Source organism: Halostagnicola kamekurae (genome assembly GCF_900116205.1).
Taxonomy (GTDB): Archaea; Halobacteriota; Halobacteria; order Halobacteriales; family Natrialbaceae; genus Halostagnicola; species Halostagnicola kamekurae.
Genome location: NZ_FOZS01000001.1, coordinates 1 through 450,112, shown reverse-complemented (window position 1 = coordinate 450,112; position 450,112 = coordinate 1). Strand labels below are relative to the sequence as shown.

At 63.6% G+C, this 450,112-nt stretch carries 447 protein-coding genes, 7 tRNA genes, 2 rRNA genes and 5 pseudogenes (1 of these 461 cut by a window edge); 223 read left to right on the top strand and 238 right to left on the bottom strand.

Going from position 1 to position 450,112, the window contains the following annotated elements; genetic code table 11:
* On the top strand, positions 1-1,410 hold the 3' portion of the coding sequence (locus BM348_RS02270; protein WP_092901397.1) for a heme-binding protein. 117 nt of this gene lie to the left of the window's left edge; the window shows 1,410 of its 1,527 coding nt (coding positions 118-1,527); its start codon lies off the left edge, out of view; the stop codon is at positions 1,408-1,410.
* A gap of 51 nt (positions 1,411-1,461) precedes the next feature.
* Here the strand turns inward: BM348_RS02270 and BM348_RS02265 are convergent, their stop codons facing one another.
* The 3 genes from BM348_RS02265 to BM348_RS02255 form a co-directional block, all read right to left on the bottom strand.
* A complete protein-coding gene (locus tag BM348_RS02265) occupies positions 1,462-1,650 on the bottom strand; it encodes a hypothetical protein (RefSeq protein ID WP_092901394.1) in 189 nt (62 codons plus the stop codon).
* 114 nt (positions 1,651-1,764) lie between these two features.
* On the bottom strand, positions 1,765-2,148 hold the full coding sequence (locus BM348_RS02260) for a DUF5611 family protein (protein WP_092901391.1): 384 nt from the start codon (positions 2,146-2,148) through the stop codon (positions 1,765-1,767).
* A 461-nt stretch (positions 2,149-2,609) separates the two neighbouring features.
* Positions 2,610-3,686, bottom strand: a complete 1,077-nt coding sequence (locus BM348_RS02255; protein WP_092901388.1) for a DUF7093 family protein — start codon at positions 3,684-3,686, stop codon at positions 2,610-2,612.
* 217 nt (positions 3,687-3,903) lie between these two features.
* On the opposite strand from BM348_RS02255, the gene BM348_RS02250 reads away from it, so the two are divergent.
* Together BM348_RS02250 and ygfZ are read left to right on the top strand one after the other, a co-directional pair.
* Positions 3,904-4,206 carry a DUF6432 family protein gene (locus tag BM348_RS02250; protein ID WP_092901385.1) on the top strand — a complete coding sequence of 101 codons (303 nt, stop codon included), beginning with the start codon at positions 3,904-3,906 and terminating at the stop codon, positions 4,204-4,206.
* Positions 4,207-4,323: 117 nt separating this feature from the next.
* Entirely contained in the window at positions 4,324-5,460 is a 1,137-nt protein-coding gene (gene ygfZ, locus BM348_RS02245) for a CAF17-like 4Fe-4S cluster assembly/insertion protein YgfZ (RefSeq protein WP_092901382.1), read from the top strand.
* Between the two features lie 64 nt (positions 5,461-5,524).
* Here ygfZ and BM348_RS02240 read toward each other — a convergent pair whose 3' ends face one another.
* The 9 genes from BM348_RS02240 to BM348_RS02200 all read right to left on the bottom strand — a co-directional run bounded on the left by BM348_RS02240 (position 5,525) and on the right by BM348_RS02200 (position 10,926).
* Positions 5,525-5,971 (bottom strand): hypothetical protein, encoded by a 447-nt coding sequence (locus BM348_RS02240; protein ID WP_217641990.1) that lies wholly within the window; start codon positions 5,969-5,971, stop codon positions 5,525-5,527.
* Between the two features lie 112 nt (positions 5,972-6,083).
* Positions 6,084-6,335, bottom strand: coding sequence for a type II toxin-antitoxin system HicA family toxin (locus BM348_RS02235; RefSeq protein WP_092901377.1), 252 nt, complete (start codon positions 6,333-6,335; stop codon positions 6,084-6,086).
* A gap of 2 nt (positions 6,336-6,337) precedes the next feature.
* On the bottom strand, positions 6,338-6,607 hold the full coding sequence (locus BM348_RS02230) for a type II toxin-antitoxin system HicB family antitoxin (RefSeq protein WP_092901374.1): 270 nt from the start codon (positions 6,605-6,607) through the stop codon (positions 6,338-6,340).
* 86 nt (positions 6,608-6,693) lie between these two features.
* Complete coding sequence (locus tag BM348_RS02225) at positions 6,694-7,785, bottom strand: geranylgeranyl reductase family protein (RefSeq protein WP_092901371.1); 1,092 nt, start codon at positions 7,783-7,785, stop codon at positions 6,694-6,696.
* A gap of 82 nt (positions 7,786-7,867) precedes the next feature.
* Complete coding sequence (locus BM348_RS02220) at positions 7,868-8,515, bottom strand: GTP-dependent dephospho-CoA kinase family protein (protein ID WP_092901368.1); 648 nt, start codon at positions 8,513-8,515, stop codon at positions 7,868-7,870.
* A 12-nt stretch (positions 8,516-8,527) separates the two neighbouring features.
* Positions 8,528-8,725, bottom strand: a complete 198-nt coding sequence (gene spt4 / locus BM348_RS02215) for a transcription elongation factor subunit Spt4 (RefSeq protein ID WP_049953638.1) — start codon at positions 8,723-8,725, stop codon at positions 8,528-8,530.
* A 2-nt stretch (positions 8,726-8,727) separates the two neighbouring features.
* Positions 8,728-9,300, bottom strand: coding sequence for a DNA-directed RNA polymerase (locus BM348_RS02210; RefSeq protein WP_092901365.1), 573 nt, complete (start codon positions 9,298-9,300; stop codon positions 8,728-8,730).
* Positions 9,301-9,687, bottom strand: a complete 387-nt coding sequence (locus BM348_RS02205) for a PIN domain-containing protein (protein ID WP_092901362.1) — start codon at positions 9,685-9,687, stop codon at positions 9,301-9,303.
* A 6-nt stretch (positions 9,688-9,693) separates the two neighbouring features.
* Positions 9,694-10,926, bottom strand: coding sequence for a translation initiation factor IF-2 subunit gamma (locus BM348_RS02200; protein ID WP_092901359.1), 1,233 nt, complete (start codon positions 10,924-10,926; stop codon positions 9,694-9,696).
* 165 nt (positions 10,927-11,091) lie between these two features.
* Here BM348_RS02200 and BM348_RS02195 point away from each other — a divergent pair, with 165 nt between their 5' ends.
* Together BM348_RS02195 and BM348_RS02190 are read left to right on the top strand one after the other, a co-directional pair.
* Positions 11,092-12,156: a DUF5787 family protein gene (locus tag BM348_RS02195; RefSeq protein WP_175507082.1), complete on the top strand. Its 1,065-nt coding sequence runs from the start codon at positions 11,092-11,094 to the stop codon at positions 12,154-12,156.
* A gap of 127 nt (positions 12,157-12,283) precedes the next feature.
* Positions 12,284-13,177, top strand: a complete 894-nt coding sequence (locus BM348_RS02190; RefSeq protein ID WP_092901357.1) for a hypothetical protein — start codon at positions 12,284-12,286, stop codon at positions 13,175-13,177.
* An 8-nt stretch (positions 13,178-13,185) separates the two neighbouring features.
* On the opposite strand, the gene BM348_RS02185 is transcribed toward BM348_RS02190, so the two are convergent.
* The 3 genes from BM348_RS02185 to BM348_RS02175 form a co-directional block, all read right to left on the bottom strand.
* Positions 13,186-14,010: an MBL fold metallo-hydrolase gene (locus tag BM348_RS02185; protein WP_092901354.1), complete on the bottom strand. Its 825-nt coding sequence runs from the start codon at positions 14,008-14,010 to the stop codon at positions 13,186-13,188.
* A 2-nt stretch (positions 14,011-14,012) separates the two neighbouring features.
* Entirely contained in the window at positions 14,013-14,462 is a 450-nt protein-coding gene (locus tag BM348_RS02180; RefSeq protein ID WP_092901351.1) for a DUF2237 family protein, read from the bottom strand.
* 136 nt (positions 14,463-14,598) lie between these two features.
* Positions 14,599-16,008 (bottom strand): ATP-binding protein, encoded by a 1,410-nt coding sequence (locus BM348_RS02175; RefSeq protein WP_092901348.1) that lies wholly within the window; start codon positions 16,006-16,008, stop codon positions 14,599-14,601.
* A 163-nt stretch (positions 16,009-16,171) separates the two neighbouring features.
* Here BM348_RS02175 and BM348_RS02170 point away from each other — a divergent pair, with 163 nt between their 5' ends.
* Positions 16,172-16,540, top strand: a complete 369-nt coding sequence (locus BM348_RS02170) for a universal stress protein (protein ID WP_092901345.1) — start codon at positions 16,172-16,174, stop codon at positions 16,538-16,540.
* 2 nt (positions 16,541-16,542) lie between these two features.
* Positions 16,543-17,109 (top strand): GNAT family N-acetyltransferase, encoded by a 567-nt coding sequence (locus BM348_RS02165; RefSeq protein WP_092901342.1) that lies wholly within the window; start codon positions 16,543-16,545, stop codon positions 17,107-17,109.
* A gap of 68 nt (positions 17,110-17,177) precedes the next feature.
* Here BM348_RS02165 and BM348_RS02160 read toward each other — a convergent pair whose 3' ends face one another.
* Positions 17,178-17,636 carry a universal stress protein gene (locus BM348_RS02160; protein WP_092901339.1) on the bottom strand — a complete coding sequence of 153 codons (459 nt, stop codon included), beginning with the start codon at positions 17,634-17,636 and terminating at the stop codon, positions 17,178-17,180.
* Positions 17,637-17,801: 165 nt separating this feature from the next.
* Here BM348_RS02160 and BM348_RS02155 point away from each other — a divergent pair, with 165 nt between their 5' ends.
* Positions 17,802-18,281, top strand: a complete 480-nt coding sequence (locus BM348_RS02155; protein WP_092901336.1) for a universal stress protein — start codon at positions 17,802-17,804, stop codon at positions 18,279-18,281.
* A 17-nt stretch (positions 18,282-18,298) separates the two neighbouring features.
* Here BM348_RS02155 and BM348_RS02150 read toward each other — a convergent pair whose 3' ends face one another.
* The 4 genes from BM348_RS02150 to BM348_RS02135 form a co-directional block, all read right to left on the bottom strand.
* Complete coding sequence (locus tag BM348_RS02150; RefSeq protein ID WP_092901333.1) at positions 18,299-19,057, bottom strand: LysR family transcriptional regulator; 759 nt, start codon at positions 19,055-19,057, stop codon at positions 18,299-18,301.
* A 109-nt stretch (positions 19,058-19,166) separates the two neighbouring features.
* Entirely contained in the window at positions 19,167-19,934 is a 768-nt protein-coding gene (locus BM348_RS02145; protein WP_092901330.1) for an amino acid ABC transporter ATP-binding protein, read from the bottom strand.
* Complete coding sequence (locus tag BM348_RS02140) at positions 19,931-20,641, bottom strand: ABC transporter permease (protein WP_245779378.1); 711 nt, start codon at positions 20,639-20,641, stop codon at positions 19,931-19,933. Before BM348_RS02140 ends, BM348_RS02145 begins: the two co-directional genes overlap by 4 nt.
* On the bottom strand, positions 20,638-21,654 hold the full coding sequence (locus tag BM348_RS02135; protein WP_092901324.1) for a substrate-binding domain-containing protein: 1,017 nt from the start codon (positions 21,652-21,654) through the stop codon (positions 20,638-20,640). Before BM348_RS02135 ends, BM348_RS02140 begins: the two co-directional genes overlap by 4 nt.
* 232 nt (positions 21,655-21,886) lie before the next feature.
* On the opposite strand from BM348_RS02135, the gene BM348_RS02130 reads away from it, so the two are divergent.
* Together BM348_RS02130 and BM348_RS02125 are read left to right on the top strand one after the other, a co-directional pair.
* Complete coding sequence (locus tag BM348_RS02130; protein ID WP_092901321.1) at positions 21,887-23,101, top strand: DHH family phosphoesterase; 1,215 nt, start codon at positions 21,887-21,889, stop codon at positions 23,099-23,101.
* Between the two features lie 93 nt (positions 23,102-23,194).
* Positions 23,195-24,502 (top strand): PQQ-binding-like beta-propeller repeat protein, encoded by a 1,308-nt coding sequence (locus BM348_RS02125; RefSeq protein ID WP_092901317.1) that lies wholly within the window; start codon positions 23,195-23,197, stop codon positions 24,500-24,502.
* Positions 24,503-24,522: 20 nt separating this feature from the next.
* On the opposite strand, the gene BM348_RS02120 is transcribed toward BM348_RS02125, so the two are convergent.
* Both BM348_RS02120 and BM348_RS02115 read right to left on the bottom strand, forming a co-directional pair.
* Entirely contained in the window at positions 24,523-25,215 is a 693-nt protein-coding gene (locus BM348_RS02120; protein ID WP_092901314.1) for a hypothetical protein, read from the bottom strand.
* A 95-nt stretch (positions 25,216-25,310) separates the two neighbouring features.
* Complete coding sequence (locus BM348_RS02115) at positions 25,311-25,760, bottom strand: DUF5807 family protein (protein WP_092901311.1); 450 nt, start codon at positions 25,758-25,760, stop codon at positions 25,311-25,313.
* A gap of 115 nt (positions 25,761-25,875) precedes the next feature.
* Here BM348_RS02115 and BM348_RS02110 point away from each other — a divergent pair, with 115 nt between their 5' ends.
* Positions 25,876-26,757: a CheF family chemotaxis protein gene (locus BM348_RS02110; protein ID WP_092901308.1), complete on the top strand. Its 882-nt coding sequence runs from the start codon at positions 25,876-25,878 to the stop codon at positions 26,755-26,757.
* A gap of 30 nt (positions 26,758-26,787) precedes the next feature.
* Here the strand turns inward: BM348_RS02110 and BM348_RS02105 are convergent, their stop codons facing one another.
* The 4 genes from BM348_RS02105 to BM348_RS02090 all read right to left on the bottom strand — a co-directional run bounded on the left by BM348_RS02105 (position 26,788) and on the right by BM348_RS02090 (position 31,222).
* On the bottom strand, positions 26,788-28,842 hold the full coding sequence (locus tag BM348_RS02105) for a DEAD/DEAH box helicase (RefSeq protein ID WP_092901305.1): 2,055 nt from the start codon (positions 28,840-28,842) through the stop codon (positions 26,788-26,790).
* Between the two features lie 95 nt (positions 28,843-28,937).
* Positions 28,938-30,479 (bottom strand): NAD(P)H-dependent oxidoreductase, encoded by a 1,542-nt coding sequence (locus BM348_RS02100; protein WP_092901302.1) that lies wholly within the window; start codon positions 30,477-30,479, stop codon positions 28,938-28,940.
* Positions 30,480-30,702: 223 nt separating this feature from the next.
* Positions 30,703-30,897, bottom strand: a complete 195-nt coding sequence (locus tag BM348_RS02095; RefSeq protein ID WP_049951623.1) for a cold-shock protein — start codon at positions 30,895-30,897, stop codon at positions 30,703-30,705.
* 106 nt (positions 30,898-31,003) lie between these two features.
* Positions 31,004-31,222, bottom strand: coding sequence for a hypothetical protein (locus BM348_RS02090; RefSeq protein ID WP_092901299.1), 219 nt, complete (start codon positions 31,220-31,222; stop codon positions 31,004-31,006).
* Positions 31,223-31,305: 83 nt separating this feature from the next.
* Between BM348_RS02090 and BM348_RS02085 the strand changes: the two genes are divergently transcribed.
* The 3 genes from BM348_RS02085 (at position 31,306) to BM348_RS02075 (ending at position 35,992) form a co-directional block, all read left to right on the top strand.
* On the top strand, positions 31,306-31,770 hold the full coding sequence (locus BM348_RS02085; RefSeq protein WP_092901296.1) for an Lrp/AsnC family transcriptional regulator: 465 nt from the start codon (positions 31,306-31,308) through the stop codon (positions 31,768-31,770).
* A gap of 273 nt (positions 31,771-32,043) precedes the next feature.
* Positions 32,044-33,540: a proton-conducting transporter transmembrane domain-containing protein gene (locus BM348_RS02080; protein WP_092901293.1), complete on the top strand. Its 1,497-nt coding sequence runs from the start codon at positions 32,044-32,046 to the stop codon at positions 33,538-33,540.
* On the top strand, positions 33,530-35,992 hold the full coding sequence (locus BM348_RS02075) for a DUF2309 domain-containing protein (RefSeq protein ID WP_092901289.1): 2,463 nt from the start codon (positions 33,530-33,532) through the stop codon (positions 35,990-35,992). The genes BM348_RS02080 and BM348_RS02075 overlap by 11 nt, the downstream gene beginning before the upstream one ends.
* Positions 35,993-36,196: 204 nt before the next feature.
* Here BM348_RS02075 and BM348_RS02070 read toward each other — a convergent pair whose 3' ends face one another.
* The gene (locus BM348_RS02070) at positions 36,197-36,835 is read right to left on the bottom strand and encodes an NAD(P)-dependent oxidoreductase (protein WP_092901286.1); all 639 of its coding nucleotides are present in this window, start codon (positions 36,833-36,835) and stop codon (positions 36,197-36,199) included.
* Positions 36,836-36,971: 136 nt separating this feature from the next.
* Here BM348_RS02070 and BM348_RS02065 point away from each other — a divergent pair, with 136 nt between their 5' ends.
* Entirely contained in the window at positions 36,972-37,307 is a 336-nt protein-coding gene (locus tag BM348_RS02065; RefSeq protein WP_092901283.1) for a winged helix-turn-helix transcriptional regulator, read from the top strand.
* Positions 37,308-37,395: 88 nt separating this feature from the next.
* On the opposite strand, the gene BM348_RS02060 is transcribed toward BM348_RS02065, so the two are convergent.
* The gene (locus tag BM348_RS02060) at positions 37,396-38,100 is read right to left on the bottom strand and encodes a carbonic anhydrase (protein WP_092901280.1); all 705 of its coding nucleotides are present in this window, start codon (positions 38,098-38,100) and stop codon (positions 37,396-37,398) included.
* A 67-nt stretch (positions 38,101-38,167) separates the two neighbouring features.
* On the bottom strand, positions 38,168-40,033 hold the full coding sequence (locus BM348_RS02055; RefSeq protein ID WP_092901277.1) for a polysaccharide deacetylase family protein: 1,866 nt from the start codon (positions 40,031-40,033) through the stop codon (positions 38,168-38,170).
* Between the two features lie 276 nt (positions 40,034-40,309).
* Here BM348_RS02055 and BM348_RS02050 point away from each other — a divergent pair, with 276 nt between their 5' ends.
* Positions 40,310-41,317: an NADP-dependent oxidoreductase gene (locus BM348_RS02050; RefSeq protein ID WP_092901274.1), complete on the top strand. Its 1,008-nt coding sequence runs from the start codon at positions 40,310-40,312 to the stop codon at positions 41,315-41,317.
* A 365-nt stretch (positions 41,318-41,682) separates the two neighbouring features.
* Here the strand turns inward: BM348_RS02050 and BM348_RS02045 are convergent, their stop codons facing one another.
* The 3 genes from BM348_RS02045 to BM348_RS02035 form a co-directional block, all read right to left on the bottom strand.
* The gene (locus BM348_RS02045) at positions 41,683-42,450 is read right to left on the bottom strand and encodes an ABC transporter permease (RefSeq protein ID WP_092901271.1); all 768 of its coding nucleotides are present in this window, start codon (positions 42,448-42,450) and stop codon (positions 41,683-41,685) included.
* A gap of 79 nt (positions 42,451-42,529) precedes the next feature.
* Positions 42,530-43,543, bottom strand: coding sequence for an ABC transporter ATP-binding protein (locus BM348_RS02040; protein WP_092901268.1), 1,014 nt, complete (start codon positions 43,541-43,543; stop codon positions 42,530-42,532).
* A gap of 71 nt (positions 43,544-43,614) precedes the next feature.
* Positions 43,615-43,953, bottom strand: a complete 339-nt coding sequence (locus BM348_RS02035) for a cupin domain-containing protein (protein WP_092901265.1) — start codon at positions 43,951-43,953, stop codon at positions 43,615-43,617.
* Between the two features lie 318 nt (positions 43,954-44,271).
* Between BM348_RS02035 and mptA the strand changes: the two genes are divergently transcribed.
* Entirely contained in the window at positions 44,272-45,210 is a 939-nt protein-coding gene (gene mptA, locus BM348_RS02030) for a GTP cyclohydrolase MptA (RefSeq protein WP_092901262.1), read from the top strand.
* Between the two features lie 305 nt (positions 45,211-45,515).
* Here the strand turns inward: mptA and BM348_RS02025 are convergent, their stop codons facing one another.
* Complete coding sequence (locus tag BM348_RS02025; RefSeq protein ID WP_092901259.1) at positions 45,516-46,319, bottom strand: TrmB family transcriptional regulator; 804 nt, start codon at positions 46,317-46,319, stop codon at positions 45,516-45,518.
* Positions 46,320-46,396: 77 nt separating this feature from the next.
* On the bottom strand, positions 46,397-48,046 hold the full coding sequence (locus BM348_RS02020; protein ID WP_092901256.1) for a DUF255 domain-containing protein: 1,650 nt from the start codon (positions 48,044-48,046) through the stop codon (positions 46,397-46,399).
* 143 nt (positions 48,047-48,189) lie between these two features.
* Here BM348_RS02020 and BM348_RS02015 point away from each other — a divergent pair, with 143 nt between their 5' ends.
* Both BM348_RS02015 and BM348_RS02010 read left to right on the top strand, forming a co-directional pair.
* Positions 48,190-48,816, top strand: coding sequence for an FxsA family protein (locus BM348_RS02015; RefSeq protein WP_092901253.1), 627 nt, complete (start codon positions 48,190-48,192; stop codon positions 48,814-48,816).
* 67 nt (positions 48,817-48,883) lie between these two features.
* Positions 48,884-48,957 (top strand) — tRNA-Ile (locus tag BM348_RS02010).
* 360 nt (positions 48,958-49,317) lie between these two features.
* On the opposite strand, the gene BM348_RS02005 is transcribed toward BM348_RS02010, so the two are convergent.
* A complete protein-coding gene (locus BM348_RS02005) occupies positions 49,318-50,577 on the bottom strand; it encodes a thiol-disulfide oxidoreductase DCC family protein (protein ID WP_092901251.1) in 1,260 nt (419 codons plus the stop codon).
* Entirely contained in the window at positions 50,574-51,242 is a 669-nt protein-coding gene (locus tag BM348_RS02000; protein ID WP_092901248.1) for a hypothetical protein, read from the bottom strand. The genes BM348_RS02005 and BM348_RS02000 overlap by 4 nt, the downstream gene beginning before the upstream one ends.
* A 302-nt stretch (positions 51,243-51,544) precedes the next feature.
* Here BM348_RS02000 and BM348_RS01995 point away from each other — a divergent pair, with 302 nt between their 5' ends.
* The 3 genes from BM348_RS01995 (at position 51,545) to BM348_RS01985 (ending at position 54,748) form a co-directional block, all read left to right on the top strand.
* Positions 51,545-53,647: a minichromosome maintenance protein MCM gene (locus BM348_RS01995; protein WP_092901245.1), complete on the top strand. Its 2,103-nt coding sequence runs from the start codon at positions 51,545-51,547 to the stop codon at positions 53,645-53,647.
* Between the two features lie 76 nt (positions 53,648-53,723).
* The gene (locus tag BM348_RS01990) at positions 53,724-54,083 is read left to right on the top strand and encodes a DUF7857 domain-containing protein (protein ID WP_092901242.1); all 360 of its coding nucleotides are present in this window, start codon (positions 53,724-53,726) and stop codon (positions 54,081-54,083) included.
* Entirely contained in the window at positions 54,080-54,748 is a 669-nt protein-coding gene (locus tag BM348_RS01985) for a MinD/ParA family ATP-binding protein (protein WP_092903544.1), read from the top strand. The genes BM348_RS01990 and BM348_RS01985 overlap by 4 nt, the downstream gene beginning before the upstream one ends.
* Before the next feature lie 48 nt (positions 54,749-54,796).
* On the opposite strand, the gene BM348_RS01980 is transcribed toward BM348_RS01985, so the two are convergent.
* The 13 genes from BM348_RS01980 to BM348_RS01920 form a co-directional block, all read right to left on the bottom strand.
* Positions 54,797-55,684, bottom strand: coding sequence for a transcription initiation factor IIB (locus tag BM348_RS01980; protein WP_092901239.1), 888 nt, complete (start codon positions 55,682-55,684; stop codon positions 54,797-54,799).
* Positions 55,685-55,846: 162 nt separating this feature from the next.
* A complete protein-coding gene (locus tag BM348_RS01975) occupies positions 55,847-56,047 on the bottom strand; it encodes a hypothetical protein (RefSeq protein ID WP_092901236.1) in 201 nt (66 codons plus the stop codon).
* A gap of 234 nt (positions 56,048-56,281) precedes the next feature.
* Complete coding sequence (thrC, locus tag BM348_RS01970; protein ID WP_092901233.1) at positions 56,282-57,541, bottom strand: threonine synthase; 1,260 nt, start codon at positions 57,539-57,541, stop codon at positions 56,282-56,284.
* A 69-nt stretch (positions 57,542-57,610) separates the two neighbouring features.
* Positions 57,611-58,519: an ornithine carbamoyltransferase gene (gene argF, locus BM348_RS01965; RefSeq protein WP_092901230.1), complete on the bottom strand. Its 909-nt coding sequence runs from the start codon at positions 58,517-58,519 to the stop codon at positions 57,611-57,613.
* Positions 58,516-59,625 carry a [LysW]-lysine hydrolase gene (locus BM348_RS01960; RefSeq protein WP_092901227.1) on the bottom strand — a complete coding sequence of 370 codons (1,110 nt, stop codon included), beginning with the start codon at positions 59,623-59,625 and terminating at the stop codon, positions 58,516-58,518. The genes argF and BM348_RS01960 overlap by 4 nt, the downstream gene beginning before the upstream one ends.
* Positions 59,626-59,631: 6 nt before the next feature.
* Entirely contained in the window at positions 59,632-60,774 is a 1,143-nt protein-coding gene (locus BM348_RS01955; RefSeq protein ID WP_092901224.1) for an aspartate aminotransferase family protein, read from the bottom strand.
* On the bottom strand, positions 60,771-61,637 hold the full coding sequence (locus BM348_RS01950) for an acetylglutamate/acetylaminoadipate kinase (RefSeq protein ID WP_092901221.1): 867 nt from the start codon (positions 61,635-61,637) through the stop codon (positions 60,771-60,773). Before BM348_RS01950 ends, BM348_RS01955 begins: the two co-directional genes overlap by 4 nt.
* Positions 61,638-62,714 (bottom strand): N-acetyl-gamma-glutamyl-phosphate reductase, encoded by a 1,077-nt coding sequence (gene argC, locus BM348_RS01945; RefSeq protein ID WP_092901218.1) that lies wholly within the window; start codon positions 62,712-62,714, stop codon positions 61,638-61,640. It lies immediately after the preceding gene.
* The gene (gene lysX, locus BM348_RS01940; protein WP_092901215.1) at positions 62,714-63,592 is read right to left on the bottom strand and encodes a lysine biosynthesis protein LysX; all 879 of its coding nucleotides are present in this window, start codon (positions 63,590-63,592) and stop codon (positions 62,714-62,716) included. The genes argC and lysX overlap by 1 nt, the downstream gene beginning before the upstream one ends.
* Before the next feature lie 2 nt (positions 63,593-63,594).
* Positions 63,595-63,759, bottom strand: a complete 165-nt coding sequence (gene lysW / locus BM348_RS01935; RefSeq protein WP_049951598.1) for a lysine biosynthesis protein LysW — start codon at positions 63,757-63,759, stop codon at positions 63,595-63,597.
* 221 nt (positions 63,760-63,980) lie between these two features.
* On the bottom strand, positions 63,981-65,465 hold the full coding sequence (argH, locus tag BM348_RS01930; RefSeq protein WP_092901212.1) for an argininosuccinate lyase: 1,485 nt from the start codon (positions 65,463-65,465) through the stop codon (positions 63,981-63,983).
* 2 nt (positions 65,466-65,467) lie between these two features.
* Positions 65,468-66,703 carry an argininosuccinate synthase gene (locus BM348_RS01925; RefSeq protein WP_092901209.1) on the bottom strand — a complete coding sequence of 412 codons (1,236 nt, stop codon included), beginning with the start codon at positions 66,701-66,703 and terminating at the stop codon, positions 65,468-65,470.
* A gap of 331 nt (positions 66,704-67,034) precedes the next feature.
* Positions 67,035-68,138: a helix-turn-helix transcriptional regulator gene (locus BM348_RS01920; RefSeq protein ID WP_092901206.1), complete on the bottom strand. Its 1,104-nt coding sequence runs from the start codon at positions 68,136-68,138 to the stop codon at positions 67,035-67,037.
* 84 nt (positions 68,139-68,222) lie between these two features.
* On the opposite strand from BM348_RS01920, the gene BM348_RS01915 reads away from it, so the two are divergent.
* From BM348_RS01915 to BM348_RS01905, 3 genes are all read left to right on the top strand, one after another.
* Positions 68,223-68,405: a DUF7554 family protein gene (locus BM348_RS01915; RefSeq protein WP_092901203.1), complete on the top strand. Its 183-nt coding sequence runs from the start codon at positions 68,223-68,225 to the stop codon at positions 68,403-68,405.
* A gap of 69 nt (positions 68,406-68,474) precedes the next feature.
* Positions 68,475-68,987 (top strand): 2'-5' RNA ligase family protein, encoded by a 513-nt coding sequence (locus BM348_RS01910; RefSeq protein WP_092901200.1) that lies wholly within the window; start codon positions 68,475-68,477, stop codon positions 68,985-68,987.
* A gap of 75 nt (positions 68,988-69,062) precedes the next feature.
* Entirely contained in the window at positions 69,063-69,431 is a 369-nt protein-coding gene (locus BM348_RS01905) for a hypothetical protein (protein WP_092901197.1), read from the top strand.
* Positions 69,432-69,479: 48 nt separating this feature from the next.
* Here BM348_RS01905 and BM348_RS01900 read toward each other — a convergent pair whose 3' ends face one another.
* Complete coding sequence (locus tag BM348_RS01900; RefSeq protein ID WP_092901194.1) at positions 69,480-71,654, bottom strand: ATP-dependent DNA helicase; 2,175 nt, start codon at positions 71,652-71,654, stop codon at positions 69,480-69,482.
* Positions 71,655-71,749: 95 nt separating this feature from the next.
* Here BM348_RS01900 and BM348_RS01895 point away from each other — a divergent pair, with 95 nt between their 5' ends.
* The 5 genes from BM348_RS01895 to BM348_RS01880 all read left to right on the top strand — a co-directional run bounded on the left by BM348_RS01895 (position 71,750) and on the right by BM348_RS01880 (position 75,843).
* Positions 71,750-72,262 (top strand): hypothetical protein, encoded by a 513-nt coding sequence (locus BM348_RS01895; RefSeq protein ID WP_092901191.1) that lies wholly within the window; start codon positions 71,750-71,752, stop codon positions 72,260-72,262.
* A gap of 83 nt (positions 72,263-72,345) precedes the next feature.
* Positions 72,346-72,855: a metallophosphoesterase gene (locus BM348_RS01890; protein WP_092901188.1), complete on the top strand. Its 510-nt coding sequence runs from the start codon at positions 72,346-72,348 to the stop codon at positions 72,853-72,855.
* A gap of 441 nt (positions 72,856-73,296) precedes the next feature.
* Positions 73,297-73,431 (top strand): DUF7859 family protein, encoded by a 135-nt coding sequence (locus tag BM348_RS22145; protein ID WP_281244654.1) that lies wholly within the window; start codon positions 73,297-73,299, stop codon positions 73,429-73,431.
* 205 nt (positions 73,432-73,636) lie between these two features.
* Complete coding sequence (locus BM348_RS01885) at positions 73,637-74,623, top strand: hypothetical protein (protein ID WP_092901185.1); 987 nt, start codon at positions 73,637-73,639, stop codon at positions 74,621-74,623.
* Positions 74,624-74,745: 122 nt separating this feature from the next.
* Positions 74,746-75,843 carry an aminopeptidase gene (locus BM348_RS01880; protein WP_092903542.1) on the top strand — a complete coding sequence of 366 codons (1,098 nt, stop codon included), beginning with the start codon at positions 74,746-74,748 and terminating at the stop codon, positions 75,841-75,843.
* A gap of 396 nt (positions 75,844-76,239) precedes the next feature.
* On the opposite strand, the gene BM348_RS01875 is transcribed toward BM348_RS01880, so the two are convergent.
* From BM348_RS01875 to BM348_RS01865, 3 genes are all read right to left on the bottom strand, one after another.
* Entirely contained in the window at positions 76,240-77,013 is a 774-nt protein-coding gene (locus tag BM348_RS01875) for an SDR family oxidoreductase (protein WP_175507081.1), read from the bottom strand.
* Positions 77,014-77,121: 108 nt separating this feature from the next.
* A complete protein-coding gene (locus tag BM348_RS01870; RefSeq protein WP_092901180.1) occupies positions 77,122-77,598 on the bottom strand; it encodes a type IV pilin in 477 nt (158 codons plus the stop codon).
* A 486-nt stretch (positions 77,599-78,084) separates the two neighbouring features.
* Positions 78,085-78,159 (bottom strand) — tRNA-Arg (locus tag BM348_RS01865).
* Between the two features lie 231 nt (positions 78,160-78,390).
* Here BM348_RS01865 and BM348_RS01860 point away from each other — a divergent pair.
* Positions 78,391-78,957 carry an AAA family ATPase gene (locus tag BM348_RS01860; protein ID WP_092901177.1) on the top strand — a complete coding sequence of 189 codons (567 nt, stop codon included), beginning with the start codon at positions 78,391-78,393 and terminating at the stop codon, positions 78,955-78,957.
* A complete protein-coding gene (locus tag BM348_RS01855) occupies positions 78,954-79,379 on the top strand; it encodes an RNA-binding domain-containing protein (RefSeq protein ID WP_092901175.1) in 426 nt (141 codons plus the stop codon). Before BM348_RS01860 ends, BM348_RS01855 begins: the two co-directional genes overlap by 4 nt.
* 30 nt (positions 79,380-79,409) lie before the next feature.
* On the opposite strand, the gene BM348_RS01850 is transcribed toward BM348_RS01855, so the two are convergent.
* Complete coding sequence (locus BM348_RS01850; RefSeq protein WP_092901172.1) at positions 79,410-80,360, bottom strand: hypothetical protein; 951 nt, start codon at positions 80,358-80,360, stop codon at positions 79,410-79,412.
* 108 nt (positions 80,361-80,468) lie between these two features.
* Positions 80,469-81,863, bottom strand: coding sequence for a signal recognition particle protein Srp54 (locus BM348_RS01845; protein ID WP_092901169.1), 1,395 nt, complete (start codon positions 81,861-81,863; stop codon positions 80,469-80,471).
* 962 nt (positions 81,864-82,825) lie between these two features.
* Between BM348_RS01845 and BM348_RS01835 the strand changes: the two genes are divergently transcribed.
* Entirely contained in the window at positions 82,826-83,035 is a 210-nt protein-coding gene (locus BM348_RS01835; protein WP_050051880.1) for a type II toxin-antitoxin system HicB family antitoxin, read from the top strand.
* A gap of 71 nt (positions 83,036-83,106) precedes the next feature.
* Positions 83,107-84,567 carry a dihydrolipoyl dehydrogenase gene (locus BM348_RS01830; protein WP_092901163.1) on the top strand — a complete coding sequence of 487 codons (1,461 nt, stop codon included), beginning with the start codon at positions 83,107-83,109 and terminating at the stop codon, positions 84,565-84,567.
* Positions 84,568-84,670: 103 nt separating this feature from the next.
* Here the strand turns inward: BM348_RS01830 and BM348_RS01825 are convergent, their stop codons facing one another.
* Together BM348_RS01825 and BM348_RS01820 are read right to left on the bottom strand one after the other, a co-directional pair.
* On the bottom strand, positions 84,671-84,871 hold the full coding sequence (locus BM348_RS01825; protein ID WP_092901159.1) for a hypothetical protein: 201 nt from the start codon (positions 84,869-84,871) through the stop codon (positions 84,671-84,673).
* Between the two features lie 112 nt (positions 84,872-84,983).
* A complete protein-coding gene (locus tag BM348_RS01820) occupies positions 84,984-85,778 on the bottom strand; it encodes a sulfurtransferase (RefSeq protein WP_092901156.1) in 795 nt (264 codons plus the stop codon).
* Between the two features lie 281 nt (positions 85,779-86,059).
* Here BM348_RS01820 and BM348_RS01815 point away from each other — a divergent pair, with 281 nt between their 5' ends.
* The gene (locus BM348_RS01815; RefSeq protein WP_092901153.1) at positions 86,060-86,923 is read left to right on the top strand and encodes a sulfurtransferase; all 864 of its coding nucleotides are present in this window, start codon (positions 86,060-86,062) and stop codon (positions 86,921-86,923) included.
* Positions 86,924-87,019: 96 nt separating this feature from the next.
* Here BM348_RS01815 and BM348_RS01810 read toward each other — a convergent pair whose 3' ends face one another.
* Positions 87,020-88,234, bottom strand: a complete 1,215-nt coding sequence (locus BM348_RS01810; RefSeq protein ID WP_092901150.1) for a polysaccharide deacetylase family protein — start codon at positions 88,232-88,234, stop codon at positions 87,020-87,022.
* Between the two features lie 176 nt (positions 88,235-88,410).
* Between BM348_RS01810 and BM348_RS01805 the strand changes: the two genes are divergently transcribed.
* Positions 88,411-89,040: a rubrerythrin family protein gene (locus BM348_RS01805; protein ID WP_092901147.1), complete on the top strand. Its 630-nt coding sequence runs from the start codon at positions 88,411-88,413 to the stop codon at positions 89,038-89,040.
* 31 nt (positions 89,041-89,071) lie between these two features.
* Here the strand turns inward: BM348_RS01805 and BM348_RS01800 are convergent, their stop codons facing one another.
* The 7 genes from BM348_RS01800 to BM348_RS01770 form a co-directional block, all read right to left on the bottom strand.
* Positions 89,072-89,344 carry a DUF7553 family protein gene (locus BM348_RS01800; RefSeq protein WP_092901144.1) on the bottom strand — a complete coding sequence of 91 codons (273 nt, stop codon included), beginning with the start codon at positions 89,342-89,344 and terminating at the stop codon, positions 89,072-89,074.
* Between the two features lie 156 nt (positions 89,345-89,500).
* The gene (gene thiM / locus BM348_RS01795) at positions 89,501-90,334 is read right to left on the bottom strand and encodes a hydroxyethylthiazole kinase (RefSeq protein ID WP_092901141.1); all 834 of its coding nucleotides are present in this window, start codon (positions 90,332-90,334) and stop codon (positions 89,501-89,503) included.
* Positions 90,331-91,026, bottom strand: a complete 696-nt coding sequence (thiE, locus tag BM348_RS01790; RefSeq protein WP_092901138.1) for a thiamine phosphate synthase — start codon at positions 91,024-91,026, stop codon at positions 90,331-90,333. Before thiE ends, thiM begins: the two co-directional genes overlap by 4 nt.
* Before the next feature lie 76 nt (positions 91,027-91,102).
* On the bottom strand, positions 91,103-91,702 hold the full coding sequence (locus BM348_RS01785) for a GNAT family N-acetyltransferase (protein ID WP_092901135.1): 600 nt from the start codon (positions 91,700-91,702) through the stop codon (positions 91,103-91,105).
* A gap of 109 nt (positions 91,703-91,811) precedes the next feature.
* Positions 91,812-93,407: a Coenzyme F420 hydrogenase/dehydrogenase, beta subunit C-terminal domain gene (locus BM348_RS01780; RefSeq protein ID WP_092901133.1), complete on the bottom strand. Its 1,596-nt coding sequence runs from the start codon at positions 93,405-93,407 to the stop codon at positions 91,812-91,814.
* The gene (locus BM348_RS01775) at positions 93,397-95,097 is read right to left on the bottom strand and encodes a nitrite/sulfite reductase (RefSeq protein WP_092901130.1); all 1,701 of its coding nucleotides are present in this window, start codon (positions 95,095-95,097) and stop codon (positions 93,397-93,399) included. The genes BM348_RS01780 and BM348_RS01775 overlap by 11 nt, the downstream gene beginning before the upstream one ends.
* A 335-nt stretch (positions 95,098-95,432) precedes the next feature.
* Complete coding sequence (locus BM348_RS01770; protein ID WP_092901127.1) at positions 95,433-96,284, bottom strand: NmrA/HSCARG family protein; 852 nt, start codon at positions 96,282-96,284, stop codon at positions 95,433-95,435.
* A 649-nt stretch (positions 96,285-96,933) separates the two neighbouring features.
* Between BM348_RS01770 and BM348_RS21050 the strand changes: the two genes are divergently transcribed.
* Positions 96,934-97,272, top strand: coding sequence for a hypothetical protein (locus BM348_RS21050; RefSeq protein ID WP_175507066.1), 339 nt, complete (start codon positions 96,934-96,936; stop codon positions 97,270-97,272).
* 64 nt (positions 97,273-97,336) lie between these two features.
* Here BM348_RS21050 and BM348_RS21630 read toward each other — a convergent pair whose 3' ends face one another.
* From BM348_RS21630 to rpl18a, 4 genes are all read right to left on the bottom strand, one after another.
* A complete protein-coding gene (locus BM348_RS21630) occupies positions 97,337-97,729 on the bottom strand; it encodes a hypothetical protein (RefSeq protein WP_092901124.1) in 393 nt (130 codons plus the stop codon).
* A 100-nt stretch (positions 97,730-97,829) separates the two neighbouring features.
* On the bottom strand, positions 97,830-99,227 hold the full coding sequence (gene ftsY, locus BM348_RS01755) for a signal recognition particle-docking protein FtsY (RefSeq protein ID WP_092901121.1): 1,398 nt from the start codon (positions 99,225-99,227) through the stop codon (positions 97,830-97,832).
* 14 nt (positions 99,228-99,241) lie between these two features.
* On the bottom strand, positions 99,242-99,700 hold the full coding sequence (gene pfdA / locus BM348_RS01750) for a prefoldin subunit alpha (protein WP_092901118.1): 459 nt from the start codon (positions 99,698-99,700) through the stop codon (positions 99,242-99,244).
* Positions 99,697-99,873, bottom strand: a complete 177-nt coding sequence (gene rpl18a, locus BM348_RS01745; RefSeq protein ID WP_050051970.1) for a 50S ribosomal protein L18Ae — start codon at positions 99,871-99,873, stop codon at positions 99,697-99,699. The genes pfdA and rpl18a overlap by 4 nt, the downstream gene beginning before the upstream one ends.
* A gap of 167 nt (positions 99,874-100,040) precedes the next feature.
* On the opposite strand from rpl18a, the gene BM348_RS01740 reads away from it, so the two are divergent.
* Positions 100,041-100,949, top strand: coding sequence for an AEC family transporter (locus tag BM348_RS01740; RefSeq protein ID WP_092901115.1), 909 nt, complete (start codon positions 100,041-100,043; stop codon positions 100,947-100,949).
* A gap of 70 nt (positions 100,950-101,019) precedes the next feature.
* On the top strand, positions 101,020-101,331 hold the full coding sequence (locus BM348_RS01735) for a hypothetical protein (protein WP_092901112.1): 312 nt from the start codon (positions 101,020-101,022) through the stop codon (positions 101,329-101,331).
* Between the two features lie 89 nt (positions 101,332-101,420).
* Here BM348_RS01735 and BM348_RS01730 read toward each other — a convergent pair whose 3' ends face one another.
* From BM348_RS01730 to BM348_RS01720, 3 genes are read right to left on the bottom strand one after another with little or no spacing between them, the layout of a single operon-like run.
* Entirely contained in the window at positions 101,421-102,086 is a 666-nt protein-coding gene (locus BM348_RS01730) for a translation initiation factor IF-6 (protein ID WP_092901109.1), read from the bottom strand.
* Position 102,087: 1 nt separating this feature from the next.
* Complete coding sequence (locus BM348_RS01725; RefSeq protein WP_050051966.1) at positions 102,088-102,366, bottom strand: 50S ribosomal protein L31e; 279 nt, start codon at positions 102,364-102,366, stop codon at positions 102,088-102,090.
* Between the two features lie 8 nt (positions 102,367-102,374).
* Positions 102,375-102,527 (bottom strand): 50S ribosomal protein L39e, encoded by a 153-nt coding sequence (locus BM348_RS01720; RefSeq protein ID WP_049951558.1) that lies wholly within the window; start codon positions 102,525-102,527, stop codon positions 102,375-102,377.
* Positions 102,528-102,689: 162 nt separating this feature from the next.
* Here BM348_RS01720 and BM348_RS01715 point away from each other — a divergent pair, with 162 nt between their 5' ends.
* Together BM348_RS01715 and BM348_RS01710 are read left to right on the top strand one after the other, a co-directional pair.
* A complete protein-coding gene (locus BM348_RS01715; RefSeq protein WP_092901106.1) occupies positions 102,690-103,259 on the top strand; it encodes a magnesium transporter in 570 nt (189 codons plus the stop codon).
* Complete coding sequence (locus BM348_RS01710; RefSeq protein ID WP_092901103.1) at positions 103,259-103,837, top strand: magnesium transporter; 579 nt, start codon at positions 103,259-103,261, stop codon at positions 103,835-103,837. The genes BM348_RS01715 and BM348_RS01710 overlap by 1 nt, the downstream gene beginning before the upstream one ends.
* A 46-nt stretch (positions 103,838-103,883) precedes the next feature.
* On the opposite strand, the gene BM348_RS01705 is transcribed toward BM348_RS01710, so the two are convergent.
* The gene (locus BM348_RS01705; RefSeq protein WP_092901100.1) at positions 103,884-105,092 is read right to left on the bottom strand and encodes a potassium channel family protein; all 1,209 of its coding nucleotides are present in this window, start codon (positions 105,090-105,092) and stop codon (positions 103,884-103,886) included.
* A 249-nt stretch (positions 105,093-105,341) separates the two neighbouring features.
* On the opposite strand from BM348_RS01705, the gene serS reads away from it, so the two are divergent.
* Positions 105,342-106,721 carry a serine--tRNA ligase gene (serS, locus tag BM348_RS01700; protein ID WP_092901097.1) on the top strand — a complete coding sequence of 460 codons (1,380 nt, stop codon included), beginning with the start codon at positions 105,342-105,344 and terminating at the stop codon, positions 106,719-106,721.
* Positions 106,722-106,980: 259 nt separating this feature from the next.
* Here serS and BM348_RS01695 read toward each other — a convergent pair whose 3' ends face one another.
* Entirely contained in the window at positions 106,981-109,167 is a 2,187-nt protein-coding gene (locus BM348_RS01695; RefSeq protein ID WP_092901094.1) for an elongation factor EF-2, read from the bottom strand.
* Between the two features lie 232 nt (positions 109,168-109,399).
* On the opposite strand from BM348_RS01695, the gene BM348_RS01690 reads away from it, so the two are divergent.
* A complete protein-coding gene (locus BM348_RS01690; RefSeq protein WP_092901091.1) occupies positions 109,400-110,155 on the top strand; it encodes a DUF5781 family protein in 756 nt (251 codons plus the stop codon).
* Between the two features lie 112 nt (positions 110,156-110,267).
* Here BM348_RS01690 and BM348_RS01685 read toward each other — a convergent pair whose 3' ends face one another.
* From BM348_RS01685 to BM348_RS01650, 8 genes are all read right to left on the bottom strand, one after another.
* Entirely contained in the window at positions 110,268-110,876 is a 609-nt protein-coding gene (locus tag BM348_RS01685) for a 30S ribosomal protein S7 (protein ID WP_092901089.1), read from the bottom strand.
* 2 nt (positions 110,877-110,878) lie between these two features.
* Positions 110,879-111,307: a 30S ribosomal protein S12 gene (locus BM348_RS01680; protein ID WP_050050102.1), complete on the bottom strand. Its 429-nt coding sequence runs from the start codon at positions 111,305-111,307 to the stop codon at positions 110,879-110,881.
* A 228-nt stretch (positions 111,308-111,535) separates the two neighbouring features.
* Positions 111,536-111,955, bottom strand: coding sequence for a NusA-like transcription termination signal-binding factor (locus BM348_RS01675; RefSeq protein ID WP_092901087.1), 420 nt, complete (start codon positions 111,953-111,955; stop codon positions 111,536-111,538).
* Positions 111,955-113,148: a DNA-directed RNA polymerase subunit A'' gene (gene rpoA2 / locus BM348_RS01670; protein WP_092901084.1), complete on the bottom strand. Its 1,194-nt coding sequence runs from the start codon at positions 113,146-113,148 to the stop codon at positions 111,955-111,957. Before rpoA2 ends, BM348_RS01675 begins: the two co-directional genes overlap by 1 nt.
* Positions 113,141-116,104, bottom strand: coding sequence for a DNA-directed RNA polymerase subunit A' (locus BM348_RS01665; protein WP_092901081.1), 2,964 nt, complete (start codon positions 116,102-116,104; stop codon positions 113,141-113,143). The genes rpoA2 and BM348_RS01665 overlap by 8 nt, the downstream gene beginning before the upstream one ends.
* 1 nt (position 116,105) lies before the next feature.
* On the bottom strand, positions 116,106-117,935 hold the full coding sequence (gene rpoB, locus BM348_RS01660; RefSeq protein WP_092901078.1) for a DNA-directed RNA polymerase subunit B: 1,830 nt from the start codon (positions 117,933-117,935) through the stop codon (positions 116,106-116,108).
* 6 nt (positions 117,936-117,941) lie between these two features.
* Positions 117,942-119,522 (bottom strand): DNA-directed RNA polymerase subunit B'', encoded by a 1,581-nt coding sequence (locus tag BM348_RS01655; protein ID WP_092901075.1) that lies wholly within the window; start codon positions 119,520-119,522, stop codon positions 117,942-117,944.
* The gene (locus tag BM348_RS01650) at positions 119,523-119,750 is read right to left on the bottom strand and encodes a DNA-directed RNA polymerase subunit H (protein WP_092901072.1); all 228 of its coding nucleotides are present in this window, start codon (positions 119,748-119,750) and stop codon (positions 119,523-119,525) included.
* Positions 119,751-120,045: 295 nt separating this feature from the next.
* On the opposite strand from BM348_RS01650, the gene BM348_RS01645 reads away from it, so the two are divergent.
* Positions 120,046-120,118 (top strand) — tRNA-Asp (locus tag BM348_RS01645).
* A gap of 276 nt (positions 120,119-120,394) precedes the next feature.
* Here BM348_RS01645 and BM348_RS21045 read toward each other — a convergent pair.
* Positions 120,395-120,541 carry a hypothetical protein gene (locus BM348_RS21045; RefSeq protein ID WP_175507080.1) on the bottom strand — a complete coding sequence of 49 codons (147 nt, stop codon included), beginning with the start codon at positions 120,539-120,541 and terminating at the stop codon, positions 120,395-120,397.
* 57 nt (positions 120,542-120,598) lie between these two features.
* Between BM348_RS21045 and BM348_RS01640 the strand changes: the two genes are divergently transcribed.
* Together BM348_RS01640 and BM348_RS01635 are read left to right on the top strand one after the other, a co-directional pair.
* Positions 120,599-120,671, top strand: a tRNA-Asp gene (locus BM348_RS01640).
* A 467-nt stretch (positions 120,672-121,138) separates the two neighbouring features.
* Positions 121,139-121,591 carry a DUF7382 domain-containing protein gene (locus BM348_RS01635; protein ID WP_092901067.1) on the top strand — a complete coding sequence of 151 codons (453 nt, stop codon included), beginning with the start codon at positions 121,139-121,141 and terminating at the stop codon, positions 121,589-121,591.
* On the opposite strand, the gene BM348_RS01630 is transcribed toward BM348_RS01635, so the two are convergent.
* Positions 121,572-122,333, bottom strand: a complete 762-nt coding sequence (locus tag BM348_RS01630) for a protein-L-isoaspartate O-methyltransferase family protein (protein ID WP_092901064.1) — start codon at positions 122,331-122,333, stop codon at positions 121,572-121,574. The two genes, BM348_RS01635 and BM348_RS01630, sit on opposite strands and share 20 nt — an antisense overlap.
* A 108-nt stretch (positions 122,334-122,441) precedes the next feature.
* Complete coding sequence (gene thpR / locus BM348_RS01625; protein WP_092901061.1) at positions 122,442-122,999, bottom strand: RNA 2',3'-cyclic phosphodiesterase; 558 nt, start codon at positions 122,997-122,999, stop codon at positions 122,442-122,444.
* Between the two features lie 149 nt (positions 123,000-123,148).
* On the opposite strand from thpR, the gene BM348_RS01620 reads away from it, so the two are divergent.
* Both BM348_RS01620 and BM348_RS01615 read left to right on the top strand, forming a co-directional pair.
* Positions 123,149-123,910, top strand: a complete 762-nt coding sequence (locus BM348_RS01620; RefSeq protein WP_092901058.1) for a tetratricopeptide repeat protein — start codon at positions 123,149-123,151, stop codon at positions 123,908-123,910.
* Positions 123,911-123,939: 29 nt separating this feature from the next.
* Complete coding sequence (locus tag BM348_RS01615; RefSeq protein ID WP_092901055.1) at positions 123,940-124,230, top strand: DUF424 domain-containing protein; 291 nt, start codon at positions 123,940-123,942, stop codon at positions 124,228-124,230.
* A gap of 37 nt (positions 124,231-124,267) precedes the next feature.
* Here the strand turns inward: BM348_RS01615 and BM348_RS01610 are convergent, their stop codons facing one another.
* A complete protein-coding gene (locus BM348_RS01610; RefSeq protein ID WP_092901052.1) occupies positions 124,268-125,149 on the bottom strand; it encodes an ABC transporter permease in 882 nt (293 codons plus the stop codon).
* On the bottom strand, positions 125,146-126,141 hold the full coding sequence (locus BM348_RS01605; protein ID WP_092901049.1) for an ABC transporter ATP-binding protein: 996 nt from the start codon (positions 126,139-126,141) through the stop codon (positions 125,146-125,148). The genes BM348_RS01610 and BM348_RS01605 overlap by 4 nt, the downstream gene beginning before the upstream one ends.
* Positions 126,142-126,363: 222 nt before the next feature.
* Between BM348_RS01605 and BM348_RS01600 the strand changes: the two genes are divergently transcribed.
* From BM348_RS01600 to BM348_RS01585, 4 genes are all read left to right on the top strand, one after another.
* Complete coding sequence (locus BM348_RS01600) at positions 126,364-127,608, top strand: aminotransferase class V-fold PLP-dependent enzyme (protein ID WP_092901046.1); 1,245 nt, start codon at positions 126,364-126,366, stop codon at positions 127,606-127,608.
* A 167-nt stretch (positions 127,609-127,775) separates the two neighbouring features.
* Positions 127,776-128,036, top strand: coding sequence for a hypothetical protein (locus BM348_RS01595; protein ID WP_092901043.1), 261 nt, complete (start codon positions 127,776-127,778; stop codon positions 128,034-128,036).
* 158 nt (positions 128,037-128,194) lie between these two features.
* The gene (gene sufU / locus BM348_RS01590; RefSeq protein ID WP_050050643.1) at positions 128,195-128,611 is read left to right on the top strand and encodes a Fe-S cluster assembly sulfur transfer protein SufU; all 417 of its coding nucleotides are present in this window, start codon (positions 128,195-128,197) and stop codon (positions 128,609-128,611) included.
* Between the two features lie 109 nt (positions 128,612-128,720).
* Positions 128,721-129,119 (top strand): hypothetical protein, encoded by a 399-nt coding sequence (locus BM348_RS01585; RefSeq protein ID WP_092901040.1) that lies wholly within the window; start codon positions 128,721-128,723, stop codon positions 129,117-129,119.
* A 3-nt stretch (positions 129,120-129,122) separates the two neighbouring features.
* Here the strand turns inward: BM348_RS01585 and radA are convergent, their stop codons facing one another.
* From radA to htpX, 4 genes are all read right to left on the bottom strand, one after another.
* On the bottom strand, positions 129,123-130,154 hold the full coding sequence (radA, locus tag BM348_RS01580; RefSeq protein ID WP_092901037.1) for a DNA repair and recombination protein RadA: 1,032 nt from the start codon (positions 130,152-130,154) through the stop codon (positions 129,123-129,125).
* Positions 130,155-130,308: 154 nt separating this feature from the next.
* Positions 130,309-131,631 carry an outer membrane protein assembly factor BamB family protein gene (locus BM348_RS01575; protein ID WP_175507079.1) on the bottom strand — a complete coding sequence of 441 codons (1,323 nt, stop codon included), beginning with the start codon at positions 131,629-131,631 and terminating at the stop codon, positions 130,309-130,311.
* Positions 131,632-131,720: 89 nt separating this feature from the next.
* Positions 131,721-132,341: a PspA-associated protein PspAB gene (pspAB, locus tag BM348_RS01570; RefSeq protein WP_092901031.1), complete on the bottom strand. Its 621-nt coding sequence runs from the start codon at positions 132,339-132,341 to the stop codon at positions 131,721-131,723.
* Between the two features lie 90 nt (positions 132,342-132,431).
* A complete protein-coding gene (gene htpX, locus BM348_RS01565; RefSeq protein WP_092901028.1) occupies positions 132,432-133,343 on the bottom strand; it encodes a zinc metalloprotease HtpX in 912 nt (303 codons plus the stop codon).
* 492 nt (positions 133,344-133,835) lie between these two features.
* Here htpX and BM348_RS01560 point away from each other — a divergent pair, with 492 nt between their 5' ends.
* Both BM348_RS01560 and BM348_RS01555 read left to right on the top strand, forming a co-directional pair.
* Positions 133,836-135,005 carry a 60S ribosomal export protein NMD3 gene (locus tag BM348_RS01560; protein WP_092901025.1) on the top strand — a complete coding sequence of 390 codons (1,170 nt, stop codon included), beginning with the start codon at positions 133,836-133,838 and terminating at the stop codon, positions 135,003-135,005.
* Positions 134,998-136,152, top strand: coding sequence for a class I SAM-dependent methyltransferase (locus BM348_RS01555; RefSeq protein ID WP_092901022.1), 1,155 nt, complete (start codon positions 134,998-135,000; stop codon positions 136,150-136,152). Before BM348_RS01560 ends, BM348_RS01555 begins: the two co-directional genes overlap by 8 nt.
* A gap of 317 nt (positions 136,153-136,469) precedes the next feature.
* Here the strand turns inward: BM348_RS01555 and BM348_RS01550 are convergent, their stop codons facing one another.
* Positions 136,470-138,362: a helicase C-terminal domain-containing protein gene (locus BM348_RS01550; protein ID WP_092903540.1), complete on the bottom strand. Its 1,893-nt coding sequence runs from the start codon at positions 138,360-138,362 to the stop codon at positions 136,470-136,472.
* A 170-nt stretch (positions 138,363-138,532) separates the two neighbouring features.
* Between BM348_RS01550 and BM348_RS01545 the strand changes: the two genes are divergently transcribed.
* Positions 138,533-138,619, top strand: a tRNA-OTHER gene (locus tag BM348_RS01545).
* 80 nt (positions 138,620-138,699) lie between these two features.
* Here the strand turns inward: BM348_RS01545 and BM348_RS01540 are convergent.
* Entirely contained in the window at positions 138,700-138,954 is a 255-nt protein-coding gene (locus BM348_RS01540) for a DUF7561 family protein (RefSeq protein WP_092901019.1), read from the bottom strand.
* A 118-nt stretch (positions 138,955-139,072) separates the two neighbouring features.
* Positions 139,073-139,246, bottom strand: coding sequence for a DUF5786 family protein (locus BM348_RS21040; protein WP_231587893.1), 174 nt, complete (start codon positions 139,244-139,246; stop codon positions 139,073-139,075).
* Between the two features lie 145 nt (positions 139,247-139,391).
* On the opposite strand from BM348_RS21040, the gene BM348_RS01535 reads away from it, so the two are divergent.
* From BM348_RS01535 to BM348_RS01525, 3 genes are all read left to right on the top strand, one after another.
* Positions 139,392-140,399, top strand: a complete 1,008-nt coding sequence (locus tag BM348_RS01535; RefSeq protein WP_092903538.1) for a DUF5784 family protein — start codon at positions 139,392-139,394, stop codon at positions 140,397-140,399.
* A 388-nt stretch (positions 140,400-140,787) separates the two neighbouring features.
* Complete coding sequence (locus BM348_RS01530; RefSeq protein ID WP_092901016.1) at positions 140,788-141,102, top strand: hypothetical protein; 315 nt, start codon at positions 140,788-140,790, stop codon at positions 141,100-141,102.
* A gap of 126 nt (positions 141,103-141,228) precedes the next feature.
* Positions 141,229-141,621 (top strand): hypothetical protein, encoded by a 393-nt coding sequence (locus BM348_RS01525; RefSeq protein ID WP_092901013.1) that lies wholly within the window; start codon positions 141,229-141,231, stop codon positions 141,619-141,621.
* A gap of 142 nt (positions 141,622-141,763) precedes the next feature.
* Here the strand turns inward: BM348_RS01525 and BM348_RS01520 are convergent, their stop codons facing one another.
* Entirely contained in the window at positions 141,764-142,051 is a 288-nt protein-coding gene (locus tag BM348_RS01520) for a DUF5789 family protein (RefSeq protein WP_092901010.1), read from the bottom strand.
* Positions 142,052-142,223: 172 nt separating this feature from the next.
* Here BM348_RS01520 and BM348_RS01515 point away from each other — a divergent pair, with 172 nt between their 5' ends.
* Both BM348_RS01515 and BM348_RS21035 read left to right on the top strand, forming a co-directional pair.
* The gene (locus BM348_RS01515; RefSeq protein ID WP_092901007.1) at positions 142,224-143,000 is read left to right on the top strand and encodes a PHP domain-containing protein; all 777 of its coding nucleotides are present in this window, start codon (positions 142,224-142,226) and stop codon (positions 142,998-143,000) included.
* Between the two features lie 58 nt (positions 143,001-143,058).
* Positions 143,059-143,223, top strand: a complete 165-nt coding sequence (locus BM348_RS21035; protein ID WP_175507078.1) for a DUF6757 family protein — start codon at positions 143,059-143,061, stop codon at positions 143,221-143,223.
* 25 nt (positions 143,224-143,248) lie between these two features.
* Here BM348_RS21035 and BM348_RS01510 read toward each other — a convergent pair whose 3' ends face one another.
* Positions 143,249-143,572: a 4Fe-4S dicluster domain-containing protein gene (locus BM348_RS01510; protein WP_049951521.1), complete on the bottom strand. Its 324-nt coding sequence runs from the start codon at positions 143,570-143,572 to the stop codon at positions 143,249-143,251.
* A gap of 223 nt (positions 143,573-143,795) precedes the next feature.
* Between BM348_RS01510 and BM348_RS01505 the strand changes: the two genes are divergently transcribed.
* The 4 genes from BM348_RS01505 (at position 143,796) to hemL (ending at position 149,272) form a co-directional block, all read left to right on the top strand.
* Positions 143,796-144,179, top strand: coding sequence for a thiol-disulfide oxidoreductase DCC family protein (locus tag BM348_RS01505; RefSeq protein ID WP_092901004.1), 384 nt, complete (start codon positions 143,796-143,798; stop codon positions 144,177-144,179).
* A gap of 167 nt (positions 144,180-144,346) precedes the next feature.
* Positions 144,347-145,369 carry a porphobilinogen synthase gene (gene hemB / locus BM348_RS01500; RefSeq protein WP_092901001.1) on the top strand — a complete coding sequence of 341 codons (1,023 nt, stop codon included), beginning with the start codon at positions 144,347-144,349 and terminating at the stop codon, positions 145,367-145,369.
* Between the two features lie 544 nt (positions 145,370-145,913).
* Positions 145,914-147,674 (top strand): ammonium transporter, encoded by a 1,761-nt coding sequence (locus BM348_RS01495; protein WP_092903536.1) that lies wholly within the window; start codon positions 145,914-145,916, stop codon positions 147,672-147,674.
* 251 nt (positions 147,675-147,925) lie between these two features.
* Complete coding sequence (hemL, locus tag BM348_RS01490) at positions 147,926-149,272, top strand: glutamate-1-semialdehyde 2,1-aminomutase (protein WP_092900998.1); 1,347 nt, start codon at positions 147,926-147,928, stop codon at positions 149,270-149,272.
* 277 nt (positions 149,273-149,549) lie between these two features.
* Here hemL and BM348_RS01485 read toward each other — a convergent pair whose 3' ends face one another.
* The gene (locus BM348_RS01485) at positions 149,550-149,918 is read right to left on the bottom strand and encodes a group I truncated hemoglobin (protein ID WP_092900994.1); all 369 of its coding nucleotides are present in this window, start codon (positions 149,916-149,918) and stop codon (positions 149,550-149,552) included.
* 136 nt (positions 149,919-150,054) lie between these two features.
* Between BM348_RS01485 and hemC the strand changes: the two genes are divergently transcribed.
* The 4 genes from hemC to BM348_RS01465 are packed head-to-tail and all read left to right on the top strand — an operon-like array spanning position 150,055 to position 154,492.
* The gene (gene hemC / locus BM348_RS01480; RefSeq protein ID WP_092900991.1) at positions 150,055-151,224 is read left to right on the top strand and encodes a hydroxymethylbilane synthase; all 1,170 of its coding nucleotides are present in this window, start codon (positions 150,055-150,057) and stop codon (positions 151,222-151,224) included.
* The gene (gene cobA, locus BM348_RS01475; RefSeq protein WP_092900988.1) at positions 151,224-152,135 is read left to right on the top strand and encodes a uroporphyrinogen-III C-methyltransferase; all 912 of its coding nucleotides are present in this window, start codon (positions 151,224-151,226) and stop codon (positions 152,133-152,135) included. Before hemC ends, cobA begins: the two co-directional genes overlap by 1 nt.
* 3 nt (positions 152,136-152,138) lie before the next feature.
* On the top strand, positions 152,139-152,888 hold the full coding sequence (locus BM348_RS01470; RefSeq protein WP_092900985.1) for a uroporphyrinogen-III synthase: 750 nt from the start codon (positions 152,139-152,141) through the stop codon (positions 152,886-152,888).
* A 50-nt stretch (positions 152,889-152,938) separates the two neighbouring features.
* On the top strand, positions 152,939-154,492 hold the full coding sequence (locus BM348_RS01465; protein ID WP_092900981.1) for a DHHA1 domain-containing protein: 1,554 nt from the start codon (positions 152,939-152,941) through the stop codon (positions 154,490-154,492).
* Between the two features lies 1 nt (position 154,493).
* Here the strand turns inward: BM348_RS01465 and BM348_RS01460 are convergent, their stop codons facing one another.
* Positions 154,494-155,246, bottom strand: a complete 753-nt coding sequence (locus BM348_RS01460) for a PHP-associated domain-containing protein (protein WP_092900978.1) — start codon at positions 155,244-155,246, stop codon at positions 154,494-154,496.
* A gap of 327 nt (positions 155,247-155,573) precedes the next feature.
* On the opposite strand from BM348_RS01460, the gene BM348_RS01455 reads away from it, so the two are divergent.
* On the top strand, positions 155,574-157,271 hold the full coding sequence (locus BM348_RS01455; protein WP_092900975.1) for a thiamine pyrophosphate-binding protein: 1,698 nt from the start codon (positions 155,574-155,576) through the stop codon (positions 157,269-157,271).
* A 157-nt stretch (positions 157,272-157,428) separates the two neighbouring features.
* On the opposite strand, the gene BM348_RS01450 is transcribed toward BM348_RS01455, so the two are convergent.
* Positions 157,429-157,818 carry a hypothetical protein gene (locus BM348_RS01450; protein ID WP_092900972.1) on the bottom strand — a complete coding sequence of 130 codons (390 nt, stop codon included), beginning with the start codon at positions 157,816-157,818 and terminating at the stop codon, positions 157,429-157,431.
* 188 nt (positions 157,819-158,006) lie between these two features.
* Here BM348_RS01450 and BM348_RS01445 point away from each other — a divergent pair, with 188 nt between their 5' ends.
* Together BM348_RS01445 and BM348_RS01440 are read left to right on the top strand one after the other, a co-directional pair.
* The gene (locus BM348_RS01445) at positions 158,007-158,321 is read left to right on the top strand and encodes a DUF5783 family protein (protein ID WP_092900969.1); all 315 of its coding nucleotides are present in this window, start codon (positions 158,007-158,009) and stop codon (positions 158,319-158,321) included.
* 101 nt (positions 158,322-158,422) lie between these two features.
* Complete coding sequence (locus BM348_RS01440; protein WP_092900966.1) at positions 158,423-158,782, top strand: NifU family protein; 360 nt, start codon at positions 158,423-158,425, stop codon at positions 158,780-158,782.
* Between the two features lie 233 nt (positions 158,783-159,015).
* Here the strand turns inward: BM348_RS01440 and BM348_RS01435 are convergent, their stop codons facing one another.
* The 5 genes from BM348_RS01435 to BM348_RS01415 all read right to left on the bottom strand — a co-directional run bounded on the left by BM348_RS01435 (position 159,016) and on the right by BM348_RS01415 (position 164,830).
* On the bottom strand, positions 159,016-159,936 hold the full coding sequence (locus tag BM348_RS01435; protein ID WP_092900963.1) for a ketopantoate reductase family protein: 921 nt from the start codon (positions 159,934-159,936) through the stop codon (positions 159,016-159,018).
* A 102-nt stretch (positions 159,937-160,038) separates the two neighbouring features.
* Complete coding sequence (locus BM348_RS01430; protein WP_092900960.1) at positions 160,039-160,332, bottom strand: DUF7130 family rubredoxin-like protein; 294 nt, start codon at positions 160,330-160,332, stop codon at positions 160,039-160,041.
* Between the two features lie 78 nt (positions 160,333-160,410).
* On the bottom strand, positions 160,411-164,025 hold the full coding sequence (locus tag BM348_RS01425; RefSeq protein ID WP_092900957.1) for a DNA polymerase II large subunit: 3,615 nt from the start codon (positions 164,023-164,025) through the stop codon (positions 160,411-160,413).
* A gap of 1 nt (position 164,026) precedes the next feature.
* Positions 164,027-164,446, bottom strand: coding sequence for a PPC domain-containing DNA-binding protein (locus BM348_RS01420; protein ID WP_092900954.1), 420 nt, complete (start codon positions 164,444-164,446; stop codon positions 164,027-164,029).
* A gap of 120 nt (positions 164,447-164,566) precedes the next feature.
* Positions 164,567-164,830 carry a hypothetical protein gene (locus BM348_RS01415; RefSeq protein WP_092900951.1) on the bottom strand — a complete coding sequence of 88 codons (264 nt, stop codon included), beginning with the start codon at positions 164,828-164,830 and terminating at the stop codon, positions 164,567-164,569.
* A gap of 162 nt (positions 164,831-164,992) precedes the next feature.
* Between BM348_RS01415 and serA the strand changes: the two genes are divergently transcribed.
* Positions 164,993-166,579 carry a phosphoglycerate dehydrogenase gene (gene serA / locus BM348_RS01410; RefSeq protein ID WP_092900948.1) on the top strand — a complete coding sequence of 529 codons (1,587 nt, stop codon included), beginning with the start codon at positions 164,993-164,995 and terminating at the stop codon, positions 166,577-166,579.
* A gap of 67 nt (positions 166,580-166,646) precedes the next feature.
* On the top strand, positions 166,647-167,453 hold the full coding sequence (locus BM348_RS01405; protein ID WP_092900945.1) for a CPBP family intramembrane glutamic endopeptidase: 807 nt from the start codon (positions 166,647-166,649) through the stop codon (positions 167,451-167,453).
* 7 nt (positions 167,454-167,460) lie between these two features.
* Here BM348_RS01405 and BM348_RS01400 read toward each other — a convergent pair whose 3' ends face one another.
* From BM348_RS01400 to BM348_RS01390, 3 genes are all read right to left on the bottom strand, one after another.
* Positions 167,461-168,477, bottom strand: coding sequence for a matrixin family metalloprotease (locus tag BM348_RS01400; RefSeq protein ID WP_092900942.1), 1,017 nt, complete (start codon positions 168,475-168,477; stop codon positions 167,461-167,463).
* 156 nt (positions 168,478-168,633) lie between these two features.
* Positions 168,634-169,038, bottom strand: coding sequence for a PIN domain-containing protein (locus BM348_RS01395; RefSeq protein ID WP_092900939.1), 405 nt, complete (start codon positions 169,036-169,038; stop codon positions 168,634-168,636).
* The gene (locus tag BM348_RS01390; protein ID WP_092900936.1) at positions 169,019-169,246 is read right to left on the bottom strand and encodes an antitoxin VapB family protein; all 228 of its coding nucleotides are present in this window, start codon (positions 169,244-169,246) and stop codon (positions 169,019-169,021) included. The genes BM348_RS01395 and BM348_RS01390 overlap by 20 nt, the downstream gene beginning before the upstream one ends.
* Before the next feature lie 178 nt (positions 169,247-169,424).
* On the opposite strand from BM348_RS01390, the gene hisI reads away from it, so the two are divergent.
* Positions 169,425-169,793 (top strand): phosphoribosyl-AMP cyclohydrolase, encoded by a 369-nt coding sequence (hisI, locus tag BM348_RS01385; protein WP_092903534.1) that lies wholly within the window; start codon positions 169,425-169,427, stop codon positions 169,791-169,793.
* A 78-nt stretch (positions 169,794-169,871) separates the two neighbouring features.
* Entirely contained in the window at positions 169,872-171,023 is a 1,152-nt protein-coding gene (locus BM348_RS01380; RefSeq protein ID WP_092900933.1) for a DUF7118 family protein, read from the top strand.
* A 244-nt stretch (positions 171,024-171,267) separates the two neighbouring features.
* Here BM348_RS01380 and glmM read toward each other — a convergent pair whose 3' ends face one another.
* Positions 171,268-172,632, bottom strand: a complete 1,365-nt coding sequence (gene glmM, locus BM348_RS01375) for a phosphoglucosamine mutase (protein ID WP_092900930.1) — start codon at positions 172,630-172,632, stop codon at positions 171,268-171,270.
* Between the two features lie 160 nt (positions 172,633-172,792).
* Between glmM and BM348_RS01370 the strand changes: the two genes are divergently transcribed.
* The 4 genes from BM348_RS01370 to BM348_RS01355 all read left to right on the top strand — a co-directional run bounded on the left by BM348_RS01370 (position 172,793) and on the right by BM348_RS01355 (position 176,406).
* Positions 172,793-173,707: an HVO_0234 family beta-propeller protein gene (locus tag BM348_RS01370; RefSeq protein ID WP_092903532.1), complete on the top strand. Its 915-nt coding sequence runs from the start codon at positions 172,793-172,795 to the stop codon at positions 173,705-173,707.
* A 48-nt stretch (positions 173,708-173,755) separates the two neighbouring features.
* Positions 173,756-174,307: a hypothetical protein gene (locus tag BM348_RS01365; RefSeq protein WP_092900927.1), complete on the top strand. Its 552-nt coding sequence runs from the start codon at positions 173,756-173,758 to the stop codon at positions 174,305-174,307.
* Positions 174,308-174,406: 99 nt separating this feature from the next.
* On the top strand, positions 174,407-175,255 hold the full coding sequence (locus BM348_RS01360) for a ribose-phosphate diphosphokinase (protein WP_092900924.1): 849 nt from the start codon (positions 174,407-174,409) through the stop codon (positions 175,253-175,255).
* A gap of 86 nt (positions 175,256-175,341) precedes the next feature.
* Positions 175,342-176,406, top strand: a complete 1,065-nt coding sequence (locus tag BM348_RS01355; RefSeq protein ID WP_092900921.1) for a hypothetical protein — start codon at positions 175,342-175,344, stop codon at positions 176,404-176,406.
* Positions 176,407-176,653: 247 nt separating this feature from the next.
* Here the strand turns inward: BM348_RS01355 and ileS are convergent, their stop codons facing one another.
* Together ileS and BM348_RS01345 are read right to left on the bottom strand one after the other, a co-directional pair.
* Positions 176,654-179,860: an isoleucine--tRNA ligase gene (ileS, locus tag BM348_RS01350; protein WP_092900918.1), complete on the bottom strand. Its 3,207-nt coding sequence runs from the start codon at positions 179,858-179,860 to the stop codon at positions 176,654-176,656.
* Positions 179,861-179,954: 94 nt separating this feature from the next.
* A complete protein-coding gene (locus tag BM348_RS01345; protein WP_092900915.1) occupies positions 179,955-180,182 on the bottom strand; it encodes a hypothetical protein in 228 nt (75 codons plus the stop codon).
* 55 nt (positions 180,183-180,237) lie between these two features.
* On the opposite strand from BM348_RS01345, the gene BM348_RS01340 reads away from it, so the two are divergent.
* From BM348_RS01340 to BM348_RS21030, 5 genes and pseudogenes are all read left to right on the top strand, one after another.
* A complete protein-coding gene (locus BM348_RS01340) occupies positions 180,238-180,945 on the top strand; it encodes a uracil-DNA glycosylase (protein WP_092903530.1) in 708 nt (235 codons plus the stop codon).
* A gap of 23 nt (positions 180,946-180,968) precedes the next feature.
* Positions 180,969-181,094, top strand: a pseudogene (locus tag BM348_RS20495) (IS1595 family transposase); the annotation flags it as partial.
* Positions 181,095-181,282: 188 nt separating this feature from the next.
* Positions 181,283-181,537 (top strand): hypothetical protein, encoded by a 255-nt coding sequence (locus BM348_RS01335; protein ID WP_245779377.1) that lies wholly within the window; start codon positions 181,283-181,285, stop codon positions 181,535-181,537.
* Positions 181,538-181,644: 107 nt separating this feature from the next.
* Positions 181,645-182,064, top strand: coding sequence for a hypothetical protein (locus BM348_RS01330; RefSeq protein WP_092900909.1), 420 nt, complete (start codon positions 181,645-181,647; stop codon positions 182,062-182,064).
* Between the two features lie 317 nt (positions 182,065-182,381).
* On the top strand, positions 182,382-182,537 hold the full coding sequence (locus BM348_RS21030) for a hypothetical protein (protein WP_175507077.1): 156 nt from the start codon (positions 182,382-182,384) through the stop codon (positions 182,535-182,537).
* Positions 182,538-182,760: 223 nt separating this feature from the next.
* Here the strand turns inward: BM348_RS21030 and BM348_RS01325 are convergent, their stop codons facing one another.
* Entirely contained in the window at positions 182,761-183,048 is a 288-nt protein-coding gene (locus tag BM348_RS01325) for an amphi-Trp domain-containing protein (RefSeq protein WP_092900906.1), read from the bottom strand.
* Between the two features lie 216 nt (positions 183,049-183,264).
* On the opposite strand from BM348_RS01325, the gene BM348_RS01320 reads away from it, so the two are divergent.
* The 4 genes from BM348_RS01320 to BM348_RS01305 all read left to right on the top strand — a co-directional run bounded on the left by BM348_RS01320 (position 183,265) and on the right by BM348_RS01305 (position 186,037).
* Positions 183,265-183,684: an HIT family protein gene (locus BM348_RS01320; RefSeq protein ID WP_092900903.1), complete on the top strand. Its 420-nt coding sequence runs from the start codon at positions 183,265-183,267 to the stop codon at positions 183,682-183,684.
* Positions 183,685-183,828: 144 nt separating this feature from the next.
* A complete protein-coding gene (locus BM348_RS01315) occupies positions 183,829-184,932 on the top strand; it encodes an ABC transporter ATP-binding protein (RefSeq protein WP_092900900.1) in 1,104 nt (367 codons plus the stop codon).
* The gene (locus BM348_RS01310; RefSeq protein ID WP_092900897.1) at positions 184,925-185,716 is read left to right on the top strand and encodes an ABC transporter permease subunit; all 792 of its coding nucleotides are present in this window, start codon (positions 184,925-184,927) and stop codon (positions 185,714-185,716) included. Before BM348_RS01315 ends, BM348_RS01310 begins: the two co-directional genes overlap by 8 nt.
* A gap of 81 nt (positions 185,717-185,797) precedes the next feature.
* Complete coding sequence (locus BM348_RS01305) at positions 185,798-186,037, top strand: hypothetical protein (protein ID WP_092900894.1); 240 nt, start codon at positions 185,798-185,800, stop codon at positions 186,035-186,037.
* 75 nt (positions 186,038-186,112) lie between these two features.
* Here the strand turns inward: BM348_RS01305 and BM348_RS01300 are convergent, their stop codons facing one another.
* The gene (locus tag BM348_RS01300; RefSeq protein WP_092900890.1) at positions 186,113-187,216 is read right to left on the bottom strand and encodes an A24 family peptidase; all 1,104 of its coding nucleotides are present in this window, start codon (positions 187,214-187,216) and stop codon (positions 186,113-186,115) included.
* A gap of 501 nt (positions 187,217-187,717) precedes the next feature.
* Positions 187,718-188,479 carry an IclR family transcriptional regulator gene (locus tag BM348_RS01295; protein WP_092900887.1) on the bottom strand — a complete coding sequence of 254 codons (762 nt, stop codon included), beginning with the start codon at positions 188,477-188,479 and terminating at the stop codon, positions 187,718-187,720.
* A gap of 435 nt (positions 188,480-188,914) precedes the next feature.
* On the opposite strand from BM348_RS01295, the gene BM348_RS01290 reads away from it, so the two are divergent.
* Genes BM348_RS01290 through BM348_RS01275 form a run of 4 tightly spaced genes read left to right on the top strand, consistent with a single transcriptional unit; the run spans position 188,915 to position 194,241 of the window.
* On the top strand, positions 188,915-190,885 hold the full coding sequence (locus BM348_RS01290) for a 3-hydroxyacyl-CoA dehydrogenase/enoyl-CoA hydratase family protein (protein WP_092900884.1): 1,971 nt from the start codon (positions 188,915-188,917) through the stop codon (positions 190,883-190,885).
* Between the two features lies 1 nt (position 190,886).
* The gene (locus tag BM348_RS01285) at positions 190,887-192,077 is read left to right on the top strand and encodes a thiolase C-terminal domain-containing protein (protein ID WP_092900881.1); all 1,191 of its coding nucleotides are present in this window, start codon (positions 190,887-190,889) and stop codon (positions 192,075-192,077) included.
* On the top strand, positions 192,074-192,616 hold the full coding sequence (locus BM348_RS01280; RefSeq protein WP_092900878.1) for a Zn-ribbon domain-containing OB-fold protein: 543 nt from the start codon (positions 192,074-192,076) through the stop codon (positions 192,614-192,616). Before BM348_RS01285 ends, BM348_RS01280 begins: the two co-directional genes overlap by 4 nt.
* Positions 192,613-194,241, top strand: a complete 1,629-nt coding sequence (locus BM348_RS01275; protein WP_092900875.1) for a long-chain fatty acid--CoA ligase — start codon at positions 192,613-192,615, stop codon at positions 194,239-194,241. The genes BM348_RS01280 and BM348_RS01275 overlap by 4 nt, the downstream gene beginning before the upstream one ends.
* 141 nt (positions 194,242-194,382) lie before the next feature.
* Here BM348_RS01275 and BM348_RS01270 read toward each other — a convergent pair whose 3' ends face one another.
* The 4 genes from BM348_RS01270 to BM348_RS01255 form a co-directional block, all read right to left on the bottom strand.
* Complete coding sequence (locus BM348_RS01270; RefSeq protein WP_092900872.1) at positions 194,383-196,221, bottom strand: CocE/NonD family hydrolase; 1,839 nt, start codon at positions 196,219-196,221, stop codon at positions 194,383-194,385.
* 181 nt (positions 196,222-196,402) lie between these two features.
* Positions 196,403-197,734 (bottom strand): methyl-accepting chemotaxis protein, encoded by a 1,332-nt coding sequence (locus BM348_RS01265; RefSeq protein WP_092900868.1) that lies wholly within the window; start codon positions 197,732-197,734, stop codon positions 196,403-196,405.
* Between the two features lie 186 nt (positions 197,735-197,920).
* Positions 197,921-198,778, bottom strand: a complete 858-nt coding sequence (locus tag BM348_RS01260) for a branched-chain amino acid ABC transporter permease (protein WP_092900865.1) — start codon at positions 198,776-198,778, stop codon at positions 197,921-197,923.
* A 3-nt stretch (positions 198,779-198,781) separates the two neighbouring features.
* Complete coding sequence (locus BM348_RS01255; protein ID WP_175507076.1) at positions 198,782-200,059, bottom strand: ABC transporter substrate-binding protein; 1,278 nt, start codon at positions 200,057-200,059, stop codon at positions 198,782-198,784.
* Between the two features lie 217 nt (positions 200,060-200,276).
* Between BM348_RS01255 and BM348_RS01250 the strand changes: the two genes are divergently transcribed.
* The 3 genes from BM348_RS01250 to BM348_RS01240 are packed head-to-tail and all read left to right on the top strand — an operon-like array spanning position 200,277 to position 202,717.
* Positions 200,277-201,209, top strand: a complete 933-nt coding sequence (locus BM348_RS01250) for a branched-chain amino acid ABC transporter permease (protein WP_175507075.1) — start codon at positions 200,277-200,279, stop codon at positions 201,207-201,209.
* A gap of 12 nt (positions 201,210-201,221) precedes the next feature.
* Positions 201,222-201,998, top strand: coding sequence for an ABC transporter ATP-binding protein (locus BM348_RS01245; protein ID WP_092900856.1), 777 nt, complete (start codon positions 201,222-201,224; stop codon positions 201,996-201,998).
* Positions 201,995-202,717: an ABC transporter ATP-binding protein gene (locus BM348_RS01240; protein ID WP_092900853.1), complete on the top strand. Its 723-nt coding sequence runs from the start codon at positions 201,995-201,997 to the stop codon at positions 202,715-202,717. Before BM348_RS01245 ends, BM348_RS01240 begins: the two co-directional genes overlap by 4 nt.
* Positions 202,718-203,024: 307 nt before the next feature.
* Here BM348_RS01240 and BM348_RS01235 read toward each other — a convergent pair whose 3' ends face one another.
* The 3 genes from BM348_RS01235 to BM348_RS01225 all read right to left on the bottom strand — a co-directional run bounded on the left by BM348_RS01235 (position 203,025) and on the right by BM348_RS01225 (position 206,972).
* The gene (locus BM348_RS01235) at positions 203,025-204,971 is read right to left on the bottom strand and encodes an ATP-binding protein (protein ID WP_092900850.1); all 1,947 of its coding nucleotides are present in this window, start codon (positions 204,969-204,971) and stop codon (positions 203,025-203,027) included.
* 267 nt (positions 204,972-205,238) lie between these two features.
* Positions 205,239-205,628, bottom strand: a complete 390-nt coding sequence (gene fer / locus BM348_RS01230) for a ferredoxin Fer (protein WP_092903528.1) — start codon at positions 205,626-205,628, stop codon at positions 205,239-205,241.
* Between the two features lie 162 nt (positions 205,629-205,790).
* Positions 205,791-206,972, bottom strand: a complete 1,182-nt coding sequence (locus tag BM348_RS01225) for an inorganic phosphate transporter (protein ID WP_092900847.1) — start codon at positions 206,970-206,972, stop codon at positions 205,791-205,793.
* Between the two features lie 160 nt (positions 206,973-207,132).
* Here BM348_RS01225 and hisA point away from each other — a divergent pair, with 160 nt between their 5' ends.
* Positions 207,133-207,864 carry a 1-(5-phosphoribosyl)-5-[(5-phosphoribosylamino)methylideneamino]imidazole-4-carboxamide isomerase gene (hisA, locus tag BM348_RS01220; RefSeq protein ID WP_092900844.1) on the top strand — a complete coding sequence of 244 codons (732 nt, stop codon included), beginning with the start codon at positions 207,133-207,135 and terminating at the stop codon, positions 207,862-207,864.
* A gap of 241 nt (positions 207,865-208,105) precedes the next feature.
* Here the strand turns inward: hisA and BM348_RS01215 are convergent, their stop codons facing one another.
* Complete coding sequence (locus BM348_RS01215; RefSeq protein WP_092900840.1) at positions 208,106-208,372, bottom strand: hypothetical protein; 267 nt, start codon at positions 208,370-208,372, stop codon at positions 208,106-208,108.
* Positions 208,373-208,636: 264 nt separating this feature from the next.
* Between BM348_RS01215 and hisB the strand changes: the two genes are divergently transcribed.
* Positions 208,637-209,233 (top strand): imidazoleglycerol-phosphate dehydratase HisB, encoded by a 597-nt coding sequence (gene hisB / locus BM348_RS01210; protein WP_092903526.1) that lies wholly within the window; start codon positions 208,637-208,639, stop codon positions 209,231-209,233.
* An 87-nt stretch (positions 209,234-209,320) separates the two neighbouring features.
* On the opposite strand, the gene BM348_RS01205 is transcribed toward hisB, so the two are convergent.
* Complete coding sequence (locus tag BM348_RS01205; protein ID WP_092900837.1) at positions 209,321-210,124, bottom strand: hypothetical protein; 804 nt, start codon at positions 210,122-210,124, stop codon at positions 209,321-209,323.
* Between the two features lie 136 nt (positions 210,125-210,260).
* On the opposite strand from BM348_RS01205, the gene BM348_RS01200 reads away from it, so the two are divergent.
* The 4 genes from BM348_RS01200 to BM348_RS01185 all read left to right on the top strand — a co-directional run bounded on the left by BM348_RS01200 (position 210,261) and on the right by BM348_RS01185 (position 213,966).
* Complete coding sequence (locus BM348_RS01200) at positions 210,261-210,764, top strand: amino acid-binding protein (RefSeq protein ID WP_050051500.1); 504 nt, start codon at positions 210,261-210,263, stop codon at positions 210,762-210,764.
* A 75-nt stretch (positions 210,765-210,839) separates the two neighbouring features.
* Entirely contained in the window at positions 210,840-211,448 is a 609-nt protein-coding gene (locus BM348_RS01195) for an IMPACT family protein (protein WP_092900834.1), read from the top strand.
* Between the two features lie 86 nt (positions 211,449-211,534).
* Positions 211,535-213,628: a S9 family peptidase gene (locus BM348_RS01190; RefSeq protein WP_092900831.1), complete on the top strand. Its 2,094-nt coding sequence runs from the start codon at positions 211,535-211,537 to the stop codon at positions 213,626-213,628.
* A 137-nt stretch (positions 213,629-213,765) separates the two neighbouring features.
* On the top strand, positions 213,766-213,966 hold the full coding sequence (locus tag BM348_RS01185) for a YgaP family membrane protein (protein WP_092900828.1): 201 nt from the start codon (positions 213,766-213,768) through the stop codon (positions 213,964-213,966).
* Between the two features lie 79 nt (positions 213,967-214,045).
* On the opposite strand, the gene upp is transcribed toward BM348_RS01185, so the two are convergent.
* Positions 214,046-214,723: a uracil phosphoribosyltransferase gene (gene upp, locus BM348_RS01180; protein ID WP_050051496.1), complete on the bottom strand. Its 678-nt coding sequence runs from the start codon at positions 214,721-214,723 to the stop codon at positions 214,046-214,048.
* Between the two features lie 108 nt (positions 214,724-214,831).
* Here upp and BM348_RS01175 point away from each other — a divergent pair, with 108 nt between their 5' ends.
* From BM348_RS01175 to BM348_RS01165, 3 genes are all read left to right on the top strand, one after another.
* Positions 214,832-215,554, top strand: coding sequence for a DUF5828 family protein (locus tag BM348_RS01175; protein ID WP_092900824.1), 723 nt, complete (start codon positions 214,832-214,834; stop codon positions 215,552-215,554).
* Between the two features lie 128 nt (positions 215,555-215,682).
* Positions 215,683-216,873 (top strand): inorganic phosphate transporter, encoded by a 1,191-nt coding sequence (locus BM348_RS01170; RefSeq protein WP_092900821.1) that lies wholly within the window; start codon positions 215,683-215,685, stop codon positions 216,871-216,873.
* 54 nt (positions 216,874-216,927) lie between these two features.
* Complete coding sequence (locus BM348_RS01165; protein ID WP_092900818.1) at positions 216,928-217,638, top strand: hypothetical protein; 711 nt, start codon at positions 216,928-216,930, stop codon at positions 217,636-217,638.
* A 12-nt stretch (positions 217,639-217,650) separates the two neighbouring features.
* On the opposite strand, the gene BM348_RS01160 is transcribed toward BM348_RS01165, so the two are convergent.
* Positions 217,651-219,042 carry a hemolysin family protein gene (locus tag BM348_RS01160; RefSeq protein WP_092900815.1) on the bottom strand — a complete coding sequence of 464 codons (1,392 nt, stop codon included), beginning with the start codon at positions 219,040-219,042 and terminating at the stop codon, positions 217,651-217,653.
* Positions 219,043-219,143: 101 nt separating this feature from the next.
* Here BM348_RS01160 and BM348_RS01155 point away from each other — a divergent pair, with 101 nt between their 5' ends.
* The 3 genes from BM348_RS01155 (at position 219,144) to BM348_RS01145 (ending at position 220,632) form a co-directional block, all read left to right on the top strand.
* Positions 219,144-219,431 carry a glutathione S-transferase N-terminal domain-containing protein gene (locus BM348_RS01155; RefSeq protein ID WP_092900812.1) on the top strand — a complete coding sequence of 96 codons (288 nt, stop codon included), beginning with the start codon at positions 219,144-219,146 and terminating at the stop codon, positions 219,429-219,431.
* On the top strand, positions 219,432-219,941 hold the full coding sequence (locus BM348_RS01150) for a redoxin domain-containing protein (RefSeq protein ID WP_092900809.1): 510 nt from the start codon (positions 219,432-219,434) through the stop codon (positions 219,939-219,941).
* Positions 219,942-220,041: 100 nt separating this feature from the next.
* Positions 220,042-220,632, top strand: a complete 591-nt coding sequence (locus BM348_RS01145; RefSeq protein WP_092900806.1) for an L-threonylcarbamoyladenylate synthase — start codon at positions 220,042-220,044, stop codon at positions 220,630-220,632.
* Positions 220,633-220,654: 22 nt separating this feature from the next.
* Here BM348_RS01145 and BM348_RS01140 read toward each other — a convergent pair whose 3' ends face one another.
* Both BM348_RS01140 and BM348_RS01135 read right to left on the bottom strand, forming a co-directional pair.
* On the bottom strand, positions 220,655-221,326 hold the full coding sequence (locus BM348_RS01140; protein ID WP_092903524.1) for a CRISPR-associated protein Cas4: 672 nt from the start codon (positions 221,324-221,326) through the stop codon (positions 220,655-220,657).
* Positions 221,327-221,380: 54 nt separating this feature from the next.
* Positions 221,381-221,974, bottom strand: a complete 594-nt coding sequence (locus tag BM348_RS01135; RefSeq protein ID WP_092900803.1) for a conditioned medium-induced protein 4 — start codon at positions 221,972-221,974, stop codon at positions 221,381-221,383.
* 179 nt (positions 221,975-222,153) lie between these two features.
* Here BM348_RS01135 and BM348_RS01130 point away from each other — a divergent pair, with 179 nt between their 5' ends.
* Positions 222,154-224,352, top strand: a complete 2,199-nt coding sequence (locus BM348_RS01130) for a heterodisulfide reductase-related iron-sulfur binding cluster (RefSeq protein ID WP_092900801.1) — start codon at positions 222,154-222,156, stop codon at positions 224,350-224,352.
* A gap of 551 nt (positions 224,353-224,903) precedes the next feature.
* On the opposite strand, the gene BM348_RS01120 is transcribed toward BM348_RS01130, so the two are convergent.
* Positions 224,904-225,623: a type 1 glutamine amidotransferase gene (locus BM348_RS01120; protein ID WP_092900798.1), complete on the bottom strand. Its 720-nt coding sequence runs from the start codon at positions 225,621-225,623 to the stop codon at positions 224,904-224,906.
* Between the two features lie 213 nt (positions 225,624-225,836).
* Here BM348_RS01120 and BM348_RS01115 point away from each other — a divergent pair, with 213 nt between their 5' ends.
* The 3 genes from BM348_RS01115 to BM348_RS01105 all read left to right on the top strand — a co-directional run bounded on the left by BM348_RS01115 (position 225,837) and on the right by BM348_RS01105 (position 228,059).
* Entirely contained in the window at positions 225,837-226,646 is an 810-nt protein-coding gene (locus BM348_RS01115; protein WP_092900795.1) for a DUF7847 domain-containing protein, read from the top strand.
* An 88-nt stretch (positions 226,647-226,734) separates the two neighbouring features.
* A complete protein-coding gene (locus tag BM348_RS01110) occupies positions 226,735-227,187 on the top strand; it encodes an ArsR/SmtB family transcription factor (protein WP_092900792.1) in 453 nt (150 codons plus the stop codon).
* The gene (locus BM348_RS01105; RefSeq protein WP_245779376.1) at positions 227,184-228,059 is read left to right on the top strand and encodes a hypothetical protein; all 876 of its coding nucleotides are present in this window, start codon (positions 227,184-227,186) and stop codon (positions 228,057-228,059) included. Before BM348_RS01110 ends, BM348_RS01105 begins: the two co-directional genes overlap by 4 nt.
* Positions 228,060-228,190: 131 nt before the next feature.
* On the opposite strand, the gene BM348_RS01100 is transcribed toward BM348_RS01105, so the two are convergent.
* Both BM348_RS01100 and BM348_RS21025 read right to left on the bottom strand, forming a co-directional pair.
* Positions 228,191-229,003: an alpha/beta fold hydrolase gene (locus BM348_RS01100; protein WP_092903520.1), complete on the bottom strand. Its 813-nt coding sequence runs from the start codon at positions 229,001-229,003 to the stop codon at positions 228,191-228,193.
* A 72-nt stretch (positions 229,004-229,075) separates the two neighbouring features.
* On the bottom strand, positions 229,076-229,240 hold the full coding sequence (locus BM348_RS21025) for a DUF7556 family protein (RefSeq protein WP_175507074.1): 165 nt from the start codon (positions 229,238-229,240) through the stop codon (positions 229,076-229,078).
* 183 nt (positions 229,241-229,423) lie between these two features.
* Here BM348_RS21025 and BM348_RS01095 point away from each other — a divergent pair, with 183 nt between their 5' ends.
* From BM348_RS01095 to BM348_RS01085, 3 genes are all read left to right on the top strand, one after another.
* A complete protein-coding gene (locus BM348_RS01095) occupies positions 229,424-230,275 on the top strand; it encodes a CBS domain-containing protein (protein ID WP_092900789.1) in 852 nt (283 codons plus the stop codon).
* The gene (gene glyS / locus BM348_RS01090; protein ID WP_092900786.1) at positions 230,268-232,052 is read left to right on the top strand and encodes a glycine--tRNA ligase; all 1,785 of its coding nucleotides are present in this window, start codon (positions 230,268-230,270) and stop codon (positions 232,050-232,052) included. Before BM348_RS01095 ends, glyS begins: the two co-directional genes overlap by 8 nt.
* A 70-nt stretch (positions 232,053-232,122) precedes the next feature.
* Complete coding sequence (locus BM348_RS01085; protein ID WP_092900783.1) at positions 232,123-232,707, top strand: dolichol kinase; 585 nt, start codon at positions 232,123-232,125, stop codon at positions 232,705-232,707.
* Between the two features lie 278 nt (positions 232,708-232,985).
* On the opposite strand, the gene BM348_RS01080 is transcribed toward BM348_RS01085, so the two are convergent.
* Entirely contained in the window at positions 232,986-233,372 is a 387-nt protein-coding gene (locus tag BM348_RS01080) for a hypothetical protein (RefSeq protein WP_092900781.1), read from the bottom strand.
* A 95-nt stretch (positions 233,373-233,467) separates the two neighbouring features.
* Positions 233,468-233,884 carry a hypothetical protein gene (locus BM348_RS01075; protein WP_092900778.1) on the bottom strand — a complete coding sequence of 139 codons (417 nt, stop codon included), beginning with the start codon at positions 233,882-233,884 and terminating at the stop codon, positions 233,468-233,470.
* A 136-nt stretch (positions 233,885-234,020) separates the two neighbouring features.
* Here BM348_RS01075 and fni point away from each other — a divergent pair, with 136 nt between their 5' ends.
* Positions 234,021-235,085, top strand: a complete 1,065-nt coding sequence (gene fni, locus BM348_RS01070; protein ID WP_092900775.1) for a type 2 isopentenyl-diphosphate Delta-isomerase — start codon at positions 234,021-234,023, stop codon at positions 235,083-235,085.
* Positions 235,086-235,247: 162 nt separating this feature from the next.
* Here the strand turns inward: fni and BM348_RS01065 are convergent, their stop codons facing one another.
* Positions 235,248-235,415, bottom strand: coding sequence for a DUF1931 family protein (locus BM348_RS01065; protein WP_005578700.1), 168 nt, complete (start codon positions 235,413-235,415; stop codon positions 235,248-235,250).
* Positions 235,416-235,655: 240 nt separating this feature from the next.
* Between BM348_RS01065 and larB the strand changes: the two genes are divergently transcribed.
* The 3 genes from larB to BM348_RS01055 all read left to right on the top strand — a co-directional run bounded on the left by larB (position 235,656) and on the right by BM348_RS01055 (position 237,069).
* On the top strand, positions 235,656-236,429 hold the full coding sequence (larB, locus tag BM348_RS01060) for a nickel pincer cofactor biosynthesis protein LarB (protein ID WP_092900772.1): 774 nt from the start codon (positions 235,656-235,658) through the stop codon (positions 236,427-236,429).
* A gap of 133 nt (positions 236,430-236,562) precedes the next feature.
* Positions 236,563-236,712: a DUF7563 family protein gene (locus BM348_RS22560; RefSeq protein ID WP_197075829.1), complete on the top strand. Its 150-nt coding sequence runs from the start codon at positions 236,563-236,565 to the stop codon at positions 236,710-236,712.
* Positions 236,713-236,820: 108 nt separating this feature from the next.
* Positions 236,821-237,069: a GIY-YIG nuclease family protein gene (locus BM348_RS01055; protein WP_092900769.1), complete on the top strand. Its 249-nt coding sequence runs from the start codon at positions 236,821-236,823 to the stop codon at positions 237,067-237,069.
* Positions 237,070-237,099: 30 nt separating this feature from the next.
* Here BM348_RS01055 and BM348_RS01050 read toward each other — a convergent pair whose 3' ends face one another.
* Together BM348_RS01050 and BM348_RS01045 are read right to left on the bottom strand one after the other, a co-directional pair.
* Complete coding sequence (locus BM348_RS01050) at positions 237,100-237,501, bottom strand: hypothetical protein (protein ID WP_092900766.1); 402 nt, start codon at positions 237,499-237,501, stop codon at positions 237,100-237,102.
* Positions 237,502-237,536: 35 nt separating this feature from the next.
* On the bottom strand, positions 237,537-238,130 hold the full coding sequence (locus BM348_RS01045) for an NADPH-dependent FMN reductase (protein WP_092903518.1): 594 nt from the start codon (positions 238,128-238,130) through the stop codon (positions 237,537-237,539).
* Between the two features lie 133 nt (positions 238,131-238,263).
* Between BM348_RS01045 and BM348_RS01040 the strand changes: the two genes are divergently transcribed.
* Both BM348_RS01040 and BM348_RS01035 read left to right on the top strand, forming a co-directional pair.
* Complete coding sequence (locus BM348_RS01040; protein WP_092900763.1) at positions 238,264-239,673, top strand: phosphoglucomutase; 1,410 nt, start codon at positions 238,264-238,266, stop codon at positions 239,671-239,673.
* A 100-nt stretch (positions 239,674-239,773) separates the two neighbouring features.
* Positions 239,774-240,166, top strand: coding sequence for a hypothetical protein (locus BM348_RS01035; protein ID WP_092900760.1), 393 nt, complete (start codon positions 239,774-239,776; stop codon positions 240,164-240,166).
* Between the two features lie 26 nt (positions 240,167-240,192).
* On the opposite strand, the gene cysE is transcribed toward BM348_RS01035, so the two are convergent.
* The 3 genes from cysE to BM348_RS01020 form a co-directional block, all read right to left on the bottom strand.
* Entirely contained in the window at positions 240,193-240,702 is a 510-nt protein-coding gene (cysE, locus tag BM348_RS01030; RefSeq protein WP_092900757.1) for a serine O-acetyltransferase, read from the bottom strand.
* 260 nt (positions 240,703-240,962) lie between these two features.
* Positions 240,963-241,670 (bottom strand): metallophosphoesterase family protein, encoded by a 708-nt coding sequence (locus BM348_RS01025; protein ID WP_092900753.1) that lies wholly within the window; start codon positions 241,668-241,670, stop codon positions 240,963-240,965.
* An 82-nt stretch (positions 241,671-241,752) separates the two neighbouring features.
* A complete protein-coding gene (locus BM348_RS01020; protein WP_092900750.1) occupies positions 241,753-242,343 on the bottom strand; it encodes an IMP cyclohydrolase in 591 nt (196 codons plus the stop codon).
* Between the two features lie 118 nt (positions 242,344-242,461).
* On the opposite strand from BM348_RS01020, the gene BM348_RS01015 reads away from it, so the two are divergent.
* From BM348_RS01015 to BM348_RS01005, 3 genes are all read left to right on the top strand, one after another.
* Complete coding sequence (locus BM348_RS01015; RefSeq protein ID WP_175507073.1) at positions 242,462-242,599, top strand: hypothetical protein; 138 nt, start codon at positions 242,462-242,464, stop codon at positions 242,597-242,599.
* Positions 242,600-242,797: 198 nt separating this feature from the next.
* Positions 242,798-242,870 (top strand) — tRNA-Gln (locus BM348_RS01010).
* Between the two features lie 123 nt (positions 242,871-242,993).
* Positions 242,994-243,731: a rhodanese-like domain-containing protein gene (locus BM348_RS01005; protein ID WP_092900745.1), complete on the top strand. Its 738-nt coding sequence runs from the start codon at positions 242,994-242,996 to the stop codon at positions 243,729-243,731.
* A gap of 10 nt (positions 243,732-243,741) precedes the next feature.
* Here BM348_RS01005 and BM348_RS01000 read toward each other — a convergent pair whose 3' ends face one another.
* Both BM348_RS01000 and BM348_RS00995 read right to left on the bottom strand, forming a co-directional pair.
* Positions 243,742-245,154 (bottom strand): oxidoreductase, encoded by a 1,413-nt coding sequence (locus tag BM348_RS01000; RefSeq protein ID WP_092900742.1) that lies wholly within the window; start codon positions 245,152-245,154, stop codon positions 243,742-243,744.
* Between the two features lie 151 nt (positions 245,155-245,305).
* A complete protein-coding gene (locus BM348_RS00995; protein ID WP_092900739.1) occupies positions 245,306-246,349 on the bottom strand; it encodes an NAD(P)-dependent alcohol dehydrogenase in 1,044 nt (347 codons plus the stop codon).
* Positions 246,350-246,500: 151 nt separating this feature from the next.
* On the opposite strand from BM348_RS00995, the gene BM348_RS00990 reads away from it, so the two are divergent.
* Together BM348_RS00990 and BM348_RS00985 are read left to right on the top strand one after the other, a co-directional pair.
* Positions 246,501-247,562 carry an amidohydrolase family protein gene (locus tag BM348_RS00990; protein WP_092900736.1) on the top strand — a complete coding sequence of 354 codons (1,062 nt, stop codon included), beginning with the start codon at positions 246,501-246,503 and terminating at the stop codon, positions 247,560-247,562.
* A complete protein-coding gene (locus BM348_RS00985) occupies positions 247,562-248,344 on the top strand; it encodes an iron-sulfur cluster assembly protein (RefSeq protein ID WP_092900733.1) in 783 nt (260 codons plus the stop codon). Before BM348_RS00990 ends, BM348_RS00985 begins: the two co-directional genes overlap by 1 nt.
* Positions 248,345-248,396: 52 nt before the next feature.
* Here BM348_RS00985 and cgi121 read toward each other — a convergent pair whose 3' ends face one another.
* The 3 genes from cgi121 to BM348_RS00970 form a co-directional block, all read right to left on the bottom strand.
* Positions 248,397-248,954, bottom strand: a complete 558-nt coding sequence (cgi121, locus tag BM348_RS00980; RefSeq protein WP_092900730.1) for a KEOPS complex subunit Cgi121 — start codon at positions 248,952-248,954, stop codon at positions 248,397-248,399.
* Positions 248,954-251,371, bottom strand: a complete 2,418-nt coding sequence (locus BM348_RS00975; RefSeq protein WP_092900727.1) for an ATP-dependent DNA helicase — start codon at positions 251,369-251,371, stop codon at positions 248,954-248,956. The genes cgi121 and BM348_RS00975 overlap by 1 nt, the downstream gene beginning before the upstream one ends.
* A gap of 84 nt (positions 251,372-251,455) precedes the next feature.
* The gene (locus BM348_RS00970) at positions 251,456-252,511 is read right to left on the bottom strand and encodes a poly-gamma-glutamate hydrolase family protein (protein WP_245779375.1); all 1,056 of its coding nucleotides are present in this window, start codon (positions 252,509-252,511) and stop codon (positions 251,456-251,458) included.
* A gap of 146 nt (positions 252,512-252,657) precedes the next feature.
* On the opposite strand from BM348_RS00970, the gene BM348_RS00965 reads away from it, so the two are divergent.
* Both BM348_RS00965 and BM348_RS00960 read left to right on the top strand, forming a co-directional pair.
* On the top strand, positions 252,658-252,903 hold the full coding sequence (locus tag BM348_RS00965; protein WP_092900721.1) for a ferredoxin: 246 nt from the start codon (positions 252,658-252,660) through the stop codon (positions 252,901-252,903).
* Between the two features lie 96 nt (positions 252,904-252,999).
* Entirely contained in the window at positions 253,000-253,473 is a 474-nt protein-coding gene (locus BM348_RS00960) for a YciE/YciF ferroxidase family protein (RefSeq protein WP_092900718.1), read from the top strand.
* A 46-nt stretch (positions 253,474-253,519) separates the two neighbouring features.
* On the opposite strand, the gene mdh is transcribed toward BM348_RS00960, so the two are convergent.
* Positions 253,520-254,434: a malate dehydrogenase gene (gene mdh, locus BM348_RS00955; RefSeq protein ID WP_092900715.1), complete on the bottom strand. Its 915-nt coding sequence runs from the start codon at positions 254,432-254,434 to the stop codon at positions 253,520-253,522.
* A 169-nt stretch (positions 254,435-254,603) separates the two neighbouring features.
* Between mdh and BM348_RS00950 the strand changes: the two genes are divergently transcribed.
* Positions 254,604-255,047 (top strand): TIGR00725 family protein, encoded by a 444-nt coding sequence (locus BM348_RS00950; protein ID WP_092900712.1) that lies wholly within the window; start codon positions 254,604-254,606, stop codon positions 255,045-255,047.
* A gap of 82 nt (positions 255,048-255,129) precedes the next feature.
* On the top strand, positions 255,130-255,909 hold the full coding sequence (locus BM348_RS00945; RefSeq protein WP_092900709.1) for an Sjogren's syndrome/scleroderma autoantigen 1 family protein: 780 nt from the start codon (positions 255,130-255,132) through the stop codon (positions 255,907-255,909).
* 25 nt (positions 255,910-255,934) lie between these two features.
* On the opposite strand, the gene BM348_RS00940 is transcribed toward BM348_RS00945, so the two are convergent.
* A complete protein-coding gene (locus tag BM348_RS00940; protein WP_092900706.1) occupies positions 255,935-258,457 on the bottom strand; it encodes a DEAD/DEAH box helicase in 2,523 nt (840 codons plus the stop codon).
* 199 nt (positions 258,458-258,656) lie between these two features.
* On the opposite strand from BM348_RS00940, the gene BM348_RS00935 reads away from it, so the two are divergent.
* Together BM348_RS00935 and BM348_RS00930 are read left to right on the top strand one after the other, a co-directional pair.
* Positions 258,657-259,589 carry an ABC transporter ATP-binding protein gene (locus tag BM348_RS00935; protein WP_092900703.1) on the top strand — a complete coding sequence of 311 codons (933 nt, stop codon included), beginning with the start codon at positions 258,657-258,659 and terminating at the stop codon, positions 259,587-259,589.
* Positions 259,589-260,434: an ABC transporter permease subunit gene (locus BM348_RS00930; RefSeq protein ID WP_092900700.1), complete on the top strand. Its 846-nt coding sequence runs from the start codon at positions 259,589-259,591 to the stop codon at positions 260,432-260,434. The genes BM348_RS00935 and BM348_RS00930 overlap by 1 nt, the downstream gene beginning before the upstream one ends.
* A gap of 174 nt (positions 260,435-260,608) precedes the next feature.
* Here BM348_RS00930 and rpiA read toward each other — a convergent pair whose 3' ends face one another.
* A complete protein-coding gene (rpiA, locus tag BM348_RS00925) occupies positions 260,609-261,343 on the bottom strand; it encodes a ribose-5-phosphate isomerase RpiA (RefSeq protein WP_092900697.1) in 735 nt (244 codons plus the stop codon).
* A 123-nt stretch (positions 261,344-261,466) separates the two neighbouring features.
* On the opposite strand from rpiA, the gene BM348_RS00920 reads away from it, so the two are divergent.
* Both BM348_RS00920 and BM348_RS00915 read left to right on the top strand, forming a co-directional pair.
* Positions 261,467-262,192 carry an ABC transporter ATP-binding protein gene (locus BM348_RS00920; RefSeq protein WP_092903516.1) on the top strand — a complete coding sequence of 242 codons (726 nt, stop codon included), beginning with the start codon at positions 261,467-261,469 and terminating at the stop codon, positions 262,190-262,192.
* On the top strand, positions 262,189-263,676 hold the full coding sequence (locus BM348_RS00915; RefSeq protein WP_092900694.1) for an ABC transporter permease: 1,488 nt from the start codon (positions 262,189-262,191) through the stop codon (positions 263,674-263,676). Before BM348_RS00920 ends, BM348_RS00915 begins: the two co-directional genes overlap by 4 nt.
* Before the next feature lie 56 nt (positions 263,677-263,732).
* On the opposite strand, the gene BM348_RS00910 is transcribed toward BM348_RS00915, so the two are convergent.
* Positions 263,733-264,383, bottom strand: coding sequence for a DUF5518 domain-containing protein (locus tag BM348_RS00910; protein ID WP_175507072.1), 651 nt, complete (start codon positions 264,381-264,383; stop codon positions 263,733-263,735).
* Between the two features lie 163 nt (positions 264,384-264,546).
* On the opposite strand from BM348_RS00910, the gene BM348_RS00905 reads away from it, so the two are divergent.
* From BM348_RS00905 to BM348_RS00885, 5 genes are all read left to right on the top strand, one after another.
* Positions 264,547-265,644 carry a thiamine ABC transporter substrate-binding protein gene (locus BM348_RS00905; protein WP_092903514.1) on the top strand — a complete coding sequence of 366 codons (1,098 nt, stop codon included), beginning with the start codon at positions 264,547-264,549 and terminating at the stop codon, positions 265,642-265,644.
* A gap of 58 nt (positions 265,645-265,702) precedes the next feature.
* On the top strand, positions 265,703-267,595 hold the full coding sequence (locus tag BM348_RS00900; RefSeq protein WP_245779411.1) for an ABC transporter permease: 1,893 nt from the start codon (positions 265,703-265,705) through the stop codon (positions 267,593-267,595).
* On the top strand, positions 267,592-268,731 hold the full coding sequence (locus BM348_RS00895) for an ABC transporter ATP-binding protein (protein ID WP_092900691.1): 1,140 nt from the start codon (positions 267,592-267,594) through the stop codon (positions 268,729-268,731). The genes BM348_RS00900 and BM348_RS00895 overlap by 4 nt, the downstream gene beginning before the upstream one ends.
* A gap of 278 nt (positions 268,732-269,009) precedes the next feature.
* Complete coding sequence (locus BM348_RS00890) at positions 269,010-269,321, top strand: DUF7521 family protein (RefSeq protein ID WP_092900688.1); 312 nt, start codon at positions 269,010-269,012, stop codon at positions 269,319-269,321.
* A gap of 86 nt (positions 269,322-269,407) precedes the next feature.
* Positions 269,408-270,766 (top strand): hypothetical protein, encoded by a 1,359-nt coding sequence (locus BM348_RS00885; RefSeq protein WP_139231122.1) that lies wholly within the window; start codon positions 269,408-269,410, stop codon positions 270,764-270,766.
* Between the two features lie 57 nt (positions 270,767-270,823).
* On the opposite strand, the gene BM348_RS00880 is transcribed toward BM348_RS00885, so the two are convergent.
* Positions 270,824-273,199, bottom strand: a complete 2,376-nt coding sequence (locus tag BM348_RS00880; RefSeq protein WP_092903510.1) for an ATP-dependent DNA helicase — start codon at positions 273,197-273,199, stop codon at positions 270,824-270,826.
* 183 nt (positions 273,200-273,382) lie between these two features.
* On the opposite strand from BM348_RS00880, the gene BM348_RS00875 reads away from it, so the two are divergent.
* Together BM348_RS00875 and BM348_RS00870 are read left to right on the top strand one after the other, a co-directional pair.
* Complete coding sequence (locus tag BM348_RS00875) at positions 273,383-273,622, top strand: DUF7127 family protein (RefSeq protein ID WP_092900681.1); 240 nt, start codon at positions 273,383-273,385, stop codon at positions 273,620-273,622.
* Between the two features lie 81 nt (positions 273,623-273,703).
* Positions 273,704-274,282: a DUF1684 domain-containing protein gene (locus tag BM348_RS00870; protein ID WP_092900678.1), complete on the top strand. Its 579-nt coding sequence runs from the start codon at positions 273,704-273,706 to the stop codon at positions 274,280-274,282.
* 156 nt (positions 274,283-274,438) lie between these two features.
* Here BM348_RS00870 and BM348_RS00865 read toward each other — a convergent pair whose 3' ends face one another.
* Positions 274,439-275,119 (bottom strand): class I SAM-dependent methyltransferase, encoded by a 681-nt coding sequence (locus BM348_RS00865; protein ID WP_092900675.1) that lies wholly within the window; start codon positions 275,117-275,119, stop codon positions 274,439-274,441.
* Between the two features lie 515 nt (positions 275,120-275,634).
* On the opposite strand from BM348_RS00865, the gene BM348_RS00860 reads away from it, so the two are divergent.
* Positions 275,635-276,213 carry a DUF7090 family protein gene (locus tag BM348_RS00860; protein ID WP_092900672.1) on the top strand — a complete coding sequence of 193 codons (579 nt, stop codon included), beginning with the start codon at positions 275,635-275,637 and terminating at the stop codon, positions 276,211-276,213.
* 84 nt (positions 276,214-276,297) lie between these two features.
* Here BM348_RS00860 and BM348_RS00855 read toward each other — a convergent pair whose 3' ends face one another.
* From BM348_RS00855 to BM348_RS00835, 4 genes are all read right to left on the bottom strand, one after another.
* Complete coding sequence (locus BM348_RS00855; RefSeq protein ID WP_092900669.1) at positions 276,298-277,086, bottom strand: DUF7089 family protein; 789 nt, start codon at positions 277,084-277,086, stop codon at positions 276,298-276,300.
* Between the two features lie 390 nt (positions 277,087-277,476).
* Positions 277,477-278,760, bottom strand: coding sequence for an OapC/ArvC family zinc-ribbon domain-containing protein (locus tag BM348_RS00845; RefSeq protein WP_092900663.1), 1,284 nt, complete (start codon positions 278,758-278,760; stop codon positions 277,477-277,479).
* Positions 278,760-279,170 carry a DUF2073 domain-containing protein gene (locus BM348_RS00840; protein WP_092900660.1) on the bottom strand — a complete coding sequence of 137 codons (411 nt, stop codon included), beginning with the start codon at positions 279,168-279,170 and terminating at the stop codon, positions 278,760-278,762. The genes BM348_RS00845 and BM348_RS00840 overlap by 1 nt, the downstream gene beginning before the upstream one ends.
* Before the next feature lie 6 nt (positions 279,171-279,176).
* Positions 279,177-279,815, bottom strand: coding sequence for an Era-like GTP-binding protein (locus tag BM348_RS00835; RefSeq protein ID WP_092900657.1), 639 nt, complete (start codon positions 279,813-279,815; stop codon positions 279,177-279,179).
* A 1,232-nt stretch (positions 279,816-281,047) separates the two neighbouring features.
* Between BM348_RS00835 and BM348_RS21755 the strand changes: the two genes are divergently transcribed.
* Entirely contained in the window at positions 281,048-283,168 is a 2,121-nt protein-coding gene (locus BM348_RS21755) for an AAA family ATPase (protein WP_245779374.1), read from the top strand.
* 96 nt (positions 283,169-283,264) lie between these two features.
* On the opposite strand, the gene BM348_RS00820 is transcribed toward BM348_RS21755, so the two are convergent.
* Positions 283,265-284,143 carry a S26 family signal peptidase gene (locus tag BM348_RS00820; protein ID WP_449272237.1) on the bottom strand — a complete coding sequence of 293 codons (879 nt, stop codon included), beginning with the start codon at positions 284,141-284,143 and terminating at the stop codon, positions 283,265-283,267.
* A 489-nt stretch (positions 284,144-284,632) separates the two neighbouring features.
* On the opposite strand from BM348_RS00820, the gene BM348_RS00815 reads away from it, so the two are divergent.
* Positions 284,633-286,282: a DNA-directed DNA polymerase II small subunit gene (locus tag BM348_RS00815; protein WP_092900651.1), complete on the top strand. Its 1,650-nt coding sequence runs from the start codon at positions 284,633-284,635 to the stop codon at positions 286,280-286,282.
* Between the two features lie 197 nt (positions 286,283-286,479).
* Here the strand turns inward: BM348_RS00815 and BM348_RS00810 are convergent, their stop codons facing one another.
* Positions 286,480-286,923 carry a hypothetical protein gene (locus BM348_RS00810; protein ID WP_092900648.1) on the bottom strand — a complete coding sequence of 148 codons (444 nt, stop codon included), beginning with the start codon at positions 286,921-286,923 and terminating at the stop codon, positions 286,480-286,482.
* Positions 286,924-287,160: 237 nt separating this feature from the next.
* Here BM348_RS00810 and BM348_RS00805 point away from each other — a divergent pair, with 237 nt between their 5' ends.
* On the top strand, positions 287,161-288,339 hold the full coding sequence (locus tag BM348_RS00805; RefSeq protein WP_092900645.1) for an aspartate kinase: 1,179 nt from the start codon (positions 287,161-287,163) through the stop codon (positions 288,337-288,339).
* 101 nt (positions 288,340-288,440) lie between these two features.
* Positions 288,441-288,587, top strand: coding sequence for a DUF1328 domain-containing protein (locus BM348_RS00800; protein WP_082146712.1), 147 nt, complete (start codon positions 288,441-288,443; stop codon positions 288,585-288,587).
* 30 nt (positions 288,588-288,617) lie between these two features.
* Here BM348_RS00800 and BM348_RS00795 read toward each other — a convergent pair whose 3' ends face one another.
* The 7 genes and pseudogenes from BM348_RS00795 to BM348_RS00765 all read right to left on the bottom strand — a co-directional run bounded on the left by BM348_RS00795 (position 288,618) and on the right by BM348_RS00765 (position 293,736).
* On the bottom strand, positions 288,618-288,950 hold the full coding sequence (locus tag BM348_RS00795; RefSeq protein WP_092900642.1) for a hypothetical protein: 333 nt from the start codon (positions 288,948-288,950) through the stop codon (positions 288,618-288,620).
* A gap of 2 nt (positions 288,951-288,952) precedes the next feature.
* Entirely contained in the window at positions 288,953-289,330 is a 378-nt protein-coding gene (locus BM348_RS00790) for a winged helix-turn-helix domain-containing protein (protein WP_092900639.1), read from the bottom strand.
* Between the two features lie 208 nt (positions 289,331-289,538).
* Entirely contained in the window at positions 289,539-289,922 is a 384-nt protein-coding gene (locus BM348_RS00785; RefSeq protein WP_092900636.1) for a hypothetical protein, read from the bottom strand.
* Positions 289,923-290,017: 95 nt separating this feature from the next.
* The gene (locus BM348_RS00780) at positions 290,018-291,646 is read right to left on the bottom strand and encodes a long-chain fatty acid--CoA ligase (RefSeq protein ID WP_092900633.1); all 1,629 of its coding nucleotides are present in this window, start codon (positions 291,644-291,646) and stop codon (positions 290,018-290,020) included.
* 87 nt (positions 291,647-291,733) lie between these two features.
* A pseudogene (locus BM348_RS00775) lies at positions 291,734-292,404 on the bottom strand (IS6 family transposase).
* Between the two features lie 161 nt (positions 292,405-292,565).
* Positions 292,566-293,021 carry an RDD family protein gene (locus tag BM348_RS00770; protein WP_092900630.1) on the bottom strand — a complete coding sequence of 152 codons (456 nt, stop codon included), beginning with the start codon at positions 293,019-293,021 and terminating at the stop codon, positions 292,566-292,568.
* An 87-nt stretch (positions 293,022-293,108) separates the two neighbouring features.
* Positions 293,109-293,736 (bottom strand): annotated as a pseudogene (locus tag BM348_RS00765) (IS6 family transposase).
* Positions 293,737-294,120: 384 nt separating this feature from the next.
* Between BM348_RS00765 and BM348_RS00760 the strand changes: the two are divergent.
* The gene (locus BM348_RS00760; RefSeq protein WP_217641989.1) at positions 294,121-295,188 is read left to right on the top strand and encodes a S8 family peptidase; all 1,068 of its coding nucleotides are present in this window, start codon (positions 294,121-294,123) and stop codon (positions 295,186-295,188) included.
* 205 nt (positions 295,189-295,393) lie between these two features.
* On the opposite strand, the pseudogene BM348_RS00755 reads toward BM348_RS00760, so the two are convergent.
* From BM348_RS00755 to BM348_RS20485, 3 genes and pseudogenes are all read right to left on the bottom strand, one after another.
* Positions 295,394-296,207, bottom strand: a pseudogene (locus BM348_RS00755) (IS5 family transposase).
* An 82-nt stretch (positions 296,208-296,289) separates the two neighbouring features.
* Entirely contained in the window at positions 296,290-296,622 is a 333-nt protein-coding gene (locus BM348_RS20490; RefSeq protein WP_139231121.1) for a hypothetical protein, read from the bottom strand.
* Between the two features lie 175 nt (positions 296,623-296,797).
* Positions 296,798-297,571: a hypothetical protein gene (locus BM348_RS20485; protein WP_139231120.1), complete on the bottom strand. Its 774-nt coding sequence runs from the start codon at positions 297,569-297,571 to the stop codon at positions 296,798-296,800.
* Between the two features lie 398 nt (positions 297,572-297,969).
* Here BM348_RS20485 and BM348_RS00750 point away from each other — a divergent pair, with 398 nt between their 5' ends.
* Complete coding sequence (locus tag BM348_RS00750) at positions 297,970-299,316, top strand: tryptophanase (protein ID WP_092900627.1); 1,347 nt, start codon at positions 297,970-297,972, stop codon at positions 299,314-299,316.
* Positions 299,317-299,401: 85 nt separating this feature from the next.
* Here BM348_RS00750 and BM348_RS00745 read toward each other — a convergent pair whose 3' ends face one another.
* The 3 genes from BM348_RS00745 to BM348_RS00735 form a co-directional block, all read right to left on the bottom strand.
* On the bottom strand, positions 299,402-299,770 hold the full coding sequence (locus tag BM348_RS00745; protein WP_092900624.1) for a hypothetical protein: 369 nt from the start codon (positions 299,768-299,770) through the stop codon (positions 299,402-299,404).
* Positions 299,771-299,915: 145 nt separating this feature from the next.
* The gene (locus BM348_RS00740; protein WP_092900621.1) at positions 299,916-300,440 is read right to left on the bottom strand and encodes a GNAT family N-acetyltransferase; all 525 of its coding nucleotides are present in this window, start codon (positions 300,438-300,440) and stop codon (positions 299,916-299,918) included.
* 50 nt (positions 300,441-300,490) lie between these two features.
* Positions 300,491-300,943: a DUF1467 domain-containing protein gene (locus BM348_RS00735; protein ID WP_092900618.1), complete on the bottom strand. Its 453-nt coding sequence runs from the start codon at positions 300,941-300,943 to the stop codon at positions 300,491-300,493.
* Between the two features lie 321 nt (positions 300,944-301,264).
* Between BM348_RS00735 and BM348_RS00730 the strand changes: the two genes are divergently transcribed.
* Positions 301,265-301,690: a hypothetical protein gene (locus BM348_RS00730; protein WP_092903506.1), complete on the top strand. Its 426-nt coding sequence runs from the start codon at positions 301,265-301,267 to the stop codon at positions 301,688-301,690.
* Between the two features lie 58 nt (positions 301,691-301,748).
* Here the strand turns inward: BM348_RS00730 and BM348_RS00725 are convergent, their stop codons facing one another.
* The 3 genes from BM348_RS00725 to BM348_RS00715 all read right to left on the bottom strand — a co-directional run bounded on the left by BM348_RS00725 (position 301,749) and on the right by BM348_RS00715 (position 304,635).
* Entirely contained in the window at positions 301,749-302,537 is a 789-nt protein-coding gene (locus tag BM348_RS00725; RefSeq protein WP_092900615.1) for a mechanosensitive ion channel family protein, read from the bottom strand.
* A 623-nt stretch (positions 302,538-303,160) separates the two neighbouring features.
* Complete coding sequence (gene samp2 / locus BM348_RS00720) at positions 303,161-303,394, bottom strand: ubiquitin-like small modifier protein SAMP2 (RefSeq protein ID WP_092900613.1); 234 nt, start codon at positions 303,392-303,394, stop codon at positions 303,161-303,163.
* Between the two features lie 110 nt (positions 303,395-303,504).
* Complete coding sequence (locus BM348_RS00715; protein ID WP_092900610.1) at positions 303,505-304,635, bottom strand: bactofilin family protein; 1,131 nt, start codon at positions 304,633-304,635, stop codon at positions 303,505-303,507.
* A gap of 162 nt (positions 304,636-304,797) precedes the next feature.
* Between BM348_RS00715 and BM348_RS00710 the strand changes: the two genes are divergently transcribed.
* Both BM348_RS00710 and BM348_RS00705 read left to right on the top strand, forming a co-directional pair.
* Positions 304,798-305,790 carry a replication factor C small subunit gene (locus BM348_RS00710; RefSeq protein ID WP_092900607.1) on the top strand — a complete coding sequence of 331 codons (993 nt, stop codon included), beginning with the start codon at positions 304,798-304,800 and terminating at the stop codon, positions 305,788-305,790.
* A gap of 114 nt (positions 305,791-305,904) precedes the next feature.
* Positions 305,905-306,885 carry a DUF6159 family protein gene (locus BM348_RS00705; RefSeq protein WP_139231119.1) on the top strand — a complete coding sequence of 327 codons (981 nt, stop codon included), beginning with the start codon at positions 305,905-305,907 and terminating at the stop codon, positions 306,883-306,885.
* A gap of 34 nt (positions 306,886-306,919) precedes the next feature.
* Here the strand turns inward: BM348_RS00705 and BM348_RS00700 are convergent, their stop codons facing one another.
* Positions 306,920-307,381, bottom strand: coding sequence for an ArsR/SmtB family transcription factor (locus BM348_RS00700; RefSeq protein WP_092900601.1), 462 nt, complete (start codon positions 307,379-307,381; stop codon positions 306,920-306,922).
* Positions 307,382-307,755: 374 nt separating this feature from the next.
* On the opposite strand from BM348_RS00700, the gene alaS reads away from it, so the two are divergent.
* Together alaS and rio1 are read left to right on the top strand one after the other, a co-directional pair.
* Positions 307,756-310,536: an alanine--tRNA ligase gene (gene alaS, locus BM348_RS00695; protein ID WP_092900598.1), complete on the top strand. Its 2,781-nt coding sequence runs from the start codon at positions 307,756-307,758 to the stop codon at positions 310,534-310,536.
* 94 nt (positions 310,537-310,630) lie between these two features.
* Positions 310,631-311,497, top strand: coding sequence for a serine/threonine-protein kinase Rio1 (rio1, locus tag BM348_RS00690; RefSeq protein ID WP_092900596.1), 867 nt, complete (start codon positions 310,631-310,633; stop codon positions 311,495-311,497).
* Positions 311,498-311,539: 42 nt separating this feature from the next.
* Here rio1 and BM348_RS00685 read toward each other — a convergent pair whose 3' ends face one another.
* Both BM348_RS00685 and BM348_RS00680 read right to left on the bottom strand, forming a co-directional pair.
* Entirely contained in the window at positions 311,540-311,833 is a 294-nt protein-coding gene (locus BM348_RS00685; RefSeq protein WP_092900594.1) for a hypothetical protein, read from the bottom strand.
* Positions 311,830-312,639 carry a succinylglutamate desuccinylase/aspartoacylase family protein gene (locus BM348_RS00680; protein WP_092900592.1) on the bottom strand — a complete coding sequence of 270 codons (810 nt, stop codon included), beginning with the start codon at positions 312,637-312,639 and terminating at the stop codon, positions 311,830-311,832. Before BM348_RS00680 ends, BM348_RS00685 begins: the two co-directional genes overlap by 4 nt.
* Positions 312,640-312,928: 289 nt before the next feature.
* Here BM348_RS00680 and BM348_RS00675 point away from each other — a divergent pair, with 289 nt between their 5' ends.
* The gene (locus BM348_RS00675) at positions 312,929-314,140 is read left to right on the top strand and encodes a tryptophan--tRNA ligase (RefSeq protein WP_092900590.1); all 1,212 of its coding nucleotides are present in this window, start codon (positions 312,929-312,931) and stop codon (positions 314,138-314,140) included.
* Positions 314,141-314,245: 105 nt separating this feature from the next.
* The gene (locus BM348_RS00670; RefSeq protein ID WP_092900587.1) at positions 314,246-314,749 is read left to right on the top strand and encodes a metallophosphoesterase family protein; all 504 of its coding nucleotides are present in this window, start codon (positions 314,246-314,248) and stop codon (positions 314,747-314,749) included.
* A 38-nt stretch (positions 314,750-314,787) separates the two neighbouring features.
* On the opposite strand, the gene BM348_RS00665 is transcribed toward BM348_RS00670, so the two are convergent.
* Together BM348_RS00665 and BM348_RS21020 are read right to left on the bottom strand one after the other, a co-directional pair.
* Positions 314,788-315,438: an HAD family hydrolase gene (locus tag BM348_RS00665; RefSeq protein WP_092900585.1), complete on the bottom strand. Its 651-nt coding sequence runs from the start codon at positions 315,436-315,438 to the stop codon at positions 314,788-314,790.
* Positions 315,435-315,572: a hypothetical protein gene (locus BM348_RS21020; RefSeq protein ID WP_175507071.1), complete on the bottom strand. Its 138-nt coding sequence runs from the start codon at positions 315,570-315,572 to the stop codon at positions 315,435-315,437. Before BM348_RS21020 ends, BM348_RS00665 begins: the two co-directional genes overlap by 4 nt.
* A gap of 43 nt (positions 315,573-315,615) precedes the next feature.
* On the opposite strand from BM348_RS21020, the gene BM348_RS00660 reads away from it, so the two are divergent.
* The 9 genes from BM348_RS00660 to pheT all read left to right on the top strand — a co-directional run bounded on the left by BM348_RS00660 (position 315,616) and on the right by pheT (position 326,260).
* Positions 315,616-316,671, top strand: a complete 1,056-nt coding sequence (locus BM348_RS00660) for a thiamine pyrophosphate-dependent dehydrogenase E1 component subunit alpha (protein ID WP_394328080.1) — start codon at positions 315,616-315,618, stop codon at positions 316,669-316,671.
* On the top strand, positions 316,671-317,699 hold the full coding sequence (locus BM348_RS00655) for an alpha-ketoacid dehydrogenase subunit beta (protein WP_092900581.1): 1,029 nt from the start codon (positions 316,671-316,673) through the stop codon (positions 317,697-317,699). The genes BM348_RS00660 and BM348_RS00655 overlap by 1 nt, the downstream gene beginning before the upstream one ends.
* Positions 317,700-317,701: 2 nt before the next feature.
* Positions 317,702-317,962 (top strand): lipoyl domain-containing protein, encoded by a 261-nt coding sequence (locus BM348_RS00650; protein ID WP_092900579.1) that lies wholly within the window; start codon positions 317,702-317,704, stop codon positions 317,960-317,962.
* Between the two features lie 23 nt (positions 317,963-317,985).
* Positions 317,986-318,753, top strand: a complete 768-nt coding sequence (locus BM348_RS00645; protein ID WP_092900577.1) for a 2-oxo acid dehydrogenase subunit E2 — start codon at positions 317,986-317,988, stop codon at positions 318,751-318,753.
* A gap of 46 nt (positions 318,754-318,799) precedes the next feature.
* The gene (locus BM348_RS00640) at positions 318,800-319,564 is read left to right on the top strand and encodes an endonuclease NucS domain-containing protein (RefSeq protein WP_092900574.1); all 765 of its coding nucleotides are present in this window, start codon (positions 318,800-318,802) and stop codon (positions 319,562-319,564) included.
* 102 nt (positions 319,565-319,666) lie between these two features.
* Positions 319,667-320,713, top strand: coding sequence for a tRNA-intron lyase (endA, locus tag BM348_RS00635; RefSeq protein ID WP_092900571.1), 1,047 nt, complete (start codon positions 319,667-319,669; stop codon positions 320,711-320,713).
* A gap of 314 nt (positions 320,714-321,027) precedes the next feature.
* Complete coding sequence (locus BM348_RS00630) at positions 321,028-322,653, top strand: tryptophan--tRNA ligase (protein ID WP_092903505.1); 1,626 nt, start codon at positions 321,028-321,030, stop codon at positions 322,651-322,653.
* Positions 322,654-322,973: 320 nt separating this feature from the next.
* Positions 322,974-324,515, top strand: coding sequence for a phenylalanine--tRNA ligase subunit alpha (gene pheS, locus BM348_RS00625; RefSeq protein ID WP_092900570.1), 1,542 nt, complete (start codon positions 322,974-322,976; stop codon positions 324,513-324,515).
* The gene (pheT, locus tag BM348_RS00620) at positions 324,515-326,260 is read left to right on the top strand and encodes a phenylalanine--tRNA ligase subunit beta (protein WP_092900569.1); all 1,746 of its coding nucleotides are present in this window, start codon (positions 324,515-324,517) and stop codon (positions 326,258-326,260) included. The genes pheS and pheT overlap by 1 nt, the downstream gene beginning before the upstream one ends.
* Positions 326,261-326,487: 227 nt before the next feature.
* On the opposite strand, the gene BM348_RS00615 is transcribed toward pheT, so the two are convergent.
* Positions 326,488-326,685, bottom strand: a complete 198-nt coding sequence (locus BM348_RS00615; RefSeq protein ID WP_049953837.1) for a hypothetical protein — start codon at positions 326,683-326,685, stop codon at positions 326,488-326,490.
* A 241-nt stretch (positions 326,686-326,926) separates the two neighbouring features.
* On the opposite strand from BM348_RS00615, the gene BM348_RS00610 reads away from it, so the two are divergent.
* The 4 genes from BM348_RS00610 (at position 326,927) to BM348_RS00590 (ending at position 330,413) form a co-directional block, all read left to right on the top strand.
* Positions 326,927-327,235, top strand: a complete 309-nt coding sequence (locus BM348_RS00610; RefSeq protein WP_050050446.1) for a non-histone chromosomal MC1 family protein — start codon at positions 326,927-326,929, stop codon at positions 327,233-327,235.
* A gap of 471 nt (positions 327,236-327,706) precedes the next feature.
* On the top strand, positions 327,707-329,032 hold the full coding sequence (locus BM348_RS00600) for an MFS transporter (protein ID WP_092900567.1): 1,326 nt from the start codon (positions 327,707-327,709) through the stop codon (positions 329,030-329,032).
* Positions 329,033-329,082: 50 nt separating this feature from the next.
* On the top strand, positions 329,083-329,889 hold the full coding sequence (gene pheA / locus BM348_RS00595; protein ID WP_092900566.1) for a prephenate dehydratase: 807 nt from the start codon (positions 329,083-329,085) through the stop codon (positions 329,887-329,889).
* A 68-nt stretch (positions 329,890-329,957) separates the two neighbouring features.
* Positions 329,958-330,413: a peroxiredoxin gene (locus tag BM348_RS00590; RefSeq protein ID WP_092900565.1), complete on the top strand. Its 456-nt coding sequence runs from the start codon at positions 329,958-329,960 to the stop codon at positions 330,411-330,413.
* 51 nt (positions 330,414-330,464) lie between these two features.
* Here the strand turns inward: BM348_RS00590 and BM348_RS00585 are convergent, their stop codons facing one another.
* The gene (locus BM348_RS00585) at positions 330,465-331,307 is read right to left on the bottom strand and encodes a DUF4097 family beta strand repeat-containing protein (protein ID WP_092900564.1); all 843 of its coding nucleotides are present in this window, start codon (positions 331,305-331,307) and stop codon (positions 330,465-330,467) included.
* 223 nt (positions 331,308-331,530) lie between these two features.
* Here BM348_RS00585 and BM348_RS00580 point away from each other — a divergent pair, with 223 nt between their 5' ends.
* From BM348_RS00580 to BM348_RS00565, 4 genes are all read left to right on the top strand, one after another.
* Positions 331,531-331,950, top strand: coding sequence for an Hsp20/alpha crystallin family protein (locus BM348_RS00580; RefSeq protein ID WP_050050440.1), 420 nt, complete (start codon positions 331,531-331,533; stop codon positions 331,948-331,950).
* A gap of 156 nt (positions 331,951-332,106) precedes the next feature.
* Entirely contained in the window at positions 332,107-334,764 is a 2,658-nt protein-coding gene (leuS, locus tag BM348_RS00575; RefSeq protein ID WP_092900561.1) for a leucine--tRNA ligase, read from the top strand.
* A gap of 150 nt (positions 334,765-334,914) precedes the next feature.
* Positions 334,915-335,316, top strand: a complete 402-nt coding sequence (locus BM348_RS00570; protein WP_092900558.1) for a DUF5518 domain-containing protein — start codon at positions 334,915-334,917, stop codon at positions 335,314-335,316.
* Between the two features lie 245 nt (positions 335,317-335,561).
* A complete protein-coding gene (locus BM348_RS00565; RefSeq protein ID WP_092900555.1) occupies positions 335,562-337,004 on the top strand; it encodes a sugar porter family MFS transporter in 1,443 nt (480 codons plus the stop codon).
* A 33-nt stretch (positions 337,005-337,037) separates the two neighbouring features.
* Here the strand turns inward: BM348_RS00565 and BM348_RS00560 are convergent, their stop codons facing one another.
* A complete protein-coding gene (locus BM348_RS00560; RefSeq protein ID WP_092900554.1) occupies positions 337,038-338,024 on the bottom strand; it encodes an ornithine cyclodeaminase family protein in 987 nt (328 codons plus the stop codon).
* A gap of 171 nt (positions 338,025-338,195) precedes the next feature.
* On the opposite strand from BM348_RS00560, the gene BM348_RS00555 reads away from it, so the two are divergent.
* Complete coding sequence (locus BM348_RS00555) at positions 338,196-338,678, top strand: DoxX family protein (protein WP_092900553.1); 483 nt, start codon at positions 338,196-338,198, stop codon at positions 338,676-338,678.
* A gap of 264 nt (positions 338,679-338,942) precedes the next feature.
* On the opposite strand, the gene thsA is transcribed toward BM348_RS00555, so the two are convergent.
* The 3 genes from thsA to BM348_RS00545 form a co-directional block, all read right to left on the bottom strand.
* Positions 338,943-340,622 carry a thermosome subunit alpha gene (thsA, locus tag BM348_RS00550; protein WP_092900551.1) on the bottom strand — a complete coding sequence of 560 codons (1,680 nt, stop codon included), beginning with the start codon at positions 340,620-340,622 and terminating at the stop codon, positions 338,943-338,945.
* Between the two features lie 211 nt (positions 340,623-340,833).
* Positions 340,834-341,148, bottom strand: coding sequence for a hypothetical protein (locus BM348_RS20480; RefSeq protein WP_139231118.1), 315 nt, complete (start codon positions 341,146-341,148; stop codon positions 340,834-340,836).
* A gap of 148 nt (positions 341,149-341,296) precedes the next feature.
* Positions 341,297-341,827, bottom strand: a complete 531-nt coding sequence (locus tag BM348_RS00545; RefSeq protein ID WP_245779373.1) for a hypothetical protein — start codon at positions 341,825-341,827, stop codon at positions 341,297-341,299.
* Positions 341,828-342,049: 222 nt separating this feature from the next.
* On the opposite strand from BM348_RS00545, the pseudogene BM348_RS22280 reads away from it, so the two are divergent.
* Positions 342,050-342,148 (top strand): annotated as a pseudogene (locus BM348_RS22280) (IS5/IS1182 family transposase); the annotation flags it as partial.
* A gap of 56 nt (positions 342,149-342,204) precedes the next feature.
* Here BM348_RS22280 and BM348_RS00540 read toward each other — a convergent pair.
* From BM348_RS00540 to BM348_RS00530, 3 genes are all read right to left on the bottom strand, one after another.
* On the bottom strand, positions 342,205-342,762 hold the full coding sequence (locus BM348_RS00540) for a KH domain-containing protein (RefSeq protein ID WP_092900549.1): 558 nt from the start codon (positions 342,760-342,762) through the stop codon (positions 342,205-342,207).
* Positions 342,763-342,882: 120 nt separating this feature from the next.
* Positions 342,883-345,225 carry a DEAD/DEAH box helicase gene (locus BM348_RS00535; RefSeq protein ID WP_092900547.1) on the bottom strand — a complete coding sequence of 781 codons (2,343 nt, stop codon included), beginning with the start codon at positions 345,223-345,225 and terminating at the stop codon, positions 342,883-342,885.
* Positions 345,226-345,365: 140 nt separating this feature from the next.
* Complete coding sequence (locus BM348_RS00530) at positions 345,366-345,890, bottom strand: PH domain-containing protein (RefSeq protein WP_092900544.1); 525 nt, start codon at positions 345,888-345,890, stop codon at positions 345,366-345,368.
* Positions 345,891-346,023: 133 nt separating this feature from the next.
* Here BM348_RS00530 and larE point away from each other — a divergent pair, with 133 nt between their 5' ends.
* Together larE and BM348_RS00520 are read left to right on the top strand one after the other, a co-directional pair.
* Positions 346,024-346,917 carry an ATP-dependent sacrificial sulfur transferase LarE gene (larE, locus tag BM348_RS00525; RefSeq protein ID WP_092900541.1) on the top strand — a complete coding sequence of 298 codons (894 nt, stop codon included), beginning with the start codon at positions 346,024-346,026 and terminating at the stop codon, positions 346,915-346,917.
* Positions 346,918-347,106: 189 nt separating this feature from the next.
* Positions 347,107-347,463, top strand: a complete 357-nt coding sequence (locus tag BM348_RS00520) for a hypothetical protein (RefSeq protein WP_092900537.1) — start codon at positions 347,107-347,109, stop codon at positions 347,461-347,463.
* Between the two features lie 311 nt (positions 347,464-347,774).
* Here the strand turns inward: BM348_RS00520 and BM348_RS00515 are convergent, their stop codons facing one another.
* From BM348_RS00515 to BM348_RS00505, 3 genes are all read right to left on the bottom strand, one after another.
* Positions 347,775-349,535: a nitrite/sulfite reductase gene (locus BM348_RS00515; RefSeq protein WP_092900525.1), complete on the bottom strand. Its 1,761-nt coding sequence runs from the start codon at positions 349,533-349,535 to the stop codon at positions 347,775-347,777.
* A gap of 384 nt (positions 349,536-349,919) precedes the next feature.
* Positions 349,920-350,618 (bottom strand): hypothetical protein, encoded by a 699-nt coding sequence (locus tag BM348_RS00510; protein ID WP_245779372.1) that lies wholly within the window; start codon positions 350,616-350,618, stop codon positions 349,920-349,922.
* A 180-nt stretch (positions 350,619-350,798) separates the two neighbouring features.
* Positions 350,799-351,707: a winged helix-turn-helix domain-containing protein gene (locus BM348_RS00505; protein WP_175507070.1), complete on the bottom strand. Its 909-nt coding sequence runs from the start codon at positions 351,705-351,707 to the stop codon at positions 350,799-350,801.
* A gap of 305 nt (positions 351,708-352,012) precedes the next feature.
* Here BM348_RS00505 and BM348_RS00500 point away from each other — a divergent pair, with 305 nt between their 5' ends.
* From BM348_RS00500 to hjc, 5 genes are all read left to right on the top strand, one after another.
* Positions 352,013-353,296 (top strand): adenosylhomocysteinase, encoded by a 1,284-nt coding sequence (locus BM348_RS00500; protein ID WP_092900510.1) that lies wholly within the window; start codon positions 352,013-352,015, stop codon positions 353,294-353,296.
* Positions 353,297-353,557: 261 nt separating this feature from the next.
* Positions 353,558-354,091: a DoxX family membrane protein gene (locus BM348_RS00495; RefSeq protein WP_092900509.1), complete on the top strand. Its 534-nt coding sequence runs from the start codon at positions 353,558-353,560 to the stop codon at positions 354,089-354,091.
* 225 nt (positions 354,092-354,316) lie between these two features.
* A complete protein-coding gene (locus BM348_RS00490) occupies positions 354,317-354,550 on the top strand; it encodes a DUF7511 domain-containing protein (protein ID WP_139231117.1) in 234 nt (77 codons plus the stop codon).
* Positions 354,551-354,632: 82 nt separating this feature from the next.
* Entirely contained in the window at positions 354,633-355,433 is an 801-nt protein-coding gene (locus tag BM348_RS00485) for a CPBP family intramembrane glutamic endopeptidase (protein WP_092900506.1), read from the top strand.
* Between the two features lie 162 nt (positions 355,434-355,595).
* The gene (gene hjc / locus BM348_RS00480; protein ID WP_092900504.1) at positions 355,596-356,120 is read left to right on the top strand and encodes a Holliday junction resolvase Hjc; all 525 of its coding nucleotides are present in this window, start codon (positions 355,596-355,598) and stop codon (positions 356,118-356,120) included.
* A 13-nt stretch (positions 356,121-356,133) separates the two neighbouring features.
* Here hjc and BM348_RS00475 read toward each other — a convergent pair whose 3' ends face one another.
* From BM348_RS00475 to BM348_RS00465, 3 genes are all read right to left on the bottom strand, one after another.
* Entirely contained in the window at positions 356,134-358,080 is a 1,947-nt protein-coding gene (locus tag BM348_RS00475; protein ID WP_092900500.1) for an acyl-CoA dehydrogenase family protein, read from the bottom strand.
* A gap of 108 nt (positions 358,081-358,188) precedes the next feature.
* Entirely contained in the window at positions 358,189-358,827 is a 639-nt protein-coding gene (locus BM348_RS00470) for an SWIM zinc finger family protein (RefSeq protein ID WP_092900498.1), read from the bottom strand.
* The gene (locus BM348_RS00465; protein WP_092900490.1) at positions 358,824-359,063 is read right to left on the bottom strand and encodes a hypothetical protein; all 240 of its coding nucleotides are present in this window, start codon (positions 359,061-359,063) and stop codon (positions 358,824-358,826) included. Before BM348_RS00465 ends, BM348_RS00470 begins: the two co-directional genes overlap by 4 nt.
* A 69-nt stretch (positions 359,064-359,132) precedes the next feature.
* On the opposite strand from BM348_RS00465, the gene BM348_RS00460 reads away from it, so the two are divergent.
* Complete coding sequence (locus BM348_RS00460; protein WP_092900488.1) at positions 359,133-359,387, top strand: DUF7472 family protein; 255 nt, start codon at positions 359,133-359,135, stop codon at positions 359,385-359,387.
* A gap of 40 nt (positions 359,388-359,427) precedes the next feature.
* Here the strand turns inward: BM348_RS00460 and priL are convergent, their stop codons facing one another.
* Positions 359,428-360,501, bottom strand: coding sequence for a DNA primase regulatory subunit PriL (gene priL / locus BM348_RS00455; RefSeq protein ID WP_092900486.1), 1,074 nt, complete (start codon positions 360,499-360,501; stop codon positions 359,428-359,430).
* Positions 360,502-360,637: 136 nt separating this feature from the next.
* On the opposite strand from priL, the gene BM348_RS00450 reads away from it, so the two are divergent.
* Positions 360,638-361,528: an alpha/beta fold hydrolase gene (locus tag BM348_RS00450; RefSeq protein WP_092900483.1), complete on the top strand. Its 891-nt coding sequence runs from the start codon at positions 360,638-360,640 to the stop codon at positions 361,526-361,528.
* 6 nt (positions 361,529-361,534) lie between these two features.
* On the opposite strand, the gene BM348_RS00445 is transcribed toward BM348_RS00450, so the two are convergent.
* From BM348_RS00445 to BM348_RS22335, 4 genes are all read right to left on the bottom strand, one after another.
* Positions 361,535-361,825: a HalOD1 output domain-containing protein gene (locus tag BM348_RS00445; RefSeq protein WP_092900481.1), complete on the bottom strand. Its 291-nt coding sequence runs from the start codon at positions 361,823-361,825 to the stop codon at positions 361,535-361,537.
* 74 nt (positions 361,826-361,899) lie between these two features.
* Positions 361,900-362,643 (bottom strand): DNA polymerase sliding clamp, encoded by a 744-nt coding sequence (locus BM348_RS00440; protein WP_092903501.1) that lies wholly within the window; start codon positions 362,641-362,643, stop codon positions 361,900-361,902.
* A 103-nt stretch (positions 362,644-362,746) separates the two neighbouring features.
* Positions 362,747-362,995 (bottom strand): hypothetical protein, encoded by a 249-nt coding sequence (locus BM348_RS21015; protein WP_175507065.1) that lies wholly within the window; start codon positions 362,993-362,995, stop codon positions 362,747-362,749.
* Positions 362,878-363,180 carry an NUDIX domain-containing protein gene (locus BM348_RS22335; RefSeq protein WP_092900470.1) on the bottom strand — a complete coding sequence of 101 codons (303 nt, stop codon included), beginning with the start codon at positions 363,178-363,180 and terminating at the stop codon, positions 362,878-362,880. The genes BM348_RS21015 and BM348_RS22335 overlap by 118 nt, the downstream gene beginning before the upstream one ends.
* A gap of 170 nt (positions 363,181-363,350) precedes the next feature.
* On the opposite strand from BM348_RS22335, the gene BM348_RS00430 reads away from it, so the two are divergent.
* Entirely contained in the window at positions 363,351-364,346 is a 996-nt protein-coding gene (locus BM348_RS00430; protein ID WP_092900468.1) for a glycosyltransferase family 4 protein, read from the top strand.
* Positions 364,347-364,436: 90 nt separating this feature from the next.
* Here BM348_RS00430 and BM348_RS00425 read toward each other — a convergent pair whose 3' ends face one another.
* Entirely contained in the window at positions 364,437-364,661 is a 225-nt protein-coding gene (locus BM348_RS00425; protein ID WP_139231116.1) for a hypothetical protein, read from the bottom strand.
* Between the two features lie 330 nt (positions 364,662-364,991).
* Here BM348_RS00425 and BM348_RS00420 point away from each other — a divergent pair, with 330 nt between their 5' ends.
* Positions 364,992-365,768 (top strand): 23S rRNA (uridine(2552)-2'-O)-methyltransferase, encoded by a 777-nt coding sequence (locus tag BM348_RS00420; RefSeq protein ID WP_092900464.1) that lies wholly within the window; start codon positions 364,992-364,994, stop codon positions 365,766-365,768.
* A gap of 48 nt (positions 365,769-365,816) precedes the next feature.
* Here BM348_RS00420 and BM348_RS00415 read toward each other — a convergent pair whose 3' ends face one another.
* Both BM348_RS00415 and BM348_RS00410 read right to left on the bottom strand, forming a co-directional pair.
* Positions 365,817-365,993, bottom strand: a complete 177-nt coding sequence (locus BM348_RS00415; protein ID WP_050051312.1) for a ribbon-helix-helix domain-containing protein — start codon at positions 365,991-365,993, stop codon at positions 365,817-365,819.
* 133 nt (positions 365,994-366,126) lie between these two features.
* Complete coding sequence (locus tag BM348_RS00410) at positions 366,127-368,463, bottom strand: twin-arginine translocase subunit TatC (protein ID WP_092900460.1); 2,337 nt, start codon at positions 368,461-368,463, stop codon at positions 366,127-366,129.
* Positions 368,464-368,640: 177 nt separating this feature from the next.
* Between BM348_RS00410 and tatC the strand changes: the two genes are divergently transcribed.
* Together tatC and nasA are read left to right on the top strand one after the other, a co-directional pair.
* The gene (gene tatC, locus BM348_RS00405; RefSeq protein ID WP_092900458.1) at positions 368,641-369,543 is read left to right on the top strand and encodes a twin-arginine translocase subunit TatC; all 903 of its coding nucleotides are present in this window, start codon (positions 368,641-368,643) and stop codon (positions 369,541-369,543) included.
* Between the two features lie 385 nt (positions 369,544-369,928).
* Complete coding sequence (nasA, locus tag BM348_RS00400) at positions 369,929-372,067, top strand: assimilatory nitrate reductase NasA (protein ID WP_092903499.1); 2,139 nt, start codon at positions 369,929-369,931, stop codon at positions 372,065-372,067.
* A gap of 524 nt (positions 372,068-372,591) precedes the next feature.
* On the opposite strand, the gene BM348_RS00395 is transcribed toward nasA, so the two are convergent.
* Positions 372,592-373,890, bottom strand: coding sequence for an amidohydrolase (locus BM348_RS00395; RefSeq protein WP_092900456.1), 1,299 nt, complete (start codon positions 373,888-373,890; stop codon positions 372,592-372,594).
* A gap of 136 nt (positions 373,891-374,026) precedes the next feature.
* Here BM348_RS00395 and BM348_RS00390 point away from each other — a divergent pair, with 136 nt between their 5' ends.
* The gene (locus BM348_RS00390; protein ID WP_092903497.1) at positions 374,027-374,899 is read left to right on the top strand and encodes a stage II sporulation protein M; all 873 of its coding nucleotides are present in this window, start codon (positions 374,027-374,029) and stop codon (positions 374,897-374,899) included.
* Between the two features lie 80 nt (positions 374,900-374,979).
* Here the strand turns inward: BM348_RS00390 and BM348_RS00385 are convergent, their stop codons facing one another.
* The gene (locus tag BM348_RS00385) at positions 374,980-376,326 is read right to left on the bottom strand and encodes an NAD(P)/FAD-dependent oxidoreductase (RefSeq protein ID WP_092900454.1); all 1,347 of its coding nucleotides are present in this window, start codon (positions 376,324-376,326) and stop codon (positions 374,980-374,982) included.
* A gap of 179 nt (positions 376,327-376,505) precedes the next feature.
* Here BM348_RS00385 and hisG point away from each other — a divergent pair, with 179 nt between their 5' ends.
* Positions 376,506-377,360: an ATP phosphoribosyltransferase gene (gene hisG, locus BM348_RS00380; protein WP_092900451.1), complete on the top strand. Its 855-nt coding sequence runs from the start codon at positions 376,506-376,508 to the stop codon at positions 377,358-377,360.
* Positions 377,361-377,387: 27 nt separating this feature from the next.
* Here hisG and BM348_RS00375 read toward each other — a convergent pair whose 3' ends face one another.
* From BM348_RS00375 to BM348_RS00350, 5 genes are all read right to left on the bottom strand, one after another.
* A complete protein-coding gene (locus BM348_RS00375; RefSeq protein ID WP_092900450.1) occupies positions 377,388-377,585 on the bottom strand; it encodes a hypothetical protein in 198 nt (65 codons plus the stop codon).
* 68 nt (positions 377,586-377,653) lie between these two features.
* A complete protein-coding gene (locus BM348_RS00370) occupies positions 377,654-378,319 on the bottom strand; it encodes a hypothetical protein (protein ID WP_092900448.1) in 666 nt (221 codons plus the stop codon).
* A 3-nt stretch (positions 378,320-378,322) separates the two neighbouring features.
* Positions 378,323-379,195, bottom strand: a complete 873-nt coding sequence (locus BM348_RS00365; protein ID WP_092900446.1) for a hypothetical protein — start codon at positions 379,193-379,195, stop codon at positions 378,323-378,325.
* Positions 379,196-379,362: 167 nt separating this feature from the next.
* Complete coding sequence (locus tag BM348_RS00360; protein ID WP_139231115.1) at positions 379,363-379,749, bottom strand: DUF7344 domain-containing protein; 387 nt, start codon at positions 379,747-379,749, stop codon at positions 379,363-379,365.
* A 420-nt stretch (positions 379,750-380,169) separates the two neighbouring features.
* Positions 380,170-380,730, bottom strand: coding sequence for a TATA-box-binding protein (locus BM348_RS00350; RefSeq protein WP_092900438.1), 561 nt, complete (start codon positions 380,728-380,730; stop codon positions 380,170-380,172).
* A gap of 202 nt (positions 380,731-380,932) precedes the next feature.
* Between BM348_RS00350 and BM348_RS00345 the strand changes: the two genes are divergently transcribed.
* The 3 genes from BM348_RS00345 to BM348_RS00335 all read left to right on the top strand — a co-directional run bounded on the left by BM348_RS00345 (position 380,933) and on the right by BM348_RS00335 (position 382,837).
* Entirely contained in the window at positions 380,933-382,021 is a 1,089-nt protein-coding gene (locus tag BM348_RS00345) for a methyltransferase domain-containing protein (protein ID WP_092900436.1), read from the top strand.
* Between the two features lie 89 nt (positions 382,022-382,110).
* Positions 382,111-382,377 carry an AbrB/MazE/SpoVT family DNA-binding domain-containing protein gene (locus BM348_RS00340; protein WP_092903495.1) on the top strand — a complete coding sequence of 89 codons (267 nt, stop codon included), beginning with the start codon at positions 382,111-382,113 and terminating at the stop codon, positions 382,375-382,377.
* Position 382,378: 1 nt separating this feature from the next.
* Positions 382,379-382,837, top strand: a complete 459-nt coding sequence (locus BM348_RS00335; protein ID WP_092900434.1) for a PIN domain-containing protein — start codon at positions 382,379-382,381, stop codon at positions 382,835-382,837.
* A 15-nt stretch (positions 382,838-382,852) separates the two neighbouring features.
* Here the strand turns inward: BM348_RS00335 and BM348_RS00330 are convergent, their stop codons facing one another.
* The 5 genes from BM348_RS00330 to BM348_RS00310 all read right to left on the bottom strand — a co-directional run bounded on the left by BM348_RS00330 (position 382,853) and on the right by BM348_RS00310 (position 386,217).
* On the bottom strand, positions 382,853-383,131 hold the full coding sequence (locus tag BM348_RS00330) for an AbrB/MazE/SpoVT family DNA-binding domain-containing protein (RefSeq protein ID WP_092900432.1): 279 nt from the start codon (positions 383,129-383,131) through the stop codon (positions 382,853-382,855).
* A 93-nt stretch (positions 383,132-383,224) separates the two neighbouring features.
* The gene (locus BM348_RS00325; protein WP_092900430.1) at positions 383,225-383,662 is read right to left on the bottom strand and encodes an acyl-CoA thioesterase; all 438 of its coding nucleotides are present in this window, start codon (positions 383,660-383,662) and stop codon (positions 383,225-383,227) included.
* Between the two features lie 59 nt (positions 383,663-383,721).
* Complete coding sequence (locus BM348_RS00320) at positions 383,722-384,072, bottom strand: hypothetical protein (RefSeq protein ID WP_092900428.1); 351 nt, start codon at positions 384,070-384,072, stop codon at positions 383,722-383,724.
* A 6-nt stretch (positions 384,073-384,078) separates the two neighbouring features.
* Positions 384,079-385,089 (bottom strand): AAA family ATPase, encoded by a 1,011-nt coding sequence (locus BM348_RS00315; RefSeq protein WP_092900426.1) that lies wholly within the window; start codon positions 385,087-385,089, stop codon positions 384,079-384,081.
* A gap of 39 nt (positions 385,090-385,128) precedes the next feature.
* Positions 385,129-386,217: a DUF7282 domain-containing protein gene (locus tag BM348_RS00310; RefSeq protein ID WP_092900424.1), complete on the bottom strand. Its 1,089-nt coding sequence runs from the start codon at positions 386,215-386,217 to the stop codon at positions 385,129-385,131.
* Between the two features lie 469 nt (positions 386,218-386,686).
* On the opposite strand from BM348_RS00310, the gene BM348_RS00305 reads away from it, so the two are divergent.
* From BM348_RS00305 to BM348_RS00280, 5 genes are all read left to right on the top strand, one after another.
* Positions 386,687-387,862: a poly-gamma-glutamate biosynthesis protein PgsC/CapC gene (locus tag BM348_RS00305; protein WP_092903493.1), complete on the top strand. Its 1,176-nt coding sequence runs from the start codon at positions 386,687-386,689 to the stop codon at positions 387,860-387,862.
* Positions 387,863-387,895: 33 nt separating this feature from the next.
* Positions 387,896-389,173, top strand: a complete 1,278-nt coding sequence (locus BM348_RS00300; protein WP_092900422.1) for a Mur ligase family protein — start codon at positions 387,896-387,898, stop codon at positions 389,171-389,173.
* Between the two features lie 121 nt (positions 389,174-389,294).
* Positions 389,295-390,392, top strand: a complete 1,098-nt coding sequence (locus BM348_RS00295; RefSeq protein ID WP_092900419.1) for a hypothetical protein — start codon at positions 389,295-389,297, stop codon at positions 390,390-390,392.
* A gap of 182 nt (positions 390,393-390,574) precedes the next feature.
* The gene (gene rnz, locus BM348_RS00290) at positions 390,575-391,501 is read left to right on the top strand and encodes a ribonuclease Z (RefSeq protein ID WP_092900417.1); all 927 of its coding nucleotides are present in this window, start codon (positions 390,575-390,577) and stop codon (positions 391,499-391,501) included.
* 360 nt (positions 391,502-391,861) lie between these two features.
* A complete protein-coding gene (locus BM348_RS00280; RefSeq protein ID WP_092900413.1) occupies positions 391,862-393,835 on the top strand; it encodes a DUF460 domain-containing protein in 1,974 nt (657 codons plus the stop codon).
* A 14-nt stretch (positions 393,836-393,849) separates the two neighbouring features.
* On the opposite strand, the gene BM348_RS00275 is transcribed toward BM348_RS00280, so the two are convergent.
* Together BM348_RS00275 and BM348_RS00270 are read right to left on the bottom strand one after the other, a co-directional pair.
* Positions 393,850-394,104, bottom strand: coding sequence for a hypothetical protein (locus tag BM348_RS00275; RefSeq protein WP_092900410.1), 255 nt, complete (start codon positions 394,102-394,104; stop codon positions 393,850-393,852).
* 82 nt (positions 394,105-394,186) lie between these two features.
* Positions 394,187-394,366: a DUF7470 family protein gene (locus BM348_RS00270; protein WP_092900402.1), complete on the bottom strand. Its 180-nt coding sequence runs from the start codon at positions 394,364-394,366 to the stop codon at positions 394,187-394,189.
* 156 nt (positions 394,367-394,522) lie between these two features.
* Here BM348_RS00270 and eif1A point away from each other — a divergent pair, with 156 nt between their 5' ends.
* Entirely contained in the window at positions 394,523-394,810 is a 288-nt protein-coding gene (eif1A, locus tag BM348_RS00265) for a translation initiation factor eIF-1A (RefSeq protein WP_050049761.1), read from the top strand.
* Positions 394,811-395,886: 1,076 nt separating this feature from the next.
* Entirely contained in the window at positions 395,887-396,138 is a 252-nt protein-coding gene (locus BM348_RS00255) for a hypothetical protein (RefSeq protein ID WP_139231114.1), read from the top strand.
* 138 nt (positions 396,139-396,276) lie between these two features.
* Here BM348_RS00255 and BM348_RS00250 read toward each other — a convergent pair whose 3' ends face one another.
* On the bottom strand, positions 396,277-396,891 hold the full coding sequence (locus BM348_RS00250) for a helix-turn-helix domain-containing protein (RefSeq protein WP_245779370.1): 615 nt from the start codon (positions 396,889-396,891) through the stop codon (positions 396,277-396,279).
* Positions 396,892-397,038: 147 nt separating this feature from the next.
* Here BM348_RS00250 and BM348_RS00245 point away from each other — a divergent pair, with 147 nt between their 5' ends.
* Positions 397,039-398,163, top strand: coding sequence for an SLBB domain-containing protein (locus tag BM348_RS00245; protein ID WP_092900395.1), 1,125 nt, complete (start codon positions 397,039-397,041; stop codon positions 398,161-398,163).
* Positions 398,164-398,398: 235 nt separating this feature from the next.
* On the opposite strand, the gene BM348_RS00240 is transcribed toward BM348_RS00245, so the two are convergent.
* The 7 genes from BM348_RS00240 to BM348_RS00215 form a co-directional block, all read right to left on the bottom strand.
* Positions 398,399-399,751, bottom strand: a complete 1,353-nt coding sequence (locus BM348_RS00240) for a DUF6498-containing protein (RefSeq protein ID WP_092900394.1) — start codon at positions 399,749-399,751, stop codon at positions 398,399-398,401.
* A gap of 122 nt (positions 399,752-399,873) precedes the next feature.
* Positions 399,874-399,996 (bottom strand): hypothetical protein, encoded by a 123-nt coding sequence (locus BM348_RS22140; protein WP_281244653.1) that lies wholly within the window; start codon positions 399,994-399,996, stop codon positions 399,874-399,876.
* Positions 399,993-400,118 carry a hypothetical protein gene (locus tag BM348_RS22135; RefSeq protein WP_281244652.1) on the bottom strand — a complete coding sequence of 42 codons (126 nt, stop codon included), beginning with the start codon at positions 400,116-400,118 and terminating at the stop codon, positions 399,993-399,995. Before BM348_RS22135 ends, BM348_RS22140 begins: the two co-directional genes overlap by 4 nt.
* A 69-nt stretch (positions 400,119-400,187) precedes the next feature.
* Positions 400,188-401,300 (bottom strand): pyridoxal-phosphate-dependent aminotransferase family protein, encoded by a 1,113-nt coding sequence (locus BM348_RS00230; protein ID WP_092903491.1) that lies wholly within the window; start codon positions 401,298-401,300, stop codon positions 400,188-400,190.
* A 126-nt stretch (positions 401,301-401,426) separates the two neighbouring features.
* The gene (locus BM348_RS00225) at positions 401,427-402,458 is read right to left on the bottom strand and encodes a DMT family transporter (RefSeq protein ID WP_092900393.1); all 1,032 of its coding nucleotides are present in this window, start codon (positions 402,456-402,458) and stop codon (positions 401,427-401,429) included.
* 343 nt (positions 402,459-402,801) lie between these two features.
* Positions 402,802-403,281, bottom strand: coding sequence for a twin-arginine translocation signal domain-containing protein (locus BM348_RS00220; protein ID WP_092900392.1), 480 nt, complete (start codon positions 403,279-403,281; stop codon positions 402,802-402,804).
* A gap of 132 nt (positions 403,282-403,413) precedes the next feature.
* Positions 403,414-404,643 carry an MFS transporter gene (locus BM348_RS00215; protein ID WP_092900391.1) on the bottom strand — a complete coding sequence of 410 codons (1,230 nt, stop codon included), beginning with the start codon at positions 404,641-404,643 and terminating at the stop codon, positions 403,414-403,416.
* A 138-nt stretch (positions 404,644-404,781) separates the two neighbouring features.
* Here BM348_RS00215 and BM348_RS00210 point away from each other — a divergent pair, with 138 nt between their 5' ends.
* Positions 404,782-406,146 carry an O-acetylhomoserine aminocarboxypropyltransferase/cysteine synthase family protein gene (locus BM348_RS00210; RefSeq protein WP_092900390.1) on the top strand — a complete coding sequence of 455 codons (1,365 nt, stop codon included), beginning with the start codon at positions 404,782-404,784 and terminating at the stop codon, positions 406,144-406,146.
* Positions 406,143-407,348 carry a homoserine O-acetyltransferase MetX gene (metX, locus tag BM348_RS00205; protein WP_092900387.1) on the top strand — a complete coding sequence of 402 codons (1,206 nt, stop codon included), beginning with the start codon at positions 406,143-406,145 and terminating at the stop codon, positions 407,346-407,348. The genes BM348_RS00210 and metX overlap by 4 nt, the downstream gene beginning before the upstream one ends.
* A 107-nt stretch (positions 407,349-407,455) precedes the next feature.
* On the opposite strand, the gene serB is transcribed toward metX, so the two are convergent.
* Complete coding sequence (serB, locus tag BM348_RS00200) at positions 407,456-408,100, bottom strand: phosphoserine phosphatase SerB (protein ID WP_092900383.1); 645 nt, start codon at positions 408,098-408,100, stop codon at positions 407,456-407,458.
* A 183-nt stretch (positions 408,101-408,283) separates the two neighbouring features.
* On the opposite strand from serB, the gene BM348_RS00195 reads away from it, so the two are divergent.
* The 3 genes from BM348_RS00195 to BM348_RS00185 all read left to right on the top strand — a co-directional run bounded on the left by BM348_RS00195 (position 408,284) and on the right by BM348_RS00185 (position 411,520).
* Positions 408,284-408,553, top strand: a complete 270-nt coding sequence (locus tag BM348_RS00195; protein WP_092900379.1) for a DUF7571 family protein — start codon at positions 408,284-408,286, stop codon at positions 408,551-408,553.
* A 238-nt stretch (positions 408,554-408,791) separates the two neighbouring features.
* The gene (gene ligA / locus BM348_RS00190) at positions 408,792-410,951 is read left to right on the top strand and encodes an NAD-dependent DNA ligase LigA (RefSeq protein WP_092900376.1); all 2,160 of its coding nucleotides are present in this window, start codon (positions 408,792-408,794) and stop codon (positions 410,949-410,951) included.
* A gap of 176 nt (positions 410,952-411,127) precedes the next feature.
* Positions 411,128-411,520 carry a DUF7522 family protein gene (locus BM348_RS00185; RefSeq protein ID WP_092900371.1) on the top strand — a complete coding sequence of 131 codons (393 nt, stop codon included), beginning with the start codon at positions 411,128-411,130 and terminating at the stop codon, positions 411,518-411,520.
* A gap of 19 nt (positions 411,521-411,539) precedes the next feature.
* On the opposite strand, the gene BM348_RS00180 is transcribed toward BM348_RS00185, so the two are convergent.
* The 3 genes from BM348_RS00180 to BM348_RS00170 all read right to left on the bottom strand — a co-directional run bounded on the left by BM348_RS00180 (position 411,540) and on the right by BM348_RS00170 (position 413,823).
* Positions 411,540-412,505, bottom strand: coding sequence for an ABC transporter permease (locus tag BM348_RS00180; protein WP_092900369.1), 966 nt, complete (start codon positions 412,503-412,505; stop codon positions 411,540-411,542).
* On the bottom strand, positions 412,502-413,425 hold the full coding sequence (locus BM348_RS00175; RefSeq protein WP_092900360.1) for an ABC transporter ATP-binding protein: 924 nt from the start codon (positions 413,423-413,425) through the stop codon (positions 412,502-412,504). Before BM348_RS00175 ends, BM348_RS00180 begins: the two co-directional genes overlap by 4 nt.
* Before the next feature lie 104 nt (positions 413,426-413,529).
* Positions 413,530-413,823, bottom strand: a complete 294-nt coding sequence (locus BM348_RS00170; protein WP_092900354.1) for a hypothetical protein — start codon at positions 413,821-413,823, stop codon at positions 413,530-413,532.
* A 122-nt stretch (positions 413,824-413,945) separates the two neighbouring features.
* On the opposite strand from BM348_RS00170, the gene BM348_RS00165 reads away from it, so the two are divergent.
* From BM348_RS00165 to BM348_RS00150, 4 genes are all read left to right on the top strand, one after another.
* Complete coding sequence (locus BM348_RS00165; RefSeq protein WP_092900351.1) at positions 413,946-415,688, top strand: excinuclease ABC subunit C; 1,743 nt, start codon at positions 413,946-413,948, stop codon at positions 415,686-415,688.
* An 84-nt stretch (positions 415,689-415,772) separates the two neighbouring features.
* Positions 415,773-416,069, top strand: a complete 297-nt coding sequence (locus BM348_RS00160) for a translation initiation factor (RefSeq protein ID WP_092900350.1) — start codon at positions 415,773-415,775, stop codon at positions 416,067-416,069.
* Between the two features lie 153 nt (positions 416,070-416,222).
* A complete protein-coding gene (locus tag BM348_RS00155; protein WP_092900349.1) occupies positions 416,223-416,828 on the top strand; it encodes a GNAT family N-acetyltransferase in 606 nt (201 codons plus the stop codon).
* Positions 416,829-417,107: 279 nt separating this feature from the next.
* Positions 417,108-418,331, top strand: coding sequence for a putative manganese transporter (locus BM348_RS00150; RefSeq protein ID WP_092900348.1), 1,224 nt, complete (start codon positions 417,108-417,110; stop codon positions 418,329-418,331).
* A 905-nt stretch (positions 418,332-419,236) separates the two neighbouring features.
* Here the strand turns inward: BM348_RS00150 and uvrB are convergent.
* Positions 419,237-421,291 carry an excinuclease ABC subunit UvrB gene (uvrB, locus tag BM348_RS00145; protein ID WP_092900347.1) on the bottom strand — a complete coding sequence of 685 codons (2,055 nt, stop codon included), beginning with the start codon at positions 421,289-421,291 and terminating at the stop codon, positions 419,237-419,239.
* Positions 421,292-421,466: 175 nt separating this feature from the next.
* Between uvrB and BM348_RS22130 the strand changes: the two genes are divergently transcribed.
* The gene (locus BM348_RS22130; protein ID WP_281244651.1) at positions 421,467-421,595 is read left to right on the top strand and encodes a hypothetical protein; all 129 of its coding nucleotides are present in this window, start codon (positions 421,467-421,469) and stop codon (positions 421,593-421,595) included.
* Between the two features lie 54 nt (positions 421,596-421,649).
* Here BM348_RS22130 and BM348_RS00140 read toward each other — a convergent pair whose 3' ends face one another.
* The 4 genes from BM348_RS00140 to BM348_RS00120 all read right to left on the bottom strand — a co-directional run bounded on the left by BM348_RS00140 (position 421,650) and on the right by BM348_RS00120 (position 425,159).
* Positions 421,650-422,483, bottom strand: a complete 834-nt coding sequence (locus tag BM348_RS00140) for a DUF6498-containing protein (RefSeq protein ID WP_092900344.1) — start codon at positions 422,481-422,483, stop codon at positions 421,650-421,652.
* Positions 422,484-422,974: 491 nt separating this feature from the next.
* Entirely contained in the window at positions 422,975-423,313 is a 339-nt protein-coding gene (locus tag BM348_RS21010) for a hypothetical protein (RefSeq protein WP_175507064.1), read from the bottom strand.
* A 461-nt stretch (positions 423,314-423,774) separates the two neighbouring features.
* Positions 423,775-424,167, bottom strand: coding sequence for a SpoIIAA family protein (locus tag BM348_RS00125; protein WP_092903489.1), 393 nt, complete (start codon positions 424,165-424,167; stop codon positions 423,775-423,777).
* A 56-nt stretch (positions 424,168-424,223) separates the two neighbouring features.
* Positions 424,224-425,159 carry a cation diffusion facilitator family transporter gene (locus tag BM348_RS00120; RefSeq protein WP_092900341.1) on the bottom strand — a complete coding sequence of 312 codons (936 nt, stop codon included), beginning with the start codon at positions 425,157-425,159 and terminating at the stop codon, positions 424,224-424,226.
* A 627-nt stretch (positions 425,160-425,786) separates the two neighbouring features.
* Here BM348_RS00120 and BM348_RS00115 point away from each other — a divergent pair.
* On the top strand, positions 425,787-426,194 hold the full coding sequence (locus tag BM348_RS00115) for a hypothetical protein (RefSeq protein ID WP_139231113.1): 408 nt from the start codon (positions 425,787-425,789) through the stop codon (positions 426,192-426,194).
* A 125-nt stretch (positions 426,195-426,319) separates the two neighbouring features.
* Positions 426,320-426,682, top strand: a complete 363-nt coding sequence (locus BM348_RS00110) for a hypothetical protein (protein ID WP_092900336.1) — start codon at positions 426,320-426,322, stop codon at positions 426,680-426,682.
* Between the two features lie 157 nt (positions 426,683-426,839).
* Here BM348_RS00110 and BM348_RS00105 read toward each other — a convergent pair whose 3' ends face one another.
* From BM348_RS00105 to BM348_RS00095, 3 genes are all read right to left on the bottom strand, one after another.
* Entirely contained in the window at positions 426,840-427,469 is a 630-nt protein-coding gene (locus tag BM348_RS00105) for a cohesin domain-containing protein (RefSeq protein WP_092900333.1), read from the bottom strand.
* Positions 427,466-428,674: a DUF7350 domain-containing protein gene (locus tag BM348_RS00100; protein ID WP_092900332.1), complete on the bottom strand. Its 1,209-nt coding sequence runs from the start codon at positions 428,672-428,674 to the stop codon at positions 427,466-427,468. Before BM348_RS00100 ends, BM348_RS00105 begins: the two co-directional genes overlap by 4 nt.
* A gap of 187 nt (positions 428,675-428,861) precedes the next feature.
* Positions 428,862-430,148, bottom strand: a complete 1,287-nt coding sequence (locus tag BM348_RS00095; protein WP_092900331.1) for a DUF7405 family protein — start codon at positions 430,146-430,148, stop codon at positions 428,862-428,864.
* A gap of 97 nt (positions 430,149-430,245) precedes the next feature.
* Here BM348_RS00095 and BM348_RS00090 point away from each other — a divergent pair, with 97 nt between their 5' ends.
* Positions 430,246-430,515 carry a DUF7553 family protein gene (locus tag BM348_RS00090; RefSeq protein ID WP_092900330.1) on the top strand — a complete coding sequence of 90 codons (270 nt, stop codon included), beginning with the start codon at positions 430,246-430,248 and terminating at the stop codon, positions 430,513-430,515.
* 29 nt (positions 430,516-430,544) lie between these two features.
* Here the strand turns inward: BM348_RS00090 and BM348_RS00085 are convergent, their stop codons facing one another.
* The 3 genes from BM348_RS00085 to BM348_RS00070 form a co-directional block, all read right to left on the bottom strand.
* Positions 430,545-431,675 carry an ORC1-type DNA replication protein gene (locus BM348_RS00085; protein WP_092900327.1) on the bottom strand — a complete coding sequence of 377 codons (1,131 nt, stop codon included), beginning with the start codon at positions 431,673-431,675 and terminating at the stop codon, positions 430,545-430,547.
* A gap of 328 nt (positions 431,676-432,003) precedes the next feature.
* Positions 432,004-433,374: an MFS transporter gene (locus tag BM348_RS00075; RefSeq protein ID WP_092900323.1), complete on the bottom strand. Its 1,371-nt coding sequence runs from the start codon at positions 433,372-433,374 to the stop codon at positions 432,004-432,006.
* A gap of 159 nt (positions 433,375-433,533) precedes the next feature.
* Complete coding sequence (locus tag BM348_RS00070; RefSeq protein WP_092900321.1) at positions 433,534-435,585, bottom strand: helix-hairpin-helix domain-containing protein; 2,052 nt, start codon at positions 435,583-435,585, stop codon at positions 433,534-433,536.
* Between the two features lie 135 nt (positions 435,586-435,720).
* Between BM348_RS00070 and BM348_RS00065 the strand changes: the two genes are divergently transcribed.
* Entirely contained in the window at positions 435,721-436,761 is a 1,041-nt protein-coding gene (locus BM348_RS00065; protein ID WP_092900319.1) for an LLM class flavin-dependent oxidoreductase, read from the top strand.
* A 141-nt stretch (positions 436,762-436,902) separates the two neighbouring features.
* Positions 436,903-437,124 (top strand): hypothetical protein, encoded by a 222-nt coding sequence (locus BM348_RS00060; RefSeq protein ID WP_092900317.1) that lies wholly within the window; start codon positions 436,903-436,905, stop codon positions 437,122-437,124.
* Between the two features lie 11 nt (positions 437,125-437,135).
* Here the strand turns inward: BM348_RS00060 and BM348_RS00055 are convergent, their stop codons facing one another.
* A complete protein-coding gene (locus BM348_RS00055) occupies positions 437,136-437,693 on the bottom strand; it encodes a DUF6789 family protein (protein ID WP_092900316.1) in 558 nt (185 codons plus the stop codon).
* A gap of 329 nt (positions 437,694-438,022) precedes the next feature.
* Here BM348_RS00055 and BM348_RS00050 point away from each other — a divergent pair, with 329 nt between their 5' ends.
* From BM348_RS00050 to lpdA, 6 genes are all read left to right on the top strand, one after another.
* Positions 438,023-438,217, top strand: coding sequence for a cold-shock protein (locus BM348_RS00050; protein ID WP_092900315.1), 195 nt, complete (start codon positions 438,023-438,025; stop codon positions 438,215-438,217).
* A gap of 181 nt (positions 438,218-438,398) precedes the next feature.
* Complete coding sequence (lipA, locus tag BM348_RS00045) at positions 438,399-439,361, top strand: lipoyl synthase (RefSeq protein WP_092900314.1); 963 nt, start codon at positions 438,399-438,401, stop codon at positions 439,359-439,361.
* Between the two features lie 373 nt (positions 439,362-439,734).
* On the top strand, positions 439,735-440,844 hold the full coding sequence (gene pdhA / locus BM348_RS00040) for a pyruvate dehydrogenase (acetyl-transferring) E1 component subunit alpha (RefSeq protein ID WP_092903487.1): 1,110 nt from the start codon (positions 439,735-439,737) through the stop codon (positions 440,842-440,844).
* A gap of 2 nt (positions 440,845-440,846) precedes the next feature.
* Positions 440,847-441,845 carry an alpha-ketoacid dehydrogenase subunit beta gene (locus BM348_RS00035; protein ID WP_092900313.1) on the top strand — a complete coding sequence of 333 codons (999 nt, stop codon included), beginning with the start codon at positions 440,847-440,849 and terminating at the stop codon, positions 441,843-441,845.
* 1 nt (position 441,846) lies between these two features.
* On the top strand, positions 441,847-443,496 hold the full coding sequence (locus tag BM348_RS00030; RefSeq protein WP_092900312.1) for a dihydrolipoamide acetyltransferase family protein: 1,650 nt from the start codon (positions 441,847-441,849) through the stop codon (positions 443,494-443,496).
* A gap of 81 nt (positions 443,497-443,577) precedes the next feature.
* Entirely contained in the window at positions 443,578-445,047 is a 1,470-nt protein-coding gene (gene lpdA / locus BM348_RS00025) for a dihydrolipoyl dehydrogenase (protein WP_092900307.1), read from the top strand.
* A 167-nt stretch (positions 445,048-445,214) separates the two neighbouring features.
* On the opposite strand, the gene BM348_RS00020 is transcribed toward lpdA, so the two are convergent.
* Together BM348_RS00020 and BM348_RS00015 are read right to left on the bottom strand one after the other, a co-directional pair.
* On the bottom strand, positions 445,215-445,511 hold the full coding sequence (locus BM348_RS00020) for a DUF7521 family protein (RefSeq protein ID WP_092900304.1): 297 nt from the start codon (positions 445,509-445,511) through the stop codon (positions 445,215-445,217).
* Entirely contained in the window at positions 445,508-445,885 is a 378-nt protein-coding gene (locus BM348_RS00015) for a winged helix-turn-helix domain-containing protein (RefSeq protein ID WP_092900301.1), read from the bottom strand. The genes BM348_RS00020 and BM348_RS00015 overlap by 4 nt, the downstream gene beginning before the upstream one ends.
* A 925-nt stretch (positions 445,886-446,810) precedes the next feature.
* Between BM348_RS00015 and BM348_RS00010 the strand changes: the two genes are divergently transcribed.
* From BM348_RS00010 to BM348_RS21625, 3 genes are all read left to right on the top strand, one after another.
* Positions 446,811-448,283, top strand: a 16S ribosomal RNA gene (locus BM348_RS00010).
* A 140-nt stretch (positions 448,284-448,423) separates the two neighbouring features.
* Positions 448,424-448,495 (top strand) — tRNA-Ala (locus BM348_RS00005).
* Between the two features lie 210 nt (positions 448,496-448,705).
* Positions 448,706-450,112: ribosomal RNA gene (locus BM348_RS21625) — 23S ribosomal RNA — on the top strand; the annotation flags it as partial.

Below are 450,112 nucleotides of genomic sequence, written 5' to 3'. Positions count from 1 at the left end.
GAGGAAGGCATCGAGTATCTCTCGGCGTGCGAGCGACTCGAGGACGCCGCGGAAGGCGACTCGGCGACGTACGGAATCCTCGGCCACAAGGCCGATCTCATGTTCTTGCACCTGCGGCCGTCGCCGGCCGATCTCGACGTGCTCGAGCGGCGGTTCGAACACACCGCGCTCGCGGAGTTCACCGAACAGGTCGACTCCTACGTCTCGGTGACCGAAGTCTCGGGGTACATGTCCGAGGAGTACTTCGAGGAAGACAGCGAGGTCGAGGACACCGGGATGGCCCAGTACATCGAGTCGCGGCTTAAACCCGAGATTCCGGACTACGAGTACGCGAACTTCTACCCGATGGACAAGCGCCGCGACGAGGAGTGGAACTGGTACGATCTCTCCTTCGAGGAGCGCGCCGAGTACATGTCCGGCCACGGCGAGATCGGCAAGCAGTACGCCGGCCGGGTCACCCAGATCATCTCCGGCAGCATCGGCCTCGACGACTTCGAGTGGGGCGTCACGCTCTTCGGTGACGATCCGACCGACATCAAGGAACTACTGTACGAGATGCGCTTTGATCCCTCGAGTTCGCGCTTCGGGGAATTCGGCCGCTTCCTCTTCGGCCGCCGGTTCGCACCCGAGAATCTCGGCGCGTACCTCGCCGGCGAGTTCGTCCCCCAGGAGGCCGCGAGTTCGGGGCACGGACACGGCCACGGCGAGACAGGAGACGGCCACCACCACGGCGGATCTGAAGGCCACGGCGACTCGAACGAAGGCAGTCATCACGGCGCCGGTCATGGCGGCGGGGACGACCACGGCGACGAAGACGACGCGAGCATCCGCGAGGAACTCGAGGACGTCGGGGTCTACGCGGGCCAGCCACACGGCGAGGACGTCCACGCGGTCGTCCTCTACTCAGAAGCCGATCCCGAGGACCTCTTCGAGGAAGTCGAGGGCCTGCGGAGTAACTTCGATCACTACGATACGCACGTGAAGACGGCGGTCTACGAGGGCTCGAGCGACGACGCCGAGACGGCGGTCGTGAGCCTCTGGGAGACCGAACGCGCGGCGAGCACCGCGGCCGGGTTCCTCTCGGATCTGCCCGAAATCGTCCGACAGGCCGGCGACGACGAGTCAGATTCCTGGGGAACGATGGGGATGTTCTACACCGTCAAGGACGAGTACCACGGGGATTTCGTCGACACCTTCGGCGACGTGGCCGGCGTGCTCGCGGACATGGACGGCCACCGCAAGACGGATCTGCTGGTCAATCGCGAGAACGAACTCGACATGTTCATCGCCAGTCGGTGGGATTCGCGCGAGGACGCGATGGAGTTCTTCCGAAGCGACGCGTTCTCCGAGACCGTCGAGTTCGGCCGCGACGTGCTGGCGGACCGACCGCGACACGTCTTCCTCGCCTGAGAGAGTGCTGTAACCGGTCGCCGACGCGTCGCGGATTCGTTTCGCCGCCGTTCAGATGTTCGCGCTTCCCTCGAGTTCGTCGTAGAAGAAATAGCCGGCCAGCCCCGCGAGTCCGAACGCGAGGGTGAGATACGGCCAGTACTCGGCGTCCTCGTCGGTCCAGTACGCGTGTCCGACGACGAACGCCGCGAATCCGACGTGTGTGATCGCCGTCGCGAAGACGAACGCCTGTAGCTCCATTATCGGGGGTTACGGCGGGACTCTGTTAGCTATTTCGAAGGCGAGCCGATCGCCAGTGGGAGCGCTCGAGAGTGTGTTTGGCTGTGACGAGAAACGCGAACGAAACGTCGCGAGCTACAGGTCGTGGTCCGGGTCGTCCTCGACGGATCGCTTCAGCGAGTCGCGTCGAGATTTGGCGTCCCGAGCGGTCGCCTCGAGGAGGAACTCGTTTTTCGCCGAGACGGCGTCGCCTGCGGCCTCGAGTTCGTCGGGGCCGAGTTCGGCGGGGTCGCGCTCGACGAAGTCGACACCGAGTTTGTCCTTCTTGCCGGAGTACTCGACCGCGCCGACGACGATACGCTCGAAAACCGGGTTGTCCGGTTCCTCGACGACGTAGAGGTCGCTTCCCTTGTACTCCTCGGTGCCGGTGATTGGTCCGAAGTACTCCTCGACCGTGGCTTCCATGTCGGGAATCCGATCCTCGAGGTGCTCACCACGTCGCATCTTGTACTCCTTCATGAATTGGAGATATACGGCGGAGTGTTTACCTCTTTTCATAGCCGCTGACCGGACGAATCCCGAAATCGCAACTCGAGGACGGTCGTCGGGCGGGACTGGCTCCAGTGACTCTGTCGTGAGATTGGGGCGAGCGGACAGGCGCTTTTCGAGGCCAAAACGGATACCGCGTTCCTACCACCAGCGCATAGAGACGCCGGCCAGAAAGAGGTCGTGGCCAGAAGCGAGGAGAGCGCCATTCCACAGGCGAACGAACCATACGCTGCGGGCCGTTCTTCTTCCTGCTCCGAATACAGCCGAAACACCCCCACGAACAGAAGACAGAGAGCCGTCACTGCGTTCCCGACCACGGCAAGACTGAGGTCTGGGCGATAGATCAACGGCCGGGTCACGGGCAGTAACACACCGCTATAGATGAAACAGAGCGTCCCGAATCGGGACGGGTGCATACGGAACCCGCCTTGCTACGCGTTTCGCTCGCCGAGATAGCCCTTCTTGCACTCCGGACAGATGTCGCCGGTTCGGAGCGAACCACTGTCACCCGGCGCGACGAAGGAACACTGCGGACAGTAAAACTCCGTTCTCGCACCGTCCGTCGGCGAACTTTCGCCGGGAACGGGTGCGCTTTGGGCGCTGGCGATGCCGGTTTCGGGCCCCGTCGACTCCGCAGCCGTCGCCTCGCGTTCGGGAGCGGACGCCGTGGCGTCGACGCCAGCGGCGGCCTTGGAATCAGTCTCCGACGCCTCCGACTCGCCGGTCGCACTGACGCTGTAATCGAACTGTTTGTCGGTTTCGGTCGTCGAGGCCGACGCAGAACCCGAATCGTTCTCGAGAATCACCGCGTCGTCTTCGGGCTGGGTTTCGGGTTCGGCTGCTCGGTCGTCGGTATCGACGTCGCCGTCGGCCTGCTCGTCCTCGGGCCAGGCGGGCGGCTCGTCGGACGTGTCGACCGGCGGTCCGACGTCTTCGGAATCGGGCCACTCGCCGTGGCGTCGGTCGCCGACGCTCGAGTCGGTCGGCTCGTCCTCGAGAATTTCGCCGTCATCGACGATCGGGTCACCGTTTTCGTCCGTCGGAACCTCGAGTTCCTCGTCGCCTTCGGCCGCGGTCGCTCCGGTCTCTCCGCCCGCAGCGTGCGCACCGGCAGCGGAATCCGGTCCCGAAGCCGCGGCCTGATCGTCGGTAGAACCGACGGCGTCCGATGTGGCGGTCGGCTCGCGCTCGCGGGTCGGAGCCGCGTCGCCGGCCGGTGGCCCTTGACCGGGCGACTCGCCGACCGCCGGCTGCTGCCCGTCGGATTCGCTGGTCGATGGGCGCTGCTCGTCGGGTTCAACGGGTTCGTCACGGGATCGAGCCGCTCTGTCACCGGGAACGATACTCGTCACCTCCGTGTTTTCGCTGATGACGTTTCGCTCACCGCAGCGTTGACACGCTTGAAACTCGGTAACAGTGAGGACGACTTCGCTGCCCCGTTCTTCGCGCTCGCGGTCGACTTCGGGCTCGCCGTAGTTGTGACCGAGCAGCGAACATCGCAGTACCATTATCAAGTCGTATCTAGTCACGGCATAAAAAACGTACTGCAAGTGGTATACTCGTTGACGGCTAGACGAGCCACGGCGTCGGAACGGGAGTTTCCAGGTGGATAGACTCTCCGGACAGAGAGGTGTTTTCGATCGAGTCAGAGAAGACGGACGAAGACCGGCGCGGAGACGACGGAACGGCAAACGTCAAATCCCGGGTCAACAAATACGAGACTGGATGAAAGCGAAGTCTGAGTACCGGGATCGAGAGCGAACGCAGGTGGCGGTACTCGACGAACTCGTCAACAACCTCGAGGACGGCATGACCGTCTTCGAACTTCGCGCTGCCGTCTCCGTCGAGATCGACGAGCTCGAGGACGCGCTGGCGACGCTCAAAGACGACGGGCTGATCGACGTCGATCGAACCGGCGGGCGGGCGGTCATCAAACCCGACGATCGAGTCGTTCCCGACGTTTCGGAGGACGAGGAAGCGGGGGAAGAGTCACTCGGGGAGTGGATTCGCGAGCGGCTCCCGTTTTAGGACCCGACGCCCCCGCGAGCAGCCGTGTCCTCGAGCGGCCGAGTACCGCCCTCGAGAACTCGCCGGCAGACTCGAGAGATCGAAACGCCTGATAGCGTCTGGCCCGTCTCCTTTCCTATGAGCGTTATCGAGTCGCGACACGAGGACCACGGAGCGACGTTCGGCGACCGAGGCGATCGGACCGTCGTCGAACATTACGGACGGCCGGAACGGGCACACATGGCCGTTCGAAACGCGGTCGGACTGATCGAATCCGCCTATGGCGTCGTCGTGGTGGAGGGAGCGGACCGCCTCGAGTACGTCGACAACGTCGTGACGAATCGAGTGCCGAGCGCGGACGGCGAGGGCTGTTACGCGCTCGTCCTCGATCCCCAGGGCGGCATCGAGATCGAACTCTACGTCTACAACGCGGGCGAGCGACTGCTGTTGTTCACCCCGCCAGACCGCGCCGACGACCTGGCCTCGGAGTGGTCGGAAAAGGTGTTCATCCAGGACGTCGAGATTCGGGTCGCGACCGACGAGTTCGGGACCTTCGGCGTCCACGGCCCGAAGGCGACCGAGAAGGTCGCAAGCGTGTTGAACCAGACCTCGACGCCCGACGAGCGCTACTCGTTCGTCCGCGGGTCGATGGGCGATGAGGGCGTGACCGTGATCCGAACCGACGCGCTCACCGGCGAGGAGAGCTACGAGGTGATCTGTGGGGCCGACGACGCGGCGGCCGTCTACGACACCCTCCTGAACCAGGGACTGAACGCCGCACCCTTCGGCTACCGAACCTGGGACACGCTCTCGCTCGAGGCCGGTTCGCCCCTCTTCGAGACCGAACTCGAGGGACGGATTCCGAACGTCCTCGGGCTCGACCACGCCGTCGACTACGAGAAGGGCTGTTTCGTCGGCCAGGAGGTCGTCTCGAGGGTCGAGAACCGCGGGCGGCCGAGCAAGCGCCTCGTGGGGCTGTCGCTCGAAGACCGAGCGGCGGACGGAGACGGCGAGGGGGAAGACGACGACGGCGACCGCGCGATTCCCGCGAGCGGCGCGGCCGTGTTCGACGGCGACGACGCCGTCGGCGAGATCACCCGCGCCGACGTGAGCCCGATGCTTGAGTACCCGATCGCGCTCGCGACGGTCGATTACGACCTCGAGACCACGGAGCTAACGGTTCGCGTCGACGGCGAAGAGGTGCCCGCGACGCGAGAGCCGCTGCCGTTCGTCGAGGGGTCGGATCAATCGGCGCGACTACCCGTCTACGAGTAGGGCAGAGGCGCTCGTCGGAGACTCCGAGAATCGTAGCTGGGCGGGTGATCGACTCGAGCACCGCTCACTCCGCCGCGCCGTCCCGAAACCGCCGGGTTCCAGCGCGAAACGCACTGAGAGAGCGAACACCGACCCACGAGAGCGCCAGTAGCCCCGCAACACCGAGACCGATGATTTCTGGATCGCCGTTCGCGAAGCCGACGGATATCGCATCGAGCAGGATACGACCGAGAGCGATGGCTGCTGCGACCGAGACAACACCTAACACGCCGTGTCGAGCAAGTCGCCGGGGGCGCGTCCCGCGGTGAAGCTGGTCGAACCCGTGCAACCGGACGCGACAGATCTCCATCGCAGTCACGTATCCGAAACCCAACGCGAGGAGGCAGACGGCCGCGTAGGCGAGTTCATTCTGGAGCAGAGCGCTCGTCCCGACGATCCACAACGTATCGGCCGCGACGAGGATCGTCACGACGGTCAGCGGAACGAACAAAACCAGCGAACCGAACAGCACAGCCGCAGCCGTCAACAAATCCTTCATATGAGTATAGTTACACAACGTGACACTCGTAGATGAAGCTTTTGTCGTCGACAACACCGCTCGAGACCGAATTTTGGGAGATAGATCACGAATTGTGGTCGATCCACGTACAGAAGGCGTCAAAGTTTCGTGCGCCCGCATCGTCGGCAATGGCGCGTAGCGTCCCCGTTCGGAGCTCGTCGTGTAGCGGGACCGTGACGCGTCTTCGGTCGTCCTCATTCGTTGGATGTTCGTAATACAGTTGGGCGTGGTCACCGGTCGTTCGTCGCCATTCGAACCCGCCGCCGTTAACCAGCACTTTTATGACTTCCATACCGGAAAACGTCCGTCTCCCCATCCTCACTTCAGGATATCCGGCAGTTCTTGGTCACCAGTCGTATTCTCTGCAGGATCGATTCCCAGCTCTCGAAGCTCCTCATCGGTTGGCTGGCTGCCAGTTTCGCCATTGTGGAGTGCGACTGCTTCATCGAGATTATCGAGTGCACGACTACGGGACGGACCTTGCGTAGTTACGCCCGAATCAACGTCTTTTGCGATCCACCAGTCGTCCTCTCGCCAGAGGCGGATCTCGTGGTCGTGGCCACTCCCTTCGCTCGTCGAACTGGCCATGGTAGATGCAAATTGGCGAACGATTCGTATAAGTGTTCGGCACCTGATGAAGTGTATCCGACGCAGGGCTCAGAACCACTCCTGTACTACCGCCGCAGGCTCGAGACCATCGCCTGGACGTGCTCGAGCGAGAACGCGGAGGTCGGCCGGTCCATGTGGACGCCGATCTCGCCGGAGAGCGCACCGAGTCCGATTCGCTGGACGGGTTCGGGCAGCGAGTAAGCTCGACGAATGAGGTGGCCGAGTCGCTGTTCGCGCTCGAGTTCCGCGCGCCAGGCGTGTTCGTAGGCCGCGAGCGTCGTCGGACGGTCGGGATCGATCTCGCGGGCGGCGTGGTCGGCGCAGGTCATGCTGTAGAGGATGCCGCCCCCGGTGAACGGTTTCGTCTGGGCGGCCGCGTCCCCGAGTAGGAAGCCCCGACGCGTCGTCACTCGATCCGGCGGGCCGATCGGGATCGCCCCCGAACAGCGGTGTGAAACGTCGACCTCGTAGCCGTCGACGAGTTCTTCGAAGTGTTTGTTCACCTGCACGCCCGGCGGCGCGGCGAGGCCGTACTCCACGCCGGCGTCGCCGCGGGGGATCCGCCACGCGAAAAACCGCGGCGCGGTGAGATGTACGTCGACGAAGTCCTCGTGGTCTGCCTCGTCCGAAAAGGCGAGCACCCCGTGGAGCAGTTCGTCCGGTTCCGGCAGCGACAAAGCGTCTCGAACCCTCGAGCGCGGGCCGTCGCAGCCGGCGACCATCTTCGCCTCGAACGTCTCGGTTCCGTCGGGGCCCGAGACGTCGACCTCGACGGAATCGGTCGACTCGCGAACGGCGGTCACGGTGTGTTCGTCCCGAACGTCCGCGCCCGCGTCCCGGGCGAGGTCCGCGAGGTGGCGATCCAACCCCACCCGGTCGATCACGTTCGAAACGACCTCGTCCTTGTAGAACGGGTAGGCGTCGCTGCCCGGTCCACCCACGTGAAATCGAGCGCCGCGAACCTCGTTCTGTAGGAGGTCCTCGCGAGCATCCGCGCCGGTGAACTCCCAGAGGTCGGTGCTGACGTGTCCCGAGCAGGCCAGCGGCTCGCCGATCGATCCCTTCTCGAGTGCGAGCACGTCGTGGCCGTTCTCGGCCGCCCGACGGGCGAACCTCGCCCCCGGCGGGCCGACGCCGACGACGACGAAATCGTACATACACGTCACGTTCGCGCGGTCGAGTAAATAGTTTCTCGAGTCTCTCGGCTCGTCCGATCCAGTTCGGTATCTGAAAAGGGCCTCAGGCGTCCGAGAGCAACTCCCAGATGGCGTCGCCGTCGCCCTCGAAGCGCTCGAGGAGAGCGCGGACCTGCTTTCGAATCTCGTCGTCGACCCGAACGTGAACCATCCCCTCGTCGGGTTGGCCGTAGACGATGCTCGCGCCGTCCGGCGCTGCGACGATCGCCGGGAGCGCGGCGAGGTCCTCCTCGCCGTCTACGAGTATCGTGGTCGGTTCGTCGGCGGCCATCGCGGTCAGGAGCGTCTCGACGAGGTCCTCGGTGATCTGCCCCGGCGGGTTCTCGACCTCGAGGCTCACGCCCTCGGTGACGGCCTGTTCTATCTCCTCGTCGACCGCGCTGCGTTTGGTTCGGCCGTCGACCAGCGAGACGTCCGGCTGGCGGCCGGCCTGCAGCAGGTGATAGGTAACGACGTCGCCGATGGCGATCAACGGGCCGGAAACCGACGACAGCAAGATGTCGGCGTCGGTCTCGATCGGTCCGAAGGGGTCTTTGAGGTCGCCTCGAGCCTCGACGGGAAGCGAAAGTGAAGCCTGGGCATCGCTGCTCGAGTCGGTAGTGCTCGGAGGAACGGATTCGGTTTCGTCGGCGCTCTCCGCGTCAGTTCGGTCTCGCTCTGCATCGTCGGGGTCGGGATCGCCAGGAGTCACGGGACGAACGGATCACCGGACTTTGAGCGCGTACGCGCCGGGTTCGGTGACCTGCATCTCCGTTGCGATCTGACTTTCCTGAGGGTGGGCGATGACGACGTAACCGGCCCAGTCCTCGGTCAGCGACGACGAGGCGCAGCTTTCGCAGGTCTCGGCGTCGGCGTCGTTGACCCGGTGGCACTCGCGACAGACGAGACGGTTCGACGCCATCGTCACTCACCCGCCGCGGCTTCTTCGCGTTGCTCTCGGTCTTCCTGCAGCCAGCCGTGTTTCCCGAGGCCGGGCTGTTTGGCGGTCAGGCCAATCTTCGAGTCCCGCGGATTGCGCTCGTCGATGCTCTTGGTGACGATGCGCGCGCGGACGGCGTCGTCGACGCCGAGCGTGCGATTCGATTCGTTCGACGCGAGTTGCTGATTCTCGGCGTCGAACGCGAGGTACTCGTCGCTGATCTGCGAGACGTGGAGCAGTCCGTCGACGGGGCCGATGCCGATGAAGGCACCGAACTCGACGACCTCGACGACGGTGCCGTCGACGACTTCCTGCATCTGCGGGTCGAACGTGATCGCGTCGAACTCGGCTTCGTAGTAGACGCCGGGTTCGTTCGGCAAAACGGTCCCCTCGCCGATATCGTGAACCTCGGTGACGGAGACGACGCTGCCGACTTCCTCGTCCATTCGTCCCTCCAGTTTGTCCTGGAGCAGTCGCTTGACGAGCTGGGGCGAAACGTCGCCCAGCTCTGCTGGCGGTACTTCGACGGTGTCAGTTAATCTAGCCCGTTTGTACATCTATGGTTGAGTTACTGCCAACTTGTTTCTCCCGCGTAATGCAATTACCGGTCTCCGCGCTTCGAGGACCCGGTCGCGTAGCGGGCGGTCGTTCGTGACGACGTAGTCGACTGCACCCTCGCGGGCGAGTTCGACCAGCGCGTCGTCTGCGTACGATTCCTCGGTGTCGACCACGAGACAGCGGTCGGTCGCTAAGTCGTGGCCGACGGACGCCGCGGTGCCCTCCGTGCCGCCTTTCTCGCCGAGACGGCGAAGTTCCTCGACAACCGACTGGGGCGTCGTTGGCTCGAACTCCCCCAGGAGTCTGTCGAGTTCGTCGAACAGTCGCACGTCGAGTTCGACCGGCATCATCAGCGCACTCGTATCGAGAGCGACCCGCGAGGCCATCGGAGATTACTCCGTCAACGTTCCGAGGCCGATCAGCCGCCAGCGCGCACCGATCCGGCGGTTGATCGCGATTTTCGCGCCCGGATCGGCACAGACCGGCCGCTTGAGTTTGACCTCGCACTCGCCCTCGCGCGCGCTCGTGACCGCGCCGACGGTCGTCGACGTGCCGACGGTCATCATGAGCGGCTCGCCCGTGCTGATCTCCTCGACGGTCTCGCCGCCGTCGACGCCGACGACGCGCTCGAGCAGGTCGACGTCCATCGTGAACTGCTCCCACGTCGGCGGTAGCGAGCCGGGCGGACCGGCCATCTGGCCCGCCAGCGCGTCGCCTTTCGTCAGCGACGGATCGAGTCCCGTTCCGACGCCGAGCAGGCCGCCGGGCGTGACGGTGTCGACGTCTTCGCCGCCGGCCTGCAGCGACCGGATCGTCGTCTCGATCGGGACGTACTCGCTCTGGCCGCCCTCTTCGACCTCGCGGCCGGGTTTGACCTCAAGTTCGTCCTCGACCTCGAGTTCGCCGGCGACGAGACTGCCGCCGAGGACGCCCCCGGTGAGGTCTTCGAACGTCGTTCCCGGCTTGTTGATGTCGAAACTGCGTGCGACGTGGAGTCGCGCGTCGGTGTCGGGGTCGCGCTCGGGGGTCGGAATCTCCTCCTCGATTGCGCTGATGAGCAGATCCATGTTCACGTCCTGTCCCGCGCTGACGGGGACGACGGGGGCGTCTTCGGCGACGGTCCCCTCGACGAACTCCTGAATCTGTTCGTAGTTCGAGCGTGCGGTCTCGCCGTCGACGAGGTCGACCTTGTTCTGGGCGATGACGATGTTGTCGATGCCGATGAGATCCAGCGCCATCAGGTGCTCTTCGGTCTGGGGCTGGGGAACGGGTTCGTTGGCGCTGACGACGAGCACGGCGCCGTCCATCAGCGACGCGCCCGAGAGCATCGTCGCCATCAGGGTCTCGTGACCCGGCGCGTCGACGAACGAGACGGTCCGGAGCGGTTCGCTCTCGGAGCCGTCTGGACACTCTTCCTCGACGGTGTAGCATTCGGGTTCGTCGACGCCTGGGCACGTGCGGAACGTCGCGTCCGCGTAGCCGAGCCTGATGGAGATTCCGCGTTTCATCTCCTCTGAGTGCTGGTCCGTCCACGACCCACTGAGCGCCTGTACAAGCGTCGTCTTGCCGTGGTCGACGTGACCGACGAGCCCAATGTTCACCTCCGGTTGTTGGATTCCTGTCATAAGACGATGAGTAATCTTGAATATTCCTTCCCGTGTGCGCTTGATAAACCTACTGTTCTCGGGGCGAATCCCCCCGCCGGAACGTACTCGAGTCGCTGTCGGTCGGCCAGATTGGACGGTTTCGAGCGCCGGTAGATCAGACCCCTTTTCGCCACTGGGGCCCTCATGGCAATCGTGTCCGAGTTTGCGTTCGAACTCGAGTTGTGCGCCCACCTCGAGTCGGCCGGCAGGCCCGGAGCCGCCGGCACGGACGTCGTCGCCCGCCAACTGGGCGGGGCCGTCGCGAAACCGGGCGGTCGCATCCTCGATATCGTCTGCGTCGAGCCGGGACCGGCGTTCGCGGATCGACTGGCGCTGACGAGCGAGACGATCCCCGATGCGGCGATCGAATCCGACGTCGGCCCGGGAACCGCCCGCTACTGGAAGGCGGCGTTCCCCGACGATTGTCACCCCGAACGCGCCAGGAGCGCCGTCGAGCGCGCGCTCGAGATCGACTTCTTCGAGGGGGAACGCCGAAACGGTCGCCGGTACGTCCGGCAGGTCGCGCGCTACCCCGACTGGTTCGGGCGACTCGTCGGCATCGAGAACAAGCCCGATCTGGGAACGCCCGGCGACCTCGAGGCTCAGCTTCGAACCGACGCGAGCCTCGGGCTGGTCGACGAGGCTATCCTCGCGACCGAGAGCTACGTCACGCGGGCCCACCTCAATCGAATCCCCGAGGAGATCGGCGTCTGGCGCGTCTCGAGGGGAGACGCCGACGACGTGGCGGACGGGAGACCACTCGAGATCGACGTGATCCGAGAGCCGATCCCGCTCGCCGTGGACGAACCCGGCGTCGAACCGCTCGAGTACCACCCGGGCCACACCGAGGTCGCGATCGTCCCGCCGGAGCGAAAGGCCCGAACGCGCAGGCGGATCGCCGAGCGGGCCTTCGGCAAGGGATGGCGGACGTTCCGGTTCCCCGACTGTGAGGCCTGCGAAGCGGGGAGCCCCGCCGACGAAGAGCGCTCCGACGGCCCCGAGCCGGGGACGGCGACGCCGCTCCCGTTCTGTCGGTGGAAGGGCCGAATCGTCGACGCGGAATCGGAGTGTGGGCCCGCGTGTCCGGGCTACGAGCCCGCTGCGGAGCCCGAGGTCGATCTCGAGGAAGAACGCGATCGGCGAACGCCGTGGCGGCGCGACCCGAGCGGGCGGCGGCGACGCCAGTCCGGGCTGGATCGGTTCGGATAGCTCGAGAAGCCGTTCCTGTCGGCGGTCATCGCCGGTGTCGTCGGGCTGCTCTTCCAATTGATCTGAAATGACGACAGACCCAGCGAGTATACTAGATTATTAGTTAGTTCACGTTCACGTGGCGGGTATGCCCTCCGACACCGACGATTCCCCGCGTCTCCGACGACGAACCGTGCTGGCTACCGCCGGTCTGGTCGGTCTCGGTGGCGTCGGCACCGTCACCGGGTACCGAGCCCTCTCCGAAGAGCGCGAAGACGTCGAACTCGAGCGGACGCTGACCGTCGACGAGGCGTTCGACATCGACGAGGACCCGCCGGATCCCGCCCCCGAAGAGTACGAACCGGACCGATCCGACGGAGCTTTCCAACAGTGTGAGCCGAATCCGGATCGACTGAGTTCGGGAAGCCACACCGCCAATCTGACGATGATCGACGCGTGGAACGAGCGATACCGAATCTGGGGCGACGGGGGTGACTCGAATACCGAAACGAACGAGAGTGACGGGAACGGCTCGAATGTCGAAACTGGCGATATCGACGACAGCGACTCGAGCGGCATCGACGTCCAGAACACGATCAGTCTGGAGAAAGCGTCGGATCGCGTCGACGGCTCGTATCTCTACGGCGTTCGACTCTACTCGCTGTGTGGTGTCGAAAGCGATCGTCTCGAGCGATTGCGCCTCCGACGGCTCGAGCACGAACTCGCCGTCGACCCGGCCGTCGAGGTTCGATCGGTGCTTCCGGAACGGCCGATCACCCCCGACAGCGGCCAGTGCCAGATGGGGTTCTCGACGGAGCTCGAGAGCGGCTGGGCGGCCGGCTACGAACAACACTGGCCAGCGGGCGAGGGGACGATCACCGCCGAGCACGACGACGCCGTCACGCTCTCGCTCGAGGGCTCCATCTCGGACTCGGCGGCGATGGAAGGGCTGCTCGAGCTTCGAAGCGAGCGGCCGTTGGTCGAAATCGGCGACGTCTTCACCTGGACGGTTCGCGGCGAGGCGACCCGCCGCGGGCTGTAACCACCGAATCAGAGATCATACTGCTCGCCGTCGATCGCCAGCGGCTCCTCGAACGCTTCCCCGGCCGGGTAGTAGTGAGCGAGGTGGACCAGCCGCGTCCGATCGGCGTCTAGCTCCGCGGCGAGTTCGAGCGCGCCCTCTCGAGTCATGTGTTTCGTGCCGAACGTGCGGGGGACCCCCTCGTCGTTCTCGTGGCGGCCGCCGATCGGGTGGAACTCACAGAGGTGGGCCGGCACGATCGCGTCGGCCAGCAGGAGGTCCGGATCGGCGAGGGCCTCCCGAGACGCCTCGGGTACGTCGTAGCTCGTGTCGCCCGAGAGCGAGAGCTTCGCGCCCGTTTCCGGGTCCTCGATTGCCAGCCCGTAACAGAGAAGCGGCGGGTGGGTCACCGGGACGAAGGTGACGTCGAGCCCGCAGATGCGAACCGGCTCGAGCGGCGTCGTCGAGTGGACCGTCACCGGATCGAGGTAGTGGTAGTCGCTTTCGACCGTCTCGGCGACGCTCTTTCCCGTCTTCGGATCGGTTTCGTCCGCGGCGTACACGTCGAGTTCGTCGATGACCCGGAAGACGTTGCCCAGGCCGTCGAGGTGATCGAAGTGGATGTGCGTGACGACGGCGGCGTCGGGAAGCGCCACGTCCTCGCGCAGAAACTGGTAGCGAAAGTCGGGGCTGAAGTCGATCAACAGCGACTCATCCGTGCGCTCGTTCTCGACGTGGACCGAAAACCGGGTGCGTTCGACGCCGCGGTCTCGAGCGGCCTCGCAGGTGTCACAGTCACAGCCCACCGTCGGGGTCCCCGTCGTGTCGCCGGTCCCGAGTAGCGTGACCCGCATCGTCACTGCCCGCCGTCGGCGGAGTCACGATTGTCGCCGGGGTCCGTTCGCCCCTCGTCGGTCTGCCACGCGTCGCTGACCCGCGGGCGTTCGTACTCGTGCTCGCGCAACAGATCCGGATCGACGTCGCGAAGCACCGCCTCGTTGGTCGCCTCGAGAACGACCGGCGGGGCGCAATCGGCGTCCTCGGCCTCAAGCCAGCGGCCGAGACAGAGACACCAGCGATCGCCCGGCTCGAGGCCGGGGAACTCGAACTGGGGTTTTGGCGTCGTGAGGTCGTTGCCCCGTGCCGCGCTGAAGGAGAGGAACTCCTCGGTCATCACGGCACAGAGTTCGTGTCGGCCGCGGTCGCCCTCGACGCGCCGACAGCAGCCGTCGCGGAGAAAGCCCGTCTCCGGATCGGCGCTACAGGGCTCGAGTTCGGTTCCGTAGACGTTCCGATCGGTGGCCATACGTGCAGAATCGAACGGGGGGACGAAAAGCGTGGCGTCAGCGCTCGCGGGGCAGACCGGTCGAGGTCTCGGCTAGTCCGCCGAGTCGGCGGACGGCAACTGGCTCGAGTGGACAATCGCGAGTCAGTCGTCGTGCTCAGTGATCGTGCGCGTGGGCGTGATCGTGGTCGTGTGAGTGCTCGCCGTCACCACCGCTCTCGCTGCCGCCGATGTCGCCGCCGGCGACCAGCGCGTCGTGGTCGCCGTCGATCATGTCCATGTTCTTCAGGTTGTCGCGCTCTTCGAACTCCTCGACGGCGTTGAGGAGGTCCTCCTGGGTGAGTTCCCGCCTGTTCTCGGTCAGGGCCTCGAGGACGGCTTCCCGAAGCACCATCCGGAGGTCGCTTCCGGTGAGCCCCTCGGTCGCCTCGGCGATGACGCTGGGGTCGAACTCCTCGATGTCCATCGTGCTCGTGATGACCTGGAGGATGTCAGATCGCATCCGAGAGTCCGGTTTCGGGAAGTTGACGATCTCGTCGAAGCGCCGCCACGCCGCCGCGTCGAGTTGGTCGGGGTGGTTCGTCGCCCCAATGAGCAACACGTCGTCTTGGATCAGCGAGATGTTGTCGATGCTCTTCAAGAGCGTGTTGACCGCGCGCTTGAGCGCCGCGTGCTCGTCGCTCCGGCGGGTCTTCGCGACGGAGTCGAACTCGTCGATAAAGAGGATACACGGCGAGAGCCGCTTTGCGACCTCGAAGGTCTTGTCGACGTTCTTTGCCGTCTCTCCCAGGTACTGGCTCGTGATCATCGAGAGTTTGACCTCGACGAACGGCAGGTCCATGTCTCGAGCCAGCGCCTGTGCGGTCGAGGTTTTCCCGGTTCCCGGCGGTCCGACGAACAGGAGTTTGCCGATCTCCCGGAGGCCGATGTTCGCGAGGTAGTCGCGGTGTTCGATCGCCTTCGCGATCTTGTCGATCTCGTCCTCCTGGCTCTCGGTCAACACCAGATCGTCGAGCGTGATGTCGACCTCCTCGGGCGCGCGGATCTCGACGAGGTCGAGCATGTCTTCGTCTTCTTCCTCGTCGAAGTACTCCTCGAGCAGGCCGTCGATCCAGACGCGATCGGCCTGAATCGGCCGGTTTCGCTCTCTGGCTTCCTCGTGGTCGACATCGAGATCCTCGTGGTCCTCGAAGTGCTTGGCGAGGGTCGGGTTCTCGAGCACCCGCTCGTCGCTCGCCCGGTCCGCGAACCAGTCTTCGGCCATGTCCCGCTGGGTGAGCGAGACGGTCCCGGAGAACTCGTCGCGGTCGGTGAACATGAGGTCGCCGACGGCGTTCCACGGGGCCTCGACGCCGGTGGCCTCTCGAATCGTCTGGTTGGTCGCCGACAGCGGCCGGGTGATCCCGCCCCGGCTAGTGCCGCCCTGTTCGTCGGCGTCCCCCGCGTTGCTCGTCCAGAACACCTGCCGAACGCTGGGTTGCAGGTCGTTCTCGTCTAGCGATCGATCGTCCGAATATACGCTCGTCGTGAGCAAGAACTCGACGACATCGAGCGCCGCATCACTCATTCCGTGAGCCTATTGGCCACACGGCCTTAACGGCGTCGTCACGCACAGATCGTGCGCTTCGAGCCTGCGAGTCCCACGCAAAGTTTGAGGTTCTCACACGAATCGGGCCGCAGAACCCGGAAGTGGGCACAATAATTTTCGTTCGTCGGAACACAGACGAAGTATGAAGGTACTACTGGGACTCGCCGGAAGCGACGAGTCGATCAAAACGCTCCGGCAAACGATCGAGCGAACGGCCGCGGTCGGCGACGACCTCACCGTCGTCGTCGTCGACAAGCCCGAAACCAAGCGCTCCCAAGAGGAGATGCGCGAACAGGCCGAATCGCTGCTCTCGGAGGCCGGCATCGAGACCGACGTCGAGACGCTCGAGGGCGATCCGGGAAGCGCGCTCGTGAACTTCACGGAGCAAGGCGAGTTCGATCAACTGGTCATCGGCGGCGGCACCGTCAGCCCGATGGGGAAGATCAGACTTGGTCCGATAGCCGAGTTCGTGCTGTTGAACGCGCCGACGACCGTCAAACTGGTTCGATAACGATGGTAGCGACACGAGAGTACGCCGACGAACCGTCCGGCCCGTTTCCGCGGCCGCCCGATTCATTCGAGGACGGGGACGGGCGGACGATCGAACTGGTGGCACCGACCGAGGTCGACGAGGAGGTGCTCGAGGACCTCGTCGCGATGTACGACGCGTTCGACCCGGTCGACCGCGCGCAGGGGATCCCGCCGACCGGCGAGCAGCGGATTCGCAACTGGCTCGAGTCGATCGTCGACATCGGCACCAACGTCATCGCCTCCCACGAGGGCGACGTCGTCGGCCACGCCACGCTCGTCCCCGATTCGGACGACGCGGCGGCGATCGAAGCGGCGAGCGACATCGAGTGGGAACTCGCGATTTTCGTCCTCCAGGACTACCAGCGGGCGGGGATCGGAACCCAGTTGCTCGAGCACCTGCTCGGACACGCCGCCGAGGTCGGGATCGAGCGCGTCTGGCTCACCGTCGAGCGGTGGAACGGCGCGGCGATCGCGCTCTACGAGCGGGTCGGATTCGAGCAAACCGGCGGCGAGAGTTTCGAACAGGAGATGACGATCCGACTCGAGTGAGCGGATTCACTCGAGGGCGATACTGTTCTCGCGGGAAGACGACTCAAACGACAGGCCAAGAAACTGGCTCACACGGATAGCACGGGCTGGCTCGCGTACGCGAGGACGTACTCCGCGGCCTTCTCGAGGACGTCCGCGTCCGAATCGGTAACCGATTCGCGCGGGAGGACGATGAAGTCCGCACCGATCGCGTCGGCAGCGTCGAGGACGGCGCTTCCGGGGTGGCGAGTCTTCTGGGTCTGTGAAAAGCCGTGGGTTATAGACTGCGAGTGTTCGATATCGGCGTCGGCAGCGAGCTGGTCGATGTCCGCGAGGAACTCCTGCGTGCTCTCGGCGATATCTGACTCGTCGACGGTTCCGGCGTCCATCCCGCGGATCACGCCGCGTCCCAGAACGTACAGCGTGTGAACGGACGCGTCGTAGCGCTCGGCGACGGCGACGGCGTACTCGGAGGCGGTTGCCGACTCGACACTGCCGTCGACCGGTGCCAGAACGGTATCGACGGTGACGGGATCGCTGGCGTCCATACTCGAGAGTTGTACCCGGCGTTCAAAAAGGCACCTCCTGTTCACGGTCGATCGACTCCGAGCCACTTTCTATTCGCACCCGGTTAGCTCTATCCCGCTGGCGCGACGGTTCGTCCGTCGGTGCGCTGGTGTACGTTTATATCGGTTCGACCGTAACGTCTCCGTATGTTCGAAACGGTCGTCGTCGCAACTGACGGCTCCGAGAGCGTGAAACGCGCCGTCGACGTCGGGCTCGACCTCGCGAACCGCTTCGACGCGACGGTCTACGCCCTGTCGGTCATCGACGCGGGCGAAGTCGACGCCTCGCCCGAACAGCTCCGCGAGGAACTCGAGACGGCCCTCGAGACCCACGCCGACGCCGCGCTCGCGACCGTCGAAGAGCGGGCGAGCCTCAATCTCACGACCGAGGTTCGAGAGGGCCGACCCGCTCACGAAATCTGTTCGTACGCGCGCGACATCGACGCCGACCTGGTCGTGACTGGAACGCGGGGCCGCCACGGCGAGAACCGCCTGCTGCTCGGCAGCGTCGCCGAACGAGTGGTTCGAACCTCGCCCGTTCCCGTCCTGACGGTCAGACAGCTCCAGCCGGTCGCGGAGGGAGACTCGAGCGCCGAGTCGGCCGAGAGCGACTCGATCAGCGCCTGAAACGCGATCGGGTCAAACTACGACGAATCGTGATCGTCCGCAGACGGAGCGTCGGCCGTCGGAATAGCGCGGGCGGCCGTCGCTTTGAACGACGCGCGGAGCGTCTTCCCGGTCTCGATCCCCAGCGAATCGGCGCTCTCCCGAGTGACGAGCGTCTCGAGTTCGAGATCGTCGGTTGACTCGGGGCCGGCCGGCGGTTCGCCGACTCGCTCGAGTTCGAGGGTCACCCGCGCGACGCCGTCGCTCGAGTCGACCGACGAAACCGTCCCGATGAACTGATTGCGGAAACTCGTGACGTCGCGTTCCGGCGACGCGTCCGGGTCCGCGAGGACGACCGCATCCGAACGAACGCCGATCTGGACGGTGGTCGCGCCCGCCGGAACGAGCGCCACCATGGGCCCTGCTTCGGTCTCGACGGTGCCGAGCGTTCCCGTCCGCTCGCAAACTGTCCCCGCGAACACCGATTCGGTCGCGCGGGCGACGCCGTCGAGTTCCGTCTGGTGGCGCTCGAAGCGCCGGCGCAGCTCCAGGGCCGTCTCCGTGAGTTCGGTGCCGCCGCCGCCTTTGCCCCCGCGCCGGCGTTCCGTGAGGTCGCCGACGGCCGCCTCGAGTTCGACGATTCGCTGCTGAAGTCGGGCGTACGATCGCCCGAGGGCGTCCGCGGCGGCGTGCATCGAGCCGTGTCGGTCGATCGCCTCGAGCATCTCGATATCCCGTCGGTCGATCGTGATCCCATCGACCGACAGTTCCGTCCGATAGCCCTTCTCGAGTGTCATTCAGTGTTCACCTCGTGTCGTCCCATTGCTAGGTCTGTACGTCGCATCGGTAGCTCGGTAGGCCTCGTCAGTAGCACGGTGCGTCGCATCGGTCGCTCGGTGCGCCCCATCAGTAGATCAACTCCCCATCGATGAATTTCCGTGTCCGTTCGTCCTCGGGGCGCTCGAAGATCCGTTCGGTCTCACCGGCTTCGGTGATGCCGTCGTCGAGGATCACCGCGACCCGATCGGCGATTCGCCGGGCTTGATTCATGTCGTGGGTGGCGACGGCGACTCCGATGTCGCGGTCGCCGGCCTCGCGAACGGCGTCCTCGATCACCGCGGTGTTTCGGGGGTCGAGATCCGAGGTCGGTTCGTCGAGCAGGAGAAAGTCGGGGTCGTACGCCAGCGCTCGAGCGAACGCCACCCGCTGGGCTTCGCCGCCCGAGAGCGAGCCCGCGTGTTGCTCGAGTTTGTCCGCAAGCCCGACGGTCTCGAGGGCCTCCATCGCGACGCTGTTCCCGTTTCGCAGTCCGACGAGGTCCGCGAACTCGCGGCGGAGCCGCTCGCCCCACGACCGCCGAACGTGGACACCGTACTCGGCGTTTCGCCGGACGCTCGCGTCGAAGAGGCCGGCCTCCTGAAACACCATGCCGATACGGCGACGACACGCGAGTCGCCGCTGGCTCGAGACCCCCCAGACGTCGGTGCCGTCGTACTCGAGCGAGCCCGCACGCGGCGGTTCGAACAGGGCAAGCAACCGCAAGAGCGTGGTCTTGCCGACGCCGGAGGGACCGATGATGGCGACGACCTCTCCCGGCGAAACGGTGAGCGACACGTCCTCGAGGGTCGTCTCGTCTCCGTAGCCGTGCTCGAGTCCGGCGGCTCGAAGCGTCATCGGTATCCCCCGTCGTCGCTACCGAGTCGAACGACGAGCGCATTCACGACCAAGACGAGCGCGACGAGGAGCGCGCCGAGGACCATCGCCGTCTCGAAGCGGCCCTGTCTGGCCTCGAGTTGAATCGCCGTCGTCAGCGTTCTGGTCACCGATTCGCCGTCAGCGCCCGCGATATTCCCGCCGACCATGAGAACGCCGCCGACCTCGCTGATCGCGCGGCCAAAGCCCGCGAGGACGGCGGTCGCGAGCCCGTATCGGGCTTCCTTGATCGTCACGAGGGCGACGTCGACCCGCGTCGCGCCCATCGCGAACGCGGCGTCTCTAACCTGCTGTTCGACGCTCGAGACCGCGGCCAGGCTCACGCCCGTGATGACCGGGACGGCGAGGACGATCTGGGAGAGGATCATCGCCTCCGGCGTGTAGACCAGCTCGAGCGGGCCGAGCGGCCCGTCGTTCGAGACCGTAAAGAGCACGACGAGACCGACGACGACGCTGGGAAAACCCATGCCAGTAGTGATGATCGAGGTCAAGAGATGCTTGCCGCGGAAGTCCCGAAAGCCGACCAACAGCGCGATCGGGACGCTCACGAACGTGCTGATCGCGACGGCGGTGAGGCTCACGTACAGCGACAGCTCAATGATGCTCCTGACGTAGAGCCACTCAAAGGGGAACTCGCCCGGAAAAGCGAGCGCAGCGCCGGTAGTCACGATCCCGCCCCGCCGTTCGGTACCGACCCGTTGTTCGTCTCTGCCCCGTCGCTCGTCCCCGACTCGTTACTCGTTTCCATCTCGTCGCTCCGTTTCGCCTCGCCGCCGGTCCCGTTCGCGCCGGTCGATTTCCCCGGCGTGTACTGCTCGAAATCCGGCGATTCAGACAGTGCGCTGGGGTAAAACAGCGGTTCGCCGTCGATGGTGTACCCCTCGATTAGCTCCTGGCCCCGCGTTCCGGTCAGGAATCCGATGTAGTACATCGCCAGTTCGTAGGCGACGCTCGGTTCGCTCGCCGGGTTGACCGCGATGACGCCGTAGGGGTTATCGAGCATCGGATCGCCGCCGGTGACCGGGCCGTCGACGAAGCGCTCGAGCCCGAGCCGATCGCGCATGTCGATGTAGTTGGCGCGAACGGTGAGCAGGTACGCGTCGCGCTGGTTCGCCTGCACGAGCGTATTGCCCATTCCCTGGCCGGTTTCGCGGTACCACTCCCCGCCGGGTTCGACGCCGGCTTCGTCCCATATTTCCCGCTCTTTGACGTGCGTACCGGAGTCGTCCCCCCGGGAGAAAAACGACGCCTCCGCGGCGGCGATTCGATCGAACGCCGTCGCCGCGTCTTCGATATCGGCGATCCCCGCAGGGTCGTCCGCCGGCCCGGCGACGACAAAGTCCCCCACCGCGAAATCGCGACGGTTGATGCCGTTTCCGGACCGGATGAACGCGTCCTCAAGCGGGCGGGCGTGGGCCATGACGGCGTCGACGTCGCCCCGTTCGCCGGCGGCGATGGCCTCGCCCGTCCCCGCGGCGACCGCTCGAGCGGTCACGCCGTACTCCGACTCGAAGGCGGCGTGGAGTTCGTCGACGAGGCCGGAGTCGTACGTGCTCGTGGTGACCGCGACGGTGAGCGTCCCCGACGGGCCGTCCGACGCCGAGCGGTCCCGGCCGAGACAGCCGGCCGACGCCGCGCCGATCCCGATCCCCGCGAGAAGCGACCGGCGTGGTATCTGCATGGAAATAACGGTGATGGGAGCGCCCATAGACGTTTCGGTCGGAGAAATGGGTTTGCGTGTCGTCTTTCCCGCACCGTAACCATCTTCGGTTACACAATTCGGCTTGAATGGGGCCTGAACGCTACCGCAGACACCGAAACCGCTCGGAGACGAATTGACGCGTGAGAGGGCACCGGACCGCACGGGCGATGATACCGGCGGGTTCTTCCGATGGCACCCCGGAACGGACTGTATGTACGAAGAACTCATCGAGAGCGGCGAGCTGTCTCTCGCCCGCAAGTCCGTCCTGCCGGGGACGGGATTCTTCATGCCCGACAGCCTCGAGGAAGATCTCGAGGAACAGGAAGCCAAATCCGCCCTCGAGGGCGCGGAGGTCGCCGTGGTCGCCGATCCCGACGCCGACGGCCTGGCCTGCGTCGCGCTGTTGCGCGAGATGTACGGCGACGTACAGAACGTGCCGGAGCCCGACGAAGGCGGCGACGCAAGCGAGGACGCCGAGAGAGCAGCCGATAGCGAGACTGACTCCGACACAGAGGACGACCTCCTCGAGGAGCCCGAACCGACGCCACACAGCGTCGCGCTGGTTCCGGGCAGCCCCCACGACCTCGAGGACTCGCTCCAGCAGGTCGCCGACCACGGCGTCGACGGCATCGACCTCTACGTCTGTGACCTGTGTCCGGACCGCTACGAGTACGTCGCGGACGAACTCGAGGCGGCCGTCGAGACCGCGAGCAGCGTCGAGTGGTACGACCACCACCAGTGGGACGACGGCGTCGCCCAGTCGGTTCGGGACGCCGGCGTGGAACTCGTCGTCGGCGACTCCGACGAGGAGTGTAGCGCGGACGTCGTCTACCGCTCGCTCGAGTACGAGTTCGACGACCAGTTCGCGGAACTGGCCGCGGTCACGCGCGATCACGACCTCTGGCTCCGTGAAGACCCCCGCAGCGACGACCTCGCGGACTACGCCTACTGGACCGATCCGGCCGAGTACGTCGAGGTCGTCCGCGAGTACGGCGCGGACTTCCCCGAGTGGGTCGAGGACTACATCGCCGAGCGCAGAGTCGAGAAAGAAGCCCTGATCGAGCGGGCAGTCTCCCGCTCGGAACTCCGGGAAGTCGGCGGCTACACCGTCGGCATCACCTACGGCCGGTGCTCGCAGAACGAAGTCGCCGAGGCCATGCGCGAACAGGGTGCCGACGCCTCCATCATCGTCAAACCCGCCGGCTCGGCCTCCATCCGCGGGACCGACGAGTTCGACCGCTGTCACGAGGTCGCCGGCAAGGTAAACGGCGGCGGCCACCCCAAGGCCGCGGGCTGTAAACCCGACATCTACGACGACATGCTCGACTACGCGAATCACTGGACGACTCGAGGGTCGGTCGCCAAACAGGTCATTCTAGACGCGTTCGGTGCCGTCGTCGACGAAGAACGAGAAATGGGCGAGTGAAACGACCGAAAACGGGAGGACTCACTCTCACTGCGCAAGCGTCGTGATATGTGACCGCAACTTATAGGATACGACGGTGACAATATTCTGTCAATGCCCTCCTCTCGTCGATCGGTTCTCACGGCGTGTACCGCCGGAATCGGTGCGCTCGCGGGGTGTCTCTCGAGCGAAAACCCGACCGCCGACGGCTCCTGGCCCAGGCGCACGCTCACGAACGCCCACACCGGATACGCGAGCACCGACGGTCCGACGGCGGATCTTTACACCGTCTGGCAGCAAGAGCGGGCGCGAAGCGGCGGAGTCACTCCCTCTCCTGTCGTCGACGACGGCGTCCTTTACGTCACGTATTCGCGACAGGCTCGAGACGACGAACGCGGCGGGGCGTGGGTCGAAGCGTTCGACGCGGCGACCGGCGACTCCCAGTGGACGACCGAACTCTTCCGGACCGAGAAGGTCTACTCCCTCGATCACTCGGACTCGACGGTCGTCGACGGGGATCGGTTATTCACCCAGACCGACGTCGGATTGACGATGCTCACCACCGACGGCGAAATTCAGTGGACTGTCGATAACTTCTACAACGGACAGCTATTGCCCGACGCGGCCCCACCCGTCGTTACCGACGACGTGGTCGTCGCAGGGACGTACGGTACACAGGACGAGGACGGTCAGAACGAGGTCGTCTACGGAGTCGATCCCGAAACCGGCGACGAGCGCTGGCGCACGTCGTTCGACGACTGGAGCGGAATGTGGCAGCTAGCCGGAACTGGAGATGTAGTCTACGTTCCGTTCGACCGGACCGGACTCGTCGCGCTCGACGTGACGAGCGGCGAAGAACGCTGGCGCTGGGAGGGACCGGTCGACGGGACGCCCACCGTCGTCGACGATCTGATACTCGTGGCGCTCCGCCGCGACGACGAGGACGTACTCGGCGCGCTGGACCGCCGTGATCGTTCGCTTCGGTGGGAGGCATCGATCGAGCCCCGCTGGCCGAGCGCTGGATTCGCCGTCGCCGGAGAGCTGTGCTATCACGCCTCGTACTTCGGCCTCGAGGCCCGTCGACTCGAGACGGGCGAGCGAGCGTGGCGGTTCGGGCCCGAAGAAGGCGAGCGCCCACACGACGAACCCCAGGTCGACCTCGTCACCACGCCAGTCGTCGCTGACGACGCGGTCTACGTGTCGGGGTGGATCCAGCGCGACACGATGTACGGCCACCTGTTCGTCGTCGATAGCGCGACGGGCGAGGAACTCGGGCGCGCCGAGATGGGGCGCAACCAACAGGCCGGAACGGGAACCCCGGCGGTCACGTCCGACCTCGTTTTTCTCGGATCGGAGCACGGAACTCTCTACGCGTTCGGCGAGTGTTCGTTCGAGGTCGCCGATCGCTGTCTGTCCGGATGACACACGACAGTACAAAAACCCTACTCTCGAGCGAAAAACCGGATCACGAGCTGTAGGACGTGGACGAAGACGCCGGCGACGGCGACGTAGACGCCGATGGTCTGGACCCCTACAGAGATGTCACGGCGGTCCCGGAGACGCCAGATCTCCCAGCCGAGTCGCAGGATGAATCCGAGAAAGATCAGAACGACGCCCACTAGCAAGACCGGCGCGACGAACGTCCCAATGGCGATGGCGATCACGCCGCCGATAAACGAGTAGGTGGCGTACGATCCCCAGTGGTCGAACGATTTCGAGCGCGCGTAGACGTACCCCGAGACGATCGCGGTCAAGATTGCGACGATGACCGCCGTCACCCCGAGAACCGCGAGCCGACTGTCGGATGGGACGAACGAAAGGATTCCCGCACCGAACACGCCGAACGCGAGTTGCAGTATCACCATGCCGGCGACCGCGATACCCGTATCGCCGCCCTCGACGCCGCGCTCTGCGATCAGTTCGCCGCCCGTGATCGCCGCACCGTAGACGATCACCCCGATGATCGGCACCTGGAACAGCGTGTCGTTGATCGCCGCGAGCGGCGTCTCGGCGACGGCGGCCATCAGGGCGACGTTGATCGCCATCAGCGCGCTCGCACCGCCGATCACGCGGGCTTCGCGACTCGAGAGACCGAATCCACGCCCGGTCTCGTACGGCGTTTCGGCGGAGCTCATAGGCTGTCAAACCATGCTGAGACGCAAAAAGCTGCCCCCGAGGTGATTCGAAAGCGACGAGCGGTATCTCGAGCCGGTCGGAGACGACGCGCTGGTTACGAGTCCGCGGTCCAGCGGTCCGAGTACGCCGTCCCGCAGTTACACTTCGCGTACGCATGGACGACGTCGCCCTCGGCGTACAGTCCGCCGACGTCCTCGTTTTGCTCCTCGGAGAACGAGAACACGAACTGGACGCCGTGGTCCGTTTCGCCCCCGTCGCTTGCCTCGTCGGCGTCCGGCGCGTCGGGACAGACGCCGTCGGTCAGGTCGTCGTCGATCGAACTCTCGGTCGCCATCGCCGACTTCGCGAAGGCCATCGCGTCCGTCCCCGTCGCGGCCTTGAACGCGTTTCGACCGCTCTCGCCGTCGACGACGATCAATACGCCGCCCTCGACCGGCTCCCCGAACTGCTCGAGGCGGTCGTCCTCGACGTAGGAATCGGCCAGAAACAGGGCGACGTCGTCGGGCCGTTCGCCCGCCAGAAACTCCGCGCGTGGATCACTCATAGCTCGACAACCGGTCTCGAGCGCCAAAAAGTCCGTCATTGATCGTCCGGGAGGCGACCTACCGTCCGCCGAGAATGTCCGAAAAGCTAAGAGAATCCAGTCAGTAGCAGGTGCCATGGACGAGGATGTCGTCGCGGATATCACCGGCCGCTTCATCTTGAGCAACGGTGGTGAAAATGCGGGTAAACCCCTCGAGGGGCGGATTATCATGACCGAAAAGCGGGTCGTACTCGCGACGGGTCAGACGAAAGAAACGGTTCCGCTGTCGAAAGTCATCGACGTGAACGTCGGGACGGTGCCCCAGCACGTCAAGCAGTTTTTCGGAGACACGGCGACGATCGGTTACCGAACCGACGACGGAACCCAGAGCGCGGTCATCGAGAGCTCCGACGAGAAGGTCGAAAAGTTCGTCGCGATCCTCTTTCGCTGCCTGCTCAACGGACGGAAGGTCGCCGTCAAACACCCTGCGCGGATTGGCGGCCGAATCAAAGACTCGAACGTCGTCGTGGGGAAACTCCGTATCAAAAACAGGGAAGTCGAAGTCAAGACGAAGTCCAGCGGCTTCAGTATCGACGTAGCGACGGTAATGAACATCGACCGGACGAACAAGATCGGCGACAGCGACGACCGGGTAACGCTGGTCGTCAAGCACACTGACCAGGAGTCGGGGCTGACACAGACCAGCCAGATCGCGCCGGCAAAGAGCCAGTACGTGAACCTGCTCGCGCGATACTTCAGGCTCGAATACGACGAAGTCCGCGAGGAGGTCGAAGAAATAGAACTGACCAACCCCGAAAAACGGGTGCTCGTCGGCGTCCACGCCACGGGCGGCGACATCGACTTTACGAACATGCTCGACGGCGATCCGGCCTACGTGACGAACGTCCTCAACTCGGTCCGGAACAAGCAACTGGTCGTCGAGAACGGCGAGGGACTCTCGCTGACGCCCCAGGGTCGCATCGTCGTGAGCCAGCGGATCGAGGACGTCAACGCCTGAGAGCGGTTCAACTGTAGTACAGATCCCTTCTCACAGCTCCGTGTCGCGGAGCTCGAGCTCTGCGATCAGATCGTAGGGGTGATCGTCTTTCCTGATTCCATCGAGGATCGAGAACGCCTGGCTCGGGTCGAGAAAGTGCTCGGTGATGACCCGTCCGAGCGGCGTCGGCTCGAAGCCGTCGATGAAGTCGTACTCGAGGAGTTTGCCGAGGGCGTGTTTGGTCGGCACTTCGCCGAGCATTCGATCGTTGAGTCGCTTTGCCGCCCGACCGCCGACCGTGACGTTGGCCAGGGTCTCCTCGATGGCCGCCGCCTCGTCGTAGTGGGTCATCACGGACTCCATCTCGCCTTTCAGGAGTTTGAACGCGACTTCGTCCTCGGTCATCTCCATCGAGTTGTGGTACGCACAGTCCGGTTCGACGAGGACGTAGACCGTCCCCGAATCGTGGTAGTCCGGCCGGCCCGCTCGCCCGAGCATCTGGTGGAACTCCTGGACCGAGAGCCACTCGATGCCCATCGCCAGCGAGTCGAAGACGACCTGCGAGGCGGGGAAGTCGACGCCGGCCGCGAGCGCAGCGGTTGTGACGACCGCGGCGAGGTCCTGATCGGCGAACTGCCGTTCGACGCGCTTGCGCCGGCCGTAATCCAACCCCGCGTGGTAGGGGGCCGAGGAGTACTCGAGCTTTCGGGAAATCTCGTGACAGCGCCGCCGGGAGTTGGTAAAGATGATCGTCTGGCCGCGATACCCCTTCGAGGACTCGGTGTCGAACTCGCGTCTGACGAGTTTGTTCTCGACGCCGACTTTCTCCTGCCCGTCGGCGAAGGTGACGTGGCGTTCGATGGGGATCGGTCGCTCCTCGAACTCGATGCACTTCGCCTCGAGGGTGGCCGCGAGCTGTTCGGGGTTGCCGACCGTCGCGGAGAGGTAGACCCACTGGGCGCCGCCGTATGATTCGCGATCCGCCGCACGCTGTTCGCAGGTGTACTTGAGCCGGGAGATGAGCCCGTCGAGTCGGTGCCCTCGTCCCTCCTCTTTGAGCGTGTGGACCTCGTCGATGACGACGGTACCGATGTCGCCCATGTCCTTGCCCGTCCGCAGGGCGTGGTCGATCCCCTCGTAGGTGCCGACGATGACGTCGGCGTTCGGATCGAACTGGTTGCCCGAGTCCGCCACCCGACTCGCGCCGACGCGGATGCTCACGTCGACGAGATCGCCGTACTCGTCTTTGAAGTCCTCGTACTTCTGGTTCGCGAGCGCGACCAGCGGCACCAGAAACAGCATTTTCCCCTCGCCCTCGAGGACGCGATCGATCCCCGTCATCTCGCCGACGAGCGTCTTGCCGGTCGCCGTCGCCGAAACGACGAGCTGGTCGTCGCCAGAGAGGAGGCCGTGATCGACCGACAGGCTCTGGACCGGCAACAGCGTCTCGAATCGGCTCTCGAGCAGGCCCTGCAGGTCCGGGTGGAGGTCGAGCGAATCGACGCGGACGGGGTCGACCTCGTCGGTGGTCGAGGAGATCGTATCGAACTTCGTCAGGTCAGGATCGAGCTGCCCTTTGAGCAGATTGACGATACGCTCTAGGTCCTGGACCTCGTGCATGAGCTCCTCGAGGCGGTCTTTGGCCGCGCCCGTGAGGCCCCCGACGTGGGAAAGCTGGCGCTCGAGTTCCTTGCTGGCACAGTCGGTACAGATCCAGTCGCGGTCGTCCTTGATCGCCGTCTCCGTCGTGATCGGCGAGTAGCGGCCGGCCGACGCGCAGTACCGGCAGGTCCGGACGACTTTCGCCTCGAGCTGATAGCCGTCGAGCATCTCCTTCAGTTCTCGTCGGCCCGAGGAAGAGGTCTGCTCGGAGATCCGGATCCGCTCGGCTCGACGAGCGAGTTCGACGAACTCGTCGGGCTGGCGGGGCTCTTCGCTCGAGCCCCGCTTGAGCCTGAATTTGGCAGGTCGCGGCCCCGCGTTCGTTTCCGAGAGGCCCAGTTTCGCGCGGAATAGTCGCTTTCCGTCCCGGCTGACCACGACGAGATACTCCGATCCCACCTCGTGGCAAAATATCGTCTCGACGTCCTGGACCTGCTTCGACACGACCGCTGATAAGACGGTGACGTACTTGAGCGATTCGGACTCGCGTTCGACGAGGTTTGCGTGCCCCAGAAGCGATTTCGCGAAGCCGATACGAGCTACAAGAGTCCGACCAACGGAACGATGGCGAACCAGCCGATGTAGGCCAGCGCGACAGCCATCACCGTGTTGATCTGACCCGGTAGCGATCCCGTTTGCGTTCGCTTCCACACCCGATCCCAGAGCAGCCAACCCAACAGGGCGGCATGGAGAATGCTCCCGTAGATGATCGGGCTGTACGCGCCGGGAACCACGCTGACGAGCTGCCAGAGGGTCCCAGTCAGCGCAGCCGCCAGCGTCGTCGCGACGGCGACGACGACGGCGCCGTCGATCCCGAACCTGACAGCGATCGTCCGTTTGTCCGCGGCCCGATCGGCCTCGTAATCGGGGACGCCCGCCAGCGTGATCGAGGGGATGATAGACAGCAAGAACGGTACCCCGAGCAGCCACGGGAGTGGATCGTGCCACGAACCGCCCAGCGCGACGAAACCGAGCAACAGGACGCCGATACTGTGGGTGACCGCGACGTCTAACTCACCGAGCGTCCGGTAGGCTAGTTTCAGCGGCGGTATCGTGTACCCGAGGGCCAACGCTGTTAGCACCGCCATCGCGACCGCGACCGTGTGGACCGAGCCGGTTCCGATCGTCGCGAGCGCGAGACCGAGTCCGAAAACCGCCGTGAGTACTCCCGTAACGCCGATACCGCGACGAAGCTGCTCGAACGACAGTTCGTCGTCGACTAAGACACGAGAGCCGCCGGTGAACGGGCCGGCGAACGTATTCTCTCGGTCGGTATCGTAATCGGCGTACTCGTTGCTCAACACGGTGGTCGCCTCGAGGAAAAACAGGAAGCCAAAGCCGATCCAGAACACCCTGGTCGCGAAGACATCGCCCGATCCGACAGCGGCCAGTGCACCGATCGTGTACGCGGCCCACGCCATCGGGTAGAACTGCAGCCGAAGGGCTTTCAGCCACGTTTTCAGCGTTCGTTTCGCTCGAGTCGACCGCGACTCCGGTCCTGTAGCCAGGCTCCGACCGAGTTCCCGCACGTCCTCGAGCCACGCCTCTCGCTGGTCGGGCGTAGAGTCATCGATCGGGCCGAGGTTCGTCACTCGCGTGGTTCGAATCCCGGCGAATCCGAGCGTTGCGCGTTTGACAGCGTTAGTTCCCGGCTGGCGGTAGATCCAGCGGTAGACCCACGCGGGCATGTCCATTGTCACGATGAGTTCGGCCGTCGTTCCGTCCAACAGCGGTTCGTGGCCAGCCCCTTCCCCCTCGTCGTAGAACGAGAACGCGAACCCGGACGTAAACACCCGGTCGAAGAAGCCTTTGAGCCGCGCTGGCATCGTGGCCCACCAGTTCGGGTAGACGAGGGCGAGATGGTCCGCCCACTCGATCCGACGCTGGGCGTCGGCCAAATCCGCCTCGAGCGGTTGATCGCTCGGAGACTCGACGTGGACGTCCGGATCGAACTCCAGATCGGCGACGGCGATCTCTCGAACGTTCACGCCCGCATCACGAGCACCCGCCCGGTAGGCTCGAGCCACCGCTCCGCAGAAGCTGTCGGTTCGCGGATGGCCCAGAATTAGTAAGACGTTCACGTCCCGGTATCGACGTTACACGAGGTCACAGAAATAACCGATCGGTGACGGCCCAATGTATACGCCACACCGACAGCGCCGTCCCTTACGGACGATCAACGATTCGAAAATCGGCTGGATCTGCATTAAATCTCGCGCGTGACCGGCGACCGAAACGACGGCGGCTCCGCTGGCCGGTCTGTAAAATACTGCTTTGAAATGCCGATACCTCAGCGAATTCGCCTTACAGGCGCTCGACGTTCGTCGCGCGCGGGCCCTTGGGGGCCTGCTCGATGTCGAACTCGAGGTCCTGTCCTTCTTCGAGATCCGGGCCGCCGATGTCTTCCATGTGGAAGAACACGTCGTCGTCCGCGTCCTCAGTTTCGATGAATCCGTAACCGCCTGTGTCGTTGAAGAAATCAACCGTTCCTTTCGCCATTGCTTTTGTACAGAGGAGGTGTACACTGATAACCCTTCCGGAACACCCGCTCTATCGAGAGACGTCGATTCGGGGCCCAGACAGGGGGAATTCGTGCGCGTAGCGCTCAGACGTCCTCGAGATCCTCGAGTTTGTGGATCGCGGCCGAGACGAAAAAGACGAGCATGAAGAACCCGAATCCGACGAGGAAGCCGAAAAAGCCCCGGCTACCGAATCCGATCGAGTTGACCGTCGTCACGACGAGGATCGCGATCACGAAAAAGAGGATGACGAGTGCGCCGACCGCGTAGTAAAACCGCATATCGGACCCGAGACGTTCGCGCATACCCGTCCCTTCCGGCTCCCCATATAAGTATTCGAGCACTCCGGAGCCGAAGTACCTTATAGCCGCCGCGGCAACGAACGCGTATGGCGGAGCACGAGCTGGACGCGATCGACCGGGAGATCCTCTACGCGTTACAGGAGGAGGCGCGGAACCTCTCCTCGAGCGAGATCGCCGACCGGACCGACGCCTCCTCGAGTACGGTCCGCAAGCGCATTCAGCGACTGGAGTCGGATGGCGTTATCAAAGGCTACAGCGCCAACATCGATTACACGAAATCCGGCTATCCGATCCGGATGCTGCTTTTCTGTACGGCACCGATCCCCGACCGGGGGGCATATATCGACGACCTGCTCGCGATCTCGGGCATCGTCTCCGTGCAGGAGCTGATCACGGGCGAGCAGAACCTCCTCGTGACCGTGGTCGTCGAGAACGACAGGGACGTCACGCCGATCGCACAGCAGATCGCGGACATGGGGCTGACGATCACCGACGAAGTACTCGTTCGCAGCCACAAGTCAACCTCGTTCGACGAATTCTCCTCCCGCTGATATCGCGGTCGCAGTCCTCCGGAACCAGTCACTGACGGTTCGAGACGCCGATCGTTTTCCCGTTCGTCGGATACAGCGCTCTCTCGCCTCTCGAGCGGTATGAAATTATCTACTGTGTTACTCTGACTGCCGAAATTCGAACGGATTGTTCGAACCGAAGACTATAACAACCGCTCTGTTCACATATGGGGTAGAGACGACCAGTTGAGCAAATATTGTCGCGAACGACACGTTACGTCGGAAGCTGATCGCGGGCTGGTCGCCACCTGACACATGACCGAGGACACAGCAACGATCGACGACGACGTCGCACAGCGCCCCGAACCGACGCCGCCGAGTTCGGCCGTACCTCGAGCGTCGACCTGGACGGTCTGGACGCTCTTTCTGGCCAGTCTCGGCGTTCTCGCGCTGACGATCCGAGGGGGAGCCGGCTGGGAACTCTCGACGCTCCTGCGGATCGACGGGCTGACCGCGGTCATGTGGGTCGTGGTCGCGTTCTTCAGCGGGATCGTCCACAGCTACTCGCGGCGCTACATGGCCGGCGACCGCGACATCGAGCGATTCTTCGGCTGCGTATTCGGCTTTACCCTCGCCGTCATGACGATGACCGCGGCGAACCACGTCGCGCTGTTCGTGGTCGCGTGGCTGGCGATGGGGCTGCTCATGGCCGGCCTGATCGGTCACGTTCGCGGCTGGCCACAGGCCGAGGCCGCCGGTCGCCTCGCCCGTCGATACTTCCTCGCAAGCACCGCCGTGCTGGCCGGCTCTCTAGCCCTCCTCTCTTGGGCGACGGGCGCGACCACCGTCACCGGCATCCTTGCGGGACTCGAGACCGTCTCCCAGACGACCCTCCTCGTCGCCGCCGGTGGGATCGTCCTCGCCGCGATCATCCAGTCGGCGCTGGTGCCGTTCCACGGCTGGCTGCTGTCGTCGATGACCGCGCCGACGCCGGCGTCGGCCCTGATGCACGCCGGGTTCGTCAACGCGGGCGGGGTCCTGCTGACCCGGTTCGCTCCGGTGGTCGCCGCCGAGATCGTCGTCATGTCGGCGATCGTCCTCGTCGGCGCGGTCAGCGCCCTGCTCGGGCAGGCGATGATCCTCGTCCAGACAGACGTCAAGCGCAAACTCGGTAGCTCGACGATCGCCCAGATGGGCTTTATGATACTGCAGTGCGGACTGGGCTTTTTCGCCGCCGCGATCGCGCACCTCATCCTGCACGGCTTCTACAAAGCGTATCTTTTCCTCTCGTCCGGGGCGGGCGTCAAGCGCGCGGCCCCCGGGAAGGCGGGCCACACCCAACTGGGCTTGCCCGGGGTTGCCGTCAGCCTCGTGACGGCCGTCGGCGGCGGGGTCCTGTTCGGCGCCCTCACGGGGAAGGCGACGAGCCTGACGCTGAACAGCGGGACGATCCTGACGCTGGTCGTGGTCCTGACGACGCTGACCGCGGCTCGGGACATCCTCCGGCGCTCGACCCTGCCGACGACGGTCCGGTTCGTCAGCGTCCCGCTGATCGTCCTGACCGCCATCGGCGGCTACGCCGTCGCGTTCAACGCCGTTTCGTCGATGCTCTCGGGCGTCCCGATGACCCACGTCTCGACCGAGATGACTCCCGTCCACTACCTCGTCGTGGCCCTGTTCGTCGGGGCGTATCTCGTCGCGGAACTCGGCTGGTATCGTTCGAGCGAACGCCTCTACGTCGCCTTGCTGAACGTCTCCCAACCCGATCCGGCGACCGTCCTCACCGACACGGAGGAATACAATGACGCGTAAGGAACCCGACGACACCCGTCGCATCGCGGAGAGCATCGACCGCGCGGCCGAGTCCATCGGCTCTGTCTGGCCGCTGCACTCGTTCGTCACGGCCAACCCCCTCTCGGGGTTCGAGGACGAGCCGTTCCACCGGGCCGTCGCGGCGGCCGAGGACCTGTTCGGCGGCCGGGGCTACCCCCGTCCGTCGGTCTTCCGTCGCGCCTGGGAATCGGGTCGGATCGACGCCGACACGCTCCGGGCGGAACTCGCGGCCCACGGGATCGACCGCGATCCCGAGACGCTGCTCGAGGAGCTGGCCGACGCCGAAGCGGCCCGTGACACCGCCGATCGCGATGACGCGACCGAGGCCGTCGATCGGGTCCTCTCGAAGTGGCTCGCGGCCTTCCTCGACGAGGGCCGGGCCACGTGGCAGATGCCCAACCGCGAGGCCGGGTTCTATCAGGCGTGGCTCGCGGTGGCTCCCCACGACGGCGACGTGCCCGGGCCCGCCGACGCCGACGACCTCCCCGAGACGGCGATCGACGCCCTCGAGTCGGCGCTCGGCGAGTACCCCGAAGAGCGCTGGGCCGACATCCTCGAGGCCCACCTCGCGGCGCTGCCGGGCTGGAGCGGGTTCATCAAGCAGCGGACCGACGACGACACCGACCCGTGGCAGAAGCAGTACCCGATCACGCTGGCGCAGTACCTCGCGGTGCGGCTGACCCTCTCCGACTTGCTAGACGCACCGATCGACATCGACGCCGACGGAACTAACGGCGACGCCGACGACGCCGACGAGGTTCCGCTGCCCGAGATCTGGCTGACCGCCTGGGAGAAGAGCTACCGCGAGCGGCTCCTCGCGGGGATCGACGATTCCGTGACCGATCCCGCCGACACCGGGAACGGCGACCGGCCGTCCGCCCAGCTCGTGTTCTGTATCGACACCCGCTCGGAGGTGATCCGCCGCCACATCGAGGCGCAAGGTCCCTACGAGACCCACGGCTACGCGGGCTTTTTCGGCGTCCCGATGCGCCACCGCAGCTACGAGGCCGCGGCCGACACCGACGCCTGCCCGCCGATCGTCGAGCCCGAACACCGGATCGTCGACCGGCCCGTCGACACCGAGTCGGCCGCCGCCCGCGACCGTTGGACCGGACTCGCCACGGCCGCGCGTAAACACTTCAAAACTCTCAAATCGAACCTCGTCGCCGCCTTTACCTTCGTCGAGGGGGCCGGCAGCGCGTACGGTTCGGCGATGACCGCGCGGACGCTGTCGCCGTCGACGATCGCTACGCTCGAGTCCGCTATCGGGGAGCGCATTCCGAGCCGCCACGAGATCGCCGCGCTCGCCATCGAATCCGACGCGTACGACGATCACGATCACGCCGACCACGACCTCCCACAGGGGATGACCCACGAAGAGAAAGTCGAGTACGCGCAGACCGCCTTCGAACTCATGGGCTGGACCGAGTTCGCCCGGCTGGTCGTCTTCTCGGGCCACGCCAGCGAGACGACCAACAACCCCTTCGACTCGAGTCTCGACTGCGGGGCCTGCGCCGGCAACCCCGGCGGTCCGAACGCCCGCGTCCTCGCGGCGATCTGTAACGATCCCGATGTCAAAGCGACCCTCCGCGAGCGCGGGTTCGACCTCCCCGAGGACACCGTCTTCCTCGCGGCCGAACACAACACGACGACCGACGAGATAACGCTGTTCGACGACGGTGTGCCGGAGAGCCACCGCGAGGACCTCGCCTCCCTGCGCGAGGACCTCGCCCGCGCCCGGGCCGGCGCGGCGGCCGAGCGCACCGGCGAGGACGAAGACGGGGCCGTCGACGAGGTCGAGCGCAAGGCGGCCGACTGGGCGGAGGCCCGTCCCGAGTGGGGGTTGGCCGGCAACGCCTCGTTCATCATCGGGCCACGCGAACTGACCGCCGACCGCGATCTCGACGGGCGCGCATTCCTCCACTCTTACGACTGGTCGGTCGATCCGGACGGCGACGCCCTCGAGGCGATCTTCACGGGTCCGCTCGTCGTCACGCAGTGGATCAACAACCAGTACTACTTCGCGACGGTCGACAACGCCGTCTACGGCAGCGGTTCGAAGGTCACCCAGAACCCGGTCGGCAACGTCGGCGTCGTCCAGGGCAACGGCGGCGACCTGCTGACCGGGCTCCCGCTGCAGTCGCTCAAGCGCGACGACGAGCGCCCGTTCCACCAGCCGCTGCGCCTGACCGCGGTGATCCACGCGCCCCTCGAGCGCGTGACCGAGATCCTCCGCGAGCACGAGGACGTCAGGGAACTGCTCGACAACGGCTGGATCGGCGATCTGACCGTCCTCGATCCCGAGCGGGACAACGAGCCGTTCCGCTACGCGGGCGACCTCGAGTGGGTGGCCGACGCCGAACTCGACATCGAGGCGACGGCGGAGTCCGAGCTCGCGACGCCGCCCGCACAGCCGGTTGACGACGACTGACGGCGCTCTCGAGGACCGATCGGTTTTCCCGCCGTCACGATTCGATCAGCCAGTGTCGCATGGCTTCTCTCTCACGCTCGAACTTCGTCGTGTCAACCGAGGAATCCACGAGTGATTCGCGACGCGGTCGGGACGGAAGCCACTGCAAAGACAGCGCGCGTATCCCCCAGCCCGTCTGGGGATCAGTGAAAAACCGGATCCCGGTCAGTTTCCGGTTCCGAGATAAGTGTGAACGGCGTTTGCCTCCTCGAGTTCGTCCGCGAGGGCGACGGCGAAGTCCTCCATCGAAATGTAGCTGTCTCCCTCGTCGTCGGTCACGAGTTCGCGGTCGGCGGTCCGGTACTCGCCGGTTCGCTCGCCGGGTTCGATTAGCGCAGCGGGCGCGACGTACGTCCATCGTAGATCGTCGGCCTCGCTGAGGGTATCGTACGCGTCGATGGCCGCGCTGGCGACCGGCACCCACTCTTCGGGGAAGTCCTCCGTCTCGATGAGGTGGGTGTCGGGACCGACCTCGAGCCCGCCAGCGCCGCCAGTCCAGACGAGGCGGTCGACACCTGCGCGGCGCAGTCCGTCGATCACGGCCGCTATCATGTCGGTGAGGATCTCGGGCGGCTCGTCGCCGCTCGGGCCGAGCGTCGATACCACGGCGTCGTGCCCCGTCGCGAGCTTCGCGACGTCAGTAGCGTCGGTCGCGTCCCCAGCAACGGCGACGAAGTCGGCGTCGTCAATTCCTTCGACCGTCCCGCTCCGGGAGACGCCGGTGACCTTGTGGCCGCGGTCGAGGAGTTCAGCAGCCGTTCGCTGTCCGATTCGCCCGCTTGCACCGAGTAGGAGTACGTTCATGGTGGGAGTTGTGTTCGCTGATGGCCGTCGCGCGATCTCGGGGATCGTCCCGAGATCGCGGTTACACCATCATACTTGGTCATGGTGCGTGAGCTTAATATAACTCAGCGAACGTTCGTCTGACCAAGTCACACCGATGTCATCGGACGCTACTCTCGAGACGAAGTACGGGGACTGTCCGGTAATCAAAACCCTCGAAGAGGTCGGTTCCCAGTGGCGGATGACCGTTATCCACGTCCTCCGCGAGGGCGAACTCCGCTTCAACGAACTCAAGCGCGCGACGGATGCGAACTCCCAGACACTGTCCCGCGTGCTCGAGGATCTGGAGGAGAAAGAATACGTCGACCGCCGAGTCGATGAGGGGAGTCCGGTCGCCGTTTACTATTCGCTGACGCCGAAGGGTCGAGAACTCCTCTCGGCGTTCGATGAAATCTACGAGTGGGGCCAGAAGTGGATTACCGACGAAAACTGACGGCCATCGGTCGATACGTACACAGGAGCGGGCGCGGAACGGGATTTTGATTCGCCTCGTTCAGGATCCAAGAGCACCGCACGAGCCACTAGTCGAGCAGACTCCGAATCGTCGCTTCGTAGCCGTCCGGCACCAGATCGACGAGTGCCTCGCGCTCGGTTTCCCCGTCGACGGTGACGAGATACGTACGGCCGGGGCGGTCGCCGTAGACACCCTGAAAGTCGTAGACGAAGCCGTAGACAGTGACCCGGTCCGGAACGTCGGCGGCGGCACACAGCGAGCGGGCCTGATAGCTGACGTTGTACTCGACGAGCTGGTTGATGACGGTGTTGGTGACAGCATCGCGGTCGATGCGATCACTCTCGAGGGCCTCCTCGACCACGGGGACGAGCATATCGACCCACTTGTCGACGCCGCGCGGCCCGGGCGGCTCCGCGCCGGTCGCGACGTGGTAGGCTGCGGTGATGGCCCCACAGCCGGTATGGCCAACGACGGCCACGGCGTCGGTGCCGGTATGATGGATCGGATAGAGGACGCCGCCGTCGATGATCCGAGTGCCGTCGTCTTCGTCCCAGACCTGATTGCCGATGTTACTGGGGGTAAAGACCGCGCCCGGCCGATCGATTCCCCACATCCCCTCGTGAGAGACCCGCGAGTCCGAACAGCAGACCGCGACGACGGTTGGGTGCTGGCCCGTCTGGACGTCCGCGAAGTACCCGTCGGGCAGGGACTCAACGTGGCGGCGGTTCCCGGCGAGGAGTTCGTCCAGAAGTTTGTCAGTGGAATCGCCCATGGTACTACATATCGTGGCCACCCACAAAACGATCTCTTCTTTCCGAGAGCGACCGGTCCCCGGAACCTCACTCGATCACGAGTTCCCAGTCGCCGGTCGCTTCGACGTTGAACCACGTCGCGTCCCCGACGGCGTAGGATCTCGAACCCTCGAACTGGCCGGTCTTGTTGACGACCTGCTCTCTGCTCCCGCTCGAGTCGAAGCCGTCGACGAGGAAGGTTCCGTTCCCCTCGTGGGTCACCACGAGACTGATGTCATCCTCGCTCTCGAACGGCCCGACGAACGACGATCCGGTACCGGACTGCTCGACCGGCAGCGACGTGAGATCCGAACTCGTGACTTCGGGTTGGTCGAGTTCGATCGACCACTCGCCGTCGGCCTCGACCTCGAGTCGATAGGTTCCCTCGTCGGCGAACGTGAACGACTTGCCCGAGCCGGAGCCCGTCGTATCCACGACGAGTTCGTGTGCGAGGTCGCCCTCGATCGCCGTCCCCTCGACGGTGAAGTCGCCGCTTCCCTCGTGGGAGAAGTAACACTCCACGCCGCTCCCGGCGAGTTCGAACTCCTCGGTCTGTGCGTTTCCGCTCCCGGAGAACGTGTGTGAGTTTCCGGCCTCGAGAATCGGTCCGCCGTCGTCGGCCCCGGACTCGGACTCCGAGTCGGTGGCCATCGTTCCGTCGACCATATCGGAGGGCGTGACCACGTCCACGCCGCGGTGTTCGAGGTGATTGAGGAGGTGCTCGAAGTTCTCGAGAAGCATGTTGTTCGCGTTCGAGTCGGCTTCGTCCTCGACGATGGCCGGGATTCTGAGGACGGTGAGCTGATTGTACTGGTCCGAGAGGTTGATCGCGCGTCGCACGCCGCCGTGGAGGTCGGGGCCCCAAATGAGCGAGGTCATGTGCGGGCCGGTCGGCGACGTGGAGTTGGGGCTGGCACCGAACAGAAAGCCAGACTCGTGGTTCTCGCGGACGATTTCGTGGGTCGTCGCGTCCATGTTGTCGTCCGGCACGAAGAAGTGACGCGCCCCGTCGGAGAACTCGTAGGATTCCAGTACGGATATCGACTGTTCGATGCGTTCGCGTTGGCGCTCGGCCGACTGGTCCGGAAGGGGGCCGCCGCTTTCGGGGTACGAACACACGTCCCATCCCCGCTCACTGAGCTGCTGAAGCTGGTTGACGTTCATCCGCCCCGACTCGCCGATCCGAGCGGGGTCGACCGGAACCGCGCCGGCCCAGCCGCGTTCCTCGAGCATGTCCGCCGCGATATCGAAGTGCGAAGGGTGTCCGTCGTAGAAGGCGAGAATCGCCTTGCCACTGTCGACTGCGGCCTCCGTTCGTCGGAGGTCGTCGACGACGACGCGGGTCGGGCCGCCCTCGGGTCCCTTCGCGACGATGTTGAGCTGCGTGACGTTCGAGAGGTCGGGTTCGCCGTTTTTCATGATGTATCCGAAGTCGACGCGGAGCCACCCCTCGTACGCCTCGGGGATCTGTCTGATACTCGTCAGGTGATTCTCGCGACCGCTCGCGAGGACCTCGAGTCGGATGTCATTGGCCGAATCCACCTTGACCGCCATCGAAGCGTCCCAGTCCTCGAGGTTGACTCCTTCGGGAATCGCGAGCCCCGTGCTGGCGGTCGCCTTGTCGCTTTGGATGACCAGCGCCTGATCGCCGGTGACCGCCTCGTCGGGCGCGGGTTCGATCTCGCCGTGTCGGGGGATCCAGTCGTCGTCTTCGCCGAAGTCGGAGATGAGCTCGCCCGAGTTAGACGCGGGCCAGGCCGCACTGTCGCCGCCCGACCCGTTGCCATCACCGCCACCGTTTCCGTCCCCGTCACCGTCGCCGCCGTCCGAAAGGAAGTCGAGACAACCCGCGAGGGAGGCCGATCCGACGCCGACCGCAGCTAACAGTCGCCGCCGAGATGAGTCGGTATCCATACCCAACCGACCGCATCTGAAGTACTTTCTAATGGAGCTATTAACTCGGATTCGAACGCTCCAACCGAACAGAACCGTCGACAGAAGACCAGTCCAGAAACCACAAAATCACCCTCGAGAGGGCATTATTTGGTTGTTAAACGACCCAGAAACGAATCGTAGTTCTCGAGCCGACGCCGCTCTCGAGAGGTGGTGGCACCCAGCCTACACCCTGCAAGTAACGGGCCTCGTTTCCGGGAGCCAAATGTTGACCTTTCGTCGGGAAGACCCTCAAATATGGCATCCACCAGACAGTGGCACCTCGCGAGCCGCCCAGTCGGCGAGCCGACCCGCGACGCCTTCGAGTTGGTCACCGTCGAGCGCCCGGAGCCCGAGGATGGAGAGGTCCTGATCGAAACGCACTACCAGTCGGTCGACCCCTATATGCGCGGCCGGATGCGCGACGCCGAATCCTACGCGGAGCCGTGGGACGTCGGCGAACCGATGAAAGCCAGCGTCGTCGGCGAGGTTCTCGAGTCGAACTACGACGGACTCGAGGCCGGCGATATCGTCACTGGAGACCTGCTGTGGGCCGAACACGCGGTCGCCCACGGAGACGAACTCCGACGCGTCAACCCGGCTCTCGCGCCCGTCTCGACCGCCCTCGGTGTGCTCGGAATGCCCGGCGTGACGGCGTACTTCGGCCTGCTCGACGTGGGCGAGCCGAAGCCGGGCGACACCGTCGTCGTCTCCGCGGCGGCAGGCGCGGTCGGCTCCGTCGTCGGCCAGCTCGCACAGATCGCGGGCGCACGCGTCGTCGGGACCGCCGGCAGCGACGAAAAAGTCGACTGGCTCACCGACGACCTCGGCTTCGACGCGGCGATCAACTACCGCGAGACGGACGACCTCGGGGCCGCGCTCGAGGAGACCTGCCCGGACGGCATCGACGTCTACTTCGACAACGTCGGCGGTCCGATCACCGACGCCGTCTGGCCCCGGCTGAACCTCCGCGCTCGAGTCGCCGTCTGCGGACAGATCGCGCTGTACAACGAGACCGACGTGCCGACCGGTCCTAGAAAGCTCGCGACGCTCATCGAAAAACGAGCGCGCGTCGAAGGCCTGCTGGTCGGCGATTACGAGGGGCGCTGGGGCGAAGCGCTCGAGCGTCTCGCCGGGTTCATCGATTCCGGTGAACTCGAGTACCGAGAAGAGGTCGTCGAGGGATTCGAAAACGCGCCCGACGCGTTCCTCGGGCTGTTCGAGGGCGAGAACATCGGCAAGCAACTCGTGAAAGTGTCCGACTGAGACGAGGCTCGAATAACAGCGCTCACAGCCCACCATGTGAGGGGTTTGATTCGATAAACCGCGTAGATCTGTGTCTCGTGCACTGGCTATTCGTCCGACAGAACCCGCGCACAAAACTGATAAACACGGAAATAGAACTCACAGTATGAGCACGGTTACATCGACGAAACGCCTTCCGTCCCGGGTAGCAACGATACTGGGGATTGCTTCAGTCGTACTCGGGGTCTCCACGTCCGAGTATTTCGAGGCAGGCCCTATCGTGGCTGTTGCTGCAACTGCCGTCCTGCTGGTAGCCACAGCGTTCGCCTACAATTTTCTGTCCGCTTAGGAGGGTCGACTCCGAGGGAGTTCACCGAAAATACGGTTCAGTCAGAGATCCCGTAGCCGCGCTTGAACAGGTACAGATCGATCGCGAGAACGACCACGGCTGCCCCGGAGAGCACGAGCAACGACCTGTTCGGGTCGATCTCCGTCACGCCGATCATGCCGTAGCGGACGCCGTTTACCATGTAGACCATCGGGTTGAGCAGTGACGCGGTGTAGGCCAGCCCCTCGAGTTGGTCCAACGAGTAGAACACGCCGCCGAAAAAGACCAGCGGGCGGAGGAGGAACTGGTTCATCACCGTCAGGTGATCGAAGTCCTCGGCCCAGAGCCCACCGATGATCCCGAGGCCGGCGAAGAGGGTGGTCGTCACGACGCCGAAGCTGAGCAGGTACAGCGGGTGTGCGAACGGCACCGTCGTGAACAGGAAGCCGACGGCGACGATCAGCCCGCCAATGATGATGCCCCGAAGCGCACTCGAGATGACGTACCCGCCGACCGTCTGGGTGTGAGAAAGCGGCGAGGTGATGACCTCGTGGATGTACTCGTTCCACCGGCCGTGGAAAATGCTGAACGAGGCGTTCTCGAATGCGTTCGACATGGCTCCGAGCACGACCAGACCGGGCAGCACGAACTGGATGTAGGTCACGTCGCCGACCGATCCGATTCGGCTGCCGAGGATGACCCCGAAGACCGAAAAGTAAAGCACGTTCGTGATCAGCGGCGGGAGGAAGGTGTTGTACGGGCGCCGCACGAACCGGAGCACTTCTCGCTGGATCAGCGTCCGCAATTGCGTGTTCGCTATACTCATCGTCGATCACCTGTGGAAAGTGCGTGCGTTTCAAGGGCGGTCAGTGCGAGCAGACACGCCCCCGAGGAGACCGGCCGCATCAGACGGCACCCCCCTGCTCGAGGAAGTCCTCCTCGCGCTCGGTCCCCGGCTGTTCGTCGCCGCCACCATCCCTCTCGTCCGAACGGGTCACGGATCGATCCTCGTGTCTCGTCAGGTCGACGAACACCTCCTCGAGCGAGGTCCGGGTGATCTCGAGGTCGACGATGTCGTACCCCTCGGCTTCGAGGTCGTTGAGCAACTGCGGGGCGGTCGATCCCCCGTCGTCGACCCGAACCTCGAGCGCGTCGCCGCTGAGCCACGCGTCGTGGGCGTAGGCACCCAGCGACGGCGGGGTCGACGGCGGGTTCTCGAGCGCCACCGAAATTGTGTCCGTTCCGCGTTCTTTGAGTTCGTCCGGCGTCGCGACGGTCACCTTCTGGCCCTCGTTGAGGATGGCGACCCGATCGCAGAGGCGTTCGGCCTCCTCGATGTAGTGAGTCGTCAGGAGCACGGTCGTCCCCTCCTCGTTGAGTTCGCTGACCAGTTCCCAGAGGTCGTGGCGCAACTGGACGTCGACGCCCGCCGTCGGCTCGTCGAGGATCAACAGATCCGGGTCGGTGACGAGCGCGCGAGCGAGCAGGAGGCGGCGTTTCATGCCGCCTGAGAGCCAGTCGAAGCGCTCGTCGCGCTTGTCGTAGATCCCGACGCGTTTGAGCACCTCGTCGGCCCGGCGTTCGGCCTCGTCCTTCGGAATCCCGTGGTAGCCGGCCTTGTGCATCAGCACTTCTCGAATCGGGAAAAACCGGTCCACGTTGAACTCCTGTGGCGCGAGCCCGATCGCGTCTCGAGCCTGCTGGTACTCCGCTTCGACGTCGTGGCCGAAGACGCGGACGTCCCCGCCGCTCTTGCGAACGAGGCCGACGAGCGTGTTGATGAACGTCGTCTTCCCCGCGCCGTTCGGACCGAGCAGTCCGAAGAACTCCCCCTCCTCGACTGTCAGAGACAGGCCCTGTAAGGCCCGTAACTCGCCGTATTCCTTGACGAGATCCTGCGTCTCGATCGCCGGTGGCATCACTCGAGCGGAGGCCACGACGGCGGTTAAGGGTGTTGTCCTCGGCAGCCCAGAGCCGTTCGTGTGAGGTGTTACAGGGGCGCACCGACGAGAACGAGCTTCGCCGATTCGTCGCCCTCGTTGTGGATCTGTCGCTGCACTTCGGTGTCGATTCGAAGCGCCTCGTCCGTCTCGAGGGTCACCGACTCGTCGTCGAGATCGACCGTTACCGTCCCGTCGACGACGTAGTACACCTCCTCCTGACCGGTGTGGGTTTCGTCGTGGGCCTTCCCACTAACGCCGGGCTCGAGCTCGAGGATCGAAATGCCGAGCTCCTGGGTCCCGAGATCCTCCTTGAGAAACCACATGCCGCCGCTTTCTTCCGGAAGGATCGATTCGGGATCGGTCTTGTGAGCGGTCTCGTAGGACATGGTCGAAGGAGCATCCTACAGCAGTATAGAACCGCCGGAAGTGGAAACGAATCGAGCGGCGTCCGACGACGGCTGCGAGCAAGCGCCAGCCGACGACAGTTGCCGTACCGAGAAGCCTCGAGAATCGCCAGCGTCGGCTACGCGAAATTGACACCGAAAGAAACGCACGGGGAGTCGCCCCGTGCGGACTGCCGTTCGTATCTACACCTTGTGACGAGAAGCACTTAAAGGGGGCGACGAACCAGGAGCCGTCAGACGGGCCACCGGGCCAACGTCCCTTCCGAAAGGTTGAATCGCGCGCTGTCCCGAATACGGGTAATGAGTCAACAGCTTCCCGACGTGCAGGCGACGGCCCCCGACGTCACCGTCGGCCTGAACCAGGTCGGCGTCACCGGCGTCGAGAAACTCGTGAAGATCGCGCGCACCGGCAAACGCCCGCTCGTGCTGACCGCGGAGTTCGAGGTCTTCGTCGACCTCCCCTCCTGGCGCAAGGGCGCGGACATGAGCCGCAACATGGAGGTCATCGACGAAATCCTCGAGGAGGCGACCCGGGAGGAAGCCTACCGCGTCGAGGACGTCTGTGGCGACGCCGCCGAGCGACTGCTCGAGCGCCACGACTACACGTCCAAAGCCGAGGTCTCGATGGAGGCGGAGTTCATGCGCCGCGAGCAGACGCCCGCGTCGGATCGGGAAACCCAACACACCGTCGACATCATCGCGTCGGCGACCGCGACAGAAGAGGGTACCCGCGAGGAGATCGGTGCCCACGTCGTCGGCATGACCGTCTGCCCGTGCTCGCAGGGCATGTCCACGGCGCGAGCGAAGCAGAAACTCGAGGACCTCGAGGTGCCCGAGGAGACGATCACGGAGTTCCTCGATGCGGTCCCGCAGCCGGGCCACTCCCAGCGTGGGCACGCGACGGTCACGGTCGAGGCTGACGGCGATCCGGAGGTCGACTTAAACGAGATCATCGACATCGCGCGCGAGTCTATGAGCGCGAAGATCTACAACCTCGCCAAGCGCCCCGACGAAGACCACATGACCTACGAGGCCCACGCTGACGCCAAGTTCGTCGAGGACTGCGTGCGGGCGATGGCCGAGGGCGTGGTTTCGGAACTAGACCACCTCGACGACGACGCCGTGATCACGATGATCCAGTCCAACGACGAGTCGATCCACCAGCACAATGCCCACGCCGAACGCGTCGTCGAGATGCAGACGCTTCGCGAGGAAGTCAACGGCGACCTCGAGCGCTAAAGCGACGACCTGTTGGCGGCTCGAACGGCTGTATCCGTCAGTTTTCCACGCGCGTTCACGACCCAGAACACGACTAGAAGGAGCGGAGCGAATCAGAACAGCGGAACACAGCCAGAAGCAGCGGAACACAATCTGGAGAGCACCGCTCTCAAGGACCAGTAACAGCCACGACCTCCCCAACCGATTCACTCGATCACTGCGTTCTCTCGTTCATCCCTCACGCGGATCGGATCGCACCGCTCGCGTCGCTCGCGGTGCGGCCCAGCGCGTGCCAGTGGAAAAGCCGAGCCGTTCGCGGCTCGGGTTCAAAACTCGAGCGGCGTCGCCCGTTCCCAGGTCGGGTAAAACTCCTCGTGGACGTCGGCGGCGAACTCGGGGTCTTTCAGGTCGATCATGCCGAAGACCTCCTGTGACGCGAGCGGGTTGGGCACCTGAATGCAGACCTCGACGCTGTCGATGATGTTGAACGAGCCGGTGACGTCGTCGCTGGTTCGAACGGCGAAATCCTCCCGCTGCTGGAGCGTCTTCTGATACCGCTGGCCGACGTTTTCGGAGAGCGAGGCGACCAGTTCGCGCGTCATCAACACGTCGACAGAGACGCCCCGATCCAGCGCGTCCTCGAGGTGTGCCAACACTTCGTCACCGACGGTTCGGATGTCCATCCGCGGGGCGGGATCGGCCGCGACCATCACGATGTCCTGGTCCGCCGCGGTGAGCCGTTCCAAGAGGAGGTCGATCGTCTCCTCGGGGCCGACGGAGGCGGTCCAGAACTGCTCTTCGACGGGTTCGGCCGCGTCGAGTTCCGCGGCGAGGTCGTCGACGATCGACTCGTACTGTTCTGCCTTCTCGTCGAGTTCGCGCTTCTTGTCATCGAGCAGTCGATCGAGCGCGGTCGCGGGTTCGACGGCGACGTACTTCTTCGGACGGCTCGCGGTCTGACTTCGAACGAGATTGTACTGTTCGATGCTGTTGAGAACGTCGTAGATCCGGCCCATCGGGACGTCGCTGGCCCGGGAAAGTTCCTTGGCCGTCGTCGGACCGATATTCAACAGCGATCGATACGCGCGAGCCTCGTACTCCGAGAGCCCGAGGTCCCTGAGACTGGCCATACGGATAATAAACCCACTGGAGGAGTATAAACACTACGGTAGTTTTGTCTCTCCCAGGTTCGCACGTTTCGGGCAGTCTATTGCTCGAGTATGGTTCGAACTTCCTCGCTCAACTTCTCGGGAGTTTCAGCGACCGCAGAAGCGCGGTCGCCCCGTTCGACGCGTGCGGCACCTCGCTCCAGTTCCGTCGTCGCGTTCGGAACGACGACCTTCTCGTGGTCCGCGACGCGCAACGCGGCCCGGTGGAGGTCGGTTCCGGCGTCCGTTCCGAGCCGAACGACGAGCGGATCCTCGAGCAGCCGCGCGGCCACGGAGCCGTACTTCGCCATCTGGACGCCGAACCGATCGCTCGCCCCGGCGAAGTCCTCGAGCGTCTCCCGCGCGACCGTCCGATACCGCTCCTCGCCGGTCAGGATCGCGAGGTCGACGAGCGCGTCTGCGAGCGCGACGTTCGCGTCGAGTGGGCGAAGCGACCGCTCGAGCAGCCCCGCGCCGCGGGCCGGGGCGTCGACGAACGAATCGCCGTCTCGGAGCGTCTCGATCGTGACGTCGGCGATATTTCGCGCACCCTCGAGCGTCTCCGCTCCGAGGACGCTCGCGCTCGCGAGCATCGCCCGCAGTCCGCGGGCCTGGGTCAACAGAAGCGGCGTTCGCTCGAGCGAGTCGGTCACCTCGTCGGGCAGTCGATGAGCGACGACGCCGTCCTCGAGCAGGTCGGTCCGAAGCGTCTCGAGCGCGCGCTCTGCGTAGCGGCGAGCGCGCTCGTCGTCAGTGTACGCGAAGTAGGTGAGCAAGGCTTCGATCGCCAACCCGTTCGGTCCGGCGAAAACGCCCGCGTCGACGGGCGGGTCGTCGACGGCCGCTCGGTCGCTGGCCTCGAGGGTGTAGGACCCCTCTTCGCCGGGTGCCTGACTGTTCGCGAACGCGTCGGCGTCGTCGTTCCACAGCGTCGTGGTGAGATACTCGATGGTCCGCGACGCGGGCTCTTGATACTCCTCGCGTCCCGTGTAGAGGTAGGCGTTCGAGAACGCGCGGACGAGCGCGGCGTTCGAATCGAGCAGCTTCTCGTGTTGGATCTCTCCCCAGTCGGCCTGCGCGCCGAACCGGTAGAATCCGCCATCGTACTCGTCGAACAAGTTCGCGCTGACCGCCTCGAGCGAGCGACGCGCCATCTCGCGGTCGCGCTTGAGCGCGAACTCGAGGGCGTCCGGGAGCGGGAACTTCGGCTCGACTCCCCAACCGCCCGCGGTCTCGTCGTAGCTCTCCTCGAGCTGGGCGAGCATCGACCCCTCGACGTCGCTCGAGAGTCGGCCGGCCGGCGGCTCGTCCTCCCGAAGCGGTCGCGGAATTCGACTCGCGTCCTCGCCTTTGGACTCCCACATCGTCCCGACGCTGTCTAGCACCTGGCGCATCCCGTCGGGGCCGAGATAGCCCGCCCCCGTCAACATCGCGCCGTCGGGCGCGAGAAAGACCGTCGAGGGAAAGCCGCCCATGTTGTACCGGTCGCGGACGCGTGGCCGCCGGTCGGCGTCGACGCGTACCGGCACGAACCGGTCGTTGATGTTCGCCGCGATCCGCGGCTCGGCGTAGGTCTGCTCGTCCATCTCGTGGCAGTGATCGCACCACGTCGCGGTGAGCGAGAGCAACACGGGAACGTCCGCCGATTCGGCCTCGTCGAAGGCCGCCTGTCCCCACGCTCGCCACTCGACCCTCGTAACGTCGTCCATGCTAGCCTGAAGGCGGGTCGCGTGCGTAAGGCCTTCGTTCGAGTACAGCACGGAACGCGCTCCAGCGGGGTCCGAAATTCGACGCCGGTCGGCTCGAGGGGTGAGACTAAAGGGTTTTGACCCTCCGCGGCCTAGTGGCGGGTATGCTCCGGTGGCTCTCTGCGCTGTTGCTCATCCCGTTTCTGGACGCGGTACTCCTCGCGCTGGTGTTCAGCCGTACCGAGTTCGGGTGGGTCGCGATGGTGCTGCTGGTCGTTCTGACTGGACTGATCGGCCTGTTGCTCGTCCGCGCGGAAGGGCGACGAACGCTCGGGAAGATGCAACGCACGCTGGCGAAGGGAGAGCCGCCGACGAACGAACTGCTCGACGGCGGCCTGTTGATCGCCGCCGGTGCCTTCCTGCTCACGCCGGGACTGGTCACCGACCTGGTCGGCTTTCTCCTCGTCGTTCCGATCACCCGAATCCCCATTCGAGCGGCGCTCAAGCGGTTCGTGATCGTCCCCTACGCGGACAAAAAGACCAGCGGATTCATCAGCGGCAACGTCTACACGTTCGGGTTCCCCAACGGCGGCGATGCCGGCGGACGGGGAACCGGGTCGACGCAGTCGAACACCGCGTCGAGCTCGAGTGAATCCAGTGACCGAACGTACGACCTCGACGACGACTCCTACACGGTCGAGTCGGACGGAGGAGACGACGAATACACCATCGAATTCGGAGACGAGGAGTCTCGGGACGACGAGACGGACGGCGACTCCTACGCTCGGTAGCGGTTCGCACGGGTATAAGAGAAAGAAACGCTTAAACGTACCTGCCCGCAACTCACTGATGCGAAGCGGGCCAATAGCTCAATTAGGTCGAGCGCCACTCTGATAAGGTGGAGGTTCTCGGTTCAAATCCGAGTTGGCCCATATTTTGCGGCGAGCAACTCCGCGAGCCGTAACTATTGAATCCAACTCGGATTTGAAGTACGCGAGTCGCAGCCCGGGAAGCGAACGAAGTGAGTGACCCGGAACGTCTCGAGGTGGTTCAAATCCGAGTTGGCCCACTTCTGATGACGAGCAAATTCGCGAGCCATAAGCTCGTGTTGCCACGAGGATTTGAGCCCTGGAAGTCGCACGCTCACGAGCGGAGCGAGTGAGACCGTCTTCCTTCGGTTCAAATCCGAGTTGGCCCACTTCTCGTGACGAACAAACTCGCGAGTCGCGAGTGCGGAACCGATGGTTCTCGAGGAGCGATTAAACGAGCTACTGAAGGAAGATGATTGCTGCTCAAGACGTTTCGTCCGGGTCGTAACTGCAGACGAAGTGGCGGTCGCGGTTGTCGGCGATGTATTCGTAGATTCGTTCGCCGACCATCCTGACCGGCGGGAACGCCATCAACAGCGTGATCGGCGCGAAGATTCGGAACTGCTTGAACAGGTGCCGGAAGGCGTCGTAACCACCGTGAGCTTCGCCATCGCGGAAGAGGTACATCTCCTTCTCGAGGTCGACCCCGTCGCGATCGACCAGTTCGGGCGGGGCGTCCGACTGGGTGTAAAACTGGACCGAATCGTTGACGTCGAGGTGCTTGAAGAGATAGAGGCTCCGCGCACAGAAGTAACAGCGCTCGTCGTAGACCAGTTGGACCGCGTTCGTTTGATCCGCGGCGAGTTTCCGGTAGGCGACGTCCCACGCACCAAACAGCGAGAGCACGACGATCATGTCGATGAAGTACAATCCCAGGGTGAGAATCACGGCGACGTGAAAGCCTATCAAGCCGAGGACGAACGGGGTTACCGTCACGCCGAGGACGACCGCGACGATAAACAGCGACTGAACGAGCGCGGTCCCGACGAAGCCGAGCCAGGCCAGGAGTTCGTGCTGGACGACGAATTCCCCGATGGGTCGGGATACCCCGGTTGCAGCCTGATTGTAGATGATATCGCGCTGGAGGTCGGCACCGGAGAGGTAGATGTCGAACGAGCCGTTGAGCAACTTCCCCCACGCAGCACCGAAATACATGAGTCCGACGACGACGAGCATCCATTTGAACGGCCGCATGCGGTAGGACCGATCGGATCCCTCCTTGAGGAACCGGTTCAGTTGCTCGAGCGAGTTCTCTTTCGTCTGGATCACCGCGTCCGCAGACATCGCATCGTCGTTGTGGAAGAACGCGAAGAACAGAACGAAATACGAACAGACGAACAGCGACTCGACGGTTCCCGACAGGTAAACCGTCGCCTTGACCGACAGCATCTCCAACAGGATGAGACTCGCGAGGCCACCCGACCACTTGATCTTGTATCCCACGATAAAGGACACGAGCAACCCGGCGACGAGCCATCGCTGGTAGGGCAACAACGCCAGGAGCAGGTCTTGATGAAGGAAGTCGATACCGATATTGAGGGCGTGGGGCCACTCCTGGTAGAAGCCCCAGTCGAGAAAGACGACGCGCCAGAGGAGGTACGTCCCGAGCGCGACGCGAGCGACGGCGAGATTGATCGGAGACGAACGAGAATCGTCGGCGAAGTAGTTGATAAACGCGCTCATGAGTTGTCGTGTTCGGTGATCGACTTATCGTCGACGTCGACCGTCAGCAGCAGTCGTCTGTCGTGTGATTCGAGTTCCGTATTATCCTCGTTTACCGTCAGCGTTCGCTCGTAGATGCGAATGGATTCGAACTCCCCGTACTCCTCGAGGGTCGAAGCAGTCCACTGCTCGTCGTCGACGTACCGCGGTGGATCGATCAGATCCGTCGGCGGTGGATACGCTCCGGATTCGATGGCAGATCGGTACTCCTTGGCATTTGAGAGATAGAACTCCGCGGTTTCCATCCGTTCCTGATCGGAGTAGGCGTCGACCATGCGCCAGGCGACCGTCGAGGAGCGGCTGTCGGTCGTCGGCGGCGTCGCACGGTAGTCGTAGAACAGTTCGTTTCCGTCCGCATCGACGACGACGAACTCGTAGGCCGTGTTCTGTTCCTCGCTGGGGTGTGAGAACTTGTGCATTTCGACGATGGGTATGAGCGTCGACCCGAGCGCGGTTACCGCGACGAGGACGAGAATGAATGTCCCAACCCAGGCCTTCCTCGCGAGTTCTCGATCCGGCAGTATTTCCCGGTCCGAAAGCGCGAGCAGGACGAGTGTGCCGAGGAAGAACCCGACGAAGAACACGGGGAATATTACGTTTCGAAAGTCCGAGAGCAACTCTAACATTGAACCATCTCTAATCCATCTTATCTGAAATGTCTGTATAGTAGTTCCGTACGTTCATTACGTTCATCAGCATTAGTCGACCACCTATCAGGTTGTTAAAACAGTTTCAGCGTGCGGTGAACCGGTGAAATAACCCGTCGATCGGCTCTAATAGACTGTTAAACGGTCGTCGTGGACGCCGTCTCGAAGGGCGTATCGATACCAGTACGGGCCTGCCAACCGCCGACCGAACGAGACGGCCGGAACCAGTTTCACTGTCGTTTGCGACCATTTATACGCGATGGTGACCGAACAAGAGGTCAATGGCGCAAGCGGGAAACTCCGAACTCGTCGACGCGTTCGAGCAGTTCTTTCGGAACTACTGCGACAACGAGGTGAAACAGCTTGCCCAGCAGTATCCAAACGAGCAGCGCTCGCTGTTTATCGACTGGCAAGATCTCTATCGCTACGACCCCGACCTCGCGGACGACTATCTCAACCAGCCCGAGCAACTCCAGCGCTACGCGGAGGAAGCGCTTCGGCTGTACGACCTCCCCATCGACGTCAGCCTCGGGCAGGCGCACGTCCGCATACGAAACTTACCCGACACCGAGTCCCCGGAAATTCGGGACATCCGCGCCCAGAACATGAACAAACTCGTTCAGGTTCGGGGCATCGTCCGCAAGGCGACCGACGTCCGCCCGAAGATCGAAGAAGCCGCCTTCGAATGCCAGCTCTGTGGGACTCTCAACCGGATTCCACAATCCACCGGCGACTTTCAGGAACCCCACGAGTGTCAGGGCTGTGAACGACAGGGGCCGTTTCAGGTGAACTTCGACCAGTCGGAGTTCGTCGACGCCCAGAAGCTTAGAATTCAGGAAAGTCCCGAAGGCCTGCGCGGCGGCGAGACGCCCCAGGCGCTCGACATCCACGTCGAAGACGACATCACGGGAGAGGTAACACCCGGGGATCACGTTTCCGCCGTCGGTGTCCTTCGCCTCGAGCAACAGGGCAACCAGCAGGAGAAGTCCCCGATCTTCGATTTCTACATGGAAGGGGTATCGGTCGATATCGACGAAGAGCAGTTCGAGGACATGGACATCACCGAGGAGGACAAAAAGGAGATCGTCCGCCTCTCCACCGAAGACGGCATCTACGAGAAGATGGTGGCCTCGATCGCGCCGTCGATCTACGGCTACGAGCAAGAGAAACTCGCGATGATGCTCCAGCTCTTTTCGGGCGTTACCAAGCAGTTACCCGACGGCTCGAGGATCCGCGGCGACCTGCACATGCTGTTAATAGGGGACCCTGGTACGGGTAAATCTCAGATGCTAGGGTATATCAGGAATATCGCACCGCGGTCCGTCTACACCTCCGGAAAGGGTTCGTCCTCGGCGGGTCTGACTGCCGCTGCCGTTCGCGACGATTTCGGCGACGGACAGCAGTGGACGCTCGAGGCCGGCGCGCTGGTTCTCGCCGATCAGGGAATCGCAGCGGTCGACGAGTTAGATAAGATGCGTTCGGAAGACCGCAGCGCCATGCACGAGGCCCTCGAGCAGCAGAAGATCTCGGTCTCGAAGGCGGGGATCAACGCGACGCTCAAATCGCGGTGTTCGCTGCTGGGCGCGGCAAACCCCAAGTACGGTCGCTTCGACCAGTACGAGCCGATCGCCGAACAGATCGACCTCGAGCCGGCGCTGATCTCCCGGTTCGATCTGATCTTTACGGTCACGGACAATCCGGACGAGGAGAAAGACCGGAACCTCGCAGAGCACATCCTGACGACGAACTACGCCGGGGAGTTGACGACCCAACAGGAGGAGATGACCTCCCTCGAGGTATCGACCGACGAGATCGAAGAGATGACCGATCAGGTCGATCCGGAGATCGACGCCGAACTCCTGCGAAAGTACATCGCGTACGCAAAACAGAACTGTCACCCGCGGATGACCGAAGAGGCCAGAGAAACGATTCGAGACTTCTACGTCGATCTGCGGCTGAAGGGGACCGACGAAGACGCGCCCATTCCCGTCACCGCACGGAAGTTAGAGGCGCTGGTTCGCCTCGCGGAAGCGAGCGCGCGGATCCGACTCTCGGATACCGTCGAGGCCAGCGACGCCGAACGGGTCGTCGAGATTGTTCGCTCGACGCTACAGGACATCGGCGTCGACCCCGAGACCGGCGAGTTCGACGCGGACATCGTCGAGGCCGGGACCACGAAGTCCCAGCGCGACCGGATCAAGAACATCAAACAGCTGATCAGCGACATCGAAGCGGAGTACGACGACGGCGCGCCGATGGATATCGTCCTCGAGCGGGCAGACGAGATCGGGATGGACCAGTCGAAAGCCGAACACGAGATCGACAAGCTCAAACAGAAAGGCGAGGTCTACGAACCGAGTACGGACAATCTCCGGACGACGTGATCTGCCAGGAGTCAGCCGACGCGGCCGCAAACGAGTCGTCCGCGAGTTTAAGTGCGGTAACGGGGCCAATGGCGGCATGGTCGACATCGCTGCGAGTACCGAACGTCGCGACGGCGTGACGTTCGTCAGCGCTATCCTCACGAACGATCGGACGACTCCACAGCGGGTTCGCCTCGAGAGCACGCTCGAACCGGTCTGGCCACCGCGACGAAACGGCGTCGTCGTTCCCGAGTGGGACGGCGAACGCTGGCAGGGACGACTCGAGCCAGACAGTCGGCGCGGAATCGGATTCGCGAGTCCGGCAGCGACGACGGACGAACCGCTCAGATTCGTCGGTGCGAAGCGAGCAGCGGATCGGGCGAGGATCGACACCCAAGTGATCCGCTCGAGTCTCGAACGATGGGAGCCGCCGGCGGAAGTCGACGGGCGACGATGATAGTCGCCGTCGCTGGCGGGAAAGGTGGCGTCGGAAAGTCCACCATCGCGTTGAACCTCGGAGCGGAACTCGACGCGCTCGTCGTCGACGGGGACCTCGCGATGGCGGATCTTCCCCGCGGACGTGGTCCCGACCTCCACGACGTACTCGCTGGACGAGCGGATCCGCTTGAGGCGGTCCGACGCGTCGGAGCTACGCACCTGCTCCCGTGCGGACGATCGTTGGCCGGCGCTCGAGCGGCGGATCTGGGACGGTTCGAGACGGTCATCGAGGGCGTCGAACGGGAATTCGGGCGCGTCATCATCGACTGTCCCGCGGGACTCGCGAGCGACGTCGGCACGCAGTTACACGTCGCGGATGTGGTCGTCCTCGTCACGACAGACACGACGGAAGCGATCGCCGACGCGCTCAGAACGAAACGACTCGCGCTCGAGGCAGCGACGCCGGTCGGAGCGGTCGTACTGAATCGAGCGTCCGTTAGTGCCGACCGCGAGCGGACGATCGAACGCACGCTCGGCGCGTCCGTCGTCACCGTCCCGAGTTCAGAGGAGGTTCACGATGCGCGTACGACGGGACGGTCTGTTCGAGAGTGCGCTCCCGACAGCGTCTCGGCGACGCGAATCGAGACGCTCGGAGAAATCATCGCACGGTGCGAACAGAAGTAACGACCGGTTGTACGCGCTATCCGGATGTCGATGTGTCCGTATCGGCGACTAACACTCCTCGAGAAGACGAATCGTCGAGCGAATCGTGACCGGGTTGACGTCGGCGACCGCTCCAGCAGACGCCTGCGTAATCCCCGTACAATCGGGACAATCGTTGGCCGCGACGTACAGACACGCTGCTGCGACGCCGCCCGGGTGTCGACCTCCGACCACGCGGTTTTCGAGAAGCGTTTCGACGTGCTCTCGAGCGCACTGTTCGATCGTCGTATCGAGATCGAGTTTGGATGCGAACCGGGGGAGATACTGCGTCGGATCGATCGGTCCGGTTCGGAGCCCCAATTCCTTGTTGAGCGCATCGTACGCCGATTTGAGTTCGGACTCGTCGGCGCGAGCGACGTCGACGACTTCCGAGAGCGTTCGAGCCATCGATACCGTTCGACAGACTGCATACACCGCCGCTGCCGCGAATCCCTCGAGCGATCGGCCGCGAAGGAGGTCCTCCGACTGTGCGGATTTAAAGAGCGAGCAAGCCTGCTCGCGGGTCGAGTCCGGAAGCGATAGTTCGGTCGTCAATCGCTTGATCTCGGTGAATCCGTACACCTGATTTCGCTCTGCTTTCGTAGAGATTCGGGCCCGATTGTGTTCTCTGCGCAGCCGCGCGAGCTGGCGGCGTTTCCGACCCGTCAGTCGCGATCCAGAGCCGGAGCCGTATCCGATTTCCGTTGACAGGCCCCGATCGTGTCGAGATCGAGTCAGGGGAGCCCCAGTCCGACGCCGATCGGTATCGTCGTCCTCGAACGAGCGCCACTCGGGCCCGTGATCGATGGCGTTCTCCTCGGTGACGAGCCCACACTCCTCACAGACGATTTCGGTGCCGGTGGTTCGAAGTTGTCCATCGCATTCTGTACAGTTCAGGTTTGTATTGCCGTCGTCCATTCGCCTCTCGTGATAATATACTAATACCAATGGTATTTAAAATATACTAATTGGTTGGAGTTCCAACATAGTTTCCGAGAACACATTATCCGAATTCGGGAGACGAAAAGGCGCTCGAGTCGAGCACAACGCAGGGGGAAACGGCGATCGGAAGCGGGGAGATTAGCCCAGAAGCCGACGGACGAATCCGCGTTCGTCAGTCGTCGAGTCCGCCGAATCGGCGTCTCGGTGCTCGAGGACGAGTTCGTACTGATCGATGAGTTCCTGTCGTTCGGACTCTCTGGCTTCGAGTTCCCGCTCGAGGGCGGCGATCCGAAGGCGGAGGCGGGTTCGTTCGATCCTGGCTGAGAGGGGGTCTCGCATTCGAGGCGTTGATTCGGTGTGTTCGGCAGGCGCACGATCCTGCCGAGTGGTACTGTCACTGGCGGTTCGCTGGACGCAGTGGGTGGGGGTCTCGGGAGGCCGATACTCGACGGACATCGATCACATATAGGTTTTCTGGCCGCAAAAGGTTCAGTCAGTCGACCGTCAGACGCGTCAGACAGAGCGCAGACGGGTGAACGACAGGTGACAGTGAGTTTGAGTATCCTCCCGACGTCACTCGCGAAGGTGCTCGAGGACGCCCTCGGTGTCGTTCGGGACCGGTTGTGGCTCGCTCCCGGCGGCTGCCGCCGCGTCGGGGTCTTTGAGCAGGTGGCCCGTCGTGAGACAGGCGACGCGTTCGTCGTCGGTAACGACGCCCTCGGCGCGGAGTTTCCGGAGGCCGGCGATCGAAGCGGCGGAGGCGGGTTCGACGCCGATCCCTTCCGCCGCGAGGTCTCGCTGTGCGTCGGTGATCTCTTCGTCGGAGACGGCGACGGCGGTGCCGTCGGTCTCGCGGATACCGGGCAGCGCCTTCGGCGCGTTCACCGGGTTGCCGATCCGGATCGCCGTCGCGCGCGTCTCGACGTCCTCCCAGCGTCGAACCTCGTCGGCGTCGTTCTCGATCGCCTCGACCATCGGCGCGGCACCCTCCGCCTGTACGCCGGTCAGTTTCGGTACGTCCTCGAGCGGAAGATCCCCGACCTGAACCAGTTCGCGGAACGCCTTGTACAGCGCCGAGGTGTTGCCGGCGTTGCCGACCGGGAGCACGATCCGATCCGGAAACGCGCCGTAATCGTCGCGGAAGGTCTCGAGAATCTCGAGGCCGATGGTCTTCTGGCCCTCGAGCCGGAACGGGTTCAGCGAGTTCAGGAGATAGGCCTCGCCGCGGGCGGCCAGTTCCTGAACGATGTCGAGACAGGAGTCGAAGTTGCCGTCGACCTCGAGGATCCGCGCGCCGTGCAGGCTCGCCTGCGCGATCTTGCCGGCCGCGACTTTTCCCGCGGGGAGGAGAACGAGCGTTTCCATCCCGCCGCGCGAGCCGTAGGCCGCGAGCGCCGCGCTCGTGTTCCCGGTCGAGGCGCAGGCGAGTCGGTCGACGCCGAGTTCCTTCGCGACCGCGACGCCCACGGTCATCCCCCGATCCTTGAACGAACCGGTCGGATTCATGCCTTCGTGTTTGATTCGCAGGGCCTCGACGCCGACGTCGTCCTCGAGACGCGGTACCTCGTACAGCGGCGTCGCGCCCTCCTGAGTCGTCACGCCCGACTCGAGCGGGAGCGCGTCGGCGTATCGCCAGACGCCACGACCCTCGAACTCGTCGAGCGAGGGGAGGTCGGTGTAGCGGACCTCGAGCAGTCCGTCGCACTCGTCGCAGGTGTAGCGAATGTCCGCGAACGGCGGGAACGTTTCACCGCACTCGATGCACTCGAGCCAGGCACCGTCTTCGGCGTCGACGGGAGGTTCTGGCCGTTCCGCAGCAAGACTCAGACTCATTATCGGCGAGAAGAGCGGGACGGGCAAAAAGTGAGTGGGTTCGTCCTGTCCGGTACCGCCCGAATCGGCCTACTCGAGGAGCCAACTCAGCAACGCCTTCTGTGCGTGCAGCCGGTTCTCCGCCTGATCGAAGACGATCGAGCGGTCGCTCTCGATGACGCCGTCGGAGATTTCCTCGCCGCGGTGGGCGGGCAAACAGTGCATTACCGATGCGTCGGGTGCGTGCTCGAGTAGGTCCGCGTTGACCTGAAAGCCCTCGAAGTTGTCCATTCGAACGTCGCGTTCGTCCTCCTGGCCCATGCTGATCCAGACGTCGGTGTAGACGACGTCGGTATCCGCGACGGCCTCGACGGGGTCGGTCGTGGTCGTGAGCTCCCCGCCCAGATCGGCCACCCGGTCGACGACCTCGTCGTCGATCCCGTAGCCGGCGGGCGTTGCGACGGTCAGGTCGATCCCCGCGAGCGCCGCGCCGATCGCAAACGACTGGGCGACGTTGTTACCGTCGCCGACCCAGGCTGCCGAAACGTTCTCGAACCCGCCCTGTTGCTCGCGGATCGTCAGCAGATCGGCGAGCGTCTGGCAGGGATGGGCGTCGTCGGTGAGCCCGTTGACGATCGGCACCGAGGAGTACTCCGCGAGGACTTCGATGTTCTCGTGTTTGAAGACCCGAGCCATGACCGCGTCGACGTACCGCGAGAGCGTCCGCGCGGTGTCTTTGAGCGGTTCGCCGCGACCGAGTTGAATGTCGTCCGCGCCGAGGAACACGGCGTGGCCGCCGAGTTGGGTCATCCCCGTTTCGAAAGAGACCCGAGTCCGCGTACTCGGCTTCTGAAAGATCATCCCGAGCGTCTGACCCGAGAGGTCCTCGTGGTTCTCCCCCTGTTGCTGTGCTCGTTTGTACCGCTCCGCGCGCTCGAGGATCGTCTCGAGTTCCGGAGCCGAGAGGTCGTCGATGTCCAGTAAGTGTCGTGTCGTCATTGGGTATCACCGCGAAGGTCGGTCGCGACGGATTCGAGAACCGAAACGGAACGATCGAACTCAGACAGCGACAGGCGTTCGTTCGGGGCGTGATCGAGATCCGAGTTGCCGGGGCCGTAGGTCGCCATCGGACAGTCCCAGGTGCCGGCATAGAGGTTCATGTCGCTCGTACCGGTCTTGCGCAGCAGTCTGGGGTCTGCGTCCTGCTCGCGGATCGCCGCGCGAAACGCCCGCGCGACTTCGGTCCGCGGGCTCTCCATGACCGGCGGGATCGGCTCCGCCCAGGAGACGGTGCCGATTTCGAGTTCGGCTTCGGCGGTCTCGCGAACGGCATCTGCGGTGAGCGTCGGCGGGATGCGCAGTTGTACCTCGAGCGTCGTCTCGACCGACAGGCCGTCCGCGCTCGAGCCACCGTCGACGTCGACGGGTTTGGCCGTCACGCGCTCGAAGACCGGGTGGTACTCGTCGTCCGCGAAGGCGTCCTCGACTGCCGTCCACCAGTCGATCGCGTGCTGGATCGCGTTCGGTTCGGGCCGGGAGGTATGCCCGGACTCGCTGGTCGCGACGTAGGTTCCCGCGAGAAAGCCTCGATAGCCGAGGGTGATCCCGGTCGCGCCGCTTGGCTCGCCGTTGACGACGGCGTCGGGTTCCTCGCGGTCGACGACTAGGTGGCGCGCGCCGCGGGAGTTGGTCTCCTCGCCGACGACGCCGACGAAGGAGACGCCCGTTCGAACGGCGGCGACGGCCATCGCGGCGAGCGGGCCGGTCGCGTCGACGCTCCCCCGGCCCCAGAGGACGTCCTCGCCCTCCTCGCTTGCGACCTCTGCCTCGAGGTCGTCCGCGTCGGCCGGACGAACTTCGACGGGAATCTCGCCGGGAACCGTGTCGACGTGGGAGGTCAGCAAAACCGCGTCGTCGGCCGGCGCGCGAACGTTGCCAACGTCGTCGATCCAGGCCTCGCGGCCGTTTGCGGTGAAGAACTCGACGAGGCGTTCGGCCGCCTCGCGTTCCTCGCCGCTGGGCGAGGAGATCGAGACGAGATCGGTCAGCAGGTTCCGCGCGTTCTCGGGCGTGACATCGGTCGGTTCGGGTTTGCTCGCGTTCATACGTACTCAGGAGTCGGATGCGACGACCGCCGTCAGCGCGTCCACGAGTTGGTCCGCGTCGTCCTCGCCGATCACCAGCGGCGGCAGCAGGCGCAGGACGGTCCGCCCCGCGGGCAGCGCCAGAACTTGTTCGTTCATCGCTAGATCGCGGGCGGCCCGGTTCGCACCGCGTTTCAACTCGATCCCAATGAGCAGTCCCTCGCCGCGAATTTCGCGCACTTCGTCGCCGATGGCGGCCTCGAGTTCCGTGGTGAGGTACTCGCCCATCTCGGCGGCGTGGGCGGGCCACTCCTCCTCGACCAGCGTCGAGACGGTCGCGTGGACCGCCGCGGTGACGACGGGGCCGCCGCTGAAGGTGGCGTTGTGCGAGGCCGCGCCGTCGGCGATCCAGTCGCCGACCGCGATCGCGCCGACGGGCAGGCCGTTTCCGAGACCCTTCGCCGTCGTCAGGATGTCGGGCGTGACGCCCGCGTTCTGACAGGCCCACATCGATCCCGTCCGGCCCATGCCGGTCTGGACCTCGTCGAAGACGAGCGCCGCACCGGCGTCGTCGGTGAGTTCTCGGGCAGTCTCGAGGTAGCCCGCCGGGGGGACGTTGATCCCGCCCTCGCCCTGGATCGGCTCGAGAATGACGGCTGCGGTCTCGTCGTCCACGGCAGCCGCGAGTTCCTCGCTATCGCCGTAGGGGACGAACGCCACGTCGCCGGCCAGGGGTTCGTAGGGCTTCTTGTACTTGTCTTTCCAGGTGGCCGCGAGCGCCCCCATCGTCCGGCCGTGGAACGAGCGGGTCGCGGCGACGATCTTCGACTCGCCCGTCGCCGAGCGGGCGAACTTCAGCGCGGCCTCGTTGGCCTCGGTGCCGGAGTTACAGAACCAGGCCTGATCCAGTCCGTCGGGCGTCGACGCGACGAACGAAGCGTAGGCGTCCTCGCGCGACTGTACGGGATAGGATGAATCGACGAACATCAGATCTCCAACCTGATCCTGGACCGCGTCGACGACCGCCGGATGGGAGTGTCCCAGCGGCGTACACGCGAAACTCGCGCCCGCGTCGATGTACGCCGTGTCCTCCGCCGTGTAGAGGTACGGTCCCTCGCCGCGTTCGATGCCGATCGGCTTGCCGCCGGATACGAAATCGTGGTCGCTCATTCTGTGGCCTCCGTTTTCGCGTTCTCGTCGTTCTCGAGCGCCTCGGGCAACAGGGTCGTCCCGTCGCCGTCGAGCGCGCTCGTGATCGGTTCGTCCGCGTTCGCGTCGGCGACGACGACCGAGGCCGCCCCGCCCTCGAGCGATTCCTCTGCCGCCATCACCTTCTTCGTCATGAACCCTTCCGCGGCGTCTTTGACCGCCTCGAACGCCGCGGGCGTCGCCGCCTCGTCGATCTTCGTCGACTCGTCGTCGGGATCCTCGTAGATCCCCGATACGTCGGTCAGGAGGACGAGGTCCGCCTCGAGCGCGCCCGCGATCGCCGCGGCCGCGCGATCCGCGTCGGCGTTGACGGCGGTGTAGCCGCCGTCTTTCTCCTCTCCGAGTACCGGAACGGAGACGACAGGCGTGTACGAACTCGAGAGCAGCGTCTCGAGTAAGTCCGCGTTGACCGACTCGATCGTCCCCGAGTGGTCGCCGCGTTTGATCTTCTTCTTGCCGTCCTCTTTGACCCTAACTGCGGATTTTCGCTTGCCAGAGAGCAACTTTCCGTCGGTGCCGGTGAGCCCGACCGCGTCGACGCCTTCGTTCTGCAGGGCCTCGACGAGATCCGTGTTGAGCTTCCCCGGCATCACCATCTTGAAGACGTCCATCGTCCGCTCGTCGGTGAATCGGCCGACGACGCCGCCTGGCGTTTCGACGTAGGTCGGCTCCTCGCCGAGTTCCTCGAGCGTCTCGTCGACGGCTGTCGAGCCACCGTGGACGACGACGACGGATTCTCCATCGTCCATCAGCTGTGCAACGTCGCCCAGCGCACCCTCGGGATCGACGGCGCGCGCGCCGCCGATCTTGACGACGGTCACCATCTACGGCGCCCCCACGGGGTGTAGTCCCGTAAACTCGAGTCCGGCGGTCTCCTCGAGACCGAGCGCGATGTTCGCCGCGTGGACGGCCTGACCGGCCGACCCCTTCATCATGTTGTCGATGGCCGAAAAGACCACGACGCGCTTGTTCGACGGATCGAGTTCGAAGCCGACTTCGGCCATGTTCGTTCCCGCGATCGCCTTCGGTTCGGGGTATCGATAGACGCCCGAACCGCCGGCGGCCATCCGGACGAACGGTTCGTCCTCGTACTCGCCGCGGTAGGCCTGCCAGAGGTCGCCCTTCGAGACCGGTCCCGACGGGAAGACGTGACTCGTCGCGCTCGCGCCCCGGACCATGTCCACGGCGTGGCAGGTAAAGGAGACCGAGGTGCCGAGGAACTGTTCGATCTCGGCTTCGTGTCGGTGTCCCGTCGGCGCGTACGGGCGGACGACGCCCGAGCGCTCGGGGTGGCTCGAGGCCTCGCCGCCGCCCGCTCCGCCTTCGGAGGAGCCGACCTTGACATCGACGACGATCTGTTCGTCACCGTCGAGGACGTCGTGCTCGAACAGCGGGTACAGCCCGAGGATCGTCGCCGTGGCGTTACAGCCGCCGCCGGCGATCAGCTCCGCGCCCGCGAGGTTCTCGCGGTTGATCTCGGGGAGAGCGTACTCCGATTTCTCTAAGTACTCCGGCGCGTCGTGGCCGTCGTACCACTCGTCGTACTGGGCCTCGCTCTCGAGGCGAAAGTCCGCCGAGAGGTCGACGACGGTGTCCGCGACGTCGAAGAACTCGTCGATCTGCCCCATCGACACGCCGTGTGGCGTCGCCGCGAAGAGCACGTCGACGCTCTCGAGATCGTCGGGTTCGGTAAAGCGCAGGTCCGTCCCGCGAAGCGGCGGGTGAACGGAGCCGACGCTCTTGCCTGCTTTCGACCGGCTGGTCACTTCGGCGAGTTCGATGGTCGGATGACCGGCGAGCAGTCGCAGGAGTTCGCCGCCGGTGAAACCGCTTCCGCCGATGATACTGGCGGTAACCGTTTCGGTGTCCGAGCCGACGTCGTCCAGCGAGTCGACCGCCATCAGACGGTCACCTCGAGTTCGGCGTCGGACGCCGCGACGGCTTTCCGTTCGATCCAGTCGACGACGGTGCCCGCAACGTCGGTCTCGACGGCCGAATCGAGCGCCTTGAACTCGACGGTGTGGTTGACCTCGTGGACGGTGTAACTGTCACCGGTCTCCATGAGGTCGACGCCGAGCAGTCCGCCGCCGACGGCGTCGCTCGCGTCTTGAACGAGGGCTTTCGCTTCCTCGTCGAGTTCGAAGACGTCGGTCTCGGCACCTTTGGCGGCGTTCGTGAGCCAGTGATCCGAGGAGCGAGCCATCGCGGCGACCGGTTCGCCGTCGATCGCCAGCACGCGGATGTCGCGACCCGGCTTCTCGACGAACTCCTGGACGTAGAACACCTTGTGCTCGTAGTGGCCGAGCGTCGCCTTGTGCTCGAGGATCGCCTCCGCGGCGTCTCGAGAGTCGATCTTGGCCATCAGGCGACCCCACGAGCCGACGACCGGCTTGAGGACGCAGGGGTAGCCGAAGTCCTCGATGGCCTCGAGCGCGCTATCTTTGGTGAACGCGACGGTCGTCTCGGGCGTCGGTACGCCCGCAGCCTCGAGCGCGAGGCTGTTTTTGACCTTGTCGGCGCAGATGTCGGCCGTCTCGTTCGAGTTGATAATCGGGATGTCGTAGGCCTCGAAGAACTTCGTCGCGTACAGGCTCCGGCTCGTCGCGAGACAGCGATCGATCACGATGTCGAGATCGGCGAACGAGTCGGGCGCTCCCGAGACGTCGAACGTCTGCTTGCGGACGTCGATCTTTTCGACCTCGTGGTCGCGGTCGCGAAGCTCCGAGAGGAGCAGCTTCTCGTCCTTGCGGATTCGTGAGTAGAGGAGTCCTACTTGCAAGGTTACTCACCCCAGTCCTCTTCGAGCTCGGGGGCCCGTTCGAGGACTGGCGGCGCGGTGTCGACGACTTCCAGCTCTGCTCCACAGGTCGTACAGTCAACGATCTCTCCAACTTCCAGATCGTCGTGCAGGGCGACGTCCGCCCCACACTCGACGCATTCGGTCATTGTACTCCCAACTGGGAGGTGATTACCCTTAAACCTGTCGAACCTAACAGCACAATTACAATACTGCACGCCCCACTAACGGTGCCTACGTGTCTTTTTCAGGAATATCCACACCGATATATCAGAATGCAGTTGTATATTGGCCCCGCGGGGGCCGCCGGGGTGACGGGGGCCTGAACCCGATTGGGGCCAGACCGGCCAGAGAGTGTGTCGAAATCGCGTCACACATACGCACCCACCTCCTGGCGGAGCGACGCGCGTGCGCTCGCGAGCCGGTCCTCGAGGTCGTCGAGCCCCTCCCGGTCAGCCTCGAGCGCCTGCCGACCGGACTCGAGCTGGTCTCGGACGGCCGACGGGGCGGGTCCACCCTGCGAGTCGCGACTGGCGACGCTCTCGGCCGGATCGAGTGCCGCTTCGACCGCGGCCGGATCGACGTAGCTCTCGAGCGGTTCGCCCAGAACCTCGGCGGCCGCGGCCTCGACGGCCTCGAACTCGTCGTCGGTGTCCGCTTCGGCCGCGCGTGCGACCACCTCGTGGGCGGTCCGGAACGGCAACCCGTTTTCCGCCAGCAGATCCGCGACGCCGGTCGCCGTCGAGAAGCCGGCACCCGCCTCGTCGGCGAGTTCGGCTTCGTTCCAGTCGGCCGTCGCGACCGCACCCGCCGAGACTTCCGTCGCTTCGTGGACGGCATCGATCGTCTCCCAAGCGTGGGGCGTTGCGCGTTGCAAGTCGCGATTGTACGCGCGCGGGAGTCCTTTCAGCGTCGTCGTCAACCCCTGTACCTCGCCGGCCGCGTCGCCGGCGACCGCGCGAACGAGTTCGAGCGTGTCAGGGTTTTTCTTCTGGGGCATGATCGACGACGTCGAGGAGTAGTCGTCCGAGAGGGAAACGAAACCGCGGTTCGCGAAGATGATCACGTCCTCGGCGAGCCCCGACAGCGTCGTCGCGTGCGTCGAGAGCGCCTGGGTCGTCTCGAGCAGGAAGTCGCGGCTCGAGGAGGCGTCCATCGAGTTTTCGAGGACGGAATCGAAGCCGAGCAGGTCGGCCGTCCGCTTGCGGTCGATGTCGAAGGTCGTCCCGGCGAAGGCGGCCCCGCCGAGCGGTGACTGGTTGATTCGGTCGTACGCGTCCAGCAGTCGCGCCGTATCGCGGCGGACGGCGTTCTCGTAGGACAGCGCCCAGTGGCCCACCGTGCTCGGCTGGGCCGGTTGGAGGTGCGTGTAGCCGGGCATGGTGGTTTCGACGTGTTCGTCGGCGACCTCGAGCAGGGCCTCGCGAAGTGCGAGGGTCGTCTCGATCGCGGAGAGAACGTCCTCGCGGAGGCGATACCTGATGCAGGTCGCCACCTCGTCGTTGCGCGAGCGGGCGGTGTGCATCTTGCCGCCGTCGGGGCCGACCTGTTCGATGACGGCGGTCTCGATCGCCTCGTGGACGTCCTCGCCGTCGGGGAGGTTCTCGTGGCCCTCGACTTCGATCGCGTCGAGCGCGGTGAGAATTTCGCTCGCGACCGTCGACTCGATGATCCCGCGCTCGGCGAGCATCACGACGTGGGCGCGATCGACCTCGAGATCCGCCTCGAAGATGCGCGCGTCGGCCTCGAGCGAGGAGAGAAAGCTCCGTGCGGGCCCGCCGCTGAACCGCTCACGGCGGACGACGCCCTCGCTGGTTCCGTCGGCGTTCCCGCCGTCAGCGTTCTCTCCCGTCATGGTTATTCCTCACTCGAGTCGTCGCCGCCGTCTGTCGCGACCGAAACGGCGTCGCCGTCGATGTCCTCGATCGCGGCGTTCGCGAGACGGCGCTGGAAGCCGTGGTACTTCGCGACGCCGGTTGCGTCTTCCTGTTTGATCTTGCCGACCGTTTCGGTGTCGAAGGAGGCGTGGGCCGCCGAGTACGCGGCGTACTCGCTGTCGCGAGCGACCGGACGGGCCTTGCCGCCCTCGAACCTGATCGTCACGGTCCCGGTGACGCGTTTCTGGGTCTCGGCGATGAATCCCTCGAGCGCGTCGACCAGCGGCGCGTCGATCAGGCCCTCGTAGCCCTTCTGGGACCACTGCTGATCGATCTGCTGTTTGAACTGGCGCTCTTCCTGTGTGAGCACGAGTCCCTCGAGGGCCTCGTGGGCGTTGAGCAGCGTCGTCGCCGCCGGGTGCTCGTAGTTCTCGCGAACCTTGAGACCGAGCATGCGGTCTTCCATCGAGTCCGTGCGACCGACGCCGTAGGAGCCGGCGAGGTCGTTGAGCGTCTCGATCAGGTCGATCGAGTCGTACTCCTCGCCGTCGATGCCGACGGGATATCCCTGTTCGAACGAGATCTCGATCTCTTCTGTCTCGCCGGTCGGCTCGTCGGTCCACTCGTAGATGTCAGTCGGCGGAACGTAGCTCGGGTCCTCGAGCTCGTCGCCCTCGACCGAACGGCTCCAGAGGTTGGTGTCGATCGACCAGTCGCCGCCGCTGCCGCCCTCGACGGGCAGGTCCTTCTCGTCGGCGTACTCCTGTTCCCACTCGCGCGTGAGCCCGAGCTCGCGAACCGGCGCGATGACCTCGAGGTCGGAGTCGCGCCAGATCGCTTCGAAGCGAAGCTGGTCGTTCCCCTTGCCCGTACAGCCGTGGGCGATGCCGGTACAGTCGTTTTCTTCCGCGACCTCGAGAATCGCCTCGGCGATCACCGGGCGAGCGAGCGCGGTTCCGAGCGGGTAGCCCTGATAGGTCGCGTTCGCGCGAACGCTCTCGAGACAGAGCTGTGCGAACTCCTCCTTGGCGTCGACGACGTAGTGTTCGAGGCCGAGCGCCTCGGCCGTCTCTTCGGCCTCGTCGAACTCGGAGGCGGGCTGTCCGACGTCGACGGTGACGCCGATGACGTCGTCGTATCCGTACTCTTCCTCGAGCAGCGGGACACAGACCGTCGTGTCCAGGCCGCCCGAAAACGCAAGTGCCACACGTGTCATATCGTACTCGAGTGAAACGGCAGGGGAGACTTAAATTCATTGGTTTTAACTGCGTAAAAATACGACAGCAGCGCCGCTATCTACGAAATCGGTAGTTCGTGAGTTGGAAAATCGTCGGTGGGGAAAGGAGATAGTTCGGGCTCAACGAGCCCGCCGCGGTCGCCGCCGGGAGACGAACCTGTCGGTCACGGAATCGCGGTTCCGAACGCCGACCAGATTGCTCATTGTCCCCAATGAGCGACTCGATGTACTTAAAACCTTCTTGTAGCGGCGACACGAACCGCCTCGCAACAATCCCTCGAGTCGGCGGACGAGTGTTAGAGGCGCCGAGCTATTCCTCGTCGGATTCCTCGGACAGCGTCAGGACGTTCTCGCGACCGATCCGGAAGACATCGACCTCGTCGTCCTCGCGCAACCCACGTACGACCTGGCTCGTCTTCGCTTCGGTCCAGTCGAGTTCCGAGACGACCTGCTGTTGTTTGAGTCGACCGCCTCTATCCTCGAGGAGCTGTAACACCCGCTCTTCGTTACTCAGCAGTTCTGGAGGGGGAACCGTCCCCTGATCGGCATCGGTGGCAACAGACTCCGCCGGTTCGGCATCGTTCTCGGGGGCCGTTACCGGCTCGTCACCGTCGCGTCTGAACAGCCATCCCGCAACGACCGCAGTCGTCGTGACGGCGACGAGCACCGCTGCGGCGGCGAGCGTTTCGACCGGCATCGACTGCGGGTCGTCATTTCCGGCCGGCGACTCGTTCGGCGGTTGACTTTCTTCGATCAGTTCGACCTGCAGCGGTTGTGTATCGAAGCCTGAGCTCTCACCGTCCCACGTCGCCACGTTGTCCTCGACCGATTGTGGCTCTGGTTCGACAGTGGTCATGTTGTAGGTATCGGGCCAACTGATCCGTAGCTCAGAGGCATCATCGAGCATAAACCCGGCGAGTGCATCACCCGCTTCCATCCGGTTCAGTTCGACGTAGGCGAACGACTCCCACTCGAAGGAAAACTGGACGTGCCCGTACTCGCGAGGGTTCGAGGTCTCGTCCGTTTCGACGGTGAACCCGGAGAGGTTCATGTCCCGACCGGTTTCGTTCTGGCCGTCCTCGAGCGTCTCCTGCCAGCTGCCCGACTCCTCCTCGATGTAGGTCTGGTTGTTCGAATTGACGTCGTCTCTAAGGTTTTGCCATTGTGTCTCACTCTCGTTGAGACGGTACTGGTAGTCGACGAAGACGGTCGCGTTGCCGTCGGGCTGGAGTTGTATCTCGGTCACGATGGTATCAGCATCCTGGAGCGTCAATTCGTCCGCCGAGTCCTGCTGTACCACGGCGGGAGAACTCGAGCCGATGTCGGCCATCGCAACTGCTGGCGAGCCCACCACGAACACCACACTCGTCACCACGAGCACACAAATCAGGGCGCGAAGCCCCTTCCCGACCATTGTACGGTGATGGTGTGGCCGTCTAAATAGGTCTTTCCGACTCCGACGACAGTACTTATAGGAAAGTCATCCAAAGCAGAACGTATGATCGATACCCGCGGCTCCATCGAAGTCGAAACGTTGTTGAAAATCGTACTCGCGCTGCTCGCCGTCTGGCTCGTGCTCTCGATCGTCGGCATGGTCGTGAGCTGGCTGCAGGCGATCCTTCCGATCTTGCTGTTGGGCACCATCGTGCTGATCGTCCTCTGGTATCTCGACATCGTCTGAGCCCCTTTCACCGACCGAAGAAACTCGAACCGAACACTGATACGATGCCGAATCCAACCCGCAGACTACGTGTACAGCGTCAACGTCCCCGTTCCCGGCGAGGCTCGAGCGCTCGCGACGGAACTCTATCCGTCGCTCCGAGCCTTCGAGGCGATTCGGGAGAACCATTCGATGGTCCTCAAGCGACTCGGCGACGACGGACACATCTCACAGCTCCAGCACCGGTTCAATCGCGCGCTCGAGGGAACGGCCCCCGTCGAAGCCCAAATTACTGGAATCGACTACTTTTCCGACCCGCCGCTTGGAACCGCTCCCGTCGTCTATCTGGCCGTCGACAGCCCGGGCCTCGAGTCGATCCACCGCGAGTTGCTCGCGGAGTTTCCGCCCGTCGACGGACTCGAGGGACCTGACTACGTGCCACACATTACGCTCGCTCGGGGCGGGTCAGTCCATGACGCAAAACGACTCGCGTCCCGTGATCTCGAGCCGATCGCGTGGACGGTCGACGGCCTCGAGTTCTGGAACGGGACGGAGAAGGTGCCGGTGAGTCGGATCTCCCTGTCAGAACGACGAACCGACTAACTGACCTTCCGGTCGAGGTGGAGCGAGGCGAATACAGCCAGAAATTATTACACGTCGCTCTCGGAATCACTCTCCATGCACAGACGAGCGTTTCTGGCGACCGCGACGATCACCCCGCTTGCAGGGTGTGGAAGCGTCCTGGGCGGCAGCGGCGTCGATGCAACGTTAGACGACGAGACGCGGGCCGAATTCCGGGCCGACGAGGGGACCGAACTGACCGCCACCGTCGACGTTCGGGAAATCGCAGAGACCGGCGAGGGAATGGACGAGGACCCGGACGTCGAACGCGATTCGATCGGGTTCCAGATCCAACACGAGGAAGAAGGGCCGATCGAAACGTGGAGCGTCGAGGATTCCGGGACGTTCGACGTGACGGTCGAGAACAGTGGCACCCATTATGCGGTCGTCATGAGCGGGACCGCCGACGTGACGATCGAGTGGTAGCCCGTACCGATCAGCGAAAGCGGGCCGCTCGAGCGATCCCACACTGAATTACGGCTCCGGCGGATCGCCGTCGTACCGGTCGTGATCCGCGTAGAAGTTCAACATCGCGAACTTGAGTTTCTCGGGGTCGATATCGATCAGCTCCTCGCGCTCCTCGATCGGGAACGTGCTGTTGACGCTGTACTTGCCGAGGTCCGACTTCGCTCGAGCGGCGTACCGCCGGTCGAGGACGGCCCGGACACCGACGTCCTCGGGCGAGCGGATCACCCGACCGAGCGCCTGTCTCGTCTTTCTGACGGTCGGGATCTCGACGGCGTAGCGCCAGCCCGTGTCGGTACCGTCGAAGGCCGCGTCGTAAGCCTCCTGGACGGCCTCGGCCCGATCGTCGAGGTGCGGATAGGGAACCCCGACGACGAGGACCGTCGTGGCGTCGTCGCCGTCGAAGCTCACGCCCTCCGCGAGGGTTCCCCACAGCGACGTACACAGGACGGCGTCGTCGTCAGCGACGAACTCCTGGCGCAGGTCTTCGACCGCCACGCCCGGTTCGTCGCTGTAGACCGACGCGGTGGGTGAACGGTTCTCGAGCCGGTCGGCGTACCGCGTTGCCTCGGCGTAGTTGGGGAAGAACGCGAGCGTGTTTCCGGGCGTGAGCCGAACCGCGTCGGCGATCGCGTCGGTGACCGCCGTCTGAACCTCCGGGTCGTCTCGATCCGAGGAGAAAAGCGGCGGCGTTTCGACGGCGTAGGTTCGACGATTCTCCTCCGGGAACTGGAGGCCGTAGGCCATGGTCACGGGCTCGGAGAGGCCGAGAACGTCCTCCGTGACGTCGAACGGCTGGAGCGTCGCGCTCATCAGCACCGTCGAGTGGACCTCCTCGAACAGTTCGCCGGTCACCTGTCGCGGGAGGCAACTGTAGAGTTCAGCGCGACCGTAGACCTCGTCGGTTCCCGCGTCACGACGGACGGAGACGACCGGGTACAGCCCCTGGCTCGTCCCCTCGTCCATCCACGCGCTGACGAACTGAGCGGCCTGTAAGGTCTGACACTCGGTTCTGGTCGCGGTCTCTCCCTCGCGGTACTCCTCCTCGTACTGCTCGTCGAGTCGTTTGCCGAGTTTCAGCGCCGCCTCGAGATCCGAGTCGATGCCCTGGCCGGAGTACCGCTGCAGGAAGGAAATCGCCAGATCGTCCCGGCCCTCCTCGTTGCTGATCGGGACGTCCTCCCAGTTCTCGCCGATCTGCTCTCGCCTGCCGAACCCGAACGAGTCCTCGTAGGTGTCGACGAGAGCAGTTGCGAACGCGCTGATGACGTTCGTCGCCTGGTCGGCCAGCGGATCGTCGGCGTCGGCGAGTTCGTCGAGCGCGGAATCGAACGTTCGTTCCGTACAGGTCCGCGTCGCGTGCTCTCGAGCGGCGTCCTCGACGTTGTGCGCTTCGTCGAAGACGGCGATGACGTCGGAGGGATCGCGTCCGAGCCAGCGGAAGAACTGCTCGCGGATGCCCGAATCCAGCAGGTGGTGGTAGTTACAGACGACCAGATCGACGCCCTCGATCCCCTCCTTGAGGAGTTCGTAGCCACAGAGTTTCCGCTCGTCCGCGTACTCGTAGATCTGGTCGGGGGTGCGCACGTCCTCGAAGAGCCAGCCAAAGAACTCGTCGGTGTCCTCGGTGAGGTTATTGTGGTAGTACTCACAGACGTTCTGCTCGTCGAGGTCTTCGAGGTCGTCCTCGAGTTCCTCGAGTTCGTCCATCACCGCGCTCCGGGCTTCGGCCGCGCTCGAGTCGCCCTCCCGGCTCTCCGCTAAGAGTTCGCGCTGGCGTTGCTCGAGTTGGTCGCGGTCGCGTTCGGTTTCGACGAGCGAGCGGGTGTTGTCACGCAACGCCTGGCACTCCTCGTAGCCGACGTCGATGTGACACATCGAGGACTTGCCCTTGAAAACGATCGTCCGGATCGACTCCTCGCGGGAGATCGCCCGCGCCTCGGCGACGAACTGGCGCATCTGCTGGTGGACGTTCGTCGTGATGACGACCGTCTTGTCCTGCTCGCGGGCGACCTCGAGGGCCGGCACGAGCGAGGACAGCGTCTTGCCCGTTCCGCAGGCGCCCTCGAAGAGGACGTTCTGGCCGCGAACCAGCGAGTTGTACATCCGCTCCATCGCCTCCCGCTGGTTTTCGTACGGCTCTTCGTAGGGGAAAAAGCGCATGTACCCGTCAGTCTCGGCCACGATGAGTGATACGTTCCTCCCGCGATAAAAGGATTCGTCTCGACCCGGCGTACGCACGCACCAACCATACTACCCCGCCGCGCTGAAGGGAACCGATGGCAATCCCCGGCTACGATCCGACCGACGTACACGAGATCACACTCGAGTACCAGGACGACTCCCCGACAGTGCTCGACTCGAGTGGCCACGAGCAAAACGGCGACGGACGAAGTGAGAGCGGGGAACGAGATGACGCGGCTCGGAACCGTGCACACGTCGCGGTCGTCGCCGATCGAGTCCCCGACTCGGTTTCCGTTCGCGAGAGCGATCGGCCAGTGCCGGCCGACGCGCTCACCGAGCCGGTCGAACTCGTTGGATTTGAGGGAGTCGAGGGACTCGAGGCGATCCAGCTCACGCTCGCGTACGATCCCGCGGCACTGCCGCCAGGAGCGAGCCCGACGGATGTCGCGGTCGGCTTCCAGACGCGGACGGGCCCCGAGCAGGTTCCATCGGCGGTTGACCTAGAGCGGACGACCGTCACCGCGATTCTGACGGAACCGCCGGCAGGCGAGACGATCGTCGCGATCCACGCGGTCGACGACGAGGAGTTAGTGGGCCGAATCGAGTGATCGGGTGGCCGCAGGTGTCCGGCTGACCGCACCTGCGGACGGGCAAGCGAAAGGTTCGTCGGGGCCGAGGCGGTACCGTTCGTATGATCGCGATGCTCTCTGACACTCACAGCACCGGCGGCCACCGGCTCGAGGGCGCGCCGCTCGAGGCGGTTCGCGACGCGTCGGCCGTCCTCCACGCCGGCGACTTTACGAGCGCGACGGCGCTCGAGGCGTTCCAGTCCGAGTGTGACCTGCTGTACGCCGTTCACGGCAACGCCGACTCGGTCGCGGTCCGCGATCGGCTCCCGACCGCCCGAACGGTCGAACACGACGGCCTCAGGATTGCAATGACACACCGTCGAGATGGTGGTGAAACGGGGCTCGCGATGTTTGGTCGGTCGCGAGACGCGGACGTCGTCGTCTCCGGACACACCCACCGGCCAGCGGTCGTCGAAACGGACGACGTACTGCTTCTCAATCCCGGCAGCCACGCCGATCCGCGCGGGAACGCGCCCGGATTCGCGACGGTCGAAGTCGGATCTGGCTCGTTCGAAGGACAGTTGCTCGAGACCGATGGGTCCGTTCTCGAAACCTTCAGCGGCCGGTTCTAACCGAACAGCATGCGATCGGTTGCTGTTGGGGGACTACCGACAAATCGACTGCGCCAGCGGAGACCACTGGGCGGATGAGAGGAGAGGGTGGACGGCGGTTGGACGGGCACCGCGATGGAACAGGGCAGCGAATCCGAGCGGACTCGAGCCCTGAATGTTCCGAATGGTGTGAGCCGGTCGTGGACCGGCCGATGGCGGGACCAGCGGGCAGCGCCCCGGTCTCGGGAATGTCAGTAGGCGATGGAGGGCAGGCGACCGGGACATCACTGGCTACACCCCCCACAGAGAAATACCCGCGGTAAGCTAAAATCCCAGTTTTAGCTAGGGAAATCGCCTGGAGGAGGGAAATCACCTCTCGAACTGATCGGGAAATCGGTCACTACAGTGACGGGTCGCTCGAGGTCGAAACGATTTTGCGACGCCCCGCCGTATGGCTCGCCAATGCTGGACCTGCTCCCCGACGACCCGGTCATCATCGTGGTGGTCGTGATACTGCTGTCGCTGATCTTCTTCTCATACCTGCTGGTCCGCCGGACCATCCTCGAGTTCCGAGAGGGGATGGACGGCGAACGATAACCGCTGATCACGAACTCGCCCCCGCGACAGACGATCGGTCGACCGCTGTCTTCTCTCTCGGTCGAGCGCAGTTCCGTCGCTCAGCAAATCAGCTTCGTCAATCAAATCGGCTTCGTCACTCGGTCTGGACGGTCGACAACAACGAAGATCAGCGCGGTTACTTTACCGACAGATTCATTTCGGTGTCACGTCTGCGATGGACTGAATGGTCCCCACTCCAACCGAGCCGGACGAATACGCGACCGATCCCGACGGGGACCCGAACGGGTTCTGGTGGCACGTCGGCCGAATCACGGATCGACTGGACGACCTGGCGGTGTTCGGGCTGGTTCCGCTCCTGACGGCGCTTTTGAACGTTTCTAATGTTCGACGGACGCTCGCGCCGAACCGGGAACTTTCTATCAATCTCGAGTTCGCCTTCCCGTCGACGCTGCTCGATCTCTGGTCGCTTACCACCCCGCCGGAACCTGCCCCTGCGAGCACGGGCGGCGTGTATGGACCGCCCGCGACGGGCCCGACGAGCCCAACCGGTGGGAGCGGGTTCAGCGGCGGCGGACCGACACCGGGCGGTACCGATCTGACCGTCGACACGCCGTTCGACATCGTCGCCGGCTTGCTCGAGTCGATCGGACTCGCCATCCTTCCGCTCGTCGTCATCGGGGCGATCATCTCCGTCGTCTTCCTCGGCGTGCTCGAGGCGATCTACGTCGGCGGACTCGACAGGCGACTCGAGCACGAGCGGATCGAACCCATCGCGTGCGTCCTGCAGTACGCGCCGCGACTCGTCCTCTATAATCTCCTCATCGTCGGTGTGTTCGCGGTACTGGTCCCGATCGTGCTCGTCGCACCGCCCCTGTTGCTCCTCGCGTTCCCCGTAATGATCCTGGTCGCGTATCTCTTCTATGCCGCCCCGTTCCTGTTCGTCGTGGACGACGCCCGCTTTCTCGAGGCCTTCCGCCGATCCCACGGGATGGCGGTCAACGGCGGCGCGTACTTCTGGTTCGCAGTCTGGCACGCCGTGACCGCCGTCGTTGCCTCGATCGTCCTCTCGATCCTGGTGAGCATCGGCGGGCCGGTCGGATTACTCCTCGCGGTCGGTCTCGCAACGCCGCTCGGACTCGTGTTGACCGCGGCGACGGTGTCTTTCCTCCGCGAACTGGTCGAACTCGAGGGACAGCGATGGACGATGTAGCGGATCGAATCGGGTGATCTGCTGCGGTGTGTTTTCGAACCGGGGAGACCGTCGTCGGTGGTCACTTCCGAAACCAACCGGATCACAAACCGTTTTTCACGGACGGGTCCGACTATCCGGGTATGGACCCACGCATTCGCGAACACGCCGAAATCATCGCCAATCACTCCGTCGATATGGAGGCGGGCGACAACGTCGTCATCGACGCCCATCCAGTCGCCGAAGACCTCGTCGTCGCCCTCCACGAGGTGATTGGCGACATCGGCGCGAATCCCGTCGCGACGAGTCAGCGAACCGGCACCCGAAACCGTCGCGCGTATCTGAAAGCCGCGGGAGCCGATCTCGCAGACGACGAGTTCGAAACGCCCGAACACGAGCGGGCGCTCATCGAGAACACGGACGTCTACATCGCGATCCGGGCCAGCGACAACGTCACGCAGACGAGCGACGTCGATCCGGAGGTCAGCGCCGCCTACCGGCAGGCCCAGCGCCCGATTCTCGAGGAGCGGCTCTCGAAGCGGTGGTGTCTCACGCAGTATCCCGCGCCCGCGAACGCCCAGCTCGCGGAGATGAGCACCGAGGCCTACGAGAACTACGTCTGGGACGCCGTCAACAAGGACTGGGAAGAGGTTCGCGAACACCAACAGCAGATGGTCGAGATCCTCGACCCCGCCGACGAGGTGCGCATCGTCAGCGGCGACACCACCGACGTGACCATGTCGGTCGAGGGCAACCCGACGATCAACGACTACGGCGAGAACAACCTGCCCGGCGGCGAGGTCTTCACCGCCCCCGTCCCCGACAGCGTCGAGGGCGAGGTGCTGTTCGATATGCCGCTGTACCACCAGGGTCGGGAGATCACGGACGCGTATCTCGAGTTCGAAGACGGCGAAGTCGTCTCCCACTCGGCCGAAAAGAACGAAGAGACGCTGACCGAAGTGCTCGAGACCGACGACGGGGCCCGGCGGCTCGGAGAGCTGGGAATCGGAATGAACCGCGATATCGACCAGTTCACCTACAACATGCTGTTCGACGAGAAGATGGGCGACACCGTCCACATGGCCGTCGGTCGAGCCTACGACGACACCGTCGGCGAGGACAACGAACAGAACGATTCCGCGGTCCACGTCGACATGATCGTGGATATGAGCGAGGATTCGTTCATCGAAGTCGATGGCGAGGTCGTTCAAGAGAACGGGACGTTCGTCTTCGAGGAATAGCGACTGCGACGAACGGAGTGAGTCGCGGCTTTTTCATCGAAGTTTTTGCGTGAGCGGTTGTCGAAGACAACCCGAACGGAAAAAGTTCGGAGTGATTCGTTCATCGAAGTCGATGGCGAGATCGTTCAAGAGAACGGGACGTTCGTCTTCGAGGAATAGCGACTGCGACGAACGGAGTGAGTCGCGGCTTTTTCATCGAAGTTTTTGCGTGAGCGGTTGTCGAAGACAACCCGAACGGAAAAAGTTCGGAGTGATTCGTTCATCGAGGTCGACGGCGAGGTCGTTCAAGAGAACGGGACATTCGTCTTCGAAGAATAGCGACTGCGACGAACGGAGTGAATCGCAGCTTTTTCATCGAAGTTTTTGCGCCGAGCGGTTCCGAGCGGACTACTCGAGCTACTGCGTGTTCGTCATCCCGCCGTCGACGACGAGCGATTCGCCGGTGACGTAATCGGAGAGGTCGCTCGCGAGGTACAACGCGGCGTCGGCGACGTCCTCGGGTTGGCCCGCGCGCCTCGAGGGAATCGCCTGCACGAACCCCTCTTCTGCATCGGTCCCCATGATCTCGACGTCCTCCGTGGTCATCGTCGTCTCGATCAGGCCGGGATGGATAGCGTTGACGCGAATCCCCTCCGGGCCGAGGTTCGACGCCATCGCGTAGGTCAACAGTCGAATTGCACCCTTGGTTCCACAGTAGGTGATGTAATCGGCCGACCCCTCGAGTCCCGCGACCGACGAGAGGTTGATGATCGACCCGCCGTCGGCGTCGACCATTCGTTTGGCTGCAGCCTGCGCCCCGAAGAAAGTTCCCTTGACGTTGATGTCCATCATCCGGTCGTAGGTCTCCTCGTCGATCTCGAGGAACTCGTCCTCGTGGAAGATCCCCGCGTTGTTCACCATGATGTCCACCCCGCCGTACTCCTCGGCGGCGTCGACGGCGTCCTCAAGGTCCGACCGACTCGTGACGTCGCACTCGACGTAGGTCGCGCTGGCGTCCGTTTCGGTGTCGATCAGCTCGTGCGTGGGTTCGCCGCCCTCCCGCGGTTCCTCCTGAATATCCGCGATCACGATGTCAGCCCCTTCGCTCGCGAATCGCCGAGCCATCGCTCGGCCGTTCCCACTCGATGCGCCGGTGATTACCGCAACGCGGTCTTCGAGCATTGGTGACATTGCATCGAGACGGACCACGAGTACACTAATAAAATCGAGCGGGGAACATCACCTCGAGCGACCGAGCCGCAGCTGTCCGTGGCGGGACCCGGTCGAGATCCGCCTAGCTCAGTCCGCCCCACCGTACTCGAATCGGTCCAGAATGGTGCTCCGGTCGTTCGCGTTCCAGACGACCTGTATTTCGCCGCCGTCCGAATCGAGCCCCCCGTCTGAGTCTTCAGCGAGCGTGATCGAATCGCCGGTCGAGGTCGAGTTATCCCACGAGTTGCTCTCGACGCCGCCGCTGTCGTCGCCCGTCGTTGCGGAAATCTCACCGGTCATCCCGTTCCCGGTGATCGTTACCCCCGCGGCGTCGAAGTCGTCACCGCCGGCGTGGGCGATCGTCACCGTCTCGTTGTGTTCTTGAAACTCGAGGGTGACCGTCGGCTGTGACGGCTGGTCGGGGACCAGTCCCATGACGAGTCCGCCGATAATCGCGGCCATAATCACGGTGATCCCGACCATGAGGACGATGCCGATGACGGGGCTCACCGCGCGTTCGTCCGCCGATTCCGCTCGCTCGAGTGTAAGTGCGTTCAGATCCATTGGTGGAACAGCCTGTGAACGGACGGTATTGCGAGAGTAGATGCGATTGTCGATCGCGAAGGCGCTCGAGATCCACTGTCGGCGCTGGCTCGCGATCCGCCCGGTTCGACCAGTTCTGTGGAAGCCTTCTTCGTTTTCTATTAAAAACTCTCGCGCGTGCTCACCGTCGGGGGAGTCTCGAGGTCGTTCTTCCGTAACAGGGACAGAATCGTTCGATTCGGAACGCTGTGGTGAGCGATAGAAAACGCTAGCAGACGAAGGGGATTGTACGTAGCTCGAGAAATCCGAATTTCTGAATGAAACCGAAACGAACCCTCCCGGACGTCTATGCCAACCAATTCGAGGCTGACGAACAGGGAGAACGCCTGAGCTATTGTTTTATAGAAGATACGATGGGATTCGAACCACGGTCGCAGCGAGGTGCTCTCTGATTCGAACCCATCGTGGTCCGTTCGACGCGCTTCGCCGGTGCTCGGCGTCTTCTCACGGGCACAATGGGATTCGAACCCACGACCGTCGGATTAGAAGTCCGACGCTCTATCCAGACTGAGCTATGTGCCCTCGAGTACGGTTCACCCCCCAAAGGCCATAAGCAGTTGGGATTTCCCTCAGCCGCGGACCCGATAGCGCGACGCGACGACCGGAGGCGGTGGCTCGGTCGCTGTCAGGAATCCTCGAGTCACGGGTGATCGAGACTGACGGAGGAACCGCTCGAGACGGTCCCCACCGAGTCACTGTAGTCCGGCCGACGAGACACAGCCCTTATGCGGCCTTCGCCTGTATCTCTCCCCGATGCACGTCATCGGAACGGTGGGATTGCCCGGCAGCGGCAAGGGCGAGGCAGCCACCGTCGCACGCGAGGAGGGAATTCCTGTCGTGACGATGGGCGACGTCGTCCGTCAGGAGACCGCCGACCGCGGACTCGATCCCGCGAAAGATCACGGCACCGTCGCGCAAGCGCTTCGCGAGGAGAACGGCCCGGCGGCGATCGCCCAGCGGTCGCTGCCGATGATCGAGGACCGCCTCGAGGACCACGAGGCCGTCCTCGTCGATGGCATCCGGTCGGGCGTCGAGGTCGACGCGTTCGAAGAGCGGTTCGGCGCTGAGTTCACGCTGGTCAGTATCGAAGCTCCCTTCGACCTCCGCGCGGAGCGAATCGACGCGCGCGGTCGCGACGCAGACGAGGACGACGGCGGCGAAGGGCTCGCGGCGCGCGACGAGCGCGAGCGCGGTTTCGGCATGGACGACGCGATGGAGCGAGCGGACGTGGTCGTCGAAAACACCGACTCGCTCGAGGCGTTTCACGATCGAATCCGAACCATCATCCGAGACGGCGAACGACGGGTGCACAATTCATGAGCGCAACGCAAACCGAAATCTATCGCATCGACATCGAGATCACAGCACCGGTCTACGACACCGAGGTCACCGCTCGAGTCGCCGACGCCGTGCGGAACGTCTTCCCGAACGCCGACCTAGAGGAGAGCCTCGGCGAGATCAGGGGCGAAGCGCACTCGATGGAGCAGTTTTCGGAGCTCCTGCACCGACAAGAGATCCTCGACACCGCCCGCGGCGAGTTCTTCTCGAATCGGGAGGGACAGACCTTCAGCTTCGCGCTGAAAAAGCAGGCAGCGTTCGAAAACAGGGTGAACTTCTCCGTCGGCGAACCCGACGAACTCGGCGAAATCGCGGTCCGCGTGCGCGTCGACGAACCGACGCTCGAGGAGTACGTCGATCACGTCGCGCCGCCGACCGAAGACGGGCGGCCGGTCGACGGCTGATCGTCGCAGTCTTCTGTTAATTCAGCGGCGTTAGCAGTTCTCGGCGGCCTCGAGGGCGTCTTCGCCGTCGCTTTGGGATTGTTGTGCGTCAGCGATATTGGCGTTATCGGCAGCGGTCGCGCCCTCGGCGAACTCCGTCGCGGCGGTCTCGAGGTGACCGCTCTGACAGTGGGCGGTCTCGGCGTACTCCGCGAGGCCGGACGGCGCGTCCGACGCCTCGCCGGCGAACGTCTCCGTCGCGTCGCCGAACGAATCTGCCGCGCTCTCGAAGGCCGTCGCCGCGCGTTCGTACTCGCCCCCGTCGAAGCGTTCCTCGCCCTCCCCGAGCGATTCGTGGCCGGCGAGCATCGAGTCGTAGCCCGACAGTATCGACTCGACGGAGCCGAGCACGTTACCGATCGTTTCGATTCCCGACTCGACGCGGTCGAGATCGACGACCGAGTGTTCCTCGAGTCGGTCTCGGTCGAGGTTCTCGAGGGTCGCAACCGCGCCGTCGTAATTCTCGCGAGCCCCGTCGATCGACTCGCGATGGGTCTCGAGGGTGTCCTCGACAGTCGACGTGTCGCCGCCCGCCATTTCACCGGAAATTGCCTCGACGTCCGCCGCGAGCGAGTCGTCCGTGAGGGTCTCGAGGACGGCGATCATCGCCTCGAGGACGTCGGCGTAGCTGGCCAGTTCCGCGGCGATGGCCGAGTCCTCGACCGACTCGAGTTCGCTTCGAGCCGCATCGATAAACGATCGGGGTTCGTCGGCCGAGAAGTCGGCTTCGGTCGGGTTCTCGAGGCCGCTTTCGGCGCCTTCGATCGAGATTGCGGCCTTGTTCAACTTGCCGACCGCGCGGTTGATAGCGCGCGCTTCGTCGCGGTGGTCATCCGGAAGCTGTTCGCCATCCTCGGAGCCGAGGACATCGCCGAGACAGCCGGCGAGAGAAGAGACGACGGCGAGACCGCCCGCGGTCGAGAGATACTGACGTCGATTCATACTGGCCCACGCGTCTACGGTGGTATGAAACTGATGGCCGACGTGATTACGAGCGAACAACTCGAGCGCTCCGTTCTCGGTTCGCTCGATACTCGGGTCAGCTCGCGGTTATCCGAACGGGCCCATACCGCCCATGCCGCCGCCTCCGCCGCCACCGCCCTGTTGCATCTGTTGCATCATCCGCTGCATCTCCTTTTCCGATCCCATGCCCTGGAACTGCTTGATCGTCCGCTCCATCATCTTGAACTGCTCGAGCAGCTCTCGAACCTGCTCTTCGTCCGTCCCCGAGCCGCGGGCGATCCGCTGGACCTGACTCGCGCCGATGGCCTTCGGATACTCCTTTTCGGCGTCGGTCATCGAGTCCATGATGACCTCGAAGGTCCGCATGCGCTCTTGGGTGACGTCCATCGCGTCGTCGGGCAGCTGGTCTTTGATCCCGCCGCCGAAGCCGGGGATCATGTCCATGACCTGATCCAGCGGTCCCATGTTGTTCATCGCCTGCATCTGCTTTTGCATGTCGTTCAGGGTGAACGAGCCCTGCAGCATGTCCTCGGGATCCCAGTCTTCCTCTTCGTCCTCGGTCTGGGACATCGCGCGCTCGACGCGTTCGGCGAGCTGGCCGAGATCGCCCATCCCGAGCAGCCGCGAGATGAAGCCGTCGGGTTCGAACCGTTCGACGTCCTGTACCTCCTCGCCGGTACCGAGGAACGCGATCGAGGAATCGGTCTGGTCGACCGCCGTCAGCGCCCCGCCACCTTTCGCCGTCCCGTCGAGTTTCGTGATGACGACGCCGTCGATGCCGATCGACTCGTCGAACTGCTGGGCCTGGTCTTTCGCGCCCTGACCGATCGCCGCGTCCAGCACGAGCAGGGATCGATCCGGCTCGACGACGCCCTCGATCTGCTCGATCTCGTCGATCAGGTCGTCCTCGAGCGCGTGGCGACCCGCCGTGTCCACGATGTGGACGTCCGCGTCGCTGGTCGCCTCGAGCCCGTCTCTGGCGATCTGGACGGGGTCCTCGCCGTCGGGGTCGCCGTAGAACTCGACCTCCGCGCGCTCGCTCATCTGCTCGGCCTGTTCGTACGCGCCGGGCCGGAAGGTGTCCGTCTGGATGACAGCGGGACGGAGCCCCTTCGTCGAGAACCACCACGCCATCTTCGCCGCGGAGGTCGTCTTCCCCGACCCCTGCAGCCCCGCGAGCAGGATCGTCTGCTCCTCGAGCGGGAGGTCGGTCGACTCGCCGATGAGATCGACCAGTTCTTCGTAGACGATGCGGAGGACGAAATCGCGCGCCGGCGTCCCGGCGGGTGGCTCTTCCTCGAGCGCCCGCCGCTCGATGTTGTCCGACAGCTCCATGACGAGCGAGACGTCGACGTCGGCGGAGAGCAGCGATCGCTGGATCTCCTTGACGATCTCCTCGACGTCCTCTTCGCTGATCCGTGACTTCCCGCGGAGTTTATCGAGGGTGCCCCGAAGGGAACTCCCGAGATCGTCGAGTACCATTTGCTCGGTGTACGAGACGGCGGCGTTAAAGCCTTTTTCTGTGGTGGTCAGTGTTCCATCGAATCAGCTTTCCACCGGATTAGCTTCCACCGAATCAACTAGCCGGCGATCCACCGGCGGTGGCGCACGCTGGATCGCACCGAGCAACGCGAGGGTCGATCCAACGATGTTCGAGGTCTTCGGTCACGCAGTGACCGAATGGCTTGGAAGTCGTGAAGCCTCTTCCAGGGGATGAGCGAGCGGAGCGCGACGCAACGCGTCGCAGAACAGCGAGCGACGAAGTCGTGAGCCTGTGAGTGAGTGAATCGGTTGGGGAGAGCGAGATTTGCACGATGTGAGAATCTTGAGTTGTGAACGGGGAACGAAGTGACCCGTGAACGGTGTGGAAGTCAGTGTCGTCGGTGCGAGTGGTGTACTCGTTGTCATCGGACTCGAGAGAGAAACTGAATGTGACGATAGTTGGGAACAACACAGCAACAGAGATATCATAGAACAGTCCACATTGCTACTCCACGACTACTCGACGAACGATAAGTACAGGTGAAGAACTTGTCGCAAGCAGCTGAGAAATCATAACGATTAAAATCAAATATTCTAATATGTCCTCTCATGACTGGGGGTTCAGTACCGAAACTCGTCGTTGACGAGAAAGTGGAAATAGCTATGTCTCTGGTAGGAATTTTAGCAGTTTGTGCAGCCACCTATCACGTAGGAAAGACAGGGAACTGGAAACCGCTGTCGGCGACATCTTTTGGACTGGCACTCGTCGTCCTCTTCGTCACGTCTGAGGGATAGGCACGTGAAGCGAACGGATAATTCAGTCTGAAGAGAAAGGAATACCATGCGAACTGTCGTATATCACCCACCATCGAAGTCAACTGTTTGTGAAGGTTGAGGAATCACCACTCGAGTACGAACCCGCTGTCAGCAGATATTTGACGCCACCGCCGATAGCATCGCGTATGACCAACGACGCACGAGACGCGAGCGACCTCGCGGACGACGACTCGATCACCGTGACCGTCGAGAACGAACTCTACATCGCGGAGGACACGGAAACCGGGGTCTCGAGCCAGGGACAGACCGAAGAAGCCGCCCTCGAGAACCTCGCAGCGACGCTCGAGACCTACCACGAGGGCTCACAGGACGACGACGGCGACAGTTGGCTCTAAGCCCAGAAATACGCCTCGAGACAGTAAGCAGGTGCCAGTTATTTGGCCGTCCCCGTGGTCGAGAGCCGCGTATGGAAGACTACGACATCGTCGTCCTCGGGGGCGGGTCGGGCTCGCAGGTCGCGACGGCAGGGGCCGAAACGGGGCTCGAGGCGGCCGTCCTCGAACCCGGGCCGCTCGGCGGGGCCTGCATCACTCGCGGCTGCGTGCCCTCGAAGGGACTCATCCACCGCGCGGACGTCATCGCGGAGATCCAGCGCGCGGATCGGTTCGGGATCAACGCCGAACTCGACGGAGTCGCGTACGGCGAAATCACCGACGCGATCCACGAAACCGTCTTCGAGAAGGCGGACCGGCAGCGCGAGAGCCTCGAGGCGAACGAGCGGGTCACGCTCTACGACGCGGCGGGACGGTTCGTCGACGAGCGGACGGTCGAACTCGTCGATCCCGAACGCGAGGACGGCGGTGCCGACGCCGACGGACGGCGAATCCGGGGCGAGGACGTGATCGTCGCCGTCGGCTCGAGACCGACGGCACCGCCGATCGACGGACTCGAGAACCTCGAGTATCTGACCAGCGACGACGCGCTGTATCTCGACGAACGGCCCGACCGCCTCGTGATCGTCGGCGGCGGCTACATCGGAGCCGAACTCGGCTACTTCTTCGGGGCGCTCGGCGCCGAGGTCTCGATCGTCGGGCGAAGCGATCGGCTCGTCCCGAGAGAAGACGACGACGTGAGCGCGGTCGTCACGGACTCGCTCGAGGAATACTGCGACCTCTATACGGGCTTCGAGGCGACGGCCGTCTCGAGTCGAAACGGGGGCGTCTCCGTGACCGTCGAATCGGCGGAAAGCGGGGATGAAGAGGACGCGTCGGAAGAACTCGAGGCCGACGACCTCCTCGTCGCGGCCGGCCGGCGACCGAACACGGACACGCTCGACCTCGAGGAGACGGGCCTCGAGGCGGCCGACGACGGCTCGCTCTCTGTCGACGAGACGCTCGAGACAGACGTCGACGGGATCTGGGCGCTCGGCGACGTCGTCGGGCAGTTCCCGTTCAAACACGTCGCCGATTACGAGGCGGAACTCGTCTCTGCGAACGTGCTGGACGACGACCAGCGGGCGGTCGACTATACGGGCGTCCCCCACGCGATTTTCACGTCGCCGCAGGTCGCGAGCCTCGGGAAAACGGCGTCCGAACTCGCCGAGGACGACCGGGAGTACGAGGCGGCGACGGCCCCCTACGGCACCGCACCGATGGGGACGGTCCTCGCGTCCGACGATGGATTCGTCAAGGTGCTCGCGGATTCAGACGGGACGATACTGGGCTGTCACATCGTCGGCCCGCAGGCCTCGACGCTGATCCACGAGGTCGCCGTCGCCGTCCAGCGCGGCGACGGGACGGTGGCCGATATCGCCGAGACGGTCCACGTCCACCCCGCGTTGAACGAGGTCGTGCTCGCGGCGTTCGACGAGGTTGCCTCGAGGCCCTACTCGACGACGCCGGACTGGCGGGACGTGAGCGGGCTATAGCGATTCCAGATCACGCGGTTTCGCTGTGATGAATCGGTAGAAAACGACAGCGACCGCATCGTCCGTTCTGACGGGTGACGGCCGGTGATACGTGTCTCAGCACTCAGCGGAATCGGCGAGACGCACGGAGCAAGATCGAAGCCGCCGTTCCGACTCCCGGAACGCGCGAGGAGAGAGCGGCAGCGCCCAGCAGTACGAGGCCGCCGACCCGACGTCCCTTCGCGAATTCGACCATCGCGTCGATCACTGTCGTTACGGTGCTCGCTTTCTTGAGCGTCTCCGCTCGGGTATCAGTCGTAGACATTGGTTCGAGTAACCCAAAGCGTCTCCCAGAAAAACGCCCTCGGCCTGCACACGCAGGCCCATCGCCAGTCATGTACCTCGAGTAGCCCGCAAACGCTACTCATTCACAAGCGCTACTCGCTGCCGGACTCGAGCGCGCCGTCCGCGGCGATCCACTCGGTGAGGCTCCCCTCGTAGAACCCGATGTTCTCGTAGCCCAGCGCCCGGAGGACGACGTAGGTGTGGCTGATCCGCCGCGCCGTGTTACAGTAGAGGATAATCTCCCGGTCGGGCGTGATGCCGTGCTCGGCGAGTAGCTCCTCGAGTTCGGCCTCGGGCTTGAGTCGGCGCGTCTCGTCGTCGACGACCTCGCGCCAGTCGAAGCGAACCGCGCCGGGCAGGCGAGCCTCCTCGTACTCGTCTCGCTCGCGGGTGTCGACGAAGATCGCATCGCGCTCGAGCGCGGCCTCGACTCCTTCGAGGTCGATCAGCGGGCTCTCCTCGGCGGAAAGCGGCTCGGGGTCGTAGCTCGAGGGCTCGAATTCGCGCTCGTCGCTCGTCGTCTCTCGCTCGCGGTTCCACGCGCTGAAGTCGCCGTCTAAGAGCCGAACGTCCTCGTGGCCGTAGACCCGCGCGGTCAGCACGAACCGGGCGGCGAACACGCCGTGCATGTCGTCGTAAACGACGATGGTGTCGTCGGGTTCGATGCCGGCGGCCTCGAGGAGGTCGGCGAACGCCGTCGCGCCGGGGAGCGTTCCCGGTTCGTCGCTGTCCTCGTCGCGATAACTGTCGAACGGAACGTTGACGGCACCCGGAACGTGTCCGATGGCGTCGAACTCCCAGGCGTCTCGCACGTCGACGAGTCGAACGGACGGATCCTCAAGGTGTGCTTCGGTCCACTCCGGCGAAACGACGTAGGCGTCGTCCATTGAGGAGACCATCTCGACGCAGCCTCGAGAGGCCACCGGTTCCGGCACCGCTCTCGTCGGTGCCGAGGTTGTGGCAAATATATCCGCATCAGTGGACGGGCGAGCCCTCGTCTGTCCGACTGGATTTAAGTAAGGGGCTGAAAGCGCCGAATGTGGCCGTTTCAACCGTACGCGATCGTTCGTCGCGCTCTAATCCGGCAAAATCATCCTGTAAAATGAAGCGGTGACTGCATTATCCGGTTAGAAGGGGAACTATGTGGGTCAGGTCCCTACGGGCGTGTATGGCAACAGAATACGCCAACGACGTACTCGTAACGGCTGACTGGGTCGAGGACCGACTCGACCAGTTCGAAAGCGACGATTCCGACCTGCGACTGGTCGAAGTCGACGTCGACACGGAAGCGTACGACGACGCCCACGCGCCGGGCGCGATCGGGTTCAACTGGGAGACTCAGCTCCAGGACCAGACGCGACGGGACATCCTCGAGAAGGAAGACTTCGAGGACCTGCTGGGCAGTCACGGCATCTCCGAGGACTCGACCGTCGTCCTCTATGGGGACAACTCGAACTGGTTCGCCGCCTACACCTACTGGCAGTTCAAGTACTACGGCCACGACGAGGTCTATCTGCTCGACGGCGGCCGCGAGTACTGGCTCGAGAACGACTATCCGACGACCGACGAGGAGCCGGACTTCTCGGCCGTCGAGTACGACGCGGCCGGCCCGCGCGAGAGCATTCGCGCCTACCGCGAAGACGTCGAGAACGCGATCGAACGCGGCGTTCCGCTCGTCGACGTTCGCTCGCCCGAGGAGTTCCGCGGGGACATCCTCGCGCCGCCAGGACTCCAGGAGACGGCCCAGCGCGGCGGCCACGTCCCCGGCGCCCAGAACATCTCCTGGGCGGCGGTCACCGACGACGACGGCCTGTTCAAGAGCCAGGAGGAACTCGAGGAACTGTACGCCGAGAAGGGCATCGACGGCGACGAGACGACCGTCGCCTACTGCCGAATCGGCGAGCGATCGTCCGTCGCCTGGTTCGCACTGCACGAACTGCTCGGCTACGAGGACGCCGTCAACTACGACGGATCCTGGACCGAGTGGGGTAATCTCGTCAACGCGCCGGTAGAGACGGGCGAGGCCGAGTGACCAACGGGAACGAGGCCTCGAGATGGAGCGGGGAGGCGGAGCCGACCCGCGGAACGGGCAAAGCCGACAACTAAGTCGGCCCGCACCACAGCCGAGTTAGAACACGTATTTTTCTTCGACGTCGCTCGGAAGAACGACCTCGAGGTCGCCGTCCGATTCCATCTCGCTGAGCGTTGCCATCGTCTCTTCGAACGAATCGAGACGGTCGTCGTCGAGTTCGGTGTAGTAGATGGTCGTGAGGCCGTTCATCTCGGCGGTTCGCTCGAGCAACTGTTCGGCGTCGTCCACGTCGGGGTTGCCGACGCGCGGACAGAGCTGCGTGTTGGTAATCTCGCCGCCGACGCCGTACCCGTTCGCGAACCCGAGATCGTGATGGCTCTCGACGGCGTCGACGGCGGCTTCGTCGAAGCGGCCGAGCGGGTACGCGAAGTAATCCGCGCCGTCTTCGAATCCGTTCTCCTCGAGCCACTCGACGCCCGACTGAATCTGGGCGGCGGGATCGTCGGATTCGGTCAGGTCGGCGGTCGTCGCCGACTGGCTGGCGATGGTCCAGCCGTCGTCGTGGAGTTCCTCGAGCTGTCCCAGATCCATTCGATCGTCGTTCCCGACGTAATCGGTGTTGACGAACGCCGTCGCCGGAACGTCGTACTCCTCGAGGACCGAGTACCCCTCGGTGTAAGTCGTCTCGTACCCGTAATCGAACTGCACCAGCACCGTCCCCGTCTCGAGGCGCGGGACGAAGTAGAGGTCGTCACACCAGAACGTTCGCTCCTTCTCGGTGCCCGTCCAGGTCGTGATCTGAATGGAGGTGATCTCGGAGAGGGTCGGGTCGCCGACGATCTTGCTGACGCCGAAGTTGTACCGAATCAACGGCAGGTCGGGATCGACGCGTCCGCGGTACTCGATCCGGTCACCGCTGTCGTCCGACAGCTGGATAATCGGGTTCAACTCGACCTCCGAGGCGACCGCCATACCGGGAACCATCTCGGAGAAGTCCTGCGGGGAGTCGAACGTGCGCGAGATCATCACGCCCCTGTCGGACATGGACGCCTCGAGTTTGACCGACTGGGAACCGACGGCCGATCGGTCTTCGTCGGCGGACATGGTTCCCTGCTTCGTGAACCAGTACTCGAGGTCCTCGAAGTCGTCGAAGGTTCCGGTCTCGTCGTCGGGGCCGTCGCCGCCGTGGTCTTCGGGCGTATCGTCGTTCGGATCGTCCTCGTTTTCGTCGTCCGAGTCGGTATCCGAACCCGCACAGCCTGCGAGCGCGACCGCACCGGCCGCCGTCACGAGATAGGTTCGTCGTTTCATTGTCCGATCGAGAACAGTCCGGATGAAGTGATTGTTATCGCGTCGTTACTGTCCGTGAAGCCAACGGAAGGGGGTGCGTACCGGACGGTAGGGACCGCAAAACGACGGCGACGTCTGCGGGGCCTGCGCGGAATCGACACGACACACCTAACTCGCCGCCGGTCGAAACGGGAGCCATGACGGATGCCGAGACAGTCCTCGACCGCGTTCGCGAGCACAATCAGACCGCCCTGTCCCGACTGGGATCCTCGAAGTCGCTGTACGCGAGCACGGACGGCGACATCGACACGGAACCCGTTCTCGAGGCGACCGCCGACGCCGAGTACGCCGCGTGGCAGACCTTCGAGGAGTGGGCGGGAGACGAGTCGAACGATCGGGCCCGCGAGGCGTTCGAAACCACGGCCGAAGAGGAACGAAACCACTACGAAACCGTCTCCGAACGGCTCGAAGAGTACGAACCGGAGGAGGTCCCCGCGCTTCACGAGTACCTCCGCGGGCTCGAGTCGACCATCCCTCGCGCCGGCGCGTTCGCCGGCCGCATCCTCGCGAGCAAGCGCTCGAAAGAACAGGTCGTCGGCTTCTTCGTCGGTAACGCGGACCCACAGAGCGCACAGCTGTTTCGCGATTTCGGCGACGATTTAGACGACCAGATCGAGCGGGTGAGCGACCTGCTCGAGACGGTCTGTGACGGCGACGACGAGTGGGCTCGAGCAGAAGAGGCCGCGACCGACGCCATCGAGGCCGCCTACGGCGAGTACGTCGAGAGCCTCGAGGCGATGGGCGCGAACCCGAAACCCGTCTGCTAATTCGAAACCGATTCGATCGTTTTTCGCCCGCTCAGACGCCTTCGAGCGTCTCCCGGAACTCGTGGATCGAATCGAGGGCGTCCTCGACGCGGTCCGCGACCGCGCCGCCTTGCTCGTCGGCGATTTCGTTGAGGATGTGTTCGTGTCGAGCGAGTCGGCCGTGGTCGGGACCGCGGTCGGCCGTCGCGAGCTGTTCGAGTTTGGTCGATTGCGTTTCCAGTCGGTCGCTGGCTTCGTCGCTATCTGCCGCATCCGCCGCGTCCGATAGTGACTGGGCCGCCGCTTCGAGCGCAGTTCGTGTCATTGGTACAGAGTGGCGTTCACGCTCGAGGGACATAGCTGTTGGAGACTTCGATCGACCGAAGTGGGGTACGCGAACCGCGTCACTCGAATCGAATCGACCGAGCGCCACTCGAGGGCGCGCACTCGGGTCGAGTCTACGAGCCGGATCGCCGAGCTCTCACTCGAGTCGGGTCACCCGGCCCTCGAGGTCGATCTCATCGACGGTCGCGGGGGAGAATTCGGCGACGGTATCGAGGAAGTTCGTTTTGTAGCTCGCGGGACCGTTGTACGACAGATCGGTCGCGCGTTCGCCGGCGAGTCCGAACGCGAGCGTCCCGAAAAGCGCTCCGGCGCGGTCGTCCTCGAGTGCGCCACAGAACGCGGCGAGGGTCGCGCCGAGCATACAGCCGGTGCCGACGACTTCGCCCATCATCTCGTGACCGGCCGAGACGGAGACCGCGTTATCGGCGTCCACGACGACGTCTTCGACGCCGGAGGCGACGACGACCGCGCCCGTCGAATCCGCGAGCGAGCGAGCCGTCTCGTCGATGTCGTCGTAGTCGCCGATCGATTCGACGCCCTTGACGTCCGCCTCGACACCCGAGAGCGCGCTGATCTCGCCGTAGTTACCCTTGATCGCGGCGAAGTCGACTTCCGAGAGGAGCCGCTCGGCGACGCCCTTTCGGGATGGTGTCGACCCGACGCCGACCGGATCGAGGACGACGGGGACTCCGCGGTCGTTCGCCGCCCGTCCGGCCTCGACCATCGCCTCGACTTTGTACTCCTCGATCTGCCCGGCGTTGATGAGAACCCCACCCGCTATCTGGGCCATCTCGCCCGCGTCGCCGGGCGAATCGGCCATGACCGGCAGCGCGCCCCAGTGGAGGATGAGGTTCGCAACGTCGTTCATCGTCACCTGATTCGTCAACGCCTGGACGAGCGGTTCCGCCTCTCGGAGCTGCTCGAGTGCGCGCTCGAGGTCCGCACTCGTCGCGGTACCGAGTTCGGTCATCGAGCACCACCCCTGTCGACGGCCGCCGGTCCGTTTCCCGGTGGCCCGTCGTTCGTCCGGGCCGACTCGACGGCTTCGGCGAGCGATTCGGTCGCCGCGCGCGGATCGGCGGCCGCCGTGATCTGGCTGATGACCGCGACGCCCGTCGCGCCCGACCGCACGACCGGCCCCGCGTTTTCGGCGGTTATGCCGCCGATTCCGACGACCGGTATCGACACCGCGTCGACGACGTCGCGAATCCGATCGGGGCCGACGCCGTCTTTCGACTTCTCGACGTCCTTCGAAGACGTCCCGTAGATCGCGCCGACGCCGAGGTAATCCGCGCCGTCGGCCTCGGCCCGCGTCGCCTCCGCAACCGTCGACGCCGAACAGCCGACGATCGCGTCGGGTCCGAGCAGGTCTCGAGCGACCGCGACCGGGAGATCCGACTGGCCGAGGTGCACGCCGTCGGCGTCGATCGCCCGCGCGAGGTCGACCCGGTCGTTGACGATCAGATCGATGCCCGCCGCGTCGGTGAGTTCCCTGCACTCGAGGCCGATCTCGTATCGATCCCGCGCCTCGAGACCTTTGTCTCGGAGCTGGACGGCGTCGATCCCGCCGTCGATCGCAGCCCGGACGATCTCGGGGGTCGGTCTGCCCTCCGACAGCGACGACTGAGTGACGAGGTAGGTTCGCCACGTCGATGGATTCATGGGCGATATCACGAGGTGGTCGGATAAATCGCTTTGGACGAAACGCCGCTCGCGCGCACACGCCAGGCCGGGGCCATTATGCCGACTCGAGGTGCGTTTCACCCGTCACGACCAGTTCCGCCCAGTCGGGCGAGTCGCGAACGTCTGGAAGCGGGGTTGGACGGGGCGGGGACTCGGGTTTCGTCGCAATCGGCCGTCGCCACCAACGCACGTCGTGCCACTCGCCCTGCGTGTATCCGACCCGCGGAAAGTCGACTAACCGCTCGAAGCCGAGGCGTTCGTGAAACCGGACCGTCTCCGGGTTTGGCAGCGTCGTCACGGCGTAAGCATCACAGACGCCCTGGCGCTCGAGAATTGCGAACAGCGACGCGTACAGCCCGCGGCCGATCCCATCGCCACGAGCACCGTCGGCGACGTAGACCGAGAGTTCGACGACCCACTCGTAGGCCCGACGCGGGCGCAGCGCGCTCGCGTAGGCGTAGCCGACGACTTCGTCGTCGCGCTCGCAGACGAGCCACGGGTAGGTCTCGAGCGTCGACTCGATGCGCGCTGCCACCTCGGCTTCGGTGGGGACCGATTCCTCGAACGTAACCGCCGACCCCTCGCAGAACGGGGCGTAGATGTCGCGAATCGCGTCGGCGTCAGCGAGCGTCGCGATTCGAATTGTAGACGCCATACTCTCACTTCCGCCCGTCCGTCGATAAGTCCACTGCACGGGATTGGACCAGTCAGCGTGGACAGGAAGAATGCCGCAAAAACAAGGAAATCGAACGGGAGCGGACCGGTTAGTGACCGTAGTCGTGCGGGTTCAACTCGGTGCCGTAGTTCTCCGCGTGGTCCGTGTAGTCGATGAACCGAGGTGCGTCGGGATCGAACGGCCGTTCGAGACTTTCGAAGGCCTTCTTCTTGTCCCAGCCCTGTAGTTTGCCGACCGCGGACTTGTCCTCTAGGTCGTGGTAGTCCAGGTCGGGTTCGGTGATCTCCCAGGCTTTCATACCCTGTTCGGTTCGGACGATGACACTCGAGTACTCGTCGGAGGAACCGACCGAGCCGACGGTGAGGTCGGCACAGAAGCCGGTGAAGTCCGCACACTCGTCACAGCCTTTGAGTGCGGCGTCGTGGAAGTTCTCGATGTCCTCGTCGAGAATCATCTCTCCGTCGTTGTCGTAGACCATGAGCTTCCCGTGGAGGACGTCCATTTTGCCGACCTCGTCGAGCGAGATGTCTCGCTGCTCCTCTAGCTGCTCGCCCATGAGGCTGTAGTAGTTGAAGTTCTTCGTACACATCAACGCGATCGTGTAATCGATCGCGCGAACGCCCTCGTTCTGGGCCTGGTAGTCCCACTCGAAGTCCTGTAGGGCGCGGATGCCCTCGATTTCACACGGCGTTCCGACGAGCGCGAGACTGATGTCGTCGAACGGTTTGTCGGGGAGCTTGTGCTCCCACTGGTCGAGATTCAGGTTGCCGAGCGCCATCGTCTGGTTGTAGATGGTTCCGGCGTTCTCGATCAGGTCCTCGTGACTGGTCGCGAGATAGCTCTCGGCCTTCCACGGTTCCTCCTCGCTTTCGGTCGCGACGAGCGCGCCGTCGATCTCGCCCGCCTCGAGGAGGTGCGAGAGGACCGTCGTGACGACGCCGCCGTCCTGGGCGTCTTTCGTCCAGTCCTCGTCGACCCGCGCGGAGAACTCCGTGATCGGGTCGCCGGCGCCCTTGACGTTGTCGTCGCCGCCGGTGATCTTCCACTGGCGCTCGTAGCGCAGTCCGCCGCGCGGGCAGAAGTCCCAACAGAGCGAACAGCCGGTACACATCTTGACGAGTTCTGGCTTGCCGTCGTCGCCGATTCCGATGGAGTCGGACGGACAGGCGGCGACACAGGTCCCACACTGGATACAGCGGCCGTCGTCAATGACGGCTTCGTCAAGTTCCATGAACCAGGTCTTGTCGTCCGGCGTGTCGATGTCGTTCATCTCCGACCGGATCGAGTACTCGGGGGTCTCGAGGTCGACGCCGTCAGGAACCCCGACCCGCTCGTCGGGCGCGCCGTTGTCGACGTCCTGGCTGATCCCCTCCGCGGGTTCGGTGAACTCGAGGTCGCCGAGTTCGCCCATCTCGTCGACGTTCGCGACGCCCGCTCCGTCAGTTGCGACGGTCTTTTCCTGCGTCTTCTCGCCGCAGGTACAGGTGTTTGGCGAGCAGCTTCCACCAGCGGGGTCGGAATCGCCGCTCGCGGGCTGAATCGCACCCTCTCGGGCGTTGTCGGTATCGGCTCGCGACCGCGGCGCGTGGCCGCTGGTCTCGGGGACGATAACGTCGTCATCGTCGTCGCCGCTTGATTCGGGAACGGTCGGGAACGTTCGCTCGTCCTCGCCATCAGTCCCCATGGGCAACACCTCCTGCAACGGGAGCGTCGGCCTGTTGCATGATCGAGCGCAGCCGCTCGTTGTCGACGCGGCGACACCAGGCGTAGAACTGCTCGTCGTCGTACTTTTCGTCGGCGTACGCGTCGAACAGCCGCTCGAGCGCCGGAATCACCGAGTCGGCCGGCACTGCATGCTCGATCCAGTCGAGGAACTCGTTGTCCTCGCCGAGCGAGCCGCCGAGACCGAAGTCCATCCCTTCGACGAGGTTGTCGCCTTCTTCGTTGGGTGAGTCGTCGTCCTCGAGTTTGACGGTCTCGCCGCGGAAACCGATATCCGCGATCTGTGGCTGTGCACAGGAGGCCGAGCAGCCGGACATGTGCATCCGGACGACATCGAGGTCGTCGGGCGTATTGATACGGTCGTCGAGTTCTCGAGCCCAGCGCTTGGTGCGCTTTTTGGTCTCGATGATCGCGTAGTTACAGAACTCGTTGCCCGTACAGCCGACCGCGCCCCGGGAGAACGGGCCGGGATCCGGCTGGTAGTCCGCGGCGAACGGCTCTGCGAGCAGGTCATCGACGTTCTCCTCGGGGATGTGCGTGATGAGGAAGTTCTGGTCGGTCGCGAGGCGGACGGAGGCGTCCTCAGTGCCGTACTTCTCCGCGGCGCGGGCGGCTTCGGCGAACTCGTCGCCGCCCATGCGGCCGGCGATCACGTTGAAGCCGACGTACTTCAGACCGTCCTGTTTCTGGTCGTGGACGCCGACGTGGTCGCCCTTGTAGCCGACGGTCAGGTTCTCGCCGGCGTCGGACAGGTCGATCGTACAGCGGTCGCGGATGGCTTCTTCGAACTTCTCCGGACCGAGCTGTTGGACGAGATACCGCATGCGGCAGACGCCGCGGTTGTTGCGGTCGCCGATCTCCTTGAACGTCTGGGCGACGGCGCGGCAGAACTCGACGGCGTCTTCGGGTTGGATGAAGACATCGAGTTCCGAACCCATCCGCGGACCGTCGGAGAGACCGCCGCCGACGCGGGCGTGGAATCCGTAGAGGTACTCGCCGTCGATCTCCTTTTTCGCGGGGACGAGTCCGATATCGTTGATCTGGGACTGCGCGCAGTCGTGTGCACAGCCGGTGATCGTCATCTTGAACTTCCGCGGGAGGTTGGCGTACTCGCGGTTCCCGGTGAAGTAGTCCGAGACCGCGTCGATGACCGGCTGTGCGTTGAAGCACTCGTGATCGTCGAGTCCGGCCGCGGGGCAGCCGAGGACGTTTCGAGCGCCGTCGCCACAGCCCTGCACCGTCGTCAGGCCAACCTCTTCGTACCGGTCCCACATCTCCGGGACGTCCTCGACGCGAATCCAGTGTTTCTGGATGTCCTGTCGAGTCGTGATGTCGAGGTAGGCGTCGCCCCAGAGTTCGTTCTGCTCTTCGCCACCGTACTCTTCGGGGGCGACAGCGAGGTCGTCGGTGACCTCGCCGATGACCTCGGCCTGCTCCGGCGTGAGCTTGCCGCCGGGGACCTTCGTCCGGATCATGAAGTACCCCTCCTGTTTCTGGGCGTACATGCCGGCCCACTTCAGCCGTTCCCACTCACCGTCGCCCGCCCGCTCTTCGATCTCCTCGAAGGTGAGTTCGTCCTCGGCGTACTCGTAGACGTCGTCGATGACGTCGAGGGGGTGTTTGTTCTGTTTGTATTGCTCTGTCGTGTTCACGCAAACCACCGCCGTGTCAGAAGACGAGTAGCCGCTACCGTACTCGAGATAACTGTCGCGCTCATCGGGTATCGGAGACTAGCACTCTACTCCTATACCCTTCCGCAATCAGGCGAACCCTGACGGGGCTAGGGTAATCAGGAAAATGTTGCCACATCCAGTCGCCGGGTGAACGAACTGAATCCTCGAGGGAAACGCGACGAGTTCGGTGATGACCGGTGTCGGCCCGGCTTTGAACCTGGTTCAGGAACTATTTTCCGGTAAATGTTACGAGGCGGCGTGTCGACTCGAGAGACTGTCGTCTGCAAAATCACGTCCGTCAGCGCACACAGCGGTCACTCGCGCCACTCACGCTCGAGGTAGGTCTCGAGGCGATTGAACGAAACGTCGAACTCCGCCCGGAGGTCGTCGATCGGCGACTCGTAGCCCGCGTCGTTGAACCACTCGAACATCACGGCGTACTCCTCGCCCTGGCTCTCCTCGACGTCGTCGATCGAGAGGTGCTGGGCGCGAACGGGTCGCTCGAGCGCGTCGGCGAATCGAATCGCCATCGCGCGAAGCGGGAGTTCGTCGCTCGCCAGTTCGTAGGATTCGCCCTCGTATTCGCCGGGGTCGGAAAGCACCTGCGCGACGAACGCGCCAAGATCCTCGACGTCGAGGATTTGTAGGGGGTTCGAGGGCTCGAGTCCCATCGCGAGCGTGCCGTCTTCGATCGAGTCGCGAAAGCCCTCGAAGTTCTGAGCGAAGAACACGGGACGGACGACCGTCGCTGAAATACCGTGGTCGTCGATCAACCCCTCGATCTCCCACTTCGAGTCGAAGTGCGAGATCCCGGTGTCGCGGTCGGCCCCGCCGACCGACGAGAAGACGAGGTGCTCGACGCCCACTTCGTCGATCAACTCGACCGCGTTTCGCCCCTGGGCGACCTCGTCGTCGTAACCGTGCTCCCAGTAGTTGGTCATCAGAAAGACGCCGTCGGCCTCCTCGACCAGCGGCTCGATGGTGTTTTTCTCCGCGAGCGACCCCTCGACGAGTTCGGCCCCCCGCTCGGCGAGGTGGTGTGACTCGTATTTGTCCTTGTCTCGAGTCAGCGCGAGAACCTCGAAATCCCGCTCGAGGAGGTGCCGGGCGACGGCACCGCCTTGCGTTCCCGTCGCGCCCACGACGAGGACTGTGTCGATAGCCATGATAGGTGGTCTACACCAGTCGGGAGTAAGAAGCTACGCCGGGCGCTTGCAACCACGGCCTCGAGCGAAAGAAGTACCACCGAACTGCATAGAGAGTTCTTGTGGCTCGATAGATCGGGCAGCGCACGGAGTTGCCGCCACTCACTATCCCGAAAAGCCGCCACTGTGCGGTGGCGCGCGCTTGCTCGCGGGTCGCGATAGCGATCCGCGAGTACCACTCGTGCGAGGGATGAGCGCAAGCGCGGAGCGTTTGCGCGAATCGGTTGGGGAGGATGTGGAAATCAGTGTTGCCAGCAATAGTGGTGTTCTCGAGCACTCGATCAATCACTATCGTACAACTCGAGACACCTCCTACTCATTCGAGTAGACATTATTCCCGGGCTGAAACAGTAGTTATATGACACTACAGATCGTTGCAGCAAATGGAAGCCAAAACTCCACGGAAGGGGGCACTCGTATTGAAATGCCCCGGGTGGTAAGAGCACCCGAGACGTGGCTTCCAACCCGGTAGAGGATCGGTTGCCATGATTGGATTACTTCTCCGCGGGCTTAAACATCCCGTCCGACAGACGAATCGAACTCGATTACCGCCACTCGCTGCGCACGCACCACGAGCGACGACGAACGCACTCGAGGGGGCCCACGGACCATGACCGTCTCGACAGACGATCTGGTCGTGGACATCGTCCGCACCCTCGAGAAACAGGGCGTCCCTCGAGAGTCCTACCAACTCGCCAGGAAGTTCGATCCCGAAGCGCTCGCCCGGCTACTCGAGACTGGCGGCGACGCGGTCGAGGTCCGCCTCGAGATCCACGACGTCTCGCTTCTCGTGACGAAACAGGGCGTCTGGGTGACCGACGAAGCCCCGCCAGCCCGTCCCAAGTGTCCGCACTGCGGACTCCCGGTCAGCGCGGTCGTCCAGATCGTTCCGGAGTGTCACAATGCGTACCCCTGTGGCTGTCGAGTCGAGAAAGATCTGCTCGAGTAGGTGGGGCGCTCGAGCGAGAGACCGTCGGGACTATGCCAGTCATCGCCGCGGAAGTACAGAATAGCTATTGAGTGAACCCATGAAGCCGCTTAGGTACGACTAGCCGCTCGACAAGTAATGCGACTGCAAAACCCACGATACTGCCGAGTGCACCAGCATCGATAAAAAGCATCAGATTGTTAAATATCAGTCCAAGGCCAAGTATGACTGGAGCGCAGAGGAGCGCGATGGCACCTGCGAGATACACAAGATTCTCACGGCGCTCTGCGGGAAGCCGGTTCCGGGCGGTCCACGAAACGGGTCCAACGAGGAGAGCAGTTCCGATAGCAAATACAGCGACCAATTCCCACGCAACTGAATCATACCGAGTGAGACGTATTGCACTGAGGAACGCCATGGTAGCAAGCGATACAAAGAAAATTAGTTGCCCCATTTGGCTTGACTGGTCCGTTTTCATACCATAGATATGGCTATCTATCAACGAATAACTTTCGGGGAATTCGGCAGGATCTATTCGAAAACGAGACTTGAAAGAAAAGGTACTCGATCGAGACCGGTCACTCGTCCTCGAGCAGCCGATCCGCCATCTCCTCGGGATCGAACCGCTCTAAGTCGTCGTACTCCTGGCCGACGCCGAGGAAGACGATCGGCTTTCCGGTGACGTGGGCGACCGAAATCGCCGCGCCGCCGTTGGAGTCGGCGTCGGCTTTCGTCAGGATCGCCCCGTCGATTTCGGCGGCATCGTTGAACTCTCGAGCGCGGTTGACCGCGTCCTGTCCGGCGACGGCCTCGTCGACGAACAGGGTCATGTCGGGACCGACGACGCGGTCGATCTTCTCGAGTTGGTCCATCAGCCCCTCGTCGGTGTGGAGCCGACCCGCCGTATCGCCGAGGACGACGTCGATGTCGTGTGCTTCGGCGTACTCCACCGCGTCGTACAACACCGCGGCGGGGTCGCCGCCCTGATCGTGGGCGATCAGTTTGGTGTCGCGGGCCTCGGCGTGTTCGCGGATCTGCTCGTTGGCACCCGCACGATAGGTGTCGCCGTTTGCCATCACGCTCGAGAAGCCCCGCTCCTCGAGGTATCGGTCGAGTTTCGCGATCGACGTCGTCTTGCCGACGCCGTTGACGCCGGTGAAGATGATGACGAGCGGTTTGTCCTCGACGGCGATGCGCTCGTCGAAATCGAACTGGCCGACGCTGATGACGTCGTAGATCGCATCGCGCAGGGCTTCCTCGACGACGTCGCCCGTCGAGGTCGTAAACGTCCGCGTCTCGCCGACCAGTTCGTCGCGGATGTTGTCGAGGATCTCCTCTGCGACGCCCATCTCGACGTCGCTCGAGAGCAGCGCCAGTTCGAGTTCCTGTAACGGCTCCTCGAGGTCGTCCTCCTCGATGACGAACTTCCCGCGGACGAGCGACTTGGCCTTGCGACCGAAGCCGGTCGAGTTGCTCTCCTCGTCTTCGTCCGGTTCGTCGTCGTCGGACTCCTCGACAGCCGCCGCGTCAGCCTCCGCCGTCGCCGGGTCGTCGGCGGCCGTTCCAGCCGTCACGCCACCCGTCCCCGACGGAGACGAGCGTTCGACCGCCGTCGACGCCGATTCGCTCGGCGAGGCGCCATCTGGCGCGCTCGCGGAATCGGCGACGGCCTCGGGCTGTGACCCTCCCTCGGGCGATCGATCGGTCGACGCGTCGCCCGCGGCCGCTTCGGCGGTATCTGTTCGTGATCCCGGGGTCGCCTCCGCGTCGACGCGCTCGCTCTCCTCGTCCGTCTCGAGCGGCGGGGACGCGTCGTCGGACTCGCCGGATGCGTCGTCGGCCGCCTCGAGCGACTCGTCGGACTCGTCCGGCTCCGCAGCCGCGTCGGAGTCCTCGACCGTCTCGGCGTTCTCCTCGGCGGCCGCTTCGGCGTCTTTCCGGAAGCTCCCGAGTTTCTCTTTCAGGTTATCGAACATGGGTCGTAGGCGGCTTATTCGTCAGGACCTTGACCCTGCTGACCCTGCATCTGCTGCATCTGCTGTTGCATCGCTTGCTGTTGCATCTGCTGAGCCTGCTGTTCGAGCTGCGTGCTCTCGGCTTCGAGTTCGGAGATCTGCGCGTTGACCTCGTCGATCTCGTCGTCGAGGTTCTCCTTTTTGTTCTCGAGCGTGTCGACGGCGCCCTCCTGCTCGAACTCGGCCGCGTAGTCAGCGCCGAGTTCGACGATCACTTCGTCGATGTCTTCGACCGTCGCGCGGACGTACGCGCCGCCGCCGAGTGGAACCTGCACGACCGAGTCCGTCTCGAGTGTCTCGACGGCTTCGATGGCCTCGTCGACTTCGGTCTTCTCCTGTTGAATCGACTCGACGTTCGCCTCGAGGGCTTCGATCTGCTCGTCGAGCTCCTGAATCTGCTGGGAGAGCTGCTGGAGTTCCTGTTGACTACTCATCGCTGGGATACCTCCTCGAGTTCGATACCCGTGCGCTTGACGCCGTGTCGGCTCCCGATCTGGGAGAGGACGTGCTCGCGGGCGACGTTCTCGTTCTCGGCGTCGATCGTCGTCTCGAACGACGCGTAGCCATCCCGGTTCTTGAATCGACCGCTGACGTTGAATTCACTCATGCACGTTCTTCCGTCGGGGAGTCGGAAGAACCTTGCCTTCCCATTCGGTGACTGGTCCGACCGAGAAGACGTGCGACCGACTCGTATGGGAGCACAGTTCGCGTGCGTTCGCCCCGCGGTTTCGCCAACCCGAACGCTAAAAGGCCGCCCGCGATTTGTGCCGGAGCATGGAAGTCGTCGGACGGCTGCTGGGACTGCTCGCATTGTTGCTGGTCGGAACCGGCTTGCGGACCAGCGGCGTCCTCGATACGGGCAGGACCGCGCGGCTGAACGCCGTCGCCTACTACGTCGCGCTCCCGGCGCTGATCTTCATCTCGACGTACGACCGGGCGATCGGCGACCTGCTCTCGGCGACGCTGCTCGTCGGCTCGCTGTTCGTCCTGTTCGCGACAGTCGGGCTCGCCTGGCTCGTCCACCGGAACCGCGACTCGAGGCCGCGCCAGAGCGTCGCGATCGTCCAGTCGTATCACTCCAACCTGGGGTATCTCGGACTGCCGCTCGTGGTCGCGACCTTCGACGCCGACGTGGCAGCTATCGCCAGCGTCGTCCTCGGGATCGTCTCGCTGACGCAGGTGCCGCTTACGGTCCTCATCCTCGTGTCGGTCACCGGGTCGGAGACGCGGATCGTCCGGGAGTTTGCCGGCCTGTTCACGAATCCGGTGCTTCTCGCGTTGCTCGCGGGACTCGGCGTCGGTTCCTCCTCGGCCACCGTCCCCCCACTCGCCGTGAGCGTCCTCGATATCGTCGGCGCGTTCGCGCTTCCGCTCGCGTTACTGTGTGTCGGGGCGTCCCTCGAGATCGACCTGCCCGAGATCGATTTCGGCGCGTCCGGCTCGGTCGTTGCCCTCAAAATCGTCTGCATGCCGCTGCTCGCGTGGCTGGTCTTCTCGGTGCTTTCGGTCGACGAGGCGACGTTCACCGCGACGGTCGTCATGTTCGGGACGCCGACGGCCGTCTCGACGTTCGTCTTCGCGAACGAACTCGGCGGCGACGAACAGTTCGCCTCGCTGAACGTGTTCGTGACGACGCTCGTCTCCATCGCGAGCCTGTTCGTGCTGATCACGCTGGTCAGCTAACGCCGATTGCGAGCACAGCCGAAGAATCGACCGGCCGGACAGTTTTCCCGTCGGAGAGCGAACGCGAACTATGAGCGAACTCGACCCCGACGAACTCCTGCCGAGTCCCCGAATGCGCGAGCGAGCACTCGAGGGGAAAGTCACGCAGATCCACCGCGGGAACCAGTACGCCGAGGCCGGCGACACGTTCACCATCGACGGGACGACGTTCGAAGTCGTCGCGGTCACCGACCGAACGCTCGGCGATCTAACCGATGAAGACGCACAGGCAGAAGGGTTCGAAGATCTCGAGGCCTACAGATCGATGCTCGAGCGCGCTCACGAGCACTTCGAGTGGGATCCGAAAAGCGAGGTGATCCGACACGAGTTCGAGAAACGATAACCGGCAGTCGACCGATGAAACCGGTAATCGATCCTCGATAGATCCGCCCAATCGATCGAGCCGGTCAGTCAATCAGTCGGGAGAGCAGATCAATCGATGTAGCCGAGCGCGTCTTCGATCCGACCGAGTTCGGGGCCCGTCGTATCCTCGCCGACGGCGTAGCCCGAGTCGTTGGCGAGCAGCCCCGAACCGACCAGCGGCGCGCCGTAGTTGATCGTCCCGACGTCCGCTCGGACGTCGAGTGCCTCCTCGAGTGAGTCGAGTTCCGCGTCCGTCGCCTTCGGGTGACAGAGCACGCCCGTGTTGTTCGCGACGCCCGCGGTGCCGACCGTCCGAACGCCCGCGAGGTCGCCGCGTTCGACCGGCACCTCGAGGGTGTCTTTGACGACCCGAATCGCATCGCGCGAGAGGTCCGGATGCACGTACGCGCCGTAATCGTTTGTCAGCACGACGTTGCCGGCGGCGTTGATACTCCCCGGAAGCTCCGCGACGGGAACGTCGACGGCGTCCTCGAGTTCCTCGCGTTCGTACTCGAGAACGCGCGTGCTGACGAGCAGACCGTTTTCGTTGCCCGTCGCGAGCGCCCCGACCGTCGAGGCACCGCCGACGGTCGTCCGTACCGGATCGACCTCGAGTTCGTCCGCGAGCCCGTCGACGGTGTCGTCGTCGGCGTCGGGCCGGACGAGCAGACACGAGTCGGTCGCGCGGGCGAAGACGCCGATGTAAGACGATCCGGTGAAGGAAGCGCGTCGCAAGTTACTCGGCGACCTCGGCCTCGACGACGACCTCGCCGTCCTCGTCGAACCGAGCGGCCCGAACGCGAAGCTTTCGCGGCGGGTTCGCCCGACCGTCGGCCCAGACGGCCTCGTTGATCGAGGGGTCGAGTCGAACGGCGTCCTCGTCGACCGCGAAGTGTTTCGCGAGGTGTTCGCGGACGATGGTCATCGCGCGACCGGCGGCTTCGTGGTTCGCGCCCTTCTTGACGTCGCGCAGCGGGACGGTAACGACACGTTCGTCGAAATCAGTTGCACTCATAGATATCCTTACTCGTCGGTATCGCTACGCCGCCAGTTGCGCCGCTTGGGGTTTCGCTGGACGTTCATGTCGGTCTTGAGCATGACCCAGGACGGAACGCGACTGTTCTGGTTCTCGAGTTTGGCGAGACGTTTTTTCTTGCCCTTCGATTTTTTACCCATAGTGGGCCGATGTAGCCCGCGCTGGCTTAAAATCTTGTCCATCCGTCGTCTCGGTACAATTCCACGATTCCAGAGCGCGGCAGATGTCGAAATCGTGATCACGAGCACCACTCGCAGCGCCCTCCTCGGTAGGTTTAACAGGATACTACGTGACTCCGAACTATGAGTGTCCGCGGCGACGTCTGGTCGATTTACCGTGAATCGCTCCCCGTTCTGTTCGTCGCCCTCGCCGGCGGCCTGTTCGCCGGACTGGTCCTCGATAGCATGGTCGAACAGGCCGAGCGGTTTCCGGGACTGCTCGTGATGGTCCCCGTCTTTCTGGCCACGCGGGGGAACGTCTACGGCGCGCTCGGCGGCCGCATCTCGAGTGGGCTCCACCAGGGGCTGATCGAACCGCGCTTCGACTGGAACGACAGACTGGTCAACGCCGTCATCGCCTCGTTCGTCAACGGGATCGGAATCTCGGTCGTAATCGGCGTCGTCACCTGGCTCGCGCTCGCGCTCTTGAACTGGGAGGCCGCGACCCTCCTCGAGTTCGTCGGGATCATGCTCATTTCGGGCGTGCTAACCTCGTTCGTCATGATATTCGGGCTGCTGGCGCTGATATTCGTCGGGTACACGCACGGCTACGATCCCGACAACCTCGTGGGACCGATCGTCACCACGCTCGGCGACGTCTTCGGCATGCTGTTCTTGCTGTTCGCGATCGCCGTCGTCGAGGTGATCGCCTGATGGAGTCCTCGAGGACTGCACTCGAGTCGTGGGACGTCCACCGCATCGTCAGGAACATGTTTCCGCTGTTGGTCCTGCTGACCGTGATCGTGCTGATCGCGGGTATCACGCTCGAGGACGCCCGGGGGCTGCTCGACGAGTACGGGGTACTCGCCGTGATGGTGCCGACGATGGTCGGCATGGGCGGTAACCTCGGCGCGATCTTGAGTTCCCGGCTCTCGACGCGGCTGCACCTGGGAACTGCGGAGTTCGACCCGCGAGACCGCGAGCTGTGGGCGAACGTGCTGGCGGTGATCGCACTCGGCTCGACGGTGTTTACCACGCTCGCAGTCGGCGCGTGGCTCATCGGACGGGTGATCGACTCCGAGATGGCGCTGGGCGTGTTGCTCGCCATCTCGCTCTCGAGCGGCCTCGCGATCGCCGTCGTCGCGATCGTCTGTAGCTTCGCCGCGACGTACGCCTCGTTTCGCCTCGGAATCGATCCCGACGACACGACGATTCCGGTCGTCACGAACGTCGTCGACGTCTTCGGAATGCTCATCTTCATCGGCATCTCCTCCGTCGTGCTGTCGCCGTAACCGGACTCGAGCGGCGCCGCCGAAAGCCTGCCGTACGCGCCCGAAATCAGGCCGTCGCCAGATCCTCGAACGTGCTCGCGGCCGTTCTGGTCCCCTTCGAGATCAGGACGTCTCCGCCGCGGAGTTCGATATCGGCGTCGCCGACGAGCAACCAGCCTTCGTCAGGTCGGCGAATCGCGATCACCGACATCGTCGCCTCGACGTCGGGGACGCCCGCCGTAACGGACGTGCCGTCGAGGTCGCTCCCCGCCTCGAGTTCCACTCGAGTCAGTATCTCGTCGCTCTCCTGAACCGCCAGGTGGACGACCGGATGAACGTCGATATCCCTGAGGACGCCTTCACTGATGTCGACCGCGGCGTCGCTGATGACCTCCGTCGCGCTACCGAGGTGGATCAACCCTCGCAGCGAGACGGGGTCGTCGGCGTCGGCGGCGGCCTGAAGGGTCCAGGCCTCGAACCGCGACTCCATGGCGTCGACCTCGACCTCGAGGTTGCGGACCTCCTCGGCGAGCGCTTCGCTGTCGAAGAGGACGCTGCTGTAGGCTAGATCGACCGCCAGCTCCGAGAGGTTCTTCATGTGGACGATCGTGTCCACGGCGCGCTCTAAGTCGTCGATCGTCGGCGCGTCGATCACCGGCGGATCGTACGTCTCGCCCGTCAGCCGACCGAATACGTCGCCGATCGACGGCTCGGGGCCGCGACAGAACGCGACGTCGTCGGCCTCGATTCGCGTCTCGGGTCCCGGATTGAGCAGCCACTCGTCGCCGCGCCGGAGCGCGATGACCCGCACGCCGGTCTCGGACTCGAGGTCGATGTCCGCGAGCGTTCGCCCCGCGTACTCCGAATCGGGGTCGACGACGCCCCGCACGAGCATCTCGAGGGCCTCCGGGAGGGCAGTTCGCATCGCCTCGGGGAGGCGGATGTCCTCGAGGACTATCTTCGCGATATCGCCGGCAGCGTCGCTGATCAGCCCCGTCGCGGAGACGATTCCGAGCACTGGTGCGAGCTGTTCGGCCTCGTCGGGGCTGCGAACGGCCATCATCAGGCTCATCCGCGCGCGAAGCTCGAGGACGTCCATCCGCTGTTCTAACTCGAGCACTTCCGTCGCGAGCGCTTCGTTTCGGTGTAACACCGCCGAGTACGAGAGATCGATCAGCAGCTCCGCGGTGTCTTTCATCTCGACCAAGACGTCTTTGACGCTCACCGGCTCGTACTCGACGGGCCGCGACGACGCCTCGCCCTCGAACGGATCCATAGCGGAGAAGCGCGCTCCCGGCAAAAAAGGGTTTCCCGCACCGCCCGCAAGCCGCCCGCGATTCGCCAGCGACCCGTCCCGCGGTCCACCCGTGACCTGCCGGTGATCCGCTCCCGTGGACCACCGCGATCCGTCCCGCGGTCCACCCGCGATCTACCCGCGACTCGAGGCGAATCGAGGCGAATCGCGACCGCGGCGGAAATCGACCTTCCGACACGGTTTTGCCGAGCGACGAAGAATCACCGCTCAATGCTCGATCGGACCTATCTACGAGAGAATCCCGACGCGGTACGCGAGGCCCTCGAGAATCGGGGAGCCGACGTCGACTTCGACGAGATCCTCGATATCGACGAGCGCTGGCGCGAACTGAAAGCCCGCGGCGACGAACTTCGCCACGAGCGAAACGAGATCAGCTCTCAGATCGGCGAACTCAAACAGGAGGGCAAAGACGACGAGGCCCAGGAGGCCATCGAGCGCTCCCAGTCGCTCAAGGCCGACATCGAGGACGTCGAAGCGGAGGCGTCGGACCTCGAGGACGAACTCGAGGAGCGGCTGCTCGAGGTGCCACAGATTCCCGACGAGAGCGTTCCCGTCGGCGCGGACGAGACCGACAACGTCGAACGCCGGCGCTGGGGGTTCGACGACAGACGCGACCTTCCGGACGAAATCGTCCCCCACTACGACCTCGGCGAAGAACTCGATATCATCGACGAGGCTCGCGGCGCGAAGACGACCGGCTCGGGATTTTACTTCCTGAAAGGCGACGGCGCTCGCCTCGAGCACGCGCTCATCCAGTTCATGCTCGACGTCCACCGCGAGCAGGGCTACGTCGACATCTTCCCGCCGGTGCCGGTCAACAGCCGCTCGATGCGCGGCACCGGACAGCTGCCGAAATTCGCCGACGACGCGTACCGACTCGGCAACGACAACGGGGACGAACGCGACGATGACGACCTCTGGCTTTGCCCGACCGCGGAGGTTTCGGTCACCAACATGTACGCAGACGAGATCCTGCTCGACGACGACCTCCCGCTCAAACACCAGGCTTACTCGCCGAACTTCCGTCGCGAGGCCGGCGAACACGGGACCGAAACGCGGGGCATCGTCCGCGTCCACCAGTTCAACAAGGTCGAACTGGTCAACTTCGTCGACCCCGAGACCAGCGACGAGCGCCTCGAGGACCTGCTTGGAGAGGCCGAGGAAGTCCTGCGCAAACTGGAGCTTCCCTACCGGATCCTCGAACTCTGCACCGGCGACCTCACCTTCGCCTCGGCCAAGACCTACGACATCGAAGTCTGGGCACCGGGCGACGACATGGACGACGGACCAGCGGAAGGCGGGCGCTGGCTCGAGGTCTCTTCCGCCTCGAACTTCGAGGAGTTTCAGGCCCGCCGAGCAGGGCTTCGCTACCGGCCAGAACGCCACGAATCGGCCGAGTACCTCCACACCCTGAACGCATCCGGGCTTGCACTCCCGCGGGTGATGGTCGCGGTCCTCGAGTATCACCAGAACGAGGACGGCACGGTGACGATTCCCGAAGCCCTCCGACCCTACATGGGCGGACAGGAAGTCATCGAGGGTCACGAGAAGGTCGGCGAGGCGGCACTCGGCGCGGGCGAGCGCGAGTAGCGCTCGAGCGTTGGTCGCAGAGGAGAATAGTTTTTGTGTGGGCGAGAACGATTGTTTGTGCTCTCACTACTGATTACAGACGGACAAAGCGAAGCCACGGGGCTCGACTCCGAGCGGTTCATTCAGGACAGTGGACACCCGTCGTCCATCTGGAATCGTAAGGCGCTCTTCAGCCAGTGATCGAACCGAATACCAAACTACCCGCTCGAGCGGAGCAGCGTCGTTTGCGAGAAGAAAAAAGCGAACGAACGGTCGCAGCTTAGATGTAGTCGATCGCCGGCGGCAGCTCGAGTTTCATGCCCTTGCGCTCCCGGATTTCCATAATCTTCTCGCGCTGGAGCGAGTCAGACATGACCTCGAAGCCTGCGTTCTCGGTGTTCCAAGAGGCGCGCCCCTCGGTCGCAGAGCGGATGTCGGAGGCGAACCCGATCATCTCGTCGACGGGCGCGATACCCTCGACGACCATGAGGTCACCCTCCTGGTACATGTCGTCGACGCGGCCGCGTCGACCCTGAATCTCGCCGGAGGCGGCGCCCATGTGGTCGTTCGGCACGTCGATACGGACGTCCTGCATCGGCTCGAGCATCTTGATCTGGCCGTCGATCAGCGCCTTGTGGACGGCGTTTCGCGTCGCCGGGATGACCTGTGCCGGGCCGCGGTGGATCGTGTCCTCGTGGAGCTTCGCGTCGTGGAGGCGGATGAGCGTCCCCTGAACGGGCTCGTTGGCGAGCGGACCGTTGTCCAGTGCGTCCTCGAGTCCCTCGATGAACAGCTCCATCGTCTCGTTTAAGTGCTGGATACCCTTGGTGGCGTCGAGCAGGATGTTCGAGCCGTGGATGTGCTCGACGATCTGGGAGTCGTCCTTGTCCATGCCGGCTTCCTGCAACGCTTCGCGGCGCTCCTGTTCGGGCATATCCATCGACGCCTCGCCCATCTTGATCGTCTCGACGAGATCCTCCGTGAGCGGCTCGACGGAGATGTAGAATCGGTTGTGGCGGTTCGGTGAGATCCCTTCGACCTGATCGCTCGCCTGCTGGATCGCCTCGCGGTAGACGACGATCGGTTCACCGGTGTTGACCGGAATGCCCTGGTTCTTCTCGATACGCTGGGTGATGACCTCGAGGTGGAGCTCGCCCTGCCCGGAGATCAGGTGCTCGCCCGTGTCCTCGTTGATCGTAATCTGGATCGTCGGGTCCTCCTTGGAGACCTGACGCAGCGTCTCGATCAGCTTCGGCAGGTCGTCCATCGTCTGGGCCTCGACGCTCTTCGTGATCACGGGCTCGGAGATGTGCTCGATGGATTCGAACGGCGTCATCTCGACGCTCGAGACGGTCGAGCCGGCGATAGCGTCTCGCAGACCGGTGACGGCAGCGATGTTGCCGGCCGGGACGTTCTCGACCTCCTCGCGCTCGCCGCCCATGTAGATGCCGACGGACTGGACACGATTCTTGCCCGCAGTCCCGGAGACGTACAGTTCCTGACCCTTCTCGAGGGTACCCGAGAAGACACGTCCTGCAGCGATTTCACCGGCGTGTGGGTCCACACCGATATCCGTAACCATCAGGACGACTTCGCCGGTCTCGTCGACGAGGCGCATCTGTTCTGCCAGTTCGGACTCGTCGTCACCACGCCAGACGCGCGGGATACGACGAGGCTGTGCCTTGATGGGATTCGGGAAGTGCTCACAGACCATATCGAGCACGACGTCCGACAGGGGCGTCTTCTCGTGAAGTTCCTGTCGTTTGTCGTTTTGCTCGAGCTCCATGATCTCGGCGAAGTCCATCCCGGTTCGCTGCATCGAGGGCATGGAGACGCCCCACTTGTACAGCGCGGAGCCGAAGCCGACGGTGCCGTCCTCGACGGAGACCGTCCAGTCGTCGATGTCGTCCATGTCTTCGGTCATCCCGCGGATAAGTTCGTTGACGTCGCCGATGACCGAGACGAGACGCCGTTGCATCTCTTCGGGGCCTTCCTGTAGTTCCGAAATCAGCCGGTCGACCTTGTTGATAAAGAGCGTCGGTTTGACGCCTTCTCGAAGCGCCTGCCGGAGAACCGTTTCGGTCTGTGGCATGGCGCCCTCGACGGCGTCGACGACGACGAGCGCACCGTCGACGGCACGCATCGCTCGAGTGACGTCGCCGCCGAAGTCGACGTGGCCCGGCGTGTCGATGAGGTTGATCAGGTGGTTGGTATCCTCGTACTCGTGGGTCATCGAAACGTTGGCCGCGTCGATGGTGATCCCACGTTCCTGTTCGTCCTCCTCGGTGTCCATCGCGAGCTGTTCACCGGCTGTGTCGTCGGAAATCATGCCGGCACCGGCCAGCAGGTTGTCCGTAAGCGTCGTTTTTCCGTGATCGACGTGAGCGGCGATGGCGATATTCCGGATGTTCTCCGGTTCGTCCATCAGCCGTTCACACTCCTGTACGATCTTCTTGCGTCGGCCCATATACCCACCTTTACCGCCAGTGGGGTCAAAAGGGTAGTGTTTCGCTGCCGTCGGAAATCGAGACAGTAACCCGCTGGACAACGCGAATCTGTCGTTTGGGTGAGTGAATGTCTTCCACGAACTCCACAAGTGACGCGGCCCGAGTCGGAAAGCCAACCGAAACTCGAGCGGTACCTACCGGTACCCAACGGGCGAAACAGACATACTCTCCCAACCCTTGCTATAGACACCCATGGATATCCGCGTGCACGGATCCGGTCCCGCTGCGCCCTTTCTCAGCGCCCGAGACCGCTTCGAAACCGAACACGATCTCTCACTGCCCGTCACCGTTCGTCTCAGAAACGATCCCGACGAACGCACCTTCGCCGCCCACTACGACGACCACCACGTGCTGAACATCTCGAGACAGGCCGCTTCGAGTGCAATGGCCAGCGAACTCGCCCTCCACGAGTTCGCCCACATGGCTCGTCACGAACAGGCCCATCCCTCTCACACGCAGTCGATCGACGAAGTACTCTATCTCGCGCTCGGGGGCAAACGCATCGAGCGCCGGACACTCGCTCACTGCTACCAGATCGCAAATCACATGAAAGACATCTACGCCGACGACATCACCCTCTCTGTGGGCCCCGGCGAGAAACTGCTCGCCTTCCTCGAGTCGTCGCTCGCGGCGGCTGTCGCGGATCGTCCGGAAACGCCCTCGAGACCTGGACTCGAGCGGATCTCGCCGAGCGCCGACCCCAAAATTACGGCCGTGAACGCGGCCTTCGCGCTGGCGCTGGCAGAACGCCACGATCTTCTTGAGGACGATCACCGACTGTACGATCTCGCCCACGCTGCCGCGATGGACGCGCCTGGAGTTGATTTCGAGGGATTCAGACGGCGATTTCGCGAACTCGCCGCGGAACCCGACTCGAGCGCTTACAAGCAGGTGCTGGTAGACGCGACTCGGTCCTACGTCGGCGACGAGCGGAAGGCGGCGGACTAATTCGTCGTCTGCAACACCCCACGCGGAGCCGATGCGTTGGCGAGGGTGAATCGGTAGAACGCGAACGCGGTCGCTCCGCAGCGTGAAAAAACCGAAAAAGACGTCTCGAGCGTTAGCGTGCGGCGGCCGCGACGCGCTCTTTTTCTTCTTTCTGACTGATCGCGTACGTCTGGACGTCGTAATCTGCAGCGCCGATGAGCTGGCTCGCGATCGCCTCTTCGGCGGGCGTCGAGGTCTTGAAGGAGTTGCTCTGAACGCCGTCTGCGATGAACTTCAGCGCCTGGTCGACGCGGCGCTGGGGCGCGACGTCGACTGCCTTCGGAACGGAGATGCCACCGTATTTCAGGCGGACGGTCTCCTCTCGAGGCGCGGCGTTTTCGACGGCCGAGACGAGCACCTGCACCGGGTTCTCCTCGGTGCGGTCGTGGATGATGTCGAAGGCGTCACGGACGAGGTTCAGCGTCTGCTGTTTCTTGCCCGTGTTCTCTTCGGTCTGCATCAGCCGGTTGATAAAGCGCTCGACGATCGAGATCTGGGACTTCTGGAACTGCTTGCTCGCGTGACGGCCGGCGGTGTGTGCGACCGGCGTGACGTTGATGTATCGCTCGGTCGAGGGATCGCCGTACTCGATCTCGGCGACGCTCCACGTGCCGAAAAGCTGCGCCGAAACGTCGGAACCGCCCGCGGGGGCGTCCGGATCGGGTTGGTCTTCTGCGGCCATGATTATCGCACCGGTTTCTCCGCGTTTCCGCGAACGAGTTCTTTCATCGCGACGCCGTTTACCTTGTTGACCTTGTAGTTGACACCCGAGAGGTCGCCCATCGCACGACCCTTCGCGCCACCGATACCGGCGATGGTCACTTCGTCGTGCTCGTCGATGAACGAGATGGCGCCGTCACCGGGACAGAACGCGGTGACCTGCTTGCCGTTCTTGATGAGCTGGACTCGGACGCACTTTCGAATCGCCGAGTTTGGCTGTTTCGCCTCGATACCGACCTTCTCGAGGACGATCCCGCGAGCCTGCGGGGCACCCTCGAGGGGGTCCGACTTCTCTCGAAGTCCACGTGCACGACGCGCGTAGTCAGAGTCGGACCACCGCTGATTCTGGCGGTCCTTCTTGAGCTTGCGCGCGGCGTATTTGCCGTTTGCCATGCACGTCGGTATCCGACGGAGGCACTTAAGCATCCCCTTTTGGAGTCGGCGTTACGCCTCGAGAGGGCTCGACGCGTACCCCTCGCGTATTCTGAGCGCGTTTCGAGGGGCGAGCTGGATAGAGAAGACGCAGTTTTCGTCCGGGCGCGGACTGCACTCGAGCGATTCGAGAACCGAGCGACGGAATCGACCACGGCGGGAAAACGAGGAAACCGGTGCCAGATCCGATTACAGCAACTGCACGTCGTCGAACTCGTAGTGACGAGCCGCCAGAGTTCGCGCCCGATCGATCGTCTCGCCGTCCGAGCCGATCGCGACGCCGCGGTCTTCGTCCGCGACCTCGACGTAAGCGACGCGATCGTCGTTCTCGCTGACGGTCACGTTGTACACCGATGCGGGTGCCAGCGCGTTCGCGACGAAGGTCTCGGGGTCGTCCGCGTCCTCGACGAGCCGAACCGGTTTGTCGATTCGCTCCTCGAACCGCGTCACGTTCCGGCCGCCGGGACCGATCGCCTCGCCGAGTTCGCCGCTCGCGACGACGACTACCACCGTTTCGTCGTCGACGAGACAGTCCTCGCCCGTCGTCCCGGTCACGTCTTCGAAGACCGAGAGGTATCGACGTGGCTCGTCCTCGAGGGGGCCGTCCATCAGTCGGCTTTGCTACTGGGCCCTGTCGATCCCATCCGGAGGTCGACGTCCCCGGTGCCGAGCTTGATCGGCTTACCGACGATGACGTTCTCGGTGACCCCGTCGAGTTCGTCGATCTCGCCGTGGATCGCCGCGTTCAGGAGGTGATTGACCGTGACCTCGAACGCCGCGCGGGCGAGCACGGAGTCTTTCGACCCGGAGATGCCGTGCCGGCCGATCGACTCGATCGTGCCCTCGTTGGTCATCATGTCGGCGACGAGCATCAGGTGCCGAACGTTCACGTCGTCGAGACCCTGCTCGGCGAGCGTGTTGTTCGTCTCCTCGATGATCGTCTCGCGTGCGGCCTCGATACCGAGGTTGCGGTGGATCTCGTGGATGTTGTTACACGTCGTTCTCGAGGCGTCGACGCCCTCGATCGCGAGCGCGTCGCCGAAGGCCGATCCCTCGGTGTAGAGGATAAACTCCTCGCTGCCGTCGTCGAGTTCCTCGCGGCGGATGACGACACGGGAGACCTCTTCGATTCCCTTGAACGTGATATCCCGAAGCTCCTCGACGAGTTGCAGGAGATCACGGTAGGAGGGCTCTTCGGGACCGAACTCGATCGTCGTTCCCTGCTGAACCGCCTTCACGCCGAGGTTGTCCTCGATGATTTCTGCGACCTCTTCGGCCGTGATCATCCGTTCCTCGAGCGTGTCCTGGTTCAGCGAAATCTGGACGCGCATGTCCGCGACGTTCGTCGACACGTCACCGAGCGCGAGGATCTTGGTCGCCTCGAGCTTCCAGACGACCTCGTGGGCCTTCTCTCGCTCCGTGGCGTACTCGTCCTCGAGGTAGACGGTCATCATCGGCGTGTCCGGCGTCTTCCGGGCGTCGACGAGTTCGATGAGCCGGGGCAGACCCTGAGTCACGTCGATCTCTGCGACACCCGCGTAGTGGAACGTGTTCATCGTCAGCTGCGTTCCGGGTTCGCCAATCGACTGCGCGGAGACGGTGCCGACGGGGTCGAGCGGTTCGACCCGCGTATCGACGTACTTGTTCTCGACCGCGGTGACGATGTCGTTTATCTGCTCGTTCGTGAGCCCCTCTCGCGCCTCGAGCGTCTCGTAGACGTTGTCCTTGAGCCGGCGGGGCAGATCCGAATCCTCGACGAGGACGATCGTGTCCTCGCTCACGTCGTAGGTGACCTCAGTCATCGGAGGTCACCTCCGCGCCGTCGAGCAATCGACGGCTGTCCGCGTGCTCGGAGAGGTTCGTCGTCTCCTGTTTCGGGCCGATGAACGCCGCCTTCTCGGCGTCGTCGTCGAACTCGGCCTCGACGATGCGATCGGCGATCCCGTCGACGTCCACCGCGTTGTCCTCGCCAGATCCGACCTTGACCGGCGAGGTGCCGTCCTCGCCGAACTCGAACTGGACGATCGTATCGCTCGTGTCGCGAACGGTCCCGTCGTATTGGGCCTCGAGCTCCGAGAGCGCGTTGATGAGTCGGCGCTGGAGATATCCGGACTTCGACGTCCGAACTGCCGTATCGACCAGTCCCTCGCGGCCACCCATCGCGTGGAAGAAGAATTCCCGCGGAGTCAGTCCACTCGTGTAGGAGTTTTCGACGAAGCCGTGGGCCTCCGCGGAGAGGTCGTTCGGCTCGTAGTGGCTGAGGGTCCGGTCTTCGTAGCCGCGGTTGATACGCTCTCCCCGAACCGCCTGTTGGCCGACACAGCCGGCCATCTGGGTCAGGTTGAGCATCGAGCCACGCGCGCCGGATTCGGCCATGACGACCGCAGGATTATCCTCGTTAAAGTGTTCCTCCGCGATGTTACCGGCGTTGTCACGGGCCCGCGAGAGCGTCTGCATGATCTTCATCTCGAGGGTCTCGTCGATCGTCCGACCGGGCAGACTCTCGAGTTCGTCCGCCTCGTAGGCGTCGATGAGTTCCTCGACGCGGTCGTTGGCGTCCATGATGGTCTCGTCGATGCGATCCTGGGCCTCCGACGGAATCGTTTCGTCGTCGATCCCGATCGAGAACCCGAAGTGCATGATCGCACGCATCGCCAGCGTCGAGATCTCGTTTATGAAGACGCGAGCGCGGGTGTTTCCGTACTGTTTCGTGATGGTGTCGACGATTTCGCCGCCGAACTCGCCGACCTCGTCCTCGGCGATGGTACCCTCGACGAGCTGTCCGTCCTCGATGGTTACGTCCTCGCCGATCGTTCCGGTGAACGCGAGATCGAGGTCGTTCGGCAGGAGTTCAGAGAAGACGTCCCGGCCTGTCCAGAACGGCTCTCCCTCGTCGTCGACCCCGCTGGGTTCGGGCAGTTCGTCGATCCGCGTCGCGCGGAGCAGGTCGAGCGCCTGCGTCTCGTTGAACCGCGGGTTGTCGTGTGTGAGCAGGTACGTTCCCGAGATGTGGTCCTGAATCGCGCCGATGATGTTCTCGCCGAAGCGCGGCGAGAGGATTTGTTCTTGCACGCGCATGAGGACGCGAGCCTCCGCTCGAGCCTCCTCGTTCTGTAACGCGTGCATGTTCATCTCGTCGCCGTCGAAGTCGGCGTTGTACGGCGGACAGACGACGGTGTTCAGTCGGAACGTCTTGTACGGCATGACCACGACCTCGTGGGCCATAATCGACATCCGGTGGAGCGACGGCTGACGGTTGAAGATGATGATGTCGCCGTCGATGAGGTGCCGGTTGACCTCCCAGCCGGGACCGATCGTCTGAATGCCCTCGGCGTCGGAGTCCTCGGTCATACCCGCGAGCGCCTCACAGTTTTTCTCCGTGACCTTCAGCCGGCGACCGTCGGGTCGGCGAACGTAGTTCGCGCCGGGATGCGTGTTCGGCCCGTTCGCGACGTACCGCCGTGCCTCCTCGACGTTTCGCTCGGTGACGAGCATCGTCTGGGTCATCTCCGAGGCGACTCGATCCGGCACGCCGACCTCGTTGAGCGAGAGAGTCGGGTCGGGCGAGATGACAGTTCGGGCGGAGAAGTTCACACGTTTGCCCGATAGCGAGCCGCGGAATCGCCCCTCCTTGCCCTTCAACCGCTGACTGAGGGTTTTGAGCGGTCGACCCGAGCGGTGGCGGGCCGGTGGCGTCCCCGAAATCTCGTTGTCCATGAACGTCGTGACGTGGTACTGGAGCAGCTCCCAGAGGTCCTCGATGATCAGCTGTGGCGCGCCGGCCTCGCGGTTCTCCATGAACCGCTGGTTGATTCGGATGATGTCCACGAGCTTGTGGGTGAGGTCGTCCTCGCTGCGCTGGCCGTTGTCGAGCGTGATCGACGGCCGCGCCGTCACCGGCGGCACCGGCAGGACGGTGAGGATCATCCACTCTGGACGCGAGCGCTCGGCGTCGATGCCGAGCACCTCGATGTCCTCGTCGGGAATCGCCTCGAACCAGTCCCGGATGTCACTCGGCATCAGCTTGTTCGTGTCCTCCTCGGTGAGGTCGATGTCCAGGGCCTTCTCGATGGCCTTGCGCTGACTCTCGCGCGGGCGGAACGATCCCGAGAGGATCTCGTTGACTCGAGTGATCTCGATGTCGGTCTTCTCGGCGAGTTCGTCCGGCGTCGTCCGATCGACGCCTTCCTCCTCGTCGCCCTGCATCGCGCCGGCGATGCGCTGGGAGAACTCGCTGGTGAGAACCTGCTGGACCTCGTAGTAGGTCGTCGGTTTCTCGTGGTCGATGTCGTACTGGATTTCGCCGCAATGTGGACACCGATCCTTCTTTCGCGCCTGCCGAATCGCCGCCTTGGTGACGTCGTTCAGGTCGCGGCCGAGTTTCCGCGACTCGGTGATGTCGTCGCGGAACTCGTCGCGTTCGTCCTCGGTCAACAGGAGCTTCGAACACTCCCGGCAGGTGCCCCGAAGGAGGCGTCGGATGAGTTTCGTAAAGCCGACGTGGATGACCGGTGCGGCCAGTTCGATGTGGCCGAAGTGGCCGTTACAGGACCCGGAGTGTTTCCCGCAGGTCTTGCACTCGAGACCGGGGTCGATGACGCCCAGTCGCGGGTCCATCAGCCCCATGTCGATGGGGAACCCGTCGTCGTCGTAGGTGTCCGCGGTGATGATCTTCGTCGCGCTCATCTCCCGATACTCCTCGGGCTCCATGAGCCCGAAGTTTATCGATCCGATGTCTTTTGGTGTGCTGTCTTGCATGTTAGACGGCGTCTACTAGTTCCAGTCGTGGTGCGATACCCAGCGCCTTCATCTCGTCTAGGAGGAGCTTGAACGCGTAGCTCATCTCGATCTCGTGGATGTCGGTCTCCTCGTCGCAGTTCGGGCAGTAGACCCGACGCTGCTCGACGTTCTCGACCGCGCTCATCCCACACTGTCCACAGACGTTGATGAACTCGCGGTCGGACTCGTCGAGCAGTCGCTCCTTGAGCGTCATGGCCGCGCCGTGGCCGATGAAGACGTCCCGCTCCATCTCCCCGATACGGAGTCCGCCCTCGCGGGCGCGACCCTCGGTCGGCTGTCGAGTGAGAACCTGCACCGGCCCGCGAGAGCGGGCGTGCAGTTTGTTCGAGACCATGTGGTAGAGCTTCTGGTAGAAGATGATACCGACGAAAATCTCGGCCTCAATCTTCTCGCCCGTGACGCCCGAATACATCGTTTCCTTGCCCGACGAATCGAAGCCGGACTCCTCGAGTCCGCCTCGAAGCTCGTCTTCGTCCTCACCGAGGAACGGCGTCCCGTCGACGCGACGGCCCTCCATCGCGCCGAGTTTGCCGCCGATCATCTCGAGGATGTGTCCGACGGTCATCCGCGAAGGCAGCGCGTGCGGGTTGATCACGAGGTCGGGGACGACGCCCGCTTCGGTGAAGGGCATGTCCTCCTGCGGTGCGAGGTGGCCGACGACTCCCTTCTGGCCGTGGCGGCTGGCGAACTTGTCCCCGAGTTCGGGGATCCGCTCGTCGCGCACTGAGACCTTTGAGAGTTTCGAGCCGTCCTCGCCTTCCATCAGCGTGACCGTGTCGACGACGCCGCTCTCACCCGAGCGCATCGTGACCGACGTTTCGCGGCGTTTCTGCGGCGAGAGACCGCCCATGTCGTCGGGCTCCTCGAGGAAGCGCGGCGGGCTCGTCTTCCCGAGCAGGACGCTGTTTTCGTCCACGTCCGTTTCGGGGTTGACCAGTCCGTCCTCGTCGAGATGCGTGTAAGCTTCCTCGCCGCGAGCACCGCGGACGTCCTGGGATGGAATCTCGAAGCGATCCTCCTGTCCGCCGGGGTAGCGCCGTTCCTCGCCCTCGTAGGTCCGGAAGAAATGTGAGCGGGCGAGCGCGCGCTCGACGCTGGCTTTGTTCATGACCAGCGCGTCCTCGATGTTGAACCCCTCGTAGCTCATCACGGCGACGACGAAGTTCTGCGCCGCGGGTCGTTCGTCGAAGCCGATCTGCTCGGTCGTCTGCGTTTTGACCATCGAGAGCTGCGGGTAGTGCAGCAGGTGCTGGCGCGTGTCCGGGCGGATCCGGTAGTTCGCAGAGGGCAGCCCCAGCGACTGCTTGACCATCCCCGCACCCATCGTAATCCGCGGCGAGGCGTTGTGTTCCGGGTACGGAATCATGCCCGCACCGATCCCGAAGATCAGCTGCGGGTCGATCTCGAGGTGCGTGTGGCGTTCGTTGAGATCGTCCTCGTCGACCGCCACGTAGATGTCCTCTTCTTCCTCCGCGTCGATGAACTCGATGTAACCGTGAGCGACGAGGTCCTCGAACTCGAGTTCGTCGTTTCGGAGCGCTTCGATCTCATCGTCGGAAATTCGCGGTTCGCCGTCCTCGACGACCAGCAGCGGCCGTCGAGCCCGTCCGGCGTCGGCGTTGATGATCACTTCGCGCGTGCGCTCTTTGACGGAGACGTTGACCATCTCCGAAACGTCGCCGAGACGTCGCGCTTCGCGGATCTGTTCGGCAAGTTCGTGCGGATCGTCGTGGGTCCCCACCAGCGATCCGTTTACGTACACCTTGGCTTCTCGTTGTTGGCTACTCATTATTGGTTAGTCGTCTGCGGGCGACGTCGTTCGTTCGATGCCTTCGATGCCGGGAATCCCCTCGACTCCCATCGACGCCAGTTCGCGTTTGAGTTCCTGTTCGTCCTCGACGTTCTGGGAGAGCTCCATCGCCTGTGCGAAGTTCTTCACCAGCCCACAGTTCGGCCCCTCCGGCGTCTCCGAGGGGCAGATGCGACCCCACTGGGTCGCGTGCAGGTCCCGCGCCTCGAAGTGGGGCTGCGACCGCGAGAGCGGCGAACGAAGGCGGCGAAGGTGTGACAGAACCCCCATGAAGTCGGTCCGATCGACCAACTGGGAGACCCCCGATCGGCCCCCAACCCAGTTGCCCGTCGCGATCGGGTGCTCGAGCCGTTCCGTGAGCACGTCCGATCGAACCACGGTATTGACCGATAGCTGACGGTTCCGCATGTTGGCCCGCTCGAGCTGGTACTTCACGTCCCGGGCCAGCTTGTTCAGCGCCGTCCGGAACAGGTCCTTCATCAGGTCGCCGCTGACCTTCAGGCGCTTGTTGGCGTAGTGGTCCTTGTCGTCGGATTCGCGCCGGTCGAGCGCGAGTTCGAAACACGCCTCGGCCATCCGACAGAGGTAGTGTGCCTTGTTGATTCGGACGTCTTCCTCCTCGACGCCGTCCTCGTGGAGGTGCGGGAGCAGGTACCGATCGATGACGTAGTTCGCCCGTTTGAGCTGGTAGTTCTTGCCCTGGCCGGAGGCGACGCGTTTCCCGAGCTCTTCGATCGCCTGCTCTTCGGTCTGGACCTCGGCTTCCTCCAGATTCTCGAGCATGTACTTGACGACCTCGGGGTCGTTCGAGACCTTGTGGACGATCTCCTCGTCGGACTCGAGTCCGAGCGCGCGAACGAGCGTGACGAAGTTGATCGATCCCGAAACGGACGGGAACGAGACCTCGAGCAGGCCGTCTCGAGTGCGTTCACACAGCACGAGCGCGCGGTAGCCACGACGCTGGGAGAACGTCTTGGCGACCTGAATCTCGTCGCCGTACTTGGTGTCGTACTCCGCGAGGATCTTGTTCGGCGCGAGGTCCTCGCTGGTCATGAGGACGCGCTCGGAGCCGTTGACGATGAAGTAGCCGCCGGGATCGGCCGGGTCCTCGCCGATGTCGATCAGTTCCTGGTCGGAAAAGCCCGCGATGTTACACTTATCGGAGCCGACCATGACCGGCATCCGGCCGATCTTCGTCTCCGTGGAGTCGACGACCCGCTGGTCGCCCTCTTCGCCCTTGACGATGGACATCTCCATGAACACGGGCGCGGAGTAGGTGATGTTTCGGAGTCGTGCCTCCTGTGGGTACAACAGCTCCTCGGACCCGTCGGCTTCCCGAACGCGGGGTGTGACGACGCGGACGTCGCCGAGTTCGACGTGGACCGGCTCTTCGCCCTCTTTGTCGCCGATGTCGGTTTCGATCGTCTCCTTCTCGTCGACGACGCGTTGCATCCCCCGGTTGAGAAAGGAGTTGAACGAGCGGTAGTGATGTTCTGCGAGTCGTTCCTTCGAGAAGTATTCACGCGAAATGTCTCGTCGTTTAGATCTGTTGAGTTCTGTTGCCATTTATTCCACCACGAGTCGGTAAATGACCGCCTGATCGGTCGTCCGGGAATCCCGAACGATCTTGATTACGTCGCCGATCTCGGCCTCGTCGGGTAGTGCAGGATCGTTGCGTTTGATTTTCGGCAGGTCTGTGCGATCGATGTCGTACTCGTCGAGCACCTCTTCGAGGACCTCCTCCTCGAGGACAGTGTGCTCTGGCACGAGTTCGTGTTGGCTTACGTCTACCATGGGTTGTGCTGGGCTATGGGGAAAGAAGCTGCTGTCACGAGATACTACAGTAACGTATCGGCGGGAGGCAGTTAAGCGTTTCTAAGTCGGACGCAAGCGTAACGCTATCCGGTCGCCCAGACCCGACCGGTGTCGCCGTTCACGCTCTCAAATAGCCCGTTCTCAGTTAAATCCCTTATGGGAAATGTAACATGCGAATTAGGTTCGAGCACCAGACGGGGTCCGGTGACGAGTACCATACGGCGCTCGAGTGAGAATCCTTAAGAGTGCCACCGAGAAAACGGATGTACGGGTTGCCCGGGTGGTGTAGTGGCCCATCATACAACCCTGTCACGGTTGTGACGCGGGTTCAAATCCCGCCTCGGGCGTTTTCTGTCGTTCAATTCCGATCGAGGAGCGGAGCGACGAGTGAGGACTGAACGACAGAAAACCCAAACAGGGATTTGAACCAGAGAGTGAAGCGAACGCAGTGAGTGAAACGACCGTGGTTCAAATCCCGTCTCGGGCGCTTTCTCCACAATTCAAACTCGTGAGCAACCAGGCTGCTGTGTTGCGAGCGTCAGAATTGTAGAAGCGGCATGCGGGATTTGAGCACTGCCAGTCGCGCACAGCGAACGACGTGAGCGAGCACGTCTGGGGTCGGTTCAAATCCCGTCTCGAGCGTCTTCTTCCGCGAACAATCCCGCCTCGAGCGTTTTCGAGACCCCGAATCGACGAGCGGAGCGAGTCGCGAGATCTCGAGGGCGCGTCGACACCCCCTCGCTCGAGCGCTCCCCGGTTCGCTCTACCACGCAGCTATCGATTGGAAAGCCTTAATACCGTCACCGGGAAACGAACTGATGCAGGGTGCCCGGGTGGTGTAGTGGCCCATCATACAACCCTGTCACGGTTGTGACGCGGGTTCAAATCCCGCCTCGGGCGCTTTTTCCACAACTCAAATTCGTGAGCAACCAGCCACCTGTGTTGCGAACATCCAGTTGTGAAAACGGTAAAAGGGATTTGAGCCCTGCCAGTCGCGCACAGCGAACGACGTGAGCGAGCACGTCTGGGGTCGGTTCAAATCCCGCCTCGGGCGTCTTCTTTCGCGACCAATCCCGACGAGCACCGCGTAGCGTGTGCTCGTCTCCGTGAGCGGAAACGACCCAAACAGGGACTCGAACCAGAGAGTGAAGCGAACGCAGTGAGCGAAACGACCGTGGTTCAAATCCCGCCTCGAGCGCTTTCTACTGACGCTACGTCACGAGGAGGCTGGTTTTTCTCTCGAACACGGACTGCTCGAGAACCGATACGAAACGGGGCGATCGAACGGGCGAGCACCCCGAGAACGGCATTCCCTGAACACGGGCTTCGGACGTGAGTTTATATACTGAAACGCGACCAAACCGGGTATGCGATCTCACCCGCGCTTTCACGAGGACGAACGAGCGATCGAAGGGCTCCCGATTCGGCTCGTCATCGCGCTCGTCGTCGGCGTCGCCTGTCTCGGGATTATGATGAACATGCTCAGCGGCATCGGAACCCTCTCACAGACCGAAGTCGACGTCGAAATCGAACCGACGACGATTTCCGCCGACGCCGAAACTGGCGTCGACATCACCGTGATCGGCGACGACGGAAACGAGGTCGAGGACGCGACCGTGATCGTCTCGAGCGGGAGCGCATCGATACCCGAAACCGTCGACGAGAAAACGGACGACGACGGGACCGTCACGATCGATCTCGAGCCCGAAATCAGACAGGGACAGGGACCGGGAACGCTCGAGATCGACGTTCATCCGCCGACGAGCACCGACTACGTGGACGAGCAGGCCAACAGCGAGATCATCGTGACCGAGAACTGATCGTCCCCTCCCACTCGATCCACTCCTGTTCCCAGCCCCGCCGCGATTGTGCGTGTCGGACCGCGTGTTCGCGGTCCTCTCGAGCGGTCCGGTTCCGTTCGACGGCTCCGGACTGCTCACCCTCGACCAACAGCGGGTCGAACGAGACGACCGCGCGGTCGACCGCTGTCGGGGTGCCGTCCGATGCAACCGCCGTCAGTCGCTGCGGATTGGCACCCTGCGGGTACACCAGCCGGCCGTCGTCGGTTAGCTGGCGGACGAGCGCCTCCGGCGGGGACTGTGCGGCCGCCTCGAGGAGGATGCGATCGAACGGCGCGTACGCCGGAAGCCCGGCCGCGCCGTCGGCGCAGTCGACGAGGATGCCGCCGTAGCCGGCGTTCTCGAGGTTCTGTCGGGCCTCGTAGACGATCGGTCTGGCGATGTCGATGGCGTGGACGTTCGCCTCGCCGACGAGTTCGGCGGCGACGGCTGCCGTGTAGCCGACACCAGCACCGACGATCAAAACGTCGTCGTCGGGATTTGGCGAAAGGAACTGCAGCAGGCGAGCGACGACGCTGGGTGCGAGGACGCGCGTTCCGAGGCAGTCGCTGTCTCGATCGGCGTAGGCTAGTCGCTCGTCGTCGAAAAACTCGTGGCGAGCGACGTCACGCATCGCGACGCCGACATCGCCGTCGGTAAGGATTCCTTTGGCCGGGGATTCGAGCCCGTCGACCATGTCCTCTCGTAAGACCGCCGGATCCATACGCGACCTAAATCGGCGACGGTAATCAAAGACGCGCTTGCGCTACCGCGCACGTTCAGAGCGAAAGCGGTCGCGATAGTGAGAGAAGGCCGCGAGCAGACGGGACGATTACCGCAGCGGTATTCGTCGCACCGTCGAATACACGGGACCGTCCGTCTCGAGCGTGCTCTCGGTCAATCGAATCGATTCGACGCGCATCTTACCGACGGTCGGCGCTCGGTTGCGGACGACGCGCTGAACGAGGTCCTTTCCGCCGGCGTGTTCCATCCGTGCGAGCGTGACGTGTGGGGTAAAGTCGTGTGACTCCGGGTCGAACCCCATCGCCGTCGTTCTGGCTTCGATCGCCTCGTGTAACTGTCGGAGTTGCTCGCCGCCCGTTTCGACGCCGAGCCAGACGACGCTGATGTACTCGAGGTCCGGGAAGACGCCGAGGCCGGCGAACCGGACCGAAAACGGGTCCAGGTCCGCATCCGCGACGGCGGCCTCGAGTTCGGACTCGAGTGCCGGCACTCGATCCTCGGTAACCTCGCCGAGGAATTTGAGCGTCAGGTGGGCCTGCGTGGGGTCGACGAAGTTCAGCCCGCTGGCGTCCTCGAGCGTCGTCTGGATGTCTGCGATCGGTTCCGCGAGTTCGTCGGGGAGGTCGACGCTGACGAACAGTCGCATGGGCGGTGATTCGAGCGCGACGGTATTCAACGGACGGGAGAGTCGAGACGCTCGAGAGTGTGCTCTGGTCGCGTCACCCGAGAACGGCCGTGGACGGTCGACTGGCTCGGGTCGCAGGTCTTAACAGTCCTCGCCGCCAAAAAATGCCAATGACCGAACGAGAGGACGAACGCGATCCCGAACACCAGTTCTCCGAGGGTGAGGGGCTCGATCAGTCGTACGAGGAGTTCGATCTCGATCCCCCGGAACTCGGGGTCGATCCGACGAAGGTCGACCCGGTCGACTCGCGGGCCGTGACGGACCTGCTCGACGAGCGAAATATCGGGAGCGACGACGTCGACGCAGAAGAACTGCTCGAGGTCGGCTTAAGCTACATGCGGATCAACCGCCACGAGCAGGCGACAGAGGCATTCGAGCGGGCGGCTAACTTTGCTGAGGACGACCTCGTCGAGCAGGAGGCGTGGGTGAACAAGGGTGTAGCCCATTCCGAACTCGAGGAGTACGATCAGGCGATCGGCGCACACCAGGAGGCGCTTCGGATCGACGACTCGAGCGAACACGCCGCGAGCGCGGAGACTAATCTCGCCTACGCGCTCTGGGAGTTCGGCGAGACCGCACAGGCGCTCGAACACGCCGAACGCGCCGTTGAAATCGACGAGCGGTTCGCCCAGGCCTGGTTCAATCGAGCGTTTTTCCTCGCGGAACGTGGACTCGCCGAGGAGGCGCACAACTGCATCGACAACGCGATCCGACTCGGGCTTCGAAACGCGCAGGTGCTCGAGGAGAAAGCGCGGATTCTCGAGGAGCTCGGCGAGTACGACGAGGCCGAGGAGATCGCCGAGGAGGCGAACGAAATGCGCGAGAACGCCGAAGAGCGGCTCGTCGAAGAGCGCCAGCAGCTACAGGAGTAGCGTGAACACCGATGGGATCTGAGAGAGACATGATCGTCGCGGAACGCGAAACGCCGGAGGGGTTGCTCGTCGCCGTCTGCGACCGAGCGGTGCTCGGGGAGACGTTCGAGAGCGGTGAGTTCTCGCTGACGGTCACTGAGGAGTTTTACGGCGGCGACGACGCTGGCGAACAGGAGGTCGCAAACAGCCTCGCTCGAGCGACCGTCGCCAACATCGTCGGCGAAAGAGCGGTCGATCTGGCGGTCGACGAGGGGATCGTCGACGAGGCGAACGTGCTCGAGGTCGGCGAGACGGTCCACGCGCAGTTGTTGCGGATGTAGGTGCGGACGTCGGTAGGTCCGAGAGGATAGTTGAGCGTTACAACTCCGCCCGCTGGAAGCGATAGTACCCGATAGCGACGGGCACGACGAGCCAGACGACGAGGACGACGAGCCCGAACCACTCCTGGAGGAAGAACGGAGCGTCGCCCGAGCCGGCGTAGCGTTCGGCCGGCGTCAGTTGGTAGGCCTCGATCGACTCGAGGCCGTACTGGAACTGGAAGGGGAAGATGTCGCCTTCGACGACGGAACTCGCCAGATTCGTGTACGCGAATATCGGGTTGAACTGATCGAGGAGCAGATACCAGGTTTCCGGCTCGAGGGGCGGTCCCTCGTCGTAGAGGAGGTAGTACGAGCCCGCGGTGAGGAGTTCCCAGAGGGCGACGAGCACCATGTAGACGCCGACGACGAGGGCCATCGAACGCCCTCGAGACGAGACGCTCGCGGAGACGCCGACTGCGACCCCCACGAAGGTAACTCCGAACAGGATCGTGAGTGCGCCGAAAGCGAGCCAGTCGACGAGCGGGACCGAGCCGAAAAGCGCCAGACTGAGGACGAGCGCGACGCCGAACGCGAGTGCGACCGCCACGACGACGACGGCGGTTCGGCCGAGCAACTTGCCGAAGACGACGTCGGTCCGGTTCGGTGGCAAGCCGAGCAGGAGCTTGATGCTTCCGGACCGCCGTTCACCGACGACGGCCATGTAGCCGACGATGAGCGCGGCGACCGGAAGCACCACCTGTAGCGGAAAGCCGAGAAATCCCAGAACTTCGGCGCCGGAAACGTTGTCGACGGTCGACCAGATCGCCACGTAGCCGACGGCGACGATGACGACGAGCAGGCCGATCAGGACCCAGAGCAGCTTCGAACGGCCGGCGTCGGCGAAGTCCTTTCGAGCGACGGTCCCGATGTGAGCAGTCATTCTGCCACCTCGCTGTCGGGGTTCTCCAGCGCGGAATCAGTCTTAGTTTCTGGGTTCGGTCCGGGGTGGTCCTCCCGCTCGCTCCCGGCGTTCGTCAACGTCGTAAACAGCGACTCGAGCGAGACCTCCTCGATCCGAACGTCGCGAATCGTCGCGCCCGCTCGTTCGAGTTCGACGATGACGGTCGCCTTCGCCGCCGGATCGACGACGGAACACTCGAGCGTCTGCCCGGAGACGGCCGCCGAAGCCACCCCCTCGATCGACGCGGCGACCTCCCGTGCGCGCTCGGTAGGCGTGTCGAGCGCCAATCGCATCGTCGCGTCGCCGCCGATCGACTCGCGCAGTCCCTCGATCGTGTCGACGGCGACGAGGGTGCCGTCGTTCAACACCCCGATTCGATCACAGACCGCCTCGACGTGTTCCAAGATGTGACTCGAGAAGAAGACGGTCGTTCCGGAGTCGGCCTCGCTGCGGACGAGGTCTTGCATCTCGCGGATGCCGTGTGGATCGAGCCCCGAGGATGGTTCGTCCATGATCAACAGGTCCGGATCGCCGACGAGCGCCATCGCTGTCGCGAGCCGCTGGCGCATTCCCGTCGAATACTCGCCCGCTCGACGACTTCGGTCGTCGGGGGCCAGTCCGACGCGTTCTAAGAGTTCGTCGGGATCGTCGGCGGCGTCTTTCGTCTCGATCGCGAACTCTACGTGCCGTCGACCGGTCAGTCGCGGGTAGCAATCGAATCCCTCCGGGAGGACGCCGACACGGGGACTGATCTCGTCGGCGCCCTCGTGTGAATCGTGGCCGAGCACCGTCGCCGATCCCGAAGTCGGTCGCGTGAAATCCAACAGGGTGTTGATCGTCGTCGACTTACCCGCGCCGTTGGGTCCCAGAAAGCCGAACACCTCCCCCTCGCGGACCTCGAGGTCAAGGTCGTCGACTGCGGTCAGGTCACCGTACCGCTTGGTCAAGCCGGACGTGCGTATCGCAGCCATCGTGAGCCCCTACCACAGTGGCTGTTATAGTTCGACGGCCGGGGTTTCAGTTAGAGAGACAGTCAGACGAGCGCTCAGTTTCCACACTAGCACGGAGATGGATAAGGGAATCACGACTCCCCCCACGAGAACGATTCGGATCGCACAGCGCTCCGTCACGAGTGCCTGCAGAAACGGATGGGACCGAAGGAGTGTTTTGTCTTCGGTCCCTCCAATCCACTAATGAGTCAACAAAACGTCGGCGCGCTCGATGTCGAGCGCATTCGGTCGGACTTCCCGATTCTCGAGCGGGAGTTCGACGACCAGCAGGTGGTCTACCTCGACAACGCCGCGACGACCCAGACGCCCGATCCGGTCGTCGACGCGATGAGCGACTACTATCGGTACACGAACTCGAACGTCCATCGGGGCATCCACCACCTCAGTCAAGAGGCGTCGGAGGCCTACGAACGAGCCCACGATCGCGTCGCCGAATTCATCGGCGCGGGCGGCCGCGAGGAGGTCATCTTCACGAAAAACACGACCGAAAGCGAGAACCTCGTCGCCTACTCGTGGGGCCTGAACGAGCTCGGTCCCGGCGACGAAGTCGTGCTCACCGAGATGGAACACCACGCCTCGCTGGTGACCTGGCAGCAGATCGCCAACCAGACGGGCGCGGACGTGAAGTACATCCGAATCGACGAGGACGGCCGCCTCGACATGGACCACGCCCGTGAGTGCATCACCGACGACACCGCGATCCTCAGCGCGGTCCACGTCTCAAACACGCTGGGCACCGTCAACCCGGTCGCCGAGCTGACCGAACTCGCCCACGAACACGACGCGCTCTCGTTTATCGACGGCGCGCAGGCGGTCCCGAATCGCCCCGTGGACGTGGAAGCCATCGACGCCGACTTCTACGCGTTCTCCGGGCACAAGATGGCCGGGCCGACCGGCATCGGCGTCCTCTACGGAAAGCAACACCTGCTCGAGGAGATGGAGCCGTACCTCTACGGCGGCGGGATGATCCGCAAGGTCACCTTCGAGGATTCGACCTGGGCGGACCTCCCCTGGAAGTTCGAGCCCGGAACGCCACAGATCGCCGAGGCAGTCGGCCTCGAGGCCGCGATCGACTACCTCGAGGAGATCGGAATGGAACGCATCCAGTCCCACGAAGAGGAGTTGGCCGAGTACGCCTACGAACGGCTCGAGGCCGAAGGGGACGTCGAAATCTACGGTCCAGAGCCGGGCCCGGATCGAAGCGGCCTCGTCGGGTTCAACCTCGAGTCGGTCCACGCCCACGACCTCGCCTCGATCATGAACGACCACGCGGTCGCGATCCGGGCCGGCGATCACTGTACCCAGCCGTTACACGACAAACTGGGCGTCGCGGCCTCGGCTCGAGCGTCGTTCTACGTCTACAACACGCGCGAGGAAGTCGACAAGTTGGTCGCGGCGATCGACGACGCGCGGCAGTTGTTCGCGTAAGCGAACAGCGGCGTGCGAGGAGAGCGTCGACGGTGTCTCGAGTGAACGAACGCGACCGGAAAGAGCGCTACGGGTAGTCTCGGCGAACGGTCGTTCCGTATGTGATTTCCTCTCGCATTGGATTTTTCACTTTCAATCGCCTATCCGATATCGCCGAGGTGAGGACAATGTACGAGAAAGCACAGGACGTTCCCGAACGGGATCCGTTCGAGACCCTGGTCGACGTTCTCACCGCGGCGACCCGATACGACCTCGCACTCGGGATCATCCCGAGTGCGTTCGCGGTTGCGCTGGTCGCCGCGTCCGTACTGGGTATTCCAGTACAGTACGCACTGCTACCCGCTGCAGCCGTCGGCGCGATGGTCTTCGCCGACGCCTGCTATCTGAACCCGCCGATCGACCCAGATCAGGGTTCGGACACAGCATAGACCATCAACCGTTTTCTACTCGCCGCAAACTCGAGCGCCACCACAAGCCGCGAGTAGCGCTCGAGTGCCAACGCGTCGAATCAGAGCCAATCGAACCGACAGCGTCGAGTGCGGCCCCGGAATCCTTTTACAGCGCACAGCCGTATTCGGATCCAGTTATGGGAATGGGCTCGGATATGTATCGACAGCAGATCCTCGACCACTACAAGAGTCCCCGAAACTACGGGGAACTCGAGGATCCGACCTTCACGCACGTCGGAGAGAACCCGATGTGCGGCGACGAGATCCGCATGGATGTCAAACTCGACGACGAGGGGACGATCGAGCGCGTCGCCTTCTCGGGCGACGGCTGTGCGATCAGTCAGGCCTCCGCGAGCATGCTCTCCGGAAAGCTCACGGGAAAAACGGTCGACGAACTGCTCGAGATGGATCGCAACGATATCATCGACATGCTCGGCGTCGATATCTCGCCGATGCGGGTCAAGTGCGCCGTCCTCGCCGAAAAGGTCGCACAGGATGGGGCGAAGATCCACCGCGGCGAACTGGACAAATCGAAGACCTCGACCGAAGACTGATTTGTCGGAGGGACTTTCCGGATCGATCGTCGAATAGAGAATCCGAATCGGTCGCTTTCTCCCGAGGTGCAACCCAGCCACTTACCCTCGAGACGCCCGTTCGTCCGTTATGGTCGAAACGGCCGTCGGATTCGTCCTCGGCGCACTCATCGGTGCGATAGCCACAGCAGCCGGCTCGTATCTGCTCTACTGGAAACGCGAGCGCGACGCGACGAGACGGCTTCGCCAGGCGTTCAGAGAGGAGATTCGGGCGTACGAACACGTCGACGAAATCGTCGGCGACGGGGGCTACGAGCGGGTGACGACCAGCGTCGAAACGCCCGTGATCTACGAGTCCGCCGCGGGCGATCTCGGGCTCCTGACCGAATCCGAGATCGGCAAACTGGTGGCATTCTACAGTTCGCTGTACTGGTTGCGCGGACTCGAGGATCCCGAGGACAAGAAAGAACGGATCGAATCGGTGGTCGAAAAACGGCGGGCGGCCCTCGAGGCGCTCGGTGGGTCCTGAATCTTACTCCGGCTTCAGTCCCGCGTCCTGAACGCGCATGACGCCCTCGCCGTCGGCGAGGTTCGGGGCGTCGACCAGTCGGACGATCCGCTTGTCGGCTTTGGACTTGCGGAGGTAGATGCGGAAGGTGGACTTGTGGCCGAGGATGTTGCCGCCGATCGGCTGGGTCGGGTCGCCGAAGAACGAATCGGGGTTCGAGGCGACCTGGTTGGTGACGATGACGGCGGCATTGTAGAGGTTGCCGACCTTGTCGAGGTCGTGGAGGTGCTTGTTGAGTTTCTGCTGTCGGTCGGCGAGGTTGCCACGGCCGACGTACTCCGCGCGGAAGTGGGCGGTCAGCGAGTCGACACAGAGCAGTCGAACCGGGTACTCGGAGTCTTCCTGCTCGCTCGCGAGTTCCTTTGCCTTCTCGGCCAGCAGCATCTGGTGGTTCGAGTTGAACGCCTTCGCGACGTGGATCTTCTCGAGGACGTCCTCGACGAGGGCGTCGAGCGCCGCTTCGTCGTCGGCCGAGCCCTCAATCTCGCGGTCTTCAAGGGCCGCCTCGATCGCCTCGTCCGGGAGGCCACGAACCATGTCGTCGATCCGCTCTGGACGGAACGTGTCCTCGGAGTCCACGAAGATGACGCTCCCGTGGAGACCGCCGACTTCCTTCGGGAGTTGCACGTTGACGGCCATCTGGTGGGTGACCTGGGACTTGCCGGCACCGAACTCGCCGTACACTTCGGTGATTGACTGGGTCTCGATCCCGCCGCCGAGTAAGTCGTCGACCTCGTCGATGTGCCAGCTGAGCTTGCCGATCTCGTTTCGGCGCTCGAGGACGGTCGAACCGGTTTCGAAGCCGCCGATGTCGGCTTCGTCGCGGGCCGCGCGGACGATGTCGCTCGCCGTGGATTCGCCCACGTCGGCCGTGTTCGAGAGCTCGGAGGGAGAGGCGACGGCCAGACTCTGGAAGGAGTCGAAACCTGCATCGTAGAGTTTGTCTGCGGTTGCCGGTCCAACGCCGGGGAGCGTTTCGAGGTCTACGTCTGCCATACACGGTCGTTGCTCCGGCACCTGTATAAACCCTCGTTAACAGGAGAGTGAAAGTGAAAGTGCAAGGCGGAGCGGCGGTCGATATGATCGCGCCGGTGAGTATAACCGTAAAGAGGGAGTCGCGACGGGCGAGTCGACCGTCGCGGACGGCGTCTCAATCCCAACCGCTCGTTTCGTCCCGCCAGGAGAGACAGTGGAGTCGGGTATCGTCGGTCACGACGTAGAGCGAGCCGTCCGATATCGCAGGCCCGCTCGAGACGCCAGCCTCGAGCGGGTAGTGCCAGCCGAAGTCCGGATCGTCAGCGTCGATCCCGTACAGGGAACCGCTCGAGTCGCCGAGACAGAGCGTATCGCCGACGAGAGCCGGCTCTGCGCGGGCGATGCCGTCGAGATTGACGCCTTTCTTCGAGAAGAGCCAGCCGCGGAGTTTCCGCTTGCCGAACATCGTATCGGTGACGTGGAGGTAGCCGTCCGCGGCCCCGACGAAGACGCTGTCGTCGGTGACGGTCGGCGCGGTCGTGAACGGGTCGCTGATCTGGTAGGTGAACCACGACTGGCCGGTTCGGGCGTTCAACGCCAGCAGGAGGCCACCATCGTCGGCGACGTAGACGCGGTCGCCCTCGCCCGCATCGATGTCGCCCTCGACTGCGAGCGGTTCCGTCCGTTCGTCCGGTTCGATATCGGTCCCGCCGAACTCGAGGCCTGATTCGGTTGGCGAATCGATCTCGGGGCCGTCACTCTTCGGATCGTCGCTCGGATCGAGAGCGGACGGATCGCGATCGGCGACGCCGATTCGGTCGTCGCCGATCCTCGCCGCCCCAGCGTCTCTCGGGGCCTCGGTGCCGGGGACGGCCGTCGGCCCGCCGACGACCGAACCCTTGGTCGGGGCCGCCCAGACCTCCTCGCCCGTCTCCGCCTCGAGCGCGCCGACTCGGTTCCGGGACGTGCCCACGTAGACGTGCTCGAAGTCGGTCCCGGCCAATGTGGCGGGCGCACCGACGACACCGGCCTCAGTTTCGTGTGTCCACAGCGGTTCCCCGGTCGTCGCCTCGAGCGCCGAAACGCCCTCGCCGTGGCCGATGAAGAGGACGCCGCGCGAGAGCGTCGGCGGAGATTCGACGCGACCGGAAACCGTCCCTTGCCACCGGAGTGTGCCCGTTTCGGGCTCAAGCGCGAACACGGTGCCGTCGGTCGCGACGACCAACAGGGAGTCGTCGGTGACCACGAGCGACGACGCGAGCGTCAGTTCGGTTTCGAACCGCCAGCGGCGCCGGCCATCGTATCTGTCGAACGCGTACACGGTACCCGCGCTCGAGCCGACGTAGACGGTATCGCGGTCGAGCACCGGCGGCGCGTCGACCGACCCGTCGACCCCGGCGTCCCAGGTCGGCTCGGGACGCTCGGGCTCCTCGTCGATCGAGCCCGTCAGGCGACCCGAGTTCTCGTGATCGTGCCTGAACTGGTTCCAATCGCTCACTGGGCCAGTGTAGCCGCTCGCGGGACATAATAGGTACGACACGTCTCGAGCGAATCGATCGATTCGGCGGACGAAACACCTGCGGCCGCCTACTCCCAGGGGTGCGTTCCGGACGAACTCGGCCAGAGCGGATACCAGTGATCCTTCTCGGTCTCGATCTCGAGTTCGCCGTCGAGCACCGACTCGAGTTTGAACTCGGCGCTCGAGTCGCGTTCGTGACCGGGCCGCGGTGCGAACGGGTAGAATCGACCGCGGCGAAACGAGTAGATCCAGTAGACGGGCCCGTCGCCATCGCTCGCGGCGGTACCCTCGTAGGCGAAGACGGCGGCGAGCAGTCGCGACCCGTAGCCGTGCTCGATGAACGTGTCCGCCGCGAAGTGCATGCTCGTGACGAGGTCTTCGGGATCGTCCTCCTCGAGAATCACCCACCTGTAGCCGTGGTCGTCCTCGGCGATCTCGAACTCGGTTCCCGTCTCCTCGCGGCCCGCCTCGAGGATCGCCTCGACCTCCGAGACGGCCTCGCGGAAGGTGCTCGAGTCGACGCCGGAAAAACAGAGCGCGCCGACCTCGGCCGAGTCGTAGCCCAGTTCGGCCTCCATGGTGAAGTAAGCCGTGCTCATCCCGAAGAGGTCGTCGGGATCGGCGTCTCGCTTGGCGTCGGACTCGGCGCGCAGTCCGAGTACGGACCGAAGTCCATCCAGCAGTCCCATATCAGTAGTGTCGCGGGAACTACCTTAGAAGTCATCCATTTGGGCCGGGTTCGGTCGGGAACGCTCGTGTCCGTGGAATAATCTCATAAATCACGCCGTCGCCGTCTCGCGCTCGAGATCCCGAAGCTGTTCGATCCGCCGTTCCGTCGAGGGGTGGGTGCTGAACAGTCGGCCGACGATGCCGGACTTCAGCGGGATGATGAAGAAGGCGTTCATCTCGGCCTCCTCGCGGAGATCCTCGTCGGGGACCTTGTCGACCTCGCCCGAGATCTTCATGAGCGCGGACGCGAGCGCGCCGGGGTTGCCGGTGATGGCGGCCGCGCCGCGGTCGGCGGCGAACTCGCGATAGCGCGAGAGCGCACGGATGAGGAGGTAGCTGACGATCCAGACGAGCAGCGAGATCAGGATGGCGACGAGGAGCCCCGCCGCGCCCCGCGCGTCGTCGCCGTGGCCCCGCCCGCCGCCGGTAAAGAGCATCATCTGACCGCCGAAGCGGACGATGAGGAAGGCGATGGTCGAGAGGAAGGAAGCGATGGTCATCACGGCGACGTCGCGGTTCTTGACGTGAGCGAGTTCGTGGGCGAGGACGCCGTCGAGTTCCTCCTGATCCAGCGTGTTCATGAGTCCGGTCGTCACCGCGACGACAGCGTTGCTCGGCGAGCGGCCGGTCGCGAAGGCGTTGGGAACCTTCGAGTCGACGACCGCTACCTTCGGTTTCGGCAGGTCGGCCTGCTGGGAGAGCCGGTCCACCGCGGCGTGTAACTGCGGGTACTCCTCCCGTTCTACCTCCGAGGCACCCATGCTCCACAGCGCGAGTTTGTCGCTGTAGAAAAACTGGATCAGCGAGAAGCTTCCAAACAGCAGCGCGACCAGCAGGAGACTCGAAGCACCCCCACCGAACACGGTCGTGAGTCCGGCGATGAAGAACAGATACACCGCAAAAAGGAGGAACATTGTAAGCCCCATTCGCGCGCGAAGCCCCCAGTCCGGTTGCCAGTCCATGCGGGGATGTATGGCTCGAGGGGAAATAAGTGCCCCCAAACCGGCGGGTCACAGAGACATATGAAAACCCCCTCGTTTCGCATCGAGACCCGCGGACGGGAGTTCGTCTGACGCGGCGAATCGACCGGCGTCCGACGCGTGGCAGACGTGACGGGGAGCGAGTTCCACCGGTTATCGAGGGAGAGGTGTGTCGATACTGGCGTCGGTCGATCGAGAGCGGTCGTGAATCAATCGAAATCAGCCGAGGGAGGACAGCCGGATGCAGACGGAGCGAACAGCAGGCCGGGACGTCACTCGAGTGGGATACCAACTCGAGCCCACCGTTTCGTGTGGAACCGAGTGACGAACGAACACCGACTGACGAACGAATCGACGCCCGTGCTGGCGACCCCCCTCTTTCGCGTAGAGTTCTCAAGGACTTCATCGGCAGATGGTTTTTGACCGAACTGCGAGAACGCGCCGTTTAACTCGCTCAACCCCAAAGTGGGGTCAATGGCAGACTCGCGTGCGTTCTGTCCCCGCTGTGGGGATCCGATCGCGGATCGATCCGGGAGCGACGCGACCGAATCCGCGGCCCCGAGCGGGGACGCTGACGAGCGGGGCGTTCGCGAACCGGCCGCCGGCGAGACCGACCTCTGTCGGGCGTGTTACTTCGACGACTTCGAGTTCGTCGACGCGCCACAGCAGGTCGACGTCCGGGTCTGTGCCCGGTGCGGAGCGGTCCACCGGGGCCAGCGCTGGGTCGACGTCGGCGCGGACGACTACACCGACGTCGCGATCGAAGAGGTGAGCGACGCGCTCGGCGTCCACGTCGACGCCGAGGACGTCGCCTGGCAGGTCGAGCCCGAACAGGTCGACGAGAACACGATCCGGATGCACTGTTATTTCACCGGCGTCGTCCGCGGGGAACCCGTCGAGGAGCAGGTCACCGTCCCCGTCAGGATCGCTCGACAGACCTGTACCCGCTGTGGCCGGATCGCCGGCGACTACTACGCGAGCATCGTCCAGATCCGCGCCGAGGACCGGACGCCGGTCCCCGAGGAGATCGACCGCGCCAAGGCGATCGCGAACGACATCGTCGCCGAGATGGAGGCGACGGGCGACCGCAACGCCTTCATTACCGAACTGAGCGAGACGCCCGACGGGCTGAACGTGAAGGTCTCGACCAACAAGATCGGCAAGAAGATCTCGAACAAGATGGTCGAGGAGTTCGGCGGAACCGTCAACGACGCCGAGACGCTGGTCACCGAGGACGAAGACGGCAACGAGGTCTACCGCGTGACCTTCGCCGTCCGCCTGCCGCCGTACCGACCGGGAGACGTCATCGAACTCGAGGACGACGCGGACGACGACGGGCCGATCCTCGTCCGCAGCGCCCGCGGGAACCTGAAAGGAACGCGCGTTACGACGGGCGAACACTACGAAGCCGACTACGAGGAGGGGAACTCCCCCGACGCTCGAAAGCTCGGCGAACTCGAGGATGGCGTCGAGACGACGGTCGTCACCGTCGAAGACGAGAACGCGGTACAGGTGCTCGATCCGGAAACGTACCAGGCCAAAACGGTCGCCCGGCCGGACTACTTCGATCCCGACGCCGAGACGGTTCCCGTCCTGAAGAGCCGCGCCGGATTGCACGTGTTGCCGGACGAGAGCGATGACTGAGCGGCCAGACGAAACGGGTTCGAGTTCCGGAGACGAGGGTCCGGCCGAAACCAGTCCGAGTCTCGAGCCCGGAACCGACTCGCCGCTGGCGGTCGTCGTCGAGAAGCCGCGAACGGAGACGGCGATCGAATCCTTGCGAGCGGAAGGCGTCTACGACGACGAGCGGCGGGTTCGCGAGTACGACGCCGAGACGGTCGCCCTGCCGGTTTCCGCCCAGCCCGCCGAGACGGCGGTGCACGAGGTGATCCGACAGCTCGATCCCGACTACCGGAGCCCCGACCTCGAGCGGCGACTCGCCGAACGGGGCTGGAGCGAGGCGGACCGCGAGGCCGTGCCGGGGTCGTGGGCCGTCGTCGGCTCGGTGATCCTCGTGACGGTTCCGGAGAACTGCCCCGACGAGACGGCGCTGGCGGAGGAACTGCTCGAGATCCACGGCGAGGCCGACACCGTCCTCGCGGACGAGGGCATCGCGAACGACGGGACGGCGGGAACCTACCGGACGCCGCGAACGCGACTGCTGGCGGGCCACCGGGACACCGAGACGATCCACACCGAAGACGGAACGCGGTACGGACTCGACCCGGCGGAAGTGATGTTCTCGCCGGGAAACCAGGCCGAGCGGGTTCGAATGGGCGAGGTGGTCTCCGCCGGCGAGCGCGTCTTCGACATGTTCGCCGGCATCGGATACTTCACGCTGCCGATGGCTCGCGCCGGCGCGCGGGTGATCGCGACCGAACGCAATCCGACCGCGTTTCGCTACCTGCTCGAGAACGCGATGTTGAACGACGTCCAGAACGATCTCGAGGCCTACATGAGCGACTGTCGGGACCTCGCGGCTGATCTCGAGGTCGACCGCGTCGTGATGGGCTACTACGGCGTTTCCGAGTCTGACGTGGGGGACGAACAGGAGGCTCGGACCGACGAAGCTCACGAGTTTCTCCCCGCGGCGCTCGAGGCGCTCGCCCCCGGCGGGACGGTCCACTACCACGAGGCGACGCCGGAGTCGCTGCTGTGGGATCGCCCGATCGAGCGACTCGAGACGGCCGTCGACGACGCGGATCGAATGCTCGGCGATCTCGAGCGCCGTCGGGTCAAGAGTCACAGCGCGGGCGTCGAGCACGTCGTCGTCGACGCCGTGGTGGAGTGACGGACCCGTCGCTCGAGCGGCGATGAGAGGTGCGTCGCTCGGCAACGCACGCTGCTGTGCCAGAGGTAGCCGTGACATTCATGCCGGTCCGAGCGAAATCGACGTAGCATGACCAGAAACCAGATCATCGCGCTCGTGTTCGCGTTGTTGATGGGAACGTCGATGATCGCGATGCCGGCGATGTACCTGTTCGGGTAACAGCGGTCGTTGCTTGACACGTTACGGCGTTCGTTCCGAGCCATTTTGTCCAGTCTTCACCCTCGAGACGGTTCTTCGATCGTGCTCTATTCGTCCTCACAGAAGATACGAACCGACCGTTAGCCGTCCGTGTCCCAGACGTCCGCTAGCGGGCTCGAGCGCGAGGATTCGCGCGTGGACGAGCGGTTGCGATCGCTCGAGGAGCGACTCTCGGATCCGGACTGGGACCGATCACCGGTCCGCGAGCCAGAAGCCGACGTGGACGGCGAACGGCCGGCGGATGAACGGCCGGACGACGAGCGGTTCGCGCCGCCGGTTCCGGCGACCGCGGCCTGCGGGTCGAAGGAAGGAAGCGAGGGCGCGTCCATCCGGTCGACCTGTGCTTCGAACCAGTCGGGCATGTCCGTTCGCGCGCGGTCGAAGAGGTCCAGCAGGCTCGAGTCCGCCAGGTACGTCGCGCCGTAGTCGTCGGGCGCGCGGACGACCCGACCACAGCCCTGGATGATGGTCCGCAGCGCCGTCCGATAGTACCAGGCCCACTGGCCCTCCTCGAGGCGGTGGGCGACGCGCGAATCGCCGGTGTTGAGAAACGGCGCTTTACAGAGCACCTGAAAGCGACAGAGGTCGCCTTTGAGGTCGAGCGCTTCCTCCATCTTGACCGAGAGGAACACGTCCGGGTCGTCGCTCGCCTTCCACTCCTCCAAGTCGGCGTCCCGGCCGTCTCTCGTGTGCGTTCGAATCCGTCCGCCGACACCGAAATCCCGAAGCAGGTCGGCCAATCGCTCCTGAATCGCGTAGGAGTGGGCGTGGACAAGCCCCTTCTCGTCGGGGTGTTCCTGCATGATTCGGACGATGGTTCGGGCGATCTCGGGGAGCGTGTCGTCGCGCTGGTCGTAGGTCATCTTCCCCTGGGTCACGTCGTACAGCGGGCGGTTTTCGACCGGGAATGTGTGCTCGACGTCCACGAGGGCGACGTTCTCCGGATTCAGCCCGACCTGCCGGCAGAACGCGTCCTTGTTGAGAATCGTGGCCGAGAGGAGCGCGAACTTGTTGCCCCGATCCCAGACGGTGTGTCTGAGGTACCGCTCGGGATTCATCGGTTTGATCGTCATCGGACCGCCGAGTTCGGCGTCCTCGCCGTCGCTCCCATTGCCGCCGCTAGGTTGGTCCGTGTCAGCCGGCGGCTCCTGATCGATCAGCCAGGTCGTCGGACTCTCCGGGTCGCGGTAGTCCGAAACGAACCACTCGAGTTCGCCGATGAGTTCCTGGAGCCGGTCGCGCTCGCGAACGTCCGCGGGCGTGAGCGACTCCTGGGAGAGCAGTTCGTCTTTCCGTCGGGTACACGTCTGGGAGAGGTTTTCGGCGTATCGAGCGGCGCGGTCGACGCCGTCGACATCGGGGACGCGAAGGTCCTCCCAAATGGGGACCGATCGGGGGCCGAGTCGGATCGTCGCGTACATTTCGGCCCACTCGGCCAGCCCGTGGGCCTCGTCGACGACGACCACGTCGCGGGTCCGGAAGACCTCGCTCCCCGCGGTTTGCATGAAGTACGCGAGCGTCATCGCCGCGATTTCGCGGTTCGACGCGATCGCCCGATCCGAGAAGTACGGACAGCGATGTTTGACCGAGCAGTCGTACCCGCGCTCGCGAACGCAGGGGGCCTGATTCACCGGCGTATCGCGCTCGTGAGGGAGAATACAGTTGTAGTTCGACTTCCCGCGGATCACGTTCAGATCCGAGAGCAGGTCGTCGGCCGCGACGTCGTCGAGTTGCGACACCTGCGGCGTCGTGTAGTAGGCCCCCGACGGCTCGCTCGGGTCCGCCTCCTCTATCGTCTGGGCACAGCCGGCGATCGCTCGAGCCAGCAGGGACTTGCCGCTGCCCGTGGGCGCGCGCACGAGCACCACGTCGTTGCCGGCCTCGAACGCGTCGCGAATGTCACGGAGGGCCGACTCCTGCGCACCGCGATAGCTCGGCGCGGGAAACTCCTCGAAGATCCGCTCGGTGTTCACCGTTCGAACCACGGCGGGGCTCGATCCTAAAACCACCGGACCGTCGCCGTCGGTGAATCTCGAGACCGGCGACGGACGGTCGACGATCCCCGATCGGCTGCCGAAATCGCCGCCTACCACCCGGTAGGCGCTCGATTACAAATACGAAACATCCCATCGATCCTGAACGTGGAAGGGTCGCTCAGCGGAAGAGCACCGTGGGCCCCTGGCCCGCGGAGGCCCTCTGGCCTCGTGGCGTTCGAATCCCACCCCTTCCGTTCTCGACGAATCGCTTCCGTTCTCGCAGCAGTCGTCGCTCGAGACCACTCGAGGCGACGAACCCGATTCGGATCGACGATCAGCGATCCGACCGGACTGAGCGAACGACAGAGCCATCGTCGGTCGGCTCCAAGTTCTCCACGTCCTCGACCGTCGGCTCGTCGGGCAACGCCTCGAGACACGCGTAGCAAAGCAGGTGACTCGAGCCGTCCGCGAGCTCGAGGGTCATCGCCGTCCCGTCGCTGCCGTCGTTTTCGCCGAACGTCCAGATGTTGGCGACGCCGCCCGCGACGGAGACCGGACGCCCGCAGCCGTCACACGAATCAGTACCCATAGAAATCAGCGCTCATAGCGAACACTCGGTACGGAACTGTCAAAGTCGTTCCCCCGTTCGGACTCGGTAGTCCCGCCGGTACGGCGGTAGATTGCGGCGGAAAAGGAGCCGGTCGCCACTAGTCCGATTTGATCTCCTCGAACTTGTTCAGGAGTTCCTCGGCGGAATCTCCGGAATCGTACTCGACGGTTCCATGGTGGATCGTCCGCTCGTCGTCGAAGTCGGTATCGACTTTGGAAGCTTGTTTTTCACGTCGCTCGTGCTCGTCTTCGTCATAGGCACCCATTGACATGGTAACTATACCCATGTAGGTAGTTCTCTCTTATCAAGGTAACGGTTAAATCGGCCGGAGACACGTAGGAAACGCAGTACCTCACAGAAAATGAGAGGAGAGCCAGAAGGGAAGACGTATGCGAGACCAGCACCTACTGTACGGCGTGGCACGGCCGCTTCGCTTCCGTTATTCGCCCGCTCACTGGAGCGAGCAACGGGTCCGTCGAGAGATTTTGCAACCGCTTCGGAACAACATCGGCGCTCGAGCTGTTACCCCCAAATTCGACATCAACGGCGGCTGGGACACCCACCGCTTCGAGATGGCAAACGGCGATATCGCGCTGTTCGCCCGAAACGACGGGGAGGCCTACTGGATGGGCAACACCGAGACGCCGTCGGCGCTGTGGCGAACCGACAAGTTCGGCTGGGGCGAGGTCCCCTATCACGTCTCGCGGTGGGCACAGCGGGAACTCCTCGAGACGCTGTACGAGGAGGACCCGTGGCTCGAGGCGTATCCGCATCTCTCGTGGTTCTTCCTCCCCGTGTTCATGTCCAAGGATGGACGGGAGTCCACGCGGGCGTTCTTCCGCGAGCACGCGGCGGGTTTTCCCGACGCCGGTCGACGCGACGCGATGGGCTTTTTCGAGGAGTTCTTCACCACCGGCACGCTCGATGAGTACCGACACGTCATGGCGGGGAAACTCGGCACCAGCGATCACGTCGACCGCGTTCGCATGAGCGCCTCGATGGGCGAGTTCATCGCCGCGAAAATCCTCGTCGACGCGGATTACGACGTGGTCCCCGAGATCGAGGTGACGACGGGACACTCGCTCGACTACCGCGCGAAAGACGGGTCGACGAACGTCCTCGTCGAAGTCACCCGCCCGCAGCCGCCCGGAAACAGGGCCGCCTCGGGACCGGTCGCCGCGGTTCGAGATACCGCAGAGACCAAGACGAGCGGCCAGCTCGCCGAACACGGCGGCGGCGCGGTGCTGTTCGTCGACTGCTCGAGCTTCCGCGACGACAGCTGGAACGCGGTTCGCGGCGAGCAACCCGACGTTCGTCACCGCCCCGCGGTCGTCTACCGCGCCCGACCGGACGGCCACGTCGAGGGCTACCGGAAGGGATCGGTCCCGCTCGAGCTAGGCGACGCGCTCGAGTTTCTCGATTGAGCGCGCTCGAGTATCTTGACCGCCATTGATAAGTAACATGACATAGGGGAATGAATACAATGGTAGGTCGTATAGAACCGCTCCTCCAGTTGTGCCTTGGTCTCGCTTTAATCGGATATGGTGTCGGTCGATGGATGAATATTATTACTTACAGCCCGCCCAGTCTCGTCTATCTCTTGGGAGGCCTCGTGCTCATAGTATGGGGTGGGTGGATAAACCACCGTGCATAAAGTTGAGTATCCCACGTCATAGAATGGCTCTGACACTCACTGATTGTGCTGGGAATTGGGCGGTACACGAACGACGGAGATAAATCGGAGTTCGATCACGACACCGAAGAGGGGTTTCAGAAGACATATTGTTTCAGTATGCCAATCTAGATCCAATAATGGTGGAACGATGGCAGTATCCGTGGATCGGGTTGGCGTTGCTGACCTTCGCTCTCGGTATTGTCGGGCAGATATATTATGAGATGGGAGTTATCAGTCTCTATCCGATTTTTACGGGACTCGGTATTCTCATCATTGCCGCTCGCCCGGAGAAGTTCGGATACGTGATGACTGGACTCGGAGCGCTATCTCTCGTTACCGCAGTTCTCCTCGATGGCTGGAGCCCGCTCACCAGAGGAGTCCTCTTTCTCGTCGGAGTCGGTACTGTGACCGGCGGAATTCGGTCGCAACGAAGTGTTGAAGATCAACAATAATATTCCAGTGCTCACCGGAGCCTTATCAGAATTTGTCAACTGGGGAGGCTTTCAACAGAGCCGCTGGCTGCAGAGAAACGACAGACCAACGAAAGAACTACACCCGGTCCACTCGAGCGACACCGTATGCTCTCCGGTGGCCATCTCATCGCCATACTCAGCAGTGGACTCCTCGTCATTGTCTGGATGGCGTTCACTGTCTGGATCGTCCGTGATGCCCGCGCCCGTGGCAGTGCTCACCCGTTTCTGTGGGCTGTGTGTGCACCACTGGGAAGTATCCTATACTACGTGTTCTGGTGGCGGCGGCATCATGATCGCACGGGCCCCCGATCTCGCCGAGAGTACTACGCCCAGGTCGTCGCTGTCGCCGGCATCGGCGGAGTTGCTATCAGTGCCGTCGTTTCACCACCCGACCCAATCACGCAACTCGTTGTGTGGCCGATAACCTTCACGTGTTGTCTGCCTGTGGCCTACCTGTTGATAGACACTGGCCGACCCAAGGCCCCGAATACTGCCTGATTCGTCACTACCCTCACTCTTCATGCTAGTCGCTGGACTAGCTCTGCTGAACACTATGTACTTGATCTAGACTGAACGGTACAGCGCTACGCCGTACAGCGAAACCGAAAACAGTCAATCGCGAAGCAGGGAACCGCTCGTCTCAGAACGATAACTGTTCTGGCGCGTACGGGCTTCCCAGCGGCGTCGGGTCGCGGTCACTGTAGCCGACGCGGCCGATCGCCTTCTGACTCACGGCGGAGTAGACCGCAAAGCGGACCTCCTCTGCGGACTCGAACGTCTCCGAATCGAGGCGCGCGAGTACCTCCTCGACGGATTCGGAGCCGTTCGGGAGTTCGAGCGTTCGGTCCCCGTAGGCCTCGATCATTTCTTCGGTCGTCGCGGGATACTCGTGCGTGTCGATCATCTCGCCGGTGCCATTGCGCAACATTACGCCCTAACCTGTGTGAACGATAATTATAAACATTGTCCATAATCGTTCTTTAGGAGAGCGGTAGAGATTATATGCCTAAGTCGTCCTAGAACACGGTCGATCCGCGGCGTCGAACGCGAGCGCGCGGTCGTGAGAAACCGCTTTAGGACCGGAGCGATTCGAGACGAGTATGCCATACGCCGATCTCCACGTCCACACGACTCGCTCGGACGGGGGGGTAGAACTCGAGGCCGTACCCGAGGCCGCCCGCAGAAACGACGTCGAGGTCGTCGCAGTCACCGACCACGATCGACGCCAGCCCTTCGACGAACCGGTGATCGAACGCGACGGCGTGACGGTCGTCCACGGGATCGAACTCCGCGTCGAGACGGGAGACGGCCTGCGCGTCGATCTGCTCGGGTACGGACTCGAGCCCACGCCGGACCTCGAGGCGATGCTCGAGGGGATCCAGACGAACCGCCGCGAGCGCGGGCGGGCGATCGTCGACTGCGTGGAGGATCGACTCGGCGTCGATCTCGGCGTCACCGTCGGAGACGGTTTCGGCCGACCGCACGTCGCTCGCGCGGTCGCGGACCACCCCGACACCGACTACGACTACGACGGGACGTTCGACGAACTGATCGGCGGCGGCGGACCGTGTTTCGTGCCGCGGGAAATCCCGTCGTTCGAGCGCGGCCAACGGCTCCTCTCGGAGGCCGCGGCGATCGTTTCGCTGGCCCACCCGCTCCGGTATTCGGATCCGGAACGGGCCCTCGCGCTGACGGCCGACTTAGACGCCGTCGAATTGTACTACCCCTACGGCGCTCCCGTCGATCTCGAGCCGGTCGAGCGGGCGATCGAGACCAACTCGCTCGCCGTCACCGGTGGAAGCGACGCACACGACGACCGATTGGGCGTCGCCGGGCTGACCGCCGAAGAGTGGCAGAAACTCGAACTTGCGGGCTGAAACGGGAGTTTCAACCGGGAGCGGAGGGTTCAATGTCGTTCGGCCCAAACGAACGGGTATGAATTGCCACTACTGCGACCGCGAAGCCGCATTTGCGGCCGAGTCCGATGGACTCAAAGTGGGCCTCTGCGAGGAACACTTCCGCGAGCGGTTGCAGGAACTCGCCGAGGCCGACGGCCTCGAGGCGCTCAAAGAGCGCGTGGACGTCGACCGCGCCGAGTGAGAAGAGACGAGAAAGCGAGACCGATTCAGGCCGTTCGACCGGCGTCGACGTCGATCGCGTCGACGGGACAGACGTCGACACAGAGCATACAATCGATGCACTGCGCTTCTTTGGTCGGCTCTGCCTTCTTGTCGCTCTCGGGATGTCCGGGCGTGTCGGTCCACGTGAAGACGTCGACCGGACAGTCCTCGAGGCAGGCCCCGTCGGCGATACAGAGGTCGTAATCGACCGCAACGTGCGTGCCCCGAATACCGAGTTCTTCGGGTTCGTCGACCGGTCCCCAGACGGCGACGCCGTTTTCCTCACCCTCTTTCTCGCGGTTCTCGTTGAACTGTGGATCAATGGCCATTGCTAACAGGTCTAAATGCGAGACGCGAACTTAAATGTATGTTCCTGTACACGCAGGCGAATCGTCAGAAGGGGTAGCATTCGCTGGCGTATAGCACGACTAATACTATCTCGAGCGACAGCTGTGAACCGATGAGACACGGGCGGACCGCCCCGTCGAACGAGCGCGTGCGAGCGCCCGTTCCGGGCTCAACGCTTTTGGTAATTCGAGTTCGATAGCCCGTATGAGCGCGCTCGAGTCGGCCCCGCCGCGGCTGGTCTTCGACGACGACTGCGGCTTTTGTACCTGGTGTGCGGAGTTCGCCGCCGAACGCGGCGAGTTCGAGCTCGTCGGCTTTCGAGACCTCACGCCCGATCAACTGGCTCGGCTTCCCGAGGACTACGAGGAGTGTGCCCACCTCCTCACGCAGGAGAGCGTCTACTCCTGTGGCGAAGCGATCGAGGAGGTCGGCACGCGACTCGAGACGCCCACCCGACACCTCGCGGTCGCTTTCCGGCGGTTTCCCGGCACCGAGGGGGCTCGAGAACCGCTCTACCGACGAGTGGCGGACAACAGGGATCTGTTCGGACGGATCGTGAGCCGAACGCCGCCCGCCCGCGAGGACTGAATCGTCGTGTGAGGCGAAAGCCAGTCGTGTGGGGTAAAATCATCGTGTGAGTCGAAAACCGTCGTATAAGATGAACCCTGTCGTACGAGGAGAACTGACCGGTCGCTGTACCGGTGACGGATCGCGGCGAACGCATCCCTTTTGCGCGACCCGACGAATGTGCAGACATGGAGCTTACTCATCGTCCGCGGCGGCTTCGCCAGGATCGTATTCGGCCGCTGGTGAGCGAGACGAGCCTCGAGCCGTCGGATCTGATCGCCCCGGTGTTCGTCGACGCGACGACGAACGAACGGGTTCCGATCGAGTCGATGCCGGGCCACGAGCGCGTTCCGATCGACGAGGCCGTGGCTCGCGTCGAGGAGGTCAGAGAGACCGGCGTCGAGGCCGTCATGCTGTTCGGAATCCCGCGATCGAAAGACCCCGAGGGGACGCGCGCCTGGGCCGAAGACGGCGTCGTTCAGGAGGCGACCCGGCGGATTACGAGCGAGACCGACGCCTACGTCATCACTGACGTCTGTCTCTGCGAGTACACCGATCACGGCCACTGCGGCCCGCTCGAGGAAGACCTTCGCGCCGAGAACGGAGGCGTCGACGAACCGATCCACGGCCACGAGGCGACCACGACGGTCGACAACGACGCGGCCCTCGAGAGCCTCGAGAAAATCGCGACCTCCCACGCCGAGGCCGGCGCGGACATGATCGCGCCGAGTGGCATGATGGACGGCATGGTCGGGGCGATTCGCGGCGCGCTCGACGAGGCCGGGTTCGAACGCGTCCCGATCATGAGCTATGCCGCGAAGTACGAGAGCGCCTTCTACGGCCCGTTCCGCGACGCGGCAGATGGCGCACCCTCCTTCGGGGATCGCCGTCACTACCAGATGGATCCCGCGAACGCGCGCGAGGCGATTCGGGAGGTCGAACTCGACGTCGAGCAGGGCGCAGACGTGCTGATGGTCAAACCGGCGCTCCCGTACCTCGACATCGTCGCCGATCTGCGCCGGGAGTTCGACCACCCCGTCGCCGCCTACAACGTCTCGGGCGAGTACGCCATGCTCCACGCTGCCGCCGAAAAGGGATGGCTGGATCTCGAGGAAGTCGCCCTCGAGTCGCTGCTCTCGATCAAACGCGCGGGTGCGGACCTGATTCTGACCTACTTCGCCGAGGACGTCGCCACTCGACTTCGGGAGTGACCTCGAGGCGTCCGCTCGAGCGTGACCGCGTTCCGAGTTCGAAACTACAATTTTCACAGATAGCGCGCGATCGGCGGGCGTATCTGCCGATATGTCCGAAAACGTGATCGAACGGAGCGTCGCACGGATCGAAGCGGCGGTTTCGATCCGACCAATTTCGACGAACAGTCACGCACCGCCTCGAGCCCGGAGGTCGTGACAATACCTGCCGCGCGCGGGCGGATAAACCGGGTTTCTAGCCCGCAGTGGCGTCGCGGTGCCCCTCGACCGGCGGGAAATCCGGTTGACGAACGGTCACTGTATAACCACCAGTCGAAAAATCCGGCCGCTCCAATACCCTTATACAGATTAAACCACCTCTAGATTCTGACGGATGGAACTATTACACTTGATTAATAGACGCTCGTAAACGCTAACCCTTATATTATACAGGAGCATGAAGCTAAAACGTGATTTGGAGGAAAATCATGAGTGAAAATCGATTCGAGGTGGACGAACGTATGGGGAGTTTCGGAGCAGTAACCAACACGGAGGAAATGGCATGATCGAAGCGACGCCGCTACAGGTCGATCCTGAGGTCATCGTCGATGGAGTCAACCTCATGTGGGTGTTGATCGCCACCTTCCTGATCTTCTTCATGCACGCGGGCTTCGCCATGCTCGAGGCGGGGCAGGTTCGCTCGAAGAACGTCGCGAACCAGTTGACGAAGAACCTGCTCACGTGGAGCGTCGGCGTCATCGCGTTCTTCTTCGTCGGGTTCGGCGTGAACGCACTCGTCGGATCCGTAACGGGCGGCGGCGAGTTCGAGAGTATCTTCGCGGCGCTCGACTCGAGTTCGCCTAACGACTGGGTCAGTTGGCTGTTCAGCGCGGTGTTCGCGATGACGGCTGCGACCATCGTCAGCGGGGCGGTGGCCGGTCGCGCGAAGCTCCGCGCGTACGTGAGCTACACGCTCTTGCTGGCAGCCGTCATCTACCCCGTCGTCACCGGCTTCACGTGGGGCGGCGGCCTCCTGGCCATCAACGACGGCGCAGCGAACGGGTACATCGCGGACGTTATCGGCGTCGGGTTCTCCGACTTCGCGGGCGGAATGATCGTCCACGGCATGGGTGGCATCGCCGGCCTCACCGCAGCCTGGATCATCGGTCCGCGCATGGACCGGTACAACAGCGACGGAACGCCGAACGTGATCCCCGGTCACTCGCTGACCTTCGCCGCACTCGGGACCCTGATCCTCGCGTTCGGCTGGTACGGCTTCAACGTCGGCACCGCGTCGACCGTGTTCGCGGTCGAGGGCGGCGAACTCGTCCTCGGCGCGTACGAAACGGTCGGCCGCGTCGCGCTCAACACGACGCTCGGCATGGCCGCGGGTGCGATCGGTGCCGGTGCGGTCGCGCTGTACATGACCGGCAAAGTCGACACGTTGTACGTCGCAAACGGTCTGCTCGCGGGCCTCGTCGGCGTCACCGCCTCGGCGAACGTCGTTACCTGGTACGGCGGCCTGCTGTCCGGCCTCATCGCCGGCGCACAGCTGCCCATCGTGTTCAGCCTGGTCGAGAAGCGCCTGAAGATCGACGACGTGTGCGCGGTGTTCCCCGTTCACGGCTCCGCGGGTGTGATCGGCGCGCTGTTGCTTCCGTTCTTCCACGTCAACGGCTTCTCGGCCGATCTACTGCTCGCACAAATCGTCGGCGTCACCGTCATCGGCGTCTGGACGGTCGCGACGACCGCAGTCGTCTTCGGCGCGTTCAAGGCGGTCGGACAGGCCCGCGTCTCGTCCGACCACGAGCGCGAGGGACTCGACGTCTCCGAACACGGCGTCGACACCTACCCCGAGTTCGGCCAGCCCGACGTCGCGACCGACGGCGGAGAGCGCGAGATCCGGACGGATGGCGGTGAGCGATTCGATGAATCGCGATCCTCGTCGGAACTCCGTTCCGACGGCGGCGCTCCGAACGACGGCGAGATCAAGATGGTCACCGCCATCGTTCGTCCCGACCGACTCGGCGCGGTGAAAAAGGAGCTGGCAGAAGCCGGTGCGCCGTCGCTCACCGTCACCAACGTCTCCGGACGCGGCTCCCAACCCGCCAAGAAGGGGCAGTGGCGCGGCGAGGAGTACACGGTCGACCTCCACCAGAAGGTCAAAATCGAGTGCGTCGTCGCGGACGTTCCCGCAGAAGACGTCGTCGACGCGATTCGCGAGGGAGCGAACACCGGCGAACCCGGCGACGGCAAGATCTTCGTGCTCCCCGTCGAAAGTGCGACGCAGGTCCGAACCGGCGCCACCGGAACGGACGCGGTCTGATCGCGGCGCGAGACGACCTGCGACGCGAGATGTGCCGCGGCGCGAAACGGCCTGCGACGCGAGACGAACCGCGGCACAAGACGCTCTCGAGTCGGTTCATCGCTCACTCGAGTTCTCGGCCGTCACATCCACCGTTTCGGTGCGGACTGTACTCGAGCGAAACGGTCGCCGGTGGACCTGTTTTCGATCTCGATCGATTCGCGTCGAGCGACCCCGATACTACTTTGACGAGCGATACGTAACGCCCGTACATGAACGACGAGCACTCGCGTGCGCTCTACGACAGAGCGCTGTCGGTGATGCCCGGCGGCGTGAATTCTGCAGTTCGTGCGGCGATCGAACCGTATCCGTTCTTCGTCCAGAAAGGCGACGGCGGCCACGTCATCGACGCGGACGGCAACCGCTACGTCGACTGGGTGCTGGGGCTCGGCCCGCTCTTGCTCGGGCACGACCTGCCCGAACAGGTACGGGCCGAGGTTCAGCGGACCGCGAGCGAGGGACCGATGTACGGCGCGCCGACCGAAATCGAGGTCGACCTCGCCGAGTTCGTCGTCCGCCACGTTCCAAGCGTCGAGAAGATCAGGTTCGTCAACTCTGGCACGGAGGCGACGACGTCGGCGGTCCGACTGGCTCGAGGCCACACCGGCCGGAACAAGATCGTCGTCATGCAGGGCGGCTATCACGGCGCACAGGAGACGACGCTGGTCGAGGGCGACGCCGACGATCCGAAGCCGTCCTCCGCCGGGATTCCCCAGTCGTTCGCCGAGCACACGATTCCGGTGCCATTCAACGACGAGGACGCCATGCGGGCGGCCTTCGAGGAACACGGCGACGACATCGCGGCCGTCCTCACCGAACCCATCCTCGGAAACTACGGCATCGTCTACCCCGAGGAGGGATACCACGAGTTCCTCCGAGAAATCACCGACGAGCACGGGTCGCTGTTGATCTTCGACGAGGTGATCACCGGCTTCCGCGTCGGCGGGCTGGGCTGTGCCCAGAGCAAATTCGGCGTCACGCCCGATCTGACGACGTTCGGAAAGATCGTCGGCGGGGGCTTCCCCGTCGGCGCGATCGGCGGCAAAGCGGAGATCATGGAGGGCTTTACGCCCGCCGGCGACGTCTTCCAGGCCGGAACCTTCTCGGGTCACCCCGTCACGATGGCCGCCGGCCTCGAGACCCTCAAATTCGCCGCGGAAAACGACGTCTACGACCACGTCAACGGCCTCGGCGACCGACTCCGACGCGGACTGACCGACATCGTCGCCGATCAGGCGCCGAACTACACCGTCACCGGGACCGACAGCATGTTCAAAGTGATCTTCACGCGAGAGGGCCCGGCCCCGAGTTCGCTCGAGGAGCAGTGTCCCGCCGGGTGTCGGCAGGACCCGACCTGTCCGCGCTACGATTACTCGCCGAAGAACGCAGCAGACGTGAAAAACGCCGACACCGACCGCTGGCGGCGGATCTTCTGGGGCGAGATGAAAGAACAGGGCGTCTTCCTCAGTCAGAATCAGTTCGAATGTCAGTTCGTCAGCTACGCCCACACCGAAGCAGACGTCGAGGAGACGCTCGAGGCGTACAAAGAAGCGCTATAGCCGCCAGATACGGCGCGTATTTAATATATACTAACCGTCTCAGAATCTGCATCGAACCCCCATCTACAAGTGGTCGGGTGGTGGTCCACAAAGTGGAAGGGCGCTAGTCGGGTGAATACAGGGAATCCGGCGTTTTTTCGCAGGGTATCCGTTGAGATAGTTCGTTCGCCAGTCAGGAAGAGAGGTGGGCGGATCCGTTCGTTCGAGCGAGCACCTGCCGTGCGCACGGAACGGCCGGTCCGCCTGGGCGACGGCGATCAGTCCACGGCAGTAACGGTCAATCTGCGGCCGTCACGACCGCGTCTTCGTAGCTCGCGATCTCCTCGAGGACCGCCTGGCGGTCGTCTTCGTCGACGTCGAACGTCCGAAGCGCGTCGTCGAGGTGGGTCGCGATCGCCTGGAACTCCGGGGGGGTGATCCCCATGTCGTCGTGGACGGCCGCCATCTCCCCGCCGGAGTACTCGACCGGGCCGCCGGCGACCGAACTGATGAACTGTGCCTGATGTGCGCGCTGTTTCTGCATATCGACATCGTCGAAGTACCCCGCGACCAGTTCGTCCGCCATGACGCGGTCGTAGAACTCGTCGACGACGGCTGCAATCGCGTCTTCGCCACCGAGACGTTCGTAGAGCGTGCGTTCGGGCATCGACAGGTCATTTCAGTTACGGGGACTAAAGCATCCTGTCGAACATCTTCGCCGTGCGAATGCCCACCAATCCGCTCGCTCGAGCGAGCAGGGACAGAGCGTGCGCTTTTCATACTCGAGGCCCGGATCAGTGTCTATGAGAACACGCGGGAGATTACGATTGGCGACGCGGGGGTCCGCGCTCGCTCGGCGGCAGGCGGCCCTCGTCGCCGAGCAACTCGAGGACCGGGGCTACGAGGTCGAACTCGTCACCGTCGAGACGACGGGCGACCAGATTCGCGACGAGTTGATCCACCGGCTGGGAAAGACGGGCGCGTTCGTGCGCGAACTCGACGAGCGGGTGCTCGAGGGCGACCTCGACGGCGCGATCCACTCCATGAAAGACATGCCGACCGAACAGCCCCCAGAGCTTGTCACGGCGGCGGTTCCCGAACGCGGACAGCCGGGGGACGTTCTCGTGACCCCGGACGGAACCACACTCGAGGAGCTTCCCGAGGGGGCCACCGTGGGCACCTCGAGTCTCCGGCGAGGGGCACAACTGCGTTCGAAGCGGCCGGATCTCGAGGTCGCGCCCCTGCGAGGCAACGTCGACACGCGACTCGAGAAGCTCCTCGCGCCCGCGCTTCAGGAAGAACACGCGGAACGAAGCGAGGCCGACAAGGAGCGCAAGGGAGACACTGGCGGCTACAAGCCGGATTACGAGGACAAAAATACCGACGAAGCTGGCGACGAAGACGACGACGCGGCCGATAACCGGACCGTCGACGAGTGGTTCGACGACCTCTCGGAGATCGAAAAACAGGCCCTCGGCCGAGAGGTCGAGACGGACTACGACGCCATCGTGCTCGCGGAGGCCGGCCTCGAGCGCAGCGGGCTCGCCCACCACGTCGAGTACGAGCGGCTCCCGACGAAGACGTTCGTTCCCGCGCCGGGACAGGGCGCGCTGGCGGTGACGGCGACCGACGGGGAGACGGCCGAAAACGTTCACGCAGCGATCGACCACCCGCGGAGTCGCGTCGAGACCACCGTCGAGCGGACGGTCCTCGCGGAGCTCGGCGGCGGCTGTATCGCACCCATTGGCGTGTACGCGGTCGTACAGGGCGAGTACGTCCAGACCAATGTCTCCGTGTTCGACCGCGACGGCGACGAGTCCGTGATCGCGACGCGAGAGCTGCCCGCCGAGAGCCACGCGGACGCGGCCGCCGAGTTCGCCCGGGACCTCGAAGACCGCGGCGCGGCGGCGCTGATCGAGGCGGCTCGAGACGACGCCGAGGCCGACGCGGACGACCAGCCGGAGGGGAAGTGATGACGACCGACGCGAACGCGGCGGACGCGGAGACGGACTCGGATGCGAGATCAGAGGCGGACTCGAACGCGGAACCGGAGACGGACGGGGGAACCGACTCGAACGCGGGATCGAGTTCGACGGGAGAGACGGTCACCGGAACCGTCTCGCTGGTCGGGAGCGGCCCCGGCGATCCCGAACTGCTGACGGTCAAGGCAAAGCGGCTGCTCGAGGACGCCGACGTCGTCCTCCACGACAAGCTCCCCGGTCCGGAGATCATCGACACGCTCCCCGACGACCGCCGCGAGGACGTCGGTAAACGAGCTGGCGGCGAGCGAACGCCCCAGTCGGAAATCAACGAGCGCCTCGTCGAACTCGCCCGCGAGGGGAAAGACGTGGTTCGGCTCAAAGGCGGCGACTCGTTCGTGTTCGGCCGCGGCGGCGAGGAGGCCGAGTACCTCGCCGAACGCGGCGTTCCGTTCGAGGTCGTCCCCGGCGTCACCTCGGCGATCGCCGCCCCGGCCGTCGCCGGCGTTCCCGTCACCCACCGCGATCACGCCTCCTCCGTGAGTTTCGTGACCGGACACGAAGACCCCACGAAAGACGACTCGGCGGTCGACTGGGACGCGCTCGCGGCCACGGGCGGCACCATCGTCGTCCTGATGGGCGTCGGTCGGCTGCCGGATTACACAGCAGCGCTGCTCGAGGCGGGCACGGCTCCCGAAACGCCCGTCGCGCTGATCGAGCGGGGCACCTGGCCGGGCCAGCGGGTCGCGACCGGAACCCTCGAGACCATCGTCGACGTTCGCGACGAGGAGGAGATCTCCCCGCCCGCGGTGACTGTGATCGGCGACGTGGCCGCGACGCGCGAGACCGTCGTCGAGTTCATCGAAAACGACTACGAGACGCCCGCAACGGGCGCGGAGGAGTGAATCGTGTCGAAAGCGAACCCGACGGTGGCGGTCTTTCGCCCCGACGACGACCGAATCAACGACGCCGTCTCCGTGCTCGAGTCGCTGGGCGTCGACCCCGCGCCGGATCCGATGCTCGCTGTCGATCCCACCGACGTCGCCCCGCGGACTGACGCCGATTTCGTCGTCCTGACGAGCAAGACGGGCGCGGAACTCGTCGCCGAGGCCGGCTGGGAGCCGGGCGACTCGAGCGTCTGTGCGATCGGCCCGGCGACCGCGGACGCGCTCCGCAGAGTCGGCTACGACGTGGACATCGTCCCAGAGGAGTACACCTCGAGCGGACTCGTTGACGAACTCACAGAGGCGGTCGACGGAGCGCGCGTCGAAGTCGCCCGCAGCGACCACGGCAGCGACGTGTTGCTCGCCGGCCTCGAGGCCGCCGGCGCGTACGTCCACGAAACGATCCTCTACCGGCTCGTCCGCCCCGACGGCAGCGGTAGCACAGTCGATCTGGCAGCCGAGGGCGATCTCGATGCGGTCTGTTTCACCTCGTCGCTGACCGTCGAACACTTCCTCGAGGCCGCGCAGGCGCGAGCGAACGGTGGGGGGAACGGCGAGCTCGCGGCGCTCGATGGTCTGAACGCCGCCGTCGTCGGCGTCATCGGCGAGCCGACCGCGGAGACGGCGGCCGAACTCGGCGTCGACGTCGACGTCGTCGCGAGCGAAGCGACCTTCGAGACGCTGGCGCGAGAGACGGTCGCCGAACTCGAGTAGCGTCGACCGCACATTTATCCGGGAAGCCGACCCACAACCGACAGAGACGCATGTCAGGCCCCGTTCCGGAACTCGAAGACCGCGCCCGAGCGTGTGCGACCCGGCTGTGTGAGGCCGACGACGTCCTGCTTGCCTCCCACATCGACGCCGACGGGCTCACCAGCGCGGCGATCGCCGCGAGCGCGCTCGAGCGCGCGGAGATCCCCTTCGAGACGGTGTTCGAGAAACAACTCGACGAGGAAGCGATCGCAGCCATCGCGGCAAGAGAGTACGAGACCGTCCTGTTCACCGACTTCGGGAGCGGCCAGCTCGACGTGATCGGCGAGCACGAGGACGCGGGCGCGTTCACGCCCGTCATCGCCGACCACCACCAGCCCGCGGACAGAGAGACCGAGTACCACCTCAACCCGCTCCTGTTCGGGATCAACGGGGCGTCGGAGCTATCGGGCGCGGGAGCGAGTTACGTCCTCGCGCGGGCGCTCGCGGAGACGGCCGAGCGCAGCGAATCGCCGAACGGAACCGTGGCGACCGACGGCGGAGTCGAAGCCGAATCCGGCGGGGCCGCCGCAAGCGACCACACCGCAGCGAACGGGCCGCCGGCTGGCGGGACAACGGCCCGGTCGGACAACCGCGACCTCGCCGCGCTCGCCGTCGTCGGGGCCGTCGGCGACATGCAGGCCGCCGGCGGCGAACTCCACGGGGCAAACGAGCGAATCGTCGAAGAGGGCGTCGAGGCCGGCGTCCTCGAGACCGCGACCGACCTCGCGATCTACGGCAAGCAGACCCGTCCGCTGCCGAAGCTGCTCGAGTACGCCACCGACGTCTACATCCCCGGCATCTCGAACGACTCGAACGGCGCGCTCCGATTTCTCGACGGGCTCGATCTCGAGTTGAAACGAGACGGCGAGTGGCGTCGGTGGGCCGGACTGACCGGCGAGGAGAAACAGACGGTCGCGAGCGCGCTCGTAAAGCGAGCCGTCTCGAGCGGCGTTCCGGCGTCGAAAATCGACGGGCTCGTGGGTACCTCCTACGTGCTGAGCAGCGAACCGGTCGGAACCGAACTGCGAGACGCCAGCGAGTTCTCCACGCTCTTAAACGCTACAGCGCGATACGAAAGGGCCGACGTCGGCCTAGGCGTCTGTCTCGGAAACCGCGAGGGAGCGCTCGAGCGCGCTCGAACGCTGCTTCAAAATCACCGGAAAAACCTCTCGAAGGGGATCGATCTGGTCACACAGGAGGGCGTGACGACCGAAGAACACGTCCAGTGGTTCGACGCGGGCGACCGCATTCGAGAGACCATCGTCGGCATCGTCGCGGGAATGGCGATGGGCAACGACGGCATCGCCACCGACAAACCGATCTTCGCGTTCGCCGAAAAAACGGGGAGCGAGGGCGAAGACGGCGAAATCAAAGTCTCCGCTCGAGGGACTCACAGTCTCGTCAGAAACGGGCTCGACCTCTCGGTCGTGATGAGCGAGGCCGCAGGGGCCGTCGGCGGCGACGGCGGCGGTCACGACGTCGCCGCCGGAGCGACGGTGCCGGCCGGAAAACCGCCAGCGTTCATCGAACGGGCCGACGAGATCGTCGGCGAACAACTCGAGTAACTTACGACCGGTCCATCGACGCCGGAATCGTCGGGATAAGCGGCGCTCGCTTGGTGAGCATGTACGTCGACTTCCGAACGGCGCCTTTCGCGTACTGGACCGAGCTCTTTCGAATCGGGGTGCGCTTGCCCCGGATCTGCGTGTTGCCTGCGAGGATCGCCTCGACGAGTTCGTCGCCGTTGATATCGGCTTTGGTGTCGGCTTCGGCGGTCGGTTCGACAAGGATTTCGGTGTACGCCCTCCCCACGTTCGGGAGGTAGTGAGCGTCGCTGGCCCCGATTTTCGGGTAACCGCGCCGCCGCGCGAACGTTCGCGCGCGGCGATTTCGGTAGCCGGTAAAGACCATCGAGTTGTAGACTTCGATCGCGTCGGCGTCCTCGAGATAGCGTTTGCGGACGCCGTGGCGCGAGCGCTGGAAGGGGTGAGGGACGATCGCGATACCGCCGAGGTCGCGCACGCGACGAACGGTCTCCATGAACGGCAGGCCGGGATCGGGGCGTTCGCGAACGCCGATCGCGAGCAGGTGACCGTGGCAGGTCGACACTTCCACGCCCGGAATGCCGATCAGGCCATACTCCGGAGCGAGGGTCGCCGCCCGTATCGACTCGTCGATCTCGTCGTGGTCCGTGATCACGACGCCGTCGAGGCCGATATCCGCGGCGTGTTCTAAGATCAGCTCGATCGGCTCGTGGCCGTCGTAGGACTCCTCAGAGTGGACGTGAAAATCGACCGCAAGTGGGAGATACGAGTTCATGAGGCCGACTGTCGCTGTACGCGATAGGACAGTCGCACCCATAAGCTCTCGGTCTGCGCGGGTTTTCGTGTCAGAACCGATACCGACGAATACCACGGAACTCCGAGGCGGTGACCGCTCGTAAATCGCCTCGAGGCGACCCGAACCAGTCGGCCTCGCTCACCTGTAGCGCGGCCCGTCGTCACCGAGTCGAGAGACGCTTCGACCGATCGCCGATCCCGATTCTGTATAGCATTATGGAATATATGCACCAGTGAGAGGGCCGAACTGGCGATCAGATCGCGAACGACGGGTCGCTTTTTGTCCCCCGTCCCGATAGAACGAGCCATGGTACCAAAGTACACTGGTGCTGATCTGTTCGTGGATGCCCTCGAGTCCTACGGCGTCTCGCACGTGTTCGGCAATCCGGGAACGACCGAACTCCCCGTGTTGAACGCGCTGGCCGAGAGCGACCTCGAGTACGTACTGGGGCTGCACGAGGACGTCGCGGTGGGGATGGCGGGAGGCTACGCGAGTACGCGACGCTACCACGCGGACGACGATTCGTCGATCAATCCCGCCGGGGTCGTAAACCTCCACATCGCACCCGGACTCGCACACGGGCTGGGGAACGTCTACGCCGCGAAGATGGCCGGGGCCCCGCTCGTGGTCACCGCCGGCAACCACGAACGCGACTTTCGACACGAAGAACCGATCCTCTCCGGTGACCTGCTCGAGTTGACCCAGCAGTTCTGCAAGTGGTCCGAGGAAGTACTCGACGTGAACGCCCTGCCGACGATGCTCCGTCGGGCGTTTCGCGTCGCGCTGACGCCGCCCACCGGCCCCGTCTTCCTCGGCCTCCCGATGGACGTGATGCGCGCCGAAATCGATCCGGAGGCGATCGAGCCGCTCGGGCCGATACCGACCGCAGGCGGCGGCGATCACGACCAGATAGAGCGCGCAGCGGCCCTGCTCGCGGACGCGAACGATCCCGCATTGATCGTCGGCGACCACGTCGCTCGAGCGGGCGAGCAGGCCGTCGACGCGGCCGTCGACCTCGCGGAGGCGGCGGGCGCGCGGGTCCACGGCGAGATACAGACCAGCGAGATCAACTTCCCGACCGACCACGACCAGTGGATTTCGTTCGTCCCGCCGAACGAAGAAATCGCGTCGAAAGTGCTCGAGACGGATACGCTCGTCTTCGCCGGCGTATCGTCGAACACGACGCTACTGCGTCACGACGACCCGCTGGTCGACGCGGACACGACCTGCATCCACCTGAGCGACGCCCCCTGGGAAGTCGGAAAGAACCAGCGCGCCGACGCGGCCGTGATCGGCGATCCCGGTGCCGTCATGGCCGACCTCGCGGATCGCGTCTCGAGTCGTCTCTCCGAAGGTGAACACGAAACGCGCCTCGAGCACGTCCGTTCGGTACGCGAATCGATGGACGAGGCCGCAGAGTCGATGGGCGTCGACGAGAAGCCAGACGGCGAAACCAGGGCGGGAAAACACGAACTCGTCGACGCGCTCGAGGCCGTCGCCCCGGACGCGTTGATCGTCGACGAAGGCGTGACGTCGAAGTATCCGCTGCTGACGAGGTTTCCGTTCTCGCCACAGCAGCTGCTCTCGAACAAGGGGGGTGGGCTCGGGTACGGACTTCCTGCGTCAGTCGGCGCGGCCCTGGCGGAATCGATGCGCGAGGAGTCACGAGACGTGATCGGGTACGTCGGAGACGGCTCGTACCTCTACTATCCGAACAGCGTCTACACGGCGGCTCGGTACGGGCTCGATCTGACAGTCGTCGTCGCCGACAACCGCAACTACCGGATTCTCAAGGACAACATGCAGAGACTCTACGGCGGCACCGATGAGGACTTCGAGTACGTCGGGATGGACTTCGAACCCGCCGTGGATCTCGTTCAGAGCGCAGAGAGCCACGGTGCGCACGCGCGACTCGTTGAAACGCCCGACGAGATCGAATCGGCCATTTCGGAGGCGCTGGCCCACGACGGACCCGACGTACTGGACGTGCTCGTCCACGATTAGGGAGCGCGACTCGGCTCGAGTGACACCGGCACTCGAAAAACGGCCGTACGAGGGTCGAAAAAGGTTCTCGCGAGGGTGCTCGTTCTCACGGGAACGAACGAATGTTTTGCAGTAAACTACATTATGGTATATAGAATTTCGAGACGACCGCCGAAGGCTACGAATTCCCCAGCGGTTCGTCGGGAATGGGTGCCGGCAGTGAGACCGATCCCAGCGTGGCACAGACGTCGAGCGGACTATCGGGCGATTCGACCGTTTCGTGGACGTGTAGCATGCACCGGCGGAGTCCCTCGATCGCGGCGTTACAGGTCGTGACGCGGCCGACCAGCTCGGTCGTGGAGCACTCGCCGACCGAGTAGCGGTACCGCAGCTCCCAGTAACGGCTCAGACCGAGCGAGGGATGAGACCGATCGGCGGGAACGCACGCCGCAAACAGCGTCACCCGCGGAGCGCGATGGCGATACGCGATCCGATCCTCGCTCTGCTCTACCGGTCCCCAGTTCGGCGGTAGCTCCTCCGGTGGGAGCGACCGCTGGGTCAGTGACATATCACAGCGGACGCGACTGCGCCGGGTGCTCGTTTGGCCTGCGAGTTCATCCCACCTATGTAGGTACCCGATACCGTATCAGCGATCGAGACGGTTTACTGGGCGGAAGCGTTCTGAGCCGACCGCGTACCGAGACCTCGAGTCGACCGATCGCCTCACTTTTAGTCACGCTGTGCCTTCGTCCCGGTATGGTCGATTTCGATCCCGAGAAGTTCGAGGACAAGTACGCGAACTACTTCCCCGAACTCCAGCAGGCCTACAAGAACGCGTTCAGCCAGATGAACGACACGTACGATTCCGAGCTCGTCCACGCTATCGACCAGCAGGTGCTGAACGAAAGCGAGCCGTTCTACGCCGGCGACGGGGAGTTTCGCGTCGAACTCCCCGACGACCCCTACGATCGGCTGACGGGCGTCGTCGTCGAGCGAGAGCGGTTCGAGCGAGTTCTCGAGGAACACGTCGAGAAGATCGAATCCCAGCTCGAGCGGATATTCGACGTCTAATCTCGGTTCGCCGGATCGCGCCGATAAAACTCCGCAGGCGAGACCGAGTGACTACCTGACACTGCGGAAGGTCTAAGGACGTTCGCTCCCAACACGAATCCATGAGCACGGAAACCCAGAACGACGGCGACGACCTCAAGGAGAACGTGTCGAACTTCCTGCGCCGGAACTTCCCCCAGATTCAGATGCACGGCGGGAGCGCGGCAATCAGGGACATCGACCGCGAAACCGGCGAAGTCACCATCGCGCTCGGGGGCGCCTGCAGCGGCTGTGGTATCTCCCCGATGACGATTCAGGCGATCAAGAGCCGAATGGTCAAGGAGATTCCCGAAATCGAGAAGGTAAACGCCCACACCGGCGCTGGCGGCGACGAGATGGGCGGCGCGACGCCGTCGTTCCCCGGCGAAACCGTCGACGACGACGCCGGCGAATCCGACGAAGGACCCGCCGCTCCGTTCTAACGCCGCTCGAGCACCCGTTCGTCTCGAATCGTTCGTTTTCTACAGTATTCGGCGGATACAGTGACCGTATCGCGAGTCACACGCTCGAGTCGCTCGCTCGCATCCGTATCGCCGTCGTAGCGTTCGCTCGAATCTGTCCCGCCGTTGTCTCGATTGCTCGCGTCCCGCCGCCGTTCAATCGCGACAGTCTCGCGTCCCGTAACCGTTCCTGCCAGTTTCTCGGGTTCACGCGTTCAGCTCCGCCCGTCGCCGAGCGCTATCCGCGCGTGTTCTCTCTCCCACGTTCGAACGAGATCCGCGAGGAGTCGATTCGTCGGGACCTCGAGCCCGTGTTCGGCCGCTCGGTCGACCACGTAGCCGCTGATCGAATCGATCTCCGTTCGCCGCCCGGCGAGGACGTCCTGTGCCATCGAGGAGGTGTTCGCCCGCGTCTCCGCTGCCACTGATTCCATCGCCTCGAGGGCGTCCCGGTTCGAGAGCGACACGCCGGTCGCGCGAGCGGTTCGGGCCGTTTCGCGCGTCGCGGCGCGGGCGACGGCGTTCGCCGGCGACTCGAGCACCGCGCCGTTTTCGGTCGCCGTCAGCGCGGTGATCGGGTTGATGCCGGCGTTGACCGCGAGCTTTCGCCAGCGTCGAACCGGCATGTCCTCGGCGACTGTCGTCTCGAGGCCCGCTCGTTCGAACGCCTCGCCGACCGCCGTCGCGAGCGAAGAGCGGCCGCCGTCGCGCGGGCCGAGGGTAATCTCGCCGACCCCCGTACACTCGACGAAGCCGGGCTCTCGAAGTATCGCGCCGTAAGTCACGGTTCCCGACAGAACCGGTGCCTCGAGCGACTCGGCGAGCGTCGCTTCGTTTCCCATCCCGTTCTGAACGGAGAGCACCGCATCGAAGCGACCCGTCGCCAACGTTTTCGCCGCCGACTCGGTGTCGAAGGCTTTGACCGCGACCACCGCCAGGTCGGCCTCGAGCCCCGCGCCGTCGGTCGTCGCGCGCGGGTGGACGACGGCCTCGAGTTCGCCCTCGAGTCGAATCCCGTCCGCGCGGACAGCGTCGGCGTGGGCCTCGCGCGCGACGAGCGTGACCTCGTGTTCGCGCGCGAGCACCGCGCCGAGGAGACTGCCGAGGCTTCCGGCCCCGAAGACGACGATCTGCATGGCTCGAGGTGGAACCAGCGCGGTGAAACCGTTTTCGCCTCCGCTCGAGGAGAACAAAAGTGGATGGCGGTGACTGGCGAGTACGGCAGGGTGAGGCGGTGGTCAGTCCTCGGTCCAGTAGTAGATGTCCTCCTTGCCGGTGCCACACGACGGGCAGGTGTCGGGGATATCGTGGTCGAGTTTGCCCATCTCGCCACACACCTGACAGCGCCACATGAGTTCCGCTTCGCCGAACTCCTTGCCCGAGCGGACGTGTTCGACGCTCATTCCCTCGATACCCTCTCGGAGCGTGACGTAGAACCCGTTTTCATCGAATCCACGGATCCGTCCGACCTTGGTCCCATCCTCGGCGTAGACGTTCGTTCCGAATCCAAGGCGTGTCGTGTCGTCGGCCATGGCCTAGGCGACCACACGAGCCTGCATAAAGGGACAGCAGTATGTGACCGTTGGGTCCATTTAGTGCGGACCGACGGATTACATGAAGTCCTCGATGCCGGACTGCTTGTTTTTGTCGTTCTCGAAGATACTCTCGAGGGACTTCTCGAGCACCTCCAGACGCTGTTTCGTGTAGGGCCGGCAGTCGTACTCCTCGGCGACTTCGATCGCGGTTTGCATGTACTTGTTCACCGAGCCCTGGTGGACGGTGAGGTTGACCCGACCCCCACACTCTCGACAGGTTTCGGTCAGGGGCATTCGGCGGAACTTCTCGCCGCAGTCGAGACACCGCGTTTCCTGCCGGGAGAACGCCCGCAGATTACCGATCAGGTCCGGCAGGAAGTGGTACTCGATGACCCGCTCGGCGACGTCCGTCTCGTCGACGGCCTCGAGCTTGCGCGAGAGCTCGAGCTGGGCGTCCATCTTGTCCATCATCGACCCCAGCGTCTTGTACGCCGAGAGGTCGGGCCCCATCGCGATGTCGCTCGTGTCGTGGGTGTGCTCGAAACCGGTGTACTCCTGGTCCGTGCCGAGCGTTTCCTCGGCGATCTGTACGTCGACTTCGCCGGGATCTGCCATCTCGAGGGTCGCCTCGTAGAACTCGCGGGGGTATCTCGAGACGACGTCGATGTTGTGTGCCTCGTCGTCGATTTCGGATGGATCGATTCTCGAGGACATGACCAGCGGCGCGTCCATCTTCCCCCCGCGTTGGTCTGGCAGAAAACTCATACTAAAGTTCAATAGGCCGTCCATGAGGAGCATCACGCAGTCTTCGTCACCATCACAATTCCGCCGTTTTGCGGCGTGGAAGTACGGATGAGCGTATCCGACTGCCGCGCTCGTGAAACCAATCACCCTTCCGACAGTTGCAGCGCTCGTGTGCGGAGCCATCCCGAAGACGAGTTCGCCGACTAGCTCCTCGCGTTCCTCGAGTTCGTAGAAGGGCTCGAGGCCGTAGTACTGCTCGAGTAAGTCGTCGATGAAATCGGCCGTCTGGAGCATGTGCTCGGCCGCGCCGTCCGAGAGGACGATGTCCTGTACTTTGAGTTCGACCAGTTGGTCCTCGTGGACGAGCGCTTCGCCGTGGATGTCCTCCTCGTAGCCGAGCGCCTGCAGTTGGCCGACGTCGACGTCGAGTTCGCTCGCGCGAACCGACGTGACCGGGAGGTCGGTCATGTCGTAGCGGACGGTGCCGTCTTTGAACGAGGAAACGTCGTGTTTCGCCCGTAGAATCCCCTTCTCCATCGGTTCCGGGATCTTGTCCGCGGAGGTCAACCCCTTGACGCCCTTCAGGATGTCGAAGGCGTTCTCGCGTTCGCCGACGGTCTCGAGTGCGTCTCGGTACTCCTCGTTGAGGTCGATTTCTCGGGGTTCGACGCAGGTCGCCTCGGTGTCACAGCGGTCGCACTCGACGCGGCCGGCCTCGTCCGGTTCGATCGCCGAGTCACAGGACGGACAGCGGTAGTCGGGTTCGGTTCGAGCGCCACAGTCCGGACAGCGGTTCTTGAACGTCTCCGTCTCGCAGGACACACAGCGTTGGCGGCCGATCTGGATCTCGACGACGCCCGGCGTGTCGGACATCGTGTCGGCGTGTTTGCCGGCCTTGGCGATGTCGCGCTGTGCACCGCCGGCTTCCCCGATGGGAAAGAGGGTGTGAACCGCGGGACTGAGGTCGCGACTCTCGGACTTCTCCGGTCGACCCATGCGGTTGCCGATCCGGGTCGGGGCGCGCTCGCGGACGGTAAAGGGTGCGACCTCGTTGACCGCCTCGATCGCGTTCTCGCCGCCGCTCGAGTCCCGCTCGCCGCCGGAGTCCGTCTTCTCCGAACGACCCCACGTGCGCGCTCGCTCCGAGAGGTCGTCGTCGGTCCACGTTCGAGTCAACTCCCCGGCTTCGTCGCGAACGACCCCGAGCGTCCGCGCCAGGGGGAGCCAGTCGTCAACCTCGAGTCGATCCTCGCGCTGGCGGTGTTCGACGATGATCGTCTCGAGGGCGTCTCGAACCGTCTCCGAGCGCTCTACGACGAGCGTCTCGCCGGCGTTTTCGATGCGGGCGTTCGCGACCGCCTCGGCGAGCGCACAGAAGTCGTCGACGGCCAGGTCGTGCCAGAGATAGGTGTATTCGGGGTGGAGGGGCGCGTCGTACTCTTCGGCCCACTCGAGGGCGGTTTCGGCGGGCGGGTGTTCGGCGTCGATCCGCGGATCGTCGAGCAGCGCCTGGGCGTCCGCACCGGCCTCGTCCATGTCCTGAATCCACCACTCGAAGACGTACGAGGCAGGCGCAAGCGGATGGTTGTTCTCGACGAACTCGCCGTAGTTGACCAGATACTCGCCGATGTCGAGGATCTCCTCGACGCCGTTTCTGATCTCGAGGGCCTCCTCGGGGTCGTCGATGCGTCGAACGTCGCCGTTCGCGAGTTTGACGGTCGGCCCCTCGATGGAGTCGACGGGGACGACGCCGTGGGCTTTCCCCGGTCGCTCGGTCTTGATCTGCGTGCCGGTCGCGAGGAAGTCGTCGACCAGATGCATCGTCGCCGGGTGGACGCCGCCGGTCGCGAAGCCGTGGTTGCGCGATCGGCCGTAGCGCAGTCGAAAACCGCCTTTCGCGCTCGGATGAGAGAAGACCGGCCGACCGGCGATCAGGTCCCGGAGGAACTTCTTCGAGGGATCGGGCCGAACCGGGCCGGCCGACTCGGGCAGTGGGCCGTCTTCGTCGCCGGCGGCTTCGGCATCGGCCTCGCCGTCGGTGTCCGTTTCGTCGTCTGCGTTTGCTTCCGACTCGTCCGTGGTGTCCTCGTCGTCGCCGTCGTCCTCGTAGTAGTTGCCGTCGATGAGGTCCTGTAGCCAGGGCCAGTCGATCTCCTCGAGCTGGGAAGTGTACCGCTGGATCTTCGGCGCTTTCAGCGCGATCCCCTCCGCGAGCACGAGACACATCCCGCCGCGCGCGGAGTTGGTGTCGACCCGCTCTAGGTCGCGAAAGCCGGAGACCTCCTCGTCGCCGGTCGCCTCGCCGTCTAGCATGATCGGGAGGTGTTTGGCGATGAACTTCGTCTCGGGATCCTTCGGCGAGTACTGCAGCCCGGTCTCCTTGTCGTACAGCGAGATCTCCTCGGCGTACCGTTCGACCTCCTCGGAGCGGGCGTTGTACTGGTCGATGCCGACGAGCGCGCGCGTGTAGTCGCCGACGAGCACCGAAAGCGCCTGCGCGGTGCCGCCCGCCGAGCGGATCGGTCCGGCGTAGTAGACGTTGACGAACTCCGTGCCGTCGTCGTTCTCGAGGAGTTCGACCTTGTCGATGCCCTCGATAGGGGCGGCGACGACGCCTTCGGTCAACAGCGCGACGGCCGTGCGAACCGCGCCCTCGATCTTGCCGGCTCGCGTCTCGTAGTCGCCGACGTCGCCCTCCGCGAAGTCCTCCGCGAGCGCCAGGGCCGCCTCCTCGCGGCTCATCTGGCCCTCGAGTTCGCGGACGCGTTCGGCGACGCCGTCGATGCCGAGGATGTTCTCGACGCGGTCGGCCATGTCCTTGGCGACCGGAATCTCGACCTCGGGTTCGGGGTCCGCGCCGCGTTGCTTGGCGGTCTCGGCGACGTCGAACGCCTCGTCGAGTTGCGATTCCAGTCGCGAGAAATACTGCCGGTCTGCCTCGCGCATCTCAGAGCCAGAGATCGAGCGCGGTCGTCTCGTCGTATTCGCGCACCAGGTCGTCCTCGAAGACGCGCATGTACACTTCGCCGGCCCAGACCGTCGCTTCGTTGAGGTGGCCGGAAATCGTCTCGCCGTCGGCGTCCGAGAGGACGACGTGCGTGTGCGCGAACCGCTCGTCGTCCAGCCAGGCGACGTTGCCCACGCAACTCGCGACCTCGAGCGGCTCGTCAGCGTCGATCGTATAGTACTCGAGGTCGTTCTGATCGTAGAAGGCGAGTTCGGCGTCCTGGACAGCACCCAGTGCGGTAAACCACGCCGCGCCGGCGTCGACCTCGGCCGCCAGCGATTCGATCTCAGCCCGCCAGTCCGCTCCCGTCTCGAGGCGGGCGACGTACTCCGCGTCCGTCTCGACTTCGCTGTAGTTCATACCACGCACCACTATCCCGCGATAGAAAAATACCACCGATCGTGAGAGACGAGCGGGTGTTCGGACGATCCCGGAGATCGGCAGTCAGCACGCGGTTCTCGTCTCGCGTCTCGAGCGGCCCTACAGCGACCGGCGGTAGCCACACGACGGGCAGCGCAGCGTGCCGTCCGCGACGATGAGGTGGCTCCGACCGCAGTGGCCACAGGGGCCGTCCATCGAGACGCCGGCCTCGCGGGCGACGGCGCTGAGGGTGTTCTGAAGGCGGCCGAGGCGGCGTTCGGTCGCCTCCAAGCGCGCCGTCATCTGCTCGAGTTCGGCGCTGAGAGCGCGCTGGCGACTCCGGGCGCGTTTCCTATCTGGGAGTTGGGTTTTTCGAGGGGTCACGGGTCATCGCGCCCAGTACGCGGCCAGAGGACAAAACCGTGCTGTCCGGCCGGAACGCCGAGCGAAGTCGTTCCGCGAGCGCGTCGATCCGTACCCGTGGTAGTTTTTGCCAGCTTCGGACACAACGGAAGGGTTTACCCTGTCGACGCAATTGACTCGCGCATGAAGGTTCTGGTTACGGATCCTATCGCTGACGCGGGGCTCGAGGTCCTCACGGACGCCGGCTACGACGTCGAAACGGCATACGAACTCGAGGGCGAGGCGCTCCTCGAGGCGGTCTCGGACGCCGACGGACTCATCGTTCGCTCCGGGACGGAGGTCACCGAGACGGTCCTCGAGGCCGCCGATGACCTGGCGATCGTCGGCCGGGCGGGCATCGGCGTCGACAACATCGACATCGACGCCGCGACCGACGAAGGCGTGATCGTCGCGAACGCGCCGGAGGGCAACGTCCGAGCGGCGGCCGAACACACCGTCGCGATGACGTTCGCGGCCGCGCGATCGATTCCGCAGGCACACGTCCGCCTGAAGGACGGCGAGTGGGCCAAAAGCGACTACCTCGGGACCGAACTCGACGACAAGACCCTCGGCGTCGTCGGCCTCGGCCGCGTCGGCCAGGAGGTCGCGAAGAAACTCGACTCGATGGGGATGGACATCGTCGCCTACGACCCGTACATCTCGGAGGATCGTGCAGAACGCATCGGCGCCGAGCTCGTCGAATTCGAAGCGTGTCTCGAGGCGGCGGACTTCGTGACCGTGCACACGCCGCTGACCCCCGAAACAGAGGGGCTCATCAGCGACGAGGAACTCGACCTGCTCGAGGGGGGCTACCTGATCAACTGCGCCCGCGGCGGCGTCGTCGACGAGGACGCGCTCGCGGCGAAAGTCGAAGACGGCACCCTCGAGGGGGCCGCACTTGACGTCTTCGCCGAGGAACCGCTCTCCGAGGACTCGCCGCTGCTTTTCGTCGACGACGTGATCGTGACGCCCCACCTCGGCGCGTCGACGGAGGCCGCCCAAGAGAACGTCGCCACCCAGACCGCAGAGCAGGTCGTCGCCGCCATCGAGGGCGAGCCGGTCGCGAACGCGCTGAACGCCCCCTCGATCGACGAGAGCGCGTTCCCGCGCGTCGAGCCGTACATCGACCTCGCCGAAACCGCTGGTAAGGTCGCCGCCCAGTTGCTCGACGGTCGCACCGAAAGCGTCGAGGTGACCTACGAGGGCGACATCGCGGACGAAGACATCGAGTTCGTCACCGCGAGCGCACTCAAGGGCGTCTTCGAACCGCTCGAGTGGCAGGTCAACACCGTCAACGCGCCCCAGATCGCCGAAGATCGCGGCGTCGACGTCACCGAATCGAAGACCCGACAGGCCGCCGACTTCCAGAGCCTGATCTCCGTGACCGTCGGCAACGGCGACTCGGAGCTATCGGTCGACGGAACGCTCTTCGCCGGCAACGACCCCCGGATCGTCCGCATCGACGGCTACCGCGTGGACGCGATCCCCCACGGTCGGATGGTCATCACGCGAAACACCGACGAACCGGGCGTCATCGGCCTCATCGGTTCGATCATGGGCAAACACGGCGTCAACATCGCCGGGATGTTCAACGCCCGCGAGACCATCGGCGGCGAGGCGCTCACCGTCTACAACGTCGACAGCGACATTCCGGAGGCCGCTCGAGCGGAGCTCGAGGCCGACGACCGGATCATCGGCGTCTCGGACATCACCCTGAACGGCCAGAGCTGAGCGCCCGCTCGCCGTTCGGAGCTTCCGCGACCGGCACGTTCTTCGTTCCGATCCCCCGATAGTCAGTATGGACGACCCACAGTCGGATCCGACGAGCGCTCCCGAGCAGTCCCCGCCAACCGGTCCCCCCTCGCGGTCGGGGCTGATCGCGGTGCTGGGATCGATCGGATATATCGTCGGCGCGTACGTCTTCACGTTCGCCGTCCTCATCGTGCTGATGATCGGGGCCATGCTTTACCTGGCCGCGACCACCGGGACCGTCGAGCAGTTCAACTCGATCATGGAGGGCGAGAGCTACGTCCTCCTCGCCGGCCTGGAGTCGGGACTGCTGGGACTGGGCGCGTTCGGGCTCGCCGCGCTGTCGGCCGCACGCGGCTGGATACCGAAACCCGAGTTCGGGCTCTCGAGGCCGACGCCTCGCCAGATCGGCGTGAGTCTCCTCGCCATCGCCGGACTCGTCGTGCTCCAGGCCGCGCTCTCGCTTGCCAGTTCCGCGCTCGGAATCTCCGCCTCGGAACACTCGCTGATCGGCGGCGACGTCTCGCCGTACTACTACGTCGCACTCGCCGTCATCTCGATTCTCGTGATCGGCCCCGCCGAGGAGTTGCTGTTCCGGGGGCTAATCCAGAACTACATGCGCCCCGCGTTCGGCTCTACCGGAGCGATCGTCGGGACCTCGCTGCTGTTCTCGAGCTTGCACCTCATGGCGTACCTCACGACGACGCTCTCGGCCGCCGTCGTCTCGCTCGGGGTCGTCTTCGTCCTGTCGCTTGCCTTCGGCTGGCTCTACGAGCGGTACAACAATCTCTATCTGGTAATGTGGATCCACGGCGGCTACAACGCGACGCTTTTCTTGCTGCAGGCGAGCCTCTAACCCGCTTTCACTCGCCAGCCCACCACTCCCCGGAGACGTGTTCGACGGTTCGAGTCTGGAACGGGTCGGGGTACTCCTCGGACTCGAGGCCGTGGAACGCGCCGAGGTAGTAGCCGACGAACCAGCCGATCGTATCCGCGCGGGGTATCGCCAGCCCCACGCTGTAGTCGTCGGTGTCGATTTCGGGTTCCGACACGCCCGCACACGACGCGGATTCGTTCGCGTCGCAGTACTCGCGGTCATCGGCGACGACGACCGAGACGTTCTCCGAGCGGTCGGCATCGATCGAATCGGATCGAGCGGGGTCGGTGGTACTCCCCGACTCGGAGCCGACGTCGATTTCGGTCGTTTGCAGGTCGTAGGAAACGGTTTGCTCGAGATTGCCGTCGGCCCACTCGTCCCAGTAGTCGAGTGCGCGCTCGGTTTGTTCGCGAGCCGTCTCGTGATCGTGGTACTTCCGATCGAGCAAGAGCGTGACCTCGGGGCGTTGTTCGGCCGGCGTCACGCTCTCGGTGGCCTGCATGATCGGCTGGGGCTCGTCGTCGTGATCGAGTCCAAGCGTGTGCCCAAGTTCGTGGATGAGCGTGTCCTCGGTGCTCGAGTTCGTCCAGCCGGCTTCGATGGCGATCTCGGTCGTAGCGGGCGCTCGATCGGTGACGAGATCCGCACAGCCGATCGTGCGCGTATCGAACCCATCGCAGGCAGTGATGTTCTCCCGCCAGTCGATCTGTACGTCGGGATTCGTCGTGTCGGGCTCGAGCGTGTACTCGATCGGATAGCCCGCGTACTCGCTCGCGTTTTCCTCCCAGTATGCGAGTGCGTTCGCGACGAGCGGAGTGACGTTTCGCTCGGCCGCGCTGGTGTCGAGACCGACCGTGAGCGTGTCCTTCCCGTACGGATTCTCGGAGTGTACGTCCGCGGTATTCGGCGCGGGTTCGTTGCCCATCGGATCGATTGGGACGCTCGCACAGCCCGAGAGGGCGAGGAGCACGACAAGCGCGAGCGCGAGACGAGCGGTTGACACGCCTGACTGTCCGGCAAGCGAGTAGAAAACTCTGATGTCCGGCGTGTCACGTATCCAACACCCGGAGTCCGCCACTCCGATCTACCCGAGCTCGGCCACGACTCAACGCGAGAGTACCTGACCCGCCGGTACGTGTGGGATCGTTCGCCGAGCCGATCAGTCCTCGACGTAGCTCTCGACCGCGAGACCTTCCACGGCGGAGAAGTCGCCGTCTCGAGTCACGAGCGTTCCGCCGGCCTCGCGGGTGACGCCCGCGATCAGCACGTCCATCTGATTGATCGGCGTTCCGGCGGCCAGCAACTCGGCGTCGATTAGTGCCGCCTCGCGTGCCGCGTCGTACGTCAGCGCGACAGTGTCGAGCCACTCGAGACTATTCTCGAGTTCGGAAAGACCATCGGGACCGGCCTGACGCGCTCGGTATCGGTAGATCTCGTATATCACAACTGCCGGGGCGAACCACGCTCGCGACGGCCGGTCCTCTATAAACGACCGAGCGTCGTCGTGATGTTCGGTCGTCGGGTCCAGAAAATCGACGAGCGCGTTACTGTCCAAACAGTTCACGTTCTCTCTCCGTAACGTCCTGATCGAATTTTTCGCGGAACTCGTCGCGATCGGCGGCGAGTCCGGGGAACTTCCCCGCCGACTCGAGGGGGTTCGCCTCGGTGTCGGTGAGGCGGTTGACCACGTCGGTAAAGCTCTCGTCTTCGCGTTTGTGGTCTTTCAACCGATTGTAGGCGTCTTCGGTTAGCGAGATGGTTTTCGACCCCATGTACACATACACATACGCAGAGACAGCGGATAAACATATCGACGTGCCACTCAAGTTCGCGAATCGAAACGGCGAGTCACGAACCGATCACCCGTCCGACTGCGGATCGAATCCCACCGTTCCCAGAATCTCGAGTGCAGCAAAAGACCTATCGCTCTCGATGGACTTTCCTCGGAGTATGGACGACGATATCGACGTCGATTTCGGCGACGACGGGCTGGTTCCGGCGATAGCCCAGGACGCCGAGTCGGGCGACGTGTTGATGCTCGCGTACGTCTCTCCGGACGCCCTCGAGCGGACGAGAGAGACCGGCAGAGCCCACTACTACTCGCGGAGCCGCGAGGAACTGTGGGAGAAGGGCAAGACCAGCGGTCACACCCAGCAGGTGGCGGAGGTTCGAGTCGACTGCGACGCCGACACGCTGCTCTATCTCGTCGAGCAGGAGGGCGGGGCCTGTCACACGGGCCACCGGTCGTGTTTCTATCGAACGGTAGACGGCGAAAACGTCGGCGAGCAGGTGTTCGACCCCGACGCGGTCTACGAGTAACGTCGAGTCGCGTCGGAGCGCCGCGACGAACCACACCGCCACTCGAGATAGCGAACCCACACCGACACTCCAAACACAATGAGCGAATCCGTTCATCGCGCGGACTCCGAGGCGCTCGCGGAGCTGCGAGACGCCCGCGAGCGACTCGAGACGGCACAGCAACGAATCGAACGACAGGGCGGCGGCGACGAGGCGGCGGTCGAAGACGCCGCGGCGGCCTACCGAAACGCGACCGAGTTACTGGAATCGTACGTCGACCGCGCGACCGGCACCGGCCGGGAGAACTTCCAGGCCTACATCGAACTCGAGGGGAAGTTCGACTCGCTCGTGGAGGGGCTCGACGACGATCTTCGGGGTCGAGAAGCCTTCGAGGCCGCGCTCGACGCGATCGACAAGCGCCGGCTCAGCGAGTCCGACTTCGAGCAGGCTGAAGCCGAACTCGAGCCGGCAAAGCAGTACGCGGACCTGATCGACGAGCGCGAAGCCGCGCGCGAGGCGCTGGGTGCGGCCCGGACGAACGCCAGCCAGCGCCTCGGGGAGATCGACGACGAACTCGCGGAGGCCGAACGGTTGCTCGAGCTCTCTCACGCCGATTTCGACGCGCCGGTCGAGCGGCTTCGGGAGCCGATCGAAGCCTACGACGAGGCGGTTCGGGAGGCGTTCGAGGAGTATCGAAGCAACGCCTCGGCACGGGAGGTGTTCGCGTTCCTGAGTCGAACGCGCTGGTATCCGTTCGTCGAGTACGAACTGCCCCCCGCAGACCTCGAGTCCTACGTCGAGACGAATCCCGCGGGCGAGTACACGGTCGAGGAACTGCTCGAGTACGCCGAGTACACCCGCTCGAAGCTGTCTCACTACGTCGACGACGCCGACGAACTCAAGCGGCAGGTGGCCACCCAGCAGACCTACCTCGACGGCATCGACGCCGAGCCGTTGACCGTCGGCTGGCCGCCCGAGCCCGCGGGCGTCCTCCGCCGGCAGACGCGCGAGTACCGGCCGTTTGTCGACCGGATCGCCGACGAGGAGACGGTATCGCTGCTGCGAGAGGTTCGCTTATTCGCCCGCGATTCTGACTACGACCGGCTGCAGACGGCGGCTCAGGCGGTCGACCGGCTCACGCCCGACGAGCGCAGGCGGCTGGCCGACGGGCAGGTCGAGGACGAACTCGAGGCGCTTCGAAACGAACGAGAGCAGTTAGAGGCGGCCCTCGAGGTCGACGATCCGGTGTAGTCGACTCCACGTCCGGCAATACGAACCAGCACGCGGCGGAGTATTTCCACGGATGCGGACGAACGACCGCCCATGAGCCACAGCCTCCTCGTTCCGATTGTGCCTATCACCTGCTCGCGAGCGGAATCGCGATGACCGCGGCGATGGATCCGGGACCGATCGGTGGGCTTCGACTCGAGCCAGCGGCGTGCTCGCGACGGAACGGTGAGGAGCGCGACGCGTAAAGAGAGGGGGGGTGGCGAGATCAGGCGTCGTTTTTCGCTTCGGCCAGCGCCCGGTACATATCGCCCGCGAGTTCCTCGGCGCGACTCGAGTCGCGGGCCTCCGCGTAGATCCGGACGAGTGGTTCGGTGCCGGAGGGGCGGGCGAGCACCCAGGCGTCGCCGTGATCGAGACGGTAGCCGTCGCGCGTGTTGAGCTCTGCATCGGAGGTTTTGGCCTGGTTCGCCGCCGCGTCGATCATCGCGTCGCGTTCGGCCGTCGAGTCGTACTCGATGTTGCGGCGGACGTTGGCGTAGCCGCCGTAGGGTTCGACGATGTCGCTCACCGACCGATCGGCGACGAGTTCGAGGAATCGAGCGGCTGTGAAGGCCCCGTCCCGCGAGAGGCGGAATCCGGGGAAGAAAATGCCGCCGTTTCCTTCGCCTGCGACCGGCACGCGCCGACCGTTTTCCTCGAGTTCCTCGATCCGCGTGATGATGTTCGTCGAGCCGATCGGCGTGAGTTCGATGGACGCGCCGACGTCGTTGACCACGTCGACCAGCCGCTGGGAGACGTTGACCGCGGAGACGGTCGTATCGCCGGGCTCGAGTTCGGCCGCGGCGAGCGCTGCGAGCGTCGCGTCGCCCTCGACGTACTCGCCGGTTTCGTCGAAGAAGATGGCCCGGTCGGCGTCGCCGTCGTGGGCGATCCCGACGTCGGCGTCGGTCGCGCGGACGAGTCGGCCGAGGTCCTCGAGGTTGTCGGGGACCGGTTCGGGGTCGCGGCCGGGGAAGTGACCGTCGGCCTGTCCGTTGACGGTGATAACGCGACAGCCGAGATCGCGGAAGAACTCGGGGCTGACGAGCGAGCCCGCGCCGTGGCCCGGATCGAGGGCGATAGTCAGGTCGCCGGCGGCAATTTTCTCGCCGTCGACGGCAGAGCGCAGTTCGTCGATGTAGTCCCGTCGCACGCCGTCGACGTCGCGGCTCCGGCCGGTTTCGTCCCACGCGGCGACGTCGAACGACTCGGCGAGCAGCGCCTCCTCGATGCGCTCTAGGTCGTCGATCGCCAGTTCGACGCCGTCGCTACCGACGAGTTTGACGCCGTTGTACTGGGGCGGGTTGTGCGAGGCCGTGATGACGATCGTCGGAACGCCCTCGCGCTCGGCGTAAAACTGCGCGCCCGGCGTCGGTAAAATCCCGAGTCGATCGACGTCGGTCCCGGTGCTGACGATGCCGCTGGCGGCCGCATCGGCGAGCATGCGGCCGGTGTGGCGAGTGTCTCGAGCGATCGCAATCCGGTCGACGTCCCAGGCTGTGCCCGCGGCTTTGGCGACGCGCAGGACGAACTCCGGCGTCAGTTCCTCGTTGGCGACGCCCCGGGTCCCGCTCGATCCGAACACTTTCATCGACGAACACTGGGCGCGGACGCCCCAAAGTGGTTCCGGACGGTGCTCCCTTCGGGCTTCGCACAGCCGAGTCAACCACAGCCCGTCGCCACGTAGAACGGACGACGCGGCGCCGTCGCCAAGCAGAATGTTTTCGACGCTCCCGGCCGAGGGCTCGAGTATGAGCACGATCGACGAAAAACGCGTCTACGGCGAGAGCGGGGGCGCACTCGACGCCTACGTCGGGAGTTCGATGGGAGTCGTCCACGTGAGACTGTCGGACAGCGCCGTCGGCGAGTTTTCGCTCTGTCACCGAGCGGAGACGCGAGACGTTGCCGCCTGTCCCGGTTCGATCGCCGTCGCGACCGACGAGGACGTGCTGGTGGCGGATCCGACCGATCCCGACTCGTTCGCCGAGACGGAATTTGGCCCCGCTGTGGCCGCGAGCTACCACGGAGACGCGCTCCTCGCGGCCGGACCCGACGGCCGTATCGCCCGACTGGACGGTGGCGACGGGCGAGACGCCGAGGGCTGGGAGACGCTCTCTGGTTCTCTCGAGGCCGACGTACAGGCGATGGACGGCGACCTGCTCGGAACCGACCGCGGCGTCTACCGCGTCCACGACGGCGGGCTCGATCACGCGGGACTGAGCGACGTTCGCGACGTCTCCGCCGCCGGGGTTCCGCTCGCGGCGACCGAGTCGGGGCTGTACAAACTCGGCAACGGGTGGATGGAGATTAGATCCGGCTCCACGGAAATCGTCGCGGCCGATCCGGGCAGCGAGTCGGGTCACCTAGAGCAGGCGCACGCGGTCTCCGACGGGGTCGTCTACGAATACGCGGCCCACGGTGACGAGGCGGGAGACTGGGTTCGGGACGAGGAGTGGGCAACCGCCGGCGGATCGGACGACAGCGATGGGGGCGCGGCCTCGAGCGATGCGATCGTCGGGTTCGGCTACGGCGACACCGTCTACGCGGTCTCGACCGACGGGACGGTTTTCGCGGCCGACGACACCGGCTGGCGGCCTCACGTCCTCGGCGTCACCGGCGTGACGGGAATCGCGGTTCCGACGGTCGAAGCCGATGGCGACGTGTGACGCGCGTCTGACGAAGGCTTACTGTGACGGAATTTATAGGATGGATCGATGGGAGATCGAACACGACGGCAGATGCTGGCCGTCGCAAGTACGACGGCGGTGGGTGCGGTCGCCGGGTGCATGGGATCGGGCGACGGCGACCCCGATGGGGCGACAGACGACGGTGGGAACGAAACCACCGGCGACGAAAGCGGCGGACCCGATGGTGGGACAGACGAATCGGGATCGACTGCACAGACCGGCACTATACTCGGAGACATCACCGTCGAAAACTTGGACGAGACGAGCCACACGGTCGACGTTATCGTCGAGTTCGGCGGCGAAATAGAAGAGTGGACCACCGAGACCCTCGAGACCAGCGGTGATAGCACGACCCTCGAGCGAAACTGGCCCAGCGAACCCGGCTCGTTCAGCGTCGTCGCGCGCCTCGACGGCGACTCGGTTCGCGAGGTGACGCCGGCCGACTGGAACGATCCGGACTGTTTCAACCTGTTCATCAGCGTCAGGAGCGACGGCAGCGTGACGATGGCGAGCGGGACCTCCGGCGGTCCGTGCGGGTCGGGCGACGCCGACGCTGACGACGCGACCGAAGCGGAGTGAGGACACACGGCCGCTGCATCGTTGAACGGATCAGAGACGCTGAACGGATCAGAGACGGAGAACGAAAACGGGTTTAGCCAGCGGCCAGACTCTGCGAGTATGATCGTCAGCGGATCTGCCTCGCAGTCGCTCGCCGCCTCGCTCGCCCGCGTTCTCGACGAACCGCTCGCGACCGCCACTTACGATCGGTTTCCGGACGGGGAAACGCTCGCCGCGGTCCCGGCGTTCGACGGCGACCGGGCCGTCGTCGTCGCGTCGACGGTCTCGAACGACGCGCACGTCGAACTCCTGCAACTGCAGGACGCAGTCCGCGAAGCGGGGGCCGAGGAAGTCGTCACGGTGCTCCCCTACATGGGATACGGCCGGCAGGACGACGCGTTCGAACCGGGACACCCGATCTCCGCTCGAGCGGTCGCTCGCGCTATCTCGACGGGCGCCGATCGCGTGCTGACGGTCACTCCTCACGAGCGCGACGTCTGCGAGTTTTTCGAACCGACGGCGACCGCGGTCGACGCCGCGGGACGCCTCGCGGAACCGTTGCCCGACGCGCTCGAGGACCCCGTGTTCCTCTCGCCGGACGCCGGAGCGATAGACCTCGCCGAGACGGTCCGCGACGCCTACGGTGCGGGCGAGACGGACTACTTCGAGAAGACGCGGCGCTCGGGAACCGAGGTCGAAATCACTCCGAGCGACGTCGAGGTCGCCGGCCGGGACGTCGTCGTCACGGACGACATCATCGCGACGGGGTCGACGATGAGCGAGGCCGTCGCCGTCCTCGCCGAGCGCGGCGTCGACCGCGTGTTCGTCACCTGCGTTCACCCGCTTTTGGTCCACAACGCCTATACGAAGCTCTCGAGTGCGGGCGTCGAAGCGATCTACGGGACCGACACGGTCGAACGGCCGGTCAGTTCGGTCTCAGTCGCGCCGGCCATCGCCGAGGAACTGTGATCTCGTCACCGGGGCCAACTCGAGCAGTTTCTCGGCGAGAAAATCCGACAGCATACTTATAAGAGAGTCGCGTCTTTTCTCGGTCGATGCTATCGAAACGGTCGCTGCTCCGTCGCGCCCTCGCGGTCGCCGGCGTCGGAGCCATCGCCAGCGGGACAGCCGGTGCCACACCGAACGCGCGATCGGCGGCGTTGGGAACCCAGTACGGGTACGACGCCGGAGCGGTCGCCGACGCCGAAACGACGGCTATCGCAAGCGTCGACCGGTCGATACTGGACGTTACCGGCCTTCCCGAGGCCGCCAGAGCCCCGTTCGAGGAACTCCGCCGACGCTACTCGTCGGTCTCGCTCGAGGACGTCGAACGCGTCAGCGCGAGCGCGGCGCTCGACGGCGAAACGATCACCGGCGGCTGTGCTGTCGCAACCGGCTCGTTCAACAGGCGAGCGATCAGAACGGAAGCCGGGGCGTACGGCTTGTCCGAGGTCGGCTCGGACGGGGACCGCCACCGGATGGAGATCGACGGCGCTCCGCAGAGTTTGACGGGAACCGGCTCGAGTACCACCACGACGCCCACGACCGACGACCCGACGACGGCCGATCGGCTCGCCGCCGAGGACAAACCCTACGCCATCGGTCTCGGCGACTCGACGCTCGCTGTCGGGTACGGAAGCGAATCCACCGACGCCCGAACCCACGTCGACGCGGCGCTCGTCGCCGACGACCGGTCGCGCTCGAGCGAGGCGAACCTCGATCTGAACGAGACGTACGGCTCGCTCCCATCCCTGCTCTCCGGACACGCCGTCGCGTGTGCGTCGCTGGACTCGGCGACGCGGGAGGCGCTGTGTGATCGATTGACCGACGCGCCGGAAGCGTTCAGGTCCGCGGTTCGGGCCGCACGAGCCACCGGCGTCGCCCTGCAGGCGGGCCCGACGCGAAGTCGGCTCCGGTACGGCATCGTCGCCGACCCGGACCGACTCTCGGTCGACACCGTCGTAGACATCGTCAGTCAGGCGACCTCGGGATCGGGGTCGCTCGAGAACGAGGGCGTCTACCGCGACGGCTGGACGTTCGTCGTCGACGCCTCCGTCGAGACCGAGAAGCTGTGGACGGCCCACGGATCCTTCCTCGCGAGCGGCTCCGACGATCGCTGACGGCCGATCGACGACGCGAACGGTCTCGAGCGAGAACAATCGTGTTTTGAAACGGTCCGATACGCAACAGAACGGCGACGAGTAGCCGTCGCATTCGCCCACGCGACGGCGATCAGTCCGATGCTTCCGCGACCGACAGCGACTCGATCGCGATCTCGGCATCCACCTTTTTCTCGTCGGGTTCGCTATCGCTTACCACTCCTCGAAAAACCTGGTCTAAAAAGCTGCCTCGCACCGCTCGGCAGTTCTAATCCGAGGCTTCCGCAACCGACAGCGACTCGATCGCGATCTCCATCGTAACACCTTCGACATCCCACTCCTTGCGGTAGCCGTCCTCGAGCGACCCGCGTTCGTCGGCGCGGACTTCCTCGCGGATCAACTCGTCGTGGTCGGCGACGAGGTCGGCGACGCGGTCGTCTTCGATCTCGAGGTCGAGCGCGATGCGCTCTTCGACATCGAGATCGAGTTCCTTGCGCATCTCCTGAACCCGGCGGACGACCTCCCGAGCGTAGCCTTCGCTCTCGATGTCTTCGGTGAGCGAGGCGTCGACGTAGACGACGCCGCGGTCGTCGCCGTCGAGGCCGAACGCGGTGCCGGCGATGTCGTCGGGGGTCTCGGTGACGAACGAGACCATCTCGTCGGTGATCTCCTCGCCGTCTTCGAGTGCGTCCTCGACCGCCGACTCGAGCGATTCGAGGGTCGGCTCCTCGACGCGGGCCTCGTTGAGCGCGGTCATGACCTCGCCGGCGCGGCCGCCGAAGGCGGGACCGAGTTCGCTCATGTCCGCTTCGGCGCTGTAGGCGAGTTCGCCCCACTGCTCGCCCGGTTCGACGAGTTCGACCTCGCGGGAGTTGAGCCGATCCGCGAGCAAGTCGGTGTGGCGGGAGACGGCCTCGACGACGCGGTCGTCGTCCGCGGCGACCACGACGCGCGTGATCGGCCAGCGGAGCTTGCGACCGGCCTGCTGGCGGGCGTTCGCACCCGCCTCCTCGATGGCGCGCAGCAGTGCCACGTCGGTCTCGAGTTCCGGGTCCTCCCAGGTTTCCTCGACCGCGGGCCAGTCGCACATGTGGACGGTGTCGTGTTCGTCCTCGCCGGTGAGCGTGCCGTAGATCTCTTCGGTGATGAACGGCGCGTAGGGTGCGAGCAGGGCGACTGTCTCTCGGAGGACGCGGTAGATCGTCGCGTAGGCGGCCTCCTTCGAGGCGCTGTCGTCTTCCTCCCACATCCGCTCGCGGACAGCCTGAATGTAAAAGCGGGAGACGTCGTCGACGACGAACTCGAGCAGCGCATCGAGCGCGCGGTCCTGTCGGAACTCCTCGAAGGCCTCGGTCATCTCGGCTTTGGTCGACTGCAGGCGCGCGAGGATCCACTCGTCGACCAGTTCGAGGTCGTCTTCGAGCGACTCGAGGTCGCTCTCGGTGGGGTCGAACTCGTCCAAGCGCATGTACGGTAGCGGGAACCGGAAGACGTTCCAGAGGGTTCGAAGCTGGTTCTCCAGGGTCGCCATCTCGTCCCACGAGAAGCGCATGTCCTCTCCCTGCGGGTTCGCCGAGAGCAAGAACAGCCGCATCGCATCCGAACCGTGGCGCTCGATGGCCTCGTCGGGTTCGACGACGTTGCCGACCGACTTGGACATCTTGCGGCCGTCCTCGTCGAGCGCGTGGCCGTGCATGAGGACCTCGTCGTAGGGCACTTCGCCCATCGCCGCCGTGCCCATTCCGAGCTGGGACCAGAACCAGCCCCGCGTCTGGTCGTGAGCCTCGAGGATGAAGTCAGCGGGCCAGAGCTCGTCGAATTCGGTCTCGTCCGACGGGTAGTTCAGGGTGCCCCACGAGGCGACCGAGGAGTCGAGCCAGACGTCGAAGACGTCCGGAACGCGGGTGTAGGTCGTGTCGTCCTCGGTGATCGTCAGGTCGTCGACGGTATCCTTGTGGAGATCGACCGTCTCGGCGTCGATATCCTGATCGACGCGTTCTGCGAGTTCCTCGCGGTCGCTAACGACGATCATGTCCTGGTCGTCGTCCCGCCCCTCGGGCGTCCAGACGGGGAGCGGAATCCCCCAGTAGCGCTGGCGGGAGACGTTCCAGTCAGGGGCATCCTCGACGAAGTCCCGGAAGCGGTTGTCCCGCGCCCAGTCTGGATGCCACTCGCTGTCCTCGACGTTCTCGAGGAGTTCGTCTTTGACGTCGGTGATCGTGATGAACCACTGCTCGGTGACGATCTGAAGGATGCCCGTGTCACAGCGCCAGCAGTGACCGTAGCTGTGGTGGGTGTGGCCGGCGGCGAGCATCGCGCCCTTGGCCTCGAGATCGGCGATGATCTGCTCGTCTGCGTCCTTGACGTATTGACCCTCGTACGTACCCGCTTCGTCGGTGTAGACGCCGTCGCCGCCGACGGGACAGAAGACCGGCAGGTCGAGTTCCGTCCCGCGTTCGAAGTCCTCCTCACCGTGGCCCGGCGCGGAGTGGACGAGCCCGGTGCCGTCGCCGTGAGTGTCGACGTAGTCGCCGGCGTAGACCTCGAGCGCGCCCTCGACGTCGACGTGGTCGGGGACCTCCTCGGCGAGCGGGTGCTCGTAAGACCAGCCGAGCAGGTCCTCGCCTGTCAGCTCCTCGACGACCTCGTAGTCCTCGTAGCGACCTTCTTTGAGGACTTCCTCGTGTTTGGCCTCGGCGAGATAGAGGAGTTCCTCCTCACCGTCTTTCTCCGCTCGAACGCCGACGTAGTCGCCCTCTTCGTCGACGGCGACGAAGGTGTTGGCGGGGATGGTCCACGGGGTCGTCGTCCAGATGACGATCGATCCGTCTCGATCCTCGAGGTCGAATTTGACGTAGATCGAGGGGTCCTCGACGTCCTCGTACTCGACTTCGTTGTTCGCGATGGCGGTTTCACAGCGCGGACACTGCGATATCGAGCGGTGGCCCTTCTCGACGAGCCCGCGGTCTGCGGCCTTCGAAAAGCCCCACCAGGCGGCCTCCATGTACTCCGGAGAGAGGGTCTTGTAGGGATCGTCCCAGTCCATCCAGACGCCGAAGGATTTGAAGTCCTCCTGGAGCCCCTCGAGTTGCTCTTCTGCGTACTCCTTGCAGGCGTCGATGAAGTTCTCCTCGCCGAATTCCTCGATGTCCTTTTTGTTCTCGAACCCGAGATTTTCCTCGACCTGGGTTTCGATCGGGAGGCCGTGCATGTCGTAGCCCGGCCGGTCCGTCACGTCGTAGCCGCACATCCGAAGGTAGCGGATGTAGACGTCTTTCAGTGACTTGTTCCAGGTCGTCCCCATGTGGGCGGACCCGGAGGTGTACGGCGGGCCGTCGACGAAGAAAAACGACTCGCCGTCCGCGCGATGCTCGACCGTTTGCTCGTAGGCGTCGACGTCGTCCCAGTACTCGAAGACCCGCTGCTCAACCGCTTCGGGGTCGTACTGGTCGTCGACCTCGCCGAACCTGCTCATGGCTGTGCTAATTCGCTGGGGAAGTAAAGAGGAATCGATATCGCAGGTCGGCCATAGAGCGACCGGCCGAAGACATCTCGACGCGGCGGCGAACTCAGTTTCGGACCAGGTTCGCGAGCAGTTTCTGATATCCGATGCCGTAGATACCCGCGTAGAGCATCACGAAGCCGATGGCGGCGAGCCACAGCGCGAGCGTCCCCTCGCTGGCAGCGATGTGTTGAAAGCTCGCGTACTCGACGACGAGACCGCCCGCGGTGAGAACGCCAGCGCCGATCGTGTAGAGTACCAGCGTGACGAGTTCGACCCCCAGTTCTGCGTTCATGGAGGTCACCTACCCACCGGGCGACTGTAAACTTGTCTATCGGATCGGCGAGCGAATGCCGCGAGAGTCGAGCGAAGGCGTCAAATTCGAGCGCCGCCTCGCCTCGAGCGTGCCCGATGCGAGTTCTGGGACGGATCCCGAGTTTCCGGGGCGGCGAAACGTCCTCGAGGCCGAGTGCGCGCGCTGTCCGGCGCTGGTCGACTCCCGCGAGTGCATCTCGTGGGGAACGGGCAGTCACGAGGCGAACATCGTCGTAGTCGGGGAGGCACCCGGCTTCGGCAACCCCGACGCCGATCGCTGGCGGGGCGGCAACTGGACGGGAAAAGCCTACACCTCGAGGCACTCTGGACGGCGGATTCGGTCGATGCTCGAGCGGATCGGCTACGGCGAGGACGCCTATTACACGAACGCCGTCAAGTGCTTTCCCGCCGATTCGGACGACCCGACGACCAACCGGGAGCCGACCGACGAGGAACGGGAAACCTGCCGCACCCACCTGCTGACCGAACTCGAGACGGTCGACCCCGACGCGGTGCTCGCGACCGGCAAACACGCGACGGCGACGGTGCTGGAAGCAGCGGGGAGATCGCTCGAGGGCTTTCTCGAGACCGTCCTCGAGCCGATTCGCTGTGACGGACTCGACGTCTGGCTGGTGCCGATACTGCATCCGTCGTACCAAGACGTCTGGATCGGCCGACTCGGCTACGAACCCGCGGCGTATCTCGAGGCGATTCGGGAGACGCTCGAGGACGTGCTCGAGTGAAGATGCGGGCAAATCACCCGTGATTTATTCTGGCTGACCGCGACACCGGCAACCGCCATGTGCCGCCAGCGAAAGCCGCCGAATCGACGATTCGACTCCTGCTGGCCGACCGCAAGGCGGAGTCGTCGACCATCTACACGACGGCTTTCGGGAACGTACGAATCGTCTGAAACAATCCTCGGAACTGCGCTATGATCCACCAATAATCTACGCCACAAGATCGAAAAAAAATAATAGCCAGTGCTCAAATGTCATCGTATCTATGCTATTGCCACCTTCACACCTGCTTTCTCTCCCCCTACTCAATGTTGGATCGCTGACCCTCCTCGTACTCCCGTTGCTCGTCGAACTTGCGGTACTTGTCCGAGGGATGTACACCCGTGAGCCCACTGACATCGTGCTCGCTACCTTCGCGGTGCCCTGCCTCTTCGTCTCGATGTGGGCCGCCGTGGAGGGTCTGAACTCGTCCGGTGGTGTCTACTGGGGCGGCTTTTTCGGCCTTTTCTCCGTGGCCGTCGCTGGACTTCTGGCGTTTCTCGTCGTGATGGATGCGGTCGTGGGGGCCGTTGTCCGGACACGCGCGACGGAGTAGACTGTGCGTCGACGCGGAACGCCGACAGGGACGTGTCAAGAACTGCTTAGCCGAAAACCGCCAGAAATGTCAAGCTATTAAGTGAGCGTAATCAGTCATCAGTTAGCATGCAACCCTCCACGACTCGTCGAGAACTCCTCATGGCAAGCGGAATAGCCTCGACTATCGCGCTCGCTGGGTGTACAGGCGTATTTTCAAAAAAACTCGCACATGAAGTGCGAATTTATAACAGGGAAGATTTGGCGCATACGTTCTCTGTAACAGTTACAAATGACAAGGAAAGCGTACTCTACCAACGGGAATTCAACTTAGAAGGCGAACAGTCTGAAGAAGTCACTGAACCATTTACTGGAAATCCGACAATACTCTCCGTGGCAATAGACGATGGAAATTCAGTAGAGTATACTTGGCCGACGACGTACTGCGAAGATAAAGCCACAAGATCGGCTGGCGGTGTTAGTATATATCAGACACATGAAGGCGAATTACTTTTTGAGCCCACATGCAATACAATTTACGCAGAATAACGACTCGGTAGAGACAGTCTGTATTTTTGAGTGAAGAACGTTATACAGAATGAGAGCCTGAGCTGTTTCTGCCCGCCCGAATCCCAATAGTATAAGTGACTACCCGACAACAAACAAGATAGAAACCGCGCGTCTACAGTCGCGAGGGGCATGCGCTGAAATGCCCCGGATGGTGAAGACATCCGAGGCGCGGTTTCTAACCCGGATAGGGTTGAAACCATGTTTGCGTTGATTCTACCGAGATATAAACGTCTCGCACGACAGCCGTACCGCTATCAACTGGCCGGCGCGCCCAAAAAGCTGCGCGTGAGGTGTCTATGAGCGAGCAACCTTCGGAGCCAGACGAGCGCGAGCCGTCGTTTCTACCGCGGTGTCCGCGGTGTGACACGCCGGTTACTCGAATCACGAGCCGCGGGCCGACCGAGCACGTCTGTTCGCCGTGTGGCTGTCAGGTCGGTTCACCTGACCTCTGAGGGGTGCTCGAGCAGCAGACCGCCGAAGCTGAGTCCGATACTGATATCCTATTTTCTTGCTCGTGTTGCTGTGAGAGACACGCTCGCTACCGATGCGAACCGAACAGCGCTCCGTGTCCCGTCCGTTTTATCGGCCCGAACTATCCTTCGAGGGGTGGGTTCTCGCCACCGGCCGTGTTTCGGCGGATTCGTAGCCGCTGGACTCCGTCGGCCACCAATCGCGTTACTCGTCCGGCGATACCGGTTCGCCGTCTTCCATCGGCCACTCGAGTTCGACTTCGAACTCGGCCTCGTCGTCCGTGACCTCGTACTCGACTTCCAGTTCGAATCGCTCCGGAACCGCGACCGTGAAACCGTCGTCGCCTTCGATGTCGATCGTCCCGTTCTCCACGCCGTCGGCGACTTCGCGGAGGATCGCCGCACCGTCCGGCCGGCTCATCACTCGCTCACCTTCGCGTTCCGTCTCGTCGTCCGCCGATTCCGCTTCGGTCTCGGGTTCGTCGTTTCCCATACCGGACTTGCAACGACCGCCGATAAAACGTCTCGCCCTTCATATCCGCACACCGGTTCGGTGGTCACCACTTCCATCGAGGTGCCACCGGACGGACCCGTACCGTCTCGAGTGAGACGTCTCTCTCCTGTACCGACCGAGGGCCGCTCGAGCACCCACCAAACTGCCAATCCGGACCGGGTAACCTTCTTACGGCGAGGCGACACACACTGGCGTATGGGAACCATCTTCAGCCAGATCGTCGACGGCGACATTCCCGCACGCATCGTCTACGAGGACGAGACGACAGTGGCCTTCCTCGACGCGAATCCGCTCGCGCCAGGACACACCCTCGTGATTCCCAAAGAGGAGTACGAGCGATTGAACGACGTTCCCGACGACGTCGCGTCCGATCTCTACGCGACGATCCACGAGCTGGTCCCGATCGTCGAGGACAGCGTCGACGCCGACGCGAGCACGGTCGCGTTCAACAACGGCGAGGCGGCCGGCCAGGAAGTACCGCACGTCCACTGTCACATCGTCCCCCGGTTCGAGGGCGACGGCGGCGGCCCGATCCACGCCGTCGCGGGCGACAGACCCGACCTCGCGGACAAGGAGTTAGACGATATCGCCGAGACGATCGAGTCTCGAGTCTGAACGAGACAGGTATCTTATGGGTTCGAGTCTAACGAGCTCGAGCCTGAACGCGAACGATCCGGACCCGGAAGATCGAACGCGAACGAGCCTCGAGCGACTCATTTGTCGGCGAAATTTATCACCTGCGGGATGTAAACAGTACCCATGGGAACGATAGACGTCGACGGGCTGACGAAAGACTACGGAGAGGTCCTCGGGGCGAACGACCTCGCGTTCACCGTCGAGGAGGGCGAGATCTTCGGATTTTTGGGCCCGAACGGAGCCGGCAAGACCACGACGATCCGGCTCCTGCTCGGACTGCTCGAGCCGACGGCCGGAACCGCTCGCGTGCTCGGTGCTGACATTCGCGACGAGCGGGCGCTCATCGAGGCGAAACGCCGGATCGGCTACCTGCCGGCGGATCTGGGCTTCGAGGAAAAGTCGACCGGCAGGCGGGTCCTCGAGTACTTCGGGTCGATCCGGGGCGACAGCCGCCGCGAGGAACTCCTCGAACTGTTCACCCCGCCGCTCGACCGAGAGATACGGGAGTACTCGAGCGGCAACCGACAGATGCTCGCGCTCGTCCAGGCGTTCATGCACGATCCGGACCTGGTCATCATGGACGAGCCGACCTCGGGACTCGACCCGCTGAAACAGGAGCGGCTGCTCGAGTTCCTCCGGGACGAACGCGACCGCGGGACGACGATCTTCTTCTCCTCGCACGTCCTGAGCGAGGTCCGGCGCGTCTGCGATCGCGTTGGCATCCTCCGAGAGGGGCGACTCGTCGCGCTCGAGGACGTCGAGGCCCTGCTCGACCGCGGCGGGAAACAGGTCCGGCTTCGCCTCGCGGAGGGAGAGAACGAGTTCGAGCCGATCGACGGCGCGACCGACCTCGAGCGGGCGGGGCGGTCAGTTACGTTCACCTACACGGGCGAGTACAACGCGTTACTCTCGCACCTGACGAGCTACGACGTGCTCGATGTCGAGATCGACGAGCCCTCACTCGAGACCATCTTCATGCACTACTACGGGACCACGGACGAGGGGAGCGACGCGGCGGCGACCGGCGACCGCGACGAACCGACGGCAGACGGACCGGCGACCGACGAACGCGGCGAACCAGCGGCTGACAAACGCGACGATCCGGCGGCCGACGAACGCAACGAATCGACGACCGACAGCGGTAGCGAGTCGAGGGCCGAGGAACGGCGGTCGACGGACGATTCGGGGGCCGAAAATCGCCCGCGATCGGAGGAGACCGATGCTTGAGATCGCTCGCTACGAAGCCGAACGACGGCTTCGCGGGACGGTCGCGCTCGCGGTCGGAATCGGGGTGCTCTCCCTCGTGTTTCTCGCGTTTTTCCCCTCCTTCGGGGACGCCGACCTCGAGGGGCTCGTCGAGGCCTATCCGCCGGCGTTTCAGGAAGCGTTCGGGATACAGGCCATCGGGACGATCGAGGGCTTTCTCGCCATCGAAGTCTACCAGTTCGTCTGGTTGCTCCTGCTCGGGCTCTACGTCGCCTACGCCGCGGCGAGTTCGATCGCGGGCGACGTCGAGCGCGACCGGATGGATCTCGTCCTCTCGCTGCCGGTCTCGCGAGGTCGGGTGGTCCTCGAGACCTTCGCCGCGCTCTGCGTGCCGGTGCTCGCGCTCAACGCAATCGTTCCGGTCGCCGTCTACGGCGGCGTCCTCGCCATCGGCGAGTCGATCTCGGTCGCGGATCTGGCGATGGTCCATCTCCTCTCGATTCCCTACCTGCTCGCGTGTACGGCGATCGGACTCGCGATATCGGTGGTGGTGACGCGCGCGAGCGTCGCGAGCCGACTCGCCATCGCGACCGTCTTCGTACTGTTCCTGATCGAGTCGATCACCGCCAGCACCGACGGCTACGAGTGGATCGGCTCGATTAGTCCGACTCACTACTACGATCCGACCGCGATCCTCGTCGACGGCACCTACGACTGGGGCGGAGCGGTGGTCTTACTCGCCGCGACGACGGTGCTCGTGTTCCTCGCGAGCGTGCTGTTCGCTCAAGGCGATATCGGATCGTAAGCTCGAAGCGTCGGCTGCCGCGGCGGTTCGCCGACCCCGAACTGCCGTGAGCGTTTTGCCCCTCGAGTGTGAGCCAGAAGTATGAGTCCGGCACGCGGATTTACCAGATTGGCTGCGCTGGCACGGCAACACCCCGTCGCGGCGGCGCTCGAGGTGGCGACGCTTCTCGGCTGTCTCCTGTTGCTCGGCGGAATCGCGCTCGCGATTACGCGAGGACCGCCGACCGGCACCGGGGAGTTGTGGCTCGGGATCATCGCCGGCGGCGCGGCCATCGTGGTCCTCTGGACGGTGCTGGTCCCGTTGTACGAGCGCACGAGCTGAATCGCTTCCGCGAAAACCGATCGACCCCCTGACTACCGATCGAACGACTCGAGTCACGACGAAAAACGGCCGGTCCTAGACGAACAGACCGAAGAGCAGGTCGCCGTAGACCAGCGCGATCACCAGTCCGACGAACACCGGCACCAGAAACGGCGTTCCCGGCGAGATCCAGACCGTCTCTTCTTCTGTCAGGGTCTCGAGCCCAGAGCGTAACTCCGCAGCCGAGGTTCCGTAGGCCGTGTGATCTATGTCCTCGAGGAACGCCTCGGCACCCCACGGGTCGTCGATCGCCGGTTCGGGTTCGTCGGCGGACGATTCGTCGACGAACGACAGTTCCTCGTCGTCGGTCGACCGGTCCGATTTTGCGGGTGTCTGTGGCTGGATCTCGCTCGAGTCGGACTGTCCCGACTCGCCGGGCGGCGACTCGAGGGATTCACCCCCATCGGTTCGAACCGCCGCGCCGACGGCCCCGTCGGTCGGCCGGTTCGGATCGTCGGGCAGCGACTCGGGGTCGCGGTACGTCTCGGGATCGGATCGAACGTCGGCGAGCGAACAGCCCCGCCACCGGAGGTACATGCGCAACGCGTCCAGATCGAGTCCGCGGCGGCTGAGCACGCTCGGCGACTCGAGGAGCGTGCCGTGGGTTTCGGTCGCTCGCTCCCAGGAGATCGGCCAGCCGACGAACATCACCGGTGCGATGCGACCGGAGAGGGCGTTCCGGACGGCGAGTGCGACCGGAATCGCGATGCCGATCAGCACGGCGTTCGTGAGGATCGTAAAGGAGAACGCGCCGACGGGCGTCGTCGACATCGGGAGCCCCACGGAACCGACGACGTACCGCGGGAACGTCGGGAAGAGCAACGCGATGGTCATCAACGCTTTGGCGTCCGCACCGCCGAAGCCGCCGAACCACCAGAACAGGTACGCGAGTGGGACGACGACGCCGAGACTCACCGCAGCCGGCAGGAGAAAGTCCAGAAACCAGACGGTCGAACCGGCCGTCCAGGCGAGCCACCCCTCCCAGACGAGCAGGGCCGCTCCGAGTGCGGACAGCGGAATCCAGACGGTACTCGAGACGCGCCGCGTTTTGAGATCGCGGTACGCGACCCACGCGAAAATCGGGACGGCGAGCAACCGGAGGAGATCGGGGCCTATCGCCGACGAAGCCGAAAGTGTCACACGACCCCCTCTCGAGCGAGAGGGCGTTATAGTTTCGGCCATCTCGAGGCGCTCGAAGCGCGAGTGACTGGCGCGGGAGACTGAATCAGTATCTGGAATGGCAAAACTACCAGACTCTATATATACAATAGTTCTAGATAGATCAAATATATTATTTTCATCGCAGCTCTTTCGAACTCGACAAACAAAATAGTATAAGAGCGCGAGAAGAGGCGTATATAGCTAGTTTCAGCCCGGAAAAGTTCCAGTGAGAGTTGTTATCATGAATCGAATCGCTCGTGAATGAGTCCCAGATATGGATACGAATACAGAGCTTAAACGTATAGTACGCGTGTTTTCGGTCGTTCGGTCGTCCGGAGTGGACAACGAGAACGATGTCGACCAGTCGAACCAAATAGTAGTAAGTTTTCAAATATGACTCATATAATGTCAGATTATATCTATTCACAGGTCGTTCGAGACCGATCGGCGGAAGTCAGCCCACCGTAGCCGGTCGGTCGGTCACTGGCCGTACCGATACTTGATTCTGATCGTATCGGCCGATTCCTCCGCCTCGCGCAGGAGCGTCTGCTGGTAGGACTCGTTCTTGAGCCGGCCGGTCGGGACGGCGATACCGAGACAGGCCTTGAGAGTACCCTCGACGACGATCGGAACCGCGAGCAAACCCATACCATCGACCTGCTGATCCCAGTCGACTGCATACCCCTGCTCTCGAATTTCCGCGAGTTCCTCGAGCAGCGTCTCCCTGTCCGTGATCGTCTGTTCGGTCACCTTCGGGAGGCCGCGCGTCTCGAGAACCTCCTCGAGCCGTTCGTCGGACATGTGAGCGAGGATCGTCTTCCCGGGTGCGTGTGAGTGCGACGGGAACGTCATCCCCGGATAGATACCCAGCTCGAGGGACTGATCTTCGAACTCCTCGTGGAGGATCACGGACCGACCGGCTTCTTCGATCACGAGCGTTACGAGTTCGCCGGTCGCCTCGGTCAGACGCTTGAGTTCGAGTTTCGAGACCTGGTAGATCCGGCTTCGGTACTTGATCCGCGACCCCGTCGAGAGGAACTTGTAACTGAGCGAGTACTCGCCGCCCCGATTGACGACGTAGCCGGTCGACTCGAGGGTCCGCAGATAGACGTGCGCGGTGCTTTTCGGGATCTCCATCCGCGCGGCGATCTCCGACGGGCCCGCGCCGTTGGTTTCCCAGAGCAACCGGATGACGTCGAAGGCCCGCTGGACCGACGTGAGCGAGGGCGTTGCACTTGGCATAAAACTACCAAGTACGTTGTTCCTGTTAAGCCGTTCGGTCATATTGGACGGATCGGTGGTTCGCGGCAAAACGACACGCTTGGACGAGTCCAGAGGAGAGGTGTAGAACGAGTAACTAGATAGCGTCCAACTAAGATAGACGGATTTTCGCAACCGATACATACTGTTTTACAGTAATATGATTGTAACTCGGTGCTGATGCGGCGTTTATTACAGGATAGTTCCTGAAGAATTCGTCATGGCACAGCGTCCAGCCCTGTTTCTAAGTATTTTAGACGGATTTCACTCGAGGTCGCCAACCGAATGGGCTGTCTCCCGAGCCGCCAGCGTTTGGGAGCGATCGGTCGGCATAAATCCACCAATAGACGGCAAAGCGCAGGCGTTCTACGCAGAGGTTCCAAAGATATATGGGATCGAAACACGCAGATTTACGTGATGACGATTGACACGGTGAGACGAGTCGCGGTTCTCGGCGCGGGAAGCATGGGACACGGCATCGCGGAGGTCGCCGCGATCGGCGGCTACGAAGTTACGATGCGCGATATCGAAACAGACCTCGTACAGGACGGCTACGAGAACATCGAGTGGAGCGTCGGAAAGCTCGCGGAGAAGGGCCAGATCGACGAGGACGCCAACGCGGTCCTCGAGCGGATCGAAACCACCACCGATCTGGCCGACGCCGTCTCGGACGCGGATCTGGTGATCGAGGCCGTCCCCGAGCAGATGGATATCAAGAGAGATACCTTCTCGACGGTCGACGAACACGCGCCCGAGCACGCGATTCTGGCGTCGAACACCTCGAGTCTCTCCATCTCGGAGATCGCAACCGCGACCGATCGGCCCGAGCAGGTCGTCGGACTGCACTTTTTCAACCCGCCGGTGAAGATGGACCTCGTCGAGGTCATCCGCGGTGAGGCCACGAGCGAGGAGTACGCCGAGCGCGCCTACGAGTGGGCCGAGTCGGTCGACAAGCGACCGATCCACGTTCACAAAGACGTCCACGGCTTCGTCGTCAACACCGTCCTCGTGCCGTTCATGGAGGAGGCGGCCTGGATGCTCTCGAACGACGAGACGGACGTTCGAACCGCCGACGCGACGATGGTCTACGAGCGGGGCTACCCGATGGGGCCGTTCGAACTCAACGACTTCGGCGGCATCGACATCGGCTATCACTTCCGAGACGCCTCCGACCAGCCCGTTCCGCCCGTGGTCGCCGAGAAGGTCGAAAACGAGCACCTCGGGAAGAAGACCGGGAAGGGGTTCTACGAATACGAAAGCGGCGAGGCGGGTCGCGACGACGCTGACGGCGTCGACTACGGGCCGACCGACGCCGGCGACTTCGACACCCTCCGAACCGAGGCGGTTATGATCAACAACGCGGCGTGGCTCGTCGGCAACGACGTGGCGACGCCCGAAGCGATCGATATCGGACTCCGCCTCGGCGGCAGCTTCCCAGAGGGGATGTGCCGGCGCGGCGACCGCGTCGGCCTCGATGCCGTCCTCGAGAAACTCGAGGAACTACACGCGGAGTACGGTGCCGACCGCTACGAGCCGGCGGAGTACCTCGTCGAACTCGTCGAGGAGGGACACACCGGCGAGGACGCCGGCAAAGGGTTCTACGACTACCGAACGGATCCGCCGTATCACTACCTCGACTGGGAACTCACCGACGAGGGCGTCCTCGACGTGACCCTCGACCGGCAGGAGCGGTTGAACTCGATGTCCGAAGACATGTTCGCCGAGATCGACCGCCTGCTGACCGACGTCGACGTCGACGAGGTGAGCTGCGTCGTCTTCTCGGGCGCTGGAGATCGAGCATTTAGCTCCGGGGCGGACATCACCGGCTTCACCGCCGGCGAACCGGTCGACATCATGGATCCCGACGACGTGTTCACCACCGTCTACGAGTTCGACCGGCCGACGGTCGCGAAGATCGACGGCTTCTGTCTCGGCGCGGGCATCGAACTCGCGCTGGCCTGTGACATCCGGATCGGCAAGGAGGGGTCGACCATCGGCACGCCCGAGACGGATCTCGGCCTGATCCCCGGCGGCGGCGCGACCCAGCGACTCGTCAGGCTCGTCGGCGAGAACCGAGCGAAGGAGATGGTGTTCCGCGGTCTCAAGATCGGTGCCGAGGAAGCCGAAGAGTGGGGCATCCTGAACCACGCCGTCGCCGACGAGGAGTTCGAGGATGTCGTCGACGACGTGGTCTCGGATCTCGTCACCGGCCCGCCGGTCGCGCTCAAGGCCGCGAAGCAGGTCATCAACGACGGACAGGAGGCCAGCCTCGAGACGGCCCTCGAGATGGAAAAGCAGTCGTTCGCCCTGCTGACGACCACCGACGACATGTACGAGGGCGTCACGGCGTTCAGGGAGAACCGCGAGCCGGAGTTTACGGGTGAGTGAGATGACCCGCAACGTCGCAATCGTCGGCGGCGGCACCTCGGACTGGGGCGACCGCGACGCGAGCTGGAAGGACCTCGCCCAAGAGGGCGGGAAGGCGACCTTCGACGCGGTTCCCGATGTCGGTCCCGAAGACATCGAGGGGCTGTTCGTCGGCGCGGTTCAGCCCGAGCGGTTCGCGTTCCAATCGCACGTCGCGCCGCTGGTCGCCGAACTGCTCGGCATCGACGTGACGGAGATGATCGCGCGAACGGAACTGGCCTGTGCAAGTGGCCAGGCCGCGCTTCGCTACGCGTGGCTCGCCATCGCGGCCGGGCAACTCGACACCGCGCTCGTCCTCGGCGTCGAGAAGATGAACCTCGGGAAAGAACAGATGCCCGAGATGCAGGCCTCGATGTCGAACGTGCTCGACCGGGAGTTCGACGGCGTCAACGGGCTCTCCGCGCCGCCGTTTTTCGCCTGGTACGCCCAGCGACACATGCACGAGCACGGCACGACTCGAGAACAGCTCTCGCAAGTCGCGGCCAAGAACAAGTCGAACGCCGCGAAGACGGACTTCGCGCAGTTCCAGCGCGAGATCGATCCCGAGGACGTCGAAGAATCCCCGGAGATCGCACCGCCGCTGCACCTCTATGACTGCAGCGGCATCACGGACGGCGCCTCGGGCGTGATCGTGATGAGCGAGGAGAAAGCCCGCGAAGTCACCGATACGCCCGCCTGGATCACCGGCAGCGGTCAGTCCTCGATGGCGGGTAACTCGATCAACAACCTGCCGTCCTACGACGGGTGGCCGCAGGCCCGCGAGGCCTCCCAGAACGCTTACGAGCAGGCGGGGATCGAGGACCCGCTCGAGGAGATCGACGTCGCCGAGGTCCACGACTGCTTCTCGATCAGCGAGATCATCGAGTACGAGGAACTCGGCTTCTGCGAGCGCGGCGAGGGCGGCCAGTTCATCGAGGACGGCCGGAGCCACATCGACGGGGACGTGGCGGTCAACACGCGCGGCGGCCTGCTCGGCTGTGGCCACCCGCTCGGGGCGACGGGCGTCTCCCAGGCCCTCGAGATCACCCAGCAGTTCCAGGGCACCGTCTCGAGCGACCGGCAAGTCGAAGACGCCACGACCGGGCTCATCCACAACTTGAGCGGCAGCGCGTCAGTTCACAGCGTCATGACGCTGGGGCGTGATCCACAATGACAGACCAGCAAGACACCACCGATTCGACCGATCCGTCCGGCTCGAGCGACGCGAGCGGATCGGTCCCCAGAGAGACCGTATCGATCCCCACGGAGATCGAGCTTCCCGATCTGCTCGATTTCTACGAGCGACAGACGCCAGAGCACACGCAGATCGCCGAGTTCTACGACAACCTCGACGACGGCAGGCTCACGACGACCCGCTGTCGCGACTGTGGCGAGATACACTTCCCGCCGCGAATCGTCTGTCCGGAGTGTACGGGCGACGACCTCGAGTACGTCGACCTGCCTCACGAGGGCGAACTGTTCGCGTTCAGCGAGTCCCGCGGCGGGACGCCGCTTGGCTATCACGACACGTCGCCGTTCGTCGTCGCCATCGTCGATTTGGGCGAGATCAAGCTCTCGGCGCGAATCGACGGCGCTCGATACGACGACCTCGAGATCGGCGATCCGGTCTCGCTGAAGATCGTCGACGTCGAGGGAGGGAGTGCGTCAGAACGGGTCTTTTATCGGTTCGTCCCACGAGGTGACGCACAATGAAAGACTACGAACTCACGCTGCAGGTCATGCTCGATCGGGCGGTCTCCCAGTTCGGCCACAAGGAGATCGTCTCGGAGGAAGAAGACGGAACGACCCATCGCTACACGTACAACGAGGCGGCGGATCGAATGGCTCAGCTCGCGAACGCGCTCGACGAACTCGGCCTCGAGATGGGCAGCCGGGCGTCGGTGATGGCGATCAACCACCACCGCCACTACGAGCTCTACTTCGGGTTGTCCTGTAGCGGCCGGAGCATCCACATGACGAACCACATGCTCCCCGACGAGCACATCGTCGAGATCGTCAACGAGGCCGAAGACGAGGTCGTCTTCGTCGATCCAGCGTTCGTCGAGACCGTCGAGAACGTCGCGGATCAGTTCGAGACCGTCGAGCACTACGTCGTCCTCGACGACGAGGTGCCCGAGACAGACCTCGAGCCGATCCAGTCCTACGAGGAGCTCCTCGACGGTCACGAGACCGACTACGAGTGGCCGGAGATCGACGAGGAACGGGAGGCGGGCATCTGCTACACCTCCGGGACGACCGGACTCCCGAAGGGCGTCGCCTACACCCATCGGAACATCTACCTGCACACGCTGACCCACAGCCACATCGACGTCTTCAAAATCAGCGAGAACGACGCCGTCATGCCCGTCGTGCCGATGTACCACGTCAACGGCTGGGGCCTGCCCTACACCGCGACGCTGTGTGGCTCGAAACTCGTGTTGCCGGGGCCGAAGACCGACTCCGAGCAGATCGCCGAACTGATCGATCGGGAGGGCGTCACAATCACCGCCGCCGTCCCGACGGTCTGGCGCGAGATGGCCAGCTTCTACGACGAGCGCGAGGACATCGAACTCGAGAGCTTAGATCGGGTCCTGACCGGCGGCAGTTCGCCCCCAGAGTGGCTCATGGAGAAGTTCGACAAGGAGATCGGCGCGCCGATCTACCAGGGCTACGGGATGACCGAGGCCGCGCCGAACCTCGTGAACACCATGACCACCACCGAGGTCAAGGAGGAATTAGACGAGAGCGGCCAGTATCAACAGCAGATGAAACCAGGACTGCCCGCTCCAGGCGTGCAGATCCGCCTGCGCGACCAGAACGGCGAGGAGGTCCCCCACGACGGGGAATCCTCCGGCGAGATCCAGGCCCGCGCGCCCTGGCTCATCGACGAGTACTACAACCGACCGGAGGCCACGGCCGAGTCGTTCACCGACGACGGCTGGTTCAAGAGCGGCGACGTCGGCACCATCGACGAGTACGGCTACATAGAGGTCGTCGACCGACTCGACGACATCATCAAGAGCGGCGGCGAGTGGATCTCCTCGATCGAACTCGAGAACGAACTGATGGCCCACGACGCGGTCGAGGAGGCGACGGTCATCAGCGTCGAACACGAGAAGTGGGACGAACGACCGGTCGCCTACGTCGTCGCGTCCGCAGATGACGTGAGCGGCGACGAACTCCGAGCGCACCTCCGCGAGCGCTATCCGAAGTGGTGGATGCCCGATAAGATCGTCTTCGTCGAGGAGATCCCGAAGACGACGACCGGGAAGTTCAACAAGAAGGTCCTGCGCGAGGACTTCGACGAGGAGTACGACGGACTGCCACTCGAGGAGTAACGGATCGGATCGACTCGGTTCGGTAGATTCGGAACGGCGGACTCGATTCGTTCTTCATACGCAGTTTCTCGACTCGAAGTTCGGTGACGACCTCGAGCGCGTCGTCAGCCGGCGTTCGAATCGCCCTCGGCGCGCCCGAGATCAATCGACGACTGGAAGCGTCAGCCGAGAACGTCGGTCCTCGTCGTGGAGTACCTGCTGTGTCGCAGACTGTACGTCGTCTTCGGTCGCTTTCGAAATCTCGTCGATTTCTGCGTTCGGATTGCGGTCGAACCGCGGAAAGTTGCTGCTACTCAGTTCCAATCGGATGCGATGGCCCTGAGCGAACGTGTGTGCGGTCGGCCAGAGGTCGAGGTCGAACTCGTAGACGGTTCCCGGCGTCATGAACGACGGGTCCTCAAGCGACTCGCGGTAGCGAGCGCGGACGACGCCTTCGGTGATGTTCGCGGCGTATCCGTCGGGCTCGACGTCGACGAGTTTCGCCGTGAAGTCGGTGTCCGGTGCGGAACTCGAGGCGAAAAGCGCGACCGACGGTTGCCCGGCGACAGAAACCGGCTCCGGCAGTGCTTCGGACGTGTAGACGAGCACGTCCGCGCGTTCCTCGACAGTAGATTGATCCCTGACCCCCGGCGGAACGACCGCTGGGTTCAATACTGGACCGCCGACAGAGGGAACCGGATCTGTGGGATCGTACTCGTAACTATCGACGGTTGAACCGGACTTTACGGACGACTCGGTCAGTTTTCCGTCGCCGTGTCTCGAGTTCGCTCCGTCGTCGCTCGTCAAGAAATACGTCGTCGGCTCGTGATCCGGCGGCCACCGAGTGTCTTCGCGCCACTCGTCGTCTCCCATCTGGAAGTATTCGACATCGGGGTACCTCGTGGCCCCGGTCTCTTCGCCCTTGAGGTGGTGGTCGAACCAGGGGAGAATCCGTTCGGACACCATCGTTGACGCGCTCTGGTCGCCGAAGTCGCGGTCTCCAACGGTCGTCTCCGACGTTCCGAATGTCAGGTGGTCCCACGGGCCGATTATCATGTGGTGGTTTTCGCGCATCCGTTCGCTACCGTCGTCCTGAATCGAGCGATACACCTCGGTATGGCCGGTCAAGAAGATATCGTACCAGCCGCCGGCGTGTAAGACCGGGAGATCGACGCCGTCGATCCCCTTCGTGACGTCGAGTTCCGCCCAGAACTCGTCGTACGTCGAGTGCTGGTGCCAGTCGTGCCAGTACGGTGCGAGTTCGTCGAAGCTGGGTATCTCCTCGAGGGGACGGTATCGCATGTACTCCATCGGATTCGCGGCGACCTCCTCGGTGAACGTCTCGATCGCTTCCGGATCGGCGTCCTCGAGTTGGCCGCCCTCCATTCCCTGAGAGATGACCTGCATCGTCCACCCGAACGCACTGGCGAGTTCGAACGCGCCGCTGGGATACTTGATGTGTTCGTAGTAATCGCTGGGTGTGATCATCGGAGCGATCGCCTCGAGGGCCGGCGGGTCGGCCAACGCCGCCTGCCAGGTCGTCATTCCGACGTAGGAACTGCCCAGCATGCCGACCTGTCCGTCGCTCCACGATCGGTCGGCGATCCACTCGATCGTATCGTATCCGTCTTCGGCTTCGAAGACGAACGGATCGAACGTCCCGTCCGAATCGAATCGGCCACGGACGTCCTGTAAAACGACGGCATACCCGTTCTCGACTGCGATGTCGGTCCCGGCAGGGATACTTTCCTCGGCTTTGTTGTAGGGCGTTCGCATCAGCAGGGCCGGATACTCGCCGTCGGCCGCCGGTCGATAGATATCCGTCGCGAGTTCCACGCCGTCGCGCATCTCGATCATGACGTTCGATTCGGTCCGTCCGTCTACCGGGCCCTCGGACGTCTCCTCGGATTCGAAGCATCCGGCGATTCCCGTCGTCGCTCCGGCACCGAGCAACAGCAGTAATCGGCGTCGACGCAGACGCGTGTGGCTGTCTAAATGCATTCAAGTATCGAGTTATATGGTAACATACATAAAGATATCTTACGCGACCAACACAATCAGCTAACGGATGTGTCCCGCTCGGGAATGTCTCTAAACGATCGAGATTATCAAGCCAGACGGCCGTGGTGAATCGTCTCAGGCGCCCAAGACGACTTTCGTGTAGTAGCCCGAAAAGGGACGGCTACAGTTCCGACTCGAGTTCCGCGACCTCGTCTCTGACTTCGCGGACCTTCGCGGCCTGCTGGTCGTTCGTTTCCGCGAGCGTCTCGATTTCGGCGGCGACGGCTTCGATCTGCTCGAGGGAGTTGCCGAGCATCGTCGTGACCTCCTGTGCGGTGGCGGCCTGGTCGTCGGTGGCGTCGGCGATCTGTTCGATCCCGGTCGTTGCCTCGCCCACGGCGGATTTGATCTCCGATTGTTTTTCGTCGACGGCTCTGGCTCGCTCGATGGCGTCGTCGACGCGCTCGATCGTCGTCTCGACGTTGTCGATGGTTTCCGTGGTGTTCTGGGTAACGTCGTCGACGATCTCCTCGATCGTTCCGACCTCGCCTTTCGACTGGTCGGCGAGCGCTTTGACCTCGTCGGCGACGACGGCGAAGCCCGCCGCGCCGGAGTCGACCTGCGCGGCCTGGATGTTAGCGTTGACCGCCAGCAGATTGGTCTCGTCGGCGATCTGGTCGATCACGTCGACGACTTTGTCGATCTCTTGCATCCGCTGTTCTAGGTTCTGGGTCGTCGCAGAAAGCGTGTCGGTCGCGTCGCGGACGTCGTCGATGATCGAGACGATATCGGCGGTCGCGTCCTTCGATTCGTCGGCGAGTTCGGCGGCAGTCTGACTCTGGCTGCTGACCTCCTCGGCGCTGGCGGAGATCTCCTCGACGGTCGCCGACAGCGACTCCATCTCGTTTCGCACCTCCGCGAGGTTCTCGACCTGCGCCGCGGCCAGTTCGTCGACCTCGTCGGTCGTCTCCGCGTTCGTCTCCGCGGCGGCCAGCAGTTCGTCGACCGCGCCGTCGACGATGTCGCTGATCGCCGTCTGTACCTCCTCGAGTTCGTCGCGCTGTTCGACCAGTTCCGTCACGATCGTGATGTACTCGAAGGCACCGATCGACTCGCCCTCGGGCGTTCGAAGCGGAACGCCGGCCGTGCGGATGTGCCACTGATCGTCCGGCGGGCCGCCGGATCGGATCTCCGACTCCTGAATCGCTTCGCCCGTTCTGGCGATCTCTTCGGCCAGCGTCTCCTCGACGCCCTCGGTGCCGATCACGTCCAGCGCCTGTTCGCCGAGCGCGTCGCCGTCGGAAACGCCGGTTAACTCCGCGCTCTCGTCGTTCCAGTGGGTGATCGCACCGTCGTCGTTGACGACGAGAATCGGTTCCGGAAACTCCTCGACCAGCCCTTCGAAGAGCGATCGCCAGAAATCACGTTCCGCTCGCACGGCTTCGATCGATTCTTCGCCCGCGCCGTCGGGCGACTCGAGGCGGTCTGGGAGCAAGAGACGTCTGCCAGTCATTCGCGAACTTGTTCACAGAGGGTGGAAATATAACTACTGGCCGGGCGGACGAAACGAAGGTCCGGCGAACGAGTCGCCGAAAACGGGGCGGCCGGACTCGCAACTCGGCGTCCGCGGGATCGAGTCGAGAACGTTGCTGCGTGCGCTCGCGTGTCGAAGGGCGCGATCGAAACGAAAAGAGCCGCGTCAGGTCGGCAGTTCCCGGCCGTAGAAGCCGGTCGGCTTGTAGAGCAACACGAGGATGATCAGAATCAGCGCCGTCATGCCGCTCAGCCGCGGCGAGATGGCGGACGTAGTGAACACCTCGAGAAAGCCGATGACGTACGCGGCGATGAGGCTTCCCCGAATCGAGCCGATACCGCCGAGGATGACGATCGCGAACGCGAGCGTCAGCGGCGTCATTCCCATGTCGTAGGAGGCGGCGCGGAAGGTGCCGTAGAGAACGCCGGCCGAGCCCGCGAAGACACCCGCAAGCGCCCAGACCAGGAGCGTGATCCTGTCGGTGTCGATACCGACCAGCGCCGCCCCTTTCTCGTTCATCCCCGTCGCGATGATGGCCTGTCCGTGCTTCGTGTGGTTGATGAAGACGAACAGGCCGATGATGAACAGCCACGAGACGGCGAAGATCAGCAGGTTGTTGTAGAGAAAGGAGACGCCCCCGATGGACGTGGCGCCGTCGAGCATTGACGGGACCGATCGCGGATTGGTGCCGACCGCCGCCCGGAAGGAGTACTCGATGACCAGCCAGGACAGCAGCGTGATGATTAGGACGTTGACCGGGTCCTCCGTGTGTTTGACCAGCAAACTATGCAGGATGACGTGAAAGAGCGCACCGGTGACGGCGGCCGCAAGCAGACCGATCCAGACGCCGTAGCCCATGCCGGCGACGTACCAGGCGGTGAACGCACCGATCGTAATGGTTCCGCCGTGGGCGAGGTTCGCCTGTCCCGCGACGCCGAACACCAGCGTGAACCCGATCGCGATGAGCGCGTACAGCGAACCGAGGATGAGCGTGTTCGCTGCGATACCGACGATGTCGACCATGCGTCAGAACCACGCTGGTTCCTGGTAGTCCGACGTCGCCAGGTCTTCTGGGTAAATGACTTCCTGCACACCGTTTCCGTCGTCGTTGACCTGCCACTGGAAGTTTACCCGGCGAAGGCGGTCCTCGCCGAACTTCGCGTCGTGGGGGAACTCGCTGTCTTCGCCGTTGAACTCGATCGTTCCGCGCGTTCCCTTGTAGGTATGTGAGGCGAGTGCCGGAACGATCGTCTCGGAGTCGGTCGTCTCCTCCTGTGCGACGACTTCGGCCCACATCTTGATGCCGTCGTAGGTGGCGTAGGAGAAGGCGTCGTTCGGGTAGACCCCGTACTCGTCGTAGTAGTTCTGCGCGAACGTCGTCGTCTGATCGGAGAGTTCCGCCTTGTGGACGCCGGGCGTGTTACTCATCGCGAACTCGGTCGCGCCGTCGAACGCTTCGTGTGCGCCCGGATCGTTGATCTGCGAGATCAGGCCCGCGATGGCGAAGTCCCGTTCCTCGTCGCGCCACTGAATCTGTGCGGGGCCGGCGGTGTGAGCCATACTCATCAAGACCGCGTCGACGCCTTCGGACTCGAGGCTGTCGAAAAGCGGCGTGAAGTTGTCGGTGTTGCCGGGGTAGCGCTCGTTGTACGGAACGTCGATACCCTGTTCCTCGAGCAGTCCGGGGAGATCGTCGGAGAACGGCTGGGTCCACTCGAACTCCTCGTTGAGCACGCCGATCGTGTCCCAATCCTCCGCTTCGTGCATGTAGCCGGCGAACTCGGCGACCGACTCCACCCAGATTTCCGCGTTTCCGTAGGGGCGGAAGTGGTACTTGTACTGATCGTAGTCCTCGGCGAGGAACCGCGAGATCTCCGGCGACGTGTTTCCACCGCTGATGTGGACGACCTCGTGCTGGGCGACGTTATCCATGAGATTGATCATTATCTCGGTCTGGAACACGCCCGTCGTCATATCGACGCCGTCCTCGACGACGAACTCGAGATAGCGGTCCTCGGCGGTCGTCGTGTCACCCTGCGTGTTAGCGACGTGAAGTTCGATATCCTCGCCGAGCAACCCGCCGTCGTCGTTGAGTTCGTCGACCGCCATTTGAGCCGCCTGTTCCTGTGCAGTTCCTTGCGGGGCGCTTCCCGGTTCGAACGCGAGAAGCCCGATCTGGACGCCACTTCCGCCGCCGCGACTGTCTGTCCCACCGAGACAGCCGGCGACGCCGACGGTCGCTCCTGCACCGATCATTCCGACAAACTGCCGTCTGTCGATACCCTGGGTTGCGTTATCACGCATAATTGCTGAGATGCGCACCATCCTAAATAAGTGTGTTGGTAACACACCTGATCGTCGATACCGAACCGATAACAAGATATAAGTACCATGTTGAGACTTCTCTAACGAGAGGGTAAGTGATGACATGACACGTTTAGATCTCGAACCACGGCACATAGTGGGTATCGTCTGTCTGGGAGGGTTGCTGTTTGCACCGTTTCTAACCGGCGTTCTCACGGTGGATCAACTCACAGGGGCACTGTTTCTCGGCATGTTCGCGATGAGCTGGGACTACGTCTCAGGGTATACCGGGCAGTTGAGTTTCGGCCACAGTATGTTCTTCGCGGCGGGGGGGTACACCGCAGCGCTCGTAAATCTCCATCTCGGAATCACACCGATCGGCGCAATCATGGTGGGGACGGTCGTCGCGGGCCTTCTCGGGGTCGTCGTGGGGTTTCCGGCGCTTCGGCTTCGAGGACCGTACCTCGCGCTCATCACGCTCATTATTCCGCTCATATTGGTTCAGATAGCCAATATCTTCCCGGGATATCTCGGCGGCGAAGCGGGACTCAGAAACCCCGAGAGACTGGTTCCCGTCGGCGATACGGTCGCATCGATCCTGACGACTATCGGGTTCAGAACGCCATTCGATCAGGAAGTGTTCGTGGACTACTATGTCACTCTCATGTTCTTCCTGGGAATTTTTGCGCTGTTTTATGTGTTCACTCGCTCGTACGTCGGCGATATCTTTACCGCGATCAGAGAGGACGAGGACGCAGTATTGGCTTCGGGCATCAACCCAGCCAAGTTCAAAGTGTTCGCGTTCACGATGAGCGGTGCGGTGGGCGGACTCGCCGGAGCGGCGTTCGTTCACTTGGCGGGTAACCCATCACCAAGCAACCTCCTGTTTGTCGTCGTTAGCATCGAAGTCGTGTTGATCAGCATCCTCGGCGGGATGGGGACGATCACCGGCCCCGCAGCGGTCGGGATCGCCTACTACTTCGTTCGCGACTTCCTGCAAACGACGTTCAGTCACGTCTCGATGGTGATTTTCTTCACGCTCGCGTTGCTCGTCCTGTTCTTCCTGCCGAAAGGACTCATTCCGGGGCTGGGAGCGCTGAGCCGCAAGATCCTCGAGTTGCGAGATCGACGCGCGAACCCAACTACCTGAGAGGAACCACCAATGAGTTCACACGCTACGCAATCGATCGATGGCACAGCACGCACGGACGAGGTCCTCCGCCTCGAGAACGTGACCAAGCGCTTCGGCGGCGTCGTCGCGGTCGACGATCTGTCGTTTTCGGTCCGCGAGGAAGAGATCCTGGGCTTTATCGGCCCGAACGGTGCCGGCAAGTCGACGACGTTCAACTGCGTGTCGGGGGCCTTTCCGCCGACCGACGGGGCGATCTATTATCGAGACGAAGACGTGACGGGGGTACCGCAGTACGCGCTCGTCGAGAAGGGACTGGCACGAACCTACCAGACGTTCCGACCGCTCGAGGACCGGAGCGTCCTCGAGAACGTTTCGCTGTCGATGGTTCCGAACGAGCTGTTTTCGTTCGACGAGTTCCGCACTACCGTCGAGGACCGGGCCAGAGAGATCTGCCAGCAGGTCGGGCTGAGCGAACACATGCACCAGACGCCAGACGAACTTCCCCACGCCGGATTGCTCCGACTCGAGGTCGGACGGGCGATCGGGACCGAGCCGGACCTCCTGCTGGTCGACGAACCGTTCGCCGGGCTCACGCCCGAGGAGGTCGAGCGGACAGCGGCGCTGTTTCGGTCGCTTCGCGAAGACGGAATGACGCTGATCGTCATCGACCACAACATGCACGGACTCCTCGATCTCGTCGACAGGGTCGTCGTCATTTCCTTCGGCGAAAAGATCGCCGAAGGATCTCCCGAGGAGATTCGAAACGATCCGACGGTACAGGAAGCCTACCTCGGAGGGGAACTATGAGCACGACGAAACAGGAGATCGACACCGTTCTCTCGGTCGAGAATCTCTCGGTCTCGTACGGGAAAGTACAGGCGCTCGAGGACGTGAACGTCGACGTCAAAAGCGGCGAGACCGTCGCGGTGATCGGCCCGAACGGGGCCGGCAAGTCGACGCTGGTCGATACGATTGGCGGGTTCCACGACTACGACGGATCGATCCGATACAACGGGACGGAGGTCGCCGACTCCTCGACGTCGAACCTGATCGCGGACGGGTTGTTTTACTGCACCGAGCGTCGAGACCTGTTCGACTACATGAGCGTCGAGCAGAACCTGCGTCTCGGGTCGTACCTGAACGGCGAGGGCGAGGAACGACGGCTTGAGGAGGTGTTCGATCTCTTCCCGCGACTCGAGGAGCGACGGACCCAGGAAACCCAATCGCTGAGCGGCGGCGAGATGCAGATGCTCTCGCTCGGCCGCGGACTGATGAGCGACCCCGAGTTTCTCATTCTCGACGAGCCGTCGATCGGGCTCGCGCCGGTCATCCTACAGGACATAAGCGAGGCCCTCGAATCCATTCAAGAGCTATCCGTCGAGATCCTCATCTGCGAGCAGAACATCACGTTCGCGCTCGAACACGCCGACCGGCTCTACCTGCTCGAGAACGGATCTGTCAGACGCTCGGGGACGCCGGATAGTCTCGAGTCCGATAAGTTCGTCGAGACGTATATCGGCGGATAATTAACAGTTTCACATTTTTATCATATAATTGACTGATGGCTTTCCCAATATCACCAATATATTTAATTGGAGTTCTTTTTAAGACTATAATCCGTATACGAGCCATGATTTCACATATAATCCATTTCTCGCCACGAACACATATTGTAGTCTGAGTTGAATCGGTGTGTAAATAACAAGTTTATGATTGTTTCCTAATCCAACCATATTTGATATACTATAGACAGGGTTAGTATACCACACTCATATCTACAATCATATACTCTCAGATGAAGCCATCCGTCGGCGTTCGAAGAGCGAGTGTGGACTAGCGGTTCGCGACGGGGAACGCCACGGTGAACACCGACCCGGCACCGGGTTCCGAATCGACGTCGATCCACCCGCCGTGGCGCTCGACGATGCGCTTGCAGAGAGCGAGGCCGATACCGCTGCCGCTTTCGCCTTCAGTGTCGTGTACCCGTTGAAACACCTGAAAGATTCTGTCTTCGTTCGTCGACTCGATTCCGATCCCGTTGTCTCGAACGCGAAGTCGCCACTCGTCTCCGTCCCGCGTCGCCGAGACGTCGATGCGGGGCGGCGACTCGCCCGAGTACTCGAGCGCGTTGCTCAGGAGGTTCTGAAACACCTGTCGCAACTGGTTGCCGTCCCCCTCGATGACGGGAAGCGAACCCACGGAGATCGCCGCGTCGGTCTCTTCGATCTGGACCATCAGATCCTGCCGGGCGTCGGCGAAGACGTCGTTCAGATCGACGAGGTCGAACGAGTCGCCGCGCGTCTCGACTCGCGAGTACTCGAGGAGGCCGTCGATCATCTCGCGCATTCGCTCGGCACCGTCGACGGCGAACGCGAGGAACTCCTGTGCGTCGTCCGCGAGTTCGTCCCCGTACCGCCGGTCGATCAGGTTCAGATAACTCGTGACCATCCGAAGCGGTTCCTGCAGGTCGTGGGAGGCGGCGTAGGCGAACTGCTCTAAGTGCTCGTTCGAGCGCTCGAGTCGCTGCTGGTACTCCTTGCGCTCAGTAATGTCACGGAAGTACACCGAAACGCCGCTGTCCGAGGGGTAGATGTTCCCCTCGATCCAGTTCCCCAACGGTTCGTGGTAGTGCTGGTAACTCGTCGGTTCGTTGGTTTCGATGGCGGTTTCGAAGCTCTCGCGGACGTCCAGATCGTCGTTCGCCTCGGGAAACATCTCCCAGAGCGTGTTGCCGAGCAGTTCGTCTTCGGAGTGGTCGAGGAGCTCCTCCGCGCGGTCGTTGACGAGCGTGTACCGAAGGTCCTCATCGAACGCACAGAACGCGTCGTCGATCCGACCGAGGATCTCCTCGAGTTTCCCTTCGAGTTGCTTGCGGTCGGTGACGTCCGTGAGCGCACAGATAGCGCCCTCGAACGAGTCGTCGTCGGACACGGGCAGACAGTCGACCGACAGCCAGACTCGGTTCCCGTCGTCGTTCGTGATGCCGAGCAGTTCGTCGGTGACGGGTTCGCCGGTTCGTTTCACGCGCGTGTAGGGGAGTTCGCTCACCGAAACGGCGCCCCCGTCCGGGCCCGCGAACCGCCACGATTCCTCGTCAACGCATCCCGGAAGGTCACTCGCGGGACCACCGAGGGCGTCCGCGGCGTACTCGTTTGCGAACACGATCCGCCCGTCTGCGTCGATCGCCGTGATTCCGACCGGGCACGTCTCGAGGATTCGCTTGTCCGTCAATACTCCACCACGTTTCGACTTCGATTCCCCGTCCGCGAGCGCCGACTCGAGGAGACGCGCGACGTTCTCGAGGAAGCGGGCGTCGCGATCGGTGAAGGCTCGCGGCTCGGTCGCGTAGGCGCCCAGAACGCCCCACGGTTCGGAGCCCGAACTGATTCGAACGGCGAGCGCGCTCTCGATGTCACGGTCGACGAAACTTGCAGGGGCAGAAAAGCGCTCCTCGAGTTCGAACTCGGAGACGAGGACCGGTTCGGAAGCACACAGCGTATAGCCGACGTAGGAATCGGGCGTCGTCGAGAGCGTCGTCGGATCGGCCAGCGTGGGTCCCGGTCCAGTCTCGACGCGGGAGCGCAACTGCCCGGTATCCGAGTGGAACTCGAGGGCGTGACAGTGCTCTGCGTTCAGTGACGCACGAATGGCGTCTGTCGCATGCTCGAGCAAGCGGTCCGGATCGTCGGTTTCGATGGCGCGCGAGCCGATCCTCGAGAGAACGTCCTGCTGGTGAACTCGTGTCTCGAGTTCCGTACCAGTCACAGATGAGGAACCCATTTTGGGCAGAGTACTGGACGGTTACGGTAAAGTCTTGTCACGAATAGGCAGAATTATCAATCTTTGTGTTATGAGTGCGCAAATAATCCCATATTCGTGAGGTGAATTATATCAGTCCGCTTCCGAGCAGGTCGATCGACGACCGGCCGGATAGTTGAGTGGTCGAGCGGTTCCAGAGCGAACGCTCACAGGAATCGACGATTGTCGTAGTAAAGAAGCGGGATCGGAGCCGATCCCGAACGTTCCACTGGCGCGTGCGATGCGTCGTTAAATGACGCGGTTCTGCAGGTAGTCGAGGTGTTTGGCGTTGTAGACGATTTTGACCTCGTCGGTCTCGGCGGAACCGATACAGGTCAGACGGACGTTCTTCTCTTCGACTTCCTCGTCGGAGAGGATCTGTTGCATGTCCATATCGATCTCGCCTTCGGTGATGATGGCTGCACAGTTCGCGCAGGCACCTGCTCGGCAGGAAAACGGCCAGTCGTAGCCCTGAGCTTCGGCGGCCTCGAGGATGTACTCGCCTTCGGCGACATCGAGGGTGCCGTAGTCCTCCTCGTCGAGACCGGCGTCGGCCGCGTTCTCGAAGAGGTCGTCGTCGTCCATCTCCCATCCCTGGTCGTCTAACACTTCGTAGTTGAGGTATTCTACCGTGGGCATCAACCGCAGGTTCGAGTCCCGCATTGGTATAGCTTGCTGTTCGGTCCTAAATTGTCTTTCACGTAGGATTGAGAATATATCGAGAAAGAGCTCGTCGGGCGTTTCGTTTTCGAACGGCATTCGAGATAGAATGAAAAATATGGATAAAAACGCCGCACACGCCTAGAATCCGAAGAGCGGAACGTAACGGAACGTGAGGAAGGCACCGACCGTCGAGATGAGCGGGACGACGTTTTGCATGAGGATTACGCGCGCGGTCGTCGTCGGATCGAAGAGGTCGGACGCTTTCGGGATGTCGCTAACCTTCTCCTCGCCGATTTCCGGGGACGGCTCGCCCTCCTCGTCGGCCGTGAGCGCGCCGACCGAGACCGCCGTCTCCTCGCCTCGAGCGGCGTCCGAGAGGCGCGTCGTTCTGGTCGCGCGACCCCAGCCGAGCCCGACGATAGCCATGGTCGCGATGACGACGAAGCTCGCGGGGATGCCGATCCAGGAGAGACCAACGACGATCGTCGAACTTATCACGGCGACGACGACCGCCGCGGTGAGCGGCAGATTCGTGATGTCGTTGCCGAGCGTATCGAGGGTTCGTCGGGCGATCGTAAACGCGCCGATCGCGACCGCGATCGAGCCGATGATGAGCGCGGGATCTTCCGCGAGTTCGCCGCTTCCCACGAGGGGCGCGACGGCGTTGGCGATGTTGCTCGTTCCCGAACTGAATCCCATGAGACACCCGATGACGACGACGAGCAGCGAGCCGGTCCACTCCCGTCTCGAGACGCCGGCGACGGTGCCGAGACGGGGGACGTGCCCCGAGGTGTCGATGCTGAGCAACGGCGACCCCGTGGTGTTTTCTTCGATCGCCACCCACTCGTTGATCCGGGTGTAGAAGTATCGACCGACCACACCGCCGATCCAGAAGCCGATGATGGGGGCGACGATCCACCAGATCGCGATTTCCCCGAGGACGGCCACGTTGAGTTCGCCCGTCGCGAATCCGAGTGCGGCGATCGCGCCCACCGCCGTCATCGAGGTGGAGGCGGGAACGCCGGCGTAGTTGCCGATAAAGAGCGCGCCGCCGATGAAAAAGAGCACGGCGACGTTCGCCTCGAGCGTGAAAATCTCGGTGCTGGTCACCAGTTCGTTTCCGAGCGTGTCGACGACTTGCCGTCCGATGGTAAGCGCGCCGATCGCAAAGAAGACGGACATCAGCGCCGCGGCGATTCCCTTCGAGATGATATTTGCGCCAACAGCGGGGCCGAACGCCGGCCCGGTCGTCGCACCGCCGATATTGTATCCGACGAAGATTGCAACGAGGATCCCGACGAATAACAGTACTTCTGTCACGTCTACTACGTAGACCTGCGAAACCTAAAAGGACGCGTATTTTTATCCAGCGCTGATCGGTCCGGATCGAGAAGCGGGTGCCGGATCGTTCGGCGATTCGGCTCATCGATCCCCGACCCGGACCAACGGGATTATCCCGACAGCCACCGCGCGTTCGGGTATGAGCCAGTTTCCGACGTTCGAAGTGATCCCCGCGGTCGACGTACAGGACGGAGAAGTCGTCCAGCTCGTCCAGGGCGAACGGGGTACCGAAACGCGCTACGGCAACCCCGTGGACGCCGCCCGTCGGTGGATCGACGCCGGCGCGGAGACGCTCCACCTCGTCGACCTCGACGGGGCCTTCGAGGGGGAACGAGCGAACGCGGACGCGATCGACGCCGTCGTCGACGCCGTCGACGTTCCGACGCAACTCGGCGGCGGCATTCGAACCGCGGGCGACGCGATCGATCTGCTCGAGCGCGGCGTCGACCGAGTTATCCTCGGCACCGCCGCCGTCGAGAATCCGGAGATCGTCGCCGAAATCAGCGAGCGCCGGCCGAACTCGGTGATCGTGAGCCTCGACGCGAAAGACGGCGAAGTCGTCGTCGAGGGCTGGACGGAAGGGGCCGGCATGACGCCGGTCGAGGCCGCAGCGCGCTACGAGGACCTCGGAGCCGCCGGAATCCTCTTTACGAACGTCGACGTTGAGGGGCAGCTCGAGGGCGTCGCGACCGAACCCGTCCGAGAGCTCGTCGACGCCACCGACGTACCGATCGTCGCCAGCGGCGGGGTCGCCACGCTCGAGGACGTGCGAGCGCTCGAAGCGGCCGGCGCAGCGGCCGTCGTCGTCGGAAGCGCGCTCTACGAGGGGAAGTTTTCGCTCGAGGAGGCACAGGCCGCCATCGACGAGTGAGCGGGCTGTGGCCGAGAGCGGGCGTCGAGCAACTGCGAGACGCCCGCGATCCGGGGAAGGGCAGGCGGTTCTCACTTTTTTGAGCCGCGAGGTCACGAAGTGACCGAGCGGGCCGACGACTGATGTGGAGCTCGGAGCGGCGGTGACGGCGGGTTGAGAGCACCGAGACAGCGGTTGGAGGGCGTTTCGACGGCGGTTGGAGAGCTTACGGCGATGGAGGGGGAACGCCGTTCGGCCGGGATCAGGACGACTCGTTGTAGCCGTGACCGAAATAGAGAGCGAGGACGTTGATCGCCAAGAGCGTGAGAAACGTCATCGTCACCGTCGGGTCGTTCAGCCCCTGAGCAAGCAGCGGAACGTGGACGAACGGCAATGCTATCGCGATCCAGAACGAGAGGAACTGTGCGGGTTGTTTGATCGTCCGGAGCAGGCGGCGGTAGGTATCGGCGTCTCTCTCGGGGGACGACGTGGAGATCGATTCGTTGGGGAGCGGGGAAGAGTTGGACATTGGGGTGTTCACCTCGGCTATTCCTGACTATCATCGTCGACAACATATAAGAGGGAGAAGGTTGGTCTAATTTCGGTCCGTTTTACGCGCGTAGGCGATACCAACCGATGTTTCGTTACGGCCTCAGAAACCTTTAGACATTTTACCGAGTGTTTTGAGAGGTTTTTGACGTTCTGCCAGAATCGAATCGACGGCTCGGCGAGCGTCGATCGAGTCGGCGCTACGAGCGCAATCGCCTTGTACCGGCGGCCCCCTCGTTCTCCCATGAGCGATCGAACGGCGACCGTCACCCGCGAGACGGGCGAGACGACGATCGAGTGTACACTCGCGGTCGACGGAAGCGGCACGGCCGACGTCGAAACCGGAATCGGATTCTTCGATCACATGCTGACGGCGCTTGCCAAACACGGCCTGTTCGACCTCGCGGTCGAGTGCGACGGCGACCTCGAGATCGACGACCACCACACGGTCGAGGACGTCGCGATCGTCCTCGGGACGGCGCTGTCGGACGCGCTCGGCGATCGAACGGGCATCGTTCGGTACGCCGATCGCCGGGTTCCGCTGGACGAAGCCGTCGCGTCGGCGATCGTCGACGTGAGCAGTCGGCCGCGGTTTTACTTCGATGGAGCCTTCTCGCAGGACGAGATCGGCGAGTTCACGAGCGACATGGCCCGACACTTCGGAGAATCGCTCGCGATGAACGCCGGACTGACGCTTCACCTGTCGGTCGAGACCGGCGAGAACGCCCACCACGAGGTCGAGGCGCTGTTCAAGGCGCTCGCTCGAGCGCTCGACGACGCGACGCGGTTCGACGAGCGCCGAGAGGGTGCGCCGAGCACCAAGGGAACGCTCTCGGAGTGAGACGGAAAGCGTGACGGTCAGAAGAGGGCACTGATCACCGAAGCGATCGAAGGGCGCACCTACCGACGACCGCTCGTGACAGGTGTATCACGAACGGACGAGTTGCTCGCCTTCTTGCTCGAATTCGCCGTCCTCGAGCGCGTACTCGACGATCTCCTCGACAGTGTGGGACTCGAGATCGTACGCCCCCGCGGCGAGCGTTTCGACGTCGCTGCGAGCCATGGGGAACTCCCGGTTCCGAAGGAGGCGAATAACTTTCCCGTATCCTCTCGGCGGACTGGTACCCGAATCGTCGGCCGAACCGCCGGCGTTCGCGGACCCGGCATCGCCGACGGTGCTGTCGACATCTTGATCCTCTTCGGTACTCGAGTCAGCATCGCCTTCGTCCGTACTCGGGTCGGTATCGTCCTCGTTCGCCGCCGGGGAGTCTGCAGTCGAACTCTCTGCGGCGGAGTCCTCGTCGGCGGTGCGCTCGAGCGTAATTCCACGATCGGTCGAATCAGCATCCGCACCGGTCTCGTTATCGTTTGGTTCCGTTTTGGCCCCGCTCACGTCGATCACGGCGGGTCGACCAGCCGTGTCGGCGTTCGATTCCTCTCCGTCCGCCGTCTCGAGGTCAGTCGCGTCGGCGGAGCGAGAATCGTCGTCCGTCTCGACCGGCGAAGCCGACTCGGTCTCAGCGTCGGATTCGGTGTTGACCGGGTCGTCGACCCGATCGCTGCCAGCGCGAGCGAGCAGCGGCTTGAGGAGTTCCTCCAGTTGCGCAGAACACGCCTGACAGAGGACGACGCGGCGCTGTTCGTCCTCGGTCGGCTCGAGTTCGGGTGGCAGCAGTTCGAAGGTCCCGGCGGCGTCGGCCCCGCAGAAATCACAGTGACTGAGTGCGCGCATGGGGAGGGGTTTCGGCTACGCCCTCAAAAACGTCCGTCAGACGTGGAATCGACGAACCGGATTCGAGACGAGAGCGGGTGTCCACAGCGGGCGACCACCGGACATTATACCCCGGCCCGCCTACACTCGCGAACGAATGTTCGACGAGATCATGGAGAAGTTCGAGGGGTCGCCGAGCCAGCAGGCGGTTATCCGACTCCTGCTCGAGCGCGGGTTCTCCGTCAACGACGAGGGCCGGGTCGTCTCCGGCGGGATCGAGATCCCGAACACGGGTATCGCCCGCGAGATCGACGTCGATCGGCGGGTCGTCGACTCGACGACCGACGCGATCCTCGAGGATCCGGAACTGCGTCGTATCTTCCAGAACATCTCGCAGGTCCCGAGTCTGATGGACCTCGCGCCCGTGCTCGATCTGACCGTCCTCACGATCGAAGTCGACGACGCCGACGAGAAGGGCATCGTCGCGACGATCACGGGTCTGCTCGCGGATCACGACATCTCGATCCGCCAGACGATCAGCGAAGATCCCGAGTTCACCGACGACCCGCGCCTGTACCTGGTCACCGACGAGGAGCTTCCGGGCGACCTCTTTACGGACCTGCGCGAGATCACGTTCGTCCGCAAGATCGAACTCCAGTAACGAAACCGTGACCGGACCCAATCGCAGGCCGACACCGACCGCTCCACCGATGGCCGAGACCTGCCACATCCACCAGTGACCGACACCTACCGCACCGTCGCCGAGCCCGCCACCGTCGAGTTCGTCGTTCAGGGATCGGAGTTCCTCGGTCACGTCCGACCCGTCGAGTCCGTCGACGCTGCCGAGGCGTTCGTCGAGACGGTCGAGCGCGAGTACGCCGACGCGACCCACAACGTGCCCGCCTATCGGGTGCGAGCGGACGCGTCGGGGAACTTTCTGCGGGAGTACTCGAGCGACGACGGCGAACCCTCGGGGTCGGCGGGAAAACCGGCACTGAACGTTCTCGAGCAGGAGGACGTAGAGAACTGCGCGGTCGTCGTGACGCGGTACTACGGCGGGACGAACCTCGGCGTCGGCGGCCTCGTCCGGGCCTACTCGCGGGCGGTCAAAGACGCCCTCGAGGCGGCGGGCGTCGTCGAAGAACGGCCCCACGAGCGGGTCGAAATCACCGTCGAGTACGACGATTCGGGGACCGTCAGGGGGATTATAGAGAGCGAGGGCTACGAGTTCGACGCGACCTACGAGGCCGCGGTCACGTTCGACGTTCGCGTGCCCGTCGCCGAGCGCGAGGCATTCGAGAACCGGCTTCGGAGCGCGACGAGCGATCGGGCGGACCTCGAGTGACCAGCAGTCGGTAGCCGTTCGTATTTTGGGCTCCCTTCGTATTTCGGACCGAAACTGCTAATTCGCGCGCGGCGATGGCATGGGCCATGAAGACGGTTGCCGCCGACGATTACTACGACCTCGCACAGGTCGAGAACCCCCACATATCGCCCGATAGCGAGCGCGTCGCCTACGTCGAGAAGCGACCGACGGACGAAGAGCGCTACGAAGCGACGATTCACGTCGTCTCGCTCGGCGGGGCCGACCCGAAGCGGTTCACGATCGCCGAAGGCGTCGACAGCGAGCCCCGATGGAGCCCCGACGGCGAGTTCCTCGCGTTCGTCAGCACGCGAGGTGCCGACGACGACCGCCCGCAGCTGTGGGTCCTTCCCGCGGACGGCGGCGAAGCGAAACAGGTGACGGGCGTCGGCGGCGGCGTGTCCGGCCTCGAGTGGAGCCCCGACGGGACGAAGATCCTGTTCACCCAGACCGTGACGGCGCTCGACCGCGAGGAGGGACGCGATCTGGCGGCCGAGCCCGGCTTCGAACCGGAAGCGCCCGACCCCCGCGTGATCGACCGGATGGTCTATCGCGCCGGCACGGAGTACCTCGACGGGAAACGGGCGCACGTCTACGTCCTCGACGTAGAGCGGGCGCTCGAGACCGAGGACGATCGGGCGTCCGCCATCGAGCGACTCACGGACGGCGACGCGGACCACGTCGGGCCGACGTGGGGCGACAGCGAGACGGTCTACTACGCGCGGAAAGCGGTTGAGGGCGACCGCTCGCCGGATGACTCGGTGATGTTCGACCTGCTCGAACGCGACCTCGAGTCGGGATCGGTCGAGGCGTTCGCGGAGACGTCGGGGTGGGTCGACTCGCTGTGGGCGAGCACGGACGGGCGGGTCGCCTACCCCTTCGCTCCGGAAGACCGGCTGACGCTGGCCCAGACCCAGATCCGGGTCCACGATCGGGAGACGGGAACGGAGACGACGCCGACTGAACCGCTCGATCGCGACCTCGCACACGACGGCCACGTCGAGTGGGGGCCGGACGGCGAATTGCTGTACTTCACCGCACCCGACGAGGGCTCGGTCGTCTGTTACTCGGTGCCCGGCGACGCGAGCGAACCGCCGACGCCGGTCTACGGCGAGGGCGTCACCGTCGAGGACTTCTCGGTCGGCCCGGACGCGATCGCCTTCGTTCAGAGCGAGTGGGACCACCCCGGCGACGTCTTCGCGACGACTCGAGGCGGCAACGAGGCGACGCGACTGACGCGAGTCAACGACGCGTACCTCACCGACCGCGCGGTTTCCCAGCCCGAGGAGGTGTGGATCGACGGCGACGCGGGAGCGATCCAGGGGTGGGTGCTCACGCCGCCGGCGTTCGACGAGGACGAGACGTACCCGCTCGTCGTCGAAATACACGGCGGGCCGCACCTCCAGTGGACCCCCGCGGGGACGATGTGGTACGAGTTCCAGGCGCTCGCCGCAGCGGGCTACGTCGTCTTCTGGTGTAATCCGCGAGGGTCGACCGGGTACGGCGAGGAGCACATGACGGCGATCGAACGGAACTGGGGCGACGTAACGCTTTCCGACGTGCTCGCCGGCGTCGATGACGTCTGTGAGCGCGAGTACGTCGACGAGAGCGAGGCGTACGTGACCGGCGGTAGCTTCGGCGGGTTCATGACCGCCTGGGCGGTCACCCGGACGGACCGCTTTCGGGCGGCGGTGTCCCAGCGCGGCGTCTACGATCTGACTGGCTTCTACGGTTCGACGGACGCATTCAAGCTGATCGAGGGCGACTTCGGCACGACGCCGTGGGACGAACCGGAACTCCTCTGGAAACGCTCGCCTGTCGCCCGCGTCGCGGACGTCGAGACGCCGACGCTCGTGGTGCACGCCGATCGGGACTACCGGACGCCCGCGAACACGGCGGAGCTGTTTTACCTCGGGCTGAAAAAACACGGCGTCGATACCCGCCTCGTGCGGTATCCGCGAGAGGGACACGAACTCTCTCGCAGCGGGGAACCGGCGCACGTCGTCGACCGCCTCGAGCGAATCGTCCGCTGGTTCGACGGCTACTCGAGCCACCGCGAGGCCCCGCCAGCGCTCGAGCGCGGCCGCGACGAGGGACTGAGCGGCGGGGAACGAGACGAGTCCGAAAGCGGCACTAGCGAGAGCGAAGAGCCGAATTCGTAGGTGCGCTTCGACTGCAGCTTCGGGTGGGACGACCGCGTGCAGGGATGGGGGCTCGAGGCGAAACGGGAGGGTCGTTCGGAGCCGAACGAAGGGCCCTCGCGGTGACTACTAAGAACCGGCGGATCGTACGGTCGCCCATGGATCGAAACGTCGGCGGCGCGGATCGACTCGTTCGCTTCACGGGCGGACTCGCCCTGCTCTACTACGGCTATCGGAATCGGGAGCGAACGATCGGCGCGCTCGCGTTTATCGCCGGGAGCGACATCTTCGCGACGGCGATCATCGGGCGGTGTCCGGTAAACGCGCTGCTGGGGATCGATACCTGCGACGAAGCGTGATATCCAGACCGCAACTGGCCCCCGCGGCGCTCGAGATCCGCCGGGCGACAGTAGTCGGCCTCCGAAACCGAGGCGAGGATCAGGTCGTTCGGAACGCGCGGTCGCCCGCGTCGCCCAGTCCGGGGACGATGAAGCCGTCGTCGTCGAGTCGGTCGTCGATCGAGACGGTGAGCAGGTCGACCTGATCGAACTCCTCGTCGACGCGAAGCAATCCGTCCGGCGCGGAAACCGCGGAGAGAACGATGAGGTGCTCGGGATCGACGGAGTTCTCGACGACGTGATCTAACACGGCACACATCGTACTTCCCGTCGCGAGCATCGGATCGGCGACGATGACGGTGTCTTCCTCGTGGATCTCGGGAAGTTTCACGTAGTCGATGGTGATCGGGAACGAGCCGTCTTCGCCCCTGCCCGCCTCCTCGTCTCGGCTCGCGCTGATGACGCCCTGTCTCGCGCGCGGGAACGCTTTCAACAGTCCTTCGACGAACGGCGTGGCCGCGCGCAGCACGTTGATGATGACGACGTTGTCGAGGCCTTTGACCCGCTCGCCCATCGTCGGCTCGAGGGGCGTCTCGATCTCGGCGTACTCGGTCTCCATGCGGCCGTCGATGATCTCGTAGCCGCAGATGCGGCCCAACTTGACCAGGCCCTTCCGGAACCCGACCTGTTCGGTCTCGACGTCTCGAAGCCGTGAGAGCGTGTCTTTCGCCAGTGCGTGGGTGACGACGTAGGCGTTGTCCCGCTTGTCGATCGGCATAGTAGTACAGCGCTCGGCGGGATAGTTCATGGTATCGATCCGGTTCGAAGAGCGGGGGCCCGGCGGAGAGGTTTATACCGCTCCGCGCCATACCACTCGCCCAACCGAATGGAAGAAAGCATCTCGGGTTTCAAAGTCCGCGGTGATTGGGCGACCGTCGTCGAACACGGCGAGCGGGTCACACGCGCACTGAGAGACGCTGGCGTCCACGATCCCGACCACGACGCCGGAGCGCGATTCGCTCGAGCGTTCGAGGAGTGGGAGGAGTGGCGGCCGAAAGCCCACGAAACGCTCGAGCGGGACGTAAGCGAGAAGACCGCAGAGCAGGCGAGCGTCGAGGAAGGCAAAGGCGAGAAAGCCGGAAAAGGCCCGGACGAAGACATCAAAACGGCCGGCGAGAAGCTCTCGGAGTCGTATGAACAGTTAGAGGAAGACGACGCCGAAGCCGCCGTCGACAACTGGAAGGAGTCGATCGACTACGTCGCGCGGGCTGCGGATTCGGCGAGTCGAAAGGCGCTTCGGCGGGTCGAGGACACCGTCTACCAGAACGTGATGACCCAGCTCGCGCCGTACTACTTCGACAACGAACTCGTCAGCGCGAACATCCAGCAGTCGACTCGCAGCGCCGAGAACGGCGAATCGTTCGTCTTCGAGATCAACGTCAACGACGACGCGCTCAAAGACGACGTCTCCGAATCGCTCGCGGACTACGAAGACGAGGTCGATCGGTGGCACGTCGTCACCGAGAAAGACACAGAAACCGCCGAGGCCGCCGAGGGGGTCGAACCGCCGCCGGAACCCGAAGACAACTCCGGATTTACGACGAACTGATCGGGGAGCACGGCCGCGATCGGGGGGCTCAGCTGTAATCGGGTGGCTCGGCCGGCGACCTCGAGCGGGAGCTGTCGCGGACAGGCCGGCACACACTTGTAGCATCCGCTAGTATCCCCCTACCAGAGATGGTCGATATTGCGACGATCGGGACGTTTCTCGTGGCCGCACTCGCGGCGCTGTTTATGGCTTGGTCGATCGGCGCAGGCTCGAGCGGCTCGACTCCGTTCGCGCCGGCCGTCGGCGCGAACGCCATTTCGGTGATGCGGGCGGGGTTTTTCGTCGGACTGCTCGGCTTCGCCGGCGCGCTCTTACAGGGTGCGAACGTTTCTCGAGCCGTCGGAAGCGAGTTGATAAACGGCGTGACGTTGACTCCGATCGCCGCCGTGGTGTCGCTCAGCGTCGCCGCCACGCTCGTCGCCATCGGCGTCTTCGCCGGTTATCCGATCGCGACGGCGTTTACCTCGACGGGGGCGGTGATCGGCGTCGGACTGGCGATGGCGGGCGATCCGGCGTGGGCGAAGTACACGGAGATCGCCACGCTCTGGATACTGACGCCGTTCGCCGGCGGCGGCATCGCGTACACGATCGCACGATTGTTACGCGACGAACCGATTCGCGAGGAGCGACTGATACTGGGGCTCGGCGCGATCGTCGGCGCGGTGGTCGCGAACATCGAGTTCGCGATTCTCGGCCCGCCGGGCGAGGGGCAATCGATCGCACAGACGATCGGCGGGTGGATCCCGCTCGGGTCGACGCCCTCCGTCGCGCTCGTGACGCTCGTGATCGCGCTCCTCTGGGGTGTCGTCGTCGGTGCAGACCTCGCGAAGGGGACCGAACGGGGCGAACGCCACTTCCTGCTCGTTCTGGGCGGACTCGTCGCGTTCTCCGCGGGCGGGAGCCAGGTCGGCCTCGCCATCGGGCCGCTGGTCCCGATCTCGAGCGACTTCGAGATCCCGTTGATCGCGTTGTTACTCGGCGGCGGCGTCGGACTGCTGGTCGGCTCGTGGACCGGCGCGCCGAGGATGATCAAAGCGATATCGCAAGACTACTCCTCGCTCGGCCCACGGCGGTCGATCGCCGCGTTGATTCCCTCGTTCGCGATCGCGCAGGTTGCCGTCTTGTTCGGCATTCCCGTCTCGTTCAACGAGATCATCGTGAGCGCCATCATCGGAAGCGGCTACGCCGCATCGACGGCCGGCGGCGGCGTCAGCGCCAGTAAAATGGGATACACGGTGCTCGCGTGGGTCTTCTCGCTGGCCGGGTCGATCGTCGTCTCCTTTAGCGGATACTGGCTCATCGACTCGCTTTTCCTGTGAGGGACCCAGCGACGAGACCGAACGGCATTTACACGAACAGCGGTGAACTCCAGTATGGCAGTGGACGATTCCAATCCGGTTCAGTGGCGACAGGACGCCGCGACCTCGCCGACCGTGCGCATCCTGTGGTCGCTCGGGGCCGGGACGTTCTTCGCCGCCATCCTCATCATCGTCTTCTGGCGGCTGTACGACATGGCCCGCCAGTTCGGGGCCGAGTTCGTTATCATCGCCGCGTTCGCCGCGTTAATCCTCGCGATCCTCGTCGTCGCGTTCGGCTCTAACACCGAGCGCCGACTCGAGCGACTCACCGACCGACTCCCGGTCACGGCACCGACCGGAACGAGCCTGGATCGAGCGCTCGACGCCGCACTCGGCATGCTCGCGATGGCGGGGACGATCGTCGTCCTGATGGCGGTTGGGCGCTACGTCTCGACGAACGAACTCCTGGCGCTCGGCGCGGGGCCGTTTACGCTTCTGGCGGCGCTGACGATTCCGCTCGCGCTCGTCGCGCTCGCGCTCTCGTCGTTTCTCCGATCCGTCGGCACGCTCGATTACGACGACCGGGCGATCTACCTCCACGACCCCGACCGAGTGATCGATCTGGACGTGATCGAGGACGTGTCGATCTACCGCGTCAGAAACGTCGCGATACTGAATCTCACGTACGCCCAACCCGACGGGCAGTACGTCAAAGGCCCGCGAACGATCGTCGTTCCGCCCGGGATCGCGACCGACGTGCGGGGACTGCTTTCCGAGTCGAACTGAGCCGTTCTCCTATTATTCTTCGACGGCGTCGTCGTCCCCGTGGTCTTCGCTCTCGCTCGCTTCCGGCGGCGTCTCGAGTTTGTGCAAGCGCGCTTTCATGATCCGGGTGTTCTCGACGCCCTCGACGGTGATCCGGACTCCCTCGTAGGTGAGTTCCTCGCCCTCCTCGACGAGGCGGCCCGCCCGGTTGAAGATGAAGCCGGCGATCGTTTCGAACTCCTCTCCCTCGGGGAGTTCGATATCGAGCGCCTCGTTGACGTCTTCGATGTTCACTTCGCCGCGGACGAGGACGGTCCGGTCGTCGATCATCTCGACCGGGAGATCCTCGCCGCCCTCTAAGATCTCGCCGACGATCTCCTCGATCATGTCCTCCATCGTCACCAGCCCCTCGGTGGTGCCGAATTCGTCGATGACGATCGCCATGTGCATTCGGTTTTCGCGCATCTCCGTCAGCAACTCGTCGACATTCTTCGATTCGGGGACGTGTAGCGTCGGCTGAATGAGGTCGTCGATCTCGAGGTCCTCGACTCGCGTCTCGCCGTAATTCAAGTCCCGAACGAGATCGCGGATGTGAACGACGCCGAGGACGTTGTCGAGGCTGTTCTCGTAGACCGGCACCCGCGCGTGGCCGCTCTGGATACACGTCTCGATCGCCTCGTCGATGTCGGCGTCTTTCGGCACCGCCGTCATGTCGAGCCGCGGCGTCATCACTTCCTTGACGATCGTGTTGTTGAACCGGAAGATTCGGGTCAACATCTCGTGTTCGTCTTCCTCGATGACGCCCTCGCGCTCGCCCGATTCGATCATCTCTTGAATCTCGTCTCGCGTCACGTACGGCGTCTCGATCGCCCCCGAGGAGCCGGTGATCCGATTGATCTGTCGAGTGAGGTAATCGAACAGGACCACCAGCGGATAGAGCAGGTACTCGGACCCCTTGAGCGGTTTCGCGATCTTGGCCGACCACGATTCGGTGTTTTCGACGGCGTAGGACTTCGGCACGCTCTCGCCGAACAGCAGGACGATCGCGGTGACTCCGAACGTCGCCATGAAGACAGCAGCCAGCCCGCCGAAGTAAAAGCCCAGAAGGACGGTCGCGATCGAGGACATCGCGATGTTGACGATGTTGTTGCCGACCAAGACGGTGACCAGCAGTCGGTGGGGATCTTCCTTGAGCGACTGGACGCGACGTGCACCCGGAATCCCCTCTTCGACCATCCCCTCGACGCGGTGTTTCGGGAGCGAGAACATCGCGATCTCCGAGGAGGAGAAAAACGCCGACAGCGCCAGCAGGAAGACGAGCGCGATAGAGCCGAGAATCGTCACCATCGACTGGTCTAGCTCGAGTCCGACCGCCGGAACCTCGTATGTTGCGAGCAAAATCTCGAGGAACGGAAATACGGCCATTGATTACTGGTGAATTATCACCCAACCGACTAACCCTTTGTCCTTTTGAGGGGGTTTCCGGCGACGACACGTTTACCCGCTCGTTGCCCCAACCAATCGGTATGAGCGCACCGATCACCCTGTACCGACTGCAGGCCTGTCCGTTCTGCGAGCGCGTCGTGGCCCGCCTCGAGGAGTACGGCCTCGAGTACACCTCGCGGTACGTCGAGCCGATGCACTCCGACCGCGACGTGGTCAAGCGCGTCGCAGGCGTGCGATCCGTGCCGGTCATCGTCGACGAAAACACCGGCGTCACGATGGCCGAGAGCGCGAACGTCGTCGAGTACATAGAGAACACCTACGGCGCGAGCCAGAACGAAAGCGCCGGCGTCGCGGGAGGTGACGACTGAATGCCGGATTTCGACGTCGTCGAACTCGGTCCGGCGGACCACCCAGAAGCCGGGACCGACGCGCCCGGTTTCACCCGTCCGCTGGTCAACGACGAGTTCTGGGAGGATCGCTCCCTGTCGGATCTGACCGCCGAGGGTCGCGTGATCCTGGTTTTCACGCCCATGATCGGCTCCTACGCGGCGAAGTACATCTGGGACGAACTCACAGAACGCGGCTGGTACGAACGCGACGCCCGCGTCGTCGGCGTCAGCGCCTCGAGCCCCTACGAACACTCGAGCGTGATCGCGGACAACGAGTACCCCTTCGACCTGTTCGCCGATCCCGCGAACGGCGTTGCCGAGGCCTACGGCATCGCCCACGATCTGGACGGCATGGCGGGCGTCTCGGAACCGCGGCCAGCGTTCTTCGCAATCGACGCCGACGGCGTCGTCGAGGCGAGCTGGGTCGCCACCGAGTGGCCCGAGTTCCCCCAGTACGACGACCTCGAGGAGACGCTGGGTCTCGCGTGAGCCGCCCCCGCGTGAAGCCGGGATAGGCGAAACTGTCGGCCGAATTCGCCGACCGAACGCGGTACGTTTTTGCCCGCGACGAACGGAGGTCGAGCCAACCGTGCCATCATCGTCTCTCGAACGGGCGGCGACCGCGATCCGAAACGGCGACCTCGTGGTCTATCCGACCGAGACCGTCTACGGCCTCGCCGGCGACGCGCTCGACGCCGACGCCGTCGAGGCCGTGTTCGACGCGAAAGGGCGGGATCGATCGAAGCCGGTTTCGATGGCGGTGCCGTCCGTTCCCGCAGCACTCGAGTCCGTCCGTGCGACGACCCGCGAACGCGAGTTTATGGCGACTTTTCTGCCCGGCCCGGTCACCGTTCTCTGTCAGCGCCGGGATGGCGTCCCGGACGTCCTGACGGCCGGCGGCGACCGCGTCGGCATCCGGGTCCCGGATCACCCGCTCGCGCTGGCGCTCACGGAACGCGCCGAAACGCCGATCACCGCCACCAGCGCGAACGTAAGCGGTCGAGAGAGCGCCAGAGCGGTCGACGAGCTGGACCCGGAGATCCGCGAGCGCGCCGCCGCAGTGCTCGACGACGGCAGGACCGAGGGGACCGAAAGCACCGTCGTGAACGTCTCGAGTGGCGAAATCCACCGGCGCGGCGCGATGGCCGACGAGATCGAGCGGTGGCTGGCGGACAACTGAGACAGAGGCCGGATACCGCGTCTCACAACCCGAGCAGCGAGCGCAGCGTCCGCGTCCGGACGCCGCACTCGCTCGCGTACTCGCAGGCGTCGCACTTGGCGTCGTTTCGAATCCGCGCCGGAGGGCCGTCGAGTTCGCGGACGGTTCGAAGGACGCGCCGATACCTGGCCTTCCGCCGGGTCGTCATCTCGACGCGACGGACGACGCCGTAGGCCGGGTACTCGAGCCAGACCCCTTCGATCGGCGTTTCGTGCTCCCAGGCGAGGGCCTTCGCGGCCGCGACGGCGTGGACCGACTGGGGCGTCCAGACGCCGGTCTCGGGAGGTTCCCCCACCGATACGAGTGTCGGCTCGAGCGGGTCCACGAGGACCTTGTGAACGATGCCGCGGACTTCGCGGCCGGTCACGAGGACTGACTCGGCGTCCGGATCGCAGATCGACTCCCACCGCCCCGTGCGCTCGAGGGTGGCGCGAGTGTTCCGGAGCGCGCGCTGATACGACGCCGGATCCGGTTCGATTGGCTCGTCTGCGAGCGCCGACGGCTCGGCCTCGAGCAGATACTCGTAGCGAGTCGCGAGCGATCGGACGGCCTCGACCGCCGGCGGTGGTTCGCGATCCTCGCGCTGGCGGTCGTAGTAGCACTTTCGCGGACAGTAGGCGGCCGAGCGGAGATCGCTGAAGGCGACGCGGGACACGGCCGCGTTGGCCGCCTGATCCAATAAAAAGGCTCGGCGGGGCGAGTTGCGAAGCTATAGCGAAACGTCCGTTTCCATCCCCTCGGTGGCGTCCTCGAGACCGTCTTCCCGGACGTCGCTGGCGAGCCGGTCCGTGAGTTCCGAATCCCCGAGGATGCTGTCGAACTCGTCCCTGTAGCGGTCGTTCGCAGCTCTGGATTCGTCCTGGGCCGCCACGACGCGACGGGCGCGACGAACCCGCGCCTCGCTCGTATCGTACTCGTCCGCGAGCGCGCCGAGGTCGTCGTCTGCGCGCTCGCGGACCGCCGCGAGATCGATCTCGGGCGCGTCGGTCTCGTCGACGAGGTGCAAGGAGAGCCGCGCGTCGAAGACGTCCTCGCTCGAGACCTCGAGCTCCGAGGCGAGGTCGTCGTCAGAGACGTCGTCGTAGAATCCCTTCGCGACCCGGATCAGCTCCTCGTCCGACAGGGCCGTCTCAAACCCGTAGCGCTCGCGCATCTGCGCGATGACGTTCTCGAGGCGCTCGTCGATCGTTCGCTCGTCTTTCTCGAGCGAGCCGCGGGTCGCCGTCTGCGATTCGGTGACCGTCTCCTCGCCGTCGGTGACGTTCGTGAAGATGTCGCGGAGTTCTTCGGTTTTTTCGTTCATGGATGGACACTGGCGGGAGGATGCTATATAAGCTTGGTGCCAACGATCACGATCGCAAACGGGCCAACGAGCAACTGGAGAAAACTGAGAATACATTTGTTATTTTACGGAGAGGGCGTCGAGTCAGGCTGGTTCAACCGGTGGCAAGAGTTAAGGGGAATCCACGCAGGTGATAGAACATGAAGATTGTCGCACAGGCGGACGCTTCCAGAGAGATGTACCTGGGGCTTCACGGCGTCGAGAAGCTCCTGTTTTACTTTCTCGTATCGGTCGTCCTCGCCGTCTTCGCCTACGGCGTCTATCGGCGAGTCAGCCGCTACACCGACGGCGACGACGACCCGATTGCCCGACTAAACGGCCTGCCGGCGCGGATCGTCAGCGCCTCAAAGATCGTTCTCTCGAACGAGAAACAGTTCAACCGCGACCTCTACGGCGGGCTGATGCACTCGTTTATCATGTGGGGCTTTCTGACCCTCTTTATCGCCACGAGCATCATCGCTTTCGAGAGCTACGGAACCGACCTCCTACTGGGCCTGCGCTTCTGGGAGGGCGAGTTCTACCTGGCCTACCAGTTCATGGTCGACGCCATGGGGCTATTGTTCGTCGTCGGCATCGGGATGGCGATCTATCGCCGGTACTGGGTGCGCAACGAACGCCTCTGGGGCCGTCACACCTCCAACGAGGACGACATCTTCATCTGGACGCTGTTCGGGCTCGGCGTCGGTGGCTTCCTGCTCGAGGGCCTGCGGATCTACATTACGGGCATGCCAGCCCACGAGATCGTCAGCTTCGTCGGCTACGGCCTCGCCATGCTGTTCGGCGCGCTCGGCGTGCCGACGACCGACGCGGCCGCGAATCCTGGAACCTACCAAGCGGTGAGCGTCTTCGGCGCGAACGCCGAGACGCTGCACTGGCTGACCTGGTGGAGCCACTCGCTGCTCGCGCTCGGCTTTATCGCGTGGATCCCCTACGCCAAGCCATTCCACATGCTCTCGTCGTTCGCCAACGTCATCACGCGCGACGAGAAGGCCGGCGCCCGACTCCCCGGCGTTCCATCGGATCTGGACGCGACCAACGCCGAGGACATCGACGACTTCACCTGGAAGGACATTCTCGACCAAGACGCCTGCACCAAGTGCGGCCGCTGTTCGTCGGTCTGCCCCGCGAAAGCCTCCGACCGCCCGCTCGACCCCCGCAACGTCATCCTCGACCTCAAGAGCTATCGCGAAGATCTCGCAGCTGGCGGTGACGAAAAGCCGATCGTCGCCGACGGCGGCACGAGCGTCATTAATACGGAAACCATGGAGTCCTGTATGGCCTGTATGGCCTGCATGGACGCCTGCCCCGTCGAGATCGAGCACCTCAACTCCTTCACCAAGCTCAACCGCCAGATGACCGACCAGGGCGACGTCTCGAGTTCGATGCAGGACGTCTTCCAGAACGTCATGCAGGACGGCAACACGTTCGGCAACAGCCAGCGCAATCGGGCCGACTGGGCCGACGACCTCGCGTTCGACATCACAGACGCCCGCGAACAGGAAGTCGACTACCTCTGGTACGTCGGCGACTACCCGAGTTACGACGAGCGCAACAAGCAGGTCGCCCGCTCGCTGGCCACTATCTTACAGGAAGCCGACGTGAGCTTCGGGATCCTCTTCGAGGACGAGAAGTACGACGGCAACGACATTCGCCGAGTGGGCGAGGAGTTCCTCTACATCGAACTCGCCGGCCACCACGTCGAATCCTTCGAAGACTGCGAGTTCGAGAAACTCGTCTGTACGGATCCCCACTCCTACAATACCTTCAAAAACGAGTACCCGGAGGTCGACTTCGAGGAGTTCGCCGACGATCCGATCATGCCCTTCGAGTACGACGAACACTGGAACGAAAACGGCGAGATCGATGTGCTCCACTGGACCCAGGCCGTCGAAGAACTGGTCAACGAAGGCAGACTCGAGCTGTCGGGAACCGAACTCGAGTATACGGTCACCTACCACGATCCGTGCCATCTGGGCCGGTACAACGACGAGTACGAAGCGCCACGAGAGCTTATTCGGGCGACCGGCTGTGAACTTGACGAGATGCCGCGCAACCGCGCCAACTCCTTTTGTTGTGGCGGCGGTGGGGGCGGTCTCTGGATGGACTTCGAGGAAGAGCCCAAACCCAGCGAAGAACGACTTCGCGAAGCGCTCGAGGACACCGACGCCGGCACCGGCGTCGAGAAGTTCGTCGTCGCCTGTCCGATGTGTATGACGATGTACGAGGACGGGCGAAAAACCGGCGGCTTCGAGGACGAAATCGAGGTCGTCGACGTGGCCGAACTCATCGTCGAAGCGATCGGGGAAGAAGAGCGGGCGAACGTCGAAGTCTCGGCCTAAATCGAAGCGGGATCGGTTCGCTCGACGAGTCCGTCGAAATCGTCGTCGAAGCTGCAAACGGCGTCGATATCGGTGCTTTCGATTAACGCGATGAGACTCGCATCCGTGAAGCTGAGGGTGTGATCTCGTATCGTTCGAAAACGCGGACCGTCTGTTCGAATCGATCGGTGGAGACGAACAACGTCTCGATCCGATCCGGGAACGAGCCGCGGCCAGCAATTCGATCACCAATCGTTCGTGCTTCGTGGTGACTGTTCGTTCGCATTCGAGTGAGTGCCACGGCTCCGCCGTGTACGTAATCGTTCGTATACAGTCTACCAAACTCGCCGGTCAAAGCCGTTCGTAGCGCGCTCGTTGCTGCCTCGTGATGTTCGTCCCGCTCGTTCTGCGCGGCGACGAAAACGCCGGTATCGATGAGGAGACTCATTCACCGTACAGCACCACATCAATCTCGTCTTCACTCGTTTCGACACCCCAATCCGAACTTCCGGACAACCACTGCTCGATTTCGTCTTCGGACAGCGGTTCGAACTCATCACGAAACGAGTCGATCAGGCTGAAGCGTCTCGAGACGCCCTCCCACCGGCATCCTCGAGTCGAACCTCGCGGACGTACTCGAGGAAATTCTCGAAGACCAGCTTCGCCTGACAGGCCCGCCCGTAGTTCTCGTCCGTGATTTCCTCGAGGACGGACTCGCGACGGTCGTCGGAGAGGTCCTTTCGCTGGACGAGTTCGCGGGCGGTTTTCTGGTCGTACTCGAGGTGGAACTGGACGCCGAAGACCCGGTCCTTGCGAAAGCCGTGGTTCGAGTAGTCGTTTTCAGCCAGCGAGTCGGCACCCGGCGGCAGTTCGGCAACCTCGTCGGAGTGGCTCGTGAAGGCGGTGAACTCGGCGTCGATACCCTCGAAGAGCCTCGAGGAACCGGTGTGTTCGATCTCGCTGTAGCCGATCTCGTAGGCGCCCATATCCGCGACGGTTCCCCCGAGCACGTCCGCGAGGAGCTGGTGGCCCCAGCAGATCCCGAGGAAGGGAACGCCGGCGTCGATCGCCTCGCCGACCCACTCTTTGACGGGGCCGATCCACTCCTCGTCCCAGTAGACCGACGAGCGCGATCCGGTGACGACCGCGCCGTCGAACGCGACGGTATCGGGAATTTCGCCGTTGCAGACGTCGAACTCCGCCAGCGAGGCCTCGAGTTCGCGTCGGAAGTTTCGCGTCGTGTTCGCGTCCTCCTGTGCGGCGTTGAGGACGGCGATACGAGGCTGACTCATTACCGGGTATAGACGGCTCGTCGCAAAAGTGCCTTGCGCCCGCTAGGGGGTTGTCGAGACCGAATCGCGGGAGGTAGATTTCGGGCATCGTCGGGGACAGATGGTGTCGAGGGGGAGTGGCATACCGGTTCAGACGCCAGGGCTCGAAATGCTTAAATTTGGTTTTGATCCTACGTTCGACCTAATATACGGAGAAGTCTACTCAGAGGTACAATGGTAATCGTCTCCGCGTTCAAAGATGGATACGCCGCCCTCCGAGCGAATCCGATCCTTCTCGTCGCTGGCCCCTTCATCGGAGCGGGGAGCCAGCTACAGTACGTCGATAGTCTGATCGACTCATCCCTGCTTTCAGTAGGTGCGTCACTCGCCTATCTGATCGTCGTTCCGTTCGCTCTCGGCGGCTTCATCGCCAGTGCCCAAGCTGCAATCGAAGGGAAAGGGACGTCACTCGGCCGGTTTGTCGCTGCGGGACGATCCTACTACGTACGACTGTTGCTTGGGATAGTTCTGTTCGTACTGGTCGTGGGAGTCAGCGCAATCGGATTTGGGTTCGTCAGTTTTATCCTCGGTATCGGATCTCTGGTACTCGTTTTGATCCACGAGATGGCCGCTGTCATCGCGGGCGTCGGTTCCATACTCGTCTGGCCGTTGCTCGTCCTCGTCGTGATACTGTTCGTGCAGTTTTACGATGCCGCGATCGTCGTCGAAAACGAGAACGTTGTTGACTCGTTCCGGAGAAGTGTTCACCTCGTTCGCTCGAATCTGAAAAGCGTTACTGGATTCTCACTGGTGTGGCTCGTCCTGTTGAACGCCTTCTTGATCCCCGAGTACCTACTCCAGTTGACGCTGACGGACGCCGAGCCTGCGGACGTGTTACCTGTCATTCTCGAGGTCCCGTCGTCGATCTTGGTCCTCGTCGGAGCCCTCCTTTCTGCGATTGGCTTCGCGTACTTCTATACGGTGTACACGGCGTATTACCTCCGTTTGATCGAGATCTCGCCCGCCAGTTTAGAATCGGCGTGACAGCCACCAACAACTACGTACCAACGGTTCGAACAACCACTACCCGGAAGAACCTCCAGAACCTGCCTCACCAGAATTAACAGCACCTATGGCACGACTCCTCCCGACGCGAACAGACGCCGCCGTAGAACGAAGCGACAATCCAGCCGTCCTCAGTCTCGACGATGCTGCGACTCGAGACGTGATCGAAGCGCTGTCCTCCGAGACCGCGTACGATATCTTCCGGCTGCTCAACGAGACGCCGGCCACGCCATCACGGATCGCCGATCAACTCGACCAGAGCGTACAGAACGTCCACTATCACTTAGAGAACCTCGAATCGGCCGGGGTGGTCGAAGTCACCGATACTTGTTATTCGGAGAAGGGCCGGGAGATGAGCGTTTTCGTCGTCTCAGAAGACCCGACGCTCCTCTTTCTCGGTACCGAGGACGACCGACCGAGTCTCAAACGCGCGTTCAAATCCTTCGCGTCGCTGCTCGGCCCACCGGCGGTTCTGCTTGCGGTCGGCGAATCCATCTCGCGGTTCGTCACTAGTGAATGAGCGAACTTGCCGACGACACAACCGCGGGTGACGCGGCACCGACGATTAGAGCACGAGACGACGTCGATGGCTGTGGCTGTCTCGAATGTCGAAACATCGAGACGGTTACCACCCGTCGGACCGCCCTCGATGCGTTAGTCTGGTCTCTTCGCCTGTTTCGGTCTCGTCCGTCGATCGTTGCCTTCGCAGGTGTGGGCATCGTCGCGAACCGACTCCTCGAGACGGACAGCATCAATATGCTCCCGACGCCCGTGGTCGGCCTGTTCGACGTGATTACGGCGTTCGCGTTTGTCTTTTTGATTCGGGCTTACGTCGGAACGATCGTCGCCGGAGAACTGACCGGCGATACCGTAGCGATACGCGAGGGACTGCATCGAACCAGTACCCGAATACCTGCGTTAGTTGGGGCCATCGTCCTATTCATTTTGTCCGTCATGGCGATTCCGTTCCTCGTGTCACTTCCGCTACTCGTTCTCGTCGGCGTCGTCCCGGGCAATCCCGTGGAGGTGGTTGGATTTCCCGTTGTTGGGGCGATTAGTGTGGTCGTAGTCACCGTTCCGTTTCTGCTGTTGCTGTTCAAGTTCTGGTTCGTACCCGAGGCCTGTGTCATCGGCCAGTACGGCCCCGTCGAAGCGCTTCGAATTAGCTGGCACGTTACGACGAACTACCGCGGAAAGTTCGTGCTCATTCTTATCATCGCTATTGGCAGCGCAATCAGCTTCTATCTCCCGACATACCTCCCCGAGATGGGAACGAAACTGGGTGGGTTACATCCCGTTTTGAGCGTGATTTCAGCAAGTTTCGGTGAATTCCTCTCTATCGTGTGGGCGAGCGCCTACGCGCACATCTACGTGCAAGGAGTCGTTTCGTGATTCAGTTTGAGAAGGAGGCAGTTCGTAGAGACGGTCTAAGAAAAGACTCGTAGACCTGCTCAGCGAGAGCTCCACGGCGGGATTCGACGGTGCTAAACGGAACTATACAGTGCCGCGAGGGGTCGTTCGAGTTAGCCTGTCTCTTCCTGCTGGGACTCGAGGAACCCCAACAGCCGATCGTTCACCGTTCGAGAGCGTTCGATGAACGCGAGATGGCCGGCAGCCTCGATCCGCTCGAACTCGCCGCGCGGAAGGCCGCGAGCGAGCCGTTCGCCGGCGTCGGGATCGACGAGTTCGTCGTCGGCGCCGTGGAGGACGAGCGCGGGTTGAGTGAGCTCGACCAGCCAGTCACTCGCGTCGAATCCCGAGAGGGCAGCGAGTTGGGCCTCCCAGCCCGCTCGAGGCGCGTCGCCGTCGGCCCGCCAGTCGACTATTCCCTCGAGAACGTCGGGCTGGCGCGATCGGAAGTCGACCGAAAGCACCGTCTCGAGCGACGAGCGGATCGCCTCGCGGTCGTCGGGCGGGGCGAACAATGGCTCGAGCGCGAACGCCGACGCCGTGGGAGCAGTCCCGAGCAGTGCGAGCGTTTCGACGCGGTTCGTGGCGCGCGCGGCCTCGAGCGCGACGGCACCGCCGAGGCCGGCACCGACGACGTGGGCGGACCGAACGTCGGCGTCGGCGAGGACGGCCTCGAGGTCCGACGCGAGCGTCTCGAGGTCGTACGGGCCGGGCGGCGCGTCCGAACGGCCCGTACCGCGGAGGTCCCAGACGAGCGTCTCGAACGGTCCGGAAAGCGCCGCGTGTTGCCAGCCCCACGACCAGCCGCCGAGGCCGACTTCGGGCACGAAGACGACGGTATCGGGGGCGCCGTCGGCGCTGTCGCGATAGCCGTCGCCGTCGAGTTCGTAGTGAAGCGAAGTATCGCCGTTCGACGCGGTAGGCATAGTCGACTCGAGGAACTGGAAGCGGGCACCGGTTTCGATTTCGGCCGGCGACAAAGCGGGCGCGCCCGGACTCTATCGCCAGGCCGGGAGCTCCGGCGCGGCGTCGGCTTGCATCGAGAGCCACGCACCGTCGGCGGAGATGTCCGCGATGACGTACTCGCTGCTCGAGCCTCCCGAATCGATGGAGCCAACGACGGTGTCGTCGGACCCAACCGAGTGTGCGTGAGTGTTGGGCATGGGAGAAGTTCACACCCACACACGTATAAACGCATCGAAACGGACTGTCCGCGGGAAGAGACGATCGGCACCGAATCTACCGTATACGAGGACGAGAGCGCCGCTCCGTCCGCGGTCGGGAGCGACTCGAGGGCGATGACGGAAACACTGGGTTTATACTCATTTTCGCCGTACAACCGGGACATGAACGTAGCCGACGCGATGACGCCGCGCGAAGACGTCGTGACCGTCGAACTGCCGGGAACCAGAAGCGACGTGCTCGAGTACCTCCAGAAGCAGTCGTTCTCGTCGGTTCCCGTCGTCAAATCGACCGACGAGGGGACCGAGTACCGGGGGCTCGTCTCTCGAGACGTCTTAATCGAACAGCCCGACGAAGACCAGCTCGTCATGCTGCTCGAGGACGTTCCGACGACGACGGCGGAGACGTCGCTCGAGGACGTCGCGCGGACGATGGTCGAGCAGGGCGCACGACGCGTTCCAGTCGTGGACGGGGAGTTCGAGGGAATAGTCACGGTAACCGACGTCATCCACGCCATCGCGGCAGGCGATCAGGAGACCGACGACGTCGTCGAATCCTACGCGAGCGAAGATGTCAACGCGACCTACGAGGGGACGCCGTTGATCGTCGCAGAGCGCGAGTTGTTCTACGCGAACGTCCCGTACGCGGTCGCACTCGACAACGAGGGAACCATGAGCGGTGTGCTCACCGAGGTCGACATCATCGATGTCGCCCGGATCGTCGAGGGCGAAGAGGAAACGGGGAACAACTTCCCGGACCAGGACGCCGACTACTCCTGGGAGGGTATCAAGGGCGTCGGGAGCCGCTACCTGCCGACTCGAGACATCGAGATTCCGACCGGTCCCGTCCGGGACTTCATGACCGGCGACGTCGTCACGGTGACGGCCAAGAAGTCGATTCAGGAGACCGCACAGGCCATGATCAGCAACGACATCGAGCAGATTCCGATGGTGACCGGCGAACACCTGGCGGGCATCGTCTGCGACGTCGACCTGCTGGAGGCGCTGTATGAGTGACGACGCGTCCGCCGAACCGGCCGAGCGAACGAGCGAACGGCTCGTCGAACTCGCCAAGCGCCGCGGGTACTTCTTCCAGTCCTCGGGTGCCTACGGCGGCGTCGGCGGCTTCTACACCTTCGGCCCGCAGGGCGCTTCGCTGAAGAGCAACGTCGAGGACGCCTGGCGCGACCGATTTGCCCTCGAGGAGGGCAACATGGAGATCGACGCACCGACCATCATGCCCGAGCCGGTCTTCGAGGCGTCGGGTCACCTCGACGGCTTCGACGACATGCTCGTCGAGTGTCCCGACTGCGGCGAGAGCCACCGCGCGGACCACGTCGTCGAGGACGAGACGGAGTACGAGGACGCCGAGAGCCTGCCGATTCCGGAGGTCGAGGAGGTCATCGCCGAGCACGAACTCGTCTGTCCCGCCTGCGGCGCGGGGCTCGCGGGCCAAGCCGTCGAGGCGTTCAACCTCATGTTCGCGACGAACATCGGTCCCGGCGACGCACAGCCGGGATACCTCCGGCCCGAGACCGCACAGGGCATCTTCGTCGAGTTCCCGCGGCTCAAGGAGTACGCCCGGAACACGCTGCCGTTCGGCGTCACCCAGATCGGTCGGGCCTACCGCAACGAGATCAGCCCGCGGCGGTCGATCATCCGCACCCGCGAGTTCACCCAGGCCGAACTCGAGTACTTCATCGACCCCGAGACGGACGAGCCGGACCTCGAGGCCGTCGAAGACGTCGAAGTGACGCTGTACCCAGCCGACGAGCAGAACGCCGAGGACGGCGCGGAAATCCGGACGACCATCGGCGAGGCCGTCGCTGACGGCACGATCTCGAGTCCGTGGGTGGGCTACTTCCTCGGCGTCGCCAAACCGTGGTACGACGCCGTGGGCGTCGACATGGACCGGTTCCGGTTCCGCCAGCACCTCGCGGGCGAGCGCGCCCACTACGCCGCCGACTGCTGGGACGCCGAGAGCGAAATCGACGGTAACTGGATCGAGATGGCCGGGTTCGCCTACCGCAGCGACTACGACCTCTCGAAACACGCCGAGCACTCGGAGGATCGCTTTACCGTTTTCCGGCAGTACGACGAGCCCAAAACCGTCGAGCGCGCGACCGTCGATCCCGACATGAGCTACCTGGGTCCGGAGTTCGGCGGCGACGCGCAGGCCGTCGTGGACGAACTCGAGGCCCTCGCAGAACGCGATCGGGCGGCCTTCGAGAACGAGACGGTCGAAATCGAACTCGAGGGCGAGGCCCACGAGATCCCGCTCGAGAAGACGGGCTTCGCCGTCGAGGAGCAGACCGAGGCCGGCGAGCACATCGTCCCCCACGTCGTCGAACCCTCCTTCGGCGTCGACCGGCTCGTTTACACCGTCCTCCACCACGCCTACCGCGAGGACGAGGTCGCCGGCGAGGAGCGGACCTACCTGGGACTCGAGCCGGAGGTCGCGCCGACGTTCGTCGGCGTGTTCCCGCTGCAAAACGACGACGAACTCGAGGAGCTGGCCGAGGAGGTCGCCTCGACGCTGCGGGAGGCCGGACTAGCGGTCACCTACGACGATTCGGGGAACATCGGCAGGCGGTATCGCAGGCAGGACGAGGTCGGTACGCCGTTCTGTGTGACCGTCGATTACGAGACGCTCGAAAACGAGGAAACCACCGTCACGGTTCGTGAGCGCGACTCGACCGATCAGAAACGCCTGCCGATCGACGAGATCGCGGACACGCTCACGGCGCTTCGGGCAGGCGAGGTCGCGTTCGACGACCTCGAGGGAGAACGGTAACTCGCCCGAGAATAAACGCTTCGTCGGGTAACCGACGAACTGAAGGTCACGTGTTTCGAGGTTTCAGGGGATGGCCGACGAACTAAAGCGACGACTGGTCCACGCCAGCGGCTCCGGACTGGTTGCTCTCTACTTGCTCGCTTCCGCCCTCGATCTCGGGCTGACGTGGCCCCGGTTTCAGGCTCTCATGGTGGTTCTCGCGACCGGTGCGCTCGTCCTCGAGTTCCTGCGATTGCAGGTGGGCCTCGACTGGCGACTCTACGACGTGCTCACCCGCGAGTATGAACAGGACAACCCCGCCGCCTACGCGCTGTACATGATCAGCATGGCCGCCGTCGTCGTCGTCTTCGAACCGGATATCGCCCTCCCGGCGATGTTGATGCTCGCGCTCGGCGACCCGATCAGCGGTGCGGTCTCCGATAACAGCCTCCAGCGGATCAAACCCCCGAAGGTTCTCGTCACGATGTTTCTCGTCTCGACGGTGATCGCGGTCCCCTTCATGGGACTCGTCGCCGCGATCGCCGCCGCGGTAGGCGCGACGCTGGCCGACGGCGTCACCCTCGAGATCCGCACCTACATCATCGACGACAACCTGACGATTCCGATCTACGCCGCCTGTCTGGCGTGGGTCGCCCTCGAGTTCGTACCAGTTTGAGGGGCCGAGTCGCGTTGGTGGTCGAACTCGAGCGACCAGGGTCGCTCGAGGACGCTCCGGCGGCGTGTCGAGTTCCCCGCCGAACCCCTTGTTTCGCCTCGGGTCCACAACGGCTTCGACAGCGAGCGGTCCGCGACCCCTCCGTTTCGACTCGAGGGTAGTCGCGGTCACTGTCGGATCGACGCAGTCAGTGGAGCAGTCTCGGTCGACAGCTTCGCCCCGTCGGTGCCGCTGGTACAGCGGATCTGGAGGGGATTTGGAGCATAGATTCCGGTGAATTACCGCACTGAACCGAATTCAGATTCCGGACGACTCGAGGACTGCTTCAGTGCCGCGTCTGCAGCGAGGAGCAGAAAGGCGATCAGGCCGACGAACCAGAGCAAAAACACTGGATCGATGTCGGCGCGAGTGTAGTACTGTCCGAACGCGACTGGGCTCATGGCCAACCCGAACAGGCCGACGCCGTGGGCAACTGCCGTTTTCCTGTCTTCGAACGAGAGCGTTCGGCTGAAAAGCGAGGCGTCGGTCGCGAAGTGAAAATACGCCGTCGCGGCGTACAGACAGCCGACTACGAGGAGGATGTGCCAACTGGGTGAAAACAGCTGGTAGGTCGCGATACTGACGGCTGTGCCAACCAGAACGGCTATCAATGGCGATGTATCCATACGATAGCCATGGAAGGCGTGTGTAAATATTTCTTTCACCCGTCACGACATGAGCGAATTCGACACGATCAACGACTGCAATGGATTGTTTTCGATTACTCGACTGTGTCGAGATCCTGATTCGCCGCGGCCCGCGCTCGCCGGGAGAACAACGCGACGGCGACGTAACAGACCCCGAGCAGCCGCGTCGCGGGGACGACCCACGGTTTCAACTCGAGATCCGCCGGATTCTCGTAGGCCGTTTCGAGCGCGAGCGTGACGAATCGGCGCGGGGCGAGGAAGGCCGGCAGGCCGATGACCCCGATCGTTCGGGTGATCACGGGCGCGTTCGTCTTTCCGGAGAGGACGAGCCAGCAGAAGACGAGTCCCTCGAGTCGCGCCATCGGGAGCGTCCACGACCGAAGCCGTCCCTCGCCGGGGTTGTCGAAGGCGAGCCGTTCCGCCGCGGCGACGATCCGATCCGGGAAGGCTGCCTCGAGCAGGCCGAACGCGACGAGCGGGAGTCGGTACATGGTAGTGAGAGACGGAACCAGTCGACAAAACGTTCTGGGTCGGGCTCTCGCGGTCGTGAAACGCCGACGACAGGAACCACCCCGAATGGACACCTTTTCAATCTCCTATCGTAACTCCCGTAGTAGAGACGAACCGATGCCCGAGACTTCCGACAGGAAAGACGACCACATTCGCATCATTCACGAAGAAGACGTCGAGACGTCGGGGACGGGATTCGCTGACATCGATCTGGTCCACGACGCGCTTCCCGAGATCCATCGCGACGAAATCGACACGACGACGACGCTGTTCGGGCACGAACTGGCCGCACCGATCGTCATCGAGAGCATGACCGGCGGCCATCCCAACACCACGAAGCTCAACCGGGCGCTCGCCGAAGCCGCCCAGGAGACCGGAATCGCCATGGGCGTTGGCAGCCAGCGCGCCGGTCTCGAGCTAACCGACGAGGACTTACTCGAGTCCTACACGGTCGTCCGCGAGGTCGCACCCGACGCCGTCCTCTACGGTAACGTCGGCGCGGCGCAGCTGCTCGAGTACGACGTCGGCGACGTCGAGCGAGCCGTCGAGATGATCGACGCCGACGCGATGGCGATCCATCTGAACTTCCTACAGGAGGCCGTCCAGCCCGAGGGCGACATCGACGCTCGGGGCTGTCTCGCGGAGATAGAGCGCGTCGCGAGCGAACTGAGCGTCCCCGTCGTCGTCAAGGAGACGGGCAACGGCATCTCGAGGGACGTCGCTCGACGGCTCGCCGATGCGGGCGTCGACGCCATCGACGTGGCCGGCAAGGGCGGGACGACGTGGTCGGGCATCGAGTCCTACCGGGCCGCCGCCGTCGGCGCCGACCGACAGGAGGGCATCGGACAGCTGTTTCGCGCCTGGGGCGTCCCGACCGCGGTCAGCACGCTCGAGGCGGCAGAATCGCACGACTGCGTCGTCGCGAGCGGCGGCGTCCGCTCGGGGCTCGACATCGCGAAAGCCATCGCGCTGGGCGCTCGCGCCGGCGGCCTGGCGAAACCGTTTCTCGCGCCGGCCGGGCAGGGAACCGAAGCGGTCGTCGACCTGATCGAGACGCTCGCACTCGAGCTTCGGACGGCGATGTTCGTCACAGGCTCGGCGTCGGTCTCGGAGCTTCAGTCGGCCGACTACGTCGTTCTCGGGCGGACGAAGGAGTACCTCGAGGAACGACGCGAGCGCTGAGCGGTTGCCCACCGCTTACACACGCCCGACACGACGCTCGAGGATGGATCTTGTTGCTGTTCCCGACTCGAATATAGCCGATAGCATCGCTCTCGATCGGTGGTATCGCAGTTGCGTCGCTCTCGAGTGGTTGCGAAGAAATGAAAAATTTGCGAGCGAGCCTTACAGGTCGCGCGGCTGGACCGTCTTCCGGTCGTTCGCTTCGGCACGTCGTGCTGCGTCCTCGAGAAGCTCGTCGACTTCCTCGTCGAGTGCTTCGTAGAAGTCCGAGGCGACGTTCTTGTCATCGAGCGCTTCCTTTACGGCGGCTTTGACGATCAGATCTGCCATACGAAATACTCGTTTCCGTTTCCCTCTTATAATCATTTCGGTTACTACCGCCAATACTGGGTTTGCAGGGGCCAATTCGTCGGTTCCGCCACCCCACCTCACCGGAAAATATATGTCCGATGAATCACTGGCAGACCGAGAATTGGCGAAATGCGCCGAAACCTCGCTCGCGCGCGCTCCTCGAGTCGGTTCGGAACCCGTGCCGACGGATTCGAGTAGTTGCACCGACGAGAGGTGACTATGCGCGAACTTCTCGAAGCCGTTGCGGAGGGCTCTCTTTCCCCGGCAGAAGCCGAAGCTGAACTCGCTGGGTACGTCACCGACGACGCCGGTCGATTCGATGCGACACGCCGACAGCGTCGCGGCATTCCGGAGGGAATTCTGGCCGACGGAAAACCGCCCGAAGCCGTCGCGTCGCTGGCGACGACCGCACTCGAGACGACGGGGCGGGCGCTCGTGACCCGCCTCTCGGACGAACAGTTCCGGGTTCTCGAGGCCGCGGTCGAGGACGCCGAGGCTGGGGCAACCATCGAGCGCTGGAGCACGTCCGCGCTCGTTCGGTCGTCGTCGTACGAGCGCCCCTCGCTCGAGGCGACCGTCGCGATCGTCACCGCGGGGACGGTCGACGGGCCGGTCGCCGACGAGGCGCAGGTCGTCTGCGAGGACGCGGGGGCGACCGTCGACCGGATCGACGACGTCGGCGTCGCGGCGCTCGACCGCATACTCGACCAGACCGACAGGATACGGTCGGCGGACGTGGTCGTCGTCGCCGCCGGGCGCGAGGGGGCGCTGCCGACGGTTGTGGCCGGACTGGTCGACGCGCCCGTAATCGCGATCCCCGTCTCGAGCGGCTACGGACACGGCGGCGACGGCGAGGCGGCCCTCGCCGGAATGCTCCAGTCCTGTACCGTGCTGTCCGTCGTCAACATCGACGCCGGCTTCGTCGCCGGGGCGCAGGCGTCGCTCGTCGCGCGTGCCGTCGATCGAGCCGCTCGCACGGCCGAGCGCGAGTAAGCGTTCGACGGACAAGGTGAATGCCGAATCTCGAAAAATATTCTTTGTAACGCAGAAAGGAAAGCTGTTCTAATGGAAGGATATTTAGTGTAGCGCACCATTATTTTCGAGTACCGGCGAACGCCGGCATACCATGCCACAGTGTAACCACTGCAGCGCGCACGTGTCGGAACGGTTCGCTCGCGTGTTTGCAGACGAGCACGGCGAGATTCACGCGTGCGTTAGCTGCTCGGCGAACGCAGGAATCGCAGAAGCTGCTCGAGAGCGCGCTCGGAGCGTCTGATCCGGTCATCACGCGCTCTAACGGAGCGGCGGTCGATCACGCGTCGATACTCGAACCATCCGGTTTCGGTCCGGACGCTTTTTGTCGCCGTCGACGAACCGATACGCGATGGCAGACCACGTCGTCTACGTCCTCGAGTGCGCCGATGGGAGTCTCTACACCGGCTACACGACGGACCTCGAGCGCCGCGTCGCCGAGCACAACGCGGGCGACGGCGCGAAGTACACGCGAGCGCGAACGCCAGTCGAAGTCGTCTACCGCGAGCGCTACGACTCGAAGTCGGCCGCGATGTCCCGCGAGTACGAGATCAAACAGCGCTCGCGGGTCGAAAAAGAGCGGCTGGTCGGACTCGAGTGAGTCACGTTCTGCCCTCTGGTACGCTGGACGCTACTGGCCGAATTCGATGCCGAACTGCTCGCGCTCGCGGTAGAGGTACGCCGCGATGAGCCCGGAGACGATGCCGCCGGCGAGCACGGGGAGACCGGCCGATCGGATACCGGTAGAAAGCCCACCGAACGCGCTCCCGGCGTAGAGGATGCAGCCACACGTCCACGCCCACGAAGTGCCGAGCCACAGGCCGGCGGCGAGCACGAGCATCCCCACGCCCATTCCGAGCACGAGCGCGGTCACGAACAGCGTCGGTCCCGTTCCCTCTCCGGGGGCGGGAACGATGGCTGCGACGAAACCGAATCCGGCGAGCGCACAGGCACAGAGCCCCATGACTCCCGCGAGCAGTTTTATACCGGTAGAAACCTCTGCGGACGAACCGGCTCGAGATTGCACGTTCATGTCGGAGAGAAGCTGTCGAACGTATATAGTCGCTGTCACTCGCTGTCGTCGGCCGCTCGAGGCGAGCTCACGGCCGGTTCGATGAAGGCGTAGTCGGTGAGCATCCGGCCGAGTTTTTCGACGCGCTCTTGCAGGCTATCGTCGATGAAAGCGCGCCCGTCGACGGCGTCGGAATCCGCCTCGAACTTCCCGGACGCGCTGCGGATGCCGACCTGGTGGGGAAGCACCCAACCGTGGACGCCTCGCACGGTGATCCGGAGGTGATCAAGCGTCGAGCCGTAGCTCCCGCCGCCGGCGGTCGCGAGCAGTCCGACGGTCGTCTCCTCGTACTCGTCGAACCCGCAGTAGTCGTGGAAGTTCTTCAGCGCGCCGGAGTACGACCCGTGATAGACCGGCGTTCCGAGGGCGACGGCGTCCGCCTCGCGGACGAGCCGTTTCACCTCGTCGCCGTCGCCTTGCCCGTCGAGATCCGGATCGTAGAGCGGCAAGTCGTGCTCCTGAAGATCGAGTAGGCGAGTTCGTGCGCCCGCCTCCTCGGCGGCTCGGAGGACGTACTTGAGCCCCGTTCTGGTGTAGCTCTTCGATCTGAGGCTTCCGGAGACGGCGAGGACCGTGGGACCAGTCGTCATAGCTCGAGGTACTAACCCGGGTGTGAAAACGCCATCGACGACCCCGGGGTCGATCCGAACCGCCACGTGACGAATCGGGCTGATTCGAACGAACGCCGTCGCTTTTTTCGCACCGGCCGGTGAAACTCGCGCCATGGAGACGATTTCGTTCGGCACAGACGGCTGGCGGGCGACGCTCGAGGAGTTCACGACGCCTCGAGTACGGATGGTCGGACAGGCGGTCGCGACGTACCTCACAGACGAGGGGCTCGAGGGACCCGTCGCCGTCGGCTACGACGCTCGGGAAACCTCGCGGGGGTTCGCCGAGGAACTCACGCGCGTGCTCTGTGCGAACGGGTTCGACGTGCTGCTCAGCGAACGCGACCGACCCACGCCGCTCGTGGCACACGCCATCGTCGATCGGGACCTCGCCGGCGCGCTGGTCGTCACCGCCTCGCACAACCCGCCGGAGTACAACGGCGTCAAGTTCATCCCAGAGGACGGCGCGCCGGCGCTTCCGCCGGTGATGGACGCCGTCGCCGACCGGCTCGCCGAACCAGACCCGCTGCCGGCCTCCGAACACGGCAGCGCCCGCGAGGTCGACTTCGCCGAGTCGCACGCCGAGGCCGCGATGGACGTCGTCGAGCGGACGACCGGCAGGCCGATCGACATCGCCGGAACCACCGTCGCCTACGACGCCATGCACGGCAGCGGGCGGGACACGACCGACGCCCTCCTCGAGCGCGCCGGAGCGTCCGTCGAGCGACTTCGCTGTGAACTCGATCCCGACTTCGGCGGAACCGGTCCCGAACCCGCACCCGAGAACCTCGAGGAACTGATCGAACTGGTGACGGCAGGGAGCGAGGGCGGCGGGGAAGCGATCGACCTCGGAATCGCGAACGACGGTGACGCCGACCGGATCGCGGTCGTCACGCCCGAGCGGGGCTACCTCGACGAGAACCTGTTTTTCGCCGCGCTCTATGACTTCCTGCTCGAGTCGGCCGACGGGGCCGCGGTCAGAACCGTTTCGACGACGTACCTCGTCGACCGCATCGCCGACGCTCACGACGCGTCCGTCCACGAGGTACCCGTCGGCTTCAAGTGGGTCGCACAGGCGATGGCCAACCACGATGCCCTCGTCGGCGGCGAGGAGTCGGGCGGGTTCACGATTCGCGGCCACGTCCGCGAGAAAGACGGCGTCTTGCTGGCGCTGCTGGCGGCTGCGATGCACGACGAAGAACCGATCGACGAGCGCGTCGACCGGTTGCTCGAGACCCACGGGACCGTCGTTCAGGACAAGACGAGCGTGGCGTGTCCCGACGAGCGGAAAGAGCGAGTACTCGTGGATCTCGAGGCGGAGATTCCCGACGCCGTCGCCGACACGGCCGTCGAGGACGTCAACACCGCGGACGGGTTCAAACTCCTGCTCGCGGACGGCTCGTGGCTGCTGGTTCGCCCGAGCGGAACCGAGCCGGTGTTGCGAGTATACGCCGAGGCAACCGACGAAGAGCGGGTCGCGACGTTGCTCGGCGCCGGGGAGGAGTTGCTCGAGCCGCTGGTCTGAAGCCGACTCATTTCGCTTCCACGCACTGTCGCGATCGTACCCCCTTCTGGTTGCGTTTGCCGGGTCCGTATTTACCTGCCCCACCGTCCTATCAGTCTCCATGAGCGATCAGCAGGGAGTCGCCCGGATGGAACTCGAGTCGGACGCGTGGCACCAGAATGACGACGGGAACTACTACATCGACTGCCCGGAGTGTGGCTCGGCTGCGACGCTAACGAACGTCGTCGAGCACAACCGCTGTAACGGCTACCTGGACCAGCGAGAAGACGAGACTGAACTCGACGAGGGCGCGATGAACTGTACGGCAAGGCTCACGCTGGAGCTCGCGTACACGTCCGATTCGGAGGTGGAGGCAGCCGATGACGGCACGGATTCCGACGACAATCGCGACGATACCGGCGAGGAAAACGCGGATCTCGAGGAAAGCGACGGCGTCACGGGCGAAGGAACACCGCCGGGATCGGAAGGGACAGTCGACGACGAGCAACAGTAAATGCCGTGTAACGTGTAAGACAGCAGTTACTCGACGGGTTCGGCCGGAACCCCGACGACGGTCGTCTCGCTTTCGACGTCACCCGTGACGACCGAACCGGCTCCGACCGCCGCGTTCTTCCCGATCGTAATATCGCCCAGCAGCGTCGCGTTCGCACCGACCTGAACGCCGTCCTCGAGCGTCGGGTGGCGTTTGACCGGTTCGTTCGTGTCCCCGCCGAGCGTAACGCCGTGATACATGTGCACGTCGTCGCCGATATCGGCCGTTTCGCCGATGACAACTCCCATCCCGTGATCGATCGTCAGCCGCCGTCCGATCGACGCGCCGGGGTGAATCTCGACGCCGGTCAAGAATCGGACGAACTGGGAGAACACTCGAGCGAGCAGTTCGAACTCCGCGTTCCAGAGCCGGTGGCTGATCCGGTGTGCCCAGACGGCGTGTAAACCCGAATAACAGAGCGCGACCCCGAGACAGCCGGTCGCAGCGGGGTCGCGCTCGCACATCGCTCGCGTGTCCTCGCGCAGTTGCTGGATCATCGGTTCTCGTAGTCCCCTCCGCTCGGTCGGGTGCGAGCAACGCCGATTCCGCGTCTCTGCCGCCCCATCCGATCGGCCCGACAACACCGCGCCACAGCAGCCCGCGGTCGAGTTCCGTCGATACGGCCGGTGTGGCTGGCGGATACCATATCAGCACCTCACGAACGGACGGGTCAAAACCCCTTCGGGGTCGCTTCCTCGAGAAAGCGCGATTCCCGCGCTCCGTTCCTCTCGCGACCGCGGTCGAACTGTTTACGGCCTCACTTCCCGCGAGCGAGTCGGGTCCCGATACGATCGGGAAGCCCGGCGTCCTCGACGGCCGCTTGCACACTCTCGACGTCGTACTCGACGCGATGCGTGTCGACAGTCATGGCATCGAGGTCGACGACAGCGTAGCCCGCCCGCGGATCGCCGTCTCGAGGCTGCCCGACGCTGCCCGGATTGACGACGATCCCCTCGGCGTAGGTCTCGACGTGCTGGACGTGGGTGTGTCCGAGCACGAGGACGTCCTCGTCCTCGAGCAATCGCGGCGAGAAGTCCTCTGGACGAGTGTACCGGTCCGGATCGTCGGGGTGACCGTGAACGAGTTTCAGTCGGTCGTCGAACTCGAGGCGTTCCTCGGGCAGAGCCGCAAGCCAGTCGCGTTGGTCGTCGGTCAGCGTCGACCGCGCGTGTTCGACGCCCGCGCGGGCCATTCCGTTGAACCGGAACGCCGACCCTTCGGCGACCGCCGCGTCGTGGTTCCCGAGCACCGTCGGCACGTCGCGGTCGCGGGGCGCGCCAGCCCGCGTTCCCACGGCGCTGAGTATCGCACCCGCTCGTAAGGCCTCGATGCACTCGGCCGGCCACGGGTTGTAGCCGACGACATCGCCCGCACAGACCAGTTCGTCGACCGCTGGCATGTCCTCGAGAACGGCCTTGAGGGCGATTCGATTACCGTGGATGTCGGAGATGAGCCCGACGTTCATGGGACGACTAACTCGCTCGAGCCGTTTGAGGCTTCCTGCGGTTCCGACGGTTCCAGAAGTGACGGTCCCGCAGTCTCCGTCCTCACTCGCCGTTCTCGATCGCCGTCTCGAACCCGTCGTCGGTGCGGGCGACGCCCGCCGCGCAGACGGCGTGTTCGAACTCGAGGTCGTAGGCCTCGCTGGCGGCTTCCTCGGCGCTCGCGGCTTCGAACGCGAACGGTTCCGGAGCGTTCGTCTCGTAGGTCGCCACCAGCGTCGGTTCCTCGACGCTCTCGACGCGAAGGGCGTCCTTCCGAACCGTCGCGATCAGCGCCTCGCCGTCGTCGCCGATCGTCGCGGCGATTCGCGGTGTATTGTAGTCGTCCTTCTCGTAATCTAACGCGAGCAGGCTGGTCGCGAGGGCGTCGCGAGCGGGATACCCTCGCTCGAGTTTCTCCGCGATCGGATCGACGTGCGAGCCGTTGCCGAAAGCGGCGGTCTCTCCCGTCGGCGTCTCGACGACGCGCAGACAGTTGTAGGCGACGTACGGATTGTCCGTCTCCGGCGCGTCGTCGGTCGGTCCGACCGTCAACGCCGTTTCTCGAGCGGTTATCTTCCGGTTCGGGAACGACCGCGAGGAAACGCGGTAGGCACCAACGTCGGGGCCGACGACGACGAAGCGTCCAACGTACATACTCGAGGGTGCGCGCGAAGGCGGAAAAGGGGTATCGGTTCGGACTCGCGATTCGCACTCCTCCACGGAGACACCCCGAAGCCGATCGGTTGTATGCAAACTCGCGGCCAGACTGCCCGTGACGACCGTCGAGGACTGCATCGCGGCGTTAGAGCAGGCTGCCGACCGACTCGAGGAGTCGCCGTCGAAAGCGCAGTACGAGTCGCTCGGTCTGACCCCCGCCTCGGAGACCATCATCCGAACAATGGGAAGGTGAACGAGGGGAAGGCCGCCGCTGGACTGGAGGTCTACGATTCGAACAGTCCGATAGCCGATCGATGAAAGAATAGTCGAATGGAGTCCGTTCGTCACCCCGTGGCATATCACCGTTTCGCGATCCCGGTCCCTTCCCGGCATTCGCGGATGCCAAACCGAAAGCGATAAACTATGTCCACCCCAACTAATGGTCGCACGAAGTCCATTAGGGTAGTGGCCAATCCTTCTGCCTTCTGGGGGCCGAGACCCTGGTTCGAATCCAGGATGGACTACTTCTCCGTTTCAACTCGAGCACCGTCAGGACGTAGTAGCGTGTTCTCCAGTCGAAACGAGGGGGTGCCGAGAGAGTACGATCCACCGGAACACCTATTTGAATTCGTTCTGTAGCTGACTGTATGAATAGGCGTTCGTTTCTCGCCGTTGCCGGGAGCGGGTCGCTGGCAATCGTCGCAGGATGTCTCGACGACATCGGAATCGGTGGGACGAATAGCGATGGCGACGAGAACACCGATCGCGACGAATCGGGGTACGAAACGCAAACGTTCGTGGGGAAGGAAGTTCCGCTCGTCCCCGTCGACGAGGCCTACGAGTGGTACGAAAACGAGGAGGCTCGGTTCGTCGATACGCGCGGAATGGGCCAGTACGATGCCGGCCACATTCCCGGCGCGGTCTACAGCCCTGCAGTCGGCGGCGACGGGACCGATCCCACGGACGAGTGGGCACACGACACGCGGATCGTCACGTACTGTGGCTGTCCGCACACGCTCGCCGGCCAGCGTGCCGCGGAGCTCAAATCAGAGGGATTCGAGAACGTGTACGCGATCGACGAGGGGTACGGCGGGTGGGAAGACGCCGAGTACCCGACCGAACGCAACGACCAGAACGCGGATGTCGAAACACACGCGATCGAAGGCGAAGCCGATGCGTCCAACGCGGGCGAGTACGTCGATATCTCCACGCTCGAGGGAAGCAACTACGAAGTCGCGACGATCCAGCCCGACGGTACCTACGAGACCGAGATCCGGTTCCCGGACGTCACCGCCGAGACCGAACTGATCGTCGAGGCACCCGACTACACCGTCGAGGGCACGCTCGAGGAGTTCACGAGTGAACCGGTCACCGCCGACAGCTAAGCGACCGTAATCAGTCCTGTTCGTAGGCACCTGCCCGCTCGAGTTCCCCCCGATCGCGGAGCACAGACGGCGTTCGGCAGATGCCGGGCGCGCCGGTCACCTGCGGCACGGTACAGTTGTTACAGCTTTCACACAGCACGCGAGCGGCGGGTGAGTCGGGCTCGAGTAGTCGGGCACCCAGTTTCGGTTCGGCGTAGAACGGCCGGGCCATGCCAACCATGTCGCAGGCTGGCGGTTCGGACTGGCTCGTCACGGCTCGGTCGGTCGAGTCCCCCCGCCCGCTCGAGGTCGCTCCTCGAGTCGAACCTGTCCCCCGATCGCTCGACCCCCCGAGCAGTCGATCCATCGTCTCCCGTTCTCGAATTCCCCCTTCCGCGAGGACCGGGATGGAGACCGCCTCACGGACCCGTCGACAGAACGGCTCGTTCCAGCCCGATTCGAAGTCGTACTGCAGGGACTGTACCCAGTTCGCCGCGGCCACCAGCCGGCGGCGAGCGGGGCCGCCGAACGCAGCGTCGTACCCCGCACGCATCGCCTCGTTCTCCCACGCTCGGTCGGGGTAGGCCCCGCGAACGATGCTCATGTCCCAGACGACCGACGCTGTGACAGGGACGACGGCGTCGTAGCCGATTCGCTCGAGCCGGCGACAGATCTCGATCCCGTCCTCGAGCGACAGTCGTCGGTCGACGATCGGCCACGGCGGCGCGGCGATTTCGGCCGGTACTTTCGTCACCAGCGGAATGTCGCCCGCTCGCTCGCGGATTTCGTCGTGGACGAGTGCGAGAAACTCGAGGCGGGCCTCGGGACCGCCGCCGAACTCGTCCTCGCGGCGGTTGTAAAAGGGCGAGAGGAACTGCTGGATGATGCCCATGTTCGCGCCGGCGAGGTGGACGCCGTCGTAGCCCGCCTCGACGCAACGACTGGCAGCCCGCCCGAAGTCCGCGGCCAGTTCGTACACTTCGTCGGTCCTCAGTACGTGCGGATCGAACGAGAGCAACCCCAACCGATCGAGCGCCCGAAGCTGCCACGGCGGCCGCGAGACCGCGAGCTGCTCGAGGGCAGGGTTCTCCGCGCGGTACTCGGCGTGCCACGTTTCCATGCTCCGGAGGCCCCCGTGCTCGAGCTGGACGAAAATCCGGCTCCCGTGGTCGCGAATCCGATCCGTGAGCCGCGACAGTCGAGAGACGAACTCGGGATCGCGGACGCGGGTCATCCCCGGCGCGGCACAGCCGCCCTCGCCACGAACGACGGTCGCGCCCTGGCAGATGAGCCCGACCCCCGACGCCGCAGCGGGCTCGAGATCGTCGATGAGCACGTCGACGGCGTCCGGGCCGTTCCCCGCGCACTCGAGTAGCGGGGCGCGGTAGAGGCGGTTAGGGACCGTCACGCCGCCGATGTCGATCGGATCCTCGAGCGTTGCCATACGTATCCTCGATTCGGGCGGCGGCGACAAGAGCGTGGTGTCGGTTCGCCTCACGAGCGAGACGAAACCGTGTCCAGTTCATGCCGCGGGCGAGACCAAACCACGTGTCGAGCCCGCTTACGATGCGAACAAGAGCCTCGCGTCCGAGAGTTCAGGGCGGCAGGATCACCGCCCGCCCCTCGATCTCGCCGTGCTCGAGCGCTTCGGCGACGTCGTTGATCTCGCCGAGGTCGTATCGGCTGGTGTGGAGTTCGACGAGGTCACGGTCGACAAGCGCGACGAGTTCCTGGAGTTCGGCGTAGCGCCCGACCAGCGTTCCCTTGAGCGAGAGTTCGCCGTCGACCAGCGCCTGGCACGGTTCGTGAATGTGGCCGCCGTAGCCGATGACGTGCTGGTCGGCCCCCGCGGCAGCAATTTCGGTCCCGTAGCCCGCCGTCTCGTCCGAGCCGACGAAATCGAGGATCTGCTGGACGCCGTCGCCGTCGGTGAGGTCGTCGACGACTTGCCCGAGATCCTCCTCGCTCGAGTTGACGGTGTGGGTCGCGCCGAGGCGTTCGGCCAGCTCGAGTGCCTCGTCTTTGATATCGACGGCGACGACGTCAGCGGCGCTCATCGCCTCGAGACATTGCAGTCCGATGTGACCGAGGCCGCCGATACCGACGACGACGGCGGTGTCGCCGGGGTTCAGTTCGCGGACCGCCTTCTTCGCGGCGTGATAGGCCGTGATTCCGGCGTCGGCGTGGGGCGCGATTTCGGTCGGATCGACCCCGTCCGGCAGCGGGATGACCGCGCGTTCGTTGGTCTGGAGGTACTCGGCGAACCCGCCGTCGGTCGTGAGCCCATTGAATGTGCTGTTTTCGCAGTACATGTCCTCGCCGAGGCGGCAGGGCCGACAGATACCACACGTCTGAACGGGGTGACAGATAACCGGGTCGCCCTCCTCGACCAGCGTCACCTCGTCGCCGACTTCGGCGACGACGCCCGCGTTCTCGTGGCCGAGCGTCATCGGGAGTTCCTGTGGAACGTACTCCGTCCACATCCCTTCGATGACGTGATTGTCAGTCTGACACCAGCCCGCACCGGCGACTTCGACGAGCACGTGATCGGAGCGCTCGAGTTCGGGTCGATCGATATCCTCGACGGTAAGCGCGTCGCTCATTTCCTCGGTGTACTCGTGGAGGCGTGCTGCTTGCATGGTACTCTGTGACAGTTCACCGTACTCCGCCAAAACCCTTCGTTCGTTCGCGGTGCAACGACGTTCTAAATCCTGTGAACGTTCATATAGCGATATTTTCTCCCAGCGCTGAAAAAGAGTGATGGGTAATGATAATAAATAACAATGTACAATGTATCACCACGACGGCGAGAACATCTTCGTCATCGACTCGCACGTCCATCTGTGGGACGCGAGCGAGCAGAACATCATCCACGAGGGCGGCGAACAGTTCATCCAGTGTTTCTACGACTACCACACGTCGTTCACGCCGGAGGAACTGCAGTGGGATATCGATGAGTATCGACAGTACGGGAGCGAACGGATGCTCGAGGACCTGTTCGGAAACGCGGCTGCGGACATGGCCATCTTCCAGCCGACGTACCTGACCGACTTCTACGACGAGGGCTTTAACACGACCGAACAGAACGCCGAACTCGCGACGGCGTACCCGGAGCGGTTCGTCCTCAACGGCACCTTCGACCCGCGCGACGGCGACGAGGGCCTCGAGTACCTCGAGGAACTCGACGAGACCTACGACCTGCAGGGAGTCAAACTCTACACCGCGGAGTGGCGCGGCGACTCGAAAGGCTGGCGACTCGACAGCGAAGAGGCGTTTCGCTTCCTCGAGAAGTGCGCGGAACTCGGTATCGAGAACGTCCACCCCCACAAGGGGCCGACGATCCGTCCGCTCAATCGCGACGCGTTCGACGTCAAGGACGTTGACGACGCCGCGTCGTCGTTCCCCGACCTCAACTTCGTCGTCGAGCACGTCGGTCTCCCGCGTCTCGACGATTTCTGCTGGATTGCGGGTCAGGAGCCGAACGTCTACGGCGGGCTCGCGGTCGCCGCCCCGTTCGCCCAGAATCGACCCGGCAAGTTCTCCGAGATCATGTCAGAACTGCTCTGGTGGCTCGGTGAGGACCGGGTCCTCTTCGGTTCGGATTACGCTATCTGGAACCCCGACTGGCTCGTCGAGGAAGTGATCGAAGCCGAACTGACGCCGGAACACCGCGCCGAGTACGGCGTCGAGTGGGACCTCGAGACCAAACGGAAGGTGATGGGCGAGAACGCGGCCGAACTCTACGACATCGACATCGAGGAGAAAAAACGAGCTTTCCGGGACGACGAGATCACCGAGACGTTCGAACTGGCAGACCACTACGCGGGCGGCGAACCGGCAGCGGCAGACTGATGGCGTCGAACTCGAGCACGCCGCACGACGCCTCGAACGGCCCGGATCGGGCCACCGTGCGCGATCGTCTCCGGCGGGTGACCGACCCCGAGCTCGACCGCTCGATCGTCGACCTCGAGTACGTCGACGAGATCGAGATCGACGGGTCGCGGGTGACGGTCCGATTCACCCTTCCAACGGCGTGGTGTTCGCCGGCGTTCGCCTGGATGATGGCGACCGACGCCCGCGACGCCGTCGAAGCGCTCTCGAGCGTCGAGACTGCGGAAATCGTCCTGCAGGAACACCTCCACGAGACCGAGATCAATCGGGGCGTCAACGAGCGCCGCTCTTTCGAGGCCGCGTTCCCCGACGCCGACGGCGAAATCGAGGACGTTCGCGCCCAACTCGACGAGAAGGCTCGAGTCGGCCGCCAGTACGACGCGATCGAAGCGCTGCTGGGAGTCGGCCTCGAGCCGGCCCGAATCGTTTCGCTGCGGCGGCGTGACATAGAGCGCGACGAGTCGGCCGGCATCGCCGCGATCGAGCTTTCCGACCGGGGATTTACCGCGACCGCGCCGCTCGAACCGATCGAGAGCTACCTCGAGAAAGCACAGGAGGCGGGGATCGGGGCTAACCCGGACGATGTTCTCTTTCGCACACCCGAAGGGGAGCCGATCGATTCCGACGAGTTCGAACTCGTCCACCGACGCGGCCGACTCGCGCAGGTCAACATGTCCGGGCAGGGCGGCATCTGTGATGCGTTGAACGAATCCAGACGCGCTCGGTTCGAGGGCGACGACTGAACGACTGCATCGAAGAGCGGTCAAGTGGTTCGAACCGGCGAGAGATCGCCGGTTACTTTTCGACCTCGAGCAGCGCGACCCGCTCGCAGACCAGGTCCTCGAGACTCGCGTCGGTCGCCGCGCGCTCGGCGTCGGTGATATCGAAGTACGTCTGCAGCGTTTCCTCGTTCGGCGTCTCGAGCGTCTCGTCCGGCGTCTCAGGCCCCCTCTCCGCGGCCGTCGCGATCGTCGGCTCGGGCTCGAACTGTTCGGCGTCTTCGAACGCCTCGCTGGCGCGCGCTTCCGCGCTCGGCTCGCCGTCCGGACCGGCATCGAACAGCACCGCGACGCGATTTTTGCCCTCGCTCACGCCCATCTCGAGCGCGCGGTCGATCTGTCTGCGGCCGGCGGTGTACAGCAGGATTTCGACCGCCCGATCGCGAGCGACGTTCTCGCCGCGCTCGAGCGCGCGGTCGGCCAGTTCGACCGATCGCTCGAGGTGGCGTCGACCCGCGAGATAGGTCGCGTCGAACGCCTGGATCGTTACCTCGTGTCGCTCACTCAGTTCGCCAAGTCGAGCGACGAACGCGTCGAGATCCTCGACCGCGAGTCGGCCCTCGAGCACCTCCATCAGAAATCACCCAGGCTGGCTTGATCGTCGTCGGGCTCGTCCGTCCCGCCGTTTCCGTCGGTCGTCGCTCGACTCCCGCCACGGTCCGTCCTCACCTCGACGCCCTCGAGATCGGTCCGGGGCTCGACGCCGTCCATCGACGGATCCTCGCGGCCGGCGTTCTCGAGGATGTTCGCCGCGGTCTTCTCTCCCTTGAGCACCGCGAGAACGACGCCCTTGTCGGCGGTTCGGAGGTCCGCGGGGCCTTCGATGCCGACGTCGTAGAGCTGTCGAGCGCGCTTGCGGCCGACGCCCCGAACCGAGACGAGCTCGAGCAGTTCCTCGCGCACCCCGTGTTCGACGCGGGCGCGGGCCTCCCGGACCGCGACGGTCCACTCGCTCCCGATCTCGTTCGCGAGCGATTCGGCCGCTCCGAGCAGCCACTCCGCCGTATCGACCTTCCCGCGGAGGTCGCCCGGCCCGATCTTGTACTCGTCGGTGAGCCGGTCTTCATCCTGTTCGTCGGCCCAGTCCTCGAGCAGTTTGCCCGTCTTCAGCGACGCGAGCCAGTCTTCGAATCGGGCGTCTTCGTACTCGCTCGGCGCGTCGCCGAGCAGTTCGGGCTCGCGCTCGTAGAAGAGTTCGCCGAACGTCTCGTCCTCACCGGAGCGGAGGTAGAGCTCGTACATGTCCGGCGTGCGCGATATGAGTTGATAGAGCCCGAGCGCCGTCGGCCGATCGTCCGCGGACTCGAGGCCGTGGACGATTTCGGCGGCGGTCATCGGATCGAGGTAGAGCCGCGAAACGGTGTGTCCCAGACTCGTCGCGGTCAGGTCGACCGCGGCGCTGTCCGCCGCTTGGGCTCCATCGCTCCCGGCGTCTGAATCCTCCGTGAGTTCCGACGCGGAGACGAACGCGTCAGTTGCGGCCTCCACGGTCTGATCGGTCTCCGTGGATCCTGCTGTCGACGCTCCGCCCTCGCGCTCGATGAAGTCGTTCGACTCGAGGTACTCGAGTACGTCGTCGGTGACCGACTCGAGTCGGCTTCCCTCTGTCGACTGGCTCGCATAGAGCGTCGCCTGCATGAACTCGAGCAGCCCCTCGCGAGTTCGCGCGAAACCGGAGGCAATGGTCGCGAGGACGTGCGTGCGCAGCGCGGGTTCGGCTGCGAGTTTCGATCGAACGGGTTCGGGTTCGCCCCAGACGTACCGCTCGAACAGCTCTTCGCGTTCGTCGTGGCTGTTCGCCAGCAGAACGGCTTCGCCGTAGGGATCGAGCCCCGGCCGGCCGGCACGGCCCATCATCTGGTGGACCTCGAGGACATCGAGGGGAGACATGCCGCCCGCGGTGGGGTCGAACCGACGCCAGTCGCGGACGATGACGCGGCGAGCCGGGGTATTGACTCCCGCCGCGAGCGTCGGCGTCGCGGAAATCATCTTGAGCAGACGGTCCCGAAAGGCGTCCTCGACGAGCGTTCGGTGCTCGCTCGCGAGCCCCGCGTGGTGGAAGGCGGCCCCGCGCTCGACGCAGTCTGCGAGGTCCTTGCTCGTCTCGGTGTCGCTCACGTTGCGGATGTCGTCGGCGAGTTCCGACAGTTTCGATCGCTCTTCGTCGGTCAGTTCGCGACTCGATACCTGCGAGAGTCGCCGTGCGGCGGCCTCGGCGTTTCGACGCGAACTGACGAACACGAGCGACGAGCCGCCTTCCTGGAGGATGTCGCGGACGAGCGCGGCTTCTTGTTTCTCCGAGCCCTCGACGGGAACCTCCCTCGTGGAGCCGTCGTGAAACTCCAGTGCGTTGCCGTAGTGGACCCCCATCTGGAGGTCGATCGGCCGCCAGTCGGTGTCGACGAGGTCGGCCTCGAGCCAGTCTGCGATCTCGTCGGCGTTGCCGACCGTCGCGGAGAGTGCGACCGTCTGGAGGCCTGGGTTGAGTTCTCGGAGTTTGGCGAGGGTCACCTCGAGGGTCGGTCCCCGGTTCCGGTCGTCGATGAGGTGAACTTCGTCGCTGACGACGCAGGTGAGATCCGAGAGCCAGTCCGCGCCGTTTCGCACGAGCGAGTCGACCTTCTCGCTGGTCGCGACGATCAGGTCCTTCGTGGCGAGCCACTCGTCGGTCGACTCGTAGTTGCCCGTCGTGACGCCGGTCGTCACGCCGAACTCCTCGTAGGCGTCGAACTCGGCCTTCTTCTCGCTGGCCAGGGCGCGAAGCGGCACGATGTAGAGCGCTTTTCCGCCGCGCTGGACGGCCGAAAGCATCGAGAGGGCCGCGATCATCGTCTTCCCGCTTGCGGTCGGCACCGCGGCGACGAGACTGTCCCCCTCGAGAATCCCCGCTTCGACGGCCTCGGCCTGGGGCGGATACAGCTCCTCGATACCCTCGTCTCGAAAGTGCTCGAGCGCCCCGGGCGGGAGCCCCGACAGCTCCTCGACGTTCATTACACGCTCTTGTGCCGTCCCGCGGTTTAAACTATCGTCTCCGAGCGAGTCGTCCCATTCGCGGATCGTCTCGAATGTATCGTGTCACCCGCGGATCGTCTCGAGGGCGTCGACGACGCCATCGGCGACGACCGACCAGTCGCTCTCTCTGACGTCGGTGGGCTGTTCGATCTGGATGGTCTGGCCGATCGGTGCGAGATCGTTGAGCACGTTCTCCGGGTTCGCCCCGGTGTACTCCGTAGCGTCGCGTTCGACGACGGTGACCGTTTGATCGGGGAGCAGATCTTCGATCGCCTCGACGACGATCGCTTTGTCCGACTCGTCTGCAGTACCGCCGACCAGTATCTCACCGTTCGAATAGCCGTGGAAGGCGACGCCCCACTCGAACTCTTGCTCGAGCAGCGAGTCGAGTTCGGGGAACGATCGCCGGTGGATCTCGGTAGAGTAGGTGTGCCAGCGGTCGAACCCGCCGCCGCCCGCGTTAAAGCCCGAGCAGATCCACCCCGTCGCGCCGATCGATTCGGCGACCCGCTCCGCCTGAAAGTCGGTACCGTACTCGATGTAGCCACCGTGGGGTGCGAGGACGACGACGTCGTTCCCGTCGCCGCCATCGTCGCCATTGACCAGATATTCGACGTACTCGTCGTTGAGCTCCCCGCCTTGACGGGTGTTGTAGCTCGGATGGATCGCGCTGGACCCGAGTGTTACCGTCTCCGAGTCGCTCGCGTCGATCCGGTCGAGCCCGCTCGCGGTCAGCCAGAGCGTCTCATCGGTTTCGTGTTCCGACGCGACGGTGTAGACCGCGTTTTCGAACTCGCCGGTTCCGTTGCCGATCCGGACTTGCTGGCCGATCGCGACGTTGTCGGTATCGGTCAACGAACACGGGACCGAACAGTACAGACTCGGATCCGCTCGAGCACTCCAGTCTTCGTTCGCCTCCTCGAGCGTGAGTTCCCAGTGATCGACGTCCTCGCAGCCTTCCGCGTAGACGTCCGTATCGGTTCCGCTCGGCGGTGCTTCCTGTGAGCGAACGATCTGAGTCTGTACGCCCGCTCCCAGTATGCCAGCGCCGACGATTCCGCCGGCACCCGCGACGATCCGCCGCCGCGAGTATCGTTGCTCTGTGGTACGGTCTCCCAAATATCCTTCCTTCTCGGACATTATAATACCAAACCTATATCGTATTCATTTTAATTTACTGGCTAGTTGTATTACTATTGTCATCTCTGTTCTGGCTCGAAATCCGGTCCGGAAGCGGTATGTCGGTGACTCACGAACCTTCGAGCATGAGAGTCGAATTCGACGAGGACACGTGCATCGGAATGTACCAGTGTGTCGCCGAGTGGGACGCGTTCTCGAAAGACAAGTCGGCGGGCAAAGCAGTTCTCGAGGGCAGCGAGGAGGAAACGGAAGGGATCTTCGTCCGCGACGTTCCCGGTGATGCGGAACTCGACGCGAAGTTCGCGGCCCGGACCTGTCCCGTCGACGCGATTACGATCTACGACGACGACGGCGAGCAGTTGATTCCCTGATCGATCGGTTCTCTCCTGACTCTCACGCTCCGGTCGACGTGCTGAATATGAAAGTCCCAGCTATTTGCGCCGGAGTCGAGTCGTTGCACGAGACCCATGACCATCGAAAGCGAGCGCCAGCTGTTCGAGCGGAAACTCGAGGAGTACTACGGCGTACAAAACGCGCTCGACGACCTCCAGCCCGAACTGGCGTCGAACGCGACCGACCAGGACGTCGCGGACTTCTTTGCGAGTCATCACGAGGCCACTCGAGCGCAACGCGATCGAGCCGAGGACGTCTTCGACGCGATAAACGCCGAGCCGTCCGGCCGCGACCCGGCGACGCTCGAGGGCATCCTCGAAGTCCACGAGGCCGTCGTCGCCGATATAGAACGGTCGGATCTCGCGGACTTCGAGACGACCGAAACCGGAAAAGCGGTCGAGCGCCTCGAGATCACGCAGCTAGAGGCGCTGTTGGTGCTCGCGGACCGAATCGACCTCGATGCGGACGGCACCGACGCCCTCGAGCAGAACAAACTGGAGGCCGAGGACGGACTCGAGACGCTCCGAGACCTCTCGGAGAGCTACTAGGAGTCGGTGGTGAACCGACGAAAATCGCTCCAACGGGACGGGACGCCTACGAGATCTTCTCGTACTGTTCCGAGAGTTTCTCCGCGGCCTCGCCGAGTTCGTTGCGCTCGAACTCCGAGAGGTCCCACTCGACGATCTCTTCGATTCCGTTCGCGCCGAGCTTGGCGGGGACGCCGAAGGCGGTCCCCTCGTGTCCGAACTCGCCCTCGAGTTTTACGCTCGCGGGTAGCACTTCGCCCGTATCGCGGAGGACGGCCTCGACCATGTGACCGACACCGGTGGCCGGCCCCCACTGGGTCGCGCCTTTCTTCTCGATGACGTTCATCGCCGAGGTCTGGAGTTCCGAGAGGAGTTCCGCCTTCTCGTCGTCGGTGAACTCGAGGTCGCGGCCGTTGACCCGGACCTTCGAGAAGACGGGCACCTGCGCGTCGCCGTGCTCGCCGAGAATGGTAGCTTCGACGTTCTGGACGGGAACGTCGTAGCGCTGGGCGATCACGTACCGGAAGCGAGCCGAATCGAGTCGGCCGCCGAAGCCGATTACCTGCTCCCGTGCGCGCTCGCCGGTCTCGTAGAGGTGCCGGTTGAGCAGGTCGACCGGGTTCGACGTGGTGATCGTGACGAAGTCGTCGTTGTGCTCCGCGAGCGAGGAGCCGATGTCCTCCATGATCGGCGCGTTGTCGCCCGCGAGGTCGATTCGGGTCTGTCCCGGCTGGCGCGGGATGCCCGCCGTGATGACGACCACGTCCGAGCCTGCGGTGTCCTCGTATCCCCCCTGTCGGATGACCGTGTTGGAGTCGTAGGCCACGCCGTGGTTCGTATCGGCCGCCTGTCCGATCGTGTCGTCTTCCTTGTCCGGAATGTCGACGAAGACGAGTTCGTCCACGATATCTCGAAGCGCGATGTTGTAGCCTGCGGCGGCCCCGACCGTCCCGGCCGCGCCGACCACGCTAACTTTCGTCATACCACGTAATGGTGCACCATCCCACGCGTTAAATCCGTCGAAACCCGTCGGTTTGGACGAGATACCCCTCGTCAGATCGATGGTCGTCGAGTGAACGAGGGAGCATTCGAGTTCTCTACACACCGTCGACGACCGAACCGATCATAGGACGGGGTGTCGAAACTCGAGTATGCGCGTGAGCGTCGTCGGCGGCGGAACGATTACGGGAGGACAGGAGCGAACCGCGGTCGCAGTCGGGAAAGCGCTCGCGGCGAGCGGCCACACGGTCGTCTGTGGCGGGTTGGGCGGTACGATGGAAGCGGTCTGTCGCGGCGCGAAATCCGAAGGCGGCGAGACGATCGGGATCTTGCCGACCGATCGACGAGCCGACGCCAACGAGTACGTCGACACGGCCATCGCGACGGGGCTCGGCCACGCCCGAAACGCGCTCGTCCCGATGAACGGGGACGCCGTCCTCGCGCTGGCCGGCGGCGCGGGGACGCTCTCTGAGATCGGCCTCGCGCAGGTCTACGACCGCCCGATCGTCGGGATCGACACGCACGAGGTCCCCGGAATCGAGACTGTCGACACACCCGAGGCGGCGGTCGCCGCGCTCGAGGGGGCCGTTCGCTGATGGAGACGACCGAGATTGACCGTCCGAACGCGCCTGCCCCGCCTTCGCAGCTTTTTCGACGTTCCAGCCCGTTGAGACGAGTATGAGCGACTTCGACAAGGAAGCCGAGCGGGAGAAGCTTCGGGAGAAGTACGAGCAGGACAAACGCGAGCGGGAGGCGACCCAGCGGATGAGCGACCTCCTGCTCAAGGGGGCGCGGATGACCAACACCCACTGTAACACCTGCGGCGATCCGCTCTTCCAGCAGAACGGCACCACCTTCTGTCCGTCCTGTCACGGCAGCCCCGAGGGCGTGGAGGCGTCTCCGGCCGACGAGTCGACGACGCAGGATTCACAACAGGCGAGCGCTCCCGACGGCCAACCCCCGGCCGCGGGGTCCGAGGCGGATACCGCGACGCCAGCGGATGCGTCCGAGCCGGTGAACCCATCCGAAGCCGCCGATGCGTCCGGGCCAGTCGATGTGTCCGAGACGACCGCCGACGCGTCCGGGATGACCGCCAACGCGTCCGAGACAGCCGCCGACCGATCGGGTGTGACGGCGACGGAGCAGACATCGCCGGCCCAGCCTCGAGACGGTTCGACCGAGCGCTCGAGCCCCGACCGACCGGCCGCACAGCCGTCCGAGACCCGGGACGAGTCGCCTCGAACCGCGCCGAGCACAACGCCCTCCCGGACCCGCGCCGGCGACGACCGCTCCGCTCCCGTCGCGGTCGAGGGCGACATCGAAGCCGGCCGAGACGCGCTGGTCGAATCCCTCGAGCGGTTCGCACGGAAGGCCGCCGAAACGGACGACCCCAGATACGCCAAAGAGTGTCTCGAGGCCGCTCGCGAGGCGAGCGAGGCGCTGTCGGCGTTGCGGTGAGGTGACGTTGAATCTTCTGTGCCGGTTATTTTCCAGAGCCGGTGTAGTCGCTCCCGACGACCTCGCGGATCCGCTCTGCGGTGACCGACCCGACGCCGTCTGTGGCCTGTAACTCGTCTTCGGTCGCGATCATCACCGCCTCGACGGTGCCGAACTCCTCGAGTAACGACCGGGCGGTCACCGGCCCGATTTCGGCGATGGAGCCGACGACGTACTCCTGTTGTTCGGCGAGTGTCTTGCTCTGTTTCTCGCCGTGGACCGAGACCTCGCGGTCCGACGTCTCCTGTTCGCGCCCGGCGATAACGCCGAGCAGTTCCTTCGTGTCGGTTTCGTCCTCGGTCCGGAGCACGCTCGCGCCGAAGTCGACAGCGAGACTCGAGAGCGCGCCTCTGACCGCGTTCGGGTGGACGTCCCGCTGTTCGTACAGCCCGTCGCCCTCGACGACGACGACCGGACGGGAGTAGTGTCTGGCCATCGCGCCGACCTGCTCGAAGACCGACCGATCGCCCCCGACCAGCGAGTCCACGAAGTCGGCGACCGACTTGCGCTCGACGACGACCCGATCCGAGAGCACGTAGTCGCCCACATCGAGGGTCTCGAGGCGGATCTCGACGTCCTCGCGTTTCGAGAGCTCTCGAGCGATGTTCGCGTCCATCTCGCGCTGGTCGGCGACAATCTCGATCGCGTCGCCCTCGGCGTGGGGCTCGTGCGGTTCGACCTCGGCGTCCGCGGAGTCGTCGGTCCGGTCACCGCCGTCGCCGTCATCACCGTCATCACCGCCGTCGCCGCCGTCGAATTCGCGCAGTCCCGGCCGATCGGCAACCCCCTCATTTCCACTGGAAGAGGCAGCTCCATCGGGCGATTTCTGCGTTCCGTTGTTCACTTCCACTTCGGTTTCGCTCGCAGTGGCACTTCCGCTATTGCTCCCGGCCCCGTCCCCGCCCCCGCCACCGCTCTCGAACGCGGCGAGTGACTGCTGGGCGTCGTCGAGTTCCTCCTCTAAGTCGTCGGCCATCCCCTTCAGTTCGCGCAGTTCGTTCTCCATCTCCTTCTCGCGGCGTCGGGAGATCCAGAAATAGGCCTCGTCGCGGGTGTCTTCTGCCATCAGGACGACGACGCGACCCTCGGACTGGCGGCCGGTACGGCCCTTGCGCTGGATGGATCGGATCGCCGTCGGCACGGGTTCGTAAAAGAGTACGAGGTCGACTTCGGGGACATCCAGGCCCTCCTCGGCGACGGAGGTCGAGACGAGCACCTCGAACTCGCCCGCCCGAAAGTCGTTCAGCACCTCCTGCTGTTGGGTCTGGGTCATCCCGTCGGAGCCCTCGCGGTCGCCCTGGCCGACGAAGCGTTTGGCGTCGAAGCTGTCGTCGAGGAAGTCCGTCAGCGCCTCCGCGGTGTCTCTGGACTCGGTGAACACGATGACCCGCTCGCCGCCCTCGAGGCCGAGCGTTTCGGCGAGCAGCATCCGCGTCTTGCGATACTTGGGGTGGAGTTCGTCGTACTTCTCGGCTTTCCGCATCGACTCTTTGACCCGCGGGTCCGAGACGAGTCGCTGGCTCGCCTTCGATGCGCCCGAGGATCGGGCCTGATTGCGCTGGCGGTCGAAGTACCGCCGCAGCGCCTCGACGCTCTGGGTCTCGACGAGCGTCACCGCCTGCCGGAGCTTCATCACCTCGGCGTGGACGGACATGCCTTTGAACCCCTCCGACTGGTCGTTGTTGATCAGCTCCTGTAACTCGGCGCGCATCCGGTTTAGATCCTTCTGGGACTGATCGGGCTGGGTCGACTTCGCGATGCCGAGTTCCTTGAGTTTCTCGAGGCGCTCCGTGATCACCTCGTTCAGGGCGTCGCGGATCTCGATGACCGCCTCGGGGAGGTCGATCCGCTCCCACTCGACGTCGGTGTCGTGGGTGAACTCCGCCACGTCGGCGTCCTCCTCGGTCATCACCTCGACCTCGTGGAGTCCGAGGTTCTCACAGACCTCGAGGATGGCCTCCTCGTCGCCGCCCGGAGACGCGCTCATCCCGGTCACGAGGGGCTGGTTCGCGTCGGCGTGGTACCGCTCTGCGATGTAGTTGTAGGCGTAGTCGCCGGTCGCCCGGTGGCACTCGTCGAAGGTGATGTGGGTCACGTCGGAAAGCGAGACGCGGCTGCCGACGAGATCGTTCTCGATGACCTGCGGCGTCGCCATGATGACGGTCGATTCGTCCCACAGCGCGGCCCGATCGTCCGGACTCACGTCGCCCGTGAAGACGACGATCTCGTCGTCGGGTATCTGGAGGGCCTCGCGATAGAACTCCGCGTGTTGCTGGACGAGGGGTTTCGTCGGCGCGAGCATGAGCGACTTGCCGCCGACCTCCTCAAGCCTGCGGGCGGTCACGAGCAGGCTCACCGTCGTCTTGCCCAGCCCGGTCGGGAGACAGACGAGCGTGTGGTCGTTCGCGGCCGTGCCCGCGAGTTTCAGTTGATAGAGTCGGCGCTCGAGGAAGTCCGGCTCGAGCAGGGGGTGATCGATGGAGGGGATCTCCTCGTCCGTCGCTGCCATTGCCGTCGGTTCGAGGCGGCCCCGGTTAAGAATTCGTGTATCGGGGTGAAAGTGGTCGCCGCCGGTACGCCGTCCGTCTTGTATGGGCGCATCCATCGATTGTAGGGACGCATCCGTCGAGCAGGACCGGGCCAAATCCGACCCGGCCCAAATGACAACGCATAATAAAGTCTATGTGCCTGGGCGCTCGCTCTCGAGTATGGCCGCCATCGAACTCAGCGGCGTGACCAAGCGGTACACGAGTTTCGGTTTCTTCGGAAACCGCTCGGTCACGGCCGTACAGGACCTCGATCTCACCGTTCGCGAGGGTGAGATATTCGGCTTTTTGGGCCCGAACGGGGCCGGCAAGTCGACGACGATCGACCTCCTCCTCGATTACGCCGAACCGACAGAGGGCTCGGTTCAGGTGTTCGGCAACGAGATCCCCGACGAGAGCGTCGCCGCCAGAGAGCGGATCGGCGTGCTCCCCGACGGCTACGGCCCGATCGGCGAGCGAACGGGCCGCGAACACGTCGAGTTTGCCATCGACGCCAAGGACGCAGACGACGACCCGGACGAACTCATCGAGCGGGTCGACATGCGCGGGCCCGACGAGTACCCCGTCGAGGAGTACTCGAAGGGGATGGCCCAGCGACTCATGCTCGCGATGGCCCTCGCCGGCGAACCCGACCTCCTGATTCTGGACGAGCCATCGACGGGACTCGACCCCAACGGAGCACGAACCATGCGCAAAATCGTCCGCGAGGAGAACGCACGCGGCGCGACGGTCTTCTTCTCGAGTCACATCTTAGAGCAGGTCGAGTCGGTCTGCGACCGGGTCGGTATCCTCGACGCCGGGCAACTGGTCGCCGTCGATAACCTCGAGAGCCTCCGGTCTGAGACCGGCCAGTCGGCCAAGGTCACGGTCGAACTGTCGACGGTCCCGTCGGACGTCCCCGCTCGGGTGGGCGAGATCGACGGCGTCGCCGACGTTCGAACGAACGGAACGTCGGTCGTCGTCGCCTGTCGAAACGACGCGAAAGCGCCCGTGATCGCCGCCTTCCACGAGTCGGCGGCCGACGTGACGAACGTGACGACCAGCGAGACGTCGCTCGACGACCTCTTCGAGCACTACACGCGGGGTGTCGCCTGATGGCGGTCGACGACGGCTCGCGACTGGGGCTGTACGTTCGCGAAGACGTTCGCGACACCGTCCGCGAGCGACAGGCGCAGGTGATCCTCGGACTGTACGCGCTCGTCGGGTTCTGGGTGACTAACACCGCCACGGCCAATCCGGCGATCGACCCCGCGGACGTCGAACTGTTCACGAAACTCTCGTCCCCGCTTACGTTGCTCACGCCCCTGCTCGTGCTCGGATTCTTCTGTTCCTCGCTCGTCGAAAAGCGGACGTCCGGCGCGTTGACGGTCGTTCTCGGGCTCCCGTTCTCGCGGAAGACGGTCGTCCTCGGGACGCTGATCGGGCGCAGTATCCTCATCACGACGGCGATACTGCTCGCGACCGTCGTCGCCCTCCCAATCGCCTACTTCCGCGGGATCTCCATCGACCCCGTCACCCTCGTCGGGTCCACGCTCGTGTTGATCCTCCTCGCGATTACGTTCACCGCCATCGCGGTGTTGCTATCGGCGACGACGCGAACGGCGACTCGAGCGACCGTCGCCGCGTTCACTACCTTCGTGATCTTCGCCGCCAACATCTGGGCGCAGTTCCCCCGCCTCGTCGTGTACGCTATCAACGGCCTGTCGTATCCGGAGACCTTCCCCGCGTGGTACGCCTTCGTCGTCGCGTTGAATCCGATGGCGGCCTACACCTACCTGATCGCAGACGTATTCCCGGCCCTCGGCGGAATCGGCTTTATTCGACCGCCCCAGGAGCCCGCGTTCTACGAGCGCCCGGCGTTCGCCGTCGCGGTCCTGCTGGGCTGGATCGCGTTCGCGACGTGGTTCGGACACCGCCGGTTCCGGGGCGCCGACCTGTGACTCGCACGTTTGGTTGAGGGGGTCGTCTCTCGGCATAGGCGCTTTTCGTCGGGAGGCGCTTCGTCAGCAATCGGCTTTCGCCACGGTAGTCGTCTCTCGGAGAGAGTCGCCTGTCGTCAATAGCCGTCCGCTGGCAATAACCGCCCGTCACCAAAATCGCCTGCCGCCAGTCGCTCAGTACTCGCGAACCTCGACGCCCGACTCGGACCCGACGTAGGTCGCGTCGGTTCGCCCGACGAACAGCCCGTGCTCGACGACGCCGGGGATCGACGCAAGTCGGCTCGCGAGGTGCTCCGGATCCTCGAGCGGGCCGAACGAACAATCGAGCACGAGGTTGCCGGCGTCGGTGACGACGGGGCCGTCCTTGCACTCGGCCGCCCGAATGGACGGCTCCCCGCCCAGTTCGCGGACTGCGTCTGCGACCACCGTGTGGGCGTCGGGAACCACCGCGAGCGGGACGGGTCCCGAGAGGCGGTCGACGAGCTTCGAAGGATCTGCCACGACGACGAACCGATCGGCCGCGGCGTCGACGATCTTCTCGCGCGTGTGGGCCGCGCCGCCGCCTTTGATCAGGTCGCCGTCGCCCGCGTCGGACCGCTCGAGGACCTGCTCGGTGCCGTCGTCGGTGTCGACCACCTGATCGGCGCCGTCGATGGCGAGGTCGACGCTCGAGACCGCATCCAGCGACGTGAGCGGGATCCCGACCTCGAGCGCGAGCTGTCGGGACTGAAAGGACGTGGGGATGCCCCGAACCTCGAGGCCGTTCTCGACCGCCTCGCCGATCGCCCTGATCGCGTGGGCCGTCGTCGAGCCGGTGCCGAGCCCCACGACGAACCCGTCTTCGACCTCCGCGGCGGCGCGTTCGCCCGCCCGGCGTTTCGCCTCGTCGGAGCCGCCCGTGCGCTTCATGTCTCGAGCACTGTGCGGGGGCGCAAAAAACGTTGCACCTCCCGTCCGCTGGCGACGGCGAGCGGTCTGCACCCGGTGGAACACCCGCGAAGGTTTTTCGCCGACGATGTGGAGGAGACCACCATGTCGAACACGGGGACGATTTCGGAGCCCGACGTAGCGGTCGCGCTCGAGGACGTCCGGAAAACCTATCAGCTCGGCGAGCCCGTCCACGCGCTCGACGGCGTCTCGCTCGAGATTCCCCGCGGATCCTACACCGCGATCATGGGCCCGAGCGGCTCGGGCAAGTCGACGCTGATGAACCTCGTCGGCTGTCTCGATACGCCGACGGCGGGGGCGGTCGTCGTCGACGGCAGGGACGTGCGCGACCTCTCCGGCCGCGAGCGAACCCGGTTGCGCGGCAGCGAGGTCGGCTTCGTCTTCCAGACGTTCAACCTCATGCCGCGGCTGAACGCCCTCGAGAACGTCGCGCTTCCACAACTATTTCAGGGGATCTCTCGAGGCGATCGGCGCGACCGGGCGCGCGAACTCTTAGAGCGCGTCGGACTGGGAGACCGGATCGACCACCTGCCGAACGAGCTTTCGGGCGGCCAGCGCCAGCGGGTCGCGCTCGCTCGAGCGCTGGTGAACGACCCGGCGATCGTCCTCGCGGACGAGCCGTCGGGGAATCTCGACACCGAGACCGAGTCGCAGGTGCTCGACCTCTTCGCGGCGTTTCACGGCGGCGGAACGACCATGATCGTCGTGACCCACGAGCGCCACGTCGCAGAGCGCGCCGAGCGAATCGTCCACCTGCTCGACGGCGAGATCGAGCGAATCGAGGAGCTCGACGGGGTCGAGGAGAGATGAAGGTCCTCGAGACGCTGCGGCTCTCATGGCGCTCGATCGCCGGCCACAAACTTCGATCTGGACTGACGATGCTCGGAATCGTCATCGGCATCGCGGCGGTGATCGCGTTCGTCACGCTCGGCGCGAGCCTGCAGGCGGGTATCATCGGCGACATCAGCCCCGACGACCAGCGGTCCCTCTACGGCTGGGCGGCAGATCCCGACGTCGAGGCCGGACCGGGTGCCGGCGGACAGCCGATCTTCAGCCAGAGCGACCTCGAGGCCGTCGGCGAACTCGAGGAGGTCGAGGCGGCCTACGGCTACGCGCCGTTACAGGCGCAGACGGTCTCCAGCGGAAACGAGACGGTCCCACAGGGCGACGGGGTGGTCGCGTCCGGGCCGTCGTATATCGGGGACGACAATCTCGAAGAGGGCGAACGGTTCGAGATGGGGGAGACCCAAGCGGTGCTCAACCCCGCTGCAGCCGGCCAGTTCGAAGATGAGGTGGCGGTCGGCGACACCGTCACGCTCACCCTGCTCGGCGGTCAGGAGATCGAAACCGAGGTCGTCGGAATCACCGAGACGTCGGAGGGGTTGAGTCCGTTCGAAGGCTTCGAGAGCGCGCCGCGAATCTACGTTCCGACCGACCCCTACTACACGGAGCAGATTGCGGGACTGGGCGCCGGAACCAGTCAGGGAGACGGAGCCAGCCAGAACGGCGGGGCGAATCAGAGCGGCGGGACGAATCAAAGCGGCGAAACGGGAGCGAACGACAGCGGACAGCCGACGAACGCGAGCGGCGGTGGACAGCTAGTTACTACGAGCAACGCGGAACGGTACGGAGCCGCGAGTCACACTGACACTGGCGGCCTGCAAACCCGCACGCTCTCGATACAGGACGGGGCAGACGGCGACTCGAGCGCCGAAAACGTCCGGTTCACCGCCATCGTGGTCGAGGCCGAGTCGAGCGACGACGCGGCCATCGAGGCCGCTCGAGACGCCGCCACGAACTACCTCGAGAGCGACGAGTCCGACGCGAGCGAGTTCCTGGGAGACGATCTCGTCGTCTCGCTCGAGACGAGTACTGAGCTCCTCCAGCAGGTACAGGACATCCTGAACCTGCTCCAGAGCTTCATCGTCGGCATCGCGGCGATCTCGCTGCTCGTCGGCTCGATCGGAATCGCGAACATCATGCTGGTGTCGGTCACCGAGCGCACGCGCGAAATCGGCATCATGAAAGCCGTCGGTGCGCAGAACCGCGACGTGCTCGGCCTCTTCCTGATGGAGTCGGTGATCCTCGGCCTCGTCGGCGCGGTGCTCGGGACCGCACTCGGGTTCGCGACGGGCTATCTCGGCGCGTGGTACATCGACCTCCCGCTGGTCTACCCGCTCGAGTACGTCGCGCTCGCCATCGTCGTCGGCGTTCTGGTCGGCATCGTCTCCGGCCTGTATCCCGCCTGGCGGGCCGCGCGGACGGATCCGATCGACGCGCTCCGGTACAAGTAGGCGGTCGGCGATCGAGGCGGTCGGTGATCGAGACGGCCCGGCGATCGGCCGGTGATCTATCGCGAATCGTCGGCATCTCGAGCGTCGCTATCTCGCCCGTCGTCGCGCTCATCGGCGGCCTCGTCTCGAGAGCCGGTCCGGTGTTCCTCGCGGTCGTCGGTGACCGGCGGTCGGTCACGATCCCAATAGGAGTCCGACTGGCGGTCGTCGGCCCGATCGGCGTCGGAGCGGTCGACCCGATCGGCCGTGTCGGAGGGTGATCGTGGGGTCGACGACACGTCGGTCGAATGGGCTGGTCCTCGATCCATTCCGATCGTTTCCCGCGAGGCGGCGTGTTTGTCGGGGTACTCCCGCGCGACGTACGCGCCGAGTAGTCCGCCGAGGATCGAGAGGCCGACGATGGTGACGAACAGCGTCCCCGCGATCAGTCCGAACACCACCAGCCCGAACAGGGCGCCGCTGGCGGGGACGCCGACGAACCCGACGCCGAAGCCGAAGAAAACGAGCAGGAACATCGCTATGCCGGCCATCGGCAAGAACATGATCAGTCCTGCTAGCGTGCCGGCGACGAGTCCGTCCCGGCCGTCGGGTCCCTCGAGGAAGCCGGCCACCGCCCCGCCGATTGCCGGCGATATCGGGAGAAAGGAGAGGACGACGCCGACGACCGCGCCGATGACCGCGTTGACGAGTGTCCGTACGGAAGCCATGCTCGAGTCGCTAGTCGACGGCCACTGAGAAAAAGTCGGTGGGCGACGGCGGGCGAGTCGAGGGAGTGAGGGCGCGGAGATGCCCCACGACGTCGGTACCGGCGCCAAAGCGGTGAACGGATCGATCACGCCGCTTAAGACCACTCAGTGTAACAACCCAGTAATGCACCGACGATCGTTCGTGCGCGCGGCCGGGATGGGGGCCGCCGCTATGGGACTTGCCGGCTGTCTGACGCGCGAAAATGGTGGGGACGGAAACGGAACTGGGGACGAGGACGGACCGCTCGAGATCGCGACCTACACGTCCTTCGTCGAAGGGAACTTCGAAGACGTGACGTCGCCAGCCGAGTGGCTCACGGAGGCGTTCGAGGACAAATATCCCGACGCAGAGATAAAGTGGACGGCCCCCGAAAACGGGATCAATCGCTACATTCGGGACGCCCAGCAGGGAAACGAGATCGGGCCCGACATCTATCTGGGGCTCAACGTCGACGACCTCGTCCGCATCGACGAGACGTTCGACGGGCAGTTGTTCGATCCGATCGATCGGGACGAACTCGAGAACGTCGACCGCGTTCGGGACGACATCGACTTCGGCGACCCGGACGACCGGGTGGTTCCCTACGACACGGGCTACATCAGCCTCGTCTACGACGAGAGCGCAGTCGAGGCGCCCGAAACGCTCGCGGGACTGCTCGAGAGCGAGTACGAAGGCGAGTTCGTCGTCCAGAATGCACAGCGCTCCGATCCGGGGCGGGCCTTCCTGCTCTGGACGATCGACGAGTACGGCGAGGACGGCTACCTCGAGTACTGGGAGGACCTGCAGGCAAACGACACCTTGATCGGCGATAGCTGGACCGACACGTACTACGGTCCCTACGACAACGAAGAGCGGTCGGTCATCGTCTCCTACTCGACCGATCAAGTCTTTTACGCGGGCGGCGACCTCACGCGCCATCAAGTCGCGTTTCTCGACGGCAAGGGGTACGAAAACCACGAGGGGATGGCCGTCTTCGCCGACAGCGGAAAGGCCGATCTGGCCCACGAGTTCATAGACTTCGCGCTCACGAGCGAGGCCCAGGCGGCGATCGCCGAGAAGAACGTCCAGTTCCCGGCGGTCGCGGACGAACACGTCGATCTGGGCGAGGACTTCTACGAACACGCCCTCGAGCCCGACGAATCGGTCACGTTCACCTACGACGAACTCGAGGGGAACCTCTCTGACTGGGTCGACGAGTGGGGACGGACGATCGCCCAGTAACACCGTGACACGGAGCGACGATGCCGACGACGACCGGACCTGGTTCGAACGCCGCTCGATTCGACGAGGCAGTCCGGATCTTTGGGCGGTGGACGGCAGGAATTGGCTCGAGCGCCACGCCCTGGGGCTGGCCGCCGCGCTGACTGCCGGCTTGCTCGTCGTCATGCTGTACTTTCCAATCGGCGTCGTCTTCGCGAACGCGGCGTTCGTCGAGGGGGTGCCGACCCTCGAGCCGCTGCGCGACGTCCTGACCGATCCGTTCTACGTCGGGTCGCTGGCTGCGGTCTTCGAGAACCCGCTGGCGATCGGGAGCCACCTCGGGGCGCTCGCCGACTGGGTCGGCTCGAGTTCGGTCTCGCCGACGGTCGCGACGCCGGTTCCGGGCATCGATCTCCCGCTGCCCTGGCTGTCGATTCAGACGCCGGGCATTCGGGGTGGACTCTTCGGATTTACCGCCTATCAGGCGACGCTCTCGACGGTCGTGAGCGTCGCGCTCGCGCTGCCGGCGGCGGCTATCCTCGCGAACTACGAGTTTCGCGGCCGGCGGACGATCCGGTCGCTGACGATCCTCCCGTTCGTCCTCCCCGGAATCATGGTCGCGGTCGGGTTCTACGCCATGTTCGGGCAGGCAGGGACGCTCAACTCCCTGCTCGGACTGGTCGGTCTCGGGCCTGTTTCGTTCATGCAGTTCAGTCCGCTCGCGATCGTTATCCTCGCCCACGCGTTCTACAACGCGCCGCTGATCGCCAGGATCACCGTCGCCGCCTGGGAGTCGGTCGACGCGCGGACGGTCGATACGGCCCGCAGCCTCGGTGCGAGCCAGCGGCGCGCCTTTCGAGACGTCGTCGTTCCGCAACTGCTCCCGGCGGTGTTGACCGGCGCGCTGTTGACGTTCATCTTCACGTTCATGACCTTCCCCATCGTCCTCGCGCTGGGCGGCCTCGAGCTGGCGACCGTCGAAGTCTGGATCTACGACCGGATGCGCCAGCTCGAGTACGCCGAGGCCGCGACGCTGGCGCTGCTCGAGACGGTCCTCTCGCTCGCGCTCACCTACGTCTACCTCCGGTACGAGTCCGCCCAGACCGGACTCGCTCGAGTCGACGCGAGGACCGCTCGAGAGCCGCTATTTCCCGAGGTTCGAACCGCGCTGTCGCCACGACGGCTCGCGATCGTCGGCTACGGCGTCCTCGCGCTCGTCGTCTTCGTCGGGCCGATGGCGAGTCTCGTCGTCGGGAGCGTTACCGACGCCGGTGGGTTCACCCTCGGGCACTTCTCGTTCCTGCTCGAGCGACAGCTAGACGGGGCGGCGTTCCAGACGCGGCCGTTTCCGGCGATTCGAAACTCGCTGCTTTTCGGCGTCGGGACGCTGGCGCTCGCCGTGCCGATGGGCGTCGTCGTGAGCGTGCTAACGACTCGAGCGGGGCGGAGCGGAACGATCGTCGAAACCCTCGCGATGGTGCCCCTGGCCGTCAGCGGCGTCGTCGTCGGAATCGGGCTCCTCCAGGGCCTCGTCTTCGGAATCGAGCTCCCCTACGGCTGGCAGTTCGAAGTGACGGGGCCAGTCGCGATCGTCGTCGCCCACGCGGTCGCCGCCTACCCGTTCGTGACGCGGAACGTCTCCCCGCTGCTGTCGAACCTCGACCCGAAGGTCGTCGAGTCGGCCCGCGCGCTCGGCGCCTCGAGAATCCGCGCCGTACTCGACATCGAAGTGCCGCTGATCGCGAGCGGGATCGTCGCCGGCGCGGCGTTCGCCTTTGCCATCTCGATCGGCGAGTTCTCTTCGACGGTGATTTTGGCGGGCGGAACCGACGCCTATACCATGCCAGTCGCACTCGAGCGGTATCTTGGGCGGCGGTCCGGCCCCGCCATCGCGATGGGGACGATCCTGCTTTTCGTCACCGCCTCGAGTTTCGTCGTCATCGACCGCGTCGGCGGGAGGTTCGAACGGTGACCGAACTCCGCCTCGAGTCCGTCTCGAAGCGATACGGCTCGAGCGAGGACGGGACCGCGGCGCTCGAGTCGGTCGACCTCCGCGTTCGGGACGGGGAGTTCTTCACCCTCGTCGGCCCCTCCGGCTGCGGAAAGACGACGACGCTCCGGACCATCGCGGGCTTCGAGGAGCCGACGACGGGAACGGTTTCGTTCGACGGCGCGCCCGCGACTGGAACCAAGCCCGAAAACCGCGATGTCGGCGTCGTCTTCCAGAACTACGCGCTCTTCTCGCACATGACCGTCGCCGAAAACGTCGGCTACGGCCTGCAGTTTCTCGAGTCGGAGGAGAGTCCATCGAGCGAACAGCGCATCGAGGAGTTGCTCGAACTGGTCAATCTCGAGGGAATGGGCGATCGGGAGCCGGAACAGCTCTCCGGCGGTCAGCAACAGCGCGTCGCGCTCGCTCGCGCACTCGCCCCCGAGCCCAGCGTGCTCCTGCTCGACGAACCGATGAGCGCGCTCGACGCCCGCCTTCGGGAATCGCTCCGTCGACAGCTCAAGCGAATCCAGGAGCGACTCGAGATCACGACCGTCTACGTGACACACGATCAGGAAGAGGCGCTCGCCGTCTCCGACCGCGTCGCCGTGATGAACGACGGCGCGGTCGAACAGGTCGGGCCGCCGGAGACGGTCTATCGCGACCCGGCGAGCCGGTTCGTCGCCGAGTTCGTCGGCGACAACAACGTCTTCGAAGCCAGGGTGCTCGAGTCGAACGCCGAGGAGACGCGGGTGGAAATCGCCGACCGAACGTTTCGAATGTCGGCGCTCGAGGGCGAACGTAACCTCGAGCGGTCGGGCGAACGCGGCCTCGAGCGAACGGACGAACGCGGCCCCGAGCGATCGGGCGACCCCTGCCAGCCGTCCGTCGGCGATCGCGTGACGATCTGTATTCGACCGGAACACCTCTCGCGGACGGCGTCGACCAACCGGTTCCCGGTGACCGTCGAAACCAGCGAATTCCTCGGCCCGGTCGTTCGCGTTCACGGCCGGTGGAACGGGATGCCGGTCGTTCTGCTGCTCGAGGAGGCGCCCGCCGAGGAACTGACCGTCGGGTTCGCTCCCGAAGACGCCCGACTCGTCGAACGGTCGCCGTAGCGAACGTCCAGTGCGAACATATTCGGTTCAATTCTTTGCTGCTGAGAACCGAACCCATTACTCAAGAGAGTAACCGATTCAGTTTCTTTCACACAGCGAAAACCCGACCCCGTCTCCCGGCCGCTTGCGCGACTCAACACGGCGGTTCCGAAGACGCGTTCGGACGACACCTGAGACGGCCACCACAGATCGATTCCCGCAGATCCGCCGCTCGTCACGGGACTCTTTCACCAGTTTCGCTCTGGACCCGGCGGCCACATCACTCGACGACTCGAGACATGGACGAATACACGGCAATCATCACGGTCGCGAACACCGCGACGCTGCTCACCGGCGGTGCCGTGGCGGCGCTCGCCCTTCGCGCGTACAGACGGACCGGCGCACCGGCGCTTCGAGCCGTTACGATCGGCTTTTGTTGCATTATCATCGGCTCGATCCTCGGCGGACTCATCCACTCGCTCGAGGGGAACGTCGCCCTGGGCGTCGCCGTCCAGAACTCGTTTACGGCGTTTGGCTTCGCCGTCCTCCTGTACTCGTTGTACGCGGAGATGAGCGATTCGGCGTCCGGATCGACGACGATAATCCGGTAGCCACCGTTCGTCGGTATGTCCTCTGGTGGACCGGAGTGTCGGTCGGTACGGTAATTATTTGACACGTGAGATAGATATCGTCGATCATGCGCCCTCCACGCGTGGTCCTCGGTATCGCCGTGGTCCTCCTCTTCACGGTCGCGTTCGTCCCGATCGGTTCGCCAGCGCCGCCGCCGGAAGGCGTCTGCGGGATCTGTGGGGACGACTTCGAGTGGGCAGCCGAGCAAAACGGCGTCAACACGAGTGTCGGTGAAAGTGACCTCGAGATCCGAGTCGACGCCGACGGAAACAGTGAGTGGCGCGCCACCGCCACCCTGAACCGAACCGCTGCGGCCCAGTTCGAGGAGAACCGGACGGCCCTCGAGCGCGCCGTCACTCGGACGTATTCCCACTCCGGGATCGTCGGGGACGAGGTCGAAAACCTCTCGACGACGCTCGAGGACCGCACCCTCACGGTCGCGTTCGCCGTCGATGATTCCACCCACCAGTACCCCGGCGGCGTGATCGTGTTCGACGAGTTCACCCAGTCCCCGCCGACGACCGACGTGTACGTCAACGCGGACACGTTCACGATCACGGGCCCGTCCGGAACCACGGTTACGCACGCGCCGCCCGGCGGGACGATCGCGGAGAATCGAGCGACCTGGACGTCCGAGAGCGATCAGGAGTACGAGGGCCCCGAACTCGGTCGAGAGCCGACCGTCGCGTTCGCCCCCGACGACGGCCTCGTCTCGAAGGCGGCCACGAGCGGCGCGCTCGAGGTCCACTCGTTCGGACTGATCGAGTCGGAACTGCGGGAGTTCGCGCAGCTTCCGACGGGACTCCTCGGCCTCGCCGCGGCCGGATTGCTTCTGGTCGGCAACCGGCTCCCACGATCGCTTGCTCGAGGGCGAACGACGACGCGATGGGTGGGTGTCGGGACCGGCCTCTACGTTGCATTCACCGGTCTCACAGGCGTCATCGCCGGCGATTTCTGGACCGTGCTCGCAACCGTCGGAATCACTCTCGCACCGCAGACGTTCCTGACGGCCGTCACCGCGCTGCTTGCGGATTTCGTGGGCGCGAACACCGACAGGAACGTCTCGAGAATCGCCGCGGTCGCAGTCGTCGCGTGGACGGGTGCACTTATTGTCGGTGCGCCACTGAGCGCGAAGCTCGTGTTCTTCGCCGGTCCGCTGATCTTCCTGCCGTTCGGCGTGCTCTCCGGCGCGAAACATCCTGCTCGCTTCCTGTTCCCATTCGTCGCCGCGCTGGGGCCGATAGTGGCAGGATTGGCGCTCGTCCCGCAGATCGGGATCGCGATTATCTCCTCGACGATGTTCGCGGGAATATTCCTCATAACGGCACTGCTCGGCGTTCCGCTGTTCACAATCGGACATCGGTTCGGGAGAACCGCCACGACCGAAACGGAACGGACGGACACTCCGGCAGGGACAGCGAGCTAATGCGATAGCGTTCTCGAGGTCCGGCTTGGCCGAATGCGGTGCTTACCGATCGAACGCCTACTGCTCGAGGCGCGACCGAAACCGGTCGAGACCGAACTCGAGCATGTCGGGGCTCACCGACTGGAACTCCGCGTCTGCGGCGAGATAGGGACGGACCGAATCCCAGCTGTCGCGGGCGTAGCGCTCGTCGAGCAGGACGCGAACGCCGACGTCCTCGGGACTTCGAACGACCCGACCGATCGCCTGCCGGGCTTTCCGCACGGCGGGGACGGTCAGCGCGTACTCGAACCCGTCGCCGAACTCGTCGTCGTAAGCGCGGCGAACGGCCTTCGTCCGGGGGCTCGAGGTGTTGACGATGGGGACGCCACAGACGACCGCGGCTGACAGTCGGTCGCCGCGGTAGTCGACGCCCTCGGTGAGCGTTCCCCGCAGGCTCGTCACCAGCACCTTCCCGTCGCCCGCGAAGAACTCGTCTTTCAGCGACTGCGTGGTGTCGTCGCTGCTCGAGGCGTCGAGCAGGACGGGCTTGTCGATTCGGTCCTCGAGCGCCCCCGCCGCCCACTCGGCCTCGGCGTAACTCGGCATCCCGACGAGGACGTTCCCCGGCAGTTCGGCGACGCGCTCGAGCGCGTCGACGTAGCTTCTGCGCGTCGGGTTCTCCTCGCCGGGTCGACCCCTGTTCTCGTAGGTGAACTTCGGCGCGGCGACCGCGAAGCTCTCGCGGTTTTCCGCCGGGAAATGCAAGCCGTACTGGCGCGTCGCCACCGGGCGGTCCTCCTCGCGTTCGAGGTACTGGAGGCCCGTCACCTCCGTAAACGCGTCCATCGGCTCGAGGGTCGCGCTCATGAGGACGCCGCCGCCGAACGATGAGAGCTGCGAGCCGATGGCGTCGCTCGGGACGCAATTGTGCAGGGCGAGCCGGGCGGTGTAGGCCCGCCGCCAGGAATCCTGGGGCTCCATCTCGTTCCACGTCCGCTCGAGTTCGATTTCCCTGAAGTACTCGGTGTGGCCGCGACGGTACCACTCGCCGAGGAGGCGGCCGGCGGCGGGCATCGAACGGGTGCGCTCCTCGTCTTCCGCGCTGTTCAAGATCCGTTCGACGACCGCGCCGACCGCCTCCGCGCGAACCCACACCGCGTCGCTGTAGCCCGCCCGAGACGCCCACTCGCTCAGTTCGTCCTCTGACGGCGTGGCGGGGTCTCGAAGCGGGATTTCGTCGTCCTCGAGTTGCGTTAGATCCGCCTTCCAGTTCCCGTACTCTCTGTCGAGGTGAGCCTCGACGCGACGGTCGAGTTCGCCCCGCAGATCCTGAACGAACTCGAGGGTCCGCTCGAGTTCCTCGTAGGAGACATCGCTGTCGGCGAGTTCGCCGCGCACGAGGTCGGCGTCCGCCGTCTTGGACCCGCCCTCCGCCCGCCTCCCCTGTCGTTCCTGGCGAACCGGCTGGATCACGCGCGAGAGTTCCGTCTCCGCGTCTCGCAGCGTCCGGTCGGCGACCCCGTCGCTCACGAGGTTGCGAACGCGGGGCTCTAACATATGCGCTTCGTCGCAGACGACGAACGTCGAGTCGTCGAGCAGCGCACCGGTAAACGACGAGGTGGTCGTCGGGTCGAACGCGTGGTAGTAGTTCCCGATGACGACCTCGACGTGGCCGAGCACGGCACCCATCACCGAGTGCGGACAGGTTCCGCGACTGGCCGAGAGCCCGACTAAATCCTCAGGCGTCACGAGTCCGGTTTCGGTGAAATCGAATGGGACCGCCTCGGCGGCGTCACCGTCGCTGCCGTCCTCTGGAAGATCCTCGAGGTACTGGGCGTAGAACGGGCAGTACTCGACTTCGCTCCCGGCCGGGCCGCCGTCGTCGTACTCGGGCATGTCCGGCGGGTACGGCGTCGCTTCACCGGCGGTCTCGAGGAAGTTCGCCGATCCGCCGCGAGACCCGCTGTCGGCGAGTCCGATCTGTTGACTCCGTGCGCGCGAGGCGAGGGCCCCGGCCGTCGTGGACCCGCCCTCGCCGGTCAGCGCTCGCGTTCGGTCCCGGAGCGACTCACAGCGGTCGTAGACGTTTCCGTCGTCGATACCTCCCTTTCCCTCACGGTTGTACGGACAGACGTCGGCCTTCCCGACGAGGGTGAGTCCGGAGACCGGATCCCAGTCGCTGGGCAAGTTCTCGTTTATCGTCTCGAGGTCCTCCTCGAACTGGTGGAGCTGTTGTTTGACGCTCGTGAGGACGAACACGCGCTCGTAGTCGCTGTCGGGGTCGCGGACCAGATCGATCCCCGCCGTGAGCGCGATCATCGTCTTGCCGGTGCCACAGGCCCCCTCGATCACGGTGTAGCCACCGTCTCGAGCGGTTTCGATGGCGGACTCGATGCCGTCGACCTGCTCGTCGTAGGGGGTCGGGTGACCGAACACCGAGCGCCAGTTCGTCATGGTGTCCGTATTCATCGTCGGTCGTCCATATCGTTGACGGACCTCGATAGGCGCGGCTTCCGGTATAAACACTCGCCCGCTGAACGATACAGAAACCCCCTGTAGTGAGAGTCAACGAGCCGAGAAATCGGAGGGTGATACTGCCAGCGTGGGGCTTACACGTCTCGGACGCCTAGGCATGGTATGAGAGTCCCAAAACAACTGCGAGACGTCGACCGACACGGTGCCACCGTTCGGACCTACGACTACGACGACAGCGCGGTAATCGCGGTCGATTTCGGCGTTGGGGCAGGCGACATCACGGTCGACGTGATCGACGACACGGTGATCGTCGTCACCGACGACGAGCAGTTCGAGTTCGAACTGCCGGCCGACGCGAGCGACATCTCGGTGAAAAACGGTATCCTCACGATCGCCGAGTAGCGATCGATTCGTCGGTCGCTTTCGAACCGCATCCGACTTCGAAACCACAACCCACTCGAGTCCGCGGCCGGTACGATTCCTATGAGCAATTCGTTCGACGTCGACACGTGGCGAGCGGAACTCGAGGACAAACGCGACGAGAAAGACGAGTTCTTCGCCGAGCATCCCCAGTCGCCAATCCCGCCGGAAGAGCGCGAGGCGTTCTCCGGGCTCGAGTACTTCGATCCGGACGCCGATTATCGAGTTCACGCGACCGTGTCGGTCCACGACGATCCCGACCCGGTGACGATGGACACGACGACGGGGAGAGAGGTCAGATACCTCCGAGTCGCAACGCTCTCGTTCGACCTCGAGCGAGACGACCCGGAGCTGTCCGACGGGAGCTACGAACTGGCGGCCTACCAGATGGAGCGGCCCGAAGAAGAGCCGCTTTTTATCCCGTTTCGAGACAAGACGACTGGCCAGCAGACGTACGAGGGGGGACGGTACATGGAACTGTCGCCGGATCGCGACCTCGAGGACGGCGAGGATGTCGTCCTCGATCTGAACCTGGCGTACACGCCGTTTTGTGCCTACAGCGAGACGTTCGACTGTCCGCTCCCGCCCGAGGAGAACTGGCTCGAGGTGACGATTCCGGCGGGCGAGCGATTCGAGGAGTGACCAATCACACGTTGGGAATAGAGGATCGTTTCACGCTGGAAAAGGGGACCATTTCGACTCGAGCGACCGCATCCCGAAAGGATAGCGTTCGATCGTTTGCTCCCGATTTGTGCGGGCTGACACGATCTCGAGTGGAAATAGAGGGGTTCGAGACGTTCAGAGTGCGACGCCGACGGTGAGGAGGGTGCCGTACTCTCGATAGCGTTCGACCATCGCGTCTCGAGTGTCCCAGTCGTCGATCGGGAACTCGGCTTCGGCCGGGATCGTGATCTCGCGATCCGGAATGTTGTCCTGGGCCGCGACCGACAGACCCGCCGCTCGGAAGGCGTCCCGATACTGCTCGCGGGACCAGCGAGTCATCTCGACGGAGATGAACTCCTGCCACTCGTGGGAGTGGACGTTCTCCTCGTAGTAGTTGACGGCGCAGTAGAAGGTCCCGCCGGGCGCGAGTACGCGGGCGATTTCCTCGAGGGCCTCGTGGGGGTCCGCCGCGTAGTAAAACGCTTCCATCGACCAGACGTGATCGATCGAGTCCGTCTCGAACGGCAGCGAGCCGAAGTCGCCGACGACGAACCCGACCTGCGGGTCGGACGTATAGGCTCCAGCGTTCGACGCCATTTCCGGGGAGCCGTCCAGTCCGTAGACCCGACCCGCGTCGTTGGTGTCTCGAATCGCGCGACCGGCATATCCACTGCCACAGCCGAGATCGAGGACGGTGTCGCCGGGCTCGACCGGCATCCTGGCGAGCGCGTGCTTTGCGGTGTGCCAGTGGCGATCCTCCATTCCCTTGTCGCGGCCGTCCGTGGCCCACTCGTCGAACTCCTCGCGAACACTCATGGGTGACGATACGGCGCGAATGACAAAACGCGTTCGCATCGCTGGACTCGCGTTCGCATCACTGGACTGCAAGCCACACTGGATTGCAAGCCGCGACGGCGACGGACGGCCTCACGAACCAATGTGAGAACGGGATCGGTGACCGAAAAGCAGCTGTGTCCGTCGCCGCGAAAACAGTGATACAGTCGACCGACAGATACTTTAGGCTCGCCTAAAAAATAGAGTGTAGAGAGGTCCCGGCTGGGACGCGTCCCTGGGCATCGGACGGAGACCAGCCGTAAGCTGTCCCACCTCTCGCCCTTTTCCCATAGCACTCACAGACTTACAGCCTGCGCAGTCTACACATTCAAAGCTTACTACAGACTCACAGCCCGCGAAGTTACGCATTCACAGTTTACAGCCGCGCAACCGAAGCATTCACAGACCTGCTGTCTGTGGAGTCTCAACGCTCGCAACCCTACCACGTTCGATACATCCGCACGCTTAAGTCGATCCCGGAAGTTGATACCCTCAATATGGAGTATACTCTCGACATCGATGAGACACCGCCGACGGTCCCGGGCGGTACCGGCGTACTACTTCTTCATCCGAGCACGGGCGAAACCGACCGAATCGATACCGATTTTTTCAAGACGGACACCGACAAGTTTCTGGTCGTCTCGACTCGAACGACCGCCCGCGAGGTCCGACAGAAACTCGAGTACTACGACGTCGACGAGGAATCCGCGGAGATACTCGACACGCTGAGTATCGAACGAGGGCACTCCCGCCGCTCGAGCGATACGGTCCACTACGTCAGCGCACCGGACGACATCGACGGCATCCTCGAGCACATCGAAGGCTTCCTCGACGCACACGAGGGGAAACTCCGCGTCAGCATCGACTCGGTCACGGAACTCGCCTACTACGCCGACGACGAGGCGGCGCTCGATGCCGTCGATTCGATTCTCGAACTGCTCGCGGAGTACGACGCGATCGGGCTCTTTCACCTCTCCGAGGAGGTCCACGACGACGAAATCGTCGACGCGTTTCGCGACCGCTTCGACGGCGTGATCGACCTCGACGCGGACGGAACCGTCGCTGCGGAGTTCTAACGCCGTCGGAATCACCAGTGGACGAGTTCGAACTCGCCGGGATTGGCGCTGCAAAGTTCTAACGCCGTCGGAAAACGGTGAACGTTACGACTCGTCCTCGAGCGCGTCGAAGGTCTTTTTGGCCCACTGGATCCCGTACTCGGGGCCGTGATCTCGGTAGGCCTGCGTATCGAGCGCGCCGAACGGCGCCGGTAACTCGATCGCGTGTTTGATCGCGGCACACGCTAGCTCCGTCGCATCGGCGAAGTCCGTCTCCCCGCGAGCGACCGCACGCGGAAGTTCGCCGACGCGTTCTTCGAGACTCGAGCCCGCGTCCTGCCACGCGCTGGCGAGTTCGGGATGGTCCGCGTGCCAGTCGGCGAACTCCGCTCGCGTCTGGAGACCCGTCCAGGCGTCGAACAACGCCGCCGCGATCTGATAGGTCGAGTTCGGTCCACGCGGGGTCACGCTCGAGAGGTCGGCGTACTGTGCTTCGAAGAACCCGATGAAGTGTTCCGGAACGTCGAGTGAGAGCTCGACGAACGCCTCAGCGAGCAAGAAGTCGATGAATTCGTCCGGAGAGCCCTCGACTCGAGGTTTGACGAGAACGACCGGGGGATCGGTCTGTCGCGTCCAGACGACGCTTCCATCGCCCGGCATGCCGATCGTAAAGTCGGACCCGACGTACCGAGAGAGCAGTTCGGGCGCATCGTCGGGAAGCCACGACTGCGGATACGTCGCCGGGTCGAGCGACTCGACGACGAGTCCGAGTTCTTCAGCCTGTGCCGGCGGGAGCGTCTCGAAATCCTGTTCGCAGTCGAAAACCAGAGTCGTCGGTGCGTACTCCGCTCGAGCGGCTCGCACCGGACTCGACAGGTCACGCTCCTCGAACATCAGATGAAGACTGTCTGGAAGACGAGCAGGATCGACAGCAACGCCGATGCGGCGACCGTCGTGAGAACGATCTTGGTTGCAGTACTCATACCGAATTCGTCTCGGTCACGTCGCTTAAATCCATCTTTCTCCGCTGCACTGGGGGAGCGATCGATCGTCGCTCTCGAGTCGAACAGGTACCTATAGCGGTCGGTCACCTGTGTAGAGTTGGTCACCGGTGTAGAGTCAGTCACCAGTGTAGAGTCTGTCATGGTGATAGGGGTCGGTGATCGGTAAAAGAGCACGGACAATCCACGAATCTGTCCGAGTCCGAGTATACCCCTTCGTTTCGAGTGGAGTGGGCTCCGGCGGCGCGTTACACCCTACTCGTCGGAAGCGTCCCGTCAGGAGTTACTCATCTGTACCGTCCCGCCAAGAGTCGGGAACGTCGATGACGTACCGACCGTCTTCCTGCAACGAGATGATGTACTCCTCGCGGTTGTACAGTTCCATCAGATTGAGCTCGTACTGGCCGGGTTTGAGAATTTTGATGCTTTCGAACTGCTCGTTGAGTTCCGCTCTGAGCTCCTCGAGCGACGGCTGGTCTCCGGTCGGTTCGCTCACGACTCGGCCGTGGTCCGGCGCGGTCGCCTCCTCGATCTCGTCGCTCGAGTCCGGAAGTTCGTCGGAACCGACGACGTCGCTTCGTGCGCTGGCCTGAGCGATATCTTCGTTCTCGACCGGATCGGCGTCGGCTCGCTCGGACTCCGCCTCCGTCCGTGTCGTCGACGAGGTGGTGTCGTCCCGCGTCGCGGCGGTTCCACCCTGTGACGTGGCAGTTCCACTCTGTGACGTGGCGATATCGTCCCGTGAGGCTGCTTTCGATGTATCCTGGGGCGGCGCCGTCGAACCCTCTTCGACGGCCGCCGTCGAGTTCTGTTGGGAACCCATCGACGAACTCTGTTGGGAACCCGCCGTCGAACTCGTTTTGGAGGAGGTCGTTTCACTCCCGGGCGAAGTTGCCCTCGAACTGGCCTCGGAGGACGTCGTTTCACCATCGTCGGCGACGGCTGTCGAGCGATCTTCGGGCGGTCTGGCAGAATCGGGCCACTCGGGGAACTCGCCACTCGAGGATGGGATGTCGTCGCTCTCGCTGGCTGTCGTCCAGCCAGAAGCCGTATTTTGAATCGGCTCGTCCGTACTCGCGTTTTTGGTCGTCTCGCTCGTACTAGTGATGGCCTCGTCCGTTTTCTCGGCCTGGTCGGTTTTCTCGTTCTGAGACGGTTCGTCCGAGCGGTGCGTCCGAGCTACGTCTGCAGCATCTGATTTCGAACTGACTTCGGCCTCGGTCGTTGACTGCTCAGCCACGCCAGATTCAGCGGTCTCACCGGACTGTGGGTTCGGATTCTCCGCGTTCGGAGTGTCCGACCTGCTCGAGACGAAATCACGAACCGATTCAGCCGCTCGAGCAGCGACGCTGTCGGCCGACTCGCCGGTCGGTCGCTCGGGTGGTGTCCTCGAGTCGTCCGGAGCGGTGCTCGCAGACTCCCCCTGTGAGCTACCCGCAGGATCCCCGGTACCCGTCGAGGCGGGTGCAAACTGGAACTTGTTGCCGCCACAGTCGGGACAGCCCGAGAGCATCTCTTTGGAGCCGTCGGGAAACGTTCGACCGCAGTTCGTACACTGGTGGGGCATTAGTTACGGCTGACGAGCGCGCTGATGAGCGTTTCGTCCTTGTGAAGGGTTTCGATCTGGTTCGCCGGTCCGATGACGGTGAGTTTGTTCGTCGATTCGTTGTTCCCCATGATCCGACCGAGGATCGACGAGTTGCCGGTGCTGGATTTCGGATAGGTTTCGATCTCGATGCCGTTGAACTCGTCGGGACTGATTTCGGCCATCGTCACCTCGATGAGCCGACTCTCTTCGTCGGGCGAGAGCCCCTCCTCGAGGATGACGATGTTGCCGTCGTGGACGCCGTCGAGAATCATCCGGATCTTCTCCATGCTGGCCATCCCCTCCATCCGTTCGCCGCTGATGAGGTCGATCTGGACGCCGTCGGGACGTTCCGGGCCATCGCCGTCGTCTGCGTTCGTTGCTTTGGGCATCTCAGATCACCCGAAGTACTCCGCGATGTTCTCGTACACTTCGTCCATGTTGTCGCCTTCTTTGGCCGACAACGGGACGGTCTTGTGCTGTGGGAACGCGTCCTCGATGCGTTTGACACTCGAGTCGTCGAGGTCGATCTTGTTCGCGAAGATGAGAACCGGCAGCTCTCGCGACTCGATGATTCCGATCAACATCGTATTGACCTGCGTGATCGGATCTTCCGCGCTATCGAGAACGTAAATGACGCCATCGACGTCCTCGCGAAGCCAGTGCATGGCCTCTGCGACGCCTTCGGTCGCCTCCCGAGAGCGACGGATCGCGTCGTCTTCTTCCATCTCTCCGGTGAACTCCTCGTAGTCCACTTTCGTCGTGACACCGGGCGTATCGACGATATCGATCGTCACGGATTTGCCGTTGCGCTCGATTTCGACTCCTTCCTTTCTTCGTGCGCGGCGCGTTTCGTGTGGAATGTGACTCTCCGTCCCGATCGCGTCACCTGTCCAGTCTCGAGCAATGCGGTTCGCTAACGTCGTCTTCCCGGCGTTCGGCGGCCCGTAGATTCCAATCCGTTTTGGCTCCTGTTCGGAAAACAACCGATCCGTAACGCGAGAGATACTATCTTTAAGTCCTTTTAACAGTCCCATCCTAGGGGGCCTCCAGCACCATAGTGGCGCATCTGCGCGTACTACGGAACTGAACTCACTTAAGCCTACGTCAGACGTATTGAGCATCCAACAGCAATGAGACTGTCGTAGCCGAGACAGTAGTACTAAGAAACGATTCGGATATGGCTGGAGCGATCCGACACAAAAGACTAAACGGAGATAATTGGGAGAGCTGGAAATTGAGAGTAACGGGAGAACGTGAGAGGCTACGTCCAGAGAACACAAGCTGAGTGCACTCGAAATTCGCGAAACGGCCTCTCAAACAGCAGATGTGAATAGATCCTCAAATAGTGGGTGCGGATAGCCTTTCGAACTGTGAATTCGGATAGCCTGTCGAGTTCGAAGTGTTCGAGACTGATCCACTGGAAAGAGAGGTGTGAGAATAGAGTCTCCGAGAGAGATAGCAGCTGCTCGAGTCCGAAGATGGTACCAGTATTCCCAAAACGAGGAGTAGTGTGGTCGACTGGACGTCCCACGTGGGCTCGGACAGCCCGGGAGAGTGTGGGTACTAGAACCATACTAGTATAAGCGGCTGATCCCCCACCCCTTCGTTTCGACTGGAGATCGCGAATCAGGGAGGGTGGCGGATCGGTGGAAAACGGGATGATCCGAGTGCAAACTCGAGCGAGAGACGGAGAAATAGCCGAGAGAAGAGTTCTAAGTAGGATTTGGAGGGGATTCGTGGGGAAAGAGGGCCGTTCGAAAAACGAAAGCGGAGATCCGGCCGTTCTAGTAACTGAGTTGCTATAGAGTCCGCTTTCTAGTAAACACTAGCGTTGATTAATCTAACTCTAGTAAATTACTAGTTTTGCTAGTTCTGCGGATACTGTTTCTGTGTTACCAACTTGAATCTTCCCATATTCAATCCCCCCTCCCACCCACCCCCTCTCGGAACCGTTTCCACCTGAAACGAAGGGGTGGGGGGTTTCCGCACAGTCCAATGTGCTATGTTTTCTCGCGTGCTATGTTCTCTCACTATTTATCCAATCCATTCGAAACCGTTCGAGATCTCCGAACGGACAAACTCCCAACAGTTCTTGGAGACCGAAGGGAAGAATTTAATAGCTAGGTGTTCCTCTGGTTCGTTTGCATCAACTGGACTCCGATCGCGAACTCGTACGCTCGAATGGCTTCTTTCAGGCTCGTACGGGCCACAATAGATCGCGCTCGAGTCACGTTCCACTTGAAATGACGGGGTGTACGAACGAGGAATGTCTGACGACGACCTAGATATGACGGATTCGGACCGCAACGTCGAGCTCGGAGGCCCGGACGGGTTCTCTACCGAGCTGAAAGGATCCAATCTCGGCGATGACGAGCCGAACCAGGGTCTGTTCGACGATCTGTTGAGCGGCGAACCTATCTTCGAGAACAAGGAAGTCCTCAGACCGTCGTACACGCCACACGAGCTTCCCCATCGCAGCGATCAGATCAACAAGATGGCGACTATTCTCGTCGCTGCGCTACGTGGGGAAACCCCGTCGAACATTCTGATCTACGGCAAGACGGGAACGGGAAAGACCGCGAGCGCGAAGTTCGTGAGCAAGGAACTCGAGAGCACGTCCTCGAAGTACAGCGTTCCCTGCGACGTCGAGTATATCAACTGCGAAGTGACCGACACTCAGTATCGAGTCCTCGCACAACTCGCGAACAAGTTCATCGAAGAGAACGAAAAGCGAATCGAGACGCGACTCGACGAGCTCCGATCACTCGTCGATTCGGTCGAGGAGTTCGATCGAGATCACGATACAGACGCGGGAGACGAGCAGTCCTCCGGCGACACCTCGAGTCCACAGCATCAGACGGAACTCGACCCAACCGCTGGATCGAACACGACCACCGAAGCGGAGGAAGAAACGACTAGCGGATCGGCGACGAATTCACACGCAGCTGATTCGACCGCGGTCGATGACGGCGCTTCGAACGCGATCGACGGCGACGCCTCGAACGCCTCCGACGCTCGTGGTTCGATCGACTCCGATACTGCTCCGTCGGGAACTCGAGAACCAACGACCGACTCGCCGGACCGAGACGACACAGTCGAATCAGCGGATGCGGCGACAGAACAGACCAGTATATCCGCGGTGGATAGCACGAATTCGGAGAAATCGCCTGATCCGGCGAGTGCAACGACCTCGCAAGAAGAAACGAGCCACCAAAACTCTTCTCCGCGCGCACACGCGAGCACAGAAGTCGATCGGACTTCTGGTACCACGGATCCGGCTTCGTCCGCCGATCCGTCTTCGTCCGCTGGTGACCACGGTTCTGCTGACTCTAACGTCGACTTCACGTCGGGCGATTCTCCAGTCGAAACGGAGGGGTTCGAGTCCAGTGGCGACGGGTCGTCGACCGGCTCTATCGAGCATCCGCTCGAGGCGACGCCGTTCGACTCGCTCGAGGACATCGAGGATCGAATGGAGGAACTCGAGGAAGACAAGGAATCCTTCGAGGAGGTACCGATGACCGGCTGGCCGACCGACCGCGTTTACAGCGTCTTTTTCGACGCGGTCGATTACTCCGAACGGGTCGTGGTCATCATGCTCGACGAGATCGATAAACTCGTCGAGAAAAGCGGCGACGACACGCTCTATAACCTCTCGCGGATGAATTCGGAACTCGATAACTCTCGAGTCTCGATCATCGGCATCTCGAACGACCTGAAGTTCACCGACTTTCTCGACCCGCGCGTGAAGTCGAGTCTCGGCGAAGAGGAGATCGTCTTCCCGCCCTACGACGCGAACCAGTTGCGCGATATCCTCCAGCACCGCTCGGAGGTCGCGTTCAAAGGCGGAGCGCTCTCGGGCGACGTCATCCCGCTGTGTGCGGCCTTCGCCGCACAGGAACACGGCGACGCGCGGCGCGCACTGGATCTCCTTCGGACGGCGGGCGAACTCGCCGAGCGGTCCCAGTCAGAGACCATCGTCGAGGAACACGTCCGGCAGGCCCAGGACAAGATCGAACTCGATCGGGTCGTCGAGGTCGTTCGGACCCTCCCCACCCAGAGCAAACTCGTCCTCTTCTCGATCATCTCGCTCGAGAAACACGGCGTCCAGAGCATCAACACGGGAGAAGTGTTCAACATTTACAAGCGCCTCTGTGAGGAGATCGACGCGGACGTCCTCACCCAGCGGCGCGTGACGGACCTCATCAGCGAACTCGACATGCTCGGGATCGTCAACGCGGTCGTCGTCTCGAAGGGACGCTACGGCCGAACCAAGGAGATCAGCCTCTCGGTTCCACTCGAAGAGACGGAGGCCGTCTTACTGAGCGACTCGCGTCTGAGCGACATCGACGACATCCAGCCATTCGTGCAGGCCCGATTCGAGAACTAGCTCCCTGAAGTTTCCTCGCGATCGCTCCTCGAGTCCGGACGTTTGCTCTCGATCACTCCTCGAGACCCTCGTTTCTCCGCAGAAAGCCGTCGTGATTCAGTTTCGATCGGACCAGCGTTTTCCCGCCACGGTCACGGCACCGGCGACGCTGCCGGCACCGGCCGAAATGCCGGCGACCGCCTGCGGGGCGACGGTCCCGCCGACCGCACCGAACAGGTACTTATCGAACAGCAGGCGGATGTTTCCGAGCCACGGGATTCGGAACGACGCCTTGCCGGTGATCCACTCGGGTTTGACGATTTCGTCGGAGCTCGCACCGAGACCGGTCTGCTGGTCGTAGCCGCTGTTGTGGTCTCCTTTCGTGATGAACCCGGCGTGGTCCGCGGGGCACGATTCGACCTCGCTACAGGTCGTATCCTCGCCGATGATCGCCGGATCCGCCTGTTCGACCCAGTTGTCTCCCTCCTCGACCCAGAAGTGGGCTCTGTGTATCACCGGCGTGGCTCTCTCGTTCCCGCCCGGCTGAAACACGACGACATCGCCGGCCTTTCCGAACTTGTCGTAGCCGCTTTCTTGCCCGTTCTCGAGCGTGACGACGCCGGTTCCGTCGACCGGGTTCTCGCCAACGAACCGATCCTCGCCGACGACGAAGATCAGGTCTCCCTCCTGCATATTCGGATGCATGCTCCCGCTCTCGACGGCGACCAGTGGAGGCCAGATGCCGCTGACGGCGAACAGCACGAGGCCGATCGCTGCGACGATCGCGACGCTCGTCAGGACGTCTCTGACCATCATGACTGTCCCGTCGTCCGTCTTCAAGAACCACCGGAAGAGACCGTCGTCCTCGATCGTTACTCCATCCGCCGATTCGCCTCGAGCGTTCTCTGACCCACTCGAAGCGCTCGAGCCACCCCTCGAGACCGTGCGGTCGTCCGAACCGTCGAATCCGTCGGCAGTCGCTCGACGAGATTCCAGGTCGTCTCGTTCGGGTTCGCCACCGCGATTGCCGGCGGCATCGCTGCCGTGCTCAAGCCCATCGCCGCTGGATTCGGAACCGTCGCCGCCGTGTTCGAAGCCGTCGCCGCCGTGTTCGAAGCCATCGCCGCCACTCTCGAAGTCGTGGGTGTCGTTCTCGAGTTCGTCGCTGGCGTGTGCGGACTCGTCGGCACCGTTTCCGGGGTCGTCAGCGCCGCTTTCGAGGTCGTCAGCACCGTTCCCATGATCCTCGATGCCGTTTTCAGATTCGCCCCTGTTTTTCGGTTCGCGATAGTCGTCTGACTCGGACGACGAACCAGTTCGGTCTCGGTCGTCGTAGCCGTCGTTGCCGTCGCCATCGCCCATTGAATCTCATTTTGCGAGGACCGTGTATCAACTTTCCCCCTCGGGTCAGACAGGGCCGGCCGACGGGCAGTTGGAGACCGCCGATCCGTCATCCTTTTCTCGCCACTCGCGAATGCGAATCGTGTGCCACTCGAGGGTCCGGCCCGGATCGTCAGCGAGTTGACCACCCGCGGGTACAACGCAGAGCGCGAGGCCGTGACCCTCATCGCCGCCGCGGAGCGACCACAGCCGACCCTCGAGCGGGTCGTCGACGCGCTCCCCGAGGGGACGCTTGTCGTGCGCTCGGAGCACGTTCGATCGGTTCTCGAGGAGTCCGAATCGGCTTCCGGCGAATCGTCGTCACGCTCGAGCGACTCCCCGCCAGCGTCGAGCGATTCACCGGCGTCCCCGAGCGACTCGATCGGACACGATCGTTCGAGCGGTGCAAACGATCCCACGGACGCGCCGCTGGACGACCCCTCTGTTTCAACTGGAGATTCATCCCGGACGTCGTCCAGTTCGAAGACCGATTCTCCAGTCGAAACGATGGGGTCTACCGATCGTTTCGATCGAGCTGGCGACGCCTCGAGTCGGTCGCTCGAGATCGCGAACGACATGACCGGCGAGAGCACGGGGACGGGCGAGTACAAGGATTTCGTCGCCGTCTTTCGCGACCGACTCGAGCGGTTGGGGTCGAAACTCCGCGGTCGGTTCAACCACCGTCCGGCCTCCGCTATCCAGAGCATGCCGGGCGGGAGCGAGGCGGCGATGGTCGGACTCGTCAACGACATCCGCTCGACCGCGAGCGGGCACTGGCTGATCGAACTCGAGGACGCGACCGGGACGTTCCCGTGGCTCGTGATGAAAGACAGGGAGTACGCCGGCCTCGTCGAGGAGTTGCTCTGCGACGAGGTGCTGGCGATGGAGGGGACGCTGGCGGACGATTCGGGCATCGCATTCGTCGATTCGATGTCGTTTCCGGACGTGCCGCGGACGTACGAGCCGTCGACCGCGAATCGCCACGTCCAGGCTGCGCTCATCAGCGACGTTCACGTGGGCAGCCAGGAGTTCATGGCGGACGCCTGGAATCGGTTCGCCGACTGGCTGCATACGGCGGAAGCCCAGCACGTCGAGTATCTGTTGCTCGCCGGCGACATGGTCGAGGGCGTCGGCGTCTATCCGGATCAGGACGAGGAACTCGACATCGTCGACATCTACGACCAGTACGAGGCGTTCAACGAGCACCTCAAGCGAGTGCCAGGTGATCTGGATATCGTCATGATTCCGGGCAACCACGACGCGGTCAGACTCGCGGAACCCCAACCTGGATTCGACGAACGGTTGCGAAACATCATGTCCGCACACGACCCGCAGATCGTGAGCAACCCCTCGACGGTCACTCTCGAGGGGGTCTCGGTCCTGATGTACCACGGGGTCAGTCTCGACGAAGTGATCGCTGAACTGCCCGAGGAGAAGGCCAATTACGACGAGCCGCACAAAGCGATGTACCAGCTCCTCAAAAAGCGCCACGTCGCTCCCCAGTTCGGCGGCCACACGAGGCTCGCTCCCGAGAAGGAAGATTACCTGATCATCGAAGACGTCCCCGACATTTTCCACACCGGCCACGTCCACAAACTCGGCTTCGGCAAGTACCACAACGTGCTTGCGATCAACTCCGGGTGTTGGCAGGCCCAGACGGAGTTCCAGAAGAGCGTCAACATCGATCCCGACGCCGGCTACGCGCCCATCGTCGACCTCGACACGCTCGACGTGACCGTCCAGAAGTTTAGCTAAGAAGCGACCCCGAGATGCGGAACGACGCTATTCGCCCTCGAGTCGAAACCGAGGCCTGACTCTACCACCATTCGACTCGAAACCGAGTCCCGATTCCGTCACGACTCGGCTCGAGATCGAACCCTAACTCCGCCACGAGTCGACTCGAGTCGAATCCTGCCCGTTGGCCCTTCGACTCGAGCCCAATTTCGGTTGTATCAGGGCTCGAGTCGGAACTTCTCCGTGCGGGCGTTCTCGAAACGGGGACCAGAGCCGCAGTTTCGGAACCCGAGTTCGTCGGCGGCGGCTTTGACGCCGTCGGCCTCCGGCGGGATCAGGAGCTCGACGGTCATCGATTCGCCCTCCGCGAACCGGACCGGCTCGGCCAGCAGTTCGACGCAGGCGTCGTCCGTGCCGCCGATCTGGGTGACGTGGACCGTCTCGCCTTTCGCGTCGAAGCTGACGAATCCGAGGAGGTCCTCCGGGTTCGACTCGTCATACTGCGTGTCGCCGGTCCGGACGTCGGCGTTCGGATCGTGGGTGCCGTCTTCGGCGACGCGTACCGTCCGATCGTGTACGAGGTTTCGCATCACGTCAGTCGGCGAGTCAGCGATGGACGCAAGTGCATCGGCATCGGCCTCGAGTGCGTCGCGTATGTTCATTAGTGTGTGGTAATGGCTTGCACTACTATAAATCTCGCCCGGCGGCTCACCCGCGCCCGCAATCGCCCAGTCCGCTCGAGTACCCTACCGAATCGACCCCGTTCGGACGGATTCGAACGCACCGATGCGATCGGAAGTAAAAATGAGATCGATGGGACACAGTTATTTGCTCGCTCTTGTAATGGACTGGCACATGAGCAGAACCACGGCCACTCACGTCGATTGTGGGGTGTCTCTATGCGCGTCGTAGCGAAGTTCGGGGGAACCAGCCTGGGGTCGGGCGACCGAATCAACCGGGCCGCAGACTCCGTCGCCGCGGCGGTCGAAGACGGCCACGAAATCGCCGTCGTCGCCAGCGCGATGGGATCGACTACCGACGACTTGCTCGAGGACATCACCTTCGAGACGGGCGACAAGGACAGAGCCCAGATCGTCAGCATGGGCGAACGGACCTCCGTTCGGATGCTCAAGGCGGCGCTCTCGGCCCGCGGCATCGAGGCGCGATTCCTCGAGCCGGGCAGCGAGGACTGGCCGATCATCACGGACGAGCACGGCGAGGTCGACGTCGAGGAGACCCAACGGCGCGCCTACGAGGTCGCCGAGTCGCTCGACGACGTCGTCCCGGTCATCACCGGGTTCCTCGCCGAGGGAACCGACGGCTCGATCACCACGCTCGGTCGGGGCGGCAGCGACACGACGGCCGTCATGCTCGGTAAGTATATGGACGCGGACGAGGTCGTCATCGTCACCGACGTTGAGGGCGTCATGACGGGCGATCCGCGGGTCGTCGAAGGGGCCAGAAACGTCGGCGAGATCTCGGTCGACGAGCTTCGAAACCTCTCGTTCCGGGGTGCCGAGGTCGTCGCTCCCTCCGCGCTTTCGTACAAGGACACCACGCTCGACGTTCGAGTCGTCCACTACCAGCACGGCGACCTTCTCAGCGGCGGGACGAGCATCGAAGGCGAGTTCCAGAACCTCGTCGATCTCCGGGAGCGCCCGATCGCCTGTCTCACCGTCGCGGGCCGGGCGATTCGGAACCAGCCGGGAGTCTTCCAGCACCTCTCGCAAGCGCTCGGTGAGAGCGACGTCAACATCGAAGCCGTCGCGAGCGGCGTCGACACGGTGACGTTCTACATCGACGAAGAGGAGGCCGAACGAGCCGAGAACATCCTCCACCGCGAGGTCATCGCTCGCGACGAGTTCTCGAGCGTGACCGTCGACTCGCCGATGGCCGTCGTTCGCGTGACCGGCGGCGAACTGCCGAACCAGCCGGGAATCATCAGCGACATCGTCAACCCGCTCGCAGAGGCCCGGATCAACCTTCAGGACATAATCACGAGCGCGACCAGCGTCGCGCTCGTCGTCGACTGGGACGATCGCGAGGAAACCTTAGAGATCACGCAGGACCTGTTCTAGGTCTCGGTCGCCCGTCTCGTCTCGTTTACGCTCGCGTCAATTTCACGCTGCTTGCATAGTCTGGCAGAAGTGACTTTGCCGCGAGGGGCGACGTTCGATTCATGCTAGAACTCGCGCTCACGTTCTTCGTCGTCGCGGTACTCGCAGGATTCTTCGGACTCAACGGGATCGCGGGGCTCACGATGGCGATCGCGAAGTGGCTCGTGCTCATCTTTCTGGCGCTCGCGGTCGTTTCGCTGCTTCTCTAAACGTCCATCACGCGCCGGACGTGACGATCTTCACTCGACGTCGATCAGCAGCGAATAGAGCAGACACCCGAGTCCGCCGACTTCGCTGAGCCGGCTCGCCATCGGGAGGTAGTACGATCTGACTCGAGGTTCGAGCGTCGTTAGCTGCCCCGCCGAGTCGACGACGATCGAGAACGCGAACGGAACGATCGTCAGCAGGAACAATCCCGTCGCGAGAAACAGCATTCGACGGCTCTGGTGGTGGCGATAGCCGCGATAGGCCTGAAACACGATGAACAGCGCCAACCCGATCGCGACGAGCGTCACCGAGAGGAGCGTCAGGTAGTCGAACGAGAGTCGCGTCGCCGCTGGAATCGGTGTCATCGTCAAAGTCCCTCCCACATATTTGTGAAGCGGTCCGAGAGGCTCTCCGTCGGTTTCGATTCGATCGTGACGGTGAAGCCGTCCTCGTCTAAGTCGACCGTGATATTGTCGAGTTGGGCTTCGTACACGCTGTAATGGTTCCCGTCGTCTTCGACCACGGTTTGCTCCGCGAGGAGTCCACAGTCGATGAGCCGCTCGGCCCGCCGGTAGATCGTCGATAGCGAGGCGTCACACGCCTCGCTGAGTTCGTGTGCCGACCGCGAACCACCGACCGTCTCGACGAGGATTTCGCGCGCGTACTCGTCGTCGAGCTGGGCGAATATCTCGTGCGATCGATCGCGCTCGCGCTCGTCGTTGTCGTCTCGGTTTGGTTCGCTCACGTGTCGTGGCTCCGCGATGATCCGGCGTCTCGAGTTCCGAGCGCTCGTTTGTAATCCGTCACGCCCTGTTCGGTAAGCTCCCGTCACGACAATCACGTTCGATTCTCGAGGTATTTTTTTCGGTCTGTGTCACACGCCGTTCGAGCCTGTTCGTTTCGGCGGCTCTCTTTCTCGTCCGTGGCGTTTCCTGTCTGCCGGTTCGTCGGCGCTAACGAACGCGGGGAAACCCCATCGCGATCCCGTACTGCACGCAGACGGTCGCGACAAACGCGAGGGCCCCCGCAGCGGTACTCGACAGGGCGGACTGAGCCACCGCGAAGACTCCGATAAAGATGCCTGACGCTACGAGTCCTGCCGAGACCGTCCAGACGGCCGCGTACGTCGGCGAATACTCCACCGGCCAGTACTCGCCGTACGCGTACGGGATGAAGATGCCGAGCGTACAGATCAGCAGGAATCGATTGCCGACGCTCTCGCCGACTGGTGCGAGGAAAAACGCGACCAGTGCGAGACCGACCGCTGCGATGCTGACCGATAGATCCGCTGTCAGGTCGTCGGTGAGCCGTTCGGAAAGTGACCGAGATTCGTTCATCGATCACCGATTGCGTTCGGAGACCTATAGTATATCACGAGCGTTCGCCAAGTCAGCGAATCACGGACCATCGTCTCGATTCACCTCGAGATGGCTCACTCCTCCGCGAGCAGGCCCTCCGTCGCGTACTCCTCGCGCAGCGCCTTCTTGTCGAACTTCCCGGTCGCGGTCTTGGGTACCTCGTCGATGAAGACCACGGTATCGGGCGTCCACCAATCGGGGTAGTTCTCGCCGACGAACGCCTCGAGTTCGCTCTCGAACTCGTCTTCCTCGAGGTCAGCGCCCTCGGCCGGCACCACGAACGCGGCGGGTCGTTCCTGCCAGCGCTCGTGGGGGACGCCGACGACGGTCGCCTCGCTGACGTCGTCGTGGGCCATGATGGCGTTCTCGAGTTCGACCGAGGAGATCCACTCGCCGCCGCTTTTGATCACGTCCTTGGCGCGGTCGACGATCTGGATGTAGCCCTCGTCGTCGACGGTGACGATGTCGCCGGTCTTGAGCCACGACCCCTCGAAGTCCGCCTCGTTCGCATCGGGGCGTTCGAAGTACGAGTCGGTCACCCACGGGCCCCGAACGTACAGCTCGCCGAACTCCTCGCCGTTCCACTCGATTTCCCCGCCGTCGTCGTCGACCACTTTGAACTCGAGACCGGGGACGGCAAGCCCCTGTTTGCCGCGTTTCTCGTACTGCTGGTCGGTCGAGAGGTCGCCGAGCCCTTCCTTGATGTGCGCGACGGTCCCGACGGGCGACATCTCAGTCATCCCCCAGGCGTGGACGACGTCGACGCCGAGGTCGTCGTACTGCTCGATCAGGCTCTTGGGGGCCGCGCTGCCGCCGATGACGATACGCTCGAGCGAGGAGAGGTCCGCGTCGTTCTCCTCTAAGTACTCGAGGACGCCGAGCCAGACCGTGGGGACTCCGGCCGAAATCGTGACGCCTTCCGATTCGATGAGCGAGACGAGGTCTTCGGGCGCGGGCGAGGGGCCGGGATAGACGTGCTTCGCGCCGGCGGCGGTGGCCGTAAACGGAATTCCCCAGGCGTTGACGTGGAACATCGGGACGACGGGCATCACGACGTCCGCGTCGCGAACCCCGAGCCCCTGGGGGGTAAGCGTGGCCATCGTGTGCGACCACAGCATCCGCTGGGTGTACTCGACGCCCTTGGGCTTGCCGGTGGTTCCGGAGGTGTAGCACATCCCCGCCGGCGTCTCCTCGTCGAGTTCGGGCCAGTCGTACTCGATCGACTGTCCGCCGATAAAGGACTCGTAGTCGGTGACGGGACCGAGGCTGGTTTCGGGGACCTCCGAGCCGATGACGACGTACTGCTCGACGCTCGAGAACGCCGTTTCGTCGTAGGCCGCTTCGAGGGGCTCGAGCAGCGACGGATCGACGACAAGCACCGTATCTTCGGCGTTTTCGACGATGTACTGAATGTGCTCGGGCGGAAGCAGCGGGTTGATCGTGTGCAGTTGCCCCCCGATGTTAGGAGCCCCGAAGTAGATCTCGGCGTGTCTGCTGTGATTCCAGCAGAAGGTGCCGACCCGCTCGCCGTCGTCGACGCCGAGATCGGAGAGCGCGTTCGCCAACTGCCGGGTTCGGTCGGCGAACTCGCCGTAGGTCTGTCGCTCGATCCCCTCGTGTGTTCGCGAGACGACCTCTCGGTCGGGATACAGTCGTTCGGCACGCCACAGAAACGGTCTCAACGTCTGGTCGTACCCAGCCATGTCTCTGGGTTCTGCCCTATTCCTCATAATAGTATGTGTTGTCATCACATTGTCAGCGAAAAGAAATATACGACGCGCCGGCACTGTCTAGCTCTGTACCTCCTCGATCTGCGTCTTTCCGTCGAGAGCGTGGTGCGGTCTCTGTCGGTTGTAGTAGTGCATGAATTGTTCAATCCATTCGCGTGCGCTCGACCGGCGGCCCACCCACGAGTTGTGGAGGCGGTCGATACGCATTTTGAGGGTGTGAAACCACTTTTCGATGAGGTTTCGCTCGGTGTAGCTGAACCGACCGTTCAATCCCAATCGAGCAAGGGCAGTCCGATACCCGAACTGATCCACGAGGAATACGGTGTCGGAGAGATCGTATTTCTCGTCGAGTCGATGCAGAAACGCAGCTGCCGGATCGGTGCCATGCCGACCAAACAACGCGACATCGAGAATTAGCTTCGTCTCAGTGTCTATTGCAACGTACAACCAAAACCACCCGCCGTTGATTTTGATAGCAGTCTCGTCAACCGCGACCCGCTTCGGCTGCGCTAAGGCGGGTTGTACTCGCTGTCAGCCAGCCGATGTACCCAATTCCAAACCGCTCCATGCGAGCGTTCAACGCCTAATTCCGCCACGATTGTAGTTGTCTCACGGAGCGAACAACCGGTTTCGTGGAGGCGGATGGCGAACGCCCTGACCGGCGTCGCCGTCCGCTCCCAAGATTCTTCTAAATACGGGTCATAGCACTCGATGAGCAGGTCTGCGAGCATTCTAGTCCAATTCACTCAACGACCTGCTCGTTCCTCAAACTGGCTCAACTAGACAGTGCCATTGAATAGATGCTTTCGAGTGAGAGAGTGAAATATCTCTGTGTGATGAATATCTGGTTGCTCCCCGCATAAGAGCCACATGATGAGCTGTATAATCAATATCACTTCCGAACAACAATTGTGTTCGCAACCCGGTCCCCAATTCGCTGATATTGATCAGACATGAGCAACACCCCCATCCCAACAATATAGAATGCTGGGAGCCAGTCAATGAGTCTGAGTAGGTTCCGAAGAGATGATTCTTGCAAAGAAAGTGATCCTCCATTTTCGTGTGTAACTTTGATTGAAACAAGATATTTGCCTACCGTTTGTCCATATTTCCACTCGCAGATAGTGTGATAGCTAATTGCAAGTATAAACCACAGAGTAAGTCCAAGAATCGCAGCGATACCGTCTAAGTCCGCATAAACACCATTGCTTGTCTCGATGTTTCCAGTGAGAAGTCCGATTATCGGCATCGCAATGAACGTAAGAAGGAGCCAGATAAACGAATCGACAAACATGGCAACTCCACGGACACCGACGCCACAATAAGCTGAATCAGTACCAGACGCCATTATACTCAGAATGAGCTAGCTATGAATTAAAAGCATTTCGAACGGCTTACTTACTATTTATCCTTCGGCTGGTTCGGCTGGTAGTGTTCAGATAAGCTGATTCCATGCGAAGCTGAACAATCCAGTCGTCGACAGTTTCTGCTTCGGCGTTGCTGAAACAGTTTGAGAAACAGATGGTTCGTTGTTTTATCACCTGAAAGACACGTTCAATAACATTCTAATTTCCATGTTTCTCGAATCTGAAATCAAAGCCGTGACGCTGACACGCATATTGTAACGAATGCAATTTATCGATGAGAAACACGGCGTTCTCGACGTCTGTTTTCTCGGAGAGTTCAGTCAGAAACGAATGAGCGATAACCTTCGTTGTCGTCGGTACGAGTCTTGTATGGAATAATTGGTTTGTTTCAGGATCGACGGTGGCGTACAGCCAATATTGCTCGTCATTGAACTGGATCACAGTCCCGTCAACCGCGACATGATCCGGACACTGGCCAGACTCGGACTGTAAATCGGCCTTATGAACCATTGGTCGATCATGTTTGATATCGAATAGCTAAAGAATAAAAATAGTATTCGAGAGTGAAGGCCCAACGAGATGGAGTTGAATACTCAACTTCATCAACAGCCGCGGTGTCGCTTCCCGTTCAATAAAGTCTAAAGCGACCTGGTCAAGATTACCGCCAAGGATAGCGTTTTCGGCATAGACACTCAAAAAACGCTACGTTTCATTCTTCAATCTTTATCTGAGTACCGCCATTTTCGAGGTGGTATTTGGTAGTTACTTTGTCTAAACATTATAGTTAAATATATAATAAAGAGATAACAACCGACTATGATGGGGGACTCCATTGATAATTTCCACCGACGTTCGCTACTTCGGAAGAGTGTAGTGGCTGGTCTATCAGTCGATTTGATTGGTACTACTACTGGGAGTGGGCAACGAAAACCTGACGAAGACCAATATATCGTCCTAGCAGGCAGCACAGATCAGACTGCACGACTCGAACATGCAGGGTACGAGATTTTGCACGAACTTGCGGATGGTTCTGTCCTTATCGTTCAGGGGCCCGCGGGGACGGTGGCTGAACTCCAGTCTATGGTAGTTGTCACGAGTGCGGTTGCGAATCAATCGGTTACCGTCAAACCGACTGGTCTGGGAAAGGACAATAGCACGGAAGACGAAACGTCGCCATACAAAGAACAGTGGTCTATGGAACATATCCGTGCATTCGACGCACACGATATCGTAACCGGGAAGGGAACGACGATTGCGGTAATCGATACTGGTGTTGATCACACTCATCCCGACTTGAAATCGCAACTTGACCGCGACCGCAGTCGACTCTTCCGCAATGGAACTATCGCTGCCGGAGTCGATACAATTAACCTCTCGACGAAGTTGGAGTCGGTCGAGCGATTCGTTGCAACTGATGTCAATTGGCACGGCTCTCACGTTGCCGGGATTGCCACTGCACCGCGAAATGAAAGCGGAATTGTCGGCGTTGCACCCGATGCAAAACTCGTCTCGCTCCGACCATTCTTCCTTGAGAAGGCCAATGATTATCGTTTGAGTGGTAATTCAGTTGATCTATTAATTGCGATCGATTACGCCGCTAAAATCGGCGTTGACGTAGCGAACATCAGCTTAGTTGTTACTGGCCGTAATCCTGGGAGCGTTGCTCGGCGACGAATGTTCGCTGCGTTCAATCGAGTTATCCAATACGCGATCGAGCAGGGGACGACTGTCGTTACTGCGATGGGCAATCAGGGCCTCAACATGAACGAGTATCCCGGATACGTACTTCCTGCCAGCAATCCAGGAACGATCAGCGTTGCAGCAGTCGACGAAACCGACACCCGACGAGACGACTCTAACTTTGGAGACAGTACGACAACAGTCGCAGCGCCTGGTGAACAGATTCTTTCAACGGTCCCAGAAGAGCTCAGTCCCCAGCGATATTCGTATACATCGCAGACATCAGTCGCGGCACCACACGTTGCTGGCCTTGCATGTCTGGTCCGAGAGCTTAACCCCGACATCCATCCGCGAAAGATTACACAGGCGATTCAGAAGGGGGCTGTTCCGTTGACTGGCGATGGAACGACCGGGCTCGGTGCAGGTCGAATCGACGCTCGTACCACGATAGACTACCTTAATCAATAAATCCATAACGTATTGTTAGGGTTCAACAGGGCTACAGTATGTCGAACTTGTCCTCGGAAAGCACGCTATTCACCCCAACAAATTTAACACCAACTAATATTTTCAATCTGTTCTATAATAATTATATATTCAAGATATAACACTCAAGTCGATAGAGGTGCTTCTGAATCCACGGCTCTGTTGAATCGCTGTAAGGCGGTGAATTTTACTGTTTGACAGCGCGTTTGATGTTATAGACGGCACACATCAGAGTAATTTCCCGGAACTCTCGATACCAGCTACACGCTCGCACGGCGTAGCCGAGCGAGCGCTTGACGGCGGAGTGACGGTTTCGGTCATTGACCGCTGAGCGTATCGATATTCGTCAATATGGGCGTTGTGTGCGTGATCGTACGGTGCGAAGATCCGGTGTTTGATCAGCGGTCGAATGTCGAGGTCACGGAGTTGTTGCTTGTCATAGCCTTATCAGCGGCTAGAGACCGCAGATCGCCCGCGTTCCGGCGGGCGATCTGCTTACAGAGATCCACGTCGCTACCTTCTAACGTCGTCGAGCAGTGAAGATCGAGCACAGCTTGCGTTGCTGTATCGACGAGTTTTGTGACTTTGAGCGTCTGAACGCGATAATTCGTTCGATGGCAGTAATGGCGGCTGCCATGGTCTCGTTCATAGAACGTTGCATCGATCGCAGCGTGCTCAGAGAGATCGTGCAGTTGCGCCGAGAGGCGCAGCAGCACTCGCCAGAGTGCTGTCTTGATTCCGTCAAACCACTTGACTAGCGTCGAGTGATTGGGAAGATCGGCCGCTTCGAGGCCGATTTCCCCGAGTATCTGTGGCATTTCGCTCAGCAAATCTTACGATTCTTGGTAGGACTTCTTCAGGTAAACTCACAGACAGTGCAGCGACACCACGCACGCTCAGCGAAGCCGCCACCTCTTAGGGGGCGGCAACTTCGTCTCGGCCACCAACAGCATTTTAGCTAACTGAACGGCTTTGCTCGTGAAGCGGAAGATCTTCGGCATAGGCATCGGCTTCCCGCTTTATCTCTCTCGCTCTGACGGTCGAAGCCGGCGCCGTCCAGCGGTTCACCAGAACCTATAATCACTATTTAAGCTGGTTATTGGTACGACGTTTTTCAAACCGGATGCCCCCGACGAGAGCACCTATTCCAATAACAATAAGAGTTCCTTGGACAATAAAGCTTGCATCACCAATTGTGAGCATGCCAGCAGTAATTAGCGATAGGACTCCAAAACCAGACATCACATATCCAGATAGAGTAGGGTGTGCTACAATAATTAGCAATCCAACACCGATAACTGCAGGATACACAGATGCTATGCTAATACCAGCGAAATAATACCCAGCAATAGTAAGGCCAAATGCTGCAACAGCTAATGCAATATATGGATATTGCCAACGGTTTATCGAAACCATATTGCCTGTTGGGGTTCTGAACTTTATATACTTTCTGTTCTACACGCTATAAACTAAAGAACCAGATTATATTATTAACCATGCGATGGATAGTTACTGGTAAAAATCGCTATACACCCGTCAAAAGACGGCTTCACAATCAGAGGAGGAATCCGTTTACAAAGGCTCCTATAGTCTATGCCGGAACAAGGGTCGGTGGTTTAAGAGTGATCAGGGACCCTGCAACTGCGATCAAAATAGCCGCGGCAATGATGATAATTTCTGGTGGATTAAGACCAGCGGCGTCAAAGATATCTTCAGCTAAGTCTCGAGAGGTATCGTACAGTGTATTAGCCAACTCAGTAACGGAAACGTCACTTAGGTCAGGATAATCGGGACAGTTTGGTCCGAGACACGCTGTGTCAAATCCAACGCCTGTTTCAACATAGATACAACCGTTGCTTTCGTCTATTAAAAGACTAAAGCTGATTTCGTTCTGGATATTCCCTGTGATATCATCATCTTCGATATCTATATTAGGACCGTAACCGAACGACATGCCGACAGATCGGCCAGTAAAATAGTTTCCGCCACAACTGAGTGATTCCTCCATGATTGGTGCTTCAGCGAGTGCACACATCTCAGGACCAAACGGAACATTTAGGCACCAATTGAACGGAAGCCCGTCTGGAAGTCCCGGAACCCACTTAGGAATTGTAGCTTTTGTACTCAGGTCACCATCAGTATTATTTTTAAGACACTCGTTCAGTTCTTCCTCAGCAATTTCTTCCAACTCTTTGAGAACCGCTTCTTTCTCTTCTTCACTAAGTTTGTTTTCACCCTCATTTGCTCCAGCCGATTGGGCAGCCCCCACTGATGAGAGGGCGAGGCTAGATCCGACAACGCCAAATCCGGCCTTTTGAAGCACTTTCCTTCGGTTAAAATCATTAGTTTTGTCTGACATCTGCATATGGGGGCAATTTCCATTAGCACTTATATCTGGTCATTTTCATTAGTATATTAGTACTATTCAAGAATCAAGATATACTTAGTGGGGTTAAGTTTCTTCCCCAATATATTTATGCGACATTCACTGAATTCATGTTGGTGTATTACGACTAGAAACCGACAATCGCTGTTCTCGAGGTTCTTCGAATGCCACCAGATCACGACGACAAGCCATAGCATCATGACCAAGCAGCACTTTGCAAGTGGATCAACGGTCTCGCCGAGCAGTATAATGGACGCGCCGGGTACACGCGCTTTCGTTCATTACTGCGCGAAGCCGTCGGCTGGGGTCCGGGTCGCCCCTTCGATGGCTATTTTGTATCAGATAGAGTAAACAACCTCGAGGCCGTCACCGGGTTCATGGTCGCCTACAAATCCAAATCCGTCGAGCGGATCCGGTTACCCGACAGGGACGAGCGCGAGCGCGCGCTCGAGGAAGCCGGCTACAACGTCTTCTCGCTCGCGGCCGACGACGTCTACATAGACCTTCTCACCGACAGCGGAACGGGAGCGATGAGCGACGAGCAATGGGCCGCGCTCCACCGCGGCGACGAGTCCTACGCCGGGTCGTCGAGTTTCGAACGCCTCGAGTCGGCCGTCGAAGACGTGATGGGATTCCCGCACGTGATCCCGGCCCATCAAGGCCGAGGCGCGGAGAACGTGCTCTATGGCTCAATTCTCTCCGAAGGCGACGTCGTCCCGAACAACACCCACTTCGATACGACTCGAGCCCACGTCGCGAACCAGGGGGCGGAGGCAGTCGACTGTCCGACCGACGCCGCACACGACCTGACCGCAGAGGAACCGTTCAAAGGCAACTTTTCCGTCGAACGCGCCCGCGAGGCCGTCTCCGAGGTCGGCGCGGAGAACGTGCCGCTTGTCATCTCGACGATCACGAACAACTCGACGGCCGGACAGCCGGTCAGCATCGAGAACACGCGCCGGGTTCGCGCCTTCGCCGACGAGATCGACGCCACGTTTGTCATCGACGCCTGTCGATTCGCCGAGAACGCCTTCTTCGTCCGCGAACGTGAGGACGAGTACGCCGACGCGACCGTCGGCGACATCGCTCGAGAACAGCTCGAGTACGCCGACGCCGTCGTCATGAGCGGGAAGAAAGACGGCCTCGCGAACACGGGCGGGTTCGTCGCGACTCGAGACGACGCCCTCTTCGAGCGCTGTAAGAGTCGCGCGATCCTCTACGAAGGGTTCCCGACCTACGGCGGCATGGCCGGCCGAGACATCGAGGCGATGGCCGTCGGGCTTCGCGAGGCGGTCACCGACGCCTACATTGAGGACCGAATCGAGCAGGTTCGAACGCTCGCATCGATGCTCGAGGACGCCGATATCCCGATCTATACGCCGGCCGGCGGCCACGCCGTCTACCTCGACGCCGGCTCGTTTTACCCACACCTCGACTCGAGCGAGTTCCCCGGACAGGTCCTGGTCTGCGAACTCTACCGGGAAGGCGGTGTCCGCGGGGTCGAACTCGGCAGCTTCGCGTTCCCCGACTCGGACCGACCGGAACTCGTTCGGCTCGCGATCCCTCGTCGCACCTACCACCAGGAGCACTTCGAACACGTCCTCGAGACGGTCGAGAGCGCCTACGAGAACCGCGACGCGGTCGACGGACTTCGGCTCGCGACCGAGCCCGAGATTCCGGAACTGCGCCACTTTACCGCCGAACTCGAGCCGGTCACGAACTAGCGGCGGTCTAGAAGCGAGCGCGTTTGCGGTCCGTCGTTGAGCCTTCGTTCAGTCTGCAGGGACAGTTAGCGGTTTTTCAGGACAGTTAGCGGTTTTTCAGAATACTCCGTGCGTGATCGCCGAGCGTCGGTTCCGTCTCCGCTTGCGCCCCGCCGGTGAGCCGCCGTTTCGCTTTCGATCGCAGACCGCTCTGTGAGCCCGTCGAGCCGGCGACGTCGACGACCCAGTCCGGAATCTGTTCCTGCAGTTCCGCGCGCTTCTGTTCTCGCATCGTGCTGTAGCGGCGCAAAAGGAGTCCGACGCCGATGAACAACCCGGCGTCGAGCAGTTCGCGGCGGAACCGTTCCGGGTCGTCCCTGACCGCGAGGGCTTTCACCAGCGAGATGCCACCGATCCCGAGGTACAGCAGCGAGTTCCGCCCGGGATCACCGCGGAGGAGCCGTTGTAGATTCATGCGCACCGACGTACCACGGTATCACCCATAAAACCGACCCGCGCTCGCAGAGATACCCGATCCGCACTTGCGGGGATAACTTATCCGCGCTCGCAGCGATAACCGGCCCGCGCTCTCAGGGGACAGAGACGACTACTCCAACCTCTCAGCGCGATTCCTCGAGCGAGCCCCGATACCGCTCGTCGTCGATCGGCTCAATCGAGAACTCGAGCGAGTCGTAGAACGGCCGAACCCCGGCGTCGAAGTGGGCGGTCAACCGGCCCTCGCGCTCGAGGGCACGCTCGACCAGCGCCCGTCCGATTCCCTGGCCGCGGTGTCGCCGTCGAACGCCGATCGCACCGATGTGTGCGCTGTCCCCAGCGCCTTCGAACCCCTCCGCGACGTCTTCGAGCGGCTCGAGGACGATCGTTCCGAGGATTCGCTCGTCGGCGTTCGCTGATTCGTCGCGTCCTGTTTGTGTCGACTCACCACTCTCAGCTCTCGAGGTCTTGTCGATCCGTGCCGATCCGGCGCGGTCAGCGCGAGCGCGGGTCGCTGGCCGGCGATCCCCCGCGACGAAGACGTCGTTCGCGTCGATTCGTCCTTCGACGTCGCCGGGCTCGAGCATCGCCGCGTCGAGAATCCGCCGGACCTCGAGGGCGTCCTCGCTGGTCGCAGTACGGGTGTACATTGTTCTGGTGGTCTGCTAGTCGGTCGCCGACACGGTCACGTCCTCGGAACCTACTCGTTTCGCTGGCGCTCGAGCACGCGTTCTTCGGGCGTCGGTCGCCCCGGATAGATACCGTAACTCGCGAACGCATAAAGAACCGTTACTAGGGTCGCACAGAGGACCCCCGCCCCGGCGACGGCCTCGAGCGCGACGAACGCGAGCGGCCCGGCGAACGCATCGCCGAGTGCCGCCGCCGCCTCGCTGTTCGGGGAGGTCGCCAGCCCGTAGGGGAGAAACGCCACGAACGCGCCCGCCCAGAACTGGCCCGCGGCGAGCCGAAGGGACTCGAGCGAGCGGTCGCGGACGACGATTCCGATACCGAAGAGTCCGACGGCGGTGATCGCGAGCGCGAGAACCGTTCGAAGCGAGGGCGCAAATCCGTCGTTAACCGCGACGCCGAGGGCGACGACTCCGGCCGAAACTGCGAGAGAGAGCGTCGACCGCGCAGGGATTGTGGGACGCATTCTACCAGCAAGTATCGGATGCCAGTACATATGTCTCGCGGACTGCGAAACGATCAGGTTCGGTGAATAAACGGCTCGATGACGCTCCTGAGCGGACAACAAAGAACGTATTACCGCCGCGGACGAGACGAACGTGAGAACGATGCGACAGGAGACACACCGACCGTTCGAAGGATCGCCGCCGGCCGACGATCCGCGAGTGACCGAGATCGCGTCGCCGAGCCAAAATTCGCCCTCGATCGATACCGCGCCGCCGATCGAGATCTCTCGAGTGGCCGACCGCACTCCAACTGCCCCGCGCGATCCTCGCGTGCGATGTCGATGAGGGGGTTATCTCGAGCGAAGCGACTCTGGCACCGCTACGTCGTGGACGATCCCGAGGAGTATCAGGCGTACGTCTCGTTCCCAGAAAGATCTGGTCGGGAGTCGGTCGGCGACGTTCACGAGCAGATCGCCGCCCTCGAGCGCGTCTTCGAGGGCCGTCTCGACGTCTACGCGCGATCAAACGGCGTCGCCGTCGCCACGGATCGGGTTTCGGCCGAGCGCTTCGACGCCGACGCGTTCGAGTCGATCCTCGAGCGGATCGAGCGCGTCTACGCCGGGACGCACCGACTTGCCCGCGTCAAAAAGCGGCGACGGATCGACGGCAAACTCGTCAGATCCGACGTCGTCGTCCCGGTCAAGCCGCTCTTTCCCTGGGAGGGAGACGACGAGCGAGCCGAAAAAATAGCGCCGCCGACCGAGTAACGCCGACCCGTCCGCGACGCGTCTTTCGGGCGTGGGCCGGCCCGCCCGTGCGGGTCGTCTAGTCGTCCTCTGCACCCGGTCCGGCGCTCGGTTCGGAGCCCGTATCGCGGTCGCTGCCGCGCGGACTCTCGCTTCGGGTCTCTTCGGACGGCGTGACCGTACTCGTCCGGCCCATCCAGCCGTCGATGTTCTCGGAGACGTAGTCCTTGCCGCCCCAGCCGAAGGCGACGCCGGCACCGATGGCCACCGCGGCCGCCAGTCCCCACGCGAGCGCTCTGGCGAAGACGTAGAGGATGCCGACGTCGATCCCCATCGTGTCGAGGCCGATGACGATCGCCGTGAAGTACAGGAACATCCGTGCGCCGTTCGCGAACCAGCCCGCGTAGGCCGTCTGCGTCGCGGCTCGAGTCCGTTCGATCACGTCGCCGACGAAGTCCGCGACGACGAATCCGAGGACGATGACGAGCAGGCCGGCGATGAACGCCGGCAGGTACGACACCGCCGTCGAGATCCACTCCGAGAGCGTCGGGATCGCCAGCGCGTTCGCCGCCGCGAGGATCGCGAGTGCGTAGACGAACCACTTCGCCAACGACCCGAACGCGTTCGAGACGGCCTGTTCGGTGCCGCCGAGGATTCGCCCGAGCGGGGTCTCGAGGACCATCCGATCGAGTTCGATGCCGTCGGCGATGCGTCCCACGACGCGCGCGGCGAAGCGGCCGACGACCCAGCCGATGAGGAGGATGACCACCGCCCCGATCAGCCGGGGAACGAACGTTATCAGTTCTGCGACCGGCTCTTGCAGCCAGTTCGGAAGCTGTACCGCCTGTGCGGGTAGAGATTGTACCATGCCAGTCGACGTTGGCTCGATCCGGCCTTTGTAATTGTGTAGGTATTTTGGAGTCTGTAAAAAACTCCGTTTCCAACGCGGTTGATACGATCGATGAACTACCTGCTACGGAGAGTAACACGGATCTCGAGCCGTCACGGATCGAGAGCGAACCGAACCACCAGCCGAGTTGCTCTCCTGCCGATCGGCGACCGAAACCGAGAGACTGGGGCCGATAAAAGACGATTGACTCGCCCCCGATACACGGGCTCGTCGACCGGTATCGCGGCCGGACGATCAGAGCTATCGACTAGCCCGCTGATCTCTCAGCTTCCGCTCATTGCTCGGTTTGAGACACGAAGTAAAATTCGAGTCGACAGCGACGGAATTGCCGTCGATCTCGAGGTCCTCGAGTCGTCGAACTCGACTCGTGTGCCCCCTCGAGTCGCCCAGCGTTCAGCGATGGAAACCGACCCGCAGTTCGTTCGAACCGGCGATGACGGACTGGCGTGTCACATCCGATTCGGAGCGGAGACGCGCCCTACCGGGTCGAACGAGCCGATGAGTGAGTCGGTCTCTGCACTGCGCGATCGATCGGTCAACCCCGATCGCCCGACCGCGCTGGCGAATTTAGTAATTCGGGCTTACCCGCCCTTGATCAATCGAAGCACGGTGACGTGGTCGGCGTCGACCGGCTGATCCTCCGGAACGGGGCGGCCGTCCACGAGAACGGACACCTCGTGGGGGCTGAGATCGACTTCGGAAAGGAGGTCGGCGTACGTCGGCGGCCCGTTCGACTCCGCGGCTGGATCGGTGGGAACGTCCTCGAGGGCGAACTCGTGGGTGTCTTCGCCTTTGACGTCCACGGTGACGCGCATACGATCCGTTGTCGCCGTTCGAACTTGAGGGCGTCGTTGGACGCCTATCGAGCGCTCGAGTCCAATTCGGCTCGAGTCCGAGACGGCGTCGGTCGACCGCTCGAGGCCGATCAGTCGGCGGTCGATTCGCCGGTTCCCGTTCGCGCCCGGGACTCGCGGCTTCGTCGCCGTCCTCCGTAGAGGGTCATCGCGAGCGCGCCGAGACCGAGCAGGAAGATCAGGAAGTTCACGATTCCGCCGACGATCGGAACTCGCGCGAGCAACGCGCCGCCGACCAGTCCCACGACGAGCGCGAGCCACCGGTTGTCGAGTCCCACCAGCGACAGGAGCCAGGCGGCCACGGCGAACCGCCCGTAGACGATTCCGATCCAGACGAACAGCGCGAAAACGAATCCGCCGATTATCGAGAGCGGGATTCCCACCACCGTGATCGCGAGGGCGATCAGCGCGATGGGGACGACGATGAGCACCGCCAGCCCGACCAGCCCCGCCCGCACCGGCGCGTTCGCGACCCGGTCGGCGACGCCGCTCGAAAACCGCGGGAAGAGCAAGAGCAACGCCACTCCGAGGAGTAGGTTCAGCGCCAGCGTGTACAGCGCGAACACCCACGTCACGATCGGCTCGAGCCCCGTATCGGGTCCGACGCCGATGGACGAGTCCTCGGTGACCTCGCCCTCGACGACTCCCGTCTCGCCCTGCAGGTCCCCGCTGTACTCGAGGTCGCCCGAGATGGACGCCGTCTCGCCGAGTTCGATCGTGTCCGCGCCGATCCGCGCGTCGCCGTCTATCGCTCCGTCGATCACGACGGTTCCCCCGCCAGCCTGAAAGTCGCCGCCGACCGACCCGTTCTCGGCGAGGCGGACGTTCCCCGCGGCCGCGCTCACGTCGTCGCCGACGGTCCCGTTGATCTCGAGGTTGCCCGAGGCGACGGAAACGTCCCCTTCGACCTCGCCGTTGACGTAGACGTTTCCGGCGAGCGCGCTCACGTCGCCGGTGACGGTGCCGTCGACGATGACGTTGCCCGCGAACGCCTCGACGCTGTCGACGGTTTCTCCCTCCTCGACGGTGACCGTGCCGTCGAACCCGTCGGGGCCGTCGACCGACTGGGCGGCGACCAGCCCCGGCCCGCTGCCGACGACGAGCACGAGGACCGCTACGAGCACGGCGACTCGAGCGAGCTGACCGGCCGACGACCGGTTCGACGCGTTGGGTTTCGACGCTGCTGTGGTATCAGGTGACATATCGCCGGTACGCCGCGCTGGCGGATAAAATAGTGTCTATGATGATACTTTTAGTGAGCGTCAGAACGACCGACTCGAGACCGTCGGCGAACTGGACGCTCGAGCGTTCCAGTCCGCTCGCGGTTCGGTCGTTTTATCTTCGGCCCGCCCCTCTCGGCGTGTATGAGCGAGGCCGACGCCGAGACCGCGGAGTCGACGCCGGGACGGACCGAAGTCTGGATCGAGAAGTACCGTCCCGAAACCCTCGACGACATCAAGGGCCACGAAGACATCATCCCGCGGCTCTCTCAGTACGTCGAGCAGGACGACCTGCCGCACCTCATGCTTGGGGGCCCAGCCGGTACCGGGAAAACCACTGCCTCACAGGCCGTAGCGCGCGAAATATACGGAAGCGACTGGCGAGATAACTTCCTCGAACTGAATGCTTCCGATCAGCGCGGGATCGACGTCGTCCGCGACCGAATCAAGAACTTCGCCCGCTCGAGTTTCGGCGGCTACGACTACCGGATCATCTTCCTGGACGAGGCCGACGCGCTGACTTCCGACGCTCAGTCCGCGCTCCGCCGGACGATGGAGCAGTTCTCCCATAACACCCGATTTATCCTCTCGTGTAACTACTCGAGCCAGATCATCGACCCGATTCAGTCCCGCTGTGCGGTGTTTCGCTTCACCGAACTCTCCGAATCTGCGATCGAAGCGCAGGTTCGCGAAATCGCCGAAAACGAGGACATCGACGTGACCGACGACGGCGTCGACGCGCTGGTCTACGCGGCCGCGGGCGACATGCGAAAGGCGATCAACGGCCTGCAGGCCGCGGCGGTGATGGGCGACACCGTCGACGAGGAAAGCGTCTTCGCGATCACGGCGACGGCCCGCCCCGAGGAGGTCGAGCAGATGGTCGAGCAGGCCATCGACGGCGACTTCACCGCCGCTCGCTCGACGCTCGAGACGCTGCTGATGGACCGCGGTCTCGCGGGCGGCGACGTCATCGATCAGCTTCACCGCTCGGCCTGGGAGTTCGACCTCTCGGAGGACGCCACCGTGCGACTGCTCGAGCGACTCGGCGAGGTCGACTACCGCATCACGGAGGGTGCGAACGAGCGACTGCAACTCGAGGCGATGCTGGCGGCGCTGGCACTCGAGAACGAGGCCTGAGTCGGCGCCACTGGCGTCGAAAATGATCCGCGAGTCGGTGAGATCGAGCGACGCCGTGTGTTCGAAGCGTTTCGAACCGTTCGGCTAGTTTTTCTTTTCTCCCGACAAATAGGCGTGTATGGCTCGAACGCTCAGACGGCGGCGGAAGCCGAGATTCGGACGCTGGCGACCGACGGAACGGACTCGCTCGAGCGCGAGGTCGACTCGAGTGCCAGCGGAGGCGATCGTCGAACGATCGGCGAGAGCGCCGCCCACAACGGTGGTGATCCACGAATGAGTCTCCGCGAGCGCCTCGGAACCGGCTTTCAACTCGCCGGTGCCAGTGCGGCAGTGCTTCGAGCGAACCCCCGTCTCGCGGTTTATCCCCTCGTGGGCGGCCTCGCGACCGTCGCGTATCTCGCCACCGTCTTCGGCGGATTCGTCGCGATCGGCGGCTCGGAGTCGCTCGCGCTCGTGATCGGACTGCTGGTTGGTGCCTACGCCGGCTCGATGTTTCTCGTCTCCGTCAGCGTTGCCGCGCTCGTCTGGGCGAGCAGGGAAACGTTCGCCGGGCGGACGCCCTCGGCGACCGCCGCGTTCCGCGCCGCCGGCTCCCATCTCCGGGCGCTTTTGGTCTGGTCGATCCTGAGCGCGTTCGTCGGTATCGCGCTGCAGGCGCTCGAGGAATCGAGCGAGATCGTCGGCGTCATCCTCTCCGCGCTGCTTAGCACCGGATGGCTCGCGCTGACGTACTTCGTCATCCCGGTGGTCGTCCTCGAGGACGCCGGGCCGACTACGATGATACAGGAGAGCGGCCGGATAATCCGCGACACGTGGGGCGAAACCCTCGGATCGGAGTTCGGCGTCGGGTTCGTCACCGCTCTGTTGCTCGTTCCGGGACTGGTGCTCGGCGTCGCGTTGTACTTCCTCGTCCCCGGCGAATCCGCGCTTCTGGTCGCCGTCATCGGCGGCGGGCTGGTCGTCTGCGTCGGCATGCTCGTCGGCTACACGCTCGGTGCGATCGCGAAAACGGCGCTGTACGTCTTCGCTTGCACGGGAACGATGCCTGGGGAGTTCGACGAGTCCGCACTCGCCGATGACGCGGATCCCTCGTGACCGAACGACGCCGGCGATGGACTCCCGCGATCCGCTACAGCCAGTCGAAAAGAGGCTCTAACGGCGATAACACCGCTCGAATCGCGAGTACGACGGCCCCGAGTCCGAGCACCGAGGCGTACTCCCTGAACGCCGACTCGAGCGCTCGCCGGTCGTCCGACGTGCCGAAAAACAGCATGGTCGGTTCCGTCGCCGGGCCGTAGACGACCATCTCACGCCCCTTTTCGGAGTAGACCGTCTCATGGTGTTCGATCAGGTTCGCGTCGATCAGCTTCTCGAGATGGTAGCCGATCGTCTGGACCGACACCTCGAGTTCGTCGGCGAGCTCCGCCGCGGCCATCGGTTCGCGGTTCAGGGCTCGAAACGCGGACTGTGCGGTCTCAGACTGGAGGGCTCCGAGGACCTCGTCCGCGTGCTCGTCGTCGAGACAGACGACTTGCGGCGTCTCGCTTCGCTCGAACGTCGTATCTGAATCTCGTGAAAAGAGTCGACCCATGGATATCTTACCGGTCATATCGTCCGTTCAACCCAAAACGGCACTGGTAACGGAGACGCAGTTCGAAGTCATCGTCAGTCCGGTCCGTGACAGAGCCGTCGGGCTTGGGCTCTACCGATCCGCCTCGAGACTGCCGCCGCTCGAGGGTGTCGCAGTTCTATAACGTAGCTGAGTTGTACTGGCTGTCCCACGATTCTCCCGTCCCCGAAATCTGCCGCAGAGTCCACTCCCCGGGCGATTCCTCGCAGTTGGTGGTTCGATCCGCGTCGGTACAACCGACTCAAACTCCTGAAACAACGTGTTCGTCTTGCGATTATTTCCCGGATACCCGTTGCGGAACTGTTTTAGGCTCTCCAGAGCCAATCACACGTAGAATGAGCGAACTGGAGGAAGAATACCGCCTCGAGTACTTCGAGGAGGAGGGCTTCGAGCGAAAGACGTGCTCGGAGTGTGGCGCGCACTTCTGGACGCGCGATCACGAGCGGGAGACCTGCGGCGAACCCCCGTGTGCCGAGTACGACTTCATCGGGAGCCCCGGCTTCGAGCAGGAGTACAGCCTCGAGGAGATGCGGGAGGCCTTCCTCTCCTTTTTCGAGGACCACGACCACGAGCGCATCGACCCCTATCCAGTCGCGGCGAATCGCTGGCGCGACGACGTGTTGTTGACTCAGGCGTCGATCTACGACTTCCAGCCGCTGATCACGAGCGGCCAGACGCCGCCGCCGGCGAACCCGCTGACGATCTCCCAGCCCTGCATCCGGATGCAGGACATCGACAACGTCGGCAAGACGGGTCGCCACACGATGGCCTTCGAGATGATGGCCCACCACGCGTTCAACGCGCGCGAAGACATCGACGACCCCGAGCAGTACGCCTATCAGGGTGAGGTCTACTGGAAGGACCAGACGGTCCAGTACTGCGACGAACTGCTCGAGTCGCTTGGCGCGGACATCGAGGATGTCACCTACATCGAGGATCCCTGGGTCGGCGGCGGCAACGCCGGCCCCGCCATCGAAGTCATCTATCGCGGCCTCGAGCTGGCGACGCTGGTCTTCATGTGCATGGAGCAAGACCCCGACGGCGAGTACGAACTCAAAGACGGGAACCGCTACTCCTACATGGACACCTACGTCGTGGACACGGGCTACGGGTTAGAGCGCTGGACCTGGATGAGCCAGGGGACGTCGACGGTCTACCAGGCGATCTACCCCGAGATGATCGACTTCCTCACCGAGAACGCCGGCCTCGAGCACACCGAGCGCGAGGAGGAGATCATCGCCCGCGCCTCGCGGCTCTCGGGCCAACTCGACATCGACGACGTCGACGACGTGGAAGCCGCGCGAGACGAAATCGCCGACACGCTCGACATTCCGACCGACGAGCTTCGGGACCTGCTGGAACCGCTGGAGACGATCTACGCCATCGCGGACCACTGCCGGACGCTCGCGTACATGCTCGGCGACGGCATCGTCCCCTCGAACGTCGGTACGGGGTATCTCACCCGGATGGTACTTCGGCGCACCAAGCGACTCTGTGACACCGTCGGCGTCGACGCGCCGCTCGACGAACTCGTCGACATGCAGGCCGAGCGCCTCGAGTACGAGAACCGCGATACGATCCGCGACATCGTCCGAACGGAAGTCGAGAAGTATCGCGAAACGCTCGATCGCGGCGGCCGACGGGTCGAAACGCTCGCCGAGGAGTACGCGAAGAAGGGCGAACCGATCCCGACCGACGAACTGATCGAACTCTACGACTCCCACGGCATTCAGCCCGACATGGTCGAGGAGATCGCCGCGGAGGCCGGTGCCGAGGTCGACGTCCCGGACGACTTCTACAGCCTCGTCGCCGATCGACACGATACGGCAGAGGCCGGACTCGAGGCAGGTGGCGACGAGGATTCCCGCTTTTCGGATCTGCCCGAGACGGAGAAGCTCTACTACGACGACCAGCAGCGGACCCAGTTCGAAGCCGTCGTGCTCGACGTGTTCGAGCGCGAGAACGGGTACGACATCGTTCTCGATCAGACGATGTTCTACCCCGAAGGCGGCGGGCAGCCGGCCGATACGGGAACGATCTCGACGGACGACGCGACCGTCGAGATTCGGGACGTCCAGGTCGAGGACGGGGTCATCTTCCACCGGTCCGACGAGAAACTCGGGAAAGGCGAGTTCGTCAACGGCCAGATCGACGGCCCCCGACGCCGACAGCTCATGCGCCAGCACACGGCGACCCACATCGTCGTCCACGCCGCCAGACAGGTACTCGGCGAGCACATCCGACAGGCCGGCGCACAGAAGGGCGTCGACTCCTCCCGAATCGACGTTCGCCACTACGATCGAATCTCCCGCGAGGAGGTCAAACGAATCGAACACCTCGCGAACGAGATGGTGATGGACAACATCGCGGTGACCCAGGAGTGGCCCCACCGAAACGAGGCCGAGGCCGAACACGGCTTCGACCTCTATCAGGGCGGCATCCCGCCGGGGACGAACATTCGCTTGATCCAGGTCGGCGAGGACATCCAGGCCTGTGGTGGCACCCACGTCGCCAGAACCGGCGATATCGGCGCGATCAAGGTCCTCAACACCGAACGCGTCCAGGATGGCGTCGAGCGACTCGTCTTCGCCGCCGGCGAGGCGGCCATCGACTCGACCCAGGCGAAAGAAGACGCGCTCTACGAGGCCGCAGAGACCCTCGACGTGACGCCCCAGAACGTCCCCGAGACCGCGGCGCGGTTCTTCGAGGAGTGGAAAGCGCGCGGCAAACAGATCGAGGACCTCAAAGAACAGCTCGCCGCGGCCCGCGCCGGCGGCGGTGGTGGCGGCGAGGAGGTCGAAATCGGCGAAACGACCGCCGTCGTCCAGCGAATCGACGCGGACATGGACGAACTTCGGGCCACCGCGAACGCGCTCGTCGAGGACGGGTCGGTCGCCGTGCTGGGCTCGGGCCAGAGCGGTGCCCAGTTCGTCGTCGCCGTGCCCGACGACGTTCCCGTCAACGCCGGCGAGGTCGTCGGCGAACTCGCGAGCAAGGTCGGCGGCGGCGGCGGCGGCCCGCCGGATTTCGCACAGGGTGGCGGTCCGGACGAGGCGGCCCTCGAGGACGCTCTCGAGGACGCGCCCGACGTGCTCCGGCGCGTGTTGAACGCCTGATACGGTCCGTTCTCTTCTCGAGTGCGTCCTAGAAGGATACTCTACGGAACGATACCCGGGTACTTTACCCGCGTGGACGACGAGCACACAGTAGATGGATTCGGAGTACGGACTGATAGACGCCGATGCGGTCGACACTCCCGGCGACGAGTGGGAGGAGATCGACGTGTCGGACACCGAAGCCGACCGGATCGCTCGCAAGCGCGACCGGGAGTTCGAGCAGTTCGAGGCGCGCATCAAGGACGCCGACCAGTTCAAAGTCGAGCAGTCGGTGTTCGACGACGCGACGTTCGCGGCCCTGTACAAACTCGTCCAGGACGGCCACGTCGAGGCGTTCGGCGGCCCGCTCTCGACCGGCAAGGAGGCGAACGTCTACCACGCGCTGGGAGGCGACCGCGAGGTCGCCGTGAAAATCTATCGGATCAACTCCTCCGACTTCCGGCAGATGCGCTCGTATCTCGAGGGCGACCCGCGCTTCGAGGGGCTCGGCGGGAAGAAGAAGGACGTCGTCCTCGCGTGGGTCAAAAAGGAGTACGCGAACTTACAGCGGGCCAAGGCGGCGGGGGTGAACGTCCCCGATCCGATCGCGACCGAGCGCAACGTCCTCGTGATGGAATACATTGGGGACGAGGACGGACGCGCGAAGCGGCTAGGAGAAGTCTCGATCGAGAACCCCGAGACCGCCTACGAGGTAGTCCGCGAGTACATGCGACGACTCTACGCGGCCGGCCTGATCCACGGCGATCTGAGCGAGTACAACATCGTCTTCGACGAGGGGCAACTCGTCGTCATCGACCTCGGACAGGCGGTCACCGTCCACCACCCCAACAGCCGGACGTTCCTCGAGCGAGACTGTCAGAACGTCGCGAACTTCTTCTCCAGAGAGGGGTTCTCGGTCACCGGCGAGGAACTCCTCGAGTTCGTGACCGACCCCGAGCCCGACCCCTCGCGGAGTTCGTAGGGTTTCCTGCGGTGTGGCGGCGCGAATCTGGTTTTCAGGGGTCTACTTTTCGTCCGATCGTTCGCCTCGCCGAACTTCGTAGACGTAGCCGACGATACTCGAGAGTCCGAAACAGCCGACGAGAAACGGTCCCCAGTAGGTCCAGAACTCGTAGCGCGGGGCGATGGCGTTGCCGATCGCGGAGCCGATGACGTAGACGAGGTATCCCGGGAGCGCGAGCGGCGACAGCCACGACGATCGGAGCCACCCCAGCGCGAACGGCACCACGAGTACCACGTACGTCAGAAGCGTCGCGGGACTGGCGAGGACCTGCTTGAGCGACGGCCGGCGGCTCATCGGCCCCCCTCCGATTCGATCAGGCCGTGTACCTCGAGGACTTTCGCGGCTCCGAACCGGGTGTGGCGGATCATCGCCGCCTCGTCGAGGACGAACGAGGTCGACTCGAGGAGGTAACTCATCGCCCCGAGTTCGCGGTTCGCGGCCTGAAAGAGCAGCGGGCCGTTGATGTCGCTCAGGCTGGCGCGAAACCTGTGCAGCGGCGTGTACCAGGGGATCATGGCGTCGTTGAGCGCGCCCGCGACCGCCGGTCCGCAGGCGCCCGGTGAGTAAAACACCATCTGGCCGACGTACTGGTGGTGGAGTCCGGAGATGCCAAGCGACCGGTGGAGGTCACAGACCACGTCGGGGTCGTAGCGCTCGAGGGCGTCCCAGATGCCGCGGGCGAGTTCGGTCTGGGGGTCGTCTCCCAGCGGGAACTGACGATTCAGGTCGCCGCCGACCCCGTCTCGTTCCTCGTTTTCGATCGCGACGCGGTTCGTTTCGGGAATCACGACGAGCGTACCCGCATCCGGGTGCCACTCGACCATCTCGTGGGCGACCGCGATCCCGTTTCGCTCGTCGCCGTGGACGCCGCCGAAGACCATCGCCGTGGGCCCCGCTTCGGACGCGTCGATCTCGTACAGCGTGGTCTCGTGGTCCGTCCCATCGAGCAGCGATTCCGAGCGACGAGCGACCTCGCCGGAACCGCGGGGCCGTCGCGCCGTCGCGACTGGACCATCGTCGGAGGACGGTCTCGAGAGCGCGCCGGCGACGATTCCACCGACGGCGACACAGCCTGCGGCGAGCGCGTGTCGTCGCGTCATCGTTTGAGATCCCCACGTTCCCACTAATCCCTTTTTCTATCGACCGATGGAGTATGGAATAATTGACAGAACCGGCGGCTCCGAAATACTCTTTGCCGTTCCGGCGAAAGGATCGCTCATGCGAACCGCTCTCGGATGGCGTTGGCACGCGTCCTCGAGAGCGGACAGTCTCGTCGGTTCGGACGACGCGGCCTAACCCGTCGTTCGGATCGCACTCGCTCCCTTCGCTCTCTCGTTTCTCGCACGTCTCGAGCCGACAGCACTCACGCCGCGATACGTTCGATACCGAATGACGAATCCGACCGATCCGACCGACGACCGCACCGACTCACGACTATCCGAGACTGCCGCTGACGACTTCACCGTCACGCCCTACGCCGTCGAGGGCGATATCGACTACGAGAAGCTCACAGAGCGATTCGGGGCCGACCCGCTGACCGACGAGCAGATTGCCCGGTTTCCGGACCACCCGCTGGTCCGACGCCGGACGTTTTACGCCGCCCGAGACGTCGACCGGTACCTCGAGGCCGCCGAGTCGGGCGCGCCACACTCGATCGTCACCGGTCGGGGGCCCTCGGGGCCGATGCACCTCGGGCACGTCCTCCCGCTGTATCTCGCGAAGCGCTTCCAGCGGGAAACGGGGGCGACGGTCTATATCCCGCTTTCGGACGACGAGAAATTCCTCGCGAAAGACCAGTCCTTCGCGGACATCGGCGAGCGCACTCGCGATAATCTCAGGGACGTTCTCGCGGTCGGCTTCGATCCCGATCGGACTCGGATCGTCGTCGACACCGCCGACGCCGACGTGATCTATCCGATCGCGGTCCGACTCGCAAAGCACCTCACGCCGGCGACAGTCGAGGGAGTCTACGGCGAGCAAGAGACCGTCGGCCTGCAGTTCTACCCGGCAGTGCAGGCGACGCACCTCCTGTTGCCCCAGCTCGTCGCCGGACGCCAGCCGACGCTCGTGCCGATCGCCGTCGATCAGGATCCCCACGTTCGCGTCTGCCGAGACGTGGCTGCGAAGGAGGCATTACCGGTCGACAAACCGGGCGCGCTACTGGGCCGGTTCCTCCCGAGTCTCGAGGGCCCGGGGAAGATGAGTTCCTCCGGCGACGCGCCATCGATCGAGCTTACCGACGACCCAGATACGGTCGCCGAGACGATCCGCACGCACGCCTACACCGGCGGCCAGCCGACGCTCGAGCAACACCGCGAACGCGGCGGCGATCCGTCGGTCGACGTCCCGTTCCAGTACCTGCGATTCTTCTTCGAGCCCGACGACGACGAACTCGAGCGTCTCGCCGCCGATTACCGCGCGGGCGACCTGCTGAGCGGCGAGTTGAAAGCGATTGCGATCGATCGGATCACCGACTTCCTGGCCGACCACCAGCGCCGGCGTTCCGAACTGGGCTCGCTCGCGGACGAACTCGAGCCCTACGAGCTTTCGGCGAACGAGCGAGCGCGGGCGCTCGAATCGGCCGGGGTTCCGGGACTCTAGCGCGCTCGCCCGTCGGGTCCGACCGACGAGCCCGCAGCGCCGTCCGGATCACTCTGTGCCGCGCCGTCCCGAACCGATTTGTGCCTCGCCGTCCCGTGATGGCGTATGCACGTTGGGATCATCGCGGACACGCACGACAACGTTCCGGCGATCGAACGCGCGACGGAGATCTTCGCAGAGGAAGGCGTCGAAATCGTGGTCCACTGCGGCGACTTCGTCGCCCCGCTCGTTCCGCCGTACTTCTCGGAGTTCGAACTCCACGGCGTCCTCGGGAACAACGACGGCGACGCCGCCAATCTGCAGTCGGCGTTCGACGCTTTAGGCGGCGAGAGCGAACTCCACGGCCGGTTCGCGTCCCTCGAGTTCGATGGGCTCTCGATGGCCGTGCTTCACGGCGAGTCGCTCGAGGAGGTTCGCGCCGTCGCCGAGGGCGAGCGCTACGACTACGTCTGTTACGGCCACCACCACGCTCGAGAACACTCGGAGGAAGGCCGAACCACGGTACTCAACCCCGGCGCGCACTTTCCGCCGACGCCCGACGACGACCGGACGGTCGCAATCGTGGACACGCGCTCGGAGTCGGTTCGGTTCCGGTCGGTGCTCGAGTAGCGCGTCGAACCGCACGTGAAACTGCGACGTTTCCCGGTTTACTCGACTTGCTCGAGTACCGTCTCTCGAAGCTCACGGGGCGTTTCGACGATCGAATCTGCAGGCGAGAGGTCGAGCCCCGTGTGGGCGTCGATCCGGTAAGCGACGGTGTGCGTTCCGGCTCGAGCCGCCGATCGAACGCCGTTCTCGGAGTCCTCGACGGCGACGCAGTCGCCGGGCTCGCGGTTGACTTTCGTCGCCGCCTCCTCGAAGATGTAGGGGTGGGGTTTGCCCGGTCCCTCGATATCTTCGCCGCTGACGATCTCGTCGAACCGGCCCTCGAGATCGAAGCGATCGAAGACGATTTCGATCCAGTCGTGGGGCGAGGAGGTGACCAGCGCGACGGTGACGTCCCGGTCGTGTAGTTTCTCGAGGTGATCGTGAAAGCCCGGCAGCAGCGAGACGTGCTCGCTGTATATCTCGCGGGCCGTCTCGGCGAAGACCTCGACGAAGCGTTCGCGCGAAATCGCCGTCTCGTAGTTCGACTCGAGATACTCGTAGGTCTCCCGGTAGTTCATTCCCGATATCTCGGCGACGGGGACGGTCTCGTCGGGTACGGTCATCGGCAAAATGTGTTCGCGTTCGCGCTCGACCCAGTAGTCCTCAGAATCGATGATCACGCCGTCCATGTCGAAGAGCACTGCAGTCATTTGGAGTCGTCTCGAGGTTCGCCCGCCGAACGGATAGCCGTTATCCCGCGTCTCGCCCCGCTTTCGGCGTCCGCGTCGTCGCCGTTGCTGTCCGATTGGACCGCCTGCCTGTCGCTGAACGCCGCTCGAGGCATAACTATAACCACTTCTATGCCGAACATTCGTGATGGATCTGATATGGTGGCAGTTAGCAAATTACAGACCATGTACACCGACATGGTCACGGCCCGGTACTACGAGGAGCGCCTTCAGGAGGAGTATCTGGAGGGAAAACAGCCGGCGTTTGACATCTCCGCCGGACCGATTCCCGGAGAGCTACACCTCGCGGCGGGCCACGAGGCCTCCGCGGCGGGCGTCTGTCAACACCTGCGGGACGACGACACGGTTACGGCACCCCACCGGCCTCACCACATCGCCATCGCCAAAGGGGTCGATCTGAACCGGATGACCGCGGAGATCTTCGGCCGGGAGACGGGACTCAGCGAGGGAAAAGGCGGGCACATGCACCTGTTCGATCCCGAGGTCAACTTCGCGTGCAGCGGCATCATCGCACAGGGCTGTCCGCCCGCCGTGGGGGCCGGACTCGCCGCGAAAAAGCGCAACGAGGACAGCGTCGCGGTCGCGTTCCTCGGCGAGGGCGCGGTGAGTCAGGGCGGTTTCCTCGAGTCGCTGAACCTCGCTGCGGTCCAGAACTTGCCGGTCGTCTTCGTCATCGAGGACAACGACTGGGCGATCAGCATGCCCAAGGATCGCGTGACGGATCTCGAGGACGCCTCCCAACGTGCGGGCGGGTTCGACATGCCGGGGATGCGCGTCGACTCCGACGACGCGACCGCCGTCTACGACGCCGCCAAGGAGGCGGTCGGGCGCGCTCGAGACGGGAACGGGCCGACGCTGCTCGAGGTGCAGGTCCACCGGCGGATGGGCCACTTCATGGGCGACCCGGAGAGCTATCGACCGGACGAGGACGCGGAGGCCGCGAAACAGCGAGATTCGATCGAACGCCTCGCTTCGGAGCTTCGCGCGGCGGGCGTCGAGGACGATGCTCTCGAGGAACTTCGCGAGAACGCACGCGACCGGGTCGACGACGCGATCGAGTGGGCCAAAGAACAACCCCTGCCCGATCCAGAAGACGCATACAGCGATGTCTTCGTCGGGTCGGAATCCGGTGTGACGACGACTGAACCGACACACGAACTCGCCGGCGAGACTCGAGCGGGAGGTGAGGACTGATGGCGGGAGAGGAATCCGCGCAGACGGTCGACCGCAAACTGACGATGAGCCGGGCGATGGTCGAGGCCGTCGCCGACGAGATGCGCGCCGACGAGGAGGTGTTCTACATGGGCGAGGACGTGGCCGACTATGGCGGCATCTTCGACAGCACGCAGGGGCTGCTCGAGGATTTCGGCCACGATCGTATCATGGACGTTCCGATCAGCGAGACGGCATACATCGGTGCCGCGGTGGGGGCCGCTCAGGCGGGGATGCGGCCGATCGCGGAGCTCATGTTCGCCGATTTCTTCGGCGTCGGAATGGACCAGATCTACAACCAGATGGCCAAGAACACCTACATGAGCGGCGGGAGCGTCAACGTTCCGATGGTGCTGACGACGGCCGTCGGCGGGACGTACAACGACGCCGCCCAGCACTCCCAAACCCTCTACGGCACCTTCGCGCACCTGCCGGGAATGAAAGTCGTCGTGCCCTCGACGGCCTACGACGCGAAGGGACTGATGCACAACGCCATCCGGGACGACGATCCGGTCGTCTACATGTTCCACAAGCGGCTCATGGGAATCGGCTGGATGCCGGCCCCGGACGGCCCCAAGACGCCCGTTCCCGAGGAGGAGTACACCATTCCGTTCGGGAGTGCAGACGTCAAGCGCGAGGGCGAGGACGTCACCGTCGTCACCCTCGGCCTGCACGTCCATCGGGCGCTCGAGGCCGCCGACTCCCTCGTCGAGGACGGCATCGACGCCGAGATCGTCGATCTGCGGACGCTCGTTCCCCTCGACACGGAGACGGTGCTCGAGTCGGTCGCGAAGACCGGTAAACTGGTCGTCGTCGACGAGGACTATCGCTCCTACGGCGTCACGAGCGAGATTATCGCCCGCGTCGCGGAGGAAGAGCTGGCGTCGCTCGAGGCGGTCGAACGCCTCGCGGTGCCCGACGTGCCGCTTCCGTACTCGAGACCGCTCGAGAACGAAGTGATTCCGGCGACGGACGATATCGAAGAGACCGTTCGCTCGCTCAGTTCCTGATCATGTCGGGGACTGATCGCCTCGAGATCAACACGGCGGACGTCTGGCCGGAGGACGCGGACGAGGACGAGGGCGTCGTCACCAACTGGTTCACCAGCGAGGGAGCTCAGGTCGACGAGGGTGACACGCTCTGTGAGATTCAGGTCGAGAAGGTCAGCGTCGATGTCCCGGCACCCGTTTCGGGCACTGTCCGCGAAATCGTCTGCGACGAGGACGACGAGTTCGAGCGCGGCGACACGCTGGCGGTGCTCGAGCCAGCCTAAGCGATCCTGCTACTCGATTCATCATGTCACCACCCACCGAAAACGGCGACTCGAGCGACACCGAGGGCAGTACCAGCGGCTCACAGACCGATTCGTCGGGAACGGAGCGCACCGTCCTCGAGGAGCGCAAACTCACCGGCATGCGCCGAACGATCGCGAACCGACTGCAGGAGAGTTCCCAGAACGCGGCTCACGTGACGGCGACCCGTGAGGTCGACGCCGAAGAACTCTCGAGGGCCGCGACGCTCGCGAACGATGAGTTCGACGTGGACGTGTCGGTGCTCGACATCGTTCTGTGCGCGCTGTCGGAAACGCTCGCGGAACATCCCGGATTTAACGCGACGCTCGAGGACGGCCTCCACCGCATGTACGAGACCCAGAACGTCGGTATCGCGGTCGATATCGACGCGGGGTTAGTGACGCCCGTGCTCGCGGGTCTCGAGTCGAAGTCGCTCGAGAAAATAGCACTCGATCGGCGCGAACTGACCGCGTTGGTACAGACCGGCGACTACTCGATGTCCGACCTGCGGGGCGGGACGTTCACTGTGACGAACCTCGGCGTGCTGGGCGTCGATTCGTTTACGCCGATCATCAACCCGCCCGAGGTCGCGATCCTCGGCGTCAACCGCATCCGCGAACGCGCCCGGCCGGGCGACGACGGCGGCGTGGAGTTCCGCAAGCAGCTCGCGTTCGACCTGAGCTTCGACCACCGGGTCGTCGACGGCGCGGACGCGGCGCGATTCCTCGAGACGTTGTGTGCGCGTCTCGAGAATGCAAGAGCCTTCGTTTAGGCTGACGGCCCTGTAGTTTATATACGAACCCGCGGCCAGACCGCCCATGATCGACGACGCACTCCGCGTGCTCGCGGGCGACTGTACCGTAATCACCGACGGAACGTCTCGAGAGGAGTATCGCGGCCGCGTGACGACCCTCGTCAAGCCCGACAACACCGTCCTCGTCCACGATATCGACGGCTACCAGCCGGTCGCGTGGTTGACGCGGGCCGACAGCGTCTCGAGCGACCGCTCGGACGGCTTCACGCTCGTGGCGAAAAAGGACACCCAGACGCTTCGGATCGCGGCCCACGAACAGGACGCCTTCGCCCACTACCCCGCCTCGTCGGCGGGAACGCCGGTCGGCGACTGTCCCGATTGCGGCGGCGCGCTCGTGCGCTCGAGCGGCGTGAACTGCGTCGACTGTGGAACCCGCTACGGCCTTCCCTCGGACGCGACGATCCGCGAGGACGCCTGCGACTGCGGGCTTCCTCGGATGCGCGTCGAACGCGGGCTGGCGTTCAACGTCTGTCTCGACCGGCAGTGCGAGTCGCTCGACGACGCGGTCTCGGAGGCGTTCGACCGCGAGTGGGACTGTCCCGAACCCGACTGCGACGGTGACCTGCGAATTCTCAGACGCGGCGGGTTGCTCGCCGGCTGCGAGCACTACCCCGACTGCGACACCGGATTCAGGGTCCCGTCGGGGGTCGTCGACGGCGAGTGCGCCTGCGGGCTCCCGACGTTCAACACCCCCGGCGGCACGCGCTGTCTCGACGCCACCTGCGAGGGGGTGGTAGAGCACGCACCCAAAGCGACCAGCGGTGACTAGAGCCGGGTTCGCGACGCGCTCTCAATGCAGCCGTCGGATTTCCGGACCCACCCTCCCGGTCCGATCCACAGTCCCTTTGTGCCGGGCGGCACAACCGCGACCATGACACTCGAGGGTCGGTTCGACGAGGACGCGGGCGTCGTCCGGGTGGGCGCCGACGCGCGCCAGCGCTACCACGATTCGCGGGGCTACGGCTATCCGCTCGAGGGAAACGAAATCGCGCTCGCGCCCGTCGAGGCGGCGCACTTGCTCTATCGGGGCGACCTCGAGGCGGTGGTCGACGGCGGCGAGCGACTCGCCTTTCGGGATCTGCTCGCCCGCGAGCCCGGCACCGATTTCGGGGTTCGATTCCTCGTGTACGCCGACCTGCGCTCGAGGGGATTCTACCTCTCGCCCGCCGCGGAGCCGTGGGTGGCCGACCCGCCGGACTGTGACTTCGCGGTGTTTCCACGGGGCAAGGGCCCCGGCGACGGCGAAATCGCCTACGCCTTGCGGGTTATCGGCGAGCGAACCGACATTCCGGCGACGGCGCTCGAGGAGAGCGTCCTCGCGGTCGTCGACGAGGAGAGCGAGATCACGTACTTCGACGTGAACCCGAGGGAGCCGACTGGGGACTCCGCGAGAATCGATTCGGTCCGGGGAGTCGACGCTGACCTGCTCGCCGATCGGGTCGTCGTCTGGGAGCCGCCGGCGGCCCTCTACGAGACGGCCTTCTACGGCCAGCCGCTCGAGGGCCGGGAGTACGACCGGCCGACGCTGCAGTGTTCTCTGCTCGAGGCGGCTCACCTCGCCGAGCGGGGGATCCTCGGCCTCGAGCCGTCGGTCGTTCGCGAGCGGGGGCGAGCGGTCGAAGGCGAGCGGTTCGATCGGCGGCTTCGGGTCTACGAGACGCTGCGCGAGCGCGGCGTCGTCCCGAAGACGGGCTACAAGTTTGGAGCCGACTTTCGGACCTACGCCGAGGTGGACTCGATCGACGACTTGGGCCACTCCGAGTTGCTGATCCGGGTGCTCTCCGGGGATCACGTCTTCGAACCGCGAGACCTCGCGCTTGACGTTCGGCTCGCCCACGGCGTTCGGAAGACGATGGTGTTCGCGCTCGTAGACGGTGAGTCGGTCGAGTGGTGGTCGCTCGAGCGACTCACCCCCTGATTCAACGGTATTTTGTGATTACTTTCCGGCGTAGATGTCGGATTCAGGAACGCTGCTCACGCTGGCAACACTGATTTCCACACCCTCCCCAGCCGATTCGCTCAATCGCTCCGCGCTTTCGCTCATCCACTGGAAGACGCTTCGCGACTTCCAAGCCGTTCGGTCACCTCGTGACCGAAGACCTCGCACGACTTCAGATCGCGGTTCAAGCGAACCGCGATCGAGCGCGCGCCACTGCCGGATATCTGGCCGATCACGCCGAATCCGCCCCGAAGCCGAAGCCTTTTGCGCGCTGGCACGCCAACACGGTGATAATGACCGGAGACGAGCCACTCGAGGACTCGATGGAACTGAGAACGGATGGCGGTGAGCGATCCCGTGGATCGCGATCCTCGCCGGAACTCCGTTCCGACGGTGGAGCCGCAGGTGCAGACGACGTCGCGCTGGATCCGTGGGGTTCCTCGAGCGTCTCCGATTACCGGAACCTCTTCGAGGAGTTCGGCATCGAGGAGTTCGAGAAAATTCTCCCGGAGGTGCCGAACCCACACTATCTGTTGCGCCGGGGCGTCATCTTCGGCCATCGGGATTACCGGCCCGTCGCCGAGGCGATGCGCAACGACGAGCCGTTCGCGGCGCTTTCGGGGTTCATGCCGACCGGTGATCCCCACATCGGTCACAAGCTGGTTTTCGACGAGATCATCTGGCACCAACAGCAGGGGGGCGACGCCTACGGGCTCATCGCGGATCTCGAGGCCCACGCCGCTCGCGGGCTGACCTGGGACGAGATCGACGAGCACAGCCGGAACTACCTCCTTTCCTTGCTTGCGCTCGGGTTTGACCCCGAGGATGGCACCCTGTACCGCCAGTCGACCAACCGCGAGGTGCAGGATCTGGCGTTCGAACTCGGCGCGGAGGCGAACTTCTCGGAGTTCGAGGCGATCTACGGCTTCGACGGTGAAACCGACGTCTCGCACATGCAAAGCGTCGTGACCCAGATGGCCGACATCCTCTACCCCCAACTCGAGGAGCCAAAGCCGACCGTGATCCCCGTCGGTCCCGATCAGGACCCCCACGTCAGGCTGGCTCGAGACCTCGCCGAGCGGATGCGATTCTTCAAGGTCTCGAAGGCCTACGCGAGTTTCGAACTCGACGACGACGAACGCGAACTCGTCGCCGAGTATTACGACCGCCTCGAGCCCGCGGACTTCGACGATGACTCGCTTCGGTGCGTGCACGTCGCCGACGAACTGGAGCGGACGCCGCTCGAGGAACTCGAGGTTTCGCCCGACACCCTGGGTTCGGTCGTCTCGAAGCTCTCGGAAGCCGGCAAGGAGCCGGTTCGGCCGCGAACCCGGTTCTTCAACCGGCGGGCGACCGACGAGGCCTTCGAGGCGCTCATCGACGCCATCGACGGCGAGAAGCGTGTCTACGAGAACCACGTCGACGCGTTCGATCTCGACCTCGAGGCGGCCGAGTCGCTGGCGAAGACCGTCGAAGTCGAGAACGGCGGCTACGGATTCGTGGCGCCGTCGTCGATCTACCACCGGTTCATGACCGGTCTAACCGGCGGGAAGATGTCCTCGTCGATCGAGGCCTCCCACATCTCCCTGCTCGACGACCCACAGGAGGGATACGACAAGGTCAAGTCGGCGACGACCGGCGGCCGCGAGACGGCAGAGAAACAGCGCGAACTCGGCGGTCGGGCCGACGAGTGTCCGGTCTACGAGCTGTACGCCTACCTGCTCGCGGGCGACGACGACGAGTTCGCAAAGGAGGTATACGACGAGTGCGTCGGCGGCGAACGCCTCTGTGGCGGCTGCAAGGAACAGGCCGCCGAACTGATGCGGGACTTCCTCGCGGACCACCAGGAAAAGCGCGAGGAGGTCGAGGACCTGCTCGAGGAGGCGGACATCGAACTCGAGTCGCCGCGACGCGGGTAGGGTCTCGAGTCGCCGGAACGCAGGTTGGGGTCGGTCGCCGCGGATAGATCCGACCGGCCGACAACCGCTCGCACTCGAGGCGTGGGACCGTCCCGCAAGGCTTTTGGCGGGACCGGCTCACCTGACAGGTATGGCAACCGAATCCCGTGTCCGTGCCAGTGTCACTCGCAAGCCACAGCAGCCGCCGTCGGGATTCGGCTTCGCTTTTTTCCGGTGAGTCGGTGAACGCTCGAGCGGCTCCGCCGAGCCGATCGGGTCGAAACCGGCCGTACCGAGTCGGAACCGCTAACTGACCGACCCACAGCCATTGAAGTAAGCGAATGAAACTCCCACACGCACAGGCCGCGGTCATCGAGGCCGCGAGCGCAGACGAGGCACAGTCCGTCGACGCCCTCGCTGCGGCGACCGAGCTTCCCCCGGAGACCGTGACCGGCGCGCTCTTCGAACTCGAGGACGAGGGATTGGTCGCCGTCGATGAACGCGTCGACGAAACGGTATCGATCACCGATGAGGGCCGCGAGTACGTCGATGCGGGCCTTCCCGAAGTGCGACTCTACGAGGCGGCACTCGAGGCCGGTGCAGACGATGGGCCCGTCTCGATGGGGCAGGTCATCGGCGCGTCCGGGCTCGAGGGCCAAGCGGTCGACATCGCGCTGTCGAACTACGCCCGGAAGGGGTACGGCTCGATCGACAGCGGCGAGATCACCGCCGATCCCGACGCCGACCCCGACGCGGATTCGGAGGCGAACGCGCTCGCCGAAACCGCCGACGCGACGGGAAGCGACGGCGGGGAGACGCCCGTCGATTCCCTCGAGACTGACGCGGAGACGATTGCCGACCTCGAGCGTCGGGACTTACTCGAGCGAAGCGAGACGACCGTCCGCTCCGCGACGCTTTCCGAACTCGGCGTCACGGAGCTGATGGCGGGCATCGAGACCGCAGAGACCGTCGGGCAGGTCACGCCCGAACTGCTCACAAGCGGCGACTGGGAAGATGCGGAGTTCGCCGAGTACAACGTCGAGGCCGACGCTGAGGCGGTCGAGGGTGGCAAGACCCACATCCTGCGCCAGACCGCGGATCGCGTGAAAGACGTCCTCGTCGGCATGGGCTTTCAGGAGATGGAAGGCCCGCACGTCGACGCCGACTTCTGGATCAACGACTGCCTGTTCATGCCCCAGGACCACCCGGCGCGGACTCACTGGGATCGGTTCGCCTTAGAGCAACCGACCCACATCGACGAGCTACCCGCGGACCTCGTCGACCGGGTCGAGCGCGCCCACCGCGAGGGCGTCGGTTCGGACGGAGAGGGATACCACTCGCCGTGGGACGAGGAGTTCGCGCGTGCGCTCGCACTGCGCGGCCACACGACCTCGCTTTCGGCGCGGTACCTCTCCGGCGAGGAGATCGGCGACCTCGAGCCGCCACAGCGATTCTTCAGCGTCGAGAAGGTGTATCGAAACGACACGCTCGATCCGACCCACCTCCTCGAGTTCTTCCAGATCGAAGGCTGGGTGATGGCCGAGGACCTCTCCGTTCGCGATCTGATGGGAACCTTCGAGGAGTTCTACGCCCAGTTCGGGATCACGGACATCGAGTTCAAGCCACACTATAATCCGTACACGGAGCCGAGCTTCGAGCTGTTCGGGACGCATCCGACGACGGGCGAACTCGTCGAGATCGGTAACTCAGGGATCTTCCGCGAGGAAATGCTCGAGCCCCTCGGCGTCGACTGCGACGTGATGGCCTGGGGATTGGCCTTAGAGCGCCTGCTGATGTTGATGTACGGCTTCGAGGATATCCGCGACATTCACGGGACGCTGTGCGATCTGGAACTGCTGCGAGAGACGGAGGTGACTTACTGATGCCCACGGTCGAAATCGACCCCGACGAGTTACGCGAGTTAACCAGCGCCGACGAAAAGAGCGACGACGACCTGATTGAGGACCTGTTCGCGCTCGGACTGGAGTTCGAGGGCCGAACCGAGGACGACGAGTTCGAACTCGAGTTCGCGCCGGATCGACTCGATCGGCTTTCGGTCGAGGGCGTCGCCCGTTCGCTTCGCTACCAGTACGGCGACGACCGGGGCGTCTACGTGCCGAACACGAACTCGGCCGAGTGGACCATCGAGGTCGACGACGGCGTCCCCGACGAGCGCCCGTACGTCACGGGCGCGGTCGTCCGCGGCGTGAATCTAGACGAGGACGCGCTGGATTCGCTCATCCAGCTACAGGAGAAGCTCCACGCGACGATGGGCCGAAAGCGCGCGAAGGGCGCGATCGGCATTCACGACCTCACCATGCTCAAGGGCGCCTCGACGGGAGCGGCCGACTCGAGCGTCCGCTACACCGGTATCGCCCCCGACAGCGATACGTTCGTGCCGCTGGATTCAGATCGGGAGATGACGCCAGCGGACGTGCTCTCCGAGCACCCAACCGGCGAAACCTACGCCGACCTCGTCCGTGATACCGAGCGGTACCCGGCGATTTACGACGAACTCGGTCTGTTCTCGTTCCCGCCGGTGATCAACGGCCGGCGAACCGAGGTCTCGACCGACTCGAGAGACCTGTTCGTCGAACTGACCGGCACCGATCAGTGGACGATCGACAAGATGTGCGCGATCATCTGCTATGCGTTAAGCGCCCGCGGCGGCACTATCGAGGAGGTGACCGTCGCGTATCCGGATCGCGAACTCGTTCGGCCCGACCTCTCGCTCGAGACCAAGACCGTCGCCCACGACCGCATCGAGACGATTCTCGGTATCGACCTCGATCCCGAGGAAGTCGTCGATCTGGCCGAACGAGCCGGTCTCGAGGCCGATACGGAAGAGGCCGAGACGGCGGAAAGCGACGCCGCTTCCCTCACCTACGAGATGACGATCCCGCCCTACCGCGTCGACGTGCTCCACCCGATGGACCTCATCGACGACCTCGGGCGGGCCTACGGCTTCAACGAACTCGAGCCACGCTACCCCGACGCGGGGACCGTCGGCGGGCGGCACGAGCGCAGTCGCCTCGAGGACGCGACCCGTCGGAGTCTCGTCGGGCTCGGGTTCGAGGACCTGCTCAACTTCCACATGATCAACGAGGTCGAGAACTTCGATCGACTGTCGCTTCCGACGTCGGACGACGACAGTGCGGACGAGGCCGTCTACGGCGTCGGCGAGCCCGCCACGATCAAAGAGCCCTACAGCGAGGACTACACCATGCTCCGGACGTGGGTGTTGCCCTCGCTGGTGATGGTCCTCGAGCGAAACACCCACCGCTCGTATCCCCAGGATCTGGCCGAAATCGGCTTCGCGGCCGAGGTCGACGACTCGGAGAACACGGGCGTCGCCGAACGCCGGAGCGTCGGTGCCGTGCTCGCACGCCACGATGCGGCCTACGAGGACGCGAAAGGTCGACTCCAGACGCTCGTCCGGGACTTCGGCGGAGACCTCGAGACGCCGCCGACCGAACACCCGTCGTTCATCGGCGGTCGGACCGCAGCGGTCGTCATCGACGGCGAAGAAGTCGGCGTGATCGGCGAACTCCATCCGAAGGTGCTCGTCGAACACGACCTCGAGGTTCCGGTCGCGGCGTTCGAGTTCGATCTCGAGGCGCTGAACTGAGCACCCCTCGAATTGAGCATCGTTCAGTTGATTGGATGCGGTGAGGCTACAATATTCTCCCGCGAGCGAACGAAGTGAGCGAGCGAGCCAAGGAGCCCTCGAAGCCGCGCCAACGGCGCGGCTGAGGGGGTGACGCCGTGCTTTTAATCGAATTTTTGCCGAGGGACATCGAATCCGGCCAGCGGTAGCTGGCCGGATTCGATAGACCGCAGCGCAAAACTTCGGTTTTAGAAATTGTGTTCGACTTCCTCCTCGTCGGCTTTCTGGATGATGATCTTCCCGTCTCGAACGCGGACGAAGACCTCGTCGCCGATGTCCATGCCCGCCACCTCGAGTTCGTCCTCGTGGAGATTGAGATGGACGTTGTGATAGTTCCCGTTATCGTCTTTCGCGCCGCTTGGACTCAACTTCTTTTTCCGGACCATCGCGGGGTTCTAGCACGAACTTCACCGCAGGATCTACTTAAGTGTTTTCTACGCAATATCGATGTGCCACGTCACGTATGGCGTACGTATCTGAATATATGGGTGGAATTTCACGCCGATGAACCAATTGGTGACAGTTGGTGGGGGACCGGACGTACTTAAAGATACTGGCGCAGTCGGTCGATTTTGGGGGATATCTTTATGTCGGACCGTGTGCTGAACTGACACGGAGGGAAAAACCATGGTACGTGAAGATGGTAAGCGGAACTTTGCACTGCGCACGTCTAACGGAGATGAGGAGAGCGTCTTCTCCGGGAACACACCTCGGCAGGCCGCACTCAAAGCGGCACGGCGACTCGAGGCCGGCTCGAGTGAGGACGCCGCCGAGCGAGTCGAACTCCGGCTTCGAGAGAAGGGTACGGACAAGGTCCACATCTACGACGGCTGGGCCTGGGAGGAAACCGCACCGGACGACAAACCCGACTGGATGCCCGGCGAGATCACGGAAGCGAACGTGGCAAAGCAGGGAATCGAACACCTCGACGAATAATCGGCGGCCGGCGATTCTCGCGACGGCGTGGCTCGAGTGCCGACGCTCTTGAGTGATGGGTCTTCGACTCCGTCTCCGTCGTACCATCTGACCGACCGACTTCGACCGACCGGTTTCGGTCGATCGCTTCGACCGACTGTTTTCGACCGACTCCCTTGGACCGTATTACTGGTCGTTCGTCCAGTTTCCAAAGACGATAATACGACCTAGTGTAACGGCTATTCCGTTGTACTGTTATAGTTGTCTAATAAATACGCTTATACGTGTCCGACTAGCCATGGCTAGTCGAAATATGGGTACGTTCGTCCACCAACTTCGGGATAGAAAAACCGTGTGTTCACATCGAAACGAGTTCCTCAGTCTGGACGGGTCCGCGGCCTCGTCAGCGCGACCCACCAAGCGCCGACGGCCGGCCGGCTGTGCCGGTGTGGGTTCGATCGGACCGGTCGGCGAACCGAACGAGGTGGGCGTATGATCGACGCCAAGTGGAAGAACTTGCTCCTCGCGACGGCGATGTTCAACCTCGGTTTCGTCATCTGGTTCTCCTTCGCCCCGTTCACCGACGCCATCGCGACCGAGTTCGGCCTCTCGGTTGCACAACTCGGGGTCGTCTCGAGCGCGGCCGTCGTCGCCGTGCCGCTCGGGCGGATACTCGTCGGGCCGCTCACCGACAGGTTCGGCGCGCCGGTGATCGCCGGCATCACGCTTCTGCTCGTGGGTACTTTTTCGATCATCAGCGCGTTCTCCCAGACCTACGAGGTGTTCGTCGGCTCGCGTATTATCGCGTCGCTGGCCGGGGTCACCTTCGTGATCGGAATTCAGCACGTCTCTCAGTGGTTCGAAGAGGAGAACCTCGGGCTTGCGGAGGGGATCTTCGCCGGTATCGGCAACGCCGGTGCGGGGCTCGGAGCGTATTTCACCCTGCCGCGGCTCTTCGGCGCGGAGTACAGCGGTCCGATATTCGCGTCGAACTGGCGCGCCGCGTTCTTCTACACCGGCGTGATCGCGGTCGTTCTGGGGGTCGTCTACTTCGTCCTCGGCGGTGCCGCAAAGACTGAGGCCAGACGGCAGGCGACCAGAGACGGCGTCAACAGACGACAGTGGCTCTACATCGCGACCCGCCACGGCGCGGTCGTCCTCGCGGCGGCGTACATGATGACGTTCGGCCTCGAAGTGGCGATGAACGGCTGGCTGGGGACCTACTACCGCGAGGGATTCGGACAGGGCGACATCGTGATCGCCGCCACCTTCGCTGCGACGTTCTCGGTCGCAGCGGGCTTGCTTCGGCCGATAGGCGGCTACGTCAGCGACGTCCTCGCACGCGAGGAACTCGAGTTGCTGCCGTGGTTCGAAGGCCGGTACCGGGAACAGTGGACGTTCCTGACGCTCGTGTTCGTCGTCCTGACGATGTTCGGCATGACGGCCGCCGGATTGACCGGGAACGTCTACGCGGCGGTCGGCGCCGGATTTCTGGTCGGCGTCGGCTGTGCCTTCTCGGAGGGGGCGATCTTCGCGCAGGTGCCGGCGATGTTCCCGAACAACTCGGGCACCGTCGCCGGTATCGTCGGCGGTATCGGCACGGTCGGCGGTTCCGTCTACCCGCTCGTGTTCGCCGCGCCGTTCCTTCCGAACCTCCACGTCGGCTACGCAATCGTCGGCGTCTCGATGATCCCCATCCTCGCCTTCTGCGCGTGGGTCTTCCAACCGCACGTCGCGGCGGACGCGACCGAGAAGGGGTGGCTCGTCTCCGGTGATCCGTCGACCGGAACCAATGCTCCCACCGCGGCCGACGACTGACGATCCGGGTTCCCGATGGGCTTTTGCTCCCGACCCGTAAACAAGAGGTCATGACCGTTGTCACGCTCGGACCCGAGGGGACGTACTCCCACCGCGCGGCACAGGCGATCGGCGATGACATCGACTTCCGCCAGTCGGTGACGGCGATCGTCGACGCCGTCGCGAGCGGCGAGTACGATCGGGGTATCATCCCCATCGAGAACAGTATCGAAGGCAGCGTCACCGAAAGCCTCGACGCGATCGCCGAGTACGAAATCGCGATCGTCAGCGAGGTCGTCACCCCCATCAACCACGCGCTGCTCGCCCAGGGCGAGGACTTCGAGACGATCGCCAGCCACTCCCAGGCGCTTGCTCAGTGTCGATCCTACCTCGAGGAAACGTACCCCGACGCGACCCTCGAGGCCGTCGCCAGCACGGCCCAGAGCGTCGAGTACGCTCGCGAGGACCCGTCGATGGCCGGTATCGCCCATCCGGACAACGCCGGCGACGGCATCGAAGTGATCGCCGACGACATTCAGGAACGGTCCTCGAACGCCACGCGATTCTTCGCGGTCGCGCCGGCGGCGGATCGATCGCCCGGCGGCGGAAAAACCTCCATCGTCGCGTATCCCGATGTCGACTACCCGGGGCTGCTCCTCGAGCTCCTCGAGCCCTTCGCCGATCGAAACATCAATCTCACGCGACTCGAGTCCCGACCGAGCGGGGAGCGACTGGGTGACTACGTCTTCCATATCGACATCGAGGCAGGCCTCTACGAGTCTCGAACCGAGGAAGCGCTCGCGGATCTCGAGAAACTCGCGGAGAACGGCTGGGTCCGGCGGCTGGGGTCGTACGATACCCAACACGTCGTCGAGTAGCGACGGCCGGCGTCGACTCGAGTGATGACCAGAAACTGTTTTTCCTCGTCGCCCGGAACGCCCAGACGATGGTACTCGAGACAGGCGACGACGCACCCGAGATCACGGCACCGAATCAGGACGGCGAGACGGTCTCGCCCGCGTTCGACGATCCGACCGTCGTCTACTTCTACCCGCGCGACGACACGCCCGGCTGTACTATCGAGGCCAATCAGTTCCAGCGCGAGTACGACACCTATCGGGACGCCGGCGTCGAGGTCTACGGCGTCTCCACCGACGACGTCGACTCCCACCGGGAGTTCTGCGAGGCAGAAGGCCTCGAGTTCGAGCTGCTGGCCGATCCGGAGGGCGACCTGGCGGATCGTTTCGGCGTCGATCGTAGCGGTGGCACAGCAGCCAGAACCACGTTCTTCCTCGCGGACGGCGAGGTAAAGACGGTCTACGAGAACGTCGATCCGGACGGTCACGCCCGCGACGTGCTGGGAGACGCGCTCGAGGATGGCTCCGTTACGCTTTCCGAGTAACGCTCGGATTCGTCGGTATCGGCGTATTCAGAATCGTCCCCGGTGATTCGTTCAGTCTCCGATGGTCACGTCACCGTTCGTCGTTTTGAACTCGACTCGGTGTGTGCCGTCGTCGACGACCGCCTCGAGTTCGTCGTCGGTATCCGTCAGAACCTCCGCGCGGTCGGTTGTAATCGAAAGGTCGCCGTTCGTCGTCGACGCAGACAGGGTCGCATCGGCGGACGAACCGAGACCGAACTCGATATCGCCGTTCGTCGTTTCGATCGTCGTATCCCCCTCGAGCGCGTCTGTCCCGATGGTGACGTCGCCGTTGGTCGTCTCGACCGTTGCGCCGTCGTTGAGCGCTTCCACGTCGGCGTCGATCCCGCCGTTCGTCGACGAGAGGGCATCGACGTTCGACACGTCCTCGATGTCGATATTGCCGTTCATAGTCGAGACTGTGAGGTCAGTTTCGATATCGCGTGCTCGGACACCGTCGTTTGTCGTTTCGAGCGCGACGTTTGTGAGTTTGGCCGGAACGGCGAGATCGATTTCGACGTCCGGTCTCGAATTCGACACCAGCCGATCCAGAAGAGTCCGTTCGTAATCGACCGTTACCTCGAGAGATCCGCCGCTCTCGTTTCGCCGTAGTATCGTGCGATCGAGAGCGCTCTCCGTACCACGTTTCGTGCTCTCGAATTCGACCATCTCGCGATCTCCACCGGTGATCGAAACGCTGCCGACGTCGGCCGTCACCGAAATTTCGTCCGCCGCGTACGTTTCGGTGGCCGTCTCCGTGGTCTTCTCTTGTTCATCGCTTCCGGTACTGACTGCGACAGCGCCGAGCGAGACAGCGGCGATCGATACGACGCTCCCACTGACGAGAGCTTGGCGACGCGAAATCTCGAGATTCATGTGAAACGACCGTCTGTACAACGTAGTAACACTTCATCCATCAAAAATCCTCGTCAATTGATGTTTTGACGTCCTACTCGACCAATTTGGAAACAATCGACTCGAGGAGACCCGCCGCCCGACTCGTTTCGGCGCGGCTGCGACGCCGTCAGTGACGAATCGAACGTCTCTTTGTCGCCGATCGACGGGCAGCGTTTATTCTACTCGAGTACGTATGAGAAGTATGCGCCAGAACCCGTTCGACGACCTCGAGGAACTGCTCAACCGAATCAGCAACCAGGTCGAGGAGGGAATGATGACCGGCGGGCTGCAGGTTCCCGGCTCGGTCGCCGTCGACGTCGCCGACGAGGGCGACGAGTTCGTCGTGACGGCGGACTTGCCCGGCTACGAAACCGACGACATCGAGCTGACGCTGTCGGACGGCGCGCTCCGGCTCGAGGCGACTCGGGAGGACGAAACGGCGTTCGAGGAGGGCGAGTACGTCCGCCGCGAGCGGACGAGCAAATCGGCGAACCGCCGCATCCGGCTGCCGGAGCCGGTCGACGAGGAGGCCGTCTCGGCGACCTTCACGAACGGCGTCCTGACGGTGACGCTTCCCAAAGAAAGCGGGGACGACGAGTCGAAACGGATCGACATCGAGTGATCGGCCGAACCGGTCGACCGACCGTGCTCTCTTGCCGAACGGCTCGAGCGTGTCCCGACGAGATCGTCGCGGCGATGAAAAACGGTACCGCGGAGCGAAAGGCGGCACTTGGATGGAAAGGTATAGGGCCGCGTCACGAACACACCTAATCAAGAGATGACCGAAGAGGGATACGACCACGTAGCGGTCGAACGGCGGTGGCAGGACGCGTGGGACGAGGGCGACGCATATCGAACGTCCGACGACGTCGAGGATCCGACGTACGTGCTGGGGATGTACCCGTATCCGTCCGGTAAGCTCCACATGGGCCACGTCCGAAACTACACGATCACGGACGCCTACGCCCGCTACCGGCGGATGAACGGCGACGACGTGCTCCACCCGATGGGCTGGGACGCGTTCGGGCTGCCGGCCGAAAACGCGGCCAAGGAACGCGATACCAATCCTCGAGATTGGACGAAAGACTGCATCGAGACGATGCGCGAGCAGATGGTCTCGATGGGCTTTGGCTACGACTGGGAGCGCGAAATCGCGACCTGCGAGCCGGAGTACTATCAGTGGAACCAGTGGCTTTTCTCCCGGTTTCACGAGGAAGGACTGGTCGAGCGCCGCGACGCCGAGGTCAACTGGTGTCCCGAGTGCGAAACCGTGCTGGCCGACGAACAGGTCGAAGGCGAGGCCGAACTCTGCTGGCGCTGTGATACCCCGGTCGTCCAGCGCGAACTCGAGCAGTGGTTCCTGAAGATCACCGAGTACGCCGACGAACTGCTCGAGGCCATCGACGATCTGGAGGGGTGGCCCAACTCGGTGCGCCAGATGCAGCGCAACTGGATCGGCCGCCAGTACGGGACGGAACTGGATTTCCAAATTGAGGGTCAGGGTTCGGTCGAGGCCTTCACCACCCGCGTCGACACCATTCACGGCGCGACCTTCTTCGCGCTCGCGCCGGACCATCCGATCAGCGAAGAACTCGCCGAGGAGAACGACGAGATTCGCGAGTTCATCGAGCACGAAGCCGACCCCGAGGGCGACGAACCCAACGGCGTCGCGACCGGCCTGACCGCGACCAATCCCGTCACCGGCGACGAGATTCCGGTCTACGTCGCCGACTTCGTCCTCTCGGACGTGGGAACCGGCGCGCTGATGGCCGTGCCGGGCCACGACGAGCGCGACCACGCCTTCGCCGAGAAGATGGGCGAGGAAATCGTGCCCGTCATCGCTCCCGAACCCGACGACTGGGACGGCGAGACGGTTCCCGACGCGCCGGATGTCAGCGAGGAAGCCTACACCGACGACGGCGTGCTCGTCAACTCCGGTGAGTACTCCGGCCTCGAGAGCGAAGTCGCCCGCGAGCGACTCACGGCGGACATCGACAGCGCCGCGGAGGCGACTCAGTACCAGCTTCGCGACTGGGGGATCTCCCGTCAACGCTACTGGGGGACGCCGATCCCGGTCGTCCAGTGTGACGAGTGCGGTCCCGTGATGGTTCCCGACGAGGAGCTGCCGGTCGAACTCCCGGAGTTCATCAACACCACCGGGAACCCGCTCGACGCAGCCGAGGAGTGGAAGCAGACGACCTGTCCGGAGTGTGGGAGCGAGGCCACTCGAGAGACGGACACGATGGACACCTTCGTCGACTCCTCGTGGTACTTCCTGCGGTACGTCTCGCCCGAGCTGGAGGACGCGCCGTTCGACCGCGAGCGGGCCAACGACTGGATGCCGGTCGACCAGTACGTCGGCGGCATCGAACACGCCGTGATGCACCTGCTTTACTCGCGGTTCTTCACGAAGGTCCTCGCCGACCACGAGGGCTTAGAGCACCGCGAGCCCTTCGAGAACCTGCTCGCACAGGGGATGGTCCAACTCGAGGGCGAGAAGATGTCCAAGTCGGTCGGCAACGTTGTCTCGCCCCAGCGGATCGTCGAGGAGTACGGCGCGGACACCGCGCGGCTGTTCATGATGCAGGCCGCCCAGCCCGAGCGGGACTTCGACTGGAGCGAGGAGGGCGTGCGCTCGACGTACGCCTTCCTGACCCGCTTGAAGGAGCTGGTCGAAGACTATGCTTCGAGCCCGCCCGACGGTGAGGACGACGCCGTCGCGAGCTACGTCGAGAGCGAGATCGACGCGACGATCGCGATCGCAGGCGAGGAGTACGACGACCTGACCTTCAACGCCGCTGTTCGCGAGAGTCAGGAACTGGTCCGGACGCTCCGCCAGTACGCCGAGTACACCGAGCCACACGCTGCGACTTACGAGCGCGGCCTCTCTGCGGTCGTCCGCCTGCTCGCACCGGTCGCGCCCCACATCGCCGAAGAACTGTACGACGCGCTCGGAAACAACGAGTTCGTCGTCGACGCCCCGTGGCCGAGCGCGACGGTCGATCGCGACCACGTCGAGAAGCGCCGCAACTTGGTCGAGAACACTCGCGAGGACATCCGCCAGATCATCGACGTGGCCGGTATCGAGGACCCGAAATCGATCGACGTCGTCGTCGCGCCCGAGTGGAAGTACGACGCCCTCGAGATCGCCATCGAGAGCGACGCCAACAACCTGATCGGCGAACTCATGCAGAATTCGGAAATCCGCGAGCAGGGCGACGCGGCAGCCAGCTACGGACAGGACCTGCAAGCCGAGCGGGAGGCGCTGACCCGCCCGCTCGAGGTCGACGCCGAGTACGACGCCCTCGAGTCGGCCGTCTGGCTGATCGAACGCGAGTTCGACGTGCCGGTTCGGGTCGTCCGCGCGACCGACGCCGACGACGACGTGCTTCGAAACGCCGAACCTGGTCGTCCGGCGATCGAGATCGAAGACTGATTCGGGCGGAATCAGGGATTCAGGCGGCGTTCGAGTCCGAAAGCCACGCGTGCTTTGTATGCGAGTGTCGCGGAGCTTGAATACCCGCTGAAGTCTTTATTGTTCAACCCTCCGGAAGTGATATACTGTTAGCAATTCTCAGAAGAGCATATGGCGTCGCCTCTCCGCGTCCGCACTCTTCCTGAAATATGGCGATTCGCGTTCATCGGTGCGATAGCCTCGCTACCTATCACCGTTCTTGTAAATTGGTTACCGAACTCGGAGGCGACCATCGGTGCTGGTATAATGATATTCGGAGCGTTCATCGCAGGAATCATCGCCGCAACCCGCGCGTCAGACCCAAGTGCTGCTGGACTCCGCGCTGGTTTTATTGGAGGGGTCTTCGGACTGCTCATATTCCTCGTGACAGCAGGTACGACGGCGACATGGTCGCGATCTAGTGTCATATTTTTTGTCTTCGCCAGTGGACTTGTGGTGTGTGTTGCACCACTATTCGGCCGAGGATGCGGTCGTGTCGGTGGTTGGGTGGCAAACACCATTGCCTCTCGATAGTTGGCGAGAGCGACCCCATTCTATTGGTGCTCCTATCGACTGGTAGGTGTTGCTCGCCGACTGTCCCAGACTGCTGAGCCGCGAACATTACTCGTCGGACTGCTGACTCCGATTCAGTATCGCTTGGGGACAGTAATCTGGTCTTGCGCATCGAAATCCCACACTCGAGTCGAGCGCTTTTCGACACGGCTCGAGACCGATGCGTTTGTTAACTCTGATCTGAAAGAATAATTCACAGACTACCAATGTCGGCTACTCAGACAGGGACGACGACCGGCGATCGGAATTCGTTCGTGTACGTCGTCGCGGGCCTTGCGGCCCTCAACGGCTTACTGTTCGGATTCGACACCGGCGTCATCTCCGGCGCGATGCTCTACATCCGAGACACGTTCGACCTGACGGCGATCATGGGGTACGCGATCGACCCCTCCCTCGTCGAAGGAGTGATCGTAAGCGGCGCGATGATCGGCGCGATTTTCGGGGCCGCACTCGGCGGCCGCCTCGCCGATCGGCTCGGTCGCCGCCGGCTGATCCTCGTCGGCGCGGTCGTCTTCTTCATCGGCTCGCTCATCATGGCGGTCGCCCCGAACGTCGAGGTGCTCATCCTCGGCCGGATCGTCGACGGACTCGGCGTCGGCTTCGCGTCCGTCGTCGGGCCGCTGTACATCTCCGAGATATCGCCACCGAAGATCCGCGGCTCGCTGGTCTCGCTCAACCAGTTAACGATCACGAGCGGGATCCTCATCGCGTATCTGGTGAACTACGCCTTCGCCAACGGCGGCGAGTGGCGCTGGATGCTCGGTATCGGCATGCTTCCCGCAGCTATCCTGTTCCTCGGCATGCTCTTTATGCCCGCGAGTCCGCGCTGGCTCTACGAACAGGGCCGCGAATCGGACGCGCGCGACGTACTTTCTCGGACGCGGCCCGAAGGGCGGGTCGGTGAGGAACTCGAGGAGATCAAACAGACGATCCAGACCGAATCCGGCACCCTTCGGGACCTGCTCAAGGCGTGGGTTCGACCGATGTTGATCGTCGGCGTCGGGCTGGCGGCGTTCCAGCAGATCACCGGCATCAACACGGTGATGTACTACGCGCCGACGATCCTCGAGTCGACCGGCTTCGCCGATACCGCGTCGATCCTCGCCACCGTCGGAATCGGTGCGATCAACGTCGTCATGACCGTCGTCGCGGTCCTGTTGATCGACCGGACCGGCCGTCGGCCGCTGCTGTTGACCGGTCTGGGCGGCATGACGCTGATGCTCGCGGTGCTCGGCGCCGTGTTCTACCTGCCCGGGCTCTCCGGTATCGTCGGCTGGGTCGCGACGGGCAGCCTGATGCTGTACGTCGCCTTCTTCGCGATCGGTCTCGGACCGGTGTTCTGGCTGATGATCTCCGAGATCTACCCGATGGAGGTCCGCGGGACCGCGATGGGCGTGGTCACGGTCGTCAACTGGGCCGGTAACCTGATCGTCTCGCTGACCTTCCTTCGGCTGGTCGATGTCTTCGGCCAGTCCGGCACGTTCTGGCTCTACGGCGCGTTCTCGGCGCTCGCGCTCGTGTTCTGTTACCAGCTCGTCCCCGAAACGAAGGGCCGATCGCTCGAGGAGATCGAAGCGGACCTGCGCGAGACGGCCGTCGGAACCGCCGCGACCGACGACCGCTCGAGCGCGACCGACGCGGACGACTGATCCAACGCGCCGACGACTGATCCCGTCTGCCGATCAGGCGTCGATCATGCCGAACTCGTACCCGTCCTCGTCTTCGAGCGCGTTCTCGTAGACGACGCGGGCCGCCGCGACGTCCTGAATCGCGAGGCCGGTGGAGTCGAAGACGGTCACACCTGTTTCGTCCGTCCGCCCCGATACTGCGCCGGTGACTATTTCGCCGATTTCGGCGTGGATGTCCGCATCCGTCAGGACGCCCGCGGCGTAGGGGACGTTGATCTCTCCGGAGTGGGTACACTGCTCGTGGTCGTCGATGACGACCGTCGCCGACTCGAGGAGCTCGTCGCTCAGTTCGTGTTTCCCCGCGGCGTCGGCTCCGATGGCGTTGACGTGGGTGGACTCGCCGACGTCGTCGACCCCGACGATCGGGTCCTCGACCGGCGTCACCGTCGAAAGCACGTCGCAGTGGCCCGCTTCGGAAATCGATCCGCTCCGAATGTCGAACTCGCCTGCGAACGCGTCGACGAACCGCTCGAGGCGCTCCTCGTCGAGATCCGAGACGACGACCTCCTCGATCGGCCGGACGGCCGCGATCGCCTCGAGTTGCGTGTACGACTGCACACCTGCCCCGACGATGCCCAGACTCGAAGCGTCCTCGCGAGCGAGATAGTCCGTCGCGACGGCCGCGGCCGCGCCGGTCCGTTTCATCGTCAGTTCGGTCCCGTCCATGATCGCGAGCGGGAACGCGGTCTCGGGATCGGAGTAGATCATCGTTCCGAGGACGGTCGGCAGGTCGTGATCCCGCGGGTTGTCCGGGTGGACGTTGACCCACTTGACCCCCGCCGCGTCCCAGTCGTCGGTCTCGAGATAGGCGGGCATCGATCGGAAGTCGCCGTTGTACTGCGGGAGGTCGATGTAGGATTTGGCGGGCATCTGCGTCGTCCCGCGCTCGAACGCAGCGAAAGCCGCTTCGACGGCGTCGATAACGTCGATCATTCGAGCGTTCTCGTCGACGTCCTCGCTGTCCAGAAGTCGCGTGTGCATACGTGCAACTATTGCCGGCCGGTATTTAATTCGTGCCGAAAAACCCCGCTCTGCGTTCGTTTTCTCACTCGGAATGGAGAGCCGTTCGGCTCTCGTTCGCCGCCGGCCGGATTATTTCCTGACAATTCAATCGGAGACAAGAATATGTCCCTCGAATACAAACCGATAGCTATGGCGACTAGAAATTCGCTCGAGCGAACCGGAACGCGCTGGAATCCCGTCGTCCTTCGACTGGCGTTGGGAATCGTCTTTGTCATCTCCGGGCTCGGAAAAGTACTCGGTATCGGTCCGAAAGCGAGCGGTATCGCCGGGTTCACTGAAACACTCGCGGGACTCGGTCTCCCCTTCCCGACGCTGTTCGCGTGGGCCGTCGGCCTCGTCGAGCTCGTCGGCGGCGGCTTGCTCCTGGTCGGACTGTTCACCCGATACGCCGCGGGGCTCCTCGCCGTGATCATGAGCGTCGCCACCGTGCTCGTCCACCTTCCCTACGGGTTCGTCGCCGGCGACGGCGGCATCGAGTACACGCTCGTCCTGACGCTCGTCTCGCTCGCGCTCGTTCTGAGCGGCCCGGGCGCGTGCTCGCTCGAGCGATATCTCTTCGACGAGGAACTGTTCGTTCCGGCGGACTCGAGTCGCGGCCACCAAACCGGCTGAGTGTCGTCGGCGTTGTGACTAAAGATTGGAGGAATACGAGTCGCGCACCGAAAGAAATGGTCGCTGTTGGTTGTGGGCCGCGCTTGGTACGCTTCACCAACAATGCGGCTGTAAGCCCATTCCACTTCACCGTGAGGGCCGCAGGCCCGAACGGGCCGACGACCGATGTGGAGAGCGCTTTGCGCTCGGAACGGAGGGAGGAGTGCTTTTGTACTAAATTTTGCCGAGGGACGGCTTTGCCGTCCCGCAGAGCAAAATTTAGGTTTACATCATGCCGCCCATGCCACCGCCCATGCCGCCCATGCCGCCGCCCATTCCGCCTGGGCCGCCTGGGCCGCCGGCCGGCATCTCGTCGTCATCGTCGTCGTCCGGCGCGCCGCCTTTGAGTTCGCCAGCGGCGATGACGTCGTCGATGCGAAGCAGCATGACCGCGGCTTCGGTCGCGGATTCGATCGCCTGTGTCTTCACGCGAAGCGGCTCGTAGACGCCCTCGGCGTCCATGTCGATGGTGTCGCCGGTGTAGGCGTCGAGACCGGCGGCCGTGTCGCCGCCGTCGTGTGCGCTTCGCAGTTCGACCAGCGAGTCGATGGGGTCGAGACCAGCGTTCTCGGCCAGCGTGCGCGGCACGACCTCGAGCGCGTCGGCGAACGCTTCGATCGCGAGCTGTTCGCGGCCGCCGACGGAGTCGGCGTGGTCGCGGAGCGCGAGCGAGAGCTCGACTTCGGGTGCGCCGCCGCCGGCGACGACCTTGCCGTCCTCGATGGTGGCCTGAACGACGCCAAGCGAGTCCTCGATGGCGCGGTCGACCTCGTCGATGACGTGCTCGGTGCCGCCGCGGAGGATCAGGGTGACGGCCTTCGCGTCGTCGACGTCCTCGACGAAGATGCGCTGGTCGCCGGCGATGTCCTTCTGTGCGACGCTGCCGGCGAAGCCGAGGTCGTCCTCGGTCAGGTCGTCGACGGTCGTGACGGGCGAGGCGCCGGTCGCGCGAGCAAGCTGACCCTGGTCGCTGGATTTGACGCGACGGACGGCGATGATGCCCTCCTGTGCGAGGTAATGCTGGGCCATGTCGTCGATGCCGCCGTCGACGAAGACGACGTCAGCGCCGACGTCCGCGAGCGTCGTGGCCATCTCCTCGAGCTGCGCTTCCTCTTGCTCCATGAACTGCTGGAGCTGATCCGGATCGGTGACGTTGACTTCGGCGTCGATTTCGGTCTCTTTGACCTCGAGCGCACCGTCGACGATGGCGACGTTGGCGTCTTCGGCGAAGTACGGCATGTTGTCCGAGACGCGCTCTTTGTCGACGATGACGCCCTCGACGAGCTCGGAGTTCTCGATCGAGCCGCCGACGACCTTCTCGACTTTGATGTTGTCCGTATCGACGTCGCCGTCGTCGGAGACCGTCTGGACCGCCTGAACGACGAGCTCCGAGAGCAGGTCTCGAGCGTTCTCGGCGCCCTTTCCGGTCATCGCCGTCGAGGCGATCTGTTCGAGGACCTCCGTGTCGTCCTCGTCGACTTCGATGGCGATCTCCTCGAGGGCTTCGGTCGCCTCTTCGGCGGCCTGGCGATACCCCTGTGCGAGCGTCGTCGCGTGGATGTCCTGGTCGAGGAGCTCCTCGGCGCGTTTGAGGAGTTCGCCCGAGACGACGACGGCGGAGGTTGTGCCGTCGCCGACTTCGTCTTCCTGCGTCTGGGCGACCTCGACGATCATGTTGGCCGCCGGGTGGTCGATGTCCATCTCCGAGAGGATGGTGACGCCGTCGTTGGTGACGACGACCGAGCCCGTCGAGTCGACGAGCATTTTGTCCATCCCTTTCGGTCCGAGCGTCGTGCGAACCGATTCCGCGACGGCTTTCCCGGCCGTGATGTTCATCGACTGTGCGTCTTTTCCGGAGGTACGCTGGCTGTCCTCGGAAAGTACGATCATCGGCTGGTTGCCCATCTGCTGTTGTGCCATAGTCAAACGAAGGATTGTTTGTTATTCTATATAGTTCTTTTGTTGTCGGACAGGCTTGGATCGCCGAAGAGGCTTCAATCACGGGTTTCGCCGAAAATATTCGAGAGCTTTTATGTATGAGCTCTCGTTTGAGAGCGTTTAAGTAGGATCGAACCTCTCGGTTTCGGCTGATGCTGATATTTGCCTTCAGCAAATATCACTTCTCGTATCGCATTCCGTCTGTAGTCGTATAGGATATGGTGAGTTTTGTCGGTCCCGAATTGTCTGCTCCTTGCGGATTTCGAGGAATAACAACATTCCCTGATTCTTCTTTATTTATAGTATACTCTACCGCTCTTGTCTCGTCTGGGAACGTTGGGGAAAGGTACCCCTTCCCCGCCTTAATTGTGGTTTGGTCGTCATGCAGGATAGAATTCTCTTCTCCACGTACAATATACTCAATCATAATTGAATGTTCGGTTAAATTATTGATAATGAGGACTGCGTCATTTTGCTCTTCGGTTCCAGTCACCCACTCAAGACAGCCTTGTAGCGGAATGCTAAAACTGACGATAATTGCTTGAAGCAGCCTCCTTCGTTTAAATGAACATAAACTCATACTATCACTCATCTGTTTAGCAATATTTTATTCCGGCTACTAATCATAATAGATGGTAATTCTAATAGAACGTATTACATGACTTCTTTGGCTTTAATATGGAACGTATCTCCATCTGGTGTGTGTTGGAGCTCTTTCGATTCCTCATATTCATTTTTTCAAAAGAAATTGATGCTGGATAAGATACCGACACATCGGGTTCTGAACCTTCCCAAGCATATTTATATATCCCTTGAAGCGAGGTTTCTGGCCTGAAATCTTTACCCTTCTCTAGGAAAACCCCTGTAACGACCATCTGACTCCAATCTGTTTCATCAACTCCAGTTTTTCCGGAATCCATTGATGCTTGATACCCATCAACAAAAACACCAAGTCCGGATCCAGTCCAGCTTCCTTCGTCAAAACTCGTATAATCGTCAGTGATAACAGATTGGTGAACCCTACGATGGTCCCTCACTTCTAGTCTCTTGGCTTCAGCACTGTTTTCCCATGTGAGGGCGAGTACATCGACTGGATCTTCCGGTCCTGCATAGATAGTACGCAACGGATACGATGGATCATCTGCATACCCATATTGGAATTTTCTACCCATTGCGAATAAGAATCATGCTGGTTGCTTATTCAACATATAGTAGTATAATCAAACTCGCTCAATACCCGGAACATATATGTATTTGTATCAACCAAAGAGACTTACTTTTATTATAAACGCCATCCAATATTGGCCAGGGAATCACCACATAATTCTCGATAAGTTTCTAGGAAAGAGTGGCAAACTCTAATCTCAATTCACACAATTAAAGATGTGTAATAGCGTACGCTTGCCGATGCCCTGCGTACGCGAAACTGGTATTGAGAGTTCCGTGAAATCGTTTTGATGTGTGTCGTCTACAACATCAAGCATACTGTGTGATGGATATATCCAGCGCCGTGTGGTGATTCACTACAGCCAAGTAATCCAAATGCCAGTCAGGATTTCCCGCCGGGGTACTCGTGGTACTGCATCCCCTGATGTTTCATCTCGTTGTGTCGTTCCTCGAGGAACGAGTAGACCGCGCCGTGTGGCGCGCCGTCGAGTAACATCTCGGCGGCGGTTCGGACGGCGTCGACTTCCGGCGGGGCGCCGATGACGCCCAGCGTCGAGCCGTAGATGACGACCGACGCACCGGAGAGTTCCTCCATCAGCTCTCGAGTGCGGCCGTTCTCGCCGATCAGTCGTCCTTTCTTGCGTTTCAGGTCGTTATTGTTGCGCGAGGCGGCGTCGATGTCGACGACGTCGAACAGCATCATGTCGTCGTCGAGGAGTCGAAGCGCGTCCTCCGGCGGGAATCCGCGACCGATCGCACGAACGATTTCGGGGCCCTTGAGTCCCTTGACCGGATCGCCGACGGTGTCGACGGCGACCGACCCGTTTTCGGAATCGATGTCCAGTCGAACCTCGGCCGCCGCTTCGATCTCTCGCATCGTCTCGCCTCCTTCGCCGATGAGAACGCCGATACGGTCCTGCGGAATCTTCACGTGCTGCATGCTCGCTACTACTGGGTGAAACAGCAAAAGGCCTTGGACCGCGTTCGCAGGTCGTTCCCACGGATTTGGCGGCCTCTCGGACTCATTCGCCGAGCGGCAACGACGACAGGCGCTCGTCGCCTAGACGACGTCGACCGTCTTCGTCTCCCGCTGGGGAACGAGCGGCAGTTCGGGGAACGCGACGCTGACCGTAAACTCGAGTTCGTCCGCGTTGGCCCCGAAGACGCCGACGGGAACGGTCTCCTCCCCTCGGAGGTACGTGCTCGTCTTCGTCATCTCGACGCCGTTGACGGTGACGCGAATGCCCGCCTGTGCGGGTTCGCCGACGTTGCGAACCGTCACCTCGCGGGCGTCGTTCTCGCCGGTCGCGATCTCGTCGGGGAATCGCCCCCACTCGAGTTCGACCGCGGGAAGCGACTGCGCGCTTTCGTAGACCCGCTCGGCGACGCCGTCCGACAGACCCGCCGAGACGAGTCCGTCGATTCCCGCCGCGACGAGGTCGCCGGGCGTCGAGTGTCCCTCTTTCGCGAGCTTGCTCGCGCGGCCAGGTCCGACACCGTCGATGGCCGTGAGCCCGACCGCGTCCTCGGCGACGCCGTTTTCGATCCGGGCCTCGACCCGTCGGGCGAGGTTCGCCTCGTGCGGTCCCGAAAACCGCTCGAGAAACGCCTGTAGCGCCGAGAGGAGCCGGGTCGCGTTCCGGCGGATGACCCACGCGTCGCTCCGGAGTTCGCTCGGCGTCGAGCCGCTGGCTGCTCCCCTGAGAATCGCGAGCACCTTCCGCTGGCCCGCATCGAGGTCGTCGGTCTCCCGGCCGACCAACACGGCGTTGATCGCGTCGCGTTCGGACTGGCGCGCCGAGACCGAGTCGAACTCGACCGCGCCGGCCACGGTCTCGAGTACGTCCGCCGTCTCGATCGACTCTCGCTCGGTCAGCGAGGCGAACCTGGCCGCCGTCTCGAGGCGCAGGTAGTACTTCGAGGCGAGCACGCCCCGCGGTGTCGCCTCGATCGAGAGGTCTTCGCCCGTCTCGACGAACCCGCGCTCGACCAGGCGCTCGAGACAGTCTCGAACGCGCTGTCGGAGGTTCGGGAAGTCGTACTCCTCGGGCCGGGACTGCCCGCGGACGTAGTAAAACGTCGTCTCGAGCCAGTCCATCACGTCCTCTAAGTCCGTGATCGTCCCCATCGCGATCTCGGCGTTGAGGTGGGTCTCTAAGCTCTCGGCGAGTCGGGATTCGATCTCCTTGCCCTCTTGGAGTAGCTGTCGATACTTGTCGGCCTCCGAGGCGTCGCAGACGACCCAGCCGTAGCCGACGTCGTCGTAGCCGGGCCGTCCGGCCCGCCCGAGCATCTGGAGCACGTCGAGCGGGCTCATGTCGACCTCGCCCTCGAGCGGGTCGTGGAGTTTCGTGTCCCGGATGACGACACACCGGGCGGGCAGATTCACGCCCCAGGCCAGCGTCGAGGTCGAAAAGAGCAGTTCGACGACCCCCTCCTTGAACCACTCCTCGACGAGGTCCCGGTCGTTTTTCGACAGTCCCGCGTGGTGGAAGGCCACGCCGTCGAGGACGGAGTTACGAAGCGTGTCGTTCTCGAGTTCCTGTGCGTCGGTGTGGAAATCGTAGTCCCCGCGGGCCCCCATCGGTACGTCGCGTTCGGCGATCTCGTCTCTGGCTTTCTCCGCGGCCCGAACCGTGTCCTGTCGCGAGGAGACGAACACCAGCGCCTGCCCGTCCTCGCGCAGGTGCGGCTCCGCGAGGTCGAGCGCCCGGTACAGCCGTCGGTACTTGTCCGCGAACGCGTTCTCGCCGTGCGTGTAGGTCTTCACGCCCGCGTTGAGGTCGACGGGCCGGTACTCCTCGCCGAACTCGAAGGTCGTCTCGGCGCTCGCGTCGAGCCACGCCGCGACGTCTCCGACGTTCGGCATCGTCGCGGAAAGCGCGACGATTCGCGGTTCACAGAGCCGTCGCAATCGCGAGATCGTCACCTCGAGGACCGACCCTCGCCGGTCGGCATCCAGCAGGTGCACCTCGTCGATCACGCAGACGTCGATATCCGTGACGAAATCGTAGCGCCTCGAGTCGTGCTTTCGGGTCGCCGAGTCGAGCTTTTCGGGAGTCATCACGAGGATGTCCGCCCGCCGCGCGCGTCGCGGGTTCAGGTCGCGCTCACCGGTGACGACGTAGACCGAGTGGCCGAGCTCCTCGAAGCGATCCCAGTCGTCTTCTTTCTCGTTGGTCAGCGCTCGCATCGGGGCGATAAAAAGCGCCGTCCCGCCGTCGGCGAGCGTCTTACAGATCGCCAGTTCCGCGAGCGCGGTCTTTCCGGACGCGGTCGGAGCGCTCGCAACCACGTTCTCCTCGCGCTCGAGTAAGGCGGGCAGGGCTTCGCGTTGCATCCGGTTGAACTCCTCGAACGCGAAGGCGTCGGCGAACTCCGGCAGCACCTCGGCGACCTCCATCACCCGAAAACGGGAAGCGGTCGGTGAAAGGCGTTTCCTTCGCGTGCCGCCGGACCGTTCGGAGCTGACTGCGAACGCGGAACGCGATCGCGAACGGCCACTCGGAGCGTGAGCACCCCGAAGACGAGACCGAGACGAAATCAGGGCTGTTGGTGCTGACCCGACCGCTCGGAGACGTTCTGGAGTTGATCGCTCAGCAGACTACTCGCGTGGTCGGGTCTGGGAACGTGCTCGAATATTAGCTCCGGATCGCCCGACCCTGCGGTGTAGACCGTCAGATTCCCGTACCCAAGCAGTCGACCGACCGCGTCTTGCTCGAGGCTGATGTTCTGGACGCGCTCGAGGCGAAACTGGGTGACGTCTCTCGAGACGACGCCATCTTTCTTGTAGAGTTCGGCGGTCGTGATGACATAGCGGGTGTTCGTCCAGACCAGGTATCGAACGAGCACCAGCGAGACGCCGACGAGCGCGAGCGCGAAGCCGATCGCCAGAAACAGGGTGGTTTCGCTCGCCGTACTCCAGCCGACGACGACGATCCCGACGAGCGTGACGAGGACGCCGACCGGGAGTCCGGTCCCCATCGCGACCGGGTGCGGACGACTCTCCCAGACGATGTCGTGCTCGTCGCTCAGGTGAAACCAGTCCGGCGTGGAGCCGAAGGCCATTGCCCCCTCGCTATTCCGTTGGTCACCGTAAAGCTGTCGCGAGAATGGTGTGCTTACCGCGACGTTCCGGCGGTGACCGAGTGCCGACCGCGGCGACAACGTCCTTTTGCCCGTCCGGTCCGAACGGGTGGGCATGACTTCGGTCGAAACCAAACTCGAGGCCGCCCGCGCCGACCTCGCGAGCCGCGACGGCGCGCTGGTCGCGTTCTCCGGCGGGGTGGACTCGAGCGTCGTGGCCGCCATCGCACACGACGCGCTGGGCGAGGACGCCGTCGCCTGTACGGCAAAGAGCGAGACGCTTCCCGAGGCCGAACTCGAGGACGCGAGGCGGGTCGCAACGGAGATCGGCATCCGCCACGAGATCGTCTCCTTCTCCGAACTCGAGAGCGACGACTTCGTCGAGAACGACGGCGATCGGTGCTATCACTGTCGGACCATGCGGCTGGGTGAGATGCTCGAGACGGCCAGACGACTCGACGTCGGGACGGTCTGTGACGGAACTAACGCCGACGACCCCGGCGCGGGTCACCGACCGGGGTTGCAGGCGGTCGAAGAACTCGACGTCGCCTCGCCGCTTTTGGCCCACGACATCACGAAAGACGAGGTTCGCGAGATCGCCGAACGCTACGACCTCTCGGTCGCGGACAAACCGTCGATGGCCTGTCTGTCCTCTCGCATCCCGACGGGGATTTCGGTCACCGAGGAGCGACTCACCCGCGTCGAGCAGGCCGAAGCCGTCCTCCGCGACTGGGGGTTCGACCAGTTCCGCGTGCGCGACCACGACGGGCTCGCGCGAATCGAGGTCGCCCCCGACGAGCTCGAGGTCGCGCTCGACCCGGCCTTCGTCGAAGCCGCGCGCGATGCTCTTTCGGATATCGGCTTCGAACACGTCACCCTCGACCTCCACGGCTACCGGACCGGGAGCGTGAGCCCCGAGACCGACGGCACGGATGCCAGCGGGAGGGACGTCGTCAGCGCGGATGTCGATGGAGCGAGCGTCGACGACGACGTCCCGAGTACGGACTGACGGCCCTCGGCCGAGGCTCGACACGCGATAGGCGAATTCTTCGACTTCGACGACATCTGAAACACGTTCGTCCAGAATATAATCTTCTTCGACCAGCAAAACCACTCATTGGTCCGATTTCTCAACTAACGTCCGGGAATATTGCGTAATACGATACGAACGTATCCCTTGCCTGAATAGGGGGACACGATGGAGATCGAGGTTCCCCCAGACTGGACCGAAGCGGAACACAGGAGCTACACACCAGCGGACAGCGATCGGGAAATGCAGTACCGACTCTATCGCCACGAATCGGGCGACCTCCGGGTCAAGGTCGCACCGGCGTCGCTGGACGGCGAAGACCATCCGGGTTACACGCTCACGACGACCAGCTATCCGGGCCTCGACATCTCTGAGACGAACACCGTCAGAACCGTCCTCACCTTCGAACGCTGCGGAAAAATCGCCCGGCGCTTCATGGAACTCTTTTCGGCGAGCTACGACGGGCCCGGGTCGCTCGAGGACGCCGTCGAGTACGCACACGACCGGACGTGCGAACACCGGTAGTCCGGACCCGACGCCGCTCGCGTGCAGTTGCTGTCGCCCTCCGTTGGATCTGAGCGCTCGTCGCCGTTCCGCGGCTTACCACCCGTCGTCGTTTCGTGGCTTAGCCCGTCGAACACGGTCGCGCCGCTTGGACTCGAAACGCAGTGCAGAAACGCTATCCTACGTTCCCTTCGTCGAACAACTCCGGGGCCGCATCGACCGAAGCGTGTTGCCGGTGCGTGGAGTGCCGTCGCTTTTCGCCGTCCGAGTCGTTCGCTACCTGCTTGAGGCAGTCGACGGGCCGACCGGTTCGCAGGCGTTCTCGAGTCATCTCAGTCGTCGCCCGGCGCGGCGGAGCCGTCGGCGTTCGCCGCGGCATCGTCGTCGGCGAAGGGGTACCACGCCTGTTTGCCGTCGTCCATGTACGGCGCCTCGAAGTCCGACTCGGCGGGTTCGCAGAACTCGACGAGGGCTTCGGTGCCGGTCGCTTCGACCCACTGGCGGAACGTCTGTCCTTCCTCCCGGTGGGCCGCGAAGGCCTCGAGGAGCCGCTTGATCGCCATCGGCGCCTCGTCGGCCGGCACGCGCTGTTGGATCCACTCGACGAACGAGGGGTCCTCGCCGACCCCGCCGCCGACGCCGATGTCGAAGGCCTCGACCATCTCGCCGTCCTTGCGGGCGCGCATGCCCTGCAGGCCGATATCGGCCGTCATCGCCTGTCCGCAGTCGGCCGTACACCCCGAGTAGTGCATGCGGATCTGCTCGACGTCGTCGGGGAGGTCGACGTTGGCGTTGAGCCAGCGCAACATCTTCGCCATCCGCGCTTTCGTCTCGGTCAGCGCGATCGAACAGAACTCGGTGCCGGTACAGGCCATCGCGCCGCGGTCGAAGACGCTCGGTTCCGGCGGGTAGGTCTCGAGCAGCGGTTCCGCGAGAAGCCCCTCGAGGTTCTCGTCGGGAACGTCCGTGATGATGCAGTTCTGTCGCCGGGTGAGTCGAATTTCGCCGGAGCCGTACTCGTTGGCCAGATCGGCGATCGCGATCGCGTCTTCCGCGGGGAGCCGTCCGACGGGGACGGTCAGCCCGACGTAGTTCGTCCCGTCGGATTGGTCGCCGACGCCGACGTAATCTCGGGGGCCGTCTCCGTTCGGTCGACCCGCGTTGTACGTGTACTCCTCGCGGAAGTCCTCGCCGGCGGTTTTCAGCTCGAAGTCGACGTACTCCTCCTGGAGCGTTTCGCGGATCTTCTCCTCGCCCCAGTCCTCGACGAAAAACCGCGAGCGGTTCTTCGCCCGCGTCGTCCGGTTGCCGTAGTCGTGGTAGAGTTCGACGAAGCCGCGGCCGACCTCGTAGGCGTTCTCGGGCGTGACGAAGATGTCGAGCGGCGTCGCCGCACGGGGCTGGCGACCGCCGAGGCCGCCGCCGACGCGCACGTTGAATCCCTTGACGACCTCGCCGTCGATCTCCTTGCGGGCCGCCTCGAAACCGATGTCGTTGAGCGAGTCCTGGGCGCTGCCGTCTTTCGAACCCGTCGCGCTGATGTTGAACTTCCGGGGCATGTTCGACAGCGCGTCGTCGCCGCGACACTTCTCCTGAAACTCCTCGAGCAGCGACAGCGAGTCGACATACTCGTCGATCTTACCGGCGAGCGCGCCGCCGGAGATGTTTCGCATCGTGTCACCGCCCGCGGATCGACTCGAGACGCCCGCCGACTCGAGGCGCTCCCAGACGTCTGGAACCTCCTCGAGATCGAGCCAGTGGAGTTGGACCGACTGGCGGGTCGTCAGGTCGAGAAAGCCGTTCCCGAACTCCGGGTTTTCGACCGGGCCGGTCGCGTAGTCGCGAGCGACCTCGCCGATCGCGCGGAGCTGCCCGGGCTCGAGCACGCCGCTCGCGTTCGTCAGCCGCATCATGAAGTACGATTCCTGACCGTCGCGCTGGTGGAACAGCCCCCAGAACTTGAACCGGGTGAACCACTTGTCTCGTTCGTCCTCTGGAATCGACTCGAAGCCTCCGTCGGCGAACTCGAGGATGTGTTCTCGGACTTCGTCGCCGTAGCAGTCCTCTTTGTACTCCTCTTTTTTATGAACCATCGACGGTCACCCCAACATGGACTGAACACTCGTCTTCTAAATCTGTATATTCTAATTGGATCATTGCTCAATGTACGCTTTATAGCCATGGTAGTGAACAATATAATGGTAACCGTTTACAATTGGGCAAATATCATCGTATTCTCCGACGACTACCCGATGTACAATGACATATTGTGTGTACTAGGACGATGATCGAAGTTATCGGCCGTAGCAGCCACCGTCTTTTCATCGCTTTCGCGGTGAGTCACGACCGATCGTGGCCGTCGTTGGCACTCAAGCACGACGTATCGCGCTCGAGGAATCGAGTACGACGTTCGGACTTGGGACGTACCCGTCACCCTTCGGTCGCGGTGGTCCGAACTCACGAAACTCCCAGCGACCTCACGCGGACTGCGGCGACGGCCGGTCGCCAACTCGCCGCCAGCCGAACTCGAGCCAGACGACGGCGACGAGAAACAGTGCCATACCGAAGACGTCGGCGTACCCCTCCCCGTGCGCAACGGCCGTGACGGGCACGCCGGCGAGGAGGCTGAGGGGGACGATCGGCGCGCCGGACCGGCGGTAACAGACGGCGATCGCGGCCACCGCGACGATCGATCCGACGGTGCCGACCAGGGCTGCCCCGCCGACGATCGGATCGGAGACCATCGTTTCGACCGCCGTCGCGACACCGTCCCGCTGGGCGTGCGGGAGCGACTGCGTTTCCCGGATCAGGATCCCCGCTGCGATGCCGGCGATCGCCTCGAATCCGGTGTAGAACGTGAGGTAGATAGCGGCTCCGGCCCGACCGATCGTGGCAACGGGGCCGTCGTACCCGTCTAACATGACGTAGAGGCAAACGCCGAGTAACCCGAACAAGGGCAACAACAGGACGTGTATGAAATACCAGGTGTCCGCGACCGCCGCGAGCGACTCGTACGTATTCTCGCCGGCGGCGGGGTGGAGCCACAGCGCCACGCCGAGGAGGACCGGCGTCGAACACAGGAGGAGCCACCGGAGGAGGCGACTCGAGGGACTACCCCCCTCGTTGCTTCCGTTCGTTCCCTCGCTCGATCGATGGCGTTCGGTAGCAATCAGCATGTATGTTCGTGGCGATTTCTGCCGAGGCTCTACGTAAGTATTATCGAATAATAGACACGTGTTCGATCGACTTCACAAGGGCCGTTGAGCCATTTCGCCGCGGTTCGGCATCGGCCGTCGGACCGGCCGCGTGCCGCGGCGGTATCGCTCAACGATCGTTGAGTCAGGAATCCGAGTGGATCACGTGTCGAGGGCCGAATTCCGTCGGACGCGCTCGGTCCGCAGCACCGACAGATCGTCGTCAACCGTGAGGCGGAGTTCCGCGTCGTCGACGCGATAGGTGGTCTCGTACTCGTCGGGAGCGACGCGCTCGGTCCGCCAGTCGCCGGACTCGAGTCGGTTCAGCAGGTAACGAAACCCGAACGTGCGGGCGTCGATTCCGTTGTCCCAGTGAAAGGCCGTCGACGCGGGGTGTGTCGCGAGCCAGATCGACGGCGGGCCGTGGACGACTCGCCAACACTGTCGACACCGCCCGCGGACCGTCCACTTGACATCGCTTCCTGCCGCCGACCCGTCGTGAAACTCGACGTCGACGGCGCCGCCACATTCGTTGCAGATGTTCTCTCGAAACCGCCAGAAGAGCGTCGCTCGATCCGCGTTAGCGCTCGCGAGTAACGACTCCGCGTCGCGACCGCGAACCTGGGCGGGCGTCACGTGCATCCCGCCCGTTCGGCGCTCGCAGTCGTTGCACTCGTACAGCAGGGCGAGGTCGTCGACCACTACCCGGAGCGCCTCGGCATCGCAGAACGGGCATCGTCCCTCGACCGCGACCGGTTCGAACGTCACGCTCCCGGCGTAGGCTCCCGACAGGAAGAGTCGGACGACGGATTCGCCCGCGAACGTGAACTTCCACCCCTCGTCGACCTGCCGGAGGTAGGTGCCGTCGAGCTTCTCCAGGTGGTAGGAGAGCTGTGACGTCGAATCGGCGTCGATACGCTCGTAGACGTCGGAAAACGAGAGTATCGGCATCGGGTCGTCCGACCAGTCGTCGTTCTGATCAAGCGCCTCCGCGAACGCGCGGAGGATCGCGATCCGCGTCGGGTCTGCCAGGACGCCGAACGCCTCTGCGGCTTCCTCCTCGTTCGGCATACACTTCGATTTCGGGGGCAACCGTATTAGTGTTCGTCCGGTGGGTCCCCGACCCGTCACCGCAGAGGTCGATTGCGGTCGCTCGCCGCGATCGCTTGTCTGCTGGCGTCCGATTGAGTTCGCCGTGGTCTGCCGTGGCCCGCTGGAAGCTGTTGACATCACTTGTGTCTGCTCGAGTCTGGTTGAACTCGCTCGACCTGCCGCGTCCCAGGGCCGGCCGAATATCCCGCGTGTGAGTCCGAGTAACTCGCTCGCGTTCGACCCGGTTCGGTAGCGTTTTCCCGCCGGTCACACTCTGTTCAGCCATGACAGCGTACCCGCCGATCAGCAAGCAGCTAGACGATCTCGAGGGGACTCGAGAAGAGGGTCGCCGAAAGATGGACTGGGCCGCCCAGCACATGCCGATCATGGAGGCGGTCGGCGACGAGTTCGAGACCGCCCAGCCCTTCGAGGGCGAACGGATCGCGATGGCGATGCACGTCGAGGCGAAGACGGCGATTCTGGTCGAAACGCTCGCCGACGGCGGCGCCGAGGTCGCGGTCACGGGCTGTAACCCCCTCTCGACCCACGACGACGTGAGCGCGGCGCTCGACACCCACGAGAACATCACGAGCTACGCGAAACGCGGCGTCGACGACGACGAATATTATGAGGCGATCGAAGCCGTCATCGACCTCGAGCCGACCGTCACCGTCGACGACGGCATGGACCTCGTCGCCGCGATCCACGAGGACTACCCCGAACTGATCGACGGCATCGTCGGCGGGGCCGAGGAGACGACCACCGGCGTCCACCGCCTGCGCGCGATGGACGACGACGGCGCGCTCGAGTACCCCGTCTTCGCGGTCAACGACACGCCGATGAAACGCCTGTTCGACAACGTCCACGGCACCGGCGAGTCCTCGCTGGCCTCCATCGCCATGACCACCAACCTCTCGTGGGCGGGCAAGAACGTCGTCGTCGCGGGCTACGGCTACTGCGGCAAGGGCGTCGCGAAGAAGGCCGCCGGCCAGAACGCGAACGTCATCGTCACCGAAGTCGAACCGCGCCGCGCGCTCGAGGCCCACATGGAGGGCTACGAGGTCATGCCGATGGCCGAGGCCGCCGAGGTCGGCGACGTATTCCTGACGACGACGGGCAACCGGGATGTAATCGTCGAAGAGCACTTCGAGTCGATGAAAGACGGCGTCTTGCTCGCGAACGCGGGCCACTTCGACATCGAGATCGACCTCGACGCGCTCGACGACCTCGCGGTCGACCGCTACGAGGCCCGCGACGGCGTCGAGGCCTACGAGATGGACGACGGACGCCGATTGAACGTGATCGCCGAGGGACGACTGGTCAACCTCGCGGCACCCGTCTCGCTCGGCCACCCCGTCGAAGTGATGGACCAGAGCTTCGGCATTCAGGCCGTCTGCGTGCGGGAGATGCTCGAGAACGGCGATGAGTACGACGCCGGCGTGCACGACGTCCCCGACGAACTGGACAAAGAGATCGCGGAGATCAAACTCGAGGCCGAAGGCGTCGACTTCGACTCGTTGACAGACGTCCAGCGCGAGTACATGGGCTCGTGGGACCACGGAACGTAAGAGAGCACGCGGAACCGCGAGCGAACGGAGCGTAGAGACGTATTTTCGCGGACTAATGGGTGTCGGTATATGTCGCGTCACGCCACGCTCTCGGTTCCGCCTGTGGCTTCCAGAACACGAATCGCGTCTTCCGGAGAAACAGCACTCGTCGTCGCTCTTTGCAGACCGTCTCGTTCCGACGTACAACTTCCCGCCCGATAAGAAGTCTCTGTACGGTATATGCGGGTTCGAAGCCAACGACTAGCTGTAAGGTGACCGACAATGACAGACACTTCGGCAAACCGGTTGGAAAGCACGCTCGGCGGGATTCGACTCGAGGGCCGTCCGCATCAGCTCGGCGTGTGGGCGATCGTCGGCCTTCGGCTCGTCATGGGCTGGGTCATGCTGTCGGCAGGGTGGGGGAAGTTCACGAGTGATTTTAGCGCCTACGGGTACCTGTCGAACGTCGATCCGGCGAGCCCGGCGAGCGGAATCTTCGGCGCGATGGCCGAGAACGCATCGATGATGGCCGCGGTGGACGTCATCGTTCCCGCGACCCAGATCCTGATCGGGCTGGCCCTGCTCGCCGGCCTGTTCGTCCGACTGGCGGCGCTCGGAGCGGCGACCCAGATGGTGCTTTTCTACCTGGGTAGCTGGGACGTCGCCGGCGGCGCGGTCAACGATCAGTTCGTCTACGCCGCGGTCTTCCTCGCGCTGGGCGCGTTCGCGGCCGGACGGGTCCTCGGCGCCGACCGCTACCTCGAGGAGCACTCGCTGGTGGAGCGCTTCCCGTCCCTGCGGTACGTCCTCGGATAGCCTCGGTCCCCCACAACCGGCAGTCCCAGGGCGGTGCGTTTTCGACCGGGCGAAGCCGCCTATCACCCCCGGACGCCGCTTCGTGCGGACGGTCGTCCGATTCGCAGCCAACTATCACGACGAAATATCGAAACCCAACCATATTTGGAAGATATAGCTACGAATGTGTACCCATACGCTAAATCTGAACACAATCAAAACATATATCTTCTACTGCCCCAAGATATGAGTACGGAACGATCCACAATGTCCAACGTTTCACGCCGCGATATCTCGGACGATGATACGCTCGAGGCGGATACGGAGTCGGCCGGTGCGCTCGAGCACGTCACGGCAGCGTACGAGGACGGCCCGGATGCCTGTACGATGTACCCTCGGAACTGCACCGATCACGAGATCGCCACCCACTGGATCACCGCCGAGACGGGATCCTACGTCGACCTCTCCGAGATGCGCTAGGGAACTGACGCGTCTTCCCTTCTGTCTCACTCCCTCTTCTGCAAAAGGAACGCCCAAGGGGTTCGTCGATGTACGCCATGCCATGGCACCGTCGACTCGTTCTGAGAGTCCAGCACGATCCGTTCTCGTCGGGTTCGGTCTCGCGGCGTTCGCCTACGTCCTCGTCAACGTTCTCGTGACTCCGCTCGCGCTACTCGAGCCCGCGCTTGGCGATCCGAACCAGCAGGCCGATCGGGGTCTGACGATCGTCATGCTACTGCTGAACTTCGGCGGATTCTTTCTCGCCGGCGCGATCTACCTTGCCGTCACCGACCGCGGCTGGTCGTTCGTCGATCTCCGAATTCCCACGTTCGGCGACTGGGCGTGGGCCATCGCGGCGACGCTCGGGAGCATTCTGTTCATCGTCGTCTTCGGATTCCTCATCCAGTTCCTCGAGTTGCCCCAGAGCTCGAACCAGGTCGTCTCCCTCGTCGGCGACGACCGGATCTTGCTGCTCGCGATGTTCGCGATCGTGGTCTTCGCGAACGCGCCGGCCGAGGAGTTCTTCTTCCGAAACATCGTTCAAAAGCGCCTCTACGAGTCGCTCAGTCGGGACGGCGCGGTCCTCGCGGCGAGTCTGATCTTCGCGCTCGTCCACATCCCGTCGTACGTCGCCAGCGGGTCACTGTCCGGCATGCTCGTCTCGCTGGTCGCCGTCTTCTGTGGCTCGCTGATCTTCGGCTACGCGTACGCCAGAACGGACAACGTGCTCGTCCCGACGGTCGCACACGCCGGCTTCAACCTCTTTCAGTTCGGACTGCTCTACCTGCAACTCGAGTACGCCGACTCCGGGGAACTGCCGTCGCTGCTCCTCGAAACCGCCGTCGCGTTCGTCCCGCTGTAACTGCCGGGAAGCGACGCGTCGGATCTCGGTGCATCGGTTCGGCGCACCGGCTGCGACGCGTTCGATTATCCTCTATCGCCCCCGGCGCGCGAACCGCACCGAACCGCCCGCGCTCGACGCCGGGTCGCCTCGTTTAAGAGGGGCCACACGTGAGTGTGAGATATGTCCCAGGCGAAAGGCGATCGCCGCGAGCGCGAACTCGTCAACCTCCTCGACGAGGCGGGCTTTGCGGTGATGCGCGCCCCGGCGAGCGGGTCGGCGACCGAACGGGAACTGCCGGACGTGCTCGCCGGCGACGGCGAGACTTTCTACGCGATCGAAGCCAAATCGAGTTCGGGCGACCCGATCTATCTCACCGGCGAGGAGGTCGAGGCGCTCACCTACTTCGCGCAGAACTTCGGCGCGAAACCCCGCATCGGCGTCCGGTTCGACCGCGAGGACTGGTACTTCTTCCACCCCGGCGACCTCCACGTCACCGACGGCGGCAACTATCGCGTCAAAAGCGAGACGGCCATCGCCGAGGGTACCGACTTCGCCGAGTTCGTCGGCGAGAGCGAGAAGGTCACCCTCGAGGAGATCGACGAGGGCGGCGTCGACACCGGCCCCGACCCCGAAATCGTCCGCGTGCTCAACGCGGTCGAACAGGGCGTCATGGACGTCGAGGAAGCCGCGACCCTGCTCGAGTAGCGCTCGCTCGCGGTCACTCCCCGCCGGTCGTCGCCCGCTCCAGTTCGTCCGGCTCGACCGATCCGTAGTGCACGATGGCTTCGAAGCGCTCTATGGGCGTTCGATCACCGTCCGCGATCCCGCGTGCGTCCCGTTCCTCGAGTTCGTTCGCGACGAACTGCCTCGCGACGAGCGCCGTTCGCCCGTCTCCGCCCTCGAGACCTGCCTGAGCCTGCTCAAGGAGGAGCGCGGCGGTAAAGACGTCGAAGACGTAGTGGGCGAGTCGCTTCGCCGCCAACTGCGCGTCGTCGGTCTCGGCGTCGGCGAGCGCCGCCATCGCGTCCGCGAGGTCGCGGAACTCAGATTCGACGACCGCGGCGGATTCCTCGAGGACGGGATGGGTCACGCCCTCGAGTCGCTCCCGTACGGCTTCGAAGAACGGTTCGTGAGCGCCCTCACGCTCGAGCGCCCGGAGCACATCGAGCGAGAGAACGTTCTCGGTCCCCTCCCAGATCGGCAGGACCTGCGCGTCCCGAAGCAGTCGATTGGTGACGAAGTCGTCGACGTAGCCGTTGCCACCGTGGACCTCCATGGCGTAGGAGGCGGTGTCGACCGCCATCCGCGCGGTTCGGGCCTTCGCGATCGGTATCAAAAGTCGCAGCAGCCGGTAGGTGTCCTCGGGCGTCTCACCCTCTCGAGTCCCCCGCTTCTCAGAGTTTCCGTGGCCCCGTCGACTTTCCCGGCTCTCGGGATTCTCTCGGCCCTTCAGACTTCCACGATTCTCGCCGTTTTCGCGCTCGAGTCGCTCGCGTTCCGAGAACAGTCGCGCGGCCTCGAACGTGAACGCCGTCGCGGCCTCGTGATCGACGGTCATGTCGACCAGGTCGACTCGCAGCAGCGGGTGCTCCTCGATCGGTTTGCCGAAGGCTTCCCGGTTCGCCGCGTAGATCCGACTCTCGAGGAGCGCACGACCCATGAGTCCACACGACGCCGCGGCGTTGGAGAGTCGCTCGACGTTGAGCATCTCAGTCATCTGCTTGAACCCGTTTCCCTCCTCGCCGACGAGGATCCCCTTCGCGCCCGTGAACTCCACTTCGCCGGTCGGAACCGAGATGGTCCCGAGTTTGTCCTTCAGCCGGCGATAGTACTGATCGTTGAGATCCCCGGGCGGTAGCCCGCGATTCCCGCCCGCCGCCGCGGCGCGCTCTCGACGCTCGCGTTTGGTCAGCGCGCCACCCTCCGGATCGGCGTGAGGGACGAGAAACAGCGAGAGGCCGTCGGTCCCGGCCGGCGCATCCGCGGTGCGCGCGAGCGCGAGGGTTCCCTCAGCGTCGACGTTCGAACAGAACCACTTCTCGCCCTCGAGTCGCCAGTAGCCCGATTCCTCGTCGAACGCGGCGCGGGTCTCGTTGGCCCCGACGTCGCTTCCACCCTGTTTTTCGGTGAGAAACATCGCGCCCTCGATCAGGTCGGCGTGGTCGCGACTCGTGAGGGCGCTGTAGTAGGGCTCGAGCTCCTCGTCGCCGAACTTCTCGAGAACGAGCGCCACGCCCGTCGTCATCGCGACGGGACAGTCGAAGCCGGGATCGGCGTAACTGAGCAGGTACTGCATCGCGAGGTTGTGACTGTACGGCATCGGTTCCTCGCGGCCCGGCGGCGCGCGAAACGAGTCCGCGACGATGCCCGCCTCGTAGGCCAACTCCTCGTTTTCGCGTTGCTCGGCGGGGTACCGAACGTAGTTTTGAACGTCGCCGTGTTTGTCGTAGGGCTCGAGTACCGGCCCGTTGTCGTCGATGTAGTCTGCGTTGTCGGCGATCGTGTGGCCGACTGTGCGACCGAACGACGAGAGCCTGGGCGCCGCCCACGCGAATTCGGATTCGGTGTAGATCCGCTCGAGTTCGCGCTGGAGGGTGCGATCGAGAGCCCAGTAGTTGACGCCCCGCCCCTCCTCGAACTCGCCGAAATCGATCCTCGAACACATATCGTGCGTATAGTTGACGAATTACAATAAAACGGCTGCACCTCGAGCGGATTCGCTCGCCGCCTCGAGTGGATCCGTCCGCCGTCTCGAGTGGATCTGTCTGTCGGATCAGTTCCGGTCGTCGGCCCGCACGCGCTCGAGGCGCGTTCGCGGGAAGACGTAGACTTTCAGCGACGACGGGACGACGCCGTTCTGGGCCACCGTCGCGTGCGGGTAGACGGCGCCGACGACCGGTACGTCGGGGTCGTAGCGCTCGTTTGTCCCGTACTCGGAGACCGTCGCGTTCGCGTCGGGAATTCGGACGGCGTCCGCTCGCAAGTCCGAGACGTCGACGACCGTCAGCCGGTCTCCGGTCTCGCGGTCGCGAACCGTCACGCCGGGATAGAGCCGGTGGCGCTCGCAGTAAAACGGCCCCGCCGCGTCTTCGTCGACGAAGATCGAGTCGCCGCAGTCGGTACACGCGACGGCGATCTGGCCGAGTGGCGGCGCACGCCCCGCCGTAATCTCGATGGCGACTCGGCGAACGTGCTTACAGCGGACGTTCCGGAAGACGTGGTCCGGACAGGTACACCGCCCCGCCTCGAGGTCGACGAGGTAGGTGTGGCCGCTCTCGGATTCGACCTCGTAGAGGCCGTCGCCGAGAGCGAGGACGGACATCGCCTCCGTGCGCGCCCGGAGCGATCGCTCCTCGAGTCGTCTATCGGTCGGTACTGGAAGGCTGGTTTTCGGTGACGCGGTCGTTATCATGTGCGTCGAAGGCTGCAGGCGGTCGGCTGGCTATTCGACGTGTGTAGGTGCTCGAGGAGCATAACGGCCGCGCCTGCACACCCACCGTCGCCGATCCCCCGCGTTTCCGATCGACTTGCCACCGTCGACCCGTTGTGCGCTCCCGCCCGATTCACCGTCGCCGACTCGTTGCGCGCTCCCGATCGATCTCCGTTCGCCCGAAGCCCGTGGTCGAACCCCTCGAGCGCCGCGTTCACCCTCGAGGACGTATCTCGCGGACGATCCCTTCGATACGTTTTTCACCGGCCCGTCGAAAGCATCGGGCAATGATCGAGCGCGACAGCCTCATCGAAGCCGCCGCCGCCGTCCTCTCGGTTCTTCTCATGGTTTCGACGATGATGTACATCGGGACGACCCACTCCGGATCGGGCGGCCAAATGTCGGCCGTCGGCGGCCAGATGCTGGTCGCGGCGATCGTCGGGTTCGTTGTCGTTCTCACGGGTGTCGGAGTCGTACTGGCGTACACCCTGAACGATCCGGAAGACGGACTCGAGGACGCGGACACGCAGGGTTCGGCGTAGGCTATTTCTCCGTTGTATCGCCGCTCGTATCGCTCCCCCCTCAGGCGTCGCCTTCGGCCGTCGTCTCCCGCCAGTCCTCGAGTTCGTCCTCGTCGGCGTCGTCGATCCGGTGTTCGTAGTACGCCATCGGGTGGGGGATCTGCTCGCAGAGGTCGTCTTTGTTCACGCAGTCGCCGTAGGACTGCATCGTCGCACACGAGGGCGGGGAGTACTCGGTCGGCGAGGTATCGCCGCGGATGTGATCGGTCTGGTAGCGCGTCATCTCTTCGCCGAACGAGGAGTTCACCCGGTAGAGGTCGACGATGTCGTCGGTCTCCATCCCAATGCTCGCCAGAAACGCCGTGATCGCGAACCGGGAGTGGTGGGCCAGGTGTTCGCCCTTCTGAATCTGGTCGAGCAGCGCCTTCATACACGGCGGGAACAGGTCCGGAACGACGGTATCGATCTCCCGAGTCAGGTCCAGTTCCGCGAGCACCTCGCGGACCTCCTCGGCTTCCTCCTCGAGCGCGTTCCCGATCGCGTCCGGAACGTCGAACGGGAGTCCGTCCTCGATCCGTTCGCGCACGGCTTCGCGCAGGAGCGTCAGTAGCTCACCCTCGTCGACCGGCACCTCTCCATCCGCGAGCGGTCGGTTGACCAGTCGCCACTCGTCCTCCCAGAGGTCGCCGGCGAGAGGGAGGTACGTTCCCACGTCGATCCGGTACCGATCGTCGTCGACCGCCCGAACTGACTCCTCGAGGTCGAACTCGGCGAGGAGGTCCCCGAGGTCGAGTCCGGCCGTCTCGACGCTCTGTAGTTCCGTCGTGTCCGCGAGGTCGTCCGTGAACCGGTCGAAGGCCGCTTCGGCTTCGGCGCGGGCGTACTTGCGCACGAGTATCGACTCGCCGCCGAGCGAGACGAGCACCCGTGCCACGGGATAGGAGAGCAGTTCCACGCGGGGATCCCGGTGGGGCTCGCCCGTCGTTCCCTCCTCGAGCGAGGCGACGACGCGCTCGCGGGCGCGCTCGACGACGTCCTGGTCCTGCTCGACGACGGTTGCCAGATCGACGGCCTCCGTGGCGACCGACTCGCGGGCCGCCTCGAGGAAGGGGTATCGGGCGTGCAGTCGCTGCATCGATACAACGATTTCACTGGGAGCGGTTAAACGCGCTGGTTGTCGGCGCTCCCCGACCTCGCTCGTTGGCTCGCCGGGACCATCCACCGCCGCGTCGATGCTCGATTTCAAGGCCGTCGGCCACGTCGGGTGACGTATGCCACGGGTCACTCGAGACGGCGTGTCGATCTACTACGAGCGAGACGAGCGCGCGGACGGGACGACGGGTGAGCCGGTCGTCTTCGTGCAGGGGCTGGGCTACGGGCGGTGGATGTGGCGCTGGCAGCGCGAGGCGCTCGCGAACGAGTTCGACGTGATCGCGCCCGACAACCGGGGAACCGGTCGATCGGACGCCGGCCTCCCGCCGGGCGTTTCGAAACTGCCGCGGCGACTGCGCGCGCCCCTGCTTTCGACACTCGGCAGCTACTCCATCGAGGGGATGGCCGCTGACCTCGAGGCCGTCCTCGAGGACGCCGGGATCTTCGACGCCCACATCGTCGGCGCGAGCATGGGTGGGATGATCGCCCAGCAGTACGCCGTCGACTACTCGCGGGCCGCCTCGCTCACGCTTTGTTGTACGAGCCACGGCGGACCGGACGCGGTCCCGATCCCCGAGGAAACCCGCGAACACGTCTTCTCGACGCCGACGGGACTGACCGAACGGGAGCGACTCCGCCACCGGATGCGCCCGGCGTTCTCCGAGCGCTTTACCAACCGAAACCCCCATCTCGTGGACCGAATCATCGAGTGGCGACTCGAGCAGGACGCCCCGGAACCGGCCATCGAGGCACAGGCAGGGGCGGTCCGGAGCTTCGACCTCGCGGATCGGCTCGATCAAATCCGGGTGCCGACGCTCGTCGTCCACGGCACCGCGGATCGGGTGATCCCCGTCGAAAACGCCCGGCTGCTCGAGACGAAAATCCCGGACGCGACCCTCGAGACTATCGAGGGTGGCTCACACTGCGTTTTCATCGAAGCGAGCGACGCGGTGAACGATCACCTTCGATCGTTCCTCCGCGATCGGGTTCGGCCGAACGCCTCGGCGTGACCGATTCTACGGGGTTGCGAGTCGAATCCGCCCGTCGAACTCGACGCACACCTCGTAGCCCTCGTAGGGGAACGTGACTCGATAGCCGTTCGCCTCGCCTACGGTCCGCGTTCGAACGTGTTCGTAGAGCGCGTCGAGAGCTTCGGGATCGATGACGTCGTACAGCGGCGGTAACGAGGCCGCGTCCGTTTTCGCGAGGGCCGCTACTGTCGCGACGAGGACTTCGCTCGGCCGCCCGCCGTCGATATCGACGACGTGTTTCGACGGAGAATCAGCAGGGTCGCTGGAGGAGACCATGCCCCTTCTAGTGGCTTCTCGAGGGTAACTCCTCCCCTTTTTCGACACGGCACAGACATGTCGTCCGCCCTCGATCAGTCGCTCTGGATCCGCGGCGCGAGCATGTACGTGACCTGCCCGTTTCCGTCGCCGTAGCCGAAGAACATCTTGATCGGGAACTCCTCGCCGAGCGCGAGGGTCACTTCGGTATCGGATGGGATCGCCTTGTTCATGTCCTTCAGGTAATCGAGCGAGAACAGCGAGCGGGCCGGGCCGACCTGCAGGTCGATCAGATCGTCGCGCGTCAACTCGAGGTGGACGTCGTCGGTGTCTCCCTCCGCGTTGACGTAGAAGAACTCCTCGCTCTCGTCGACGCCGAGTGCGATGTGGTCCGAGACCATGTCGGCGGCTTTGACCGATCGGTTGAGGTCTTTGCCCTCGAGGACGACCTCCGCCGGCAGGTCGAGGTCCGGGATGTCCGGCTCCTGTCGGATCGAGTCGGGGTCGATCAGCGCGAGGGTGTACTCGAGCCCGTCGATCTGGATGTGGAGTTTGCGCGTCTCCTCGTCGAGTTCGAACTGGATGAGCTGGCCGGATTCGGCCATGCCGGCGATGTCCTCGAGTCGCGAGAGATCGACGCCGATGACGCCGCCGTCGGCTTCGTAGGATTCGAACGCGGCCGCCTCGAGCGAGAGGTCGACCATCCCGACGTTGGCGGGATCGACGGCCCGAATCTCGAGGCCCTCCTCCTCGAGGTGGATCTTACATTCGTCGACCAGCACGCTCACCGAATCGAGCGCGCTGGTGAGCGTTTCGGCGCTCACGATGGCCTTGAACATATAGGTCGGCGTACGGACGGTCGACATAAAAAGGCACCCTTTACGCGTGGGCGGACGATCAGTCGCTCCGATTCGTGACAGCCGTCCACACGACAGGGGAGCCTCAGTCGATCTCGGTGTCCCATTCGGAGAGCACTTTCCGATACGTGTCTCGTTGCGCTTCGAACGTCATCTTCTCGATGACGTCGTTCCGATGAGTCCATTCGACTCGAGTGACTTCTTCGGTGGGAGTTTCTACGTCGTTCTTCTCGCCGACAAATTCGACGAACCAGATCGACTGACGCTGTTCGCTGTATCCCTCGCTATCTCTCTGCGCGAACTCGTAGTGGTGGACGTGGTCCGAGCGATCCACGACCTCGAATGCCCTGGTACGAGTTCTTCCACGAGCTCTCGTTCGAGTGCCTCCCTGTCGCTCTCACCGGCTTTGATACCGCCCTGCGGGAAACAAAGGACCGATTCGTCCCACCCTCTGTTGTGGACGAGAAGGAATTGGTCGTTCTTGTAGACGACTCCGCTCACCGCTTCCCGACACGCCATACTGGAAATTCGTTGGTACTGTACTTAATTTTTGACTTGCTGGTCGGATATCTTTCGGACGACCAGTCGGCCGTATCGCCTTGCTCTGGCGGACCAGTGGTTCGGCCGTGGCTTCGTCACTAGACCATAACAAGCGAAAAGAACCCGCTGACTAAAACGGACTGCTAGAGATGAAAATCAGTCACTATTTCGAGTGGGAAGATCACATCACCGGGGGACACTATCAGTCAGTCCAGAACCAGCGGCGAATTCTGGACACTCGAGACATCGAATACACAACGGAACCGCGCCTCGACGTCGACGTGCTCCATCTGAACAACCTGGGTCCGAAATCACTCTTCTACGCCCGGTGTGCCAGGAGGAAATCGGTCTCGGTCGTCGTTCACGCTCACCAGACTGCGGAGGACTTCCGGGAGAGTTTCGCTTTTTCGAACCAGCTATCGAAGCCGCTGCGTCCGTATCTCGAGTACGGCTACTCGCTGGCGGACCGGCTGATATGCCCGTCAGAGCACAACAGACGAGTCATCGACACCTACACCGACGTTCCCAAGACCGTGATCAGCAACGGGTTCGACCACGAGCGTCTGGACGGGTTCGAAGCGCTCCGAGAGACCTATCTCGAGCGGTACGACCTCGAACCGCCAGTCGTCTTCAACGTGGGTCACGTCATCGAACGGAAAGGTCTCTCGAGCTTCGTGGAGACGGCCCGCGAACAGCCGGACCTGACGTTCGCCTGGTTCGGGTATATCAACCCCACGAACGGATGGACCGGGCGACTTCTCAAGAGTAAAACAACGCGAAAGATAGTCCAGAGCGCCCCGGAGAACTGCGTCTTTACCGGGTACGTGGACGACATTCGTGGAGCCTTCGCAGCCGGTGACATCTTCTTCTTCCCGACGAAAAACGAAAACGAGGGGATGGCTCTCCTGGAGGCGATGTCCTGTGGCGCTCCCCCGGTGGTCAGAGATATCCCGACCTTCGAGTGGCTAGAGGACGGCGAGACCTGCCTGAAGACCGATTCGGAGTTCGGTCGGTGTATCGAGCGACTCACGGCGGACGAGTTCCGTCGGCGGCTCGGCAGAAACGCCGCCGAGAAGAGCCGGGAATTCCGACTGGAAAACATCGGCGATCAGCTCGTCGACCTGTACGCCGAGGTAGCGGGATAGAACCGGTCTCGAGGGACTCACGTTCGACTTCCGGATCGTGGCCGGACACCGTGGTGGCGATGTCTCGAGAACGTCCACAGTGGATGGCTATCAGTGGGGGCCGTCGGACGCCACGTCGGTCGCCTCGATGGCCGCACCGACTGTGTCGTAGAGACGGTCGACGATCGTCTCGATCTCCGATCGACTGGTGGTAAGGGGCGGCTTCGACCGAGGAATCGTCCTCAAGCGGGTCGAATCGGAATAGGCGGTTACGACGGTCCAACAGGGTGCCGACAGTCCACCGGGATGACCGCCGGAATCGTCTCCCGTTCCCATCGAGGCCTTCCGAGTTTCATCGTCGTGTGATCGTTCCGTGGGGCGAGTCATGATCAGCTAATCGACACCGCTCGGCACTCAGTTCGGTAGAACCCCTGATTGCGAACACCTGATTCCTTTGTGCTATCCCTGGACCGACGGAGTATCCGTTCAGTCGTTAGAGTTGCCCAGCGATACATGACCCAACAGTTCCTCCCCGTCTTCGGGGGCGATCGTCAACCATTTCTATTCTCACACCATTTATATGAGCATGACTACGGACACCCTGCCCGCGGCGACGCACGAACAGTTAGTCGGGCTAAACACGGTAGCGGATGTGCTGCGAGACGTATGACTGGTCGAGACCACTACTACAACAAATCCAAACAGGAGGGCTATCGCTCTCGAGCGGCCTACAAGCTCAAACAGCTGACCGACCTCGAGAACGTCATCGACGGGGGCGACACGGTCGTCGACCTCGGAGCCGCGCCGGGCGGCTGGCTGCAGGTCGCCGCCGAGCGCGTCGGCCCGCACGGAACCGTCATTGGCGTCGACCTCCAGCGAATCGAACCACTCGAGGGCCACGACAACGTCGAGACAGTCCGCGGGGACATGACCGAAGAGCGAACGCGCGATCGGGTGACCGACACGGCGGGCGGCGACGTCGACGTCGTCGTCTCGGACATGGCGCCGAACATGACCGGCGAGTACCACCTCGATCAGGCGCGGTCGCTGCACCTCGCCCGGCAGGCGTTCGAAACGTCGTTAGAACTGCTCGAGACCGGTGGCGACTTCATCGTAAAGGTGTTCGAAGGCCCCGACGTCGACGAGTTCCGCTCGGACGTCGAAGACGAGTTCCAGTACGTCCGCGCGACGAGTCCGAAAGCGTCCCGCGAGGCGTCCTCGGAGATCTACCTCATCGCGAAGGGGCGACTCACCGCGCCGGTCGAGCCCGGCGACGAACTCGAGGTCGACGTCGTCGACGTCGGCACGGAGGGCGACGGCATCGCCTCGGTCGAGGGGTATCGACTGTTCGTTCCCGACACGACGGAAGGCGAGACGGTGACGGTCCGGGTCGAGGACGTCAAACCGAACTTCGGGTTCGCACAGCGGCTCGATCGCGACTGACCGGCGTGACTGGCTGGGTGGGTGTCGATCGCAACCGTCCGCGTCGTCTCACTCCTCGGTCTCGAGGCGGTCGTGGCGGTCGTCGATCTCATCGAGGATGTCGAGGTTTTTGCGGATCGACGAGCGGATGGCGTCGCTTCGGTTGACGAACTTGCCGTCGTCGCCGACGTGCGCATCGAGATCGTCGAGTAATTCCTGCGGAATTTCGACGCTGATTTTGGGCATGGCTGTGGGTTCGCAGCACCGTTCCTTAACAGTTGATAGCTACTCGCCTCGCGTTCGAAACTCCGACTCGAGCGACTGCAGTTCGTGATCGCGATGGAGCGCGAGAAAAGCGTCTGTTGTCCCGTCGCGACCCTTACTCGGGGACTGCCGCGGTTTCGGAGTCGGCCTGCCCGCCACCGCCGTCACCGAACAGTCGCCCGCCGCCGGTGAGGAGATACAGTATGCCGAGTCCGAGGACGTACGTGAGCGCGATCGGCGTCGCGAGCGCGAGCATCGTCAGGATCCCTTTCGGACTCGCGACGGCCGCGATCACGAAGACGCCGACGACGACGGATCGCCATCGATCGAGCATCGTTCGGTAGTCGACGATGCCGCCGACGTGGAACATCGCCATCGTGACGATGATGTTGAAGAGGAAGCCGACGCCGAGCGTCGTGTAGATCACGAGCCAGGAGAAGCTGTTGATCCGGTAGGTGACTTCCATGCCGTTGTTGACGGCGTCGGTGATGAGATAGGAGATCACCGCGGGCGCGATCCAGTAGAACCCGAGGAAGAGCCCGACGGCGAACCCGACCAGCAAGAGCCCGCTCCAGACGAGTATCACGCGGGAGTTCCCGCTGACGAGTCCGCGTTCCTTGGCGGCCGGCCAGGCCCAGTAGAGCACCAGCGGGAGGACCGCGAGGAACGCCAGAATCGTGCTGATCTTGATCATGAAGATCAGCACCTCGACGGGGTCGAGCGCGATGACGAACCCGGCCTCGCGGAGTAGCTGTGTCGTCGATTCGGTGCCACCGACCTGAGCGTCGTTGGCCGCTGCGACCTCCGCTAAGACGTTGTCGGGAACGCGGTCGACGAACTGCGCGAGGATAATCGTGAACCCGCCCTGATACAGCGCGACGAACGTCCCGCCCAGAACGAGCATGAACAGCCCGACGATGTAGATCGCCTTCGAGGTGAGGCTGTTGAAGATGAACGCGAGGTCGTAGGCGTAGCCGCCGATGTCGTCTTCGGTCGTCTCGTCTTCGGTGAACGGGTCGAGCATCCCCGCCGCCGTACTCGAGAGGAGTCCACCCTCCTCTTCGGCGGTTTCGTTCTCACCGGCGGCGTTCGCGGTCCCGCCCGCGTCCGCTCTCTCGGCAGTCGCATCGCCGTCCGCGGCCTGTGTGGCCTGCAGCGAGTCGAACCGGCTGAGAACCATCTCGGCTTTCGCCTTGTTGTCGTCGTACATCGCCTGCCGGGAGATCTCGAGGGCCCGCTCCTCGTCCATCTCGAGGAAGACCTGCGCGGGTACGTTCTCGATGTCTTCGGTCTCGAGGGTCTGGAAGTCGACCTCGTCGGGGTCGGTCGCGTTGCGAAGGTCGCCTTCCCGGGGGTAGATCGGGGACCGCAGGATGGCGATCATGTAGCCGACGAGGATCACGCCGCCGACGCCGAGAGCGACCAGCAAGCCGACCGCGACGTCGCCGAGTGTTCCGTACTCGATCGCGATCGACTCGAGGACGGTGGTGCCACCGGGCTCGAGGCCCGAGGGGAGCAGGGGAAAGACCGACTCCTCGAGGCGGTCGAAGCCGTCGCGGTTGACGAAGACGGCCGTCAGCGCGGAGACGCCGAGCAAGACGCCGCCGAACTGGAGCACGCGGCGTTTCATGAACCCGGTCCCGGTATCGAGTTCGGCGGCGCCGCGCCGGCGGATGTTGGCGACGACCTTCGCGAGGCCGAGGCTGAACGCGTACAGTCCACACAGCGGGAGCGCCCACATGATCTGCGTGATCGGATCCGGCGGCGAGAAGACGGCACCGAAGACGGTGATGGCGACGATGGCGTGACGCCACTTGTCTCGGAAGGTTTCGTAGGAGACGATCTCGGTGTAAGAAAGGACGCCCATGACGAGCGGTAACTGGGCCGCGAGTCCGAACGATATCGTCAGCAGCGCCATGAACTGCGTGAATTCCGTGATCCCCCAGCTCGGGTCGACGCCCGCCTCGAAGGCGACCTGTGCGAGGAACTCGAACGTGAACGGGAAGAAAACCACGAACGCATAGGCCAGTCCCAGCCAGAACAGCACGAACGCGATCAGCGCGAACCCGGCCATGTACCACCGCGAGATGGGAACGACCGATCGGAGCCCGCGCTTTCGAAGCGCGTCTCGAGAGTAGTACAGAATCGCCGGAATCGCGACGATGACGCCGACTATCATCCCGATTTTCGCCTGGAGGAGGATCACTTCGAACGGCGTTCGGGTGATGATATTCGTCGCCTCGGAGAGGCTCTGGTTCATCCCCGTCCGAGCCGTCTCCTCGAGGAAGTCCCAGATGAAGACTCGAAGCGCGTAGAAGGCTCCGACGAAGCCGAGTAGAAAGACGATAAACACCCGCTGGAGGTTGTCCTGTGCGCTAGAGAGGACGGCGCCGATTGTCTCCCGACCGGTGTTGATGGCTCGGGCAGTGTCTTCGCTGACCGCAGAACTCATTGCTGACAGTGGCTAACTTGCATCCAGTTATCAACCTTTCGAGTACGGAAGTCGGTGGCCACCAGATGCGAGTCGTTCTCGCTCGCTCACCGCTCTCGATCTCGACTGGGTTTCGCTGTCAACGCATGCTCGTAAGAAAAAGGCCTATAACCAGTGGCGGATCTATGTCACCATAGAATGTCGGACGACTCGGCTGGCGATGCAGACGCTGGATCCTCAGGTCGCTCCACTGAGCCATTGCCAACCACATCCGACGAGACGCCGGAAGCCAAAACGGACGGCGAGGGCTACGTCGGCGACGCTCCGGACCGCGAGGAGGAGTATCCCGACCCGGACGACGATATCGGCGGCATCTCGACGCCGCCGGACGACGAGGAGATGCCCCTCGCGGATCACATCGAGGAGATGGTCCTCCGACTCGCAGTGGTCTTTCTGTTCGGGGCCGCGGGAACCGCGATCGGCATCCTCTGGGCGTCAGAGGGGATCTCGTTCATCTGGACGGACGTCGTTCCACAGGCCGCAGAGCGCCCGCCGCACCTGTACAGCCCGCTCGAGTTGTGGCTGACGCGGATCAAACTCTCCGCCCTGCTGGGAATCATCATCGCGCTGCCGATGTTTATCTACCAGTGTTACCTGTTCATGCGGCCGGGGCTGTACCCGAACGAGCGCAAGTACTATCTCGCCGCCGTCCCGACCAGCGTGGTCCTCGGCGGGCTCGGCATGATCTTCTCGTATCTCATCGTTCTGCCGGTGTTGTTCTCGTACTTCACCTTCTATTCGGAAGGAAGCGCCGACATCGCGTACGCGCTCGGCGAGACGTTCAACCTCATCATCACGCTGACCGGCTTCCTCGCTATCGTGTTCCAGATTCCGCTGTTTATCCTGCTCGCGATCATGCTGGGCGTGACGACTCGACAGTGGCTCGCACAGAAACGGCTCTACTTCTGGACCGCCTTCGCGGGCCTTTCTTTCATGTTCACGATGGATCCGACCTTCATGGCCCCGATCTTCGTGGCCATTACGATGATCCTCCTGTTCGAAGGAACCCTGCTGATCGTCAAGTGGACCGGTCGGGGATAGTCGCCCGCTCGAACTGAGTCGTCCCGTCTCGGGTAGTAGCGTCCATCGATCGAATCGGCGTCCGGTTTTCGACGTTCGTTTTTCCGCGTCCGACAGGCTGCTCAGATACTGATCGGCGTGAGTACCTGTCGCCGCACAGTAATCCGATAGATATCTCTCCGACAACCGGAATATCTGTCCTTATATTCTCCGTATCCATCCCTACATCGAGCGAACCTCCACGAAGACAGGGAAATGAGGGAGTTTCTAAACGAGTACGGTTTAGTATCTGGGAACCTTGCTCAATATCGTGAAATTGTGAAATGATTTCGGACGAATATGCGGAGTTATGGCCTGTCTGTAAACCTCGGGTGTGTCGCTCTCCGCACGATGGGTGGTTTCGGTCGTGACCGAACACGTTCCAACTACGTGTATGCGGTGTGCGGTCGGCTGCGGGCACGTCCAGCGAGCCGTCGAAACCGGATACGGGTTAGACGTCGTTCGCGGCGACGCCGCCCACCCGGTCAATCAGGGGCTGGCCTGCCAACGTGGCGTGAGCGAGACGGCCGATCCCGACGGCGAGTGGCTCACGCGCCCGCTCGTCCGACGCGACGGCGAGCTCGTCCCCACGACGTGGGAGACCGCCCTCGAGCGCGCCGCCGAGGGGCTCGGAACGGCCCTCGAGGGAGGTTCGGATCGCGTTGCCGTGCTCGGAAGCGGCCAGCAGACCAACGAAGCGGCCTACGCGCTCGGCAAACTCGCCCGCGGCGGCTTTGGCACGCGCTACTACGACGCGAACACGACCCTCTGCATGGCGAGCGCGGTCACCGCCTACTACGACGCCTTCGGGAGCGACGCCCCGCCGCCGACCTACGACGATATCCCCGAGGCTGAGACCCACCTTGTCTGGGGGGCGAACCCCGCGGCCGCCCACCCGGTGATGTTCCGCTGGATCCGCCAGTCCGCCGCCGCGGACGGCTGCGAACTGCTCGTTGTCGATCCGATCGAGAGCGAGACGGCCGAGGTGGCCGACATACACGTCGCGCCCGACCCTGGCGGCGACCTCGAGCTGGCTCGAGCCGTCCTCGCGCGCCTCGTCGAGACGGATCGCATCGACGAGTCCTTCATCGCCGACGCGACGACCGGATTCGAAACGCTGCGGGCGCGACTGCCCGACGCCGAGCCGGCGGCGAACGCAGCGGGCGTCTCGCTCGAGACCGTCGATCGACTCGCGGCCGCGCTCGAGCGCGATACCCTGCTGTACTGGGGCATGGGCGTCAACCAGAGCGTCGACGGGACACAGACCGCGGCCGCCCTGATCGACCTCTGTCTGTCGACCGGCAACCTCGGCCCCGGAACGGGCCCGTTCTCGCTGACGGGGCAGGCGAACTCGATGGGAACGCGGGTCTGCTCGTCGAAGGGAACCTGGCCCGGTCACCGACCGTTCGACGACCCGGCTCACCGCGCCGAAGTCGCCGACGAGTGGGGCGTGCCGGTCGAAACGCTGCCCGACGATCCGGGCCCCGGACCGGTCGGCATCCTCGAGGCCGCCGAGGACGAGGTCGAGGCTGTCTACGCGGTCGCGACCAATCCCGCCGTGGGAATGCCCGACGCGACGCGCGTTCGAAAGCGGCTCGAGGACGCGTTCCTCGTCGTGCAGGACGCTTTCCACAGCGAGACGGTCGAGTGCGCGGACGTCGTACTTCCGGCCGCGACGTGGGGCGAATCCGAGGGAACTGCAATGAACATGGAACGAACCGTCTCGCGAGTGCAAGCGGCGACGGACACGCCGTCGGGCGTCAAGACTGACCTCGAGTTGATCGCCGAACTCGCGACGCGTCTCGCGCCCGGACTCCTCGAGCGGTCGCCCAACCCAACGTCGATCTTCGACGAGTTCGCCGGGCTCACCGCCGGGACGCTCGCGGACTGCTCCGGGATCAGTTACGATCGCCTCGAGGACGAGCGGGCAGTTCGCTGGCCGGCACCCACGCGCAAGGCTGCTGGCGGCTACCGATATCACGACGGTCCGGCGAACGAAAGGGACGAGGAGGCCGAAGACGGCACGCTCGAGAGCACCGCGAGCGAGCGGTGGTCGTTCCCGACGCCGAGCGGCCGCGCCCGGTTTTCCGCGGGCGACGGGACCGGCCTTCCGGAGCCGCCGGACGAGGACTATCCGCTGACGCTGACGACCGCTCGGCAGCCGGGCGCGTACAACACCGGCGTTCGAACCCGCGACGACTGCCCGCCGACGGCGCGGGTCAGCGCCGGAACCGCGGCGGCGCTGACGGCCGAACTGGAGGGGCCTGCGGACGAACGGTACGGTCGAATCACGTCCCGACGGGCGTCGATACTCGCCCGGTTCGAGGTCGACGAGGCGATTCCCGACGGCGTCGTCTGGCTTCCGATCCACCACCCGGACGTAAACGACCTCACGATCCCGGCCGTCGATCCCCGGTCCAAAGAGCCGAACTTCAAGCAGTGTGCCGTACGCCTCGAGGCTCCGACGGACACCGCGGCGATCACGCTCGAGGAAGTCACGGTCTAAACCGAGGTTTCGAACAGTTACGGCCGAACGTGCGGTTCGAACCGTCACGCTGAACTGGCGTTCGAATGACGATGTCGCTCACCGACCACTGAACGGACACGCGACATCGACGACCGAACGGGATCGCAGCACTGCCGATGAACGGGAGCGCACCACTGGCGACTGAACAGAAACGTGGCCGTCTCCCGGCGGGAGACGACCGGACGCGTCGAATTCTCGACCGTTGGCGCTGCCGGCGACGGAAGGCGGTGCCTCTGACACGCTGTGCCCGGTCGATTCGGGCGGTTCCGTCGGCCGGTCAGCCGGTGTGGCGAACAGTTCTTCCCGAACTACCTGTCCCGAACCACACCCAGTGGAAAAATTCAGCGACTTTAAATAAACCTTCGTGTCGGTTCAGCTCACTTTTGGTCGTTCAAACGGGCCGAAACCGGCTCAGATAGTTTATCGATCGACCTCTGCCGATCGTTTCGATTCGGACCTCGACGATTCCCAGTCGACGATTCGTCGCGCAATTCGCATCTACATCACCGCTCGGTCCGGTCCGAAAGCGCGGTTGCTCGCTCGCCTGCGCGCTCGAGAACACGCGATTCCTCGAGCGTCCTGACCTCACGGTCGGCCATGAGAATCGCCCCGTCACAGATCGTGTGGCGCACGTCACCCGCTTCGGCGGCGTACGCGAGGTGGCTCACGAGGTCGTGGGCCGGCACGAGGTGTGGCTTCTCGAGGTCGACCACCGCGAGGTCGGCGGGCGCGCCGGGTTCGATGCGACCCGACTCGAGGCCCAGCGCGTCGGCGCTTCCCGCGGTGAGCATTTTCACAACCGACTCGGCCGGGACGGCGCTCGCGTCCGACGCCGCCAGTTTGCCGAGCATCGCCGCGTCCCGTGCCTCGTCGAGCATCGAGAGGTCGTTGTTCGAGGCCGCGCCGTCCGTGCCGAGGCCGACGGTGACGCCCGCCTCGAGCAGGCGCTGGATCGGTGCCATGCCGCTGGCCAGTTTCATGTTCGAGGCGGGACAGTGGATCACGCTCGTTCCGGCCTCGGCGAGCAGTTCAATCTCCTGCTCGTCGACGTGGACGCCGTGTGCAACGAAGTCCTCGGCCCCGAGCAGGCCGCGTTCGGCGGCGTACTCGAGCGGTCGAACCCCGTGTTCGTCGACGATCGGTGCGACTTCGTCCTCGGTCTCGTTCGCGTGGTAGTGGATCGGAACGCCCGCGTCGCGGGCCTTCGGGACGAACTCCTCGAGGTACGACGCGCCGACGGTCGTCAGCGAGTGGGGCGCGAACACCGTCGAAATCCGGCCGGCGGCGGCGCCGTCGAACTCCTCGGCGACGGCGAGACTTTCGGCGGCGTCCTCGTGTGCCGCCCCCTCGTCCTTGCCGACGGTGACGATTCCGTGGCCGAGTACGGCTCGAACGCCCGTTTGCTCGACCGCAGCGACGATTTCGGGGACTTCGAAGTACATGTCCGCGAAGGCCGTCGTCCCGCCTTTGATCATCTCGAGGAGCCCGAGCTCCGCGCCGGCGCGGATGTCTTCGGGCGTCATTGCGCCCTCCGCGGGCCAGATGTCCTCTCGAAGCCACGCCTCGAGCGGTTTGTCGTCCGCATACCCGCGAAGGAGGGTCATCGCGACGTGCGTGTGGCCGTTGACGAAGCCGGGCGTCACGAGCGAGTCCGCGGCGTCGAGGGTCTCGTCGGCCGTCCCCTCGAGGTCGGGTCCGATCTCGAGGATCGTTCCCGCGTCCTGATCGACCAGTACGTCGGCGCGTTCGACCGTCGCGTCGGGACGCAGGACCGCCCCGCCGGTGATCTCGAGCGTCGTCATTGGATCGCCTTTCTCGTCCGCGAGTGTGAGGCTGTCGATCGGTTCGAGCGCCGTCGCGGTCGTCGTCAGCGAGCGATGGCCGTTCGGTCGCCGTCCAGTCGGCGGATTTAACAGTCATTTACCCGAACGTCGACGCATGAACGGTCCCGAACGCGACGACGGCGGCGACGGTCGTCACCCCTCCTCGCAGCACGCGGTCAGAAACTGGAGCGCGTTGCTCTCGATCCTCGCGCTGGCCTCGTTTCTGTCGGCCGGCACGGCGTTCGTCGTCTCCGACGCCGCCGACGCCGCAGCGGGTGCGACGCTCCTCGGCCTCGGACTGATCGGAGCGGCTCTCGTCACGTCCGCGAAGGCGCCGACCGTGGCCCACCGGCTTTCGGCCGCCTGGGCCGAGCACCGCCGGTACGTCTGGTTCTCCGGCGGTCTCTTCGCGCTCGGGATAGCGGCCGGGGTCGCGCTCGCTGCCGCCGGGATCGACCTGACCGAACTGTTCCTCGAGCTCATCATGGAGGAACTCGAGGGCGGCGAGCTAGAGGGTGCTGAGATCGATCCGGCCGGTCTCGGGGGCGGTGGCGGCGTCGCACTCGAGACCTCGGCGACCTTTTTCATCTTCAAGAACACGCCGCCGTTTCTCGCGTCGATCCTCGGCGCGCTGACCCTCGGCGTGTTCACGTTCTTCGTCATGACGTTCAACGGACTGCTCATCGGAAACATCGCCGTCGCCATCGGCGGGGAAGTCGGCTACGGGCTGATCCTCGCGCTGTTGGTCCCACACGGCATCTTCGAACTGACTGCGCTTTTCGTCGGCGCTGGCGTCGGATTCAGGTTCGTCTACCGGGCAGGTCAGCGCGTTCTCGGTACTCACGAAGCGCTGTTTACGAAATCGTATCTCGCCCGGACGGCCCTGTTGGTCGTCTTCGCCTGGCTCATGCTCGTGGTCGCGGCGTTCGTCGAGGCCTACTTGACGATTCCGGTCGCGGAACTCCTGTTCCCGACGCAGGCTGCCTAGGGCGGTCGGAAGCTCGATCGCAACGCTTCGACGCTACTTCGCCGTTCGGGAGTCGGCGCGCCGCGTCGGTGGTTTCGTCGTCACCGACCAGTGCCTCGAGAGTAGTCGTCGACGACGGCCTCGGCCGCCGCACGACCGCTCGCCATCGCTCCCTGAATCGACGACCAGCGCGTGTACTCGCCGGCGAGGTAGACGCCGTCTCCCGCGTCTCGAACGTCTGGGAGCGTTTCGTGGATACCGGGGGGCTGGGCGAACTGCGCGAACTGAACTCGGTCGGTGTGGATCGGCTCGAGTCGATCGAATCGCTGGGTCCGATACCACGACTCGAGGCACTCTCCGGTCAGCTCCGTGAGTTCTCCGTCGTCCTCCTCACGGTCGCCGAGAAAGGTCGCGCTCACGAGCGTCGCGCCTTCGGGCGCGTACTCCGGCGCGACGTCGCTGTGGGGGACGACGTGATTCGGCCCTCGCTCTCCCGTGTTCAACAATAGCCGCGACTCCGTCTCGAGTCCCGTGTCTGCGGGAAGCCGGTAGTACTGCGTGACGCAGGACCTCGCGTCGGTGGGTATCGACTCGAGTCCGGTCAGCTCGCGCGCCGCTTTCGGATCTGTGGCGAGGACGACGGCATCTGCGGTCCGATCGCCGCCGTTCGCGACTTCGACCGCGACGGAACGCCCCCTTTCGTTCGTACCCTCATCGGAGTCGGAAGCGCCGCTCCGCTTCTCGCCGATGGCGGTGACCGCGGTCTCCGTCTCGACGGCCGCGCCGGCCCGCCGCGCGTTCGAGGCCAGTTGAGCGGTGATCGCACCCATCCCGTCTGCGGGCACCGCGATATGCCCCGCCGCGAGCGCCGCGAACGTATACTCGAAGACGCGTTTCGAGGTCGAAAGCGATCGGTCGAGCGTGATCCCGCGGTAGAACGGTCCGGCGAAATTCTCGAGGAATCGTTCGGAGAAGCCGCGCTCGCGGAGGAACTCCGCGATCGACTCGTCGTCCTCGCCGCCAGCGAACACCGCCTCGAACTCCAAGGGTCGCCGCGCCAGCGCGGCTCGAAGCCGGAGCACGCGAAGCTTGTCGCCGAGGGTCACGTCGCCGTTTCGAAGCGTCGCGAGCAGCGCAGTCGGGTCCCGAACCGGATCGCCGAGCGTCGAGCGGCCGTCCGGCCCTGCGAGCACGGCTCCGGGGGCGAACCGCCTGAGTTCGAGCGCCTCGAGGTCGAGCTCTCGTCGAACTGCCGGATAGCCGGTGAAAAGCACCTGGAACCCTCGATCGAGTCGAAACCCGTCTCGAGTGGCCGTTCGGACGCGCCCGCCGACGGTTTCGCGACGCTCGAGGCAGGTCACGTCCGCACCGGCGGCCGCGAGGTGTCGCGAGGCGACGAGCCCGGCGAGTCCGGCACCGACGACGATAACGCGTGGTGAACTCGACATGCTTGACTCCTCGAGGCGTCCGTACAAAGGTCTACAGCCTACGTGAGAACGAGAACCCACGGCCTACGCGAGAGACAGCATGCGCGAGAACCGCCGTCGACGGCGCTCGTGGTGCTTGCCGTGCTCGCCTATCGCCCGAAAGGAAAGACAATTCCCGCGGGACCGCTAATATCCGCCCAATGCGTATCGCCGTTCCCAACAAGGGCCGCCTGCACGAGCCGACGATCGATCTCCTAGAGCGGGCGGGACTCCATATCGAAAACGGTGCCGACCGCAAGCTCTACGCCGAGACGGTCGATCCGGACGTGACGATCCTGTTCGCTCGCGCGGCCGACATCCCCGAGTACGTCGCCGACGGCGCGGCCGACCTCGGCATCACCGGCCTCGATCAGGTCCGCGAAGCACAGACCGACCGCGTCGAAGAGCTGCTCGACCTCGAGTTCGGCCGCTGTCGGCTCGTGCTCGCCTCGCCCGAGGACGGCGACATCGACGCCGTCGCGGACCTGGCTGGCAAGACCGTCGCGACCGAGTTCCCGAACGTCACCCGCGAGTTCTTCGACGACGCCGGCATCGAACCCGACATCGTCGAGGTCACCGGCGCGACGGAACTCACGCCCCACGTCGAGATGGCCGACGCCATCGTCGATATCACTTCCACCGGCACGACCCTCAGAATGAACAACCTCGGTGTCGTCGCGGACGTCCTCTCGAGTTCTGTCCACCTGTTCGCTCGAGACGACGTCGCCGACGACCCGAAGGTCCGCGAGATCCAGACGGCGCTCTCGTCGGTCCTCTCTGCGGACGGCAAGCGCTACCTGATGATGAACGTCCCCCGGGACGACCTCGAGGACGTTCGCGAGGTCATCCCCGGTCTCGGCGGCCCGACCGTGATGGACGTCGCCAACGGCGAGGGCGAGAAGGTCGCGGTCCACGCCGTCGTCGACGAACGGGACGTGTTCGAGACGATCACCGAAGTCAAAAACGCCGGCGCGAGCGACATTTTGGTGACCGAAATCGAACGTCTCGTCGAATAGTCACTGGCGTGCCTGTCGAAGCAGGATTCACTCGGTTGGGTTTGGTTCTCGAACTACCTCTCGAAGTAGCAGCGACGCACTGAATATAGCTATCACACCGCCTATAAATTGCAACGCTGCCTCAATGGGGATACCGGAGATCACTCCTGAAACGGCAGGGGCTACGAAGATCATGAGGCTCCCACAGGCGAGAGCACCGAGGATTTTCGCATTCATCTCGACCATCTATTCAACACGTCTACACAAACCTCTTTTCACGACGGAGTAGTATCCCCTCCGTCGTAGCTGGACTCTCACGAACAGTCCGGAGAACTCGTCGCACACACTACTGCCCGTTCGCTGGTGAGTTCGCTTCCGTCTTCGGGTTCACTCGCCGCCGTTCCAACGATCGTTCCCTCGCCACCCGTGGCGACAGACCCTGTTTTGTCGTTTGCCTCCTCGCTCTCGTCACCGTCGTCGGTATCATCGTCGTCTCGCCGCCCTCGAGCGCGAAACTCGTCGACGATCTCGTCGTCAACCAGCACTGCGACGACGCCCGCACGCGGCGGCGCGAACTCGAAGTCGAACACCTCCTTGCTCCCGCTCGAGAGTACGCCCGAGATACGCTCGTCTCCGCCCAGGGGTCCGTCTTCGTGCTCGAGACGAACCCGATAGTCGTAGGCCCCCGACTGCTTCCCGTCGTTCGAGACGGTGAACTCGAGGTCGATCGGATCGCCGACCCGTGGCTGATGCCGCCGATCGATCTCGATCTCGTAGTTGACCGCCGCGGTTCCCGGTCCGTCTCGATCGGCGGTCGAGCCGTCGCTTTCGGCGTCGGCTGGCGGCCCTTCGGTACTCCGGTCCGGCCCACCGTCGCCCTCGTCGGAATCCTCCGAGCGCAGCGGAACGCTCGAGCAGCCGGCGACCAGAAGCCCGAGCGCCCCGGCGCCGCCGACGAGCGCCTCGCGGCGAGTCGCCATCGCCTAGTCGGCCTCCGTGACCTCGCCGAGGCCGACGAACTCCTCTTTCGTCTCCGCGGCGTCGACCTTCGATTGGGACCTCGAGTGAGCGGAGGTCCCGTCGCTCGAGAGCAGCGGGGACGTCACCGTCTCTTCTTCGCCCGCCTCGAGTTCGTGTTTCGTGTCGTCGGAGATGGCCCACTCCACGGTCGCAATTACGGGATAGGGATTCGTGTTCACGAGGTCGACGGTGAACGGGTTCCACCCGGTCCACGCCTCGACGCCGTCCATCGTCTCGACGGGTCCGTACTCGGATCCGTCCTCCTGCTCGCCGTCGATGTCGCCCTCGCCACCGACGTCGACCTCGGCGCCGATGTTCGTGATGCCCACGGTCGATCCGCCCGTGACCGATTCTTCGACCTCGTTTCCGTCGACGTCCGCGACCGTCGCGGTGACCCTGAACTCGATGTCGAACCGTTCGGTCGCGTCCGTCTCGTAGGACTCGTCGCCGTTCACCTCGAAAGTCTCCCGTCCGAACTCCTCGACGAGATCGATACGTTCGATCGACGTACTCGAGGCGTCGCCCTCGTACTCGTCCGGCTCGTCGAAGGTCACGTTCGCCGTTCCGATCGGTTCGAATCCCTCGCCGTCCACGGTCGCCTCGAGAACCCAGTCGACCGACTCGACGGGATGGGAAAACCCCTTCCACGACGCGAAGACGGTAACGTCCGCCAACTCGAGTCGATCCAGTCGCCCGCTGTTCGTATCGAAGTGCTCGTCCTCGACGCTGAACAGACCCGCCTCGACTTCGGCGGCTGCAGTGTCCGCGAACGCGAGACCGCCGATCGTTGCTGCACCGATTCCCCCCGCACCGATCACAAACGTTCGTCGCTTCATTGCGGATTTCGAGACAGTCACGATATCATTAGTTATACACTGGCTGACCTATCTAACAGAACCAGTATTGACCGCATACCGTGGGTCAATCGGTGCGACAGGGGGCGTCGCACCCGAAAATAGGAATCGAAACGGCGGTGATCGCAGAAAGCGTCAGCGGGACGACCCTACGGCTCGTCGTCGGTCGATCCGGGACCGACGTACGGCTCGAGGGTCAACAGGTGTGCGGCGGGGGAGACGCGACCGACTCCGCGTTCGTACTCGACGATGCCGTGTTCCTCGAGCGTGGGGAGGTGGGTCTGTGAGAGCGAGTCGTGCACTCGCTGACACCGCTCGAGGAAGGTCGTCTCGAGGGTCGGATCGTTTTCCGACTCGGAGACCGCCCTGACGAGTTGGGTGACGGTAACGGATTCGCCGGCTGCGAGGACGTACCGGATGATCGCTCGGCGCCGACGGCTGTTCAGGACGCGCTGGAGCGTATCCAGCGTGAGGCTCTCGAGCCCCGGCTCCGCGGCGGGCGACACTCGGTTCGTTGTCGGGTGCGGAATCTTCATCGGCACCTGATGCTCCTCTTGTGAGACCTGTTAAACCGAGTCGGTCGTTCGTCTGGTTTGGATGATTCGCCGTTAATTTGGACCATTTGGTGCCGTTTTAGACCCGGTGAACGATTCTAACTCGCCTATAACGGATGATATCGCCGTGACGGTTCGGCGACTGACTGAGGCGGCCTCTCGAGGGCGAGTAATAGAATATTACTCCGCGAAAACCGTTCGACGATACCGGCGTCTCGACGTCTGGAAGCGACGCTCGATCGATCGAATCGAGGATGGTCGATCGACGAGGTCACGGTCTCGAACGCTCGCGCGAGCGTTCGAACTCGGTGAAACGGTATCGAACGAACGTCCGCGTCGTCGCGGCGAGGTCCGCTCGTAGGCCTGCCACGTACGGTCCGAGAACGGGGCGGTAAAACGAGATTACTCGAGCAGTCCGAGGTCCTCGAGGCGGGAGACGATCCTGTCGACGGCGTGTTCGGCGTCGACCGGTTGCTTGCCGCCGGTGATGACGAGTTTACCGGAACCGAAGAGAAGTGCCACCACGTCCGGATCGTCGAGTCGGTAGACCAGCCCGGGGAACTGTTCGGGTTCGTACTCGATGTTCTCGAGGCCGAGACCGATCGCGATCGCGTTCAGGTTGAGATTTCGCCCGAGGTCGGCCGAAGTGACGATGTTTTGGACGACGATTTCCGGATCCTCGTCCACCTGAATCTGGAGTTCACGAAGCTTATCGAAGACGATACGAAGGCTCTCGTGGACGTCGTCGGTGCTTTTCGCGCCGGTACAGACGATCTTGCCCGAGCGAAAGATCAGCGCGGCGGACTTGGGATTTTGCGTTCGGTAGACGAGACCGGGAAACTGCTCGGGGTCGTAGTCGGCCCCCTCGAGGTCCATCGCGACGCTCTGGAGGTCGAGTTCCTGTCCGATGCCGGTCGACGCCACCACGTTTTCGATATTGATGGTGTCCTTCGGATCCGTCATAAGTCGCTTAAAAAGACGTATTTAAGGTTTATAAAGGTTGGTGCCCGCACCCCGTCTCTCCGGTTTGTGCGACGACTGTCAGTTCCCTTTATATCGATCGCGTGGCGTCTCGAGGGCATACTCCTCCGATTCCCCGCTTTCGCTCGGCGCTCGGGTCGTCGAAAACGGTAGGCTCATACTCGACCCGAAGCGACGAACGGTCGTGTACTTCCTCGAACTGGGCGGAGAGGACGATCGGTTCGCGAGGCGGGAGGCGGCGAGTGCGGCGGCCGACGTCGATCGAATCGCCCCGGGGATCGCCGTCGCACGCGGTCTCGCTCCGCAGCGCGTCCGCGGGCTCGCCTACGCCCACTGCGCGAGCGAACTCCTCGGTCGGACGGACGCCACGCTCGAGAGCGCCCGCGCGCTGCTCGAGACGGCGACTCTCGACCGCGAGGGCTCGGTCGCCGTTCGAGCCGTCGACGTCCGCGGCTCGAGCGGGGTTTCCACCACGAACGTCGAACGAACCCTCGGGGGCGTGCTGGTCGACCGGGGCTTCTCGGTAGATCTCGAGGACCCGGACCACGTCCTCCGCGTTGCGTTCTCGGCGGGCGAACTCGAGACGGGCGACGCCCTCGAGCCGATACTTGCCGATGAGGACCGGGGGAACTCGAGTGCGACGCCCCAGAGCGAACGCGTCTCGGTCTGTGCGCTCGGCTGGCTCGCCGCCGAGAGCGTCCGCGATTTCGGCTCGCGTGCGCCGACGGACAAGCCGTTCTTCCAGCCCGGCAGCATGGATCCGCTGCTCGCTCGCGCCGTCGCGAACGTCGCCGGGGCCCGCGAGGGTCGGCGACTGTTGGATCCGATGTGCGGCACCGGCGGCGTGCTCGTCGAAGCGGGACTCGTCGGCGCTGACGTCGTCGGGACCGACGCCCAGGAGAAGATGGTTCGCGGCGCGCGCACGAACCTCGAGCACTTCCTCGACGATTCCGCCGAGTCGCCGACCGGGGTTCCTCGCGGGTCGTGGCACGTGGCCCGCGGCGACGCCACCAGCCTGCCGCTGGCAGACGACTCGGTCGACGGCGTCGTCTTCGACGCCCCCTACGGCCGCCAGTCGAAGATCGAGACGCACCGACTCGAGGACCTCGTCTCCGGCGCGCTCGCCGAAGCCCGCCGAGTCGCCTCCCGCGCCGTCGTCGTCGCCGACCGATCGTGGCTGAGCCAGGCCAGATCGGCGGGCTGGGAACTCGAGTCCGCGTTCGAACGGCGGGTGCATCGCTCGCTGACGCGGTACGTCCTGGTACTCGAGTGAATTAGACAAATCTGATTACGAAAATCTGACTGAATCGATCACCGAGTTTTATGGTGATAGATACACTCTCCTAGCACAAGGTGGACTTCGTGAGCAAAACGAACCCAAATCCGGAGACAAACGAGGAAGACGAGTACGGTACGGCTCAACTCAACCATCGCGGTCGGCTTACGATCCCCAAAGCGCTTCGTGATGATCTCAACCTCGAGGACGGAACGGAGTTTCACGTGATTCGCGACGGTGGAGAGATTCGGCTCGTTCGTTCCCTTCCCGACCTTGAAACGCTGACGCGGGGCGACGAGTGGGGAGAAGAGGCGTTCCGCGATGCAGGTGACGCAACGTTCGGTGGGACGTGAGATGACAGCGCGCGTCGTCCCCGATCTGAACGCCTTGACGATTCAGTTGATCGACGACCATCCCGGTCACTCCTACGTCGCCGACGAACTCGTTCCTGCACTCACGGGGGCGAACACGCTCGTCGTCTTTGGGTATTTCCCGCTACGTATCCAATGGCTTCTCGAGGATTTCGGATTCGAGACGGTCGACGCTCGAAATGCGGTCTCATCACTCCTTCAATATCCAATGGAATTCGTCGACGTCGACGACGATCTCGTGCTGTCGGCATACGATATCAGCGCAGAGAAGAACCACGACGTATACGATTCGTTCTATGTGGCACTCGCGCGCGCCGCCGATGCAGATGCGATCGTAACAACCGACAGGGACTTCGAGCACTTGTGTACCGACGAGCCGTTCGAATACAGAAATCCGGTTCCGGACGAGGTTCTCGAGCGGTTCGTCGATGTGAACGCGTGATCGTCTCCGTATTCGTCAGCTTTCAGTTTCGTCGCACGCCTCTCGAGTGCGCAATTCACGAAGAATCGCCGTTGCAGGTCGCTCTTCGTCCTCGACCCGCTCGAGCCCCCGAAACTCTCGCATCGAGCCGATCGGTCGAACGACGAGTTCTTTGTCCTCCTTTTCGACAAACGCGACTCGCCCTGGTGCGGAGATCCCGTGTCGTTCCCGGATGCGATTCGGAATCGTCACCCGTCCGTCCTCAGTGACGGGGACTATCGCCTCTCCATCCGTTGAGTTGGTATCCGATGTCATAGTTGGACTTCTGTAACGAACGAATTAGTTTTGTCCATGACGGACTCCTCACCTCCCCTACCGCTGAGGGCCCGAGTATCGTATCGAAAGCACTCACTCGCTCGCGGACAGTGCCCGTTCTCGCAATCGCTCGCCCTTCTCGCTCTCGACGGTGAGCTCGGGCACCGGTATCGGCGTTCCGTCCTCGTCGATCGCGACGAACGTGAACGTCGATTCTGTCGTGAGCTCCGTCTCGCCCGACCGTGGCTCCTCGCGCCACGCCCGCAGCGCGACGTTGACGCTTGTCTCCCCCGCGTCGTAGACGTACCCCTCGATGAGCGCCGTTTCGCCGAGGGGCACCGGCCGGAGGAAATCGAGTTCGTCGACGCGGGCGGTGACGCAGGACTCGCCGGCGAACCGGATCGCCGACATGCCGCCGACCTCGTCGAGCCACTTCATGAGGTTCCCGCCGTGGAGGGTCCCGTTGTTGTTCGCGTGGTTGGGCTGGACGGGAAATCGGTTTTCGATGTACGTCTCGAGCAGCGCAGTCATGACTCAGCGTTCTCGTTGCGGGTAGATAATCGTGCGTGGTTCCGCTGGCCATCAGACGCTTACTGGTCCGCACTCAAGCCGGTATCACTCGTTTGCTGGGTCGTCGTGAGTCGCATGCGTGTCGTTGCTCCGACGACGAACGCGCTACAGGCGAACAAGAGTACAAAGACGGGCCACTGCATCGGGGCGGACTCGTAGCCGAACACCACTGCAGTCGCGAGGACGAGGAGCGCTCCACAGACCAACGCGAAGACGCCGAACCAGAGCGGACCGACGATTGGGGGCCGACGGTTCGAAGCAGGAGCTCCGCCAGCACGGTGGTGACTACGAGTCGTATGGGAGATGCCGCTCGTATTCGACGCGTCGGTTGCGTCCGGACGATTCCCGCGTGCGGGCTCGGATCCAGTCATCCCGGCCTAATTCCGATTCCGACCTAACTCCGCGAGCACATGCGAGACATGGATCCGGTCGCTCGAGCCTTCCTGCATCTCGAACTCGGTGTCCGCGACGAGCCGGTGCATTCGGGCGAGTTCGTCGCCGTGGTACCGCTTGCGCGCGACGGCGAGGATCTCCTCGAGGACTTCCCCGCCGTCGAGGCCTTCGTCGACTAGCAGATCGTCGAGGGTCTTTCGCGCGTCGGTGAACTCGCCGGCCTCGGCGTCATCGACCATCGACTCGATCTGCTCGTCGAGACCGACCTCGCCGATGGTCTCGTAGGCCCCGGTCATCGTGAGTTCGCCCGCGTCTTCGACGGTCGTCTGGGCGGCTAAGATCGCCTTTCTGAGGTTCCCGTTCGCGTACCCGGCGACGAACTCGAGGCCGTCCGCGTCGTACTCGACCCCTTCGGCCTCGACAATGTGCTCGAGGACGGCGACGGTCTCCTCACTTGAGGGGGCCCGGAAGGAGACGGGGAAACACCGCGAGCGGATCGGCGGAATGAGCTTCGTCGGCTGGCGCGTCGCGACGATAAACTGCGTCGTCCGATGGTGTTTCTCCATGATCCGGCGCAGAGCCTGCTGGAAGTCCTCGCGAATGTCCTCTGCGTTGTCGAGCAGGATCGTCTTGTACGCACCCGATACGGGCGCGTAGCTCGCGGATTCTTTGAGCACGTGGTTGATCATGTCGCGTTTCGACATCGACGAGCGCCCGACCAGAAAGCCCGCGAACCGCGGATCGTTCTTGATTTCGGTCTTCGTCCGGCCGAAGAAGTCGGCGACGTTGATCTCGATCAGGTCGTTGTCCACGTCGTCGCCGTAGACCTCGCGGGCCAGCGCGCGCGCCGCCGCCGTCTTCCCGCTTCCCGGCGGGCCCTGCAGGATCAGGTTTATCGGCTCGTCGACCGCCCGCTGGAGGTATCTGCGGGCGTCGTCCTGGGGTAGCTCCTCGAGCGACGGGGCGTAGGTCTCGGTCCACAGCGGCGCGTCCATCGCCCGTGAGTACGGACGGGACGGGTAAGAATCGGTCGGTTAGCCGTCGAGTTCGCCGACGGTGAACTCGCTCTCGATGGGCGTTCCGTCCTCGTGTTCGACCCGCGTCGCCTCGTCGATCTCGCTCGGATCGCCCTCGTAGAGGACCAGTATCAGTTCCTCGTCCGCTCCGACGGATTCGTCGAGTTCGACGGTGATGTTCTCGTGGTCGCCGGGCGAGAGTTGTTCGCTCGTTCCCAGCGGATCGCTTTGATCGTCGCCCGCAGCTTGCTCGACCGCCAGGAACCCCGTAACTGGCGTTATCGCGTCCGCCGTGACGTTCGTGTCGGTTCCGTTCGTGGGCTCGACACTCGGGGTTCCATCGAACTCGAGGTCGATCGTCTCGATCGCGCCGTCGGCTTCGGTGTAGACGCCGATCGTCTGCTCGCCGGGTTCGGTGCCGTTCGTGTCGACATCGAACGTCACTTCGCGAGTCTCGTCCGGCTCGAGCTCGAGCAGCCGCTGCTCGAGGACTTCCCCGTCGATACGAAGGTCGACTTGCTGTTGATCGAGATCGTCGGTCGGGTTTCGGATCTCTCCGGTCACCTCGATCGTCCCGGTGGTCGTCGCCGAGGCGGGAGCGTCGATCGACTCGACGGTAAACGAGTCACCGACCGCGTCGTCGCGGTCGGCCATCGTCACCGACGCGATGTCGCTGACCGGATAGCCTTCCTCGAGGTAGGGCTGGTCTTCCTCGCCGCCGGTCTGGTTGTACGCGTAGGTCTCGTTGTTGGTGCTGTCCCGGTGGGCGGTCGCGGTCAACTGTCCGAGCAGTTCGCCGTCGTCCGCGGTTCGATTGACGGTCACGTTCCGGTGTTCCCCGGACTCGAGGTAGTCGGAGACGCCGAGCGTCGTTCCGGTGCTGTCGCTGACGACGACGAACCCGCCTTCCGAGAGGGACACGGCTTCGATCGTGACGTTGGTTCCGTCCCCTTCCTGATCGTCGAACTCGATCGACGCGTCCGGATCGTCGACGCCGAACAGCGTCGGTGCTTGCCCGATGACGACCCCCGCCGCGAGGACGACGGCGAGCGCGAGCAGGATCGCGACGATTCGTTTGACCGCTCCGAACTCGGGTCTCGATCTCATCTCTTCTGAATCAACTGGATACTCCCCCTTCGGGCCCCGAGAACGTAAAACGTCGAGTTCGTTCGGTGACCCTATCGCGTCCCTTCGCGTCGTGATCGCTCCCGTAGGTTTGTCATATGTTCTCTCGTGCGATGGTTTCGCGAGAAACCGATCGCTCACGGCCACAATCTTCATATAGTGAACATTCATCCAGCGTCATACTAATAACATACTAGTTATATTTCTGTATCAATAAGTAAAACACTAGTTAGTATAGATAATCTAGAAGTAAAATACAGCGCTAGATAAACTTTATTTAGTAATTCGATGTGTGGGCTCGTATGGGTTATCCAGCGACGAACGCCACCACCGATCTGGAGACAGCTCGTCGAAACCAGTTCGTACGAAGCGCTCGCGCCCGTCCGTCGACGGAGCGACCGGTAGGTTCCGGCGGACGCGCCCCAGAACGTCGGTGGAGGTCGATCCGACGATGATCGTTGCCTCGCTGGTGATGATCGTCGGACTACTGGTCGGAATTGGCGTCGTGCAGGCGTACGGACTCCGGCTCTCGGGCGTCCTCGTGGTTCCGATGTACGCGGTGTACGCTCTCTACGACGTCCTCGCGCTCCCTGCGTTCGTCATCGGCGTGGCCGCAGCTTACGTCGGGCTGGCGGTGCTCCAACGGCGAACCCTGCTGTTCGGACGACAGCTGTTGCTGGCAGGTATGATCCTCAGCATGGTCGTCCCGCTGGCCGTCTTCGGCGGACTCCTCGCGCTCGGCGTTCTCGAGGTTTCGCTCACGACGGCGACGTTCGCCGGGAGCATCCTCCCGGGCGTCGCGGCCTACAACTACCACCAGCTCGATTCCGACCGGCGGCTCGAGGACGTGGCCGCGAGCGTCGGAACGCTCGTCGGGCTGATCGCCCTCGGCGGCTCGCTCGTCAATCTCGCGATGGCACCCCGCCTCGGCCGGCTCACGCCCCCGGTACTGTACGGGCCTAACTCGGATATCGCCGCGGCCCGGAACGCCGTGATCGCCGATATGGGCGGCTTCCTCGAGATCTCACTTCCGATCGTCCTCCTCGTCATCGCGCTGGGGATGCTCGTCTCGGAGGGATCGTACGTGCGGTGGGGGATCAGGCTCAACGGGATCATCGCGCTGCCGTTGCTCGCGCTGTTCGCGCTCCAGTCGATCGCCATCATCCCGCTGTACGTCCTCGGCGTCGCCGCCGTCTATGGCATCCTCAAACAGTTCCACCGATCGACGCTGTTGTACGGGCGGGTGTTACTCGGTACCGGCCTCGTCATCGCGCTCGCTGGATCGATTCCGATCGCGGTGTTCTTCCCGGTCGCCTCCGGGCTGCACCTGTTCTTTACGGCCATCCTCATCGGCATCGCCGCGTACAACCTCCACCGGATGCCCCCGGAGCACCGCTCGACGTCGATATCGCTGTCGACCGGTGCGTTCGCGCTCTTTCTTGGCGGTCTTCGGCTGGTCGTGACGCCGGAACCGGGCGGAGCGCTCACAGCCGATCTTTCGGCGCTCCCCCAGATCGCGCTGCTCGTCGCCTGTGTCGTCGTCGGCGCTGTGTCCGCGCTTCGACTCGAGCGACTTCGACCGGCGCGCTCGAGCGCCGATCGACAGTCCGCCGGGACCCATACCTGACACCTGAGAATTCCAACTATCGATACACTATCAATGTCTTACGACACCACTTCAACGGTCGTTCCCGAGCCGCTCACCCGGCTCGCTCGACGCATCGCTGGACCGCTCACTCGCGGCACCGAACACCGTCGCCGACTCGAGGAAATCGACGTCAAGATCGTCGTGTCCGGCACCCGCGGCAAGTCGGGAACGACCGAACGGATCTACGACGTCCTGCGCTCTCGAGGCTATGATGCCTACGCGAAGGTGACCGGCAACCACCCGCTCTCGCTGTACGACGGCGAGGAGAACCCGATCGAACGCGGCGAGCGCGTCACCCTCTACGAGAACGTCGAGGAGCTTCGAAAGTACTTCCCCGTCGACGCGCTGGTCCTCGAGAACCAGGGGATCACGGACTACACGACCCGGATGATGAACGAGCGGTTCGGCAACCCCGACGTGCTCGTCCTCACGAACGTTCGCCAGGACCACCGCGATACGCTCGGCGGGACTCGCGCCGATATCGCACGGGCGTTCGCTCGCGCGACGCCCGCCGGAACCCACGTCGTCAACGGCGAGCAGGACGAGCAACTCCGGGCGTACATCGAACGCGAACTCGAGGCCGTCGACGCGACCGTCTCCCACGTCGAGGTTCCCGAACGCCATCAGAACATCCCCGCCGCCGAGTGCATCTACGCGCTCGATCACGTCCTCGAGGCCATCGACGAGGAACCGCTGTCGGACCGCCAGCGCGAATCGATGCTCGCGGACTTTCGCGTCGAGTGGACCCACGCGCTCGACGGTCGAGTCTACAACGCCGCGGACGTCAACGACGTCGAGAGCACCGAAATGGTGCGTCAGGCGCTCGTCGACGACGAACGGATCCAGCCGTTCGTCTACCTCCGTCGGGACCGGCGCGCTCGTACCGCGTCGTTTCACGACTACCTCGAGGGCCTCTTCGAGGACGACGCGATCGAACAGGCGCGAGTCGCGGGCGGCCACGCGGATCTGTTCGCCGAGAAATCTTCGTTTCCGGTGATCAGCCACGATCACGAATCCGAGTCGGCAGAGTCGGTCTTAGCGGAGATGATCGCGGACGGCTGGCCGGTGCTCGTGATGGGAAACACCGTCGCCGAGTTCATGCGCGACCTCGACGACGCGATCGAGCGCCACGCCGAGCCACCGGAATCGAACGGGGCGACCACGTCGGATCTCGAACTGGAACTGCCCCGGAAACCGGTCGATTCCCGGCTCCCGGTCCAGCCGGTCGACTCCCAGTCGTCCGGCGACGCCGACGGGACGCCGTCCCGACTCTCTCGCGTACAGAGGTGATCATGTAAAGACGAAATCCCACGTCGACAGTGCCACTCGACTCGTCGACGTCCGGTCACAGGCGCTTCGCTCGTCGACTGCCGCTCGGGAGGCGGTACGCTCCCATCGAAACGATGACACCATGACAAACGATTCAGACACCAACGGACGCATCGACCGATTCAACCCGTCGCGACGATCGCTCCTGACCGCCATGGTCGGAACCCCGGCGGCACTCGGCCTCGCTGTCGGCTCCTACCAGGCGGCCACGAGTGCCATCAGCGAGGCGGACCTCGAGACGTGTCTCGTCTGTTCGCTCGCAGACGGACAGGCCGAGTTCGTGGAAGACCGAACGTCGATTTCGGCCGATCCGCGACTGCTCTCGGCACACGGGCTCTCGGCGGGCCAGCAGGTTCGACTGTCCCGCCCGGACGACTCGAGCGAGTTCGCAGTCTATACGATCGCGGAAAAACGCCCCGAGGCGCCGGAGGACATCGTCCGCATGTCCGACAGCGCTCGGTGTCGGCTTGACCTCGGATCGGCCGAGCTACAGGCGACGACCGACGAGACGAACTGTCCCGGCCCCGCGGGCGACTGTTCGGTGAGCGACGAGGAGTTCGACGCCGAGATCACGTCGACGATTCCGAACCCGAGTCTCTCCGAGTCGGAGGCCAGAGAGCAGGGCGAACTGATCGAGCGCCTCGACGAGAACGGCTCCGACCGGATCTTCATCGCACCCCACGGCGGCGCCGTCCAGCCGAAAACGGACGATCAGGCCGAACATGCCGCGGATCTGGCCGGCGCGACCTGCTGGCGGACGAAAGGCTGGGGGCCGGACGCGGGCGCGTTCCAGCGATGGTACGTCCCGTCGATGGCGCTCTCGCCGGAGTCCTATCCCGAACTCGAGACGATCGCGGACACCGACTTCGACGTCGCGGTGGACTTCGGCGGCGTCTGTGACACCGGGATCGTCGTCGCCGGAAACGCGCCGCTATCGACGCTCGAGAGCGTTCGGGATTCGATCAACGCCGCGTTGCCCTCCTGTGCCGAGCAGGCGACGCTGCCGGCCGACGACGGCCTGACGGGTGACGGGCTGCTCGTCGACCAGCTCGGCGCCGACAGCGTCTTCCTCGCACAGAGTTACGCGACCCGACGCGCCTACTGGAGGGAGATCGCGACCGGCGCGGCTGCGGCGCTCTCCGAGGACGTCGAAGTCACGGCGAGCGGAACCTGTCGGTAGTCGTCGCCTATCGGGCGCTATCGCTGGTCGCGAACCGAACCGATCGAACTCAATTTCTATTGCGGATCCGCTCGTGAAGCGCCGAGGCTCGTCACGACGCCCGACCGGACCGATGACCCAGTTGCGCGTCGGTCCGCTTCGATCCGAAGCCGGTTTAGTCGCCGCGGTCCGAACCGTAGCCAATGCCACTGTGCGTGACGTTTCTCGGAACCAGCGGGGCGATTCCGACCGCTCGACGGAACCCCACCAGCCTCTTCGTCGCGCGCGAGGGCGACGAATTGTTGTTCGACGCCGGCGAGGGAACCCAGCGACAGATGATGCGCTTTCGAACGGGGTTCTCGATCTCCCATCTCTTCGTGACCCACCTCCACGGCGATCACGTCCTCGGTATTCCGGGACTCCTCCAGACGATGGCGTTCAACGACCGGACGGACCCGCTTGCGATCCACACGCCGCGGGGCACCCGATCGGAGATCTCTTCGCTCGTCAACGCGCTCGGCAACCGGCCGTCGTTTCCGGTCCGGATCAACGAGGTCGGCGGCGACGACGTCGCCTACCGCGCCGACGAGTACGAGGTTCGGGTCTTCGAGACCGACCACGACACGCGCTCGGTCGGCTACGCACTGGTAGAGGACGACCGCAAGGGCCGGTTCGACCGCGAGCGCGCCGAAGAACTCGGCGTCCCGGTCGGCCCGAAGTTCTCGAGACTCCACGAGGGCGAGGCCGTCGAACTCGAGGACGGCACCGTCGTCGAACCGGATCAGGTCGTCGGTGAACCCCGTCCCGGCCGCTCGCTCGTCTACACGGGCGATACCCGCCCGACGCAAGCGACGATCGAGGTCGCGGATGAGCCGGATCTGCTGATCCACGACGCCACGTTCGCCGACGACCGGACCGAGCGCGCGACGGACACGGCACACTCGACGGCACGACAGGCGGCCGAAATCGCCCGCAGGGCCGGCGCGGATCGGCTGGCGCTCATGCACATCTCCTCGCGGTACGCCGGCGACGTCGAGGATCACCTCGCGCAGGCTCGAGACGTGTTCGACGGCGAGGTCTCGCTGCCGGAAGACGGGGACCGGCTCGAGATTCCGTATCAGGACGACTGAACGCCCGTTCCGGCCGTTCGATTCGACGCGGCCGGCGTGTCGGTGGGTGTTGTCACAGTTTTCGTCGGATGTCCTTCAGTACGAGCAGTATCTGATAGGAGATCACAACCAGCGCGACCAAAAGCCCCGTCTGCAACAACTGGTTGAGTGGTACTTCGTACACCTCGTGAGCGATCACAGCGAGAAGTAAGACCGCCAGTACCGCGTATCCGAGTAGGGAGTCTCGCGATGACTGCTCCGACGACATTCTATCGGTACAACAGAGTGACGTGATGTGTAAATACATTGTGAAGACCGCGGATCGAAGTACTGCAGCGATTCCGCGCCGGATTTATACCGTTCTCGCCCCTATAGTCGTCCGTGAGCACCCGAACGAGTGCGTTGAACGCAGTCGTCTTCGGCGTCGACGTTCAGAGCGGGGACGTCCGCGGTGACTCGCCTTCCTACGCGCTGGTCCAGTACGACGGCGAGGAGCTCGATCGAGACGTCGTCACCCACCGCAAACTCAGACGGCTGATCGACGATGTCGAGCCGGCGCTCGTCGCGACGGACAACATGTACGAACTGGCGGCAGACAAAGACCAGTTGATCCACTTTCTGGGGTCGCTGCCCGCCGAGACCAGACTCGTGCAGGTGACGGGGGCCCAACAGCCCGAACCCCTCTCTCGAGTTGCCAAACGCCACGGAATCCCCTACGGCAAGGACCCGATGAAAGAGGCCGAGGCCGCCGCCAAACTCGCGGCCCACAACGTCGGCCACGAAGTCTCGGCCTTTACCGATACGACGACGGTGAAAGTCTCGAGAGGTCGTTCGACCGGCAAGGGCGGCTGGAGCGAGGACCGCTACACCCGGCGGATTCACGGCTCGGTCAAGCGCCGCGCTCGCGAGGTCGAATCCGAACTCGAAGACGAGAACCTCGAGTTCGAGACCGACATCCGGGAGTCCTACGGCGGCTACGCCAACGCCGTGTTCACGGTGCAGGGGCGTCCGAGCGACATCCCCGTCTCGAACGAGCGCTCGGGCGACGTTCGGATCGAGATCGAACGCGAACGCCGCGACGGGATCGAGTTCAAGCCGCTCGCCAAGCGTCGCGACCACGTCGTCGTCGGCATCGACCCGGGAACGACCACCGCGGTCGCCATCGCCAGTCTCGAGGGCGAGATCCTCGACGTCTGGAGTTCCCGAACCAGCGACGCCGCGGACGTGATCGAGTGGATCGTCGAGCGCGGGCGGCCGATCATCGTGGCGGCGGACGTGACCCCGATCCCCGAGACCGTCGAGAAGTTCCGGCGGAGTTTCGACGCCGCGGCGTGGACGCCGACCAGTGATCTCCCAATCGACGAGAAGCAACACCGCACGCGCGACCATCCCTACGACAACGATCACCAGCGGGACGCGATGGCCGCGGCGCTGTACGCCGTCGACGATCACGAGGATCAGTTCGAGCGCATCGCCGCAAAACTCCCGCCGGGAATCGACCGCGGCGAGGTGACGGCGCGCGTCGTCGCCGACGAGGAAAGCGTCGAGGCCGTTTTGCGGGATCTCTCCGACGAACCCGAGGACGAGGAGGAGACGACCGAGCACGAACCGCGGGAACTCACCGAGGAGGAAAAGCGGATCAAATCGCTCGACCGGCAGGTCGAACGCCTCCAGTCACACGTCGAGCGCCTCGAGGAGCGCCTCGAGACCAAAGACGAACGGATCGAGGATCTCGAGGCGGAACTCACCGTCTCCCGGCGCGAGGAGCGTCGCCAGGTCCGCAAGGAGTCGGAGGTGAGCCGCCTCGAGCAGAAGGTACAGCGCCTCGAGCGCGAACGCGACGAGGCCCGCGAGAGTGTCGACGACCTCGAGGACAAAGTCGAGCGGATGAAAGCCCTCTGGAAGCTCGATCACTCGAACTTCAGCGACGTATCTGCCAAAAAGGAGGGGCTGGTACCGGTGAAGGTGATCGAGCAGTTCACCAAGGGTGCGATCCGCGAGGCCGACGACCAGTACGGCATCGCAGCCGGCGACGTCGTCTACGTCCGGGACGCGAGCGGTGCCGGCAAATCCACCGCGGAACTGCTCGCCTCATTCGAGCCGCGGGTCGTCCTCAAGGACGGCGGGCTCTCGGATGCGGCCGACCGGATCCTCTTCGAGGCCGAACTCCCCGTCGGCCCGGCGGGCGACGTCGCCATGCAGGAGGTCGACGAACTCGCCGTCGCTCGCGAGGAAGACGTCGAGGCCGTGATCGACGACTGGCACGACCGGGCTCGAGACCGCAGGCGCGACCAGAAGGCGTCGATGGTCGACCAGCTCATCAGCGAGCACCGAGCGGGAGACAACGAAGCCTGAGCGCGGAGCCGGTTTTAGTCCTGAGTCTCGAGCGGTGAGAGAACCTGCGGAACATCCGCGGGCTCGACTTCCTCGCCCAGGTCCTCGAGTTCGTCGACGGGGCCGTTGACGAACAGCGCGTGGGCGACGAAGCCGATGGCGACGAGTCCGAGAGCTGCAATTGAGACTTCGAACGCGATCGACGTCGCGACTCCGATGAGGACCCCGGCTGCGAGGCTCGCGGCGATACAGAGCAACACCAGGTCGTAATAGTGCAACGTGTACCCCATAGAAGTCCATACGGCCGGTAGCACGTTAACGTTATCCAGTTATCGGGCGGCCGGACGGTGCGAAACGCCTGTCTGTATCCTCTTACATCATGCCGAAGGCCCCGAGCATCCCCGACACCAGCGCCTTGACGGTTACCGCCAGTCCGACGAGCACGAGCGCCATTCCGGCGGCGATCATGAGACTCTCGAGAGCGATGAGCGCGATTCCGACGAGAACGATGATGAGCCCCGCGATACCGAGCGGGCCGAGTTTATCGAGCATACGCGTGAGTCGATTGCCGCCCAAAATAAACGGCGCGGTTTGGGGGTGTCGCCGGTCTCGAGTCGTCGCCGACCGAAATCCGGTCACCGCCGTCGGATCGCTATCCGCACGATTTCGTTGATAGAGTTTAAAACCCTCCAACGCCAACGACGACGTATGAGCGAGGACGAGAGCAGCCGCAAAAACCTCCGAATGCCAGACGATGACGAGGTTTTCGCGACGGTCACGAACATGCTGGGGGCGAACCGAGTCACAGTCCGCTGTGCCGACGGGGAAGAACGCACCGCGCGCATCCCCGGTAAGATGCAAAAACGCATCTGGATCCGTGAGGACGACGTGGTCCTCGTCGAGCCCTGGGACTGGCAGGACGAGAAGGCCGACATCACCTGGCGCTACGAGAAGTCCGACGCCGACCAGCTCCGTCGCGAAGGCCACATCGCATAGCGATTCCATCAGACACGGGCGTACACTCCGTAGGCGGCCAATTGCCCGACCGGAAGTAATGCGACGAGACTCCATTTTATCAGCGGTCGGCTATCCCGTCAAATAGCTCGTTTCGCCCGCTGTGACGACGCTGTCTACAGCAGCCCACACACTCACCGCGGGCGGGACTGAAAGGGACTTTCGACCGTTTAGGGGCTGTTGAAACCATCATCGGTAAAAAAACATCGGCTAACAAACTTTGAAAGGATCAGTAGGTACAGATGTCTCACGTATCGCGGGGATAGGATACAAGGACCAATTCAGGACGTACCGTTAGTTGAATTGACTAGATATCACTGTAGAGATCAATACGAACACGAAATCAAGCGCAAGCGTCGGAACCATACCAAATACAAATAAGAATGTGATTCCGACACCTGTGATCATAGCCCCGATAACCATCTCAGAGATTCCACTACTCGGAAGTGAACGATAGAGATCGTATCCGACAACAGCTTGGAGGACAAACAATACAGCACCTATCAGGGAGATAGCCGGCATTGGTCACGATTTTGATTCATACATACATATGAATGTCGGATCATTATCAATATGGTCTGTGAAATAGTAAACGGCCAATCCGAATCTGTAGCCTGTCACACGCTCAAATACCGATGAAGAATAGGATTCCAACAGAGCCACCGTTGCGGTTCGTCCTCGAGCACCCTGCAACTGATCCGAAGTAAAATCACAGCGTCTCGAGCACGATAACTCCAATCCAAACCACCTTCTTTCCCTCCTCCAGACCTCTTCTTCCATCCCGTACCAGTAGGTATATTATACTTCAGACTAACTGTCATGATGGAAGCTGCGCGCGCCGAATTGGCCGCGGGCATACGCGTGAAATGCCACGGGTGCTAGAACACCCGAAGCGTGTGGCTTCCAAGCGGAACACTTGGTGCCATGCTTTACTTACTCCCACCGAGACAAAAAACTCTCGAACGACAGCGCAGCATCACGTTTGACCACCTCGAAGACTCGAACGGTCGCCTATATCCGAGGAATTGCGCCCGAGCGATGCCCCGGAGGCGATTCGCGTGACCTCAAGCACCGACGATTCCGGTGGCCACTCGAGCGCCGACCGATCCTCCTCGACCGTCTGTTATCGGTGCGACGAGTCGATTCCCGCCGACCGCGTGCTCCGCGTTTCGACCCGGCCGTGTCCGGCACTCGAGAGTCGGTACGCCGCGGTCGCTCGAGCGTGCTGTCCCGATTGTGCGGCCGGGATCGGACTGTTGGCGTTGACCGGTGAGGTCGCTCGAGCGGGCTCATCGATGGGTTCGGACTAGTTTTCTACCCGGCCCGTTATCGGCTCGAATCGTACATCTACTTCGTCTCTCTTTGGATTCGACCGTTTATGTTGCCGATCGGGCTTGTTTGGCGATTTCACCTGTATTGAAAAACTCACACGGTGCTATGGCTCCCCCTCAGAACGGGTTTCGTCCGACGAGTCGCGTCATCACGGTCCGTTCGGCGCGGCGAAGCAACTCACCTGCCGTCCCGCTCGAGCACTCGAGGCGAGCGGCGATTTCCTCGAGCGATCCTTCGCTGGGCATGCGGTAGTAGCCACAATCGACGGCGGCGGAGACGGCCTCGAACTGGCGCTGGGTCAGGGCCGTCCGCGAGTTGATTCGCCCGGCGCGAAACTCACCGATCGACACGACATCGACGCTCATGAGATCGGAGATATTCCCGACCGCTGTCTGGATCGCATCGGAGGGGCCGATCGCCGTCAGCCGAATCGTCCCGTCTGTTTGATATACGATCGGCGGGACGGCTATCAACCCTGGCTGGAATACCGCGTCGATAAAGACCCGTTCGGACTCCGTAAGCGATCCCCGAGCATACAAATAAAACGTCTCGTCTCGACAGGGAGCGATCTCGAACTCGAGGGTCGCTGGCACGTCCTCGAGTACCTCCTCGTAGGGCGAACGCGGTCCGTCGACGTGAAACAGGACCGCGTTTTCGTCGTCGGCGTACTGGTGTTGATAGAGCAGTCTCGAGGCGTCGTAGCTATCGTGTTCGACGACAAACTGGTGCATCGGATGACGCTCGTTGGGCGGTCGCTGCAAACTCACTTCGAGATAACGCATTCGGGTGGCCCACGATACGGACGTAGTGCATTTATAAACTCCCCTCACGGCTGCGGCCAAAGTCTGACCGTTGCATCGATCCACCGTTTACCCGCCATGACAACGCCGAAAACGCACGGCGCGCAGGCTACCTGGCCAGACGTTCGAGCGCAGGGGCGTGAGCGCATTCGCGAAGCGGGGGTCGCGGGTGCGGGCGGTGCGGGCTTTCCGTCCTTCGCGAAGTGGGACGCTCTGGGGCAGGTCGATTCCCTGCTGGTGAATCACCAGGAGAGCGAGCCGAACTACTTCATCGATAAGTGGCTCGGGAAGACGAAGGCCCAAACGCTCGCCGCACTGTTCGACGTCCTGCTAGAGCAGGCGGTAGTCGACCGCATCATCGTTAGCGCGAAGTGGAAAGACCGCGAGAAGTACATGCACGCGCTCGAGGCCGATACCGACGGGACGATCGTTCCGCCGGGCGAGTTACCACTCGAGCGCGAGGAACACGAGGGCGTCGTGTTCGCGTACACGGACAATCAGTACCAGTACGGCATGGAGAGTGTGCTCCTCAAGGTGGTCGACGGCACGGTGCTGCGCGGTGACCTCCCGATGGATCACGGCTGGCTCGTCCAGAATACCGAGACGCTAATCAACATCGCGCGAGCGCTGTCCGACGAAACGCCGGTGACGCGGAAGTACGTGCACGTCGACGGTGACGTGGCGCGGGGTCGGTTTCTCGAGGTCCCTATCGGCACGCCGATAAGCGAACTCTTGAACGCGGCCGGTCGGCCAGCCGATACGCTCCCCTCGGACGCTGTGATCGCCGACGGGGGTCCGGGCTGGTGTTTTCCTATCGACGCACCGCTGGAGGCCTACGGCGTCAGAAAAAGCACGAACGGCCTGCTAGTCCTCGACGAGCGAACCGCCGAGGAAAACGAACTCGGTGACGGTCGGATCGACGTGCTCGAGGAGTACGACTGGAACGCCCGGCCGATAGAAACCGAACCTACAACGGCGATCGACCCGTCTCGGGTTCGGATTCCACTCGCGACTAATCCGAATCCCGATATCGTGGAATCTGCCGCCCCGATCGTCGAGACTGGTGATCGAGTTAGCGTCGGCGATCGGATAGCGAGCCCGAGTTCCGACAGAATCAGTAATCCCCAGCACGCGTCCATCGCCGGCGAAGTGACGGCGGTCTCTGAGACGAGTATCGAAATCGAATCGCGAACGACCAGGTAGCGAGCGCTGTCAATGATTTTGGGGAACGAATTCGCTCCTCGAGTTCGCCTGTGGCGAACCACTTGTCACAAAACCTTCGATACCAACCGCTGTCACGGGATCCATCCCGATTTAACGGTAAATTGCTTACTTCGTTCGCGAACGCTCGAGCGTGCTGTCCCGACTGTGCGGCCGGGATCGGACTGTTGGTGTTGACTGGCGAGGTCGCTCGAGTAGGCTCATCGGTCGAGTATGACTAGGGACCTTTTGACGGTCTCGAACGATCCGATTTCGTCCGAGTCGACTCGTGGGATTGGCGGTCGAGAACCTCGAGAATCGCCGCCGGATCGCCCACTCGCGGAAGCCACAGGGTGCGGCCGGTGTCGGGACGTTCCACAACCACGGTTGCCGTCTCGAGCCGGCCGTCGATCCAGTCGCGTTCGATTCGGGCGGTGTGCTGGTCCCCTGTCCCGATGTGCCACACCGGCTGTCGAAACAGCCGGTCGTAGCCGACGATCGCGTCGTCGTCGATCCGGTATTCGACGAAAGCGTAGCGGAGCCAGTAGTCTAGATGGATCGAGAGAGCGGTTACGGCGATGGCGACGACCCCGAATCCGGCCACGATCGACCAGGCACCGTCGAACGCGAACAGTAGCCCGCCGGCGGCAATAAACACGCCAACGAACCAGAGGTTCGGATATCGCTTGAGGTGAGCCCGAGTTGCGAGCAGGCGACCGCCGACGGGCGGACGGACTCGTTTTGCTGTGTCCGGCACGGAACCGTCGATCGGTTCCGTCGTCGCCGGAGCGTGCTTGTGCGTCGTTGGAGTGTTCCCCGGCGTCGCTGGATCGTGCCCGCTGTCGAAGTGTTCGCCTATCGACTCCTCGAGCGCGACCAGTCGATCGCGGTAGACGTCCGCGAGGTCGAACCCTGATTTGACGAGGACGATCCCGATCAGTAGCGGGAGGCCGACGATCGTCGGGTCCACCGCGGCGATCGACTCGTCACTGGCCACGGTGGGGTCTGCCCCCACGGCAAGCACTGCGATACAGAGCCCGACGATGAATAACACTCCGATACGCCAGATCACGCCGCGTACCGCCGTCTGGGCGCTGTGCTCGCGGTACCCCTGTCGGTAGAAGTACTCGAGTCCCGTCCGGCTCCCCTCGGTGAGAAACAGGACGCCGGCAGCGAGGACTCCCGTCTCGATCGCGCTCGACTCGAGCGCGTGGCCACCCACGAGTCCGACGGTCACGGCTCCCGTGGCGAACCAGATGAGCGAGAGTATCGGAACCGCCATGGCGAAGATGGGGAGCGTCGAGAGCCGTATTCCGAAACCGGTGCGCGGGATCGGAACCGAAACGGGCCTGTCCACGAGCGCCCCGAGGAGGTACATCTCCGGGTCGAATTCGGACGGCCGGCCGGCAAAGAGCGCCCGAACCAGCGCCCAGAAGCACATGACGGCGAGTTCGAACCAGTAGACGGTGACGAGCGTCGCGGCGTTCCACTCGAGCAGGAGGACTCCGACGAGCGGCAGAAGACCCGAGACGATCACGGCGAACAGCTCGGGCGTCGCGTCTATTGTACGCAGTCGCTCGAGGGGAGCCATTTGCCTCGTGTTTGATCGATCACACGTAAGTCGTTACGCTTTCGGCCGTCGAGCCGAGTACCGTCGTCCGGTTCGATACTAGCTCTGTTACTCGTAGGTTTCGAGCTCGAGGTTGTCGACTATCACGAGTCCATTCGGTCGGTGAGTCGGTCGAGTTGGTCTCGCGATTCGGCTTCGCGCTTTCGAATCGACACGCGCATCGTTTCGGCTTCTCCGTCAGTGAGGATGCCCGCACGCTCGGTCAACGACCGTTCGCCGGCGATTCGCTCGAAGTATCCGAAACGGACTCGCCGGCTCGCTTCTGGTGCTCGAGTTGCTGGTAGGCTTCCTCTGTCAGCCGAACGTTTCGATACTCCGTGTCGTCCATGCACTCACTTGTGCGCTAGGAAAATTAGCTGTTGGACTCAGTCGAGCCGCTCGAACGCCGAGCGACCAGCTACAGATCGGCGACGTCCTCGATCGCGTCGGTTAGCTCCTTGATGCTCTCGAGATCGTGTTCGCCCATGTGGCCGATTCGGAACGTCTTCTCGCCCAGCGCGGAGCCGTAGCCGTTCGAGAAGACCATGTCGTACTCCTCGCTGACGGCGTCGATGGTCGCGGCGACGTCGATGCCCTGAGTGTTCTCGATACAGCTCACGGTCTGGGATTCGTAGCCCTCCTCGGGGAACATCGCGAAGTGCTCGCGGGCCCACTCGCGGGTGTACTCGGCCATCTCCCGGTGGCGCTGGTCGCGCGCGTCGTGGCCCTCGGAGAGCATGTGTTTCATCTGCTTTCGGTAGGCGAGCATGATCGGGATGGCGGGCGTGGAGTGGGTCTGGCCCTTCCGGTCGTAGTAATCGAGGGTGCGCTGGAAGCCGCCGTACCAGGAGGCCGAATCCTTCTCGAGTTCGCGCTCGTATGCCTCGTCGCTGACGACGCAGACGCCGAGTCCCGGCGGCATGGCGAAGGCCTTCTGGACCGAGGTGAAGATCACGTCGATCCCGTGTTCGTCGATGTCGATGTAGTCCCCGCCGAGCGACGAGACCGCGTCGACGACGAAGTAGGTATCCGGGTACTCGGCGACGACGTCGCCGATCTCCTCGACCGGGTTGCGGACGCCGGTCGAACTCTCGTTTTTCACGCAAGTGACCACGTCGTAGTCGGTGTCCGATTCCTCGAGATACGCGCGGACGTCCTCGGGTTTGACCGCCTGGCCCCAGTCGTACTCGAGGGTGTCGACGGTTTTGCCGAGGCGTTCGGCGACGTTGGCCTGGCGCTCGCTGAAGCTGCCACAGGTCGTGACGAGGACGTTCTCGTCGACGAGGTTCAGGATCGAACTCTCCATGAACTCGGTTCCCGACCCGGTGAGGACGATGACGTCGTTGTCGGTACCGAGGAACTCCTTCGTGTCCTCGACGATGGTGGTGTAGAGATCGGTCATGCGGTCCATGCGGTGGCCGAACATCGGCTCGCACATGGCCTCGATGACGTCCTCGCGTACCTCGGTCGGACCCGGAATATACAGCGTCTTGTCGGGATAGTCGTCTCGATATTCGCTTTTTTCGGTCACGGAAACCACTCGATACCAGCTACTGAGTCGTGCGACGGTATGGTACTTTTGATGGCGCACCGACCGCGAACTGCCGGAAATCTGTTCACTCGAGTCCGAGTGAACGAATGCATACATTTCGAACGATCAGTCGGCACACGACGGCCGTGACGAGGACGTCGATCGGGTCTCGGTCTCGTGGCTCGCGGAGCGAACGTAGGGATTTTGCCCGACGACGAATCCATTCGCGGGCCTCGAGGAACGCCCGTACTCGTCGTCGACGATCGGCCGAACGATTTTCCAGAGGCTGTCGATCTTACAGAGGGTAAAGCCGAGGACGATCAGCGCGAACCCCACGATCGTCGCGGCCGTGATGGACTCGCCCAGCAGGAGCCACCCGAATACGGCGGCGATCACGGGGGAGGTGTAGTTGACGAGGCTGAGTTCCGTCGCGCCGACGCGCTCGAGCAGCGTGAAGTACGCGAGAAAGCCGCCGGCGGTCGAGACGACGCCGAGATACGCGAGCGCGGCCACGACGTCACTCGTGAACGTCACCGCGAGAACGCTTTCACCGGGGTGGAGGACGCTGACGGCGTGTAACGCGAGTCCGCCGACGCCCATCGCCCACGTCTGCAGCGGGATGATCGACAGCGTCGATCTCGTCCGCTCGAGGACGACGGACCCCACGGCGATCGAGAGGGCCGAGCCGAACAGGAGGCCGACGCCGAGTGCCTGCCCGCCCAGCGAACCGCCGGAGACGGCGATGACGACGACACCTACCAGTCCGAGCACCAATCCGACGGCTGCGGGCGGTCGGATTCGCTCTCGCGGGAGCAGTGCGAGCGCGATCGGCGGCGTGACGATGGGCGTCAGGCTCAACACGATCGCGGCGACGGCGCTCGAGACGTACAACTGACCGACGAACAACAGTCCGTAGTGCGCACCGACGAGGAGCACGCCGCCGGCGACGATCGATACCGCGTCCGCTCGCGTTCGCGGTCGCCACTCGAGACCGAGCGCGGCGACGAGGCCGACGAACAGGACGGTCGCGACGTCGAGTCGGAAGGCGGCAAACAGGAGCGGCGGCAGCGATCCGAGTCCGATCTCGATCGCGCTGAAGGCGGTTCCCCAGGCGAGTGCGAGCGCGGCAAAGAGGAGAATATCTCTCTGTGAATTCATTTTATTATGAGAGGTGACTCGAGCACTTGTATGTTCTTATTCTTGCGCTGTGGACTCTCTAACTGCTAAATTCCACAATACATGCTAGCGATAGCCACGGGTTGTTTTACGTGTGGTACTAATTGGTATGACATTCCTGTCCACCGCCGGAATCCGGTGGCGTGTCACGATGTTGGTCTCGCAGAGAAGTCGGATCCGATAGTCACCGCTCCATCGGCCCCGAACGATTTTTCACCTACTCACTTCTCCCGAGCGCTCTGAAAGACAGAAAAATCGCGTATCGGTTCGACACCGATACCGCTCGAGACGAGCGTCGAAGAAAACGATAAAACGCGCGAATCAGTTACTGCAGGACGATGCTGCCTTCCATCGCGCTGTGTGGGTCACAGCGATAGACCGTCGTCTCTTCGCTGGGTTCGAAGGTGAGTTCGATTCGCTCGTCGGGTTGGGCGACCAGGTCGGTTTCCAAGTCTTTGACGACCTCGCCGCTGTCGTTTCGAATCTCGAGGTTGTGTTCCAACTCGTCGTTCGCTTCCGACCAGCCGATGTTGTACTCTTCGCCCGACTGAAGCGCCAGCGTTGGGTTCTCCACGTCCGCAATGGCGTCGGGTGCGGAGCCGACCCAGCCACCCGAATCCGCGATCAGCGTGATTTCCTGATCGGGGCTGATCTCGTACTCTTCGCTTCCGCTGTCCCCGTCGTCGCCATTGCCGTCGCCGCCGTTGTCTCCGCCGCCACTACATCCTGCGACGAGCGCGGTCGCCGCAGCAGTACCTGTGACCTTGAGTGCCGTTCGACGTGAGACCGTTCGCTTTCGTGCCATCGCGACTTTCTTGGTACTACGTACATAAAAAGTGATCCCCTCTGTCGTCGTACAGTCATGTGTTCGCATACCACAATTCTCGCGGTCCCCCCTCGAGAACCGGCTTAAAAAGACGCAACGCGCCGGTGTGGTTTATGCCTCGTTTTCACGAACATGTTTGTGTCCGCCGAGTGATAGTCTGAGGAACACCGGAACGGTGACGATCGCGATCGCGATCTCGAGGCCGCCGACGACGAGGAAGGCCAACCCGTAGCCGTAGGCCGTGGCGACGCTGCCGCCGATGAGAAAGCCGCCAAGAAAGCCGAGACTGCCCGCGAGGTTGAACCCGCCCATCGCGACTCCGCGTTCGCCGTCCGCGGCGAGGTCGGTGACCAGCGCCATCGTCGCCGGCGAGACGAGCGCCCCGAGGACCCCGACGATCACCATCGCGAAGGCTGCGAGCGGCACTGTCGGAGCCACGTAGACGCCGAGGATGGCGACGCCGTAACAGAGCGAGCCCGCGACGACCGGCGCGGTTCGACCGATCCGATCCGAGAGCGCTCCCATCGGGTACTGCAAGAGTGCGAACGGTGCGAAAAAGCACGCCAGCAAGATCCCCGTCCCGGCCGGTCCAAGTTCGAACGCCTCCTGAAAGTACAGCGTGCCGACGAGCGCGAAAAAGCCGGCCGTGAGTCGATCGATGAATCCGAACGCGTAGGGAATCGAGAGCGTCGGCCGTCGACGAACGCCCTCGAGGAGGTCTCGAGCCGCCCGCCGCCCGGTCGGTGCCCGGTCGGGGACGAGGGTGACCAAGCCACCCACGCAGACGAGCAAGACGCCCGCAACGACCAGCGGCGCGAGCGGATCGACCGTCGTGAGCTGGCCGCCGATCGGCGCGCCGAGAGCGGCGCCGAGCCCGATCGCGATCCCCGCCGCGCCCATGTTCTTCCCGTGACCGCCCTCGAGATCCATCAGCATCGTCATCGTCAGCGAGAACGCGCCGATGGTCATCGCGCCCTGGAGAACGCGCAACAGGAGGACGCCCTCGAAGGGGATCGAACCGAGCATCGGGACGGCAGCAAGAGCGAGATAGCCCACGGCACCGGCGAGCGCACCCGTGACAATAAATGGCGTTCGCCGCCCCGTGATGTCGCTCGCGGCCCCCCAGACGCCGACGAAGACCACGTAGGCCGCGAATTCGGCCACGAGGAACCACATGCTCGCGTCGAGTTCGGTCGTCGCAAACGCCGACGAGCCGCCGCCCGTGTCCGCTCCGAGCGCTTCGACCAGCGTACTGATGCCGGGATAGAGCAGCAGCTGGGAGAACAACACGGCGAACACGACGGCCGCGAGCACCGCCCGATCCCGACGATTCGATGACACGAGCGGCCGTTGGGGCTGCTCCCCTAAGAACTCGTTCGTCCCGGCATACTCGTCAGATGTGTGGTAATATCTCGCAGAATTTGCGGTTTTTGCCGTTACTGAGACGCATAAGTCCGTGGAGAAGTATGCATGCAAAACATGAGCGACGACACGAGCGATGGGATCGACGATCCCGAACGGTGTCGATTCGGAACGCGAAGCGTTCACGCCGGCCAGTCACCCGATCCCGAGACGGGCGCGATGGCCCCGCCGCTGTATCAGACCACCTCCTACGTGTTCGACGACGCCGACAGCGCCGCGGATCTCTACGCCCTCGAGAGCGAGGGCCACATCTACTCGCGGATCTCGAACCCGACCGTCCAGACCCTAGAGCGCCGCCTGGCCTCCCTCGAGGGCGCGCCGGGCGCGGTGGCGACCGCGAGCGGAATGGCCGCGCTCGACTCGGCCGTACTCGTGTTGGCCGAGGCGGGCGACAACGTCGTCCTCTCGACCGATACCTACGGCGGGACGACCGCCTACTTCTCGAAGACCGCCGCCCGGCGGGACATCGAGACGCGGCTGGTCCCGACGCTCGAGCCCGAGGCCTACGAGGAGGCGATCGACGACGACACGGCGTTCGTCCACGTCGAGACGATCGGCAACCCCTCGCTCGTGACGCCCGATTTCGATCGGCTCTCGACCATCGCCCACGATCACGGCGTGCCGCTGGTCGTCGACAACACCTTCGCGACGCCCCACCTCTGTCGGCCCTTAGAACACGGCGCGGACGTCGTCTGGGAGTCGACGACGAAGTGGCTCCACGGGTCGGGGACGACCGTCGGGGGCATCCTCGTCGACGGCGGGCAGTTCCCGTGGGGCGAGCACGGCTACGACGAGATTTCGGGGCAGAACCACGCCTACCACGACGTCGACTTCTCGCGGGACTTTCCGGACGCGCCGCTGGCCGCTGCGGTTCGCTTCCGGTCGACGCGCAGTCTGGGCAACCAGCAGTCGCCGTTCGACGCCTGGCAGACGCTACAGGGACTCGAATCGCTGCCCCTGCGGATGGACAAACACTGCGAGAACGCGACCATCGTCGCCGAGTACTTAGCCGACCACGACGACGTTGCCTGGGTCACGTACCCCGGCCTCGAGAGCCACCCGACCCACGACAACGCCTCGAACTACCTCTCCGATTTCGGCGGCATGATCGCCTTCGGCCTCGAGGGCGGGTTCGCGGCCGGCAAGCGCTTCTGCGAGGAAGTCGAGGTCGCGCAGTTCCTCGCGAACATCGGCGACGCGAAGACGCTCGTCATCCACCCCGCGAGCACGACCCACGGTCAGCTTTCCCCCGAGGAACAGAAAGACGCGGGCGTCACGCCCGACCTCGTTCGGCTTTCGGTCGGCATCGAGGACCCCGCGGACATTCTCGCGGACATCGACGCGGCGATCGAGACGGCGTCGGCGGCGGCCGACGAATCGCGTGCGGGGACGGCGGAACGATCCCCGGAGGAGCGGCCATGACGACCAAAGCGACCGTCGACCTCGGCGAGTTCACCTTCGAGAGCGGCGAGTCGATCCCCTCGCTCGAGGTCGCCTACGAGACCTACGGCGAATTCACGGGCGACAACGCCGTCCTCGTCTGTCACGCGCTGACCGGCAGCGCCCACGTCGCCCGCCGGCCCGATTCGGGCGACGAGACGGCCGGGCAGGCCCGCGCCTGGTGGGGCGACGTGGTCGGTCCCGGCAAGGCCATCGACACCACCGAGTACTACGTCGTCTGCGCGAACGCGCCCGGTTCCTGCTACGGGACGACCGGCCCCTCGAGTACGAACCCCGAGACGGGCGAGCCCTACGGCACTGACTTCCCGCCCGTGACGATCGGCGACTGGACGCGCTCGCAGCGACGACTGCTGGACGAACTCGGCGTGGGCCGGCTCCACGCCGTCATCGGCGGCAGCGTCGGCGGGATGAACGTCCTCGACTGGCTCCGGCGGTATCCGGACGACGTCGACTACGCCGCGTCGGTCGCGGCCGCCGCCCGCCTCGACGCCCAGTGTCTCGCTCTCGACACCGTCGCGCGGCGGGCGATCACGTCAGATCCGAACTGGAACGAGGGCCACTACTACGGTGGTCCCGAGCCGACCGACGGGCTGGCTCGAGCGCGCCAGATCGGCCACATCATGTACCTCTCGAAGGCGTCGATGGCCCGCAAGTTCGGCCGCCGCTCCGCCGGGCGCGAGGCGACTCGAGAGAAGCCGACGGACCCGGCCGGGGCCTTCTTCCCGTATCGGGAGGTCGAGTCCTACCTCGACTACCAGGCCGAGAAGTTCACGGAGCGCTACGACGCCAACAGCTACCTCTACCTGACCCGCGCGATGGACGACTTCGACCTCGCGGCGGGCTATGAGTCCGACGCCGACGCGCTGGCCGCGTTCGAGGGCGAACTGCTCGTCCTCTCGTTTACCGGGGACTGGCACTTCACCGTCGAACAGGCCGAAGTCCTCGCCGACGCCTGTCGGGACGCAGGCGTCGCGGTTTCCCACCACGTCATCGAATCCGACCACGGCCACGACGCGTTCCTCGTCGAACCCGAGAAGGTCGGCCCGCCGCTGTCGGCGCTGCTATCGGCGGGGCTCGACGGACGGGCGATCACGGATACCGCCGAGGAGGAGGACGAACCGGAGGCGTTCGCCCCGGTCCACACGAGTCTCTTTTCGGAGTAGCGGCGCAGTCTGGTGGTGTTCGATTCGAGTAACGCCCCGGTCCAGCGTCGTGCCCGGCTCTCTCGTCGGGAACCGACTCGAGCGAATCACTTCGTCCGGCGATTCGCCTACGTCCGGTCGAGCACGCCTTCGGCGAGCAGCGTATCGCGGACTTCGGCCATCGAGGTAACGACGACCTCGCAGGCCGGTTCGACCGCCGGTTTCGGGTCGAATCCGATCGGGAGGCCGGCGACCTCGAGCATCGGCAGGTCGTTCGCGCCGTCGCCCACGGCGACCGTCTCCGACATGGAGACGCCGACGTCGCCGGCGAGGCTCTCGAGCGCCGTGTCTTTCGTCCCCTCGATGAGCGGCCCTTCGACGTCCCCGGTCAACGCGCCGTCTTCGATCGGGAGACTGTTCGAGACGATGTAATCGACGCCGACGTCCTCTTTCTCGAGCGCCGCCGCGACGCCGCGTTTGAAGCCGCCGGTGAGGATCGCGGTGGTGACCCCGGCGTCGTTGAGCGCCCGAATCAGGCCCGCTGATCCCTCGCGGAGTTCGACCTCGTCGAAGGCGGCCCGGGCCTCGGCCTCCGAAAGTCCCTCGAGCAGGGCCGCGCGCTCGCGCAGACTTTCCGCGTAGCCGATCTCGTCGTTCATCGCGCGTTCGGTGATCGCTGCCATCTCGTCGGCGACCCCACAGCGGTCGCCGAGCAGGACGGTCATTTCCGAATCGGAGAGCGTTCCGTCGAAGTCGAAAGCGACGATGGTCATCGACCGATGGTTTTCAGGCCGGGAATAAACCAGTTCAGGTTTCGGATCGGCGGGCAACGGCGGTCTCCGGTCCCGCTCGAGCCGCCCCGGTCGTCGAAATCCACACGACGGCGAAGTGGTGTGAGGATTTGGCGGGGGCGACAGATCTTTGTGTTACTATGTCATGGTACCGGACGCATCGCTATGAAACCGTGCCACAACTGTCAGGCGGTCATCGACGAGTATCTCTTGGACAAACAACTCGAACCCCTGCGCGAACTCACGGTCGACGACTTCAACCTCTGTCACGACTGTGTAACCGTCGTTTCCGATGCGTGCGTGACGTGTGGCGGCGCGGTCTACGTTCCCCGAAACGAGAGTACGACGCCCGACTACTGCCCGGCGTGTCGGGCCGATGCGATCGATCAGACCGGACAGGATCCCGGCTGGACCCTCGAGACGCCCTCCGTCTAGCCGAGCGCTCTCGTTCTCACTGCGGAGCCTCTGTGGCTCCGACGTTGCGGTTCGTCCGAACGCCCTCGAGCGACTGCTAAATCGGCGACGAAACTTCTCGATCGTCGCCGACCAACACTCGAACGCCGTGGGCGTCCATCGACCGATGCTCGAGCGACGCTTCGGTCACCGCCGACGGACGATCGAGCGCGCCGGAGAGAGACAGCGACTTTAACGAACCGGTGTGTACCCTCGCGTAATGGCTGGTGCAGACGAATCCGGCGACGAGAACCCCTTCCTTCGAGATCCGCCGACGGAGTTCGATCCCGCCGAGAAACTCTCTGAGGCGGACGCGGCCGAGCGAGTCGAGCAGTTGCGCGCCGCGATCCGCGAGCACGACCGGCGCTACTACGTCGAGAACGACCCCGTCATCGCCGACCGGGCCTACGACGCGCTCTTCGCCAGGCTCCGGGAGCTCGAGGACGCCTTCTCGCTCTCGCATCCCGACAGCCCGACGCGGGGCGTCGGCGGGGAGCCGATCGACGCGTTCGAAACCGCCGAGCACGTCGCGCCGATGCTCTCGATCGACCAGAGCGGCGAGGTCGAGGACGTCCGCGAGTTCGACCGCAGGGTCCGCGACGAACTCGAGGACGCGGGAATCGACGGGGTCAGCTACGTCTGCGAGCCCAAGTTCGACGGCGTCTCGATGGAGTTCGTCTACGAGGAGGGAAGCTTGCAGCGGGCGGTCACTCGCGGCGACGGCCGCGAGGGCGACGACGTGACTCGGAACGCGCGCACGATCGGATCGGTGCCCCAGAAACTCCACGGCGACCCGCCCGACTTCCTCGCGGTTCGGGGCGAGGTCTACATGCCCAAAGACGCGTTTCAGACCCACAACCGCGATCGGATCGAACGCGGCGACGACCCCTTCGCGAACCCGCGGAACGCGACGGCGGGGACGATCCGTCAACTCGATCCCACAGTGGTCGCAGACCGGCCGCTCGAGGTCTTTTACTTCGACGTGCTCGAGGCGAGCGAACTCGAAGACACCCACCGGGAGGAACTCGAGCGGTTCCCCGAACTCGGCTTGCGGACGAACGACCGCGTCGAGGTCATCGACAGCGCGGAACGAAGTTCCGCGGACGCTACAGGTGACCGCGGACCGGGCGATGCGATCGAGGACGCGATCGACTACCGCGATCGGATGCTCGAGGCTCGCGACGACCTCCCATACGAGATCGACGGCGTCGTCATCAAGGTCGACGACCGCGAGGCCCGCGAGCACCTGGGGCAGACGGCTCGCCACGATCGGTGGGCCTTCGCCTACAAGTTCCCCGCCCGCGCGGAGGTAACTCCGATCGCCGACATCGCCGTGCAGGTGGGCCGCACGGGGCGGGTGACGCCGGTCGCGCTCCTCGAGCCGGTCGACGTCGGCGGCGTCACCGTCTCTCGAGCGAGCCTGCACAACCCCGACGAGATCGCCGAGAAGAACGTCAACGTGGGCGACACCGTCCGCGTCCAGCGAGCGGGCGACGTGATTCCCTACGTCGAGGAGGTCGTCGAGAAGGGAAGCGAGGGCCACTACGAACTCCCCGAGCGCTGTCCGATCTGCGACAGCCCGATCGAGCGCGACGGCCCGATGGCCTTCTGTACGGGCGGGCTGGCCTGTGACGCACAGCTCCGGCGCTCGATCGAGTACTACGCGAGCGACGACGGCCTCGATCTGGAAGGGCTCGGCGAGAAGAGCGTCCGTCAACTGGTCGAGGCCGGTCTCGTCGACTCCATCGCCTCGCTCTACGAACTCGAGCGCGAGGAGCTGGTGGCCCTCGAGGGCTGGGGCGAGACGAGCGCCGAAAACCTCCTCTCTGAGCTCGAGGCCGCCCGCGAGCCGCCCCTTGCGGACTTCCTCTCGGCGCTCGGCATCCCCCACGTCGGCCCGGCGACCGCCCGCGAACTCGCTCGGGAGTTCGGCTCCTTCGAGGCGTTTCGCGAGGCCGTCGAGACGGATCCGAGCCGACTCGAGGGCGTCGACGACGTTGGCGAGACCGTCGCCGAAACGATCCACGAGTTCTTCGCGAGCGAGGCCAACGCCGAGGCGGTCGACGCCGTGCTCGAGCACGTCTCGCCGCAGGACGCGGACGCCGGACCCGACGGCGGAGACGAACTCGAGGGGCTGACGTTCGTCTTCACCGGCTCGCTCGAGGGGGTCACTCGAGGCGAGGCCCAGGACCTCGTCGAGGCCCACGACGCGAACGCGACGGGAAGCGTCTCGGGGAACACCGATTACCTCGTGATCGGCGAGAGTCCGGGTTCGACGAAGCTCGAGGACGCCGAAGCCAACGACGTGGAGATTCTCGAGGAAGCGGCGTTTCGGGACTTTCTCGAGTCGCGGGGTCTCTCCCTGCCGCCTGCGAACTGATTCGAGGGCTGCAGTCGATCACGGTAGAATCGTCGTCCCGGTCGTACCGCGGTCAACTCCAGCATACGGCCACTCTGTCTCGTATTCGTATCCGCCCGCTCGAAGCGCATCGACAGCTCCCGGATGGATCCTTCCGCCACCGTCACGCTATTATCCGATCGTCCCAATGTTAGCCTATGAGCACTGGTAGCATCGATCAGGAATTGGTCGACGAACTCCTGAGTGTCTGTCGAACCGCGGTTGGCGACGAACTCCGGAGCATCACCTACTTCACCGAAGACGAGGTCGAACAGCTGTATCTCCGCTCGGACCTCGAGCGGACCGCAGACCTCGTCGGCTTCGCCGAACACGAGGCGCTCGGCTTTCGGTCGCAGTCGGCGTACCGAAACACCCAGCTCGGCGAGTACGAGGCGACGATTCGGATGTTCGAAAACGGCTACCTCACGCGCGTCATCAGCGGCGAACTCGGCGTCTGGGTGACGACCGACCCGCTCTCGATGGAGCGGTTCGAGGAACTCTCGACCGCGTTACGATCGGTTCTCGAGGAGTACGGTACGTCCGAGGCCTAAAACGGAAGAAATATGCGTGTTACAGGTCGACGCGGTCGAACCGCCAGAGTGCGATGGCGGTCGGAATGACGATCCAGCAAAGCAGGATGATAAAGGAGACCCAATCCTCGAGGTAGAACGGCATGCCGTTCGGGAATATGTAATCCGGATATCTGACGCCGTCGATGGCCGGACTCACGATCGAGAGCGCGTTATTGAAGGCGGTTCCCGGATCGAGTGAGTCGAGGAACAATACGAAATCGGGAACCCGCTCCCCCGTCATCTCCCTAGTCGTCCCATCTGATAACTCGGTCGTCCGCGTGTACGTGACCCCACTGATTATGTCCCGCTGCACCAGCATACTGAATCCGATGCGGATGAGGTACCAGGCACCGTAAAATAGCAGGAAGACGCCGAAGACCGCACCACCGGCAAGCGTCGTCGATTTGGTAAGCGAGGAGAGCGAGACGGCGATGCCGGTGTACGCGATGCCGTAGAGGATCGACATTCCGAGTAATCCGACGTACTGCGCGATGTCGAAGCTACCGAGTAGGCCGGCGACGACGATGGCCGCGAGACCGAACCCGATGATCATCGACAGCGACAGTACGGCAGAGCGGCCGATCAGTTTGCCGAGCACCACGTCCTTTCGCGAGTGCGGGAGCGAGAGCAACACTTTGATGGTGCCGCTCTCTCGCTCTCCGGCGATCGATTTCCAGCCCAATATCAATGCGATCAGTGGGATAATGACCCGCGTCACATCCCTAACGATCGAAATGAGCCCACCCGTCGTCAATTCCTGCGTCGACCCGGAACCGGTACTGAAATACGCTATTCCGCCCGTGATACCGACCAGCAACAGGAAGAAGAGGAAACTCAGTCCCCAGAACACCCACGAGCGCACCGCGTCCTGGAAGTCCTTCTTCGCGACTGCGCGGACGCTCTCGAGATTGATCGAACTCGTCGCCGAACCCGATCCCGAACTGCTCGCGGTCTCGGTGCTCATTGGGCGCGCACCTCCCGTCCGGTCGTGTACGACTGGAAGACGTCCTCGAGCGACGCCTCCTTGGTCTGGAAGTCCCGGACTTCGAGTCCCTGCTGTTCGATCTCGTTCAGAACGGTCGTTTTCGATCCGTTACACTCGACGATGAGCGACGGGCCGCTCTCGTCCGTTCTGATGGAGTTGACTTCCGGCATCGCGCGGATGTCGTCGACCGCCCCGCTGTCGATTCGGTCGACGGTGATCCGAAGCGTCGTGCCGGTGCTGACCGAATCGCGCAGGCCTTCGACGGTGTCGACGGCGACCATCTGGCCGTCCTTGAGGATGCCGACGCGGTCGCAGACGGCTTCGACCTGCTCCATGATGTGGCTCGAGAAGAAGACGGTTGCGCCGCGGTCTGCTTCCTCGAGGACGATCTCGCGCATTTCCCGAGCCCCGTTGGGGTCGAGTCCCGTCGAGGGCTCGTCGAGAATCAGGAGGTCGGGTTCGCCGATAAGCGCCATCGCGAGCATGAGTCGCTGGGACATCCCCTTCGAGTAGCCGCCGGCCTTTCGGTCGCCGGCGTCGGGGATGCCGACCCGCTCTAAGAGCTCGTCCGGATCGTCGTCGGCACCCTTCGAGTCGAGGGCGAACTCGAGGTGCTGGCGACCGGTGAGCCGGTCGTAGGTCTCGAACCCTTCGGGGAGGACGCCGGTTCGCTGGCGGATGTCGCGGCTCCGTGCCTGTGCATCCATCCCGAGGACGTTCACCTCGCCGGCGGTCGGCCGGATGAAGTCGAGGAGGATATTGATCGTCGTGGACTTTCCGGCACCGTTTGGACCCAAAAAGCCGAACACTTCGCCTTCGCGGACCTCGAAGGAGAGGTCCTCGAGCGCGAGCGTCCGACCGTAGGATTTTGTCAGGGCGGTGGCTTCTATCGCAGCCATAGGTGTCCATTTCACCCAGAATTGATAAGGTTTTTCCACCGAGTACAGGCGGCGAGAAAACCGTTCTGGAGAGCGTATTGGCTATTTTCGATATCTCCCCGCACTTAGACTGCGTCGTCGGGATCGTGTGTGCTCGCGATTCGCTCTACCTCGGCCGCGTAGCGCGCTCTCGTCTCTTCGTCGGTGACTGCCTCGAGTTCGTCCGGATCGATGTCGGCCGCCGCGGTCACCGTCGATCCCTCCCGGAGGGACGTCGCCGATCGTTCCCGCTGGTGGTACCGCGACCCGTCGGGGGTCGCGTAGACGATCGTCACGAGGTTTCGGTCGTCGAAGGTCCGTTCGACCAGCCAGCACCGTTCCGTCGAGTCACTTTTTTTTTTTCGTTGTGCGGCGACCACCGAGAAACTGTCGCGTCGAGCGGCACCAGCCGTCGGATCGCGGGCGATCGAGCGGTCGCTCGCGTCGGTGTGGGAATCGCTGTGACGGTAGGCTGAAAGTCGTCGAACGCCTAGGGCCGCCGATGAACGCCGAGACGGTTCGCGAGCGGGCGCGGTCGCTGCCGCGCGAGCCCGGCGTCTACCAGTTTCGCGCCGACGAGGCGACCCTCTACGTCGGGAAGGCCGTCGACCTACGGGATCGGGTGCACTCGTACGCCGATCCGCGAAGCGCTCGGATCCGGCGGATGGTCGATCGCGCCGACGACATCGAGATAGCCGTCACGGACACGGAAACCCAGGCGCTGTTGCTCGAGGCGAACCTGATAAAGCGCCACCAGCCCCGCTACAACGTCCGACTGAAAGACGACAAGTCCTACCCGATGGTCCAGTTGACCGACCACGCGGCCCCGCGGATCGAGATCACGCGCGATCCGAACGAGTCCGCGACCGTCTTCGGGCCGTACACGAACAAGGGTCGGGTAGAGACCGTCGTCAAAGCGCTGCGAGAGACCTACGGCGTCCGGGGCTGTTCGGACCACAAGTACTCGGGTCGGGACCGGCCGTGTCTCGACTACGAGATGGGCCTCTGTACCGCCCCCTGCACGCGAGAGATCGACCTCGAGAGCTACGTCGAGGACGTGACCGTCGTCGAGCGGTTTCTCGAGGGCGAGACCGGAATCCTCGCGGACCCGCTTCGGCGGGAGATGGAAGAGGCGGCACAGGACAAGCAGTTCGAACGCGCGGCCAACCTTCGGGACCGACTCGAGTCGGTCGAGGCGTTCCACGGCGAGGGCGGCGAAGCCGTTCAGTCGGCCGGCAACGAACGGGCCGTCGACGTGCTCGGCGTCGCGATCGAAGGCGAGAACGCGACGGTCGCGCGACTCCGCGCCGAAGACGGCAAGCTGGTCGAACGGGACCGCCACCGCGTCGAAGCGCCGGCCCCCGACAGCGAGACCGAGCGCGTCGCGTCCGTCCTCGCGGCGTTTCTCGTCCAGTACTACGCCGAGCGGGACCTGCCGGACGCCCTGTTGCTCCCCGAGCGCCACGGCGACGAGGAGGTCGCGGGCTGGCTCGAGACGGAAGGAATCGACGTCCGCGTTCCGGGTGCCGGCCGCGAGGCGAAACTCGTCGACCTCGCGCTGAAAAACGCTCGGCGGAACGTCGGCGGTCGCGACGAGTGTGGCATGCTCGCCGACGCGCTCGGCCTCGAGGCGGCCGATCGGCTCGAGGGGTTCGACGTGAGCCACGCCCAGGGGAAATCGGCGGTCGGCAGCAACGTCGCGTTCGTCGACGGCAACGCCGAAAAGGCCGATTATCGCCGGAAGAAACTCGCCGATCAGAACGACGACTACGACAACATGCGGGCGCTGCTCGAGTGGCGCGCCCGCCGCGCCGTCGAGGGCCGGGACGACCGCCCGGACCCCGACCTGCTGGTGATCGACGGCGGGGAGGGTCAGCTCGAGGCGGCTCGAGACGCGCTCGAGATGGTGGGCTGGGACGTTCCGGCGATCGCGCTGGCCAAGGCCGAGGAGACGGTCATCACGCCCGATCGGGAGTTCTCCTGGCCGTCGGACGCCCCGCACCTGCACCTGCTCCAGCGTGTGCGCGACGAGTCTCACCGCTTTGCGGTCCAGTACCACCAGACGATCCGCGACGAGGTGAAGACGGTGTTAGACGACGTTCCGGGGGTCGGCCCCGAGACGCGAAAGCGGTTGCTCGGTCGCTTCGGCAGCGTCGAAAACGTCCGCGAGGCCTCCCTCGAGGATCTTCGGAGCGTCGAGGGCGTCGGATCGAAGACGGCCGAGACGATCGAGTCGAGACTCTGAGCCGCTGGGCCGGCACTCGAGCCGTCGCGTTCGCCCGACGGTCGCAGGGACAGCGTTATGACTTCCGACGAAGAATGCTATCGTGTGGCAAACGACGATTCGATCGACGATTTGCTCGACGAACTCGACAGTCAGGGCGACCTCGAGAGCTCCCAGCAGACGCTCTCGATTCGCATGGAGCGCCGGCGCTACGACAAGCCCGTCACCATCATCGAGGGGTTCGATCTTCCGAATTCGGAGGTCCAGTCGGTTGCATCGGATCTCAAGAGCGCCGTCGGCGCGGGCGGAACCGTCGACGACGGACGGATCGAGATTCAGGGCGACCACCGGGATCGAGTGCCCGATCTGCTACGAGATCGCGGGTTCGAAATACGCGGTTGAGCGGCCGCGGTTCGGTCCGCATCGGTACCGTGCCGGGACGTCGTGTCGGCGTGCTGGCAGAGACCGAGCCATCGCCAGCGAGAACTCCGCACCGACTTACATCTCACCTGAGCGCCGAGAACACCTTTAGGGCTCTCGGCCCAACCACCTGGTATGCACGTTCGACCCGCGACTGCGGACGACCTCGAGTCGATCAGAGCGGTCGCCCGGGAGACGTGGCACGACACCTACGACGAACTCGACGCGGAGACGATCGACTGGGCGATCGACGAGTGGTACGGCGCGGGTGCGATCCCGCTCGAGGCCCCGGGGACCGTCGTCCTCGTCGTCGAAGTCGAAGACGCCGCGGGCGAAGGCTCGAGCGATCGTGCAGACGACACTCCGGTCAACGAGTGGGACGCCCGCTCGACCGCCGCCGCCGAACCTGCCGGCGAAGAACCTGCCGCCGAATCCGGTAACGACGCGGGCGATCGAATCGTCGGGTTCGCCCAGGCCGTCGTCCACGGCGAGACGGCCGACGTGCTTCGGCTGTACGTCCACCCCGATTTTCAGGGCCGCGGGATCGGCACCCGACTCCACGAACGGCTCAGGATCCAACTCGAGGCGTACGATATCGAGCGCATTCAGCTGATCGACTTCGCGTTCAACGACGAGGGACGGGGCTTCTACGAGTCGCTCGGATTCGAACGAACCGACGAGGGCGAGGTCGAAATCGCCGGCGAGTTCTACCCCGAAGTGGTCTACACGCTAGAAGTATAACGGTTCTGGGGTGTAGCGGTCCCGAGGTGTAGCGGTCTCGGAGTGTCGTCGTCTCGAGGTACCTGCGTCTCAGGTGTAGTCGTCTCGATATATCGCCGTCTCGAGCGCAATAGAGTCGTGACCGGACGAGTCGACCCGTTTATCTCTCTATTTCGCCGGTTCCTGGCTCTCGCCGCCGAGGTTGCAGAGACCAGCAACTATTTACCGCACGGTGGCAAATATATTTTTAGAGATGTCTAAACCCTGGGCCAGCCAGAGCCAATCTCTGGGTGAGCGCCCGTGAACGAACTGCTAGACGTTCTTTTCGCTTCCCTCCGGGACGGTTACGTGCAGGTGAGCACGTTCGTCGCGGTGACGATACTCGCGTTCGGTCTGATCCAGTACTGGACCGACGGTGCCGTGGTCGGCGCGATCGAGAACAACGAGCGACTGCAAGTCCTGTTCGGCGGACTTCTGGGATTGACCCCCGGCTGTGGCGGTGCGATTATCGTCATGCCGCTCTACGTCCGCGGCACGGTTAGCTTCGGGACCGTCGTCGCGACGCTCGGCGCGACCGCCGGCGACTCGGCGTTCGTGATCCTCGCGCTCGCGCCCGAGGCCGCGCTGTACGCATACGCCATCGCATTCGCCGCCTCCGTCGCGACCGGCTACCTCGTCGACTCCGTCGGACTGGGCGTCACTCGAGTCGACAACGCCGTCTCCCAACTCTCGCCGGCGATGGCCGACGGCGGGACCGTGGTCAACAACGGCGTCGGACCCAACCCCGCCCACGACTACGGCGGCCCGTCCCCGACCCACTCCCACGAGTCGGGGCCGGATCGGGTCTCTCGAGTGCTCACGCCGCTTTCACACCTCGCGCACGTCCTGTGGTGGGCCGCCGCGCTCGTGGGACTCGGACTCGGGACCCTCTACCTGCTTCGGGGCGGCCCCGAGGTACCGCTCGCGCTCGGTCTCGGATTCGACGGCCTGTTCACCATCGTCGGCATCTCCGGCGCGGTGCTGTCGCTGTACCTCTACGGCGTCGGCCGCCACTACGTCGGCGAGGGAGAGGTTGCGCGGGCTCGAGACTCCTTCGGGTCGATCTACGATACGCTCACCCACGCGGCGATGGAGACGAGTTTCGTCACCGTCTGGGTGCTCGTCGCCTTCCTCGTCTACGAGTACGCCGTCGTCCTGACCGGGCTGGACGTCACGGCCATCGCGGCGACGGCGGGCGTGCTCGCACCGATCGGCGGCGCGATGGTCGGGTTGATCCCCGGCTGTGGCCCGCAGATCCTGCTGGCGAGCGTCTACGCCGAGGGCGGACTGCCGTTCTCCGCGCTCTCCGCGAACGCAATCGCCCAGGACGGCGACGCGCTGTTCCCGCTGTTGGCCGTCGACGCCAAGGCGGCCATCGTCGCGACGATCTACAACTTCCTGCCGGCCGTCGTCGTCGGCGTCGCGCTCCACCTCCTGTGGGGCCCCGTCTTCGGCATGGCTCAGTTCGGATTCGGCGTGCTGTGACCGTCCGCGTGTAACGGCAGGTTACCGATGTTTTCCGTACTTCTTCAGGCTGTGAGCTGAGAGCCGGAAAGCGGTGGCGCGCGCTGTCGGCTGGCTGAGCGCCGGCGAAGACAGCCGATACCACTGCACAAGGTCGTCGCGAGTGGAACGAGCGGTTGCTCGGAAGACGCTTAGGTCTTCCACTGAATGAGTGAGCGAGCGGGGAGAAACGATCCGGAAGCGAACGAATCGGTTGGCGAGCACGAGATCCGAACGAGGTGAGGTTCTCGAAGTGCGAACGGGAACGCAGTGACCCGTGAGCGGTGTGGGAATCTGTGTTGGCGCGATACGGAACGTTCACCGTGGTTCCCGACGTTCCCTCTGCTAGCGGCTGGTAATACATTTTCCCATCTAGGAATGTGTGGGAAACTACAAGACCAATTCGGCAATCACGAATGCGTATTCACCGCCTGTATCGCTGGAATACGATCCAGGCAAGGGATGCGATTCCAATCAGTAGGAAAGCTACAGCAAAGAACACAAGGCGGTTACCAAGAAGACTCGAAAGACCGAGGAAATCAGTTCGGTTGAGATATCCGAGACCAAAGAATATACCTAAAACTACGGCTGCTGCCCCAATTCGCATTCCCAAGTCCTTCAAGAAGTTTCCGAAGGTCAAGTCACGAGCCATCAATCATAGTATCTAATTCTGTACACTTTTCACTGTTGAAATTCTACTTCTCAGACGGACGCTCGGTGAGATAATCAGTGATAAGCCCCGCTTCACTTCCAGGTATTTTGAATGTTCTGGATGAATAAATCGCGAATCTACTGTTAGCGTGGTTCGAAACCGGAGTAATGTCGCCGTGCTCGATTCCAATACGCAAGCGCGACGACTCGAGGACCGCACTCTGACCGATGTTCGCTCAGAACTCCTCGGCCGGCGGCGCGATTCCCTCTTCGTCGCTCTCGAGTTCGAACTCCTCGCGCACCTCCCGAATCCGGTCTCGAATGTCGGCCGCCAGTTCGAACTCGAGGTTCTCCGCGGCTTCCTCCATCCGATCCTCTAAGTCCTGTACGTACCGCGCCGCCTCGTCGTCGTCCGCGAGTTCGCGTCCGGAGATTTCGGTGGTATCTGTCTTGCTCCCCGGGAGGTTCGTCTCGCCGACTTCCTTCTCGATCGTGGTCGGTTCGTAGCCGTGTTCCTCGTTGTACCGCTGTTGAATCCGGCGGCGGCGCTGGGTCTCCTCGATGGCGTCGGCCATCGCGCTCGAGGGATCGTCGGCGTAGAGGACGACCTCGCCGTTGACGTTTCGGGCGGCCCGGCCCATCGTCTGGACGAGCGTGGTCTCGCTGCGGAGGAACCCTTCCTGGTCGGCGTCGAGGATCGCGACGAGGCTCACCTCGGGGATGTCCAGTCCCTCCCGCAGGAGGTTGATGCCGACGAGCACGTCGATCTCGCCCAATCGAAGCGAGCGGATGATCTCGTGGCGCTCCAAGGTGTCGGTCTCGTCGTGCATGTACGCGACGTTCACGCCTGCTTCCTCGAGGTACTCGGTCAGGTCCTCGGCCATCCGCTTGGTGAGCGTCGTCACGAGGGTGCGCTCGTCGCGCTCGATGCGGTCGTCGATGCGGTCCATCAGGTCGTCGACCTGCCCGCTGGCGGACGAGATCTCCACCTCGGGGTCGACGAGGTGGGTCGGTCGAACGATCTGCTCGACAATCTGGTCGCTCTCCTCGCGCTCGTAGTCGCTTGGCGTCGCCGAGACGTACAGCGTCCGGTCGGTCTTTTCCTCGAACTCCTCGAAGGTGAGCGGGCGGTTGTCGTAGGCCGTCGGCAGTCGGAACCCGTTCTCGACCAGCGAGTCCTTGCGGGACTTATCGCCGGCGTACTGGCCCCGGATCTGGGGGATGGTCTGGTGGGATTCGTCAACGACGGTGAGGAAGTCCTCGGGGAAGTAATCGAGCAGCGTGTAGGGGGCCTCTCCCGACTCGCGATCCGAGAGGTACAGCGAGTAGTTCTCGATACCCGAACAGTAGCCCGTTTCCTGCATCATCTCGAGGTCGAAGGTCGTCCGCTCTTCGATCCGCTGGGCGGCGACGAGGTCGCCCTGGCGCTCGAAGTAGCTGATCCGTGAATCCAGGTCGTCTCGGATCTCGTCCATCGCGGTCTCGAGTTTCGTTTCCGGAATCGAGTAGTGCTCCGCCGGGTGGACGAGCACGGCCTGCTGTTTGCCTTTAGCCTCACCCTCGAGCGGATCGACCTTGATCATGCGATCGATTTCGTCGCCCCAGAGTTCGACCCGGACCGCGTAGCGGCCGTACATCGGGTAGATCTCGACGGTGTCGCCGCGCACGCGGAACGTGCCCTGCGTGAAGTCGACGTCGTTGCGCTCGTAGTTCAGGTCTACGAGCCGCTTTAGGAGTTCGTCGCGGCCGACCTCCTCGCCGACCTCGAGTCGCAGGGACATGTCGATGTAGTTTCGCGGGTCGCCGAGGCCGTAGATCGCGGAGACGGACGCGACGACGATCACGTCCTCGCGGGTCAAAAGCGAGCGCGTCGCGGAGTGGCGAAGCCGGTCGATCTCGTCGTTGATCGAGGCGTCCTTGTCGATGTAGGTGTCGCTCTGCTCGACGTAGGCCTCGGGCTGGTAGTAGTCGTAGTAAGAGACGAAGTACTCGACGGCGTTGTTCGGAAACAGGTTCCTGAACTCCTCGTAGAGCTGGGCCGCCAGCGTCTTGTTGTGGGCGATCACCAGCGTCGGCTGCTGGATCTCCTCGATCGTCCACGAGACGGTGTTGGTCTTTCCCGACCCCGTCACGCCCAGCAGGGTCTGTTTGTCCGCCCCCGATCGGAACCCCTCGGCTAACTCCTCGATCGCCTCGGGCTGGTCGCCGGCGGGGTCGAAGGGTGCGTCGACCTCGAACGGCTCGGCGGCGTCTGGACGGTCCGGTTGTAGCGGGCCTCGAGTGTCGCTCACGATGACTCGAGTAGGGTCTCGAGGCACTTGACCGACACGCTTGGGTGTCGGTCGGTGGCGGCGCTCGAGGGCATCGGTCTGGATCTCTGGGAGGATTTCGGCTGGTCGCTATCACGTGTCGTGACCGCGTTTGCGAGAGGAAAATCTGATATGGGATGTTATGGTATTGAATAGTATGGTCGTCGAACTCGTCGTTCCATTTGCGATACTGTTTGTAACTGCTGTACTTGCGACGTATCTCGGATGCCGACTGGCGCTCAGAGATTTTTACGATGAAAATCTGGGGGACGAAGCGAAAGAATAGACGCTGTCGTTCCGTTTCCTCGGGAGCTGGTGGCCTCCTCTCTGGAAAGCAGCCTCACGAATCGGTTGCCGATTTATCAGGTATCTCTTCGGGTGTGAGCCACCGGATGAGGCCGTCAGAATTCTCCAGTCGTCCTCCGTGGAAGACTGCCCATTCCATGGTGAATTTCCCAAATACGACGATTACGATAACCCAGGCTTTACTCACCGTCGATATCCCGAAGTCGTGTAGAAGCGGTAGTACAATCACGATTAACGAGATGGCCGTTATTGCGGTCAGAAGAAACCAAAACACTACGATCCGTGTCGGAATCTCAGCCAGTACCGGTGCCGAGACACGTTCGTACCGTCGTTGGCTACTAAATTGTTTATAAGTGATGAGCAATCGAAATCCGAACAGCAACGCAATCATGCCAAGCGCCTCAGGGGTGAACGACCGCTGAATTGCTACGAAAGATTGCTCTATCGAATCAGTAGGAACTCCTTCAGTATCGTAATAAAACCCGGGATCTGATTCGACGAGAAATAGGTTCCCAGTTATAAACCAGAAACCGAGTCCGAACACGAGAATACCGAATGCGTATTTCAGATTTCGATACCAAATTGGCGGGAGCCACTGGACTGGCTGGACCGATCCGGAACGGCCAGACACGAACGGTATTGGAACTGTGACTAACCCAATCATCCGTTCTTCCGGTCGCGGTTTTTTCTGCGCAAAGGGAACTAATCCAGCATACAGAACTACGAACAGTCCAATATCGATCCAGTACACGAAGAGGGCTTCGGGTAGGCTCCACTCGAAGACCTCGAGTCCGACAAACGGAAGCAGATTTGCGAGAACGAGGAGGGCAAGTGTCGTTCGAACACGCGATTTCTCTTCGGCCGCCATCGTACTACGATTAAATGTATTCCGGGATATAAGTCGAGGATTTCGTGGCCGCCTGCACGCTTTCCGTATCGCAGTGGGTTTTCACGAAGTCGTTTACGTCTGTGATGACGCCATGAACCCCGAATGCATTGGGTCTGTCCCTTTCGAGGTGGCTTCAAACCGAGGATACGGTGGATTCTCGTTCTTTCCATGCGGCAAGAGCCCGCGAAACAGAAATCCGATAAACCCGACCAACAGCAAAATCACACTACTCACCTCGATCGGATAGGGAAATGAGACGAGCGTCCCTTCTTCGAGTCCGATCTGTAGGTGGCATCCAAACCAGCAAACGAACGCCGGAACGAAGTACCGTCTACTCCGTCCGATGTCGGTTATTTTTGGAGCGATCAGGAGAACGAAAATCCCAACTACGGGGATGAGAACCTCGGGGATTACTCGTTCCGTCGAAAGCGGTTCTTCGAGTTGACGACTTGCGATTCGCGAACTCCCACCTACTCGAGCAGATCACCCCGAACCCGACACCCGCAGGGATAGGCGGTGTGGTGGCTCGGAACGAGTTGGACGACGGCGCTGACCGGGAGCCCACAGTGGGGGCACTCGGGCGGGGACGACGGCGGATCGTCGGTTGCCCAGACAGCCTGCTTCGTCACGACGAGCGAGACGCCCTGCACTTCGAGGCGGACCTCGACCGAACTGCCGCCGGTCTCGAGCAGTCGGGCGAGCGCCTCGGGATCGAACTCCCGGCCGAGTTGGTAGGAGTCTCGAGGGATTCCTTCGTTCTCGAGCGTGCGGACGATGTCCACGACCAGGCTGTCCGTCGGCGCGGTCATCGATCCCACCACCCTCCAAGCGTGGACGCGGCGATCGCTGGTAGTCGACTTCGATTCGTCTGTCGGACGGGATGTTTAAGCCCGCGGAGAAGATATCCAATCATGGCAACCGTTCCTTCAAGGGTTCGGAAGCCACGTCTCGGGTGGTAGTAGCACCCGGGGCATTTCAATACGAAACGCCCCCTGTCGCGGAGTGTGTGGCTTCCATTTGATCCAACGCCCTGTAGTGTCATATAACTACTGTTTCAGGCCGGGAATAATGTCGTCTTGCAACGTAGATACTCGAAGTTCTGTTGAATTTATCTGCGGCTATCAAGGTTTGAGAGAGATCGGTAAGTACAGGTGAAGTAGATAACGGAGTGGCGGGTGATTTGTCGTAGAGATTTTAGAAACTGCGTGTTGAATAAAGATGATACATAGTATATTTATCCAATACGTTCAATTCTACTCCACTGAAATGTCTATTTGGTGGGATTGGTAGACATCACCCAGTCAAGTGCATAGTCGCGTTTCGACAGCCCGTAGTAGCGCATCTCGTCCGGCGAGACCGGCCAGACTGGGGCGATTGCACGCCACTGGTAGTAAAGGAGTTTAGCCCAGCGGGAATCACCGACCGTGGCATACCGACCAATGTCGAATTTCGAACCGGTTCGCAGATCGGGGACGACACCATGCAGGTGCGAGAGATATGTCGATAGCGTCCATTCTATCGTCTCTTCGTAGACATGCACTGTCCCGAACTCGTCGGTCTTCTCAACGAGTAGGTCATAGAACTCCCGATACCCGGCAGGCGTGCCGTCTCCCATCCGAACCGCGACTACGTTGTCTTTGGTCGCTTTAAGAATCTCGAACATGGGGGAGGTCGTCCGCTCTGTGGCCGCGAAGTTGGAGGTAAAATCGTCTGTCATCGTTAGTGGGCGTGATTGTTCAGGTGCGTGCTGCGGTCGCCATAGCCGGGACACAGTTCGACAGTGGCGTGATCGACGCCATGATGGACAAGTTCCTCGTGGACGCTTCGGGTTACCGTCTCGGCTTCAGGCATTGTCTCCACGTCGGTCTCAAGATGGACGGTGGCGACCGTGATCTGACTACAAATCTGCCATACATGCAGGTCGTCTACGGCGGTCACGCCATTGACCTTCCGCAGGATGGCCCGTACCTCGTGCTGCTCGAATGGCGTCCGGTGTAGGAAGATCGCACTGCTCCCACGGAGTACTTTCCCCGCCGACCATGTAATGACGACAGCGATTAGCCCTGCGACGATTGGGTCAATGATCTGGAGTCCAGTCATCTCGATAACAACCGTAGAGATAATAACGGCAACTGAGCCACCGGCATCGCCGAGAAGGTGGTAGAACGCCCCTCGTTCGTTGAGGCTCATCCCGCCGCCCTGTAGGACGTATACCGAGCCGATGTTGACCAGTAGGCCACCCGTTGCGATGGCGAGCGTGGGGCCAGTTCCGATTGCCACCGGCTCAAGAAATCGCTGGTAGGATTCCCAGAGGATGAACCCGACCATCGGCAGCAATAAAAGGCCGTTGAGGAAGGCGGCAAGCGGTTCGAGACGATGGAGACCGTACGACCAGCGATCACTATCTCCATAGTTGTCGGCGATGTGGGCGGCAGCGAACGCCATCACGTACGCGAGCGCGTCAAATAGCATGTGAAAGGCGTCGCTCAGGAGCGCAACTGAACCAAACAGTAGACCGCCAGCAAGTTCAGCGAGGAATCCGAGGAGGTTGATGACCGAGACGGCAGCTAGTTTCCAGCTACTCGTCGATGATCTCCCATGTCCGTGATTGTGGTCATCGTGTGAGCCATCGTGGGCCGACTCGTGTTCGTTCATCTTGCTCCACCTTTGACAGTCCCATTTTATTAAAACAGCTGCTATAAAACTCGGATTCTTAGCTATAATTTAGCAAAATATATCGGATGAGTTATTAACAAAGATGGATGCCAGCACTACGCCAGTACTGAAACCCGTAGGAATTGCAGCGGTCAGTATGCATCTGTAGTGTGCGTGTATTTCACGCTAAGATAAATCTGAATAATAGAATTTCAACAGTGCTATACTCGAGTTGCATGACACGGATCGATGCTGCATCTTGACCACCCTATTGCTGGCAACTAGGATTTCCACACCGCTCGCGGGTCACTGCGTTCCCCGTTCGCACTTCGAGATCCTCACTCGTTCGGATCTCGCACTCCCCAGCCGATTCGCTCGCCCGCAAACTCGCTCTCTCATCCACTGGAAGACGCTTCGCGACTTCCAAGCCGTTCAATCACTTCGTGACCGAAGACCTCGAACAGTTTCTGCTCGCGAATCGCTATCGCGACCCGCGAGCAAGCGCGCGCCGCCGCACGTGACCTGTCTGGAATGGTGCAGCCTCCGTGCTCTGTTCTGGCCGATCCAAGTGGCCATTTCGAGGACCCTAAGTAGTCCGAATTAACTGTATCTGCCGATATGATTGCCATGAGTGCCACTATGATCCGTTTCACCATCGATCACTCTGGACCCGAGAGACACGAGCGATCCGCCGAACTCGCTCGAGCGATTCTCGCGAGTACGGATCGCTCGCTCTCCGAACTCGAGGTCGTCGGTATCGAACCACTGTTAACGAACCACGTCGACGCAGAGAGCGCCGAGCGGCTTCGAGACGCGGGTGTCCAGGTGGACGATGAGACGCTACGGGGAACCGTCGATGCCACGCCTGCCGTCGTCGACGCGGTGCTTTCGCTGTTCAGCGATAGCCTCCTCGTCGCGCGGTTGTCGACGAGTCGGGGACGGCGATTTTCTCGCGCGACGATTCCGACGCCGAATCGTGTCGCCTGCTGGCCTCCGAGTACGAATCGCTCTGCGAGACGGTTCCGCTCGAGTTAGTCGCCTCGCTTCGCCCGTTCGGCGAGAGCGTCTCCACGGACCGATTTCAGTCCCTCGAGACGGGGAGCCATGCGGCGTATTCCATCGCCCCCGCGTCGGCGGCCGCGGCTCCGTCAGTTCGAACGGTGCTCGAAGCCCTCCTCGAGCGCGCCGAACGCGACGCCGAGACGATCGAACTGTTCGGACTCCGACCCCTTCTCGAGCGGATCGACGCCGACAGCGTCGCGGCGCTCGTCGAACGAGGTGCGGTCCGCGACGGGATCGAACTCGTCGGGACGGTTCCGGCTACCCCGACCAGTATCGACGCACTTCTCGAGTTGTTTACCGACCCGCTCCTCCGAGTGGCTATCGTCGACGCGTCCGAAACGCCGCTTTTCGTCCGCGAGCAGCCCGAACTGAACTACTGGTTTCTGACCGACGGGGAGTTCGATCGATTGCGCGAGGCGGTCGACGTCGAACTGATGGAATCGACCGACACCGCGCCGTAACCAGCACAGAATCCGATCGGATTCGATTTTGACCGATACGTTTGGCTCGCGACCGATCGTAATCCATCGGCACTCGAGGAGAACTTCCACGGGCGAAACAGGCCAAGATGAGTACGAAGTTGGGCTTCGAGGCGAGAGAGTACGTCCTGAGAGCGCCTTATCCTCGTCGTCGGAGACCAACGAGAACAGCGAGCAACAGCGATCCGACCGCGACCGGCACGCCGAACCCGCTCGCGCCCAGCACGCCCTCGCCGACCTCGAGGGTCCCCTCGTTGGTAATGGTCGGCGACGGACTCGCGGGCGTCGCCGCGGAGCTGTTCGCGAACGCGAGCTTGCTCTCGCCGTCGGCGGCGTCCTCGCTGGCCCGGAACGTGATCGTCGCGACGGGTGCGGTGTTCGCCACCCCGTCGTCGGGCGACTCGAGTGCGGTTTCGACCGAGACGGTGCCCGCGTCCTCGTCGACCGCGCTGGAGCGGTCGATCGCCCCTTCCGGCGGCTCGTCGCCATCTTCGAACCACGAGCCGTGTTCGACGTCGACGACCGAGAACCGATCCGCGTCGTAGTCGACGGTGAAGCCCGCCTCGCTGAGCCCGTCGCCGGCGGGGGTCCGGTTGGCCGCGAGGATGACGTCGACCGCGACGGTTTCGCCGGCGGCCACGCGTGCGTCGTCCGGTTCGAAGCTGTAGACGCCGGGGCTGTGTCCGGCGCTGGCCGGCGCGGCGAGGAGGCCGGCGGCAAGCAGCAGGACTGCGAGCGCGACTGCGACTCGAGTGCGCGTCGCCGTCATGAGTCGATCGATTCCGGCACCGTCAGTTCGACCGGGGGCATGTCGAAAAACGCCGTGTCGTACCCCTGGTGGCGCGCGACCTGCGGGAACGAGTCGATCTCGATCGTCACCCTCGAACCCGGTTCGACGCCCGCGAGCGCGGCCCCGTAGTGGATGCCGTACTCGCCGTCGATCGTCTGCTCGAGCGCGACGGAATCTGCGGCTTCGCCGTTCGAAATCGCGGCCGTCATGGACATGTCCGCGAGCGGAACCCGGTTGTAGGGCGTTCTGGGAGAGACGAGGAGGTACCGCTCGCTCCCCTCGACGAACCGCGATCCGGACTCGAGAAGCCGTGTCACGAAGACCGCGTCGCTGCTCGTGGCCGCGTCCTCGCCGGAACTCGGCTCGAGTCCCGCCCCGGGGTACTCCTCGGCCGGCGGCAGCGCCGAGAACTGAACGTGGCCGTCGCCGTTGCCCTCGCCGCTCGCCTCTCCACCGTTCATGTCCCCACTGTTCATGTCTCCACCGTGGCGCATCGGCTCGAGCGCGCCGGGGTCGCCCCACTCCTCGCGATCGAGGTACTCGACCCCGGTGGCGACCTCGTTGCGGAAGGTCTGATCGTACTCGAACTCGAAGGAGGCGGTCTCCGTCTCCGCGAACTTCCCCTCGAGCTCGCCCGTCGTGCGAACGTCGAGCGGCGGGAGCGTCAGCTCGGCGGTGTAGGTGCCGTCGTCGGCGAGCGGCACGTTGTCGCCGAAGTGAAAGCCCATCTGCTGGGAGATCATCGTCCAGAGCGTTCGCGGCGAGCCGACCTGCTCGCCGTCTTTCTTGACCCGAAGCTGTGCCCCGCTGTCGACGGGGAGCACGACGCCGGTTTCGGTGTCCCAGACGACGACCATGAGGTGGACGCCGTTGCCGTCGTCGGGCTCCTCGCGCTCGATCTCGTCGCCGCTGATGATCCAAAAGGGATGGACGTACGAGAGCATCGGCGCGAGCGTGTACTCGCCGGCCTCGACCGGCTCGAGCATCTTCATCGCTTCCCGGTGTGTCGGCAAGTACACCGCGTCCGGTTTGTCCTGAATCTCGTAGAACTGGGGTAGCGTGGGGTCCCCACTCCCTTCGGCGGCTCCGTCCTCGACCTCGAGGGTACACCCCGCTAGCGCGACAGCGCCCGCCGCCGCGCCCGTTTGCACGAGAAAGCGCCGTCGATCGATTCGCCGGTCCATGTGCGTTCTCAGCCGTTGGTCGTTTGTAACCGTTCGCTTTACCGCCGACGGTCGTCTGGACCGGATGGTCGTCTGTCATCGGCGGTCGTCGTGCTGTCGCGGTCGTCTGGAATCGATGCTCGTTTCGGCGTCGACGGTTGTCGCACTTCCGGCGTCGTCGTACTGTCGGCGGTCGCTGGGACGGCGATCAGTCGGGACTCGGCGTCGGAAGCGCCCGGTGCGACCGGGGCGGGAGGAGGTAGTTCCCGCGCCGACCGACGAAGATGTAGCCCAGAATGCCGTTGTTCTGAATGATCCCCACGTCGAGGTCGGCCCCCGTCATCGCCTCTCGAACCGAGAGGAAGTCATCCATCTCCCGCTGGAGGGACAGGAAATGCGTGCCGGGGGTGTCGCCGTCGACCGTGTTGAAATCCCGCCGAAGGATGATCGGCTCGCCGTCCTCGCGCGCTCGCGCCGCCTTCTGGGCGTGGCCGACGACGCCGCGATTTCGCGCGTCTGACTCGGTGTCGTCGATCTGCTCGTCGGTGAGTCCGTTCGAGATCTCGAGCGCTTCGCCAATATCGCCGACCTGATCCTCGTCGTGGTCCGGGCTGAACGTCTTCATCACGCGCTGGGCGTGGCTTTCCTGTTCGAACCAGACGTCGAGCTGGATGTCGAGCGACGAGAGCTGCTGGGTCGCCCCGCTGGCGAAGGGCCCGTCCCGGATCGTGACGCGGTCTTCGGTCGCCTGACTCTCCTGAAAGCCGGATCGAAAGCCCATGAAAAACGGAGCCTCCTCCGGCACCGAGTCCGGAACGCCGTCGACGTCGGTGTGCTCGGCTGGCAACCCCGGTCCCACGAACCCGGTTCGGCGACGCTCCTCGAGTCGGTCGAACACGCCCGTCAGGTCCGTCTCGACGGGCTCGCCGTTTACCGTCTCGAGCTCGCCGAAGAGCGCTTCTTCGGCCCGGAGCACGACCTCGGGGTGATCGCTGGCGAGGTGGAGCAGTGCGTCGAACTCGTCGAACGCGGGGTCCTCGCGGTCCGTCAGCGCTTCCGGCGCGGGGAGATCGACCGTTTCAGGGAGCTTCCCGTCGAATCGATCGAAGTACGACGGCGTGTACCCCACCGTGAACAACAGCCCGTCGTTGCTCCACTCGTAGGCCCGCTCGAGCGTCCGCAGGCTCTCCTCGACCGTTTCGGTCGCCTCCTCGAGCGAATCACCATCGTTCTCACCGGCGGGATCGTCCGCGAGCGAGAGCGCCACTAGCACGTGGTGTTCCGGCGGTCGAACGTTGCCGTCGTCGTCGGTCTCGAGAAACTCGTTCCAGGCGTGTTGGCGCGCCGGAAGCGAGCCGGGGTCGTTGGTTCCGGCGGGCACGTCGACCTCCCCGCGCTCGTCGAGACAGGCGCTGATGGCGCTGGCACCGCCGACCGCCACGACCGCTCGGAGGTAGTCTCGTCTGGTGAGTCCGCGTCGCTCGGGAACCGTCACTAGCGGAAGGTTGGACTCGAGAAATATATATGTGTATTTCGGGGGCTCGCGTACGCCACCCCCAGCGTTTTGACCGGCGTCGTGGTGGGAGTCACGTATGGTCGCTTCCGAACTGCAGAACGCCCGAACGGAACTCGAGGACGCCGCCGACACCGCCGAGGACGATATCCGCGACGACCTCAGCGAGGCCGCGGAGAAATCCGGCCAACTCGAGTCGGAGGCCGAAAAAGTCGATCACGCGATGCTCGACGACCACCTAAACACCCTCCGACAACTGCGCGAACGCGCCGGCGGCGAGACCGAAGCGGCCGTCGACCGGGCGATCGAGCACGCGGAGGCGTACCGCGAGAACCTCGAGCAGGCCTGAAAGCCGCGAGCTGTCGAACCGGAGCGCACTCACTCGAGCCGATCGAGCACCGCCTCTTTCTCGTAGGCGAGCGTCAGCGAGCGCGAACGACCGCGGCCGTCGATCTCGGCGTAATCGGCCTCGATCAGGCCGAGCTGGTCGAGTTTGTTGACGATTTCGGAGTAGCGCGTGTAGCCCAGGTCGGTCTCCTCGCGGAAGGCCTCGTAGACGGCGCCTGCCTGTTCGCCGTCGTTGGTCGCGATGACCTCGAGCAGGGTGCGTTCCGTGTCGCTGAGTCCCGAGAGGCTCTGTGAGAGGCTCACGTACTTGGACTTCTCGTAGGCTGTTTCGACGTCTTCGCGCTCGACGACGCGGCTGGCGCGCATCTCGGCGGTGAGTCCCGCTCGCCGAAGCAGGTCGATCCCGACCCGGAGGTCGCCGCTCTCTGCGGTTAGCTCGGCGACGTACTCGAGCGTGTCCCGGGAGATGACCCCGTCGTTGAACCCCTTCCTGACGCGCTCGTCGAGGATGTCGACGATTTCGGGCTGGTCGTACACCGGAAAGTACACGTCTTCGGGGCGGAAGACGCTCTGGACCCGCGAGTCCAGTTCGTCGATCACCTCGAGGGTCGGATCGGAGGAGACCACGACGACGCCGATCTTCGCGCCGGGGTACTCCTCGTGGGCGCGAAGCAGCGAGTAGAGCGTGTCGGAGGCCTCGTTCTCGTAAAAGAGGTAGTTTACGTCGTCGAGCGCGACGACGAGTACGCGGTCTTGCTCGACGAGTTTCTCGGCGATCTGGCCGAACAGTTTCTTGAAGGAGATGCCCGACGAGGGCGGTTCGTAGTCGAAGGTCCCCTCGAACAGCCGGGAGAACACCGAGTAGCGCGTCGAGTTGACCTGGCAGTTGACCCGAATCGTTCGAATGTCGCCGGTCTGTGCGCCGACCTCGTCGAACAGCTTCTGAATCGCGGTGGTCTTTCCCGTTCCGGGCGGCCCTCGGACCATCACGTTCAGCGGGCGCGACCCGCGAACCGCGGGCCGCAAGGCGTAGGTCAGACTCTGGGTCTGACTCTCGCGGTGTTTGAACGTCTCGGGGACGTAGTCGATCTCGAAGACGTGTTCGTTCCGGAACACGGATTCGTCCCACGACAACATCCCCTCGTCGGGGTCCCCATCCATTAGTTCCACCACGCTCTCCGAGCTACTTAGTTGTTTTCGGCGTACGCGGTTCCGTTTCCGATTCTTTCCCGTTTCAGGCCGTTTCGATGGGTTCGATTCACCGGCGGGGTTCGCCTCAGCGGACCTGAAACCACGGGCCACTCGAGCGCGGGCTCGAGCCGGCGTTTTCGATTCCTCTCCTCGCTGCCAGTCCGGCGTCTGAACGAACAGCGCTTCCGTGGGAACTTGGACTGGTTTGGAAACCGGTGCATTCGTCCGAACGGCATCGACGCTGTACTTGCACAGCCGCGGGTATCGGAATGCGCCGAATTCCGAATACCGATTCGTTCTAGTCGTCGAACAGGACGAACCCGACGGTCCCTGCCGTCGCCGCCATAAGCGCCCCGCCCGTCAGGAACAGTATCGTGTAGGAACTCGCCGAGAGCAAGAGCCCGAACGCGGCCGGCGACACCGCAATCGCCCCCGTTTTTCCGACCTCGAGGACGCTGACGATGCGGCCACGGACGGCCGCAGGGGCGCTCATCGTGACGATATCGTTCGCGATCGGGTCGAACAGACCGTCCCCGACGCTCGTCAGTCCGAGGATGACGATGACGGCCCAGGGATCGGTCGTCAGGAGGAGCGCCCAGGTTCCCGCGCCGAAACAGAGCAGGCTCGAGACCAGAACCGTCGGCCGGCTGATCCAGGTCGCGAGCCGTCCTGCGTAGGGTGCCGCGACGAATCTCCCTAACCCGAGGACGGCGACGGCAACGCCTCCGATAAACTCGCTGGCTCCCAACACGGTGACCGCGTACAGCGGCATGAACGTAAACAGCGCGTATCGGACGAAAAACAGGGCGATGACGGCGGCGATGACGGTTCTGGCCTCGCTCGTCAGCGCGTCTTCGACTTCGCGTACCATCTCCGAAAGCCGGGCGATCCAGGCCGAAACCCGGGCGGTCAAGACGCTGGTATTTCCACCCGCGTTCGCATCGCCGGGCTCTCTTACCTGCTCGTGATCCGGGGTGGAACCGGGGGTTGCCGGTTCGCTGCGTTCCGGCGCGGGGTTCGGAACCGCGGGCCGATTCGCCCCCGGCGTGGGATTCGGACCGGCGGTCGACTCGAGCGCTGTCGATTTCTGGTCCGTGTGGGAGGCGGTCGGTTCCGGAAGCCACCAGTAACACAAGACAAATGCGACGAACGAAATCCCGTAGAGCCAGAAAGGAAGCCGCCAGGAGATGTCGACGAGCACGCCGGCGGCGAGCGGAGAAACGATCCCGCCGAACCCGGTGATGCTCGTGAGATAGCCCTGCGCCGTGGTCGCGACGGCCCCGTCGTAATGGTCGCCGATCAGCGTGATCGCCATCGGCAGCAGACCCGGGAAGGCACACCCTTGTACCGCCCGCAGGAGCAACACGACCGCGAACGTGTCGACGAACCCGATCAGCGTCCCCGCCGCGCCGTAGACGAGTAACGATCCCAGAAACACTCGACGTCGGCCCCAGACGTCGGTCACGATACCGACGATCGGAATTGCGACGACTGCGGTCAGGAAAAAGGCGGTCATCACCATCCCGACTCGAGCCTCCGTCAGGTCGAACTTCGACGCCACCCCCGGCAAGGCGGGCGAAACGAGTGTGCTCGCGAGCACGCCGGCGCCGGCGAGCCCGAGGATAGCGTAGAGCTTCGGATCGGATTTCAAGGTGTCCGACTCTTCCATCGAGCTACCCCGCTGTCTCGCGCCGACCGGCCCATTTTGTCATCTTTTGACAACCTTTCACGGACTTATGTAACGATACCTCGTGTAAATAGCTACTGCCCGCCGAGGAATCCGTGCTAGACGGCCCGGAGAGTCACCGCGTCGAACACTCGACGATGCTCACCCGAACTTCTCGAGCAATCGATCGTAAAAGGCAGCCTCGCGCTCGTCGGCGAGCTTTTCGACGATCAGCTCGGGCGTCGATCTCGCGAGGTGGTCTTTGATCGGCGAGCGGTTGACCTCGAGTTCGCCGTCGACGAGTCCCACGGCCTCGATGCCGTCGACGGCCACGTCGTAGGCCGCCATCTCGCGGATCTCGCCCGCGAGGTGGGAGACGAACACCGCCGTCGCGCCGTTTTCCGATAACGCCTCGAGGATGCCAGCGATGATCTTCGCCGACGCGCCGGGTTCGGTGATGCTCTCGAGTTCGTCGACCAGCACCAGCGATCCCGCCCCGTCGCCGGCTATGTCGGCGAACTGCCTGACCGTCGACTCGAACGCGCCCGCGTCGAGGGTCCCCTGGGTCTTGGCGTGATAGTGCAGCGACTCGAAGCGCTCGAGCCGAACCCGATCCGCGGGCACCGGCAGCCCCATGTGCGCCAGTACGACGACGCTCGCGACCAGATCCAGCGTCGAGGTCTTCCCGCCGCTGTTGACCCCCGACAGGAGCGCGACGCCCGAGACCCCGTAGTCGACCGGTTCGATCGCCTCGAGCGGTTCCGAGAGCAACGGCGACCGACCGCCCTCGATCTCGAACCCGCGGTCACCGGACGACTTGTTCGAGTCAACCGAATCCGTCGATTCCGCTGAACCCGTCGATTCCACCGCCCCCACTGATCCGCCGACGAACTCGGGCATCGTACACTCAAAATCGCGCGCGAAGCGAGCGATAGCGAGTTCGACGTCCAACTCGAGGGCGTTTCGAACGAGGTCCGCCGCGGCATCACGCCGATCTGCCAGCTCCGCCGCCAGCTCCCGTTTCAGTCGCGCTTCTCGGCGCTCTCTGGTCGCCGTGAGCTCCTCGCGGAGTCGAGAAACGGTGTCCTCGTCGCGCTCGACCGGAAACGTCGGCTCGTCTCCGAACGTCCACCGCGCGATTTCGGCCTCGCCCGCGTCGAGGTCGAGCGCGTCGATCAGATGCTCTCGAGCGGCCGCGACCGCCTGTGCGTACTCGTCGTCGAGTTCTCGAGAGAGCAGCGAGTCGACGCCCGCGCCCTGCTCAACCAGCGAGAGCAGGTCCGCTCCCTCGATCGTCACGTCCTGCTCGCGGATCGCCTGCCGAAGGTGGTCGTTCGCGACGGATTCGGCCGCCCCGACCGATACCTCGAGGTCGTCGACCGCCGTCGCGAGTCGATCCAGTTCGTCGTCGCCGGCAACGGTTCCGTCGTCGTTCACCCGGGCGAGCCCGGCTTCGAGCGCCGCGAGGTCGCAGTCGGTCTCGAGGTCGGCGCTGCGGTGGACGGCGATGGCGGCCCGCAAGCTGTCACGGTTGCGGGCGAAGAAGGCGACCGACCGCTCGGGGACGATCTCCGCGGGATTCTCGAGGGCGTCGGGGCGGACCTGCACGTCGCCGTCGACGGTGACGCCCGCGAACGTCTCGTCGATGGCGATCACCGTCGAGTAGCCGCGAGCGAGTTCGGCGAGCCCCTGTGCGTCTTCGACCACCTCGACGGAGAGTTCCGGAATCGCCTCGCGAGCGGCGGTGTACCGCTCCGCGTCGGTCGTCGCGAGACACCGCTCGCGAACCTGGACGTCTCCCCCGCGCTCGAGCGGTTCGACCCCCTCGAGCGCCTCTAGAACAGCGGGGTCGGGATCGCGTTCGATCGCCTCGCGAACGAAGGTCTGTACCTCCTCGATCCGCGACCGACACGGACTCGGGTAGATCGTCTCGAGACGCTGGGCGCCGTACTCCGTCACGGTGCGTTCTTTACACAGCGAGAGCACCTCGCGGTAGACCTCGCGTGCGCGCTCGGTCGCGAGGAAGCCGCCCGGGTCGTCGTGTTCGCGGCGGATCGCCCCGCGCGCGATGCGGGCTGCTCGCCCCTGCGTGATTCCCGGCGCCTTCGCGAGCGCCGCCACGTCGCCCGATTTGAGCGCCCGCTCGGGATCCTCGAGCGTCGCGAGCGACCGAGCCGTCTTCTCGCCGACGCCCGGAATCGTCTCGAGTTCCATCGACCGGCGTATCCCATCGAAGCGAGAAAAAACCCTCGCCCGCGCGGTCGCTCGAGGCGGCGGTACCGGCCGAAACATCCGGATCTAACCCCCGAGAACGTATCGTTCATTACTCGCTGGCTCCGATACGCCGGTGTGGATCTATCGATCGTCGACCTCGCGCCGATACCCGAGGACGGATCAGCAACGGACGCGTTCGAGAACACCGTCGAGCGAGCCCAGAACGCGGAGGAACTCGGCTACTCGAGAGCGTGGGTGGCCGAACACCACGATTTCACCGACTCGCTGGCGAGTACGACACCCGAGGTACTCATCCCGCACATCGCCGCCAAGACCGACGAGATCCGGGTGGGCTCCGGGACGGTCCTGCTCAACCACTACAGCCCGTACAAGGTCGCGGAGACCTTCAGCGTGCTCGACGCGCTCGCGCCCGGCCGGATCGATCTCGGACTCGGCCGGGCGACCGGAAATCCGGTCAGCGACCGCGCGCTCCAGATCGACCGGAGCCAGCATCGGTCCGGCTCCAACGAGGATCACCGGGACAAGATAAACGAGGTCGCCGCCCACCTCTACGACGGGTTCCCGGACGACCACTCGTTCAGCCAGCTCGAGCTGGCTCGCGCACGCGAGACCGTCCCCGATATCTGGGTTCTGGGTTCGAGTCCCTCGAGCGCCGCCATCGCCGGCCAGCTCGGGCTGCGGTACTGCTTTGCCGCCTTTATTCGACCCGGCCCCGCGGTTCGGGCGCTCGAGGTCTATCGAGAGAACTTCGAGCCGTCGTCGTTCGGTGCTGGCCCCGACGAACCCCACGGAATGGTCGCGGCGAACGTCACCTGCGCCGAGACGGACGAGGAGGCGGCTCGGCTTCGCGCGACGACTGAGGCGACACACCAGCGACTCCAGCAGGGGACGATCGATCGCCCGCCGATCCGCTCGACCGAAGCCGCGATCGAGGAGCTCGGATACGTCCCGGAGCCGACGCCGACGACGATCGAGCCGGGAGAGTGGCCCCGCCAGATCTCCGGCAGCCCGTCCACGATCCGAACGCTGCTCGACCAGATGACCGACCAGACGGGCGTCGACGAGGTCGTTATCCAACAGCAACTCGCCGACCACGAGGACGTGCTCCGATCGCACGAACTGCTCGCCGAGGCGGCGGACCTCTCGGCGCGCTGATTCGCCGTCGGTCTTCCAGAGACGCTTCTGGGACCGTGATTTTCGATAGGCGGATCTTCGGCGTGCCATCGATCTCCCTCGACACCTCGGGCTTGCATCTGCCGGCTTCGACGTTATACGGGTAGCTCGACAAGCACGGCTATGATACTGAAACGATTGCTTGGTTCGAAAGCGACCCGCTCGCTGACGGTCCTCTCTGTCGCCCTCGAGGCGAAACGATCGTTCGACCGCGGCAAACGCACGCGCGGCGCGCTCTTGCTCGTCGTCGCCGTCTTCGCCTGGAAGTGGGCCGTCCTGGGGATGGCTGCGCAGGGTCTGGTCACCCTGCTGCGACGCGGGCGACCGTCGGTGCCGGCGGCCTAATCTGCTGATTCTCAGTTTCCGTCGTCGTACTCGTATTCCGCCGTCGGATCGTTGACCCCCTCGGTCCGCGAGCCGACCCACGCGCCGAGTGCGAGCCCGTAGACGAGGTGGCCGGCGTGAAACAGCGCGAGTTCGTCGGTCTCGAGGCGGATATCGAGGAGTTCTCTGAGCACGATCTGAGAGCCGAACGCGGAGAGCGCCATCCCGTAGACCGACCCCCAGACCAGCCCCCGTTGTTCGGGCTCGATCGACCGTTCGGCGTCCTGAAGCGCGAAGAGCCCGCCGAACACCGCTCCCGCGCTCACGCCGTAGACGAAGTGCAAAACGAGCCCGGCGATCGGATGATCGCTCGGATCGCCGCCGGTCACGTACTGGCTCCAGAAGTTCGCCGACGGGGGCAGCGAGCGAAGGATAGGGAGCCGAAACGCCGTCATGATACAGGTCGCGACGAACCCGGCCTGCAGGCCGCGGACGGACGCTGATACGGCGTGTTGTGCTCGAGAGCGCCTGCCGGATTCTTCGGTCTCGGTGCGTCTCTGCCGTCCGCGTAATCGCTCGAGTGCGCCCATCGTGATCTCGCTCGCTCGTACGCTCGCTCGAGACTTAACGTGGCTGCACGCGAGAGCCACCCTGCACGCGAGGGCCGCCTCGAGTCGTGTGCCTCGCCGTCGGACCGAAACTCTCGAAATCGGGCCCTACGCCGCATAGTCGGTCGAATCGCCTCGGGGACGCCGCCTGGAACCTCACGAACAACGTAGTATTGTACGAATATGGAGCGGTATCGGAGAAAATGCTCCACCGACGTGCCGTCCTTCCGGGCTCGGGCTCGTTTCTGTCGTTATCCGCAGAAATATATAACACAAGCGTTATACGTGTCCTGGCACACGATAGAATCGTAATGGCGAAAGGCACTGTTGATTTCTTCAACGACACAGGCGGCTACGGTTTCATCGAGACAGACGACGCGGACGACGACGTGTTCTTCCACATGGAAGACGTTGGCGGCCCGGACCTCGAAGAAGGCACAGACATCGAATTCGACATCGAACAGGCACCGAAAGGTCCCCGCGCGACCAACGTCACCCGTCTATAAACGGTTCCGCGTTCAGTAGCCGATTTTACTTTATTCACGACCGTGAGAGGCTTCGCTCGCGTTCGGCTGTCTCTCGCGGTCGTTACTTTCGATACGCCGCTTACGGTGTAGATACTTCGACACACTGCTCACGGCGTAGATACCACTACGATTTTTCAGGGTTGGCAACCAGCCTACCAGTATGAGTCGTTCCCAAAAGCCCGACTGGCTGAAAACGCGACCGCCGTCGGGCCGGGAGTTCGCCGACATCCGCGAAACGCTCAGAGAGCGCGATCTCCACACGGTCTGTGAGGAGGCCAACTGTCCAAACCTCGGCGAGTGCTGGTCGGGTCGAAACGGTCCATCGGCCGATGCGAACGGCACCGGCGGCGGGACGGCAACGTTCATGCTGCTCGGCGATCGCTGCTCTCGAGGCTGTAACTTCTGTGACGTCGAGACGGGGGGCATGGAACCGCTCGATCCCGACGAACCCGAAAACGTCGCGAGCGCCATCGCCGAAATCGGCCTCGATTACGTCGTCCTGACGAGCGTCGACCGGGACGACCTGCCGGACCAGGGCGCGGGCCAGTTCGCAGAGACCATCCGCGAGATCAAACGCCGACATCCCGGCATCCTCGTCGAAGTCCTCATTCCGGATTTCCAGGGCGAAACGCGCCTGCTCGAGAAGATCATCGACGCGGGGCCTGACGTCATCGCGCACAACGTCGAAACCGTCGAACGGCTCCAGTTTCCCGTCCGCGACCGGCGCGCGGGCTACGAGCAGAGCCTCGGCGTGCTCGAGTACGTCGACCGGAATTCGGACATCTACACCAAGACCTCGATCATGCTCGGCCACGGCGAGTACGACCACGAGGTCTACCAGACGCTCGCGGACCTGCGCGAGCGCGGCGTCGACATCGTCACGCTGGGCCAGTACCTCCAGCCCTCGCGCTCGCACCTGGACGTGAAGCGCTACGACCACCCCGACAAGTACGAGACGTGGCGGCGCGTCGCCGAGGAAGAGCTCGGATTTCTCTACTGTGCCAGCGGCCCGATGGTTCGGTCCTCGTACAAAGCTGGCGAGCTGTTCGTGGACGCGGTACTGCGTGAGGATAAAAGTATCGAACGCGCACGCGAGCAGGCCCGACAGACGCGCGCGAAGTAACCCCTCTCTCGACGCTCTGTTTGTCCCGACGTTTTGTTCGTCCCGACGCTTTGTCTGTCTTGATCCGTTTTTCGAACCGGCGTTCTATCCGAACCGACGTCCACTCGCGTCGCCATCGGCGCTGCGTTTCGTCGTCTTCCGATCAGCGGCCGACGACCGTTGTGGTCGTCCGTCCAAAACCCGAATCGTTATTCGTTAGCTTTCACGCAACTCCGTTCGATACGTCGAGAAGAGGTACGTTCGTCCATTCTATACTCCTTCTACTGCACAGATCTGTACAGCAGTGGCAGTTTTATACCCAAGAGTAAAATTTATACGAAAATTCTTTATCTCGAGCGATTGTTAGTACGGGTATGTGCCGGAGGTTCTTCCCATGAGTACGATACAGCGCGATCCTCGAGAGCGAGTACAGGTGCTAGACGAGGACGGCCGCGTCGTCGAGGGCGCGTCGGTGCCGGGCCTCGACGACGACGAACTCCTCGAGATGTACGAGCAGATGCGGCTGGTTCGCCACTTCGACGAGCGGGCGGTGAGCCTCCAGCGACAGGGGCGAATGGGGACCTATCCGCCGCTGTCGGGCCAGGAAGGCGCTCAGATCGCCAGTGCACACGCGTTAGACGACGCGGACTGGATCTTCCCCAGCTACCGCGAACATGGCGTCGGGCTGGTTCGCGGGCTCTCGCTCGAGCGGACCCTGCTCTACTGGATGGGTCACGAGCAGGGCAACTACGTCCCCGAGGACGTCAACATCTTCTCGGTCGCGGTTCCCATCGCGACGCAGATCCCCCACGCGACTGGAGCGGCCTGGGCCTCGCGATTGAAAGGCGAGGAGAAGGCCTTCCTGTGTTACTTCGGCGACGGGGCGACCTCCGAAGGCGACTTCCACGAGGGCCTGAACTTCGCGGGCGTCTTCGACACGCCGACCGTCTTTTTCTGTAACAACAATCAGTGGGCGATCTCGGTCCCGCGCTCGCGCCAGACCGCGAGCGCGACCCTCGCCCAGAAGGCCACCGCGTACGGCTTCGAAGGTGTGCAGGTCGACGGGATGGATCCGCTGGCGGTGTACAAAGTGACCCGCGACGCCGTCGAGAAGGCGAAGGATCCGGGGCAAGGCGAACTTCGACCGACGCTGATCGAGGCCGTCCAGTACCGATTCGGCGCGCACACGACCGCCGACGATCCGTCGGTCTACCGCGACGACGAGGAGGTCGAGCGCTGGAAGCGGAAGGATCCGATTCCGCGTCTCGAGTCGTTCCTCCGGAACAACGGCCTCCTCGACGACGAGCAGGTCGACGCGATCGACGCGCGGGTTCGCGACGACGTGGCCGACGCCATCGAGGCCGCCGAGAGCGTTCGACGCCCCGAGCCGGAGGAAATTTTCACCCACGTGTACGACGAAATTCCCAAACGGTTACGGGAACAGCGCGAGTGGTTCGAAACGATTCGAGAGCACCACGGCGACGACGCGCTCCTGGAGGACTAACCATGTCAGCACAATCTACCGCGGAGGCCGAGAGCCTCACCCTCGTACAGGCGGTCAGGGACGGGCTCTACACCGAGATGGAACGGGACGAGGACGTCGTCGTCATGGGCGAGGACGTCGGTCGAAACGGCGGCGTGTTCAGGGCGACCGAAGGGCTCTACGACGAGTTCGGCGAGAACCGGGTCATCGACACGCCGCTGGCCGAATCCGGTATCGTCGGGACGGCGATCGGCATGGCAGCCTACGGGATGCGCCCCGTCCCGGAGATGCAGTTTATGGGCTTTATCTACCCCGCGTTCGACCAGATCGTCAGCCACGCCGCGCGGCTTCGCACGCGCTCGCGCGGGCGTTACACGTGTCCGATGGTCGTTCGTGCACCCTACGGCGGCGGCATTCGCGCTCCCGAACACCACTCGGAGTCGACCGAAGCGATGTTCGTCCACCAGCCCGGGCTCAAGGTCGTCATCCCCTCGACGCCCTCCGACACGAAGGGACTCTTGACGAGCGCGATCCGAGATTCGGATCCGGTAATCTTCCTCGAGCCGAAGCTCATCTACCGGGCGTTCCGCGAGGAGGTTCCCACGGAATCTTACGAGGTGCCGCTCGGCGAGGCCGCGGTTCGCCGTGAGGGCACCGATATCTCCGTCTTCACGTGGGGTGCTATGACCCGACCGACGCTCGAGGCGGCCGAGAACCTCGCGGACGAGATCGACGTCGAGGTCGTCGACCTGCGGACGATGTCGCCGCTCGATACCGACACCATCGTCGACTCGTTCGAGAAAACCGGCCGGGCCGCGGTCGTCCACGAGGCCCCGAAGACGGGCGGACTCGGCGCGGAGATCGCCGCGACGATTCAGGAGGAAGCGCTCCTCTACCAGGAGGCACCGGTCGAACGCATCAGCGGCTTCGACACGCCGTTCCCGCTGTACGCGCTTGAGGACTACTACCTGCCCGAACCGGCGCGTATCGAGTCGGGCATCCGAAACGCGGTGAACTTCTGAGATGGCTCGCGAGTTCAAACTCCCCGACGTCGGCGAGGGAGTCGCCGAAGGCGAACTGGTCTCGTGGCTGGTCGAAGAAGGCGATCCGATCTCGGAGGACCAGCCCGTCGCCGAGGTCGAGACTGACAAAGCCCTCGTCGAAGTTCCCTCGCCCGTCGACGGCTCAGTCAGGGAACTGCGCGCCGAGGAAGGCGAGATCGTTCCCGTCGGTGACGTGATCATCACGTTCGACGTCGAGGGCGAGGAGTCCTCGGAGACGGCCAGAGACGCCGAAGATGACGATAGCGCGGCCGAGACGACCGGACACGAAGCCGACTCGGCGTCCGTGTCCGCTTCCGGGGACGAACCCGCCGGCGACCCTGGCGCGACGGGCGGTGACATCGAGGAGATCGCAACGCCCGAGGGACGAGTGTTCGCGCCCCCGCGCGTGCGACGCATGGCGCGCGAAGCAGGCGTCGACATAGAGTCCGTCCAGGGGAGTGGTCCGGGCGGGCGAATCACCGACGGCGACGTTCGAGCGGCCGCCGGCGAGCGATCGGATTCCGACGCTTCGGACGGTAGTTCGGACTCGTCGGACGACGAGTCGGCCTCGAGCGCCGACGCCAGTTCTGGGGCCGAGCCCAACGCCGATTCCGGAGGCGAATCCGACACTGCAGACTCGAGTGCGATCGCTGATGCGGCCGGCGAGACGGCCACTCCGCAGGAGTTCGCCGAGTCGGCCGACCGCGAGCGAACGCTGGCGGCACCCGCGACGCGTCGGCTCGCCGAGGAGGAAGGAATCGACATCGACACCGTGCCGACGGATGAGACGCGGGACGGCGAGCCGTTCGTGACGCCGGAGGCGGTAACGGAGTACGCAACGATGCAGCGTGAGGCTCAGGAGGCCGACGCGGCCGCCGTTTCGTCTACCGAAGCAACCGCCGATAGTTTCGAGGGCGAACGCGAGCGCAGAGAGCCGTTCAAAGGCGTCCGAAAGGCCATCGCCGACGCGATGGTCGAATCGAAGTACAGCGCGCCACACGTCACCCACCACGACGAGGTCGACGTCACCGAGCTCGTCGAACTCCGGGAGCGACTCAAACCGCGCGCGGCCGAGGAAGGGATCAAACTAACCTACATGCCCTTCATCACGAAAGCCGTCGTCGCCGCCCTCGAGGAGTTCCCCGAGATGAACGCGGTGATCGACGAGGAAAACGAGGAGATCGTCTACCGGAATTACTACAACATCGGCGTCGCGACGGCGACCGACGTCGGCCTGATGGTCCCCGTCGTCGACGACGCGGACGAGAAAGGACTGCTCCAGATCGCCTCGGAGACGAACGAACTCGTCCAGAAGGCTCGAGAGCGCTCGATCTCGCCCGATGAACTGCAGGGATCGACGTTCACGATCACGAACGTCGGCGGCATCGGCGGCGAGTACGCGACGCCGATCCTGAACTACCCCGAGACGGGGATCCTCGCGATCGGCGAGATCAAGCGCAAACCCCGCGTCGTCACCGACGAAGACGGCACCGAATCGATCGAGCCGCGCTCGGTCATGACCCTGTCGCTGTCGTTCGATCATCGACTGATCGACGGCGCGGTCGGCGCGCGGTTTACGAACGCGCTGATGGAGTACCTCGAGGACCCCGAACTGCTCCTGTTGCAGTAGGGGATCGCGGATTTTCGACCGCTACCGTTGAAGTAGCGGGCGGGCGAACGGACTCACGAGCGGACACGGAGACTCACTACAATGGTCGTTGGAGATGTCACAACTGGCACGGACGTACTGGTAATCGGCGCTGGACCCGCGGGCTACGTGGCCGCGATCCGTGCCGGACAACTGGACCTCGACGTGACGCTGGTCGAGCGCGACGCCTACGGCGGGACCTGTCTGAACCACGGCTGTATCCCCTCGAAGGCGCTGATCTCGGCGACGAACGTCGCCCACGAGGCGAGCCACGCCGAGGAGATGGGGATCCACGCCAATCCCGCGATCGACCTCTCGGGAATGATGAACTGGAAGGACGGCGTCGTCGACCAGCTCACGAGCGGGGTCGAGAAACTCTGCAAGGCCAATCAGGTCAACTTACTCGAGGGCACTGCCCGGTTCGACGGCGAGAACACGGTCCGGGTCTCACACGACGGCGAGGGACAGGGCAGCGAGACCCTCGAGTTCGAGGACGCGATCATCGCGACCGGCTCGCGCCCCATCGAGATCCCCGGCTTCGAGTACGGCGACGAACCCGTCCTCGACTCGCGGCAGGCGCTCGCCCTCGAGTCGGTCCCCGAGTCGCTCGTGATCGTCGGCGCGGGCTACATCGGGATGGAGTTGGCCGGCGTCTTCGCGAAACTCGGCACCGACGTGACGGTGCTCGAGATGCTCGAGGACGCACTGCCGGGCTACGACGACCACCTCTCGCGCCCCGTTCGCAAGCGAGCGGCGGAACTCGGCGTCGACTTCGAGTTCGGCTACACCGCCGCCGAGTGGCACGACGCGGCTGACAGCGAGGGGATCCGCGTCGTCGCCGACCCCGTCGCGGAACCGGCGGCCGACGGCGGCGAGTTAGAAACCGCCGAGGGAGAACCGCTCGAGATCGAGGCCGAGAAGGTCCTCGTTGCCGTCGGTCGCGAACCGGTCTCGGACACGCTCGATCTCGAGGCTGCCGGTATCGAGACCGACGAGCGAGGGTTCGTTCCGACGGACGACCGAGCGCGGACCAATCGAGAACACGTCTACGCCGTCGGCGACGTCGCCGGCGAACCGATGCTCGCACACAAGGGGTCGATGGAGGGACAGGTGGCCGCCGAAGTGATCGCTGGCGAACCCTCGGCGATCGACTATCAGGCGATGCCCGCCGCCGTCTTCACCGAACCCGAGATCGGAACCGTCGGACTGACCGAGGACGAAGCGTCCGAGCAGGGGTTCGAGCCCCTCGTCGGCGAGTTCCCGCTTCGCGCGAGCGGCCGCGCCCTGACGATGAACGAATCCGACGGCTTCGTTCGCATCGTCGCCGACGAGGAAGCCGGTTTCGTCCTCGGCGCACAGATCGTCGCTCCCGAGGCCTCCGAACTGATCGCGGAACTCGGCCTCGCGATCGAACTCGGCGCGACGCTCGAGGACGTCGCTCGAACGATCCACACGCACCCGACGCTCTCGGAGTCCGTGATGGAAGCCGCGGAAAACGCGCTCGGGCGGGCGATTCACACGCTCAATCGGTAAGTCCGTATCGTCATCTTCCCGCTCAACTTTTACTTTCTCGGGTGGCTTCGAGTTTCGACTCGAGCGGCCAGTGGCGACTGCGATCGCCTCCGAACGGGTGATAGAACTCCGAGGAGGACGTCAGCACCACAAAACGGATACGCGGTCGACTCTCGTCTTCGTGTCGGTTACTGGACGTACAGCGAGTACGCGATGATCGAGAATCCGATCAGGACCAGCAGGCTCTCGACGAGGATCCCGAGCGTCAGATCGACGTTGAACACCTCGTGGACCATCCCCGCGAGGACGAATCCGAGCGTCACGATCGCGAACCCGGCCGTGAGATAACCCAGCGCGGGCTGGCGCGTTCTCCGATACGCCTTGAACGCGAAGTAGGTAATTATACTTCCGACAACGAGTAGTAACGTTTTAACGACCATCAACGCCATCGCGGCGGTGGTCGGTTCGATAAGTTCCGTGCTCATGTTTCCTTTCGCACCTCCGACCACAGTTCTGCGAGCCGCTCGTCTGCCGTCCGGGCCGGCCGCTCGATCCGGACTGCCAGCGAACGGTCGTCCTCGAGAACGAGGGTGATCTCCTCGAACGCGACCGAGTACTTGCTCGCGTGGTGGCCGTCGCGTCGAATCTCGGTCGACTCCTCGAGCAGAGTCGCCTCGGTAAGCAACTCGAGTTTCCGGTACAGCGTCGATTGGGGAATCTCACATCGCTCTGTGAGCTCGGACGCCGTCAACGGCTCCTCGAGATTCCGGATAATCTCCCGACAGTCGGGATCGTCGAGCGCAGCGCAGATCTCTTCGGCCGAGGGCATCGACTCCGAAGCGGTCGGGTCCCGGACCATTCGTTCTCCCCTAGTCACCCCCGCGGTTTATTCGCATCGATGCGAATCCGCGTTTACGCTTTCTGGCCGCTCACGCGCGAACATATTCGTTTTCGTCCCCTTTACGATTCGCGTGCGACGCCGCCGCGGGACCCGTTCGATACGCGAAAGAAAGAGTTCTTGCGTGCAGGCTCGAATACCAACTCGCGCGGGTATCATCCGGTCAGACCGTGTCTGCAAGGACGGAATGAGCGACCGACCTCCGCCCGCGCGATATCGTGATTCTCGAGCGGATGCACCGTTCCACTATCGAACCCGTTTATTACTGTCAGTAGTGCAACCGATACGTGGAAAATCGTGGCATGGTATCGGCTTTCGAACCGGGTTTGGTTCGACGGCCTTTTATGTGGATGTCTTCTCGGTAAGGATGTAATCGACGTGACGCGGGATGTCACGTCCCCTCTGGCTGCGTTCCAGCACGGAGGGTTGAGTTGGTTCGCGTGCGTTGACACGTACTCGTGCTCGGCCGGTAGTGGTCGAGGTGAAGACGATGGCCTTTTATGGGGCCGTGGTCTTTGGTTGGGTACGTGGATGCCGGCGCCGGGGTGTGGTTCTCGGCGTGGGTGTGATCCGACGGCCTTATATGGATGGGTCGGTTCGGATGTGAACGCAACGAACACGTGGCCGGTGGCCGATATGGTCGGCGTGCCGGGTCGGACGGTCTGGGTCCGAAGGGGTTTTGTACCCCTGAGGGCGTATGATTGAGTCCGAAGGAGATGAGGATTCCACCCCTGCGGTCCGCCGTTAAGATGGGATCTGATGTTAGCCTTGACAGTTCGGTGACGCTCGATCGGTCGGCGATGGGGTCACTGGACTGTGGACCACGCAATGTGTGAGTGTGTTTTAACATTCACCGCCAAACCCTCCCTTTCGAGGGAGTTATAGCATTCCGGTTGATCCTGCCGGAGGTCATTGCTATTGGAGTCCGATTTAGCCATGCTAGTTGTACGAGTTGAGGCTCGTAGCAGATAGCTCAGTAACACGTGGCCAAACTACCCTATCGAGCACGATACTCTCGGGAAACTGAGGCTAATAGTGCATACGGCTCGGCGTCTGGAGTGACGCGAGCCAGAAATGCTCAGGCGCGATAGGATGTGGCTGCGGCCGATTAGGTAGACGGTGGGGTAACGGCCCACCGTGCCAGTAATCGGTACGGGTTGTGAGAGCAAGAGCCCGGAGACGGTATCTGAGACAAGATACCGGGCCCTACGGGGCGCAGCAGGCGCGAAACCTTTACACTGCACGCGAGTGCGATAAGGGGACTCCAGGTGCGAGGGCATATAGTCCTCGCTTTTCGTGACCGTAGGATGGTCACAGAATAAGTGCTGGGCAAGACCGGTGCCAGCCGCCGCGGTAATACCGGCAGCACGAGTGATGACCGCTATTATTGGGCCTAAAGCGTCCGTAGCTGGCCACGCAAGTCTATCGGGAAATCTCTCCGCTCAACGGAGAGGCGTCCGGTGGAAACTGTGTGGCTTGGGACCGGAAGATCCAGAGGGTACGTCTGGGGTAGGAGTGAAATCCCGTAATCCGAGACGGACCACCGGTGGCGAAAGCGCTCTGGAAAGACGGATCCGACGGTGAGGGACGAAAGCTCGGGTCACGAACCGGATTAGATACCCGGGTAGTCCGAGCTGTAAACGATGTCTGCTAGGTGTGACACAGGCTACGAGCCTGTGTTGTGCCGTAGGGAAGCCGTGAAGCAGACCGCCTGGGAAGTACGTCTGCAAGGATGAAACTTAAAGGAATTGGCGGGGGAGCACTACAACCGGAGGAGCCTGCGGTTTAATTGGACTCAACGCCGGACATCTCACCAGCATCGACAGTGTGCAGTGAACGTCAGTGTGATGAGCTTACGGGAGCCACTGAGAGGAGGTGCATGGCCGCCGTCAGCTCGTACCGTGAGGCGTCCTGTTAAGTCAGGCAACGAGCGAGACCCGCACCCTTAATTGCCAGCAACACCCTTGAGGTGGTTGGGTACATTAAGAGGACTGCCAGTGCCAAACTGGAGGAAGGAACGGGCAACGGTAGGTCAGTATGCCCCGAATGTGCTGGGCTACACGCGGGCTACAATGGTCGAGACAGTGGGATGCTACGCCGAGAGGCGACGCTAATCTCCGAAACTCGATCGTAGTTCGGATTGCGGGCTGAAACTCGCCCGCATGAAGCTGGATTCGGTAGTAATCGCGCCTCAGAAGGGCGCGGTGAATACGTCCCTGCTCCTTGCACACACCGCCCGTCAAAGCACCCGAGTGAGGTCCGGATGAGGCCGTCATCCGGCGGTCGAATCTGGGCTTCGCAAGGGGGCTTAAGTCGTAACAAGGTAGCCGTAGGGGAATCTGCGGCTGGATCACCTCCACAGACCGGGACCGGGGCGTTGCCCCGGCCCACAGCAGCAGTCGTGCGTCCACAGTTCGGACCCGCGCAGGGCCGAGCGAGCACCTTAGAACTGTCAAGGCTAACGTCGCGTTTGATCCCCGGCCTCGTTGAGGCGGGGGTGGGCCCATAGCTCAGTGGTAGAGTGCCTCCTTTGCAAGGAGGATGCCCAGGGTTCGAATCCCTGTGGGTCCATGAGTCGGGTTAGGTCGAAGCGAATCGTGCCCCTTAAGTGGGTGACGGCGCTGTGATCTAATCCGAAGCAAGAACCGATGCACCACTCCGCGCAAGCGTGGGTGGGAAGGGTTAATGCAGGCCCGCTGTCTACGGGCGTGCAGATGAGACCGTGTGTACGTGTAGTCCAGGCGTCCACTGGACCCGTTCCCGGGTCACTACTGATCCGAAAGAACGTGGCTACTGTGCCAGCTGGTGGATCGCTCGGCTCAAGAGCTGAAGAAGGACGTGCCAAGCTGCGATAAGCCTACGGGACCCGCACGGAGGGGAAGAACGTAGGATTTCCGAATGGGAATCCCCACCGCAATTGCTTCGCGCAATGGGGAACGTCGAGAATTGAAACATCTTAGTATCGACAGGAAAAGAAAGCAACTCGCGATGTCGTTAGTAACGGCGAGTGAACCCGACACAGTCCAAACCGAAGCCTTCACGGGCAATGTGGTGTTCGGGCTGACTTGCAGCACCAGACCATCTATGAGAAATCTCCTGGAATGGAGTACGAGACAGGGTGACAGTCCCGTACTGTAGGTTAGTATGGTGTGTGTCAGTACCAGAGTAGCGGGGATTGGATATTCCTCGTGAATGTTGCGGGCATTGACCGCAAAGACTCAATACTCCTTGAGACCGATAGCGAACAAGTAGCGTGAGCGAACGCTGAAAAGCACCCCAAGAAGGGAGGTGCAATAGGGCGTGAAATCAGTTGGCGATAGAACGACAGGGCACGAAAGGTCCGACACGAAATGAATCAGGTGCGAACCTGTAGTAAGCCGTGTGGGAAGCCGGTGTTCTGTCGTACGTTTTGAAAAACGAACCAGAGAGTGTGTCTGTTCGACGAGTCTAACCCGATCATCGGGGAAGGCGGAGGGAAACCGATATGACCGCAGTGCTTTGCACCAGGGTCACCGTGTTCAAGCGCGGGGAGTCGACCGGACACGACCCGAAACCGGACGATCTACGCATGAGCAGGGCGAAGCGTGCCGAAAGGCACGTGGAGGCCCGTTAGAGTTGGTGTCCTACAATACCCTCTCGTGACTTATGTGTAGGGGTGAAAGGCCCATCGAGTCCGGAAACAGCTGGTTCCAACCGAAACATGTCGAAGCATGACCTTCACCGAGGTAGTTTGTGGGGTAGAGCGACGGATTGGGAGACCGGCCTCCGAGAGGAGTTCGCCTCCCTGTCCAACTCCGAACCTACGAACGCTGTTGACGTGAGGAGACCGGTGCGCGGGGTAAGCCTGTGTACCGTAAGGGAGACAACCCAGAGCTGGGTTAAGGTCCCCAAGTGTGGACTAAGTGCGATCGAAAGTGGTGCCGAGCCCTAGACAGCCGGGAGGTGAGCTTAGAAGCAGCTACCCTCTAAGAAAAGCGTAACAGCTTACCGGCCGAGGTTCGGCGCGCTGAAAATGATCGGGGCTCAAGTCCACCACCGAGACCGAGCGACACCCGTCAGAGGGTGATTCCGTAGGTTGGCATACTGTTCGGGTGGAAGCACGGGAGAGATCTCGTGTGGACCGTGCAGTAACGAAAATTCTGGTCATAGTAGCAGCGTTAGTCGGGTGAGAACCCCGACGGCCGAACG

Excerpts from the sequence above, each read along its gene's own strand:
- BM348_RS02175 (WP_092901348.1), bottom strand. The coding sequence starts at position 16,008 with ATGAGTGATGCGGCGCTCGATGTCGTCGAGTTCTTGCTCACGACGAGC.
- BM348_RS02200 (WP_092901359.1), bottom strand. The coding sequence starts at position 10,926 with ATGACAGGAATCCAACAACCGGAGGTGAACATTGGGCTCGTCGGTCAC.
- BM348_RS02155 (WP_092901336.1), top strand. The coding sequence starts at position 17,802 with ATGTTCGAAACGGTCGTCGTCGCAACTGACGGCTCCGAGAGCGTGAAA.
- BM348_RS01600 (WP_092901046.1), top strand. The coding sequence starts at position 126,364 with ATGAGTCAACAAAACGTCGGCGCGCTCGATGTCGAGCGCATTCGGTCG.
- BM348_RS00840 (WP_092900660.1), bottom strand. The coding sequence starts at position 279,170 with ATGCCCAAAGCAACGAACGCAGACGACGGCGATGGCCCGGAACGTCCC.
- BM348_RS00685 (WP_092900594.1), bottom strand. The coding sequence starts at position 311,833 with ATGAGCCGCCGGCCGTCGCTCAAGCAGGTCCTCGCCAGTCCCGCGACG.
- samp2 (WP_092900613.1), bottom strand. The coding sequence starts at position 303,394 with ATGCGCGTCACCGTGGACGTCAAAGGCGAAGACACCCACGAGTTCGCC.
- argH (WP_092901212.1), bottom strand. The coding sequence starts at position 65,465 with ATGACGGGAGAGAACGCTGACGGCGGGAACGCCGACGGAACCAGCGAG.
- BM348_RS02125 (WP_092901317.1), top strand. The coding sequence starts at position 23,195 with ATGCCCTCCTCTCGTCGATCGGTTCTCACGGCGTGTACCGCCGGAATC.
- BM348_RS00565 (WP_092900555.1), top strand. The coding sequence starts at position 335,562 with ATGTCGGCTACTCAGACAGGGACGACGACCGGCGATCGGAATTCGTTC.
- BM348_RS01975 (WP_092901236.1), bottom strand. The coding sequence starts at position 56,047 with ATGCGAGACCCCCTCTCAGCCAGGATCGAACGAACCCGCCTCCGCCTT.
- BM348_RS02015 (WP_092901253.1), top strand. The coding sequence starts at position 48,190 with ATGCTCCGGTGGCTCTCTGCGCTGTTGCTCATCCCGTTTCTGGACGCG.
- BM348_RS00760 (WP_217641989.1), top strand. The coding sequence starts at position 294,121 with ATGGTAGTTGTCACGAGTGCGGTTGCGAATCAATCGGTTACCGTCAAA.
- BM348_RS02150 (WP_092901333.1), bottom strand. The coding sequence starts at position 19,057 with ATGACACTCGAGAAGGGCTATCGGACGGAACTGTCGGTCGATGGGATC.
- BM348_RS00505 (WP_175507070.1), bottom strand. The coding sequence starts at position 351,707 with ATGCCGAACGAGGAGGAAGCCGCAGAGGCGTTCGGCGTCCTGGCAGAC.
- BM348_RS01880 (WP_092903542.1), top strand. The coding sequence starts at position 74,746 with ATGGACCCACGCATTCGCGAACACGCCGAAATCATCGCCAATCACTCC.
- fni (WP_092900775.1), top strand. The coding sequence starts at position 234,021 with ATGCCCGAGACTTCCGACAGGAAAGACGACCACATTCGCATCATTCAC.
- BM348_RS00530 (WP_092900544.1), bottom strand. The coding sequence starts at position 345,890 with ATGGCCTTCGGCTCCACGCCGGACTGGTTTCACCTGAGCGACGAGCAC.
- BM348_RS00725 (WP_092900615.1), bottom strand. The coding sequence starts at position 302,537 with ATGGTACAATCTCTACCCGCACAGGCGGTACAGCTTCCGAACTGGCTG.
- hjc (WP_092900504.1), top strand. The coding sequence starts at position 355,596 with ATGTCCCAGGCGAAAGGCGATCGCCGCGAGCGCGAACTCGTCAACCTC.
- BM348_RS00975 (WP_092900727.1), bottom strand. The coding sequence starts at position 251,371 with ATGAACGTCGAGGAGCTGTCGGGGCTCCCGCCCGGGGCGCTCGAGCAC.
- BM348_RS01065 (WP_005578700.1), bottom strand. The coding sequence starts at position 235,415 with ATGGCAGATCTGATCGTCAAAGCCGCCGTAAAGGAAGCGCTCGATGAC.
- BM348_RS00390 (WP_092903497.1), top strand. The coding sequence starts at position 374,027 with ATGAACGGTCCCGAACGCGACGACGGCGGCGACGGTCGTCACCCCTCC.
- BM348_RS00810 (WP_092900648.1), bottom strand. The coding sequence starts at position 286,923 with ATGAACATACGCGACGCACTCGAGGCCGATGCCGATGCACTTGCGTCC.
- BM348_RS00555 (WP_092900553.1), top strand. The coding sequence starts at position 338,196 with ATGGCGACTAGAAATTCGCTCGAGCGAACCGGAACGCGCTGGAATCCC.
- BM348_RS01320 (WP_092900903.1), top strand. The coding sequence starts at position 183,265 with ATGGGAACCATCTTCAGCCAGATCGTCGACGGCGACATTCCCGCACGC.
- ftsY (WP_092901121.1), bottom strand. The coding sequence starts at position 99,227 with ATGTTCGATAACCTGAAAGAGAAACTCGGGAGCTTCCGGAAAGACGCC.
- BM348_RS02250 (WP_092901385.1), top strand. The coding sequence starts at position 3,904 with ATGAAAGCGAAGTCTGAGTACCGGGATCGAGAGCGAACGCAGGTGGCG.
- metX (WP_092900387.1), top strand. The coding sequence starts at position 406,143 with ATGACGACCAAAGCGACCGTCGACCTCGGCGAGTTCACCTTCGAGAGC.
- BM348_RS00805 (WP_092900645.1), top strand. The coding sequence starts at position 287,161 with ATGCGCGTCGTAGCGAAGTTCGGGGGAACCAGCCTGGGGTCGGGCGAC.
- hisA (WP_092900844.1), top strand. The coding sequence starts at position 207,133 with ATGAGCCAGTTTCCGACGTTCGAAGTGATCCCCGCGGTCGACGTACAG.
- BM348_RS01360 (WP_092900924.1), top strand. The coding sequence starts at position 174,407 with ATGATCGTCAGCGGATCTGCCTCGCAGTCGCTCGCCGCCTCGCTCGCC.
- BM348_RS02135 (WP_092901324.1), bottom strand. The coding sequence starts at position 21,654 with ATGCAGATACCACGCCGGTCGCTTCTCGCGGGGATCGGGATCGGCGCG.
- BM348_RS01675 (WP_092901087.1), bottom strand. The coding sequence starts at position 111,955 with ATGGACGGCCCCCTCGAGGACGAGCCACGTCGATACCTCTCGGTCTTC.
- BM348_RS01925 (WP_092901209.1), bottom strand. The coding sequence starts at position 66,703 with ATGACACGTGTGGCACTTGCGTTTTCGGGCGGCCTGGACACGACGGTC.
- BM348_RS00165 (WP_092900351.1), top strand. The coding sequence starts at position 413,946 with ATGAACGCCGAGACGGTTCGCGAGCGGGCGCGGTCGCTGCCGCGCGAG.
- BM348_RS00310 (WP_092900424.1), bottom strand. The coding sequence starts at position 386,217 with ATGAGATCGAGACCCGAGTTCGGAGCGGTCAAACGAATCGTCGCGATC.
- BM348_RS00880 (WP_092903510.1), bottom strand. The coding sequence starts at position 273,199 with ATGACGAACTGGCGCTCGGTGTTCGGTCACCCGACCCCCTACGACGAG.
- BM348_RS00300 (WP_092900422.1), top strand. The coding sequence starts at position 387,896 with ATGTCTTACGACACCACTTCAACGGTCGTTCCCGAGCCGCTCACCCGG.
- BM348_RS00430 (WP_092900468.1), top strand. The coding sequence starts at position 363,351 with ATGAAAATCAGTCACTATTTCGAGTGGGAAGATCACATCACCGGGGGA.
- BM348_RS01275 (WP_092900875.1), top strand. The coding sequence starts at position 192,613 with ATGAAAGACTACGAACTCACGCTGCAGGTCATGCTCGATCGGGCGGTC.
- BM348_RS01085 (WP_092900783.1), top strand. The coding sequence starts at position 232,123 with ATGGCCGACGAACTAAAGCGACGACTGGTCCACGCCAGCGGCTCCGGA.
- BM348_RS01050 (WP_092900766.1), bottom strand. The coding sequence starts at position 237,501 with ATGAACGTGCAATCTCGAGCCGGTTCGTCCGCAGAGGTTTCTACCGGT.
- BM348_RS01260 (WP_092900865.1), bottom strand. The coding sequence starts at position 198,778 with ATGGTCGACATCGTCGGTATCGCAGCGAACACGCTCATCCTCGGTTCG.
- BM348_RS01080 (WP_092900781.1), bottom strand. The coding sequence starts at position 233,372 with ATGGATACATCGCCATTGATAGCCGTTCTGGTTGGCACAGCCGTCAGT.
- BM348_RS00330 (WP_092900432.1), bottom strand. The coding sequence starts at position 383,131 with ATGACATCGGATACCAACTCAACGGATGGAGAGGCGATAGTCCCCGTC.
- BM348_RS01635 (WP_092901067.1), top strand. The coding sequence starts at position 121,139 with ATGCGATCTCACCCGCGCTTTCACGAGGACGAACGAGCGATCGAAGGG.
- BM348_RS00350 (WP_092900438.1), bottom strand. The coding sequence starts at position 380,730 with ATGACGGATCCGAAGGACACCATCAATATCGAAAACGTGGTGGCGTCG.
- cgi121 (WP_092900730.1), bottom strand. The coding sequence starts at position 248,954 with ATGGAGGTGCTCGAGGGCCGACTCGCGGTCGAGGATCTCGACGCGTTC.
- BM348_RS00590 (WP_092900565.1), top strand. The coding sequence starts at position 329,958 with ATGGTACTCGAGACAGGCGACGACGCACCCGAGATCACGGCACCGAAT.
- larE (WP_092900541.1), top strand. The coding sequence starts at position 346,024 with ATGACTTCGGTCGAAACCAAACTCGAGGCCGCCCGCGCCGACCTCGCG.
- BM348_RS02025 (WP_092901259.1), bottom strand. The coding sequence starts at position 46,319 with ATGGCCAGTCTCAGGGACCTCGGGCTCTCGGAGTACGAGGCTCGCGCG.
- BM348_RS00615 (WP_049953837.1), bottom strand. The coding sequence starts at position 326,685 with ATGGTCCGGAAAAAGAAGTTGAGTCCAAGCGGCGCGAAAGACGATAAC.
- leuS (WP_092900561.1), top strand. The coding sequence starts at position 332,107 with ATGACCGAAGAGGGATACGACCACGTAGCGGTCGAACGGCGGTGGCAG.
- BM348_RS00180 (WP_092900369.1), bottom strand. The coding sequence starts at position 412,505 with ATGAGCACCGAGACCGCGAGCAGTTCGGGATCGGGTTCGGCGACGAGT.
- BM348_RS01695 (WP_092901094.1), bottom strand. The coding sequence starts at position 109,167 with ATGGGCCGACGCAAGAAGATCGTACAGGAGTGTGAACGGCTGATGGAC.
- BM348_RS00415 (WP_050051312.1), bottom strand. The coding sequence starts at position 365,993 with ATGCCCAAAATCAGCGTCGAAATTCCGCAGGAATTACTCGACGATCTC.
- BM348_RS21020 (WP_175507071.1), bottom strand. The coding sequence starts at position 315,572 with ATGCCTCGAGCGGCGTTCAGCGACAGGCAGGCGGTCCAATCGGACAGC.
- BM348_RS01485 (WP_092900994.1), bottom strand. The coding sequence starts at position 149,918 with ATGCCCGAACGCACGCTCTACGAACGTCTCGGTGGCGAAGACGCGATT.
- pspAB (WP_092901031.1), bottom strand. The coding sequence starts at position 132,341 with ATGGGACTGCTGGATGGACTTCGGTCCGTACTCGGACTGCGCGCCGAG.
- BM348_RS01265 (WP_092900868.1), bottom strand. The coding sequence starts at position 197,734 with ATGACTGGCAGACGTCTCTTGCTCCCAGACCGCCTCGAGTCGCCCGAC.
- BM348_RS01705 (WP_092901100.1), bottom strand. The coding sequence starts at position 105,092 with ATGGATCCGTTCGAGGGCGAGGCGTCGTCGCGGCCCGTCGAGTACGAG.
- BM348_RS02085 (WP_092901296.1), top strand. The coding sequence starts at position 31,306 with ATGGCGGAGCACGAGCTGGACGCGATCGACCGGGAGATCCTCTACGCG.
- BM348_RS01585 (WP_092901040.1), top strand. The coding sequence starts at position 128,721 with ATGGTCGAAACGGCCGTCGGATTCGTCCTCGGCGCACTCATCGGTGCG.
- hemL (WP_092900998.1), top strand. The coding sequence starts at position 147,926 with ATGAACGACGAGCACTCGCGTGCGCTCTACGACAGAGCGCTGTCGGTG.
- BM348_RS00730 (WP_092903506.1), top strand. The coding sequence starts at position 301,265 with ATGAGGGGGTTATCTCGAGCGAAGCGACTCTGGCACCGCTACGTCGTG.
- BM348_RS00510 (WP_245779372.1), bottom strand. The coding sequence starts at position 350,618 with ATGCTGATTGCTACCGAACGCCATCGATCGAGCGAGGGAACGAACGGA.
- BM348_RS00030 (WP_092900312.1), top strand. The coding sequence starts at position 441,847 with ATGGCTCGCGAGTTCAAACTCCCCGACGTCGGCGAGGGAGTCGCCGAA.
- BM348_RS01845 (WP_092901169.1), bottom strand. The coding sequence starts at position 81,863 with ATGGTACTCGACGATCTCGGGAGTTCCCTTCGGGGCACCCTCGATAAA.
- BM348_RS01520 (WP_092901010.1), bottom strand. The coding sequence starts at position 142,051 with ATGTTGCGCAATGGCACCGGCGAGATGATCGACACGCACGAGTATCCC.
- BM348_RS00520 (WP_092900537.1), top strand. The coding sequence starts at position 347,107 with ATGGAGATCGAGGTTCCCCCAGACTGGACCGAAGCGGAACACAGGAGC.
- BM348_RS01420 (WP_092900954.1), bottom strand. The coding sequence starts at position 164,446 with ATGAACTACAGCGAAGTCGAGACGGACGCGGAGTACGTCGCCCGCCTC.
- eif1A (WP_050049761.1), top strand. The coding sequence starts at position 394,523 with ATGAGCGAGGACGAGAGCAGCCGCAAAAACCTCCGAATGCCAGACGAT.
- BM348_RS22135 (WP_281244652.1), bottom strand. The coding sequence starts at position 400,118 with ATGGACGACACGGAGTATCGAAACGTTCGGCTGACAGAGGAAGCCTAC.
- BM348_RS02115 (WP_092901311.1), bottom strand. The coding sequence starts at position 25,760 with ATGAGTGATCCACGCGCGGAGTTTCTGGCGGGCGAACGGCCCGACGAC.
- BM348_RS01165 (WP_092900818.1), top strand. The coding sequence starts at position 216,928 with ATGGCAGTGGACGATTCCAATCCGGTTCAGTGGCGACAGGACGCCGCG.
- hisB (WP_092903526.1), top strand. The coding sequence starts at position 208,637 with ATGAGCGATCGAACGGCGACCGTCACCCGCGAGACGGGCGAGACGACG.
- cysE (WP_092900757.1), bottom strand. The coding sequence starts at position 240,702 with ATGATCCAGCAACTGCGCGAGGACACGCGAGCGATGTGCGAGCGCGAC.
- BM348_RS00865 (WP_092900675.1), bottom strand. The coding sequence starts at position 275,119 with ATGAGTGTTCGCGAGGAGTTCGACGAGTGGGCCACGGACGGCCGCGAC.
- BM348_RS00440 (WP_092903501.1), bottom strand. The coding sequence starts at position 362,643 with ATGTTCAAGGCCATCGTGAGCGCCGAAACGCTCACCAGCGCGCTCGAT.
- BM348_RS01325 (WP_092900906.1), bottom strand. The coding sequence starts at position 183,048 with ATGGGAAACGACGAACCCGAGACCGAAGCGGAATCGGCGGACGACGAG.
- BM348_RS00905 (WP_092903514.1), top strand. The coding sequence starts at position 264,547 with ATGCACCGACGATCGTTCGTGCGCGCGGCCGGGATGGGGGCCGCCGCT.
- BM348_RS00385 (WP_092900454.1), bottom strand. The coding sequence starts at position 376,326 with ATGTCGAGTTCACCACGCGTTATCGTCGTCGGTGCCGGACTCGCCGGG.
- BM348_RS21040 (WP_231587893.1), bottom strand. The coding sequence starts at position 139,246 with ATGTCAATGGGTGCCTATGACGAAGACGAGCACGAGCGACGTGAAAAA.
- BM348_RS02180 (WP_092901351.1), bottom strand. The coding sequence starts at position 14,462 with ATGGCCACCGATCGGAACGTCTACGGAACCGAACTCGAGCCCTGTAGC.
- BM348_RS01800 (WP_092901144.1), bottom strand. The coding sequence starts at position 89,344 with ATGACACGAACTGCGCTCGAAGCGGCGGCCCAGTCACTATCGGACGCG.
- sufU (WP_050050643.1), top strand. The coding sequence starts at position 128,195 with ATGGGAATGGGCTCGGATATGTATCGACAGCAGATCCTCGACCACTAC.
- BM348_RS01740 (WP_092901115.1), top strand. The coding sequence starts at position 100,041 with ATGGAAGTCGTCGGACGGCTGCTGGGACTGCTCGCATTGTTGCTGGTC.
- BM348_RS21010 (WP_175507064.1), bottom strand. The coding sequence starts at position 423,313 with ATGACCGCGCCGACGGACAGCCTGGTCGTGGACATCGTCCGCACGCTC.
- BM348_RS02095 (WP_049951623.1), bottom strand. The coding sequence starts at position 30,897 with ATGGCGAAAGGAACGGTTGATTTCTTCAACGACACAGGCGGTTACGGA.
- BM348_RS01615 (WP_092901055.1), top strand. The coding sequence starts at position 123,940 with ATGATCGTCGCGGAACGCGAAACGCCGGAGGGGTTGCTCGTCGCCGTC.
- rpoA2 (WP_092901084.1), bottom strand. The coding sequence starts at position 113,148 with ATGACTGAGGTCACCTACGACGTGAGCGAGGACACGATCGTCCTCGTC.
- BM348_RS00485 (WP_092900506.1), top strand. The coding sequence starts at position 354,633 with ATGGCACCGTCGACTCGTTCTGAGAGTCCAGCACGATCCGTTCTCGTC.
- BM348_RS00670 (WP_092900587.1), top strand. The coding sequence starts at position 314,246 with ATGCACGTTGGGATCATCGCGGACACGCACGACAACGTTCCGGCGATC.
- BM348_RS00360 (WP_139231115.1), bottom strand. The coding sequence starts at position 379,749 with ATGAAGATTCCGCACCCGACAACGAACCGAGTGTCGCCCGCCGCGGAG.
- BM348_RS01025 (WP_092900753.1), bottom strand. The coding sequence starts at position 241,670 with ATGAACGTCGGGCTCATCTCCGACATCCACGGTAATCGAATCGCCCTC.
- BM348_RS01245 (WP_092900856.1), top strand. The coding sequence starts at position 201,222 with ATGAGTTCACACGCTACGCAATCGATCGATGGCACAGCACGCACGGAC.
- pfdA (WP_092901118.1), bottom strand. The coding sequence starts at position 99,700 with ATGAGTAGTCAACAGGAACTCCAGCAGCTCTCCCAGCAGATTCAGGAG.
- BM348_RS01455 (WP_092900975.1), top strand. The coding sequence starts at position 155,574 with ATGGTACCAAAGTACACTGGTGCTGATCTGTTCGTGGATGCCCTCGAG.
- BM348_RS00965 (WP_092900721.1), top strand. The coding sequence starts at position 252,658 with ATGAGAGTCGAATTCGACGAGGACACGTGCATCGGAATGTACCAGTGT.
- rnz (WP_092900417.1), top strand. The coding sequence starts at position 390,575 with ATGCCACTGTGCGTGACGTTTCTCGGAACCAGCGGGGCGATTCCGACC.
- BM348_RS01950 (WP_092901221.1), bottom strand. The coding sequence starts at position 61,637 with ATGGTGACCGTCGTCAAGATCGGCGGCGCGCGCGCCGTCGATCCCGAG.
- BM348_RS02040 (WP_092901268.1), bottom strand. The coding sequence starts at position 43,543 with ATGCCACCGGCGATCGAGACGCAGGATCTCGTCAAGGAATACGGCGAG.
- BM348_RS00335 (WP_092900434.1), top strand. The coding sequence starts at position 382,379 with ATGACAGCGCGCGTCGTCCCCGATCTGAACGCCTTGACGATTCAGTTG.
- BM348_RS00960 (WP_092900718.1), top strand. The coding sequence starts at position 253,000 with ATGACCATCGAAAGCGAGCGCCAGCTGTTCGAGCGGAAACTCGAGGAG.
- BM348_RS00450 (WP_092900483.1), top strand. The coding sequence starts at position 360,638 with ATGCCACGGGTCACTCGAGACGGCGTGTCGATCTACTACGAGCGAGAC.
- BM348_RS00950 (WP_092900712.1), top strand. The coding sequence starts at position 254,604 with ATGCGCGTGAGCGTCGTCGGCGGCGGAACGATTACGGGAGGACAGGAG.
- BM348_RS02020 (WP_092901256.1), bottom strand. The coding sequence starts at position 48,046 with ATGGACGACGTTACGAGGGTCGAGTGGCGAGCGTGGGGACAGGCGGCC.
- BM348_RS00875 (WP_092900681.1), top strand. The coding sequence starts at position 273,383 with ATGAGAGTCCCAAAACAACTGCGAGACGTCGACCGACACGGTGCCACC.
- BM348_RS01990 (WP_092901242.1), top strand. The coding sequence starts at position 53,724 with ATGGTCGACATCGCTGCGAGTACCGAACGTCGCGACGGCGTGACGTTC.
- BM348_RS01280 (WP_092900878.1), top strand. The coding sequence starts at position 192,074 with ATGACAGACCAGCAAGACACCACCGATTCGACCGATCCGTCCGGCTCG.
- BM348_RS01005 (WP_092900745.1), top strand. The coding sequence starts at position 242,994 with ATGAATAGGCGTTCGTTTCTCGCCGTTGCCGGGAGCGGGTCGCTGGCA.
- rpoB (WP_092901078.1), bottom strand. The coding sequence starts at position 117,935 with ATGAGTAGCCAACAACGAGAAGCCAAGGTGTACGTAAACGGATCGCTG.
- BM348_RS02065 (WP_092901283.1), top strand. The coding sequence starts at position 36,972 with ATGTCATCGGACGCTACTCTCGAGACGAAGTACGGGGACTGTCCGGTA.
- BM348_RS01960 (WP_092901227.1), bottom strand. The coding sequence starts at position 59,625 with ATGAACGCGAGCAAACCCGAACCGACCGATGTCACGCCCGAGAACGCG.
- BM348_RS01120 (WP_092900798.1), bottom strand. The coding sequence starts at position 225,623 with ATGAGTCAGCCTCGTATCGCCGTCCTCAACGCCGCACAGGAGGACGCG.
- BM348_RS01190 (WP_092900831.1), top strand. The coding sequence starts at position 211,535 with ATGAAGACGGTTGCCGCCGACGATTACTACGACCTCGCACAGGTCGAG.
- BM348_RS00500 (WP_092900510.1), top strand. The coding sequence starts at position 352,013 with ATGACAGCGTACCCGCCGATCAGCAAGCAGCTAGACGATCTCGAGGGG.
- BM348_RS01985 (WP_092903544.1), top strand. The coding sequence starts at position 54,080 with ATGATAGTCGCCGTCGCTGGCGGGAAAGGTGGCGTCGGAAAGTCCACC.
- BM348_RS00250 (WP_245779370.1), bottom strand. The coding sequence starts at position 396,891 with ATGCACCAGTTTGTCGTCGAACACGATAGCTACGACGCCTCGAGACTG.
- BM348_RS01725 (WP_050051966.1), bottom strand. The coding sequence starts at position 102,366 with ATGAGTGCAACTGATTTCGACGAACGTGTCGTTACCGTCCCGCTGCGC.
- BM348_RS02055 (WP_092901277.1), bottom strand. The coding sequence starts at position 40,033 with ATGGATACCGACTCATCTCGGCGGCGACTGTTAGCTGCGGTCGGCGTC.
- BM348_RS01720 (WP_049951558.1), bottom strand. The coding sequence starts at position 102,527 with ATGGGTAAAAAATCGAAGGGCAAGAAAAAACGTCTCGCCAAACTCGAG.
- BM348_RS22560 (WP_197075829.1), top strand. The coding sequence starts at position 236,563 with ATGCCACAGTGTAACCACTGCAGCGCGCACGTGTCGGAACGGTTCGCT.
- BM348_RS01805 (WP_092901147.1), top strand. The coding sequence starts at position 88,411 with ATGACGGATGCCGAGACAGTCCTCGACCGCGTTCGCGAGCACAATCAG.
- BM348_RS02260 (WP_092901391.1), bottom strand. The coding sequence starts at position 2,148 with ATGAAGGAGTACAAGATGCGACGTGGTGAGCACCTCGAGGATCGGATT.
- BM348_RS01825 (WP_092901159.1), bottom strand. The coding sequence starts at position 84,871 with ATGTCTACGACTGATACCCGAGCGGAGACGCTCAAGAAAGCGAGCACC.
- BM348_RS01425 (WP_092900957.1), bottom strand. The coding sequence starts at position 164,025 with ATGCGCGAGGCAGACCGGCAGTATTTCTCGCGACTGGAATCGCAACTC.
- glyS (WP_092900786.1), top strand. The coding sequence starts at position 230,268 with ATGAGTGACGACGCGTCCGCCGAACCGGCCGAGCGAACGAGCGAACGG.
- BM348_RS00420 (WP_092900464.1), top strand. The coding sequence starts at position 364,992 with ATGACTGGTCGAGACCACTACTACAACAAATCCAAACAGGAGGGCTAT.
- pheS (WP_092900570.1), top strand. The coding sequence starts at position 322,974 with ATGAAACTCCCACACGCACAGGCCGCGGTCATCGAGGCCGCGAGCGCA.
- BM348_RS00365 (WP_092900446.1), bottom strand. The coding sequence starts at position 379,195 with ATGAAGCGACGAACGTTTGTGATCGGTGCGGGGGGAATCGGTGCAGCA.
- BM348_RS01160 (WP_092900815.1), bottom strand. The coding sequence starts at position 219,042 with ATGGCCGTATTTCCGTTCCTCGAGATTTTGCTCGCAACATACGAGGTT.
- BM348_RS01380 (WP_092900933.1), top strand. The coding sequence starts at position 169,872 with ATGAGCGAATCCGTTCATCGCGCGGACTCCGAGGCGCTCGCGGAGCTG.
- BM348_RS01170 (WP_092900821.1), top strand. The coding sequence starts at position 215,683 with ATGGTCGATATTGCGACGATCGGGACGTTTCTCGTGGCCGCACTCGCG.
- BM348_RS01200 (WP_050051500.1), top strand. The coding sequence starts at position 210,261 with ATGTTCGACGAGATCATGGAGAAGTTCGAGGGGTCGCCGAGCCAGCAG.
- BM348_RS00240 (WP_092900394.1), bottom strand. The coding sequence starts at position 399,751 with ATGGCTCCCCTCGAGCGACTGCGTACAATAGACGCGACGCCCGAGCTG.
- BM348_RS00920 (WP_092903516.1), top strand. The coding sequence starts at position 261,467 with ATGTCGAACACGGGGACGATTTCGGAGCCCGACGTAGCGGTCGCGCTC.
- BM348_RS00995 (WP_092900739.1), bottom strand. The coding sequence starts at position 246,349 with ATGCAAGCAGCACGCCTCCACGAGTACACCGAGGAAATGAGCGACGCG.
- BM348_RS00570 (WP_092900558.1), top strand. The coding sequence starts at position 334,915 with ATGGCGTCGCCTCTCCGCGTCCGCACTCTTCCTGAAATATGGCGATTC.
- spt4 (WP_049953638.1), bottom strand. The coding sequence starts at position 8,725 with ATGGCGTCGAACCGTCTCGTCTGTCGCGAGTGCCACCGGGTCAACGAC.
- BM348_RS02190 (WP_092901357.1), top strand. The coding sequence starts at position 12,284 with ATGCCCTCCGACACCGACGATTCCCCGCGTCTCCGACGACGAACCGTG.
- BM348_RS00375 (WP_092900450.1), bottom strand. The coding sequence starts at position 377,585 with ATGGTCGAGATGAATGCGAAAATCCTCGGTGCTCTCGCCTGTGGGAGC.
- BM348_RS00640 (WP_092900574.1), top strand. The coding sequence starts at position 318,800 with ATGATCGACGACGCACTCCGCGTGCTCGCGGGCGACTGTACCGTAATC.
- BM348_RS02120 (WP_092901314.1), bottom strand. The coding sequence starts at position 25,215 with ATGAGCTCCGCCGAAACGCCGTACGAGACCGGGCGTGGATTCGGTCTC.
- BM348_RS01440 (WP_092900966.1), top strand. The coding sequence starts at position 158,423 with ATGAGCACGGAAACCCAGAACGACGGCGACGACCTCAAGGAGAACGTG.
- BM348_RS01915 (WP_092901203.1), top strand. The coding sequence starts at position 68,223 with ATGATCGATACCCGCGGCTCCATCGAAGTCGAAACGTTGTTGAAAATC.
- BM348_RS21050 (WP_175507066.1), top strand. The coding sequence starts at position 96,934 with ATGACCGTCTCGACAGACGATCTGGTCGTGGACATCGTCCGCACCCTC.
- fer (WP_092903528.1), bottom strand. The coding sequence starts at position 205,628 with ATGCCCACGGTAGAATACCTCAACTACGAAGTGTTAGACGACCAGGGA.
- BM348_RS01890 (WP_092901188.1), top strand. The coding sequence starts at position 72,346 with ATGATCGCGATGCTCTCTGACACTCACAGCACCGGCGGCCACCGGCTC.
- BM348_RS01055 (WP_092900769.1), top strand. The coding sequence starts at position 236,821 with ATGGCAGACCACGTCGTCTACGTCCTCGAGTGCGCCGATGGGAGTCTC.
- BM348_RS01885 (WP_092901185.1), top strand. The coding sequence starts at position 73,637 with ATGGTCCCCACTCCAACCGAGCCGGACGAATACGCGACCGATCCCGAC.
- BM348_RS01610 (WP_092901052.1), bottom strand. The coding sequence starts at position 125,149 with ATGACTGCTCACATCGGGACCGTCGCTCGAAAGGACTTCGCCGACGCC.
- BM348_RS00515 (WP_092900525.1), bottom strand. The coding sequence starts at position 349,535 with ATGGTTCATAAAAAAGAGGAGTACAAAGAGGACTGCTACGGCGACGAA.
- BM348_RS00770 (WP_092900630.1), bottom strand. The coding sequence starts at position 293,021 with ATGGCGTCTGGTACTGATTCAGCTTATTGTGGCGTCGGTGTCCGTGGA.
- BM348_RS00985 (WP_092900733.1), top strand. The coding sequence starts at position 247,562 with ATGGCGTCGAACTCGAGCACGCCGCACGACGCCTCGAACGGCCCGGAT.
- tatC (WP_092900458.1), top strand. The coding sequence starts at position 368,641 with ATGTCGGACGACTCGGCTGGCGATGCAGACGCTGGATCCTCAGGTCGC.
- BM348_RS01690 (WP_092901091.1), top strand. The coding sequence starts at position 109,400 with ATGGATATCCGCGTGCACGGATCCGGTCCCGCTGCGCCCTTTCTCAGC.
- BM348_RS00910 (WP_175507072.1), bottom strand. The coding sequence starts at position 264,383 with ATGGCTTCCGTACGGACACTCGTCAACGCGGTCATCGGCGCGGTCGTC.
- BM348_RS00055 (WP_092900316.1), bottom strand. The coding sequence starts at position 437,693 with ATGGGCGCACTCGAGCGATTACGCGGACGGCAGAGACGCACCGAGACC.
- BM348_RS21035 (WP_175507078.1), top strand. The coding sequence starts at position 143,059 with ATGAATTGCCACTACTGCGACCGCGAAGCCGCATTTGCGGCCGAGTCC.
- hemB (WP_092901001.1), top strand. The coding sequence starts at position 144,347 with ATGGAGCTTACTCATCGTCCGCGGCGGCTTCGCCAGGATCGTATTCGG.
- larB (WP_092900772.1), top strand. The coding sequence starts at position 235,656 with ATGCGCGAACTTCTCGAAGCCGTTGCGGAGGGCTCTCTTTCCCCGGCA.
- argF (WP_092901230.1), bottom strand. The coding sequence starts at position 58,519 with ATGACGACACGACACTTACTGGACATCGACGACCTCTCGGCTCCGGAA.
- BM348_RS00195 (WP_092900379.1), top strand. The coding sequence starts at position 408,284 with ATGAAACCGTGCCACAACTGTCAGGCGGTCATCGACGAGTATCTCTTG.
- BM348_RS01810 (WP_092901150.1), bottom strand. The coding sequence starts at position 88,234 with ATGAAACGACGAACCTATCTCGTGACGGCGGCCGGTGCGGTCGCGCTC.
- BM348_RS00710 (WP_092900607.1), top strand. The coding sequence starts at position 304,798 with ATGAGCGAGGCCGACGCCGAGACCGCGGAGTCGACGCCGGGACGGACC.
- BM348_RS02185 (WP_092901354.1), bottom strand. The coding sequence starts at position 14,010 with ATGCGGGTCACGCTACTCGGGACCGGCGACACGACGGGGACCCCGACG.
- BM348_RS00630 (WP_092903505.1), top strand. The coding sequence starts at position 321,028 with ATGACCGGAGACGAGCCACTCGAGGACTCGATGGAACTGAGAACGGAT.
- BM348_RS00275 (WP_092900410.1), bottom strand. The coding sequence starts at position 394,104 with ATGGGGTACACGTTGCACTATTACGACCTGGTGTTGCTCTGTATCGCC.
- BM348_RS01895 (WP_092901191.1), top strand. The coding sequence starts at position 71,750 with ATGGCAATCCCCGGCTACGATCCGACCGACGTACACGAGATCACACTC.
- BM348_RS01115 (WP_092900795.1), top strand. The coding sequence starts at position 225,837 with ATGGTAATCGTCTCCGCGTTCAAAGATGGATACGCCGCCCTCCGAGCG.
- BM348_RS00320 (WP_092900428.1), bottom strand. The coding sequence starts at position 384,072 with ATGACTGGATCCGAGCCCGCACGCGGGAATCGTCCGGACGCAACCGAC.
- BM348_RS01435 (WP_092900963.1), bottom strand. The coding sequence starts at position 159,936 with ATGCAGATCGTCGTCTTCGGGGCCGGAAGCCTCGGCAGTCTCCTCGGC.
- BM348_RS02255 (WP_092901388.1), bottom strand. The coding sequence starts at position 3,686 with ATGGTACTGCGATGTTCGCTGCTCGGTCACAACTACGGCGAGCCCGAA.
- BM348_RS01505 (WP_092901004.1), top strand. The coding sequence starts at position 143,796 with ATGAGCGCGCTCGAGTCGGCCCCGCCGCGGCTGGTCTTCGACGACGAC.
- BM348_RS00475 (WP_092900500.1), bottom strand. The coding sequence starts at position 358,080 with ATGTGTTCGAGGATCGATTTCGGCGAGTTCGAGGAGGGGCGGGGCGTC.
- BM348_RS00460 (WP_092900488.1), top strand. The coding sequence starts at position 359,133 with ATGATCGAGCGCGACAGCCTCATCGAAGCCGCCGCCGCCGTCCTCTCG.
- BM348_RS00745 (WP_092900624.1), bottom strand. The coding sequence starts at position 299,770 with ATGAATCTACAACGGCTCCTCCGCGGTGATCCCGGGCGGAACTCGCTG.
- BM348_RS00495 (WP_092900509.1), top strand. The coding sequence starts at position 353,558 with ATGACAGACACTTCGGCAAACCGGTTGGAAAGCACGCTCGGCGGGATT.
- BM348_RS02195 (WP_175507082.1), top strand. The coding sequence starts at position 11,092 with ATGGCAATCGTGTCCGAGTTTGCGTTCGAACTCGAGTTGTGCGCCCAC.
- BM348_RS00740 (WP_092900621.1), bottom strand. The coding sequence starts at position 300,440 with ATGTACACCCGTACTGCGACCAGCGAGGACGCCCTCGAGGTCCGGCGG.
- thiE (WP_092901138.1), bottom strand. The coding sequence starts at position 91,026 with ATGAATCCATCGACGTGGCGAACCTACCTCGTCACTCAGTCGTCGCTG.
- BM348_RS00185 (WP_092900371.1), top strand. The coding sequence starts at position 411,128 with ATGAGCACTGGTAGCATCGATCAGGAATTGGTCGACGAACTCCTGAGT.
- BM348_RS01510 (WP_049951521.1), bottom strand. The coding sequence starts at position 143,572 with ATGGCCATTGATCCACAGTTCAACGAGAACCGCGAGAAAGAGGGTGAG.
- BM348_RS00560 (WP_092900554.1), bottom strand. The coding sequence starts at position 338,024 with ATGCACACGCGACTTCTGGACAGCGAGGACGTCGACGAGAACGCTCGA.
- BM348_RS02160 (WP_092901339.1), bottom strand. The coding sequence starts at position 17,636 with ATGGACGCCAGCGATCCCGTCACCGTCGATACCGTTCTGGCACCGGTC.
- BM348_RS00220 (WP_092900392.1), bottom strand. The coding sequence starts at position 403,281 with ATGGCACGAAAGCGAACGGTCTCACGTCGAACGGCACTCAAGGTCACA.
- BM348_RS00580 (WP_050050440.1), top strand. The coding sequence starts at position 331,531 with ATGCGCCAGAACCCGTTCGACGACCTCGAGGAACTGCTCAACCGAATC.
- BM348_RS01955 (WP_092901224.1), bottom strand. The coding sequence starts at position 60,774 with ATGAGCGACCACGATTTCGTATCCGGCGGCAAGCCGATCGGCATCGAA.
- BM348_RS01075 (WP_092900778.1), bottom strand. The coding sequence starts at position 233,884 with ATGTACCGACTCCCGCTCGTCGCGTTCGGCCTGCTCGAGGCAGCCTTC.
- BM348_RS00585 (WP_092900564.1), bottom strand. The coding sequence starts at position 331,307 with ATGAATCTCGAGATTTCGCGTCGCCAAGCTCTCGTCAGTGGGAGCGTC.
- BM348_RS00855 (WP_092900669.1), bottom strand. The coding sequence starts at position 277,086 with ATGTTCGAGGAGCGTGACCTGTCGAGTCCGGTGCGAGCCGCTCGAGCG.
- mdh (WP_092900715.1), bottom strand. The coding sequence starts at position 254,434 with ATGACGAAAGTTAGCGTGGTCGGCGCGGCCGGGACGGTCGGGGCCGCC.
- BM348_RS01255 (WP_175507076.1), bottom strand. The coding sequence starts at position 200,059 with ATGCGTGATAACGCAACCCAGGGTATCGACAGACGGCAGTTTGTCGGA.
- BM348_RS01305 (WP_092900894.1), top strand. The coding sequence starts at position 185,798 with ATGAGTCCGGCACGCGGATTTACCAGATTGGCTGCGCTGGCACGGCAA.
- hisI (WP_092903534.1), top strand. The coding sequence starts at position 169,425 with ATGGACGACGATATCGACGTCGATTTCGGCGACGACGGGCTGGTTCCG.
- BM348_RS00120 (WP_092900341.1), bottom strand. The coding sequence starts at position 425,159 with ATGAACGAACACGAGTCGGCCCACGATGGCTCACACGATGACCACAAT.
- BM348_RS01370 (WP_092903532.1), top strand. The coding sequence starts at position 172,793 with ATGAGCACGATCGACGAAAAACGCGTCTACGGCGAGAGCGGGGGCGCA.
- thrC (WP_092901233.1), bottom strand. The coding sequence starts at position 57,541 with ATGAGTCTGAGTCTTGCTGCGGAACGGCCAGAACCTCCCGTCGACGCC.
- BM348_RS00700 (WP_092900601.1), bottom strand. The coding sequence starts at position 307,381 with ATGGGTCGACTCTTTTCACGAGATTCAGATACGACGTTCGAGCGAAGC.
- BM348_RS00835 (WP_092900657.1), bottom strand. The coding sequence starts at position 279,815 with ATGGGACTGTTAAAAGGACTTAAAGATAGTATCTCTCGCGTTACGGAT.
- BM348_RS01540 (WP_092901019.1), bottom strand. The coding sequence starts at position 138,954 with ATGGGTACTGATTCGTGTGACGGCTGCGGGCGTCCGGTCTCCGTCGCG.
- BM348_RS01345 (WP_092900915.1), bottom strand. The coding sequence starts at position 180,182 with ATGAACGCAGAACTGGGGGTCGAACTCGTCACGCTGGTACTCTACACG.
- BM348_RS21030 (WP_175507077.1), top strand. The coding sequence starts at position 182,382 with ATGAGCGAGCAACCTTCGGAGCCAGACGAGCGCGAGCCGTCGTTTCTA.
- BM348_RS02145 (WP_092901330.1), bottom strand. The coding sequence starts at position 19,934 with ATGACGCTTCGAGCCGCCGGACTCGAGCACGGCTACGGAGACGAGACG.
- BM348_RS00075 (WP_092900323.1), bottom strand. The coding sequence starts at position 433,374 with ATGGAAGAGTCGGACACCTTGAAATCCGATCCGAAGCTCTACGCTATC.
- BM348_RS01340 (WP_092903530.1), top strand. The coding sequence starts at position 180,238 with ATGCCGCGAGAGTCGAGCGAAGGCGTCAAATTCGAGCGCCGCCTCGCC.
- BM348_RS00125 (WP_092903489.1), bottom strand. The coding sequence starts at position 424,167 with ATGTTCGAGATTCTTAAAGCGACCAAAGACAACGTAGTCGCGGTTCGG.
- BM348_RS00090 (WP_092900330.1), top strand. The coding sequence starts at position 430,246 with ATGGTCGCTTCCGAACTGCAGAACGCCCGAACGGAACTCGAGGACGCC.
- rio1 (WP_092900596.1), top strand. The coding sequence starts at position 310,631 with ATGGATTCGGAGTACGGACTGATAGACGCCGATGCGGTCGACACTCCC.
- BM348_RS22335 (WP_092900470.1), bottom strand. The coding sequence starts at position 363,180 with ATGGCGTGTCGGGAAGCGGTGAGCGGAGTCGTCTACAAGAACGACCAA.
- BM348_RS00395 (WP_092900456.1), bottom strand. The coding sequence starts at position 373,890 with ATGACGACGCTCGAGATCACCGGCGGGGCGGTCCTGCGTCCCGACGCG.
- BM348_RS01295 (WP_092900887.1), bottom strand. The coding sequence starts at position 188,479 with ATGCCAAGTGCAACGCCCTCGCTCACGTCGGTCCAGCGGGCCTTCGAC.
- serB (WP_092900383.1), bottom strand. The coding sequence starts at position 408,100 with ATGACCATCGTCGCTTTCGACTTCGACGGAACGCTCTCCGATTCGGAA.
- rpl18a (WP_050051970.1), bottom strand. The coding sequence starts at position 99,873 with ATGAGTGAATTCAACGTCAGCGGTCGATTCAAGAACCGGGATGGCTAC.
- BM348_RS02205 (WP_092901362.1), bottom strand. The coding sequence starts at position 9,687 with ATGGCCTCGCGGGTCGCTCTCGATACGAGTGCGCTGATGATGCCGGTC.
- BM348_RS00645 (WP_092900577.1), top strand. The coding sequence starts at position 317,986 with ATGTCACCACCCACCGAAAACGGCGACTCGAGCGACACCGAGGGCAGT.
- BM348_RS01835 (WP_050051880.1), top strand. The coding sequence starts at position 82,826 with ATGACCAACGACGCACGAGACGCGAGCGACCTCGCGGACGACGACTCG.
- BM348_RS01205 (WP_092900837.1), bottom strand. The coding sequence starts at position 210,124 with ATGCGCGCACTCAGTCACTGTGATTTCTGCGGGGCCGACGCCGCCGGG.
- BM348_RS01620 (WP_092901058.1), top strand. The coding sequence starts at position 123,149 with ATGACCGAACGAGAGGACGAACGCGATCCCGAACACCAGTTCTCCGAG.
- BM348_RS20490 (WP_139231121.1), bottom strand. The coding sequence starts at position 296,622 with ATGGTTTCGATAAACCGTTGGCAATATCCATATATTGCATTAGCTGTT.
- BM348_RS00680 (WP_092900592.1), bottom strand. The coding sequence starts at position 312,639 with ATGACGCGACGACACGCGCTCGCCGCAGGCTGTGTCGCCGTCGGTGGA.
- BM348_RS00600 (WP_092900567.1), top strand. The coding sequence starts at position 327,707 with ATGATCGACGCCAAGTGGAAGAACTTGCTCCTCGCGACGGCGATGTTC.
- upp (WP_050051496.1), bottom strand. The coding sequence starts at position 214,723 with ATGCCGATCGACAAGCGGGACAACGCCTACGTCGTCACCCACGCACTG.
- BM348_RS01215 (WP_092900840.1), bottom strand. The coding sequence starts at position 208,372 with ATGTCCAACTCTTCCCCGCTCCCCAACGAATCGATCTCCACGTCGTCC.
- serA (WP_092900948.1), top strand. The coding sequence starts at position 164,993 with ATGAAGGTTCTGGTTACGGATCCTATCGCTGACGCGGGGCTCGAGGTC.
- BM348_RS01105 (WP_245779376.1), top strand. The coding sequence starts at position 227,184 with ATGAGCGAACTTGCCGACGACACAACCGCGGGTGACGCGGCACCGACG.
- hisG (WP_092900451.1), top strand. The coding sequence starts at position 376,506 with ATGCGTATCGCCGTTCCCAACAAGGGCCGCCTGCACGAGCCGACGATC.
- BM348_RS00470 (WP_092900498.1), bottom strand. The coding sequence starts at position 358,827 with ATGATAACGACCGCGTCACCGAAAACCAGCCTTCCAGTACCGACCGAT.
- BM348_RS01920 (WP_092901206.1), bottom strand. The coding sequence starts at position 68,138 with ATGGTCGGGAAGGGGCTTCGCGCCCTGATTTGTGTGCTCGTGGTGACG.
- BM348_RS21630 (WP_092901124.1), bottom strand. The coding sequence starts at position 97,729 with ATGAAAACGGACCAGTCAAGCCAAATGGGGCAACTAATTTTCTTTGTA.
- BM348_RS01650 (WP_092901072.1), bottom strand. The coding sequence starts at position 119,750 with ATGGTAGACGTAAGCCAACACGAACTCGTGCCAGAGCACACTGTCCTC.
- BM348_RS00225 (WP_092900393.1), bottom strand. The coding sequence starts at position 402,458 with ATGAATTCACAGAGAGATATTCTCCTCTTTGCCGCGCTCGCACTCGCC.
- BM348_RS01685 (WP_092901089.1), bottom strand. The coding sequence starts at position 110,876 with ATGGCCGCAGAAGACCAACCCGATCCGGACGCCCCCGCGGGCGGTTCC.
- BM348_RS02060 (WP_092901280.1), bottom strand. The coding sequence starts at position 38,100 with ATGGGCGATTCCACTGACAAACTTCTGGACGAACTCCTCGCCGGGAAC.
- thsA (WP_092900551.1), bottom strand. The coding sequence starts at position 340,622 with ATGGGCAACCAGCCGATGATCGTACTTTCCGAGGACAGCCAGCGTACC.
- BM348_RS00370 (WP_092900448.1), bottom strand. The coding sequence starts at position 378,319 with ATGGCGACTCGCCGCGAGGCGCTCGTCGGCGGCGCCGGGGCGCTCGGG.
- BM348_RS00660 (WP_394328080.1), top strand. The coding sequence starts at position 315,616 with ATGGTGGCAGTTAGCAAATTACAGACCATGTACACCGACATGGTCACG.
- BM348_RS01185 (WP_092900828.1), top strand. The coding sequence starts at position 213,766 with ATGGATCGAAACGTCGGCGGCGCGGATCGACTCGTTCGCTTCACGGGC.
- BM348_RS01290 (WP_092900884.1), top strand. The coding sequence starts at position 188,915 with ATGACGATTGACACGGTGAGACGAGTCGCGGTTCTCGGCGCGGGAAGC.
- BM348_RS01315 (WP_092900900.1), top strand. The coding sequence starts at position 183,829 with ATGGGAACGATAGACGTCGACGGGCTGACGAAAGACTACGGAGAGGTC.
- BM348_RS00035 (WP_092900313.1), top strand. The coding sequence starts at position 440,847 with ATGTCAGCACAATCTACCGCGGAGGCCGAGAGCCTCACCCTCGTACAG.
- thpR (WP_092901061.1), bottom strand. The coding sequence starts at position 122,999 with ATGCGACTGTTCGTCAGCGTCGACCTCCCCGACGAACTCGCGGAACCG.
- BM348_RS00050 (WP_092900315.1), top strand. The coding sequence starts at position 438,023 with ATGGCGAAAGGCACTGTTGATTTCTTCAACGACACAGGCGGCTACGGT.
- BM348_RS00945 (WP_092900709.1), top strand. The coding sequence starts at position 255,130 with ATGAGCGACTTCGACAAGGAAGCCGAGCGGGAGAAGCTTCGGGAGAAG.
- BM348_RS00070 (WP_092900321.1), bottom strand. The coding sequence starts at position 435,585 with ATGGAACTCGAGACGATTCCGGGCGTCGGCGAGAAGACGGCTCGGTCG.
- BM348_RS00295 (WP_092900419.1), top strand. The coding sequence starts at position 389,295 with ATGACAAACGATTCAGACACCAACGGACGCATCGACCGATTCAACCCG.
- BM348_RS01860 (WP_092901177.1), top strand. The coding sequence starts at position 78,391 with ATGCACGTCATCGGAACGGTGGGATTGCCCGGCAGCGGCAAGGGCGAG.
- BM348_RS00785 (WP_092900636.1), bottom strand. The coding sequence starts at position 289,922 with ATGAACGAATCTCGGTCACTTTCCGAACGGCTCACCGACGACCTGACA.
- BM348_RS00735 (WP_092900618.1), bottom strand. The coding sequence starts at position 300,943 with ATGCGTCCCACAATCCCTGCGCGGTCGACGCTCTCTCTCGCAGTTTCG.
- BM348_RS01000 (WP_092900742.1), bottom strand. The coding sequence starts at position 245,154 with ATGGCAACGCTCGAGGATCCGATCGACATCGGCGGCGTGACGGTCCCT.
- mptA (WP_092901262.1), top strand. The coding sequence starts at position 44,272 with ATGAGTCAACAGCTTCCCGACGTGCAGGCGACGGCCCCCGACGTCACC.
- BM348_RS00535 (WP_092900547.1), bottom strand. The coding sequence starts at position 345,225 with ATGGAGGTCGCCGAGGTGCTGCCGGAGTTCGCCGACGCCTTCGCGTTC.
- BM348_RS01665 (WP_092901081.1), bottom strand. The coding sequence starts at position 116,104 with ATGCAAGACAGCACACCAAAAGACATCGGATCGATAAACTTCGGGCTC.
- BM348_RS01405 (WP_092900945.1), top strand. The coding sequence starts at position 166,647 with ATGGACGACCCACAGTCGGATCCGACGAGCGCTCCCGAGCAGTCCCCG.
- BM348_RS00020 (WP_092900304.1), bottom strand. The coding sequence starts at position 445,511 with ATGAGCACGGAACTTATCGAACCGACCACCGCCGCGATGGCGTTGATG.
- BM348_RS21025 (WP_175507074.1), bottom strand. The coding sequence starts at position 229,240 with ATGCCCAACACTCACGCACACTCGGTTGGGTCCGACGACACCGTCGTT.
- BM348_RS01870 (WP_092901180.1), bottom strand. The coding sequence starts at position 77,598 with ATGGATCTGAACGCACTTACACTCGAGCGAGCGGAATCGGCGGACGAA.
- radA (WP_092901037.1), bottom strand. The coding sequence starts at position 130,154 with ATGGCAGACGTAGACCTCGAAACGCTCCCCGGCGTTGGACCGGCAACC.
- BM348_RS00305 (WP_092903493.1), top strand. The coding sequence starts at position 386,687 with ATGATCGTTGCCTCGCTGGTGATGATCGTCGGACTACTGGTCGGAATT.
- BM348_RS00115 (WP_139231113.1), top strand. The coding sequence starts at position 425,787 with ATGAGTGCCACTATGATCCGTTTCACCATCGATCACTCTGGACCCGAG.
- BM348_RS01980 (WP_092901239.1), bottom strand. The coding sequence starts at position 55,684 with ATGGACGACGGCAATACAAACCTGAACTGTACAGAATGCGATGGACAA.
- BM348_RS01045 (WP_092903518.1), bottom strand. The coding sequence starts at position 238,130 with ATGACGACTGGTCCCACGGTCCTCGCCGTCTCCGGAAGCCTCAGATCG.
- ygfZ (WP_092901382.1), top strand. The coding sequence starts at position 4,324 with ATGAGCGTTATCGAGTCGCGACACGAGGACCACGGAGCGACGTTCGGC.
- argC (WP_092901218.1), bottom strand. The coding sequence starts at position 62,714 with ATGGCGGTCGACTCGCTGGACGACGTCGGCTCGGACACCGAAACGGTT.
- BM348_RS01770 (WP_092901127.1), bottom strand. The coding sequence starts at position 96,284 with ATGGCTATCGACACAGTCCTCGTCGTGGGCGCGACGGGAACGCAAGGC.
- BM348_RS01905 (WP_092901197.1), top strand. The coding sequence starts at position 69,063 with ATGCACAGACGAGCGTTTCTGGCGACCGCGACGATCACCCCGCTTGCA.
- ligA (WP_092900376.1), top strand. The coding sequence starts at position 408,792 with ATGGCTGGTGCAGACGAATCCGGCGACGAGAACCCCTTCCTTCGAGAT.
- lipA (WP_092900314.1), top strand. The coding sequence starts at position 438,399 with ATGAGTCGTTCCCAAAAGCCCGACTGGCTGAAAACGCGACCGCCGTCG.
- BM348_RS01525 (WP_092901013.1), top strand. The coding sequence starts at position 141,229 with ATGCTCTCCGGTGGCCATCTCATCGCCATACTCAGCAGTGGACTCCTC.
- BM348_RS01850 (WP_092901172.1), bottom strand. The coding sequence starts at position 80,360 with ATGAATCGACGTCAGTATCTCTCGACCGCGGGCGGTCTCGCCGTCGTC.
- BM348_RS00655 (WP_092900581.1), top strand. The coding sequence starts at position 316,671 with ATGGCGGGAGAGGAATCCGCGCAGACGGTCGACCGCAAACTGACGATG.
- htpX (WP_092901028.1), bottom strand. The coding sequence starts at position 133,343 with ATGGACTGGCAACCGGACTGGGGGCTTCGCGCGCGAATGGGGCTTACA.
- BM348_RS22145 (WP_281244654.1), top strand. The coding sequence starts at position 73,297 with ATGCTGGACCTGCTCCCCGACGACCCGGTCATCATCGTGGTGGTCGTG.
- BM348_RS00270 (WP_092900402.1), bottom strand. The coding sequence starts at position 394,366 with ATGCTCGATAAACTCGGCCCGCTCGGTATCGCGGGGCTCATCATCGTT.
- priL (WP_092900486.1), bottom strand. The coding sequence starts at position 360,501 with ATGCAGCGACTGCACGCCCGATACCCCTTCCTCGAGGCGGCCCGCGAG.
- BM348_RS01095 (WP_092900789.1), top strand. The coding sequence starts at position 229,424 with ATGAACGTAGCCGACGCGATGACGCCGCGCGAAGACGTCGTGACCGTC.
- BM348_RS01465 (WP_092900981.1), top strand. The coding sequence starts at position 152,939 with ATGTCAGGCCCCGTTCCGGAACTCGAAGACCGCGCCCGAGCGTGTGCG.
- BM348_RS00915 (WP_092900694.1), top strand. The coding sequence starts at position 262,189 with ATGAAGGTCCTCGAGACGCTGCGGCTCTCATGGCGCTCGATCGCCGGC.
- BM348_RS01445 (WP_092900969.1), top strand. The coding sequence starts at position 158,007 with ATGGTCGATTTCGATCCCGAGAAGTTCGAGGACAAGTACGCGAACTAC.
- BM348_RS00610 (WP_050050446.1), top strand. The coding sequence starts at position 326,927 with ATGGTACGTGAAGATGGTAAGCGGAACTTTGCACTGCGCACGTCTAAC.
- BM348_RS01830 (WP_092901163.1), top strand. The coding sequence starts at position 83,107 with ATGGAAGACTACGACATCGTCGTCCTCGGGGGCGGGTCGGGCTCGCAG.
- BM348_RS00650 (WP_092900579.1), top strand. The coding sequence starts at position 317,702 with ATGTCGGGGACTGATCGCCTCGAGATCAACACGGCGGACGTCTGGCCG.
- thiM (WP_092901141.1), bottom strand. The coding sequence starts at position 90,334 with ATGACCGAACTCGGTACCGCGACGAGTGCGGACCTCGAGCGCGCACTC.
- BM348_RS01020 (WP_092900750.1), bottom strand. The coding sequence starts at position 242,343 with ATGTACGTTGGACGCTTCGTCGTCGTCGGCCCCGACGTTGGTGCCTAC.
- BM348_RS02165 (WP_092901342.1), top strand. The coding sequence starts at position 16,543 with ATGGTAGCGACACGAGAGTACGCCGACGAACCGTCCGGCCCGTTTCCG.
- BM348_RS00100 (WP_092900332.1), bottom strand. The coding sequence starts at position 428,674 with ATGGACCGGCGAATCGATCGACGGCGCTTTCTCGTGCAAACGGGCGCG.
- BM348_RS00210 (WP_092900390.1), top strand. The coding sequence starts at position 404,782 with ATGAGCGACGACACGAGCGATGGGATCGACGATCCCGAACGGTGTCGA.
- BM348_RS01155 (WP_092900812.1), top strand. The coding sequence starts at position 219,144 with ATGAGCGCACCGATCACCCTGTACCGACTGCAGGCCTGTCCGTTCTGC.
- BM348_RS02090 (WP_092901299.1), bottom strand. The coding sequence starts at position 31,222 with ATGCGCGAACGTCTCGGGTCCGATATGCGGTTTTACTACGCGGTCGGC.
- BM348_RS00325 (WP_092900430.1), bottom strand. The coding sequence starts at position 383,662 with ATGACTGCGCTGCTCGAGACGTACATCGAAAACCGATTTCCCGTCCAG.
- glmM (WP_092900930.1), bottom strand. The coding sequence starts at position 172,632 with ATGAAAGTGTTCGGATCGAGCGGGACCCGGGGCGTCGCCAACGAGGAA.
- BM348_RS02210 (WP_092901365.1), bottom strand. The coding sequence starts at position 9,300 with ATGTACAAACGGGCTAGATTAACTGACACCGTCGAAGTACCGCCAGCA.
- BM348_RS01530 (WP_092901016.1), top strand. The coding sequence starts at position 140,788 with ATGGTGGAACGATGGCAGTATCCGTGGATCGGGTTGGCGTTGCTGACC.
- BM348_RS02225 (WP_092901371.1), bottom strand. The coding sequence starts at position 7,785 with ATGTACGATTTCGTCGTCGTCGGCGTCGGCCCGCCGGGGGCGAGGTTC.
- BM348_RS02130 (WP_092901321.1), top strand. The coding sequence starts at position 21,887 with ATGTACGAAGAACTCATCGAGAGCGGCGAGCTGTCTCTCGCCCGCAAG.
- BM348_RS00445 (WP_092900481.1), bottom strand. The coding sequence starts at position 361,825 with ATGGTCTCCTCCAGCGACCCTGCTGATTCTCCGTCGAAACACGTCGTC.
- pheA (WP_092900566.1), top strand. The coding sequence starts at position 329,083 with ATGACCGTTGTCACGCTCGGACCCGAGGGGACGTACTCCCACCGCGCG.
- BM348_RS01310 (WP_092900897.1), top strand. The coding sequence starts at position 184,925 with ATGCTTGAGATCGCTCGCTACGAAGCCGAACGACGGCTTCGCGGGACG.
- BM348_RS00795 (WP_092900642.1), bottom strand. The coding sequence starts at position 288,950 with ATGACACCGATTCCAGCGGCGACGCGACTCTCGTTCGACTACCTGACG.
- BM348_RS01110 (WP_092900792.1), top strand. The coding sequence starts at position 226,735 with ATGGCACGACTCCTCCCGACGCGAACAGACGCCGCCGTAGAACGAAGC.
- BM348_RS02050 (WP_092901274.1), top strand. The coding sequence starts at position 40,310 with ATGGCATCCACCAGACAGTGGCACCTCGCGAGCCGCCCAGTCGGCGAG.
- BM348_RS00780 (WP_092900633.1), bottom strand. The coding sequence starts at position 291,646 with ATGGCTGGGTACGACCAGACGTTGAGACCGTTTCTGTGGCGTGCCGAA.
- BM348_RS00845 (WP_092900663.1), bottom strand. The coding sequence starts at position 278,760 with ATGCCCCACCAGTGTACGAACTGCGGTCGAACGTTTCCCGACGGCTCC.
- BM348_RS00935 (WP_092900703.1), top strand. The coding sequence starts at position 258,657 with ATGGCCGCCATCGAACTCAGCGGCGTGACCAAGCGGTACACGAGTTTC.
- BM348_RS01270 (WP_092900872.1), bottom strand. The coding sequence starts at position 196,221 with ATGCATTTAGACAGCCACACGCGTCTGCGTCGACGCCGATTACTGCTG.
- BM348_RS02005 (WP_092901251.1), bottom strand. The coding sequence starts at position 50,577 with ATGAGCGCGTTTATCAACTACTTCGCCGACGATTCTCGTTCGTCTCCG.
- BM348_RS00715 (WP_092900610.1), bottom strand. The coding sequence starts at position 304,635 with ATGTCACCTGATACCACAGCAGCGTCGAAACCCAACGCGTCGAACCGG.
- BM348_RS00155 (WP_092900349.1), top strand. The coding sequence starts at position 416,223 with ATGCACGTTCGACCCGCGACTGCGGACGACCTCGAGTCGATCAGAGCG.
- BM348_RS00860 (WP_092900672.1), top strand. The coding sequence starts at position 275,635 with ATGGAGTATACTCTCGACATCGATGAGACACCGCCGACGGTCCCGGGC.
- BM348_RS02230 (WP_092901374.1), bottom strand. The coding sequence starts at position 6,607 with ATGGCCAGTTCGACGAGCGAAGGGAGTGGCCACGACCACGAGATCCGC.
- BM348_RS01820 (WP_092901156.1), bottom strand. The coding sequence starts at position 85,778 with ATGGACGACGCCTACGTCGTTTCGCCGGAGTGGACCGAAGCACACCTT.
- BM348_RS01450 (WP_092900972.1), bottom strand. The coding sequence starts at position 157,818 with ATGTCACTGACCCAGCGGTCGCTCCCACCGGAGGAGCTACCGCCGAAC.
- BM348_RS01780 (WP_092901133.1), bottom strand. The coding sequence starts at position 93,407 with ATGGGGACTGATGGCGAGGACGAGCGAACGTTCCCGACCGTTCCCGAA.
- BM348_RS01710 (WP_092901103.1), top strand. The coding sequence starts at position 103,259 with ATGGAGTCCTCGAGGACTGCACTCGAGTCGTGGGACGTCCACCGCATC.
- BM348_RS01390 (WP_092900936.1), bottom strand. The coding sequence starts at position 169,246 with ATGGGGTCGAAAACCATCTCGCTAACCGAAGACGCCTACAATCGGTTG.
- BM348_RS02035 (WP_092901265.1), bottom strand. The coding sequence starts at position 43,953 with ATGTCCTACGAGACCGCTCACAAGACCGATCCCGAATCGATCCTTCCG.
- BM348_RS02000 (WP_092901248.1), bottom strand. The coding sequence starts at position 51,242 with ATGTTAGAGTTGCTCTCGGACTTTCGAAACGTAATATTCCCCGTGTTC.
- BM348_RS00105 (WP_092900333.1), bottom strand. The coding sequence starts at position 427,469 with ATGACGGCGACGCGCACTCGAGTCGCAGTCGCGCTCGCAGTCCTGCTG.
- BM348_RS20485 (WP_139231120.1), bottom strand. The coding sequence starts at position 297,571 with ATGCAGATGTCAGACAAAACTAATGATTTTAACCGAAGGAAAGTGCTT.
- BM348_RS00800 (WP_082146712.1), top strand. The coding sequence starts at position 288,441 with ATGCTAGAACTCGCGCTCACGTTCTTCGTCGTCGCGGTACTCGCAGGA.
- BM348_RS01430 (WP_092900960.1), bottom strand. The coding sequence starts at position 160,332 with ATGGCCGACGACACGACACGCCTTGGATTCGGAACGAACGTCTACGCC.
- BM348_RS00245 (WP_092900395.1), top strand. The coding sequence starts at position 397,039 with ATGACAACGCCGAAAACGCACGGCGCGCAGGCTACCTGGCCAGACGTT.
- BM348_RS01175 (WP_092900824.1), top strand. The coding sequence starts at position 214,832 with ATGGAAGAAAGCATCTCGGGTTTCAAAGTCCGCGGTGATTGGGCGACC.
- BM348_RS00750 (WP_092900627.1), top strand. The coding sequence starts at position 297,970 with ATGGTCGCCTACAAATCCAAATCCGTCGAGCGGATCCGGTTACCCGAC.
- BM348_RS00870 (WP_092900678.1), top strand. The coding sequence starts at position 273,704 with ATGAGCAATTCGTTCGACGTCGACACGTGGCGAGCGGAACTCGAGGAC.
- hemC (WP_092900991.1), top strand. The coding sequence starts at position 150,055 with ATGAGAACACGCGGGAGATTACGATTGGCGACGCGGGGGTCCGCGCTC.
- BM348_RS01595 (WP_092901043.1), top strand. The coding sequence starts at position 127,776 with ATGTACGAGAAAGCACAGGACGTTCCCGAACGGGATCCGTTCGAGACC.
- BM348_RS01655 (WP_092901075.1), bottom strand. The coding sequence starts at position 119,522 with ATGGCAACAGAACTCAACAGATCTAAACGACGAGACATTTCGCGTGAA.
- alaS (WP_092900598.1), top strand. The coding sequence starts at position 307,756 with ATGAGCGAACTGGAGGAAGAATACCGCCTCGAGTACTTCGAGGAGGAG.
- BM348_RS00140 (WP_092900344.1), bottom strand. The coding sequence starts at position 422,483 with ATGGCGGCCGAAGAGAAATCGCGTGTTCGAACGACACTTGCCCTCCTC.
- BM348_RS01135 (WP_092900803.1), bottom strand. The coding sequence starts at position 221,974 with ATGAACGAAAAAACCGAAGAACTCCGCGACATCTTCACGAACGTCACC.
- BM348_RS00665 (WP_092900585.1), bottom strand. The coding sequence starts at position 315,438 with ATGACTGCAGTGCTCTTCGACATGGACGGCGTGATCATCGATTCTGAG.
- serS (WP_092901097.1), top strand. The coding sequence starts at position 105,342 with ATGCTCGATCGGACCTATCTACGAGAGAATCCCGACGCGGTACGCGAG.
- ileS (WP_092900918.1), bottom strand. The coding sequence starts at position 179,860 with ATGAGCAGGTTCGGCGAGGTCGACGACCAGTACGACCCCGAAGCGGTT.
- cobA (WP_092900988.1), top strand. The coding sequence starts at position 151,224 with ATGACGACCGACGCGAACGCGGCGGACGCGGAGACGGACTCGGATGCG.
- BM348_RS02070 (WP_092901286.1), bottom strand. The coding sequence starts at position 36,835 with ATGAACGTACTCCTACTCGGTGCAAGCGGGCGAATCGGACAGCGAACG.
- BM348_RS02045 (WP_092901271.1), bottom strand. The coding sequence starts at position 42,450 with ATGAGTATAGCGAACACGCAATTGCGGACGCTGATCCAGCGAGAAGTG.
- BM348_RS00675 (WP_092900590.1), top strand. The coding sequence starts at position 312,929 with ATGACGAATCCGACCGATCCGACCGACGACCGCACCGACTCACGACTA.
- BM348_RS01365 (WP_092900927.1), top strand. The coding sequence starts at position 173,756 with ATGGGAGATCGAACACGACGGCAGATGCTGGCCGTCGCAAGTACGACG.
- BM348_RS01815 (WP_092901153.1), top strand. The coding sequence starts at position 86,060 with ATGGCAACAGAATACGCCAACGACGTACTCGTAACGGCTGACTGGGTC.
- BM348_RS02265 (WP_092901394.1), bottom strand. The coding sequence starts at position 1,650 with ATGGAGCTACAGGCGTTCGTCTTCGCGACGGCGATCACACACGTCGGA.
- BM348_RS01100 (WP_092903520.1), bottom strand. The coding sequence starts at position 229,003 with ATGCCTACCGCGTCGAACGGCGATACTTCGCTTCACTACGAACTCGAC.
- BM348_RS01715 (WP_092901106.1), top strand. The coding sequence starts at position 102,690 with ATGAGTGTCCGCGGCGACGTCTGGTCGATTTACCGTGAATCGCTCCCC.
- BM348_RS01355 (WP_092900921.1), top strand. The coding sequence starts at position 175,342 with ATGCTATCGAAACGGTCGCTGCTCCGTCGCGCCCTCGCGGTCGCCGGC.
- BM348_RS02110 (WP_092901308.1), top strand. The coding sequence starts at position 25,876 with ATGGACGAGGATGTCGTCGCGGATATCACCGGCCGCTTCATCTTGAGC.
- BM348_RS02080 (WP_092901293.1), top strand. The coding sequence starts at position 32,044 with ATGACCGAGGACACAGCAACGATCGACGACGACGTCGCACAGCGCCCC.
- BM348_RS21755 (WP_245779374.1), top strand. The coding sequence starts at position 281,048 with ATGTCTGACGACGACCTAGATATGACGGATTCGGACCGCAACGTCGAG.
- BM348_RS00890 (WP_092900688.1), top strand. The coding sequence starts at position 269,010 with ATGGACGAATACACGGCAATCATCACGGTCGCGAACACCGCGACGCTG.
- BM348_RS01235 (WP_092900850.1), bottom strand. The coding sequence starts at position 204,971 with ATGGGTTCCTCATCTGTGACTGGTACGGAACTCGAGACACGAGTTCAC.
- BM348_RS00990 (WP_092900736.1), top strand. The coding sequence starts at position 246,501 with ATGTATCACCACGACGGCGAGAACATCTTCGTCATCGACTCGCACGTC.
- BM348_RS01555 (WP_092901022.1), top strand. The coding sequence starts at position 134,998 with ATGACTGAGCGGCCAGACGAAACGGGTTCGAGTTCCGGAGACGAGGGT.
- BM348_RS00085 (WP_092900327.1), bottom strand. The coding sequence starts at position 431,675 with ATGGATGGGGACCCCGACGAGGGGATGTTGTCGTGGGACGAATCCGTG.
- BM348_RS01285 (WP_092900881.1), top strand. The coding sequence starts at position 190,887 with ATGACCCGCAACGTCGCAATCGTCGGCGGCGGCACCTCGGACTGGGGC.
- BM348_RS02075 (WP_092901289.1), top strand. The coding sequence starts at position 33,530 with ATGACGCGTAAGGAACCCGACGACACCCGTCGCATCGCGGAGAGCATC.
- BM348_RS01735 (WP_092901112.1), top strand. The coding sequence starts at position 101,020 with ATGAGCGAACTCGACCCCGACGAACTCCTGCCGAGTCCCCGAATGCGC.
- lysW (WP_049951598.1), bottom strand. The coding sequence starts at position 63,759 with ATGACCGAATGCGTCGAGTGTGGGGCGGACGTCGCCCTGCACGACGAT.
- BM348_RS01785 (WP_092901135.1), bottom strand. The coding sequence starts at position 91,702 with ATGGCGTCTACAATTCGAATCGCGACGCTCGCTGACGCCGACGCGATT.
- BM348_RS01460 (WP_092900978.1), bottom strand. The coding sequence starts at position 155,246 with ATGAACTCGTATCTCCCACTTGCGGTCGATTTTCACGTCCACTCTGAG.
- BM348_RS01040 (WP_092900763.1), top strand. The coding sequence starts at position 238,264 with ATGGAGACGATTTCGTTCGGCACAGACGGCTGGCGGGCGACGCTCGAG.
- BM348_RS00015 (WP_092900301.1), bottom strand. The coding sequence starts at position 445,885 with ATGGTCCGGGACCCGACCGCTTCGGAGTCGATGCCCTCGGCCGAAGAG.
- BM348_RS01630 (WP_092901064.1), bottom strand. The coding sequence starts at position 122,333 with ATGGATCCGGCGGTCTTACGAGAGGACATGGTCGACGGGCTCGAATCC.
- BM348_RS02235 (WP_092901377.1), bottom strand. The coding sequence starts at position 6,335 with ATGGGGAGACGGACGTTTTCCGGTATGGAAGTCATAAAAGTGCTGGTT.
- BM348_RS00930 (WP_092900700.1), top strand. The coding sequence starts at position 259,589 with ATGGCGGTCGACGACGGCTCGCGACTGGGGCTGTACGTTCGCGAAGAC.
- BM348_RS01560 (WP_092901025.1), top strand. The coding sequence starts at position 133,836 with ATGGCAGACTCGCGTGCGTTCTGTCCCCGCTGTGGGGATCCGATCGCG.
- BM348_RS00410 (WP_092900460.1), bottom strand. The coding sequence starts at position 368,463 with ATGAGTTCTGCGGTCAGCGAAGACACTGCCCGAGCCATCAACACCGGT.
- BM348_RS01515 (WP_092901007.1), top strand. The coding sequence starts at position 142,224 with ATGCCATACGCCGATCTCCACGTCCACACGACTCGCTCGGACGGGGGG.
- BM348_RS00490 (WP_139231117.1), top strand. The coding sequence starts at position 354,317 with ATGAGTACGGAACGATCCACAATGTCCAACGTTTCACGCCGCGATATC.
- BM348_RS00425 (WP_139231116.1), bottom strand. The coding sequence starts at position 364,661 with ATGGGAACGGGAGACGATTCCGGCGGTCATCCCGGTGGACTGTCGGCA.
- BM348_RS00315 (WP_092900426.1), bottom strand. The coding sequence starts at position 385,089 with ATGGACGCGCCGCTGTGGACCGAGACCTACGCCCCGTCGCTCGAGGAG.
- pheT (WP_092900569.1), top strand. The coding sequence starts at position 324,515 with ATGCCCACGGTCGAAATCGACCCCGACGAGTTACGCGAGTTAACCAGC.
- BM348_RS01240 (WP_092900853.1), top strand. The coding sequence starts at position 201,995 with ATGAGCACGACGAAACAGGAGATCGACACCGTTCTCTCGGTCGAGAAT.
- BM348_RS01875 (WP_175507081.1), bottom strand. The coding sequence starts at position 77,013 with ATGTCACCAATGCTCGAAGACCGCGTTGCGGTAATCACCGGCGCATCG.
- endA (WP_092900571.1), top strand. The coding sequence starts at position 319,667 with ATGACACTCGAGGGTCGGTTCGACGAGGACGCGGGCGTCGTCCGGGTG.
- BM348_RS00545 (WP_245779373.1), bottom strand. The coding sequence starts at position 341,827 with ATGGGTAGAAAATTCCAATATGGGTATGCAGATGATCCATCGTATCCG.
- BM348_RS01150 (WP_092900809.1), top strand. The coding sequence starts at position 219,432 with ATGCCGGATTTCGACGTCGTCGAACTCGGTCCGGCGGACCACCCAGAA.
- BM348_RS22130 (WP_281244651.1), top strand. The coding sequence starts at position 421,467 with ATGGTCGTCGAACTCGTCGTTCCATTTGCGATACTGTTTGTAACTGCT.
- pdhA (WP_092903487.1), top strand. The coding sequence starts at position 439,735 with ATGAGTACGATACAGCGCGATCCTCGAGAGCGAGTACAGGTGCTAGAC.
- BM348_RS00540 (WP_092900549.1), bottom strand. The coding sequence starts at position 342,762 with ATGCAGCACGTGAAGATTCCGCAGGACCGTATCGGCGTTCTCATCGGC.
- BM348_RS01605 (WP_092901049.1), bottom strand. The coding sequence starts at position 126,141 with ATGGCTGCGATACGCACGTCCGGCTTGACCAAGCGGTACGGTGACCTG.
- BM348_RS02170 (WP_092901345.1), top strand. The coding sequence starts at position 16,172 with ATGAAGGTACTACTGGGACTCGCCGGAAGCGACGAGTCGATCAAAACG.
- BM348_RS01130 (WP_092900801.1), top strand. The coding sequence starts at position 222,154 with ATGAAGATTGTCGCACAGGCGGACGCTTCCAGAGAGATGTACCTGGGG.
- rpiA (WP_092900697.1), bottom strand. The coding sequence starts at position 261,343 with ATGAAGCGCACGGGCGGCTCCGACGAGGCGAAACGCCGGGCGGGCGAA.
- BM348_RS00885 (WP_139231122.1), top strand. The coding sequence starts at position 269,408 with ATGCGCCCTCCACGCGTGGTCCTCGGTATCGCCGTGGTCCTCCTCTTC.
- BM348_RS00940 (WP_092900706.1), bottom strand. The coding sequence starts at position 258,457 with ATGGCAGCGACGGACGAGGAGATCCCCTCCATCGATCACCCCCTGCTC.
- BM348_RS01855 (WP_092901175.1), top strand. The coding sequence starts at position 78,954 with ATGAGCGCAACGCAAACCGAAATCTATCGCATCGACATCGAGATCACA.
- BM348_RS01330 (WP_092900909.1), top strand. The coding sequence starts at position 181,645 with ATGCAACCCTCCACGACTCGTCGAGAACTCCTCATGGCAAGCGGAATA.
- BM348_RS01680 (WP_050050102.1), bottom strand. The coding sequence starts at position 111,307 with ATGGCAAACGGCAAATACGCCGCGCGCAAGCTCAAGAAGGACCGCCAG.
- BM348_RS00175 (WP_092900360.1), bottom strand. The coding sequence starts at position 413,425 with ATGGCTGCGATAGAAGCCACCGCCCTGACAAAATCCTACGGTCGGACG.
- BM348_RS01995 (WP_092901245.1), top strand. The coding sequence starts at position 51,545 with ATGGCGCAAGCGGGAAACTCCGAACTCGTCGACGCGTTCGAGCAGTTC.
- lpdA (WP_092900307.1), top strand. The coding sequence starts at position 443,578 with ATGGTCGTTGGAGATGTCACAACTGGCACGGACGTACTGGTAATCGGC.
- BM348_RS00060 (WP_092900317.1), top strand. The coding sequence starts at position 436,903 with ATGATACTGAAACGATTGCTTGGTTCGAAAGCGACCCGCTCGCTGACG.
- BM348_RS01035 (WP_092900760.1), top strand. The coding sequence starts at position 239,774 with ATGAGCGATCAGCAGGGAGTCGCCCGGATGGAACTCGAGTCGGACGCG.